The sequence below is a fragment of the Pedobacter sp. Leaf132 genome, assembly GCF_920984695.1.
GTDB lineage: Bacteria > Bacteroidota > Bacteroidia > Sphingobacteriales > Sphingobacteriaceae > Pedobacter.
On the sequence record NZ_CAKLBO010000002.1, the window covers coordinates 115,343 to 576,715 of the forward strand.

Genomic DNA, 461,373 nt, shown 5'->3' on the forward strand with positions numbered 1-461,373 from the left:
ATATATCCCAACTCTTTTTCAATAAGCTTTTCAGCATATTTTTTAATATTTGGTGATACAAAATATAAAGAAGGAGGTATAGCTACCATGCCAACAGCGACACCTGTTATCAATAAAAATTTTCTTCTTTGCATATCAAAACATTTTATCAGCAGCGTGTAAGGAAAGGGCAGATAATGTTAAACTTGGATTGGATGCGCTGTATGTTGTAAATGCACCAGCACCCAATACAAAAACGTTTCTATATTTATGATGAACTAGATGTTTATCAACTACACCAGATTCGGCATCTTTTGACATTCTGGTTCCACCAATTATATGACCTTCATTTGGAAAAGGATCTAAATATTTGAATTTTTCAACTGGTAAGCATGATAATAATTCTGGTAATTTTTCTTTTGCATTTGCTAATGCCTTTTCAACGTATTCAGATCTACCTTTAAAATGAACCTGCGGTTTTAATTTGTTATCAGATGTGGTAATGTAATTATTATCAGCAGGAATATCCTCAAAAATAAGTCTGAAACTGGCGATATTCAACCACTTCTTATCTTCAAATCTTAAAAATGGAGCATTATTAACTTCAATTAAGCATGCAGCGTGGTCCTTTCTATGCGGTCCATCGTAAAGCATGTATCCATTTGCATTAACCCAGGTACTACCGCCAGCGTTACTTAAATCATTTAAATAAATTAAAACCTGTACACCCAGTTGCTCTCCAAAACCCTTACCTGTTAAGGGGTTTTTATCACCCGAATTAAGTAAAATATTTGAGTTAAAAAATGGATTTGCACCTAAGACTATAACCTCTCCCTCTATTTTATATTCTTTATCTGATTTAACATAACATACATTTCTTGCTACGTTATTAACGATTTCTAATTTATAAACCTCAGCGCCGTAAACTATTTCCACCCTTGAATCCTGATAGATAGTCATACCAGAATTTTCTATACTAAATTTAGCATCTACCGGGCATGTGCCACAAGTACTTGATGCCATACACGCATTACGATATTTTGTTGCCATGCTCGCTCTTGCTGTGGGTTGGCTTATGTATTGATTACCGTATTTTTTATGCAATATATCATCAACCTTACTAAATTTATGCGCTGGCAGTGGATACTTACCATTTTTTGGAAATGGGGTTTCATCAGGTCCTGAAATTTGCATAATCTGCTCAGCCTCCTCATAATATGATTCTATATCATTATAAGAAATTGGCCAATCCTGAGCAACACCATATAGCGATTTCATTTTGAAATCAGAAGGCATAAAACGCGGTGTGCAGCCCCACCAGCAGTTAGAACTCCCACCAAAACCAGTTGTGAAATGCCAATCTTTTTTAGGATTAAAGTTTTCTACCAGGTCATCCCATTTTGGTTCGTATTTTGAATTGGGTAAAGTTTCGCCTCGCCTAACTTTTAACTTCTCTGCATGACTATAAAAATAACCTCGTTCCAGCACGAGAATTTTTTTTGTTGAATCATTTTTGGATAGATATTTTTGCAGAAAAAATGATGAAGCGAATCCTGTTCCAACTATAATCAAATCATATTTATCGTATTTCATCTAATCTATCTACTGTATTTATAATTATTTGCGTTACTTAAAAGCCAGTGAAGCCAAGGTATATCGATAAACATTAATACACACAATAAAATGGTAAATAATACCAGGTACAACATAAACCATTTTCTTGTGTACAATTTTTCCGAACCTTGCACCGGCGAATCATCAAGTAAACCAATTTTAAGGTACCATGCAAAAAGTAATGCAAAAAATGGGAAACTTATTAATAATTCAATCCTATCTTTTATCAGGAAAATCCCCATAAAAAACGCACAGGTTATAGCATAGAAAAACATTGAAACCAACAAACTGTTTTCACTGTAGAATTTAAATGATTTTCTATACAAACTAGCAACTTTAGGATCGCCAATTAAGCGGTATTCTGCAAATCTTTTTGTGGCCATTAAAAATGCACCGCCCATCCAATAGGCAATAATTATACTTGCAGGCGGAAATGTGTTGATCCAATCTAAATCCCATTTACTGCTTGGAATGCCTAATGCCGGACTAAAAATGAACCATCCGGCAGCAAAGCGAATAGGATTGTTTACCGATTCGGTCAATACGTCCAGAAATACTCTATCCTTGCTTCTAAATGGTTTAACGTTATAAATAATCCCCATTATTAAGAGGAATATCGCGACTGACATAAATTTGATAGAAACGAAAAAAGAAATGGTAATGCCTACTAATGCTAATAATGCATATTCGGTGTATACAATGGAAGGTTTAACAATTGTAACTACAGACGATCGCTTATTTTTTAGTGGATGGTACTTATCAAAGCTAGCATCTAAATATTCATTAATTACATAATTTGCCGATGCAATAAGACAAATACTCGTTAAACCGAAAAAAATCTTTAAAAAAATAGAGCCATTTAAAGTGGTGTTAAATACAGATAGGGCAAAAAGCATTCCGGGTATCATAAATAGGTTCTTCACCCAATTGTCTGGTCTGGCTATTGCTATATATTCTTTTAAGCCTGCTGGACGAAGTTCGGTTTCCTCGAAATTAATATCAGATGTGGAGTTTCCGGGGATGGTAATTTTATCGATCATGTTTAGGGATTGAGCAATTTCTTAGCAAGGTGCTTATATAATGAGGTAGATGCAGCTTCTTTTTCAACAAGAAAGAATGGCACATTCGCATTTTCGGCGCATTTTCCATCCAATTCTTTTCTATCCCCAAAAAACAAGCACCTGCTAGTGTCATTTATATTAAATTTCGATTTGATAAAATTTAAACCAGCAGAATTTGGTTTCATGGCATTGATATTTGAGTCAGTTGAGCTTACTAATAAATCTGCTTTCAAGTCCATTGCTTTAAGTTTGTTCAATGAATCGTAATCAGAATAAATTGCAATTTGAATGTTTTTTTGAGCTAAGGTTTCGAAAAATAAATTAATACCAGGATAGCTACACTCTTTTAAAAAACGATTGGGAAAGTTAAATATCCATTTATCTACAACTCTTTTAATGTGATCAATCGGTTTATTAACCTTTTCCTTACACCACAGATATTGCTGCTCGGCTAGCTCTGGTGCGCTTAAGCCCTGCTTCTTTTCTCGTTCTTTTCTAAAATGATAGAGTATTTGAAGCTCATTAATCTTCCATGGGTGAAGCAAAAAATATGAAACTAAAGCAAAAAGCATTTTTTTTCTGAGTTGGCTTTGGTTATATAAAGTGCCATCAACATCAAAAATTACTAATTCCAAATTATTAAGGGATACATTTTTCACCTAGGGGGAGATTAATTAGTGTAAAATTATTAAAAATTCCGATATTGCAGAATTCCCGATGGCTTATTCTCATGTTGCTCTTAAAAAAAGAATTAAATAACTATAAATTAGTCGATTGGCTAATTGTTTTGGTCGTTTTTCTAGGCACTTCCTTAAGACTTTTTCATTATATAGCTGATAGATCACTATGGTTAGATGAAGATTACCTCGTTTCTAGCTTATTGCGGTTTGATTATAAGCAACTTATTGGTAAACCTTTAGATTATCAGCAGAAAGCACCTATTGGATTTCTTTTAGTTATTAAATTTTTTTTAAAGTTCCTAGGAAACAGTCAGTATAGCTTGAGAATTTTACCACTATTAACAGGTGTTTTATCAATTTTTGTATTTATTCCGGTTGCAAAATTTTTCCTTAAAAAATGGGGACTGTTTATTTCCATTGCCATTATATGTCTATCTCCAGCATTTATTTACCATTCGGTAGAAATAAAACAATACTCAACAGAATTACTATGCTCAATTTTGGCTTTTTATGTTATTCTACGATTTAAAAATTTAGAAAATATATCTGATTCTATCATATTAAGTTTTTCCGGGGCCATTTTATTATGGTTTTCTTACTCATCAGTATTTATTTTAGGTGGAATTGGTATTGGTTTATCGCTTTATTACATGATAACTAAACAATGGCGGCTTTTATTTAAAAGCTTTATTCCCTTTTTTACCTGGTTAATTAGCTTCATTACTTTATTTTTTTTATTTATAAATAAAACTCCTGATGCGGAGTGGGTTGTTACATGGTTTAGGTTTTACGATAATTTCATGCCTCTGCCGCCAAAATCATTATCTGATTTAAAATGGTTTTTTACAAGTTTTTATCGCATGCTTGATTATCCGCTTGGGTTATTATGGAATTTTGCAAGCGATGGTGGCGATGGACATTTATTAAATATTATCGTTAAAATGCCATGGATACCACTTACACTAATCTTAGGTGGAATTTATTGTTGTTTTAAATCATCTAAAGAGTATTTTTTTTTATTAATTACGCCTTTGCTACTGGTATTTTTAGCCTCTGGTTTAGAATATTATCCATTAACAGAACGCTTCTGGTTATTTATAGCGCCAATATTTATAATTTTTGTGGGTATTTGCATTGATAACATTAATTATGGTAAAAAATCTAAACTTTTAAAGATAACATTGGTTGTACTATTATTAATTTCCCCTTGCATACAATCATTTAAATCAGTTGAAGATGAGAGTACCTTTTACGTTCATAAAAAATCATATCAAAAAGAAATATTTAATATGGTAAATTCTGAATATAAGGATGGTGATGCTGTTTATGTATATTGGAATGAACTTTCAGGATATAACGTATTTGAAAAACTGAATAAATATAAATTTTACGCAATAAAGGGGAGGGATTTTCGGGGAATTTCTAAAAATCTTGCTGATTATAATGTAAATTTAACCCAGGATTTTAATAAATTTAAGAAGAAAAAAAGAGTATGGGTTATATTTAATAATCGATATCTTTCAAACGTTGGCGATCCCATTAATATACCGAAATGGTATTATAACAATAAAAGCGTTCCAGCAGAAAATCTTCGAAGTCAATTATCAAAAACCGGAAAAATTATTAAGTCAGTGGAAACACTGGATATTAGCGTTTATTTATTTAAGATAGAATAGACGCCAATTTTAAATTGTCCCTAAATGCGTATTGCACATATTTTAATGGTTCATAAGAATCCACGGCAAGTTTTGCGACTAGTAGAACGCTTGAACCATCCATTTTTTGATATTTATATACACGTAGATAATAAGGTGGATATATTAGAATATGAATTCTTATTAAAGATACCAAGAGTTAAGTTTATAAAATCCAGAGTTACCTGCAACTGGGGTGGCTGGAGTTTTACCAATGCAATAATTCAATCTTTAAAGGAGGTTGTAGATTACAATCAAAACTATGATTTTGTTAACCTAATAAGTGGACAAGATTATCCGATTCATTCTTCTGAATATATTTATGAGTATTTTTCAAAAAGATTGGGCAAAAATTTCCTACACATAGAAGAAAAAGATTCGGTTTGGTTTAGTGAAGCTTTAGACAGATACGAAAAGTTTCATTTTACAGATGCCAAATTTAAAGGCAAATATTTTCTGCAAAACATACTTAATCTGGTTAGTAAAAAACGTAAGTTTCCTGATGGCATGGAGTTTCACGGAGGGAGTAAATCGTCTTGGTGGACGATTAGTTACGATTGTGCAGTATATTTAATATTAAAATTACATAACAATAAAGAGCTCCAAAAATTTTTTAAATATAGCTGGGGCTCTGATGAGTTTGTAATTGCTAGTATAATCATGAATTCTGAACACGGCAAGAATACAACAAATGATAATTTGCGATATATTGAATGGCCGGAAGATAGTGCTCATCCAAGAATACTAAGTATAGGCGATTTAAATGCAATAACTAATTCAGAGATGATTTTCGCAAGAAAGTTTGATATTGCGGTAGATGCTGAAATTTTAGATAAACTTGACAAAATGCCTTAAGTTTAGCCTCCTTTTATAATATAAAGACCTTCTTAGATTAAAGTTGAAATTTTATAAAATCTTTTTTTGAGCTTTATCTTTTTTCATTTTACGATTAATTTCTCGCTCAATTGCCTCAATATAAATTTTTGGAATCGTTTTTAATGTGTAGGGAACGCTTACACTAAAAGATTTTTTTAGGAGTTTTATTGAATTCGAGATGTTGTGATTTCGCAAGAGATGATGTTTAGATAGCTCTACCAAACTTTCCATATACCTTTTTTGCATTATCAACAGTTCTTTTTTTGTTAAAAGATGATTGAATTTATCCATCTTTAAACTTAAGTCGGCAATGTATAGATGTTCTAAAACCTCATGCCAATGTCTGCCATCAAAAATATTAATATCATCAATACGTTTTCGCCATAACCTTTCTAAAGAATATGCAGCCTTTGGCTGTTTATTTAAAATCATCTCTAAATATAAATACCAATCATCTCCAATATTTATATTTTCCGCCCAGCCAGAAACTATTGAAGATTTTCTTAATACAACAGATGATGATGGAGAAGGACAAGCTTGAATGTAGAGTTCTCTCAGATCTGCATAGTCTAAATTTACCCAATCACCTTTTCTGTTATCTTTATATTTTTTTAAATAAGGGTCGTTAACTAAAAAATCCCAGCTATCTCCAACCTTTTTATCCTGGTCCCAATTGGCAAAAACGAAATCTAAGTTATCTGTAGTTAGCTTATCTATACACTTTTGAAGGAATTCAGGATACCAAATATCATCAGAATCAAGGGACGCAATCATTTCGCCATTCGATTTACTTAAGCCCAAATTTCTGGCAGAAGCCTGGCCACCATTCTCTTTGTAAAAGTATTCTACCGATGGGTATTTATTTTTGACTAATTCTGCAGTATTGTCTTTAGAACCATCATCTATTACAATAATTTGTTTATTTGGATAGGTTTGATTTATAGCACTTTCGATAGCGTCACCAATTTTGGATTCTCTGTTGTAAGTAGGTATTATGATGGTAACAAGAGTAGGGATGTTCATTCTGGTATGCTTTTCAAGGTATTCAAAAGTAAGTATAATATGTGTGCTTCTATGCTTTAAGTTTATTATTAATAATCTGTTTTGTTATTAGTTTAAAGTCTTTAATAACTATCCAAATATTTTTCGGAAACAATATGATATGTAAGATTAACATTAACCAACCGAATTTGTTATGTAGAGATAAACTTAATAATACGGCAAGTGGCATAAAAACTAAATACAAATCATTTAATAATAATTGAGACGGCTTATTTGTAGGGATAATTATTAAACCAGTTTGATATTTTAATATAGAATATCTGCCAAGGGTTAACAATATATATGCAAAAACTGCTAGCGCTATGTATAGATTTAAAATATTATATAATATTAAAATTGTACCAATCATCTCAATTCCTAAAATAAAATATTCTGTTTTACGGAAGTTGAGCGGATTTACCGAGGTTGCATAGGTTGTTGTTTTACTAATCAGGTCGTTTTCTCTATCATGAAATTGATGCACCAAAATTCCTCTAATGCCATAAAATAATGCCCATAAAGCAATAGAAATCATCCAAAATATATTTTGTTTATGTCCAATTGCAAAGGGGATGTGAGCACTCATTAATAAAGATGGAAATAGGTGAGCGCCGCTTGCATCACATAAAACACCGATAAAACCAGATTTTTTAAATCTAAATGGAGGAAGAGAATAGGCCGAAAATACCACATAGGATAGCGTGAAGAATATCAATGAAAGCGTATCTGGCCAGATATTGTAACCGAAGAATATGCCAATTATCAAACTCAATAAAACTACAAGGGTTCTACCTAATTTTGACATGGTTGCCATTCTGTTTTTTTTGCCAGCAATTTGATCTTCTTTTATATCAGCCAAATCATTAATTATACTAACATAAACTGCCCCAAAAATTACAGCCAGTAAAACTTTCAGAATAAATAGTATTGTCTCTTCAACTTCCAAATTATAGAATAATGTTGTACTGTAGCCTACACTTAATATTGGAATTAATTTATATTCCCACCATTCGTTGTATCTGGTAAATTTTAGCAGTTTCATTAATCCGTTTTCAAACTCTTTAACACTAGTTCTGCAAAAATCTTTTCTGGGTTTGGAGGCAAAACCTGTTTAATATATTCTGCAGCTTTTCTACCAATATCTTCCCATTCAGATGATCGTTGCCATGCCTTTTCCATTGCTAAATCAAATGAATATTCATCACCCTCTCCAATAAATCCAGTTATACCATCTTGAATAATTTCAGCATTTCCACCAGCATTTGATGCTATTGTTGGTCTGCCGAAAGACATCGCTTCGATGATGGTTAATGGAAGCCCCTCACTTCGGGAAGGTAAAATCAATGCATGATGTTCCTTCCAAATTTCCCGAATGTCATCTGTATAACCCTTAAAATAAATATTGCGTAAACCGAATAATTCGGCCATGTCTTTAAGCCCCTGTTCATCCGGACCTTTTCCTAAAAACGTTATGGATAAATTCCTTTCCCGCCATTTAGGCGAGTTTAAAATCCTCAATAAAATATCCTGACCCTTATCAATTACAAAAAGCCTACCAACGCAGGCTAACTTTATAATTTCATTATTTGTTGGATAAGGTAGCGGGTTAACTTCTGTTTTTACCGGATTTAAAATAATTTCGCTATTGGGTAATCTAACCCCAAATTGCTCTTCGGTTATTTTTAAATTATGTTTTGAAACGAATAAACATTTTTTTGCCTTTAGCAATGTTTGCTTCATATAATTTCTGTCACCTTGGCTAGGCCAATAAAACTCAACTGCCTTATGCGCAACAATAATATATGGTATGTTTTGCTTTAAACATTCGTAGGCAAAGCTCAAACCATCAAAATTTATACCTTGAGAAATAATGGCAAAATCGGGACTGTCTTTTGCTAAAAAATTAGATATATTCTTCGCAGATTTATTCCAGCTAAATTCCGCAATACCCAATTTATCAGCAATTCTACCAATTACATGACCTACCTTCGCAGTTATTGATTTGATCCTTTTTAATTTCCCATCAAACTCCCTAATTTGTAAACCTTCTTTAATGAGATTTTTAAATTGTGGATGCTGTTTGTTAACACGGTTTTTATAAAGAATAACATTATCAACTCCATTAGATTTAAAATGAGGAATACTTTTTGCCCAGAGCTCTTCACTTCCTCCCCAATCATCAAGACAGGCCGTGATAATTACTAATTTTTTAATTCTATTGTTGCTGTTAACCACTCTTATTAAGTTGATTAGTATTTATATTTAATTCTGTTTTTTAATCCTCGAAGAAAAATTCCTGATTTTATTCTATACAAGAATTCTTTAAGCAAATTTTTGTTTGTAATTCCGGCTAACGGACTCACAAATTGCATATTTGGGTCTACTACTGCAGGTTCTGGTATTTCTTGCCATACAACTTTTCCAAGATTTGTAAAATCTGCAATCTTTCTTTTTGATTTTGCAAGTATCGCTTTTCTTGATACCCAACCTTGCATATAAGGAGGATACCTTATGATTTCTATCTCATCATAATATGGTTGAAACAACTTGATAAAATGTTCGATATGCGGCGATACTAAATGTTCGTGAAATATTCCTGTACCAGCCTCTAACCATGACCATGTTACACTAGTTAAATCTAATTTTCCGCCAAATACATCGATTTGCATTTCATAAGGAATCGTAACATTTGGCCTAACATCCTCTAAATCAACAATTGGTAAAAATACATTTCCACCTTCACTATTCCATGATATTATATTGCTTACAACACTTTCTACTTCCTTAACAGAATTTACGTAGCAATAAGCGCCCCACATACAACTTATTAATGACCATTTATTATGCCATTCTGGTACATCAACTCTAAAATCACCTTCTTTAAAAAATTCAGCATCAGGATTTGCGACCTTAGCAATCTCAAGCATTTTCGGTGAAATATCTAATCCAGCTCTTTTTATTTGTGGAAATAAACTTAAAAAATAACCAGTTCCACAACCTAAATCTAGCCAAACGGTTTGTTTATTAATAAGTTTTTTAAAAACATTAACCTCCGTATCCGAACTAACTTTCGAGAAAGGATTTAGTAAGTATCTTTCATTGTAATCGCTAGCATAACCATTATCGTATATCTGCCAAAGGTCTTCTTTTTTCATTTCTCGTTAGTTAGTTTTTCTTTTGATTTTTAGTATCAATATCTTTTTTAAACAATAGGGCATAATCTCCTTCTTCATTTATCAATTTATTGTGAGAACCTTCTTGTTTTATCTCGCCTTCAGAAATAACATATATGTAATCTGCATGTTCTACTGCAGAAACCCTGTGGCTAATTATTAAAGCTGCCCGGTCACCTATTCTAGTTCGTAAAGACTGGAAAAATTCTCGTTCTGAAAAAGCATCTAAAGCACTTGTTGCCTCGTCTAATATTAAAAGGCGAGCAGGGCTGTACAAAGCACGGGCAATTGCTAATTTCTGCCATTGGCCAATACTCACTTCATGTCCATCATCAAATAATCTTCCCATCATAGTTTGATAACCATCAGGAAAATTATTTATGTATAAATCTGCTCCGGAGTTTTTTGCAGCTTCAATAATTTTAATTTTATCATGTTCTGCATCTATGTTCCCAAACTTAATGTTATCCTCGGCAGAAAAATTATACCTTCCAAAATCCTGGTAAACAACGCTTACCTCTTTGTGATAATCATTTAAGCTAAAGTTTTTGATATTGATATTATTTATATCGATTGAACCTTGAGTTGGGTCATAAAGTCGTGATAAAAGTTTTATAAGAGTTGTTTTTCCTGCACCATTCAGGCCAACAATAGCAATTATTTTACCACTTGGAATATTGATATTAATATTCTTTAAAACTGGCTTTTTTCCATGAGGGTAGGTAAAAGAAACATTGTTAACCAAAATATTTGTTGCCTCTTTTGGAATAGCTATTGTGTTAGCCTTATCAGTTATAACGGGCTTTAAATCAAATAAATCAAAGATGCTGGTAACAAATATATTATTTTGATATAGTTTCGATATACAGGCTGCTAAAGCTTGTAAGTGATTAAAAGATTGAGGAAAAACTACTAGAAATAATGTAATATCACCTACACTTGTTTTGCCTGTTATAACTCCGTTAGCAATATAACCTACACATGCAAAAAAACCTGTTGTGGCTAAAATCGTGGTTACAATTTCATTTAACATACTCTTTTTGCTTATTGTCAGTTTTTCTGATAACAGCATTAGTCGAATGTTTAAATATAGTTTTCTAAGGTAATCTCCAATACGTAAGCTTCGAACATCTTTGGCCGAAGTATCTGAGGTTATTAAGCCACTCAAATAAACAGATTTCCGCTCCAAAGATGTTTGCTTCATTCTCCAGCTATGTAATTTTTCTGCAAATTTGATTCGCACTAACATTGTAGGGAGCACAAAAAGAACAAGTAATGGGAATAGAAACCAATCTATAGATAATATCACAGAACCTAATGCTAAAAGCATCATTAAATTTTTTAGGGTTTCTATTAAATTGGTTACCACAGCATTTGGGCGTTCTGGGCCGGCTTCTTTAGCTCTTTTAAGAATATCAAAATACGCCGGACTTTCATAAAATGATAAATCTAATTTGATTGCACTTTCATGAATTTTATCATCGATAAATTCTGATACTTTAGCTGCTTGAATTTCTGTGGTATATGCCGAAATTGACTTGGAAACAGCATAAAGAACAGCAGAAATAGCGGCTAATAAAACATATATGAAAATATCTTTACCATTTTGAACATCTACTTTAGCAAGCTTATCAATTAAAATTTTTAAAAAGTAAAGGGAGCAGAAAAATAAAGCACTCTCAACAATAACCATAGAAATAGATATTACTGTCGATTTTGGTGCTACTGACCAAACAAGCCCTAATGTGCGCTTAATGTTAAGATTGGTTTTTAGCTTTTTAAACTTTTGGGCAAAAGAATCTATCATTAATTATTGGATGTTTTAGGATGATTTGGATTTACTTGGAATGATTTAGGATGATTTTAATTTCCATAATGAGCCTTCATATCTGAAAGGTTTAAGATTGATATAATATTTTTGAGGCTCAGAAATAAATTCAAATTCCTTACTATAATTTGTATTTAATTGCGCTTCTAACTTATGCTTACTAAAAAATGTACAAGGGTATGAGGCTTCAATGCCATAAAAAACCGGAGGTACATTCTGAATTGTTATTCTATCCACTTCATCAGGATTGTAGCCAACCAAATCTAACATCAAATATGGTACATTAAATGATTGAATATGTTGTAAAAGATTATATGGATTTTTGATGTACTGTAATGAACTTGATAGTAATAATAGATCAGGATTAGAATTTGATGCAAGACATTCTTCCAGTGTATAATAGAATTTTACATGCTCGTTTTCGAATTGCTCTTTCCCAATTTTAACATAATTTTCTTGCTCTATAATACACCAATTTAGTTCTGTTAAATGATTTAAATAGTTTATATTTTGATAATAGGATGTTCCCAGGGAACCGCCAAAATCAATCAAAGTAAGTTTGTTGTTATTTCTTGATGCAATTAGCAAAAGTGTGCTTAAAAGATGGTGATTAACAGAAATTTCATCATAAATTAAACCATCTCTTTCATAAACAGCTTCATTATCTCTAACCTTTTGAGTTGTTTCAATTATTCTGTTTAGAATATGATTTTCATCATAACCTTTACATTTCTTCTGCGCCTCATCAAATGAGCTATAATTGCCTTTCCATCCGTATTTAAAGCTATACCAGCGTAAAGTATTTATGATGGGCGGGGCAAACTCTTTAAGAAGATAATGCATAGTAAATTTTTAATTAAATTCGTTTAAAATTTCAATTACTTTCAAAATGTCTTCTTCAGTATGGGCAAAAGAGCAAGGTAAGCTTAATGTTGTTGCATGTATTTTTTCAGAAATCGGGTAAGATAAACTGCTAAAATTTATTAACGCTTTCTGTTTATTCGGAGCAACCGGATAATGGATTTCAGTATCAACATCGTGCTCAAATAGATATTTCTTTAATCTGTCTCGCTCTGGGTGCCTAATGTTATAAATGTGATAAACGTTATGAAAATTTTTGTCAATTATTGGTTTAACGAATTTTTGTGTTAAATTGTTTTGATATAATTCTGCAAGTTTTCTTTTATGATTATTGATGCCATCTAAGTGAGGAAGTTTAACTCTTAAAAATGATGCCTGAACTTCATCTAATCTAGAGTTATAACCGATTATTCCGTTATGATATTTTTTCTCTGAACCGTAATTTCTTAACTGTTTGAGTTTAATGTAATCATCTTCTGATTTGCAAATGATAGCACCTGCATCACCCAGTGCACCCAAGTTTTTGGTTGGATAAAAGCTGAAACAACCGAATTGACCAAAGGTACCAGCTAATTGATTTTGATATTTGGCGCCATGTGCCTGAGCACAATCTTCAATAATTTTTAAATTATGATTATCAGCAATTTGTTGTATTGGTAACATCTCACAGCATTGCCCGTATAGGTGAACCACCATAATAGCAACGGTTTTACTGGTTACAGCTTCTTTAATTTTTTCTGGGTCAATGTTATAAGTATCAATTCTTGGCTCAACAAATACGGGAATTAAATCGCATTGTAAAATGGAAAGAATACTAGCGATATAGGTATTCGATGGAACAATTACTTCATCACCTTTTTTAAAATTGCAACATTTTAAGGATAGAATAAGGGCATCTAATCCGTTGGCAACACCAACAACATATTTTTCATTGTGGTATTTTGCAAATTCTTTTTCAAATTCTGCAACCTCATTACCTAAAATATACCATCCGCTATTAAGAAAATCGTTAAACTTGTCTTTAAAAGCACTTTCAAATGGCTTATTAAGCAGTTTTAGGTTTTCATAGGGTATTCTGATATGGCTCATATATGTAGTCTTTAGGATCAAAGGCTGTAGAAGCCAACACTAATAAAATTGCATCAGGAGAAAAATCATGCATCACATGCCAGTCTCTAGGTTCTAAAATCAAACATTTTTCAGGAGAATTTAAATCAAAAACTTCTCTTTTTTCACCGTCATTATTAGAAATTTTGCAGGAACCCTGAATGCAAATGGCCGCCTGATAAGTATTATGATGTCTATGTCCGCCACGGGCAGAATCATCTACTGCATATATGTAAAAAAGCCGCTTGATTTCGAAATCAACTACCTTATCTAAAACAGTTAAAATTCCGCGGGTATCTTTAAAAGTTGTGAGGTTAATTATATGGCCCATGTAAAAAATGTGAGAAGTGTTAATAGTTTTGCGTCGATCATATCTAATAATTTACCGCTTACATTTTGATTAACTTTACGGATAAAAAGCATTTCTGATTTCTTGATTTTTTCAAAATCAGATTCATCTAAAGTTTTAGGATTTGCGCCACCTAATGACCAATCTATGTAACGATAATTATTATTTATAATTTTATCCTTGTAAGCTGAGTTAAGTAATATTGTTTGAAAAACAAACTCGTCGCTTGCCCAGCATAGTGAGAAAAAGTTTATAAGTTTTTTATCTTGTTCAACTTTGTTTACAACGTACATTGCAACCTCAGGGCTCAGCATCCAAAACATCGATTTACCGTAAGGATGAAGATTATATGGTATTTTCCTTTTTGGCATTATGTGATTTACGATATTTTCAAGCGTACTTTTTCCTTTAAAGGTGTGATTTGAAAAAAAATATTTTTCCATCCTTATTAAGCCTTCTTTCCAATCATTTTTAATATCCCGGTAGCTTAAAAATTCTTTCCCAATATTCTCTTTGAAAAATGACATCATCTCCTCGGCTGGTTTCAAAGGATAATCTTGTCCACTTAGAAAATTGATAAATTCATATTTAATTCCTGTATCCACAATTTCTTTAATACAATCAAAAGTAGCCTTAACTGTATTATAGCCAGCCCATCTTACATCAACTCTGTTATTAATAAAGTATACGTTAGGTATACTTTTTAAAAAAAGATGAGGGTTAATGTCGAATTTTTTATCCACGTGAATGTAAAAATCGAAGTCTTTGTGCTCCATATTTTTAATCATTCTTTCAGTTTGTTTCGGATCTGTGTACGTTAAAATTAGATGAGCTACCCGCATAAAGTTTTTTCGGTATGATATTGCAATTAAATTTAGAGCACTCTTAAATTTAATTTAGGTGAAGATTTGATGAGAAACTTTAACCCCCTCAAATGTATAAATTTTAAGCGTAAAAAGCTCGAATATTATACGATAAATTGATTATTAGTGTAGTTTTTAAGATACTCAGGTTACAAGATTCACTAATATAAGATTGAGTTTAAAAATAATAAAACTGTATATCTTATGATATGAAATATCTAATATTTACTTTTACAATAAATGAAGTATGTCTCTATTATTACCGTTAACTTTAATCAGCATCAGGTTAACTTAGAATTTTTAAAATCTTTAATAGAATATCCCTCCAAAAAATGTAAAGTTGAGTTAATTTTTGTTGATAATGGAAGCTCCCTGCAGCACCAAACTGAATACAAAGATGTTTATCCTGAGCTGGTGTATATCCGTTCAGATAAAAATTTGGGTTTTGCCGGAGGTAACAATTTAGGTATTGATGCTGCTAACGGAGATTACCTTTTACTTCTTAACAATGACACCGAGATCACAGATGGCTTTATTGATGCTATGGTAAATGAAATGGAACAAAAGCCAGAAATTGGTCTTCTCTCTCCATTAATTTTATACCATGATGCACCAAGTATTATTCAATACGCTGGTTTTACAGATATGAATTATTTAACCTGTAGAAATAGTGGTATAGGTAGTATGGAGGTCGATAACGGTCAATTCGATAATGATAGCCGCTCAACCGGATTTTGCCATGGTGCCGCCATGATGTGCCGTAAAGCGGATCTGCAACTTGTAGGATTAATGGCAGATGAATTTTTTCTTTATTATGAAGAGTTAGATTGGTGTGAAAAATTCAAAAAGTCGGGTAAAAAAATCTGGTTTACTGGGAAAGCTAAAATTTACCACAAAGAATCTATGAGTGTTGGTAAAGAGAGCGCTATTAAAACTTATTTTATGACAAGGAACAGGATGCTGTTTATCCGTAGAAATACCGGTTTTTTGAATACTTTATTATTTACTATTTATTATATTTTTATAGCCTGTAGCAAGCAAATTATAACTTACTTATTAAAAGGTAGAAAAGACCTCATAAAATGGGTTTTAAAAGGTGTTCTTTGGAATTTTACTAATGGTATTGATAGTAAAAAGCTTGGTATTAATATTTAACTTCCTATATGATTTTAATTTTTTGGATTTCTTTATTTATTGTTGTTTACACATTTGTTGGTTATGGATTTTTACTTTTTCTGTTAATTAAGTTAAAGAGGCTTTTTGTAAAAAAAATCGTTTTTAATAGAGATTATGAACTGCCAACCGTTACCATTTTAGTGGCAGCCTACAACGAAGCAGATATTATACAAGATAAAATTAAAAATACGCTTGAGTTAGATTATCCAAAGGATAAAATACAAATCATTTTTATTACAGATGGTTCCTCTGATGCTACTCCGGATAAAATTAAGCCTTTTACTGAAATTACTTTAATGCATGAAAATGCTCGCACCGGTAAAATGGCTGCTATTAAAAGAGCTATGCCTATGGTAAAAAATGATATTATCGTTTTTACGGATGCCAATACATTTTTGAACAAGGCTGCAATTAAGGAATTGGTAAAGCATTACCAGAATGATAAGGTTGGCGCTGTTGCCGGCGAAAAACGTATTATGGTTGAAGAATTAGCCGATGCAAGTTCGGCAGGAGAGGGCTTTTACTGGAAATACGAATCATATTTAAAAAAATGGGATTACGAATTATATTCGAACGTTGGCGCCGCCGGAGAGCTTTTTAGCATACGGGCTAAATTATATCAGCCGGTTGAATCTGATTCAATTATTGATGACCACATGATTGCAATGCGTATTGCAGAAAAGGGTTATATTATTGCCTATGAAGCTGAAGCTTATGCAATGGAAACTGCATCAGCCAATACGAAGGAAGAACTGAAACGTAAAATTAGAATTGCAGCAGGTGGTTTACAATCTACATTGAGACTGAAAAAGGCTGCAAATCCATTTTATTATCCGGTATTAACGTTTCAATACATTTCTCACCGCGTATTACGCTGGACTGTTACACCATTCTTACTTATAATTGCTTTTCTTTTAAATATTTTTATTGTGGCTGAAACCGGGTTGTTTTTGTACAAGATTCTACTAATAGCTCAAATTTTATTTTACACTTTAAGCTTAGCAGGTTGGTTTTTTGAAAGTAAGAATATTAAGATTAAAGTGTTTTTTATTCCATATTATTTTTGTGTGATGAATTACTCAGTAATTGCAGGTATCTTTAGATATTTAGGTAAAAACCAAAGTGCAGCCTGGGAAAAATCTAAAAGAAAATAATCAAATAATCCAGAATTTTATAGCGTTATTCACTGTAGACTTGAAAGCCAAGCTTGCAACATAATCATTGTCAATTAAAAAGCTTTTAAGCTCAAAATATTCCGTATTACGCTCTATTCGATTTTGAAAAGTATTTATGGATTCTAAATTATCAACTAATCCTTCGCCTGTTGCTTTCAAAACGGCTTCTTTTCTGGTCCAAAATGTATAAAAGTTTTGTCTGTCTGCCTTAATTAAATATTTTTTTTCATCTGGATGAAAACACGTTTCTATTATCGATTCGAAATCAAATGGCTTAGTTAATGATTCTACATCAATACCTATTGGCTTAGGGCTAATGGCAATTAAAATTTTATCTCCGCTGTGCGAAACATTAAATTCAATACCGCTTAATTTTGGTTTATTATTGTAGTGCTGACTAAACTGTAGTTCGGCAGGCGTAGAATATAAAATTTTTGACAAGATTAACCTGAGAAAATATTTGCTGGTTATGAATCGTTTCCTATCCCTTACCTGAAGATATTTTTCTGATTTTAAAATCTCGTTATCAGATAAAACATCTTCATACTTAGAATAGATATCTTTAAATTTTTCGGCAATATTTATTTTAAAAATATGTGTATGGCTGTTGTCTAAATTCCAGTCTGTAATTTCCCAGTTAACATTATCAATAAATAAATTTTTCATTTAATTCATTAAATAGAATTAAGCTTTTTCTGAAGTATTTCTGCAAACTCCTTGTCGTTTGGCGGAAATAAAAATGTTTTGTGGTCGCCAGGTATTTCGTGCACTTCTACACCTTGCTTAGCAAATTTACCCCAACCTAAATGAATTAAATCATCCAGATAATACAGTCTTTTTGCTACTCTAAATAAGGTAACTTTCAAATCTGCTGGTGTTAAAAAATAATTATTATGTGCAATGTTATAATTTTTATAAATCTCAGTTTCATATTCTGTTAGTACATCTTTAGTTGCAACACTATTCGTTCTAATTTTTTCTATCCTGTTTTTAGTAACTGTAAGTTGATAATCTATCGTCTCTTTTGGATTACTTATAAAAGATTTTGTGAAGAATGGAACCTTGTGAAACTGACGTTTAAATTTCTTAAATAAATGATTTGCCTTATCATCCACTACCTCATTATTTCCGGCGTAAGTATCCATAATGCCCAACAGCTTAATCTCTTTTCCTAATAACTTTAATTCTTTTGCAATTTCAAATGCTATAAATCCGCCGAGAGAATAACCCGCCAATGCATAAGGGCCATTCGGATTAACCTCTAAAATCTCTTTAATGTATCTTTTTGCAATTTCATTTATTGTTGTTGGTACTTCCGTAGGATGATTTAAGCCTAACGCTTGCAAGCCATAAACTGGTTGGTCTTTATCGAAATAAGTGCTAATTGATTTAAAAAGTAAAATATTTAAGCCACCTCCATGAATTAAAAATAGCGGCGTTTTACCTCCATCTGTTTTAATCGGCACTAAGGCATCCCACTTAGATTCTGTTTTCCCGTCTGAAAGTTGTCTGGCTAATTTTTCAATCGTAGAATTATTAAATAGCGTTGCAAGTGGAAGGCGTTTACCTGTCGATTTTTCGATGGTTACCATAACCTTTACCGCCAACAGCGAATGACCTCCTAATTCAAAGAAATCGTCAGTTGGTTTTAAATTATCTAAACCTAAAATGTCTTTCCAGATTTCTACAACTAATTTCTCGTTCTCTGAAAATGGTCTGCTTTGTTTTTCAGAAGTGTTTACTGCCTTTTTAGAACTTGGTTTTGGTAATGCTTTTCTATCAATTTTGGCGTTTGGTGTTAAGGGAAAAGTCTTAAGCGCTATAAATTCTTCAGGAATCATGTAAGCTGGTAAATGCTCACTCAGATTTTGCTTCCAATGTTGAACAATTTCTTTTTCAAGATGGATTTCATTTTGAGAAATTGGGGTTCTAGCAAAGTCATATATGTTCTTTTTAAGTTCATCAGGAAATGCAAATTCTGGAATAACCAATTCATCAGTTATAGGAATGAAAACTACATCAAATAGTCCATCTGTTCCATCGGTTGTCCACCTAACATGTGCATTGTAGCCGATTTTTTCACCTAAAGCCCAAAATAAATCAGGACTCAATCCTTCATTAATAGAATTAATTTTAGCTTTTACATCCCTAATGCGTGTGTCAACACTATCTTTTTCCAAAAATTTTATCAAATGATAATCTTTTGCTGTTCTTGAATTGAAAATATTTCTTATTTCAATAACATTATTATCTGGATTTTCATTTAATAAAAGCTCCAGTTGTTCAACTTCTTTAACATCGCTCCAATATTTAAGAATTTGCGATTTCACTTTACTTACAGGCTTATTTACATACAGCCAGATATCGTAATGGTATTTTGTGGTTTCGTTTAAAGACAAACCTTTTCTTAACTGAACATCTACACCCTTTATTTGTGGAAAGAGCTTTGGTAAAGCGTAGAAAAATGCAGGGTCTGCAACAAATTCTTCTTCAATTCTTACTCGATTATCAACAGTATTATTAAAAATCTCTACAGTGTTTGAGTCCGAATCTCTTGGTAAATGGTCCATCGCATGGCACATTCTTAACGAATTTTTGCCTTGCATATCCCCAATAAAAATACAACCTCCATCTGTAATCGATTTAAGGGATTGTTTTATAACATTTAAAAGATAATCAGCATCTGCGAAATATTGAGCCACACTATGGATCAAAACCAAATCAACCGGAGTGTTTCCAATTGCAGAGAAGTCATCAGCCGATGCTGCTAATGCCTTAACATTGCTCCATTTTTCAGGTTCTGAATTTAAATGGAGATTAATATTATCTATAGCTGCTTGAGCATAATCGGTAGCAATGTAATACTCTGTTTCCGGAGCTATCTCATATAAAATTTGTCCGGCACCACTTCCAATTTCATAAATTCGTTTTGATTTTTGCTCTTTTATCCTTTCAACAGAAGTTTCTATCCATTCTGCTGCTTGTTTTTTTAAATCTTCACTATTTTCGAGGTGTTCAAGAAGCGTTCCATCTATATTTTGGTCAGAAACATCAAGAGATGACTTATTTTCAGCTCCAATTTCATATAAGGTATCCCAGTGTGCTTTCCAGGCTGAGTCATTTACATCGTCATTTTTATGTTCAAGCGTTAAATATGCTATTAAACGTTTATCATTTGGAATATCTTCACGAGCTAAAACAACAGCTTGCTTAACACCATTTTGCTTCGATATAATCGATTCAATTTCACCTAATTCAATTCTATGACCGCGAATTTTAACCTGATGATCTATTCTGCCTAAGCATTGGATTTCTCCATTATCAAGAATTTTACCTAAATCTCCGGTTCTGTACAATTTTTTGCCGGTTTTCTTGCTAAAATTATCGGGAACAAATTTTTCGTTTGTAAGTTCAGGTCTGTTTAAATAACCTGCCCCAACGCCTTCTCCGCCAATGTAAATTTCTCCAACTTCATTATTTGCCAATCTGTTTCCATTTTCATCAACAATATATACTTGTGTATTGTTAATTGGCCAACCTATCGATACTATCTTGTCTTCTGCTTCAATCTCTTTTACGGTAGACCAGATTGTGGTTTCGGTTGGGCCGTACATATTCCATAGCTCAGTCGATAGATTAAGCAGTTTTATCGCTAGATCTTTTGGCAAAGCCTCTCCGCCAGAAAGTATTTTTAAATCAAAATTACTATCCCAAACAGAATCTAAAATCATCTGCAAAGTTGATGGAGTAGCCTGAAGCATCGTGATTTTTTCTTCTTCTAAAACTTTTAAAAGTATACGGCCATCTTTTATGGCTTCTGTACTTGCTAAAATAAGTTCAGCACCAGAAATTAAAGGTAAATAGAGTTCTAAACCTGCAATGTCAAAAGAGATGGTTGTAATTGCCAATAATCTATCCGAGCCTTTTATACCAGGACTTGTTTTCATGCTAATTAAAAAATTAGCCAGATTCCTATGGGTAATTTTTACACCTTTTGGTTTGCCGGTTGAGCCTGACGTGTATAAGATATAGGCTAAATCACTTCCCTTTATTTCCTTTTCTTCAAATGTTTTTGAGTAAGATTGAAGTTGTGACCAAATTTCATTTATAACAACTTCTTCAACATTACTTTGGTATTTGGTATAATAATCATCAGAAACCAATAAGAGCTTAGCATTAGAATCTTCGAGCATAAACTCAATTCTATCTAAAGGATATTCGGGATCAAGAGGTAAATAAACTGCGCCGGTTTTTAATATGCTTAACAAAGAAACCAGCATTTCGGTAGATCGGTCTACAGAAATCGCAACAATATCTCCCTTTCCAATGCCTTTCTCTACTAAATAAGATGCAAGTTGATTTACTTTATTATCCAATTGTTGATAACTCAGCTTTATACCTTCAAAGCTAAATGCAGTTTTATCAGGATAACTTATTACTGATTGAGCTATTAATGTATTTACTGATTCATGCTCAGCTATAAAAACTTCATCGGCCGCTTCAAAAAATACATCTCCTTTATCGGTAAGTTGGGCTATACTACTTTCCGGATTTAATATAATTTTCTCTAAAAGAGTTTTTAAGGTGCTATTAAATGATTCAATTGTTTCTTCTTTAAATAATCCGGTATTGTAAGACCACTCAAGCACTAATCCATCTTTTGAACTGGTAGCGTTTAAGAATATTTCAAAGTTTTCATACGCCCTCGGATTACTGATAAGCTTATAGTCTAAACCATCAAATTTTACTGAATTATCCATACCCATGTCGATGTTGAAAACGACAGGTACCAATGTAATTCTAGAAGGATCTCTGGGGATGTATAATTTTTTTATAAGTTCACCGAAGGTTAATCTTTGATTATCATAGGCATCTAATACTTCTCCTTTACGTTTTTTTAAATAATCGATAAAGCTCTTTTCGGTATTTATAGTAGTTTTTAAAGGCAACAGATTAACACAATGACCAACCAAATCACACATTTCGGTTGCCGATTGACCAGAAGAGGGTAGGCCTACAACAAGCTCTTTTTGATTGGTTTTTTGATATAGGAAAACTTCAAATGCTGATAACAATGTGGTAACCAGACTACAACCGGCTTTTGCACCAACACTTTTAACTTTATTTATAAAATCTTTATCGTATGGATAATCGATTCGATTTCCTTTATAAGTTCTCGGAGATTGACGTGGATAGTCTGTCTGTAAATCTAAAACCGGTACATTATTTTTAAAAATATCCAGCCAGAAGTTCTCAGTTTTTCTAAAATCATCAGATTTTTTAAACTTGGCTTGTGCTATCGCATAATCACTTATTTGTGCAGGGCGGTCCAAATTTAAGTTTTCACCGTTGCTGTAAGCATTATACATTTTACTTAAATCTTCTAATATCACACCAGTAGACCAGCCATCGCCTATGGCATGATGCTTCACGATGGTTAGAAAATGTTCGGCAGTATGTAATTTATGTAAATAAACCTTAAATAATGGTCCTTCATATAGATCCAGTGGAGTGTCGAGAACCCTTCTGATGAAAGATTTTAAAAGTGATTTTTGCGCTATAGAATCTAAATCACTTATATCTACAAGTTCAAAATCAACCGGTAAATTTTTATATATAATTAAAGATTCTCCGTTGGGGCTAATGGTAGATCTCAAAGCCTCATGACGTAAAACTAAATCATTTACAGCTTTATTTAGGGCATTAAAGTTTAATTCGCCAGTTATTTCTAGCGATACAGATTCATTGTAAGATAGATTTGCATCCTCACCACCAATAATACAAGACAGCCAAATTTCTCTTTGGGGCTCGTTAGTGGGGGTGATTTTTTCAATTATCTTTACCTCTCCAAAAGGATCAAAATCAACTGGAGTAAAGTTGAGCATAACTTCTATTTTATAATTTAATTTACCTGAAGGTATTTACCTGGATTTGCTTCGTCTTTTACAAACCACGCAGGATTTCCATCTTTATCTTTCCCTAATCTTGCATTTGGAGCTGGTGGCTGATTTAAATCATCTAAAAAGTTATTCTCGTCGGGATGTTTGTATTCAGGTATAAATCCTACCTCCTTTAACTCAATTAGAGATTCTTCAAAACATTTAACAATTTGATTAATGTCGCTATTTGTATGAGCTGTTGTTAAAAAACATGCAAAACCTTCTAAAACGTGAATGCCTTTTAATCGCATTAATGTGAAAAATAATTCAGTGTAAGGATATTCCTCAATAAATTTAATTCTCCATAGCGACCCAAATTGAGCCACATACATTGGCACACTCAGTCTTCTGCAAAGTGCATTAATTGTGTTGGCAATATATAAACCGTTGGCATTTAGGTTTTCTTGCAACTGAGGTCCCATTTCTTTCAGATAATTCAAAGATGCTTTTGCTGTAGCTAAAGCTAATGGATGCCGAACAAAGGTACCCGCAAAATAGGTTACTCCAACCTCTGGAATAGAATCATCGCCAAATTGCCAGAAACCGCCATCAAGAGCATCCATATATTTCTTCTTACCTGCAATTATTCCAATTGAAATACCGCCACCTGCAACTTTACCATAAGTTCCTAAGTCGGCCTGAATGCCAAATAAGCCTTGTACACCTGCAGGATGAAATCTGAAACCTGAAATTACTTCATCAAAGATGAGAACAGTTTCTGATTCTTCCGTTATTTTTCGTAGCTTTTTTAAGAAATCAACAGGTTGAAAGTCTGCCCTTCTGCTTTGTACAGGTTCTACCAAAACAGCTGCAATATCGTGGGCACGCTCTTCAATAATTTTAAGAGATTCTTCTGTTCCATAATCCAGGATAAGCATATTTTGTACTGCTTCAGGCATAATTCCTGGTGCTGCAGGGAAGGTTTTCAATTTTTTACTTCCTCTAACAATTACTTCATCAGTAATGCCATGATAAGAACCTGTAAATGCAACAATGGTAGAACGCCCGGTTACTGTTCTGGCTATACGCATAGCACCCAGCACGGCCTCAGAACCTGTATTACATAAACCCGCTCTATCAAAATTTGTAAACTCGCAGATTAACTTTGAGACTTCTCCTGCCAATTCATGTTGAGGCCCGATTTCGTAACCTTTTTCAATTTGCTCGATTAAAGCATTTTTGATGAAATCAGGTTGATAGCCTAGCATATTAGAACCAAAGCCATTTAAGGCATCGATGTATTCATTACCATCAATATCCCAAACACGGCTTCCTTTAGATTTATTAATTACGATTGAATAAACAAGCTCTTTAGTGGCCGGCTTAAAGCCAGATACAACTCTTGGATCGGCCATGTGTGGGCGATGTTGCTGAGTATAAGCTTTACTACCTTTTGTTTTTTCGTTGTATCTGTTGGTTAAACCAGTGAGGTATTTTGCTTGTGCATCACTTAATGCAGCAGACTGTTTGTCAATTCTGGCTGCAGCACCAAAAGGTTTTTTTATTTCTATTTCTTCCTCAGGTGTTAAATCTGATGATGCTTTAGGAACAGCTGATGCAACTGGATTTGACAACTGAGGTGTAATACTTGGTTGATTATTATTTTGAATAATTTGATTCTGTGTACCACCTTGCAGTAATGATATTTGCATGCCCAAAAGTTGCAATTGCTGACCAATTAAATCTAAAGCAGAACCATTTACAACTGTATTAGCCGAAATGGGCTGACCTGAATTTGACGGACTGAAATTTAAAATATTTTGGCTTTGTTGTGAAACAGGCGCCACTGAAATCGTGTCAGCTGGTAAATTAGCATCCAGATAGTCGGTTAGCAAATCTAAAGTTCCAAATTCTTCATTTAACTGCCTGAAAGTGATAGGTAGAGAGAATTTTTTCTTTAAAATTAGCACAACCTGTGTAAGTAACAATGAGTCTAATCCAATTTCAATAAAAGTCATTTCCGGTGTAGCATCGTTCATTTCAATACCTGATGCATCTTCCAATATTTCTTTGAGCTGCTTAATTAATGCTTGCTTTCTCATTACTGGTTGAGGTTTGTTTTGTTCGAGGTTTATATTTGGTGTAAATGGGCTAATTGCATTTACGGGTTGATATGTATTTTGCATTGGTTCGACCCAATACCGTGTTTTGTTAAATGAATAGGTAGGTAAATCGTATACTTTAATCCGTTGTTGGTTTTGATAAAATAGTTCCCATTTAAAATCAAAACCACTCAGCCATAAATTTCCAACAGCTTTTAATATAGAATGATAAGCTGTTTGGTCCGTTTTGGGAAAATCCAGAGAAGTGATAATTGTACAGTTTTTTCCAAGATTTTGCTGACGGATAAATGTACTTGTAGCATTTCCCGGGCCAATCTCTATAAAAGCTTTTTCACTATTTTCTTGAAGAAGTTGTGCAGCGGCCTTGTCAAAATTAACAGTTGCTCTTAAATGATTAGACCAATAACATATATCTAAAGCATTTTCATCTGTTAAAATAGTTCCAGTTACGGTAGAATATATTGGTATGGATGGCTTATTAAGGTTTATTTCTTTTAAAGAAAGTTTAAAAGGCTCAACAACAGCATCCATCATGTAAGAATGAAATGCGTGGCTGGTTTGTAATTGTTTGTTCGGGATTTCTAATTGATTTAATTTTTCTGAAAATAGCTCAATACTACAATTATCTCCAGCTAAAACTAATAAATCAGCAGAATTTATAGCTGCAATAGATACTCTTTCAGGTAATATCTTTTCTATTTCATCAATTTTTGCCCTAACAGAAAGCATTGTTCCGCCTGGTAACTCGCTCATAAGCTTGCCTCTGGTCGAAATAATTTTCAGTGCATCCTGAAGATTTAATATTCCGGAAAAGTAAGCGGCAACAAATTCACCAATACTATGGCCAATAAAAGCAGTAGGAAAAACGCCCCAGCTCATCCATAATTTAGCTATCGAATAACTAACCATAAATAATGCCGGCTGACTATATCTGGTGTTTTTTATTTTACTCTCGGCTAATTCGTTAATTTCCTCCGGATAAATAATTGCTAATAAATCTTCCCCAATTTGATGTTTTAGTAGAGCATTACATTCATCCATTGAGTTTTTAAAAACAGGCTCATGTTCATACAATGCTCTTCCCATGTTTAAAAATTGAGAGCCTTGTCCTGGAAACATAAAAACAACTTCTCTTATGTTTTTTAAACTTTTTTTGGATGGGCTTACTAAACCCGATAAATTATCAATTTGCTTAATAACGTCTTCAGCATTACCGGCGATTGCAAATGTTTTATGATTAAAGTTATGTCTAGAACCATTTAATGTGTAAGCAATATCTGCAAATGATACATCTTTTGCTTGTTTTAAATATTTACTTAAGCTGTATGAATAGCCATTTAAACTATTTTCATTTTTTGCAGACCAGGTTATAAGTTGTAGTGGCTTTGCTGCAGTACTGGTTTGCACAACATTTTCAAATTCCTCTAAAACAATATGAACATTTGTGCCGCCAACACCGAAAGAACTTACCCCAGCAATTCTTCTTTTGTCTGATTCCCAGTTTTTTAACTCAGCGTTTACAATAAAGGGGCTGTTTTTAAAATCTATGTTTGGGTTAGGCGTTTTGTAATTAATGGATGCAGGAATTTGCTTATGATGTAAAGCTAAGCTAGCTTTAATTAATCCTGTTACGCCAGCGGCACAAGTTAAGTGGCCAAAATTACTTTTAACCGAGCCAATTGCGCAATACTGTTTTTTATCTTGAGGACCGAAAGCAAGATTTAGCCCCTCAATTTCAATTGGGTCTCCAAGAGGTGTTGCTGTACCATGAGTTTCGATATAGCTAATATCAGCAGGATTTATGTTTCCATCTTCAATGGCCATAGAAATAGCTGCAGCTTGTCCTTCTGCACTTGGAGCGGTAAAACTCGCTTTATTCCCTCCATCGTTATTTATGCCAATACCTTTAATAACTCCAAAGATAAAATCACCGTCTTTAATAGCTTCTTCTTTATCTTTTAAAAGAACCACGCCAGCTCCGTCGCTAAAAACCGTTCCTTCAGCACCCGAATCGAAAGGTCTGCAATGCCCATCATTACTTAGCATAGCACCTTCTTCGTATAAATGCCCAACATTAACAGGTGAATTGATAGTTGCACCACCAGCTAATGCCATTTCACATTGGCCACTGCGTATGCTTTGTACCGCTTGCGCAACGGCTAATAGAGATGTAGAGCAAGCTGATTGAACATTTACCGCCGGACCGGTAAGATTTAATGTGTAAGCCGTTCTTGTTGCAACATAATCTTTATCATTAACTGTTACAACCTGAAATTTACCAGCATTTTGTATTAATTCTGTGTTCGAAATAACGTTATTAGCATAGTATGTATTTACTCTAACACCGGCAAATACACCTATTCTGCCAGCATATTTATCTGGAATATAACCTGTTTTTTCTAATGCTTCCCATGCAATTTCAAGAAACACCCGTTGCTGTGGGTCCATTAATTCTGCAAGTTTTGGATTTATACCGAAGAAAGTTGCATCAAAATCAGCAATATTATCAATTATTCCTCTTGCTTTAATATAATCCGGATCGTTTTTTAAACTTTCTGGAACACTGGCATCCAATTCATCATCTTTAAAAAACCGGGTAGTTTCTCTCCCTTCCTTAAGGTTTTTCCAAAGTTCGTCTATAGTGTCAGCACCAGGAAATCTACCAGACATGCCAATAATGGCAACATCGGTATTTTCTCTTTTGATGATTTTTCTTTTAAGTTTTCGAGATAAATCTCGACCATCTAAAAATACGGCTAAATCAACAATCTTTGGAAACTGGTATATTTTAGTTACGCCTAATGTTAATCCAAAGCGTTCTTTTAATATTGCCACACACTTTTGAGCAAGCAAGGAATTGCCGCCTAGCTCAAAAAAGTTATCATCAACACCAACTCGTTCTACTACTAAAAGTTCTTTCCAAACATTTGCAATGTTAGTTTCTGTTTCATAGTTAGGTGCATGGTATGGGTTGGTGAGAAGGGTTGAAGCATCAGGATCTGGGAGTGCTTTTTTATCAATTTTACCATTAAGTGTTAATGGAATTTCCTGAAGCTGAACCAATAACTGAGGAACCATAAAGGTTGGCAGGCTACGCTCCAAGAAACTAATTATTTCTTTCTTGTCGTATTTACCGTCTACCACAACATATCCAATAAGTCGCTTATCGCCTAATTGTGTATCCCTTGCTAACACTACCCCTTGCTTAACACCTGGTGCTTTTTGAAGTGTGCTCTCAATTTCGCCTAATTCAATTCTATAACCCCTAATCTTTATCTGATCGTCTGTACGACCTAGATACTCAATATTGCCATCAGCTAATCGCTTAACTACATCACCGGTTTTGTAAAGTCTTTCGTTGCCATCATAGCTAAACAAATCTGCAATAAACCGCTCTTGCGTTAGGTCAGGTCGGTTTAAGTAACCCCTGGCAAGGCCGGAACCCCCAATGTGCAATTCGCCTTGCATGCCCTCTTTAACCAAAGCTCCGTTTTCATCCACAATGTGCAATCTGGCATCGGTGAAAGCTTTACCTATGGGCACTATATGGCCATATTCTGTTTCTCTTTTTACTATATGAATTAATTTCCCTATCGTGGTTTCTGTAGGGCCATAGTGGTTTACTATCTGATATGTTCTATCAGCATCTATAATAATGTCCTTGATTAATGCTGTGTAAAGTGCTTCTCCTCCAAACATTAATATTTTTTTGGGGAGCAATTCAAATCCTTTTAGACTAAGAGATTTCCAATGAGATGGAACGATTTTTAAAAAATCGATTTCATTGTTTTTAAAATATTGATGAATATAATCGACATCATTAAATTTTTCTTTGGTAAACAGATGTAGTGTTTTACCATACAATAAAGAACCAAATAATACGGTATTTCCTAAATCAGTAGCTAATGTAGCGCCAATAGCGAAGGAGTTGCAAGCAGACAAGGATAGACTATTTTCTAAACCCTCAAAATAATCTAGTAAATTTCTGTGCTCAATAAGTACACCTTTGGGTTTGCCCGTTGAGCCAGACGTATAAATAACGTAAGCAAGATTATCAGCTTGAGCATTTAAAGCAGGTAAATTATTAGAGAACTTTAATGATTCAGTCCAATTATCAGATGGATTTATAATTAGCTTTCCTTTTGCAGCTGAAAAAAAATGATCTGAATGGTTATCTGAGATTACAACATCCGCACCAGAATCTTCAAGCATAAACTCGACTCTTTCAATTGGAAATTCCGGGTCAATTGGAATATACGCAGCACCTGATTTTAAAACTGCAAGTATTGCAATCGCCATATCCACAGATTTATTTAGGCAAATCGGTACCAACGACTTTTCTGTAACACCAATAGATATTAAATGATTTGCAATCTGGTTTGTTAGTAGATTCAAATCTTTATAATTGATTTGAATGTCTTCAAAAACTATAGCAATTCTATCAGGATATATTTCAGTCTGTTCAGTAAATAAATCAATTATTGTATTCTTATTACTCATATAGAGTGATAATTTGTGGAATATTAAATGCAACTATTTATAAATTATTCTATATAACTTAATATAGCAGCAGGGAACTATTAAATAATTATTTGCTATTAAAACTGTATAGATTACAGTTGTAGCTTATCTGTGTTTCCTTTTGAATGGTATATCCCGGTGTGTTTTTATTGTCATTGCTTGAGAGTTTTAGATGTGAAAAATTTAAGCTATAATCTTAGTTTTTTTAGGGTAGATATAATTTTTTGTGCGTATAAATACATTCCAAATATAATAAAAAAAGATATTTAAAACCTGTACGAATTGTGTTACTATTAACCATAATCAACAATTTTTTTATTGTATGCTTATAATAGTAGCAAGTTAATCAACAAATGCTTTAAATTTTGATTGTAATTATATGTATTTCATCTCTAGGAAAGAACTTTATAATGATTTGGAAATGAGAAAGGGGCTTAAATCCATAAGCCCCAATAAACCAAACAAACTATTTATGAAGTGAATATATAACCCACAACAAAATAATTTGTTTTAAAAAAAAGAGATTAAAATTAATTAATCTCTTTAAGCGTTAATTTAAATCGTCCCGTTGATTTATATAACTACACAAACCTGACAATTTGCGGTCGATTAAACAATACTAAATATTCAGTATTTTTAAAATAAGTTTAATTGTGCGGGCTGATGAAGTAGAGGATTGAAGCTATACTTTTCTTCAGTAAAAAGCTCATTGCTGGTGTAGTAAATTTCACTTTCCTGATTTCGGGAAGCAACTTTAACAAAGGTTTTATCGGCTGCAGCCTTAAAAATATTTTCAACTAATAACGGGCAATTATTATCTTTTGATAAATGACTTAATAAAAGATGACTCATATAATCAGCCTTATGTTTTACAAATAAGTTTAAGGCTTCGGTATTTGATAAGTGGCCCTTGCCGCTAGTTATTCTTCTCTTTAAATAATAGGGATAACTTCCATTATTTAGCATTTCAGTATCATAATTGGCTTCTAAAAATGCTGCATGGCAATTTTTAAAATGTTTAATTAATCTATCGCAAACGCTTCCGATATCTGTAAATACGCCCACCCGAGTGTTGTTATGCTCTATAGTAAAGCTGTATGGGTCTGCCGCATCATGATGCTTTGCAAAAGCAGTAATACTTAAATTACCAATTTTAACTGGCTGCAAATCATTAAAAGGGTAGGTGTTAGTCGAATCTAAAACTAATCGGCTGTTGTATAAGGTATTTGGTGTGATGTAAACTGGCAGATTATATTTTTTGGAAAAAACAGCAAGCCCTTTTATATGGTCGCTATGTTCATGAGAAATAAAAACAGCTTTAACTTTTCTAATATCTAATCCCAAACGATACATTCTTTTTTCTACTTCTTTGCAAGAAATGCCAACATCAATTAATACGGCTTCTGTTTCATTACCGATGTAATAACAATTGCCATTGCTGCCAGAATTTATCGAAGAAAAGTATAATGCCATTGCGTTTGCAAGTTACGGCAAATAAAAAATGCAGACAAAGAATTTTATCAACCAAAATATTTAAGATACCTTATGTACAATAAGTTTAGATTTTATCATGATTTTTTGATAATCTTCCATTTCAATTTCTCTGTTTATTAGTTTTAAAAGTAGATGGATGGCGTTTTCACCAACAGATTCAGGGTTTTCCTCAACCGATGCAATTGGGGGTAAATCTAAATAATTTATAAAAGAGCTATTTCCAAAACCTATGCATTCAATCTCATTTACGCCTGGATGATTGATACTCCTTAAATATTTTATCGCATCAAATAAAATTGGTTCTTTAAAAGCAACTAAAGCAGTGGGTATATTTTCACTGTTTCCGAATAGTTTTTTTATCGCCGATATGGTATTTTCTTTATCAAAATCGGTGTAGGCAACTAATTCTGCATCGAAAGAAACATTACTATCCTTTAAGGCATTTATGTAGCCATTAAAGCGGTCGTGGGTAAAATTAATCATCTTAGGCCCACCCAGGTAGGCAATTTTAGTATGCCCTCTATCTATCAGAAATTTTGTTGCCTGGTAACAGCCCTGAAAAGTATTTCCTAAAACTTTATGGCATTTGATATTGAAACTCGGATTGCGGGTATAGTAAACCACAGGAGTACCAATGCCTTCGAATTGTTCAAAATGAGCAAAATCTTGAGTATTTTTGGAAATGGCAACAATCAAGCCATCAACTCTGCTCTTTAGTAACATATTGGCAAGTTGAATTTCTTTGTCGGAATCATCATGAGATTGAGCAATTATTACATTATAGCCATTTGCCATAGCAAATTGTTCAACACCGTAAATGCTTCTGGTAAAAAAATGGTCGAGCAGATTAGGTAAGATAATTCCGATTATTCTCGATTTCCGTTCCTTTAAATTAATAGCAGATTTATTTGGTGTGAAATGAAGTTCCTTCGCCATTTCTTGTACACGCTTTTTTGTGTACTCGTTAATTGTAGGGTAGTTATTTAAAGCTTTTGATACAGTAGAAACAGACATTTTTAACCTTTCGGCCAAAAACTTTAAAGTAATCGGGCTATTGTTCATCTTCATTTCCTTCAACTATGCATAGTTAAGAAAAATGCTTAATTATTTCAAACGTTTGAAATACTTCTACAATCCGTATTAAAGGTTTTTTAAAGCATTTCGTAAATTTTATTACCAGTCATTTTTTACATTCGTTTGTAGTTAAATCATTTTAGATATTCAACTGAAATGGATTTTTTTAAAATAATTATTAAGCTACAAAACATATTAACCAGCAATGTAAATCTAGCCATTAGGAATAAATCAATATATTTGAAATCGTTCATCCTCAATAATAAGAATGAACTTTTTGAACCTTTATTTATTGTTTTATCCCTTGAAACATCATTATTTGGAAATGATGTTTCTAAAAATTTAAATTGATATGCCAAATTTTAAAGTTAGAGCCTTTATAATATTCTTCTCGCTTGTTTACTCGGTAACACATGCCCAGGTTAGCTCTATTCAAAACATTCAGGCTCGTAAAATTCAAAGTTTAAATGGTAAATGGAATTATATTATAGATCCTTACGAAAATGGATTTTATGACTATCGGCATCAACCATACGATCAGTCAAAAACGGCGACCGGAGGTTTCTTTGACGATAAAGAACAAAAAGATAAAACGGAACTGATTGAATATAATTTTGATGGTTCGCCGCAAATGAATGTTCCAGGCGATTGGAATTCTCAATCGGAAAAACTAGAGCTCTACGAAGGAACTGTTTGGTTGCGCAAGAAATTTAATGCACAACCAGAAAAAGCAAAGCGCTATCTTATTTACTTTGGTGCAGTAAACTATGAGGCCCACGTTTATCTCAACGGTAAAAAATTAGGTGTTCATAAAGGAGGTTTTACACCCTTTCAGTTTGACGTTACAGGTAAGCTAAAAGCTGGTAATAACACATTGGTTGTTAAGGCAGATAACGTACGCAAGCAAGATGAAATCCCTACAGTAAATACAGATTGGTGGAATTATGGTGGGATTACCCGTGATGTGTATTTGGCAGAATTGCCAGAACATTTTATCAGCGATTACAAACTTCAGCTAGAGAAAGGGAGTAACAATTTATTAAATTTTAATTTAAAGTTAAATGATTCATCTTCAGGTCAGGAGGTTTCTGTATCTATACCAGAACTTAATTTAGAAAAGAAGTATAAAACCGATAATGAAGGAAGAATTAGTGACCAGTTTGTTTGGAATAATCTTAACCTTTGGTCGCCAGAAAACCCTAAACTATATACGGTTAATGTAAAATCTGGTAATGAAAGCATAGATGACAAAATAGGTTTTAGAACGATTGAGGTTTTAGGAGATAGCATCATGCTAAATGGTAAATCTGTTTTTCTTCGCGGAATTTCCCTGCATGATGAAAATCCACTTTTAGCAGGTCGATTACGAAGTGAGGGTGATATGCGAATGATGCTTCAATGGGCTAAAGATTTAAACTGTAATTATGTTCGGCTGGCGCATTATCCGCATAACGAAGAAATGCTTCGCTTAGCCGATGAAATGGGTTTGTTGGTTTGGGCAGAAGTGCCGGTTTACTGGACCATTAGTTGGGAAAATCCAGTTACTTATGCCAATGCAAAACAGCAATTAACAGATTTAATTCAGCGAGATAAAAACCGGGCAAGTGTAATTGTTTGGTCTATTGGAAATGAAACCCCATTAAGCGCTCCACGGTTAAGTTTTATGAGCAATTTAGCAGAAACGGCAAGAAGTTTAGATGATACAAGATTAATTGCTGCGGCTTTAGAAGTGCACAGAGAAGGTAATACCATGATTTTAAATGATCCATTAGGTGAAAAAATTGATTTGGTAAGTTTTAATGAATATGCAGGCTGGTATTTCGGCGGCACACCTGGCGAAATCACAAAATATGATTTCAATATCAAATACAAAAAACCCGTTGTAGTAACAGAGTTTGGCGGCGATGCCTTAGCCGGTTTTCATGCTGATGAAAATACCAGATGGAGCGAAGAATATCAGGAAGCATTGTATAAAAATCAAATTACCATGCTAAGTAAAATATCTGCCTTACGCGGGATGACACCCTGGATTTTAGCCGATTTTCGTTCGCCAAGAAGGCAACATCCTGTTTATCAGAATTTTTGGAACAGGAAAGGATTAATTAGTGAAACCGGAAAACGAAAAAAGGCATTTTATGTGCTTAAATCATTTTACGATCAGATGCAGACAAAATATAAATAACCGCATTATTTTTATCAATTTAAAATTTATTAATGACTGAAAAATTGAATATCTTTTCCTTAAAAAACAAAGTAATTGTTGTAACCGGTGCTACTGGCGTACTAGGAGAGGCATTTGTAAACGGACTCGCAGCTGCTGATGCAACAGTTGTTATTATTGGTAGAAATGAAGAAGTTGCCCAAGCACGAGTTAATAAAGTAATTAAAAGCGGTGGCAAAGCCATTTATATAATTGCTGATGTAATGAACGAGGAAGATTTGCTAAAAGCAAATGCGAAAATAACCACTGAATTTGGAAAAATTGATGGTTTGGTAAATGCAGCGGGAGGAAATGTTGCAGAAGCCGTAGTTCAACCCGGTAAAGATATTTTTGATTTAAACATTGGCGCTTTAAAGCAGGCATTTGATTTAAATTTGTTTGGTACCATTTTGCCAACGCAAATATTCGGCAAAGAACTTGCAAAACAAGGCGGTAGCATAGTAAATATTTCATCAGTTTCAGCATCGCAGGCGGTTACCAGGGTTTTAGGCTATTCTTTGGCAAAATCTGCTATAGATAGTTACACAAAGTGGATGGCTGTTGAATTGGCTAACCGTTATGGCGAAAAATTACGCATGAATGCCATTGTGCCTGGCTTTTTTATTACAAACCAAAACCGACAATTGTTAACCAACCAAGACGGAACCTTAACGGCAAGGGGAGAGGCGATTATTTATAAAACACCCTTTAAAAGGTTTGGAAACCCCGATGAATTAATTGGGGCTTTGGTTTATCTGTTAAGCGATGCATCGAAATTTGTTAATGGAGAAACCTTAACTGTTGATGGTGGATTTGGAGCATATTCTGGAGTATAATTTATGGAAAAAAAATATAAAAAATTAGAACAAACCTGGCGTTGGTATGGTCCGAACGACCCGGTTTCATTACAAGATGTAAAACAGGCTGGCGCAACCGGAATTGTTACCGCTTTACATCATATTCCTCACGGAGAAATTTGGCCTTTAGAAGATATTCTGGAACGCAAAGCGATAATTGAATCATCTGGTTTAACATGGTCTGTTGTAGAAAGTGTTCCTGTGCATGAGGCTATTAAAACCCGAAGAGCTGATGCGGATAAATACATTGGAAATTATAAGGTTTCTTTAAAAAATCTAGCTCAATGTGGGATTAAAATTGTTTGCTATAATTTTATGCCGGTGTTAGATTGGACAAGAACACAGTTGGATTTAGAAATGGCCGACGGCTCTAAAGCTTTGTATTTTAATTGGATTGATTTGGCTGTTTTTGATATTTATATATTGAAAAGACCTGGAGCTGATACCGATTATCCAAAATATGTACTTGAACGTGCAGCGGCAAAATTTTCAACATTAAATCAGCAGCAATTAGATGATTTGAGGATTAATGTGTTAATGGGAATTCCAAATGAAAAAGAAATTGAATTGGAAACTTTAAGGAATAGCATCAGCGAATACGAAAAAATTGGCTTCAATGGTTTAAGAGAAAATCTGGTTTATTTTCTATCTGCTATTGCTGATGTTTGCGAGCATGAAGGCATAAAAATGACTATCCATCCTGATGATCCTCCATATCCGATTTTAGGTTTACCACGTATTGCCAGTACAATTGATGATTTTAATTACATCCTGCAAAATGTAGATAAACCTTTTAATGGTGTATGTTTTTGTACAGGTTCTTTAGGCGCAGGCGTTGATAATAATGCTTTGCAGATTTTTAATGTGATAAAAGAAAGAGTCTATTTTGCGCATTTACGAAACGTAACCAAAGATGAAGATGGCAGTTTTTATGAAGCAGATCATTTAGGTGGCGATGTAAATATGTATGAAATTATGAAGGCTTTAAGTGAAGAGAATGCCCTCCGTGATAAATCAATTCCATTCAGACCAGACCATGGCCATCAAATGCTCGATGATTTGGCGAAACAATCCAATCCCGGCTACTCAGCTATCGGTCGTTTGAGAGGTTTAGCCGAATTGAGAGGCTTAGAAGTTGGAGTAACTGGTAATTATTAACAAAAGGTTCTGTTTATTTTCAAAACAGAACCTTTTTTGTTAGCATATAAAACATCCATAGTGTACCTTTGTTATCAATCATCACTTAAACGTTCTACTTTAATTAAGTAAAAATTATAAATTGTAATTATGGAAGAACAGTCGAATACTGGAAAAAGAATATTAAAACCTTCGGTTATCCATGATGATTTACCTAAAGTTAAAAAACCGGAGCATTTAAGAAAACATTCTACATCTGATGAGGATATGCTACCTGAGAATCCGGAGAGAAATTATCACCATGAAGAAATTCATTCTTTAACGGATAGCCATGATGAGATTAAGCATGCAGATGACGATATTTGGAATGGTGAAGATGCCTAATTAGCAAGGTTAATATTGCTCTCCAAAAGAAAACCATTAAAATTATACTGGGCAAATTTATTCAGTGCTTCAATCTTATTTTGAACGTGCAAGCGTTTGTAAATGTTTTTGCAATGATTTTTGACAGTATTTTGGCTAATATTCAACTTCTCCGAAATTTCTTTATACAAAAGTCCTTCGCTTAATGATGACAGAACTTCCAATTCCCGATGACTTAATCCAAATTTATTTTCATCAGTTTTCTGTTGGAGCATGCCAATAACTTTTCTTGCAATGTAAGGGCTCATAGGTGCGCCACCGTTATATAATTCTACAATTGCGTTCTGGATTTCTAAATAGCTTGCACCCTTTACAATATATCCTGAAGCGCCAGCTTTTAGTGCGCTAAAGACATGCTCATCGTTTTGATATCCAGTACAAATAAGAAACTGTGTATCAGGTAGTAAGGTCTTTATTTGGTTGATTAGGTCAATACCACTGAGCATCTTAAGTTTTATATCTATAATTACGATATTTGGTGTATGTATCATCAAACCCTAAATCGCTTCCTCGGCGTTAACATAAATTCCCGAAATGCTAAATAGGTCGTTCTGTTCAATTGCCGAAACCAAAGCTTTACGGTATTTATCGTGATCTTCTACAATAGAAATTGAAATCATAACTGCAAATTTAACTTGTACTAAGATATACATTAATTAAACAGTATACTATAATAATGCATTTTTAATACTACATTTGCATAAGTATTTTATTTATTAAATATGTAATTATTATACTAAGTGAAAGCATACCTAATCTTAGAATCACCACATAGTTATTGGTTGGCATTCGTAATTTTTATTTGTTTATTATGGATAATTCATTATTACTCTTTACGTAGAATTTTTAATCAGAGAAAAAAAAATAACCTTATTGATTCTGTAAATGAAAATGCAATTTATACAGAACGTAAGCGTATAAGTTTAGAAATGCATGATGAAATAGGCCCGAATTTGTCTGCCTTAAAATTATATTGTGAACTGGCGCTCAAAAATGGAAACAGTGCTGATGAGATAAAACAAATCTCTCTAATGGTAAATGAGCTGAGCGAAAAAATTGTTGAGGTAACTTGGAATTTAAATCTTGAAGGTGATACACTGGAAAATCTAATAGACTTTATTTACGAACAATCTCGAAAGCTTTTCGCCTATTCGGATATATCTTTAAAAGTTACATTTCCTAAAGTAATTCCAACAGTTCAAATAAATAATCAATCTAAAAGAGACATTTATTTATTAATTAAAGAATTAATACATAATTCGCTTAAGCACTCTAAGGCAAAACAAGTACTGCTGGCAATTTCTATTTATAAAGGTGCTATTGTTTTTTTAATTAAGGATAATGGGGTAGGTTTTAATCCAAATATTATCAAATCAAACTCCACCGGTTTAAACAATGCAAAAGAGCGTGTAAAACAACTAAAGGCGAGCATTATGCTGGATAATAGTAACGGAACTATGATTACGGTAAAGATTCCTCTGATAAGCCTTTCGAATGAAGAAAATATTATAAATTAAAAAAGGCTTCCAGTTTGCACTGAAAGCCTTTAAAAAGTACCCCGGAAGGGATTCGAACCCCTGACCCACGGTTTAGAAAACCGTTGCTCTATCCAACTGAGCTACCGAGGCCCATTTTTTTGTGTGTGCAAATATAGAAGTTCTTACGAATAAGCAGAAATAATTTTGAATAATTTCTTAACTATCATTTAACCCCTTAGTTATTAGTTATTTAATTTTTGCTTTTATTCTGTTTTTTATTCAAGCTTAAGAATTTTATCTTATGGAAGCCATATTCTCAATCTAATTATCATACTTCAATAATCTAAATAAAAATAATTTGATTTATTTAAATTAAAATTTAGATTTGTCTAAAAAAATATTTAGATAAATTGATATGTCTTTTAAATCCCTAATAATTGCATCACTAATTTCTTTTATTCCGATTATAGTTTTTGGGCAAAAATTAACTATACAAGGTTCAATTCTCTCCAGAAATTTACCCGTTGAGGGCATTACGGTTAAACTATATCCCGGAACGATAACATCAAAAACAAATTCATCAGGCATATTTAAAATTGGCGAACTCAGTGCAGGAAGCTATCAATTAATCTGTTCAGGTATTGGTTATCAATCCTTAAAATACAAGGTTGACTTAAAATCTGATTCGACAGTGAAAATCGAACTAACTGAAAATACATCAAACTTAAATGATGTGGTGATAACAGGCATGAGCAGGGCAACTGAATTAAGGAAGAGCCCTGTACCGATTGCAGTGCTTTCTAAAAGAAATATGGATCAAAATGTAAATACAAATCTTATTGATGCTATTGTTAAAGGTATTCCCGGCGTTTCGGCGGTTACAACAGGTACGAATGTTTCAAAGCCTTTTATACGAGGTTTAGGCTATAATCGCGTACTAACATTGTATGATGGTTTGCGCCAAGAAGGTCAACAATGGGGTGATGAGCATGGAATTGAGGTTGATGAATACGGTATATCCAGAGCAGAAGTAGTTAAAGGTCCGGCAAGTTTAACTTATGGCTCTGATGCACTGGCAGGCGTAATAAATATGATTCCAGGCAATATTGATATTTCAGATAAAACTTTAAAAGGAGATGTAACAATAAATTATCAAAGCAATAATGGGATGGTTGGCACATCATTAGGTTTGCTTTATGCAAAAAATGATTGGAAATATGCTTTTAGGGCTACAGGAAAAGCTGCCCATAATTATTATAATAAGGTTGATGGATATGTCTTCGGTACTGCTTTTCAGGAATTTAATTTATCTGCTTCAGCCAGGATTGATAAAAAATGGGGTTATTCAAAAACTGCGGTTACTTATTACGACAACTTAATGGAAATTCCGGATGGTAGCAGAGATTCTTTAACCAGACAGTTTACAAAGCAAATATTCGATTTTGGAGATGATATTAAAAACCGACCGATTGTTGCTGATAATGAATTAAAAAGCTACGTTATAAATCCGCTCCATCAGCATATTCAACATTTTAGATTTTACAATACGAGCCAGATAAAATTTGCAAACAGCGATTTAAACTTTTTATTTGGTGGGCAGCAAAGCGTTCGCAGAGAATATAACCATCCAACCTTCCCTAGTCAGGCGGGCTTAAATGTGGTTTTAAATACCTTAAACTATGATGTTAAATATAATTTACCTGACATTAAAGACATAGAAAGCACAATTGGTATTAATGGTATGTTGCAAGGAAACAGGAGTAAAAATGCAACAGATTTCCCTATACCTGATTATGATTTATTTGATATTGGTGCATTTTATTTTGCCAAGAAAAGTTTTGGAAAGGTAGATGTATCTGGAGGCGTAAGATTGGATAGGAGGAACATTAGCTGGAATAATTTTTATGTGGGTACAAATTCGCAAACAGGTTTTGGTAAAAAAGTTGATGCGAATGCGCCAAATGCAACGCTGCAATTTCCTCACTTTAACAAAAATTATTATGGCCTATCGGGAAGTTTAGGCTTAACTTACAATATTTCAGAAAAGTTTTTAATCAAGGCGAACCTTGCAAGGGGTTATCGGGCGCCAAATATTACAGAAATTGGCTCTAATGGCTTAGATCCTGGAGCACACATCGTTTATTTAGGTAACCGAACTTTTAAACCAGAATTTAACCTTCAGCAAGATTTAGGAATTATCAGCTATTTTAAAGATGCAGATTTGAGTCTTGAAGTTTTTAATAATGATATACAAAATTACATTTTTCAATCTAGGTTAACTGATGAAAATGGAAATCCAGTTGTGGTAGTCCCAGGAAATTTAACGTATCAATATCAACAATCTAAAGCCAGACTTTATGGCGCAGAGTTTAGTGCAAATATTCATCCTTCAAATTTAAAATGGCTAAGTTTTAATAATAGCATTGCTTACGTAGTTGGTTTGAATAAAAATGAAGCGCTTTTAAATCAATATGGCAATGAAGCTAAGTATTTGCCATTTATTCCACCATTGCAAATTCGATCGGAGATTAAGCTAACTTCAACAACACAGCACGTTTTATTTAGCAAACCTTATTTTAAGATAGATGCCGTTATTGCTGCGAATCAAAATAAATTTTATGCTTTAGATGATACTGAAAGTTTTACTGCGGGCTATACCTTAATTAACGCCGGAATTGGCACAGGGATAAAATCAAAGTCTAATAAAACAGTTCTTGATGTTTTCATTCAATGCGATAATATTTTTAACACGGCTTATCAGGCTCATTTAAACCGCTTAAAATATTTTGAATATTACACGGAGTATCCAAATGATAAAAGCGGTATTTTTAACATGGGCAGAAATTTTAGTTTTAAAGCCATTATACCTTTTTAATGTAAAGTGGATGATGGATGAGCTGTAACTGAGTTGAGCTGGTTGATGTTTTGCTGGTATTGGGAGATTAAATAGCTAATAAAACTTAAGTTATTTCACATTATTCATCTTACATCTTCCCTTATCCATTTTCATTATCTTTACTTTATGGAAGAATCTTTAAGCGAACAGCGAATTAATTTTTTAAGGTCATCAATAGGTGCAGTGATTTCGAATTCGCCATCTAATTATATGAATTGGCTGGCGCCGGTTTTGGTAAAGGCAGAATACGGCATTCTTGTTTGTAAATACACGGTTAGAAAGGAAATGACAAATCCTTTTCAAATTTTGCACGGCGGTGTTACTGCCGGCATAATTGATGATTTAATAGGAGCCACAGTTTTTACAATGGGTTTAAATGATCGTTTTACAACGGTAAACAATTACATCGACTATTTTGCACCAGTAAACGAAGGTGAAGAAATTATTGCAGAAACGGCTATCGTAAAGAAGGGAAAAACCATTTTAAATCTTCAATGTGAAGTTTTTTTGCCCTCAAAAAATCGCTTAATTGCTAAAGGTTATTCTAACATGTTAAATATAGGTTAAGCTATTCTTATTGGTTTTGAGATAATTTATCAATTCCTTTAAATTAACAAAACATTCTCCTTATCTCAATGTTATAAATTAACCAAAAATATAATGAGCCATGTTAGAAAATTATTCAACTCTGCAATTTATTGTTCGAGGCAAGATTTTTAAAGGTTTTTGCATGCGAATACACGACGACTTTCATGAAACTTATGCTGTTGTTTTAGATGGTTACCATTCTTTTTGTGTCTGGTTAGATAATAAAAATGAAAAATGGTGCGCTTCTAAAAATGTAGCTATCGAGGCTGATGCACTCGATGAAATCATTAGCAGAATTTCAATAACACCTCAGGTTTCTTAAAAATCTGATTTTAAAAAAAAAGCTTGAGCGTTACAGAAAACATTCAAGCTTTTTTTTTGGATTAATATTTTTATCCGAAAAATAGATAAGCCAAACCTATTGCTGTACATACGCCCACTAAATCTGCCAAAAGCATTGCTCCAATTGCATATCTGGTGTTTTTTATGCTTATTGATCCAAAATATACCGCAATTACATAAAAGGTTGTATCAGATGCACCTTGAAATATCCCAGATAAACGACTGGCAAAGGAATCTGCTCCATAAGTTTCCATTGTGCTCACCATCATTCCCCGAGCAGCACCGCCACTTAAAGGTCTTATTAAAGCGGTTGGTAAGCCTTCTACAAAACGCGTATCTGCACCTAAATAGGCAAAGAACGTTTTTATTCCTGAAATTACTACCTCAAACGTTCCGCTGGTTCGCAGCATGCTTATTGCAACCAACATCCCAACTAAATAGGGGATGATTTTAATTGCAGTATCAAAACCATTTTTAGCACCATCGATAAAAGCATCAAATACATCAATTTTTTTATACAAAGCACCAAGAATGATTAATAAAAACACTAATAAAATTAATCCATTGCTTAATATGCCTGAGAATGATTTTATACCATTTGCATCTAACGATGTTATATAAAGTACCAGTGCTGCAATTATCGTTGATAAACCCAAAATCCATCCGATTACAACAGGTTGTAGCAAGTTTATTTTTTGTTTGAATGAAACAATTAACATGGCCGCAATAGTGCCAACAAAAGTTACAATTAAGCATGGAATGAATATATCGGTTGGATTTGATGCATTTTGAGATGCACGAATGGCAATTACGCTTACCGGTATTAAACTTAAACCTGCTGCATGCAAACACAAAAACATTATTTGCGAGTTTGATGCTGTATCCTTACTTGGATTCAACTCCTGTAAACTTTCCATTGCTTTTAACCCAAATGGCGTTGCTGCATTATCTAAGCCTAATAAATTGGCTGAAAAATTCATTATCATGTGTCCCATAGAAGGATGACCTTTAGGGATTTCGGGAAATAATTTGGAAAAAAAAGGACCAACTATTCTGGATAACAGGCGAATACCTCCAGCTCTTTCGGCGATACTCATAAAGCCCATAAATAAGGCTAAAATTCCAACCAGTTTGAAACACAGTTCAACTGAAACCCAGCAAGTTTCTATAATTCCATCTAATTTAAGTGGGTTTGCCTCATCGCTTGCTTTTCCAACTACCATCCAATTGAAAATATCACTTTGCCCAAAGAAGAAGCATTTGATAGCCGCCACAACAATCGCAACAATTATAAATGCCGACCAAATTCTACTTAATGCCATTTGTGTTGTTTAGTTTTTTTTGATAGGTGTAAAATAGATTTTTTTTCTTTAGAAACATAATAAGTAAAAAAGCAGTATTGCAAGAAACTTACATCGGGATATTTAAAAATAATGAACAAAAAATCCGTAGTAATAGCAATGCTACCAACTACGGATTTGTCTTTAATCTTAGTTTTTAAACTTTACACTTTTAACTTTAAGATTTAAACTTTACACTCTAAACCTTAAACTTTACACTTTTAACTCTATACTTTCAACTCTATTAAGGCTTATCATCAGTTAATTCAAAGCCCCATGTTTTACCTTTTTCAGTTGCTGGTACTCCGCTAGTCATCCAGGCTGGAGCTTTTGCACCTTTTAAATAGTGATCAAAAAACTGCTGCTCACGAATTTGAATATCTTTACGATTTTGGCGTTGAACCAAATTATGTGCTTCGCCATTATAATTTAACATCCAAACCGGCTTTCCTAAACGACGTAAACCTGTAAACATTTCAATACCCTGATACCAAGGCACAGCTCCATCAGCATCATTTGCCATTACCACAACCGGAGTATTTACTTTAGGAAACATAAATAATGGAGAGTTTTCTGTATAAAGCTCTGGTTTTTCCCAAAGTGTTGCTCCAATACGGCTTTGTGTTTTTTCATACTGGAACTGGCGGTTCATGCCACTTTCCCAACGAATACCACCATAAGCCGAGGTCATATTTACCACCGGTGCACCTGCCCAAGCTGCTGCATACATATCATTTTGAGTGATTAGATAGGCAACCTGGTAACCGCCCCAGCTTTGTCCCTGAATACCGATTTTATTTCCATCAACCCAAGTATTTTTCTTTAAACTTTCTACTCCAGAATTTATAAATTCTACCGCCGATTGGCCAGGATGACCAGTTGTGTAAGTAATATCCGGAGCAAAAACTAAATACCCATTACTTACGAAGAAAGAAATATTTAATCTGGAAGGTGTAGGGGCCGGAGCCTGGTAACTATACAATCCATCTGATAATTTCTCGTAGAAGTAAACAATCATCGGGTATTTTTTACTCGGGTCGAAGTTTTCCGGCTTGTATAAAATCCCTTCAGACTGAAATCCTTTCGGAGTAGTCCATTTTACCAATTCTGCAGTTCCCCAGTTGTAATTTTGCTGTTGAGGATTTGTATTAGTTAATTTAGTTTCTGTTTTAAAATCGGTTGTAACATATACATTTGGCGATTCAACATAGTTTCCTTTGTCAAAAATATATACATCAGCATCCTTTGCTTTTAATAAGTTTGAGTATTTGTTTTTACTCATCACAACCAAATCAGGATTTTTTACAGCGCCAACATTTTTGCGATAAAAACCATTTTCTTTAGTAGCATTATTAAAGCCATCTAACCAAACTAATTCATTTGATTTTACAAATTTGGTATCTGCACCACGCTCAAATCTATTATCTTGTTGTGTTTTGTGGTAACGAAGTGTGATTTTATTTTGACGACCAAAGTTATTCGTGATATTTTTAGCCGGAGATTTTCCATCTGGTGAAAATGACCAGATATCGTACTTATCATAAATTAATACAGCTTTATCATCTTCGGTCCAGGTTGCAACGCCATAAGCCCTTGCATTATCGGGTACATCATTATCTTCATCGGCAAATTTAACAGTCATACCAGTATTTAACTGTACAACTTTAGCAGATGCAATATTATACGTAAACCAGTTTGAGGTGTTTTCATCAAAATAGATTACATAATTGCCACCAGGCGAAGCCATAGCATTACCATTCAATTTCTCGATAATTTTTTTGCGTTCGCCGGTTTTTGTATTTACCAGATAGTAATCTTTTGTTGTTGAACCACTCCATTGCGATTCTATTCTTCTACCAAAATCAGTTGAAGCTAAAACGAAATCTGCGTCGCCTTCTTTAACTAAATTTGCATCAGGCAATTTCAAATCTGTTAATGGGATAACCTTCGGATCGCTACTAAAAACATCAATTACAGATAAGAAACTTCTTTTGCCATCTCTATCTGCATTTTTTAACTGCATAGGTTGCAAATAATCGTCTTTATAATTCCATATATCTACTTTTGCAACCTCAAAATCTACAATAGTTGTATCCTTTGCTTTTTTAACTGGTGCAATGCCGAAGAATAATTTTTTGCCATCCTTGCTGAATGAAACACGTCCATCGCCACTAACAGACCATTTGGTTGGCAAGCCTGGCATGTCAAAATCAACAATCGTTTGTGCGGTATCTAAAGATAGGGCGTTATAATAAACGTTGTAATCTTTAATTTCCTGTTTCTCCGGACTTTGTTCTCCGAGGAATGCTAAATGTTCACTCTCCTCATCAAACGTAAAGCCTTTAAAAGTACCTTTACCTTTTATTAGCGTTTTTAATGTTCCTTTTTCCGTATTTAAAAGAAATACGCCTTGTGGTGCAGTTTTGTCTTTTTTAGAACCCACGCTGGCAAAAGCTAATTGCTTCCCATCTTTACTAAATGTATATTCTGTTACAAATTTGTAAGTCTGCTCTGTTCCGGTTAATAGATTTCTAACGATTAAATCAGTTCCTTCATCTTTTTTTGCTCCGCCTGCAGGTTCATCATCAGCAAAATCAAAAGCTGAATCTTTTTTGGGTACTGTAGCCGAAGCTTTTTTAGCGGTATCGGGTTTATCTAATTGATAGGCTAAAAAACCGCTTCCATTTTCAGGGAATTTGTATGATTTTACCCGGGCAACTTTAGTTACTGCGTTTGTTGTAAGGTTGGCTATCCCTAAGGTGTCTTTAGGCATTGCGTCGGGTTTGGTTTTTTTAATTTTCGCTTGGCGTAAGGCTTTATAAGCTGGTTTAATTAAAAAAGCAGCAAATTTAGAATCGTTACTAAACTGACCTAATGATGCCCTCGGAATGGTTAATTTCGAGTTGCTTTTTAGATTGGTAATGTATAAAGTAGCATCACCTTCTTGCTGTGCAACGCTATACAAAGCTAATTGTCCGTTATTTGATAATTGCTTGGTACCAATAGCCTCCCAGGTATCGTACACTTTATGATCCAGCGGTTTCTTTTGAGCAAAGGTATAGCTGGCAACGAAAAGAAAAAATATCGTTAGTCTTTTTTGCATTTTATGAATGATTAATTAGTTGGTTGAGATTTCAATTCTTAAAAATTGCAAAATTTTGGCTTATTAAGAAAGATGTATGCCAAATTTTACAAAAACTAAGTCTTTTATAACAAAAAACCCGATTGCAAATCATGCAATCGGGTTTTTTATCAATATTAGGAATACTTATTTTTTTCCTTTTGTCTGAGTTTGTTGCTGCTGACGCATGTAATCATCTAAACGTTGTTGAAATTTAGATTTTTTCTTTTTCTCGTCAGCTGGTCTTGCTTTATTTTGTTGAATTAAAGCGTGAATTTTATCATCATCAACCATTTTACGAATTAAAAACTGCTGACCGAAAGTCATTAAGTTGGCCAAGAAATAATAGTAATTTAATCCCGCTGGGTAACTATTTAACACGCCTAGGAAAATGATTGGCATAATGTAACCAATGTATTTCATCTGGCCGGTAGCACCAGAAACCTGATTGTTAAAATAAGTCATGATTAGTGTAGAGATGGTCATCAATACACACATTAAACTCAAGTGGTCGCCAATAAATGGTAATTTAACACCGAATCGGATAAATTCATCGTAAGTAGATAAATCTTTCATCCATAGGAAGCTTTCTTGCCTTAACTCAAAAAGGTTAGGGAAGAAAAAGAAGAAAGCCATTACCAGTGGCAATTGTAAAACCATTGGCAAACACCCACCAAGCGGATTTACACCTGCTTTTTTGTAAAGTTTTAAATACTCCTGTTGAACTAGAGTTGGATTGTCCTCGCCAACTTTTTCCTTAATTTCGTCCATTTCGGGCTTTAAAACCCTCATTTTAGCCATTGATAAATATGACTTGTATGTTAATGGCGATAAAGCAACTTTTAATAATATGGTTAAAACAAGAATGATTAAACCATAATTCCAGCCAAAGCTGTTCAAGAAATTAAATACTGGTAATACGATAAAACGGTTAATGTATTTCAACGGCCAGTAACCCATATCAACTTGTTGCTCTAAATCGTAACCTTGAGCTTTAAGTTCGGAGAATTTATTGGTGCCGAAATAGAATTCCATTTCGTAAACCTGGTTTGCCTGATGCGCATAAGGCAATTGCATATTAGCGCTGTAGTTTTTAACCAAACCAGGTGTTGTTGGAACTTTAACTTCCAAAGTACCTTTATCAAAAGCTTGTTTTGAAATTAAAGATGCCGAGAAAAAGTGTTGTTTAAACGAAATCCACTGAATTTTACCTTTGGTAAGTTCTTCTTTTTCATCTTTTGAAACGCTTAAATGATCTACATCACCATCTAAATATTTGTAATAAGGTGCAGAATAACGGTGCTCGCTTTCTAATGATTTTTCTTGCTGTAAAAGCGTTGCATCCCAGTTAAGGTTAATGGTATTGTTAGCAATTACTTGTTGTAAACCAACTAAATTAATATTAAAATTAACTTTATTGCTTGCAGGTTTTAAGTCATAAACAAACTCTACATAAGCATTTGCACCGTAATCAGCATGCATGGTAACTTTATTCCCTGCCTTTGTAGGTTTAAAATATAAATCGTTTGTATTGATGGTTTTACCTGCAGCATTTAAGATTAAGCCAAATTTATTGGCCTCGCCTTGAAATAAAATAGAAGGCTTGCCATCAAAAGTTTTCTGCCCTTTAATTTCAACTGAAGATATTTTACCACCTTTATTACTTAGCGTAATTAACAGCTTTTCATTATCTAATACTGTATTTGCTTGTGTGCCACTCAAAGCTGTTCCGAATGGACCTTTTAAAGCTAAAGAATCAACCGCCGGGGTAGATGCTATAGTATTTTTAACAGTATCTTTTGGTGCTACAACAGCTCCGGCTTTTTTAAGAGAATCTTGTTGTTCGGTTTCTTTGGCTTTTTTAAGTTCCGCTTCACTTGGTTTGAAGAAGTAGAATGATCCTGCCAAAATGATCATAATCAGGAATAATCCTGTAAAGGTATTTCTATCCATTATTTGTATTTATGCTGCTGTTAATTTGTTTTTTTCTTAGCATACTCCATTGCAGCGGCCACAAATTTAACAAAAAGTGGGTGAGGATTTGCTACTGTTGATTTTAATTCCGGGTGAAATTGTCCGCCAACAAAGAAAGGGTGATTTTTAAGCTCAACAATCTCTACTAAGTTTGTTTGAGGATTTATTCCAGAAGCAATCATTCCAGCTTCTTCGTATTGTTTTAAATAATCGTTGTTAAACTCAAAACGATGGCGGTGGCGCTCGTTAATATGTTGTTTACCGTAAATAGCGAAAGCCTTAGTGCCTTTTTTAATATCGCAAGGGTAAGAGCCTAAGCGCATAGTGCCACCCATGTTTACAATATTTTTCTGCTCCTCCATCATGTTGATAACCGGATTTACAGCCTCAGCATCAATCTCTGTAGTGTGTGCACCTTTCAAGCCCAAAACATTGCGGCCGTATTCGATAACTGCACACTGCATGCCAAGGCAAATCCCAAAAAATGGAATATTATGCTCACGAACATATTTTATGGCATCGATTTTTCCTTCAATACCACGACTTCCAAAACCTGGAGCAACTAAAACACCTTGTAAATGCCCTAATTTCTCTTTCACATTATCAGGAAAAATGCTTTCGGAGTGAATATATTCTACCTTTACTTTACATTCATTTTTTGAACCAGCGTGTACAAATGATTCAATAATTGATTTATATGCATCAGGTAATTCTACGTATTTACCAATTAAACCTATTTTAACTTCAGCGGTTGGGTTTTTTAAGCGACCGAGGAAATCTTTCCAGCTTTCCATATCCGGATCGTTTTTAGTTGGTAATTTCAGCTTTGCTAAAACAGTTTTATCTAATTGCTCTTTCAACATCAACAAGGGCACATCATAAATTGTAGATGCATCCATCGATTCGACTACTGCATTGATGTTAACGTTACAAAATAAAGCGATTTTTTTTCTTAAATCGGCGCCTAGGTGATGCTCGGTTCTACAAACCAAAATATCTGGTTGAATACCATATTCCAATAAGGCTTTAACAGAGTGTTGTGTAGGTTTTGTTTTTAACTCTCCGGCGGCAGCCAAATAAGGCACTAGAGTTAAGTGAATAACAATCGCATTTGAACTGCCTTCTTCCCATTTAAACTGACGAACAGCTTCTATAAATGGTAAAGATTCTATATCGCCAACAGTACCACCTAATTCTGTTATAACAATATCGTATTCACCGCTGTCTCCAAGAATACGCATGTTACGCTTAATTTCATCAGTAATATGCGGAACAACCTGAACAGTTTTACCTAAATATTCGCCTTTGCGCTCTTTACTAATTACGTTTTGATAAATACGACCAGTTGTGATGTTATTTGCTTGTGAAGTTGGAACGTTAAGAAAACGTTCATAGTGACCAAGATCTAAATCTGTTTCAGCACCATCTTCAGTAACAAAACATTCGCCATGCTCATAAGGATTTAAAGTTCCTGGATCGATATTAATATAAGGATCGAATTTTTGAATGGTTACACGATAACCTCGTGCTTGTAAAAGTTTAGCTAAAGAAGCGGAGATGATGCCCTTACCTAAAGAGGAAGTAACACCGCCCGTAACAAAAATATACTTAGTCATGATTGTGAATTTATGCAACAAAGGCAAAAAATGTTGCTTTTTGTACGGGATACAAAGGTAAGAAAATTACTTGTTTCTGTTTCTTAAAAATGAAGAATATTTAAAAATGATAAAGTAATGTGAAAGAATAAGTTAGAAGAGAAGCATAAATGTAGAAGAAAGAATTATATAAATCTTTGCATTGAAAATTTACGGATATATAGAAATCCAAGTACGCCAGCGACTAAAAAAAGTAGCGATATGTAATCATCTATTGGGCAGTTTATAATAGTTGTATTCATTCTGATTCCACATAAGCCACCTACTTTACAATTTCTATAATTATATGAAGGATTTAATGAATTTTGTAAACACTTTCCACTAAATGATATTGCGCCAGAATATTCTGCAATTGGTAAATTTGCAATATTCCCAGGATTACATGCTCCCCCTCCAGTCTGTCCGTTAGGTATACCAGATGATGTTATTCCTGTAGCGGTGGTGTAAAAAGTTGTGCCGAACACACCGGTATTAGTTAGAATTACACAAGCATCAAAATAAGTTTGTGAACATAAATTTATATTAAAAGTGAAGAATAAGAATAAAAAGAAATATGCTTTCATAGCATGGCGCTTTAATGAAACATAATAATTCGATTACCTAATCTACTGATAATCAAATAGATTTACGTTATTTTATCGCGATTCTATGAATAATTCGTACTCTTTTTTGGAATGCAAATTCTGATTTTCTAAGATAATAGTGGTGAATTTATAATGTGGATTTCGATAGTATTAATTTTTGCCTGAAATACTTTCGGATTATAATATAACCAGCGGGCCCAATTGTTAATAAGATAAAAGGTATGTAGCCATCAATAGGGCAATCAACAATTTGAACATTCATAATTATACCACAGCTACTACTCACATGACAATTTCTGTAGGTATATGGCGGATTTATTGGTACGATTAAACATCTACTAGAAAATGACACCGGTGTATTGTAAGTGGCGATGGCTGCACTACCTATATTACCAGGATTACATGTACCGCCTGATGCACCCGGAACAGTAGCACCAGTGGATTGGTATAAATTGTTGTACCGAAAACTCCGGTATTTACAACGATAACACAGGCATTATTATACGTTTGTGCATTTAATTTCAATGCAAAAATTAAAAACAATGTTAAAATATTGTATGTTTTCATAGTTGGGATGTTTATGAAATACAATTAATTATAATGTCTACTGAGAACCAGCTATATGAAATGGAGGAACAATCTGCTTTTTAGGAAAACGAAGCGATACTGAAACTGCTTCTTACTCCTAAACGGAATAAAATTGAAGAAATTATAGTTATGTAAATATTTATTATTAGTTGAATGACTTTCTTTTGCTATTGTATACAGTTAAACCAACTACTGAGAGAATCAGAAATGGAACGTATGTATCTAAGGGGCAAAAAATTGCATTTGAAATAAGTACCCCGCAAAGTTTAGCACCTGAGGATGGTGAAATTACTGTACAATTTCTACTACCAGTATTTAAAGCAGGAGAATAACAATTATATGTTGTTACACCAAAATTTGTTGGTGTATTATACATAGGTGCATTTCCTGAGACACCAGGTACACCACAATCATTTAACGTTGCTACTGAACCTGTTGGATTTTGAAAAATATAGCCTACACCAAGTACAGAGTTATTCGTATTTAAAACTACGCACCCGCTGTAAGGCTGGCCCGGAATAGGTTGAGCTAAAGCTTTTGAAGCTGAAAATAAAAATGTAGAAAATAATAACGCGTAAGTAAAAAACCACTTCATAAATAATTATAAAATGGGATTGCGTACTACATCAATAGGGAAAATCTAAAATTTTAGATTGGAGATTATGTCGCGAAAGTAAGATAAAAAAATTTAAATTCAATTCAGATACCAAGCTTGAAGCCTTGTTTAATTTGAGGTATTTGCATTATTTCTGAAAAAAGGCAATTAATTTATCTATTCGTCTTTTATTTTCTTGCTGAAGTAGAGATGGATATAAATTCATCAAAATATTAATGATGGTCACTACTAAAGCAAGTAAGTGTTTGCCCTTAAAAAATGTTACAACAGCAAAGATAATTACTGCAAAAAAAGCAACTAAGTGACTCACTTCGGCAATCGTCATTTCTTTGCGAAGGTTATCCAACTCAGAAAGTTTGGGTTTGTTTTTAATACTAAGCTTAGGATTAAAATATTTGAAGAAAGTGTTTTTAACAACCCACTTAATCAATGTAACACCAATCGCTTTATTTATAAATCTACTTTTAATAAAGTTCAAGTTGGATAAGTTGGTTCTATAAAGCTCAGTTTTAACTAGGAAAGCATTAATTATCATCCCAATTATCCAGGATATAAATGTTATAGAAATGCTGTAGGTAAAATATTTAATCACTTCAATTGTATTAACAGCACTTATAATAAACCTTTACTTTTTTTTCTTTATCATCCCAGGCTATGTATAGATTAGTTTCTTTTCCTAATCGGTATTTAAAACCATTTAAGCCCGATTTTTTTAAATCTTCGTAAAGTTCTTTGTCTGGAGCATTGTTATCTGCTTTATCTTCAGGCATTACGGCTGGCTCAAGGAAATTATCTTCTGCAAAAAAATCATTAGCAATTGTTTTCAGATAAATGAACTGGTCTTTCTCTTTAGATAAATCTATGTTTGGGTCGGTATTATTAACTAAATCTTTGCCCTTTAAATTTTCAGCAAATATTTCTCTGCCGGCAGCACTAACGATAGTAAAGTGCAAAACAATGTCAGCAGCTTTTCTGCCGGTTAATTCAATTTTAAAAGTATCCAGCGTATTCAGATTTGAAAATGATTTTGTCAAAACCTGGTTAACATTTTTAAATTCTAATGAATCTTTCTTCTCTGTTTGACAAGAAGCCAATAAAATAATGCAATATGCAAGTCCGTAAAATAATTTTTTCATAAGCTTAATTAGATACCTGTAAAGTAATAAAATTTTAAAGGATTGTTACGTACAGATTGATTTATACCGTCATTGCGAGGTACGAAGCAATCTTATTAAATGAAAAAGATTGCTTCGTGCCTCGCAATGACGACGATTTCCAAACTTATGCTTATCAAGACTAATTTGACATTAAATGTCTGTAGCCTGAATGATTTTACTCCAACTTTAAAGCCTTTAATAGTTTATTTAACTTTTTAAGGTCTTCTGGCGTATCAATGGCAACAGTTTCCAAATCAGTTACTTTTGTTTGAATATAATAACCGTTTTCTATCCAGCGAAGCTGCTCTAAACTTTCTGCAATTTCTAAAGAAGAAGGCGGAAGTTTGGTAATTTCTTTAAGTGATGCTGTACGGTAGCCGTAAATGCCTACATGTTTGTAAAACTGGTGTTTTTCGGCCCAAATACCGGGTTCGCCATTTCTAATAAACGGAATCGGGCTTCTGCTAAAATACATTGCTCTGCCGTTTACATCTATAACTACCTTCGGACTGTTCGGGTTATAGATACTTTCTTGGCTTTCTATAGATTTAATGAGTGTAGCTAATTGTACCTTTTCTTCGGCAAAGCAACTGGCCAGCAAATCAATCTGAGCTGGCTCTATAAAAGGTTCATCTCCTTGAATATTAATTACGATATCAAAATTTGGGAGGTGCTCAATTACTTCCGCACATCTATCTGTACCGCTTTGATGGTTTGATGAAGTGAGCACATATTCGCCGCCAAATCTTTTAACTTCTTCAACAATTCTATCATCATCTGTAGCAATAACCACCTTAGATAAGCTTTTTGCTTTTGCAGCCTGCTCATAAACACGCTGAATCATAGTTTTTCCGGCAATTTCAACTAATGGCTTACCAGGAAAACGAGTTGAAGCGTATCTTGCGGGTATAATGCCTATTAATTTTGCTGAAGATTCAGGGTTTTTATTGCTCATGTTATGATTTACAGATAGATGTTTTTAGAAATATTTTAATCTTTCGTCATTGCGAGGCACGAAGCAATCTTTAAAAAAAAATGTGCAAATGAAATTGCTTCGTGCCTCACAACAACGTGAAATGAACAAACAGCTTTCTAGATTTTAAAACAATCCATTAATTTCAGCTTCAATAGATTGAATCACAGTGCCTAAATCTTCCGGATTATTGGTGAAATCTAACTTATCCTTGTCTAAAATTAATAATTTACCTAAGTTGTAACCTTTAATCCAGGCTTCGTATTTTTCATTTAGTTTAGAAAGATAATCTATACGAATACCGGCTTCATATTCTCTCCCTCTACGTTGAATATTATTTACCAAAGTTGGCACAGAAGCACGCAAATACACCAACAAATCTGGTGGTTTTATAAACGAAGTAATATTATCAAAAATTGCACGATAGTTATCATGATCGCGAGTGGTCATTAAAGCCATATCGTGTAAATTCTCTGCAAAAATATGTGCATCCTCGTAAATCGTTCTATCCTGAATTACATTACGTTTGTTTACCTCAATATCTGTAATTTGTTGAAAACGACTGTTTAAAAAATATATCTGTAGGTTAAAGCTCCATCTTTTCATGTCGCTGTAAAAATCTTCCAAATACGGATTATTATCTACGGCTTCGTAAAGCGCTTCCCATCCATAATTTTTAGCTAATAAACCCGTCAAAGTAGTTTTTCCGGCACCAATGTTTCCTACAATTGCTATATGCATCTTTTTTCTTTTATAGATTAAGGTTTAGGCTAAGGTTAGTTTTTGCATCTAAACCTTAAAGCTAATTAATTAAAAACTTTTAAATCCGATTAAGTTGCGTACTTCCTTAATGGTTTTTTGAGCACTTTCTCTTGCTTTTAAAGCGCCGTGTTTTGCAACCTGTCTTAAATACAAATCATCTTTAGAAAGTTCTTCAATCCTCTCTCTAATTGGCGAATTAAAAACAATCATATCTTCTGCCAATTGTTTCTTCATATCGCCATAGCGAATTTGCATTTTATTATATAAACCATCAAAATGCTCAATTGTATCAGGTGTCGAAACAATTTTCATCAAATCGAAAAGGTTTTGAATCGCTTCTGGTTTCTCCTGATTCTCTTCGGTTGGTCCGCTATCACTAACAGCTCTGGCTACTTTTTTACGGATAATTTCCGGACTATCAGATAAATAGATGCAGTTGCCATCGCCATCAGATTTACTCATTTTACCTTTACCTTCCAAACCGGGTACTTTAACCAGATTTTCAGCATAATTAAAAGCGAAAGATTCCGGGAAAAAATCGGCGTTATACATTCTGTTAAAACGATTACTGAAGTTTCTGGTCATTTCCAAATGCTGCTCCTGGTCTTTTCCAACAGGCACTTTTGTTGCACGGTGAATTAAAATATCTGCAGCCATTAAAGTAGGGTAGGTTAATAAACCTGCATTAACATTATCTGGATTGGCTCTAATTTTTTCTTTGAATGATGCGCTTCTTTCAAGCTCACCCAAATAGGCATTCATATTCAGATACAAATAAAGTTCAGATACTTCGGGTACATCCGATTGAATATATATCGTTGTTTCTTCCGGATTAATTCCGCAAGCTAAATATTCTACTAATACATGGCGAACATATCCGTTTAAATCGGCAGGGGTTGGGTGAGTGGTTAACGAGTGCAAATCGGCAATAAAAAAATAGCAGTTGTAATCGTACTGCATCTTAACAAAATTGGTTACCGCACCAAAATAATTTCCTAAATGTAGCTTTCCTGTCGGCCTGATGCCGCTCACCACTGTTTCTTTCATAATGGCACGAAATTAAAAATAAAATGCCATCAATCTATAGTCTCAATTCAATTTAAATTTTAAGTTATATTTTTTTTGTAAAGCAATTGCCTTAACCTTTATTAAAGTTAGCCCCGCTAACCGCTTTACTTCTCCCGATACAAATCGGGATTCGTGCTCGCTTATATTGCCTGCCTGCCTGATGCAAGGGTTTAAAAACTTTGGTTTGTCTATATATCAGTATACAAAAGGCCAAAAGCGAAAAGGTTTAACAAAAAAGATTTATTGTTATGTAATACGCTGTTAATTTATATTTTTGATAATCTATGATAAAATTCTTGAGGCAAATACACCGGGTTTGGTACCTGTTTTGGATTAATTTTTTCTTTGCCTTATTTTATCCAATCTACTACCTAACTTCTAAAACCTCAAAATATTACGGGATATTAAATTTTTGCCGAATGGCAAATAGTTTCCTTTGCAGTATGTTTGCAGGTGTTTTTTTCTCTTATAAATTCGAGCAGCCACTAACTGATAAACAAACTTATGTTTATTGCGCTAACCATACCTCCAACTTGGATATAATGATTTTTTGCATTTTAGCTAAAGGCCGTTATCATTTTATGGGGAAAGATGAATTGTTAAATAACCCGGTATTAGGTATATTTTTTAAAACGATTGATATCTCTGTAAATCGCGACAGTAAAATTTCAGCTTTCAGGGCATTTAAAAAAGCTGGCGAAAATTTAGAGAAGGGGATGAGCTTAATTATTTTTCCGGAAGGTAAAATTGATGATGAATATCCTCCAAAACTTGGAGAATTTAAGAATGGGCCTTTCCGTTTAGCCATAGAAAAAAATATTCCATTAGTACCCGTAAGCATAACAAATGTTTGGAAAATTAACTGGGATGATGGCGCTAAGTATGGAAGTAAGCCCGGAATTTGCGATATTTACGTCCACAAACCTATAGAAACGCAAACACTAACCGATTTGGATAGCGATGCTTTGAAAGAAAAGGTTTTTAAACTGATAGAAAGTAAATTAGTATAAAATGAATTTAGACGAAAAAACGATACATAAAATTGCCGACCTCGCCCGGATTCATGTAAATGATAAAGAAGTTGAAACCTTGATTCCTGAAATGAACAAAATTTTATCATTTATGGAGAAATTAAACGAGCTTGATACTTCTTCGGTTAAGCCTTTAGTTTACATGAATGAGGCGTCTAATGTTTGGCGTGAAGATGTAATTAAGCAAGAAATTTCGACTGCTGAGGGTTTGAAAAACGCAGCAAAACACAGCGATCAATTTTTTATGGTTCCAAAAATTATTGAAAAGTAGATTTTTGGAAATTTTTAATCTCTTGTAACATCTTAACCATTACGCTTGTCTAAAAAATAAAAACTATGTCGCAACCACTCATCACCATTAAAGAAATTGGCCGTAAATACGTTATCGGTTCAGAGGTTATCCACGCTTTAAAATCTGTTAGTTTAGATATTAACAAGGGCGAATTCGTGGCTTTAATGGGGCCTTCTGGTTCAGGTAAATCTACTTTGATGAATATTTTAGGTTGTTTAGATACTCCATCAAGCGGCAGCTATATATTAAATGGTACAGATGTAAGCCACATGACGGATGATGCCTTGGCAGAAGTTCGTAACCAGGAAATTGGTTTCGTTTTCCAAACGTTTAACCTTTTGCCACGCTCAACATCATTAGATAACGTGGCTTTGCCATTAATTTACGCTGGCAATAGTAAAAAAGACCGCGATGCAAGAGCTGCCAAGGCTTTAGAAAACGTAGGTCTAGGTAATCGTATGGACCATAAACCTAATGAACTATCTGGTGGTCAACGCCAACGTGTTGCTGTAGCTAGAGCATTAATAAATGATCCATCAATTATTCTTGCCGATGAGCCAACAGGTAACCTGGATACTAAAACATCAATCGAAATTATGGGTTTATTGGAAGAAATTCATAGTAAAGGAAATACTATTATTTTAGTGACCCATGAGGAAGATATTGCCCAACATGCACACAGAATTGTACGTATGCGTGATGGATTGATTGAAAATGATTACGTAAATACTGATATTAAAAATGTTTCTCCACGTTTACAGGCACTAAAAGATAGTGGTAGCGATTGGGAGAAAATAAATTGATGAAGTTTTAAGTTGTAGGTTATAAGTTATATGGTTTGGATATACTTAAAACGTATAACTTACAACTTAATACTTTTCAAAATGAAAATATACACTAGAACAGGAGATAAGGGGCAAACCTCTTTAATTGGCGGTACTCGAGTGCCTAAATATCACCTTCGCATTGATACTTACGGAACTGTTGATGAACTAAACTCGTACATAGGTTTAATAATGTGCCAGGATATTGATGTTAATCATAAACGGCTACTAAAAGAAATTCAAGACAGATTATTTACCATCGGCGCATCTTTAGCAGCAGATCCTGAAAAATCTAAAATGAAAATACCTGATTTGCTTGATAGTGATATTGTATTGCTGGAAAAAGAAATGGATGCGATGAACGAAGTTTTGCCAGAATTAAAGCATTTCGTTTTACCGGGAGGAAATACAGTGGTTTCTTACTGCCATATTGCCCGCTGCGTTTGTAGAAGGGCAGAACGTTTGGCAGTTGAATTAGCAGAGCAGAGCTTTGTAAATGAGCATGTAACCGTTTACTTAAACCGTTTAAGTGATTATTTATTTGTTTTGGCACGAAAACTGAATATGGATTTTGAGGCAGAAGAAAACATTTGGATACCGCGTGTTTAATAGTGGAAAAATAAGTTTGTTTTGCTCGAAAATTTTAATATACTTTGCGCATAATTACGAAACGAGAATTAACTGAATAAAGATATGTATTGGACACTAGAATTAGCTTCCCACTTGGAAGATGCACCATGGCCAGCAACTAAAGATGAATTAATCGACTACGGTATCCGTTCGGGTGCTCCTGTTGAGGTTATTGAAAACTTACAGGCTTTAGAAGACGATGGCGAGCCTTATGAAACGATTGAAGAAATTTGGCCAGATTACCCAACTAAAGAAGATTTCTTCTTTAATGAAGATGAATACTAAATTATAAATCTCCTAAATAACCTTTAGGAGATTTTTTTTGAGCTAATTTATAGCCTTTTAGAATAAATATTTACAATTTCTAAACAAAAGTAAATCTACCGTTGTTACTACTTCAACATTTACGAACTTAAAAAAATTAACACGATGGGAAATTTATTGTATTTAGTCGCAGTGGTATTAGTAATACTATGGGTTATAGGATTTTTATTTCATGGCTTCGGCGATGTAGGTAACATTATCCATGTTTTATTAGTAATAGCAGTTATTGCAATTTTACTTAAAGTTATAGGTAGAGCATCCTAAAAAAGAAATAAAAATGCCCTTTAAATTTTAGAGGGCATTTTTGTTTAAAAACCATTCTGCAATATCTAAATCTACAGGATAGGTTATTTTTATATTATTTCGTTCGCCTTCTACTAAATTAATCTTAGTGCCATTTGTTTCAACAACACTTGCATCATCGGTGAAATTATTGCTGAACGGCAAATCATAAGCTTTCTTTAGTATTACAGAATTAAAAACTTGAGGCGTTTGAACCAGAAAAAAATCTTCGCGATTTACCGCTTCAGTTTCTTCTCCATTTTTCTTTCTAATACTATCAATAGGTTTTATCGCTGCAATTGCATTTCCATTCTTTAGGGCATAACGGAAAGTTGTATCAATTAAATTTTTACTGATTACAGGTCGCACGGCATCGTGTATTGAAATTATTGATTCCTCAGAAATGGTATCAATTGCATTTTTTACAGAGTGGAATCTTTCTGCTCCACCAGTAATAACTTCATGCGGTATGTTGAAATTAAATTCTAAGCATAGTCTATTCCAATAAGAATGTTGTTGTTGATTTAATACAACTAGAATTTTGGGCTGTAATTCGCTTAAAGCAAAAGCTTTTACGGTATGCATTAAAACCGGGAGGTTATTAAGCAATAAAAATTGTTTAGGCGTTTCGGTTTGCATCCGGTTCCCGGAACCTCCTGCTACAATTATAGCGTAATATTTCATCTTCAAAAATATCAAGTATTTAGTATAAAGTAAAAGAGCTTGTCTAGGTACTTCATACTAAATACTTGAATCTATTCTAGATAATTAGCATGGCATCGCCGTAGCTATAGAATTTATATTTTTCTTTTACTGCAACTTCGTAGGCATTCATCACATTTTCATAGCCTCCAAAAGCACTAATCATCATTAATAATGTCGATTCTGGAGTATGGAAATTAGTTATCATTGAGTTTGCAATACTGAATTCGTATGGCGGGAAAATAAATTTACTTGTCCAGTCGTTAGCAGCTTTTAGTGTTCTGTTTGCAGAAACAGCAGATTCTATTGCCCGCATTGATGTTGTGCCAACAGCACAGATTTTTCTCTTTTCTTCAAGCGCTTTATTTACCAGGTTAGCATCTTTTTGCTCGATGATAAACTGTTCAGAATCCATTTTATGTTTAGTTAAATCTTCAACTTCAACAGTTCTGAAAGTTCCTAAACCTACGTGTAAAGTTACCTCAGCAAACTCAACGCCTTTAAGCTCAAGGCGTTTCATTAATTCGCGGCTAAAATGTAAACCTGCCGTTGGAGCTGCAACCGCACCTTCATGCTTAGCAAAAATGGTTTGGTAACGTTCCTTATCTTCAGCAGTTGCTTTACGCTTAATGTATTTTGGAAGTGGCGTTTCCCCTAAAATTTCAACATTTCTTCTAAACTCTTCATCAGTTCCTTCAAATAAGAAGCGAATGGTACGACCGCGAGAAGTAGTATTGTCTACAACTTCAGCAACCAATAAATCATCGTCTCCGAAGTATAATTTATTACCAACACGGATTTTACGGGCAGGATCTACTAAAACATCCCATAAACGTAATTCTTTGTTTAATTCTCTTAATAAGAAAACCTCGATAGTAGCACCTGTTTTCTCTTTATTACCATATAAACGAGCAGGAAACACTTTCGTGTTGTTCAAAATCATAACGTCCTTGTCATCGAAATAACCTAAAACGTCTTTAAATATTTTATGTTCAATTTTACCGCTGTCTTTGTGCAATACCATTAAACGTGCTTCATCACGTTCTTCGGATGGATTATGTGCAATTAGCGACTCTGGTAGGTTAAATTTGAATTGTGATAATTTCATTCTTGATGAATTTTTTGAGGTGCAAAAATACGAATTTAATTTTTCTTTTTAGTATTTTAAGCAACCTCATTTGCTTAATTTATGTTTTAATTAATATTTTATTGTATATAGGCATTGATTAACTTAGTTTTTATGAAAATTTTGAATAAAGTATTTATAAGTTTTAAATAGCTGTAACCTTTTATACATCTTTGTGTCTAACCTTTAATTATGATAATATTCAGGCTAATTGGTGAGAGTTTTCGTTTTGCTTTAGATGCTCTGCGACAAAATAAATTACGTACAATGTTATCGCTGCTGGCAATAACCATTGGTATTTTTGTAATCATTTTTGTGTTTTCAGGGGTTGATACCTTTAGAGCAAAATTGCAGTCTAGCGTAGATAAATTGGGTTCAAATACAATTTATGTACAAAAATGGCCATGGAGTTTTGGCGATAATTATCCTTGGTGGAAGTATGTAAACCGTCCACAACCATCTATTCGTGATTTTCAATCGCTAAAAGAGCGTATGGAAAATGCTGATGGTATTACTTTTGAAATGTCTACAACAAACCGTACCATAAAATATAGAAGCGGCTCAGTAGAAGGGATTTCTGTATCTGCAGTTTCACATGATTTTAATAAAACCTGGAACTTTGAATTACAATCTGGAAGATACTTTACCGATAATGAAAGTAATAATGGTTCACCCGTTTGTTTAATCGGGTCTGAAATTGCCGAAGGTTTATTTGGAAGCGACAATCCGATTGGTAAACAAGTTCAGATTTTAGGTAGAAGAGTAACTGTTATTGGTGTATTTTTAAAAGAAGGTGAAGATATGCTTGGAACCTCATTAGATAAAAATGTAAACATTCCAATAAATTTTGCAAAAGGTATTCTGGATATTCAAAACGATAGGTACGACCCACAAATCACAGTAAGAGGTTCAGAAAATGTATCATTAGAAGAAGTGGAGAGCGAATTGAGAGGGGTGATGCGCTCCATCCACAGAATAAGACCGAATCAGGAAGATGATTTTGCGTTGAATAAAACAACAATTTTATCTAACCAACTTGATAAAATGTTTGATGTTGTAAAGTTAGCGGGTTGGGTTATCGGTGGTTTTTCTATTCTCGTAGGTGGTTTCAGTATCGCTAACATTATGTTTGTTTCGGTAAAGGAAAGAACAAATATTATTGGCATTCAAAAATCTTTAGGCGCAAAGCGATATTTCATTCTCTTACAGTTTATTTTCGAAGCAATTTTACTTTGTATTTTAGGCGGATTGTTAGGTTTGTTGCTGGTTTATTTACTTGCCCTGGCCATTGGTGCAATCACTGATTTTCACATCATATTAGGTTTAAATAATATTGTTCTTGGTATTGGTATATCAGTAATCATAGGAACAATATCAGGTTTTTGGCCAGCCTTTTCAGCATCCAGGTTAGATCCTGTAGAAGCCATAAGAAGTTAAGAATTTTAGGACATAAAAAAAACTCTGCTAATTTTTAGCAGAGTTTTTTTGTTTGAAGGCATTCCTAGTTTAATTTTCCTAAAGCTTCCTTGATTCTTCTAAGCGCTTCAACCAAACTTTCATCTGATGCCGCGTATGATAAACGGATGTAGTTATTGTTTCCGAAAGAGTCACCTCCAACAGTTGCAACATGGCCCACGTTTAATAAGTATAAGGCTAAATCTGATGAATCTTTAATCACATTCCCATCAGCATCCTTTTTGCCGAAAAATGAACTAATTTCCGGAAAGAAATAAAATGCTCCATCTGGCAGGTTTGTTTTAACACCAGGTATTTCATTTAATAAATTATATACAAGCTCACGACGGCGAAGAAATGCTTCTTTCATTTTTAAAACACTTTCTAAACCTTGCTCATAAGCTACTATACCAGCTCTTTGCGCTATAGAACAAGTTCCTGAAGTTGTTTGACCTTGTAGTTTATCGTTTGCTGCTGCAATTTCTTTATTTGCTGCGATGTAACCCAATCTCCAACCCGTCATTGCAAATGCCTTGGAGAAACCATTAACAATAATTACACGGTCTTTAATGCTATCAAATTGCGCAATAGATTCGTGTCTATCCACAAAATTAATATGTTCGTAAATTTCATCCGATAGGATAAAAATATTAGGATGCTTTTCGAAAACCTTTGCCAATGCCTCGAGCTCTGCCTTATTGTAAACCGAACCAGTAGGATTACATGGCGAAGAAAACATAAAAAGCTTAGTTTTTGGTGTAATTGCTGCTTCTAATTGTTCGGGTGTAATTTTGAAATTACTTTCCAGGTCTGTATCAATAAAAACCGATTCACCTTCTGCTAACGTTACCATTTCAGAATACGACACCCAATATGGTGTGGGAATAATTACCTGATCGCCTGGGTTTATTAAGGTAAGAATAACGTTTGATAAAGACTGCTTTGCACCTGTAGATACTACAATTTGAGCAACATCGTAATCTAAATTATTCTCAGTTTTAAGTTTGTTCACAATCGCCTGACGTAAATCTGGATAGCCCGGTACAGGAGAATATCTCGTGTAATTTTCGTCTAAAGCTGTTTTTGCAGCATTTTTAACGTGGTCTGGAGTATTAAAATCTGGTTCGCCAACACTTAAGCTGATAATGTTAATACCTTTAGATGCAAGTTCGCGTCCAAGCTTAGTCATTTTAAGCGTTGCAGATTCTGATAAACTATTGATTCTATTTGATAAGATGCTCATGGATAATTACTTTGAACGCAAATATATAAACCAAATATTATTCTGCACTAAAAAACAGTTTTTTTTATCAACTAAATTGTACCATTAAGCGTAAATTTGAAAAAAAATCCTTGTGACGGTAAAGAAGAAAGCTATAATTTTATCTCTTGTAGTAAGTGTTGTTTTAATGCTTGCCAAGTTTACGGCATATTTTATAACAAACTCTAATGCTATATTAACAGATGCCGCCGAAAGTATTGTAAACGTTATTGCAGGCAGTTTTGCCTTTTATAGCATCTATTTAAGCACTCAGCCTCGCGATGAAAACCATCCTTACGGGCATGGTAAGGTTGAATTTTTTTCTGCCTTTGTAGAAGGTATTTTGATACTTATTGCCGGTGTGATAATTATTTTTAAATCTTCTTACAATTTAATTTATCCGCACCCAATTGAGCAGTTATTACAGGGTACAATAATTATCGGTGTTACCGGATTTATCAATATGGTTGTTGGTTTGTACCTGATTAAGGTAGGTAAAAATGAACACTCTATAACGCTCGAAGCTGACGGAAAGCATTTACTAACAGATACTTACACAAGTATTGCGCTTGTGGTTGGTTTAATATTAATTCAACTGACAAATATAATTTGGTTAGATAGTTTACTTTCTGTTTTGGCTGGTTTATACATTGTTTATTCTGGTTATAAATTAACCCGTGGCTCGGTTGGTGGTTTAATGGATGAAAGTGATTTTACTTTGGTTGAAGAAGTTGTTGATGTTTTACAAAAAAACAGACATAATCCATGGATAGATGTTCATAATCTGAGAACGCAGCAATACGGTCATGAATTTCATATCGATTGTCATGTAACGTTGCCTTACTATTTCGATTTAAACCAGGTGCATAGGGAAATATCGCAAATAGACGAACTCATTAATAAAAGTGGCGTAAGAAAGGCAGAGCTTTTTATACACGCAGACCCATGTTTACCCGAGTGTTGCAATTATTGCCACATGAGCGAGTGCCCGGTTAGAAAGGAAGCTTTTAATAAAGAAATTGTTTGGACACCAGAAATTGTGATAAAAAATAAAAAGCATTTCGAGAATGAGTTACTTTAACGTTAGAGTTTACGGCTTATTGATTAATCAAAATAACGAGGTTTTGGTTAGCGATGAGGAGGAGTATGGCTTTAGATTTAGCAAGTTTCCAGGAGGTGGTTTAGAGTTTGGCGAAGGATTAATTGATGGCTTGAAAAGAGAATTTATGGAGGAATGCAATGCAGAAATCGATGTTATCTCTCATTTTTATACCACCGATTTTTTTGAAAAATCATCATTTAATGATAGTCAGGTGATTAGCGTATATTATTTAGTAAAAGAAAAGGCACCATTAGAACTGGCATTTAAAACTAAAATATACGATTTTGATTCAGAAGGGGAGGTTTTACAAGCTTTTAGATGGGTGAAAATTGAAAACTTAAATATTGAAGAAATAACCTTTAAAACGGATAAAACTGTAGCTGAACTTTTAAAAAAATATAATTTAGCATAATCTAAAAAGCAGCATCAAATTATCGTTGACACTGCCTTTTTTTATGCTGTTGGTTCTAAATATGCCTGTAATGCATCGTTTAAAAAATAAGACCAACCACTTTTAAAGTTTTCTTTTACAAAATCTTTTCCGTTTTCTTTAAAGGTTTCTAAACCCACATGCGTTAATTTTAACTGGGTAGTATCGCCATTATCAAATAATTGCCAGGTGATTTCTGAATTACCAGGATAATTATCATACCTCCAGGTGTAGGCAATTAATTTTTTTTCCTCAACCTTTGTGATTTCGCAAAGATGCAAATATTGCGGACCATCATCCGGACCGCCAACAAAATCAAATTTAAAACCAACTTTAGCTTTAAAATCATCTATCTGAAAGTACCACTTTTTAATTTTTTCGATGTTAGTTAATGCATCCCAAACTTTTACAGCTGGTACATTGTACACTTTTTCTACAATTAAAGGTTCTTTATTCATGATGATAAATTTTACTTAATTATTTAATTAAGTATTAATAAAGTGTTATTTTTCAATTTGTTATGTAAGATTACCCTAATGGCATCTTACTAATGTCCATGTATAAAATATTCCAGCGTTGTCCATCTAAATCAACAAAACCGCACCCATACATCCAGCCATCTTTATAACCTGGTTTAGCATACAATGTGCCACCGGCATTTAAAACTTTTTGAGCTAATTCGTCAACTTCCTCAGGGCTTTCGGCATCAAACGAGAACAATACCTCATTTCCAGAAATGTTATCTGCCACATCGCTATCTGCAAAACTTTCATATAATGATTTTTCAAAAAGCATTAATACAAGATTACTTTCGCCCATAAAAAAAGAGGCTGAATCTTCCCTTACACCATATTGCAAATTTTGGCTGAAGCCAAGTTTTGTAAAAAAATCTTTCGATTTACTAACATCTTTAACAGGAAGATTTATCCAGATTGATTTTATCATGATTTTATATTTGATTAAAATTAAATGCTAAATAGCTTGTTCAAAATAGATAAAAACGAAGTAAAAAGCGCATTTATGCAGGTTTTATTTTGCCTTTTTAAAGTTTATATAACTTTTGAGGATGCTGCTCTGCGTGATTTAGTATTAAATTAAGAATATAACTATTTGATTGGTAAACTGATAAATCATTCTTTAATGGGGCTAAACCATCTTCCAGATAATTTTTTTCTGTAAAATAGCCCATGCCATAAAATTTACCTTTTTCAACAACCAGGCAACTTAATTCATTGTCCATTCTTCCCTCATCCACCAAGGCGAAAGTGGGTTGTAAATTTTGGATTTCTTCTAACGCTTTGTTTAACCTCTTGTTATAAATTGCTACGGTTTCTATACCGCTGCATGCACCAAAACATTGTCCGTTTTCATGAGCAGCACATTTAGTGGCTGTTTTTTGCAGATAACATAATTTAGCACAAAGCTGGTATTTATCAACCAAAGCATTTAAAAAATTATAACCTTCCAGCAGGTTATTAAAACTTTGTAGTGGATTATTATTTTTCTTGTGCTTATCAATTGCCAAACGCAAATAGCCATTCTGATCTTCGAAAATATATAGGTCGTATTTATGTTCATAGCGCTTCATTGCCCGATTATTTTCTGGCCATAAGCGTTTAATTTCATTAGCTTCCAGAATTAGCGCCATCAATTCTGTTCCACAGGTTACATAATCAACATCGTAAATGCTCTTCAAAAAATCTTGCCGCTGCTTATTTGGTCTATTGCCGGTAAAATGACTCGTTACACGTTTTTTTAAATCCTTGGCTTTGCCAACATATATTATTTTGCCTTTGCTATCTTTAAAATAATATACACCAGGTTTATTTGGTAATTTTATTATTGCAGCTTTATCAAGATTTGGAGGTAAAACCTGCTCTTTTGAAGTCTTTTTAAGCATTTCTGCAATGTAACCCTCTTCATCGGCAAGCAAAAGCATGTTAAATAAAATACTGGTTGCATTTGCATCACCTGCAGCACGGTGGCGGTTTTCTATAGGTATTTGCAAGCTGCTACATAATTTACCTAAACTATAGGAGGCTTTGCCGGGAATCAGTTTCCTACTTAACCTAACTGTACAAAGCTTTTTACACTGCAAATCATAACCAGCGTAGCCCAAATGATATTTTAAGAAAGAATAATCGAAATTTACATTGTGTGCCACAAAAACTTTATCATTAAGTAGCTGATAAATTTGAAAGGCAACATCTTCAAAATAAGGCGAATTGGCCAGCATATTATTATCAATGCCGGTTAATGCTGTAATGTAATCGGGTATATGTTGTTTCGGATTGATGAGCGTTGAAAAAGACTCGACAATCTCATTGCCATCATGGATGTTTATGGCAACTTCAGTTATTCCATTAGCTGATGCATGACCTCCGGTAGTTTCTATATCTACAATTGCGTATAACATTGAATTGATTTGAACACAAATTTATACTAAAATATTTAGTAATAAAAATGCTTTTCAAGATAAATTTTTTAGCTTTTAAAATTTGGATAGAAAAAAAGCGACTAACGTATTAACGTAGTCGCTCTACACTTTTGTATGCTTAAAACTTATAGTTTATTTAATAATTTGCTCAAATTTGGTTTTATACCAATTGCAATAGGAACAGTATTAAAAGTTCTGTTTTGTATTTTACTTGTGCCGTACATGTAACTCGTTTCAACAAAGAAAGCTGCACCACCCAAATTGTACTCAATACCTCCACCAGCTTCAATAATTCCGGTTGTGTTTGATTTATTACTCATTGTTACTTGTAAGTTTTGAGCATTTACCGCGGCTTGTGGAGTGAGAATAAAGCCGCCACCGCCACCGGCGAAACCATAAAAAGCCCATTTATCTACTATTTTTCGATAACCTAAGGCAACATTTAAAAGATATGTAGTTGAACGACCTTTTTGAAGGGTGTAATTAAATCCTGCATCAGGAGTAATTTGGTTAAATTCAAAAGCATGTAAACTAACTTTTGGATATAAAAACAGTCCGCCATTTCCTAAACCTAGATTTAAACCCAGCGAAGTCGAAAATTTAGGTTTTAAATAATCGGCAGTTTCTCCAACAGGAAAAGCAAAGCCGATACCACTCATAGAATAAAGCTTGTCTGGTCTGCCAGTTTGTGCTTTAATGTTGATTGAAACAGCCATTAAACATATTGCTAAAAGGCTAGGGATTTTAAAATTCATATTTGTTAGTTTTGGGTTAATGCACTTACTTTTTTAAGCATTGTATAAACGTTAAAGGGTTTCTCTAAATAATCATCTGGATGATATTCCTGAGATGCAATATAGCTTTCATCATATCTGGCAGAGGCCATAATTACAGGTATATTTTCTGTTTCTGGATTTAATTTCAATTGTTTAAATACCGCTCGTCCATCCATCCCATTTAACATAATATCTAAAATAATCAAATCAGGATTAAAATCTTTTACAGTTTTAAAAATGTAACGAGGTGATAATAGTGGATAAACGCTATAATGTTCGGCCTCTAAGGCCAGCTGAAAAACTTCTAAAATGTCAGGATCATCATCAACAACCAGTACTCTTTTCAAAGGGAATAATTTTTATTGTAAATACTCTCCTAATACAATGTTTTAGTGATAATGTTTTAACCAAACAGTATTTTGATAAGATTTAAACATTAGCAAAGAAAAAAGGGTTTATTATAAAAAGCAAAGCTATTTATGCCCGATTTCGAAAAAATGTTATTTGGAGATGAAAACTGGAATTTCATCCCGGAAATTATGATTAGAACATTCTTGATGTACCTTATCATTTTAATCAGCTTACGTTTACTCGGCAAACGAGGTGTAAAACAACTTTCTGTTTTCGAGCTTGTTGTAATCATCAGTTTAGGTTCTGCTGCCGGCGACCCCATGTTTTATAAAGAAGTAGGCTTAGGCTCGGCACTCTTTGTGTTTGCAGTTGTGGTTAGCGCATACAAAATTACGGCGTATCTGGTTGGTAAAAGCAAGAAGATTGAAGAAATTGTAGAAGGAAAATCAATTTATTTAATAAGAGATGGGAGATTTTCGATAGAAAATTTTAAAAAAGAACAAATGGCGCAGGATGAATTCTTCGCAGAACTTAGGCAACAGCATATTACACATTTGGGGCAAGTAGAATTAACCATCATCGAAACATCGGGGGAATTGAGCATCTTCTTTTATAAAGACGAGGATGTGAAATACGGCTTGCCAATATTACCGGATAATTTTGACGAAAGAGCAGATGTGATTTCTGAGTATGGTTATTATTCGTGCAGTTTCTGTGGGTTTACAGAAGAATTAAAACCCAGCCCTAAGCACATTTGTAAAACATGTGAAAAAACTAAGTGGGTAAAATCTATAAAAGAAACGCGGGTAACCTAATTTTAATAAATGATGATTTACAAAATCGATTAAAAAATGAGGCAAATATTCCATTTTATGATTAATTTGTAGCTTAATATTTCTAACCAAATATATTTTTCTTCTTTATGAAAGTGGATTACATTGCGTTATCTGTACCTATATTTTTTATATTGATAGGTGTTGAACTCGCTTATAATTTTTACAAAAAGCTTAATTACTATCGTCTAAATGATAGTATTTCAAATCTAAGTCAGGGGATAGGGCAACAGCTTACCGGAATTTTTATGAAAACCGCATTATTTTTTGGTTATAAATACATTTTCGAACATTGGCGACTTTTAGAAATGCCCAAAACCATTTGGGCTTGGATAATTCTATTTATTGGTGTTGATTTCTTTTACTATTGGTTTCATCGCATGAGTCATCAGGTTAATGCGCTATGGGCTGCCCATATTGTTCACCACCAATCTGAAGAGTATAATTTAACTGTTGCTTTACGTCAAAGTTGGTTTCAGGGATGGTTTAGCTGGGTGTTTTATTTGCCCTTAGCTTTTGCAGGTTTCGACCCGATTATGTTTTTAACTTTAAGTTCTTTTAACACACTTTATCAATTCTGGATTCATACCCGAGCCATTAAATCGATGGGTTTTTTAGAATACATTTTAAACACACCTTCTCATCACAGGGTTCATCATGGTTCTAACCCAAAATACATCGATAAAAATCACGCCGGAACATTAATTATTTGGGATAGACTATTTGGTACTTTTCAAAAAGAAGAAGAAGAGGTATATTTTGGAATTACGAAACCTCTAGCCAGTTGGAATCCGGTATGGGCTAACTTACATTATTGGGATGATTTAATAAATACAGCTCGGCAATCTCCAAAGCTTAGCGACAAAATCAATGTATTTTTAAAACCTCCGGGCTGGTTTCCGGAACATTTAGGAGGCTTTAAGCATGCGCCAGAAATTGATACGACCCGTTATCAAAAGTATAATCCAGCATATCATTCTAAATTAACTGGATATGTTTTGGTGCAATTTATAATCGCCCTGGCAGCAGGTTCTGCAATATTATTTTCCTACCACAAAATGGATAACTTATTGCTAATTTCCGGGGCATTTTTTACCATTTGCACCCTTATCACCTGTGGTGCGTTATTAGAGCAGAAAAATTGGTTGGTAAAATTTGAATACATCAGATTGGTTTTTGGCTTCGTAATGGTTTTGATTTTAAAATTTCCAACCGAATATCAGCTTATATTTGCAGGCATACAGTTAATATCCGTAATTTGGTTCTTCAATTTGCAAAAAGCAAACCGTAACGCTGATGAAGACTAAGCTGTTTTCCTTTATTTTTGCCATTATATTTATCATTCAGTTATATGCTGAAATTTCTGGTAATATCCCAGTTCGCAATTTTTCTAAGCCATTAATTGTTTTAACACTTTTGGTTTGGCTTTTTACTGCCACAAATCTTAAAGGTAAATTTCATAAACGCATTTTTACAGGTTTAATTTTTGCCATGGCTGGCGATGTTTTTTTAATGTATCAGGCAAATAATTCTGGCTATTTTATTTACGGTTTGGTTGCATTTTTACTTTGCCATATTTTCTACATCAGGGCTTTTACGCTCGATCATAAATCAAACCCTAATCTTAAAAATCCCTTTTTTTTATGGGCAGTAGGTGCGCTGATAATTTTTTGCGTTGGCTTGTTTTTTTACCTGCAACCACACCTTGGAGCCATGCAATTTGCCGTATTGTTTTATGCCATCATTATCACATTTATGGCAATTATGGCTGTAAATAGGTATGCAAAGGTTAATTTTCTTAGCTACAAAGTTATTTTGTACGGTGCATTATTTTTTCTTCTATCAGATAGTGTATTAGCTGTAAATAAATTTGCATTTCCGATACCTCAAAGTGGCATATTAATTATGGCAAGCTACATGATGGCGCAGTATTTAATTGTTTACGGTACGGTTGAGCGCAAGCTGGTGGTGACGAAAACAGAGATTTAAGTTTTTTTTTGGAAAGCAATGTTCAATGCTAATCGGTTGTAGCAGTCCTGCTATCGTTACTCCCGATGAAGAATCGGGATTCACTTTATCAGGTTTATTTAACTTAGGATATTGCAATAAATTTAATACTATTTGGGTAACCGTTGACTGAATTCAACGGCAATAAATTGCATTTTGTGTTAAGCAATTCGCCGTAATTATTGCGGATTACGTATTATCCATTTCATTGCCGTCGGTTTCAACCGACGGTATCCAGGCATTTAACTAGAATTGCAATGAAAACTAATATCTGCCCCGCTAATCCTTCTTTTTATCTTTATCCAAAACTGTAAAAGTCTGTACTAACCTTTCTCCGTTTTCATCAACAAGAGTTAAAGTATGCTTGCCCGCGGCCGGACTAACTGCCAGTTGATGATAGTTTGTAGTGGTGGAAATAAATTCGTTGTCAATATGCCAGTAAATTTTACTGCTTTGATTTCGATGTGCTGCATTTAAAACAATTTTGCCTCTGTTACCATCTAATTCTAAAGGAATATAAACCGATGCGCCATTTTTTGGATATATAAGCTCCATAACATTATTGCCACCATCAACATCGCAACCTGTTTTAAAGGGCGGCAAGGTTTTGTAATCGCTATTTTTTATTTTATAGTAATATTCCATCGCCGGCGGTAAAATAAACCAATTTAGATGTTGCATATTCGTAACACTTTCGCATTGGTCGGTAACGCGGTAAGTTCCGGTTCTATCTAAGTGTATTAATTTATGAAACGGACAAACCGTTGTTTTTTCTCCTGCGGTTGGAATCCACTCATCCACAACATTTGTACAATACTCACCAGCTTTGTATCCACTTTGTTTACAAACTTTAATCTTTTTTAACTTTGTAGTTGGTGTTTCAAACCATTTTCCTTTGGGTAAAAGTTTAAAAATATCAAACAGAACGGGTGCAGCAGCTTCAATACCAACTAAACCCGGTCGGCCCTCACCATCGGCATTTCCAACCCAAACACAAACCACATAATCAGGCGTTAAACCTATTGCCCAGGCATCGCGAAAGCCAAAACTAGTTCCGGTTTTCCAGGCAACACGCTGGGATGATGAAAATTGTTCCCATAAACCTTCATCTCCAGGCCGCATCACTTCTTCCATTGCATTAAACGTTGCCCAAATAGAACCATGCTCTAAAAAAGAATTGCGTTCATAATCTTTATGCTCTGGTTTATCATTTGTAAAATAAGTAGCTTGCTTGTAATCGTTAGGATTGTATAAACCTTTGTAGGTATTAAAATGATTTAGTGTTCTTACCATTCCCATGTATGTATTTGCCAAATCCCACATAGTTACTTCGCTTCCTCCTAAAATTAAGGATAACCCATAATGGTCGGCAGGTTGGTTTAAAGTTCCAATGCCAAGTTTTTTGAGTTTATCATAGAAACGTTCGTATTTATATTGTTGCAGCATTTTAACTGCGGGTATGTTTAATGAGCGACTTAATGCTTTATCTGCAGCAATTGCACCATCATAACCCAAATCATAATTTTGAGGCGAATAGCCAGCTATTTGTGTTGGTACATCAGGAATTAAAGTATGTGGTAAAATAAAACCATCATTCAACATGCTTGCATAAAGTAAAGGTTTAAGTGTGCTGCCCGGGCTTCTGGGTGCTTTAATCATATCAACATGACTTTGCAAATCTGCATTTTCGGGCTGATAGATATTCCCGACATAACTTACAACTTGTTTGGTTTTAGCATCCAAAACCAATGCAGATATGTTATTTATATCATTGGCTCTATATCTGTTATTATATCTTTTTAAAATGGAATTTATTTTCAGCTGAATATCTTCATTAACTGTTGATTTAATTCTTGTCGATTTAACTTCAAGATTCGCCCTTTCTGCTTTAAAGCGATTGAGTAAGTGTGGTGCATTTTGGGGAAGGGGCAAAGGCTTACCCGGAATGGGCTCTAGTTTGGAAAGATTTGCTGTTGCCTGGTCGATGTATTTTAGTTTTGCAAGTTTATCAAGTAAATCATTTCGCTTTTTTATAAGTCGGGTAGAGTTTTTACCAGGATGAACCAAGGATGGGCTATTTGGTAAAACAGCTAATGTTGCCATTTCACCCCACGAAAGCGTTTTTGCATCCCGACCATAATAGCGCCAGCTCGCAGCTTCCAAACCAACAACATTACTTCCAAACGGTGCATTTGCAGCATATAAGCCTAAAATTTCTTCCTTTGAATATTTTAATTCAAGTCTAAATGCTAAAACAATTTCATAAATCTTTTGCCAGATAGTTCTGTCTTGTTTTCGAGATAAACGAATGACCTGCATCGATAAGGTACTACCACCACTCACCACACTTTTTGCTTTGAAGTTTTGCCTCATTGCCCGGCTCATTGCCAGGAAATCAACTCCAAAGTGATTGTAGAATCTTCTATCTTCAAAAGCAATAATACAATCTTTAAATTTTACAGGTACCGAATCGGCTACTGGAAATCGCCATTGGCCATCACTGGCAATAGCTGCGCTAAGTAAGTTTCCATTGTTAGCTTCGATTACAAAAGATGTAGGCGATTTAAAAAGCTTCGCTGGAAGCAAAAATAAAAATACCAAAAGCAAAACAATGCAAGAAATATCTGAAGTAAGGAATGCTTTTGGTGTTCTATTCATTGATTTTGTTCTTCAATCTTATATTTTCTTTAGGCTATCGCAACTAAAAATTTAGATTGTTTGCTTTAAGATTGCTTCGTGCCTCGCAATGACGTACATGGTGGTCATCAATGCGAGGAATGAAGCAATGTATGCTCATTTCAGGCTTGAATATTGTTTTGATGCCGAGATAAACTTACAAAGTCTGTACAGCCTTTTGCCATTAAACTTCGTAAGTTAAACGCATTTACTTCACCACCTGAACCCATTTACCATCTTGCGTAGCAGAAATTTCGTTGTTATACATCGCTTCGCACTGTATTGCCGATAAATAATATTTACCGGTGTAAGATGCATTAAGCAATACCTTGTAAACCAAACTTTCGTTTTCACGAATATTGAAATAAGTGAAAACTCTATCATCTCTTATATCCTGATAAGTAAATGGCGAAGATGCTAACATACTTTGATTATCATTAACTCGGGTATTTATAATTTCCCAACCAGATGGGAAGATTTGAGTTAAGGCCATTTGCTCGTAATAACCCATTCTACCCGGATTTTTAACGGTAACCTCGGCATAAAAATCAGTTCCTTGTTTCAATGTAGTTGGGTCTAGCGGCGTTCCGTTTAAACGTTTGTAAACTACATTCATGTCTAACACATCTGGGCGGTTTAGCAAGAAATTATTCTGTCCAGCAACTGGCTGACCTTCTAAAACCAATCTTACAAATAAAACATTATTCCCTTTATTGGTGATGAATGCCGTATTTCCCTTAAAGTTTACGGCTGTGCTGCTAATGTACTGACCAGAATTTACCGGAGCTGTTTTTCCATCTAAAAGGTATTGGTATTGCAGTTTATTTGAGGATTGGTTTGAGCCACAGAATTTTGCAATTGCCAGCAAGCTGTACGCAGTTGTTTGCGTGCTGTACCAAGTGTTTTCGCCTAATTTAGCCGCTAAAGGTTGTAATAAACTCGCTGCCTTCGCTTTCTGTCCGAGCAATGTTAAGGTTTCTAAAATCATCGCTTCATCACGTACGTCAGAGCCATAAGTTCCGCCCATCTGTTTATAAGGTTGAATCGAAGCATCTAAACCTTTAATCATCTGTTGTGCAACATTTGCTTGTCCGGCTAGTTTATAAGCTGCAGCTAAACGCCATTTTGCAGCTACAGATAAATACTCAAACGCCTTAAGCCTGTTCATAGCTGCCATTTCTGGTTTTTTAGCTAATGCGAGCATGTATAATCTGTATGCCTGAGATAAATCTCCGCCATAGAAGTTATTACTGTTTGGTGCCCAGTTCGCCGCTTTAGTTTTTTGGTAACGCAATAATTCATCCAGTAAACCAACTGGTAAAGTATAACCCGCATTTTGCGCTTCTACTAAGAAATGACCGGCATAATTGCTTCCCCATTCGTCAGCGCTTCCTTCTCCTGGCCAGTATGATAGACCTCCATCTGTTGTTTGAAAGCCTTTTAATCTTGTAATTCCAGCTTTTATGTTTTTCTCTGTCATGGCTTTTTGCTGCTCATTTAGCGGACTTAATCTATCTAAATACAACTGAGGGAAAATGCCTGATGTAGTTTGCTCAATACATCCATGCGGATATTGAATTAAATAACTCAAGCGTTTTTTAAGGTTTATGGCAGGAATAGAGGATACCTCTAGCGTTCCGGAATTTGTTCCGGCCATCCCGATAGGTAAATAATTTACCGCCCATTTTTGGCCTGGCTGTACTGTTGCCGATACCACATTAGTAACATAAGGATTTGGATTTCTGATGTCCATTTCAACATCGTAATCTGTTTTTTCGCCACCGCTTTGAGCTGTAACTTTTACTTTAGCGATTCCCACCGTATTCGGCGCCTTAACCTCAAAGTAAGCCATTTGCTCGCCAGTTTTGGCGTAATAAAGCTGTTGTTTATTGGTGCCTTGAACAATTAAATTATTTGTATTGATGTGTACAGATACATTTTTCAAATTGTTTTCTGTAGCGAAAACAGTTACAGGTAAGGTAAATGTTTCACCCGGACCGATAACACGCGGCAACGTTGCTAAAACCATCAAAGGTTTTTTAACCTGAACCGATTTTTCTGCAAAACCATAAGCCGCATCCTGTCCGGCAACAACCATTGCCCTAACGGCACCAATATACTGTGGAAGTTTAAATTTATGCGTTTTGCTTTCACCTTTTCCAATAGTAAACGGACCCATAAATTTAACTACGGCTTTAAAACGGTTTGCCTTGGCAGGATTAAGGTTTTTATTGATGCTTCCATCGCCACCAATGCTTAAAATACGTTCTAAATTTCCACCCCATGCACCTAAAACGTAATCGAATAAATCCCAAGTTTTAACGCCTAATCCTTCGCGGGCATAAAATGCACCGTGTGGGTCAGGTGTTTTAAATCGTGTTAAGTCTAATAATCCTTCATCAACCAATGCAATGGTATAGCTCATTGCTTTGCCGTTTTGTTCACCAACCGTAATCGTATTTTCTGTTTCTGGCTTAATTTTATCCAACATTTTAATTATTGGTTTTAAAATGGTTTGTGGGTCTTCAACAGAAAGTGGAATTGCCCCATACATTCTAATTGGCAAATCGTTAATGGTTTGCGCATGAGGCTGTAATAAGGTAATGTTTGCAAAAACATTTGGCGCCATTTCTTTTTCAGCTTTAAATGAATATTGTGTTTGTCCTGCTTTGGTATCAACCCAAAAGGTTTTTAAAACACGACTACCATTTTCGATTGAAATTAATGCTCTGCCATTTTTTGCAGTTGGAATGGTTAAAGTAATGTCTTCACCAACCGTAAATTTTTCTTTGTTTGCGGTAAAAGATAACATCGAAGCTTCAGTAGGATTGGTGCCTTGCTCACGTTGTGCCCAACCTGGCCAATCTACATAAACAGATTTGCCGGTAATATGGCCACCGTTTAAATCGCGAACTAAAATTAAATAACGGCCCCATTCCGGCTCATCAATTCTTAATTTATAACTTCCTTTACCATTTGTTAAAGTTACCTGATGCGTTTCTACAAGTTTATTGTATTGGTTTTGAGTAAAATTGGCGTAAGTGTATTGATTATCCTGTTCCCACCACCAGCGCCATTGGGTTTTGTAAACCTCAACTTGTACAGTTTTACTTCCTGAAAGTAATTTTCCATCGGTATTTACATTTACAATCTCAATTTTATGGTCTTTTCCGGTAACCAACATGCCGCTTAATTTATCTCCTTTTTCTGGGCGGATACCTAAATAATTACTATAAACATGATAAGGAATACTGAAGTTATCAATGCTGAAATTTCCTCCGGGTTCAAATACCTTTGTAGTGAAATTGGCTCTTAAAACACCAGGAGCAGTATTATTTTCATTTAAGTTTGTATTAATCTGGGCTGTTCCTGCAGCATTTAATGTGCCTTCAAAAATGGTTTTTACCTGCGATTCAAAATTAACTGTTGGATTATCAAAGCTAAACCCATCATAGCCTTTAAACTTAGTTTCTGTAGTATTCAAATTTACATCAACCTTAGCTTTTAAATTTTGAGCCGGAGTGCCAAATAACCATTTTGCAGATAGGGTAGAAGCAGATGTACCTGCGGTTAAATATGTTCTGTTTCCAACGTTGAAATCAATTTTTAAACGGTTTGGCATTACCGTTTCTATCTTTAAAGTTTTAGTAAAAGTTGCGCCACCAGCCTTAACCTTTGCCATCCAGTTTCCGGTAGGCGAAGTATTTTCTGTTACCGTTTTAAAAGTGTAAAATCCATTTACAGGTTTGCCATTAATTAAACGTTTGTAGAGTTGCCCTTTTGGATTATAAAACTCCATCGTAACCGGATAATTAGCTGGAAGTTTCTTCAGTTTATCTTCCAAAACAAAAGAAACAAACAAACTATCACCTGGTCGCCAAACGCCACGCTCACCATATATAAAACCTTTTAATCCACTTTGAACAACATCGCCACCAACATCAAACCTGCTTAAAGGCAAAGAGCTTCCATCATCTAATTTCAAATATCCACGTTCCGAACCATTTTTTGCTGTCAGTAAAAATGGTTGACGTTTTAAATCAAATTTTGCAAAACCATCTCCATCGGTTTTAGTGGTAAATATGGTTTGCCGTTGATAATCCATTAATTCTAAACTTACTCCGCTTAAAGCTTTAGCGGTTAATAAATCAGTTGCAACAATAAGCATACTGTTGTCGTTTCCTCGTTTAGCAACTAAACCAATATTAGAGGCAATTAAATTACGACTTGCCCAACGCTGGTTTGTGTAGAACGAAGGTGTACATGGATTATCCTTATCATTCCAACGATAGTTTGATGGATAATAGTTATTGTAACGCTGCCAGAATTCATCGTCTTCATCAATTTTTTCTCCATAATAACCACCTTCTTCATCATAATATTCTCCACTATTTTCATCAGTGGAGCCAGCATTTTCCTTGCAATTATAGGCGTTATATTCTTGCCTGAAAGCAATCGTAACCCGATACATTGCCCCAGGTTCAGTGCGAATCATTTTATCTAAATCAAGCGTAAAACGATTCTTATTATGGAGGTTTAGCCCTTTATCTTCATCCAAACGCACCGTTTTCTGCAAAATAGGTTTGGCAACTCTACGCAATTCATTCCCATCTTTATAACTATTTGTTTGGAAAAACTGCGGGATATTGTTTTCATAAATTTTGATGACCGTAACATCAACAGCTTTTAGGTTTATCGCTTCAAATGGCAGAACTAACTTGCCGGAATTTGGCAATATGGTTCCCGCACCAGCGATGGTTACACTGGGTAATTTATCCTCGAAAGTTAAACTGGCAGTTTTACCGCCTGATAAAACTTTACCATTAATGTTTTCTATTCCATTATTTACATTTAGCGTGTAATTACCTTTTAGCTCTTCGGATGCATAAACTTTAACCTGACTTGCATCTATTGTAAAACGTAAATCGCCTAAATTGCCAAGGGTAATCATTCCCGTTAAATCCTGGCCCACACCAATAGGTTCAGAAAACTGAACTAAAGCGTAGTCTTCTTCGCCTTGTATGGCTTTCATATCCAGAATTTCAAATTTGTTTAACGCAGGAATTCTAATTTCTTCAGCACCTTTTTGGTCTGCATCAATTGCATCACCATCCCAGTTAATTTTTAAAGTTTGGTCACTACTTTTTTTCTTAATACTATCGATAGTAAATTTTGAAGTATTTTTAGCGGGATCATGTTGCCACTTTATTTTTAGTTTCTGGTCAAAATCTAACTCGATTATTTTCTCGATTTTGGAAGTTTCTTCGGCATCTGCAGTGGCTACTTCACCGGTTAGTTTCATAAAATCTAATGAGGTATTATTTTGAGAGATTAACCCATTTTGAGATAACATCACCCCAGGTGTAATTACCTTAAACTCGAAGTCGAAATCCTCTAATCCTTTTTCGGTAGCAGAAACTTCTGATAATTTAAAAGTCGCTTCATATTCTTTACCCGGTTTCAGATTTTCATCTGGCCTAAATTCTACTGTTTGCGGGTCAATCCAGTACGTTTTACCAGAGATTGATGGAGAGAAATCGAATAAATCCCGAAAATCGGCTTTGCCTAAATCTTGCATTCCCGTAGCAGCATTGGCTAAATGAACACGAATAAAACTCTTTTTTGAGATGGTTCCTGAAGTATATGCTTCTATGTATTTGGCGTATGCCTGATTATCTTCACTTGTTTTCTTTTTCCTGTTGAAGTAGAAGATAAAAATTGAGGCGATTGAAATGGCTAAAAGACCGATAAAAATAAATTTCTTTTTGGATGATGACTGGTAGGTAGATGGTTGTTCCATTTTTGAAATCGTTATTAGATATACCAAAATAAACTAAAATTCTCGTTAAAATTAATTATGTTGAAAAACTAAGATTTGTGAGGATTTAGTTAATATTCAAAACTATAGTATTTGGCCGATATGTTTTTTGTCTACTGTATATCTGTATGAAATTTCTTGTTTTTTGTGCAGAATCAATTATTATTTGCCTTTTAAAAAACTACATTCCATTTGTTCCTTTGCTATTCTTTGGATAAGTTTACCACATCAACCCAATTAAATTATATACGATGAAAAAAATATTGATGTGTTTGAGCTTAGTTTTCGCGGTAAACTTAGCCATGGCTCAAAATGTTAAAATTGAAGCAGCTGTGGAAAAGCTTAAAAACTTAATGATTCAACCAGATAGTAGTGCTTTAGATAAGCTGATTTTAAGTAATTTAAGCTACGGCCATTCTAGTGGAAAAGTGGAAACCAAGCAGCAATTTATGCATTCTCTGTTATCAGGGAATTCTGATTTTGTTGAAATAAATTTAACCGATCAAACTATCGTTATTCAAAATAAAACTGCTTTGGTGCGCCATACATTGAATGCTAAAACGAATGATAAAAATATTCCGGGAAGTGTGAAACTTAATATTTTGCTTATCTGGAGCAAAGAGAAAACAGAATGGAAGTTACTAGGCAGACAGGCTGTTAAGGTGCTTTAACGTTATACGTTTTACGTTGTAAGTTTTACGTTATACGTTGTAAGTTATACGTTTTAAGTTTTACGTTGTTCGTTCTAAAGCGTTTTGTATAAGGTTTACTTTCTCATGGCTACAACGTAAAACTCATACTGTACAACTTATCTTATCATCACCCCAGGCCTGTTTACCAAAGGGATTTTAATTAAATTTGTATCGATAATGCTTTCGGGTAGGAAGATGAATTTCTTATCGTAAATGGTAGAACCGATGTAATAACTCAACCAATATTCATTTGTTAAACCAAAAACTTCGGGGTCGATGGCTTCAACGCCTTTAAAATCGTTAGCGTTCATGTCGCCAATGAAATGTCTTAAAACAGATGTTTTCACTTGTTTACCATCTTTTTCACCATAACCTTTTGAACTGATTAAAACATTGGTAATCGGCTCATTTTTTAAGTTAACAATGTAAACAGTCCAGTTTTTTACCTCAGGCGTTTCGCTCATCAACACAACCGCCATCGCGATATCTTCAACTGTATTTTCTGGTAAATCGGCTTTCATATTTTAATCAAGTTGTCATGTTCAGACTGTCGAAACACAAATATTAGAGACTTTGAACAAACTAATATTGACACTTTCATATTCGTTCTTTGATATTATTTTAATAAATAGATTGCTTCGTGCCTCGCAATGACGACCGACTTAAATCATTAAATTCCAAGCTTATCTCCATTATTATGGGAATCCTAAAATCCTGGTCTATTTTTTCTTCGCCACAGCTTTTTTAGCTGCTGGAGCTTTCTTTTTCGCCGGTGCTTTTTTCTTGGTTTCAAAAGCATTTGGAACTTGCTCCACAATCATTTTCTTAATCACTTCCAAATCAACATCGGCTAATTCTTCAGGAGTATATTTTTGCTTAGTAGCTTCGTTATTTCGCAATTTCAACATTAATTTACCGAAGCGGATGAATGGTCCCCAACGACCATTTTCAATTGAAATCTTCTCCGCATCCCAAACTTTTATGAAACGATTAGCTTCTTTTTCTACTTTTTTACTAATCAATGCATCAATATCGTCTTGCGTTAAATTATCAAAATCATAACCTTTAGCAGGGATATTAATAAATAAATCGTTCCACTTGATAAATGGCCCAAAACGACCTTTACCTTTGGTAACGCCTAAACCTTCGTAATAAGCAATTGGCGCATCAGCATCCATTTTCTCCTGGATAATCTGAACAGCTCTTTCGTAGTTAACAGAAAGCGGCTCTTCATTTTTAGGAAGTGAAATAAAAGCTTCTCCCCATTTAACATAGGGTCCAAATCTTCCAACGCCAACTAAAACCTCTTTTCCTTCAAAATCTGGTAATGAAAAAGGAAGTTTAAACAGTTCAAGTGCATCATCTAAAGTAATTGTTGCAACAGATTGATTGCGCATTAAACTTGCATAACGTGGTTTTTCCTCCTCATCTAGCTCACCAATTTGAACCAACGGACCAAATTTGCCAACCTTTGTATAAACGTTTTTGCCGCTGGCAGGGTCTATACCTAACAATCGCTCACCAGTAGCACGTTCAGCTGTTTCTAAAGTGGTTTCAACTTCTGTGTGGAACGGGTTATAAAAGGAGTGCAACATTTTGGTCCACTCTTGTAAACCTTGTGCAATTTCATCAAATTCTTTCTCAACTTTTGCGGTGAAATTAAAGTCTACAATTCCCTTGAAGTGTTCAACCAGGAAATCATTTACCACCTCGCCAATATCAGTAGGGAAGAGTTTTGATTTCTCTGCACCCGTAATCTCTGATTTTGTATTTTTTGTTACTTTACCATCAGCCAAAACAATTGCAGTAAAGTTTCTTTGCTTGCCATCTCTATCTTCTTTAACCACATAACCACGATTTTGTACCGTAGAAATTGTTGGTGCGTAAGTAGATGGACGACCGATGCCTAATTCTTCCAGTTTTTTAACTAAACTGGCCTCTGTATATCTAGCCGGCGGACGAGAGTAACGCTCTGTTGCCTGCATTTCATTTAAAAATAATTCTTGTCCTTTGGCTAGTGGTGGTAAAATTGAACCACCTTCTTTTTCTTCAGCTTCTTCATCATCTGTTGATTCCAAATAAACTTTTAAGAAGCCATCAAATTTTAATACTTCACCTTCGGCAACTAAATGTTCTTTTCTGGTTGATGCTGTAATTTGAGCGGTAGTTTTTTCAAATAAAGCTTCACTCATTTGCGATGCAATTGAACGTTTCCAGATCAATTCGTATAAACGTTTTTCAGAGATATCACCATCAACCGTATGTCGGTCAAAATACGTCGGGCGGATGGCTTCGTGAGCTTCCTGTGCACCTGCCGATTTTGTTTTGTAAACTCTTGGTTGATGATATTTATCGCCATAAGCTGATTTGATCTCAGCAGCGGCAGCGTTAACAGCAGTTTCAGATAAGTTTACCGAATCCGTTCTCATGTAGGTTATCTTACCCGCCTCATACAGGCGTTGCGCTACCTGCATGGTCCTTGCTACTGAGAATCCTAATTTTCGTGAGGCTTCCTGTTGCAAAGTGGATGTTGTAAATGGAGCAGCTGGATTACGTTTTGCTGGTTTAGTTTCTAAACTTGTAATGTCAAATTTCGCCGAAGCACAATCTTGCAAATATTGCTCAGCATCAGCTTCGCTTTCAAAACGTTGCGGCAATTCTGCTTTAACCAGCTCTTTTCCTTTCCCTGTAGAAAACTGTGCCGTTATTTTAAAGGCGGCTGCCGCATTAAAGTTTTGAACTTCTCTTTCTCTATCAACAATTAAACGTACAGCAACAGATTGTACACGGCCTGCAGATAAGGATGGCTTAACCTTTTTCCATAAAACAGGAGAAAGTTCGAAGCCTACTAATCTATCTAAAACGCGGCGTGCTTGCTGTGCATTAACTAAGTTGTAATCAATACTTCTCGGACTATCAATTGCTTTTAAAATTGCCGGTTTAGTAATTTCATGAAAAACAATACGTTTAGTTTTCTCTTCTTTTAAACCTAATGTTTCAAATAAATGCCATGAAATTGCTTCTCCTTCGCGGTCCTCATCGGATGCTAGCCATACCATTTCGGCATCCTTAGCAAGTTTTTTTAGTTCGGCAACCAAAGCTTTTTTATCGGCCGGAACTTCATATTTCTGGGCAAAATCATTTTCGATATCAATAGCCATATCGCCTTTGGCTAAATCACGAATGTGGCCATAGCTAGATTTTACTAGAAAATCTTTACCTAAATAGCCTTCAATGGTTTTAGCTTTAGCGGGTGACTCAACGATTAATAAATTTTTGGCCATGAAATACGTTTTTGTGCAAATAAAGCTATAATAAACCTATAAAACCAAACATGTGCTTAATTTTATACAACTTTTTTATGAATTTAGGAATATAAAATCCAGCTTTTGTGTGAAATAATTAAATTTTGCATGTTATAATACAGCCTAATCTTTTGACATTTCAATAGCTACATGAGCTATAATTGAAGCACTTTAATCAATGCTTTGAAAATAAAATCTGTATTTTTGCAATCCATTAATAATAGCATAGCTTGAAGTATCCAAATTTTAAAGACCTTATTCTTTTCGAAGACAACGATTTTATCGTAATTAACAAACCGCCTTTTTTAGCTTCGCTAGATGAGCGAGGTGGCTCTGGTGAAACTAATGTATTGCGTTTAGCGAAACAATATAGCGATGATGCACAGGTTTGTCACCGTTTGGATAAGGAAACTTCTGGTGCTTTAATTATTGCTAAAAATCCTGAAGGTTATCGTCATGCTTCCATGCAGTTTGAGCGTAGAAAAGTAAATAAAACTTATCATGCTGTAGTAGATGGTCATGTTATTTTTGATGATTTAACCGTTGATTTGCCAATTTTAAATGATGGCAATAAAAACGTAACTATTGATAGGGCGGAAGGAAAAAGAGCAGAAACTATTTTTAACTCTTTAAAATACTATAAACATTATACTTTGGTTGAATGTAAACCAATTACAGGTAGAATGCACCAGATTCGTATCCATTTGGCAACTCAACGTGCTGCAATTGTTGGCGATGATATGTACAAAGGTAAACCTGTCTTTTTATCATCAATTAAGCGTGGCTATAAACTAACCAAAGGCGAAGAAGAACAGCCTATTATGAAACGTTTTGCGCTACATGCAAAACATTTGGTTTTTAAAGGATTGGATGATAAAGATATTGTTATAGATGCGCCATATCCGAAAGATTTTGCTACTTTAATTAAGCTTTTGGATAAGTTTGATGCTTAATGGCTGGGTTTAGAATTGCCTAACCCTTCAGTTTTTCTTACATTTGGAAGGTTCGCTCTCTGTTAAACCTCAATAGAATGTATATCCGATTTGTAAATTACGTAGATAAGATTAACCAATACCGAAAATCAAAGATATCAAACCGTAATTTCCTCGTTATTCTTGCTGTTATTGTTGGCATTTTGGCCGGGCTAGCTGCTGCTGCTTTAAAAAGTTTAACGCATCATATAGAAGAGTTTCTTCAATCAGATTGGCATTGGAAATATAAATATTATCTGTACTTCATTTTTCCGATGTTTGGTATATTCTTTACCGTTTTGTACATCAAATATTTTATTCGTAAAAGTAAGTTTGAAACTGGTTTAACGCCATTGCTTTATGCAATTTCAAAAAAATCAAGCAGGGTAGAACCCCACAATATCTATTCACAAATTATAACCGCGGCAATTACCGTTGGTTTTGGAGGTTCTACAGGTTTGGAAGCGCCAATTGTAACCAGTGGCTCCGCTATTGGTTCAAACCTAGGGCGGTTTTTAGGTTTATCTTATCGTGAAATCACTATGCTTGTGGCTTGCGGTGCAGCCGCAGGTATTGCAGGAGCTTTTAATAGTCCGGTTGCCGGTATTGTATTTGCCATAGAAATTTTATTGCCAGAATTTACCATACCTGCATTTATTCCACTTTTACTATCAGCCGCTACAGCAGCAGTAGTTGCCCGGATTTTTTATACACAACAATTATTTTTTCTGGTAACAGAAGGCTGGCAAATCAATGCTTTAGGTTATTACATATTACTTGCTGGTTGTATCGGTTTATTTTCCATCTATTTTACAAAAGCAAATTACGCAGTAAAAGGGTTGTTTTATAAAATTAAGCATCCCTATGCAAAGGTAGTTGTTGGTGGTTTAATGCTTGGTTTTTTAGTGTTTCTCTTTCCAACGCTTTATGGTGAAGGTTACATTACCATGAAAAATTTGCTAAGAGGCGATTATCTGGCCGTAATCAATAACAGTATTTTTGAAGACTATAACAGCATTCCGGCAATGGTTGTGCTGTTTACGGTGGTCACAATTTTTATGAAATCGCTGGCTACGCTGATTACTTTAGGTGCTGGAGGTAATGGAGGAACTTTTGCACCAAGTTTAATTATGGGTGGCTTAATCGGGTTTATTTTTGCTTACACCGTTAACCTTTTGGGTTTAGCTCAATTAAATGTTCCAAATTTTATTGTTGCAGGCATGGCAGCTGCTTTGGGTTCGATAATGCATGCACCGCTAACTGGTATTTTTTTAATTGCAGAGATAACAGGTGGATATATTTTGATGGTTCCTTTAATGATAACTACGGCAATATCTTATGCAATTAATCGTAGTTCGCAGAAGCATTCTATTTATACAAAGGTACTTGCCGATAAAGGTGAGTTATTATCTCATGAAGACAAAGACTCAACAGTATTAAATCAAATGAAGCTGAAATATTTGATTGAGAAAACCTATCCTCAATTGTACATGGAAGATTTAATTGCTCTAAAAATGACTGAGATAGTTAATTCACGTAAGAATATTTGCTCCGTTACCGATGAAATAGGAGATTTTAAAGGCATTATTTATATTGAAGAATTGTTCGGCGAAATGGTTAGTAATCCTGATAAGGAAAATTTAAAAGCTACAAATCTGGTTCATGCTGCACCAAATACCATTATGGAGCATGATGATTTAAAAGATGTTTTGAGAAAGATGGAAGCAGACAATGTTTGGATTTTACCGGTAGTTGATGAAAACAATATTTATAAAGGGTTTGTATCTAAAACCGCGATATTTAATAAGTATAGGGCATTGTTAATGAGGCAGAATGATTATATGGGTTAAACCTTTTGAATAACGTCATTCTGAGCATGTCGAAGAACTTTTAGAGATTGCGTTTCAACGAGTTCAAGGTAACAAGTTTGCATAAAAAGAAAAAGGTATATCGAGTTAACTCAATATACCTTTTTTCTATATTAAAAAAAGATTACTCTGTTCTCTTCAAGCCAAATTTTTCTATTTTACTGTATAAATGACTTCTTTGAATATCAATTTCATCAGCGGTTTTTGAAACATTCCAGTTGTTTTTTTCCAGCTTAAATTTGATAAATTCTTTCTCTGCGTGGTCTTTATAGTCTTGAAAATTATTAAAACTATCAAATGACGAAGACATACCTGAAGCACCTGAAGGATTTGCAATCTGTGCACTGGTTGCAGCTCCAATATTGGTTCCACCACCCGGATTTGCGAAAGCACGAACATCATTCTCAGTAATAACCTTATCACTCAAAATAATCAAACGCTCTATCATGTTGTGAAGCTCACGAACGTTACCAGTCCAAGGCAGGGCTTGCAAAGCAGCCATTCCACCTTCATTAATTCCCTTAACCGGCATGCCGTAATCGCTACAAATGTTTTCTAAAAAGTTTTGTGCAATTACCGGAATATCATCTATTCTTTCTGTTAAATGTGGTACGTGAATATTAATTACATTCAATCGGTGGTACAAATCCATACGGAAATTACCATCTTCAATCTCTTTTAATAAATCTTTATTGGTTGCGGCTAAAACACGAACATTTACATCAATTTCCTTTTCGCCACCAACTCGAGATATTTTGTGTTCTTGTAAAGCTCTTAAAACTTTTGCTTGCGCAGAAAGGCTCATGTCGCCAATTTCATCTAAAAACAGCGTTCCGCCGTTTGCCAACTCAAATTTACCAATGCGCTGTTTGACGGCCGAAGTAAATGAGCCTTTTTCGTGTCCGAATAATTCGCTTTCAATTAATTCTGATGGAATTGCCGCACAATTTACTTCAACAAGAGGGCTATCGGCACGGTTCGATTTTTCGTGTAACCAACGGGCAACTAGTTCTTTACCGCTACCATTTGCGCCAGTAATTAAAACTCGGGCTTCGGTAGGTGCAACACGTTCTATGGTTTCTTTAATTTTAGAGATGCTTTCAGATTCACCTAAAATTTCACGTGTTTTACTTACTTTACGTTTTAAAACTTTTGTTTCGGTAACTAAAGTACCGCGGTCTAAACCATTACGTACAGTAATTAATAAACGATTTAAATCTGGTGGTTTTGAAATAAAATCGAAAGCTCCTTTTTTACTTGCCTCAATAGCGGTTTCTACCGTACCGTGACCAGAAATCATAATAAAAGGCAAATCTGGTTTGATAAGTTGCGCTTGCTCAAGCACTTCCATACCGTCCATTTTATTCATTTTGATATCGCAAAGTACAAGGTCGAAATTCCCTTTTTTTATCATTTCGAGTCCGTCGATACCATTATCAATGTCTTCAACATCGTAATTTTCGTACTCTAAGATTTCGCGTAAGGTACTCCTTATCGCCCGCTCATCATCAATAATTAATAGTTTGGCCATTCAGTTTTGTTTATTCTAATTCAGCTACGAATATATTATTTTTTAGTTAATGTATAGTTTTTTATACATAGTTATGGCTATAAACGAGAAATTGATAAAAAGGTTTTATTTTTTATTTGGAAAATAAAGTACAGAAAATCCATCATGTAGTTTATTCTCTCTTGATAAAACGTTTGTAATTTATTTGGAAAACAATGGATATAATTCCATCGGATTATTCAGTCCTGCTGTACATTTTATCCCGAGAAATTCGGGATGCCATTTCCATCAGGTTTATTTAACGAAATTTTGTGCAAGAAACTTAATTTGAATTGCCTAATTCTACATTAAACCGTCATTTCGAACGAAGCTAGAAATCTTTGAATACGTATTTCTTGGTCCAAAGATTTCTCTATTCCGCTGCGCTCCAATTGAAATGACGGAGGACCAATAATTTCCGTGGCAAACGGAAAATGGAATTTCCAGTTAACTAGAGCACTGGGTAGGTTTTAAATTCGACGTTACAGGTTTTTGTTTAATAAGCCTGATTGAAATGAAAATACTTTTTGTTGCTTAAATTAAGAAGATTGCCACGTTGTTTTTCCTAGCCTGCCTAACGCAGGCAATGACGACCAGATCGCATTAAAAAGAATGCAAAAAGATTGTAATGAAAAGCAGGGCTGAGGTGACCCACGAAGTACTGTTTTGCCTTTCCAAAAAATAAAAAATGCAGGTCTGTAAGCCGGGTTCTGTTTTCTAATTGCTTAGAACTTCTATCATTAATCCACTGTAAATGTTGCCATTTACCTCTAACGACCTACCCACTAACATCGGACGGGCAGCCCTACGTGCGTTAGCCTATTTGGTCTTTCAACTCTCGGGGTTTACAAACACTGCAGTCGCCTGCAATGCTCGTGCGCTCTTACCGCACGTTTTCACCCTTTCCCAATTTGCATTGGGTGGTATATTTTCTGTTGCACTAATCCGTAATCCAGGTTTTCATTCCTGAATCCCTTTCCGTTAGAAAGCGAGATGCCCTATGTTGCCCGGACTTTCCTCTCTCCCGATAAATCGGGACAGCGATAGAACAACCTGCATTTTGCGCAAAGATGGATTATTTTAACCATAAAGACAGCAAAACATCAGAAGTTTTTATGCTTATTTACAGTTTTGTAACTGTGTAGAAACCTTTGAATAAGGAACAAAACCTTGATTATTACCAAATGAATTGGTAACATAAACCATAACCTGAGCTACATCAATATCTGCTAATTCAGGGAAACCTGGCATTTTTTCATTGTATTCTTTTCCATGAATGACAATTTTTTCGCTTATTCCATTCTTAATCATGCAAGCTAAATTGTCTTTATTGTTTTTCAAAAAAACAGAATCGGTTAGTGGAGGTGCAAGCTGACCTAAACCTTCGCCGTTTTCGCCATGGCAGTTTTGACATTTGGCTTTGTAAATATCTTTTCCGTTCGACATATAATTTTGCAAATCAATAGTTTCTTGATTTTGGCAAGAAACGATGATGGCGACAATTGAGCAGAAAAAAATAGAATTGATGATGTATTTGCGCATTTATGTTTTATTAATATTGCCACGGAACCACTGAAAGCACAGAAAATAAAATTCCGTATTAATCTCTCCCTACCGTAGGCTAGAGTGTTTCCGTGGCTTAGAATCTATTTTTTATATTCTGCCAATAAAACCGGAATATCTTTTTTAAGTTGAGCAACCTGGTCTTCTTTTGTGCCATCATAAGCACCACGAATTCTTCGGTCTTTATCAACCAAAACTAAATAGCCCTGATGAATGTAACCATCTTTAGCAGTGCTATCTTCGCCAACAGCTACCAAATAGTTTTTTTCTGCAAGGGTGTACACGCTATCTTTACTTCCATACAGAAATTGCCATTTATTAACATCAACTCCAAGTTTTTGGGCATATTTTTTCAATACTGATGGTTTGTCGTATTTAAAATCTATGGTATGAGATACAAACATCACATCCGGATTGCTTTTAAATTCATTATAAACCGTCATTAAATTGCGGTGCATGGTTGGGCAGATGGTTGTACAAGAGGTGAAAAAGAAATCTGTAACGTAGATTTTTCCATCCGTTAACTTATTTGTTGTTAAAACGCTGTCTTGGTTTAAAAATGCCCAATTTGGGATGGTTTGATAGACGGTGTCTATCTTTTCTATACCAGCTGCATCTCTAACGGTTTCGGCATGGCGCTCGCCATAAATTGGCAATTTTTTTTCTTGCTGACAAGATGAAAGTATAGCTGTTGATAGCATGAAAATGGCTATCGAAAAAATAATTTTATTCATGATTTTATTTTAAAATGTAAATATACGCCTCTAGTTTGGGAAAGCCTTCACCCTGTGAACGTTTGTGGTAATTTTAGTTTTTCTGCAAGTCCCTCTCCAGAAGAGAGGGAAATACAGAACAGTAGTTTTATACATTGTATTTAAAATATTGCCCGTTACCCTCTACTGGGCTTGGCAGCATTCTGTTTTCTTTAAGTCTCCCTAAAAGAGTGCGGGAAATAAAAAACAGCGGTTTTACACATAGCATTTAAAATATTGCCCGTTAAAACACTCTAAACTGGATTTGGCAGAATTATGTTTTTTTTTAAGTCTCCCCCAAAAAGTGAGGGGAACGTAGAACGGTTTTTATTGCTAGGGTTTAAAATACTGCCTGTTAAAACCCTCTCTTCTGGAGAGGGCGGACTAACATTAGCCAAACTTCAAACATTCATAGGGAGAGGCTTTTAATGCTTATGTTGTTTCATTTGCATCTTAGTAGCTGGCAATATATTATAAATTTTAAGCACCGAATCTGATTCTTTCGTAACCTTAATGTAGCTATCTTCAACACCACGAATCTTAATCATTTGCGATTGGTAATATGCTAAATCTTCCTGCTCGTTTTTTCCTTTAAAATCATCTTTAAAGAAATGCATCCAATCCATCATGTTTTCATCGGCTTTATTCAGCTTTGTAATTAGGTTACTCATTTTAATTGTATCTGCTGATGATTTAGCCTCTAATTTAACTAATAGTGTATCCAATTTCATTCTGTTTTTGATAACTTTTTCGCCGTCAACCATCAACTTATCATGGATATTTAAAACTTCTTTACGTATTGCTTTTGAATCTGCCTCTGTTTTACAGGCACTAAAAATTAATATCAGCGTTGAAAAAATTAATGTTATTTTATTTTTCATTTTATTAAAAATTATAAGTTAAACCAATATAAATTTTGCCGGCACTCATTGGGTGGTCGGTTTCTGCTTCCCAAATATTTTTCTGGATGCCAGCATTAAGTGCTATATTTTTGTAGAATATATCTGCACCAACACCACCCATTAAATTATTCATAACATGTTCTCCGGTTTTACCACCGTTGTACTTCTCTCCGCCAGAATATTCATAAAAAAACTGAGCAGAAGGCATCAACTGCACATCTTTGCCAATTCGTTGAGTGTAAAAAATATTTAAAAAACTTGTTGTACTGTTTGCAATTCCTTCATCGCGTTTATTGGTTCCGTTTGCTTTGTATGATGTATTTAAACTTGCGCCGAATTTACCTAAACCAACCATATAGTTAAGGTAAACAAAGCCATCAGTGCTTCCTGTTCCAGCTTGTTGTAATGAAGAATAGCGAATACCAGCAGTATTTTTGAAATCATTTTTCCCTGTCGGGAGTTTAATTCCTGCACCTGCCACAAGCTGTTGTCTAAAATTATCATCTAATTTTTGCACAATGTGATATCCTGCATACAAATTTACATCGCCAACACCACCAACGGTAGAGGTATTGCTGTTGTAACGTTCGCTGTTAGAAACATAAGGCAGAATTACATTTATTTCAATTTTGCTGTTAATGAAATATTTACCTCTGATTTCAAGCGAACGATACAATTCATAGTCTTCTGCATTACCCGCATGACCTGTTATTGGGTGGGGTTGACTATTTGATGGAATAAAGAAATTTCCTCCATTTGGGAATAAGGAGTGTGATTGACCGTTGTAGCCGTTAAAAGAACGGTAACGGTAAAGTAGGCTTATGCTATTTCGATTAAAATATGGTGTTATGCCCATAAAACACCCGCAAATATCACAGGCAAAAACATTGCTGCTTAATAATATAAAAGTGATAACTAATAATTTACGATTCGCTATATAATTTATTTTTGATAAACTCATTGTCGGTTAATGTTTTTAAAAATGCTTTGATTTGTGTTCTTTCTGAACTGCTTAATGATATGCCATTTCTTAGAGAAGAATCTAAATTCTCTGATGCTTTAACGCCTGAATTATAGTGTTCTAAAACTTCATCCAGATTATAGAATCGCCCATCGTGCATGTACGGACCAGTGTACTCAATGTTTCGTAGGCTTGGTACTCTAAATTTTCCAAAATCGCTTTGTACACCCGATATGTGCGATCGCCCTTCATCTGTACTTACCAAATCCAAACCATTACTTCGGTAAGAAAAATCTGAAAAAAAAGGTTCAGCATGACATGAAGCACATTTCTCTTTAAATAAATTGTAGCCAAGCTGTTCATCTGAAGTAAAAGAAATTCCACTTTCTTTTCGCATTACTTTATCGTATTTAGAATTTCCTGAAACAAGAACACCCATAAATTGAGTAATTGATTTTAATACTGTTTGAGAATTTATTTCTGACGAACCAAAAGCCCGTTTAAACATTTCAGGATATGGCGCTGTATTTTTTAAGAACTTTACAACGGTTTCTATATCTGTTTTCATTTCGCAAACGTCCGTAAGCGCATTTAATGGTGATGTTTCCAGGTTTTTTACGCCGCCATCCCAAAAAAAGGCCTGCTGCCAAGCTAAATTAAAAAGGGGAGGAGCATTGCGTTTTCCCTGGCAATTATCTACACCATGACTAACGCTATGATCGAGGTTTGCAAAGGCAGCAAATTGCTGATGGCAGCTACCGCACGAAACACTTTTATCAGCCGATAAACGAGCTTCGTAGAAAAGCTTTTTACCCAATGCAAAACCAGCATTTGTTAGTTTATTGTTTTCGAAGTTGTATGCCGGTTTTGGAAAATTTGATGGAATTGCAAAAGTGACATTTTCTTCATCTGGTGTAATCTCATCCTCGTTTTTGCTACAAGCATACATCAACGCAATGCTTAAGAAAAGCATTGCGAAGACGATTAGTTTTCTCCACATATTAATTGTGGATATGATCTAAACGGAATAGTCCTTTTGCATAATTATTGGCTACGAGCACCGAATTAGCACCGCCCATCGTAAAATTTAAATTAGTAAAACTTACATCGGTTGTACCTGTAAATAAAGATGCTGCATTTACAATAAAATGCATATTTGGTTTAGCATCAGTTCTTATTCTCAGCGGATTTGCAGCATTAATTTCGGCTGAAAATGTTCGGATGGTATTGTTCGGATCCAAAACGCCTCCAATATGAAAAGTTAGGGCATTATTGGTGGCTGTAGATTGTGGCGAAGTTCCTTCGAGTTTTACGAAGATGTAGCCACTATTCCATGTCCAGAACATACCATTTATTGGGTCGAGAGCGCCCGTTTGAGCACCTGCAAAGTTTCGGGCGTAATCTACACCAATTGTATATTCAATTTTGGTATAATCGCCGATTGGTACATCGTTAATCGTTAGTAATTTTGACGCGGATTTAGATTCATCAACCAGAAAGTAACTCTCTGGGATTAAATAGGAAGTTCCATCAGCTTTGCTTAATTTAATATTGCTTACGTAATATTTGAACACGTTGATTTTGTAATCTTCGCCTTTGGCATTTTTATATGTTGATGTGTTTAGCGCTAATGAAGCACCATTAACCTGGTGTTCGAATTCCAATGTAAAACTAGATTTTGTATCTGCTGAGATTATATCTCCATCTTTTTTGCATGATGTTAAAAGTATAATAGGGCATAACAATGCCAATAAGTATTGTGATAATTTCATTTTTTTGAAAATTGGATAAGTGAATTTTTAGTCTTCTGTTATTCTGAATGCAATGAAGAATCTCTAGCCTTTTAGGGGAAATTAACATTACAGCGGAAAACAGAATAGTGGTTTTTAGCAATGATGTTTACTTTGTAACTGCTTCGCTGTAATACCGTTGACGTTTTTTACCTCTTGTCGTCATTGCGAGGCACGAAGCAATCTATTTGTTATGAGATTACTTCGTACCTCGCAATGACGACCGTCTTAGAAATGTTATCTATTTCGATTTTTATGAAATAAAATAACCTTCAGCATAACAAATAGCCAAAACAATCAATAGCAAAGCCATTAATAAAAAAAATACTTAAACCGTTTTCGGTGGATGAAAAATTGAAATAGAAAGGTCTTTGATAGGTTTTTCTAAATAACCACTTTCTGATTTTATAATGAAGTATGGGATTTGATGGTTAACGCTTAGCTGTTTGAATTTAGCCTCAGATTCAATTACTCTTTTTAAGTTATCTTGAGTTTGTTTGTTTTTACCATCTAAATCTTTCAATTTTTTGGCTAAGAAACATTGTCCGTCGCAATGTAATTCTGGGTGCGCATTATTAATACAAAATACTGAAGTGATGTATTCCTTATTCATTTTGTAACCTGAATACACAATTAATTGCATGTAACAATTAGAAATTGTACAGATTACTAAAAGAAATATTAGGGCTCGCTTTAACATTTGTATTTCGCTGCAAATGTACAAACGAAATCGAGGATGGCAAACTTAAAAGAGAAATTTGAATTCTTTTGTTAACCGTTGATTAAAGTCAACGACAATGAATACAAAACATGATTTAAAAAGAAAATATTTAGAAAGCATCTGCTATGTGCTCTTTAATTCAATGCTGTAAGTTTCAATAGAGATTAATTTGTAATCTAATTTTGGAAAGTAGATTTTATTAGAAATTTTATTTAGTACAATTCAATATCTTTTAAAAATTTAAAATCTTTTAGATTTAATGTATAAAGCTTAATATTATGTATTATAGCTGTTGATGCAATTAATGCATCTGGTAAATTTAGGTTGTGAGATAAAGAAAATTCTTCGACTAAATTGACTGCATAAGTAGAAATTGTCGACGAAATTGGCAATACAACCAATTTATCAAGATCTGTCCTAATTAATTTCAGTTCATTTTTGTTTCTGGCTCCATACAATAATTCTGCACATGAAACATCAGAAATGGCTACATTACTCTGGCCTATATTTTTAAAAGTATTGATAACATCTAAATTACCTTTGTAAACTTCTATAAAGATATTTGTATCGCAGAGAATCATGATTTCTTCCAGGCTTTAGTCCTGAGTTCATTTGGTGAAATGGAGTAATCACTCCAAATTCCTTCTGACAAAGAAAAATCTGATGGTTGTTTTTTTACATTAGCCTTTGTTGTTCTTAATTCAGCCTTTATATTTCGTGACTTTAAAAAATGTAACAATGCATCAATTTTATCCTGCTCTATATCGTCATTTAAAATTATCTCCATCATAGTTTAATTTTCTTAGTGTAAAGATAAGAAATCTTATCTTTCAAATTATATCTAGTAATTTTTAAAAAAAAATCCCTGACAAAAATAATTATCAGGGATTTTCATCATTAATTGTGAAGTGAATTACGCTTGCAAATCGGCCATTACAGCATTAATTTTATCGCCTAACGCTGCATTTACTTTTGAAAAATCTGCTCTATCTGCCAATGGCGCATTTACACTGCAATAAAATTTAATTTTCGGTTCTGTACCACTCGGGCGGGCAGAAACAATACTTCCATCTTCTGTAATAAATTGCAATACGTCAGAAGCCGGATAATCTAATTTGGTAACTTTTCCGGTTGCTAAATCTGTCTCCTGGCTTAACTCGTAATCTTTCAATATAGCAACTTTAGAACCGCCTAATGATGCTGGCGGATTATTTCTAAATTTCTCCATCATTGCCTTAATTTCTTCAGCTCCGGTTTTGCCTTTTTTGGTTAGAGAAACTAAGTCTTCTTTGTATAAGCCATAATCAACATACATGTCTAAAAGCGCATTATACAAACTCGCACCTTTATCCTTGTAGTAGGCAGTCATTTCAGAAATAAAAGCAGCTGAAACAACCGCATCTTTATCGCGAACTAGTTCGCCAACCAAATAACCATAACTTTCCTCGCCACCAGCTATAAAAGTTTTTTCACCTTGTAGCTGAGTTATAATTTGACCAATCCATTTAAAACCGGTTAAGGTGTTAAAATATTCAACGTTTTTAGCATCACAGATGGCTTTGATTAAACTCGTGGTTACAATTGTAGAAACCACATATTCTTTTCCGGTAAGTTTTCCTTTTTCTTCCCAAGCTGAAACAATGTAGTTAATTAGTAAACTTCCGGTTTGGTTACCATTTAACAATACCCATTCGCCATTATTATCTTTAACGGCAATACCAACACGGTCGGCATCTGGGTCAGTTGCTAAAACCAAATCAGCATCAATTTCTTTAGCCTTATTCATAGCCAGAGTTAAAGCATCTTTTTCTTCTGGATTTGGATAAACAACAGTTGGGAAATTACCATCAGGTTTGCTTTGCTCTTCAACAACAGTAACATTAGTAAAACCAAACTGCTCAAGCGCTTTTGGTACCAAAGTTATGCCTGTTCCATGAATTGGTGAATAAACAATTTTTAAATCGTGCTGTCTTTTAATCGCATCAGGAGAAATTGAAAGTTCAGTAATTCCATCTAAATACAATTTATCAACTGCCTCGCCGATTAATTCAACGTTTGCATCAACTCTGTTAAACTTAACTTCATCAATACTTTGAATTTTGTTTACTTCATCAATCACTAATTTATCATCTGGTGATGTAAACTGACCACCATCGGCTCCATAGGCTTTATAACCATTATATTCTTTTGGATTATGCGATGCCGTTAACATTACTCCACTTTTGCAGCCAAAATGACGGACAGCAAAAGACAACTCAGGGGTTGGTCTTAATGCTTCGAAAAAGTACACATGAATACCGTTTGCCGAGAAAACATCAGCGGTAATTTTTGCGAAATAATCAGAATTGTTTCTGCTATCGTGAGCTATGGCAACACTGATTTTTTCACCTGGATATTTATTATTCAGATAATTTGCTAAACCTTGAGTTGCCGTTCCAATTGTATATTTGTTAATACGGTTAGAACCGGCGCCCATTATACCGCGTAAACCGCCAGTACCAAACTCTAAACTTTTATAAAATGAATCTACAAGTTCTGTAGTTGCTTCTTTATCTACAAGCGCTTGGATTTCAGACTTAGTTTTTTCGTCGTAATTTCCACTTAACCACTGATTAATTGTGGCCTGTGTTGATTGGTCAATTGATTGCATTGAGCTGTATTTTTAATTTAATATCTGGTGTTGAACAAAATTTAATTCATGAAGTTTGGTATTGTTGAAATATTTTCAACCGTTCCAAATTTTATTTTGTTGAGGTTGTTGCTTTTAAGTAGCTTTTGCTTAATTTCACGCCCCGATACAATAATAAAGAAAATCCAGTATTAAAAATGATTGAATTGCATTTTTATATTCTGGTAGGCACAATAGAAATTGTGTTCTTCTTATTACAGCTAAAATAATTATTAACTAGATGAAAATATTAAAATTTGGGGGTACTTCTGTAGGTAGTCCTGAGCGCATGACGAAGTTATTGGATATTATTAATCCAAATGAAGAACAGATTGTAGTATTATCAGCCGTGTCTGGTACAACAAATAGTTTAGTAGAAATTGCAAATTATTTTTTAGCTGGTGATAAGAAGAAGGGTAGCGAGTGTATAGAAAACTTATATCAAAAATATAAAACCTTTGTAGTAGAATTATTGCCGTCTGCAGAATTTCAAGATCAGGGAAACGAAGTGATTGATTATCATTTCGGTTTCTTAGCCGGCCTGGCAAATGATATTTTTACGCCAATTGAAGAAAAAGTTGTATTGGCACAAGGTGAGTTATTATCTACAACTTTATATCACATTTATTTAAAATCTATTGGTGTAGATTCAGTTTTGCTACCTGCGTTAGATTTTATGAAAACTGATGAAGACAGTGAACCAGACATTGCTTTTACAACGAAACATTTAATGCCTTTGTTGGAGGAACATAAAAACAATAAACTCTTCATTACACAAGGATATATTTGTCGTAACAGTTTTGGTGAAGTTGATAATTTACGCCGCGGAGGAAGTGATTATACAGCATCTTTATTGGGTGCTGCAATTCTTGCTGAGGAAGTTCAAATCTGGACGGATATAGACGGTATGCATAATAACGACCCTCGTATTGTTAAAGGAACCAAGCCGATTGCTCAATTATCTTTTGATGAGGCTGCCGAGTTGGCGTATTTTGGAGCAAAAATTTTGCATCCACAATCAGTTTTTCCTGCGCAGAAATACAAAATTCCTGTTCGCTTGCTAAATACTATGGAACCAAGTGCTTCTGGAACTTTAATTACACACGATAGCGAGAAAGGAAAAATTAAATCAATTGCGGCTAAGGATGGCATCACGGCTATTCGCATTCAATCGAGCCGAATGTTATTAGCTTATGGTTTCTTACGTCGTGTTTTCGAAGTTTTTGAGCGTTATAAAACACCAATTGATATGATTACCACTTCAGAAGTTGCTGTTTCATTAACTATTGATGAAACCGGAAATCTTTCAAAAATTATTGAAGAATTAGAAAGCTTCGGAACTGTAGAAGTTGATACAGATCACAGTATCGTATGTGTTGTTGGAGATTTTGGCTCAGAAAAACATGGTTTTGCAAGTAGAGTTTTAGAGGGATTGAAACACATTCCAATCCGTATGATTTCATACGGCGGAAGCAATTACAATGTTTCTTTATTAATTTTAAGTGAATATAAAACGGAAGCTTTAAGAAGTTTGCACAACAGGTTATTCGAATAGGAGATACAAACATCCAATAATTATCAGCAAACCCAAAATCATGTGAAAAGCTAAAAAGTTTGCTGGTAATAATTCATTTTTGTATTTCCTGTAAGAATTAAATAATCCTAAAGAAATAATAAGAGCTATAAATATGGCTGCAACTATCTTCATTTTCTGATAAAAAAGAGGAATAATACGATAAGAAGTAAAACGATGAAAAATCGAATCTTACCGTTGTATTGTTTTTGGTTAATTCTTCCATGCTTTAAGTCGAGATAGTTACCCCAATAAATAAGCCCAAAGAATAAAATTAAAATTATAATAAGGAATTTGAACATGTTCGCCGATAAAGATATATCAAAGTTTAACAATATTGAAACGCCATTCTATTATTACGATACAGAATTACTGCAAAGAACTTTAAGCACTTGTGCTGAAGCTGCAGCTCCATATCAGTTTCACATACATTATGCACTAAAAGCAAACTTCAATTCAGTTTTGCTGGAGCAAATTAAAAACATAGGCTTTGGTGCCGATTGTGTAAGTGCCGGAGAGGTAAGAAGAGCTGTAGAAGTTGGTTTCGATAATAAGAAAATTGTTTTTGCCGGAGTAGGTAAATCCGATAAAGAAATAAATGAAGCACTGGATTTAGATATTTTCTGCTTTAATGTAGAGTCTATTCAGGAGTTAGAAGTTTTAAATGAATTGGCTTCGGCTAAAGGTAAAACTGCGCAAGTTGCTATACGTATAAATCCAAATGTTGATGCACACACGCACCACAACATTACAACAGGTTTAGATGAAAATAAATTCGGCATCAATTCATGGGATTTACCAGAATGTGCCGAAACTTTAAAGGCATCCAAAAGCCTTAAATTTATTGGCATACATTTTCACATTGGTTCTCAAATTACAAATTTAGATGTTTACAAAAATCTTTGCGTTCGTGTTAATGAATTTTGTACATGGTTTGAGGAAAAAGGATTCGTTGTTGAAATTTTAAATGTTGGTGGTGGCTTAGGTATCGATTATTACAATCCAGACAATCAAATACCCGACTTTAAATCTTACTTTAAAATATTTAAAGATTTTTTAGAGATTAAACCAAACCAAGAGGTTCATTTTGAATTAGGAAGAGCCTTGGTTGGACAATCTGCATCATTAATTACCAGAGCTTTATACATTAAAAAAGGCAAGAAGAAAAATTTTGTAGTATTGGATGCAGGCATGACAGAATTGATGCGTCCGGCATTATATCAGGCTTACCATAAAATTGAAAATTTAAGTAAGAAGTCAGAAAACGGAAGTCAGACTACTGAAGTTATTAAATATGATATTGTTGGACCGATTTGCGAAAGTACAGATTGCTTTGGCAAAGAAGTAGAACAACCTGAATCTTTTAGAGGAGATGTTTTTGCAATTCGTAGCGCAGGTGCTTACGGAGAAGTTATGGCATCAAAATACAATTTGAGAGACGCAATAAGAACGGTTTACAGTAACGAGATTTAGAACTTTGTCACATCGAGCTTGCCGAAGTACTTTATTGTTCTTCGACAAGCTCAGAATGACAAATTTTCTATTTTCTTTTAGATGCTACAAAAACAACCACGCCAGCAACTAAAACAATGCCACCAACATAAGGCGGCCAGTTTACTGATTTTTCTTTATCAGCCGATATTTGTATCGGACCAGCATCAACAACTTTTTCCTTTTTAGTGTAAGTAAAGCCTGTCCAAACCAGCATTACAATTCCAACAATTATTAGTACGAGTCCAACGGTTTTATTCATAATTTTAAATTTTGATTTGAATTTAAACAGCCGTAAGCATAATTATGTTTTATTCTTCAAAGAAATCCACTAATCCTCCTATAAAATATTCTTCTATTCCTTCGGTAAAGTCTTTATAATCCTCGTCAGGTATATTGGTTTGTTTAAACTCTAACGAAGTTCCTTTTTTATCCTCATGAAGTTTAATCGTAACAATTGAAGGTTCACCTTCTTCACCAAAATACCATTGCTGAACAATTTTTTTATTGGTTTCAAACGCTAAGTTTTTTCCAACAATATCACCATCCCAATAAGAAAATTCTGTTTCTGGTTTTTCTTCAAACTCCACTTCAGCACCAGTCCAAAGTTTAATGCTAATATCTTTTGTAAGCGCTAAATAAACTTCTTCTGGTGTTGCGGGTATGTATGTGTATTTTTTATAGTCTCTCATCAACTATTAATCTTAAAATCCTTAAATCTATTAAATTCCTGCTCCTTACTTAAATGCATTCAATCCCGTCACATCCATGCCTGTAATAAGCAAATGTATGTCATGCGTGCCTTCGTAGGTAACTACCGATTCAAGGTTCATCATGTGGCGCATTATCGAATATTCGCCGGTAATGCCCATTCCGCCTAACATTTGGCGGGCATTTCTGGCAATATCCAATGCAATTTCTACACTGTTTCTTTTTGCCATTGATATTTGCTCAGCAGTTGCACGGTTTTCGCTTTTTAAAACACCCAAGCGCCAAACCAGGAGCTGACCTTTAGTAATTTCGGTAACCATTTCTGCTAATTTTTTTTGTTGCAATTGAAAACCGCCAATTGGTTTGCCAAATTGAATTCGCTCTTTTGAATAACGAAGTGCAGTATCATAACAATCCATTGCAGCACCTAATGCACCCCAGGCAATACCATAACGAGCTTGGTTTAAGCAGCCTAAAGGTCCTTTTAATCCACTAATTTCTGGAAAAACGTTTTCTTTCGGGATTTGAACATTATCAAAAACCAATTCTCCAGTTGCTGATGCCCTTAAGCTCCATTTATTATGCGTTTCTGGAGTAGAAAAACCTTGCATGCCGCGTTCTACTACCATACCACGTATTTTACCGGCTTCATCTTTGGCCCATACTACGGCGATATCTGCAAATGGCGCATTACTAATCCACATTTTAGCACCATTTAAGATGTAATGTGAGCCTGCATCTTTTATATTAGTCACCATTCCACCTGGATTAGAACCATGATCTGGCTCAGTTAAGCCAAAACAGCCCATCATTTCTCCGCTCGCTAATTTTGGTAAATATTTTTTACGCTGTTCCTCGCTACCGTATGCATAAATTGGATACATAACTAAGGAACCTTGTACTGATGCTGTTGAACGAATTCCTGAATCGCCTCTTTCTATTTCCTGCATTAAAATGCCATAAGCAGTATAATCTAAACCAGCACCACCATATTCTACCGGAATTGTCGGGCCAAATGCTCCAATATCTGCCAATCCTTTAATTAAATGTTTAGGAAATTCTGCTTTTTGCGCATAATCTTCAATAATTGGAGTAACTTCCTTTTTAACCCATTCCCTTGCTGTAGCACGAATTAATTTATGCTCATCTGTTAGCAATTCATCTAACAAATAATAGTCTGGGGCCTCGTATAAGTCTTTTTTCACTGATTTGCTCATTGCTTATTCTAATTTGGTTATGGTTTAAGCGTTCATTTCAAAGGTAACAATTTACGGCAATGGGCATTATATTCGCGAATAAAAATTATTTTTGAGCCATACAAAACTTCAATGAATCACTTTAAACAAACTGTAGCCTTAAAAGATGTAAAATGTTTTGCACTTCATGGTTTTTATCCTGAAGAGCAACTTATTGGCAATCACTTTGTTGTCGATTTGGAAACTGAATTTTTACCGTTGGGCTTTGATGATGAGTTAAATCAAACCGTAAATTACGAAGATTTAAATGCCATCATTCTCGAGGAAATGAAGAAAACTCAAAAACTTTTAGAAACCGTTTTAAACAACATTATTTCAAAAGTAATTAAGCTTTACCCCTTTGTTGAAACTGTTAATGTGAGCATTAAAAAGTTAAATCCACCAATGCCAGGGCAAATCGGGCATTCATTTGTTAAATTATCTTATACCTCAGTCAAATAAAAATGAATTTTACAAAAATTAATTCCGAAATTTTAGAAGAAATTAAGGCCGCTATCGGCACTGAAAAGGTTTTTACGGATGTGGAAAGTTTAGATAATTACAGTCACGATGAAACAGAAGATTTGCGTTACCAGCCAGAGGTTGTTGTAAAACCAACATCTGCAGAAGATATTTCGAAATTACTTAAGATTTGTAACCAACACCATATTCCGGTAACGCCACGCGGTGGTGGTACAGGTTTAAGCGGTGCTGCCTTACCAATTTATGGTGGTGTTTCTTTATCAATGGAAAAATTTAAAGCCATTTTAGATATTGATACCGAAAATTTGCAGGCAACGGTTGAGCCAGGTGTAATTACCGAAGAATTTATAAACGCTGTTGCAGAAAAAGGTTTGCTCTATCCGGTAGATCCGAGTAGTAAAGGTTCTTGTTTTATTGGGGGCAACGTTGCACATGGTTCTGGTGGCCCGAGAGTGGTAAAGTATGGTACAATCCGCGAATATATTTTGAACCTAGAAGTGGTTTTGCCTAATGGCGATATCATTTGGACCGGTGCAAACACGCTAAAATATGCATCAGGCTATAATTTAACGCAGTTAATGATAGGTTCTGAAGGGACATTAGGTGTAGTAACAAAAATCGTGACCAAACTTTTGCCCAAACCATCACAATCTGTGTTGATGATGGGTTCTTTCGCTACAAACGAAGATGCATGTGCTGCGGTTTCCGCAATTTTTAGAGCAGGTGTTACACCATCAGCGCTGGAGTTTATGGAGCGAAAAGGAGTGGAGTGGGTTATTAAATTTGATGATATAAAATTCGATTTAAAAGATAATGTTGCTGCCTTGCTGATGATTGAATTTGATGGTGATGATTTGGACGATATATTTAAAAATTGTGAAAAAACGAATATAGTTTTAGAAGAACATAATTGTACTGATGTTTTGTTTGCCGATACAGCTACGCAAAAAGAAGAGCTTTGGAGAATGCGCCGCACAATGGCCGAATCGGTAAAATCTAACTCTGTTTACAAAGAAGAAGATACCGTTGTGCCTCGTGCAGCTTTGCCAAAATTGGTAAATGGTATCAAAGAAATTGGCGCTAAATATGGTTTTGAAAGTGTTTGTTACGGGCATGCTGGTGATGGAAATTTGCACGTAAACATTATTAAAGCCGGAATGAGCGATGAAGACTGGAAGAACAAACTTAAATTTGGTATTGCCGAAATTTTTGAGCTTACCACCGCTTTGGGCGGAACTTTATCGGGTGAGCATGGAATTGGCCTGGTTCAGAAAGAGTTTATGCCAATTAAATACTCAGAAATTCATTTAAACCTGATGCGTGGTATTAAACAGGTATTCGACCCGAATGGAATTCTAAATCCTGGTAAAATTATGCCTGATAAATTATAGGGAATAAAAAATAATTAAAAGGTTTTGGAAATGAAAATTCAGTGCTTTGTGGCAATTTTAGTCCCGCCATTCGCTTTATCCCGATGAACTATCGGGATGCCCGCTTTTGTCGGGTTTAAAATTAATGGACTATGTAAAACGCCTTGCAACTGCAAATAGTTATAGTTTCCCAGCCGTCTAAACGGGATTGAAGCGATATCCTTTTAAAATTGTAGCAACTTTGTTCATGCCGTTATGATGTATTTTAAAAGATTTAGCGCAAAGCCCGACTAACGATAATAATTGTAGAAATTTCCTTTTCTAAATCTTCAATTTTTTTAAAAAGATAAAATTTATTGCAATTGCTCAAAACCCAACATTCGTTGTTTTTCTGCTTCTGGTATTTCTGTTGGTCTTTTTGATGCATAATCAATGGCTATACAAACCGTTTTTCCTTTGCTGCAAATTACCTCTTCGCCGCCTTTAATTTTTACGATTTGATAATCCAGGTCAAAACTTGTGCTTCCAATTCTTGATGTTTTAACATAAACTGCAATTTTATCCTGCATAACAATCGGTAAAATGTAATCAATCTCTGCATGTGCAATTACGATTCCGGTCTTTTGCCAATCCCATTTTATGGTTTCTTCCCAATATTTCGTTCTTGCAATTTCTAAATATGTGAAGTAGACAGAATTGTTTACATGACCCATCATATCAAAATCAATAAAACGTGTGTGAATGTTGGTTTTATAGTTGAATTCGTCTGAAAAAACTCTAGATTCTGTCAATTTGTCTTTAGATTTTGATAAATTTTGCCATAATGTCTTAAAAATCATAATTTTTTGGTTTGGTATGTAAGTTGAATAATGCTTTTTATCAATTAAAAAATAAAAAATTAGAGATATGACACTTGTAAATTTTAACAACAGAACCCGCAACACAGCTCCTTACTTTAACAATGTTTTCGATTCATTGTTTAGCGATGACGTAACTAAAAACAAAATGGTTGATAAATCGCCAAACGTAAATATTTACGAAAATGAAAACGCTTATGTTATTGAATTAGCAGCTCCGGGATTAAAGAAAGAAGATTTTCAAATTAACTTAAAAAAAGATACACTGTCTGTTTGGGCAGAAGTAAAAAAAGATGAAACTCAAATAGCAAAAGATTTTACTCGTAAAGAGTTTGATTACAGCTCATTTGCAAGGTCTTTTAATTTACCAGAAACTGCTGATGCTGATAAAATTTCAGCTGAATATAAAGACGGCATTCTAAATATCACCATCGGCAAAAAAGACGATACAAAATCTCAACATAAAGAAATCGTAGTATCGTAATAAAGAGTTTCTCGAAAGAGGATTTTCATAATAGTTTAAGTTTAGGTTTTATAAGGTTAGCATTGGATAGTGCTAACCTTATTTTGTTTTTAGGATATTGGTTAATTTGCCTTCGTTAATGGTGTTAGAAAATTAACAAATTCCAATTGAACTAATTTCCAATTGAACTAATAAACCATTTTTGTACTTTTGCGGCATGGTAAGAGAAATACTGGATACTAAACGTAAAGCATTAAAAATAAATTTAGACCCTAGAATTTACGGTACTTTTGCCGAAATAGGAGCTGGACAAGAAGTTTCTAGAAATTTTTTTAATGCAGGTGCAGCTTCTGGAACGGTTGCTAAAACAATGTCGGCCTATGATATGACTTTTAGTGATGCTATTTACGGAGCAGAATCAAACGGCAGGTATGTTTCTCAAAACCGCCTTATCCAAATGCTCGACCATGAATTTGGCTTGCTAAATGAAAGGTTATCTGGTGAGAAGTATGAAAGCAGAACATTTTTCGCCTTCGCCGATACTGTTACCACCTTAAATTACAAACGTACAAATGAGCCTCATGGTTGGATTGGGATTCGATTCCAGGATGAACCAGGAAGTTTACCAAATGAAATATTTTTCCATGTTAGGTTGCTTGATACGGATGTAAACATGCAACAGCGTGTTTTGGGTATTATTGGTGTAAATCTGGTTTACGCGGCTTTTTACCATTGCCATGAACCTAAAACTATGGTCGAATCATTGGCCGATAATTTAACAATAGGTTCAGTTGAAATTGACCTGATTTCTGTTAAAGGACCAGTGTTTCCAGAAGTTGATAACATTCTTTTAAATCTTTATATGATTATGAAAGATTTTTCTGCCGCTGCAATTTTCGATGCAGATGCTCATCCACGCCAGGCAAAAGATTTGTTATACAAAAAAGACATTATGATTTTAAGAACCAAATATGGTCAGAAATCATTACCAAACTTTAATTTGTTTAACAAAGCTACAGATCAGTTTAAAAGAACAAATCAGGTTGAAGAAGGAAATCTGGCCGTTATGATAGAAGTTTTATTAACCAACGTTTTAACCGACGACCAGGAAACGCCAGATGATATTGATTTAGAAACTGTTGCAAAACGTGCCCAGGAAATGTGCGATACCGGAAATATTGTAGTGGTATCAAACTTTACCCGTCACAATCGCCTGGCTAAATATTTGGCAAGGTGTAAGCCAAAAAGTGTAGGTTTAGCTACCAACATTAATAACCTGAAATTCGTGTTTAATTCTACCAACTTTAAAGGCGAAAACTATTCAGGGCAGCTGCTAAGCTATGTTAACGATATGTTTAATACAAATGTGAGATTATTTGCCTATCCGTTTTTAGATAAAAAAACCAATCAGGTTATCACAACTGCTAACATGCCGGTTACTGCAGAGGCCAAGCCTTTATTCGATTTTCTATTAATAAACGGTTACATTACCGATATTGAAGATTACGAAGATGACGAAGTGAAAACGGTTTAATGTTTTACATTTACTAATCGGGTAAATCTTCTCTAAAACATACTTACACTTACACAAACTAACTCATGCTTTTTAGGGTGCTCCCGGTTTGTAATACTTCTAAAATATGATGAGCACCACACTTTAAGGCGAAATTATTTCGCTGATGGCCGACAGGAAAGTCAAAGGCGATAGGGTAGTTGTATTCCCTAACTTTTTCCAGCACAATTTCGTAAATGGTTTTGCCGAACTCTTCGCCAATATCATCAGGTTTAACTTTAAAGCCACCAATAATTAACCCCTTTAAATTTTTTAACTTACCGCTACGCTTTAAATTCCACAACATTCTGTCGATACTGTAAAGATATTCTCCTGTATCTTCTATAAAAAGAATTTTGCCTTTAGTATCTAAATCTGAATCGCTTCCTGCCAGGGTTTCTATAATGCTTAAATTTCCGCCAACTAAAATACCTTCAGCTTTTCCTAATTTGTTGTTAAGGTTTGCTAAAGCACTGTAATTTAATTGTTGTCCAACAAAGGCATTTTTGATTGATAAAATGGTTTCTACTTGAATAGGTTCAGCTTTTGACCAATCATCTGGAAAGCTATTACACATTTTTGAATGAATGGAAGCGATTCCATAATTTTTAGCTAAGTGACAATGAAGAACTGTAATGTCGCTAAAACCAATAATCCACTTGGGATTTTTTCTAAATGCTGCAAAGTCAAGCTTGTCGATAATTCTCACAAAACCATAGCCACCCCTTGCACACAGGATAGCATTAACTTTAGGATCATCCAACATTTGTTGAAAATCTTTAAGTCTTTCATCATCTGTTCCGCCATAAGTAAAATCACGCTTACCAATGGTATCTCCAATTTTAATGTTAAAACCCCAATTTTGTATTTGTAAAACAGATGGTTGAATTTGCTCTAAGGTGATGTAGCCAGCCGGACTTGTTATTCCGATTATATCGCCAGGCTTTAAATATGGAGGTATTCTAAATGATGAACCTTCATTTTCTGTTGATTTTGCCAAACTTTTTAATGCAGGAAGCAATGTTGTGCTTGCAATAATTGAAGAAAGGAAGTGTTTTCTGTTCATTTAAAAAAGATTGGTTTGTTTTTAGCGAATATATGATTTAAAAATAGCGCATAAAAGAAAAGGGATTTATATCCATAAATCCCTTTTTAAACCAAACAAATTAATCTGTAAAAGATTAGTATAATGTGAATTGTAAAGATAACCAAGAATGAATAAAAATGTTTTGAGATTTTTAAATAAATGTACATAAGCTTAAATATATTTAGCTATTTTGATGGTTTGGAATAATATTCAAAAATTAAAGGCTACCCATCGCGGGTAGCCTTTGCTAACAACAAAACAAATATAAGATAACCAAATCTTACCCGATTGAACAGAATCAGGTTATTGCATTTATAAAAAACTTAATTGCCATTAATGGAATCGAACCATTTGGCAAATTTTGTTAAATTCCGAACTTACTATTAGTCAACCGGCCAAGTTTATAAATCACTAACTGCAAGCAAATATATTAAATTGTATATAAATTCTATAGATATAGTAGATAATATTGTATTTATTTTTTAAGTGGCTTTATTTCAGTTATTTAATTGCTGCGGATGCTCTGTTATTTGTATTTAAGCACAGTATTTTGTTCAATAAACCTGATAGAAATGGTTTCGATTCTTCATCGAAAATAATGGATAGCAGGGCTGAAGTATCTAAGAATAAGCGGCGCTCGTTTCCAAACCTTTTAATCAAGTTCTTAAAAGCTAATTATTTTAAGGATATTTGCAATTCAATACAAAAACGATAAGCGTGTCATTAGATAAATTAAAACTTAGTAAACCATTAGTTGCAGCCATGACGGATGCAGGATTTTTAACACCAAAAGAAATCCAGTTAAAAACCATGTCGCGGATTTTGGGTGGACAAGATGTTATAGCAGTAGGACCAGAAGGCGCCGGAAAAACAACTACTTATGTTTTAGCAACTTTAATGAAATTGAAATATGCTTTTGAAGAAGCACCAAGAGCATTAATTTTGGTGCCTGATGCAGAGCATGTAGACCACGTTTTGGAGCAATTTAAATTATTAAATAGAAATAATACATTCAGAATTTTAGGTATAGATAGCCGTGGTGTTGTAGAAACGCAGATGAATGAGATTACCGATGGTTGCGATATTATTGTTGCTGTGCCTGATAGAGCTCGGGCTTTGTACTTAAAACTTGCCTTAAACACCAATAAAATTCAGCTTCTTATAGTGGATAATGCTGAGCTTATTGTTAAAAAAGGTTTACAATTGCCAGTTGTAGAACTTGCAAATAGCGCATATAAATCTCAACATGTTGTATTTACAGAAGTTTTACATGAGAAATTAAACCACATGATTTCTCCATTTATGAAAGATTCTACCACAACCATTGAGGTAGATGAAATAGGAGAGAAACAGGCAGAAGTTTATCCGCAGATGCTTTACCAGGTTCCAAATTTTAGAACTAAACTAAATCTTTTAACTTTATTGTTAAACGATGCTGATTTTTTTGATAAAGTTATTGTTTTCGTAAATACTAGGCTAACTGCCCAAACGGTTTATAAAAATTTTAACAATCCGAAACAGGGAGAAATTAGCATTTATCGCTCATTGTTTTTTGATGATGAAGGATTTGATGATATTGATGATTTTAAAGCCAATCCGGATGCCCGAGTTTTGATTGTGGCGAATGAAAACTTAGGCGATTTAGACATACAGGGAATACCTTTCATTTTACATTTTGAATTACCTGAGCAAAAAGAAACGTTAATAAAGCGTATTGTGAAGCAAGGCGATGATGAAATGGTAGCCATAACTTTTTCTACTGATATTGAGTTAATTGAGGTTAAGAAGATTGAACAAGCTATTGGTGAACGAATGGAAGTTATTGAATTACCTGAAGATTTGAAAATTGTGGATGCATCTACCGCAAAGCCGAAGAAAAAGAAAAAGGATGAAGAGGAAGATAATCTGGAAAGAGGCGCTGCTTTCCACGATAAGAAAGCGAGTAACGTTAAAAATTACAATTACAGCGCAGGTAAAAAAGCTAAAATGACCTATAAAAACAAAAAAGGTTTATCTTAATACGCATTGTTAATATTCACAGTATTTAACCGTTTTAAATTTAAATATCTAATTATTGAAAATTATGACTGAAAATAGTTACGCTACCAAAGGACAGATTCAGCATTTTGTGATGTTTTGGTTAAAGCCACAATTAACAAAAGCGGAAATATTAGATTTTACAAATTTTTTCGAGAGTTTAAAACCTATAAAATATATTAAGACATTAAATTACGGTTTGGCCGCAAATACACCAATAAGACCTGTTACGGATAACTCTTTTACTTATTCCTTAACCATAACATTTGATAACATCGAAGATCATAACGCTTATCAGGAAGATAAAACCCATTTAGATGCTGTAGAAAAGTTTTCTAAAAACTGGTATAGGGTGGTGGTGCATGATACAATTGTATCTGCAAATTACGGATAAGCTAAAATTTAAATGCTTTAGCCATTACTTCTCATTAACCACTAATTCTGATTCGACAAGGGTATTGTAAAATGCCTGGTTTTCAGTATTTGGATTGTTAATCAAATCGAGTAAGATATTTGCTGCCTTTTGCCCTTGCAGGTAGGGGTATTGTTCTACAGAAGCAATTGGCGAATAATCTAAATAATCCATTAAGGGTAAGTTGGCATAACTCACAATATCGATTTTATCAGCCAGGTTTTGCTTTTTCAGGTATTTTATAACAAATAGCGCCACATAATCGTTAAAGGCAACAATTGCAGATGGTTTTCTTTTGTGATTAATAAGTTGATTTGTAGCTTCTATTGTACCTTCTTCTGTAAGGTCGCAATTGGTAACTAAGGTTGGATCGAATTTAAGTCGGTTAAAATTAATGGCCTGCATATAACCATCTTTACGTTCGCCACTAGCAAACAAAGTAGACGGACCATTAATCATTCCAATAGTTCTGTGCCCTTTTTTTAGTAAGTAATTTACAGCCTTAATTGTTGCATTTTCTAAAGTACAGGCAACATAATGTACATTTTTTACCGGAGGAATTCGATCGAAAAATACCACAGGAATATTAAAGCTTTTTAGCTTTTCGAAATGCTCAAATGTTGAGGTATCTTTTGTAATGGAAACCAGCAAACCATCAACCCGTTGATTTTTCATTTTATCAACCAACTTTACTTCTTTCTCAAAATCATCATGAGATTGAGCGAAAATAACCGTGTAATTTCTTTTTAAGGCTTCATCTTCAATGGCCGAAATTGCAGTAGAAAAAAAATGCTCAGCCAGTTCTGGTAAAATCACGCCTATTGTGTAGGTTTTGCCCTTTTGAAAAAGAATTGCCGCATTATTTGGTTCGTAATTTAATGATTTTGCAAGTTCTTTAATTTTTTCTCTGGTAACGGCTCCAATACTGGGGTGATCATGCAGGCCCCTAGACACACTTGAGGGCGAAATATTTAAAATTTTTGCGATTTCCTTTATGGTAGTTGGTTTCGATTGCATCTAGTTTATAAGCTATATGAAATATCTTTACGATGTAATATTACAAAATAAATACTCGTAATAGCGGTTTTGTATTGCAATTCTTTACACAATATTAAAATTAATTTAATGTCAGAATAACGCTTATTTGACGTAAAATGAACCTTTTTGTTGAGAAATTTATATTTAAATCTATTTAATATAAATCTCTCACCGGTTCCAGGATTTATCATCAAGTTTTTTTGCACCTAAAATAATATACTTTTGCCTTTTATTTATTTTTATGATAATCGCTTCGGTATTTGTTTTTATAATAATCTTTTTAGTTGTAATTAACCTCCCTGTATTCGGCCGTTTGCCAAAAGGCGAAAGACTTGAAAAAATTCATCACTTATCAAATTATAAAGATGGAGCTATACAAAATCTATCAGTAACCTTAATGCAACCCGAAGGAGTTAGTTTTTTTGAAGTTTTACGTAAGTTTTTATTTTCAAAACAACCAAATAAAATTCCTTCGCATGCCCTGCCTTTTTTACATCCAGCCATTAAAGAGGCTCAGAAAAGTTCGCTACCAGAAATTATTTGGTTCGGGCATTCATCTTATCTGATAAAAGTTGATGGTCTTCGTATTTTAGTCGATCCAATTTTTAGTTCAACGCCATCGCCATTTTCTTTTATTGGAAGCAAAGCTTTTAAAGGAACAGATTTTATAAAGGCTGATGATTTTAAGGATATTGATGTTTTATTAATCACTCACGATCATTACGACCATTTGGATTATCAAAGCATTTTGAAAATAGCACCAAATGCTAAGATTATTATAACTTCCTTGGGTGTGGGCGCTCATTTAGAAAGATGGGGTGTTTCCACCAATAAAATCAAAGAGTTGGTTTGGAATCAATCTGTTAACATATTTGATAGTTTGACATTTACTGCGGTTCCGGCAAGGCACTTTACGGGTAGAAAGTTTAAGCGAAACCAAACATTATGGTCTGCATTTGTATTAAAATCTAGCGCTGCGAAAATGTTTTTAGGAGGAGATTCTGGCTACGATACACATTTCAAAACTATTGGTGATGAATTTGGTCCATTTGATATAGCGCTGCTGGAATGTGGTCAATACAACGAACTTTGGCCATACATACACATGTATCCAGAGCAAACCGTGCAGGCGGCTATAGATTTGAACGCAAAGGTTTTAATGCCGGTACATTGGGGCAAATTTAGTTTAGCTATGCATCCGTGGAATGAGCCGGTAGAAAGAGTTACAATTGCGGCAACAGAAAAGCAATTTCCATTAATAACGCCAAAGTTGGGTGAAACGATAACTGTTGGCATCTCCCATACAAATGATAAATGGTGGTAATATATAAAATTTAAACAATAGCGGTTTGATGTTGTTTATTTCAAAAATAGCAGATTATGAAAACCGACCTTGTAGAAATTTTTCAGACCATTAGAGCAAGTTTACAACCTTTCGCAGCCTTGGGTTATACCGTTCACGAAAATTCGGAAACGGGATATGACTTATACAGCGAAAAAAATATTGAAGTTGACGGCGAAAAAATTACAGAACGCTTTTTTGCAGGGGTTTATATAAATGGATCTGAAGTAGAGGTGAAGGTAAATACACAAGAGTTTGAACCTTCAAATCCGAATATAATTAAATTTGATTCTGAGAAAGTAGGTTTAAAAGTTAATAGTTTGGATAATGAAAAGCTTAAAGAAATAGATACTTTGGTCGAAATTATAAACGTCCACTTTAAAGAAAAGGAGTGGGTTTAATACCTATTTCAATTCCAAAAGGTAAATTTGTAAGCAATAATTAAAATATTGCTTACAAATAAATAACATTATAATTGGATATCATCATCAAAACGCTTCCACTAAATAATCTTAAATGGATTGATGATCTCCGTTCTGCATTAAACGCAGCTGGTTTTAAATTTGAAACCATAAATGAAGAAGGTTATACCTTAATTTATGTTATGGATAGCGCTGTTGTTTTAAATCTAATTAACATAGATTCCAAACATATTCCGCAAACGCTTATAAATATTCAGCAATCATTTTACAGTCGTGGCTTAAGTCTTATCCATCTTTGGGAGGATGTTTTCAGAAATAAGCCACTTTTGGTTTTAGAGCGTATAAAATCTCTCGCAGGAAAAAATTCGAGAATCCACGGCAGAAAAACCAGGGTCTTAAAAATTGATAAACCTAGGGCAGACGCATTTTTAAATGAAAATCATCTTCAGGGTGCTGTTAGCAGTCGACATAAATTTGGTCTCTTTTTTGGTGATGAACTTGTAGCCGTTGCCACATTTTCTGCATTAAGAAAAATGAACCATACTGAGAACTATAAATCAATAGAGCTAATAAGGTTTGCGGTAAAAGCTGGCTTTTCAGTTAGTGGTGGCTTATCAAAGTTATTGGTTTATATCCGCAAAAATCTTAATCCAGATGATATAATGAGCTATGCCGATAGAGATTGGTCGGCAGGTGCTTCATATTTAAAATTAGGTTTCGAGCAAGTTTCTTACACCAACGCCCAAACTTTTGAACTTGATACAAATTTATCTCGAAGCTTATCAAAAGCTGTTGTTCAAAATAATAAGGCTACCGTTTTTAATACTGGTAGTATTAAGTTTATTTTAAAATTTTAAAATGGATGAAAACCCGTTAATTGTTATTTTGGGTGCTACAGCATCTGGCAAAACAAAACTTGCTGTGCAGGTAGCTGATGCTTTAAATGGCGAAATCATTAGTGCAGATAGCAGACAGATTTTTAAGCGTATGGATATCGGTACAGGAAAAGATTTATCTGAATATTTTATCAACGGAAAAAAAGTTCCTTACCATTTAATAGATATTTTGGAACCCGGAGAGCGGTATCACGTTGATGCGTTTAAAAAGGATTTTTATCAAGCCTTTGAAGAAATAACTGCAGCGAAAAAAATACCAATTCTTTGCGGTGGTACCGGAATGTACATTCATTCTATTCTGCAAAACCAGCCATTTACTGCAGTGCCTAAAGATTTAACCTTGAGGGATAAGCTGGAAGATTATAGCAAAGAAGATTTAGTTTTAAAACTTGAAAATTACGATGATGCGCATATCAGCCATGTGGATAAATCATCTAAAAAACGATTAATTCGGGCTATTGAAATTGGAGAATATTTGAAACATAATACTTTAGAGCAAATAGATTATCCAAAATTTAAACCCTTAGTTTTTGGGTTGAAGAACGAAGTCGAAATAACCCGTACAAATATTTTAAAGCGTTTAGATGTTCGCTTACAAAATGGAATGATAGATGAGGTAGAGGAGCTTATTAAGAACGGCGTAAGTAAAGATATTTTGATTTTTTATGGATTGGAATATAAATTTATTGTGATGTATTTAAATGGCGAGTTAAATCTTGACGAATTAAAACTGAAGCTTGGAATAGCCATTTGTCAATTTGCCAAGCGACAAAATACATTTTTCAGAAAGATGGAAAAGGACGGAATTCCTATTATTTGGCTTGACGCAAAACTAGGAAGCAACCACTTAAAACAAAGCATTTTAGAAATGGTTTTAAAAAAAAAAAAATAGGCTATTATGAGTTAAATATGACGTTCTAGTGCATTTAAATGGCATTATTCCATTATTTTGGCATAAGGTTTGTAAACAGTGTAGCTATATATTGATTACCCAAAATAAATAACTCATAATGAAAACAATTACTAAAATCCTCGCTACTTCAGCAGCTGCTGTAGCGTTATTTGTCTCTACAAACGTTAACGCACAAACAACACCAAGAAATTTAGGTGTTGGTATTATTGCTGGTGTACCAACTAGTGATGCATATAGTGTTGCATTAGGTGCTGATTTAAGATACCAATTTAACGTAGATAAACAATTATCAATTCCAGTTACAGCAGGTTATACACATTTCAGCGGAAAAGAAATCGGTAACACAGGTGTAGATTTTCCAAGTTTTGGATATATACCGGTTAAAGTTGGTGCAAAATATTTCTTCAATGAATCTGGTTCAGGTGTTTATGGTTTAGCTGAATTAGGTGCTGGTTTTGGCACGAAAGAAGGTAGTGGAACATCATTTGTTTATTCACCAGCTTTAGGTTATTCATGGAGCAACGGTTTAGACCTTGGTGTTAAATACGAAGGTTTATCAAGAAACAGTAACAACACAGGTTACGTTGGTTTACGTTTAGCTTATGGTTTCTCACTATAGTAAATAATTTTATTCACACATAAAGCCTCTGATAATCAGGGGCTTTTTTTATTTCAAGAATTTCAATAAAATATATTAAATCTGTTTCATGTTATTTTTCGTAAGTAAACTAAACCCTTAATTAAATAACTTAAAAAAATTAACATGAAAACACTTACTAAATTTTTTGCAACAGCAGCAGCAATTGCAATTTTTACTACTGGTAGCTTAAAGGCGCAAACATCAACTACAACAATGACAACTAATAATGGTATGGCATTTAAAGTAGGTGTGGGCGTACAAGGTGGATTATTTCCTGATAAATCAGAAATGGATTATGGCTACGGTGCTGATTTAAGATTACAATATGATTTAACTAAAGATGTTGCAATTACAGCCTCTGCAGGTTATACAAAACTTAAATGGAAAGGAAGCCCTTTAAATTTCGAATTCATTCCATTAATGGGTGGTGTTAAAGCATTTGTTGTAGACAGAATGTTCTTAACAGGTGGCCTTGGTACAGGTTTAGCATTAAAAGATGGTGCAAATATGAATTTTATTTACACCGGTGGTTTAGGTTACGAATGGAATAATGGATTAGAAGTTGGCGTAAAATATGAAGGTTATGTAAACAATAGCGATTCTGATTTATACTTCATGAAAACTGGTCAATACGCTTTAAGAATTGGTTACAATTTTAAATTATAATCGAAACATCATATAATTGAAGCCTCCGAAATTTTCGGGGGCTTTTTTTGTCATTTTAATATTTTAATTGCTATTTTGAGCCGAAAACCAAATACAATGAAAAAAATATTCGGAATAGCAATATTAACAGTTCTCATGGCCTGCAATCAAGCAGAGAAAAAATCTGATGAAAAAGCAGATTCTACAATAGCTAAATCTTCAGGAACTTCAACAAGCGTTGTTATTGAAGATGAAAAAAAAGCAAAAATATTTGCTCACTATGTTCAGCTGAAAGATGCCTTTGTAAAATCTGATGCTGCTGAAGCCCAGAAATCAGCTGTTGAATTAGAAAAAAGTTTAGCCGCTTATGAGGGTTGCGAAACTACCGCAAGCATTGCCAAAAAAATTGCTGAAACAAAAAATCTTGTTGTGCAACGTAAAGATTTTACTGCATTAAGTATGGATTTAATTGCTTTCATAAAATCTACTCCAATAAAAAGCGGTAAAATTTATGTGCAGCACTGCCCAATGGCAAACAAAGGCGATGGTGGCGATTGGTTATCAACAGAAAAAGAAATTAAGAACCCGTATTATGGTAACGAAATGCTCGAATGCGGCAGAGTAACAGATGAAATCAAAGGAATATAATGCATTAATGACTGTTATATAATCATGATTGTTACGTCATTTTGATTAATAATTCATATTAATTTAACAGATTTGCTATGCATGTATATTAATTTTTATATAAATTAGAAGCTATAAACACAACACAATAATATGTTAGATATTGCAGAGATTAAAGTTGATGGTAAGACAATTGAATTACCGGTAATTACAGGAACGGAAGACGAAAAGGCGATTGATATTTCTAAGCTAAGGGATTTAACCGGTTTTGTAACTTTAGATACAGGTTTTAAAAATACCGGCTCTACAAAAAGTAAAGTAACTTTTTTAGATGGTGAAAAAGGTATCCTAAAATATAGAGGTTACTCAATTGAAGAGCTTGCTGAGAAAGCTAGTTTCTTAGAGGTTTCTTATTTAATTGTGTATGGTGAATTACCAACTCAAGCACAACTTGATGATTTTCAAGGAGAAATTAGTAAGCATACATTGATTCATGAAGACATGAAGAAATTTTTTGATGGCTATCCGTCAAAATCTCATCCAATGGGTCAGTTAGGTTCTTTAATCTTCTCTTTATCAACATTTTATCCTGAGTGTTTAAAGCCAAATCAAACAGCCGAAGAACAAAACTTAACGATTATTAAGTTATTGGCTAAATTGCCTACAATCGTTTCTTTTATCTACAAGAAATCATTAGGACACCCACTTATTTACCCTAAAAATAAATACGATTACGTGACCAATTTCCTTTGGATGACTTTTGGTCAGCGTACAGAAGATTACGATGTTAACCCGATTGTGGTTAGTGCAATGAATAAATTGTTAATTTTACATGCAGACCATGAGCAGAATTGTTCAGCATCAACTGTTCGTATTGTTGGTTCATCTGATTGTAATTTATATGCATCTATAGCTGCAGGTATCGCTGCATTATGGGGTCCACTACATGGTGGTGCAAACCAGGCGGTAATTGATATGCTCGAACTTATTAAAGCTGATGGTGGAGATACCGAAAAATGGATTGCAAAAGCTAAGGATAAAAATGATCCTTTCCGCATGATGGGATTTGGCCATAGAGTTTACAAAAATTTCGATCCGCGTGCTAAAATCATTAAAAAAGCATGTGATGATATTTTAGAAAATTTAGGTATTGATGATCCGATTTTAGAAATCGCTAAAAAATTAGAAGAAGCTGCATTAACTGATCAATATTTTATCGACAGAAAATTATATCCAAACGTAGATTTTTACTCTGGTATTATTTACAGAGCATTAGGCTTCCCATCAGAAATGTTTACGGTACTATTTGCTTTAGGGCGTTTACCAGGATGGATTGCTCAATGGAAAGAAATGCATGAAAATAAAGAGCCAATTGGTCGTCCGCGTCAAATTTACGTAGGTGAAACGGACAGAGCTTTCGTTGGCATTAAAGATAGAAAGTAAATATAAATAGCATAAAAAAAACCAGGTTTGAAAAAACCTGGTTTTTTTTATGCTATAATTTTGATGGTTATGTTGCTACGTAATAGATTAAGTTGAGCATTACCATTTCTGTAATTTTAAATGCAATAGCATACAGAATAAAAATCGTTATCATTTTGCCGATTACTTTTTTACGTTGATAGAATATTTTTAACGCATTAAACATATACCAGCAAATCCATGCAAAAATCCCCAAACCAATTATATTAGCCATCAAAGAATCTTCCCCAAAAATATACTTAATAAAAGGTTTTGTCAAAATTGATACAATGAAATAAGCGGTCATCCCATGTATGGTAAATATCAAATGGTCGAGGTAATAGATATGGTTTTTTCTAAAATTCCACATGATAAATAGTGCAAGCAAGGGCATTAGCAGAAAGTATTGCTTTGGCCTGTTATGCTCCAGAGTTTCTTGAATAACCTCAGCATTTTGCCCTAAAGTAATAGCACGTTTTTTACTTAGCTTTTCAATCCAGTTATCCTGCTCTTCCGAGCTCAGGCTTTTTTGTCGGGATAAGTAAGCCGCATAAGTTGAATCATTGCGTTCATCGTGAATAACACTAAATTTGCTTATAACCTTTGCAAGAGAATCTGATTTATTGGCTTTTTGTTGTTTCTTCAAATCAACTAAAACAATTGCTTGTTCTTTAAAGTCTAAAGTTTCAAAAGCACTTCTGTCTAAATCTTCATTAATTTTTGCTTTAACTTTAATTGCAATTCCTGGAGCCTTGCCTAAAATACCTGCTTTTTCAAGTTTACTATTAACCGTATCTAGAGTAGCCTTTTGTTGAACTCTTGTCTTTGCATCGACATGCTCATTTGTATTAGTCTTGTGCTCAGGCGAATACGCGATTAAAAAGTAAACGATAGATACAAAAATATACATACTTACCGGATTGATGTATCTAGCTCTTTTACCTGCTAAATAATCAAGTGTAACTTGTCCGGGTTTAGTTAAAAGTGGTGTTAATGTTTGAAAAAACTTATTATCGAAATGAAAATAATGGGCAATACTATGGCTAATAAAGCCCCAAAAGCTTTCTTTTAATTCTAAGTTAGGCTGACCACAACTGCTGCAGTAATGGCTTTCTACATGAGAACCACAGTTTAAGCAATTATGTTCTTTTCTGTATTTACCTGCTGACATAAGGAGATTGCGTAATAAAAATTTAGTGTGTTATGGCTTCAATAGCTTTTTCTTCAGCTCGGGTATGCTTATGCTTAAATAAAATGGCAAATAATACGGTAATGATTAAGGCATAGATGGTAAATGAAAGCCATATGCTATGCCAGTCTTTCATGTGAATGGTTTTATCAAATGCTCCGTTATTTAAAATACTAACGCCCTGACTTTTTACAAACGATAAAAGGTGGCTATTCGTTGATTCTGAACCTACAAATTCTGCTGTAGACTGTATATTTGTGAAAGATTTCGTGAAGTATTTATCTATCATCCAACCAGAAACTAAACTTCCGAAGACAGCTCCGAAACCATTTGTCATCATCATAAACATACCTTGAGCGGAAGATCTTGTTTTAGCGGTAGTTGAGGTTTCTACAAATAATGAGCCTGAAATGTTGAAGAAATCGAAAGCCATTCCATATACAATACACGATAGAACAATCATCCATAAATTTTCTGATGGATTTCCGTAAGCGAATAAACCAAAACGGAAAACCCAGGCTAGCATAGCGATAATCATCACTTTTTTTATACCGAACCGTTTAAGGAAAAATGGTATTGCAAGGATAAACAACGTTTCTGAAACCTGAGATATAGACATAATTATTGTTGAATATTTCACAACAAATGAATCGGCATATTTTGGGAAGTTTTTAAATTCATCTAAGAAAACATCACCATAAGCGTTGGTTAGTTGCAAGGCTCCACCTAAAAACATCGAGAAGATAAAAAATAAAGCCATTTTGTAATTCGCAAAAAGCTTAAATGCCTCTAAACCTAAGGTATGCATTAAAGATGCTTCTTCTGATATCAATTTAGTAGGTTTGCATTTTGGTAAAGTAAATGCATATACACCCAACAATAGCGCACCTGTTCCGGCTATGTAAAACTGATAAGCACTAGCTTTATTGCCAGAAAGATTTGTAATCCACATGGCGGCGATAAAACCCACTGTTCCCCAAACACGTATAGGAGGGAAGTCTTTCACAACATCCAGATTTCTGGCCTTTAGTGTGGTGTAAGAAATAGAATTACTTAAAGAAATTGTTGGCATATAAAAGCACATGGCAACCAGTATGGTCCAAAAAAATGCATTCGGACTTTCTACTTGTGGCAAGTAAAATAAAACGGCAGCATATAGAATATGTAAAATGCCATACAAAACTTCAGCGTTAACCCATTTATCGGCTATAATTCCGGTTAATGTTGGCATAAATAAGGAAGCAAATCCCATGGTTGCAAATATTGCCCCGAATTGCGTACCATCCCATTGTTTTGTGCCAAACCAATAATTTGCAATTGTGATAAGCCAGGCGCCCCATACAAAAAACTGCATAAAGCTCATCAGCGTTAAGCGAAACTTAACATTCATCATATTTTGTTGTGTTTGATTTTGAAAGTAAAGGCTGAATATAGAACTATTTTAAAATATAATTAAACAATGAACCCAAATTATTTTGAATAATCTGGGTTCATTTTGATTTTAATAGTTATTGTATAAATTATTGTAAATAAAATACATCATTTGAGCTATTTTATTACTAAGATGTGCCTCGTTTGTTCAATTCATCACGTAAGCGGGCGGCTTTCTCATAGGCTTCATCAGCAATTGCTTCCTGAAGTTTTTGCTGCAATTCCTCTACGGTTAAATCTGTATAACCTTGCTGGCTTGTAGATGTTGGTAAGGTGTCAGCATCAGGTTCTTTGGCAAGGCTATCCATGTTTTCAAGAAACAGAAAATCATTACCTTCAATTACAATTCCTGCGGATGCAAGAATGAATTCGTAAGTATAAATCATGGCGTTGAACCTTACCGCCAATGCGATAGCATCAGATGTTCTTGCATCGATTTCATGTGTGTTTTTACCATCACTGCAAATCAACTTTGCATAAAAAACACCATCAACCAGGTTGTAAATGATAATCTCCTGAACATTAATATGAAACGTTTCGGCCATCGATTTAAATAAATCATGCGTTAGCGGCCTACTTGGAGTCATCTTCTCAATTTCGATGGCAATTGCCTGAGCTTCAAAAGCTCCAATAATGATGGGTAAACGTCTTCTGCCATTAACTTCACCTAACACCAGCGCATAAGCACCAGATTGAGTTTGGCTATAAGATAAACCTACAATATCTAATTTTACTTTCTTCATATATGCTGATGTCACATTGAATTTATAGAAACACTGGTAAAGCCACGCATTTCTATAAACTCGTTATGACAAATTATGCTTTATGTGCTTTTAAAGCTTCAATTAATTTTGGAACAACTTCAAAAGCATCGCCAACAATACCATAATCAGCCACTTTAAAGAACGGTGCCTCAGGGTCTTTGTTAATTACGACAATTATTTTTGAAGAACTTACACCGGCTAAATGCTGAATTGCACCTGAAATGCCAATTGCAATGTATAAATTCGGGCTAATTGCGATACCTGTTTGACCAACGTGTTCTGAGTGTGGTCTCCAATCTGCATCAGAAACTGGTTTTGAACAAGCCGTTGCAGCACCTAATAAGCCTGCTAATTCTTCAATCATTCCCCAATTTTCAGGGCCTTTTAAACCTCTACCTGCAGAAACTACCAATTCAGCATCAGGTAATGAAACTTTATCTGTAGCCCTTACAATATCTTTAATAACCGTACCTAAGTCTGATTGTTTAACATCAGCACTAAAATTTTCGATAGTAACATCTGTTGCATTCTCTTTAACGCCAAATGCATTCGGGTTTAAGGCAATAACTTTATTAGCAGAAGTTAATTCTGTAATGGCAAAAGCTTTACCCGAAAATGCCGTTTTTTTAACTGAAAATTTTCCATCAGTGCTTGGTAATTCTACAGCGCCATCTGCTAAACCAGCTTTAAGCTTTACAGCGATGCGTGGTGCTAAACCTTTACCAGAGAATGAGTTCGAAAGTACAACAACGTCTGCGCCTTCTTTTTCAGCTGCGCTTGAAATAACACTTGCATAAGCCTGATTTACAAAAGTTTTTAATTGCTCTGTGCTAACATTTAAAACTTTTGAAGCGCCATATTTGCCTAATTCTTTTAATTCGCTTTCGGCAACATCACCAATAGAAATTGCTGTTAAATTAGTTGATTGCTGGTTAGCAATTGCTTTGGCATAAGAAACAGCTTCGAATACTGATTTTTTAAATTTTCCTTCAGCTTGCTCTACATATACTAATACTGACATATATTTATTTCTGAAATCCTTTGCAGGATTGTTTAACTAATTGTTTAATTTGATTGAAATCGTTTAAGCGAATTAAATCACTTTAGCTTCGCTGTGTAAAAGGTTAATTAATTCTGCTGTTTGCTCTGCCGGAATTAATTTTACAGTACCACGAGGCGCTGGCGTTTCATATTTAGCAACTTTTGTTACTTCTTCGATAGAAACTGCTTCTACAACCGTTAATGGTTTGGTTCTTGCGCTCATAATACCACGCATATTCGGGATTTTTGGTTCAGCAACACCTTCAGCGCAGCTTGCAACAAACTTTCCAGATACGGTTAAAACTTCTTTACCACCTTCAATTTCACGTTCAATGGTTGCATTTGTGCCATCAGTATCTAATTTTTTTATGATAGAGATTGATGGAATATCTAAAAACTCGCCAACCATTGCAGCAACCTGATTTCCGTTGTAGTCAATAGATTCGCGACCAGTCAAAATCATATCAAAGTCTTTATCTTTTGCGTATTCTGCAATCTGCTTAGCCACAAAATAAGCATCACGAGGCGCTGCATTTACACGTACAGCATCATCAGCACCAATTGCCAGTGCTTTTCTAATGGTTGGGTCGGTTGCTGCTTCGCCAACATTAATTACAGTTGTAGTTCCTTTACCGCCCTCTGTTAATTCAATCGCTCTAGCTAAGGCAATTTCATCGTAAGGATTTACGATATATTGAACACCTGCTGTATTGAATTCGGTATTATCATTAGTAAAAGTTATTTTTGTCGTTGTGTCGGGCACGTTACTGATACAAACTAATATTTTCATATGTATAAAATTGGGTTTAATATTATGTTTTTCTCAATATAGATTAACAAATTTATCCACTGGAAAACTCATAATTATTTAGATTTATATATTAGGTCTTTCTGCAAATTTAATTAAAAAAGCAAGGAAATAAAATGTCATCAAGCCGTTTAGCAAAGTTATTGGAGTTTTTAGAAAATGAACCGAACGATCCATTTATTCTATATGCCTTAGCCACAGAGTATAACAATCAAAATGATAAAGAAAAAGCTTATAATTTTTACCTTCAGCTAACTGAAAAACACCCGGATTATGTTGGTACATATTATCATTTAGGTAAGTTATTTGAAAAAGATGGTGAAAAGGACAAGGCCATCGATATTTATCAAAAGGGTATGTTTGTAGCTAGAAATAAGCGTGATATGCATGCTTTTTCAGAGTTACAAGGTGCATATAATTCTGCAGCAGGATTAGATTACGAGGATGATTAATTTTAAGCAACCGGTTTAAATTTTTAAATGGAAACAAAGTCTATTTCGCCAAAGAGACAACTTCTTTTTTTACGAAATGTTATATTTTTTACATTCACATCTTTTGGAGGTGCTTCGGCTCATTTAGCCTTACTTTTAAAATATTTTGTGCACAATACAAAATTTATAACCGAAGAAGAATTACTAGAATTAAACGCTTTGGCACAGGTTTTACCTGGTCCTGCATCTACACAAACTTTAGTTGGTATAGCCTGGAAGGTTGGTAGAATTAAGTTGGCTGTTATAACTTTTCTCATTTGGATTTTGCCAACTGCAACCATAATGACTTTTGCTGCAATAAGTTATGCAGTTTTAGATCAACAACAAAAATTTGCAGACGTTTTAGAATATATACAACCAATTGCACTCGGCATTGTTGCTTATGGCGCATTCAAGTTAGGCAAAACAGTGTTAAAAAGTCAGGTTTCTATTTTTCTTTCTTTTGCAGCAGTAATAGCAACCTTAGTTTTAAAAAATGCCTACGTGTTTCCTCTGGCTATATTAATTGGTGGCATAATTTCTTCCGCAATAGAAACACCTCACGAAGAAACAGAACTTCGCGTAAACCTTTTTTCGAATATTAATCCACGTAAGTTAATTTACTTTTTGGGTGCTTTATTATTGTTTGCTTTATTTGGCGCAATAATAAACCGAACTTCTCCATTTAGTTTGCCTATTCGTTTGCTCGAAAATTTTTATCGTAATGGTATTTTGGTTTTTGGCGGCGGACAAGTTTTGGTGCCACTGATGTTTACAGAATTTGTAGAAATGAAGCATTATCTGCAAGCGCCCGGCTTTTTATCGGGTTTTGCATTGCAACAAGCTTTACCCGGGCCAACATTTTCTTTTACCAGCTATCTTGGCGCACTAAGTATGCGGAATTTTGGTTATGGCATTGGCGGACAAATTTTAGGTGGCGTAATTGGTGTAATTGGGATAAATTTGCCAGGTTTAATTTTAGTTTTGTTTATTGTTCCATTCTGGGATGATTTGAAAAAAATATCGAGAATCAGGCACAGCTTATCTGGTATTAATGCTGTAAGTGTCGGTTTTATATTTGCTGCGTTTATACTTTTATTAATGCCAATGGGTTTTAATTGGTTATTTATCGGTATTATGATAATTACATTTTTGCTGCTCAACTTTACAAAAATTAGTACACCATTAATTGTATTAGCAGGAATTTTGGTTGGCTATCTTTTTTAACTACTTTTTTGAAAAGCAGTGGCAGAGCTACTATTAAATGTTAGTCCTGCCATTTGCTCATACCTGCCTGCGGAAGGCAGGCGTCTGCAGGCCTTAGGCCCGCGGCCGGTATCCACACTGTCAGGTTTAGAAACTCAGGCTGGTTTTGGTTAAGCATCAGATTTAATGCCATGCATAGCCAACACGTCATTGCGAGGCACGAAGCAATCTTAAAGTGTTAGTTAACAAAACCCATAGTGGTAGGATTGCTTCGTGCCTCGCAATGACGAAGCGCAAAAAACCTAACACAATTGAAAGGCAAGAAACTCAAATAATTCTAAAATCCTAATTTATCTAAACCTGATGGAAATGACAGCTCCCGATTTTTTCATCGGGACTAAAATGAACAGCAGGGCAGGTTTCTCAAAAGAATTACTGAACATTCATTTTCAAAATATTAAGCATAAAAAAAGGAGATATTAAAACATCTCCTTTTCTATTTATATTTTAAAACGGTGGGTCTTCGTCACTATAATCATCCATTTTGGAAGGGCGAATTATCACGTTTCCTTGCTTTTCAAAATCTTGAGAAGGGTACATGCCGGACGATGGGCTATCGGCAGAGAATGAATTTGGAGCTGTAAAATCCTCTTCCAAATCGGTAAACTTAACAAACTTACCAACAAATCTAAGAGGCACAATTCCGGTTTCACCGTTACGGTGTTTTGCAATAATTACTTCGCCAATGCCAGCCTGAGAACGTCCTTGCTCATCTTCTGTAATACCGTAATATTCCGGGCGGTACAGAAATAATACCATATCAGCATCCTGCTCAATCGAACCAGATTCACGCAAATCGGATAACATTGGTCTTTTACCTTGCAAGCCCGGTCTGCTTTCTACCGCACGACTTAACTGAGATAAAGCTAGCACCGGAACATCAAGCTCTTTAGCTACAGACTTTAGCGCTCTGGAAATACTACCAATTTCCTGCTCACGGTTTCCGCCGCCTTTACCGCCTTCGCCTTTACCATGCATTAACTGCAAATAATCTACAATTACCAATTGAATATCATATTGCGATTTCAATCTTCGGCATTTTGCCCTGAATTCAAAAATATTTAAAGCTGGCGTATCATCAATAAGTAATGGCGCTTCTGTTAACCTGCCGATTTTACTGTGCAGTTGTTGCCATTCCCACTCTTGTAAATTACCTTTTCTAATTTTCTCCTGCTCAATTTCGGCTTCGCCGGAAATTAAACGATTCACTAACTGAACGGATGACATCTCCAGGGAAAATACAACTGTTGGCTTTGCAAAATCTACCGTTGCGTTTCTGGCGCAGGTTAGTACAAAGGCTGTTTTTCCCATCGCCGGACGAGCAGCAATGATAACCAAATCTTGCTTTTGCCAACCACCGGTAATTCTATCTAATCCTGTAAAACCGGTTGGAACACCAGTTAAACCATCAGTTTTTGTTCTTAATTCTTCTAACGTTGCTAAAGATTGTTTGATAATATCGTCCATCTTTTGCGTATCTCTGCGTAAATTGTTTTGGGCAATATCAAATAAACCTTTCTCTGCATGATCTAATAAATCGAAAATATCGGTTGTATCTTCGTAAGCATTTGTAATAATATCTGTAGAAATTCTAATCAACTCACGCTGAATGTATTTCTGAGAAATAATCCTTGCATGGAACTCGATGTTTGCAGCAGAAGCAACACGATTAGTAAGATTTGTGATATAATAAGCACCTCCAACCATTTCCAAAGTTCCCATCTGGCGTAACTCTGAAGTAACTGTTAGAATATCAACAGGTTTAGATTTTTCGAACAGCATGTGTATTGCTGCAAAAATCTTTTGGTGTGCTTCGTGATAAAAAACTTCTGGTTTTAAGATATCAATAACAGCTGACAAGGCATCTTTCTCCAGCATTAAAGCTCCTAAAACTGCTTCTTCTAAATCTAATGCCTGTGGTGGAAGTTTGCCTGCAGTGCTTACAGTTGTGTTTAACCGTGCTTTTCTAGCTGATATACTATTCTTTCCGCCTTGTTCGTTATCGATACTCATATCACAAAAGTAGTTAAAAGTTTAAGGTGTTGTTTTAAGAAGTTATTAGGAGTTGCTAACAAACTGACATTTAAATAATTTGTTTTTTTAGACGATTTTGATTGACAAATATTTTTTTAAACAACAAAATGTGGATAAGGAAAATTATTTCGGTTACTTTTGCACAACAATTTTAAGTAATGGATAATTTTAGAAGACCGCAACGGGTAAAGGAAAACAATGAGTTTGTTTTTGGTATTAGAGCTGTAATTGAGGCAATTAAAGCAGGCAGAGATATTGAAACAATTTATGTACAAAGAGGTTTAGGCGGCGATTTATTTCTGGAACTAAAAGCATTGCTTTCCGGAACCTTAATTCCACTGAATTCTGTTCCGATTGAGAAATTGAATAGAATGTCTCAGAAAAATCATCAAGGCGTTATCGCGGTGATTTCTCCAATTACTTACCAAAATATTGAAGATATTATACCTACAACTTTTGAGAAAGGAGAGGTGCCTTTAATTTTAATTTTAGATAGTGTTACTGATGTTAGGAATATGGGTGCAATTGCCCGTACAGCAGCTTGTGTTGGCGTACATGCGATTGTTGTTCCATTAAAAAATGCTGCACAAATAAATGCTGATGCAATTAAAACATCTGCTGGCGCATTATTTAACATTCCAATTTGCCGACACGAAAATTTGCACAAAACCTGTTTGTTTCTACAAGATAGTGGTTTGCAAATTGTGGCTTGCACAGAGAAAACAAGCGATTTAATTTACAATCCTGATTATACAATGCCAACAGCTATTGTTATGGGCTCGGAAGATGAAGGAATTTCTAACGATTTGCTAAGAGTTGCTGATCATCTTGCGAAAATCCCTATGGCTGGCAAAATAGAATCTTTAAATGTTTCTGTTGCTGCTGGTGTCATTTTATACGAAGCCATTAGACAAAGAGTTTAGCCTTCTGCATTTGGGCTATAAATTCGAAGCCACAGATTTACAGATTATCTCAAATGATATCTATAAATCTGTGGCTTTTTTATAATTGCTCCTTAGCTAATTATATGTATTTATTGCCAAATCTTGATTTAACTTCGGCAACAAATTCTTTTACTTTCTGTTCTTCATCTCTCGGACAAATCATTAAAGTATTATTACTTTCTACAATAATAAAATCATGTAATCCGTTTAAAATAACCAATTTATCTTTAGGTACGTTAACCATACAATTAGATGAATCGAACATGACCACCTGTTCTGATGGAATTACTGCGTTACCAACGTAATCCTTTTCTGCCATGTCGTAAATAGATGCCCAGGTACCTAAGTCTGACCAGCCAAAATCTGCAGGTAGTACATAAACATTATCTGCTTTTTCCATAATTCCAAAATCTATTGAAATATTAGTGCATTGCAAATAGGCATTGTTTATAAAAGATTTCTCACGTGGTGTATTTAGTTCCGACCTGCCTGCGTTAAAAATATCATACATATCAGGTAAATGATTGCTAAACGCATTTAAAATTGTTTTAGCAGACCAAATAAATATACCGGCATTCCATAAAAAATCACCGCTCTGTATGAATGATTTTGCGAGCTCTAAATTAGGTTTCTCGGTAAAGGTTTTAACTTTATGTAAATCCTTATCCGTATTTAAAACGTGGTCAGTATGCTGGATATAGCCATAGCCGGTATCAGGTCGGTTTGGCTTTATACCTAAAGTTATCAAACAATCATTTTCTGATGCTGCTTTTAAGGATTGTTCTATAGTTTCTGTAAAGGCAGGTAAATCAGCAATTGTATGGTCTGAAGGGGTTACAACAATTGTAGCATTTGGATTAAGTTCAGCAATTTTTAAGCATCCATAAGCTATACAAGGTGCAGTATTGCGCAGTAGCGGCTCGGCCATTATCTGATTTTCAGATAGATTTGGCAATTGCTCTTTTATTAAATCAGTATAAATTTCATTCGAAACTATAAAAATATTCTCCGCTGGGCATATTTTTAAAAATCGCTCGTATGTACTTTGAATAAGGGTTTTGCCAACCCCGAAAAAGTCTATAAATTGTTTTGGGTATTGTGTTCTGCTTACTGGCCAAAAACGGCTTCCGACACCGCCGGCCATAATAAGTACGTAATAATTTTTATTCATTTGATGATTTGAAAATCACACAATTCCTTCGTTAAGCAAATCGTGTAAGTGAATGATGCCAAAGTAGGCATTTTGTTCTAAAACAATTAACTGTGTAATGTTATTTTTTTTAATAATATCTAACGCGTCAACAGCTAATGCATCACTCTCAATAACTTTAGGATTTTTACCCATTATATCTTTTGCAAGCATTAGTGTTATATCAACATTATTCTCCAACATGCGCCTGATGTCGCCATCAGTTATAATGCCCAATATTTGGTTATTACCATCAACAACAGCTACAGCACCTAAACGGTTTTTGCTAATTTCAATTAATACTTGCTTAACCGATGCTTCTGGTTTTATGGATGGTTTTTCATTACTTAAAGCTAAATCTTTAGCCTTAAGATAGAGCTTCTTACCTAATGAACCTCCTGGATGATATTTAGCAAAATCTTGTTCATTAAATTCGCGTTGTTCTAAAAGGCATATTGCTAAAGCATCTCCTAAAGCTAACTGTGCAGTTGTGCTTGTTGTAGGTGCAAGGTTATGCGGGCAAGCTTCTTTTTCAACCGAAGTATTTAGAACCAAGTTTGCTTGTTGTGCTAAAAACGAATTTAGTTCGCCAACCATTCCAATTAAGATATTGCCTGCACTCTTTAATAGAGGCGCTAATACTTTAATCTCAGGTGTATTTCCACTTTTAGAAATGCATATAATGATGTCATCAATCTGAATCATGCCTAAATCCCCATGAATAGCATCGGCGGCATGCATAAATATTGCAGGTGTTCCGGTTGAATTAAATGTCGCAACAATTTTTTGCGCAATTATTGCACTTTTACCAATACCCGTAACAATTACCCGGCCTTTACATACTAAAATACTCGAAACAACTTTTTCAAAGTCACTCCCTAGGTTTTTAGCAACGTTTAAAATTGCGGCTGCTTCTAGTTCAAGTGTACTTATTGCCGATTCTGTAGTTGATTTTTTACTTTTCAAAGAGAAAAAAATTGTTTGTTAATAATTGAAATTCTTGTAAAATTATGTTATTTTGGATAGAAAAATAGCATCGCATATTTTATTACACAAAATGGACGTGAAAAAGTCGTTATTTGATAACCTACAGAATTTTTTTGGGTTTGATAATTTCAAAGGTGATCAGGAATCGATCATTACAAATATTTTAGAAGGCAATAACACATTTGTTATAATGCCAACGGGTGGAGGGAAGTCTATTTGCTATCAATTACCGGCTTTAATGAGCGAAGGAACAGCTATTGTTATTTCTCCATTAATTGCTTTGATGAAAAATCAGGTAGATCAGTTAAGAGCATTTGGTGGAAATGATAGTATTGCACATTTTCTAAATTCATCCCTAAATAAATCTGAAATTACTCAAGTAAAATCTGACCTGCTAAGCGGGCAGACCAAACTATTATATGTTGCGCCAGAATCTTTGGCTAAGCAAGAGAACATTGAGTTTTTAAATCTGATAAAAATTTCATTCGTTGCTGTTGATGAGGCACACTGTATATCAGAATGGGGGCATGATTTTAGACCAGAATACCGAAAAATTAAACAGGTTATTGCCGGTTTAGGTAATAACATTCCAATTATTGCTTTAACAGCTACAGCTACACCAAAGGTTCAGCAAGATATTATGAAAAACCTTGGCATGTCTGAGGCTACTTTGTTTAAATCATCCTTTAACCGACCGAATTTATTTTATGAAATCCGCCCGAAAAGGGATATAACAAAGGAAATTATTAAATATATCAAATCTAATCCTGGTAAATCGGGTATTATTTACTGCTTAAGCCGTAAAAAGGTAGAAGAAGTTGCCGAAGCTTTAAACTTAAACGGAATTAGTGCCTTACCATACCATGCTGGGTTAGAGCCGAAAGTTCGGGCAGAAACTCAGGATAAATTTTTGATGGAAGATGCAGAGGTAATTGTAGCTACAATTGCTTTCGGGATGGGGATTGATAAACCTGATGTACGTTTTGTTATACACCATGATGTGCCTAAAAGTATGGAAGGCTACTATCAGGAAACCGGCAGAGCTGGTCGTGATGGTGGTGAAGGCGTTTGTATTGCTTTCTACGCACAAAAAGATGTTGATAAGCTTGCCAAGTTTATGAAAGATAAACCAGTTGCCGAGCGTGAAATTGGTACACAGATACTTAAAGAAGTAATTGATTATGCCGAGTCCGGCGTTTGTCGACGTAAGCAGATTTTACACTACTTTGGAGAGAATTTTAATGAAACCGGTTGCAACTGCATGTGCGATAATTGCAAAAAACCTAAAAAGCAGTTTGATGCTGAAGAGCAATTATCAACCTTGTTAAAATTTATTAATACCGCTGGAGAAAAATTTGATGATGCACATTTGCTGAATGTATTTTTAGGTTTAGAAACGGCTCAAACCATCGCTTATGAGCATAGTAAGTTGCCTGAATTTGGAATTGGCAAGCAAGATGGAGAGTTACTTTGGAAATCAGTTATCCGCCAGGCAGTTTTAAACAATTTTCTTTTTAAAGATATTGATAATTATGGTTTATTAAAATTAACGAAACAGGGAAAAGATTTCATCATCAATCCTTACAGCTTAAAGTTTATTTTAAATGAGCTTATAGAAACTAATGTTGCTGATGATGAAGACGATGTAAAACAAGGCACCGGAGCTTTAGATACTCATTTGCTACAGTTGCTAAAAGATTTGCGTAAGAAAATCGCGAAGCAAAAAAATGTTCCACCTTTTGTAGTTTTTCAAGATCCATCTTTAGAAGAAATGTGTACGCACTATCCAATTACTTCTGAAGAATTGAAACAGATTTCTGGTGTTGGTTCGGGTAAGGCCATGAAATTTGGGAGTCCTTTTATCGAACTGATTAAAAAATATGTGGAGGATAACGACATTGAGCGCCCAATTGACCTGATTATCAAAACCCAGGCGAATAAATCGCAAATGAAAGTATCTATCATCCAAAATATTGACAGGCAGATTGGATTGGAAGATATTGCAGATTCTAAAGGCATAACGTATGAAGAAATTCTGAAAGAAGTTGAATCGATTGTAAATTCTGGTACCAAACTAACTTTGAATTATTTTATTGATGAAGTGATTGATGATGATAGGCAGGGTGAAGTTTTTGATTACTTCCGTGCTGCAGAAAACGATTCGATTGATGATGCACTAAATGAGCTGGGAGAAACAGATTACACCCGTGAAGAGATTCAATTAATGCGAATTAAATTTATGTCAGAACTAGGAAACTAGCTGTGATGTATGATGGTACATGTGAGATGGATGATGTGTCCTTTCGGTTATCCGTTCTGACATCTTCCATTATCCATCTCACATCTTCCATTTTCCATTCTCCCTTTTCCATCATCCATCTACCATTTTACATAACCTATCAAAATGCTTAACTACTTACACAATATAAAAAATACAGATTCGGGTAATTTCTTTTTAATGGCTGGCCCTTGCGCTATTGAGGGCGAAGACATCGCCATGCGTATTGCAGAAAAAATTATTACGATTACGGATAAACTTCAAATTCCTTACATTTTTAAAGGCTCATATCGCAAAGCGAACAGGAGTAAAGGCAGTTCTTTTACTGGCATTGGCGATGAAAAGGCGTTGAATATTTTAGCAAAAGTTGCCAGGGAATTTGGCGTGCCAACTGTAACAGATATTCATGAAAGTGATGAGGCTGCTATTGCTGCTGCTTACGTTGATGTTTTGCAAATTCCAGCTTTTCTTTGTCGGCAAACAGATTTGTTAATTGCTGCAGCTGAAACGGGTAAGGTGGTAAACGTGAAAAAAGGTCAATTTTTATCTGCAGGTTCAATGAAATTTGCAGTAGAAAAAATTAAAGAGGCTGGAAATGATAAAGTAATTTTAACCGATCGAGGAAACACTTTTGGTTACCAGGATTTAATAGTTGATTATCGCGGCATACCGGAAATGCAGAGTTTTGGTGTTCCTGTTGTGATGGATTGTACACACTCTTTACAACAGCCAAATCAAAGTAGCGGCGTAACTGGTGGTAAGCCCGAATTAATTTCTACAATTGCAAAGGCTGCAATTGCTGTTGGTGCTGATGGTTTGTTTATCGAAACCCATCCCGACCCGGCAAATGCAAAATCTGATGGCGCAAATATGTTGCACTTGGATTTACTCGAAGAAACACTTAGCAAATTAATCCGTATCAGACAAGCAATTTTGTAATTGTGGCGAATCCCAACGTCTTCCTTACTGCCGAATGGCGGAAATTAGCATTAGCTCAATATGCTGTTGATGCAGAAATTCTGAAAAAATATTTACCTGCGAATACAGAATTAGATGATTGGCAAGGTAAATATTATGTTAGTTTGGTTGGTTTTATGTTCGTTAACGTAAAGTTGAGGGGCTTTAACATCCCTTTTCATACCAATTTTGAGGAAGTAAATCTTCGTTTTTATGTTAAATTTAAAGATGGCAATGAGTGGAAGCGAGGTGTAGTTTTTCTAAAAGAAATTGTGCCATTACCTGCGATTACTTTTGTGGCTAATACAATTTATAAAGAACATTACCAAACTTTACCCATGAAACATGCTTGGATTGAGCATAAGCAAGAATTAGAGGTTGAATATCTTTGGAAAAATAAATTATGGAATAAATTTTCTGTCTCGGCTTCATCAAAAGCTGAGCCAATTGCAATTGGTAGTGAAGAAGAATTTATAACCGAACATTATTGGGGTTACACCAAGCTAGGTGTTAACAAAACATCAGAATATGGTGTAGAGCATCCTCGTTGGGAAGTATATCCAATTAAAGATTACAAAATTGATGTGGATTTTGGCGTGAATTACGGACCTGATTTTGCCTTTTTAAATAATGCAAATCCAGATTCTGTAATGCTAGCTGAAGGTTCTGAAATCAGGGTTTTAAAAGGGAAGAAGTTTTAGGTTTTACTATCGCCTTAACAATGTTAATTTTCTTTCGTAAAAGTTTAAACGATGTCTTTAAAACGATCGTTATTGCGAGAAACTATTTTTCATAGTTTCGTGGCAATCTTACTTAGTTGAGCAAATCTCACAAAGTTAGCATCACATGATTTTGTTCTAGCCTGGCAGGAATTTTCCTTTGACAACAAAAGAAACAAAGCCGAGCATTTCTGGGAGTTCATTAATGCAATTAAAATAATAGAAACGGGTTAATAATTGCCGGCTGAAAATTTTTGTATAAAAGTAAGTGTTTCGGCTTTGACAGCTCATCCCAATTCCGTAAGTTCGGGATATTAGCCCGGTTTAAAGTGAAACGAAGAGTCGCTGCTTACGCTTAGCTAAATGTCCAAATACCAGAAATTAATATCCTTGATTATTTCATATAAAAGGAACTATTGTGCATTAATGAACTTGTCTAAGCGATTATTATTTTAGTGTTAACGTTCTAATCAAAGCCATAACTGTTGCAGTAATTTTAAATTTTAGTAATTACAAAAGATGTTCTGCGGTTGTTTTTTCTCCCAAACTCTGTTTTGTTGTCTGCAATCGGTTTACTTGCACCAAATCCATTAAAAGTAAGTCTTTTTGCTTCTATATTATTTTTCAATAAATACTCATACACAGCATTTGCCCTGTTAAAGGATAATTTCTCATTCAATTTAGCATCGCCAACATTATCAGTATGACCTTGAATTTCAATATTTACTGTTGCATTTTGATTGAGAAAATCAATCAATAAATCTAACTCTTTAATAGAAACGGGCAGCAAATTAAACTTATTGGTATCGAAGAAAATATTCCTCAGCGTAACATTTCCGCCTTGCTTTATTTTTTCTATCGATACTTCAATTAGATAAGGCTTATTGATATCCCCGGTTTTTAACTCGAAATTTTCTGAATAAAACAGGTAACCATCTGCATTAACATTAAACAAATAATTGCCTCCAATTGGCATTACGGCTAAAAACTGACCTGTTTCAGCATCGGTATAATCATCAAAAACAGTTTTATTTGTTTTTAAATCAATAACCTGAACATTACTTTCAATCGTTTTTTTAGTGTCTTTATCTCTCACAATACCTTTTACATACGATATTTTTAACGGCTTTGCCGCTTCGGGGATACCAAAACTGTAAATGTCTTGTCCGCCGAAGCCATTTTTAAGATTTGAAGAAAACATTCCGAAGTTACCATCGGCACTTACAATTAAGCCGCTTTCATCCTCAAATGAATTCATTGGATAGCCAAGGTTAACCGGCTGTTTAAATTTGCCAGCATCATCCATACGGTTATAGTAAATATCTTTATTTCCAAAACCCGGCCAGCCATCAGATGAAAAATAAAGTGTTTTTCCATCAGCATGAAGAAATGGAGTGTTTTCATCATTAGCCGTATTAATTTCTGGTCCAAGGTTGATGGCAGGTCCCCATTTTGCATCATCGGTTATGGTACTTTTCCAAATATCATAACCGCCAGAACCACCCGGCCGATTGCTAATGAAATATAAAGTTCTACCATCCGGACTAATCGCGGGTTGCGATTCCCAGTACTCAGAATTAACAGGTTTGCCAATGTTATAGGGTTCACCCCAATCTTTTCCTTCGCGATGAGAAACATAAATATCGCATCTTCCTAAACCATCCGGGCGATTACATCCCGTAAAAAATAAATATTTTCCATCAGGAGATATGGTTTGTGCACCTTCATTATATTTGGTCGTATTGATTCTGGTTGATAGTGGCGTTGCCAGATTCCATGAATTATTTTTGAATTGTGAGGAGTAAAAATCTTCGTTTCCATTTACCTGACGTGTAAAAATTAAGGTTTCGCCATCAGCAGTTAAGGCTGGAAAATACTCTGAATCTGTAGTGTTTACACCTTCGCCAAGATTTATTGGTGAGTAACTAACAGGTTTTTTAATTGCTAGGGCGGCAAAATCACAATCTAAAAGATATTTCTTCGCTTTACCCGCTCTTGCGGATGAACCATCTAAAGCTAAAAACTCAAAAAAATGTTGTTTTGCTTTGTCAAATTCTTGTGTTGCAAATTCTACTTCTGCAAGGTTATATATTACTTCTGGAGCTACTTTACTATTAATTTTAATAGCTTTTTGATAAGATAATTTTGACTCGGCATATTTTCTTTGCAACTTATTTACAGCAGCCAGCAAAAAATATGCATTTTGAAAAAGTGGGTCGGCTTCTGTAGCGCTTTTTAAAACCCCTTCGGCAGAGGCGTAATCGTTTTTGTCGATGTATGGTCCGGCTTTCTCAAAAAAAGATTGTGCTTTTCTATTTGAAGAATTTTGAGCAAAACAAAAAGCGCTAAATGAGCTAAAGAGTAAGAGAAACCAGCATTTCATTACATTAACATTTGGTTATCAAAGCTAATGTAAACTATTTAAGGAATATTTAAAAATTTGTGCGTCTGCAATGAAATTTCCCATTTTGGGTTAGCCATTACGTATTCAATAATCATTGGCGTAATTTCTTTTGATTTCGACCATTCTGGCTGTAAATATAATTTGCAGGTAGGAGATACCATTGCCGCATATTCCTCTGCCCATTTAAAATCACTTTTGTTAAAAACTATAACTTTTAATTCATGTGCAAAAGGCGTGATGTCTGGTCGCGGTGCCTTAAATTTTTTAGGTGATAAACAAATCCAATCCCAATTGCCAGATAAAGGATATGCACCAGAGGTTTCTATGAAGGTTAAAATTCCTCTTTCTTTAAGTTTATTAGTTAAATAATCGAGGTTATAGATTAAGGGTTCGCCACCTGTAATTACAACAGCTTTCCCCGGAAATTTATCAGCATTTTCTACAATAACATCAGCAGGCGTCAACGGATGCATTTCTGCATCCCAGCTTTCTTTAACATCACACCAATGGCAGCCAACATCACAACCGCCTAAACGAATAAAATATGCTGCTTTTCCTGTGTTAAATCCCTCGCCCTGTATTGTGTAGAACTCTTCCATTAATGGAAGTAATGTGCCGTCTTCTGGTATTTCTTGTTTCATTTTTGAGCTTGCAAATATCCAAAAAAAATATGGTGTAATCGTTTCTGGTTTAAAAAATTAATGTAAAGATGAAAGAACACTGATATTTTAGTAATAATTTAGCTTAATGAAGTGGATAAAAGCCTTGCAAAAGAATCAAATTCCGGGTAGTGGAGATATAAAAACGGTTGAGGTAAATGGTAAACAACTTTGTATCATCAACAATGAAAATAAAATTATTGCAACTCAATCATCATGTCCACATGCGGGAGGTCATTTTTCTGGTGGATGGTGTAAAAACGGAAATTTAATCTGCCCGATTCATCGCTATGCTTACCACTTAGAAACCGGAAGAGGTGCTGAAGGTCAAGGCGATTACATTAATATATATCCTACAGATTTAAGAGAAGATGGTTTATACGTAGGTTTTGAAGAAAGCTGGTGGAGCAAGTTGTGGAACTAATATTACCCGTTTACTAAAGTCATCGGTATGAAAATTATGCGGGACTGAAAACTTATTCAATCAGTTGTTCGCATTCTTTGCCGTCAGATTCAATAGACGGATTATCAATTCATTAAGTGTCTTTTAAAAAACTCCTGGCAATTCAATACTTCAATATCAGCGAAATAAAAGTCTTCAATATCTTCTGTTATGATACATTTGCAACCAGCAGAATCGGCAGCATAATATTCTAAACCATCTTCAAAATCGTGAATGGATTTATTTGCCAGAGTATCAAAAACACCCATTGCCGAATTTGGTGCAATTTTAATATGTTGACAAAGCAAATCTATTTTCTGCTTAGCCAATTGAGATTTATGTTTCTTTTCGGCAAAATAAAAAGCGATTGCTAAGCAAAGTGGCGACGTATAAACATCAAATTTTGGGTGCGATGCTAAGCTCAAAATCCTGGAAGAGTAAGTAAAAAGTGGATACTCTTTATTGAGTACAGAAACCAGAACATTTGCATCTAAAAATATTTTCATTTATTATTTTTTAGAAGAAAAGAATTCATCTTTTGAAGCCTTCCGACCAGCTTTCACGGTTTTTTTGTATTCTACTTCGCCCTCGGCAACCATACTTACCCATTCAGAAATGGGGTAATCTTCAAGAGATTTGTAATCACTTGATGTTACTTGAACTAATAAATGCTCAATTAAACGAGATAGGCTAATATTGTTATCAGCAGCATATTTCTTAGCTTTTGTAACTACGTCCTGGTTAAAGCTTAGAGTTAGTTTCGAATCCATAACAGTTCATTTAAACTCAAATATAATAATTTTACGTATAATAAAAAAAATTTACACGTAAAAAAAGGAATTCAATTATTTGAATTGCTTTTGTGATTTTTATAACAATAGGTTTTACCCTAAACCCTAAACCTTTATATCTTTTAGCTAATTATAGATTTCTTTTCTAGCCGATGCTAATGTATTCTTCAATAAACCTACAATTGTCATTAAACCAACACCACCTGGCACTGGTGTAATGTATGATGATTTAGGCGCAACATTTTCAAAATCGACATCGCCGTAAAGTTTAAAGCCAGATTTTGTTTCAGTAGAATTTTCGCGGTTAATACCAACATCAATAATTATCACTCCAGGTTTTACCATATCAGCGGTAACAAAATTCTTTTTGCCTATTGCTGCAATAATAATATCTGCCTGTAAAACTTGCTCTTTTAAATCCTTCGTACGCGAGTGCGTAAGGGTAACCGTACAATTACCCGGGTTTGCGTTACGAGCCATTAAAATACTCATCGGACTACCAACAATATTACTTCTGCCAACTACAACGCAATGCTTTCCAGTAGTATCTATATTGTATTCTTGCAACATTAATAAAATGCCATAAGGAGTAGCGGGAATAAAACAAGGCAAGTTACGCATCATTCTGCCCAAATTTACCGGATGGAAACCATCCACATCTTTACGGTAATCAATTTTTTCGGTAACTTTTTCAGGGTCGATATGTTTTGGTAAAGGTAATTGAACAATTAAACCGTCAACGTCAGCATCTTGATTAATTTCTTCAATTTTAGCTAGTAATTCGACTTCAGTAACTGAGTTATCATATCTGTAAAGCGAAGATTTAAAACCTACCTTTTCACAGTTTTTCATCTTGCTGGCAACATAAGTTTCGCTACCGCCATCATTACCAACCAAAATGGCAACTAAATGGGGTTTTCTGCCGGTTTTACTCAAAAATTCAGCAGCTTCTTCAGCAATTTGCACTTTAACTTTTTCTGATACGTATTTTCCGTCTAGTAATTTCATTTCTAAAGTATCGAGTAGTAAGTATCAAGTATCAAGTAGAAAATTTGTCTTGCTACCTGATACTTGTATCTTGATTCTATATCTAATCTAATCCAATTTCAAAACTGCCATAAACGCAGATTGTGGAATTTCTACGTTTCCAACCTGGCGCATACGTTTTTTACCTTTTTTCTGTTTCTCTAATAACTTACGTTTACGAGAAATATCGCCACCATAGCATTTAGCCGTAACATCTTTACGTAAAGCACTAAGCGTTTCGCGGGCAATAACTTTTGCACCGATTGATGCCTGTATCTTAATTTCGAATTGCTGACGAGGGATTAACTCTCTCAGTTTTTCGCAAATTTTCTTTCCGAAATCGTAAGCATTACTGCGGTGAATTAATGATGATAAAGCATCAACTGGCTCATCATTAATCAGCATATCTAAACGAACCAAATCCGATTTTCTATAGCCAATTTGATGATAATCAAAAGACGCATAACCTTTTGAAATTGTTTTCAGTTTATCATAAAAATCAAATACAATTTCGCCCATTGGCATTTCAAAAACCAACTCAACTCTATCTGATGTTAAATAAGATTGATTAACGATTGTGCCTCTCTTCTGAATACAAAGCGACATAACAGGACCGACAAAATCGGCTTTTGTAATAATGTTTGCTTTGATGTATGGTTCTTCAACAGAATCTAACTTACTTGGATCTGGTAAATCTGATGGGTTATTAACGAAAATTTCGTCACCTTTAGTTGTATGAGCAATGTATGAAACGTTAGGAACAGTAGTGATTACCGTCATGTCGAATTCACGCTCCAAACGTTCCTGAATAATCTCCATGTGCAACATTCCAAGGAATCCGCAACGGAAACCAAAGCCCAATGCAGCAGAACTTTCAGGTTCGAAAACGATAGAGGCATCATTTAATTGCAGTTTGTGCATCGCTTCGCGAAGTTCTTCAAACTCATCAGTATCAACAGGATAAATACCTGCGAAAACCATTGGTTTTACTTCTTCAAAACCTTGAATAGCTCCTTCTGCTGGTCTTGCGGTTGTAGTAATGGTATCACCAACTTTAACCTCTCTAGCTTCTTTAATGCCCGAAATAATGTAGCCTACATCGCCGGTTTTAACCACATTACGTGGCGACATATCAAGTTTTAAAATGCCAACTTCATCAGCTAAATATTCTTTACCAGTATTGATGAACTTAACTTTATCACCTTTTTTAATCTCTCCGTTTACAACTTTATAGTAAGCAATAATACCTCTGAAAGAATTAAAAACTGAATCGAAAATTAAAGCTTGTAAAGGCGCTTCAGGCTCACCAACAGGAGCAGGTACGCGGTCTACAATAGCCTGAATAATATCAGGAATACCCATTCCCGTTTTACCCGATGCAGGAATAATATCCTCACGTTTACAGCCAATTAAATCAATAATCTGGTCTTTCACTTCCTCAGGCATCGCCCCAGGCAAATCCATTTTATTTAAAATCGGTATAATTTCAAGGTCGTGCTCAAGCGCTAAATATAAGTTCGAAATTGTTTGTGCCTGTATGCCTTGCGATGCGTCTACAATAAGTAAAGCACCTTCGCAAGCCGCTATAGATCGCGAAACTTCATAAGAAAAATCTACGTGTCCGGGTGTATCAATTAAGTTAAAATTATATTCAATATCACCAACTTTGTAGTTCATTTGTATGGCATGACTTTTAATAGTAATGCCTCTCTCACGCTCCAAATCCATATTATCGAGCAATTGCGCCTGCGCCTCACGCTGCGAAATCGTCGCGGTATATTCTAATAACCTATCGGCCAAAGTACTCTTACCATGGTCAATATGTGCAATAATGCAAAAATTACGTATATGCTTCATCTTTGCGCAAAGATATGCTTTTTAATGGAAAATTTAAGGTCGAAAAGATGGCCGGATTTTTAAATTTCTGAAAAGCGAAAGCAACAATTTTTTGGTTGCTGCAGTCCTGCTTTTCCTGCCCGTCCCGCAGGCGGGCGTTACAATCTTTTTATCATTGTGTTATACTCAAAATTCCGTCATTGCCAACCTGCGGTTGGCGGCGAGGAGGAACGACGCGGCAATCTATTTCTGTAGATTACCAAAAAGGATTTCCACTACAATGAGGTACTTAGCAACAAGACAGAAGTTCTTCTAAATGTTTTCTTTCTAGATACCTAAATTATTTTTGCCACGGAAACACAGAAATCATGGAATTTGGTTAATCTACTATTTCCAATCCATTTGTGTTTATCCCGTTTATCTGTGGTTAATTAAAAAAAAATAATTCCATGTAAATCCGTGTCTCCGTGGCAAACTAAAAAAGTTAAACCATCGTTTTCTTCCATTTACCTTTTTTAAACAAGATAAAGGCAGCAATGGCAATTCCGGCTTCTGCACTCGGTATAGCAATAAAAACACCGGTTGGGCCCATTTCTAAATATTTCGCTAAAAAATAAGCTAATGGAATTTGAAAAAGCCAAAACGCAAAAACATTAATTTTTGTTGGTGTCCAGGTATCGCCAGCACCATTAAACGCACTGCTAAAAACCATCGCCGAACCATAGATAACAAAGCCAATGCTTAAAATTTTTAAGGCTCTGCTTGCAATCTCTATCACTTTAACATCAGAAGTAAAGAAAGATGCAAATAAATGACCGCAGGTTAAAAATACCACACTAACCACAGCCATAAAAATAATAATGTATTTTAAGGTTTGAAAAACCGATTGTTCGGCTCTACCAATATGGCCAGCGCCTAAATTTTGACCAACCAATGTTGCTGCTGCATTACTCAAACCCCATGCTGGTAGTAAGAAGAACATCATTAACCGAAGTGCCGTTTGATAACCGGCAGAGCCTTCGTCACCACCGGTTGTGGCGACTAATTCTGCAAGAAAGACCCAACTGCAACTTGCTATAACAAATTGAAAAATAGCCGGTGCAGCAATTTTTACAATAGCTTTAATTTGCTCAAAATCTGGCAGGAAATGACTGATTCGAATTTTTAAGGCATTTTTACCGTTGAATAAATTGTAAACCTGATACGATACACCCAAGCCTCGACCAATCGTTGTTGCAATCGCCGCACCGGTTAATCCAAATGCCGGTATTGGTCCGAAACCATTAATAAAAATAGGGCAGAGAATGATGTTTGCAATATTAGCAATCCATAAACTTCTCATAGCGATGGCTGCATTTCCGGCGCCTCTAAAAATTCCATTAATTAAGAAAAGTAAAACGATAATTATACTTCCGCCCATCATTATGCGGACAAAATTTACACCATGGTTTGCAGTTTCTGCAGAAGCACCCATTAATAGTAAAATATCTTTAGCATAAATTACACCTGCAATACTTATTAGAATATTTACGGCAACTGCAATTACAATGGTTTGCATACCTGCTTTTGATGCAGCTTCCGGATTTTTTTCGCCAATTCTTCTGGCAACTACGGCTGTTGCGGCCATACTTAAACCTATTGCCAATGAATAGATAATCGTTAAAACTGATTCTGTTAGCCCTACAGTTTGTATAGCAAGGCTGCTGTTTTCTAAATGACCAACAAAATATAAATCAACTAAAGCAAAAACTGATTCCATAGCCATTTCCAACATCATTGGAATAGCTAAAAGAATAATTGCTCGTTTAATGCTGATTGAAGTTAAATCAACTTCATTACCTTTTAACGATTGTACGAGTAGCTCGAAAAAAGAAGATAGTTTGCCCTGCGCCTTAGTTGACTGTGACATATATTGATATTATGAAATGTAATGAATAAACCAAAATACACTAAAAAGCGCTTATAATCTGTAAAAATGGGAGGGAATCCTTGGTTTTTTAAAACCTCAAACGGATTGCAGATACTATCATGGTTTTTTCCTTTTGATGTGGTAAAGATAAATAAAATTTTAATTTCTAATTATTTTTTTGCCACGGAAAGATGGAACTCACGGAATTATATTTTTTCAAAGATGAGTTTATTTGCTTCGATTCGTGAAGATACGAACCTAAGTGTGGGATAATCTAATAACGAATCGTCATTTCGACTGGAGCGCAGTCCCGAACATTCGGGAGAGAAATCTTTGAATATTGATTTAATCAGCTTCAAAGATTTCTCGGCTTCGCTCGAAATGACGGTTTAATTAAACATGACTAAATACTATATGCTTTAATCATTTCATCTGTAACCTTCGTTCCGCGGTTTGTATTTAAATCAATTAACACATAGTCGAAAATACCATCAGAGGCGATTTTACCTGTTTTTTTATTAATGATTTCGAACTGAACGGCACAGCCTTTATCATTCATAGTTAAAATGCCTGTTCTAATCAGCATTAAATCGTTCATTAAAAGTGGGCGTTTGAAATTAATTTCTACCCGACTTACTACCCAGCCTAAACCTAATTTAGTAAAATGTTCCCAAGGCATTCCATAGAATTTCTCCATTTGCTCGTAACGGGCAGCTAATACATAATCAAGGTATTTGCTGTTGTGCACATGGTTGAACATATCTATATCATCAGGACGTACACGTAATTCGCTTTCGAAAATGCTAAATTGATTCTTTTCCAAGGGTAAATGTTTTGTGCAAAAGTATGGTTTTTAATATTAGATGTATTTTAAGTTTTTTGTAATTTTAACTTGTGAGCAGATTAAAAATGTATAATTCAAACATAGAAATGAAGTAATTGAAAGATAGCGTGAATCAAAATTCCTCTCTCTTTCGGTAGTAGATAGGTTTTTTGAACTAATTAAACTGAATAAGTAGCTGCTTTGATGAACGGAGGGTAACCTCTAAAAGTTCCTTAGGAAAAAGGGATTGTGATTAGAAGAAGCGCTGGTTAAAAACTAAGTTTCTTTCACAATCTTAAGTGTATAAACCCGACTTAGCGGAAATACTTTTTGCAACATTTTCCAAATAAGATTGCTTCGTCGTTCCTACTCGCAAAGACGACAAAGGAAGTACGGTAAGCAAAAAGATTGCAGCGAGGGCGGGAGTGTAGCAACCGATGGAAAACAGAACCTTGCTTTCCAAATAATCAAGCGATTAGCTTAAAAAAGCTATCTGCAAATTACACTTGCTTATAACCAAAAATACCTTATCTTTGCGCCACATTTAATTAATTTTTACACTTTAATATTATTCAAGAATGTATTTAAGTCCAGAAAAGAAAGCCGAAATCTTTAAACAACACGGCGAAGTTGAAACCAATACTGGTTCAGCAGAAGGTCAGGTAGCGTTATTTACATACCGTATTGCGCACTTAACAGAGCACTTAAAGAAAAATCGTAAAGATTTCTCTACACAGTTATCACTTCAAAAATTAGTAGGTAAACGCCGCGGTATTTTGGCTTACTTATACAAAAAAGATATTGAGCGCTACCGTGCTATCATTAAAGCTTTATCGCTTCGTGATATCATTAAACAAAAATAAGCGAATTTTATCAGCAAAAGCCATTCTTTCGGGAATGGCTTTTTACGTTTCCTGTTAAATATTTTAGCAAGATTTACTTATAGATAAGCGATTATGTCTTATCTTCGTTTGCAAAACAAATACATATATAAACAACGGTGTGTAGAAAGAGGAAAACACACCATAATTCTATTTAAATGAATGTAATAAAAAAATCGTTCGATTTGGGCGATGGCAGAATTGTAGAAATTGAAACTGGTAAATTGGCTAAACAAGCTGATGGTTCGGTTGTAGTTAAAATGGGCGATACGATGTTGTTAGCAACGGTTGTATCTACTGTTGGTGCTAAACCAGGAACTGATTTCTTACCATTATCGGTTGATTATCAAGAAAAATATGCGGCTACTGGTCGTATTCCAGGTGGGTTTTTACGTCGCGAGGCAAGATTATCTGATTACGAGGTTTTAATTTCTCGTTTGGTTGATAGAGCTTTACGCCCAATGTTCCCAAGTGATTATCACTCTGATACACAGGTGATGATTTCATTAATTTCTGCTGATAAAAATATTATGCCAGATTGTTTGGCAGGTTTAGCTGCTTCGGCTGCATTATCGGTTTCTGATATTCCTTTTAATGGTCCAATTTCTGAAGTACGTGTTGCTAAAATTGATGGTAAATTGGTAATCAATCCATACGCTAGCGATTTAGAGCGTGCAACTTTAGAATTTATGGTTGCTGGTTCGGCTAACGATATCGGTATGGTTGAAGGCGAGTGCGATGAAATTCAAGAAGATGAAATGGTTGAGGCTTTAAAATTTGCACACGCTGCAATTAAAGTTCAATGTGCTATTCAGGTTGAATTAACCGAAGCTACTGGTAAAACAGTTAAACGCGAATATAGCCATGAAGACCATGATGCTGATTTAAAAGCGAAGGTTTATGCTGATACTTACGATAAAGTTTACGCAGTTGCGAAATCTGGTTCGAATAAAGATGAGCGTAAAGTTGGTTTTACTGCAATTATTAATGAGTTTTTTGAGGCAATGCCAGAAGATACAGCAGATTTAACTAAAGCAATGGCTAAACATTATTACCATGATGTGCAGTACGATGCGATTAGAAATTTATTGTTAGATGAAGGCATTCGTTTAGATGGTCGTAAGACTACAGAAATTCGCCCTATTTGGAGTGAAGTTGGTTATTTACCAGCAGCACACGGTTCGGCGGTATTTACACGTGGCGAAACTCAATCTTTAACATCAGTTACTTTAGGTAGCAAAGATGATGAGCAAATGATTGATGGCGCTTTCTTTAATGGTTATCAAAAATTCTTGTTGCACTATAATTTCCCAGGTTTTTCAACAGGAGAGGTTAGACCAAACAGAGGCGCTGGTCGTCGTGAAATTGGTCACGGTGCTTTAGCACAACGTTCATTGAAAAAAGTTTTACCTGAAGGCGAAGCTAATCCATATACAATCCGTGTGGTTTCTGATATTTTAGAATCAAACGGTTCATCATCAATGGCAACTGTTTGTGCTGGTACTTTAGCACTTATGGATGCAGGTATTAAAATCAAAGCGCCCGTTTCTGGTATTGCAATGGGTTTAATTACTGATGAGAAAACTGGTAAATATGCAATCCTTTCGGATATTTTAGGTGACGAAGATCACTTAGGTGATATGGATTTTAAAGTTACTGGTACTGAAAACGGTATTGTTGCTTGCCAAATGGACTTAAAAATCAATGGTTTATCATACGAGGTTTTAACTAAAGCTCTATTACAGGCTAAAGAAGGCCGTTTACACATCTTAAATGAGATGAAGAAAACAATTGCTCAGCCTAATGAAGACATGAAGCCACATGCTCCACGTATTGTTTCTATCACTATCGAGAAAGAATTCATTGGTGCAATTATCGGTCCTGGAGGTAAAATTATTCAGGAAATGCAACGCGAAACTGGCGCTTCAATCTCTATCGAAGAAGTTGATGGTAAAGGTATCGTAGAAATTTTCGCTGATAATAAAGCGGCAATTGATGCAGCGGTTACTCGTATCCGTAACATCGTAGCTAAACCAGAAATTGGTGAGGTTTACCAAGGTAAAGTAAAATCAATTATGCCATTTGGTGCATTTGTTGAGGTTATGCCAGGTAAAGATGGTTTATTGCACATTTCTGAAATTTCATGGGAACGTTTAGAAACTATGGATGGTGTATTGAAAGAAGGTGATAAAATCGAGGTTAAATTATTAGACATTGATAAACAAGGTAAAATGAAACTTTCTCGCAAAGTTTTATTGCCTAGACCAGAAAAACCAGCTGCGCCAAAAGCGTAATAAGGTAGATTGTCATCCTGAGCTTGTCGAAGGATAAATAATACAAACCCTTTCAGTTTACTGAAAGGGTTTTTTGTTTTATTTAAAGCGAACTTAGTTCTTTCTGATTTAAAACTTTCAGACTTGTTTTGTAACTTGCCTTATTAGTGAAATTATATAACTAATTCGTAATTTCAAGGCACGAAGCAGTCTCCTAAATTACTCTCGTTTTAAGATTGCTTCGTGCCTCGCCATGACGAAAATATAAATACAAAATGAAACATATTATTGCGCCATCCATACTTTCTGCCGATTTTGGTAATTTACAACACGATATAGAAATGATCAATCAAAGTGATGCTGATTGGTTTCATGTTGATGTGATGGATGGTGTGTTTGTTCCAAATATTTCATTTGGTTTCCCGGTGATGGCAGCTGTAAAAAAACATGCTGAAAAGCCTTTGGATGTACATTTAATGATTGTAGAGCCAGATAAGTTTATTCCAGAATTTGCAAAAGCTGGTGCAGATATGATTACAGTACATTATGAAGCATGCACCCATTTAAATAGAACAATCCAGTTAATAAAAGCATCTGGATGTATGGCTGGTGTTGCCTTAAATCCACACACGCCAGTCAGTTTGCTGCAAGATGTTATAGAAGATTTAGATTTAGTTTTAATTATGTCTGTTAATCCGGGTTTCGGCGGACAGGCTTTTATCCATAATACTTACAAAAAAATTAAGGATTTAAAGCAATTGATTAAAGGCGTAAATGAAAATTTGGTTATTGAAGTTGATGGCGGTGTTGGTTTACAAAACATTGGTGCATTGGTATCTGCTGGTGCTAACGCTTTTGTCGCCGGCAATGCAATTTTCGCAACGGAAAGTCCTACTGAAACCATTTCAAAAATGAAACAATTAACAACTAGTAGTGTGAGTATCTAATTGTTTAATTGAGAAAATAAGCCTTTACTTTGCCTTATCTTAAACTTGATACCTGATGCTCTTATCTTGATATTAAAAAATGCTCAAATTTCGGCTAATCCTTTTTTTTCTAATTGCTGGCTGCAGTTTAGCGGTTGCGCAGCCATTAGTTAGGGTATCGGGAATAGTTTATAGTGGTGATAAATTGCCTCTACCACAAGTCACAGTAATAGTTTTGGGGCAGGGTCAATCTACTGTAACAGATGAGTTTGGTATGTATACCATATATTCTAAAACCAAAAGTTTCAGTATAAAATATTCTTTATTAGGATATCAGCCTCAAACTTTAAAGTTTAACGAACGCTCTGGTGCCAGAATAATGCAAATGGTAAGTTTGGTGGCAAATGTTAATGAGTTAGAGCAGGTTTACATCACCGATAAGCAAAATCAGCTCAGTAATACAACTACAATAAATATTGCTGATATTGCTTCTATGCCGATGGTTTCTGGAAATTTTGAAACCATGCTTAAAACCCTGCCGGGTGTTTCTACCAACAATGAGTTAAGCGCTCAATATAGCGTTAGAGGTGGAAATTTTGATGAAAATCTGATTTACATCAACGATGTTGAAATCAACAGACCAGTATTAATTCGTAATGGGCAGCAAGAGGGTTTAAGCTTTATAAATTCTGAATTGGTTAGTAAGGCGAAGTTTTCAGCAGGTGGCTTTGAGGCAAAATATGGCGATAAACTTTCGTCGGTTTTAGATATAAGATATGATAAACCCGATAGCAACGAAACGATTTTAAGCACTAGTTTGTTAAATACATCTTTAACCGCAAAGCGGATTTACAAACGGAGCTTCTTTTTAGCAGGTTTGAGGTATAAAAATAACTCAAATGTATTAATTAAGCAGGATGAGAAGGGAAGTTATAAACCAAATTTTGCTGATGCACAGTTCCTGTATCAATATGATTTTTCGCCGAAATTTAACATAAGCATTTTAGGTAATTTAAATGTTGGCCAGTTTAAATTAGAGCCTACAAATCGAGAAACGCAATTTGGAACGTTAAATACAACATTGCGCCTTAATGTTGATTATACTGGAAAGGAAATTGACGATTATCAAACCTTTGGTACGTCGGTTACCGCAACCTATTCGCCAAAACCTAACCAAATCATCAAATTTATAAATAGTTATTTTAATACGATTGAAAGAGAACGGTTCGATATTAATGGCAGTTACACTTTTGACGAAATTGATAGCAATTTTCCCTTAGGAACTTTTGGACCCGTTACTAAAAATAAGGGTATTGGCAATTATTACAATTACGGGAGGAATAGTTTAAATACGCAAATTTTTGCTTCGGAAATTAAAGTCGACCAAAATTTTAATAATCATGTTTTCTCTTGGGGATTAAAGTTTGATAATTCCAGATATGATGATAAATTAAATGAATATAATTATACCGATTCGGCTGGTTATATTTTACCCAATGATTCAAAAAATATTCTGTTGCAAAACGTAATCAATGTAGAAAATAATATTGATATAAAAAATTATAGTGCTTATATTCAAGATAGTTATTCATTATCAAGTAATGCAGAGCTTCAGCTTGGTGCACGTGCAACATACAGCTCTTTAAGCAAGCAATTATTAGTTAGCCCAAGGGTTTTAATAGCATACAGGCCTAGTTCAAATAATAAAATATTAAGATTTACAGCCGGAGTTTATAAACAGCCACCATCTTACAGAACCATACGAGACTTTACCGGAAACCTGAATATCCATCAAAAAGCCCAAAGCTCTTATAACACTTCTATAGGTTATGATTATGCTTTTGATGCTTTCGGTACAAGGTTAAAGTTTACTTCCGAAGCTTATTTTAAATATTCAGATAGGTTGATTCCTTACAAAATTGATAATCTACGAATTAAATATTTAGCTAATGAAAGCTCTAAAGGTTATGCTTATGGCGCTGATTTTAGTATAGGTGGTGAATTTGTAAAAGACTTGGTTTCTTATTTTCGCATGTCGGTTATGCATGCTAATGAAGATATTATCGACGACAGCTATGTGCAGAATGGCAAAAGGATTTATCCTGGTTATTTAAAAAGACCTACAGACCAAAGACTAAATTTCTCTGTTTTTTTTCAAGATAGATTGTTGAATAGTCCAACTTACAAGGTTCACTTAAATGCTTTGTATGGTTCAAGGTTGCCAATTGGCCCATCGCAAACGCCAAGATATTTAGATAAGTTTTACATACCATCCTACAAACGAATTGACATTGGCTTTTCGAAAGATTTTCTGGATGATGCCGCTTTACACAAACCTAAGTTTTTAGATAAAAATTTTAATTCTGTTATCTTATTTTTTGAGGTTTTTAATATGCTCAATATTAATAACACGGTTTCGTATTTATGGCTTAAAGATATTGATAATGTGCAATATGCTATTCCAAATTATTTAACGGGCAGACAATTTAATTTGAAACTGATTGTGAAATTGAAGAATTAACCTTCGTAAAAAACGGAAGATTAGGCGTTGAGAACAGAAAACCTCCCAAAGAATTATCAAAACCAAATTCTCTAAACCAGACAGGAACGTAAATACTTTTTGTTGCAATAAATGGACAAGTTTATAATTGCGATAACAAAAAGATTGAAGTAAATGGCGGGACTGTGTTAACCTAAGTGCTGCTTGATTGCTTTACAAATTATAAAAATCTATATAAACGTAGGTTAAACGTTTTATTACAAAAACCATAATGAATTAGTTAAAATCGGTACTATTTTTAACAAAATTTAATTTTTTATGATACGATTTTGTAGCCATTAGTGCTTTAAAAATTTTACATTTACGCCCATAATCATTTACATAATAAGATGAAGCATAATTTTGGCGCAGGCCCTTGTATTTTACCTCAAGAAGTGTTTAAACAAGCTGCACAGGCAGTTTTAGATTTTAACGATGGATTATCAATTTTAGAAATTTCGCATAGAACAACCGAGTTTGAGGCTGTTGTTGCTGAAGCTGAAAAATTGGTAAAAGAATTACTAAATGTGCCATCGGGTTATTCCGTTTTATTTTTACAAGGCGGTGCTAGTTTGCAGTTTGCTATGGTACCGATGAATTTATTGGGCGATGGACAAACCGCAAGTTATTTAGATTCTGGCGTTTGGGCAACCAAGGCTTTAAAAGAAGCTAAATTTGTAGGTAATGTTAATGTTGTTGCATCATCAAAAGATGCAAATTATACATTTATCCCTAAAGATTTTGAAATTCCGGCTGATAGTGCTTACTTCCATTACACCTCAAACAATACAATTTATGGTACCGAACTTTTTGAAGTGCCCGAAACAAGTGTGCCTATCGTTTGTGATATGTCATCGGATATTATGAGCCGTGTGATTGATGTTTCCAAATTTGATTTAATATATGCTGGAGCACAGAAAAACGTTGGTCCTGCGGGTTTAACTATTGTTATTGTTAAGGATGAAATTTTAGGTAAAATAGACCGTAAAATTCCTTCGATGTTGAACTATCAATCTCATATAGACAATGTTTCGATGTACAATACGCCACCTGTTTTCTCTATTTATGTTGCTTTGCTAAACCTTCGTTGGTTAAAATCTAAAGGTGGTGTAGCTGATATTGAGAAGGAAAACAAGCAGAAAGCTGAAGCACTTTACCGGGAGATTGACCGAAATCCATTATTTAAGGGTACTTGTGCCATTGAAGACCGTTCGAAAATGAATATTTGTTTTGTGATGCAAAATGCTGAACTGGAGAAGCCATTTTTAAAATTTGCTGAAGAGCAAGGTATTGTGGGCATTAAAGGACACAGAAGTGTTGGTGGTTTCCGTGCTTCTATGTATAATGCCTTACCAATTACAAGTGTACATGCTTTAATCGATGCTATGCAAACCTTTGAAGAAGCGCAGGCAAAAGCAAATTAATTTAAATTATTAAAAATAATTGATACTCATTTAAGCGTAATCAATTTGGTTATTGAAAATCATATTATGATTAAAATATTAGCAAACGATGGAATAGACCCTATCGGAAAAGAATTATTAGAAAAGGCGGGTTTTCAGGTTGATACAGAAACCATCCCACAAGAGCAATTAGCTGAAGCTTTGAAAAATTATGATGCCATAACGGTTCGTAGTGCTACAAAAGTTAGAAAAGAATTAATTGATGCTGTTCCAAATATCAAACTGATTGGTAGAGGAGGAGTTGGTATGGATAACATCGATGTAGAATATGCTCGTAGTAAAGGTGTAGCTGTGGTAAATACGCCGGCTGCTTCATCGCTATCTGTAGCAGAACTGGTTTTCTCTCACTTATTTACCGGTATAAGATTTTTACAAGATGCGAACCGTAAAATGCCTTTAGAAGGTTCTACGCAATTTAACAACCTTAAGAAAGCTTATGCAAAGGGAACGGAGTTAAATGGCAAAACTATCGGTATAATAGGTTTTGGCCGTATTGGTCGTGCTACCGCAAAAGTTGCCTTAGGTTTAGGTATGAATGTTTTAGCCTATGATTTGTTTCCTTCTGAATCAGAAATTACTTTAAGCTTTCAAGGTGGACAATCGGTTAGCATCCCAATTAAAACGGTTTCTTTAGATGAAGTTATTACCGGAAGTGATTTCTTAAGCTTACATACGCCATTTGCCGATAAACCAATTTTAGGCGCTGAAGAATTTGCGAAAATGAAACCAGGTATTGGTATTGTAAATTGCTCTAGAGGTGGTACAATCGACGAGCCAGCTTTAATTGAGGCTTTAGATTCTGGTAAAGTTGCTTTTGCAGGTTTAGATGTTTTTGATAATGAGCCAACCCCATTAGCCGAAATTTTAACACACCCAAAAATTTCATTAACACCACACATTGGTGCCTCAACTAATGAAGCGCAAGAACGTATTGGTACAGAACTAGCGACTTTAATTATTGAGCATTTTAAGAAATAAGTAATCTCGCGTCATTGCGAGGCGAAGCAATCTCCAGGTAAAAGTATAAGAATTGGCCAACTGCAAAGTTGGCCTTTTCTAATCTAAAGCATTGGTTAATACCCAATAACGATAACCCAAAATTGCTTTCTGGATGTTTGTTAGCTTATTTGGGTCTTTCTTATATAAGCTCGGTAAAATTGCTTTGTTTATTTTTGCTAAAATCTTAAACAATTCTTTTTTCATAAGCACGTATTTTTTTATTGAAAAAGAAAAAACCACCTGCCATTATTAAAAGAAGAAAAACGATAATGTAGGTTGATAAACTTTTGTTGTCTTTTCTGCTTAATTCGACTTTTAATGTTTCGTTTTGGTCCTGAAGTTTTTTGATAGTTAGCATGTAATTCTCAATTTTTTCTTGAGAATTATCTGCAACTGCAACTTTCTGCTCGTTTTGTAGGTCTTTGTAGTCCATCAATATTTTCAACTCTTTGAAAATATTATTATCTGTTAATACAACCTGACGAAGGATTTCATTAGAATTTTTAATGTCTTTTTTAGTTTGCCATCCAAATATTCCTGTTCGCTGATTTAAGCTTTCATCATACTGACCGAATTTTGTACTTCGCTCTTTAAGTAGCGAATTTACTTTAACACGCTGTGCTGCATAAGCAGTTGTATCTTGCTGGGCAAACAATTGAATATTCAGGAATAGAATAGAGATTAGGCAAAAATATTTCTTCATCTGATATAAACGTATAAAGAGGAGGAGTTGTTTGAATGTTAGTTCATTGGTTCATTCGTCATAGGTTCATTGGTTGGCAAAGTTTTGTCACTGCTAAAAATCAAGCAATTAAGACTATGTATAAATAGGTTGACAAGATGGATTTACAGATTACTTTTTGGTTTCCAAACTAATGATCTATTGAGCCAATGAACTACTGAACTAATTAAGGATGAAACTCCACGCGAACAATATCGCCCAAATGTAAACCTAACAAGCCGCTTGCCTTACCTTTGTTTATGGCAATTTCCAAATGATTACTGATTCCGAACAGACAAAGTTTTTCCCCCTCAGATACTTCGTTGTAATGCCAGCTTAACTGAGTAATGGTTTCGCTTTTTCTAAAGTATAAAGTAAAGTCGCGGTTTCTTTGAATTTTAGTGAATAAATCTTTGGTAATATTTGTAATTACATTGCAAAAAGTATCAATATATACAACGCTTCCTCTAATGATATCTCGCTCGATAACAGGATGTAAAAGCATCTTTTGTTCAATCTCTGCTACAGGTAAGCCTATGTCTTTTAATCTTCCACCTTTAGCCAAATGCGTTGCTGCTTTAACAAAAATATCAACTAATGGAAAATGCAGATATTTTAAGTCTTGCATAATGTTTAACTCTACAACATCTTCGGGCATTTCATCAAACAACAAAGAAAAAATACCATTATCAGCACCCACAAAATAGTGGTCTTTATGCTTTATGGCGATATATTTTGTGTTTTCACTGTACACAGAATCTATACCGATTAAATGAACTGTGTTTTTAGGAAAATACGGATAAGCATTTTTTAGTACAAATGCTGCGTAAGATATATTGAAAGATGGAACCTCGTGGGTGATATCAACTAAATTAACATTAGGCATAAGACTTAGCAGACTACCTTTAAGGGCACTCTGGTAAAAATCTTTCGAACCTAAATCTGTTGTTAAAGTAATTATCCCCATTAAAAATTCAATATTATTGCTTATTCTTGTGTAGAGGCATAAGCGTCTGCAAATATTCAAATTTTAATTAATATACCCCGATAACTTTTTAAAATACTCTAGTTTGAACGAATTAAAATTAACTCTGGATACCGTAAATCCTGCTCACTTTTGGGGAGCAAACAATGAGAATTACGAAATGATTAAAGGTGCTTTCGCCAAGTTAAAACTAGTAGCGAGAGGTAGCGAAGTAAAGGTTCTCGGTGATGAGCAGGAACTTAAGGCATTTGAAACAAAATTTAGCCAGTTGGTTGCACACTTAGAAAAATATAGTTCGTTAACAAATAATGATGTAGAATCTATTTTAGGTGCAAAAGCTGCTGGTGTAGCAAAAAAAGATGTAGAACAACCAACCGGTGGCGGTGGTGAAGTGATTGTTTTTGGTACAAATGGCTTGTTGGTAAAAGCCAGAACGGCGAATCAGCGAAAAATGGTAAGCAGTATTGCTAAAAATGATATTCTTTTTGCAATCGGCCCTGCCGGAACCGGTAAAACCTACACCGCTGTAGCTTTGGCCGTTCGTGCTTTGAAAAATAAAGAAATTAAACGCATAATCTTAACTCGTCCTGCGGTTGAGGCAGGAGAGAACCTTGGTTTCTTGCCTGGAGATTTAAAAGAAAAAATCGACCCGTATTTACGCCCTTTATATGATGCTTTGGATGATATGATTCCGGCAGAGAAGTTAAAATTTTACATCGAAAACCGCACGATAGAAATTGCACCATTAGCCTTTATGCGTGGCCGTACCCTAGATAATTGCTTTGTAATATTGGATGAAGCTCAAAATGCTACGGATATGCAATTAAAGATGTTTTTAACGCGTATGGGACCAACAGCTAAATTTATCGTTACGGGCGATGTTACTCAAATCGATTTGCCTAAGAAACAAATGTCGGGCTTATTTAATGGTTTAAGAATTTTAGAAGATATTAAAGGCATAGATATTATTTACCTAAGCGGAGAAGATGTTGTTCGCCATAAATTAGTCAAAGATATTTTAAAAGCTTACGGAGATATACAGTAAGCCGGTATTTCAATATGAAATTGCAAATTGAATGGAAAATATTTCGTTAGATAAGAAGTTTAAGCTTTCTTTTGAGAAATTGCCGCAAACCATACGTTTAATCGTTTCAAAGAATAACGAGCTATGGGTTTGTAAAAAGGAGAAATTAAAAAATCTCTTTGCTTTTGCTGACGATGGTAGAGAGCATCTTTTTAAAGGCAGGCTTCAATTATTTAAAAGAGATAATAAAATTGATATCCGGGTTAAGCATGAATTAATTGATACAATTTCCACCGAAAGCTTTAAGCAAGTTTTAAGCAAATTAAAATAAATGAACCTCGCAGCTGATAAAACTGCGGGGCTTTTTATTTAAACATTTTATCTCCTAAATCCAGACTTCGGACTTTTAAGACTTTTTTACTATTTTTATCCCCTCATGAAAGCACAAAAAGAAACTAATTATAATTTTCCAAATCAAAGCAATTTTTACAAAGGTAAAGTGCGTGATGTTTACACAATTGCCGATAAATTAATGGTAATGGTGGTTTCAGATCGTATTTCTGCATTCGATGTAGTTTTGCCTGAAGCAATTCCGTACAAAGGACAGGTTTTAAATCAAATTGCCGCAAAATTTTTATCTGCTACGCAGGATATTGTTCCAAATTGGGTTTTGAATGTTCCAGATCCAATGGTTACTATCGGTCGTATTTGCGAACCGTTTAAAGTTGAGATGGTTATCAGAGGTTATTTAGCTGGTCATGCTTGGCGTGAATATAGTGCTGGGAAACGCTCTGTTTGTGGTGTTTCTCTACCAGATGGTTTAAAAGAAAATGATAAATTACCGCAACCAATTATCACACCTACTACCAAAGCATCGGTAGGACATGATGAAGATATTTCCAAAGAAGACATCTTGGCTAAAGGAATTGTATCTATAAGTGATTACGAACAATTAGAAAAATATACTTACGCTTTATACGAACGCGGAACTGAAATTGCTGCTAAAAGCGGCTTAATTTTAGTTGATACAAAATATGAATTTGGTAAAGCTGATGGCGTGATTTATCTTATTGATGAAATCCATACACCAGATTCTTCACGTTATTTTTATGCTGAACGATATGAACAACGCCAGAATGCAAATGAGCCGCAAAAGCAACTTTCGAAAGAATTTGTAAGAAAATGGCTTATTGAAAACGGTTTTCAAGGCAAAGATGGTCAGGTTATTCCAGAAATGACACCAGAAATCGTAAACTCAATATCTGAGCGATACATCGAATTATATGAAAAAATTGTTGGTGAAGAATTTATAAAAGCTAATGCTGATGCAATTTCAAACCGTATAGAAAGTAATGTTTTAAAGGCTTTGCAAACGCTTTAAAATTTTATACATTAGTAAAATAAAGAGTAAGAGAGATGAAATTTTCGGTAGATAAACACGAGAAATATGTAACCTTAAAGTTAGAAGAACATAAGTTTACAAATGAAAATGCACCAGGATTAAAATCAGAGTTGTATTTACTTAATGCTGAAGGGTTTAAAAACATTATTGTTGATTTAAGCCATATAAAAGAGTGTAATGACGCTCAAGATTTAAGCAGTCTTTTAGTTGGCGATAGATTATGCAAAGCCGCAAATGGTTTATTTATTGTAACCGGAATTAATGATGAAATTGCCCCAATAATCGAATTATCAAACATATTTCAATCTGTAACGTTTGTTAATACATTAGAGGAAGCAACTGATTTCATCTTTATGGATGAATTGGAAAAAGAGTTTAGAGGCGATAAATAACCTGTATATTACTAAAGAAAATGGCCTCGTAGTTTCTAAAATCTACGAGGCTTTTTATATATCAACATATGAAATTTGAAGTTACGATTCTTGGCAGCAGTTCGGCAACACCGGTTTTTAACAGGAATCCATCGGCACAGCTTTTAAATTGTAATGAAAAATATTACTTAATAGATTGCGGCGAAGGTACACAGCAACAATTAATAAAGTATAACCTTAAAGCCGCTCGGATAGATCATATTTTTATCAGTCATTTGCATGGCGACCACTATTTCGGGCTAATTGGTTTATTATCAAGTCTTCATCTTAACGGTCGAATTAAACCAATGCAAATATTTGGTCCAAAGCAACTGCTAGAAATTCTCGAGATTCAATTTAAATATTCGGACACTACATTAAGATATCCAATTGAATTTTTTCCGGTTGATAATGAAAACTCTTTACAAATTTTCGAGAATAGTGATTTGATTGTTAAGACCATCATTTTAAACCATAGAATCCCAACTACTGGTTTCTTATTTCAACAAAAAAAACGACAAAGAAAACTGATTAAAGATAAGGCAGATGAAATTCCGATGGCTTATTACACGGCGCTTAAAAAGGGCATTGATGTAGAATTACCGAATGGAGATATTTTAAAGAGTGAAGATTACACAACTGCTGCAGATGCCCCTCGTGCTTATGCCTATTGCTCGGACACGCTTTATGATGAAAGATATTTTGATACAATAAAGAATTGTGATACGCTTTACCATGAAGCAACCTTTACACACGATCTTTTAGACCGTGCAAATGAAACCCACCATACAACAGCTTTGCAAGCAGGAGAGGTTGCCAAAAGAAATGGTGTAAATAAATTGTTGATTGGGCATTTTTCTTCAAGATACAAAACACTGCAAATGTTATTAGAAGAAACTCAATCAGTTTTTGAAAACACCGAACTTGCTGTTGAGGGGAAAACTTTTCAGTTGTAGAGATCCAGAATTTTGCCACAAAAAAAGCCTTGCATTTTGCAAGGCTTTTTTTGATTACAAGTTTTATTTATTTATTTATCTTTCTTGTTACCGCCTCCAAATACAGAGAAGTGTACGTAACGTTTAGGATTAGCCTTTAAATCAATCATTAATTCATCTAAGTTTTTAGATGCATTGTTCAAATTGTTGTACATTTTATCGTCATTAAGCAATAAACCTAAACTGCCTTTTCCATCTTTTATTCCAGAAATTACACTTTGCAAATCAGCTATAGCATTATTTGCATTATCTAAAGTCTGCTTAAAATTAGCAGCAGCAAATTTATCCGTAACGGTATTAATGTTCGTTAAAATATCGCTAATCTTTTTATTGTTGTTGTTTAAGTTAGCAGTAATGCCTTCTACATTTTTAAAAATGGCTTCAATTCTAGCACTTTCAGAGCCAACTAAACCATCAACTTTTTTAGATGTAGTTTCTAAAGATGCTAAGGTTCCAGCAATGCTGCTAAAGCTTTTATCAACATTTTTCTGAAAATTTGGATTTAAGATAGAGTTTACACTGGTTAAAATAGAATCCATTTTACCAATAATTAATTCAGCTTTCTTTTGCACCGGCTGAACCTGCTCCATTAAACCTTTCTCCACATTTGCATTTAATGTAAAACCATCTTCAGCCATTTTCTTTGAGTCACCTAACGACATTACAATCGCTTTGCTACCCAAAAGGTCGGTGCCTTCTAAACGGGCAATACTGTTTTCCGGAATATCATATTTACTGTTGATGCTTAAAGTAGCCAATATAGTTCCGCCTGGCTCTAATTGTAATTTCGCAACCCTTCCAATCTGATAACCATTAATCAAGATTGGTTTAGAAACGGTTAAACCATCAACTCTGGTGTATCTTGCAAATAGGGTAGTTTCGCTAGAAAAAATGGAATTGCCCTTTAAAAAGTTATAGCCAATAATTAGTAAAGCAATGGCGAATGCAGCTAAAATACCTACTTTGGTCTCGTTCTTAATTTTCATGTGTTCTTCTTTTGTGGCCGCAAATGCTAATGTTCGCTATTAATATTTGCCAGAGCGCTATCTTAATATTTTATGCAAATGTATCTATAATAGATAATGTTTACACTAAAGGTTTTGTTTGGTATATGTTATTTTATTTGATAATTAAAGGAACAATTATTATCCTTCAATTAGTTATTTTACTTCAATGTTCTTTTTATAAGTCTTTATCGCTTCAAAAATAGAATTTGCAATCTCGTTTTGACCGTTTGAAGAATTGATATATTTTTCTTCTTCCTTATTGGATATAAAACCTACTTCAGTTAAAACAGCGGGCATACCACATCGTTGCAAAACTAACAAACCCTGTTCTTTAACGCCTCTGCTTGCTCTATCATCTCTGTTTATGTAGCTATTTTGAATAAGTTTGGCAAATTTAATGCTTTTATCCCGAAAGGTATTTTTTAGTAATGATAATAAGATAAATGTACCAGGATTATTAGGATCATAACCATCGTACTTACTTTTATAATTCTTCTCTAGCTTAATATCGGCATTTTCTCTTATTGCGGCATCTTGCTCCTTTAATCTATGAGAACCAGCTACCAGGGTTTCGACACCTTTTATATGCTTGTTGCCTGCAGGCATAGAATTGCAATGTATCGAAATAAACAAATCTGCATTGGCTTCGTTAGCAATTTCTGCCCTTCGGTACAAATCAACATCCACATCTTTTGTACGGGTATAAATTACCTTTATGCCCGGCAAATACTCTTTCAGCTTTGCACCTAATTTCAAAGCGATTTTCAACGCTATGTCTTTTTCTTTGGAAATGCTTCCAGATGCACCAGGTTTTTTGCCTCCATGCCCAGCATCGATAACAATGGTTTTTAGTTTATAACCTTGAGCAAATAGCTCAGAAATCTGAAAGAAGAAGATAAATAATGAAAGGATTAGTAGAACTTTTATCTTCATTACTAAAAGGACGTTTCTGCCAGGCGTTTATAATTTTTAATGGCTTTAATTATTCCATTAACAATTTCTGTTTGCCCTTCGGGCGAGTTCATATAGTCTTCCTCTTCAGGGTTACTTACAAAACCAATCTCCGTTAAAACCGCAGGCATTGCTGCTCTGGCTAAAACAGCTAAACTTTTCTCCTGAACGCCACGATTAATTCTGCCTGCTGCAACATATTCTTGCTGAATCATTGATGCAAATTTCAAACTTCTATCGCGGTTGGTTTGCTTCATTAACGACAACATTATATCATTTTCCGGAGTATTGGCAATAAAGCCCTCGTAGTTTTTTTGATAATTATCCTCCAGAAACATTGATGCATTCTCACGCTTTATCACTTCATCTTGCTCACTTAATCGTCCTGTACCTGATACAAAAGTTTCTGTACCACGTGTAGAAGTGCTTTTTGAGGTTATAGTGCGGTAAACCGGAACTTTTCTGCCTTTAACTTTTTTATAATAATCTACCACTCTTGAAACCCTTACCGGCATATCATTTAAGTGAATCGAAATAAATAAATCAGCTTTTGCGTTATTGGCAATATTTATTCGCTCATATAGTGGAATAAATACATCAGTTTCTCTAGTAAAAATAACTTTAATGTCTTTTATGCTATCTTGTAAAGCTTTGCCAAGGTTTAAAGCCGTTTTTAACGCAACATCTTTTTCTTTTGAATAAACACCATGAGTTGCGCCATCTTTGCCTCCGTGCCCTGCATCGATAACAATTGTTTTAATTTTATATTCTTGTGCAAATGCTTGATTATCAATTGAATTGAAGGTTATAAAGCAAATAATAAATGTTAAAAGGTTTTTAAGATACATCAATGGTATATTTTTCACTAATTTTGAACGTTTTTGATTAAACATTTGTGCAAAAATAACATTCAAATACGAATTTGAAACTTCTTAGCAACTCTATTTTACTAATTTCTGTCATTTTATTAACACTCTCTGTTAATAAAGTTAACGCATATTCTGCTTTTTCATTGCAACAAGTGGTTAAACAAGATACTTCCAAACGGGATACATCAAAAGTAAAAACAAAAAATAACAGCGACTTAGAGAAAAAAATTGAATATAAAGCAAACGATTCTGTAAGGTTTAGTAAAGACCGAAGCATTATTTACATGTATGGTAATGCCAGGGTAATTTACGATGATTTTGAATTGGATGCGGATTATATCCGTTACGACCAAAAGAATAACCTGATTTTTGCCAGCGGCAGAACAAATCCTAAAACCAAGAGATACGTTGGCCGTCCGATTTTTAAATCAGGTACAGATGGTTCTGCAATTGCCGATTCACTTTATTATAATTCAACGACAACTAAAGCGAAGGTTTTTGGTGTTTTCTCTCAGCAAGATGAAGGTTTCTTCTCTGGCGGACAGAGTAAAAAGCAACCCGATAATGAGTTGCACATCAAAAATATGATGTACAGCACTTGTAATCTCCCTCATCCGCATTTTGGAATGATGATTAGTAAGGGCATCGCCACAGAAAAACAAATTATCACTGGTCCGGTTTACATGATTATAGAGGATGTACCTACACCTTTTGCCTTGCCTTTTGCTTTTTTTCCTAAACAAAACAAACGTACATCGGGTATCATATTACCAACACCTGGTGAAGATGCAACCCGAGGTTTTTTCCTTCAAAATGCTGGTTACTACCTTGGTTTAAGCGATTATTGGGATGCAAAGCTAATGGGTTCAATTTATACCAATGGTTCATACGAAGCTTCTTTAAATACAAATTACACAAAACGATATAAATATAACGGTAGCATAAATTTAAATTATGCCAATACCAGAAATGGAATACAAGGGCAGGAAGATGTCGGGAAAAATTTCCGTATTGGTTGGTCGCACTCTCAAAACCCAAATGCTAACCCAGGTACAACTTTTAGTGCAAGTGTAAATTTAAGTTCTAGCACATACTACAGAGCAACGGCGGCTAATTTGACCTATGATTTAGGCGCAATTGCAACCAATAGTTCTAACAGTAGTATAGCTTATTCAAAAGTATTGGCGGGCGGTTTGTTTAATTTTAGTACCGCCTTGAGTGCACAACAAACGTTTAGTACACGAGAGATTGCTTTGCAATTGCCAACTTTTAATTTAAACATGGCAACCATTAGTCCATTTGATTCTAAAAACAGGAGCGGAGAACAGAAATGGTATCAAAAAATTACAGTTGGATATAGTTTGCAAGGAAATAACAACATCACAACAAAAGATAGTTTATTGTTTCAACCAACAGGTTTAAGAGCATTAAAAAGTGGTTTTAGCCACAATATTCCGATTAGTATGAACTTTACGGCCTTAAAGTATTTAACTTTTACAATGGGCGGAACTTATAATGAGGTTTGGAATTTTCAAACGTCGAACAGAAGATTTACAACATTCTCAGATGGAACTTATACTTCCAGACAGGATACCGTAACAGGTTTTAAGCGTGGTGGTAGTTATAATTTATCAACAAGTATGACGACCAAGATTTACGGCAAAACAAAGGAGTTTAAAAATTTAGGAAACATTAAGCAGTTACGCCATGTAATGACGCCATCCGTTAGTTTAACTTATTCTCCTGATTTTACCGATCCATCAAAGGGTATTTATAAAGAAGCGATAAATCAGTCTGGTCAAAAAATTATAAATCCTAGCACAGGCCTACCATTAACTTATTCGATATTTGAAAACAGTGCATTTCCGGGGTCTTTCGCCGGCAAACAGGCCTCATTAGGTTTTACTTTAGATAATACAACAGAACTTAAGGTTCGTTCGAAAAAAGACACAACAGGTACAGGAGAAAGAAAAATACCAATTATTCAAGGCTTAACTTTTAATGGCTCTTACAATTTTTTAGCCCCAACCCGTAAATTATCAGATATTAGTTTCAGTGGGCGTTCTCAGTTTACCGATAAACTTGGCATAACCTATAATGGAACGTTTAACCCTTATGCACTTCGTGATTCGACTGCTGCAAATGGCGAAATAATAAAGCTTGAAGATTCAAAATACTTTTTTGAACGCGGTAACTTCTTTCCAAGATTACAGAATATTGGCTTTTCATTTGATTATAGTTTAAACCCGGAAGCGCTTAAACGTAAAAATGAAGCTTACGATGCAACTAAAAAACAGATGGAGAATCAAGGTATGACACCTTTACAATCTGAACAATTAAATGCATTAAACCGCGACCCGAATGCTTTTGTTGATTTTAATATTCCATGGAATTTTGCATTTCAATACCGTTTTGATTATTCGAACATTTTAGGGAGAAGCACCATTACAAACACTTTAAACTTTAACGGTGATTTTAACTTAACCCCAAAATGGAAGTTTACATTTAACTCGGGTTACGATTTTAAAAATAAAGGTTTAGCGCCAATGCAACTTGCAATTTACCGCGATTTACATTGCTGGGATATGAATATTAACTGGGTTCCTTATGGTGCTTACAAAAGTTATTCTTTAAACATCAGAGTTAAAGCATCAATCCTGCAAGATTTAAAACTGAGCAAAAGATCAGGCTTTTACAATACATATCAATAATATGCTAGCTGAAATTATTACCATAGGCGATGAAATTTTAATCGGACAGATTGTTGATACCAATTCGGCATGGATGGCCAAACAACTTAATTTGATAGGTGTTTCAGTTAAACAAATCACTTCTGTTTCTGATGATGAGCAACATATATTATCAAGCCTGGCTGAAGCAGAAAAACGTGCCGATATTATTTTAATTACCGGCGGTTTAGGCCCAACTAAAGATGATATTACGAAGAAGACATTAGCGAAATATTTTGGAATGGGTTTTCGTAGAGATGATGCTGCATTGGAAATGGTTGCTTCAATTTTTAAGAAATATAACCGCCCGTTACTTGATATTAATATGCAGCAGGCCGATGTTCCTGATGGTTGCGAGGTTATTGTAAATCAAAATGGAACGGCTCCTTGTATGTGGTTTGAACGAAATGAGAAGATTTTTGTATCCATGCCAGGCGTTCCTTACGAAATGATGTATTTGATGGACGATGAAATTTTGCCAAGAATTAAATCGAGGTTTACATTGCCGTCAATCGTTCATAAAACCATTCTTACCGCAAATATTGGCGAATCTTTTCTGGCAAAAGAAATCGAAGAAATTGAAGATAGTTTGCCCCAACATATCAAACTAGCCTATTTACCGAAGCTTGGACAGGTACGTTTACGTTTATCTGCCATTGGCGATGATGAAAATACCTTAAAAACCGAAGTAGAGAATTTCGCAAAGCAGATTGTTAGTAAGGTAAAAAAATACGTTGTTGTAGATGATGACATACCACTGGAGAAAGCGATTATAAACATCATGAAGGCCAAAGGTTTAACTTTATCAACTGCCGAAAGCTGCACAGGTGGATATATTGCCCATTTGATTACGCAACATCCGGGTTGTTCATCGGTATATTGGGGCGGTGCCGTAGCTTACGCATACGAGTTAAAAGAATCTATTTTAGGTGTTAAAGAAACTACTTTAAATAAATTTGGTGCCGTAAGCGAAGAAACCATTGTTGAAATGGCACAAGGTGCATTAAAGCAATTCAAAACTGATTATGCCATTGCTGTTAGTGGAATTGCAGGTCCTGATGGTGGTACCGCAGATAAGCCAGTTGGAACCGTTTGGATTGCAGTTTCTTCTAAAAATAAAACTGTAGCTAAGTTGTTTACTTTCAGCAACAAGCGTGTTCAAAACATAGAACGTTCTGCTGCATCGGCTTTAACCATGTTATTAAATCTACTTAAAGAAGACTTGCCGAACGAATAAAAAATGTATTTTTGTCGCAATACCAATATATAATACTGTAATTTAATATGGCTCAATACGAACTATTGTTACCAAAAATGGGTGAAAGTGTTGCAGAAGCAACAGTGATTAAATGGGTAAAGCAAGTTGGCGATTCTATTGATTTAGATGATACGATTTTAGAAATAGCTACCGACAAGGTAGATTCTGAAGTTCCGTCGCCAGTTGCAGGTAAATTGGTAAAGCAATTATTTAGTGAAGATCAGGTTGCGCAGGTAGGTGAGGTTATTGCAATTATTGAAACTGATGGCGCTACTGATACCTTAAATGAAGATATTCCTGCTGATGCGCCAGCTGTTGTGGAAGAAAAACCTGAAACGATACCAGGCCTGGAACAACTTCCAACTGAAAAAGCTGTAATTCAAAGTGATTTCACTTCATCAGAACGCTTTTACTCTCCATTAGTAAAAAGTATTGCTGCGCAAGAAAACATTTCTATTGATGAATTAGATTCTATAAAAGGTTCGGGCGCTGATGGTCGTTTAAACAAAGATGATTTATTAAATTATATTTCTGCTAAAACTGGTGCTAAGACCGAAGCTGCTCCATCAATTCCTGCTGAGCCGGTTAAGCAAGTTGCAGACAGTAAACCGGTAACAGCACCAGCTGCTACTCAAAATAAACCGTCAACTACATCAGTTTCTGGTGGCGATGAAATTATTGAAATGGATAGAATGCGTAAACTTATTGCCGACCACATGGTAATGAGTAAAAGCACTTCGCCACATGTAACATCTTTTGTTGAGGCCGATGTGACCAATTTGGTTTTATGGCGCAATAAAGTAAAAAATAGTTTCGAAAAGCGTGAGAATGAGAAAATTACATTTACACCAATTTTTGTAGAAGCTGTTGCGAAAGCGATAAAAGATTTCCCAATGATTAATGTTTCGGTTAATGGAACACAAATTATTAAGAAAAGAGATATTAATATTGGTATGGCAGCGGCTTTACCAAGTGGAAATTTAATTGTTCCGGTAATTAAAAATGCTGACCAGCTAAATTTGGTAGGCTTAACTAAAGCGGTAAATGATTTAGCAGCAAGAGCCAGAATTTCAAAACTTAAACCAGATGAAACACAAGGTGGAACTTTCACTTTAACAAATGTTGGTTCATTTGGCAATGTAATGGGTACGCCAATTATTAACCAACCACAAGTTGCAATTTTAGCAGTAGGTGCTATTAAAAAGAAACCGGCTGTTTTAGAAACCGAACACGGTGATGTAATTGCCATCAGACACATGATGTTCCTTTCGCTTTCTTATGACCATAGAGTTGTTGATGGCTCGTTAGGGGGTATGTTTGTTCGCCGCGTTGCAGATTATTTGGAGAACTGGGATTTTAACAGAGAGATTTAGGGCTGGATAATTATCGGGGCAGGCTTTGCCTCGCAATAACTACCGCCATTAAATTTGAAACGAATATTTTCCGTCATCGCGAAATCGATTTTTTATCGATTGAAGCAATCTCATTTTAACAATTTTTTTAATAAAGGAGATTGCTTTCCGGAATGGTCGGGATAGATTGTGCCTCGCAATAACCACCGCCATTAAATTTGAAACCAATCTTTTACGTCATTGCGAAATCGATTTTTTATCGATTGAAGCAATCTCATTTTAATAATTTTTTTTAATAAAGGGAGATTGCTTTCCGGAATGGTCGGGATAGATTGTGCCTCACAATAACAACCGCCATTAAATTTGAAACCAATCTTTTACGTCATTGCGAAATCGATTTTTTATCGATTGAAGCAATCTCATTTTAACAATTTTTTTTAATAAAGGGAGATTGCTTTCCAGAATGGTTGGGATAGATTGTACCTCGCAATTACTACCGCCATAAGATTAAAACCAATCTTTTCCGTCATTGCGAAATCGATTTTTTATCGATTGAAGCAATCTCATTTTAACATTTTTTTTTAATAAAGGGAGATTGCTTTCAAGAATGGTCGGGATAGATTTTGCCTCGCAATAACTACCGCCATAATATTAAAACCAATCTTTTCCGTCATTACGAAATCGATTTTTTATCGATTGAAGCAATCTCATTTTAACAATTTTTTTAATAAAGGAGATTGCTTTCAGGAATGGTCGGGATAGATTGTACCTCGCAATAACAACCGCCATTAAATTTGAAACCAATCTTTTCCGTCATTGCGAAATCGATTTTTTATCGATTAAAGCAATCTCATTTTAACAATTTTTTTTAATAAAGGGAGATTGCTTTCAAGAATGGTCGGGATAGATAGTACCTCGCAATAACTACCGCCATAAGATTGAAACCAAATTACTTTTTTCCTGTTTATAACTACAAACAACTAAAACCATGTCTAAATTTTCAGCATTAATTAATGGCGATAAACCCGTGTTGGTAGATTTTTTTGCAGAATGGTGCGGACCCTGCAAAATGATGAAACCGATTTTAGAACAGCTAAAATCTCAGGTTGGAGATTCGGTATCTATTATTAAGATTGATATTGATAAAAATCAGGCTGCTGCATCTGCTTATAGTGTTCAAAGTGTGCCCACATTAATGCTGTTTAAGCAAGGCAAACAAGTTTGGCGCCAAAGTGGTGTTTTGCAAGCTTCGCAGCTAAAGCAAATTATTGATTCGTTCGCTTAATTCGTAAATATTTTAGCAAACAGATTTTGTTAGACCTGATTGAACGGAAAGCCCGAAGTGTGGGGGAATTGTGAAAGGGGCGGACTTGAAGGGAAAGCAGGGGTGACTTTAAAAAATGCTTCTGTACCTGCTCTTCTAAATATTTTAAACTTCTAAAACACTATTTGGCGTAACTGCAAATATCTGCTCTTGCGCTTTAGGGTAAATGTTAAAAAGGCCAGTAAAGGTGCTAAATGCCGGCAAAACAGCGTACGCTTTGCCAAAATAAAAGCATGGAAACTTTAATCGCTGCTTAGCTTTACCAACAATGGTTACGCCGGGATGGATGTGCCCGCTGATTGGATAAAGCTCTTCTTCGGTACATTTTGGAGCATCGTGAATGAAACAAAAAGGACCGAGGCAAAAGCTGGGTTCATGAATATCAATCTTCATGGATGCGTAATCTGCATTTGCCAATCTATCATGGTTACCTTTAACCAATAAAAAACTGAGCTCTGCATATCGGTTTCGCCACTCCGAAAACTCATCGATATCGGCATTTAAGCCATGATGAAACATGTCTCCGTTTATTAATAGAGTTTTCGGCTGGTATTTTTCGATAAGTAAACCCAATCGCTGCAAATCGTTTTGTGCGATGGTGGATGGCACCTGAACACCAGCCTGCCTGAAATGAGCAGATTTGCCCAAATGTAAATCGCTAATGGCTAAAAGTTGATGTTGCGGTAAGTATAAAGCCCTTTCTTTATCTAAAATCAGTTCTTCACCGTGGCTTGTTATGGTCATTAATTTATTTTTATTTTGTCATACTGAGCTCGTCGAAGAACATAAAATTTTCCGATGAAATCACTATAATAACTTTTTTTAGTCCTGGCCGGACAGGCTTTTTTCTTTTGACAACAAAAGAAACAAAATTGCCGGCTGAAAATTTTTCTATTAAAGTTTCTGCTTAGGACTAATGGTGCCTCCCGAAAAATTTGTTAGGCCGGATTTAAGGAGAATGAAGATGTAATGCTTTGGCCTAATAAAATGGTCATGCTAATTTTAAAATTTGTTAATTAATTATTATTTAAACTTCTCCGATTCTGCCTTCATCCTTGCAATTCGTTGCTCTAATTCTTCCGAACTCATATTTTCCCTCAAACTATCAACCTTAATTGGAAATGATAGCGGAGTAAAACTTTTAGGATTTGTAATTACAACAGCTCCATTCTGAATTCGCTCTAATGCAGCGGCCAATCTGGGTTCTTCCAATTGCTGATAAAAAACTTCATCGTATGCTTGGCGCAAAAGTAAATTATGTTTATCATAATCACTAAAAACATTAAAAAATAAACCTGCAGATGACTGGAGATGTTTATTTGCGACGTATTTACCCGGATATCCCTGAAAAACCAAACCCGAGATGCAAGCAATATCTCTGAATTTTCGGCGAGCCATTTCTGTAGAATTAATGCTTAAAGTAATGTCTTCTGTTAAATTTTTTGGTGAAAAAACCTCGTAAGCAATCGATTCATCCATCGGTATTTCAATATCGCTTAGTAATTCGAAACCATAATCGTTCATGGCTATAGAGAAACTAATTGGCAAAAGTTTACTTAATCGATAAGCAACCAAAGCAGCTAAAACTTCGTGAACTAACCTACCCTCGAAAGGATAAGCAAATAAATGAAAACCCTCTTTATTATTAATTAATTCGATTAACAATTCATCGTTTCGCGGAACATGTGATCGTTTTTGCTGCAATAAAAATAATGGATAAACTACATCCAATTCTTCATCCTGATGGGTTTTATCCAAAGCTTCATTATATTTTTTACGCAAAACAGAGCCTAAATTTGAAGATAATGGTAAGCGTCCACCATTCCAGCTTGGCGATATGGCATTGTGTTGTTTACTCACACGAACGATAACCGTCATATCTTTAACGTGGATAAATTCTAAAACACGACCAGCCAGTCTAAAATTATCACCAGCTTTAAGTCGGGTTACGAAATATTCTTCTACCATGCCAATATAACCGCCAGATAAAAACTTCACTTTAAGCATGGCATCACTTACAATGGTACCGATATGCAAACGATGTCGCATGGCCAATTGTCGGCTCTTTACTTTCCAAAGGCCATCTTCATCTTTTGTTACCTTTTTAAATTCATTATAAGCGCCTAAGCTATCGCCACCTGAAGTAATAAATTGCATAACCCAAGTCCACTCTTCTGGTAAAATGAGCTTAAAAGCATGTGTGTTTTTAATTTCCTGATAGATGATTTTATCATCAAAACCATCGCCAATGGCAAGGGTAACCAGATATTGAACGAGCAAATCAAAAACCATAATAAAAGGCTCTCTACTCTCTATATTGTTGGTTTTAGCGGCTTCTTTTATCGCGGCAGCTTCTACTAATTCTAAAGCATGGGTTGGTAAAAAATATATTTTAGAAACCTCATGCGGTGAGTGACCCGAGCGACCGGCTCTTTGTAGAAAACGGGCAACACCTTTCGGCGAGCCAACTTGCACAACAGTATCAACCGGCTTAAAATCTACGCCCAAATCTAAAGACGAAGTAGCAATAACAGCTTTTAACTGACCAGTGTGAAGGGCATCTTCAATCCAGTTTCTGAGCTCAAAATCTATAGAGCCATGATGTATGGCAATTCTACCAGCTAAATCTGGCTCAATATTTAGCAAATGCTGATACCACATTTCCGATTGTCCGCGGGTATTGATGAAAATTAAGGTGGTTTTACTTTTTTCTATAATCGGGAGCAATTTGTAAGCGAGCTTTAAGCCCAAATGCCCAGCCCATGGCAAGGTTTCAATATCATCAGGTAAAACCGATTTTATAAGGATTTTCTTTTCCAAATCTGCTTTAACGATAATTCTTTTTGCCTGCTCATTCGGTTCCAGTACATCCAAAGCTTCTTCAATGTTGCCAATAGTTGCAGAAATGCCCCAAACCCTTAAAAATTGGTCTTTTTCTAACTTTTGTAAGCCTTTAATTCTTGAAACGGCAAGTTCTACCAAAACACCACGTTTACTACCCAAAAGTTCATGCCATTCATCGGCAACAATACATTTTAAGTTCTTAAATAAAGTTGATGAACCTTTTTGAGCCAATAAGAGGTGTAAACTCTCTGGTGTAATCAGCAAAATTTCTGGCATCGATTTTTTTTGCTGCACTTTTTCTGCCTGCGATGTATCGCCATTGCGAACACCAACATGCCAATCTACCTCCAATTCGAGCAAAGTTTCTCTCATGGCTCTTGCTAAATCTTTCGCCAGTGAGCGTAGAGGTGTAATCCAGATGAGTTGCAGGCGGTCTTTTGCTTTTTTGTTGCTCGCTTCTGATGCGTTTAGTGCCTCGATTATAACTGCTAAAAAAAGTGAAAATGTTTTTCCAAAACCTGTAGGAGCGTTAACCAAGCCACTATAACCGTCAAGATAATATTGCCATGCGTCTTCCTGAAACTGAAAAGGCTTGCGCTTGTTAGCTTTTAGCCAGCTTTTTATCTTCTTATAACCTTTGGTTTTGGTTTGATCCATTAATTTTTATTTTCTTTTTTTTGAAAAGCGATTTCAGTGGTTCTTTGGTAAAATCAGCCCTGCCTTTTGCTATATCTTTTTAAACATGTACTGCTGTACCGATTAAGTAAGTTTCTTTTTCATCGTTGGCAGATACTTCGTGCCTCAGTATGACAGCATATTTTGGGATTGTGCTCTCAAAAAGTATATCGCTTCAGTCAGGTTTAAATAGCAAGGTAAACCTAATAAAAATATACATTCTAACAGTTATCGTCATTGCAAAGCAAAAAGCCCAATCTAATGTGAATAGATTGTTTCGTGCTTTGCAATTACGAAAGCCTTTAAATTGTTGATTCCAGCAACTGTCTCAAATCTTCAAGTGTATTAATTTCTGCTGCTTTTTTATCTTTTCGCCAACGTAAAATACGTGGAAAACGCAATGCCAAACCTGCTTTATGGCGCTTACTTTCGGCAATGCCTTCAAAGGCAATTTCAAAAACCAGTTCGGGCTTTACCGTTCTCACCGGACCAAATTTTTCAATAGAATTTTTGGTTACAAAAGAGTTTACTTCTTTAATTTCTTTATCCGTTAAACCCGAATAGGCCTTCGCAATGGTTACTAAATTTTCGCCATCACGTACCGCGAAAGTATAATCTGTAAAGAAATTTGCCCTTCGGCCACTACCTTTTTGTGCATAAATCATCACTGCATCAACCGTATATGGGTTAACTTTCCATTTCCACCAATCGCCACGCTTACGCCCGCTATGATAGTGAGAACTTAACTTTTTGAGCATAATGCCCTCACTATTAATAGAGCGTGATGTTTGTCGTAACTCAGCCAATTCTTCCCAGGTTTTGCAATTTATTACTGGCGATAAAATAACTGCACTTTCTTCTAATCCTCCAATTAATTTTTCTAATATATTTCGGCGTTCGCTTAAAGGTTGCGCTCTGAAATCGTTAGTTTCAAATTCTAAAATATCATAAACGAAGAAACCAATAGGCGCATCTTCAAGCTGTTTTTTGCTTATCGTTTTACGATTTAAACGTTGCTGTAATGTGCTAAATGATAAAACCTGTTTATCTTGCACAGCCAATATTTCGCCATCCAAAACTACGCCGTCAGGTAAAACATCCACTAAAAAATGCAATTCCGGGAACTGCTCTGTTACCAGTTCTTCGCCACGGCTCCAGATAAAAAGTTCGCCATTTCGCTTTACAATTTGTCCGCGAATACCATCCCATTTCCACTCAGCTTGCCATTCCGAAATATCGCCTAATTTTTCTGGTTCCTGCTCTAAAGCATATGCTAAACAAAACGGATAGGGCCAAGAGTTATCTGTATTTACATGCACTCCGTTAATAAGTTCGGTAAAAGTAATCTCATAAGGATTCCATTTACCCATAATGCTATGCATAATTTGAGCGCTATCTAAGCTGCTCTGTTTCGCCAACGCATTTACAAGCATTTTGTTAGAAACACCAATCCTGAAATTACCAGAAATGAGTTTATTAAAAATAAAACGTTCCTGGGTTTCGAGTGTGTTCCATGCATTTAAAATGAAATTCTTCTTTGTTTCATCGTCTTTTCCTTCCAGGTCATGCAATTCTTCAATCCACTTGTGTAGCTGTAAATCAGATGTGTTTTCGGCAGGCGGCAGGAGTAGTGCAATGGTTTCACTTAAATCGCCCACGTTTGAATAACTTTCAGAAAATAGCCATTCTGGTGTTTGCGTAATGTCTATTGCCCAATATTTTAGCAAGGCTGATTTTATCGGACGTTTAGGTTTCTTACCCGTAAAAAGCGCAATTACCCAAACCTTATCTTCGTCATCAGCATAATTAAAATAATCAACCAATGCAGCGATTTTGTCGTTGGTTTTATTGCTCTGCTCTAGCTTTTGTATTAATTTTGCAAATTTCTTCATTCTGATTTTGGATTATTGGTTTCAGAATGCTGATTATCTACTTCTGCTAAATCAACTTTATTTTCTTCATCGTCTTCTTGCCCGAATTTGGTCATCACTTCTTCCGATTCAATTCCCTCATCATTTAAAAACCGACTAAAAGCTGCTGTAAAACCATGTGTTACGTAAACCTTTTCTGCTCCAGTTGCCGTAATGGCATCCATTAAACCGGGCCAATCTGCATGGTCGCTCAAGGCAAAACCCGCATCGGCACTTTGCCAGCGGCGATGCGCCCGAACTTGCATCCAACCAGAGCAAATTCCTGTAACCGGATGTGATAGGTTTTTAATCCAGCGGCTATCCCTCATTGCCGGCGGAACAATCACGATTCCTTTCTGCAACTCATCTTTGCTTGTTTCAGGTGTAATCCTAATGGTTTCTGGTAGGTTTACGCCGGCATTAATAATTACTTCGTTAAGGTTTGCTATACTGTTATGAACGTAAATTGGTACATTGCCTGCAAGGTTTTTTATTAAACGTTGGGCTTTACCTAAACTATACGCAATAAGCACACTGGTTTTTTGTTCAGCAATGTTATCACTAATCCAGTTCTGCATTTTATCAAATACAATATTTTGCTTTTGCCAATTGTAAACAGGTAAACCAAAAGTACTTTCTGATACAAATGAATGGCATTTTACAGGCTCAAAAACATCACTAATACCATCATCTTCTGTTTTATAATCGCCAGAGATTACACATATTTCGCCTTTATATTCTAAACGAACTTGTGCAGAACCAATGATGTGGCCGGCTGGAAAAAATGAAATATTTACCCCATTTCGAACAATACTTTCTCCGTAGTTTAGTGTTTCTACATCTAAATCTTCACTAATTCTACGTTTAATTATTGGTTTTGTTAAGGTATGGCATAGGTAATGTTTATTACCGAAACGTACGTGGTCACTGTGGCCATGTGTGGTTACGGCATAATCTACAGGCCACCAAGGGTCTACGTAAAAATCGCCTTGTTTGCAGTAAATGCCTCTTTTGGTAAATTCTATTAAAGCCATGCGTATTAAACAATAAATTACAGTTTAAGTTTTAACCTAATATCGGCTAATTAGCCGATAAATAAGAATATCGGGTAATTAGCCGATAATTTGAAATATCGGGTAATTAGCCGATAATTTTTTAAAAACAAAGATAAATCATATATTAGTGATATGATTTGCATTATAACAGGCGATATTATAGGCTCAAGAAAAATTAAAGATAGTTGGTTATTGAGCTTAAAAGCTGCACTTAAAGTAGTTTCTGGGCAAAATAACAAGTGGGAAATTTACCGTGGAGATAGTTTTCAATTGGAAATTGATGCAGAAGACGCCATTAAAACAGCTGCATATTTAAAAGCATGTATTAGGATAAACAAACCTGCTGATGTGAGAATGGGAATAGGCATTGGCGAAGTAAAAACCAAGCGAAAAAAACTTTCAGAATCTAGCGGAGATGCATTTGTAAACTCAGGAGCCGCTTTTGATAGCTTAAAGCAAGCTAAAGTTAACCTCGCCATTAAAACTGAACACCCTGAATTTGATGAGGAGATAAATGTTTTAATTAAACTATCTTTAATTGCAATGGATGGTTGGGGAATTGTTGCGGCTGAGATGGTGAAATTAGCCTTAGAAAATGAAAAACTATTACAAAGTGAACTGGCAGCTATATCAGGCAGAACGCAATCTTCAGTTAGTGAAGCACTAAAACGTGCTCATTATTCTGAAATTTTAGAAATGGATAAATTATACCGTAGAAAAGTAAAACAACTTATATCTGAATAATGGATATCATTTTAATAAAGCTCATTCTTGCGCATTTAATTGGCGATTTTTTTCTTCAACCAACATCGTGGGTTAAAGATAAAGAACGAAAAAAGCTTAAATCCGGTAAGCTGTATTTACATGTTGTGGTGCATGTGGTTTTAATATTTGTTGTTTTTTTGAGCTTTAATGTTTGGAAAGTAGCATTATCTATTGGTGTTATACATTTAATAATCGATGCCTTTAAATCATTATTGCAAACCAAAAAAAATGCAAGAATACTGTTCTTTGCCGACCAGGTTTTACATTTTAGTTCGATTATTTTGGTATGGCATCTTTTTTACAAAGGTTATTTAGATATAAGTTATTTAAATAATGTAAAAACATGGTTTTTTATTGTTGGTGGTTTGTTTTTAACCATGCCTACATCAATAATTATGAAAGTGATTATTGCGAAATGGCTACCGGAAAATGATGATGAAAGTCCGAAATCATTGCAGAATGCCGGAAAATACATTGGAATTTTAGAGCGTGTTTTAATATTCGTTTTTATACTAACCAATCATTTTGAAGCGGTTGGTTTTTTATTGGCAGCAAAATCTATATTTCGGTTTGGCGATTTAAAAGAAGCACACGATTTAAAATTGACAGAATATGTACTTATAGGAACTTTATTGAGTTTTGGAATTGCTATAGTAGTTTCTTTAATGATTACTAACTTAATTCTGTAGGCTTATTTCAGATAAGCATTATGCTATGCATCGTTAATAGAAGCAAAAAACTTGTATTTTAAACCCGATTGAAATGTAAATACTTTTGATTAAACCTACAAGGTTTTGAAAACCTTGTAGGTTTGAAAAAGATTGAAATGAAAAGCGGGGCTATCGAAACCGATTCCCCGCTGAAATTGCTTTTCTAGATAAATTATTTTGCTCCCGGAGGACAATTATCTTTCAAAAATTTGGTATAAGTAAGGGATAAGTGTTCGCTGGTGCCTTCGCCTTCAGATATACTGTGGGTTCTGTTAGGATAGCTCATCAACTGGAAAACCTTTTTGTTTTTAATCAATTCGTTAATTAACATTTCGGCATTTTGATAATGAACGTTATCATCGCCAGTACCATGAATGTAAAGCAAATTGCCTTTTAAATTTTTGGCATAAGTTATTGGCGAACCTTTTACATAAGCCTCTTTGCTGGGGAAAGGTGTGCCCATATAGCGTTCTTGATAAACATTATCGTAAGTTAACTGATTCCCAACTGCAGCAATTGAAATGCCTGTTTTATAAATTTCCGGATATTGAAACATTAAATTTAAGGTAGATGAACCACCGCCACTCCAGCCCCAAACCGCAACACGGTCTTTATCCATAAAAGAATTTGTTGCCAATAACTTTTTGGCTGCCATTGCTTGGTCGCGGATGTTAATTACGCCAATGTTTTTGTAGATGCCTTTGCGCCATGCAGTACCTTTCGGAACCGGTGCACCACGGTTATCCATTGAAATATAGATGTAGCCATCTTTAGCCATATCGCCGGCATATAAAAAGTTTCTGCCTGCGCCATAAGTATCTGAAGCCGTTGCAGATGCCGGCTCGCCATATACATAAAACACAACAGGATATTTTTTATTGGGATTAAAATCATCAGGCTTTTTCATCCAGCCATCTAATTCAACTCCATCCTCGGTGGTTACTTTAAAAAATTCTACTTTATTTTTAGGTGCTTCTTGTTTAGCAAGCTGTGTTGTAATGCTGCCATCCATTGTAAAAGGATTTCCTGTAGTGAAATTCATCCACTCATTTATTGGTCTCACCAATGAACTATTATAAGTATGGCGGGCAAAAGCTGCGTTAGGAGAAATATCGTAATTATGAGTTCCGGGTAAAATTGATGGCGTTACTTGCTCTAGTTTACCCTTTCCATCCAATTTAGTTTTGTATAGGTAACGCTGTGTAGCATTAGTTGGCGAAGCGATAAAATAAACGTAATTATTTTTTTCGTCGATTAATTTAATGTCTGTAGCATCATAATTTCCTTTGGTTACCAAGGTTTGTTTTTTACCATCGCGACTAATTCTATACAGATGATTCCAGCCATCTTTATCAGATATGATTGTAAATTCCTGATTGTTATTTAACCATTTCCATTCATCCTGGGCATCTATCCATGCTTTAGCAGTTTCTTTATAGATGGATTTTGCTGAACCACTTGCGGCATCGCAAATAAATACGATGCTTTCGTTTTGCTCGCGATTAAGTTGTTGCAAAATAATTTCATTACTATTTGGAACCCATTGCATACGAGGAATATAGTGCTGTACATCATCGCCAGGCACATTTAACCAATTTGTTTTTGCTGTGGCAATATCAACCACGCCAACTTTACAAGCCGATGGGTTTTCGCCAACTTTCGGATATTCTACCGGAATAGTGAAAGGGTAAATAGAATCGGTATTGTTAATCATTAAAAAGTTTTTGATTTTGGTAGCATCAATTTGCCAATAGGCGATTGATTTTCCATCCGGACTCCATCTAAAACCATCTCTACAATCAAATTCTTCTTCATACACCCAATCGAAAGTACCGTTAATCATTCTATCAGTTCCGTTTGTGGTTAAAGCTTTAGCGTTTGTTCCGTCAATATTTTCAACGTATAAATTATGTTTGCTTACGTAAGCAACTTTATTGCCATCAGGAGAAAGCTTAGCAAACATTAAGGATGATGCAGGTTTGTCTTTTCCTATTTGGTTGATTTTGCTGGTTGCTAAATCGACTAACCAATAATCGCCACGGGTATCGTAACGCCAAACTTTTTTGCTGTTTGTGTAAATTAATGCTTTTGTACCATCAGCAGAAAACTGAAAACTTCTAACTGCAATTGGCGCATTTTTACCTGCTGGCGTAAGCAATGCTTTGGTTACAAGTGTTTTTTTATCGCTTTTGGGTAATGTGATGCTCACAATTTCTCCGCCAGCAATTTGATAGTAAGAATTACCATCTTTAGCCCAGTTTATGCCTTGAGCTTTAACATCAGCTGCCATAAAAATGGCAATGCAGATAATAAATAATTTGAAGAATAGGTTTTTTATCATAAAAAATTAGTCATAAAAAAAGCTTTTTAACTTTCGGCTAATTTATAAAAAGCCGGCGGTTAAAAAGCCTTAAAATTTAAGATTTTGGTTAATTATTCGCCACCACCTTGTTGTTGTAATGCTTTCATTTCAGCATAAGTAATTTCATCGTAACCTGCAGGTATTTTAGTTACAGAAAGTTCTCCAACTTTACCTTCTGTTAATGATTTTAAAGTAACAGTCGCCATTGATGTATCAACAGAAACAATAAAGCCTTTTACACCTTTAAAATCTGCAGTAGCAATGGTTACAGGTACATCAACATCTGTTGTTGCCCAAAGTTCACCAGTACCGCCTTTGTCATCTTTAAAAGTATATTTCTCTGCATTGTAACCTGCTACAGTTTTCTTTTCGCCTGTTGCTTTAAAATCAGAATATTTAGGTTTTGCAGCGTTAGATTCCTCCATTTCGGCTTTAGTCATTTTTGAAGCTAGCTGTTTTTGAGCTACAGGTATATCTACTAAAAGTAAACCCGAACCACTCTGGTTATCCATAAATACGGCCACCGAAGCAGGACCAAGGTCTAGCTCTAATTTAGAAATATCTCCGTTAAATTTAACTTTTTGTTCTTCTGGAGCGCCTGGAGCACTAATCTTATACTTCATTGTATAAACTAACGTGCCTTCAGTAACTTTCTTTTGTGCATGAGCAATAATTGCTGTACTTACTAAGATTAAAGCTACCACACTTGTTTTGATTGATTTTAACATGTTTTTATTTCAGTTTAGTTTTTTACCAGTTAATTTTTTCTTTGTTTAAAAATGAAGCTATTCCTTTTTTAAAATCTTCACTTTCTCTTACTCTAGCATTAATATGAACGGCTGTTTCTAAAGTTTTTTCTAAAGATGGATTTGTTGTTTGACTGATTAATTGTTTAGTAATCATTAAAGAGTTACCCGAACTTCCTTCACACAAACTTAACGCAAATTCTTTAACCTTTTGATGAATTTCTGCTGATTTTGTTACAAAATTTATTAACTTATAAGATAAGGCCTGCTCTGCATTAAAGGTTTTGCCGGTTAATAGAATTTCCTTTGCAATAGTTTCGTTCACTTTTTGAACCAAAAAGCACGAAACAATTGCAGGTACAAAACCAATTTTAACTTCTGTATAACCGAAATTGCTTTCGGGTGTGGCAAAAACAATATCGCAAATTGTAGCTAAGCCGCAGCCACCTGCTATTGCATGACCTTCAACTTGCGCAATTACAATTTTTGGTAAATAATAAATAGTTGTAAAAAGCTTTTTCAGATTATTTGAATCTGCTACGTTTTCTTCAAAACTATTATTTTGAAGTTGTTGCAGATATTCTAAATCTGCACCAGCACTAAATGTTCCTCCATTTGCGTTTAAAACAACAATTTTAACCTGGTTATCTTCTTCAGCACGAATAAAAGCCTCAGTTAATTCGGCTATTAATTGCGGGTTTAAAGCATTTCGTTTTTCGGGGCGATTGATTGTAATTGTAGCAATTCTTTCTTCTACATTGTACAAAACCATGTTTTCCATATTATTGGGTTAGTTGAACCAAATATGCAGGATTTTTCTTTAAAACATGTTGAGGAATGCTATTATTCTCGGCAAAAGTTTTAAACGATGCAATTTTGTAATCTTTATTTGTTGCATCAATAATTAAAGATTTAAACTCGATATGCCTATTAAGATTTTCTAACATAAATCGTATATTTCCTGTGAGCCAAAGACTTGAGAATTTACCCTCAATATTTAGGTTTTTATAATTTAAGAATTCATCAATAAGCAAAATTCTGTATCCCTTAAAAACGATTTGATTATCTTTTTTTATAAAATGATTGATGAGAGTATCTCTGTTTAAATTAATGAAATTGATTTTAGAAATCTGTGCTTGTTCAAGAGCTGGCTTTACAAAAAAGTGAAAGTTTTTATCATTAGCATTTAAATCTGTAAGTAATATGGTCTCTCTACCGCTTATAAAGGCTGCCGCATAATTTTTTCTCAAGGTGAAAAAGATGATTTTTTGTTGCTTTGTGGCTACCCAATCATCGTAAACGATTAAAGATGCGTAAAAGATATATAACAATATGGATGCATAGATGAGTTTTTTATTATAGTTGGTAAGGGCGTAAATAAACAACCCTAAAGATAAACTGAGTAGTAAAAGCTCTGGTAAATTAATCCAAATTGATGATAAAGTAGAATATGGTAAATCTGCAATCCATTTTAGAATCTGATTGGTAGATACGATAATCCATTCAAAAATTGTTGAAAGTTTATCTGCAAAAGGGATTAAGACGATGATACCTAAAATCATAATAACCATTAATGGAAGTGAGATAAATAGATTTCCTAATAAAAAATAGATTGGAAATTGATGGAAATAATAAATACAAAGCGGAAAGGTTACTATCTGGGCAGCTAAGGAAATCGCAATTAATTCCCATACTTTATTTAGCCATTTATTTTTGATGTAAATCCATTTATAAATTTTTGGTTGAAGATAAATTAATCCAAAAACCGAGATGTAGGATAATTGAAAACCAACATCCCATATTAAGAATGGATTATAAATTAACTGACAGAAAGCTGCAAATGCAAGTGTATTGTATCCGTTTTTATTTCTTGCAAATGTTTTCGCAGTAATGAAGATGCCAATCATAATTGCAGAACGCACAACAGAAGGCGATAAACCGGTAATTAATGCATAAATCCATATTAAGCTAAAAATTAAAATGAACTTTAAAATTTTTGTTCCTCTTTTCCTATCTAAAAATATCAGCATAAAATCTAATACAAAGAATATAATAGCTACGTGGCTGCCAGAAACAGATAGTGCATGTATTGTTCCTGTTTTTGAGTAAGCGGCTAACGTTTCCTTACTTAAATCTGCACGATAACCCAATATTAATGTAGATGCAACGGCAAAAGCTTCATCATTTTTAATGAGTTTACGATATTTATTCACTTGTGCTTCCCTAAGTTTTAAGGCAAATTTTAAAATAGGATTTCCAATATTTCGATTTGTTTTTAAGATATGATTTTGATTGATAAAGGCTTGCTCAAATACATTCTGATTAGCTAACCATTGCTTAAAATCAAATTCAGCGGGGTTATATGGCGGTTCAACATCTAAATATTTCGCGGAAACAATTAACTCATCGCCATATTCTAAATGAATAGGGTTAAGGCTGTCTACCTTTAATGCTAAAAGTATTTGACCGCTTTGCTTAAGCTGATTATTATTTAGATAACCAGAAATAACTCTGGCTTTAAACCTCAATATATCATTTGTTTGCTCGGGTTCATCGTTTACCCATATTTTCAAAAGTTTATAATCTTTCTTCGCAAAATAATCAGCCTTAAGTTTTTCATTGTTTAACAAACAAAGCAATCCACCGAAAGAAAAAAAGAATGTAAAAAACAGAAATCCGCTTATGCCTTTAAATTTATAAGCATTTAATATTTTATAAGTGAAGTTGATAACGAATAACAATAAAAATATAGCTGCTGAAATAATCGATAAAGTGACTATTAAATTTTCTGTTGGGAAAAAGTAAAATACACCGATACCTACAATTAAAGGCAAAAGAATACGAGCGAAAATGTAATCAGCTTTAAACATAATTTAGAATTGATATCTTAATTGGAGTTTAACATCAGATTTTTTATTGCCCTGTATTTCATCTAGATATGTTCCAACGGTTTCCACATCCTTGTAAATAAACATGGCATATCTGGCCCAAATGTTTAGCTTTTTGGCTAGATTGTATTTTAGATTTAAATAAGTTCTAAAGCCTTTGCCATTATACATACCAAAGGCAAAGCTGTATAAAACATCATCTTCATAAGCATATATTCTACTGTTATAACTTGCGGTGTTAAAATATGCGATTCGCAGATTTCCTGTTATTTTGGAAAACATTGGAGAATAATCAACATCTTGATAAATCAAATAACCGAATTCTGCCTGAGTATCTCCTTTTTTGTATTGAGATACTTCTACACGGTTTTGAAAACTCCATTTTTTATTTAATTGCCAGCTTACTTCAAAACGGTAGCCTTCTTTTTTTACATCATCCAAAAAACTTATTGGCACTTCCAAATCCGTATTTTGCTGTTTATTTTCGGTTTTAAATCGGGCCAGGATTTTAAATGTTTTAGTCGGTGTTTATATTGCCTGACTCAAAATTTCATATCCGTCTGAGGGTGCATCAATCCTAAATTTTAACCATGGAAACTGAAAATAATCTCCATAAATTGAAAACATCCACTTTTTATTTGGCGTAATATTTAAACCCGTAAACAAGCCGCGTTCGTTCACAGCTTCACTTGCTTCGGCCAAACCCTGATTAAAAAAGTTATGATAATTTTTTGCATAATTACGATGTGTAATAGAAGCAGAAATTATTGGTGTGAGGCTGATTAAAGCACCATTAAGGTATGCAAATCCACTTTTTAAACTTTTGCCGGCTTCGCCAAACAAATAAATATTTTTATAAGTGTAGTTGTAAAATGCACCAATGTTTGTAAGCTGTTTTCCAGTAAAACTGAATTTATCGTAAAGAGCAGTTTGCGTGATGAAACTATTTCCGTATTTACTCTGGTAAGCGATTGCTCCAAAAGCAAGTTCGTTTTTACTGTATTGAATTATTGCTCCGTACACATTTTGTTTCAAAGAGTTTTTGTTTGATATTTCTGTTGGTGTTCTGTGTAATCCGGTTTGATTTATTGTAGATTGTACCAGATTTCCATCAGCATCTAAATCCTGACTTGCATCCAAATTTCTGAATGATAAAAAAGGAGTGAGGTCTATATTTTTAAATAGATTGATGGTTGCTGATGCACCTCTCAGAAAAGAGTACTCATTAGTAGATGTGTAAGGACGTAAGCCTAAATCTTTTTTGGCAATGCTAACGATATCAGGTCCTTTACCAAATGCAAAACCCGACCACATTGTTAAACCCTGCCCAAATTGCAATGTGTAATCGCCAACTACCAATTTTTTAATTTTGCCTAATTTAAAGAGTGCTATATTCCCAGAGAAAAAATCGAAGGGCTTGCCAATAAATTTTTCTCCTGCATCTTTATCTAATGTAATGGAGGCAGAAATAATTGTTCCGTAGTGATAACGGTATCTGGTTTGAAACCTTTCCGGTGAACCTAAATATCTGTTTCCTGGTAAATCTGTAAAGCCTTTTTGTGTTTGAAGCGTTTGGGCGTAACGTACAATTAAATCATTATCGCCGATAGTAAAAATGTTTTTAAACCTGAATTTTTCATATTCAGTAGCAGAATTTAATGTAACAAATGGAAGTAAATTCTGTACAGTTTTAACATCAAAGCCATCAATGGTTTGTAATTCTAAAACATCAGCTAAACTTCCGTTTTCTTTTATGTGCTTAAAAAAATTACTGATTTGCAAAGGAGATAAGAATACCAGCGTTTTTAATTCCTCTGGTGTGGTTTTGCCTAAGTTAATCGGGTGCTTTTTTAATCTGGTTAATACCTCAATTAGTTCGGTCATATCGTAATCATCCGGTAGGTTCTCAGCTACGCTTTCGATAATATCCCGTATAGCAACCTCATTTTCAATGCTTTGAGCTTTTGCAAAATATCCTATCAGTACAAAAGCAAATAATAAAAACCTAAAAGGCATAACCTAATGCAATTTGAGGTGCATAACCTAAGTTAGTATCGTAGGTTGTTGCCATATCAAACAAAAGTTTTCTATAATTTAGCCCGAAACCTGCATATTGTTTAAAAGGTTTTGCACTTAAACCACCGCGTAAACTCAGCAATGCCGCGATTTTGTAATCAATCCCTAATGACACATTAATTGATTCCTGTAGATTTTTGGATACCGATGTAGCAATTAAAACTTTATCTGATGCAAAATAACTCGCTCCGACATTAAGCGTAGTAGGAATTTCAGTCATAACCAGCGTACTGCCATATTTTTGCTTAGATGGGTTACTAATAAATGTTCCAATCGTAAGTAAATCTGTAAGGTGATATATGACTCCAAAATCAACAGAAAACCCATTTGAAGCACCATAATTTGAGATTTTCAGCTGATGATAATTACCGTTTAAACCAATAGATAATTTGTTGCCAAATTTCTTTGCAAAAGCAAAACCAACCTTGCTTTCAAAATATTCGGAAAAGCCATATCGTTGCAAACTGGCACCAATAAAATTATTTTTAAATGGAATTACAGCAACAAAACCTTGAGTACTAACCTCATCACTAAAAAGATTTTTAATGTAGTTTACAGATGCTGTTGGCTGCTTTAAATGAGTAATGGCAGCAATATTGGCTTGCAAACTCCAAACATCATTTACAGCTGCGCCATTGTTGCCAATAGCCGTTAAGCGTGGTCCCAAATTGTTTTGGGCAGATAAATAAAAAGGTATGAGGGAGATTATCAATACATTCCATATCTTCATTTGAGGGCGTTAAACCGGTAAATAAAAAATAGGGAGGTACGTTGTTCGGTTATTCTAATATAGAAAAATTTAATATAAAACAAAAAAATGTTGTTGATGTATTTATTGATTAAATTTAATAATAGATAAATAATTATTTATGGAATAACAGATTGATATAGGTTTTGAGCAGTTGGTTAAAGTACTTAAGAAGATGCCGCAAAAGCAATGGTTAAAACTTAAACAAGCTATAGACGATAAATTGATTTAGATTCAGATCGCGAAGAATATAAAAAAAAATTACTTAGTGGTCCTACCTTTTCTGATGAACAATTAGAAATTGTAAATGATACGAGCTATTTCGAATGGTTTATCATTAGCAGTCTTAAATGTGAAGCATTTCGAAAGAATTGAGGCCCTAAATATTATCTCATAGCTTACAACTCCTGAGCCAAATTAACCAGAAAACCTTTAAGCTTTTCTAATGAATCAATAATTTTCTGATTCTCTTTTACATCACCTTTGTTGTTTTTTAAATGTTCTTTGGCACCTTTTAGCGTAAAACCTTTTTCATCAACAAGGTTGAAAATAATTTTAAGGTTTTCGATGTCTTCAGGTGTAAATAATCGGTTGCCTTTCTTGTTTTTTTTGGGTTGAAGGATGTCGAATTCCTTCTCATAAAAACGAATTTGCGAAGCGTTAACATTAAACATTTCAGTCACTTCGCCCATAGTATAATACATTTTGTTGATGTCTCTTTCTTTGTACGGCATATTTTGTGATTGATTATTAAGGTTTTACAGCGATTAATTAAAGTATTCAAATGTAGCTCGATTTTTCCTTATTAACGCAATAAAGTTTTAATTTTGTTGCTCCAATTATAAAATGTAATGACAGCAAAAGAGATTAGACAGGCATTCCTTAATTTTTTCGAATCGAAACAACATCAAATAGTTCCATCGGCGCCAATCGTGGTTAAAAACGACCCGACTTTAATGTTTACAAATGCCGGTATGAATCAATTCAAAGATTTGTTTTTAGGCGAAGCGACTGTTAAATATACACGTGCTGTTGATACTCAACGCTGCTTACGCGTATCTGGCAAGCATAACGATTTAGAAGAAGTTGGAATAGATACTTACCACCATACCATGTTCGAAATGCTTGGTAACTGGAGTTTTGGCGATCCTGCCCGTCCGACAGGCGGGTATTTCAAAAAAGAGGCGATTGCATGGAGTTGGGAATTATTAACCGAAGTTTATAAAATTCCGAAGGATAAATTATACGTTACTTATTTTGAAGGTGATGAAAAGGAAGGTTTAGAAAAGGACCAGGAAGCTTACGACCTTTGGAAGCAATATGTAGATGAAAGCCATATTTTACCAGGGAATAAAAAGGATAATTTCTGGGAGATGGGTGATACCGGACCATGTGGACCATGTTCTGAAATACATGTTGATTGCCGCACGGATGAAGAGAAGGCTTTGGTTGATGGCGCTACTTTAGTTAATGCAGATCATCCTCAGGTTATCGAAATCTGGAATAATGTATTTATGCAATTTAACCGTTTAAAAGATGGTTCGTTGCAAAGTTTACCAGCAAAACATGTTGATACAGGAATGGGTTTTGAACGTTTGGTGCGTGTATTACAGGAAAAAACTTCTAATTATGATACTGATGTTTTTCAACCATTAATTCAGTTTATTGCTGAAAAATCTGGAACAAAATATGGTGCTGATGAAAAAACGGATATCGCCATGCGTGTTATGGCTGACCACATTCGTGCCATTTCGTTTGTAATTGCTGATGGTCAGCTGCCTTCAAATAATAAAGCCGGTTACGTAATTCGTAGGATTTTACGCCGTGCTGTTCGTTATGCCTATACTTTTTTAAACTTTAAAGAGCCATTTTTAAATCAATTGGTGCCTTTATTGTCCCAACAATTTAAAGGTGTTTTTGATGAATTGATTTCACAACAGGATTTCGTCCAGAAAGTTGTTTTAGAAGAAGAGATTTCGTTTTTAAGAACACTATCAGCAGGTATCCAGAGATTTGAGAAATATCAGGCACAGAACAATACAGTTGAAGGAAGTTTTGCATTTGAATTATCTGACACGTTTGGTTTTCCAATCGATTTAACCGAACTAATGGCTCGTGAAAAAGGCTGGACGGTTGATTTAAATGCTTATGAACAAGCACTTAAAAAACAAAAAGATGATAGTCGTGCTGCCACAGCAATTGATACTGGCGATTGGGTTATTATTAATTCCGATGAACAAAGTGAGTTTGTTGGTTACGATGATTTAGAAATCGAAACAGAGATTTTAAAATATCGCAAGGTAAAAGCGAAGGGCCAAGAACAGTATCAAATTGTTCTACGGCAAACGCCTTTCTATGCTGAAAGTGGTGGTCAGGTAGGAGATACCGGACGTTTAGAAGACCATAGCCGTCAGTTTTGGGTAGATATAACCGATACCAAAAAGGAGAATGGCTTAACTGTTCATTTTGCAGATATTCTTCCAGATAATTTAGAAGGAAAATTTTGGGCAGTTGTAGATGAAGATAAACGTGTTCTAACTGAAGATAACCACTCTGCTACCCATTTATTACACGCAGCATTAAAGCAAGTTTTAGGCAATCATGTTAACCAAAAAGGTTCGTTGGTTAATGCTGATTATTTACGCTTCGATTTTTCGCATTTTGCAAAAGTTACCGATGAAGAACTGGCGCAAATTGAAGTGATTGTTAACCAGAAAATCAGACAGAATATTAAGCTAAAAGAGCAGAGAAATGTTCCTTATCAGGATGCAATTGAAAGTGGAGTAACCGCTTTGTTTGGCGAAAAATATGGAGATTTTGTTCGTATGATAACATTCGATGACCATTTTTCTAAAGAACTTTGCGGTGGTACACATGTTAAAGCTACCGGACAAATCGGTTCATTTAAAATAATTTCTGAAAGTGCTGTTGCTGCTGGTGTTCGCCGTATTGAAGCAATAACTGCCGATAAAGCAGAACAATATTTCTTAAACCAAAGAAAAGAATTAGGTCACTTAAAGGCTTTACTAAACGGCAGCAAAGATTTATCAGCTTCTGTTCAAGCTTTGCTTGATGAAAATGCAAAACTTAAAAAGGAAATTGAGAAATCGACACTAGAGCGTGTTAGCAATTTGAAACATGAAATTGTTCATCACGTTCGTGGCATAAACGGTGTTAACTTAATTGCTAAACACATTGATTTGCAAAATGCTGATGCAGTAAAAAACTTAGCTTTTTCTTTAAAAGACATGATTGACAATTTATTTCTGGTTTTTACTACAGAAATTGATGGTAAACCGGGCGTTACCGTAATGCTTTCTGATGATTTAGTAAAAAAGGGAATGAATGCATCAAACATCGTTCGTGAGTTAGGAAAAGAAATCCAAGGCGGTGGCGGCGGACAACCTTTTTACGCCACAGCTGGCGGTAAAAATAATGATGGTTTACCAATTGTATTAGAAAAGGCAGAAAGTTTTATAAATAAGTAATCAAATAATTAACCTCTCAAATGAAAAAACAAATTTTATTCATCCTGTTTATTGGCGTTTCTTTAGTTTCCTTTGCCCAAACAGATAGTATATCTAAATCAGTTAAAGCAAAATCTGAGGCAATAGGGCATGGTGGAAATAATGAGATAAAAATTAATTTATTATATACAGTTATTGGCTTACCTGAAGTGTCTTATGAACGGTTGTTAGAAGATAACATGGGGATTGGAATATCAGTAGCAATTAATTTAACAGACGAAGATGTTTTTGGTAGTCGTTTAAATTATATTATTGCACCTCATTACAGACTCTACTTTGGCGCAAAAAAGGCTAATGGATTTTTTATAGAAGGTGGCGCTGCAGTAGTTTCATACAAAGAATTTGATTATTCATCATTAGCGTATACAAGCTACCCGGCTGGTTATGATTATTCAGAGCTTAATAAAAATTACACAAATTTTGGATTAGGTGCAGCAGTTGGAGCCAAATTTTTAACAAGAAACGGATTTACTGGTGAAGTTTATGGTGGAATTGGACGTCTGTTAGGTAACAGTAATGCTATTGAAGCTTACCCACGCATTGGAATAACAATCGGTAAAAGATTTTAAGCATAAAAAAAAGAGGCCAAAAGCCTCTTTTTTATTTTAATGTCTACCTCTGTGACCTTTATCATGATGACCTCTACCTTTTCCTTTAAAGTCGTGGCCTCTATCATAATATTTTACGCTTTTGTATGATCTGCCAGGTGAAACGTATCTAACTCTGTTTCCGCCGCCACCATAAGAATTGCGGTAAAAATTTGAATGATTTGCGTATCTCACTCTATGTGTATTATAACTACGGTAAGGGCTATTTCCATAAACAACTACTTTTCTGCCGCGGTTTAAGTCATAACCTCTGTATCTGGCAGGTAAATTCCTGGTTCTTACCCATCTGTTACCATTTAGATAAACAAATTGCCTTTGTGGCACAGAATAATAAGATTGTACTTCTGGTAAATAATAATAGTTTACGTTTTGATAACCTACGGGAACCCAAGCTGGCTGAGTACCGATATTTACATTTAAACTTACTTGAGCGTTAGATTGATTTGATGTTAAAGCCACGATACCTACAATCGCGGAGATGATAACTAACTTTTTCATAATCGTTTCTATTTGTGTAGTGTTATAAATTCAAACGCTGTGCCAAAAATTTAATTGTAACAGAGATATAAAAAAAGGAGCTTCTTTCGAAACTCCCTTGTCACAACTAAAAATATTATCCACGGCGATTGCCTCTGTCGCTATTGTTTCTTTCCGGGCGATTACCGTTAGCATTTTTATTGCCTCTATCGTTATCTCGATAAGGTTGATTATTTCTTTCGACTCTTACAACCGTTTTTTGTGTATGCACCGGCCTTTTATTTACTACAACAGTTTTATTGCTATTATAATTCGGATGACCTTTTACAACATAATACTTTGCATCACGGCTATCTCTTATTATATTTTGATGACCTGAATAGTTTTTATACTTGCCATATTTAGAGATGTATATATTATTTCGTAAATATGGTTTTGGCTCATTAACCACAACTTTATAAGAGCGGTATAAATCAAAATTTCGGTATTGAGCAGGAAGGCTATTTACTGTAACCCATCTATTACCATTCTGATAAATGTATTGTCGAGTCGGCACATAGTAATACGTATTGATATCAGGCAAATAATAATAATCCACATGGTCGTAGCCTGTTGGTCCCCAGGCGGGTTGAGCACCAATATTAATGTTTAAGCTAACTTGTGCTTTTGCAGTGTTAAGGCTGAATAATGAAACCATCAGAATTGCAGCAAATAATACTAACTTTTTCATGGCATTTAAAATTTAGGGTTTCTCTTGTGTGTTAATTATTGAAATAGACATAAGCTTTACACAGTAGTTTAATTGTGGCAATCTGTTTTAACATACTTTAACTATATTTGCCAGCACAATACACTAAAAGGCATCATTTTATATGAGTTTAGGTACAAACCAAAACAATTACGAGCTCGTTTCAGGACTAGAAATTCATGTTCAGTTAAATACAAATACCAAAATATTTTCTGCTGATAGTGCTTCTTTTGGTGCCTTGCCTAATCAAAATATATCTACAGTTTCTTTGGCTTTGCCAGGTGCTTTACCCAAACTAAATAAAGAAGTTATCGCAAAGGCCGTTCGTATTGGTTTGGCTTTAAACTGTATAATTAACCAGATAAATCATTTCGATAGAAAGAATTATTTCTATGCCGATTTACCAAAGGGATATCAAATTACGCAAGATAATCAGCCAATTTGTGTTAATGGTTTTGTAGAGGTTGAGCTATCTGATGGTTCTACAAAGAAAATTGGCATCAACAGAATACATTTGGAAGAAGATGCCGGCAAAAGTATTCACGATCAGGATGATAATTATTCTTTAGTTGATTTAAATCGTGCGGGCGTACCTTTAATTGAAATTGTTACCGAACCAGATATTCGTAGCGCAGAAGAAGCATCAGCTTTGCTTACGGAGATTAGAAGGTTAGTGCGCCATTTAAATGTGAGCGATGGTAATATGGAAGAAGGTAGTTTGCGTTGCGATGCAAATATTTCTATTAGGGAAGAAGGCACAACTGCTTTTGGAACCCGTTGCGAAGTAAAAAACTTAAACTCTATGCGTAACGTACGTAGAGCTATGGAATTTGAATTTGGCAGGCAGGTTGAAATTATATCAAATGGCGGCGAAATTATACAAAGCACTTTAAATTTTGATGCTGATAAGGGAACAACATCGCCAATGCGAACCAAAGAAGAAGCAAATGATTATCGCTATTTCGCCGACCCTGATTTGCAACCTGTTTTTATTTCGGATGATTGGTTAGCTGAAATTACATCGGCTATGCCAGCCTTACCAAATGAAATTAGTAAACAGATGATTGCAGAGTTTGGAATTAGCAAAGCTGATGCAACATTATTTGCTGAAGATTTAGATTTGTTGCAGTATTTTAAGAAGACTTTGCCAAACGTTAACACTAAAAAAACTTTAATAAATTGGTTAATTGGACCTATAAGAGCTGTTTTAAGCGAGAACGAAATAACAATTTCTAATTACAAAGTATCACCAGAACAACTTGCCGCAACAATTAACCTAGTTGATGATAAAAAGATTACACAACAGATTGCCTTACAACAATTATTACCTGCGTTAGAAAAAAATGACGGTGAAAACGCTGCTGATTTAGCAAAATCATTAAACTTGCTTATTACAGAAAATGTTGGCGAGTTGGATGGTTTTATTGATGAAGTGTTAAATAAATACCCACAACAGGTAGAAGCATATAAGAAAGGTAAAAAAGGCGTTTTAGGTTTGTTTGTTGGCGATGTTATGAAACTGGCCAAAGGCAAAGCGGATGCTAAAAAATTAAATGAATTAATACTTGAAAAACTAAAATAATGAAATTAAAAAACCTGAGCCTATTCGTATTAATTGCGATTGCTTTTACTGCATGTAAACCAAAAGATAGTTTTAATATCGACGGAACTTTTCAAAATCCGGGTACGGAAAAGAAAGTTTATTTGTATGGGATGGAAGGTAGCCAGATGATTGCTGTCGATTCTACAAACTTATCTGAAAAGGGAGAATTTAAATTTATCAGAAAAACACCTTCAGTCGATTTTTTCAGGGTTTCAATTGGTAACCATGAGTTTATGCTAATTGCTAAAAACGGCGATGACATTAAATTGGAAGCAGATTTAGCAGATAAAACAATGGCTTATAAAATTTCTGGCGCAAACGAAGTTGATAAGCTATCGGAAGTTAACAACCTTCGTAATAACTATGCTAAGCAAGTTGAAGATTTACAAAAGGATTTTGAAGCGAAGGTTGCGCAACAGCCAACAAACAGAGCTGCAATTTTAGAACAGTTAAAACCACAATATGAATCATATACTAATCAGTTAAATGCTTCAATTATAAAATTTGCGAAAGATAATAAAGGTACGTTGGCAAGTTTTTATGCAATGAATACTTTAAGTCCGCAGGAATATGAGGCCGAATTGGTAAAGTTTGCTGATGAAATTAAAGATGAAATTAAAGGTAATGCAACTGTAGATACATTTATAAAACAAAAAGCTTTGTTAAAGGCTGTTCAGGTTGGGCAAATAGCGCCAGCATTTACCATTAATAGTGTTGATGGAAAGCCTGTAAACTTGTCTGATTATAAAGGAAAATACGTTATGGTTGATTTTTGGGCATCGTGGTGTCAACCTTGTCGCCAGGAAAACCCAAATGTTGTTAAGGTTTACAATCAATACAAAAACAAAAATTTCAATATTTTAGGCATTTCATTAGATACAGATAAAACGGCATGGTTAGCTGCAATCAAAGCTGATGGATTAAGCTGGACACATGCTTCAGAATTGAAAGATTTTAATGGTTCTACCGTTAGAAAGTATCAAGTGCAAGGAATACCGGCTTCATTTATAATTGCTCCAGATGGTAAAATTGTTGCCAAAAACCTACGTGGCAGCGAATTGGAAGCGTTTTTAGCAAAAACGTTACGTTAAAAGAAACTCAATGTTAAAGAAATTGAAGTTATTAACAATTTCTTAACTTAGGCTTAACTGAATATTACATCATAGACAGTACTTTCGTAACAAATATTTAACTAATGAACAACGTAGGTCAGAAAATATTAATTGTTGATGATGAACCAGATATTCTGGAACTGATTGAGTACAACCTAAAGAAAGAAGGTTACCAGGTATTTACTGCTTCTAATGGACAAGAAGGAATTACTGTAGCTAAAAAGGTTCATCCAGATTTAATTATTTTGGATATCATGATGCCGAAAATGGACGGAATTGAAGCTTGCCGTTTGATGAGAGCAATACCTGAGTTTAAAAATACTTTCATGGTTTTTTTAACCGCCAGAAGCGAGGAATATTCAGAAATTGCAGGATTTAATGTTGGTGCCGATGATTATATCGCAAAACCAATTAAACCAAGAGCATTAGTTAGTCGCATAAATGCTATTTTAAGAAGAAATGCCGGCACAGAAGAAGTATCGGAAAATAAGTTAGAAATCGGCGATTTAGTTATCGACCGTGAAGCTTATTTGGTTTTTCAAGATGGTAACAAAGTGGTGTTAGCGAAAAAAGAATTTGAATTACTTTATTTGCTAGCTTCTAAACCAGGTAAAGTTTATACAAGAGAATCAATTTTAAAGAATATTTGGGAAGATTCTGTTGTAGTAACTAATCGAACCATCGACGTTCACATTCGTAAATTACGCGAAAAATTAGGCGAACGTTATGTATCTACAGTAAAAGGAGTGGGTTATAAATTTGAGCTATCATAAAATAACCTAATAAAATATAAGCCCCGGATTTATAAAAATTCGGGGCTTTTTATTTTATGTCACGTTGAGCTTGTCTACACGCTGTCTTAGATGTTTAGAAATTTCTTCGATAAGCTGAGAATGACCAACAATTAATGATGCCGTTTTTTATTTAGGTCATTAGCTTAAAGCTTGTTCTAAATCGGCAATAATATCATCAACATGCTCTAATCCAACTGAAATTCTGAGTAAATTTTTAGGTGTTTTGCTGTCTGGTCCTTCAACAGAATATCGATGTTCGATTAAACTCTCTACACCGCCTAAACTTGTGGCTTGTGCGAATAATTTTACCCTATTTACTACTTTACTGGTTTCTTCAACATCTCCCTTAACCAAAAACGACATCATACCACCAAAATCTTTCATTTGTTTTTTAGCAATTTCATGTTGAGGATGTGTTGTCAATCCAGGGGAAAAAACAGCCTCAACTTTAGGATGATTAACTAAATAATGAGCAACTTTTTTACCATTTTCGCAATGGCCTTTCATCCGGTAGGCTAAAGTTTTTATGCTTCTGCAAAGTAAAAAGCAATCAAACGGAGATGGAACAGCCCCACCGGTTTGCTGAATGTTTTTAATTTTCTCCCAAAGCTCATCTTTCTTTGCGGTAACTAAAACTCCACCCAAAACATCGCTGTGGCCACCAATATATTTTGTACTGCTGTGCATTACAATATCTGCACCTAATAAGATAGGATTTTGCAAAATTGGCGATGCAAATGTACTATCGCAAGCCAAAGTTATTTGATGTGACTTTGCAATCTTCGAAATTTCTTCAATATCTGTAACCTTTAGCAACGGGTTTGATGGTGTTTCAATCCATATTAATTTTGTATTTGGTTTGATAGAAGATTTTATCAGTTCTAAATCGGTCTGGTCAACAAAATCGAACTCTAAAATTTCATTAAAAATAGTAAGCAATTGTTTTTTTATCCCCCAATACATATCATCGGGTGCAATAATATGGCTGCCGGGTTTTAGCGCCTGAAATAAGCTGAGACCGCAATTATTGCCTGAGGCAAAGGCTGCTGCATCTTCTCCATGTTCCAATTTCGCCATTGTGTTTTCTAAAGCAGACCGGTTTGGGTTGCTCACGCGACTATACATGTGTCCGCCGGGATATCCGCCGTATTCATCTCTAAAAAAAGTTGTAGATAAGTTTATTGGTGGCGTAACATCTCCGGTAGTATTTTTAATAAGATTAGAAGCGTGAATAGCAAGGGTTTCGGGTTTCATGATGATTTATTTTTAAAACGAATATTTGCAGTGCAATTTAATAATTCGATGCTAATTTAAGGTTCATTATTGTTTTGGCAAGATTTATGTATTCAGTTTCGCATAAAATTAAAATTAAACTAAAATGAAAAGATTTTTTATAGCTATTGCAATAGCATGTTCTACTTTGGTAATGTTACAAAGTTGCTCATCAACAAAAAATGCAACAACTGGTATTAATGGTGGTAGAGGTACAGTTACTGGCAACTGGGTTTTGAATAATATTACTTTAGAAGGTTTGCCAGATCAAGCCGTTCAAGGGTTATTTGGTGAAAAATCATACAAATGCTTTGAAGGTAGTACCTGGAGATTAACAAATAGCGGAAATGGATCATATACATTACCAGCAACAAGCAGTTGCGGTGAGGTGATGCAAACAATTTTCTGGTCATCAACTCCATCAGAAGAAACTTTTCAATTCAAGAAAATTTTTGAAGGTGATAAAGCTAAAAATGTAACAGAAGGTTACCGTTTAGTTTTATCTCAACTTTCTAAAGGTAATATGGTGATGAAATCTCCAATCGAATTTGGTGGTAAAACAGCTAATATCGTTTTATCATTTTCACCAGCGGTAAAATAAGGCTCAGTTCTATCAATATAATGGAAAGCACTTCTGAAAAGAGGTGCTTTCTTGTTGGCGACAGATTTTTATATTCATATCTCTCTGCCACGGAAACACGGATTTAAGAAGATAAATTTCCCGTGTGTTCCGTGCATCCGTGGCAACTTTAATTTCATTTACTTAATGCCTAATAACAAAAATCTGTTAATCTGTGGCGAGCCAGTTTGTAAAATACTTTCCGTGTTTTCGTGGCAACTACTATTTCATTGCTCAATTTAACAAATACCAAATCTGCTAATCTGTGGCAACCAGTTCATAGAATATTTTCCATGCTTCCGTGGCAACTACTATTTCATTGCTCAATTAGGAAATACCAAATCCGCTAATCTGTGGCAAACCAGTTCATAGAATATTTTCCATGTTTCCGTGGCAATCTATTATCGCACTGTTATAAACAAAAAACCTAATAATCTATGGTTAACTCATGGTTTGTTGCAAGAAAATGATGTTCTAATCGACTCATTATTGTATTTTTGTTTAAAATAAATCAGGAATGAATACAACTGAGCAAGTTGAAAAAATATTAGCTGATACATCATTATCAACTGAATTACAAAATATAGCGCACAAAGTACTTAACAAAGAACGAATTACTTTTGATGAAGGTGTTTATCTGTACGAACACGCCGAATTAGGTTATTTAGGTGTTTTAGCCAATTTTATCAGAGAGGCAAAACATGGCGATAAAACATATTTTAACCGTAATTTTCATTTAGAACCTACAAACCTTTGTGTTTACGATTGTAAATTTTGCTCTTACTCCCGTTTAATTAAACAGAAGGAAGAAGGCTGGGCGCTAACTATGGAGCAAATGCTCGATATCGTTAGGAAATATGATAACGAGCCGGTAACAGAAGTTCACATTGTGGGTGGTGTTTTACCGCAATACGATATGGAGTTTTACGCAGCCTTATTTTCTGCAATTAGAGCGCACAGACCAGATTTGCATGTTAAAGCTTTAACACCGGTTGAATATCATTACATCTTCAAAAAAGCGAAGGTTGATTATGCTACCGGAATGAAGTTAATGAAAGAGGCTGGCTTACAATCTATGCCGGGTGGTGGTGCAGAAATTTTTCATCCGGAGATAAGAGAACAAATTGCGAAAGATAAATGTACTGGCGAGCAGTGGCTGACAATACATGAAGAATGGCATAAATTGGGTATGCGAAGTAATGCAACCATGCTTTATGGACATATTGAGAAATTTGAGCACCGTGTTGATCACATGCAAAAGCTTCGTGAATTGCAAGATAAAACAGGAGGTTTTCAAACATTTATTCCTCTAAAATTTAGAAATCAGCATAACCAAATGAGTGCAGTTCCTGAATCTTCAGTGATAGAAGATTTGAGGAATTATGCTATCGCGAGGATTTACATGGATAATTTCGACCACATAAAAGCCTATTGGGCAATGATTAGCAGAGAAACTGCTCAATTATCTCTTAATTATGGCGTTGATGATATTGACGGAACTTTAGATGATACCACAAAAATTTATTCGATGGCTGGTGCTGAAGAGCAAACACCTGCAATGAGTACAAAAGAATTGGTAAACCTTATTAAACAGGTTGGCAGACAAGCTATCGAGCGTGATACTTTATACAATGTGGTTACCGATTTTACAAATGTAGTTTTTGAAGAAGAAAAGAAACCAGCATATTATAAATTACCAGTTATAAATTAATGAGTGATAGATTAAGTGAATTCTTGCAACACCCTTACCACAATCTATCATTCAAAATGCAATCAATCAGTCATTCTATAATTCAAAACTCAAATCACCCAATAAATTAAAATGAAGCATATTTATATCATCCGCCACGGCGAAACAGAACTTAATAAGCAAGGAATAGTACAAGGTAGAGGTATAAATTCTGATTTAAATGATACTGGTAGGGCTCAAGCGGATGCTTTTTATCAAAAATATAAAGATATTTCTTTTGATAAAATTTATACCTCAGATTTAAAGCGCACCTGGCAAACCGTACAAAAGTTTATAGATGCTGGATTACCCTGGGAAAAACTTTCTGGCTTAGATGAGTTAGCATGGGGTGTTTGGGAAGGCAAACCTAATACGCAAGATTCTAGAGATGCCTTTCGTGAAATGTTACAAGCTTGGGAGCAAGGCGACTACTCTGCTCATTTTGAAGGTGGTGAAAGTGTTCAAGATGTTTATGAACGTTTGAAACAACCAATGGAATTGTTAGCTTCCCGACCTGAAGAAAAAACAGTTTTGCTTTGTATGCATGGTAGAGCAATGCGTGTTTTTCTTTGTTTGCTGCTTAATAAACCATTGAGTGAAATGACAGAATTTCCTCATCAAAATACAGTTTTATATAAAATGGGTTTTGAAGACGGCAAGTTTAGCGTACTTGAGTTTAATAGCGCTGTTCATTTGGATGGGCTGGTGATTGGGTAATCGGATAATTCATCATTGCGATGTGAGATGCAATCTCTACCAAAGCAATTTAAGAGTGCTTCATGTCTTGCACTGGCAGCATAAATTTTAAACTTAAAATAATTCCTTGAATAAAATTAAAATATCGGCTGTTGCTTACACCAACACCAAAGCATTTATATATGGAATTGAGCATTCTGATATTATAAATAAAATAGATTTAAGCTTAGATATTCCTTCAGATTGTGCTGCTAAAGTAATTAGTGGTCAAGTAGATATAGGTTTAATGCCTGTGGCTGCAATTCCGTTTGTGCCGAATGCTAACATTGTTGCAGATTACTGCATAGGGAGCGATGGCGCTGTTAATTCAGTTTTCATTTTTAGCAGTGTTCCGGTAAGAGAAATTAAGACAGTGATGTTAGATGCGCATTCCCGTACTTCAAACAATCTGGCTAAAGTTCTGCTTAAATTTCATTGGAAACGAGATGTTGAATTTACAACAACTATCACGGAAGAAACAGATGCCATAGTTTTAATAGGCGACAGAACATTTGGTAAAAAGGATGATTATGCTTTCGCTTATGATTTAGGAGAAGAGTGGAAAAATTTTACCGGATTGCCGTTTATGTACGCAGCGTGGGTAGCCAATAAAGAAATTTCTTCATCCTTTAAAAATGAATTTAATGCAGCTCTGAAACTTGGTTTATCCCATCGGGATGAGGTTTTAAAACAATTGCCTCAAACAGATAATTTCGATTTGAAAGATTATTTGTACAATAAACTTCAGTTTGAAGTAACAGAGGATAGAATGAAAGCTATGAAGCTATTTCTAGGCTATATTGAAGCCCTCGAGAAAGAGAAAGTATAAGCAAAAGGCAATCTGTTTTAGATTGCCTTTTATATTTTAATGTGTTTTTAGCTTTCCGGCTATGGTTTCTAATTTGCTTTTAAGTTTAGATAACGCACCTGTAATGGCTAAATCGTATGTATTTCCAAAACTGGTAACCGCAACTGGCTCTTTACCAGAAATTCTGGCTTCTAATAAGCAGCGTTTATCTTCTAAACCATCTTTACTTCCATTTTCATCAGTAAGGTGAACTTCTAAACGGGTTATTAAATCACTAAAACGGCTCAAAGATTCGGTTATCTGTGTTTGTATTTTTTCTTCGTATTCCTGGTGTATCGTTAGGTTTTTGTCGGTATTCAATTGAATCGTCATAATAAATGAATTAGGTTAAATAATAATATTATAACAGACAAAGTAGCTAAACGTTTTGAATTTTAGTTAAATGATTGTCTAAATTCTACTGGCGACATATCCGTTTTCTTTTTAAAAAGTGCGCTAAACGACTGTGAATGTTCAAAACCCAAATAATAAGCGATTTCGCTGATAGATAAATTTGATGTTGATAGTTTCTCTTTAGCCTTTTCAATGAGTTTCTCGTGGATATGTTGCTGCGTATTCTGACCAGTATGCACCCTTAATAAATCGCTTAAATAATTGGGAGATAAATTCATGTGTTCAGCAATTAACTTCACGGTCAGCAAACCTTGATTAGTTTTATCATTGTTTGCAAAATAACCATCCATAAACTGCTCAAAGCGAACTAAAATTTGATTGTTGTTGTTTTTTCTGGTGATAAATTGCCGCTCGTAAAAACGTTTGGAGTAGTTGAGTAATAACTCTATCTGCGAAAGAATGATTTCCTGAGTATGGCGGTCGATATGTTTGCACTCTACATGGATTTTGTTTAAAATGTTTATAAGGTTATCCTCTTCATCTGCAGAAAGGTGAAGTGCTTCATTTACCGCATAATCGAAAAAACCATAGGTGCTAATGGCATTTGCTAAAGGATGTTTTAGTAAAAAGTCTGGATGAAAAATAAGTAGATAACCCGAACCACATTCCATCGTTTCTAAATCCAGATATTGTACCTGATTAGGTGCGGTAAAACTAAGCACACCTTTGTCATAATCATAATGCTGCTGACCGTATTTAATTTTTCCTTTTGCATCCCTTTTTAATGCCACGCAATAAAAACGATTCACAAAGCCTTTCCAAATATCATCTTTCAAAAAACAAGTTTCTTTTAGATTAATCATACTGATAAGTGGATGCAAAGGCTCAGGTAAAGAGAGCAGGCGATGAAACTCCGAAACAGACTTAATTGAATTCATATTGCTAAATTATACATTATTAATATTAGCGACTGCAAAACAGGCAGTCGCTAAATATTTTAATCGATTAAACCCATACTAAATTCATCGTATGGATTGCCGGTATCGGTGCCCAGCGGAACTATACTTTCAATTCTAGCCAATTCATCTACAGTTAAATGAATGTTTGTAGCCTCAATATTTTGCTCCAAATATTTTCTTCTTTTTGTTCCCGGTATCGGTACAATGCCTTTACTAATAATCCAAGCGAGGGCCAATTGAGAGGATGTTACATTTTTTTCGGCAGCAAGTTTTTCTATAGCTTCTACCAACTCAATATTTTTATAGAAATAGGCTTCCTGAAAACGCGGTATCGCCCTGCGGAAATCATCAGCTGGTAAATCATCAATACTACGGATTTCACCAGTTAAAAAACCTCTGCCTAACGGCGAGTATGCCACAAAGCCTATTCCAAGTTTGTTAAGTGTATCCAGAACACCTCGCTCTTCAGCTGTTCTTTCAAATAAAGAATACTCGCTTTGAACTGCAGTTATCGGATGGATACTGTTTGCTCTTTCAATCGTTGCAGGAGAAACTTCAGATAAACCAATATAACCAACTTTTCCTTCTTTAACCAATGCTGCCATTGCTTCAACAGTTTCTTCAATAGGTGTATTTTTATCTAATCGATGCATATAATACAAATCAATGTAATCGGTATTTAGATTTTTTAAAGAACGTTCTACTGATTTTTTTATGTAATCTTTTTTTCCGTTAATTGCCCAGGTCACGTTGTCATTATCATCAATTTCCCATCCAAATTTAGTGGCAATTACATACTTATCTCGGTTACCATTAACCGCTTTGGCAATTAGCTGTTCATTTTTGAATGGGCCGTATAAATCTGCAGTGTCCAAAAAATTACCTCCTAATTCTAATGATCGATGTATGGTGGCAATTGCTTCCTCTTCATCGGCTTTGCCGTACATATTTGCATCTTGAAATCCGGTCATGCCCATACAACCTAAACCAATGTTTGGAACAATTAAACCTTGATTTCCTAATTTTACTTTCTGTATTTCCATTATTCTCTTTTTTTATTCAAAGTTATGCTGACAGAACCTTTCGGTTGTATGCAAAGCCCTGAATCTTGTATGCAAATCAAGGCGTTATGAAACCTTATAATTTCTTACAATAAAAATAGAGGCAAAGAAAATATGCGATTCGAATGCTTAAGATTTATTGGTTTTCAAAAAAATAAAACCAATAACTCCCGATAGGATAGATGCGGTTAAGATGGCAAATTTTGCTTCGGCAATGTGTAAATCATCATTAAAAGATAACAAGGCAATAAAAATCGACATGGTGAAGCCAATTCCGGCCAACATAGCTAAACCCAATACGTGTTTCCAGTTTGTGCTGGTTGGTAATTCGGCCCATTTTAGTTTTACAGCAAGCCAACTAAAACTAGTTACGCCTATTGTTTTTCCGATGAATAAACCACCGATAATACCTAAGCCTAGTGAGCTGGTTAAGCCGCCAAACATGTTTTGTTCTATAGTGATGTTTATATTAGCCAATGCAAAAATTGGCATTATTAAATAATTTACTGGGAAGGTTAATGCGTGTTCCAGTTTCTCTAGAGGAGATTCTACATCTGTATTATTAGTTGGGATGGTAAATGCTAACAGCACACCAGCAATAGTGGCGTGAATGCCAGAATGGTGAATAAAATACCAAAGAAACACGCCGGGAATTAAGTAGAAAAACAAATTTTTTACACCGAAATAATTCATTAAAAATAGCAGGCTAACCACTGCAGCTGCCATTGCAAGGTATTCGAAATGAATTTGATTTGTATAGAATATCGCGATGATGAGAATTGCGCCTAAATCATCAACAATAGCCAAGGCAGCTAAAAATATCTTCAACCCAGCCGGAACATTTTTGCCTAGCATGGCTATTATTGCCAACGCAAAGGCAATATCTGTAGCCATGGGTATACCCCAGCCACTTGCAGTTGGCGTATTTTTATTAAAAATGACATAGATAATTGCCGGAACAAGCATTCCGCCCAAGGCTGCAATTACTGGTAAAGCTGCACTTTTTACAGATGAAAGTTCCCCTTCAACCAATTCCCGCTTAATTTCTAATCCAACTAAAAGGAAGAAAACTGCCATTAGCGCATCATTAATCCATGTAAGTATGCTGTAATTTGCAATTTCGAAGCCTAGCCTGGTTTCTAAAAAGGTTTGGAAACCATCTTTTGCAGATGAATTAGCGATATATAATGAAACCCCAACACATATTAATAGGAGGAAGCCCCCCACTTGCCCGGATTTTAAGAATTGTTTGAAGATTTTTAGATTGATGATTTTTGCCATTGCGGTAAAAATAACAAAATCAAATAAGTTTCATTCCTAAACGCAAAATTTAGATGTGTTACAACCTTGCTAAAACGAACGTTTATAAAAAAAGCCGAAGGCTATGCTTCGGCTTAAGGTTTAAAGTTCACGCTTGCTGTTTGGTTTTACAAGTGCAATTAAAATCCCGAGACTGGTAAGCATGGTTAGTACTCCAGCAACTAAGTTGAATTTCTCTATCATGTATTTTTTAGTTTAGTTTTTGAAAATTATAACTATTCTGTTACAAAGTCAATAGTGCTAAAAAATAATTCTTACAACAATTAGGGGTAATATTTGAGTGTCTGTATGTTTCAGCATTTACCAGAAATTTAACTTTTTAAAAATTTTTGAATTAAATAGAACCACCAACAACAAGTTTAGATTCATCAATAATGGTTTGTGCAAAAGAACTTCCCGAAATACACCTCATCATCCTATCAAAGGCCAACTTGCCCAGATTGTAACCACTTGTTTCAGCATAGGTTACTTCCGGATAAAATAATTTCGGAATCATGCCATCGCTAATGGCAATAACGCCTAAATCATCAGGAATTACTAATCCTTTCCGTTGTATTGCTTTCATAGAACCCGCCAAAACTTCATCGCTCATACAAAAAACAGCAAATTTTCTACCTTCAAATTCTGATAATAAAGACATGGTTTGTATTTCAGATTCTTCAGAACTGTTTGCATAGGCAATTTTCAAATCCATATCGGTATGATTAGATGCTAAAACAGAATTAAATTTAGATAACCTTGCTTTAGTTATCGACATATTTTTGTTGCCAAAAATGCCGATAACATTAGTAATTCCCTTTTTAATAATTTCTTCTGCAGCTATGGTTGCAGCAAGTTCGTCACCAACACATATTTTATTACATGATTCATATTGCGGTACTTTATCGAAAAAAATAACGGGAATTCCATGAACATCAAGTTTTAAAAATGGCTCCATTTCTTTTGTTTCTGATGTAATGGCTATAAAAATACCCGAAACCCGTTTATGGCGACAACTTTTTAAAATTTCTTGTTCAATTACTGGGTCGTTTGATGAGCGATAAATGATTACAGAATAACCAAACGACCTTGCATGCTCTTCTATTGCGCTTATAAAAGAATGATAAAAGAAGTTTGAAAGGCTCGGCACAACCACAGCGAATTCTTTACTGCTATGTGTTCGCAAATTAACAGCGTAAGGATTAGGGTCGTATTCGAGCAATTCTGCTAATTCATTTATCTTTTTTTTTGTTTCTGCAGAAATATCAGGATGATCTTTCAATGCCCTTGATACAGTTGAGATGCTTACACTTAATCGCTCTGCAATCTTTTTCAACGTTGGATTCTGTTTCATCATTTTATATTTGGTTATTCAAATATAACTTTTCCACAACAAACATTTTCGCAAATGTTTCCGCAAACGTTTGCGGTTAAAAATTTATTTTTTAGTAACTTTTTTAATACTTATAATCTTATCTTCATTTTATAAATAATTCGAATAAGCAAATGCGCTAACCAGATTATTTAAAACAATTAACCAAATATATCCAATGCTAAAACTAGGTATCTGCTTTTAAGTGGATGCTTATTAAACTTATATGAGAAAATCCATAGTCCTTATTTTTTTCATTGTAGCAAGTATTATTTTGTGCGGAAATGCTCAGGAGCAGTCCAACATTAAAAATAACCAAACAAAAACTTGGTGGAAAGAGGCTATAGTTTATCAATTATATCCCAGAAGTTTTAAAGATAGCGATGGTGATGGGGTTGGGGATTTGAAAGGTATTATCTCAAAACTTGACTATTTAAAAAGTCTTGGTATTGATGCCGTTTGGTTAAATCCAATTTTTTCTTCTCCAAATGATGATAATGGTTACGACATAAGCGATTACCGAAACATCATGAAAGAATTTGGTAGCATGAAGGATTTTGAGGAATTGCTTGCCGGATTGCATAAGCGAAAAATTAAATTGGTATTGGATATGGTGCTTAACCACAGTAGCGATGAGCATGAATGGTTTAAACAAGCAAAATCCTCAAGAACAAACCCTTATAGAAATTATTACCATTGGTGGCCCGAAGAGAAAGGCAAACCTACACCTCGTTACAGTTTTTTTGACGTAAATAACGATGCCTGGAAATACGAGGCTGAGACAAAATCATATTACCTGCATTATTTTTCTCAAAAGCAACCTGATTTAAATTGGGAGAATGAAAAACTTCGGAATGAAGTTTATGACATGATGAAATTTTGGCTGGATAAAGGCATTGATGGCTTAAGAATGGATGCTTTTCAATATGTTTCAAAAGATACAACCTGGAAAAAATATCCTGATGGTTACGAAAAAGACATCATCAAATATTATGGTATGGGTCCAAATCTGCATAACTATCTTAAAGAAATGAATAAATCCGTTATCAGCAAATATAATGTAATGACGGTTGCTGAAGGTGCAGGCAGTACTTTGGAAGATGCTCATTCTTTGGTTGATGAAGACAGACATGAGTTAAACATGGCGTATCATTTTGAAATAATGGATATCGGGAACGATCCCAAAGGTTATAAATTATCTGATTTAAAAAAGGCTTTTACCAAATGGGATTACTCTTTTGCAAATAAAGGTTGGTTAGCCATATTTCTAGGCAACCATGATGTACCTCGAATGGTCAGCAAATATGGAGATGATAGTCAGCAGTTTAGAGCGTACTCTTCTAAGTTGTTAACAACTTTGATAATGACCATGCGTGGTACGCCATTTTATTTTAATGGTGATGAATTAGGTATGTCAAATATCAAATTCAATAACATAGATGATTATCGCGATATCGCAACTGTAAATGGTTATAAAACTGCCAAAGCAAAAAGAGAGGATTTAAAGGCTTTTTTAGACAAGCAAAAATTTATTTCGCGTGATAATACACGAACACCTCTTCAATGGGATGCAAGTGCGAATGCAGGTTTTAGTACCGGTAAACCATGGATTAAGGTAAACCCAAATTATAAAACTGTAAACGTTGCAACCGAAGAAAAAAATCCATTTAGCGAACTTTCTTATTTTAAAAAGATTGTCGCTTTGCGCAAATCTCAACCGGTTTTTGTTTACGGTGATTATAAAGTTTATGATATTGAAAATCAGGATGTTTACTGCTTTACACGCGTTGATGGTAATGATAAAGTACTGGTTATATTAAATTTCACTAAAAAGGATTTAAGCTACACAATTGATAAAAATATAAATACAGTTAATGCGAAATTGCTTATCAACAATTATGAGGGGATGAATGCTATCGATAATAATACTGTAAAATTGAAAGCCTGGCAATCATTAGCCTTTAAAATTCATCAACCATAATATGATAGTTGCTCCAGCAGAAAAGGTTGATAACGTAACATCAGCCATTAAGTTAAATTTCGGTTCAATCATTGCCATGAATCTGGGTTTCTTTGGGATTCAGTATAGCTTTGGTTTGCAACAAACCAACATGACGCCGATTTATTCTTATCTCGGAGCAAATGCAGACCAAATTCCGCTATTGAATCTGGCTGGCCCGATGACAGGTTTAATTATTCAGCCTATTGTTGGCGCAATGAGCGATAAAACCACAAGCAGATTTGGTAGAAGAAGACCATATTTTCTAATTGGAGCCATCATCTGCAGTATTTGTCTGTTTGCTATGCCTTACAGCAGTTCTATATGGATGGCTGCCGGCATTTTATGGATTTTAGATGCGGGAAACAACATTACCATGGAGCCCTATCGTGCCTTTGTTAGTGATAAATTACCACCAAATCAACATGCGCTAGGATTTTTAACTCAAAGTTTTTTTACCGGTTTAGGTATTACACTTGCAAACCTAACACCTGGGATTTTAATTGCTGCAGGTATTATAAGTTTAAATGCCAGAAGCGAAAATAATATACCTTACACCACTTATGCAGCATTTTTTATCGGTGGCGTTGTTTCAATAGGTTCTATAATGTATAGCTGCCTTACCACAAAAGAAACACCATTAAGTGCTGAGGAAATTGAAAAGATAAAGCAAGAACCTGGTGGTGTGAAAATGGTTTTGACTGATATTGTGGATGCTTTTAAAGTTATGCCATCCATCATGAAAAAATTGGGTTTTGTTTATTTATTTAATTGGTATGCCATGTTTATCTATTGGCAGTTCATCACCCTGTGTTTAGCAAAAACAATTTATAATACCAGCGATGCCGCTTCTGATGGTTTTGCATCGGCGCAATTGCTTACGGGTAATGTAAACGGAGGGTATAATGTAGTCACTTTTATGGTTGCATTTCCTTTAGCCTTTTTTGCGAGAAAGATAACCGCTCAAAAGGTACATTTATTGAGCCTGTTATTTGGGGGTGCATGCTTGATTTGCCTTCCAATGATTCATAACCCATTGCTACTTATTATCCCAATTATAGGCTTGGGCGTAGCCTGGGCAAGTATGATGGGTACACCTTACGCAATGTTGGCGGGCAGTATTCCTAAAGCTAAAACAGGAATTTTTATGGGCATACTAAATATGTTTATTGTACTGCCTATGCTTTTAGAAACCATTACTTTCAAATATGTATATCGTTATTTATTAGGTCATAAACCCGAAAACGCAATCATTTTTGCTGGGATATTAATAACGATAGCCGGCTTTATGGTATTACGCATCAAAAGAAAAGACAGTTAAATTATTTAGATATGTTAAAATCACAATCCTATAATTTGGCTATTGAGTTGCTACGTGCGGCTTCAACTCCCTATGGATTTGTGGCTGCTGTGCATGAGCATGATAATTATAAACGGGTTTGGACCAGAGACGGTGTAATTACCAGTATAGCTGCATTGTTAAGCGGTGAAGATACTTTAATTCATACCGCTAAAATAACCATTGAAACATTGTTTAACAAACAGAATAAAAATGGTTTCATGCCATCCAATGTATCTCCCATTGATGGAACTGCCAGTTATGGAGGTACCACAGGTAGAGCTGATAATCCATCGTGGGCTGTTATTGGTTTAGCATGTTATACCATTTTAACTAGAGATAATAGCCTTTGGGATAAATATAAATCAGAAGTAGATAAGTGCTTTTCGGTTTTAGAATGTTGGGAGTATAATGGTAAGCATTTAGTTTATGTGCCACAAAGTGGAGACTGGGCAGATGAATACATTCAGCATGGCTACATTTTGTTCGACCAGTTATTGCGGCTTTGGGCACTCAGATTGGCTTCAAAAGTATCAAACAAACAAGAGTGGAAAGATAAAGCAATGCTGATTACAAATAGTATCGAATCTAATTATTGGAAGTACAATGAACAAAAAAATGCTTACGCTGGAAATTTGCTTCATCAGCTTAAGGATGCATCTACACATTATTGGTTGATGGGTTTTAATCCCGCCAGGATTTACAAATACTTTGATTTGCAGGCAAATACCTTCTGCTTGTTGCTTGGAATTGGAAGCGATGACCAGAAAAATAATGTTTTAGCATACATCAAGAACCTTTATGAAGAAAAAAGATCTATGCTGCCATCTTTTTACCCAACAATTGAGGAGACTGATGTTGATATGCATGAATTAGTTAATAACCATGCTTACGGATTTAGAAATAAACCGGGTTACTTTCATAATGGAGGCTTATGGGCTGTATGGAATGGATGGCTCGTTGCCGCTTTAAATCTTAGTGGTGAAGCAGATTTAGCAAAAACTTTATTGGCAGAAATTAATGAAGCGAATAAAAAGGATGATGCATTTAATGAATGTCTGCATGGAAGTACGAAAAATCCATGCGGTGTACCTAATTGTACATGGAGTGCCGCGGGTGCAATTATTGGCGAACAAGCTTTTATAAATAGAGATTTCAATAAAATTTTGAGTTTTAATTAAACTAATGAAGCAGATGGAAGATTTTTCTACAAAAAAGGTTTTGGTAGTGGGTGAGCTACTTGTGGATATTATTTCTGATGATAATATTGCATCATTAGCAAATCCAGCTCAATTTACACCATATCAAGGCGGCAGTTCGGCTAACCTATGCGCCAATTTAAAATGGCTTGGTGTAAATGCTGAATTGGTAGCTACTGTGGGCGATGATAATATGGGAACGTTTTTGTTGAATGAGCTTAAATCCGCAGGATTAAGCGATGCCCATATTTGCCGTTCTGCCAACCGCCAAACCAGCATCATCTTAGTTGGTAAAAACGAACATACGCCTGATTTTATAGCTTACAGAAATGCTGATTTTGCTATTAAAAGAATTGAAGAATCATTAATAGAATCGGCAACAATAATGCATACTACTGCATTTGCTTTAAGTAAAGAACCCGCCCGCAGCAATATTTTATCGGCACTAAGCAAGGCAAGCGAAAAAGGTAAATTTATTTCTATTGATTGGAATTTTGCACCATCCATTTGGCAGGAAGAAGATGGGAAAGATGTTTTTAAGCGATTGATAAAACTCAATCCATTACTTAAAATTAGTTTAGATGATTTAGAACGTTTCACCGGCGCACCCTTAAGTATACAAGAATCTATGGAATGGCTAAACAACTTACATATACATAGCATTTACCTTACCTGCGGAAAAGATGGAGTTTGGTTTAAAGAAGCCAAACAGCAATGGAAACACAAAGAAGCAATTCCGGTAACATCTGTTGCCAGCGTTACGGGAGCAGGTGATGCATTCTGGGCAGGCTTTTTATCCAGCTTTTTGTATGGAAAATCAATTGAAGAAAGTATAAACGATGCCCTTCAAACTGCTAAAATCAAAATAGAAAAACCATACGCATTATACAAATCAAAATAATCTATCATTAACATAAACCGACTCGTAAATATGACATAGAAGCCTAATTAGATTTAGATTTAAATCCCTAATAAATAAATTTCTAACCATTTAACAATTAAAATATGAATATTACTCTACCAAGCAATTGGTCTGCTAAATCAACAAAGCAGAAATTGTATGCCTTCAAGAAACTTATTACATTAAGTTTGCTTATGGCTTTTTTAAGCACGGCAGCCTTTGCGCAAACCGTTGTAAAAGGTGTAATTTATGATAACGATAAAGCACCATTGGCCGGCGCCACTATTCAGGTAACCGGCACAAGTACAAGAACACAAAGTGATGCAGAAGGTAAGTACCAAATTACGGTTCCTTCATCAACATCAAGATTAACGGTAAGCTTTGTAGGCTTTGAAACACAAACCGTTAGCGTTAACAACCTAACTGTATTAAACATTACACTATCCTCATTAAATAATCTTGATGCTGTTGTTGTAGTAGGTTATGCATCAGTTAGAAAAAGCGATTTAACGGGTGCAGCTACAACTGTTTCGGCTAAAGATTTTAACAAAGGTCCACTAAACGCACCTGATCAGTTAATTCAGGGTAAGGTTGCCGGTGTACAAATGATTAATAACAGCGGACAACCGGGTGGCGCATCTACAGTAAGAATTAGGGGTAACTCTGCAATTACTGGTACAGGCCAACCGCTTTATGTTGTAGATGGGGTAGCGCTCGATGGACGTTCGGCAAGACCATCATCTAGTGCTGGTATTGGTACCGCTCCTGATGGAAATCCATTAAACTTTATCAATCCAGCAGATATTGAATCGATGGAGATTTTAAAAGATGCATCTGCAACCGCAATTTATGGTTCTCGTGCAGCTTATGGTGTTGTATTAATTACTACAAAACGCGGTAAATCTGGCGATACTAAAATTGATTTCAGCGCTTCGGCAGGGGTAAGTAACATTGCCAGAAGAGTAGATGTTTTATCGGGCGACGAATACCGTGCTGCTTTAACAAAATACGGACTTGCCAACGGAAATTTTGGTACAAGTGTAGATGCGCTTGATGAAATTACCAGAACAGCTTACAACCAAAATTATTCGGTTGGTATTAGTGGTGGTGCAAATGGAAATACTTTCCGTGCTTCATTGGGTTATCAAGATCAACAAGGTATTATCAAAACAACTGATTTTAAAAAATATAGTGCTGGCTTTAATGGAAACTTCAAATTTTTAGAAAGTAAAAAATTAGGCTTAGACGTTAACATGATCAGCAACCAATATCTTGAAAAAATTGCTCCAATTACTACCGATGCAGGTTTTACAGGAAGTTTGATTAGTCAGGCTTTAGCATGGAATCCAACTCAATCATTTTATAACAGTAATGGTGGCTTGTTTATCGATTACGGATCTACCACTATCAATCCACTTGCGGCTTTAGCGGCAAATGATGATAAAGCTAAAGTATCCACTATACTAGGTAGCGTTTCGCCATACTATAAAATTACACCTTGGTTAGAATATCGTATGTTGGCTAGTGTTAATTACAGCACAGGTATAAGAAGAGCGTCAACAAGAAGCTTTCTTAACTTACAAGGTATTCAGCCTTCAGGTACTTTCTTAGGTGGTTATGCCAGTTACTCAAACAGCGAGTTAATTACGCAACAGTTTACAAATACTTTAAACTTCAACAAAGAAATTGCAAGTAAATTAAACTTAAACGCGATTATCGGTTACGAATATTCAAACTTTATAAACAAAGGAACAACGAATACCGCTACAGGTTTTGGTGAGATTGATGCAGATTATACAGATGCTTTTCAAACTACTGCACCAGCAAACCGTACATTCTCTGCGTTTAACAACCCAACAACAGAGTTACAATCTTACTTTGCAAGGGCTATTTTTAACTATGATAACCGATACATTTTAACTGCAACTTTCAGAGCGGATGGTTCAACAAAGTTTGGTAAATCTAACCGTTATGGTTATTTTCCTTCGTTTGCTGCAGCCTGGGATATCAAGAAAGAAGCATTTATGGCAAATACCGAATGGCTTGACCAGTTAAAATTAAGAGTTGGTTATGGTAAAACCGGTAATCAGGATTTCCCTTCCGGATCAGCTCAGCAACGTTATGATTTTGGTAACTCTAACGGAGCTCCAACATTAGTAGCAATTAATAATGCAAATCCAAACCTTAAATGGCAATCTGATGTGCAAACGAACGTAGGTATTGACTTTGGATTTATGAAAAGCAGATTTACAGGCTCAATTGATTACTTCCATAAAGAAACCAACGACTTATTATTTCCGCAAATTTCATTCGTACCGGCAGTTGGTGGTAACGTACCAACATGGGTTAACTTACCTGGCCAAATCATCAATAAAGGTTTAGAGCTTACGCTTAACGCCAATATTGTTGAAACAGATAAAATTTCTTGGTCTTTAGGCGGTAACGCAACTTTCATTAAAAACACCGTTCAAAACATCAACGGTATTATTAAAACAGGTTCATTAAACGGACAAGGCTTAAGTGGTGTAACTACAGAGGTTATCCAAAATGGTTTGCCATTGTTTGCAATGGTTACCAGAGATTACAAAGGCTTAGATGCTAATGGTTTCTCTATCTATACCGATGATGGTTTTACTAATTACTACGTAGGAAATCCTAATCCTAAAGTTATTATGGGTTTAAGCACTAATTTCAGATACAAGAAATTATCTTTCACTGCAAACTTTAATGGTGCCTTCGGACAAAGCATTTACAACAACACTGCCAATTCAGTTTTGGCAATTTCAAACTTAGGTACAAGAAATATTTCTTCAGCCCTTGTTAGTTTACCGGTTCAAGAATCGTTGGCAAATCCAATTGCCGCATCTTCTAGATATATAGAGAAAGGTGATTATGTTAAATTGGCAAATGCAACGTTAAACTACAACTTTGGTAACATCGGCAAAGCCATTAAGGCCCTTAATGTTTATGTGAATGGTCAGAACCTTTTCGTAATTACAAATTATACAGGTTTCGATCCGGAGGTTAACGTAAATAAAGGTGTAAGTGGTGTTCCATCTGCAGGTATAGATTACACAGCATATCCAACGGCCAGAACATTCAATTTCGGGGTTAATTTTTCTCTTTAATTTTTAAAAAATACAGATATGAAAAATAAATATATTATCGGTTTTACTATGGTTGCCCTAAGTTTTGCGGGTTGTACCAAGTTAGATGAAGGCCTGAATGGTCAGGTTGGAAGTGCGGGAGTGAGCGGGGGCAATGTTGCCAGTTTATTAGGCGCATCGTATGCAGCAATGATTGGTCCTTACCAGGCACCATGGAATTGGGCTGCTCTGCAAGAAGTTACATCAGACGAAATCATTGTACCAACAAGAGCTGGTGACTGGGATGATAATGGCGCATGGCGTTCCTTGCATTTACATAAATGGGCACCAGACCATTCAAGAATTTCAGACGTATTTAGAGATTTAAATAGTATTTCTTATGTAGCAACAAGTGTTTTGGGTGCAAGCCCAACACCTGCGCAAGCTGCTCAGGCAAGATTTCTACGAGCTTTTGCTCAGTTCTCTATTTTAGATGGATGGGGTCAGGTTCCTTATAGAGATTCTGGAGAAGACGTTACAAAACCTTCACGCGTTAGAAGCGCAGCTGATGAAGTTGCTTATTTAATCGCCGAACTGAACGCAATCATCCCTGATTTGCCAACCGGTCCGGCCAATGTTGCTAACAAAAATGCGGCTAGAACACTTTTGATGAAAGTTTACTTAAACAAAGGTGCTTTCTTAAACCGTACTGCTCCAACTTTTGATGCAGCAGATATGGCGAAGGTTATCTCTTTAGCTGATGAAATTGCAACAGGTGGTTATGTATTACAGCCTAACTATTTTGATAATTTTGCGCCAACTAACGATGTGCTTTCAAAAGAAAACATTTTCACTGCACAAAATATTGGCGGTGCAAATGGTAGCGATTTAGACGGACAATGGAAATGTACAACACACTATAACCAAAATCCAAATGGTTATAACGGTTTTTCATCGCTATCAAATTTCTATGGTAAATTTGAAGCTTCGGATACCAGAAGAGGTGGAAGTTATGCAGGACAAACCAATATTTCAGGTATTAGAGTTGGTTTTCTTGTTGGTCAGCAATTTGACCAAACAGGTGCAGCTTTAAAAGACAGAAAAGGTAATCCATTAGCTTTCACACCCGAAGTTGCCATTATTGAGCGTGATCCAAATCACCTTGAAGTTGCCGGAATTCGTGTAATTAAATATCCAATTGATTATGCTAACGCAGGTTCTAGAAAACCAGAAAATGACTGGGTTTATTTCCGTTATTCAGATGTTTTATTAATGAAAGCTGAAGCTCAGTTAAGAACTTCATTAACTGCTCAGGCTTTAACTCTGGTAAATTCTTTGAGAACAGTTAGAGGCGCTTCGCCATTAACAAGTTTAACATTAGATGTTTTGTTAGATGAGCGTGGTCGTGAACTGTATTGGGAAAGCTTCAGAAGACAAGATTTAATCCGCTTCGGTAAATTCCTTGCTGCTTGGCAAGAAAAACCAGCAAGTGAGGCTAAATATCTGGTTTTTCCTATTCCAGATAATCAATTAGGTAACCCGAATTTGGTTCAAAACCCAGGTTACTAGGTTATTTATTACTAATATTTAAAACTAAGCCTGATTAATTTCAGGCTTAGTTTTTTTATTGCAAACAATTCTATTATGAAACATTGTACTTCGTTATTGCTACTAATTCTGCTATTTGGATTGATATCTAAAGCTCAGGATCCATGGAAAATTAAAGCAAACCAAATTGACCCTGCAAATTATTATGGTGTAACCGTTGCCAACGGAATTATTGGTATTGTTTCGGCGCCGCAGCCATTTAAAGTAAAAAATGTGATTTTGGCTGGCGCTTATGATACTTATGGTCGAGGCCGGGTAAGCAACTTTTTAAATGGTTTCAACCTGCTTAATATGTACATCGAAATTGATGGTAAAAGGCTTGATGGACAGAACACTAAAGGCATGCAGCAGGAATTGGATATGCAACACGCTTCTTTTACCACAAAGCTAACTTACGGTAGCAAAGCTGATGTAAAATATACTTATTACGCTTTAAGGCAATTGCCTTTTTCGGTATTGATGGATGTAACCATAACAGCTAAAGAAGACATGAAATTAACCGCCGCTAGTGTAATGGAAACACCAGATGCGCTTCGGGATGTAGAGAATTATTATAACGAAATCGACCGACCGCATGTTACGCTGAGCTTGTTAACTTCTACAGCGAAAAGTCCGACGGGTAAATTACAGTTGTGTGCATCGAACAGTTTTTTGTTTAATGAGCAGCATGGAACTGAGCCAAAAATTATCCACGAAATGTGGGATAATAATAGCCATTTGATGAAATTTAATAAAACATTAAAAGCCGGAGAATCTTACACTTATTCGGTTGTTGGCAGCACGATTAGCTCTGCACAACATGCAGATCCACTCAATGAAGCAGAAAGAATGATCATCTTTGCCAAGCTTGAAGGACACGATAGGTTGGTAAAATTTCATAATCAGGCTTGGGATGAACTTTGGAAATCTGATATTCAGATTGATGGCGACCCGCAAGCACAGCAAGATGTTCGGAGCATGTTGTACCACCTTACTTCGTTTTCGCGTGCAGGTACCTCTTACTCGCTATCGCCAATGGGTTTATCTGGCTTAGGCTACAATGGACACATCTTTTGGGATACCGACATCTGGATGTTCCCGGCCTTATTGGTGCTACATCCTGATATTGCAAAATCTTTAATAGAATATAGATTTGAGCGCTTGGAAGCCGCCAGAAAAAATGCATTTTCTCATGGCTTTAAAGGCGCTATGTATCCATGGGAAAGCGCAGATACAGGTGTAGAAGAAACACCGGTTTGGGCTTTGAGTGGTCCTTTCGAACACCATATTTCTGCAGATGTTGCACTTGCTGCCTGGAATTATTATTGTGTTACTCAAGATAAAGTTTGGCTTAGAGAGAAAGGCTGGCCAATATTATCGCAAACTGCAGATTTTTGGGCTAGTAGGGTAGAGCGAAATGGACCAAATCAGTATGATATTAAAAATGTAGTAGCTGCCGATGAATGGGCCGAAAACGTAGATAATAATGCATTTACCAATGCTGCGGCTAAAATAAACCTAAAAAATGCGAATCTTGCCGCCGCTGTTCTAGGTATCCCACAAAATAAAGATTGGACATTGGTTGAGCAAAATATTCCGATTTTAAACTTTGCTGATGGTGTTACCAAAGAACATGCAACTTATAAAGGCGAAGGCATAAAACAGGCTGATGTAAATTTGCTGGCTTACCCTTTAAAAACCATTACCGATAAAAATGCAATTTTAAAGGATTTGGCTTATTATGAAACCCGTATTCCGGATGAAGGCACCCCGGCAATGACGCATGCAATTTTTGCTTTGCTTTACGCCAGAACAGGCAATGGAGAAAAAGCCTATAAATATTTTAGTGAAGCCTATCAGCCTAATTTAAATCCTCCCTTTAGGGTTATCGCAGAAACTAAAGGAGGCACTAATCCATACTTTGCCACAGGTGCAGGCGGTGTTTTACAAAGTGTGCTTATGGGCTTTGGCGGATTAGACATTACCAACAAAGGCATCATTCAAATTCCGAGTGTTTTACCAGCCAAATGGAAATCAGTTAAAATTACCGGGGTTGGTTTGGATAACAAATCTTTTGAGGTTACCAGAAAAAATTAATTCGCAAAACTCTTAAAAAAAAAATGGTTGCAGAAATTCAAATCTGCAACCATTTTTTGTATTGATTAATTAAAACTATTTCTTCATTAATTTTAAAAGCACGCCATTGGTCCATCCAAAACCATCCTGCAAAGGATATTCGCCACCGCCGCCTTTGCTATTGGTTTCTACAACATTGTATTTTTCCATCAACTTGCCAGTTTCTTTAAACACAGCAATATTTTGATTAATCCATCGGACTGTAATTTCATCCGCTAATTTATTAAAGCCATAATTTTGTAAACCTTGTATGCTCATGTACTGCAATGGCGCCCATGCATTTGGCGCATCCCATTGTTCTTTTGTGGTGGTTAAAGTGGTTATTAATCCACCGGCTTTTAAAAAGTCTTTTTCTATTTTATCAGAAACTGATTTTGCCTGCAATGGTGTTGCCAGTTTAAAATACAGCGGAAAAGCTGCCGCTAGTGTTAACTGATTCGATAGAGATTTTTTCTTCCAGTTATAATCCGTAAAAAACTGCAGTTTTTCATTCCAAAAGTATTTTAATATGGCCACTTTACGTTTTTCAGCTTTAGCTAAAAACAGGGCGGATTTAGCTTTGTTACCTGCTTGTTTGTTTGCATCAGCAATAGCCATTTCCATATTATACATCAAGGTATTTAAATCTACAGGTAATAAATCCGTGGTGATAATCTGACTAAAATTTTTACCATCAGCAAACCATCTGCTGCTAAAATCCCAGCCAGACTCTGCCGCCGAACGTACATGGCGAAGAAACACTGCCGGCTCTTGTTTGGTCAGCTTTGCCGCTTCAAAATCTTCACGATAGGATTCTTCTCGGGGTTGATTGCCTGCGTCGTAGTATCTGTTTAAAACTGTTCCGTCATTAAGCTTTACTACGTGGTTAACCGCATTACCACTCTTTAATCCATCCACACCTTTCATCCAAAAATTATATTCCTTTTCTAACACGTCCTTGTACTCGCTCAGCTTAACTTCGGTATTGTTTTTAGTAAGCAATTGTACCATGGCTGCAAAAAATGGTGGTTGCGAGCGGGTTAAATAATAACTCCTATTTCCATTAGGAATAAAGCCATATTTATTTATCAGGTAAGCAAAATTATCAATCATATCTTTCATGATTTTGGTTTTGCCTGCTTTTTGCAAGCCCAACATCGTAAAGTACGAATCCCAATAATATATCTCCCTAAATCTTCCACCGGGCACAATGTAAGGTTTTGGCAGTGGGAGTAAAGAGGTTTGATACTTTGAAGCCGTATCCGGATTTCTCTTCAAAACCGTCCACAATGTATCTAAATGCTTTTCTATACCTGCGCTAATGTCTGATTGATAAACCGCATTGTGATTTTCGGGCATCGAAAAATGCTCATTCACAAAACTTTTTAAATTAAAGCTTTTCAAATTTTTCTGACTTTGAAAAGCAGCTAGAATTTCAGCTGGTTTTATTTTAGGAATTGCATCAACAAAAGATTTTCCATCGGGAAAGATTTGCTGCATCTGCACTTTTTCAAATAGGCCCGGGTAAATTTGCCGCGGACTTAATTCTTTCTGAGCCTTTGCTGATATAGAATTTACCAACAGGAATATAAAAAATACGACTTTTGATAAAGGATGATTTAAAATAGGATAGGTTTTCGTTTTGCTCATTATTTATACGTTTATGTAGATAAATCTAATCAATTTAGACTTAAAAAATATAGTTGCTGAGCAGAATTGTTCGAATTTGCTGTTATTTAAATAACGTATTTACACTTATACAAAGTCATAAATTCCTCGAAACTCGGAATGACAAAATGACGAAGCAGCTATTTGAGATGTGCAGCTATTCGAGATGTTCTGAAAGGCATCTCGAATGTTTAATTGATGGGATTTGTAATCCCGTGATTTAAAGCATGATGATATCTTTATCAATATTTTAATATTAACGCATAGATTCCTCGAAACTCAGAATGACAAAATGGTGAAGCAGCTATTCGGGATGTTCTGAAAGGCATCTCGAATGTTATATTGATGGGATTTGTAATCCCATGATTTAAACCATAATAATATCTTTATTTACGCAAAGATTGCTCGAAACTCTGAATGACAAAATGAACCGCAAAAACGGGAATGAAAATTTGTGAAGTGATTAAATTACCCTAATCTTTATCATGCTTAGTCCATATCAATTCTTCAGTTTTGTAACCAAGTGCTTTTGCTTTTTCTAAATAGGCATTTTTTACAATTTCCGGGATGGCTTTAGAGCAGCTATTCGGGATGTTCTGAAAGGCATCTCGAATGTTATATTGATAGGATTTGTAATCCCATGATTTAAACCTAATAATATCTTTATTTACGCAAAGATTGCTCGAAACTCTGAATGACAAAATGAACCGCAAAAACGGAAATGAAAATTTGTGCAGTGATTAAATTAGCAGCTATTCGGGATGTTCTGAAAGGCATCGAATGTTATATTGATGGGATTTGTAATCCCATGATTTAAAGCATGATGATATCTTTATCAATATTTTAATATTAACGCATAGATTCCTCGAAACTCGGAATGACAAAATGGTGAAGCAGCTATTCGGGATGTTCTGAAAGGCATCTCGAATGTTATATTGATGGGATTTGTAATCCCATGATTTAAACCATAATAATATCTTTATTTACGCAAAGATTGCTCGAAACTCTGAATGACAAAATGAACCGCAAAAACGGGAATGAAAATTTGTGAAGTGATTAAATTACCCTAATCTTTATCATGCTTAGTCCATATCAATTCTTCAGTTTTGTAACCAAGTGCTTTTGCTTTTTCTAAATAGGCATTTTTTACAATTTCCGGGATGGCTTTAGTTCTTGATAATATCCAAAGGTAATCCAGGTTATTGCCGGCAACCAAAGCATATTTGTAATCCGGGTCAATCTCAATTACATTATAACCTGCATAAAAAGGTCCGAAGAACGAAACCTTCAAGCGTGCTTCATCATCGCCTTTAACAAATTTGGCTTTACCAATACTTTGTTTCCATTCGTTTTTTACGAAATTATAGCCTCGGTTATCTACTTTTATGGTGCCATCTTCTTTCGCAGTATAAGTTGCAGTTACGTTGTTTAAATTCTTTTCAAATTTGAAATCCATTCTTGCAATTTCATACCACTTGCCAAGATACCTATCTTTTTGAAATGGCTTTACAGCGGTTGCTCCTTTTGGAATAGAAACGCTGCAGCTCTCCATACTAACTACAATAACGGCAAGAGATGCAGCCAGGATTGCATGTTTATAATTTATCTTCATATATGCGATTTAAACAACGGAGAACAGATGCAAACCATAAAAGTTTTGCTTTAGCGCTGTAACTTGCATTACTGCATGGTTAGCACTGACAGTCTGGATACTTTTACAATCAAACTGGATATAAACTAGCTGTTCGAGATGTTCCGTAGGGCATCGAACTAAATATAATTTCGGATTTTTAATCCGATAGAATAAAACCTTGTCTTGTTTAAGTATTTACAAGTTCTGTGCTCACTCAAATCTAAAGGAGAAAAAATATACTCCATCCGGAAATCATGCCAACAAAAAAGCCTCCAACTTTCGTTGAAGGCTTCTGTGATCCCGCTGGGATTCGAACCCAGGACCACTACATTAAAAGTGTAATGCTCTACCAGCTGAGCTACGGAATCTACTTTAATTTAATTGACCTAAGCCCTTTGTTTTAAAGTGGTGCAAATATAGGGTTCTTCACTATTTCATGCAAATAAAAATTATTTAAATGTGCTAACTATATTGATTTATAGAAAGATTAAATGTTCATTGCATGAAATGAGCGTGAAACATGGTTTTAGAGAGCGCATATTGCGCTAAATGAAATCGCCTTCCATGCTTAATAATGATTATCAATATTCTACTGCTTTCACATAAATTTATATTATAAAGACTTAAGAAGCATGTATTTTGAATAAAATTAATTAATGATGCCTCAAAATGGCGTAGTAAATTTAAATGTGAGTTTAATTGTTCATCTTAAGGTTAAATATGCTTGTATGTGTCTTTAATTTGTACGGATTTATACGTCATTTAATCTAATTGGCAAAAATTTTCTGTCATTATTTTATATTTTCTTATGAATATTAAATCACGCAAACGTTTGATGTAAAAAATGCTGGAATAATTTCTTAGTTTGGCAAAATCAACTCAACCAAACTATATTTTTATGTCAAATATTTCAAGCTCCGCACAAAATAGAGGTCCGAAGCCCTTAGTTGTTATTTGTGCCTTGTTCTTTATCTTCGGATTTGTAACCTGGGCAAATGGAACGCTTATACCATTTTTCAAACTTTCCTTTGGGTTATCAGATATTCAAGCCTTTTTAGTCACCTTTGCTTCTTACATGGCATATTTTTTTCTTGCCCTTCCATCATCATGGATATTAAAAAAGGTAGGATTTAAAAACGGCATTATTTTAGGCTTAGTTGTTTTGGCGCTTGGTTCTTTAATATTTATTCCGGCGGCACAAAGCAGAACCTTCGGACTATTCTTAACCGGAATTTTTGTTCAAGGTGCAGCATTGGCATTATTGCAAACAGCATCTAATCCCTACTTAACCATTATCGGTCCAATAGAAAGTGCCGCAAAGCGGATAAGTATTGCCGGTATCTGTAATAAATTTGCCGGAATTATTGTGCCATTCATCATGGGAACCTTGTTCTTAAAAAATGCTTCAGCTATCGAAAAGAAGATTGAAGTTGCCACTGGTTTAGCTAAAGAACAATTATTGAATGATGTTTTAGGCAGGGTAAATATGCCTTACATTGTATTGGCAATATTATTTTCTTTATTCGCGTTGCTTATCAAATTTACCGATTTACCCGAGGTACATGTTGAAGAGGATGTAGTGGCCGAAGATGGTGGCGGAGTGGTTAAGCACAAAAGCATATTTCAGTTTCCGCATTTGTTTTTAGGTGCCTTTTGTATTTTCGTTTATGTTGCGGCAGAAGTCATGGCCGGCGATATTATTGGCGTTTATGGTAAGGCTTTAGGTATCAGTGCAGATGTGAGTAAATATTTCACATCGCTTACGTTGGGTGGTATGTTACTGGGCTACATCATTGGTATTATTGCTATTCCCAAATATATTTCTCAGCAATTCGCTTTGCGAATTTGTGCAATTTTAGGTTTAATTTTTACCCTAATTGCCTATTTAACATCAGGTTATGTATCTATTATTTTTATTGCATTGTTGGGGCTGGCTAATTCGTTAATGTGGCCTGCAATTTTTCCGCTAGGCATCAGTCACTTGGGTAAATTTACAAAAACCGGTTCTGCAATTATGGTTATGGGTATTGCTGGGGGTGCAATCTGGCCATTATTATATGCTTTTATTAAAGATGAATTAGGGTTAGACTTTCAGCTAGCTTATTTCGTAACGGTATTGCCTTGTTATTTGTACATTTTATATTTTGCGGTTAAGGGGCATAAGGTTGGATTAAATATTAAGTAGGTGCTTCGACTACGCTCGGAATGACATTGAGCGAAGTATTTCGAGAAGATCAGCATGACAAACATTGCCGTTATTGCTTTGCCGATTTTTCATCATTTTAAAGAGCTTCTTCGACCAGGTTCAGAATGACGGTGAGTTAGATATTTCTATACAAGCAAGATGATACAGTTTGCTGGCATGACATATAACTTACCGTCATTGCGAAGCCGATTTTTCATCGTTTGAAGCAATCTCATCTGGGAAGACATTAAGCAGATCTTTCTTATCCGAGTTATTTTCGCTTATTTTGCCAGCAAATTACAATAAATCAATTCCGAATGAATAAAGCCATTTTTTTAGACCGTGATGGTGTTCTAAATCACGAAATATACGATTACATCTGCCGAGTGGAGGATTTCAAAATTCTGGATTATCAAATTCCCGTTTTAAAGAGATTTTACGATGAAGGTTATTTGCTGATTGTGATTACTAACCAGGGCGGCATTGCTTTAAAACGTTATTCGGAGCAGGAATTGGCAATTATGCATCAAATGCTTAGAAATGCTTTTGTAGCTAAAGGTGCTGATATTGCTGGCTTTTATTATTGTCCGCACCACCCAACTGTTGGTGGCGAATGTAAATGTCGTAAACCTAAATCAGGAATGATTTTAGATGCAATAGATATGTACGATATCGATCCGGCTTTATCTGTAATGATTGGTGATAAACCCCGCGATGTTGAAGCGGCTAATGGGGCAGGAGTAAAAGGGATTTTAATCGAGCCGGATGAGCAAATAAATTATGAAAAGATAAAAGCTGTTCTAAACAGTTAGTTTTTCAGATTTTTGTTTTATTGGTTCATTTTGAGTAAGTTAGAGGATTGTTTTACCCTAATTAAACCTCTTATGTATCAACAAAAAACAATTCTATACACCTTGTTTTTGGCAATTGGTGTAATTTCTTGTAACAATCCAGAAAAATCAGTCAGAACTCCAAAAGAATATTCAAGCGAACAACTTCGCAATAATATTGCCATAGAAGGTGCCGGAATCAGTGTAAACGATTCGAGCATTTTAGTAAGCAATAACGCTTCAGGGATTTTTAATGTACAGGAAATAAACCTGACGGATACATCTGCGAAGGTACTTACAAAATCCACAAAGGAATCTAATTTTGCGATTGATTATCTGCCTGATGGCAAGCATTTTTTTTATTCTTCTGATAAGGGCGGCGATGAAAATAGTCACATTTTTGTAGCGTCTAAAACGGATTCTATAGTTAAAGATATAACGCCATGGGCAGGAAGCAGTAACTCTTTTTTCGGCTGGAATAGTGATAAAACCAACATCTATATATTAAGCAATAAACGCGATAAGAAATTCTTTGATTTATGGAAAATTAGCATAGCCGATTGGAAACCAACAATGATTTATCAAAATGAAACAGGTGATGAACCTGGCTCCATCAGCAATAACGAAAAATATATTGCCTTAACTAAAACCATCACTACAGACAAGAATGAGCTTTACCTATTGGATTTAGCAACAAAGAAGAAAACGTCAATAAGTAACAATTCCGAATCAACATGGAGAGCGCAAGGATTTGAAAAAGATGATGCATCTTTTTACTATTTAACTAACGATTCTAGCGATTATACTTATGTGGTGAAGTATGATTTGGCTAATAATAAAAGAACAAAGTTATACTCCACAGATTGGGATGTTGACGGGTTTTATCTAAGTAAAAACGGCAAATATCATACTGTATTCATCAATGAAGATGGTAAAAACAAGGTTTTGCTTTTTGACCATGCCTCCAATAAAACAATCGACTTTCCTAAAATTGAGGATGGTGATGTATTGGATTTAATTTATTCTGACAGTGAAAAAAATATTTTGCTCACCGTTGGCAGCAGTACAAGTCCTTCAAATTTATACCTATACAATACCGAATCAAAATCATTAAAACAGCTTACAAAAACACTAAATAAAAATATTGATGAGCAAGATTTGGTTAAGGCAGAGGTTGTACGTTTTAAATCCTTCGATGGCAAAGAAATTCCGGCAATTTATTACAAGCCATTAAATGCTGAAGAAAATCATAAAGTTCCGGCTTTGGTTTATGCCCATGGTGGTCCGGGTGGACAAAGTAGGGTAGGTTTTAGCAATTCGATTCAGTTTTTGGTTAATCATGGTTATGCTGTTTTACTTGTTAACAATCGCGGTAGCAGTGGTTATGGCAAAGCTTTCTATAAATTGGATAATAAAGATCATGGTAATGGAGATTTGAAAGATTTTATCTGGGGTAAAAAATGGCTTGCGGAACAAAATTATATCGACACTGCTTCGATTGGAATAATGGGTGGAAGCTATGGTGGAAATATCGTTCTTAATGCGCTAACTATTCATCCCAATGAGTTTAAAGTTGGTGTAGATTTATTTGGCGTTGCTAACTGGTTGCGTACTTTAAAAAGTATTCCGCCATATTGGGAGGCTTTTAAAAAAGCTTTATACGATGAATTAGGTGATCCGAACACGGCAGACAGTGTTCGTTTGAAAACAATTTCACCTGTATTTAATTATCAAAAAATTAAAAAACCATTAATTGTTTTTCAAGGTGTTAACGATGTTCGTGTTTTAAAGGCAGAAAGCGATGAAATTGTAGCAGGTGTAGAGAAAAATGGTATTCCTGTAGAATATGTTTTATTCCCGGATGAAGGACATGGTTTTGTTAAAAAAGAAAACCTGATAGCTACAGATAATAAAACTTTGGCATTCTTGCAGAAATATTTGTATCCGAAAAAATAAGTATGGTTATAACAAGAAAAAGTCCTGAACGTTCAATTTCAGGACTTTTATTATTTTAAGACGCTCGACTCAAAACTTATTTTCCAGCTGCTTTTGCGTGGTCTGCTAAGAAAGTAGCTAAGCCGCTATCGGTTAATGGATGTTTTAGCAAGCCAACAATTGCTGCTAAAGGCGCAGTAATAACATCTGCACCTAATTTTGCACAATTTACAATGTGTAATGGTCCGCGGATTGATGCCGCTAAAATTTGAGTTTCGTATCCGTAATTATCAAAAATTGTTCTAATGTCTTCGATTAGAACCAAGCCATCGCTAGAAATATCATCTAAACGGCCTAAAAATGGAGAAACATAAGTTGCGCCAGCCTTAGCCGCTAATAAAGCTTGTCCGGCAGAGAAAATTAAAGTACAATTAGTTTTAATACCTTTTGAAGAAAAATATTTAATTGCTTTAACGCCGTCTTTAATCATTGGTACTTTAACAACAATTTTCGGGTTAAGCGCTGCTAGTGCTTCACCTTCCTTAACGATTTCATCATAAGTGGTTGAAATTACTTCTGCACTTACATTATCATCAACGATATCGCAAATTGCTTTATAATGATTGATTACGTTTTGGTCGCCTGTGATACCTTCTTTAGCCATTAAGCTAGGGTTGGTGGTTACGCCATCTAAAATACCTAAATCCTGAGCTTCTTTAATCTGATCAAGATTTGCTGTGTCGATAAAAAATTTCATGTTTATAAATTCTTAAATATTTGAGTTTTATAAGATTTAAACCCTGAAGAATTTAATTCCCCCTTCAGAGTTTACTCCGATTTTATATCGGAGGGATTAAGGGAAAAGAAAAAAATGGGCAAGCAACTTCTATCGCACCGCTACAACCTTCTACCCTTGCTATGTTCCCATCCTGGGGGAGTTCAAAGGGAGCTGGTCGTAAAAGACTTGCCCGGCACAAAGGTAGAAAAAGATGTGGTTTTGCAAAACCCATTTATTTAATTTTTTAGTCATTTAAGCTATAACGCTGATTAGTAATTTAATAAAGTTTTAATAGGTAGTAAAACTTATGTACATACTAAGGAACCATTATATATATCATGGCAATTCAATTGTTATTATGGATAAAGGAAAGAGGGGCTTACAAATATTATTAACTATAAGAAAACGGTTGTCAGTCAGAGCTTGTCGAAGATCTTGTAACGGTTGAAATAGCAAAAAAATAAGGTCATTCGGCAAGCTCAAGAAGACAATTTCTTTGTTTTTCCATCAGTTAATGATATTTAGTTTCGTCATTTCTACCTTCGCAGAGAAATAAGAAGTGTTCAGCGAAGATAAATCTTGTAAATTATTTTTAGGCTTAATCGAAAATATCTCTGTCATTGCAAATGAATGTTTGTGATGTCATTAAAATATATAATCCAAAGTTTAATTAAACATTATATGTATTCATTTATAAATACATAATTTATATATAAAATATTTATTTAATCGATTTACTAAACATTACACCTTAAAAGTTAGTTAAAAAGCCAATATTATTCATTTATAAATATTACAATTAAAGTGTTTTATTGTTGTTGATATTGTATTTTAACTTCAATTTATTGTATAAGAACTAAAATTATTCTAAAAATCGTATCAACTCTATAATTTGCAATTCATTTTTTTTAACTTAGTGTTTCCTATACACTAACAACTAACGAGCAAAGAATGGAACCAAACAGTGGATTGTATAATGCACAATTCGAACACGATGCCTGCGGTATCGGGTTTGTTGCGCATGTGAAAGGGCGAAAATCGCATCAAATCATCTCCGATGCGCTTACTATTTTAGAAAATCTAGATCATAGAGGGGCAAGTGGAGCAGAACCAAACACAGGCGATGGCGCCGGAATCATGATTCAGATTCCTCACGAATTTTTTTATGATGAATGTTTAAAAGCTGGCTTTAGCTTACCAGAAACCAATAATTATGGTGTTGGCATGTTATTTATGCCGAAGGATATTCGTTCGAGAGAAGAATGCAGAGAACTTATTTACCGTGCTGCTGAAAAACTCGGACTCGAAATTTTAGGTTTTAGAAAGGTTGATGTAGATACCACCGATATTGGCAGTATGGCATTATCTGTTGAGCCTGAAATTGAGCAGGTTTTTATCGCCAGACCATACGCGGTAAATCCTGGTGCCGATTTCGAACGCAAGCTATACATCTTTAAAAACTACCTGATTAAACTTATTGTAAATACAGTTCACGGTGGTAAAGATTTTTACATTGTTTCCCTTTCTGCACAAACCATTATTTATAAAGGCCAGCTTACTTCTTTGCAAGTTCGTACCTATTTTAAAGATTTAACTGATAAACGTGTGGTTTCGGCTTTAGGCTTGGTACACTCACGTTTTGCAACCAATACTTTCCCATCTTGGAGATTAGCTCAACCTTTCCGTTTTATTGCTCACAATGGAGAGATTAATACCTTACAAGGGAACTTAAACTGGTTTAGGGCTGGTGTTAAATCTTTTGCTTCGGCATATTTTACGCCAGAAGAACTGGATATGTTATTACCCGTTATCGACGAAACGAATTCGGATTCGGGTTGTTTAGATAACGTTATTGAGTTATTATTGCATGCAGGCAGAACCTTGCCACATGTTTTAATGATGTTAGTACCAGAAGCCTGGGATGGTAATGAAGATATGGACCCAATGAAAAAGGCTTTCTATGAATTCCATGCAACTTTAATGGAGCCTTGGGATGGACCAGCAGCAATTGCCTTTACAGATGGTAAATTGATCGGTGCAACCTTAGATAGAAACGGTTTACGTCCTTCTCGTTATGCCATTACGTCTGATGATCGTGTTATCATGGGGTCAGAGGCCGGCGCATTGGCTATCGACCAAAGTACAATTATAGAAAAAGGTAGATTAACGCCCGGCAAAATGTTCGTTGTGGATATGGAGCAGGGCAGAATCATCAGCGATGAAGAAATTAAAACGCAGGTTTGCAGTAAAAGTCCTTATGCAGATTGGATTAACCAATATCAAATTCGCTTAGAGGAATTGCCTGAGCCGCGTGTAATGTTTACCGGGCTTTCGGAAGAATCTATTTTTAAATATCAGCAGGTTTTTGGTTACAGCAGAGAAGATATCGATTTGCTTTTAAAACCAATGGCTATTGATGCCAAAGAGCCAATTGGTTCGATGGGAACTGATACACCCTTAGCGATTTTATCAAAACGTCCGCAACATTTATCAAATTATTTTAAACAACTATTTGCGCAGGTAACCAACCCGCCAATCGATCCGATTAGGGAAAAAGTGGTGATGAGTTTGGCTAGTTTTATGGGTAGCAATGGTAATCTTTTGGAAGAAAACCCTTTGCAATCGCATTGCGTAGCTATAAAACATCCAATATTAACCAATCAGGAATTAGAGAAATTAAGAAGTATCGATACAGGTGTTTTTCAGGCTAAAACATTACAAACCTATTTTAGAGCTGATGGAAAACCTGGTGCTATGGCGAAGGCTTTGGATAGACTTTGCCGTTACGCGGTTGATGCTGTTGAAGATGGTTTTCAGGTTATCGTATTAACAGATAGGGCAATCGATTCGGAACATGCTGCAATGCCTTCTTTGTTGGCGGTTTCTGCAGTTCACCATCATTTAATCCGTAAAGGTTATCGTGGTGCGGTTGGTATTGTAATCGAAGCTGGCGATATCTGGGAAGTTCATCACTTTGCAACTTTACTAGGTTTTGGTGTTACGGCAATCAATCCTTACCTGGCTTTAGAAACGATAAATGGTTTTCAGGCAGAGTCTGGTTTATCCGCAGAAAAACTAACTAAAAATTATATTTACGCTGTGAATGCAGGATTGCTTAAAATCTTCTCAAAGATGGGTATTTCGACCTTACAGTCGTATCAAGGCGCACAGATTTTTGAAATTCTGGGCTTAAATAAACAGGTTGTAAATACGTATTTTACAGGAGCTGTTTCTCGCGTTGGTGGTTTAGGTTTGGATGAAATTGCAAAAGAAACTCTAATTAAACATCACCGTAGTTTTGGTCCGGCAACACAAACAGAAAACTTATTACCAGCCGGTGGAACTTATAAATTCCGCAGAAAAGGTGAAGCGCATTTGTTTAACCCGCAAACCATCCATCTATTGCAAAATGCAACCCGTAGAAATGACTACAATGTATTTAAGCAATATTCGAAATTAGTAAATGAGCAAACGCAGCAGGCTTATACCATTCGTGGATTGTTTGAATTTAATTATACCAGAACTCCGGTTCCATTAAATGAAGTTGAATCTACAGAATCAATTTTGAAAAGATTTGCAACAGGGGCGATGTCTTTCGGTTCAATCTCTCACGAAGCACATTCTACTTTAGCTATCGCGATGAATCGTATTGGCGGAAAAAGTAATACTGGTGAAGGCGGTGAGGATGAAATGCGTTATACAAAATTGCCAAATGGCGATAGTATGCGTTCGGCAATTAAACAAGTTGCTTCAGCACGTTTTGGCGTAACCAGTTATTATTTAACAAATGCTGATGAGTTACAGATTAAAATGGCTCAGGGGGCAAAACCAGGAGAAGGTGGACAATTACCTGGCGATAAAGTTGATGATTGGATTGCAAAAGTTCGTCACTCAACGCCAGGTGTAGGTTTAATTTCGCCTCCACCACACCACGATATTTATTCTATTGAGGATTTAGCACAGCTGATATACGATTTGAAAAATGCAAACCGAGCAGCTAGAATCAATGTTAAATTAGTTTCTAAAGCTGGTGTTGGTACAATTGCCGCCGGAGTTGCTAAAGCACATGCTGATGTAATTTTGGTTTCAGGCTTTGATGGTGGAACTGGTGCATCACCTTTAACATCTATCCAGCATGCAGGTTTACCATGGGAATTAGGCTTAGCAGAAGCACATCAAACTTTAGTTAAAAATAGATTACGTAACAGAATCGTTTTACAAACTGATGGTCAGTTAAAAACAGGTAGAGATATTGCCATTGCGGCTTTATTAGGTGCCGAAGAATGGGGTGTAGCAACGGCTGCCTTAGTAACCGCGGGTTGTATAATGATGCGTAAGTGTCATTTAAATACTTGCCCGGTTGGTGTGGCAACGCAAGATCCTGAATTAAGAAAGTTATTTAGCGGCGATGCAGACCATGTGGTTAATCTATTCCATTTCCTTGCTGAAGAACTACGTGAGATAATGGCTGAGCTAGGTTTTAGAACGATACATGAAATGGTTGGCCAGGCTGATATTTTAAAAGTGCGTGAATTGCCGGAAGAAGATTGGAAGTTAAAACACTTAGATTTATCTGCAATTCTTTTTAAAGCTGAAGATAACGAACTTCCTTTATACAACACTGAACAGCAAGATCATGGTTTAGAACATGTTTTAGATCATCAATTAATTGCCGCAGCTCAACCTGCAATACAAAATAATGAGCCTGTTTTTGCAAGCTTCAATGTCAAAAACACCGACCGTTCTTTGGGTACAATGTTATCTAACGAAATATCCAAAGTACATTTAAGCGCAGGCCTGCCTCCAGATACCATCAATTTTAAATTTGTTGGTTCTGCAGGTCAAAGTTTTGGTGCTTTCAATACGCGTGGGGTTACTCTATCATTAGAAGGCGAAGCAAACGATTACGTTGGGAAAGGATTATCAGGCGCTCGCTTAGCCATTTATCCTTTTGCGAATTCAACATTTATACCAGAGCAAAATATAATTATAGGAAATGTTGCGCTTTACGGAGCAACCTCAGGTGAGTTATTTGCAAGAGGAAAAGCAGGCGAACGTTTTGCTGTTCGTAATTCTGGTGCAACTGCGGTTGTAGAAGGTGTAGGCGACCATGGTTGTGAATACATGACGGGCGGAGAAGTTTTAATTCTTGGTGATACCGGAAGCAACTTCGCTGCAGGTATGAGCGGCGGTGTAGCCTGGATATACGATGCAAACAAAACTTTCTCAAGAAAGTGTAATAAAGAAATGGTTGATCTTGACCCATTACAAGCTGAAGATGAAGAGCGAATATTAGCTTTATTAAAAACGCATATCAGACTGACAGATAGTAAGGTTGCGGAATTTATTTTAAGTGATTGGAAAACACAATCGAGTCATTTTGTTAAAGTATTCCCTAAAGAATATAAAGCAGTATTAGCAAAACGTAATCAACAGGTAAAAACACACTAGTCATGGGAAAAGTAACAGGATTTCAAGAATACGATAGAGTTGCGCCCACTAGAGAAGAGGCTTCAACTCGTGTTAAACATTATGGTGAATTTTTAAATGAATTGCCATCATCAGAATTAAACAGACAAGCTGCCCGTTGTATGGATTGCGGCGTTCCATTCTGTCAGTCGGGTTGCCCTTTGGGTAACGTGATACCAGAATTTAATGATGCCGTTTATCAAGGCAAGTGGGAGCAAGCAGCAGATATTTTATTAAGTACAAACAATTTCCCGGAGTTTACCGGAAGAATTTGTCCGGCACCATGCGAATCGGCCTGTGTATTAGGAATAAATCGTCCGCCGGTTTCTATTGAGGAAATTGAAAAACACATTATTGAAATTGCATTCGAAAAAGGCTACATCAAGGCAAAGGCACCATTAATCCGTACAGGTAAAAAAGTTGCAGTTATTGGTTCAGGCCCGGCCGGAATGGCTGCCGCAGCGCAACTAAACAAAGCCGGACATGAGGTTACAGTTTTTGAACGCGATGATGCACCAGGCGGTTTATTGCGTTATGGCATTCCTGATTTTAAGCTTCAAAAAAACGTGGTAGATCGCCGTGTGGATTTGATGAAAGACGAAGGCATCATTTTTAAATGCAATGCAAATGTTGGTGAGAATATAGAAATCAGCACTTTGTTAAGAGATTTTAATGCAATTGTCTTAGCCGGTGGTTCTACTATTCCAAGAGATTTACCTATCCCGGGAAGGGAAGCAAAAGGTGTACATTACGCAATGGATTTCTTAAAACAACAAAACAAACGCGTAGCCAGCAGAGAAGTTTTATCTGAAGATATTATGGCAACAGGCAAAAACGTAATTGTTATTGGTGGTGGTGATACAGGTTCTGATTGTATCGGAACATCAAATCGCCACGGTGCAAAATCGGTAACCCAATTTGAAATTATGCCTATGCCACCACAGGCAAGAACCGAAAATATGCCATGGCCTAATTATGCAATGTTATTGAAAAATACTTCTTCGCATGAGGAAGGTGCCCAAAGAGCCTGGTCGGTAAATACTAAAAACTTTATAGCCGATGAAAACGGAAATCTAAAGGCGCTAAAAGTTGTAGATGTTGAGTGGGAAATTGATGCGAACGGCAGACCCGTAACCTTTAAAGAAGTTGCTGGCAGTGAGAGAGATTTGCCTTGCGAATTGGTTTTACTTGCAATGGGTTTTTTACATCCGCAAAAAGAAGGTTTAATTGAAAAATTAGGTGTAGAATTGGATAACAGAGGAAATGTTAAAGCTTCTGAGCATAACTATCAAACCAATATTGGTAAAATATTTGCCGCTGGTGATGTTCGCCGTGGACAATCGTTAGTAGTATGGGCAATCTCTGAGGGAAGAGAGGCCGCACGTAAAGTAGATGAATACTTAATGGGTAAAACCAAACTACCATCAAAAGATGCCATTGCTTACGCATAATTTAAAATTAAATAATTCAAAATCTGAAAGGCTGCATTTATTGCAGTCTTTTTTGGTTATTGAAAGATTTATCTTGTTGAATTGTTTTATTTCTTACTTTTAAAAGGTCTTCCGACAAGCTCAGGATGACAAGGTGAGTGCAGCAGTGAAGGTTTAAAGAGATAAAGCTAATTTAATAAAGATTTATGCGCAAGTTGTTGCAACGTTTATTGAGTAATTGGGTAATTCGCATGTCGAATAAGTTTGGTTCCAGACCAAATGCAACCAGAATAAATGAAGCATTGACTAAGCTTTATCAAAAAATAAATAGTGGTGATGGCAAAAGAGGACTGATATTTAACGCTGATGGTAATCAGAAATATATTATCTTTTCTGATCAGCATAAAGGAGCAAGAGATTTTGCAGATGATTTTGCCCTTGCTGAGAAAAATTACCTTAAGGCTTTAGAATTCTATAATCAGGAAGGTTTCCATTATTTGAATTTGGGAGATAGTGAAGAACTTTGGGAAAATTTAATGGAATCTGTTATTAAGCACAACCAGAAAACATTTGATTTGGAAAGAAAGTTTATAGAAAGAAATGCTTTCACGAAAATATTTGGCAACCATGATTTGTATTGGGATAATGATCCATTATCATCCTTCAATCTGAACCGTATTTATGGCCAAAGCATTCGGATTTATGAAGGCGCAATTTTACGATTTAATATAGAAGATAAAAATTTAGATATTTTCTTAACCCACGGCCACCAGGGAGATTTGCAGAGTGATGGAAACTGGTTTAGCAAATGGTTTGTTAGCACAATATGGGCGCCTTTTCAATCCTATTTAAAAATTAATCCAAATACGCCAGCTTATGATAATCAGCTTAAAACAGTTCATAACGCGTTGATGTACAATTGGGTAGAAAAGGAAAATAATGTAGCTTTAATTACTGGTCATACCCATCAACCGGTTTTTGCTTCGTTAACACATCTGGAAAGGCTTTACTACAAAATTCAATTTGCTGAGCAGCAAAAAAATGAGGCAGAAACAGCCTTATTAAAAGGTGAACTTAACAAACTCATTGGTAAAGGCGAAGAAATGCCGGCGCTTAAAAAATACAAATCTGCTTATTTTAGTACAGGTTGCTGTTGTTTTAACGATGGGGATATTACCGGAATTGAAATCGAAAATGGTTTAGTTAGATTAATAAAATGGTCGTACAAAAACCGAACAGATTCTGAACGGATTGTTTTAGAAGAAATGAAATTAAATGTGCTTGTAAACCTAACTTAATTACCTTAAAGGTATTTCGACATGGAAGGTTGTGCCTTTATCTTTTCCTGCACTTTCTGCCCAAAGTTTTCCTTTATGTAATTCAAAAATTGTTCGGGCAAGTAGTAAACCTAATCCTTCTGAACTTTGAAGTTGTTTTGGGGAATTATTAAAATTCGCAAATTTTATAAAAAGCTTTTCTAAATCGCCTTCTTCAATACCAACGCCTTTATCTATAATTGAAATATTAAGAATATTTTCTGAAAGTGAACAAATTAAATGAATTTCTGCTCCCGAGTTCGAAAACTTGATGGCGTTTTTAATCAGGGCTTCAATAGCCAAATATAATTTTTCTTCATCGCCATAAACTTCTATAACTTCAGGTGCATCTATTTTTAATAGTAAAATTCTTTTATTCAGTCTTTCTCCAAAATCATTTGAAATTTTATTCAGTAAACTTTTAAAATCAACCTTTCCTTTTTGAAGTTTTACCGCTGCATTTTCGCTTCTTGCCGTACTTACAATATGGTTTAAGCTTTCTACAATGTTCTTCGATTGTGCGTTTATTTTTCCCGCAATCATTTTGCTACGCTCATCCAAGCCAGGCATTCTGCCAATCAACTCAGATTGAAGGGAAATGGTAGTCATTGGATTTTTTAAATCATGCACAAGCATATTCACTCGGTTATCCTGTGTGCGCATTGTCGTACGCATGGCAAATCTGTTTTCTAATTTATCGATAACCAAACCGGCAAGCATTTTAAGCATCTCAATTTGTTTTTGAGTAGGCTCAATTTTCTGGTGGCTAGTTACATGTATTGTACCCACTATAAAGCCTTCAGGCGTAATTAATGGCGCAGCAATAAAAAATGGAACTAAAATATTATCCTTAACTATTGTTACATCAGTGTTCTGAATTACTTTTCTACAAAGTTCATCTACATTATCAAATTTTTGTGAAGCTGAGGCTTTGTAAAAAACGTTTTCTTCATCAACAAAAGAAATGGCTGCATTTTCACTTTCAAAAATATTGGCAGCTAAATTTGCTATTGTATTAAAAGCTAATTCTGGTTTCGTATCTAAAATCTCGTAACGAGCTAACTTTTTCAAGCGATTATTTTCTTTATTCAGTACGTTAGTTTCAGAAATTTCAGTTTCAGACATATAAATAGAATATTTTAAAAATTTTAAAGTTAAATATTATTATCACATTGTGATTATTTATTATTAGAACCACATTATCAGCAAAACAAATGAAACAATTATAGCTAAAAATTAGTTACTAAATATTGTAGAAATAGATGAAGATTTTGTCTTAATTTATCGCTAATAAACACATAAAAATGAGATTACACATAGAACGAAAACCGGTTAAAGTTAACCCTGATACAAAAAGAGTAATTGCCCGTTTCTTTTTTAACGGAGAAGAACGAGCTTTGGAAGTCATTAAAAAAGTGCTGCAGTTTTCTGATGAGAAAGTTTTTTCTTTAGTGTCGCCAATATTGCAAGAGTATTCTAAAAGGCACAGAAATATTACTAAAATACTAAACAGGCATTGTAAAAAGCTTAAAAAACAGCTTACCGCCTTAAACGTAGATTTAGAAGATTTACATCCTTACACCAAGTTATTAATCGGAGCTTACTTTACACATGAATATTCAATCGAATCGGCAGCTTTTTTTAATCCAAGTATTATAGATGATCCTGACCAAACTGATTTAGTAGAAGGTGAAAAACGTGTTATAATCAGCTTCAGGGCTGTAGGTGAAGGACATATATCTTCTATTGTTTTCAGACGTGCTTTAATTGATGCGAAAAATAACATATCTGTTTTACCGGTAGGTAATTATGTTGATGAAGCTGAAGTAATTCGCAATGCAATTTACGTTAAAAAAATGTTCTTGAAAAAGGCTGCTTATGCACAAATCGACCCTTCGGTTTTGGAAGAAATGGAAAGCAAGCTCGACGATAAATTTGAGTACACCAGTTTGAGTAACATCATCAAAGATTCAAAAATTTTACATCAGGATAATCAGAACAGACTTATAGAGTACGATAAAGTGCTTTGGCTCTCTGATACTTACCATACCATCAGCTTTTCGAAAGATACCGATTTATCTGACAGGGTAATTTTCCCGATTTCTGAATTTGAAAGAAAAGGAATTGAAGATGCCAGATTTGTAAAATTTATTAAAGATGATGGAAAAGTGGTTTATTATGCTACTTATACAGCTTTTGATGGTTCTTTAATTATACCAAAACTGGTTCAAACCGAAGATTTTTACGAGTTTAAGGTAATTCCTTTGTATGGCGATGGTGCACAGAACAAAAATTTAGCCTTATTTCCTAGGAAAATTAAAGGCAAATATGTGATGATGAGTAGGATAGACGGATGGAATAATTATCTGATGTTTTCAGACAAGATTAACGTATGGGAAAATCCAATTTTATTAAAACAGCCACGTTACGATTGGGATTTGGTGCAGGTAGGTAACTGTGGTTCGCCCATAGAAACAGATAAAGGGTGGCTTTTAATGACACATGGTGTAGGGCCAATGCGTAGATATTGCATTGGTGTTAGATTGCTTGATTTAGAAGATCCGACAAAAGAAATTGGCCATTTAAAAGAACCATTAATTATTCCTAACGGAGATGAACGCGAAGGTTATGTACCTAATGTAGTGTATTCTTGCGGTTCAATTATCAGCAATGGCGAATTGATTATTCCTTACGGATTATCAGATTACAGCTCAACCTTTGCAACGGTTAATTTAGAATTGCTTTTGAACAAATTGTTGGAGAATAATGCAGAAGAATAATCATAGGGTAATAAATAGTTTTTTTTCTTAAAATTTGTGTAAGTATTAGTTCTCCGATACTTTCCTGTTCATTGCAAAGTTCAGAATAACATTGTGCAAAAAGTCTTAACCGTACTTATGAGCATAAAAAACTTCTTAAAACAAAAAGCCGGATTTTTTTAAAATCCGGCTTTTTGCATTCAAAATATATTCATTAACAAACTTTCTCTGCATCAACTAAAGGAGAGGAAAGGGTTTGAAATTCAATCTCTGCGGCCTTTAGCACCGTTAAGTGAGATATGAAATAAGCTAAAGTACTTTCAGCGCCCTGGTTTCTGTTTACACTATTAAATTGCAGACCATCTGCACAACCATGTGTTTCAAAATCATACAAAGGAATATGTAGGCTGTTTCTACCTAAAAACCACTCATAGCTGATGTGCATCAAATTCAAATATTTATTATCACGTGTAATTTCAAAGGCTTTGTGATAGAGTAAAACCATCGCCATCGTTTCTAATGCCTGCTGATCGTAAACCGGGTTTTTGCCATGTTTCTTCATCCAACCAGCATTTCCAACCGGATTTAAGTATCCGTTTTCAAAAGAAAAACTATTTAGAAATTCTATTGATTCCATCGCAATCTCTAAAGATTCTAAATTTCCGGTTACCTCGTAATGACTTAATAAGGCCAATGGCAAAATCGCATTATCGTAGGTTAAAATATCTTCAAACCAATGCCATTTGTCTTCTTTATTTTTACGGTAAGCATCAACCAGAACAGCTGATAAACGATTTATTTCCTCAATTAAAAGTTCATCACCATCGTGTGCCTTTAGATAATAGCTTACCCCAATAATTGTATTTGCTATAGAACGGATATATTTTAAATCTTTAAAGTGCCGAACAGAATTTGAGAAAAGCTCACGTCCAAATTCCCGGTATGAATTATTTGGTGCTGCACAAATTAAATAACCTAACGACCAAACCGTTCTTCCAAAAGAATCTTCAGAGCCAACTTCATCTAAATAATTCCTGTTGAAACTTAGGAAATTTCTAAAATTACCGTCTTCCAATTGCATGTATTGAATAAAACTCAAATACACAGGCATCAGCTTCAATGCTTTTTTATTTTTATCTTGTTCGTAAGCTAATAGTACCAATATCAAAGCCCTGGCGTTATCATCAATGCAATAACCTTCTTTTAAATTCGGTATTCCAAATTTTGCGTGTTGAATTATGCCTGTATCGTCTGTTAGCAATTCGATATGGCTCAAATTTAAGGCAGGCATACGTTCAACATCAATTATCGGCGGTATTTCTCTCTTAGGTTTTGATACTGAGCTAATCGCTTCATTTAAAGTATTGATATAAGTATTTCCAATTTCAGGCCATCTCAATTTTAAACCGTAACGGTATGCATTCTCTTTAAGTTTTATATGATTTTGCTCATTTTCTAATAAATCATTTACAATTGTTGCCAATTGTTCATCGTTTTTAAAATCAAAAATCTTTCCTCTATCATCCGCAAGCAACTCTTGTGCATGCCAGTATGGTGTGGAGATAACTGCGGCACCTGCACCAACGGCATAAGATAATGTTCCACTTGTTATTTGTGCCTCATTTAAGTAAGGGGTAATGTATAAATAGCAAGCTGTTAAATATTGATGTAATTCAGACTCTGATACAAACTTATTTACAAAGGCGATATTATTCTCTACGCCAAGTTTCTTCGCTAAATATTTTAAGCTATCGCGATATTCTTCACCGTTATGTTTTACAACACCCGGATGGGTATTACCTAAAATTACATATAATACTTCAGGGCGTTTTTTTACAATAGATGGTAAAGCTTTTACAACGGTTTCTAACCCTTTATTTCTGCTGATTAAACCAAACGTAAATAACACCTTTCTACCTTTAAATAAATCAGTTTGTAGCAACTCATTATCCACTGATGGCTCCAAATCAGGTACGCCATGCTCGATAAGCTGTATGTGAGTAGAAGGAATTTGGTAAATGCTTGTTAAAAATAAAACTGCTTTTTTGCTCATTACCACAATTTTAGCTGCTTTAGCTGCAATTTCTTTAATTATGGTTTGTTGCATAAAATTCGGTTCTTTTAACACCGTATGCAATACCGTAATAAATGGCTTTTTTAAATTATTTATTAAGGATAATAAGAATACACCGCTTTCTCCTCCAAAAATTCCAAATTCATGTTCAATTATACAGGCATCAACCTCACTGTTGTTGATGAAATTGGCAGCTTCTAAATAGTCGTGTTGGTTTTGCTGACGAATTACAAACCTAACTTCTTGCGGATACTGATGTTCATTTAAATCATCAGATTCGTTCATTGCAACAATAAAACTTTTGTCGGCTTCGTAGGCAGTATTAAGCGCCAAAGCATTAACAAGGTTTTGATTAAAAGTGGCTAGACCGCATTCGCGAGGTGGGTAAGTTGATATATAAGCAATTTTCATAATTTCAAAGGAATAGATACTTAAATAACATGATATGCCATAAATAGTTTGCCTGTAAAGAAATATGACATTTCTAATCGAAAACAATATGATTTATTAGCATGTTTCTTAATAAAACAAAAAATATGAGATCAATTTGGAAAGGATCAATTGGATTTGGACTTGTAAATATTCCGGTAAAGTTGTATTCTGGTGTACAAAGCAGCAATCTGGATTTAGATATGCTTGATGAACGCGATCAGGCTAAAATTAAATATTTAAGGGTTAATGAAAATACCCATAAAGAAGTACCTTTTGAAAAAATTGTAAAAGGGCATTTTCTAAAAGACAGATATATTATTTTGGATAAGCATGACTTTGAGGAAGCCGCTCCGGAAAAAACAAAAATCATCGAGCTTGAAAATTTTGTAGATATAAAAGAAATCAATCCTATTTATTATGAAACCTCGTATTATACCGAGCCAGAAAAGCAAGGCAGAAAAGCTTATGCTTTACTGCTTAAAGCGTTAGAAAAGTCGGGAAAAGCAGGCGTTGCAAGGTTCGTATTACGTAACAATGAAAATCTGTGTGTTATTCATCCAATGGATGGCGTTATTGTGATCACCAAAATTCGCTTTGAGGAAGAAATCCGAAGTTTAGCAGAAGTAACCAAGGTTACAGATATTACCATCACTAAAAAAGAAATGGATGTGGGTTTAGCATTGATTAAGCAATATTCGAGCAAGTTCGATTTAAGCTCATTTAAGGATGAATATCACAATGAACTGCTAAAGATCATTAAAGCTAAAGCCAAAGGAAAGCGTGCAACCGTTAAGAAGATGAAACCGCAGAAAGCAAGTAGCGATGATCTATATGAACAACTTATGCAGAGTTTAGGCTCGAAAAAAGGGGCTTAATTTGAGTACTCTGAATTTAAAAATGGGTTTAGCATTCTATTTTGCTAAACCCATTTTTTTTATTTAAAAGCAGTTTTTAATTGTTCGGCAGCGTAAGCCTGAGCTTGTTTTGCTTCCGGAACAACCAGCGCCATTCCAAAAAATTCGTGGGTTACGCCTTCATAATTTCTACTGTTTACTTTTACGCCTGCGGCTGATAATTTATTGGCAAGCATTGTACCATCATCATGTAAAGGATCTATTTCTGCCGTAATAATTGTTGTTGGCGGCAAACCTTGCAATTTCGCATTTACTAATGAGATTTGAGGATTCTGAGCCTCATCCATATTATTTAGATATTTTTCCGTAAACCAAGTCATCATTGCCTTATTTAACGGCTTTGCATCAGCATACATTTTATACGATTCGGTTTCCATGTTCGCCTGTGCAATTGGGTAAACCAAAACCTGATGAACCGGAATCATTATTTTTTTATCGCGTGCCATTATAGAAACGTTTGCAGCCAGATTACCACCTGCACTTTCGCCCACAACAGCAATTTTAGCCGGATCGCCTTTTAAACTGGCCGCATTTTTAACAACCCATTCATAAGCAGCAAAAGCATCCTGGTGTGCCGCAGGAAATTTATTTTCGGGTGCCAGTCTGTAAGCTACAGAAACCACAACTGCATTAACCTGTTCTGCCAATGCCTGTGCTGATGCATTATACACATCAAGGTTTGCAATTACAAAACCACCCCCGTGATAGTAAACTATAACCGGATATGGTCCTTTTGCCTCTTTCGGTGTGTAAATTCTTAAATGAATTTTGGCGCCATTTGCATCAATATCTTTTCCAACCGTGTCTACCATTGGTGCAGGAATTTCTATTTTATTCGCCGAAACTAAGTCCATAACAGCATCTGTTGGTGTATGATTTTTACGGGCATCAACAGCGCTCAATGTTTCTAGCGGCTTATCGCCATAGCTTACCAGTTTCTCAATAACCGCCTGCATTTCAGGTTTAATGGTTTTTCCCCATTCTGGCGGCGGACCAGCAGGTTTTAAAGATGAAACAGCATTTGAATCTGTTGTTAAGGAATCGGTTGTGTTCGATTTATTTGAGTCGCTATTACATGCAGATATCGTAATCGCCAGTGCTACAATGGCAGTTGGAATCTTTAATAAATTGATTTTCATAGATTTAATTTCTTCGTTTAAATTTTGATTTATAACATCATCTATCAGATAACTGTTTTATAAGATTCACAACCTTTTAGAATTTGTTTAAAATCCAAACTTCTTTCAATACATAATGTTCTAATATTATAAAATTGAAGAATGCTAGCAGAAATAACGGGTTTACAGGATAATATTTTCGGCGTTAGAGCCACAGGTGAAGTAACAAGCGAGGATATAAAAACTGTTTTATTACCCGGGTTGGCAAGAACAGTGGAAAAATTTGGCGAAATAAGGTATTTACTGATTTTAGAGACCGATGTGAAAAACTTCACTGCTGGAGCTTGGATTCAGGATGCTAAACCCGGGTTAGAAAATTTCACAAAGTGGAAAAAAATTGCAGTGCTTAGTCACGAAAAAGGAGTGGAGTGGTTTACAAATGTTTTTACAATTGCAACACCAGGAAGTTCAAAAGGATTTAAGCCAGATGAAGTTGAAGCCGCATAAGAATGGCTAAAAGTTTAATTGTGTAAAGGAAAATTAATTATGAAAAATTCGAAAACATCAGCAGAAAAAAGCAAAGCAACTGCACCAAAAGAATCAAAAGCAAAAGGAGCAGGCGATAAAGTAACCTCGGCAAAGGATGCAGAAAAGGTTAGTGTAGAGAAAACATCTAAAGAAAAATCTAAGAAAAAATAATTGTAGATATATAAAATAGCTGAAATCGATTATTGCCTAAGCTTTAGATTTTTTTAAAAGTGCATAAATTTTATCCATCAGCTCATCAATATTAAAAGGCTTTGCCATAAAATCATCTGCAGCAATATCATCAAGCATATAGTTTGTCGAGTTATATCTTGCCGAAATCATTAAAACAGGAATATGTTTGGTTTCTGGATTTTGTTTTAATTCTTTCAATAAAACCCTGCCATCAATATCCGGAAGCATTATGTCCATAATGATAACATCAGGTAAAAAATCATGAACATGTTTAATAAAGTCGGCACCTTTATTTAAACCTTCAACATCAAAAGCTTCGCTTTCAAGTATTAGGGTAATTACATCTAAAATTGCATGGTTGTCTTCTACAACCAAAATGTGTTTTTTTGCCAACGGGATGAACTTTTAATTTTGAACAAATATATAATAAAAAATAAACCGCAAAACTGAAATGAAAAATTTTAAATCTATTTAAAGTACAGGAGTTTGTAAAGCCGATAAATCTGATACTTTTGTATACAAATATTTTTATGAATAATTTCTCAGTAGATTTAACCAATTGTGACAAAGAGCCAATTCACATTCCCGGCAAAGTGCAATCACATGGCTTTCTTGTTGCGGTAAAAAAAGCTAATCATACTATATCATATATTAGTGAAAATGCTGAAACTTTTTTGGGTGAATCTGCTAAAAACTTTCTGAACAAATCTGTAAGCATTTTAAATAGTTTTTTCACCCAAAATGAGATTCAATTTGATATTGAAGATTTATTGAGGCTTGGAGTGATAAGAAAGAGTTTTCATGCTATAAGTCCACATCCAACTGCTATAGGCGTTAAGCCTTACTACCTAATAATTTCTGAATCGGTAGATAATTGGTTATTGGAGTTTGAACCGGTAACATTACAATACGATCTTCAAAGTGCTATTGGCCGTTCTGCATCAGCTATGCTGCAAGGGAAAACAGTTGCTGCACTTTTAAAAGGCGCCGCTATTGAGGTTAAAAAGCTCATCGATTACGATAGAGTAATGGTTTACAAATTTCAGGAAGAAGGACATGGTGAGGTGGTTGCCGAAGAGCTGGAATCAAAATTAGAGCCTTTTTTTGGTTTGCACTACCCGGCATCAGATATTCCTAAACAAGCAAGAGAATTATATAAACTTAATTTAACCCGTTTAATTGCTGATGTAAACACAGAGGATGCTAAAATTATTACTTTTGAAGAAGACAAACCACTAGATTTAACCAATGGTGTTTTAAGAGCCGTTTCGCCAATTCATATTCAATACTTAAAAAATATGGGTGTGCATTCTAGCTTTAGCATATCACTTATTTGTAAAGGAGAACTTTGGGGCTTAATCGCATGTCATAATTACAGTGCTAAATTTATCGATTATAAAGCAAGAGAAGGCTCTAAATTAATCGGTGAAATCCTTTCTTCGGCTTTAGAATATCGCCAGGGCGAGGAAGACTCTGAAATTATTGAAAAATTTAAAGATACTGCTACCATATTAACAGAGCATTTATCAAGAGATAAATATTTAATAGATGCATTAGCGGGTCATAAAAAATCACTTTTCGATATCACGCTAGGAACAGGTGTAGCCATAATTTTTGAAAATAAATTAAAAACCTTAGGCAATGTTCCTGCTGATGAAGATATATGGGAATTAGCAGAGTGGTTGAAGAGCATTAATGAAGAATCCATTTATTATACACATCGATTACCTGAAATTTTTCATCCTGCTAAAAAATACAAAAATTTAGGTTCGGGTATTTTGGCGTGTAACTTAAGTAAAGATTTAAACGAAATGATAATCTGGTTTAAACCAGAACAAATTACCACAGTTCAATGGGCGGGTAACCCAGAAAAACCAACAGAAATATTGCCTGATGGCTTAGAAGGTTTATCTCCAAGAAAATCTTTTGAGAAATGGTCTCAGGTTGTTAATAACACTTCCGAAAAATGGCTTGCAGAAGAAATTGCATCTGTTCTTCGCATTCGCGAGGTTATTATTACCGATGTAAATAAAAAGGCTAACGAAATCAGATTGTTAAATGAAAAGCTACAGGCAGCTTATGATGAGTTGGATACCTTTGGCTATACAATTTCTCACGATTTAAGAACACCTCTTACCTCTGTAAAAACCTATACCGAATTATTGCTTAAAAATAAAAGTATTGATGAAGGCGGCAGAAAGATGCTGGAAAGGATATTAACAGGTGCCAACAAAATGAATTTCTTAATCAAAGAGATACTAAATTTAGCGAGGGTTGGCCGCTCTGAAATTGATTTTGAAGTGGTTGATATGGAATCTTTAATTAAAGAAATTACCCATGAAGTGTGGAATGCTTTTAAAGCAGACAATGCCGAACTAATTTTAGGGCAATTAACAGATTTAAAGGGAGATAAAACATTCATTGCGCAAGCATTTACAAATCTGATTAGTAATGCGGTTAAATATTCATCTAAAGCAACAAAACCAAAAATCGAGGTATCTTCATATATAGATGGAGATGAGATAATTTATACAATTACCGATAATGGTATAGGAATTGATAATCGTTATTACGATAGGGTTTTTGAGCTTTTTAAGCGCATGGACAACGTTAAAGAGATAGATGGAACTGGAGTAGGCTTGGCTATTGTAAAAAGAGTTGTAGAAAAACATAATGGCAGAGTTTGGTTTGATAGTAAACTAAATGAAGGTTCTACATTTTACGTAGCTTTTAAAAAATAATAAGATGAAAACGCCCGATATATTTTACGTAGAAGACGATATGGACTATGCATTTTTTATGCAGAGTGCAATTCAGGAAGTGAAAGACAGTTTAAACTTAACGATTGTTGAGGATGGAACAGAAGCGCTTCGAAAACTTCAAAACTTTGCCGATACTAAAACAAAACCCAAGCTGATATTGCTGGATTTAAACTTACCAGGCTTATCTGGTTTAGATTTACTTAAATTTATCCGAGATATTCCTTATTTAAAGTCTGTACCGGTAATATTGTTTTCTACCTCTGATAATCCTGATGATATTAAAGCATCAATAGAGTTTGGAGCTAATGCTTACTTAACTAAACCAAACGGATACGACAATTTGGTACAATGTGTACATTCGGTACACGATTTCTGGTTTAACCAGCATTTACGCTTAAATTAATTTTTACTTATATAGATTGAAGATTCGGTTTACGCCGAATCTTTTCTTTTTTACAACCATCGATATTTTAAATCACAATGATTGCCAATTTATTAAGAAATCAAACCGGAGATAAACACCAACAGTTAGAATCATTAATGTTTGTTAACGATATTATGAACAAAACTTTAAGCATCGAAAATTATAAAAAGTTGCTTACCATTAATTACATCATCCATCAAAAATTAGAACATAGCTTGGCAAATATGTTAGATGACAGCATTGCAAGCCAGCTCGATATGAAAAATAGATTGAAGCTTGAATCATTACAAAAGGATTTGACTTATTGGAACATTGATGTTTTAACCTTACCTCCATTAAATTTTGAATTGTATTTGCCAGCGCCCAATAATGCTGAAGTTTTAGGTGCGCTTTATGTACTAGAAGGCGCCACATTAGGCGGAAACGTGATTAAGAAGCATATTTTAGCCAATTCTAACTTTGAAGGCAAAGAAGCTGGTTTAAATTATTATGGTGTTTATGGTGATGATTTAAGCGCAAAATGGAAAACTTTTGTTGCTGTGTTAAATGAAACGGTGCAGGAGCAAGACTACGATAGAACCATTAATAGCGCCAATAAAACCTTTGAAAATCTGATAAAATTATCCAAACAGATGAACTGGAATACACCTGTTTTTTTAGGTTGAAAATCCAAAATATACCCTCATTATATTGCAAAGGCATGTTAGGGCTTTTCAAAATGTGCAAAACTTCTTTCAAATTTATATTTGCATTCTCTTGTTAATTCGAGGTAAATATGTATTATTGATGAAATAAATTTTTTAAACCTTAAAAACATCAATTAGCGATGGAAAAATTCTCAAAAGTTAAAGCTGCTGTAGCTGCAATAGAAGCAGATGTAGAAAAATTTTATAACGCTGGCAATGCAGCTGCTGGTACTCGTGTGCGTAAAGCAATGCAAGATCTTAAAGTTTTAGCACAAGAAATCCGTGCAGAAGTAACTGACAAGAAAAACTCTGGAAAATAATAATTTCGCGAGTACAAATAAAAAGGTCCCGACTATAAATCGGGACCTTTTTGCTTTTGTACCATTTCCATAAGGGTAATGGTGAATGTCTGTTAGCATAGTCAATTCACTATTATTCAATCCCGACATCAAATCTAACCTGAATAATTTTCTTGTACATTTATTTCTATCTACTAATGGATGCAGATTGCTCAATTCAGCTCAAATTATCATTTATTTGGCTATACGAGGCATCAAAATATAATTTTGTTTGCTATTATTAATAATTGAATATCAGCTATTTAGATTTATATTGCTCAAGTAAATAATTATATAGCTGAGCTTTAATTGCTGTATTTGGGCTTTAAATTCAAAATAAAATTCTGTTTAATAATTTTATGTACTGTAAATCAATTTGTTACATACTAATATTGATGTCTTTTATAAGCTAATCCAAAATCAATGCGCATCGTTTTAAAGCGCTCAATCACGGTAGCTATAAACTCTTCATCTAAGATTTCAAACACATCATTTACGCCACCCCCACTTAAGTCTAACTCTGCTAATTTATAGCTTTGTTCAAATGTGCCCTGTTCAAATTTCACTATGAACTTTTGGTTCATCGAAAAAATTGATATTTTACATTCCGGGTGCGGAAGTTCTGCTACAACTCTCATGGTTTTATATTGTTTAAATAAATTTATTGTGTTTTTAAAGAGATATGGATTGTCTGTTTAGGCTCCCTGTACATTGTATTATTGCGAAACGAGCAAATAATTCTTCCGAATACCATTTCCGTTGCCTGGTTAATTTTATAACGTCTGAGTGGTCGACAGATTTATAGGCATAATTTTTCATCGCCTCTACATTCTCCCAAATAGAAAAAGTTGCCTGATCTAAATAAGGGTTTTCACCAACGCCGGCAGATATTATAAATCCTTCTGCTTTGCGCATTTCTTTTGCAGCTTTAGAAATGTTGTCTCTAAATTCTTTACGCTTATTTAATTTAATGGCGGCTCTTGTAATTACTGCCACTTTTCCAGATTTATTTTCATTAGATTTTTCAATCTTAAATGGCTGTTTTCCTGACCATAAACCATGTGATGTTAAAGGTTTAAGTAATACAGTAAATTCTTCAATACCAAACATGCGAAACCATTTAATTGGGAATGAATGTTTGTAGAAGTCATCGCAATCTGCTTTATTCTCCCACGCTGTCAATATTGCCCAATGCTTAAAATCCGGACCTAAATCTACTTGTGCATCTTTTCCGGCACCCATCAATTTCCAGAATGAGCACTTTCTATTTAGTATTAATGGTAGCCTCAAAATAGCCATTCCTATAAAAGCGAATGGTATTGTTATGGGTTTAAACTTTGTTATGGTTAATGCTACAATCATTTATTAATCATTAATTCATTCAAAACTAATCAAATTATAAGTCCATGTTTTCAAATTTTTGTCATTATCAAAGTGAAATCTTAAAAACATGGTTATCATGATTAACTTTGCTTGCATTATGGCAGAAGATTTAACTATTGATAGAAACAAAACAAAGGCAGAACAATATGAATCATTAATCCCTCAAATTATGGCATTGCTTGATGGGGAAGAAGATTTCGTTGCGAATATGGCTAATGTATCAGCAGCACTTAAAGAGCAGTTTAACTGGTTTTGGGTAGGTTTTTATCTTGTAAAGAATGATGAATTAGTTTTGGGTCCATTTCAAGGTCCGGTTGCTTGTACCCGCATTAAAAAAGGCAAAGGTGTTTGTGGCGCTTCATGGGCACAATCCAAAACGCTTATTGTACCAAATGTTGATGAATTTCCTGGTCATATTGCGTGTGCAACTGCATCTAAATCAGAAATCGTTTTGCCATTGATAAAGGATGGTGAAGTAATTGGTGTGCTTGATGTAGATAGTGAATACTTAAATCATTATGATAATATTGATAGTGTTTATTTACAGCAGGTTATATCAATTTTATTAAAGTAATAAGTTAATTATTTTGAAGCTAAAAGCCGAATATTATTTAAATTCTGATGCAATTTTTCTGGCAAAGGATTTATTAGGAAAGGTGCTCTATACCAACATTGATAATGAATTAACTGCTGGCATTATTGTCGAAACTGAAGCTTATTTTGGTGTTAAAGATAAAGCTTCACATGCTTATGGAGGCAGAAGAACCGGCAGAACAGAAACGATGTATAGCGAAGGTGGTGTTGCTTATGTTTATCTCTGTTATGGTATGCACCATCTTTTTAATGTTGTAAGCGCTGCCAAAGATGAACCGCATGCGATTTTGATAAGGGCGATTGAGCCAATTCTTGGAATTGATATCATTGAGCAAAGGCGTAACATGTTACTTTCAAAACCAGCAATTTCATCCGGACCAGGTTCGGCGGCAAAGGCTTTGGGTATTGATAAAACTTTTAATGCTAAAAACTTAACAGGTGATGAAATCTGGATAGAGGATTATGGTATAAAATATGAGGACATTGAAATAGCTGCTACGCCTCGTGTTGGGATTGCTTATGCAAAGGAACATGCTCTATTACCCTGGCGTTTTTTTGTTAAAGGAAATAAATATGTTAGTAAACCAAATAAGGTTTAAACTAAAACATTTCTAACATACCGCTGTTTTTCATCTATATAAAATTAAGCTATGAAAAACGAGAAAAATATATCAATTCTAAAAGAAATGGCTGAAAGTGTAAGAACATGTATGTTTACTACAGTTTCAACTAAGGATGAATTCGGTAGTCGCCCAATGGGTACTGCAAAAATTGAAGAAGATGGAAGTATTTGGTTTTTTACCAATGAATATTCATTAAAATCGAAAGAAATTTCAAAAGATAATAATGTTCTGCTTGCTTATAGTGAGCCGTCTAAAAACACTTATCTAACTGTAAAGGGGAAGGCAGAATTAGTAGATGATAAAGTTAGAAAAGAAGCTTATTTTAATCCATTTGTTAAAGCATGGTTTCCTGATGGCGTTGAAGACCCAAGATTGATTTTGATAAAAGTTACACCAGAAGAAGCAGAATACTGGGATTCATCATCATCAAAAATTGTAGTTTTATTTAGCATATTAAAGGCTGTTGTTACTGGCGATACACCAGATATTGGCAAACACGACACGATAAAATTTTAACAATTATCAAAACAGATTGAAGCAGGATTGGAAACAATGCCTGCTTTTTTTGTAATATTGAGGCAATGAATTTTGAAAATAATTTAGCTTTCGCAAAGCACTTGGATGAAACAGATTCTTTAAAAGAATTTAGGTCTGAATTTCTATTTCCAAAACATAAAAATGGAGAGTTTATATATCTGTGCGGCAATTCTTTAGGTTTGCAACCTAAAGTAGCAAGAGAGGTTTTAAATCGTCAGCTAGATAATTGGGCAAACTATGCTGTAGAGGGCTGGTTTGATGGTGAGGAACCTTGGATGTTTTACCATAAAGCGCTTAAAAATTTGATGGCCCCGATTGTTGGGGCATCACCAATGGAGGTTTGTCCGATGAATACGCTAACGGTAAACCTTCATTTATTGATGGTGAGTTTTTATCAACCAAAAGGCAAACGCTTTAAAATTATAATGGAAGGTGGTGCTTTTCCTTCCGATCAATATGCCATTGAAAGTCAGGTTAAGTTTCATGGCTTTAATCCAAATGAAGCAATTATAGAGGTATTTCCAAGGGAAGGCGAAGAAATTTTAAGGAATGAAGATATTGTTGCTAAAATCAAAGAAAATGGCGAGGAAATAGCCTTAGTCCTTTTTGGAGGAATTAATTATTATACCGGCCAATGGTATGATATGGAGAAAATCACTACGGCTGGTCACGATGTTGGTGCAATTGTGGGCTGGGATTTAGCCCATGCTGCAGGTAATGTGCCGTTACAGTTGCACAATTGGGATGTAGATTTTGCATGCTGGTGTTCATATAAATATCAAAATTCTGGTCCTGGTGGAATTAGTGGCATTTTCGTCCATCAAAAACATCATAACAATACCAGCCTGAATCGCTTTGCGGGATGGTGGGGTTATCAGGAAAGTAAACGTTTTAAAATGGAAAAGGGCTTTGTTGCGGAAGCAGGTGCAGATGGTTGGCAGGTGAGTTGTACGCAGGTAATGCCAATGGCGCTTTACCACGCGTCGCTACAAATTTTTGATAAAGCCGGCAATGTAGAAGCGCTTAGGAATAAAAGTATAAGTTTAACTGGATATTTAGAATTTATTATCAATCAGGTTAATAAAGAAATTAATTTGTTGCAGTTTAAAATAATTACACCTAAAAACCCCATAGATAGAGGATCGCAACTTTCTATCATCGCAGCGCAAAAAGGAAAAGAGATTTTTGATGGTTTGATTGATTTCGGGGTGCTTGGAGATTGGCGTGAGCCAAACGTGATACGCTTAAGTCCGATTCCCTTGTATAATTCTTTTGAAGATATTTATTTAACCGGACAAGCGTTATTAAAAGTATGCAAACAAGTTTTAAACATTAACATAAGCTAAATGATTAATTATAATCCTAAAGATTGGTTTACTTTCATATTTAATGTTCATAAGGCTGATACCATCCGGAAATTATGGCCGCTGATGTTAAGCGTTTCAATTTTCTCGGCATTAGTGGCTTTCTTGGAATTGAATGTTTTTAAACTTTCTAAAAGTGATTATGTAAGTAATATCGGCATGATGCACAGTTTACTTGGCTTTGTAATATCGATGCTACTGGTATTTAGAACAAATACATCTTACGACAGGTGGTGGGATGGCAGGAAGCTTTTAGGAAACTTAACCAATGTTAGCCGAAACTTTTCAATGAAAATTAAGGCTTTAAATCTATCCAACGATGACGTTCGTTTCTTTGAATATGGTATTCCAAAATATGCCTTTGCTTTAAAAGAACATTTACGTGAGAAACAATATTTTGGTAAAAACAGTTTTTTGATAGAGGTTGAAGCCGGTAAACATATCCCCAATCAAATTGCGAGCAGTATGATTTCCAGATTGTACGCTTTAACGGCAAGCCAGCAAATCTCTCAAGAGCAATTAATCGTGTTAACAAATGACGTGAACCAATTTACTGATATTTGTGGCGGCTGTGAACGAATAAAAAATACACCGATTCCATTTTCTTATAGTGCCTTCATAAAGAAATTCATTTTTATTTATGTGCTTACCATACCAATTGGTTGGGTTTTCAGTTTAGGCTATTACCTGGTATTAATCGTTCCCTTTATTCTTTATGTATTAGCGAGTTTAGAGCTGATAGCTGAGGAAATTGAGAATCCATTTGGAGAGGATGCAAACGACTTACCGGTTGATCAGATTTGTGACAATATCGAAAAGCACGTGGAGGAAATATTAGGTAAATGATAAAAGTTGCCTGGCATCCGCTGTATGCACATCCACTGCCCGAAGGGCATCGTTTCCCGATGCTTAAATATGAATTAATTCCCGGACAACTTTTGCACGAAGGTACAATCTCTGAAGAAAACATTTTTCATCCGGAGCCTTTGGCTGAAGAACATGTACTTCTTACGCATGATGTTTCTTATTGGAAACATTTGAAAAATTTGACGCTTCCTGCTAAAGAACAAAGAAGAATAGGTTTTCCGCTTAATGCTCAGCTAATTGAACGCGAATTACGGATTGCCCAAGGAACAATAGATGGGGCACAATTTGCAATGGCTAATGGAATTGCATTTAATGTTGCAGGTGGAACGCATCATGCAGGTAGCAATTGGGGAGAAGGATTTTGTATGCTTAACGACCAAGCTATTGCTGTTAACTATTTATTAAATAAGAAATTAGCTTATCGCATATTAATTATTGATTTAGATGTTCATCAAGGTAACGGCACAGCAGAAATTTTTCAAAATCATCCAAAAGTTTATACTTTTTCCATGCATGGCGATAAAAATTTTCCGTTTAGAAAAGAGCTATCAAACTTAGATGTTGCATTAAACGATGGTATTGGAGATGATGAATATCTTTCCATAATGCTTAGTAATTTAGAAAAGGCATTTCTGGAAGCTAAACCAGATTTTGTATTTTACTTATCAGGTGTTGATGTTTTAGCCACCGATAAGTTAGGGAAACTTTCGCTAAGCAAAATGGCCTGTAAGGAGCGGGATAATATTGTTTTGCAAGCGTGTAGGAGTAAAGGCCTGCCTGTCCAAGTAAGCATGGGAGGCGGTTATTCTGCAGATATTAAAGATATAGTTGATGCGCATTGTAATACTTACCGATTAGCATTTGACTTGTTTACTTAACAATATCCTTATCTTCGCCCATGCTCGAAATCATTTATCAGGATGAACATTTAATTGCAATAAATAAACCGCATGGATTATTAGTGCACCAATCATCAATTGCCAGAGATGCTACCGAATTTGCGCTTCAAATGCTCCGAGACCAGGTTGGCAAACACGTAAGCCCGGTACATAGACTGGATAGAAAGACTAGTGGTATATTACTTTTTGCTTTTGATAAAGTAGCCGAAATTGCTATGCATCAACAGTTTATGAATACTGAAACTGATAAAAAATATCTTGCGATACTACGTGGTTTTGCCCCAGATATAATGGACATAGATTATCCCTTGGCTAAAGAAAACGGAACCATGCAGGATGCATTTACGTCATTTAAAACCCTGCAAAAGGCTGAGGTTGATATACCTTTGGGCAAACATGCAACCTCAAGATATTCATTAGTTGAAGCTACCCCAAAAACAGGAAGGATGCACCAGCTAAGACGGCATTTTAGTCATATTTTGCATCCAATAATTGGCGATAGAACACATGGCTGCAATAAGCAAAATAAATTCTTTTTAGAGCAATGGAATATGACAACCATGCTCTTACATGCATCCGAACTAAGCTTTTTTCATCCCATTAGTAAAGAAAGGATTTATTTGAAAGCGGATTTACATGACGAATTTAAAAGAGTAATGGATTTTATGAAAATGAAACTTTAGCACAATTTTTGTCAACAAATTCTGTTTATTAAACATCTATGATAAAATACTTACGTTTAACAGTTCCGGTTTTTGCGCTTTTTATGGCCAGTTGTTCTTCAGTTTACATGCCAAATGTTCCGAATACACCAATGCTCAGCAAGCAAGGCGAATTTAGTGGTGGCGGACATATTTCTTTAAAGGGTAATGCCAGTATAAATGGCGCTTATGCGGTTTCAAATCATTTTGGTGTTTTGTTTAGCGCTTCTACAATGAATAATGAACGAAAAACTAAAGATTTTGGACACAAGCTTGTTGAAATTGGTGGCGGATATTTTGACACCTTTGGACCAGATGATAACAGGATTATCGAAATCTATGCAGGCGTTGGAAAGGGCTGGAGCGACATAACTTTTAGAGATTATAAAAATGATATTTTAATAAGTAATGAAGTGCAGGAGGTTGATTTCCGCAAAGCCTTTTTGCAAGTTAATTATAGCTCAAAAAAGAAGAATAATTTAAGGTTGTTCGGAACAGATTTTCCGATTAATTATGGTACGGCATTAAGAATAAGCCATCTTACAATGGATAGGTTTTTTATAAATAGTGTTGTTCAACCTAAAGAAGATAACATTTTCTTTGAGCCAATTTTCTTTACACGTATGGCATTAAGTAAAAATTTTCAACTGCAATATACAACCAGCAGCAATATTGGTTTAAAAAGCAGAAAATACATGTCGGCAGGAAATTCAATTTTTACTATCGGCTTAATTGTTAATGTTGGCGGTAAATAATCAACATTTACATTTAAGGTATTAATTGTTTTCGGCCTTAGTATTTAGTGCTTTAGTTTTATTCTGGAATCTCAAAAACAATAGGATAGAGGCAGTTAATAAACCGAAAGTTAGACCATACCAAATCCCGTTAACGCCCAAATTAAACTTAAAGCCTAAAACATATCCAATAGGAATGCCTACAACCCAATATGCTAAAAATGTAATAAAAGTAGGCACATTAACATCTCCAATGCCGCGTAAAACTCCTAAACCTACAACTTGCGTACCATCAAATAATTGAAAAAAGCCAGCAATGATGAGTAATTGAGCAGCAATTTTAACCACATTTAAATCTTCTGTATAAATGAAAGGCATTAGGCTGTTTGCCAGGATGAAAATTATTGCTGTACAACTCATAAACAACAAAATAACGTGATAGCTAGCAATAGCGGATTTTCTTAAATCATCAAAATTATTTTTACCAAAATTATTACCTGTTTTAATTGTTGCTGCAGATGCAATGCCACTTGCAATCATATACGTCATTGCAGCCAGACTTATCGCAATTTGATGTGCGGCTTGTTCTGTTGCGCCAATAGTTCCAATTAGTACCGCTGCACCACTAAATGCACTAATTTCAAATGAATATTGCATAGCAACCGGTGCACCGATTTTGATAATTTTGATTGCCCTAACTTTATCAATAAAAGTTGCTTTAAAATTGATAAGATACTTTTTGAAATGTTTTGATCTTATCACATAAATCGCCATTACGGTAGCCATTAAAATTCTGTCAATCAATGTGCTAAGTCCAACACCGCTTACGCCCATCGGTTTAATGCCAAACATTCCTTTAACGAAAATGATTCCTAATATTATATTAATTGCATTGCCCCAAATAGATACAAACATGGCTTGTTTGGTAAAACCTAAACCTTCGGCAAATTGCTTGAATGTTTGAAACACCAGCAATGGAATAATAGATACAGAGAGAAAACCAAGATATGGCTTTGCATAATAAACTACAGCAGGTGTTTGTCCTAAATTATCGATAACAAGCAATACACCAAAATGAACAAGGCAGTAAAGTAAAATGCCTATCAAAACATTAATTATCAAACTGTTTGATAAGAGTTTTCCGCACTCTTCAGGATTAGAGCGTCCGTTTTCTTGAGCGATTAATGGCGTTAAACCATAAGAAATACCCAAACCGATAACCATAATTAAAATAAATATGCTGTTCACTAAAGATACGGCGGCAAGTTGCGTAGTATCTGTAAAATGACCAACGATTACGCTATCGGCCATGTGCACCAACGTATGGCCAACCTGCGAGCCTACAATCGGCAATGCCAAATGAAGGTTTTCTTTATAATAAGGTTTGTACTTTGAGTAAATTTCTGAAAACATAAGTCTGCGAAGTTCGACTTTTTAAACTTCAAAAAGAATGATAAATCGAACGAAAATCTAAGGGGTTATACTGCTGTGAAATACTCTTCCTTTTCGGAGGTATTGGATTTAATTACGTTTGCCAAAATAAGGTTTACAATAATTTTTTGCGCCTTGCGATAAGAGCTTCTCATTAATTTGCTGTATTCTTTAAGCGTTATTTTATCGTTTTTGTCCAGATATTCGAGTAGCTTTTTCTCGTTATCAGAATAAGAGATAAGCACACCGTTATTTTTATGGTCATTCTTTAAAACTTCGACAATAATTTTGCTTGCTAACACGCTTTTATCATCTATACGAATATATGCCCACCATTTGTTATCCTCATCTAAAGCATAATGTGGTTTGGTGTCGCTTTCCGGTATATTAGCAACCAAAATCAATTTATCATCTACATAAATTTCTTCAAAGTTTGGTTCAATTGCAGGTTTGCAAAATTGGTGTGCTGCAGTTAAAATCATATACCTTTCTTCATCTTCAGCTTTCACTCCCTTTATTGTACCATCATCAGCTACTCCAATTAATAATTTGCCGCCTTTATTATTTGCAAAAGCGACCAGGCTTTTGGCAATTTTGCCAGTATTGGTAATCGTTTTTTTGAAATCAAGCGTAACGCCTTCACCCTGCAAAATCAAACTCTTAATACTCGGCATATAAAATAGATTAGTAAGCAACTCTAGGCTGTTCGCCCTGGTGCAGGTTTCTTATGTAAACTTCATTCATTACTGTGGCGCAAAGTTCGCCCTGTTTATTCGTAATTTCCATAGGATAGGCTTTTACAAACTTGCCTACGGTTTTCAAAGCTTGTTCTGCTTCTAAAATCATTTCTTCGGTAACGTTTATCGTAAAAAATAAATCCGAACGCCCGGGTTTTAAGTATTGAATTGATGCACTTTTAAGCCAAACCCTTACTTTTAAACCTCTGCGTTGCATCAACTGATCAAAAAGTAAAGCATAAAAAGGATCTGTTGCAGCATAAATGGTTCCGCCAAAAATAGAACCATTATAATTTTTATTTAAAAAGCTTTTACTCAGCTTAACCGTACAACTTGTAAAATCGTTCTCAAATTTTTGAACCCAAATGCGCTGAAAGAATAGTGGTGGATAAAGGCGCATAACCCATTTAAGGGTGTTTTGAGAAATAATCATAATTACTAATATCAGAAAGTTTTACCACCTTTTAAAGTTTTACAAAGTATGCTTAAGTAAAACTTTGGTAGAAGAAATTTGGAATGATTTGATATTGAATGAGTTGCTTTTATACAATTAACATATAATCCTTTGATAAAAAAATAAATCGACAATTAAATTTTAAAATAATTGTAAAACTAAATGATTAAAAGGTTGTTTGATATTAAGTAACAAGAAAACAGTGAACCATCATATAAATGATTGTTTCATTTTATAAAAATTAAAACTCAACCCTAATGAAAAATTTAATCTTAAGTCTTGCTTTCGCTGGCACGTTAATGGTAGCCACTACAGCATGCAACTCATCAAAAAACATGGCCGGTTCTTCTGATAGTACAATGGCTGATTCAACTGCAACAACTGCACCAATGGATACTACTAAAACTTCTACAACTCCAATGGATACAGCCAAGACAACAACGCCACCCGATACCATGAAAAAGACAATTCCTCCGATGTAGAGGAAAAAAGCCCCGAAACATTCGGGGCTTTTTTCGTTTACGGCTTTTTTTTATTTGTGCTTATTTGTACTTTCAGCGATTAAACCAAATAAACTAATGGAGCCTAAACCTTCCAATAACCGCAACGTTATTTTCTTAGTCATTGTAGCCGCTCTAGGCTACTTCGTTGATATATACGACCTCGTACTCTTTTCTGTTGTTCGATTAAAAAGTTTTGCCGATATAGGCGTTTCGCCTGAGCACATGCGTACCGATGGTGAATACGTTATCAACATGCAAATGTTCGGGCTTTTGCTTGGTGGCTTGCTTTGGGGTATTATCGGCGATAAATTTGGTAGAATTAAAGTACTTTTCGGTTCTATCTTAATGTATTCTCTTGCCAACATAGCTAATGGATTTGTTACCGATGTACATAGCTATGCCATTATTCGTTTTATAGCTGGGATAGGTTTGGCCGGTGAACTTGGCGCAGGCATCACTCTGGTAACCGAAACAATGGATAAAGAAAAACGCGGCTACGGAACAATGGTAGTTGCCGGGATTGGTTTATTAGGCGCTGCCGCCGCTGCAACTGTTGGGAAGCATTTTTCCTGGCAAACATCGTATTTTGTTGGTGGAGGAATGGGTTTGTTGCTCTTATTGTTACGTGTTGGCACTTTTGAATCTGGCATGTTCAAAAAAGCCGAAGAAGCAACAGGTGTTTCAAAAGGTAACTTCTTTATGTTGTTTTCAGATAGAAAACGATTTTTAAAATACCTCGCTTGCATCTGTTTAGGTTTGCCATTATGGTTTATTGTAGGCATTTTGGTCACCCAATCGCCAGAAATTGGTAAAGCATTAGGCGCTAAAGAGGTTTTGAATGCAGGAACCGGAATTATGTATACTTATTTTGGTATTGCCATTGGCGATGTTGTTTGCGGTTTTCTGGCACAAATTTTAAAATCTAGAAAAAAAACGGTATTAATTTTTCAAAGCTTATCGGTAGTAACGGTAATTATCTATTTAACAAGAACGCAATTAACCGAGAATAATTATATACTAATTTGCCTGTTTATGGGTTTTGCAGTAGGTTATTGGGCAACTTTTGTTACCATTGCTGCTGAGCAATTTGGCACCAACATCCGTTCTACAGTAACCACAACGGCACCAAATTTTGTACGTGGCGCACTCATCCCAATAACTTTAACATTCGAATATTTTGTTCAGCAGTTTAACATTATAACAGCCGCTTTTATTGTAATGGGCATTGTAACTGTAATTGCTACGATTTCTGTAACCTATTTAAAAGAAAGTTTCAATAAAGATTTAAACTATTTGGAAGAGTAGAATTTTTCAGAAACTGTCAATAAAATGTAAATCTAAACATTAATAGATTTTGCTAGTTTAATAGCCTTAAATTTGCTTGGAAATAGAAGAGCAGCCATGTTTAAAGAAGAAGTAGCCGAGCGTTATAAATTAATACAGGATGAAATTTGTCGTGGACTAGAAATAGCTGATGGAAAGGGGAAATTTCAAGAAGAGCTTTGGGAAAGAAATGGAGGAGGGGGTGGACGTACACGTATTATGCAGAACGGTGCAATAATAGAAAAAGGCGGCGTTAATTTTTCTGCAGTTTATGGCAAACTTCCCGAAGCTGTGAAAAAGGCTTTTAATGTTACCGAGGAAGATTTTTTTGCTACCGGCGTTTCTATCGTTATTCATCCAAATCATCCATTGGTTCCAATTATCCACATGAATATTCGTTATTTTGAATTAAACGAGGAAACAAGATGGTTTGGCGGCGGGATTGATTTAACGCCACATTATGTTTTTGAAAACGATGCAAGGTTTTTTCATCACAAATTAAAACAGGCTTGCGATGATTTCAATGTAGATTTTTATCCAAAGTTTAAAAATCATGCTGATGATTACTTTTTCATTAAACACAGAGAGGAAACCAGGGGCATTGGCGGTATATTTTATGACAGATTAAAACCTGAAAATACAGCATTAAGCTGGGCAGAAATACTTAATTTTTCTGTAAATATTGGACAAGCATTTTTGCCAATTTATACTGAACTGATTGATAGAAACCGTGAAAAAGTATTTACGGAAGTTCAAAAAGAATGGCAGTATCAGCGTAGAAGCAGGTACGTAGAATTTAATCTGGTTTACGATTCGGGAACTAAATTTGGCTTAGAAACCAATGGAAGGATAGAATCTATATTAATGAGTTTACCTCCACAAGCTAATTGGGGCTATAATGTACAACCAGAAATTGGTTCTGAAGAATATAAAACCCTGCAGCTACTAAAAAAAGGAATTAATTGGATCTAAAATAAAGTAAGTGGTTTTTGAATTGAATGATAACCAGTTTTAATTTTTCCTAATCTAAACTGGTTGGCAATTTCATGCGCAATACGTGTAGGTTCAGGAATTCTATACTTGCCAACACATTTTTTAATCACTTCAAGGCTTTGTTGATGAGTAATTAAATGACCAGCCGAAACGTAAACTGGAGCACAATTTACTTTAGTTCTTAATGCAAAGCCTAAAAATTCCTGGTTATTTTTTAGCTCAGTGGTACTAAATTTTAAATTTTCCGGACTAAAATTTTCGCCATTAAGCATCGTCTTGGCACATCCAATTGCAGGCTGATTGGCTAAAATTCCAAAATGAGACGCCACGCCCATCCTTCTTGTATGAAGAATTCCATTACCATCTAAAACTACAATATCAGGCTTTTCCTCAATTAGTTCCCAGGCCTTTAAAAATGCCGGAACTTCTTTAAAACCTAAAAATCCATCTTCAAAAGGGAATGTGGTATCATAAGTATCTATAGCATAACCAGTAAGCCTAAGCTCTGGGAAAGATAAAACAACTATTGCTGCATACATTGTTGTGCTCTCTTTATTAAATGAAATATCTGCTCCAGCAATTGTAGAAATAGTAGTAACCTTTTCAAATTTTAATTGCTTAGCCAACTCAACCTGAAGCTTTGCAGCTTCTGCTAACGAAAGATTATCATACATTCCTTAATAACAAAACAAAATTCAAATTCATTGAACAATCACGAAAAAAATAATTTATTATAATAAATTATAAATGCAACAATATTGCTTTTATATTTGTTTTCAAATATTGAAACATGAAAATCACCAAAACGAGTATAAATTTAGATAGTTTGGGTATAACGGCTTCTGTACTTTGCGCCATCCATTGTGCCTTAGTCCCATTATTGATTACCTTTTTACCACTTTGGGGTCTTAGTTTTCTCGCAAATGAATGGGTGGAAATTTCTATGATACTAGTTTCTCTGATTTTAGGCATTTGGTCTTTAAGCATATCTTACCGGAAAGAACATCGCACAATATATCCAACAGTAATACTCGTTTTAGGCTTTGCGCTAATTGCAACAGGGCATTTTTCGGGTTATGATTTTTTAGAGCCAATTTTGATTCCAATTGGCGGAATTGTTATTGCAACAGCACATTTTATTAATTTAAAATATGTTAAATCGTGCACTGTGAAACATAATCATTAAGCGTAACCTTATTAATACAGCCACGTTTGGCCTATATTTTAAATTCTATATTTGCAAAACTACATGATTAGAAATAAAATGCGCTGCGCAATAGCATTAGGTATCATCGCCATGCTTAATCCATCGTGTAAACATGGCAGTAATGATGCTACTGAACTTTACAGAAGGTATGCAATTAAAAATTTAATAATCAAGCAGCCTAAACCGACCTTAAAAATAATTAAATGATAAATCTCAATTCCATTTCACATCAATATCCTAAAGGACAAGTTATTAAGTTTCCCGATTGGAATATCGAATATAAAGAACAATGGTTACTTATGGGGGTTTCAGGCAGTGGAAAAAGTACATTGCTTAACATTATTTCGGGTTTATTAAGGCCTACACAAGGTGATGTAAAATTTGATGATGTAAATCTTTATGGCTTGTCGGCCAAGAGGATGGACAAATTTAGAGGGCAGAAAATTGGTATAGTTTTTCAAAGGCCACACTTAATTCGTTCATTAACCGTAATTGAAAATTTAGAAATTGCGGCTTCTATGGCCGGATGTAAATTTGATAAACAGCGTATCAAATTAATTTTGAATGATTTAGGATTGAATGAAAAACAAAGCAGTTACCCTGAAGAGCTAAGTCAAGGGCAATTGCAAAGGGTTTCTGTTGCTCGTGCTTTGGTAAATAAACCTTCACTTTTAATTGCTGATGAACCAACATCAAGCCTTGATGATAAAAATACAATTCAGGTATTGGAAATGTTAACCAATCAGGCTCAGAATAACGGTGCAGCACTAATTATTGCTACACATGATCAACGCGTTAGAAACCACATCACTAAAGCTTATTTATTGTAATGAATATTCTTAAAATTAGTTATAAAAACATATTCAGAAATAAGCTAACGGCTATTTTAAATATATTATTGGTTGCTTTTGGCGTAGGCATACTGTCGATATTATTTCTAGCATCAACACAAATTGGTAACAAATTAGAGCAAAATGCAAAGGATATCGATTTGGTGGTAGGTGCTAAGGGTAGTCCGCTGCAATTAATTTTGAGCAGTATTTATCATATAGATTTCCCAACAGGAAATATCCCTGCAAAAGATGCTCAGGAATTAATGCAAAATCCATTAGTTAAAAGAGCTGTTCCTTTGGCGCTGGGCGATAATTATGCCGGATATAGGATTGTTGGCACGGATACAACTTTTATAGGTTTATATGGTTTAAAATTAGATAAAGGCAATTTTTGGAGCAAGGATTTGGAAGCAACAATAGGTAATACTGTTGCCAAAGAAGCGAATTTAAAAGTTGGGGACAAGTTTTTCGGTGCACACGGATTAAGTGATAACGGAGATGAACATAAAAAGAATGCCTACGTTGTTAAAGGAATTTTAAAGGTTCAGAATAATGTAACTGATAATTTAATTCTGACAAATATCGGTAGCATTTACAAAATGCATGCTGAGGAAGATGAGCATGAAGAACATCAGAAGGAACCTAAAAATGAGCTTGATGAAAAAGAAATCACTTCAATCTTAATTCAATATCGTTCTCCAATGTCGGTTGTAATATTTCCCCGCATGGTAAATCAAAGTACAAACATGCAAGCGGCTTCTCCGGCAATGGAAAGTGCAAGATTATTTTCACTCATTGGTGTGGGCATTGATACATTGAAATGGTTTGCCATCCTAATTATGGCAATTTCTGCGTTAAGCGTTTTTATCAGTTTATATAATTCTATGAAAGAGAAGAAATATGATTTGGCTATTATGCGTTGTTTGGGTGCATCAAAACTAAAACTTTTCTTTTTGGTGATGTTAGAAGGCTTATTAATCACCACTATTGGTGCCATCATCGGACTTTTAATTGGACACCTTGCTATTGAAGTTATCGGCAAATACCAGGAATCATCTCAGGCTAAATTAACCGGACTTTATTTTGTTATAGAAGAACTTTATTTGCTTTTGGCCGGACTAATTATAGGTATCGTCGCATCAGTAATTCCTGCACTGCAAACCTACCGGGTGGATATTGCCAAAACACTTTCTAAAGACAGATAAAATGAAAAGGGTAGTGGTTTTATTTTTTTTAAATGTCTTATTTTTAGGTTTACTCGAACTTAAAGCTCAGGTTAAGGTTCATAAAGATTTGCGCACCAAAACCTGGAATATTATTGGTTTAAGATATGATAAAGAACTTTCGCCTGGTAAATGGGGAAGTGTTTATCCCGCACCCTTAAAATCGTTACACAATAAAGTAATCGAATTGCCTGGTTATATGATTCCGACGAAAGTCGGCGCTAAATTCACGGAATTTATGTTTTCGATTGTACCTGTAGAATCATGCCCGTATTGTGGCACCGGTGATATTCCGGCAATGTTGCAGGTAAAAACCAGTAAATCAATTGCTATAACGGATAAACCGATAAAGTTAAAAGGCAAATTTATAATTAATGATTCTGGTAATGATCAAAGTGAATTTTTTCTTGTGGATGCGGTATTAATCTTACAATAATAACTTATGAAAAGGCTAATATTAGTGATTTTGTTTTTAGCTTTTACCAGCAAAGCAATACATGCGCAAGTACAGGTGCATACAGATATGGGAACCAAATACTGGAATTTAATTGGTTTGAGATACGAGAAACAAGTTAAGCCCTTAGAATGGAAAGTATTTTATCCGGCAGAACTAAAAGCTTTAAATAATAAAATAATTGAATTACCAGGTTACATCATTCCTATAAAAGTTGGAAACAAGTTTTCTGAATTTATGCTGTCAGTAGTTCCTGTAGAATCATGTCCGTTTTGTGGCTCAGGAGATATACCAGCTATGGTAGAAGTTAAAATGAAAAATCCGCTAAATTATAGCAGCAAACCGATAAAACTTAAAGGCAAAATTATAATAAACGATTCTGGTGATAAACGATCTGAATTTTTTCTTGTAGATGCTGAGCAATTATGAAAGTCTTTCTCTTGATTTTTCTCGCTTGCTGTAGTTTAAAATCTGTAGCTCAATCTAATAAAAAACATCAATTAAGTGATGAATTACATTCGTTAAATTGGGATATTATTGGCTCAGTAAAATTTGAACTTACAGATAAGAATGAACTTTTCCCAATATTTAGCGAATCGATAAAACGTTTTGAGAACAAAGTATTTGACCTAACCGGATATCTAATTCCGATAAAAGCTGGTGTAAATCAGCAGAAATTCTTTTTGGCAACATTGCCAATAAATCAATGTTATTTCTGCGGAAAAAACGGTATTCCAGCAATGATTATGGTGGAGATGGACAAGGCAATCGCCTTCTCTGCTAAGCCAATTAAAATCGCTGGAATTTTGAAACTCGAAAGGAGGGATGCTAGTTTTGCAGCGCCTATATCCCTCAAAAATGCCAAAATCATAATATAAATGTTTATTTTTGTGTTGATGAAAAACACAGAAAGATTTGAAAATTTACTTATAAAAAACGGACTTAAACGCACTGGCCCAAGGTTGCAAGTTCTGGATATTTTAAGTAAAAGAGATTCTGCAGTTTCTCAACCATATTTAGAACAAGTGATGGGGAAAATTGTAGACCGTGTTACTTTATACAGGGTTTTAAAAGCTTTTGAAGAGAAAGGAATAATTCATAAAGTTCTTGATAATCATGGAACGGCAAATTATGCAATTTGTTCTGATGGTTGCTCTGCACACCAACATCACGATGAACATGTGCATTTCAATTGCAATAATTGTCAGAAAGTATATTGTTTAGACAGCGTTAAAATTCCGGCATTTAGTGTGCCAAAAGGATTTAGTGTAGCGCAATTAAATTTAATCGCCACCGGGATTTGCAAAGTTTGTTCAGAAAAAACCAATTAGTTCACAAAATCATACTATGAAAAAAATAATTTTAATTGCTTTAATTTTTATTGGATTTAAAGCGAGTGCACAACACGATTTTAGTGACCAGATTGATTCGCCAAACTGGGACATTATTGGAGATGTAACTTTTAAAAATGTAAAGCCTACAGAAATGTATGCAGTTTACAATGCTGAAATTAAAAAGCATGAGAATAAAGCCTTTGAATTGGAAGGATATATTGTGCCGATAAAAGATGGTATGAAACAAACTAAGTTTATGCTTTCAACATTGCCAATAAATCAATGTTTCTTTTGTGGTAAAAATGGTATTCCAATTATGGTTTTAGTTGAAATGGCCGAGCCTATAAAATTTACTTACTTACCAGTATCTGTTAAAGGCATTTTAAAACTGAACAAAGGTAACGCAGCTGATAATCCACCATTAGTAATTTCTGCAGCAAAGCAAACATCCAAGTAATTATCTGATATGATACGAATTAATAATTTGTCTTATAATTAATATTATGTTAAGTTGATATTTACCCAACCTCTTCCCTTATTTAAGGACATCAACAATGATATTTTAAAGTTCCTGTAATCTACGTTGTAAATCCTGCACTTTATCTTGTGCATTTTTTCTGGTGTAAATTTCCATAAGCAGCTGTACAGCTTTCTTGTCGTTTGGATTGATTTCATTTGCTCTAAGTAAAGCAAACTGCGCTTTATTAATTAGCGATCCATATTGGTTTTTCTTATCAGCATCTGCTTTCTTCAAAGCTTCATTTGCAGTATTAATGTATGCTAAGCCTAACTGATAAAGTGCATCAAAATAGTTTTGGTCGGTTTCGAGTGCTTTATTGTAAGCTAAAATTGCTGTTGGATTATTGCCACTAACTTGCTGTAGATAGCCGTATAAGAAAAACAATAATTTATTTCCTTTTTCAACTTTTAAATTGCTTTCAATTAATGATGATGCTTTTGTGTAATTCTCGTTATCTAACAAAAGATTAATGTAATCGTTGGTTAAAGAATGATTATAAGGATTTAGTTTCAAACCATCTTCTAAAACTTTTATAGCAGCCTCGTTATCATATTTAGCTACATAAAGCTGAGACATTTTTTGAAAAACTGCCGGGTTTTTAATACTGTCCTCCTTCGCTCTTTTAAAATATTTCAAAGATTCATCATAAAGCTGAACGTTTTGAGCGCAAATAGCTGTATTTAAGGCTAATGTAGTATCAGCCGGAAATCTATCGCTAACCTCTCTTAAATCTTCAAGCGCTTCTTTAAAATCATTATTAAAATAAGATAGATTGCCCCTATCCTGCTTTTTAATTAAAATATTATGTTCAGATGCTTTAATTAAACCTGCCGGATCCTCATATTTCTCCAGGCTTTTAGCTTTTTTTACCGCTTCAACTGCAGCGTCGAAATACTTATCAGATGCAGCAGCATCGGTATCAATAATTGCTGCATAAGATGTTAAGTATGATTTTATAGCAAAGGTTTCAGGCCAGTTTTTAGTCTTACTATCTTTTTCTGCTGATTCTATAGATTTTAACCCTTCAGTAATTATACTAAGTTGCTTTTTAGCATCATCTTTACCGGCAAAAGAAGCTTGAAGTTTACCAACCGAATTTCTGGCGATAAGCATTTGGCTTTTTTGTGCCATTGTATTAATTGATAGCGTAATTAGCGTTCCGAATAGTAAACCTGAATATTTTAGCATAGAATATAGAAATGTTAAAGCGTAAAAATAGACATAAAAAAAAGAGCCTCGAAATTTCGAAGCTCTTTTTTTACATTGCTAAATATTATTGTTTTGGAAGTGCATCCAAACGTTTTTTAACATCCTCATAGTTTTTTGTATCATTTTTGAAAGCATAAATTGTTTTCAAAGTTTCTAAAGCACCTACATTTTTAGCATCTATATCCAATGCCTTTTTGTAAAATGGTAACGATTTTTCTAATAAACCATTCATTTTCGTAGTTACATCATTAAACTCTTTAACTTTTTTAGCATCAATTTTATTTCTAGCATCTTGTAATTTTAATGCCTGAGAGAAATAAATATTACCCAATAAAACCTGATATGCTGCATTATTTGGCTCTTTTGTAGCTAAAGTGTTTAACATTTGCTCAGATTTTGCAACATCACCTCTATCAATATAAATTTGAGTTTCTGATTTAATAAAATTTGTTTCCTCAGGATATTTAGCTGTTGCCTCTTGAATTAATGCTATCGCAGCTGTTGTATCCTTCTGTTGAGATAAAGACATATTAATTAATTCAGAATACAAATCTTTAGCCTGTGGCGAATTTAAAGAGATTACCTTTTTAAATTGTTTAATGGTATTTGGGTAATCATTTAAATTTCTTGCAGCAACACCAGCATTTAAATACATGGCGGTATCTGCAGGATTAATTACAGTTGCCTGAACAAATTTATCGTAAGCAGTTTTATAATCTTTTTTGTTGTAAGCCATTACACCAGCATTTCTAATTGCATTTGCAATATTAGTTTCAGCAATTGTAATGTTGTCTTTTTCTGCACCTTTCGTATCTAATGTTTTTGCCTGTGCAACTGCATCAGTAGCAATTTTTAACTGAGCATCAGCATTTTGTGCATTGGTGGTATCAAGCAAAGCTGCAGATGAGGCGAACAAAGCACGATAGGTCCAGGCTTCTGGCATTACTTTAGATTTTTCATCAGCTATTGCTTTATCTGTGTGAGCTAAGCCTGCAGATAAAGATTCTAACTTTTTAGCTAATGGTGTTGATGCGGTTTGTCCAGTAATCTGGAATACACCCCATGCATTTTTTGCGGCACTAACTTCGCTTTTTTGGGCGAATGCTAAACTAGCAACGCCAACTAAAATGCTACTTAAAACTATTCTTTTCATAAAACAACTATTCTATTCTTATTTAATTAGTTTAATTTTCTTCTTTTTCATCTTCATCTTCCGAGCCACCCTCCTCTTCAGTTTCCTCTGTTTCTGCTGTGTTATCGGCTTCTAATTCTTCGCCATCAACAACAACATTTTCTAAGTCTACTTCTTCCTCATCATCCTCGTGGTCTATTTTGGTTACCGAAGCAATTTCATCATCACCTTTTAAAGATATTAAACGAACGCCTTGCGTTGCACGTCCCATCACTCTTAAAGCCGAAACTGGTATTCTAATTACAATGCCAGAACGGTTGATAATCATTAAATCTTCGCTATCTGTAACGTCTTTTATCGAAACTAATTGTCCGGTTTTTTCCGTTACGTTAATGGTTTTTACACCTTTACCCCCACGGTTGGTTACACGGTAATCTTCAATATCTGTACGTTTTCCGTATCCTTTTTCTGAAACTACTAACACAGTTACTTCAGAATTGTTTACAGCAATCATGCCAACAACTTCATCTTTATCATGAGCTAATCTTACGCCGCGTACTCCGGTTGCAGTTCTACCCATCGGACGAACAGTTTTCTCATTAAAGCGGATTGCCCTTCCAGAGCGTAAAGCCATAACAATTTCGCTTTCGCCATTTGTTAAACAAGCTTCTAATAAAACATCACCTTCGTTAATATTAATTGCATTAATACCATTTACACGCGGACGAGAATATGCCTCAAGAGAAGTTTTCTTTATTGTACCTTGTTTAGTACACATAATGATAAAGTTATTCTCTAAATATTCCTGATCTTTTAGATTCTTAACTTTAATATATGCCTTAATTTTTTCTTCTTTTGGTATATTGATGATGTTTTGGATGGCCCTGCCCTTGCTTGTACGAGAACCTTCCGGAATTTCATAAACCCTTAACCAGAAACATCTTCCCGCTTCGGTAAAGAATAACATATAATTATGGTTGGTTGCAACCAGCATGTGCTCAATAAAATCTTCATTTCTTGATGTACTGCCTTTAGAACCTTTACCACCTCTACCCTGTGCTCTAAATTCTGTTGCTGGTGTACGTTTTACATAACCCTCGTGAGAAATAGTGATTACAACTTCTTCATCATCTATGAAATCTTCCATGCTCATATCTTCAGCAGAATGAACTATGGTTGTTTTACGTTCATCGCCGAATTTTTGCTTAATTTCTTCCAGTTCATCTTTGATAATCTGCATGCGCAAACCTTCATCTGCTAAGATAGATTTCAAATTTTCGATGGTTTTCATTAATTCAGCATACTCTTCTTTAATTTTATCACGCTCTAGTCCTGTTAAACGACGCAAAGTCATATCAAGGATTGCACGAGCCTGAATATCGCTTAATCCAAATTTCTCCATTAAACCAACACGGGCTTCTTCAGGAGTTTCTGATGCACGAATTAATTTAATTACCTCATCTAAATGATCTAAAGCGATTAAATATCCTTCTAAAATGTGTGCACGTTTTTCAGCTTCTGCTAATTCGTATTTCGTTCTACGAATCACAACATCATGACGGTGATCTACAAAATGTACAATCAAATCTTTAAGATTTAACATTTGCGGACGACCTTTTACCAATGCAATATTATTTACACTGAAAGATGTTTGTAAAGCTGTATATTTATATAAGTTGTTTAAAACGATAGAGGCATTTGCATCACGCTTAATTTCGTAAACGATACGGATACCATCTTTGTTAGATTCATCTTTGATGTTAGAAATTCCTTCAAGTTTTTTCTCGCCAACTAATTCAGCAGTACGCTCAATCATTTGTGCTTTGTTAACCTGATAAGGAATTTCTGTAACAATGATTACTTCACGGTCTTTAAGGTTTTCGATTTCTGCTTTAGCACGCATTACAATACGGCCCCGCCCAGTTTCGAAAGCTTCTTTAACACCAGTATATCCATAAATAATACCACCAGTAGGAAAATCGGGAGCTTTTACAAACTTCATCAATTCCTCGATAGTGATATCTCTATTATCAATATAATTTACAATACCATCAATACATTCGGTTAGGTTATGTGGCGCCATATTTGTTGCCATACCTACCGCAATACCACTAGAACCGTTAACTAAAAGGTTAGGAATTTTAGCAGGTAAAACCGTTGGTTCCTGTAATGTATCATCAAAGTTTAACTGAAAATCTACCGTATCTTTATTGATATCGGCAAGCATTTCTTCTGCAATTTTAGAGAAACGAGCCTCAGTATAACGCATTGCAGCCGGCGAGTCGCCGTCAATGTGGCCAAAGTTTCCTTGTCCATCTACCATTGGGTAACGTAAGCTCCAATCCTGAGCCATACGCACCATTGTAAAATAAACGGAAGCATCGCCATGTGGGTGATATTTACCTAAAACCTCCCCTACAATACGGGCCGATTTTTTGTGAGGTTTATTACTTGTTACACCAAGATCAAGCATGCCATATAAAACACGACGGTGAACCGGTTTTAATCCATCGCGTACATCAGGCAAAGCCCTTGATACAATTACCGACATTGAGTAGTCAATGTAGGCCGATTTCATCTGCTCCTCTATATTAATTTGGATGATTTTGTCGTTTTGTTGATTTTCTAAATCTTCTGCCATAAATTATTATTCTCGCTGTTAAAACGATATTTCAAAAAGGTATTATTATAACCTTGCGAATTTAAAAAAATTATGCCGAAATAAGGCATTGTGGAAAAGTTTTGACCCTTTGGGTATGTTCTAAAGCCCCTAGGCAACTTTCAGTTTATTCAGCGCAATTTATGTGTTTAGTTATAAATGGAATAATCTTCTGTTATTTAATCATTATATATATTTTTGCTTTGATGGCGAGCACAAAAAAATCGGCAATGGGTTTTATAATGATAACCCTGCTAATAGACTTTACCGGATTTGGAATTATTATACCAGTTTTACCAAAACTTATTCAGGATTTTACGGGTGGTGGCTTTGGATTAGCAGCCGAATATGGTGGCTGGCTAACATTAGCTTATGCCTCTGTTCAATTTATTTTTTCACCAATAATTGGTGCTTTAAGCGATAGATATGGTCGTCGGCCGGTTTTACTTTGTTCTTTATTTGGATTAGGGGTTGATTATATATTCCTGGCTTTTGCGCCATCAATAATTTGGTTATTTATAGGTAGAATAATTGCAGGCATTACAGGGGCCAGCTTCACAACTGCCCAGGCTTACATTGCAGATATATCTGCTCCTGAAAAAAGAGCTCAAAACTTTGGTTTGGTTGGTGCTGCATTTGGTGTTGGCTTCATTCTTGGTCCGGTATTAGGTGGTGCTTTTAGCCATTTTGGTACACGAGTTCCTTTTATGATAGCTGCCGGACTTTCATTAATTAACTGGCTTTATGGATATTTTATTTTGCCAGAATCTTTATCGGTTGAAAAACGCAGGGCATTTGAATGGAAAAGAGCTAACCCGGTTGGCTCATTATTAAGCATTGGTAAATACCCCGCATTGATGGGTTTAATGGCAACATTATTTTTACTGTACTTTTCCAGCCATTCCGTACAATCAAACTGGACATTCTACACCATGGAAAAATTTAATTGGGATGCAGCCTGGGTGGGTTACTCTTTGGGTTTTGTTGGATTGGTAATCGGAATTGTACAAGGCGGTTTAATAAGAATCATACTTCCGAAAATTGGCGAAAAACGGGCTGTTTATTTTGGATTGATTCTATATGTAATCGGTTTTACGGCCTTTGCTTTTGCAACCAAAGGATGGATGATGTTCGCCTTTATGTTGCCGTATGGTTTGGCAGGAATTGGCGGACCAGCCATGCAAGGATTAATTTCAAACCAAGTGCCATCAAATGCACAAGGTGAAATGCAAGGTGTATTAACAGGCTTACAAAGCTTAGCTGCAATATTTGCACCCTGGGCGATGACACATATATTTGCTTATTTTATTGATGATAGTACATCAATCTATTTTCCAGGTGCACCATTCATATTAAGCGCTTTTTTAACATTGATAGGCTTATTTATTTGTTTAAGGAGTTTGAAAAAATATCATTAACTAATTAGTAGGAAGCTTTATATCACTAAAAATATCACTTTAAAGAAGCTCGTTTGCTAAATTAGCCAGCTCGCTCCGCTCCCCTTTTTGCAAAGTTATGTGCGCATAAAGCGGATGATTCTTTGCATTCTCTATTAAATAACTTAATCCATTGCTTTCCGAATCGAGATAAGGTGTGTCGATTTGATAAATATCGCCTGTGAAAACAATTTTAGTATGTTCACCTGCTCTGGATATGATGGTTTTTATTTCGTGAGGCGTTAAATTTTGGGCTTCATCCACAATAAAAAATATTTTAGTAAGCGTTCTTCCTCTTATAAATGCAAGTGGAGCAATCGCAATTTTCTCCGTTGTAATCAGCTCATCAATTTTAGCAATCATTTTTTCATCGCCATTAAACTGCTCCTTTATAAAACGAAGATTATCCCAAATTGGCGCCATAAAAGGATCTGTTTTAGATTTTGCATCACCAGGAAGAAAACCAATATCTTTATTGCTGAGTGAAACAATTGGTCGGGTTACGTAAATTTGCCTGAAATCTCTACGTTGCTCTAATGCACTAGCGAGCGCCAGCAGGGTTTTGCCTGTACCTGCATTACCCTGAATACTTACAATTTTAATATCCGGATTTAATAAAGCGTGAATAGCAAAAGCTTGTTCTGGGTTTTTGGGCTTAATTTTAAAAATAGCTTCTGAAACAACAGGACTTATTTTTTTTAGGTGATGATTATAAAAAATATGTACCGATTTTCTTTTGTTTTTAAGGATATAAAAGTGATTTCCAGTTTCTACAGGAAGCTCCAAATCGGCAAGTTCTACATTTTCCTTTTTTTTTAATGTATCAATAATATGCTCCTGAATGTTATTCAGTTCCGTTTTTCCGGCATAAAGTTGATCTGCATTTTTAATTTTTCCGGTTTCGTAATCTTCTGCATTAATATCAAGGGCTTTGGCCTTTAGGCGTAAGCAAATATCTTTTGAAACCAAAACAACTTTTTTAGCCGGATATTCTTCTTTGAGGATAAGTGCCGCATTTAAAATTTTGTTGTCATTTTTACCTTTTCCAAAAACATCTTCGGCATTTACATGCTTCGGTTTTTCACTCATAACAACCTTAAACATGCCCGAATTGGCTTTTTGTAACGGAACCCAGTTGCTAATCAATTTTTGCTCGGCAGCTAAATCAATAAGCCTAATAAAACTTCTGGCTTCAAAATTTCTGGTTTCATTGCCGCTTTTAAAATTATCTAGTTCTTCTAAAACCTGAATTGGTATGGCTACATCATGTTCTTTAAAATTGTTTATTGCATCATGATCGTACAGAATAACAGAAGTATCTAAAACGAAAATCTTTTTTGAACTTGTATCTGATTTACTTTTCTTAGCCATTCTGTAAATTTAATATTTTAGGCGCAACGGTTGAAAGATGTGTTATTAAAAAGCACAAAAAAAAACGGGGACCGTCTTCTTTCGATTCTGTTCCCCGTTTAACCCTAATAACAACCGTAATTGTTTGTCAGGTATCTAATAATTGTAATTGAATTTCTTCGTTTTTACTTGGCTTTTGCAAACTTTTGTAACTCGTTTAGAAATTATTTCCGATAGCCGTATTCCATAGAACAATACTATCTTCAATAATGCTTGTTAAGTATTCTGATTTGAAATGTCCATCTTTCGATTTCTATTCATTTTCTACTGGTTTAACCCATTAGAAATCATCATATCCTTTTTTAGATTCATCCGGAAAAACTGTCCTTTAGGTTAATCTTTCTGTTGGATTTCTCTTTTTCAAACTTTCAATTACTCCGTATTTGATATAAACTAATTTAGCACATAAATGTACGCTTGTCAATAGTTTAGATAAATATTTTATAAACAAAGTTATTAACCTGAAAATGAGACTTCTTAACATTATTTTTTTTGCCAAACTATAAACATCAGTCCAAAAAATAGATTTATTCAATTTTATTAACATTAACTGATTATCAGCTTATTAACAAAATTTTAGAAATTTGTTTTAGAATTACCTTTAAAATCTGCTTAAAAATAAAAATCTTCTAAAAAATCCATCAACAAAAGCAGACCTAATATGTTATTTTTGTACACATGGAGATAAGACAACCCGTTAGAAGTGTTCAAGATTTTTTATTAAGCACATATTTTGCAGATGGGTTGCGCATAACTATCGGTGTTTTACTGCCTTCATTAATTCTGGCTCAATTTGGAATGCTAAAATACGGAATGACCCTTTCTTTAGGTGCATTGTGTGTAAGCGTTGTAGATAGCCCTGGACCAATGGTGCATCGAAGAAATGCCATGCTCATCACTACTCTTTTAATTTTTGTATTCTCCATTTTAACAGGATTAACGAATAGAAACCATTTCTTCATAGGCTTTCTTTTAACCATTTCCAGTTTCATTTTTAGTATGTTCTACATTTATGGTGTAAGAGCAGCATCAATTGGTACAGCTACCCTACTCATCATGGTTTTAAGTATTGATGACATTAGGCCTTGGCAAGATGTTTTAACTCACGGATTGATGATTTTAGCCGGAAGTATTTGGTACACCGCCTTAAGTTATTTTGTTTATAGGTTACGTCCTTTTAGGCTGGTACAGCAATCGCTAAGTGATTCAATTTTTGAGGTTGCCGAATTTTTAAGGGAGAAAGCAAAGTTCTATCACCGAAACAACAATTATGACAAAACTTATGCTGATTTATTGCAGTTGCAGGTTTCTGTACACGAAAAGCAAGATGCGGTAAGGGAAATGCTTTTTAGAACGAGGGAAATTATAAGAGATTCTACACCTGAAGGTCGTTTTTTAATGTTGGTTTTTGTAGATATGGTCGATTTGTTCGAGCAGGTAATGTCTACCTATTATAATTACAAGCAACTACATGAGCAATTTGATTCTGCCGGAATTTTATCAGACTATGAAATGGCAATTAAAAGGATTTCTTATGCTTTAGATGATATTGCCTTTGCTTTGAAAAGTGGTGGGAAGCCAAAAATTTCTAAACGGTTGCTGATAGAGATTGAGCGCTTAAAAATTAAGATTAATGATTTAGAACGCAACAATACTGAACAAAAATTTAGCACCTCAGGCATCATTGCGTTAAAAAACATCGAAGTTAATATCGAAAATATTTTAGGTCGTGTAAAAACCATTAACAGCTATTTTAAACTTAGAAACAGTAACGAAATACGAAAGGCAGAGGTTGATGCTGAAAAATTTATCACCCGACAAAAATTTGATTTTAATCTCTTTACAGAAAATTTAACTTACAGCTCCTCAACATTCAGGCACTCTTTAAGGGTTACGGTTGTAATGTTATTAGGTTTTATAGTTTCGCAAATATTAAATTTTTCGCACAGTTATTGGATTTTATTAACCATTCTGGTGATATCCAAACCGGGCTTCAGCCTAACTAAACAAAGGAATTATCAGCGATTAATTGGTACAACCATTGGTGCCTTTATTGGTATGGCGGTTGTGAGTTATATTCACGATAAAAACACGTTATTTGCCATCCTTTTAATTTGTATGATTGGCTGTTATAGTTTTCAGCGGAAAAATTATGTAGTCAGCGTTTTGTTTATGACGCCGTACATACTGATACTTTTCGATTTTTTGGGCATGGGTTCTATCGCGTTAGCTAGAGAAAGAATTTACGATACATTTATTGGCTCGGGGATTGCACTTTTAGCCAGTTATTCTCTTTTCCCAACTTGGGAACACGAAAAGTTAAAAGAAGCGATGCTTGACATGCTAAAAGCCAATAAGGCTTATTTTGAGCAAGTTGTAAAGCTATATTTTGAAAAAACCTATAACCGAACAGAATATAAACTTGCCAGAAAGGAATTGTATGTTAGTACGGCGAACCTCGCATCGTTATTTCAAAGGATGTTTTCTGAGCCTAAAAGCAAGCAATTATTTATAAAAGAAGTACATCAGTTTACCGCTTTAAATCATTTAATTTCATCTTATACGGCAACACTATCACTATATAATAAGGAGCACGATTTTCAGACACAAAATTTCGATTCACTTAAACCAATTGCGAATAACACCATTTATTTGTTAGATACCTCGATCGAAAATCTGGAGAAAAGACAATCTACTATTGATAATGTTCCTTTAGTTAGATTGAGTGATTCCTCTTTAAAAGTTGTAACCGGCGAAGATTTAATTCCCGAACAATTCGATTCAGTTCAAAAAGTTGCCTATGATGTTTACAAATTATCTGTAAAAATTAAAATTTAAGGCTTAGCTAACTGCTCCACTATCACACATTTTTGAAATGGCAATTCGTAAACCGACTCATCATCAAGCTTAAATATTATTTTTGGATTACAGCTAATGTTCTCTTTATTTATATCGGATGAGTTTAATATTATAGCATAAAATTTAAGTTCTTTATTATCGTTTTTAATTGTTATATCATTCATTTTAAATTTCAGTTTCTCCGTTACTTTTCCTTCTTTTAAATAAATTTTTTCAATCTTATTAAAAGTTTTGCTCGCCGAAAAATTAAGGTAAAATATGGTTTCGGCAGAAGCCGGATTTTTATAAATTTCATAGGCATAATAAATTTTACCATCGCGATGGTATTGATAATCGATGTTCTTTTTTGCGTTTTGAGCAAATGAAATTTTAGTGGCTACCACTAAAAATAGTAATAAGATGGTTGATTTCATTTCTTAAAATCTTGGGCACGGTACTTTAAATCCTTTAAAATTATTATGACGGTAAATAAGAGATATCTCATAAGTACGGGGCAAAGTATTTATGATTTTGTTAGCGTGTAAGGTGTAATTTAAGCCAGCACTAAGATTTCCATAAACCAGTCCTAAATACGGATAGAACGAAGATTCGTTTATGTTATGCCAAAGTCCGGCATTAATTTTAATTTTCGAATCTTCATTGGGTTGTATGCCAACAACAGCACCAACAATCCTATCATTTACAGTACCTTGAAAGTTATAAATCGCACTTAAGTTTAAATCTACATAGTTATTAATTGGATACAATAAACCAAAATTGATGTTTCGCCGGGCTTTTAGTGGGGTTTTATTTGCCCCTAAGAAAGATTCGTTTGGTTCGGTTAAATGGTAATGTGCATAACCTCCAACCACACTAAAACTTTCAAATTGAGCAGAAAAATTTACGCCTATGCTTACATCGAAATAAGATATTCTATCATTCTCCAAATCGAGGTAATTTGGCATTGAAGTATCAAAATCGTATCCTGTAAATTGCGTTGCGAAGGTTAGTTTGGTTTGATCCAGATATCTTGAAACATGAGAAACTTGTGGCGCCAAACCAAACTTAAACCGATGGTTAACATCTAAATATTGATAATAAGAAAAGCTTGCACTTAAGTATTGAGATTTTAGTGCTTTGTTAAAAGATTCATCAAACAAGCCACTTAAACCAACACTAAAATAACTATCGGCGAAATTCTCATCAGCAATTAATTTTAAATCGCCCGAAATGCTGTGGGTGTTATAAGGGTCGCCAAGGTTTCCCCATTGCCTTCCTGTATTCAAGGCAACTCTATAAATTCCATCAAAATAACCCGTAAATGCCGGATTTAGTGCCAAAGGCGCCGCAAAATATTGCGAAAACCTTGGATCTTGCGCCGAACTATAAACTGTAATAAAGCACAAAAATAGGGTGATTATAATTTTGCACATTACCTATAATATTAATACTGTTTTCCCTTTAGTTTGAAATTTGTTGCCTAACACATCTACTCCATCCGCAAACCAGGAATAAGTTTCTAAAGGCTGCATACGAGATTTAACCTGACCGTCCCAACCATCTGTAGACATATCATTAGTTTGATAAACTAATAAACCCCACTTATTGTAAACTTTAAACGAGCCCAGTTTTTGAATGCTTGTAAAAAAAGGGTACAACCTGTTATTTGTGCTTTTTTGCGGCGTAAATGCTGTTGGCACCAAAATTTTTGGAGAGGATAAAATATTTAACGTTAGCGCTGCAGAAACACTACAGCTGTTTTCATTTTCCAACATAATATAATAGGTTCCGGCTTTGTTAACTTTTCCTGGCTGAAGGACTGGTGTGGTTAAAGATTCATTTTCGTAATATTTTATTTTCACAAAATCTTTACTGCCTTTGGTAATTTCTGGATTAGTTAAATCGATGTAAGCATTGTCAAAAATTGGTTTAGGTTTATTTAAAACAATAGTTGGCATATTATTGATTGAAACAATTATCTTATCAGAAACTGAACAACCGTTTTCATTTGTGATTTTTACATAATAGGTTCCACTTTGTGTTACTTGCCATGGCTGATTTAGTTTGTTCGACAAATTACTATCCTTAAAATATTCAAACTTAACGGCATGAGTTGTACCCTGATATAATTGAGCATTAGTTATATCAACAGTTGATGGATAACAAACAGTATCGGGATTTTTTACGGATAGCATAGGTTGTTCATTAAAATCGACCCTAATCCTACCCTTTTCTATGCAGCCAAAGTTGTTAATGGCTTTAATGTAATATGTACCTGCTGTTGAAATAGCTTTTGGATTGATAATTTCTTGCGATAATGATTCATCCAGGTAGTAACTTAGCTTTAAATCAGAATCACTTCCTGCATAGAGCTTAACATCTGTTATATCAACAGTAGATGGATAGCAAACTAAAGCCGGATTTATAATTTTTAATACCGGCCGCTCACTTATCGTTACATCAATTGGAAGTATTTTAACACAACCTAAATCTGAAAGGAATTTAACGTAATATTTACCACTCAAATTTACTGCAGTTGGGTTTTGCAGTACGTTTGTTGCTTCGGCATTAGTATAGTAACTTCTGTTAGTATTTGTATAATCACCACTATATAATTCGTTTTTTGTTATATCAACAGTTTCAGTATAACAAACTTTTGGCGGATGATTAATTTTTACATTCGCTAAAGGATAGAGCGAAATATCGATTGATGCTACACTTACACAACCTCTATTGTTGGTAGCCTGCACATAATATGTTTTATTTTGAGTTACGGAGAATGGGCCATTTACAGGAATTGTTAGATCTTTATCTTCATAAACATAATAGGTAAAATCAGGATGCCGGTTTAATATGAATTCTTCTGCTGAAGGATCGATAACAGTGCCTTCACAAACAGTAAATTTTGGTGGCAATTCGAGTTTATAATCTACACTTTTTATTACCGTTACAACAGTATTTGAGCATCCAAAACCTGTATAAGGTACTAAATCTAAAAGGAGTTTACTTCCCTCAGCTGGAGTAGGTTTTATCGTTAGCGATTGGCCGCTACCATAGTTTATAGTTCTATCTTCATTATACCAGGTGTAACTTTTATAACCGCTAGGCCCTAAAACTGCTATCTGTTCAGAACTTTTGCAATAAGTAGCCCCTAAAATCATGTCGCCACATATACCGCTAACATCTACGTATGCATATCCAAAATGACCACCCAGAGTACAGTCTGTCGTAATGAATTCTAATTCTAACTGTTTGCCTTGATAGCCTGATAAATTTAAAGTAACTGCCGACCAATCCTTATATATCACGATTGGATCTGTTGGCGATTTTTTAAAACCAGGTAAATCTGATGTTGCAATGTATTGAAATGAGGCGCAAGGAAGATATTCATTTGTTAAAACATCCCTTACCCTAACAATGAACCTAGGCTGCTCTGGTGTAACATGCATAGGGTCTTCTAATACAACCGCATATTGGTAAGTTATTGAATACTCAGGTTTATTTGTTGGTACATTTATTAAATATGATATTGCATCTGCTTGTCCACCTGTGCCATCATTACCTAATTTTACAACGTTTCCACCACTATTTTTTGGAATTATAGAAAATTGGCCATACAAGTCGATTGCATTTTTATCACTAATGATGGTGTGGCGGCCAAAAATTTCGGCAGAGACTGGTGCTAAATCAAGAGATATTTCGGTAACTAAGCCAGTGTATATTTTCCAATTCTTGAAATTGCCATTTTCAAAATCAATATTTTCCGGGCATTGTTGCCCTCTCAAATTTGATGTTGCGGCAATCCAAGCCACAATTAGCATCAACAAAATTTTGAAGTTCACTATAGGGAGATTTATAGATTTATCAATTTGGTTACCCAAAATTAGATCTTAATGAATTATGAATATCAATCTTAGTATGCTTAGAACAAGTAATTTACATGAATTACTCCTTTTAGGAATATATATTGTTTTAAACTTGATAAGCAACGAGCTGGTTTTTATTGAATTGAGTAGAAAAATTGCAATCTCGAATTACAAACGAAAAAGGAGATTTTTACACGAAATTTAACCGTTTTAGGGATATATTTTAAATAAAACAATGCATTTCATTGTTTGTTATCCTTTATTAAAACTGTATTATGGAAAAATTATATACGGCTGAAGTAACAGCCACCGGCGGAAGAGACGGACATGTAAAGTCGAATGATGGAATTTTGGATTTGGAATTAAGAAAACCAAAAGAAATGGGCGGTCAAGGTGGTGCGTCAAATCCTGAGCAATTATTTGCAGCAGCATGGGGATCATGCTATTTAGGCGCATTAGGTTCTATTGCCGAACGTGAAGGTGTTGATACTAGCGAAGCAACTGTTAACGTTCAGGTTTCTTTTAATAAGGATGGAAACGTGTATGGTTTATCAGCAGAATTGGATGTTCATATACCTGGCATTACCACCGAAGAAGCTCAAAAAATTGCAGATAAGGCTCACAAAACCTGTCCTTACTCTAAAGCAACAAAAGGAAATATCGAAGTGAGAGTTACGGCGATATAAATACGGAACAAAAATGGCAGATAAATAATCTGCCATTTTTGTTTTATGTAAATACTAATTTATAATAAGAGTTTACTGGCCAGACCTAAAATCAGCATAAAGCCGAAAACATCTGTAAATGTTGTAATAATTATAGATGATGCTATAGCAGGGTCAATACCTACTCTTTTTAAAACCAAAGGAATACTTGCACCGGTAATGCCTGCAATAACCAAATTGCCCGTCATCGCCAGAAAAATAACAACCCCAAGCATTGGGTTTCCATCAAAGAAATAAGCAAAGATAAACACGATTAAGCCGTTTGCGGCGCCATTAATTAAGCCTACAGTAAATTCTTTTAAAACAGTTCTATAGGCTTGATTATCCGTTAAATCATATAAAGAAATACGACGAACGGTAACGGCTAAGGCTTGTGTAGCAGCATTACCACCCATTCCGGCAATTATTGTCATGTATGCAGCTAATGATGGAATTAGCTTTATGGTTGGGTCAAAATATCTGATAACGGATGATGCCAAAAAAGCTGTACCTAAGTTAATAATTAACCACGGCAAACGAGATTTTACAGCCTCAACCCAATTACCGCTAAGTTCTTCATCTTCTGATACACCGGAGATTTTTAAGATATCTTCCGTACTTTCTGCTTCTAAAACATCAATTACATCATCAAAAGTTACTCTTCCTAGTAATTTCTGGTTCTCATCAATTACCGGAATACTGGTTAAGTTATACTGCGAAATTAACTGCGCCACCTCTTCCTGGTCGGTGTCGGGAGAAACGTAAACTGCATTAGTAATAACAAGCTCCGTAATTTTTGCATCGTGTTTGGCCTTAATAATTTCTTTTAGCGAAACAATACCTTTAAAAACATCATTATCATCAACAACGTAAATGGTATAAAATTCTTCCATTTCTTCGCTTTGGCGAATAATTTCATCAATAGCATGTTTTTTAGTGAGGTTAATGTTAACACAGATTAATTCTGTATTCATTAAACCACCAGCTGTTTTTTCGTCGTAAGTTAAAAGATTTCGTATTTCAGATGCGTGGTCATCCTGCAAATCCTCAAGAATCTCTTTTTGCTCGTGGTCTTCGAGTTGAGAGATAATATCTGTTGCATCATCATAATCTAATTCCTCTACAATTTCTGTACGCTTATCCGGATGGAGCTGAAAAAGCAAATCTTCAGGATGAGATTCTTCATCCATCTCCGAAATAATTTCTGAAGCGATTTCGGCCGGTAATAAATTTATGATATGCTGTTGCTCTGATTTATCTAACCTTTCGAAAAGAATTGCAATTTCTGAGGCATGATACTCTTCTAAAACCTCTTTAAGGGTTTCATCGCCAGCTAAGATCGCATTCTTAACCTTTACAACGTCGCTTTTATCTATTTCGAATGATGACTGCATAGCTTTAATTCCCCTAAAATAGAAATTCTAATAGATTTTTAATGCTTTAAATCAACTTTAAAAAAAGAAGATTTTATTTAAACCATCCCCTACGCCAAAAATAAATTATCTGAACTATGGCAATTAACAACATAACCAACCAGGTGTAGAAGTAACCATGCTCGGAGTAAAGTTCTGGCATGTTATCTTTTAAAATTTTACCTGTAACCGGGTCTTCGCGGCTAAAATTCATGCCGTAAATACCGGCAATAAATGTCAGCGGAATAAATATAGAGGAGATTATAGTCAAAACCTTCATAATCTCATTCATACGGTTACTTGTTATCGATAAGTTCATATCGATATTGGCAGAGGCTATTTCCTTTAAAGATTCGATAAAATCGATAATCTGGATGCAATGGTCGTAAGCATCTTTCATGTAGGTTTTGGTCAAATCAGAAATTAAGTTACTGTCGCTTCTAATAATATCGTTTAATTTATCTCTTTCGGGCCAGGCAACTTTTCTAATTGTAATCAAAGAACGCTTAATGCCTTGTGTATCGTACATAATTCTCCTATCCGGATTATCAAATAACCTATCTTCAATTGCATCAAGCTCCTCTCCCCAGTAATTTAAAAGCGAAAAGTAATTATCTACTATTGCATCCATCATGGCATACATTAAATAGCTTGCTCCGCCAATTCTAATATTTCCCTTGCCAATTTCTAAGCGTTTCCTAACGGGATTAAAGCAATCTTCGTAATTTTCCTGAAAAGTAATCAAGCATTTTGTAGTGAGTACAAAGGAGATTTGCTCATTAATTAAGTCGCCTTCTTCATTAATATAAAGATGCCTGCTTACCGAAAAAACATATTCATCAGCATCGTATTCATCTAATTTTGGGCGCTGATATGAGCTGGTTATATCTTCTAAAACCAAACGGCTAATGTTCAACTCTTTAAAAAGTGTTTCAAAAATACCTGGATCTGCTAAGCCTTTAATATCAAACCAATAAAAAAAATCCTTGTTAGCAGTTAATTTATCAATATTGTTGATGTTTTTTAACTCTTCTTTCTCGTACGATTTTGTATTGTATTTGTGAAGCGTTATTATAGGCTTCAAAGCATTCTCGTCTATGGCGTATGAACCTGGACTTGTACCTGGTTCGGGAACCTTATAATGTGTATGTCTGCTTCGATTACGAGGTTTGTTTTTAGCCATAATTAGAGATATGATTTTGCTTGCGGACCCTGGTTAAAAAGTAAATCTACAACACTAAGGTTAGCAATAAATTGATGTTTATCTTCAAAAACCTGATAATATGGTTTATTGTTTAAATATTCTTCAGTTTTCTTCGGATTCATAAAATCTCGATAATTAAGTCCTTCGGCTAAATCATCCGTGTACGCTGTTGTACAATTAAATTCTACGTTCAACTTTAACTTTTTGCTAATCCATTCCAAAAGCTCCAGATTATAATCGAACAGAAAATCGTACTTCTTATTATAAAAAACGGCCATTTCATCTTCGTAATATTCAAAATAAGCCGAACTTCGGTAAGAACTTTCAAAACTCATCCAATGTAAGCGTTGCCAATTAAAATCATAGCTTATTTTAACATCTTTCATTGCCGTACGCATTTTAGAACCCTTAACAACCGGAACTGTTAAATCTAATTTCCCGTTAGGTGAATAAATACTTGCCCGGTTTCTATATGTTTGTTTAGGAAAATGCTCGTATTTCTCTAGTAAAAAATTATCACTAACTGATTGTAGCCGACTAATATAGCCTACCGGAGGAAGATAAAATAATGGAAGTATAGCTGTATTTTGCATTTGAAAATATATGTTTGTAGTTCAAACGTTTCAAAATTAATGATTAAAAGGGGTTTTGCGCATGTAGGCGTATTTTTATTGTACCTTATTTCGCTTTTGCCGCTGCAAGTATTATCAATCTTTGCAAGAATACTTTATTATATCCTGTATTATGTTATCGGCTATAGAAAAAATGTAGTTAGCGAAAATCTTCGTAATTCATTTCCCGAAAAAACAGCTATTGAAATTAAATCAATTGAAAAAAAGTATTATAAATTTTTATCGCAACTCATTTTTGAAATCATAGAACTTACCTCAATTTCTAAAAAAGAGACTTTAAAGCGTGTAAAATTTAAAGGCTTAGAACAATTAGAAGAGCACTTTAAAAAAAGTGAAAGTATTTTGGCTTGTACAGGCCATTATGGAAATTGGGAACTTGGTACGTTGGCGCTCGGCTTAAATTTATCGGCCAAAACTATTGTAATTTACAAACCTATTAACAATAAAGTTTTTGAAGAATGGTTTGATAAGATAAGAACAAAATTTGGGAACATTTTTGTAGCTATGCGCCAAACTTTGCGTTGTATGGCAACCTATAAAAATGAGCCAAGTTTGCTTTGTTTTGCAAGTGATCAATCTCCTGTTAGAGAAGAAAGTAAATTCTTTCTCGATTTTTTAAATCAACCTACTCCTGCCCTTTTAGGAGTAGAAAAAATTGCCAAATCAACCAACCGGCCGATTTATTATTTTAAAGTAAATGTGGTTAAACCAGGTTATTATGATGTTGAAGTGCTGCCTATGTGTTTAAATCCTGCAGAAACTGTAGATGGTGAAATTACAAAATTGCATTTCAAATTCTTAGAAAATATAATTAATGAAACTCCTCAATATTGGCTTTGGAGCCATAAACGCTGGAAATTTAAACCCGAAAATATATAAATGAATCCTTCAGTAGCGGTTGTAATTTTAAACTGGAATGGTAGAAGCTGGCTCGAAAAATTCCTCCCGGGAGTTTTAAAGTCAAGCTACGATAATTTGCAGGTAGTTGTAGGTGATAATGGCTCAACTGATGATTCGGTAGAATTTTTGGCCATTAACTTTCCAACAGTTAAAATTCTTAAAAATGAGGCTAATTATGGATTTGCAGGTGGTTACAATAAAATTTTAGAACGTGTTGAAGCTGATTACTTTATTCTTCTAAATAGTGATGTAGAAGTAACGCCAAATTGGATACAACCCATTATCGATTTAATGAAAAGCGATGAAAAGATTGCTGCTGCACAGCCCAAAATAAAATTTCAGCAAGAAAAAAGTCAGTTTGAATATGCAGGTGCTGCTGGCGGTTACTTAGATGTTTATGGTTACCCTTTTTGCCGCGGACGATTATTTAATATATATGAAACGGACAATGGACAGTACAATGATGCTAAAGAAATTTTTTGGGCAAGTGGTGCTTCATTTTTCATCAAAAGTAAATGCTGGTTAGAAGCTGGTGGATTAGATGCCGATTTGTTTGCCCACATGGAAGAGATTGATTTATGCTGGAGATTGAAAAACTTAAATTACAAAGTAGTTTATTGTCCGGATAGTGAGGTTTTCCACGTTGGCGGTGGCACTTTACAAACCGAAAATCCTTTTAAAACCTATTTAAATTTTAGAAACAACCTAATAATAATGCAAAAGAATTTGCCATTTGGCGATGCTATTTTTCGTATTTCTATCAGGATGTGTATTGATTTTATCGCCTGGTGGCATTTTCTGCTATCTGGTAAGCCAAAATTTACAATGGCCGTAAGTAAAGGGCATTGGCATTTTTTAAAATCTCTACTTAAAACAGCAGCTAAAAGATCTGCGTACCAAAAGCCGTATTTAAAACATGCAGGTGTTTACAAAAACAGCATTGTATGGGCTTTCTTCATTAAAAAAGTGAAATGGTTTTCTCAACTTACTTAGCCGTTAAAGCTTCATCGATAGTTTTTTTGATGTAAGAAACCGTATTAAATGCCAAACCAACTGTACCAAACTTTACAATACCATCCTTACCAATTACAGCATGAGTTGGGTAAGATTTAACACCATATTTATCGGCCATAAATCTTCCATCATCAATAATATTATATTGATATGGATTAGTTTTTAAAAAATCTTTGATTTCGTACTTACTATCTAAAGCTACAGCCAGAAAAATTACTTCTTTGTTATCAGCATAACTCTTTACCAATTCGTTTAATTCCGGTATTTCGGCTTTGCAAGGCGGGCAGTTAATAAACCAAAAATTTAGCACAATCACATTACCTGTATTTGTTCTTAAATCGTACTTATTGCCATTCATATCGGTAACCTTAAAGCCTTTAAAAGCTTCACCCTCCTGAAATGCATCGCTTGTACGTGGTTTGGGCATCTTATCCATGATTGCTTTCCGTTGTTCGGCAGATAGCTCATAAATTAAATACTCCGGTTCGCCCTTATCGCTTTTTGTATTCCGGCTACGGATGGAATATTTTCCGGTTCTTAATAATGATTGCCAAATATTGTAAGGATATACCATACCATCTTCTCCCCTAACAATTGTTTGTTCATTAAGAGGGTTTGGCGCTTTGCTTTGGTTTTGTCCGTAGCAAAAAAAGGAAAATAAAATCAGAGAGATCAAGAGCGTGTTTTTTATCATTATTTATCAGTTTTAATTAGTAAACTTTCTAAAGCAAGGCGATAACCATTCATTCCAAAACCAGTTAACACGCCAGCACAATTTTTTCCTGTTAAAGATGTATGTCTAAATTGTTCTCTGGCATAAATATTAGAGATGTGTACTTCTACAACCGGTGTTTTAATGGCTGCAATTGCATCTGCAATGGCAACTGATGTATGTGTGTAACCGCCAGCGTTTAAAATAATGCCATCAAAAGAAAAACCGACTTCGTGTAGTTTGTTGATGATTTCACCCTCAACATTGCTTTGAAAATAATCAATTTCTACAATGGTATAAATAGATTTTAATTCTTTAATGTAATCCTCAATACTAGTATTTCCATAAATTGAAGGTTCTCTTACACCTAAAAGATTAAGATTCGGACCATTGATAATTTGTACTTTCATTTTATTTTATCGCATTAATTATTGTAACGTTGCAATGTTATAAAAAATCTTAAATAAAACATGCTTTGGCAAACATATATTAAAGGATTTAATGGTTATTTAAAACTCGAACGCTCCTTATCGGGCCATTCAGTTAGCGCATATCTAAGCGATGTAGAAAAGTTCAGTCAATTTTTTGAATCGCTTGATACACAGCCAAAAATAACGGAGGTTAAAACTGATGATGTAAAATTATTTATTACCTGGTTAAATGAATTAGGTATGTTAGCTACTACACAGGCAAGAGTAATTTCTGGCTTAAAGGCTTTTTTTTCATATTTAATACAAGAAGAAGTTATTGAAACCGACCCAATGGCACTTATTGAGGCGCCAAAGTTGAGCAGAAAACTACCCGACACTTTAAATATTAATGAAATTAATCAACTTATTGACGCGATTGATGCCTCAAAACCAGAAGGTATGCGCAATAAAGCGATTATAGAGGTTTTGTACGGCTGTGGTTTACGTGTTACTGAGTTAACAGATTTAAAAATTTCTAATCTTTATCCACAAATAGAATTTATTAAAGTGATTGGTAAAGGGAACAAGGAAAGATTGATACCAATTGGAGGTGTTGCGTTAAAATTGATAGATATTTACCTTAATCAGGTTAGAAATCATCAAGCGATTAAAAAAGGCAATGAAGATTTCGTTTTTTTAAATCGGTTTGGGGCGAAATTATCTCGAACTACAATATTCACGCTAATTAAAGGTTTAGCGGCGGCAATTGGTTTAAAGAAAACGATTAGCCCGCACACTTTGCGCCATTCTTTTGCTACACATTTAATAGAAGGTGGTGCAGATTTAAGAGCTGTACAAGAAATGCTTGGTCATTCCAGTATAACCACAACTGAAATTTACACGCATATTGACAGAAATTATTTAAAAGAAGTGATTACTCACTTTCATCCACGTTCTTAAGGATTTGTTCTCGCCATAATCATGCGGTCTTTACCTTGCATGTCTTTTCTTAACTCTATGTTTTTGAACTGTTTATCAATTAATATTTGAAGCGTTTCTGCCCATAAGAACTCATTAATTTCGAAGAACAGGTAACCATTTGGATTTAAATTTGTTAAGGCAAAATCTGCTATGGCATTGTAAAAAATAAGTGGATTTTCATTACTCACAAATAATGCACGGTGTGGCTCATGTTCCAAAACATTTTGATGCATATCTGCTTTTTCCAATTCTCTTATGTAAGGCGGATTGCTAACAATAATATCATAAGTTTCAGAAGTTGTATAGGATAAAATATCTGCTTCGATAAAATTAATCTCTGCCTGATTTAGGTTGGCATTCTCTTGAGCAACAGTTAATGCTTTCTCCGAAACATCTAGAGCAGAAACATCTAAGTGAGACAAATTCTTTTTTAAACTAACCGCAATGCAACCAGAACCAGTTCCAATATCAATCAAACTCTTTTTAGTTTGCTTTACTTCAGTAACTATCCAGTCCACTAATTCTTCAGTTTCTGGCCTGGGCACCAAAACATTTTCATTAACCCGAAACGGCAAATTATAAAAATAGGCTTCGCCTAAAATATGTTGTATGGGTTTCCCCATTTTCAAATCCTCCAAAATTTTTAAAAGTTTATCACTTTGTTTAACAGTAATAACTTTATCTTGTTTTAAAAGGATCTCACTTTGTGTAAGTTTTACAATATTCGATGTTGATAAAATAAATAAAGCTTTTGCTTCTTCGGCGCCGTATAAATCTTTTAAACTCTGTAAATATTCTTTTTCTAAATCTTTAATATTCATCTGCCGCAAAAGTAATAAATCGTGTAACTTTCCTTGTCATAATTTAACTACTTTTGTGTTAATGAGCGATGAATTTTTTGTTAAGCGCTGCTTAGAACTGGCTGCTAAGGCAATCGGAAATGTTAGTCCGAACCCAATGGTAGGTTGCGTAATTGTAGCAAACGGAGAAATAATCGGCGAGGGTTATCATCAGAAATACGGTGAAGCACACGCCGAACCAAACGCAATAAAAGCTGTAATAGAGAAATTTGGTGCGCAGGCCGATGATTTATTGAAAACTGCAACAGCCTATGTAAATTTAGAACCTTGTGCACACTTTGGTAAGACACCACCTTGTGCAGATTTATTTGTTAAACATAAACTAAAAAAGGTTGTAATTGGCAATCGAGATCCCTTCTCTGGCGTTGATGGAAAAGGTATCGAGAAATTAAAAAATGCCGGAATTGAAGTAATTAGTGGTGTTCTGGATAAAGAATGCAGAGGTTTTAATAAAAGATTTTTTACCAGAATACAAAATCAGCGACCTTACATAATACTTAAATGGGCAGAAACTGCAAACGGCTTTTTCGCTAGCTTAGATGGACATCAAAAGTGGATAAGTGGCGCATTGGCAAAACGATTGGCGCACCAGTGGCGCACTGAAGAAGATGCCATTTTAATTGGTAAACAAACTGCTATAATTGATAACCCACAATTAACAAGTAGATTATGGCCAGGGAAAAATCCAATCAGATTAGTGATTGATAAAAATCTTCAAATTTCATCAGATAATAATGTTTTTAACAAGGAAGCTAAAACCATCATATTTAACGAGGTAAAAACAGATGTAGTTGATAATATCCACTACATCCAAATGGAAGACATGCACTTTTATTTGCCTCAAAAAATTGCTTTTCAGCTTTATCTAATGGATATTCAATCTGTAATTGTAGAAGGTGGTGCTAATATTCTAAATCAATTTTTAGGTGCTGGAATTTGGGATGAAGCCAGAATTTTTTCTTCAAAAAATAGTTGGTCTGCAGGAATAGCATCTCCTGTGATAAAAGGTATTTTAACCGAACAAATTCAAATTGAAAGTGATAAACTTTCTATTTATGTAAATGATATAAATTAATGACATACATTATATTAAGCGTTTTATGTAGCGTTACTGTAGCAGTGCTTTTAAAACTTGCAAAAAGATATAAGATTAGTATAATACAAGCAGTTACTATAAATTACCTTACCGCGTTATTTTTATGTTTTCTTTTCTTTAAGCCAGATGTTAAGCTAATTGATGCTCACGCACCTTGGCCAATATATATATCATTAGCTATTTTGTTACCATCAATTTTTTTAATACTAGCGGCATCGGTTAAAAATTTAGGAATTGTTAAAACTGATATTGCACAAAGGTTATCCTTGTTTATCCCAATTCTTGCCGCCTACTTTATCTTTAAAGAAAATTTTAACCCTTTAAAATTTGTTGGTTTGGCTGTTGGCTTTGCTGCTATAGTTTTAACTTTTCTCCGCAAAAGCGATAATAATCAAAAAAACAGTAGATGGATTTTTCCACTCTCGGTGTTTATAGGTTTTGGAGTGATTGATGTATTATTTAAGCAAATTGCTTTGCACAAAGAATTTCCTTATACAACATCATTATTTATTGTTTTTTGTCTCGCTTTTATCGTTTCCCTAATTATTGTATTAGTTATGGTTTTAATTAAAAAAACCAAAATACAAATCGTAAATATCGGTTGTGGTTTAATTTTAGGATTATTCAATTTTGGAAACATATTATTCTACATGAAAGCCCATAAAGCACTTGCCAACAATCCATCAACAGTTTTTGCAGCTATGAATTTAGGTGTTATTGTAGTTGGTAGTTTAATTGGTGTGCTCGTATTTAAAGAAAAATTAAGCCGCATTAATTACATCGGAATTGCTTTTGCAATTTGTGCAGTTATCTTAATTACATTATCACAACTAAATGCTATTTGACGATTCTTATAAAACCATTAATAAACCTTCAGAAGCAATTTTTAGGGATAAAGGAAGCAAATTTATAGCTTATGCTTACCCAATACGTTCTGATGAAGAAATTAAGCCAATAATAAATGCTTTAAGAACTGAACATGCCAAAGCCAGGCATTTTTGCTATGCATATCGTTTAACTACAGACCGTTCTGTTTTTAGGGTAAATGACGACGGAGAACCATCAGGAACAGCAGGCAGACCGATTTTGAACTGCTTATTATCAGAAGATGTTACTTATATTTTGGTTGTAGTTGTAAGGTATTTTGGCGGAACTTTATTGGGCGTTCCGGGTTTAATTAATGCATACAAAACGGCTACAATTGAAGCACTTCAAAACGCAGAAAAGATTACCAAAACTATAAACGATGTTTATGAAGTGTATTTCGATTATTTGCAAATGAACGATGTAATGAAATTGATAAAAGATGAAGGTCTGGAAGTTATTGAGCAGAAATTTGATATCAATTGTATCATAAAATTTGAAATAAGAAAAGCCCAGTTAAATCAGGTTTTAGCTAAGTTTGATAAGATTGAAAACATCAAACTTAAATATTTAGAAACCTTGTAACCATAAATAGTTATTATCTTTTCGAATTAAATATCAGCCAAATTCATTATGAAAATTCCAGAAAGCGACCTTATTATAAACCCTGATGGTACAATTTATCATTTAAACTTATTACCTGAAGATATTGCGGATACGGTTATCACGGTTGGCGACCCTGATCGCGTTGGCGAGGTTAGCAAGTATTTTGATAGTATCGAACTTAAAAAAGGCAAAAGAGAGTTTATCACACATACTGGATATGTGGGTAAAAAACGGGTTACTGTGCTTTCAACCGGAATTGGTACAGATAATATTGATATTGTTTTCAACGAGCTTGATGCTCTGGTTAATATTAATTTTGAAACACGCGAAGTAAATAGCAAACTTAAATCACTAGATATCATAAGAATTGGTACATCTGGCGCAGTTCAGCCTGATATAGAAATGGGAACAATTCTGTCATCATCATACGGCTTAGGCATGGATTCGTTAATGAATTATTATGTACATGAATTAAATGGAGACGAGCAAAATTTATTAAACGATATTAATATTCATTTCGGCCATTTAAAAAATATAAAACCTTATTTAACGGCTTCGAGCAGTAGATTATTGGATACGATTGGAAAAGAGATGGTTAAAGGAATTACAATTACAGCTCCAGGTTTTTATGCACCGCAAGGTAGAAAAGTTAGGGCGAAAAATGCAGTTCCGGATTTTATTGGCTTGATTAACAGTTTTAAATGCAATCAAGAAAGAATTACAAATTTGGAGATGGAAACTGCCGGAATTTATGCTTTAGCAAAAATTTTAGGGCATAATGCATTATCTGTTAATGCCATATTAGCGAGTCGGGTGAAATATGAATTTAGTAATCAGCCAGATAAAATTGTTGCAAAAGCAATTGAAACGGTGCTCGAAAGAATTTAATTCCAAATCTGTATGAGCCTCCCGAAAGCGAATTATAAACATCTCGAGAGGCTTAATGTGAAAAATAATACTTTGAATTATAAGCTATTTATGCACCTGGTATAGTTTCTTTTACCAATTCCTTTTGTTCCATATCTAAATATGAGCAAGTCATTTTCTGAATATCTATAACCCATTTTTCAACTCCTGCATCAGCAGCCTGCTTGCAGAAGGTAAAATAATCAGTTTCACCATTCTGATGAATTTTTAAAGCATGCGCTAATTTTTCAGCAGATGATTCATCATTGATAATCAATTCAGGATAATTTTCGGGGCTTGCCTGAACAGAAGTATCATCATTGCCAAAATATACCGATAATCCATTTGCTACATAAACATCATTTCTAACAACCCCTAAGGCTGCAATCTCTTTTATAAATTGTGGGAAATCTGCGCCGGTTTTAATTTTTGATTCTGCAGATTTTATTTCTTCTATGGAAAACATATAATTATTTGTTAGTTGATACTTTGTAAATGGTTGTTTGAGTATATAACTCTCCTGGTCGCAAAATTGTTGAAGGAAATTCAATAATATTTACAGCATTCGGGTGGTGTTGGGTTTCCACACAAAAAGCTTCAAAACCACTATAATCTTTTCCGCCCTTACCATTTTTTACCTTTAAGTATTTTGATGTATATAAATGCGCTACCGGTTCTGTAGTATAAATGCTAAGCGTTAAACCACTCTCCTGCTCAACTGTTTTGCTGGCCAACGTTAAATCTCCATAAGTTTTATCTAAAACATAAGTTTGGTCATAACCTTCCTCCGGATTCCAGTCTTTACCAAATTCCTTTAACTCTGTAAAATCAAGTGCGGTATCCTTAACAGGAATTAATTTGCCGGTTACGCAATAATTATCATCTTGTTCTAAATAATTTTTGGCAAAAATCTGTTGCTTATGTTTATCAATTTTTCCACCATCAGGTGATAAATTAAAATAGCCATGGTGAGTCAAATTTATGGCTGTCGCTTTATCTGTTTCAGCTTCGTAGCTTAAAATAAGTTCATCGTTTTCTGTTAATTGCAAAGTTAAATCAACAATTAAAGTACCTGGAAAGCCTTCTTCACCATCAATACTTTCATATTGTAAAGTAACGGATGATATTTCTTCATCAAATTCAACTATATCCCAAACCTTTTTATCAAAACCATCAATCCCTCCATGTAAGGTATCACTGTTATTATTTTTAGGTAAATTAAAATTTTGACCATCAATTTGGAATGATGCACCCTTTATACGGTTTGCGTATCTGCCTATCACTGCTCCTAAGTGTGGATTGTTATCCAGGTAATCTGCTCCGAAATATTGGTTAAAATCATCAAAGCCTAAAACAATATCCTGCATATTGCCTTTGGCATTTTTAATTATAAAATTATTAATAATGGCTCCATAATTATATAATTTAATGTAGGTGCCATTATTATTAGTTAATTCTATTGCGATAACTTCTTCGCCATTAATTATATTTCCTGTTGGTATTTGCTTAATGCTCATAAATTGTAACTTAGGGCTTTTGTTTGCTAAACAAACATACCATTAATACTTGCTTTTATAAATATTTTAAACTGATGAAATCTCAACTCGAAGAAAAATTTGCAGAACAATATCAAAAAAATGCTGATGCGGTTTATTTTACACCTGGTCGTGTAAATTTAATTGGTGAACATATCGATTACAATGGCGGCTTGGTAATGCCTTGTGCAATTACTTTAGGTACATGGCTGGCCATCTCACCAAATAACGATGGTAAATTCAGATTTAAAAGTTTAAACTTTAATGAGCAAACTGAGGTAGAAAGTAATGTTCTGCATCAAAAAAATGGAGGTTTATGGTCTAATTACCCTATTGGTGTAATCAATGAGTTTATTAAAGATGGTAAAGAAATCAGTGGTTTAGATTTTTTATATTTTGGAAACATCCCTATAGGTTCAGGATTGTCTTCTTCTGCATCTATTGAGATTGCCACAGCTTTTGCAATAAACGATTATTTCAACCTTGGTTATGATAACTTAGAATTGGTTAAAAAGGCTAAAAGGGTTGAGAACGATTTTATTGGTTTAAATTCTGGCATTATGGATCAATTCGCAGTTGCTTTCGGGGAGAAAGATAAAGCAATTGTTTTGGATTGCGAGACACTTAAATATAAAATGGTTGATATTAATTTAGGCAAATATGTTCTGGCAATTATCAATACAAAAAAACCACGCGAATTAGCCGATTCTAAATATAATGAACGTGTGGAAGAATGCCAGACTGCACTAAAATTGCTTAATGAAGAAGTAAAACTGAATAATTTATGCGATTTAAACGCGGAGAAATTTGCGCTTCACAAGCATGTAATTGCAGATGAAACGATTTTAAACAGAGCATCTCACGTAGTTAAAGAAAATGATAGAGTTCATTTGGCTGCCAAAGCGCTTAATGCCGGTGAATTAGAAGAATTTGGACGTTTAATGTATGCGTCACATCAATCGCTACGCAGCTTATATGAGGTAAGCGGTAAAGAGTTAGATACAGTTGTAGATTTTTGTATAGATTATGAACATGTAATTGGTGCGAGAATGACTGGTGCTGGTTTTGGCGGTTGTGCAATAGCACTTTTAGAAAAAGGCTTTGAGGAAGATTTTGCGAAACATTTAACAGATTATTATGTAGCAAGAATTGGATACCCGGGAGAAATATATGTAAGTGACATTGGCAACGGACCAACCAAATTATAATTTAATTATTAGCTAAAGATTTAGCTAACCTTTTTATAAATGAAAAAGTTAAAACTAAACGAACTTAACAGAGCAGATGTTGAATCGTTTAAAGCACAAGAAAAGTTACCCGTAGTAGCCATTTTGGATAATGTTAGAAGTATGCACAATGTAGGTTCTATTTTCCGTACGGCAGATGGTTTTGCATTAGAGCAAGTAGTGTTGTGTGGTATTACGGCACAACCACCACATCGGGAAATTGAAAAGACGGCTTTAGGCGCAACGCAATCAGTAGAATGGATGCATTATGCTGATACAACAACTGCCGTTGATGAATTACGAGCAAAAGGTTATGAAATTGTAGCTATCGAGCAAGCAGAAAATAGCACAATGCTTAATATTTTTTCGCCAGATAAAGACAAAAAATACGCTTTAATTTTTGGTAACGAGGTTGATGGTGTGAGCGATGAAGTAATGGCTAAAATTGATGAGTGCATCGAAATTCCTCAGTTTGGCACAAAACATTCGTTTAATATAACCATTTCTGCAGGAATTGTTTTTTGGGATTTCTTTGCAAAACTTAGGTTATAAAAAGACTAAGATGGAACATGCCTTATTAAAAAAGCTACAAATTAAGCCTGGCTTTGTTGTCAAAGTTATTGATGCGCCAGAAAACGTAGACTCCATCTTTTTGAATAAACCAGATAATATTTCCATCTGTTACGATGAGGTAAATCATTTTGATGCACTTATTACTTTTACAACTTCTCAAAATCAATTAAAAGCCCAAATCGAAAGTCAGCTAATGTATTTAAATCCAAAAACTATAATTTGGATTTTCTCACCAAAGAAATCATCAAAAATAAAAACTGATTTAGATTTGATGAAAAGCTGGCATGAGTTGGATGTTTTTGGATTAAATCCTTGTTCATCTGCTTCTGTAAATGAGATTTGGACAGCTTTAAGATTAAAATTTATAGGCGAAATAAAACCAAGCGGTTTAAGAAACGACCATATTCAAACAAATGATTATTCGGATTTTATCGATGTTGTAAATAAAAAAGTAACCTTACCTTCAGGTCTAAAATTTGTTTTGGAACAACATCCACAAGCAATTCGTTACTTTGAAAGCCTGGCATACTCCAATAAAAAGGAGTATGTACTTTGGATTCTATCAGCCAAACAAGAAAAAACAAGACAAGCAAGAATTGATAAGGTACTAATTATGCTTTTAGATGGTAAGAAGAATCCGTCTGCTTAGGTATTTTGAAGATTAAAAAAGCATAGTTTTTCATAAAATACATATATATTGTGATATAATTTAAATATCAACGTAACTTTTTTGTGAAAAAAATTATAACATAAGTAATTGATTTATTGCGGTTTGCAGTTTTAAATCATATTTAGGCATATATTTTTCTAAAAAGTGTAAAACAGAATTATAAATAAGCTGTTTAACCACTATTATTTAGAAAATAAAATATGAATACGAAAATTACAAAATCAACAATGTTGGTTGCCTTATTAGGATTATCATCACAATTATTTGCACAAGAAACACCTACCGCTTCTGGTAGATTCGGCAAACAAAATTTAAGAACATGGAGCGTTGGTGCTCAGGGTGGTATCTTCAGCCAAAATACCATCTTAGGCGGCGGAAGTGTTAAAGCTAGAGAATTTAAAAGCGTAGGTTACGGAGCTTTTATCAAAAAACAAATTCTTCCTGCATTAGGCTTACAAGCAGATTTCTTACGTGGTGAGATTAAAACTTTAAATGCTACAAGTACAATCGAGCAAAAAAACAGCATCAATTGGGCTGGTTCATTAACTGCGGTATTAAACATTGCTAACTTTAGTTTAAATACTGAAAACGCAGTTTTAATCCCTTACATTAAAGCGGGTGCCGGTTACATGTCGTCAGATTCGCAAGTTGGTGCTACTCAAGTTTTTCAAGACAGAGAAGGTTGGTATATCCCAACAGGTGTTGGATTTAAATTTGGTGTATCAAAAGGAATTAACATCGATTTAGGTTACGACATTAACTTTATCAAATCTTCTCCAACAGTTAAAAGTGCTTACTTAGAGAACAGATATTCATACTCTCACGTAGGTCTTGAGTTTGCATTAGGAAACAAAGAAAACTCTCAATTACAGAACTACAGCGCTATTGCAGATTTACGTAAACAAACTGCTGAAGAAAGTAATGAGTTAAGAAGAGCTTTATCTACAGCTGAAGAAAATGCTGCCAGAGACAGAGCACAATATGCTAAAGATTTAGCTGATGATGATAATGATGGTGTAGCTAACAAATTCGACAAATGCCCTGGAACTGCTTCAGGTACTGTTGTTGATGGTTCAGGTTGTCCATTAGCTGCTCCAACAACTAAAGTAATTAAAGAAACTACTGTAATTACAGAAGCTGACCGTAAAGTGGTAAGAGATGCAATCTCTAACTTAGAATTTGATTTAGGTAAATCAACAATCCGTTCTAAATCTTACGAAACGTTAAACAGAGTTGCTACTTTGTTAATGGAGAAAAACTTTAGCTTAAAATTAGCTGGACATACAGATAACACTGGTGGCAGAGAATTGAACTTACGTTTATCTAAAGATAGAGCTGAATCAGTAAAAGCTTATTTAGTGTCTCAAGGTGCTAATGCTTCAAGAATCGAAGCTACAGGTTACGGGCCAGACCAACCGATTGCGACTAACAAAAGTGCATCCGGACGTCAAGCTAACCGTCGCGTAGAATTTACATTATATTAATTAATAGTTTAAAATTAAGTTTGAAGCCTCGGTGAAATATTTCATTGAGGCTTTTTTGCGTTTATTGATGTTTCAAAAGAATTTTCCGCTTGTGAAATTTTATAATAGAGATTCTTATACAAGTTCAGAATCACGACATTCTCACATATATGCACCACTTCATTGCGAGGCACGAAGCAATCTTAAACATTAGGTTTGAATGGCAAGCGCCATGAGATTACTTCGTGCCTCGCAATGACGCAGGAAGCTTACATATAGGTTTGTATATAATCCTCAATGAAAATGATTCTTAAACAAGTTTAGAATCAAAACACGCTTACACACCACGTCATTGCGAGGCACGGAGCAGTCTAAAACATTAGGTGCAACTGGCATGCGCCATGAGATTGCTTCGTACCTCGCAATGACGCAGGAAGCTTATGTCTTACCTCATGCTTACACACCAACTTATTGCAAAATACGAAGCAATCTTAAGGTTTGAATGGGGCCAGCGCTAATAGATTGCTTCGTACCTCGCAATGACGCATGATCCCGTAGGCATAGTTTTCAATATAATCTTTAATAAAAGAGTTTCAGGATCAAGTTCAGAAACACGACACACTTACACACCACGTCATTGCGAGGCACGAAGCAATCTTAAACATCAAGTTTAAATGGCATGCGCCATAAGATTGCTTCGTGCCTCGCAATGACGCAGGAAGCTTACATATCGGTTTGTATATAATCATCAATGAAAAAGTTTCAGGAGAAAGTTCAGAATCACGAAATGCATACGCCTCTCGCAATGAAGCACGGAGCTTTTATGTATTAGTTTAAAAAAAAATCCTCAATCAAAATGAAACTCAAACATGTTCAAAATAACGATAATGGTTAAATACCTCCAAAAAAAAAGTGGCAACCATTAACTGGTTGCCACTTCATCATATCTCCGAAGAGTGAAAAAAAATATTAGTTTTTAGGTTGCACTCGACCTGATTTTCTGTCTTCACCTCTACCAATTAAATAACCGCCACCAGCTCCAACTAAACCACCAATAATTGCACCTCTACCTTTTTTCTTATCAATTAATGCACCACCAACTGCACCTGCTGCCCCACCAATTACTGAACCTTTTGCAGCATCGCTCCAACCTTGTTTTTTAGCAGTTGGTTGTGTACCACCGTAAGAGCTTGAGCTAGTGCTGGAATAAGTACGACCAGAACCAGAATACGAAGAACGTTGTCCTGCTTTTCTTGCAGCTACTAATTCTGCCTGATGTTTAGCTTCTTTTTCTGCTTCAATTTTTGCAGTTTCTGCTCTCTTGAAACTATCCAATCTTAAACTATCTTTTACGGCTTTAACGGCCATTGCTTTTTCAGCTTCTGCTTGTTTTAATGCAGCTTCTTCTTTTGCTTTATTGTTACAAGCGAATAAAACCGAACTACTTAATGCGATTACTACTAATATCTTTTTCATAACATAAATTTTTTAAAGTAAACCTTTAGCCACCTAAAGCCAAAAGATTTCATTTGTATGTGTTTTTTAGTTAATTACAGATAGTAAAGAAAAAATGATGCCAAAAAGTTTTAATGTTTTAATTTTTTTCTTCTAAATCAATGTACCAAAAACCTAAACTATCTGATTTACTGATAGATAAAGTATCATCTTGGGTAGTATCGCTTGGCTTTGAATAGCTTCTAAAAACCATTTCGCCTATATTGAAATCGAGTTTATTATTGAACACTGGACCATCAAAGGCAAATGTATGGTATTCACCATTTTCACCACAGGGGTCAATATCAGGTGGCAAATTATTTATTAAATCTTTAGTAATAACTTCGCCACAGTATAATTTTAGATTTTGCTGACAGCAAACTATTATTGTTTTGTAACCTAAATTTAGAAAATCGTTAACGATATCGGTAGTATTTCGCTTCCACAACGGGAATATTGCTTTTAGGCCAACTTCAGACAGTTTTTCCTCTCTGTATTTTCTTAAATCTTCGAGAAAAATATCACCAAATATAGAATGTGTTATTCCACATGCCTTAAAATGGTTCATGTGATTTTTCATAACATTATCATAGGTTTCCATATCAGGCATATCTGGCAGTTGAATTTGATACAATGGAATACCAACGCTTTGAGCCTGTTTTATTAAGAGAGCTGCTCTAACACCATGCATGGAAACTCTATTAAACTTTTCAGTTACCGTTGTAACCAGATATTTTATTTCCAACGAATCATCTTGTAGAGCATAGTGCAGTGCGAGTGTACTATCTTTACCACCACTCCAATTGAAAATACATTGTTTTTTAGATGGCATTTAGCAAGATTTTCTTCAGCATTTGCACGCCATTTACCGCATTCTGTTCAATATTTACGACATTTTTATAATGTCTAATATCTGGAGTCCGAGGATCGATAATGTATTTTGTTGTGTGTTTCGGTACAAAATCGACCAAACCGGAAGCCGGATAAACCGCAAGAGATGTTCCGATTATTACAAAAAAATCTGCAGATTGACAAAGTCTGGCAGCATACTCAATCATTGGTACAGCTTCACCAAACCATACCACATGCGGTCTTAGCTGCGAACCCAATTCGCATAATTCGCCCATTTTAATTTCCGCACCATTAATTGGATATGTGAGTGATGAATTTACATCAGATTGAGATTTAGTTATCACACCATGAAGATGCGTAACTTTTGTAGAACCTGCCCGCTCATGTAAATCATCTATGTTTTGGGTGATAATTTCAACATCAAATTCCTCCTCTAATTCTACTAAAATAGAATGTGCTAAATTGGGTTTGGCCGCCAAAACCTGCCTCCTACGCTCATTATAAAAATCCTGCACCAGTATAGGATTTCGTTCCCAGGCTTCGGGCGTAGCAACATCATAAACATTATGTCCTTCCCATAATCCATCCGAATCGCGAAAGGTTTTTAAGCCGCTCTCTGCACTAATACCAGCACCAGTTAATACTACCAATTTCATCATTAACAATTAACTTTTATTTCCGAATAATTGATGAATTTCTTCGCGATTCTATCATCAGCTGAAAAAATTTCGGGATGAAACATGCAAGATAATGCTTCAATACCTTCAACTAAGGTACCAATACTCGGTTGAGTAAACATATCGAAATCAGCAATATATACTTGGTTGTTTTTAACAGCTTCGAGGTTATCCCATCCAGGTTTAGATGTAAGTAAAGTCATTTCTTCGGCACTTCGAATAACATCAAAACCACAAGGTGCAATTACCAGAACCTCAGGATTGTATTTTAAAATTTTATCCCATTGGGTAACAATAGAATCTCCGGCAGGGTTTGAAAGCATATCTACACCACCTGCAGCAGCAATCTGGAAAGGAATCCAATGTCCGCAGTTGTAAATAGGTTCAATCCATTCCATTAACATTACACGTTTTAAAGGAGCTCGGTTTGCCCTTAACTTATCTAATATAGAATCGGTTTTTACTTGTAAACCAGCCAAATATTTTAGAGCAACCTCTTCTTTACCAATAGCTTTGGCAATTGTTAAAGCGCATTCAAAAACATCCTGTAAATTATTTGGAGATAGTGGAACAAGCTTAGGTTGCTTGCTTAGTTTCATCACTGCAGTTTCAGTACAAACGGTATCAATATTACACACTTCGCAAATATCTTGTGTGAAAACAATATCAGGCGAAATGCGCTCCAAAAGTTCATCATCTACCCAATACAAACTTTTTCCTTGTGCTTTTGAGGCTGAAAAAATCCTATCAATTTCCATGCTCGAATAATTCTTTCCTTCTAAAATACAGCGTACAATTTTAGGCATATCGGCTGCTTCTTTAGGGCATTCGAAAGTAACGCCATGCAGATATTCCTGCAACCCCATGTCGTAAATCATTTTGGTTGCAGCGGGAAGGAAAGAGACAACTTTCATATATGGTAAAAGGTTAAATGAATGACGGAGGCTGATTTAGTTGCTATTATTGCTCAATGTTAAAGAAAAAAATCCTCTTTAGAAATTAATCAAAAGAGGATTTTCAATAGCCATGTAATGAATTATTATGCTTTTTGTGTTTGCAATTTTAAAACAGGATATTTTGATTTTAGAATTTCAAACGCTCCGAATAAAATCGCCCCATAAATAATAGTTCCTTCTAAAAATCTTATCTCAAAAGGAATAGCTCTTTCCAAGCAAAGCCAAAAGCCTGCTATATCTTGTGTATAAGCTGGGTTTTTGTACCAAATGGGAAAATCGGTAACAATCCAATGAATTAAAACAATTACAAATGTTGATGTTAGCAAATTTACTACATTGATATTTTTTAATAAAATTCTGCCAACCAAAACCATCAAGGCAAAAGCTAAATATACCCAATACCAGCCCTCATACAAAAAGCCATTACTGTATTTACTAAATATGGTTGTGGCTAAAACGAAATCGCTTAAAAATAAACTTAACAAAGGGAAGGCAAAAGCTTTCAAATTATCTTTAAAATAAGCTCCGCCAAATAATGCTACAGCGCCTATTGAAGAGAAGTTTGCAAATTTTAATTCATCAGAGTTAAAAGTTACCAGTAAACGGAAGGCCGTTATTGCTAAAATCATTAACAGTAAAATTGCCGTACGTGGATTAAATTTTAAATGAGCCATATTATTTATTAAGTATTTTATATAAAATATCGGAATTAAACCTAAGATCTTTTTGCAAAGTTAATTTTTTATTAGCGGATATTAAAACTAACGCCTGTATTAAAATTGAAACCCATAGTGTTATAACCAATAATTTCATTGTATTTTTCGTTCAGGATGTTTTTTGCATCAAAGAAAATCTTAACACGCTTGTTTGCCAAGGCATATTCTGCATAGGCGTTTAGTAATTTGTAAGCAGGCAAAGTATCTACAGTATAGCTAGAAAAGTTACCATCAGTACGTTTACCAAAATAACGATAGTTAGCACTAACATATAAATTGCTTGTAGCTTGTAAGCCTGCATTTATACCGAAAGTATGTTTAGGTCTGCGGAATAAATAATCAGCAATTGCATTATCAACAAAATTAAACTCATTTCCTTCAACATAACCGTAGTAACCGCTAACATTAAATCTACCAAATTTTACCGCTGGTTCAACTTCAAATCCCTTTGTTTTTTGGCTCACCTGATTAATGTATCCTGCCGGATAAGCATAAATAATTGCATCTGATAAATCGCGTTTGTAACCTGCAACTCTCAGGCTAAATTTATCATCAGCAAAGCTGAAATTTACACCTGCTTCGTAATTTTGAGATTTCTCGGGCTTCAAATTTAAGTTAGCACCAAATTGACCGAACAACATATTTAATGTTGGAATTTTAAAGGCTGTAGATACCGTACCAAATAATTTAATTTCTTTTATGATATTAATTGTTGGCGTTACAGAGTAAGTATAGTTTTCGCCATATTGCTCGTGTTTATTATAACGCCCACCAACTTCTAAATTAAATATGCTTAAATCATGCAAAAATAATGATGTATAAGCAGCAAAAATATTTGTGTTCGGACTTGCTGTGCCAGCTTTAAGTTTCATACTTCTGTTATCCAAACCAACCAATAAATCAACTTTACTTCCTAATTTTTGATTGTAGAATAAATCAATTATATTAATTTTACCTTGAGTAAAGCTAGGGAAACTGCTGTGCGCATCGTTCGATGTACTTTCGTAACTATAGTTTAAATTAATTTTACCTGTTCCAAATTCATATTTAGCATTTGTACCAACGGCAACATTTTTTAAAATTGAATAATTACCGGCATCTACAAAAGAGCCACCATCAAAACTATAATTACCATAATAATACCTAACAAAAGGATTTACAGTAAAATTTTTATCCAGTTCAATCCCGAAGTTTGCATTTAAAGCACCAGTTCTAAAGCCATCTTTATCAAATTCTGTATTGTTACCTATTGGATTAGCTGCCTCAGAAATGCCGTTTGTTTTATGCTGAGTGTAATTAATGTTATAATTAAATCCCTCAACAGCACCATTTAAACCAATAGTTCCTTTGTAAGTTTCGTAGCTGCCTGCTGTTGCAACACCATAAATTGTATTTCCTTTTGGTCCGCCCTTTTTGGTAATGATGTTGATTACACCAGCAACCGCATCAGAACCGTAAATTGTAGATTGACCGCCTCGTAAAATCTCTATATGGTCAATTTGGTCGATAGATATTAATCGTAAATCAAATGCTCCACCATTTCCAGATGGGTCATTTTGAACAATACCATCAATTAATACAACTGCGTAAGCACTTCCGGCACCACGAAAAAATACAGATTTATTTAAACCAGGATTGCTACTGGAACCTGCAACGATAATTCCGGCTTGTTCGCTAATTAATTCCGGTAACGATTTACCGTGACTGCGTTCTAAAGTTTCTTTAGAAATGATAGTTACAACTTTACCAGTTTGCGATTGCTTCTGGTCGTTTTTAGTTGCCTTGATAACAACATCATCAAGTTTTAAACTGTCTTGTGCTTTAGCAAATTGGCTAAAGCTTAATTGTGCAAACCCCAGGCCTGCAGCAATTAAAATTCTTTTTTTGTTCATTTGATTGTGAGTTTTGCCCACAGCCAACAGATTAGGAAAGGAAATGAAAATACGTGTAACGTTAAGTACCTCAATCCTAGCTTCAATCCCCGAAAGCTATGAAATTAATCGCTAAAGGCAGGTCTTCTGACTTACTCCCGGTGATTTCTACCTTCCCGTTTAATTAAAAACAGTGGCTTTAGATTGAATTACCGTTATAGAGCTTACAGCTGCGGGACAGTTGCAGAATTTCACTGCATTCCCTTTTAATTCCGGGTGTAAAGCCGGAAACCAAAAGCGCTGCAAAAGTAATAAAATAATGTTGGTTGTAAAATGGATGATGGAAAATGGCATTTGAAATACAAAACGTTAACTTTAAGATTCAAATACCTAACATGAAATCAATTTTCACTTCACTCCTACTATTTGCATGTTTTTCAGCTATGGCACAAAAAATAGATACCACATATCTCGAAAACTTAATGAAAACCAAGCCCGAACTTTTTAGTGGTGTTTTAACACATCCTGATAAAAATCAAATTCAGGTTTTATACACGCAAATTAATCGGGACGCCAACAACAAACCCAGCTTTAAAAGTTTTAGTTATAACCTTGATGCACACCGTTACTTTTATCCTGCAAGTACAGTAAAGTTAGCAGCCGTGATTTTTGCTTTGGAAAAAGTAAATAGATTAAAAATTACCGGTTTAACAGCTAAAAGCGTAATGATAACAGATAGTGCTTTTAAAAAACAAACCAAAGTTACTAAAGATACCTCAGCACAAAATGGTTTACCAAGCATTGAGCATTACATTAAAAAGATTTTGCTAACCAGCGATAACGATGCATTTAATAGGCTTTTCGAATTTATTGGAAGAGCCGAAATAAATAAAAAGCTAAGAAAGAATGGACTGGCTAATAGCAGAATATTAAACCGTTTGGCCGTTGGCGATGCCGGCGAAACATCTAAGCACACCAATCCGGTTAAATTTTATAATGGAAATAAATTAATCTACAGCCAGTCGGCACAGTACGACGAAAAAGAATATAATTTAAACTTAACCAATACGGTGATGGGTAAAGGTTATTTAGACAGTGCCGATAAATTAATAAACAAGCCATTTAGTTTAGAGAATAAAAATGCTTTTGCAATTGAGGACCAACAACAACTGATGAAAAAGTTAATGTTTCCAGAAGTTTTTCCAGTAAAAGAACGATATAATTTAACTGCAGAGGATTATAAATTGATTTATACTTACATGAGCAAAATGCCAAACGAGAGTGATTTTCCAAAATATGATGCAAAGGAATTTTGGCCAACTTATGCTAAAATGCTTTACTATGGGCGTGAGCTAAAAATCCAACCGGATGAAAACATAAGAATTTTTAATAAGTATGGAGATAGCTACGGTTTTATCATTGATAATTCATATTTCATAGATTTTAAAAATGGCATTGAATTTTTACTAACAGCAGTTGTTCAAAGTAATGAAAATGGCATTTACAATGATAATAAATATGAATACGAAACCGTATGCTTTCCTTTTATGAAAAACTTAGGCAGAACTATTTATGAAGCTGAATTAATCAGAAAGAAGAATAACAAGCCTAATCTTTCAAAATATAAGATGGATTACAAATAGTTTTTAATTTGAAACTGATTTTATAACTTTAAATAAAATCATCTCCTATAGATAATTGGTATTATTTATTTAAAAATTAGAAATGGGAAAATTTGTAATCAGTAAAAGAAAAAATGGCGAATTTCAGTTTAATTTAAACGCCGGTAATGGACAAACGATTTTAAGCAGTGAAGGCTATGTAACAAAAGCCAACTGCGAAAATGGAATCGAATCTGTAAGAAAAAACTCACAGGATGATTCTAAGTTTGAGAAAAAAACATCCACGAACGACAAAGCTTATTTCAACCTTAAAGCTACTAACGGGCAAATTATTGGTTCGAGCCAAATGTACGAAAGTGAAGCTTCTAGAGATAATGGCATCGCATCGGTAAAAAGTAATGCACCTGATGCATCAATTGATGACCAAACGCTTTAACAAAAAAAAAGTCCTGATTTGCATCAGGACTTTTTTAAAATATGATTATCGCCGAAGCGAAAATTTCTATTTTACTGCATCAATTACAGCTTTGAAAGCTTCAGGGTGATTCATTGCTAAATCAGCTAATACTTTACGGTTTAAACCGATTTCTTTCGAAGCAAGTTTACCAATTAATTGAGAGTAAGAAATACCGTGCTGACGAGCACCTGCATTAATACGTTGGATCCATAATCCGCGGAATTCTCTTTTCTTAACTTTACGGTCACGGTATGCATATTGCAAACCTTTTTCTACTGTGTTTTTAGCAACAGTATAAACCTTACTTCTTGCTCCCCAATAACCTTTTGCAAGGTTAAGGATTTTTTTTCTTCTTCTTCTCGAAGCTACTGCGTTTACCGAACGTGGCATGTTGTTGTTGTTTTTTGGTAAGCGGCGTCCTAATTTAAAGGAACTTTAATGCCTGATACCTGGTGAATTAATAAATTACTTTCCGATACAAAGCATACGTTTAACGTTACCAGTATCTGCTGCTGTTACCATGCTAGCATTTCCAAGTGCACGTTTACGTTTAGTACTCATCTTTGTTAAGATGTGACTTTTGTATGCGTTGTTTCTTTTGATTTTACCTGTTCCAGTAAGCGAAAAACGCTTTTTAGCACTGGAATTGGTTTTCATTTTTGGCATAACCTGTTTTTTAATTTATAAACCTATTTTTATTTTTTTGCTACTTTAGGCGCAACTGTTAGGAACATACGTTTACCTTCTAACTTCGGTAATAACTCTACTTTTCCTACATCTTCCAAAGCCTGAGCAAATTTTAGTAATAAAATTTCTCCCTGCTCTTTGTAAACAATTGCTCTACCTTTAAAATGCACATAAGCTCTAACTTTCTCACCGTTCTCTAAAAAGCTGATGGCATGTTTTAATTTAAACTGGAAATCGTGGTCGTTTGTATTAGGACCGAAACGAATCTCCTTAATAACAGTTTGTTTAGCATTAGATTTAATTTCCTTTTGCTTTTTCTTCTGCTCGTAAACGAATTTGCTGTAATCTATAATTCTACAAACCGGAGGTACAGCATTCGGAGAAATTTCTACCAAATCTAATTCCAGTTCATCAGCAAGTGCCAAAGCTTTAGCCAAAGGATAAATCCCCGGTTCAACATTATCGCCTGCTAAACGCACTTCAGGCGATTTAATAAACTGATTAATGTTATGTTCTGCTTCTTTTTTCTTAAAAGGCGGACGTGGTCCCCTGTTAAATCCTGGTCTTCCTAATGCCAAATTTGTATAATATTAATTTTAATTTAAACTGTTATTTCTTTTAATAATAAGCCGCTGAACTCCTCCAACGTCATTTCACCTAAATCTCCCTCGCCATGTTTTCTGATTGAAATTTTACCTTCAGCCATTTCTTTCTCACCAATGATGAGCATGTAAGGGATTTTTTTAACCTCCGCATCGCGGATTTTGCGACCGATTTTCTCATCTCGAAAGTCAATCAGCCCGCGAATATCGGAATTATTTAATTCATCTAAAACTTTTTTTGCATATTCTTCATATTTTTCTGAAATAGGAAGAATAATATATTGCTCCGGACTTAACCATAAAGGGAAGTTTCCGGCACAATGTTCAATCAAAACTGCAATAAAACGTTCTAGTGAACCAAATGGTGCACGGTGTATCATTACTGGTCTGTGTTTCTGATTATCGCTACCAGTGTATTCTAATTCAAAACGCTCAGGAAGGTTATAATCAACCTGAATTGTACCTAACTGCCACTTTCTGCCTAAAGCATCTTTAACCATAAAATCCAGCTTCGGGCCATAGAAGGCAGCCTCACCATATTCAATTACAGTATTTAAGCCTTTTTCTGCAGCAGCCTCGATAATAGCATTTTCAGAAAGCTTCCAATTTTCATCAGAGCCAATGTATTTAGCTTTATTATCAGGATCTCTTAACGAAATTTGAGCGGTATAGTTTTCAAAACCTAAAGATTTAAATACATAAAGCACCAAATCAATAACTTTCTTAAACTCATCTTTTACTTGTTCCGGCATACAGAATAAGTGTGCATCATCCTGAGTAAAGCCACGTACACGAGTTAAACCATGTAATTCGCCACTTTGTTCGTAACGATATACTGTTCCAAATTCGGCAAAACGAACCGGAAGATCTTTGTATGAACGTGGTTTTGTTTTATAAATTTCACAGTGATGCGGGCAGTTCATCGGCTTTAAGAAAAACTCCTCTCCTTCTTGAGGCGTTTTTATTGGCTGAAATGAATCTTTACCATATTTTTCCCAGTGACCAGAAGTTACATACAGGTTTTTATGGCCAATATGTGGCGTAACTACTTGTTCATATCCAGCTTTTGCCTGCGCTTTAGTTAAAAAGTTTACCAAACGCTCACGCAAAGCTGTTCCTTTAGGTAACCATAAAGGTAAACCCATTCCAACTTTCTCTGAGAAAGCAAATAGCTCAAGCTCTTTTCCCAGCTTGCGGTGATCGCGTTTTTTAGCTTCCTCAATCATTGCAAGATATTCGGTAAGCTCGCTTGCTTTTGGAAAAGTTACACCGTAAATACGTGTTAATTGTTTTTTAGTTTCATCACCTCTCCAGTATGCACCTGCAACATTCATCAGTTTTACTGCTTTAACAAAACTAGTATTTGGAATGTGCGGACCGCGACATAAATCGGTAAAAGCTCCCTGAGAATAGAAAGTTATTTTTCCATCCTCCAAACCATCAATTAAATCAAGTTTGTATTCATCGCCCTTTTCTGTAAAATATTTAATTGCATCAGCTTTGCTTACACTTTCGCGTTTGAAAGTTTCTTTTTGCTTAGCCAATTCAATCATTTTTGTTTCAATGGCTTTGAAATCATCCGAAGAAAATTCCTTGTCACCAAAATCTACATCGTAATAAAAACCAGTTTCAATTGCCGGGCCTATACCGAATTTTGTACCAGGATATAGCGCCTCTAAAGCTTCGGCCATTAAGTGTGCCGATGAATGCCAAAAAGTAGTTTTGCCTTCAGCATCATTCCAGGTTAGTAATTTTACAGAAGAATCTGCTTCAATTGGACGTGTTGAATCCCAAACTTCGCCATTAACTTCTGCAGCTAAAACGTTTCTTGCTAAACCTTCGGAAATTGACAATGCAATTTGATGAGCAGAAGTGCCCTTTTCATACTGACGAACGGAGCCGTCAGGTAAAGTAATATTAATCATCTACAACTATGATTTTGCCCCTCATCACGCTGGAATATTGGAACGGTTTACAAATAATTTTATTTCTAAATCACATACAAAGTGATTTTATTTGCTGCAAAGATGCTGTTTTTTGCGTTAAAATGCAAGTTTTGATTAATACTAATTGATTTCATGAATAAAATTACAAGTCAATTATCTATTATTTTTCACCCATTTATTTTTCAGATAATTACGAATTGGTACATCAATAAAACGCATTGTTAAATACGCAAAACCGATTAATAAGACCATATAAACTGCACTGTAAATTTGAGTAAAGCCATCTCTGGTTTAATCTCTACAAAATAGGTTAAAAATACCCAAATGAATGGATAATGAATCATGTACAAGGGGTAAGAAATTTCTCCTGAAAGTTTACACAAAGGCTCTAACTTAGGTTTTATCGTTGCACCAGCACCCAAAGCAACCAAAACAGGAAAGTAAATTAACACAATTAAGGGTTCGGTGAGCCAATTGTAATTATCATTAAAAGGAACTATAAATGCCAACAACAGCAAAGCTGATAATCCTAAAAACCCTATATTATTTTTAATTGCCCAGTTTGAGCGGAAAATTAACATTCCAACTAAAAAAGAATATAAAACACGTGCGCCACCATCCCAAAATGTTGGTCCGCTCCAGCCGCCCATTAAATTGGTTGATTTAAATGCGATAAAACAAATTAATGCAGCGGCAACGAAAGTGAAAATTTGCAATGTGTTGCGACTAAACTTATACAGAACGAATACATAAAAAATGTTGGCAATGTATTCCCAAAAGAGCGACCAAGCTGGCGCATTTAAATTGAATAAATTAAAAAAACGTTCCTCCATCAAAGGATAAGGGATTAAAAAAACCGAGGCTAGAAACATCAGCAATGTCTGGCCGAATCCATAAGTTGGATAAAAATTGCTAAAAGGATCTAAGAAAAAAGTTAGTAAACCTAAAACCGAACCAATCACTACTAATGGATGTAATCTAATCAGTCTGAGTTTTATGAATTGCCAAACACCAAGATGTGCTATCCTACTATCATAGGCATAGGCAATAACAAAGCCTGATAAGCAGAAGAAAAAATCTACTGCCAAAAAACTATGAACAATAACATTTTCTTTGGGAGGGAAAATTATCTCCATGAAATGAAACAGTACTACAGATATGGCGGCAACTCCTCTTAACCCATCTAAAATTTCGAAATGTTTTTTTGTGTTCAGTAAGGAATTGTTGTTTTGCATTTTGAAGAATGTTAGATATAGTCAATAATAATCATTCATATTGAAATTACATTTAAACAATTGTGGTTTTTAGCCAAAATGTAACCGGAAATATACAGTCGCTATTGTTTTTAAATAGTAGATAAATTAAAAAAGCCTGCACAAATTTAATTGTGCAGGCTTAATAAAATAACTTATTTAAATTAGTTAACCACGATAACTCTTTGTCCGCCAGCTCCGGCTGGTCTGTTGTTTCCGTTTCCTCTAAAACGTTTCATCATGTTTTCCATCTTCACTTTATATTCAGCATCGGTAATAGCAATGGCTTTTTTTGGTGCTGTTACATCTTTGTTGCTAACATTTCTATATTCAATGCTTTTAGCAATTGTGCTGTTTCCTCTGCCCTCAATTGCTAAAACAGTTCCTTCTGTCCACATATTTGGATTTGGTGAGAAATCAAAACCTAAATCCTTAGTGTACCAAATGTGAGTTTCTTCGGTCACATCTTTATCCATACCTAAAATTTTAACTGAACGAGTTGATTTTACGATAACCTCATTACAGTTTAAACCTAAAATTTGTTTAGTAGCATCAGTTTTAACCACCTCAATTTTTGGAGGAACAATAGGTTTAGGTTTAGTTGTATCGTTAGGATTGTTTCTACCCATACCGCCAAAAGTATTTATAGGTCCTGAGGTGTTCAGTTTTAATCCGCTTTGCATAACATAAGTAGTATCATTTAAATCGAAAACCTCAACTAATTTTTTATCAGCAAATGTGTAGTAATATTCTCTGTTACCACCTGCACCACCAAAACCTCTCATCATACGACCCATTCCACCGCCGCCACCGCCAGCACCGTTACTATCTTCTGTTTCTTCAACCGGCATGTAACTCGCATTTGTGGCATTAAATAGTAACTCAAAATTTGATTTACTTGTAGACGGCATTCTTGCAGCCATTTGTTCGGGGATTTTAATACCACTTGCTGCCATCATCGTAGCAGGATCAATAGTAGTTTCATATTGTATTGCTCCAGATGTTTTCTTTTGTGCGCTCGCTACAGATGCTAAAGATAAAACGCCTAAAAAAGCGAGAATTACTTTTTTCATTTTGTTATGTTTTTGTTGTTAGATATGAAAGGTTAAAAAAGGTTTAACAAAGATATTTTTATTTAACGCAAAGCATGTTAAAAAGTGTTAAACGCTTAGCAAACAGAAGTAATATGTTTGTTAATATTCTGTGCTTTCTAACCAACCGTTACATAAAACATCTGCAATATGCATGGTTTTAATTGGCAGATTGTTTTTTTCGATATAACCTTGAAGATGAAGCAAACAAGATAAATCTGTAGAAATAATATAATCGGCTTGTTGGGCAAGCGCATGGTTAACTTTTTGTTCTGCCATGGCAGATGAAATTGCATCAAATTTTACAGCAAAAGTACCACCAAAACCACAACACATATCGTTATCGGGTAACTCAAGCATTTCTAAACCATGTACTTTAGATAGAAGCTGACGTGGTTCGTCTTTTATTTTACATTCTCTTAAAGCACTGCAAGAATCATGGTAAACAGCTTTTCCTTCTAATTCTGCTCCGAAGTAATCCTTCTTCGCCACATTAATTAAGAAATCAGATAGTTCCCAGATGTTTGATTGCAAACTGCGGCATTTATTGTGAACAATTGTATTGGTAAATAAATCATTAAAACCAGCTTTTACCATTCCTACGCATGATGCGGATGGTGCAACCACATAGGTATTTTCCGTAAAATCGTTCAAAAATTTTGTTCCAACTTCTTTAGCCTCATCCCAATAACCGGCGTTGTAAGCAGGCTGTCCGCAACAGGTTTGTTTTGAGTTGTATTCTACCTCACATCCCGATTTTTCTAATAACCTTAAAGTGTTAAATGCGGTTTCGGGATATAATTGGTCTACAAAACAGGGAACAAACAATTCTACTTTCATCTATTTATCATTACAATTGGAGCTACAAACTTACACTTTTAGTTTTCTCTGCGTTCGTTTTTTCTTAAGATTACCAAAAAGATTAATCCAACAATAAAAAATGATGCCAAAGCGATAATGGATTGGCGCATGTTATGCGTAAGTCCTTCAATTAAAGCAAAGCTGAATAAACCGATTACAATTGCTAACTTTTCTGTAGCATCGTAAAAGCTAAAAAATGAAGCCGTGTCGGTAGTATTTTCGGGTATATGTTTAGAATACGTAGAACGTGATAAGGATTGGATGCCGCCCATTATTAAGCCTACAATTGCCGCTAAACCATAAAATTGATATTCTGTAGTGATTGAATATCCATATATGCAGCAGGCAATCCAAATGATTACTACAATAATTAATACATTAACGTTTCCTAATTTTTTGACTAACCTAGACATTAGCCATGCACCTAGTATGGCTACGAGTTGAATAATTAAAATTACCGCAATTAAACTACCCGACTCTAGCTTTAAAACTTTGGCCCCAAAACCTGCTGCTGCAAGCATTATGGTTTGTACCCCCATAGAATAGAAGAAAAACGCAATTAAGTAGGTCTTTAAAAAACTCATTTGTTTTAATTGATTCCAAACCTTTTCAAATTCTCCAAAACTGCTTTTTAAAATGCCTTTTTCTTCGGCAGATAAAACAGGAATATCTTTTGGCAATGCCTTGAATGGAATTTGAGCAAATACAAGCCACCAAATCCCAACTAGTAAAAACGATATCTGTGCAGGAAGTGATTTATCTGTAATGCCAAAAAGCTCTGGTTTTAACACAAATACAAAACAAATTAGCTGTAAAATTACGCTGCCAACGTATCCATAAGAAAAACCTTGCGCACTCACTTTATCCTGGTTTTGAGTAGATGCGATGATTGGCAAATACGAATTATTAAACATTACGCCGCCAACATAACCCATTGCAGCTAAAACGAAACAAATAATTCCAGCTTCCAGCGTTTCTAGCTTGAAGAAAAATAAGCACATACAAGAAATTGAACCCACATAAGTGAACAATTTCATAAAAAATTTCTTTTTGCCTTTTGCATCAGCATAGGAAGATAAGATTGGTAGTAAAACCACCATAATTAAATAAGCAAATGCCAGAGCATAGTTAGATAAAACCGTGTTAATAAAGGTTTTTCCAAAAAAGGTAACTTCATCACCATGTGCTTCGGTTGTAGTTACTGCTACATAGTAAACCGGAAAAATTGTTGAAGTGATAACTAAATTGTAAGCAGAATTTGCCCAATCGAAGAAAGCCCATGAGCGAATGGTTTTCTTATTATCTTTTTCTATCATGAATAAGCGTTAAATGTTCGAAAGTTGTGGATGGAAATCTAAAATCGTAATTCTTAAATCAAAAATCAAATGTAATATTTCTTTCCATCAGTTTTAATCTTGCCAGCATCTAATAATTCTCTTATTGTATCTATACGTTCATTTTCCGAACCATTTTTTATGTTGATAACCAAATCATCTAAAATTAAAGGCTGATGTTGCAAAAGCGAAATGATTTCAAATTCAATTTCATCATTAAGCTGAACATCGTTATCAACTCTCTTTTCTGCTAAACAAACATCGCAAACACCACATCTGCTCGCATTCATTTCATCAAAATAGTTTAATAATTGTATGTTTCTGCAAATATTTGATGATGCATAAGCTACAACTGCATTTATTTGTTTGAGTAAAATATCTTTACGCAATTCAAGGTATTTTACGTCAACATCAAAATGCTCCATATCTACCCGCGGCCTTATATATTGCAATTGCGGCTGGTCAGTCTGTTGAATGTAGGCAAGCAGTTCTATAGATTGCAGCTTATTTAAAAAGGCAACAATTTCTTTGTAAGATAAGCCAGTCTTCTTCGCTAAATCTGCTTCATTAATATTAACAAAACCATCAAAAGCACCCCCGTGAGAACGCAAAATGGTTTTTATGATATTGTCGTAAGCTTTGTTTTCAATCTGAAAGCGATACACATCTTCGTGCCCTACCGTAAACATTAATCTTGAGGACAGAAAAACACTCTCCGACAGTATTACGTAACCATCATGCTCTAAAAATTTTAAAGCCGAAATAGTTTTTAAAACACTAACATTAAAACGTTTACAAAAGTCGGCTATATCAAAAGCAAAGGTTAGTCCCTCGCCTGCTCCAAATGCCAACTGAAAATAGTTACCCAGATAATGGTAAATCTTTCTGATTTCTTCTGGTGATGGAAAACTATTTATGTACCGAGCCTCAAGACTTAAAATATCTGACTGATTGGCTAGCAAAACGGCATAACTTCGCTTTTCATCCCGACCAGCTCTACCTGCTTCCTGATAATAAGCTTCTAAACTTTCTGGTAAATCTAAATGCACAACAAAACGAACATCAGCTTTATCAATTCCCATCCCAAAAGCATTGGTTGCAACCATTATGCGGGTTTTATTTTGTTTCCAGTCTTCTTGTTTCTGAAAACGTTCGTTTTTTTCTAAACCAGCGTGGTAGAAATCAGCCTTGATTTGGTTTCTGTTGATAAAATTAGAAACCTCTGCAGTTTCTCTACGATTTCTAACATATACTAAACCCGTACCTTTAACATTCCTACAAATATTTATAAGCTTTTTGTATTTATCTTCCTTATTAAAAACAACATAACTTAAATTATCTCTAGCAAAACTTTTAATAAAAACCTGCGGATTTTTCATCTCCAGTTTCTTTATAATGTCTTTTCTAACAAAGTCTGTTGCTGTGGCGGTTAATGCTAAAATGGGTACATCTGGTAAAATTTCCCTAAGCTTTGATATTTGCTGGTATGGAGGTCGAAAATCATAACCCCACTGCGAAATGCAATGCGCTTCATCAACAGCGATTAAATTCACATTCATGTAAGAAATCCTTACCCGAACTAAATCTGATAGTAATCTTTCTGGTGATAAATAAAGGAATTTGATTTTGCCGTAGATGCAATTGTCTAAAAGAATATCGATTTCACGTTTGCCCATCCCGGCATAAATTGCAATCGCTTCTATGCCTTTTTCTTTTAGGTTTTCAACCTGATCTTTCATCAAGGCTATTAATGGAGAAACTACAATACAAATTCCTTCTTTTACCATTGCCGGAATCTGAAAACAAACAGACTTGCCTCCGCCCGTTGGCAATAAAGCCAAGCTATCTTTTCCCTCCAATACAGAAGTAATAATATCTTGTTGTAATGGTCTGAAAGCTTGATGGCCCCAGTACTTTTGTAAAATCTCTATTGCTGTCATAAATCGGCGGTATCAAAACTATAAAAAAGCTCTTGATATTACTAAATTGCACCACAATTAATCAAAATTTAGATGAAGCAACTCTATTTTCTTTCTGCACTCTCATTTCTATTTTTCATTACAAAAGCCCAGGATAAGAAATGGGATGTAGAAAAATATCAAGGTACCACTAAAAATTTCACGCTAAATACTGATGAAGGTACTTGGATGAACTTAGATGTTAGTCCGGATGGGCAGGAAATTGTGTTTGATTTGTTGGGTGATATTTATACAATGCCTATTGCCGGCGGACAAGCAAAACTAATTAGTGGAGGCATTGCTTACGATGTTCAGCCACGTTTTAGCCCAAATGGTAAGTATATTTCTTACACAAGTGATAGAAGTGGAGGAGATAATATCTGGATTATGAGCCGAGATGGTTCAAATAAAAAACAAGTAACAAAAGAGAGTTTCAGATTGCTCAATAATGCTACCTGGATGCCAAATAGCGAATATATCGTAGCCAGAAAACATTTTACTGCTGGCCGCTCGTTAGGTGCTGGCGAAATGTGGATGTATAACATTAACGGTGGTGATGGTGTACAATTAACTAAACGTAAAAACGACCAGCAAGATGCCGGCGAACCAAATGTTTCGCCTGATGGCAAATACGTTTATTTTAGTGAGGATGTTACTCCAGGTCCAAATTTCGAATACAGTAAAGATCCAAATGGAACAATTTACGCCATTCGCCAATTAGATTTAACGAGCGGTAAAATAACAACATTAATTAACGAGCAAGGTGGTGCTTGTAGGCCGCAGGTTTCTCCCGATGGAAATTTGATTGCGTTTGTGAAACGTGTAAGGTTAAAATCTACGTTGTATGTTCAAAATATTAAAACCGGTGAAGAATGGGCTGTTAATGATGAGTTATCACATGACCAGCAGGAAACCTGGGCAATTTTTGGTGTTTACCCTAATTTCGCCTGGACCCCAGATAGTAAAAGTTTGGTGTTTTATGCTAAAGGAAAAATCAGAAAAACTGAAATTAAAAACTTAATAACTTCAACAATTCCATTTCAGGCAAATACCGTTCAAACGGTACAACAAGCATTACATTTCGAGCAACAGGTTTTTAGTAATGAATTTTCTGCTAAAATGTTGCGCCAATTAACTACATCGCCTGATGGCAAAACCATTGTGTTTAATGCAGCCGGGTTTTTATATAAACAAGAATTGCCAAATGGAACGCCAGAACGCTTAACAAATGGTTTGGATTTCGAGTTTGAACCAGGTTTCAGTCCGGATGGAAAATATATTGTTTACGTAAGTTGGAGTGATGAATTGCGTGGCGCAATAAAAAGGACTGATTTAAAATCGGGCAAAACAATTACTTTAACTGATGAAAAGGGCTTTTATTATTCGCCTCAATATTCTACAAAAGGTGATAAAATTGTTTTTAGAAAAGGCAGTGGAAATGATGTTTTGGGTTATAACTATGGCCGCGGAACAGGTATTTTTACTATGGCTTCTAACGGCGGGGCTAAAACTTTAATTTCTGAAAATGGTATTCGCCCGCAATTTAACAATACAGATACCCGAATCTATTTTCAAAGTTATGCTGATGGTAAAAAAGCTTTGAAAAGCATTGATTTAAATGGCGCAAACGAAAGAACGCACTTTACTTCTCAGTATGCTAACCAATTCGTTATCAGTCCGGATAATAAATGGGTGGCTTTTAACGAGTTATTTAATGTTTACATCACACCAATGATAAATGTTGGCGTTGCACAAGATGCATCAGCTGGAAATAAAGCAATTCCTGTTGCAAAAGTTACTACCGATGGCGGAACATATATTCAATGGAGTGCAGATAGTAAAAACCTGCATTGGACTTTAGGTCCAAAATATTTTACCATTGATGTGAATAGCGCATTCAACTTTGATGGCTCTGCACCAAAAACGCAGGCTAGTTCAATTGATATAAATTTAACTTTAAAATCTGATGCGCCAACGGGAATTGTTGCACTTAAAGGTGCAAGAATCATTTCGATGAAAGGTGATGAGGTTATTGAAAACGGTGTAATTCTAACAGATGGAAACAAAATTACTTCTATTAGCAAAGCCGATGCGGTAACTATTCCTTCAAACGCAAAAATTATCGATGTAAATGGCAAAACTATAATGCCTGGAATTATTGATGTGCATGCGCATTTACGTACAAGTCCGGATGGCATTACACCACAAAGTGATTGGAGTTATTTGGCAAATCTGGCTTTTGGTGTAACTACTTCGCATGATCCATCAAGCAATACAGAAATGGTTTTCAGTCAAAGTGAAATGCTTAAAGCCGGTAGAATGGTTGGGCCAAGGGTTTACTCAACAGGTGGAATTTTATACGGTGCTGATGGAGATTTTAAAGTTGTTATAAATAGTTTGGATGATGCTTTAGCTAATTTAAAACGCTTAAAAGCTGTTGGAGCATTTTCTGTAAAATCGTACAATCAACCACGTAGAGAGCAGCGTCAGCAAATTTTAGAAGCAGCCCGTCAATTAAAAATGGAAGTTGTACCTGAAGGCGGTTCTACATTTTTTCATAACATGAATATGGTTGCCGATGGACATACGGGAATTGAACACAGCATCCCGGTTTTACCGGTTTATAAAGATGTTACCACGCTTTGGAATAATACTACAGTTGGTTATACGCCGACTTTAATTGTAGCTTACGGCGGACAATGGGGTGAAAATTATTGGTACGATAGAACCAATGTTTGGGAAAATGAAAAATTAATGACTTACACACCACGTTCTATTATTGATTCGAGAGCAAGACGTAGAACAACTTCAGAATATAGCGATTACAACCACATTGATATCGCAAAAGCCACTAAGCAAATTGCTGATGGAGGCACGAAAGTAAATTTAGGCGCTCATGGCCAAATTCAAGGTTTAGGAGCACATTGGGAACTGTGGATGTTTGTGCAAGGCGGTTTTTCACCTCTGCAGGCCATCAGAAACGCAACTTTAAATGGCGCACATTATTTAGGCATGGACAAAGAAATTGGCTCTTTAGAAGTTGGAAAATTGGCCGATTTAGTAATTATGGATGCGAATCCTTTGGATGATATTCGCAATTCGGAAAAAATTAAATATGTGATGATTAACGGACGCTTGTACGATAGTGCGACTATGAATGAAGTGGGTACGAGAGAGAAACTACGTGGCAAATTGTGGTTTGAAAACGCTCGTGGAAATGGTTATGTAATTCCTAATGGTGAATCAGAAACCTGGACCTATACCGTTCCGCATTGCGATTAATTTAGTTACACTTTCGTCATTCCCTCGTAGGCGGGTATCCTAATGCTTAGATTTTGCATATCGTTTTAGGATTCCCGTTTTCACGGGAATGACGTAACAAGAAAAACTTATATGAATTTACATTCCTTGATATAGTGATTTTTCATCACCTTTAATTTATTACAGGTTTTTTTGCTAAGAGATGCTGAAATAAATTCAGCACGACAAATTAAATAGCTACAAAACCAACAACCCAAATTCCCTCAAAGTATTTATTGGTTTGGAGTACCAGAACAACTCAAAATTTTCCATTTCATTTTCAAAATCAGCTTTAACTTCAGCAAAAGAAAAAACCTTTTCATTTGAGATGTGGATTTTATCCAAAATTGACACCAACCACTCCCCTTCATTTTTATTGGTTTGAATCGTTAAGCTTTCTTTTTTATCGTAAATAGTTAAAGAAGCCATTTCCCAAGTATGTCCCTTTTTTGATTTAGTAAAGAATTCTACAGATGGCTGTCCGCATATCCAGACTACTTTAGCAGTAGGTTTTGTATTGAAATTATTCTCTTCATTTATTGCCTTTTCAATAAAATCAGATTGAATTTTAGTTCTTGGGATTTTAAAATCAAACCAATCTTGCAGCTCATAATCAAAACAAATTCCATGCATAAAATTGAAAAGCGATTTCTTCAATCCAAAACTAAATTTATTGTGGTCGATACCTGTTTTATCGATGTAGTTGATATCGTTATTTGCAAAAGTGCCAATGCTTTCTGTTTCTTTAATCACACCAAATTTTTCGGGATACATCCCTACCGGACTGTGTGCCGTCATAGCAAACTGATGCCAGAATCCGGATTGTAAAATTCCGGCTTCAAACAGCTGACGCACCATTTCTAAACTATCAACCGTTTCTTGAATGGTTTGCGTAGGGTAACCATACATTAAATATGCATGAACCATGATGCCAGCTTCTGTAAAATTTCTGGTTACACGAGCAACTTGTTCTACCGTAACGCCTTTATCAATCAGTTTTAATAACCTATCCGATGCAACTTCCAAACCTCCAGAAACCGCTATACAACCAGATGCTTTCAGTAAAAGACACAAATCTGCTGTAAAACTTTTTTCAAAACGAATGTTAGTCCACCAGGTTACGGCGAGTTTTCTACGAAGAATTTCCAGGGCAACTTCACGCATTAAAGCAGGCGGTGCAGCTTCATCCACAAAATGAAAACCATTTTGGCCGGTTTTTAAACTCAGCTCTTCAATCCTGTCTACAATTTGCTTTGCCTGTACAGGTTCATAAACCTTAATGTAATCTAAAGAAATATCGCAAAAAGTACATTTACCCCAATAGCATCCATGTGCCATGGTAAGTTTATTCCAACGGCCATCACTCCACATGCGGTGCATTGGGTTAACAATTTCAATAACAGAAATATATTTATCTAAAAGTAAACCTGTGTAATCCGGTGTACCAACATCGGCTTGTTTATAATCTTTTCTGAAAGAATCATTTTTGTAAACCACTACATCATTTTCGAGCAAAAAAGTACGCTTGTACATTTGCATTTCTTTTGGAATTGCTCCGCTGATGTTTTGAATCAACAATTCAATTGGCAATTCTCCATCATCTAAAGTGATAAAGTCAAAAAACTCGAAGACACGTTTATCAGAAAGTGAACGCAATTCCGTATTTGGAAAACCACCACCCATCGAAATTTTAATTTCAGGATGATGTTTTTTCACCCATTGAGCCGAACAAAAGGCACTATATAAATTACCTGGAAAAGGAACGGAAATCAAAAATAATTTAGGTTGAACTTCTTCGATGTATTTTTTTAAGATAGATATTAAAATCGTATCAATATAGGTTGGCGACTGACCTAAAGCCTGGTAAAGCTCATCGAAAGAATTTGCGCTTCTGCCCAAACGCTCTGCATAACGGCTGAAACCAAAGTTTTCATCAACACGTTCTACAATAAAATCCGAAATATCCTCCAAATAAAGCGTTGCAAGGTGTTTGGCTTTATCTTGAGTTCCCATAGCGCCGAATGCCCAATCTAATTCTTCCAATTGCGCAAAACGAGAAGCTTGAGGTAAAAAATCATCACCGCAAATTTGCAAAGCCAATGTTGGGTTTTTTCCCTGTAAAAAAGAGATTACAGCATCAATGGTTTTCAAATACTCATCTTTCAAAGCTAAAATACGCCTGGCATTATCACTTTTGGTTTTTGAATTCTCTAACTGAAATACATCGATTAAACCTTTTCTTGAAAACAATTCTAAAATCACCTCAATACCTAAATCTGCCTGTGTAGAACTGATATTTTTAGTGTTAAGAAAACCTTTTATATATGCGCTTGCTGGATACGGAGTATTCAGTTGGGTGAATGGCGGAGTAACAATTAAAACGTCGGTCTTCAAAAGGAGTTTTTAAAATGCAAAAGTAAAGGAATTTTAGAAGATTGGTTTATAAAAAGGTCGTCACTCTGAATTTATTTAAGCGTATTTAGCCTTTAAAGATGCTACACAAAATTTAGCATTGCGAATTTGTTAAGATAGTAGTTAAACTAAAAGCCTAATTTAAACGTTTTATACCTACATCAACGCCATTTATTAAATGAGATTTTTGCTAATCCTCTTATTTATATTTTCTGCACTAACTTCTTTTGCCCAAAAATCTTTTACTTTTCCAAAAGTGAAATCACAAGGCAATTCAATTGAACAACTCACGCCAGTTAACTGGACAGTTATTGATAAGGCGAATGGCGATTTGAACGATGATGGTGAGGCAGATCTCGCCATAATTTTTGAATCTAATCGAATTATAGATGAAACCAGAACTTACGGAGATAACAATTCAGACATTATTAAAGAAACACAGAAACCACGTATTCTAGCAATCTTTTTTAAAAATTTATCAACGGGAAATTATAACTTATCAATACAAAATAACGACTTTATACTACGTTCAGAAGAAGGCGGAAAGCTTGGTGACCCTCTAAACCAAATCGGGATTAAAGACCAGCAATTGTATTTACGTTTTCAAGGTGGTGCAGAATGGCGCTGGGAAATGGGTTATACTTTCAAATTTGAAAATAAAGATTGGTTTTTAACAAGTGCTATCAATCTGTATTTTAACCAGAATACTGGCGATATGACGGAGCGAGTTTATGATTTTAAAACACGTGAATTGTTTACAACGGTTGGCAATTTGCATAGAAGAGATGTAGCAAATCGTAGAACAAGTGAGGTTTTATATTTTTCGCAGTTGAGAACTTTTAAAACGTTTAAAAAGCCCTGGGCCTGGGAAATTATGCCGAACGTTTATTTGTAGTTACTTATCATTTTGCCATGGAAACGCGGAAGTCACAGACAATGCTTTGTTTTATAATCTTTAAAATAAACTACAAATTCTGCGCTATAACAAAACCGCTTGTCCAGGCCCATTGAAAATTGTAGCCACCAAGCCAACCGGTAACATCCAAACATTCGCCTCCAAAATACAAATTCGGAATCTTTTTACATTCTAAAGTTTTCGATGAAATTTCATTTGTATCGATTCCGCCACGCATTACTTCGGCTTTATCATAACCCTTATCGCCGGCAGGTTTAACTTTAAAATGATGTATAGTTTGTTCTATTAAATCAATTTCGGCTTTTGTTAAAGTTGCTACTGGCTTTGAAAGCGGTAAAAATTTACCCAAAGCATCCGTAAATTTTTTGGTGTAATATCTGTTCAGCAAAGTTGATAACATATTTTTACCATTCGATTTACGTTCATTATCCAGCAATGAAACAATATTATGGCTTGGAAGAAGATTTAGATTAATTATTGAACCTCTACGCCAAAATGAAGAAATTTGTAAAATTGCCGGTCCGCTTAAGCCCCAATGCGTAAATAGTATATTTTCTTCGAAAGAAATTTCATCGTTGCTAACTTTACAAAATACAGAGTTACCCGATAGTTGTGCAAACCATTCTTCATCTTTACCAGTAATGGTTAGTGGAACTAATGCAGGTGCAGTTTGGATAATTTTTAAATTATGTTTACGGGCAAAACGTAATGCAAAATCTGTTGCACCCATTTTTGGTATTGGTAAACCACCAGTGGCAATAACCAGTTTTTCTGCCTTTATCGTAATTTGTTTACCATTCTTTTCGTAAAGAACCTGAAATCCATCAGGCAGAACTTCAATTTCTCTCACATCAGCATTGCATCGAATTTCTTGTCCAAAATCTTCGCAAATTGATGTAAAAACTTTTACAACATCTTTAGCATTTTTATCATCAGGAAATAATTGGCCTAAAGTTTTTTCCTTTCCCTGGATACCATAAGTTTCAAAAAAATTGATGGTATCATCTACTGTCCATTGCGTGAAAGATGATTTGATAAAGTGTGGATTGGATGATATGAACTGCTCGGCTGAGGCTAATTGATTTGTATAATTACATCGGCCACCGCCAGAAATCAAAATTTTGGCGCCCGGCTTTTCATTTTTTTCGAGTATAATTACTTTCTTTCCAATATATCCGGCTTGTACCGCACACATCAATCCGCAAGCACCAGCACCAATAATTATTGCATCAGCATTCATTTTGCAAAGTTATAAGTTTTAAGGTTATAGTATTGTCTGTTTTATATAGCACAATTACGCTACGAAACTTAAATGATACAAATTGATGTTTGTGCCTTTATCCTTGTTCTTTTTGCTATTTTTGCGTCTTAAAAACTCAATCTTTACTGATGGCAAAACAGATTAGCGAATTAAAGTTAGGTATTTTAGGAGGCGGACAGTTAGGCCGAATGCTTATTCAGCAAGCGATAAATTATAATGTAAACTCATTAGTTTTAGACCCCGACCCAGATGCGCCTTGCAAGCAGATTGCAAACTATTTCGAGAATGGTTCTATCACCGATTTTGATACCGTTTATAATTTCGGAAAGAAGGCTGATATTATTACTATCGAGATTGAAAAAGTTAATATTGAAGCTTTAGAGCAGTTAGAAAAAGAAGGTAAGCAAGTGTTTCCTCAATCGAGAGTGATAAGATTGATTCAGGATAAAGGTGTTCAGAAGCAGTTTTTTAAAGAAAATGACATCCCCACCTCTCCTTTTCAAATTGTAAATACTAAGGAAGATATCGAAAACAGTCAAATTCCTTTCCCTTACATTTTAAAATTACGCAAAGATGGTTATGATGGGAAAGGCGTGATGCGAATTAACAGTTCGGCTGATTTAGACAAAGCCTTTGATGCACCTTGTATTATCGAAAAATTAGTAGATTTTGAGAAGGAGGTTGCAGTAATTGTAGCTCGAAATTCTAAAGGTGATATGAAAACTTTCCCGATGGTTGAAATGGAATTTAATCCTGAAGCTAACTTAGTAGAGTTTTTGATCTCACCATCAACTTTTGCAGAAAGTTTGCAGCAAAAAGCAGAAAACATTGCAATGAATATTGCTTCTTCAATGAATATAACCGGAATTTTAGCTGTAGAAATGTTTGTTTGTAAAGACGGAGAATTGTTAGTAAATGAGGTAGCACCTCGTCCGCATAACAGTGGGCACCAAACTATTGAGGGCAATTATGTTTCTCAGTTTGAACAACATCTGCGTTCTATTTATAATTTGCCTTTAGGCGATACAACGAGTATTACCAATGCTGTAATGATTAATTTATTAGGCGAAAAAGGTTCTGAAGGTGTAGCACAATATGAAAATCTGGAAAAGATTTTGGCTATTGATGGCGTGTTTGTACACTTATATGGCAAAAAATACACTAAACCTTTCCGCAAAATGGGACACGTTACCATTGTCGATATCGACAGAGAAAAAGCAATTGAAAAAGCCAGATATGTTCAAAAAACTTTAAAGGTAATTGCCTGATGGAGTAAAGCACAAGGATAAAATTGAAATTAAAAGATATAAAGAATTAAGAATGAGTGCTAAAGTTGGAATAATTATGGGCAGCAAATCAGATTTGCCTGTAATGCAAGATGCTGCTGATATTTTAAAAGAATTTGGAATTGATTATGAAATAACCGTTGTTTCTGCTCACAGAACGCCTGAACGCATGTTTAATTATGCAAAGGAAGCACAAGGCAGAGGTTTAAAGGTAATTATTGCTGGCGCAGGTGGCGCTGCACACTTACCTGGCATGGTGGCATCCATCACTACCTTACCTGTTATTGGCGTTCCTGTAAAATCATCCAATTCTATTGATGGTTGGGATAGCATTTTATCAATTTTGCAAATGCCAAACGGAATTCCAGTTGCAACTGTGGCTTTAAACGCAGCTAAAAATGCTGGTTTATTAGCTGCTCAGATTTTAGCTACCGCTGATGATTCTTTAACTGTGAAAATGCAGGCTTATAAAGATGATTTGAGAAAAAAAGTTGAAGAAAGTGCTAATGAGATGAGCCAAATATAAATGTCGTGTTGAGCTTGTCTAAAACATTTAATCTTTCGGCAAACTCGGGATGACAAATTAATTAATTTAAACTTGGGTCTGTAGGGAAATTGCTAATATGTGCATACTTCGGGCCCAGGTTTACGATTACATCTCTCCACAATTGCTCATCATCGTTTCCAAAAATTATATCAGGATGAGAAATATCACTAACCATCCAGGCATTTTGCTGTAATTCTTTGGTTAATTGTCCGTTATCCCATCCGGAATACCCCATAAAAAATTTTATTTCATCTTCTTGAATTGCATTTGTGTTGATGAGAATTTTCAGGGTTTCGAAATTCCCACCCCAATAAATTCCATTACCAATATCTTCACCACTTTGTAGTTTATCGTAAGCACGATGAATAAAATGCAACGTATCTGCAGCAACCGGGCCACCAAAATAAATGTGGTTATGCGCATCCCATAAATCTGGTATTACATCTTTTAGAAGAATATTTTCAACCTGATTAAGGATATAACCTATAGTCCCGTCTTCGCCATGTTCTGTTACCAAAACCACTGAACGTTTAAAATTAGGATCGGCCATGAAAGGCTCAGAAATTAATAATCGGCCAGTTTTTGGTTTTATGTTATTAAGCATGATGATAATCATTTGTAGCACCATAAAAGATGCTTATGTTTGTTTATGCAAGTTACAAATGAATTTCTACAAAACCTGCGCCAAGATTACAAAAGCGCCACGTTAGATGAATCTGACGTTGATAATAATCCAATTACCCAGTTTAAAAAATGGTTTGATAATGCTGTTGAGGCTCAGATTTATGAGCCCAACGTAATGACTTTAGCTACAGCCGACAAATCAGGAAAACCTGATGCAAGAATTGTTCTTTTAAAAGGTGTTGACGAAGATGGTTTCAGATTTTTCACTAATTATTTAAGTGCAAAAGGCAAAGAGTTAAAAAGAAATCCTTATGCGGCATTAGTTTTCTTTTGGCCTGATTTAGAACGACAAGTTAGAATAGAGGGTACAGTTGAGAAACTTGATAAGGAAACTTCAGAAGAATATTTTATAACACGCCCTGTTGCAAGTCAAATTGGTGCGGTAGCATCTCCTCAAAGTCAGGTTATACCAAACAGAGCATTTTTGGAAGAGAAATTTGAGGAACTTAAAACTAAAAGCGATGGTAAATCAATTGCTAAACCTGCCCATTGGGGCGGTTATATCGTAAAACCAACCAGAATAGAATTTTGGCAAGGACGCCGGAGTCGTTTGCACGATAGAATCAATTTTGAACTGGTAAAAGGCGCTTGGATAAAGAACAGGTTAGCGCCATAAATTGATATAATTTTATTTTATTGCCATCAGAAAAGAACATCAATTTTTAAAGATTTAAAATGAAGAATATTTCAGTAATAGGTTCGGGTACCATGGGCAACGGAATTGCACATACCTTTGCTCAATTTGGTTATCAGGTAAATTTAATTGACATTAATCAAAACGCTTTAGATAAAGCAATTGCAACAATTGATAAAAATTTAGAGAGACAAGTTGGTAAAGGAACTTTAAAAGAGCAGCAAAAAGCTGATGCATTAAATAATATCCAAACATTTACATCAATAAGTGATGGTGTAAAAACAGCTGATTTGGTTGTTGAGGCAGCTACGGAAAATGTGGAGCTTAAATTAAAAATCTTTCAGGATTTAGATGGCTTCGCTCCTGCCGATGCAATTTTAGCTTCAAATACTTCATCGATATCTATTACACAAATTGCCGCTGCTACCAATCGTGGCGATAAAGTTATCGGAATGCATTTTATGAATCCCGTTCCGGTGATGAAATTGGTTGAAGTTATTAGAGGTTATCAAACCAGTGATGAAACGACTAAAACTATTATGTCGCTTTCAGAAAGTTTACAAAAGACACCGGTTGAGGTGAATGATTATCCTGGTTTTGTGGCCAACCGTATTTTAATGCCTATGATAAATGAAGCCATTTTTACTTTATATGAAGGAGTTGCCGGTGTTTATGAAATTGATACCGTAATGAAATTAGGAATGGCACATCCAATGGGTCCACTCCAATTAGCAGATTTTATTGGTTTAGATGTTTGCTTAGCGATTTTAAATGTACTGAATGATGGTTTTGGAAATCCAAAATATGCTCCTTGCCCACTTCTTGTAAATATGGTAAGGGCTGGTAAAAAAGGTGTAAAAACTGGCGAAGGTTTTTATAAATACACTGCTGGTTCGAAGGATTTAGTAGTTGCTGATAAATTTAAAAAATCCTAATTTTTTTAGCATTTAATTTTATATTTGCCAATATGAATGAAAATCTTGATCCGGAAGCAGACAATTTAACACCAATAGATAGAGATATTGAACGTGTTTTACGTCCGCAGGCATTTGAGGATTTTACCGGGCAGGAAAAAGTTATGGAAAACCTGAAGATTTTTGTTCAGGCAGCCAAACTTCGTGGAGAATCTTTAGATCATGTTTTACTTCACGGTCCTCCGGGATTAGGGAAAACAACTTTATCGCACATTATAGCTAATGAAATGGCTACCGGCATAAAGGTAACTTCCGGACCAGTACTAGATAAACCTGGTGATTTGGCCGGATTATTAACCGGTTTAGATGAAGGAGATATCCTTTTTATTGATGAAATTCATCGTTTATCACCTTTGGTAGAAGAATATTTGTATTCTGCAATGGAAGATTTTAAGATAGATATTATGCTTGAAACCGGACCCAATGCAAGGTCGGTTCAAATCTCTTTAAATCCTTTCACTTTAGTTGGTGCAACAACCCGTTCGGGTTTGTTAACTGCGCCTTTAAGGGCTCGTTTTGGGATTAATGCAAGATTAGCTTATTACGATGCTAAATTGCTTACTACCATAGTTCTACGTTCTGCAGAAATTTTAAAAACGCCTATTAGTGATGAAGGTGCTTATGAAATTGCCCGCCGCAGTCGGGGTACACCACGTATTGCTAACGCACTTTTACGCCGAACCAGAGATTTTGCTCAAATAAAAGGAAATGGCAAAATTGATACTGAAATTGCTAGTTATGCCTTAAATGCTTTAAATGTAGATGAGCATGGGCTTGATGAAATGGATAATAAGATTTTAGTAACCATTATAGATAAGTTTAAAGGCGGTCCGGTTGGTTTAAAAACTATTGCAACGGCTGTAGGTGAAGATGAAGGTACGATTGAAGAGGTTTATGAACCGTTTTTAATTCAGGAAGGTTACATTATGCGCACCTCTCGCGGTCGGGAAGTTACCGAAGCGGCTTATAAGCACCTTAAGAAAAGTTTTCCTGGGCAAACCGGGAAGTTGTTTTAATTTTACCCGCAGATTTAAAATGATAAAATCCGCAGATTTTCGCGGATTATTGCCAAAAGATAAAATCATTTTAAATCTGCGATTCTTTTCTGTGGAAATCTGCGGGAAAGAAGTATTTGCATTCGTGAATCATATCAATCTATTTCGAACACTCATAAGTAAAAATCATTTTAAATCTGCGTTTCTTTTCTGTGGAAATCTGCGGGAGAGAACTATTTGCATTCGTGAATCACATCAATCTATTTTGAACACTCATAAGTAAAAATCATTTTAAATCTGCGTTTCTTTTCTGCGGAAATCTGCGGGAGAGAACTAGCACGCTAATCAAGCTTATTAACCTTTCTGAAAATATTATCTGAAATATTATCAGTATTAAAATTTATAAGCAATCCTAATTTCAAACCAGATAATCTTAAATAGGTCAATAACTGTTTGTGATGGACTGGTGCTATAATTTCTACAGATTTAAGCTCTAAAATCACTTTTTGTTCAACTAGTAAGTCAAGTCTGTATCCTACGTCAATAGAAATCTCTTCATAAACCATCGGCAAAGAGACCTGACTTTTTACCTTCAAACCTTCTTTTTGAATCTCGTATTTTAAAGCTGCTTCGTATGCGGATTCTAATAACCCTGGTCCTAAAATATTATAAACTCTAAATACGCAACCGCGAATTATATAAGATATTTCATTCTCTGTCATTTTTAAAAATAATAATATTTATTCCAGTTAAGAGTAAAACTGTATCTTCCTCCACAATTAAAACAGGTAGAAAGAAAAACATTAACCAAACTTTTCTGTTCATAAGTTGTAAAACCAGCAAATTATGAATATCGAATTACGAAAATTAACAATCGAAGATTATGCCGATCTAAAAGAATCTATGCTGCAAGCCTATGATAGCATGGGTGGTTCTATCTGGCCGAAATCGAGTATTGCCAAGCTCATAAATATTTTTCCTGAAGGACAGCTTTGTATTGCTGTAGATAATAAAGTGGTTGCCTGCTCGCTATCGATTATTGTAGAATATGATGAATATGGTGATAGACATACTTATAAATTGATTACCGGAGATTATTCTTTTACTACTCACGATCCGAATGGAGATACTTTATACGGAATAGAAATTTTTGTTCATCCAGAATTTAGAGGTTTAAGATTAGGCAGAAGGCTTTACGAAGCAAGAAAAGAACTTTGCGAAAGCTTAAATTTAAAAAGCATTATAGCCGGCGGACGAATTCCAGGTTACCATACCTTTGCTGAAACGCTTACACCAAGACAATATATTGATAAAGTTAAGGCAAAGGAAATTTACGACCCTACCCTTACGTTCCAGATTTCTAATGATTTTCACGTTAGAAAAGTGCTTAAAAATTATCTTCCCGGTGATAAGGAATCAAAGGAATATGCAACTTTGATTGAATGGAATAACATTTACTATCAGGGTATTGATGCATCTGCCCGTTCTGCAATGACGATAAGATTGGGCCTTGTACAATGGGAAATGCGATTATTTCCTGATTTGAACACTTTTTATGAACAAGTAGAATTCTTTGTTGATGCATTAAGTGGATATAAATCTGATTTCGTGATGTTTCCGGAACTTTTTAATACACCATTGCTCCAGCCTTACAATCATTTACCAGAGATTGAAGCCATGCGAAAGTTAGCTGAGAAAACTCAGGAAATTGTGGATAGAATGCACGAATATGCCTTAAGTTACAACGTGAATATTATTACCGGAAGCATGCCTTTATTGGATGATGGCAAATTATATAACGCAACCTATTTATGCCACAGAACGGGTAAAATTGATGAATACAGAAAAATACACATCACACCGAACGAACAAAAATACTATGGAATGATTGGTGGCGATAAAGTTCAGGTGTTTGATACAGATTGTGGTAAAATTGGAATTTTGATTTGTTATGATGTAGAATTTCCGGAACTGAGCAGAATTTATGCCGACCAGGGAATGCAAATTCTATTCGTTCCGTTTTTAACGGACACTCAAAACGGATACACACGTGTAAGGCATTGTGCGCAAGCCAGGGCAATTGAAAATGAATGTTACGTAGCTATTGCAGGCTGCGTTGGAAATTTACCAAAGGTGAATAATATGGATATTCAGTTTGCTCAATCTGCTGTTTTTACTCCATCTGATTTTGCTTTTCCAACAAATGCAGTAAAAGCTGAAGCCACGCCAAATACCGAAATGGTTTTAGTAGTTGATGTTGATTTACACCTTTTGGATGAATTGCATCATTACGGAACGGTAAAGGTTTTAAAGGATAGAAGAAAAGATTTGTATCAGGTAAAACTTCTCAAATAAAGCTAATTCTTCACAAAAAAAAGCCGGTTATCACAAAGATAAACGGCTTTTCAATTGTACTAAAGCTAATTATTTTCGCAGGGCGAACCATACTATTAAGCCAATTAATACGGCTATTGGTAATATCCATTTTAAAACAGAACCCGCTCCGTTTTCGTCTCTTTCTGTAACTGCCGGTTTTGCAGGTCCTGGGTCGTTTTTATGATTTTCGTAATCTTGTTCTATCGGTTTTGGAGCTTCTCCGCTTTCCGTATGTTTCGGATCTATATTTTCCATTATAAAAAATTTGCGTTAGTTGGCGTATTCGGGCTAATTAAATTTTCAATGATGTCAATCATTTTAAATAGCTTTTCGAATAACAACAAGCGATTAAGCAAAAGGTTTTAATTCTAAGCCCTATCTTTGCAAATCGATGTACAGTAATTCTGCAAAATATAGTCAATTGATTAAGAGCGAAGCAATGCGCTTAGGCTTTTTAGATTGTGGTATTTCCAAGGCAGAATTTTTAGAAGAGGAAGCGCCGCGTTTGGAGCATTGGCTTAATAATAATCATCATGGCGAGATGAAGTACATGGAGAATTATTTTGATAAACGGCTTGATCCTCGCTTATTGGTTGAGGGTGCAAAATCAGTTATCTCTCTATCTTTAAATTATTATACCGAGGATAAGCAGCAAGATGCAAATGCGCCAAAAATTTCAAAATACGCTTACGGAAAAGATTATCATACGGTTATAAAAGATAAATTAAAAGAACTCACTCATTTTATTGAAGAAAACATAGGCGAGGTTTCTGGAAGAGCGTTTGTTGATTCTGCTCCTGTTTTAGATCGTGCCTGGGCAAAACGATCGGGCATTGGATGGGTAGGCAAAAATTCAAACTTAATTAGTAAACAACATGGTTCTTTTTTCTTTTTAGCAGAGCTGATTATTGATTTAGAGCTAGCTTACGACCACCCTTTCCAAACAGACCATTGCGGTACCTGTACCCGATGTTTAGATGCCTGCCCAACTGATGCAATAATTGCTCCTCAGATAGTTGATGGTACAAAATGCATTTCCTACTTAACTATCGAGCTTAAAGATGAAATTCCGAATGAGTTTAAAGATAAGATGGACAATTGGATGTTTGGATGTGATATTTGTCAGGACGTTTGTCCGTGGAACCGATTTTCTAAAGTCCACAATGAACAGGCTTTTTTACCAGAAAGCGGTTTACTGGATTTAACGGCAAAAGAACTTACTGAAATTACGGATGAAGTTTTTAAGAAAGTTTTCAAAGGTTCGGCAGTTAAACGAACGAAATATGCTGGTTTAAAAAGAAATATCGATTTCTTGAAATCTACTTAAATAGAAATTGCGAAGCCCGAATCAATCTTTTTCAATTGTTCATGCTTCGCAACTATTAAATTTTAATTTACAGAAAGGCTATTATCTGATTTAGCTTTATCAGGTGTATGTGCATCGCCCATTACAACTTTGGATAATTTCTTTTGTGTTTTAATATTAATCATTGTTTCATTATTTCCTTTTTCCCAAACAGAAATGGTACTGTGGTTTTTTTCTGTTGAGCCGTCATCAAACTTCAACATTAAATCAATCGGTAGCGGTTTTCCTTTATTTTCTATAGTGATTGTGTATCCATCAGCAGTTTTAATTGCTGATTTAATGGCCATATCGGTTACTCCACCTTCAAAAAACCAGCGTTTCCAAAACCAGTTCAGGTCTTTTCCACTACCCTTATTTATGCTATTAAAGAAATCGTAAGGCATCGGATGTTTTCCATTCCAATTTTTTATGTATTGATGCAAAGCTTTAGTAAATAATTCATCACCCAAATAATCTTTAACAAATAAATAAGCTAAAGCTGGTTTTGGGTAAGAATTGGTAAAAGAACCAGAACCTTTTAAGTCGGGTGTTAAAGTCATAATCGGCGAATCATCTTTGCCACCAGAGCTTGAGGCTGTATTTTGAATACCATATTCATCAACAATTGTCGAATCAATCATCGGTGATATTAGCCATTCGCCAATAGTTGCCCAACCTTCATCCATCCAGCCGTATTTTGTTTCATTTATTCCCATATAAAAAGGAAACATGGTATGAAAAATTTCATGATCGGTTAGGGTAATCGCGTCTTCACGGCTATCAACCGGATTATCGTTTACCATCATTGGGTATTCCATTTGGTCTAGACCATCAAAAACTGTTTCATGGCTGTAAGGGAATGGCCATTTTGGAAATTTGAAACTCATGGCATCAACGGTTTTACGGGCGAAATCAATCACTTCATAAAAATCTTTATGTTTAGGATTGAAAACGGCATCTACCCTTGTTCGCCTTTTTGTTGTTGAATCAACAATTAAACTTGATGATTTCCATAAGTAATGATCGCTAAGCGCAAATACAAAATCAGTTACATTTTTCGCACTAAATTTAAACGTGTTGAATGGTTTATTTTGCGTTACCCTTTTATCAGCAAGGTCTTTTTCAGTTATAACATCTGTAACTGCATCATTTTTTTCTGCAGATGAAATTCTGGATACAATTTCCTTTTGAAAAACATCATTGGCATTTTTTAAATCGCCAGTGGCCCAAACAGCATAGCCACCCGGAACAGTAATTTCTGCATTGAAATTATCAAAATCGTTGTAGAATTCTTCAGCGCCAGTGTAAGGGAATTTATTCCAGCCATCAACATCATCATAAACTGCAATTCTTGGAAAGAAATAAGCAATAAAATGCGAGCCTTCATCAACTTGTCCGGTACGCATGTGCGAACCTTTGTTTAAAATATAATGATAAGAAATGCTAAAATTTATGGTTTTACCAGGCAAAAGGGGCTGAATTTTCACGGTCATATTCGTCCCATCAATGTTATAATCGTTGATGGTTTTTCCATTGGCTGCTAAATTTTCAATTTTAACACCATCACCCAAATCCGATTCAGAGAGTTTCGCTTTACGCGGAACACCTTTTTTATACAAATTTGGATAGAGCTTAAACCAAATTTTTTTCAAAGTATCCGGACTATTATTGGTATAAACCACATCAACCTTTCCAAATAACAATCTGCTAATCGGGTTAAAGTTTACTTTAAGGTTGTAGTTTGAAGAATTTTGCCAGTATTTTTCACCTGGTTTACCATCAAAACTTCTGGTTTTGTTTTGGTAAGTTCTTTCAAAAACGGGTTCAACCGGAAGTTTGGTTTGGCCAATTGCCAAACTTCCAGTAAGGATAAAAAGGGCAATAAGTTTTAAAAATTTCATATTTAAAGATTAGGTTAACCACAGATGTACACAGATAAACACTGATGTTTAATTGATATCCGTTAAGCATTCTTTTGATTTCTATTCTCGGCTTTCCAAAGTTAATTAGAAAGCCACATCGCCTATTGCAAGCAACTAAATAGTTCATTAATTGAGCTTGATGGATTTCGGTCAGTTCTCTAATAGCTTTTATTTCTACAATTACTTGATTTTCTACGATGAGGTCAGCGAAATATTCGCCAACAATTTGCTCATCATACAAAACATTTAATGATTGTTGTTTCACAACATTCAAGTTCATTTATGAGATTTCGAGAAACATTGCGTTCTCATAAACTTTTTCTAAAAATCCGGCACCTAATGTGTTTGAAACTGTGTAAGCAGCACCAATAATTTTTTCTGTTATGAGATTAAGTTCTATCAAATTAATCGATATCTGTGTTTATCCTCTTTATCTGTGGCATTAAATTATTTGCCGAATTTCATTTTCAACTGCTCTAACATATCAGTATTTAGCGGTTGAGCAGGTTTTTCCTGAGGTTTTGGTTTGTTATATTGTGGTTTAGCTTGTTGAGCTTGGTTTTGAGTTTTAGGAGGTCTGTTTTCATTCTTTTTAGCATTAAACTTTGCCCATTCTTCATCAAGTTTTTTCTTGGTATAAAGCGGGAAATCGCCGTTTTTCATCCATGCATAATAACTTGGTTCGATACTAAAAACTTGTTCGGTTGTTTTGCCCTTATGCTTCCCGAAATTAAAGCAAACCTCGTTTTTATCATTGTAAACCAATCTTCCGGCAAAATCAACAGGTTTATTTATATTTGTGAAAATATGCAAAGCATCAACATCATTAACAACCGGTTTTGATTTATTGCCTTGCTTATCTTCAAATTCTTTATCCTCATACATCTCCAACTGACCGAGCAAAACTTTGTAAGTAGCAATTACATCGGCTTCTGCAGCATGGGCATTTACCAAATCATCATTACAATAAAACTTATAAGCTGCCTTTAAAGTTCTTTGTTCCATCTGGTGAAAAATATTCTGCACATCTACAAACTTGCGTTCGCTCATGTCAAAATCCACATCTGCCCGTAAAAATTCTTCTAAAAGCATTGGTATATCAAACTTATTTGAATTATAGCCTGCTAAATCACTTTCTCCAATAAATTCTGCAATTTCTTTCGCTAATTCAGTAAATGTTGGTTTATCAGCAATATCTTCATCATAAATACCATGTATTAGCGATGTTTGCAAGGGAATTGGCATTTCTGGGTTAACACGCCATGTTTTCACAATTTCTTCACCATCAGGCATAGCTTTCAAAATAGCAATTTCCACTATTCTATCTGCACCTACATTTATCCCTGTTGCTTCTAAATCGAAAAATGCTAAGGGGCGTTTTAAATTTAATTTCATTATGATATATATTTTGACGCTCAAACGCCGGTAATGTTTCTAAACCAAAAGTGCTAAAAAGGATTGGTTTGTTTTTTATAAAGCCACCTTAAATTTTAAATATTAATTAACATTTATTTCTAAATGTTGGCGCTTAAAATTAAATTGCCAAAAATTAACCAAACTCAATGCGTAAACTTCTATTATTATTTTGTTTCTCTCTTTTTACGATTTACTGCTCTGCACAAAATTTCGATTTTGGTAGAATAACTCATGATGATAACGATTTTGACAGAAATAAGTTAGATAGTAATGCAAATGCTGTAGTGCTTAGAGAGTTTGGAACGTCATCCATGCAGGTAAGTGACAGAACTAATAGCATAAACATATACTTTGAATATCATGTAAAAATTAAAATCTACAACAAAGAAGGTTATAATCAGGCTAATGTTATTATCCCTATTTATAAAGATGATAGCCGTGAAGAGATAATTACAGACATAAAAGCTTCTACCTTTAACTATGAAAATGGAAGATTTGTAGAAACCATTATGGATAAGAAGGCTATATTTAATGAAGTTCGCTCTAAATATGCTACGCTAACAAAGTTTACTTTACCAAATATTAAAGATGGTTCGATTATAGAATATAGTTACAGGCTGGAATCTCCAAATATATTTAATTTTAAAACATGGGATTTTCAGACTGATATTCCAAAAGTTTATAGTGAATATTTGGTTAATATCCCGGCAATTTATAATTACAATGTATCGTTACGGGGTTTTCAAAAATTAAGTAGCACAAAAAGTGAGGTAGCAAGAGAGTGTTTGCGATTAAATGGAACGCCAATAGATTGCTCTAAAATTTGGTATGTTATGAAAGATATACCTGCATTTGTTGAAGAGGATTACATGACTGCGGCAAGCAATTTTAAATCGGCTATTAATTTTGAATTATCAGACCAAGTTACCACCACAGGATCGAGAATTAGTTATACAAAAACGTGGAAAGATGTTGATTATGAATTAGTAAACGAAAGAAATTTCGGTTCTCAAATGAAACGAAAGGATATATATAAAGATTTATTGCCATCGATATTAAAAAATGCCAGCGATGATTTAAGCAAAGCCAAAGCCATTTACAATTTTGTTAAAAATCAAATTAAGTGGAATAATTATTATGGAAAATACAGCGAAGACAATATTAAAAAAGCTTTAGATATGCGCTCTGGTAATGTTGCTGATGTTAATTTAAATTTGATTGCCGCACTTTCGGCCGCTAACTTTGACACAGAGGCTGTTATGCTCTCTACCCGCGATAATGGTACTGTGAATAAACTTTTCCCTATCATAAGCGATTTTAATTATCTGGTTGCAAAAGTTAATATTGGTGATAAAAGTTATATGCTTGATGCTACTGAACCTTTGTTACCATTTGGATTATTGCCATTGCGTTGCATTAATGATCAAGGCAGGGTAATAAATTTAAAAAAGCCTTCTTATTGGATTGATTTGGTTGCGGCACAAAAATCATCAACCAGCTACGTTTTACAAGGAAAATTGAATATCGATGGAACGATATCGGGAACCATTATAACACATAGCACAGGCTATGAAGCATTTAACAAGAGAAAGGCAATTAAAAAGAGCAATAGCATTGATGACTATGTAGAAAAACTTGATGAATCGATGGCTAAGATAAAAATTCTAAAGCATGAGATTAGGAATTTGGACAGCGTTGAAAATACATTGACCGAAATTTATGAGGTAGAATTTGCTTCACAATCTAGTGCAGATAAAGATGAACTTTATTTCAATCCATTTATGATTAGTCCGGTTGCCAAAAATCCATTTAATTTAGCCTCAAGAACTTATCCGGTAGATTTAGGTTCATCTTCAGATACAAGAACACTCATAAATATCGAACTTCCGGGCAAATATGAACTCAAAGAAAAGCCTAAAGATTTGGCAATTGCCTTACCAAATGCTGGCGGAAAATACTTGCTTAAAACAGGAATTGATGATAATTTGATTTCTTTGAGCCAAATTATGCAGTTAAACAAAGCGACTTACATGCCCGAAGAATATCTTTATTTAAAAGAATTTTACAGCAAAATCATCCAAAATCAAAAGGCCGAACTTTTACTTAAAAAAGTTAAATAATGAAATATGTATTGCTTTTTCTATCGCTCTGCGTAATTTTTTTTAAAACATCTGCTCAGGATAATTATGATGCCGATTTAATTCCTCAAACTTTAAAAAGCCGGGCCAATGCTACCATAAGAAATCAGGAAACGGTTATTGATATGCGAACGCCAGATAATGTGGTTCAAACTGTAAAAAAAGTAATAACCGTTTTAAATAAAAATGGCGAAAATGCTGCTCGCTTGGTATTATTTTATGATAAAAGCACTACGATTAAAGGCATTAAGGGCGAAGTTTATAACGCAGCGGGCAAATTAACCAGTAAATTTACCCAAAGTAATTTTAGCGATGAAAGTGCCGCAGATGGATTTTCTTTGTTTGTTGATGATAGAGTTAAGCATTTTTTGCCTAACGAGAATGTATATCCTTATACTGTAGTTTATAATTACGAGGTAAAACACAAGCAAAATCTTGCCATTCCGGATTGGAACCCTAAGCCTGCAAGCGATGTTTCGGTAGAGAAAAGTAATTACACATTTATTTGCAAACCAACGGATGAATTGAGAATTAAAGCTCAAAATTATGCTGGAAATCCTTTGGAAACTTTAACCGACAAGCAAAAAACATACGTTTGGTCGGTTAGCAATATCGCGGCAGCTAAACCAGAACCTTACAGTCCGGATAGAGAAACTTACGAAACCAGTGTAAAAATAGCGCCTAAAGATTTTTTCTTCTATAACTACAAAGGCTCTTATCATAATTGGAATGAATTGGGCAAATGGATATATGAAAATTTATTAAAAGGGCGTTCTGCATTGCCGCAAAATACAATTGAAACCATAAAAGAATTGGTAAAAAATGAAACTGATGATAAAGAAAAAGCAAGAAAAATTTATCAGTACATGCAAAATAAAACGCGATATATAAGTGTGCAGATTGGTATTGGAGGCAATCAACCGGTAGCAGCTTCTGAAGTTGATAAACTTGGCTACGGAGATTGTAAAGCATTGGTTAATTACACACAAAGTTTGTTAAGTGTTGCAGGCATAGAATCCTATTATTGCGTTGTAGAAGCTGGAAATGAAAAGAAAAGCTTTGATGCAAATTATGCAAGTATGGTGCAAGGAAATCATGTTATCTTATGTTTGCCCTTAAAAGGCGATACAATCTGGCTTGAATGTACAAGTCAAAAAGCTCCGTTCGGGTTTCTTGGCGATTTTACAGATGACAGGCTGGTTTTAGCTTGCACAGCTGAAGGTGGAAAATTATTAAAAACGCCAAAACTTGAAACACAGGATAATAAGCAAATTAGAATGGCAGAATTAACAATTCTTGCAGGTGGAGATATTAAAGGAACCGTTAAAACAATATTTTCTGGTTCACAGTATGATAATAATGAAAGCATTATAGGTAAACCATTCTCAGAGCAGCAAAAGCTTTTAACAGATGCTTACGATGTTGATAATATTGCATTTAATAAAATAAATTACACTAAAGATAAGAGCAGTACGCCACGCATAATTGAGGAATTAAATATCAATATTAATAAGTATGCAGTTATAAATAACGATAAATTATTTTTGGTGCTGAATGCTTTCAATGTAAAAGGGAACATTCCGGAATCGCGGGTTAGAACTAAACCACTTTATTTAAATAGAGGCTTTACCGATGAGGATAGTATTACCTACACCTTACCCGAAGGTATTATAACAACACAAATTCCACCAAATGATAAAAAATTTTCAAATCAGTTTGGTGAGTATATATCCACAACAACTTTAAAAGGCAATAAACTTAGTTATTATAGAAAGCTAATGCTTAATGAAGGTACGTTTCCGCCTGAAGCTTATGCAGAGTTTAATAAATTTATCAGCGATGTAAACACATCAGATAGATATAAGCTAATTCTCAGCTTAAAAAAATAATGCCAAGCGTTATTCCAACTATCATTATCAAATACATTATAATTTCGGTTGTTGCAAAGCGTTTGTATTTGGTCCAGAATGAATAATCTTTATCTTGATTGGGCATAATTGAGATAAATCTAAATTAATGTAACTTTTTTTTATGCTGATAAATCTACCATAAAATCTGATTTTCTATCCATCAGATGAATGTCATTATGGTGTTAATCTTCAATTCGTATCATCGCTGTTACAATATTTCTCGTATTTGTTCGTATAAGTAATTAAGAATCACACAAATATCCCTTGATGAGAAAAAGATTAGTGAGTACGGCAATATGCCTTTTATCAGGCATCAGCATCATTTTAACAAGTTGGAAACCGGTAGATTATCAAAATAAAAATCTTATTGCGGTCAATATTTCATCCGATAGCCTTTACAATCAGCATATCGAGAAGCTCTATCACCAGGTTGGTCTTGATTCTGCTGGCTTAAATGTTAATGTTTTTGAAAAGGCTTTAACAGGCTTCTATAATATTAAACATTCTGGTTTAATGCATTCAAAATCTATATTAACCATTGCAGATTTTGACCAGGAAAGCAGCAAAAAGCGACTTTACGTTATAGATTTAGATAAGAAAGAACTGATATTAAATACCTGGGTTGCCCATGGCTTAAATAGTGGTGGCGATAAACCTTCGCATTTTTCAAATTCCAAAAATTCTAATGAAAGCAGTCTGGGTTTTTACCTAACAGGAGAAATTTACTTCGGTAAACATGGTCGCTCGTTAAAGCTTGATGGTATGGATTATGGTTTTAACAACAATGCCAGAGAAAGGGCAATTGTGGTTCATGGAGCAGATTATGTTGGTCAGGAAAGTATTAACCAATTGGGGCGTTTAGGAAGAAGCCAGGGTTGTCCGGCTGTATCATCTAAATTATCCAATAAAGTTATAAATACAATTGCTGATAAAACGGTGTTATTTATTAATGGATCGGGGCAATCTTATAATTCGAGATATTTAGATGAAACCTTGGCAGCTAATGTTGCACTTAATGAGCAATCAGAGGTTTTGGCATCAAACTTTGATTAGGAAATTAATTTTCTATTGGCAATATTTTTTGGTGTAAACCACGATATTGGCAATTTAAAAACAGAAATCAAATCCCAAAACCATCTATTCGTATCTATTTGTTTTTCACCGCAATCTATTATTTCAGCCCTATTTATTCCCTTAGCTAAAAGTTTTTTAAGCCACTTAATTTTATTGTTCCGATTAATCAGCAAGCCAAAATAATGGCTGTAAACATGAGCCCAAATTTCGACTACTAAAGAATCGTTGGATATGTTAAGTGCTCTTTTATACTCGTTTATATAGTCGGCTTTAATAAGCTTTACTAATGATAATGTTCTTTCTAAAGTTGCGCCATCAAGATAGGTCCAAAGCGCCTTATCGCTTTTTAAGCGAATCAAACCTTCCTGAATGCTGACCTTAATTTTGTTGTTGCAGAGCTGGTAAACCTTATCCATTTTAACTGATTAATAATGATAAGACAGATGAAATATCAAATTGTTAAGATAAAAATTGGATATTACTGAAAATCAATTGTTTTGTTTACAAGGATAGGCATTTTAGCTTTTTCAAATCCAATTGTGTATAATTTTTTGATTTGCGAGAGCATAATTTTAATCATCTTTGAGGTTCAAAACACCAAAGTTATTAATGAAAATTGTAATTGCAGAAAAGCCCTCAGTTGGTAGAGAATTAGCAAAAGTTTTTGGCGCAACAAGCAGAAAAGATGGATACATTGAAGGTAAAGGCTATTCTTTTACCTGGGCTTTTGGGCATTTATTACAATTGGCACCCCCGCAAGATTATGGCTTTATTGGCTGGAGAAAACAACATTTGCCAATGTTACCAGCAAAATTTAAGCTTGCAATTAGAAAAATTAAAACTAAGGATGGCTTTGTTGAAGACCCAGCGGTTAGAAAGCAACTTGATACCATAAAGAAACTTTTTGATGAGGCTACAGAAATTATTGTTGCAACGGATGCGGGACGTGAAGGAGAATTAATTTTCCGTTACATTTATTACTATCTCAAATGTAAAAAACCATTTAAGCGCTTATGGATTTCATCACAAACTGATGAAGCAATAAAAGATGGTTTTAGAAATTTAAAGCCTGGAACCGATTACGATACCTTATTCAATTCAGCACATTGCCGCTCAGAATCTGATTGGTTAGTTGGAATGAATGCAACACAAGCCCTAAGCATATCTGCAGGTAACAGAACGGTACTTTCGCTCGGTCGGGTACAAACACCTACCCTTGCCATGATTTGTGCCCGTTTTTTAGAAATTAAAAACTTTGTACCACAAACCTATTACCAAATTAGTATTCAACTAATTAAGGACGAACAAGCTTTTAAAGCCATTTCTACAAATAACTACAAAGATAAGGCTGAAGCAGAAGCTATTTTTAAAATGGTAGAAGACGTAGCTTCAGGCTTTACCAATGGTGGAAATATTAGCGCTGTAGAAGCCAAACCACGCAAAGAACCGCCACCGCTATTACACGATTTAAGTTCATTACAGCAAGAAGCGAATAAGAAAAAAGGTTTCACTGCCGACCAAACCCTAAATCTGCTTCAAAATTTATACGAAAGTAAATTGGTTTCTTATCCGCGTACGGGGAGCCGTTACATTGGCGATGATGTGTTTGCAGGTGTACCCGCTTTAATTTCGAAATTTACTAATCATAATGATTTTGGAAAGCAAGCAAGCTTTTTGCAAACCGTAAGTTTAAATAAGCGTAGTGTAAATGCCAAAAAAGTAACCGATCACCATGCCATATTACCAACCGGAGAAGATGCTTATGGCTTAAGTGCTGATAAACAAGCAATATATGATATGGTTGTTGGAAGAATGATTGAAGCTTTTCATCAAGAATGTTTAAAAGAGATAACTAAAATTACAATACAATCCGGAACAACTTTTTTAGCGAATGGAACTGTTATCCGCTCTGCGGGATGGCGCTCTGTTTTCAACGAAACTGAAGATGATAAGAAAGATGAGGATAATGCTGCATTACCAAAGGTTACAGTTGGCGAAGCATTGCCCATCATCGAGAAAGCATTTTTAGAAAAACAAACAAAACCAAAGGCAATGTACAATGAAGCTTCCTTATTAAAAGCTTTAGAAACATCTGGTAAAGAGATTGAGGATGAAGAGCTTAGATACGCAATGAAAGATAGTGGTTTAGGAACTCCTGCAACCCGGGCATCGATAATTGAAACCTTAATTACCAGGGAATATATTAGCAGGGAGAAACGAAATTTAGTGCCAACAAATAAAGGATTAGCGGTTTATGATGTTGTTAAAGATAAGCGTATAGCCCAGGCAGAATTAACTGGTCAGTGGGAAAAGCGACTGGAAGAAATACGCTCAGGTGCTTCTGTTAAAGAATTTAAGCAGGAAATTCAAGAATATACTAAAACGATTACCGCCGAACTGCTGGTTGCAGGTGCAAGTATATCAGGTAAAATTGATGAGCGGAAAGATGCTGTTTTAGCCAAATAATTTAGCTACAATTTCTTTTGCGTAAACGTTCATATTTTCATCTTTCTGAATAAATCCGACAGCACCGGCGGCAGCATATTCGGCTTCCAAAGTGCTTTTATCGTTACCGGTAAACATTACAATTTGTAGTTCAGGGTATTTTTTCTTAATCTCTATTACCGTATTTGGATTGCTGTCGCCATTAGGCATGTTGATATCTAACAACAACAAATCGAACTTTTCTTCGCTCAGTTTTTGATGTGTATCATTTAGATTTTCAGTTTCTGATATTTGTGGATTTAGCAGAAGTTTTTTAAAAAAACTACGCATAACCAAACGCATTAACTCCGTATCGTCGGCTATTAGGATTTTGATATGCTCTTCATTTAATTTTTTGGGATGATTATTCACGTAAAAAAACATGCACCACATGAAGGTTTGATAAAATAGGATGTTCGCTGCCAATATGGGATGATATTCAAAAATAATAATTTTATCGAGTAGCAAGCAGAAAATCAGATATTTTAAATGGCAATATATTCCCAGGCGCTATGGTAAGCATTTAAATCTTCAGCATATTTTATAAAATTGTTGTAAAAAGGAAACCTTGATAAGGTACTGCCATCGCCAATAACAACAAGTTTTTTTCTGGCTCTCGTCATGGCAACATTCATTCTTCTAATATCCGATAAAAAGCCAATTACACCATCTGTATTACTTCTGGTTAAACTGATGTAAATTATATCCCGCTCCTGCCCTTGAAAACTATCAATCGTATTTATAGATATTTTACCTTCATTTTCAGCTAAAAGCGGATTGTCTTTAAGCAATTCTTTTAAAAGATAAACTTGCTGTTTGTATGGAGAAATTACGCCAACGCTCGGTAAAACAGCATTTGATGCCTTTAAACTTTCAATTAAATTTGTTAGATGATTTAATAGAAAAACAGCTTCATCAGGATTTGTAGTGCTCGTTCCGTCAGCTTTTTCATCAAAGCTGCATCCTGATGTATCGATGAACATTAAAGGTGATTCGTTTTCAGAAAGTTGATGATTCGCAACTGAAGCATTTGCAATTAATTTATCATTATAAAATATTTTGGATGAATAACCCATTATCTGACTATTCATTCTATATTGTTCTTGCAATAAAACTACAGATTCATTATGCTGCTCCGCACATTTTTCAAGCAGCGTTTTGCTTAAACCTTTATCTGCAGCCTCATTCGATTTTATTGTTGGAGAGAGCTGGAAATGATCTCCAGCCAAAACAACTTTATCAGCTTTTAAACTCGGTATCCAACAGGCTGGTTCTAAAGCTTGCCCGGCTTCATCTATAAAAACAGCTCCATATTTTAAATTTTTGACTGAATAATGGTTAGAACCAACCAGGGTTGCGGTAATAATTTCGGCGTTATTAAAAATATTTTCAGCAATATATTTTTCAGCATTTTCTATCTCAAGACCAATTTTATGTGCTTCATCAAACAAAGCTTTTCGCTGATACCGTTCTGCCTTGCCAAAACTTCGTTTATACTTATGAGCCATGTTTTTGTATTCTGCAGCTTGCTTTTTTAAAGCCTTAATGTTTTTCATTTCTGCATGTGCATACATTTTATAATCAAGCGTAGCATGTAGCAAATGCTCTGAAACCCTTGCCGGATTACCAACTCTAACTACATTTAAACCATTTTCTGCTAACTTTTCAGTTAATAAATCTACAGCGGTATTACTTGGTGCTACCACTAAAATTTTTTGCTTTTTTAGTTTATGTTCTGCTTTAATGGCTTCAATCAATGTTGTGGTTTTTCCGGTTCCTGGCGGACCATGAACAATTGCCAGTTCATTAGCCGTTAAAATTTTATTTATGGCTTCGTTTTGTGATGAATTTAAGTTTGAAGAATGGAAAGGAGTTTCTAAAGCACTAAAGGTTGCTTTTTCTTTGCCAATCAGAATTTTTGCTAATCTGTTTTTATCATCATCATCAATAATTGAACTGGCAGATTTTAATGCATTTTGCATTTCATCATAGCTATTATTGTCGAATAATAAATCAACTCCAAGTTTCCCATCTTTAGTCCAGTCTGGTAATTCATCCAACCTTAAACTAATTTTCATCCTATCGCGATTTAAGTGGCTAATTACGCCCTCAATCCTATCCTCTTTAGCATTATGATTTGAAAATAAAACAACTGATGAGCCAAAGCGAAATTGTTGCGATAAATCTTTATGTGTTGTTCGTTCGATTTCAATGTTGAGGTAATCTCCCCTCCCGATTTCCGTATTGCGAATAGCGATTGGGTACCAGGTTAAGCCCAGATTACGCCTGTCTGCAGCAGAACTATTTTGTGTTAATTTTATATACGCATCATGGTCGGCTTTACGCTCCATTTTGAGCAATTCTAACTGCTCTTCAAAATATTTATTCAACGATTTTCGGTGTGTTGTATCTGTTAATGCTTTAGTGAATTTAGAGTACCAATTGTTCGTACAGTCTATTTAATGTTTTTTGAGCATTTAGGCAAAAACCCGGATGTACTTTTGAGCATTGAACAACCGTACTTCTGGTAGCCGTTAACCAACGAAACCTGGAAGCCGTATCGTAAGCGCCAATAGTGCCCGAACCATTTGCTGCTGCGCTTATTCGCTGCAAAGCCTTTAAGTTTGCTTCAATTTCATCTATATCAATTTCGGGTGAAAATGTTTTTAGCTTATTTTCATCAATTATATAAATGCTTTTTAAAAATTTTTGCTTAGCACAGTATAAAATAATACCCACGTTAATAAATTCTTCGCGTTCTACCCTAGGCATAACCCGAATTACAGCATACTCAAATAAGAATTTCTCTTGCATGCTGTGCTTCTTTTAAAAATACATTCGAATTAGATAATCTTATTGCTAAGAATTTTGCGTAAGCCTGGCGATGTTCATCTTTGGTTTCAAAAATGTGTTCGCCTTCCAGCCACTCATCAGGAATAAGTGACACAATTTTTTGCAAATGTTCAGGTTTTAAAATAGCCCTGAACTCAGCATCTACCTCCTCAAGATTTTCTGCCCATGGCAATAGTACATGGTCTTTAATTAATACGAAAGGTTTTTTAGCCTGTTCTTCCCAATTTTGCCATGAATGATGAAAATATAGAGATGCGCCATGATCTATCAACCACAATTCTTTATGCCACATAAGCATGTTTGTATTGCGACAGGTTCTATCCATATTGGTTAACAAACAATCCAACCAAACAATTTGAGAAGCTAATTTCGCATCAACCTTTGTTACCGTAGGATCGAAAGTTATGGCACCAGAAAGATAATGTAGCGCTAAATTTAAGCCTACACTCGCTTTTAATAAATCCTGAATTTCTTCATCAGGTTCAGTTCTACCAAAAGCTTCATCTAAATTTGCAAAAACAAGTTCAGGAATTTTAAAGCCTAAAATTCTGGCTATTTCTCCTCCAATTAACTCAGCAATTAAAGCACGGGCTCCTTGTCCTGCACCTCTAAATTTTAGTATGTAAAGAAAATCATCGTCTGCCTCTGCAATAGCCGGCATAGAGCCACCTTCGCGAAGTGGCGTAACATATCGGGTTACATTAACGGTTCGTAAATTAATATTATCCATAGTTTTGATGCTGAACTATGTTATAGTTTTAGCAAGCCTCAAATTTACAGAATTAAACGATACTGTTAGTGATTCGAAAAAACAATGATGGTAAAGGCACTAGTTGTTGTGGAGGAAATCGACCCCGGCCGGTGTAATCGTTGCAGACCATTGCACAGCTTGCTTATTTATGGTTATAAAACCCAGCGATTCTAATTCTTCATATTGTTCATCCATTCCTCCTAATATCGATGAACTAACTTGTTGCTCAATAACCTCAAGTAGAGATTTTATTTCTGCTCTTTCCATTATTAAATGTTTGAATATGAAACATTTGATATTAATTAATGTTTACAAAAACATTTAGAAAAGAGCGAAGGTTAATAGTCTAGATTATCAAACCATGGAACACACGATTTATTACATATTTATATTAGCCATTCCGGTGGCTTGCATAGCGTGGACAGTTACTAAAGAAGAAGTTTTTAAGGAGGCCAGAGAATTTTGTGTTGCCCGCTCACAAAGCTGCGATAAGCTTTATAAAAGAAAATTTTTTTACTTATTTACCTGCGAGTACTGCTTTAGTCATTACGTTACAATTTTACTTTTAATCATAACAAAATATACATTACTTTACGAAGGTTGGCGTGGTTATTTGTTAGCTGGTTTTTCAATAATATGGATTGCCAATGTGTATATGAGTTTATATAATCTGATAAGAATAGACCTGAAGAAAGAGAAAATAAGAGCGGCAAAGGAAGAATCAGAATTGAAGGAAAAATAGCCCATTGCTTCCAAATTAAGCAAAAAGACATTTGCAATCTTTTGCTGAAAAATTAGGCTTGAAAAATAAAATGAAAAAAAATAAAAGATATGTTAAAAAAAATTAGAAAATATCATAACTAACTCTATCTTTGTCCTCGAGAGCGTTAATTTAGATGCGGGTATACGACGAAAGTTGTATGCCCGTTTTTTGTTTTAGGGAGTTAAATTGCTTCAATAACCTTATCAAGGCATATTTTTAGCCAGCTTGTATAATCTTTAGGCTTATTTAAAATATCCTGCTGTAAATCTGATAAACTCATATATCGGTAATCTTCAACCTCATCTGTATTTATCTTTGGTAGAATATCAGATTGACCAAAAAATACATGGTCGAGTTCGTGCTCAATCAGGCCATCCTCGAATTCACTTTTATAAATAAAATTAAATGCATAACGCAAATCACATTCCATTCCCATTTCTTCTTTTAACCGCCTGTTTGCAGCATCAATATTACTTTCGCCCCATCGTGGGTGACTGCAACAGGTATTAGTCCATAAACCCGAAGAATGGTATTTACTTTTTGCTCGCTGCTGTAGTAACAACTCATTTCTCGAATTAAAAACAAATACTGAAAATGCTCTGTGTAGAATGCCCTTTTCGTGTGCTTCCATTTTTGCCATTTTACCAATTGGCAAATCATTCACATCAACAAGTATAACTTGTTCTTCCATTAATTAACTGTTTTTAGGTTCTATCTATACTTATTTTATATGGCATTAAATTTATGCCGAATCACACAATCAAACATCAACCCTATTTTTCGGGGGTTAGAAATCCTAATGCGCTCTTTCATTATTCTTTCTGCTGATAAAGCCTTTATTTTTATAAAAAGTTTTCTGTAATAGATGTAGGATAAATAAACTCCAATTCTTGATGACTTAGGTAACATTTTAATTCCGGCTAAAGCATCGTTAAATTCTTCTTCAATTTCAATTTCATTAGATTTCTTTTGGTTATCACAGAAATTTGAAAGATTAACATTAGGAAAGTACGTTCTTTTTAATCCTTTGTGGTCTTCCTTTAAATCTCGTAAAAAATTTATCTTTTGAAAAACCGAGCCCAGCTTCATTGCGTAAGGTTTTAACAACTCGTATTCGCTTTGGTTACCGTTTGTAAAAACTTTTAAACACATCAAGCCAACAACTTCTGCCGAACCTAAAATATATTCTTTATAAAGCGCTGGCGTGTAAACTTGTTCTTGCAAATCCATCTGCATACTGTTTAAGAAAAGTGTAATCAATTCCTTATCAATATGATAACGGTTAACCACCTTTTGGAAAGAATTTAGCACAGGATTAAGGCTGATACCCAATTCAATTGCCTCGAAAGTATCTGATGAAAACTTATCTAATAAATATTTTTTATCATAATTATGAAAGCTATCTACAATTTCATCCGCGAAGCGTACGAAACCATAAATGGAATAAATTGGCATTCGAAGTTTAGTATTTAAAAAATAAATGCCGAAAGAGAAACTGGTGCTATATCGTTTTGTGGTAAGCTTACTGCATTCTTCAGAAACTTGATCAAATAATAACTTCATTTTAGGGAGAATTTTTTATGTGTTAGCCTTAAATTCAATTTAAAAATTGTTGTTAATGTGCACAAAAACCCTTTAAATCAATTCTCCGATAAAATTATCACTTTATTTCAATTTTAGTTGCCAAATTTTAAACTATAGGCATAAATAATACAAAAGCTATCCAACCGGTTGTACTTATGAGACAAAGCCTGTAATTTATTTACATAAAGTTATGTAAACTGTCGTGCGAATTTGACTTTTATCAAAAAATTGCACAAAAATCATACTTGTTTTTAAAGCATGGTAATGATAGATTGCTACACGAATAGAACTCCATCCTTTACTGATAGATATAATTACGATACGAATAGATTATTTTTTATTTTTAATTTAGGATAAGCTAATTTGCAGCTGTTTATGCCGATGCCAAATATAAAATTAAAATGTATTGTTGTTGAAGATGATGCTCACGCTGTTGAGGGAATCAAAACATACATTAAATCACTAGCCAACCTTCAATTAGTAGAAGTTTATTCAGATCCGTTAAAAGCGCTTAACGAAATCGTTGCCGGTCCGCATGTTGATATAATTTTTATGGATGTAGACATGCCGCTGATATCGGGGATAGAACTATCGAAATCTATTCGCCACAAAGCCGACAAACTTATTTTCACCACATCTCATAGTAAATATGCCTACGAAGCATTTGAGATTTTAGCAAGTGCTTATTTGTTAAAGCCCTATACCTTTGCTCGCTTTGCCGAAACCATTAACCGATTATATCCTTCAAGTCCTGTAACAACTAATATTCTTTCTTCTCAAACCGAAGAAGATTATTTTTTTATTAGGAACAAGAATGATAATAATAACTTGATAAAAGTTAAATATAATGATATCGTTGCCGTAGAAAGTTTGCAAAATTATGTTCGCATATATACGCAAGATGAGAATATTGTAGCTTACATCGGTTTATCTGAAATTAAATTAATTTTAAAGGAGCGAGCAAATTTTCTACAAGCACATCGGTCATTTATCATTTCCAGAAATCACATCGAAAAGCTAGAAGGTTATACTTTAAAAATGACTAATAACCTGCAAGTAAATATAGGCAACAATTATCGCGATGAAATATTAGCATACATTAAAGAAAAGACAATTAAAACCGGTAGATCATAATATTAATGCCTCAAAATTCTAACGCCAAAAATTTATTTTTATGGAACTGGTTCGTTTCAAATAAATACCATTTTATTTTCTGGGCCGTATTTTTATTTTACGAGATTGTTGCTGTTGGTTTGTATTCAGGCCAGTTTAGTGAGCCTGGCCGGTATATTTTTCATTACCTGATAAACATTGGTATATTTTACAGCCACGCATTACTTGTGCTAAAATATGGCTTAGAAAACCCAAAATCTGCGATATGGAAGTTACCACTTTACTTAGTCTTAGAAATTGCACTATTTCTGTTAATTATGTATTGTGCATATCATTTCGTAAATAGATATACACATATTATAACAGTAAACAATATTGAAATAAACAGAAATTTTTTCTTAGGCGGTTTTATCAGGGCATTATATTTTGTTGTTTTTGGTACTGCATATTATTTTCTGGCAACCTATATAAAAGAAAGAAAAAAGACCGAAAACCTCGAGCAACAAAAACTTCATAACATTATTCAGTTATCAAAATCAGAAAATGCTTTTTTAAGAGCACAAATACAGCCTCATTTATTGTTTAACACATTAGATTTTATCTATTTAAATACTAAAGATAGCTCGCCAGTTGCTGCAGAAACAATTGTAGCCTTATCTGATATTATGAGATATGCTGCTGATAGCACCCACAGAGATGAATTTGTGCTACTTGGAGATGAAATAGAACAAGCCGAGACTTTGATAAACTTGCATCAATTAAGAAATGGTCATAATTTACAAATTAGGTTTTGGTATGATGATGAAGTAAAATCTGAAAAAATTATATCGATGGTATTATTAACGCTGGTTGAAAATATTTTTAAGCATGGCGATTTATTTAGATTGGAGCAGCCCGCAGAAATATCTATTAATAAGAACGGAGATGTGTTAAGTATCAAAACCAAAAATTTAATAAAACAGAAGCCAAAAGAGCTCAATCGGTCTGGTATTGGAATGGATAACATCAGAAAAAGATTGAATTATAGTTATGGTTTACAGGCTAACATTAATAGTTACATAGATGATAATGAACACTTTAATGTAGATATGACAATAAAAAAGCAGGAAATTAACAAAGATAATTCATAAATTAGCCGAACTGTAATTGTTTTTGATGAAGCAAGGCAGTAAATTTTGTACAATCTTATTTTTTACTTAGATTAATAATCTAAAGCAAAATTTAATTTAAATTAAAATCTCAAAACCTCTTTTACATGCCGATTAACTGTATTGCGATAGATGATGACCCAAGTTCTTTAGAGAACTTAAATTCCTGTTTGATTAAAATTCCTGATTTACAGCTTATAAAAAGCTTTACCGACCCTTTACAGGCTCTAACAGATATTTCATCAGCCGAAACGGTTGATATTATTTTTATGGATATTGAAATGCCAGTATTATCCGGCATTGAACTGGCTTCTTTAATCAGAAAAAAAACCAAACACCTTATTTTTACAACGGCACATTCTAAATATGCTTTGGATGCCTTTAATGTTGCTGCCGATGGATACTTATTAAAACCATATTCTTGCATTCATTTTTCTGAAGCGATTAATAACCTCTATCCAAACGAAAATCCATTAAGTGATGAAATTTTGGGAGATTCTTTTTTTGTTCAGTTAAGAGAAAATAGCCTTGATACAGTTGAAATTGCTTTTAACGACTTAGTTATTTTTGAACAAATTAATGATATGGTTTATTTTAAAACCATTAACGATAATTATATGAGCTTTAGCTTAAGCTTTAATAAAATTGCAGAAATGCTTCGCAAGCATCCGGCATTTATACAGATTAATACTTCAACTATTATATCAAAGCAACATATAAAAAGTTTTTTGGGCGATCAGATTGTCCTAACCGGTGGGTTAGCAACTTCCTTAGCGAATAAATACAAAGATTCTTTTGTTCTTTTTGTTAAGCAAAACCTGATGCAACAAAACTAATTTTTTAATATTAAACAAATAAGGGCTTTGATGAATTTTCAAAGCCCTTTCTTTTATTTAGCATTAAAGATTATTTCTTTTATATAGAGTTTATTATTCGTATCCTTTATTTGCCTAAAGGATATAATAACGTTGTGGAAGTTTCCATCAGTTGCTTCCATTATTGGGAATAATCCATTGTTAAATGTAGATTTTTTAAGAATTTTACCGGCTTCGTTATCTAATCTAATGTCCACTTCGTATTCATCAGAACTCATTTCATGCGAAAGTAGGATTGATTTTATATCTGTTAAATCAATATTTTGAAGTTTTATCCATCCTTCTTTTTTGGTTAACGTTAAACTCCCATCATCATTACGATTAAAACCCGATAAATTTTTACCGATAATATCATTGCTACTAATGCTATTACTTCGTAAATTTAAAGTTGTTAGCGCACTTAAAGGCTTTAATCCATTAGCGCCAAGGTCTGCATAACTTGCTTTAAAAGTTAAAACAGATTTATTTTTATTAATTGTTTTTGGTGGTGTAACAGAACCTTTTGTTGGCAGCGATGCTACTTTATTCTCTTTTGCAGATAAGCTCATCACCCATTCCACAATCTGTTTAACTTCGCTTTCTTTCATTGATGGATGTGCTGGCATAGGAACTTCTCCCCAAACACCTGTGCTTCCCTTAATCACTTTCGAGGCTAAATAATCAACAGCTTTTGGGTCTTTTTGATATTTAAGAGAAATTTTACTGAATGCAGGCCCGATGGATGTTTCTGAAACTTTATGACAAGTGCTGCAATCAGATTTCATCATTAATGATTTTCCAATCATAGTTTGCGCCACCTGTTGATGACCTAATTGAGCACCAGCCATATCAGTGCCTTCGGTATAGTTGCTTGAGATAAAGATTCTATCCTTACTTACAGTTGTACCTCTATCCGACACCAATACTTCATAGTTAACGGCTTTATCCGGAAAATAAAAAGACTTATTGCCTGCTATTTTAATATCAACTTTTGGATGTTCATTACCGGCAAATACCTGAATTGTTTTACTTTTGGTTGCCGCGTTAGCATTATCAACAACAGAAACGCTTACCGGATACTCGCCTGCTTTTGTAAAAGTATGCGTTATTTGAGGTATCGTTGTAGTTTTCTTTAAGCCATTCCCTAAACTCCATATATAGATTAATTTTCCGCCATCAGCATCACGGGCATCAACTTTTGCTATCATTTTGTATGGTAATAAACCGCTTGGTTTTTCAATTTCTAATGCATTAACTACTGGCGGTCTGTTGCCTTTAAGAAAATCTACTCTAACAATTCCAGCATCAGGATTTTTTGAGAACCAGCCTTTTCCATATTCCAAAATATATATTTTTCCATCTGGCCCGAGTTCCATATCAATTGGAGCTGCAAATGATAAGTTCGACATTATTGGCTCCATGCTTAAATAATCGCCATTAGGGGCCATCGTTACCGCTTTTACCCATCCTCTAACCCATTCATAAATAATTAGTTTACCATTGTAGTACGCAGGGTAAGCAGAGAGATTATCAGTATAAAGTACTGGACCGGCCATTGCCGTTCGCCCACCAGAACCAACCTGCGGAAATTCTTTTGATTCTCCGTAAGGATACCATATAAATGCTGCCTGTGCTGGAGGTAAATCATTTAAGCCTGTATTATTTGGCGAATTATTTACAGGTTTTGCTGCATTAAATGCTTCTCCATTGGAGCCATTTGTAAAGTCGTATGCTTTATATGGATAGTTGTTTCCAATAAATAACGGCCAACCGAAATTACCGGCTTTTCTGGCTTGGTTTACCTCATCATAACCTTTGGGTCCTCTCAACTCATCATCATTACTAGCATCTGGCCCAACCTCGCCCCAGTATAAATAACTATTTTTCTGATCAACAGATATTCTATACGGATTTCTATTCCCCATTACGTAGATTTCTGGTCGTCCTTTATCCATTTTAGCAAATAAATTTCCTTCGGGAATACTATAACTGCCATTTTCATTCACTTTTATTCGAAGAATTTTACCACGTAAATCATTCGTATTTCCTGCAGAACGCCTTGCATCATATTGTTGCAAGCCAGGTCTGTTATCTAATGGCGCATAGCCTTTATTCACAAACTTTTGATTTGGAACATCGAATGGCGTTGAATTGTCTCCTGTAGAAATGTATAACAAACCATCAGGTCCGAAAGCGAGCGAGCCACCAGTGTGACAACAAATTTCTCGTTGAGAGTAAAATTCAAGGATTACCTTTTCTGAAGACATACTCAGCATATCGTTTACCATTTTGAATCTTGATAAACGGTTAACCGAACTTCCCATTGGGCTATAAAATAGATACACGTATTTGTTTATACTATATTTTGGGTCGATTGTTAATCCCAATAAACCTTCCTCTGCATTTACATCAGCTAATCCGGTTTTAAAATAAACATCTAATTTGCCCGCTTGAGAAAGTTTTTTAGTTTGATTTTTATACAGCATCAACTCACCTCGTCTTTGCGCCACCAATATATCAAGGTTTGGAAGTACAGCCATTTCAGTAGGCTCCGTAAATTGCCCCTGAACAAGGTTCACTTTAACAAACCGGTCCTGGTCTGGAGTATCTATTCTTAATATTGATTTATTTTTCGAACCATCTTCACTTGTTTTTATGGAGAAAGAATTTTTCGTTAATAAGGATGGCAGAGCAAGAAATGTTATTGCAATACCGGTAATGGCAATGGAGGTTACAGTTTTCATTAAAGGTGCTGGTTAATTATATATGTTAAATATAAATTAATGTTTTAAAATGTATGCAAATGATTTAGTTTATCGGGTAATATTGTTGTTGAAAAAAATATACTGTATAAAAATGAGCTTAGCGTTGTATATTTGCACTACACACCAACAATTATCCCTAAAATCACTTTATGAAAAAGCTATTTGTTATATTGCTTTTAACTTCGCTAAGTTATGCAAGCAAAAGTCAAACATTAATTTTAGCTAAAGATGCTGCACAATACGTAGGTAAAACCGTAACCATTTGCGATTCTGTGTATAGTACTAAGGCTTTAGAAAAGATTAGCTTAATAAATTTAGGCGGAGCTTATCCAAAAGAGTTGCTAACCGTTGCCATAAATAAAGCAGATATTTCAAAATTTTCATCAGAGCCGGCAACGATGTATCTAGGCAACAACATTTGTATTACTGGCGTTGTGAGCGAATTTAAAGGTAAATATCAAATTGTAGTAACTGAACCAAAGCAAATTGTGGTAAAATAATTTTTGAATTAAAGTTTAATCGTTAAAGCAAAATTTCTTTCGGCTAGCTTTTAATAAGTATCGCTCTTTAAAAAATCTATCATTAAAAAACACAACAGATTAGACTTGTTATTTCATCTAATCTGTTTTTTGAGCGTGTAATAAAGAGCGGTTTTTTATAGGTAGTATTTGGGTATACTAAAAGAGCGTTAATTTAGATTGCTTTTACAGTCGACAGAGAGGTAGCTGTGCCGACTGTTTAAGCTTAGATTTCCTATAATCTGCTCGAAGATTGCCAAACTAATTTGTAATACCAATTAGTTTATACAAACAATTTAAAATCCTTGATAGAAAGGATAATATGCATTACAAACTCATATTTAAATAAGATTTCAGATATGTTTAAGGGCATTAAAAATAATTTTATAGTTTTGGATTTTCCATAACATCTGCCATGATTAAAAACAAAAAGCTTCTTTTAACAATTCTTTTTCTACTAATTATCAGTTTTATCATCCTCAGCTTTTATATAGCTAAACATCCCGTTCTTCCTTTCGATGTTAATGTTTCATTAGATGTGCAGAAATACCAGACGGCATGGCTGGACAAATTGATGTTGGCAATAAGTTTTTTTGGCGAATTGCCATGGTCATTACTTTCAGTGTTAGTTGTTGCAGCAATATTCTATTATAAAAATTATAAACGCGAAAGCTATTTTATTGCTTCTGTATTATGCTCTGGCTTAATTATCCTTTGTATAAAAAACATTATCAACCGACCCAGGCCAACAAGCTTTTATGTAAGATTGGTGGAGGTAAATCGCTTTCAAAGTTTCCCTAGCGGACATGTTTTATCTTATGTACTTTTTTTTGGCTTTCTAATTATCTTAATGCAAAGGCTAAAAACCATCCCAAAAAATCTTCGAAACGCGATTACGTATGTTTCTGTATTTTTAGTTGTAATGATTGCCCCCTCGAGAATATACCTCGGGGCACATTGGTTTACTGATACAGTTGGAGGCTTTTTGTTGGGTTTAATCTGCCTGTTCCCGTTATGTTATTACTATTTCAAAAAGCCTGACAACGTAGTGCCCAATTAAAATTAATTCAGATTCGGTTTTAAAATTAAAAAAACGATTTATCTAAACAGAATTTGAGGTATATAGATGTTTTAATGTAGAATTGTGGGTTTAACTATCTTTATTATGTCCAAAACCTCTACAAATTGACCGTATAAATAATCATTTTATCCCTTTGGAATTATTTTATCTATTCTGATAAATACCCAATTAACTGCGTATAAATACCATTTAAGTTTTATACTTAAATTCTTAAACTATCTTCAAAACAAAGAAACCGTCTATTTGGTCTAATTGTATTTTTAGGTCAAATTAGAAATTTATAACGTGGTATATGTTTTGTAAACAAGGTGGGTACATCTTAAAACTAAATATTATGACCACACTTGAGTTTAACCACGTTATTAATGATCATGCAGTTTCTTTGAGGCTACATGCATTAAAATTTACCAACGATGTTGAAGATGCTAATGATTTAGTTCAAGAAACATTATTAAAAGCAATAAGGTTTTATAAAAATTTTCAGGAAGGCACAAATATTAAAGGTTGGCTTTTCGTAATTATGCGTAATACATTCATAAATAATTACAGAAGAATATCAAAAACCAGAACCTTAATTACACAAACTGATGAAATTTCCTCATCAAGTTTAATGCATAGCTCAACAAAAAATGACGCCGTTGGTAAATTTGTTGTTGGTGATATTAATAAAGCATTAGCTTCATTACCAGAAGCTTACCATACACCATTTATTAAATATTTTGAAGGTTATAAATACCATGAAATTGCAGATATGCTTCAGATACCATTGGGAACGGTAAAAACGAGAATATTTGTAGCTAGAGATATGCTTAAAAAATACCTTAAAACCTATGCAAAAGAAACAGCAGGCGAATAACCTGCTATTTCTTGATTTCTATTCTGGTTCCTTCAATTACATGATTAAAAAGTGTATCCATTTCTGCATTAGTCAAAGCAATACAGCCGTTTGTCCAGTCTCGGGCATTTTTTCTTTTCACCGTACTTGCATGAATTAAGATGCTCGAACCTGGTTTTAATCCTTTCTTAACCGCGTTTTCTCTATCAGTTTTGTTTGGATAAGAAATCATAAAGCTTTTGTAAATCTTATCTGTTCTGGTAAATTTAGTATCAAGATGGTATATGCCTTCAGGTGTCTTATTGTCGCCTTCATACTGTTTATGTCCTATCGGATTACCGCCCAAATTGATGTTAAATTGTAACAGATTTTTACCATTTCGCTGTATATACATTTTACGCTGATGTTTTATAACCAGGATATTATCAGCCATATTTAATCTGTGGGCTATGTTTGCGAATTTTTCTTTCACTGAATTTGACGAATCCGGATTACGATACGCCTGATACCTATCTGCACGGGCAATCGCAAAATCATCATTCATTAAAGAATCTATTGCAGATTTTGTGAAACGCTGCAATTTCCATTTCCCCTTTTCTAAAAATATCATTGCATCACCATTAAAAATTGGCTTAATATATTGATGAAATCTTAAAGGCTTTCCGTTGGAATCATCTATTATTATGGTTGTATCTAAACTTATTGGTACTTGATCATAAAAACTATCCTCCCATTGTATGCCGTATTTAATAAATTTTCCGTCCTTATTTATTCGGTTTGCTTTATCATCCTTCTTGTTATATTTCCAAAATATAAATCCGATTATAATTAAAAACGGAAAAATTAAGCTTAAATATCTCATATAAAGTATTTATGTATTCTTAAACTAATATAACTAATTAAATAGTTTGAATTAATTCTTCGATGATTTTTCCTATTTCTATATCTTTAGGGCTTAATACTGATAAATGAAATTTAAACCGAAAGCTCTTTTATTTGATTTGAATGGTACGATGATAGATGACATGGACTATCATAATAAAGCCTGGCACACCATTTTAAATGATGATTTGAATGCGAACATCTCCTATCAAGATGTTAAGCTCCAAATGTATGGTAAAAACGATGAGCTGCTTCAGCGTGTATTTGGTAAGGGCTATTTTACACAGCAGCAAATGGACGACATATCAATAAAAAAGGAAAAAATATACCAGCGAGATTATCAGAAAGATTTAAGATTAATTGATGGCTTAGCTAAAATTCTAGATAAGGCAAAATTTTTGGGATTACCTATGGCTATTGGTTCAGCAGCCATACCATTTAATATCGATTTTGTTTTGGATGGTTTAAATATCAGAAATTACATTAGTGCTATTGTAAGCGCAAATGATGTTGCAGAGAGCAAGCCTCATCCAGAAACTTTTTTAAAGTGCGCAACCATATTAAATGTTAAGCCCACCGATTGCCTGGTATTTGAGGATGCACCTAAAGGCGTTGAAGCAGCATTTAACGCCGGCATGAATTGTATCGTTTTAAGCACTGCTCACCCTGCTGAAGATTTTATTAAATACCCAAATGTTTTAAAAGTTGTTAAAGATTATAACGACCCCTATTTTGATACTTTAATCTGATGCAAAATAGAAGTTTAATCATCATGTAGTTATTAACATTTTTATGCTTTTGTTTATAATTATTTTTTGAAACGAAACCTTTCATTCACTAACTTGTTATCAACAAATAAGCAGAAAATAAGTCCTGTGAGCGGGGTATCCGTGTAGGGCAGGCACCTCATAACAACAAAACAAATTGAACCAAAAAACAAAGCCCTGAAAAATTTCAGGGCTTTGTTTTTTTTTGCTAAAACTATATTATCGTATTAAAAAAAGTATTTTATCATTTTTTAATTTGTAAAAATATTTTCGTCGCCCTTTGGAAAGAATAACCTGAATTTTTTCTACCAAACCTAACTTGCCATGTTTGTAGCAAATTCGATCGCCTTCCTTAATGTTATCCAATTCATGTGAAGGTGTATTGTGGTTAACTTCTATCATGATATTTTAGATTTAAAATACCAAAATCGATGCAAATGATTAATTATTCTAATTGAAGATAAAAATTGCAGGCTACATTAGCATAACCTGCAATCCTCTAAATTAATCATTGCTTCCAATCCTGATAAGCTTTTTATGATTAACCACAAATTAGATAAAATGTTAAAATTTTAATCGGTATGAATAAAGTGAATAAAATCAAACAGAAATGAATGAATACAAAATCAAAAAAAATGAATAAAAATAATTTTATTTAGGTATTTCGATGAAGAATTTAGCGCCCATATTTTCTACACTTTCTAACCAGATTTTACCATTATGAAGTTTTACAATTGCTTGTGCAATTGCCATCCCCAAACCCCAAGAATCTTCACCATTTAATCCATCTCGCATAGCTACGCCAAATCTATCAAATATAAAAGGCTGCAAATGTTCAGGAATGCCTATCCCGTCATCACTTACAGTTATTAAGGCATTTTCTCCATTATCTTCTACATGAACAGATATTGTTCCATTAATTTCAGTAAATTTTATGGAGTTAGATATTAAATTGTTAATCACCTGCATTAACTTCATACTATCTATTGCAGCATATAATTTCTCTTCTTCGCATGTAAAAATAAAATTCCTGAACAGGTTAGATTCTGCTTTTTTGTAAAAACCAAGCACATCTCTAATTTCGCTAACTAAATCTGCCCGTTCTTTCCGAATTTCAATTTCTGATGATCTTAAAAATTCATGATTTATTAAATTTCTGATGAGCAAAATATTTCTTTCGCACATATCTTGAATAAATGTTAGCGAAGTTAAAATCCTATCCTGCCCTTCAAAAAGTTTATCTTTAAGTAAATCAGAAACTGCCATACTAATCATGGCCATTGGTTCTTTTAAATCGTGAGAAACAATTTCGAGTGTAGTATTTTTTCTTGCATTTATTTTTTCAATGTGAAAATTGTTATGCTTAGCTACGCTAACATCTTCGGCAATGCCGGATATGCAAGAGAGTTTACCGTCTTTTTTCATCGGGTAGGCACTAACCCTTATGTACTTGGTGTTTTGTTCTGCATCAATAATCCGAAATTCGTATTTTCGGTTAACGGCTTCCTGCGAACTTTCTCTATAAAACTCTAAAACCAGGTTTACATCCTCTGGATGAACAAAATCAATTATTTTTATTGGATTTTCCTTAACCGAATGCCGATCAAATCCAAATATTGGTTCGAATGCCGGTCCTAAATAATCAAATTCTTTAGTTCCGTAGTTGAAAATAAAATAAATATCTCTTGAGGTGTCACCAATCTGACAAAATATCTCGCTCTGCATTTTTAAATTTATAACAATAAGATGGACCGCAAATTAATAAATAGATTTAATGCTTCCTTAAAAACCGGTATTTGTTTGCAATTTCAAGTATTTTCAACATCCTACTCTTTGGCATCGTTCACTTCTAGCCAGTGACCGTCTAAATCTTTAAAATAAATTTGTTTAACACCATCAACACGTACGGTAACTGCACCTGGTTTGCCTGGCCAGTCTTCAAATTTTATATTTTTTGCATTTAGCTTTTTAATAAATTCATCTATAGAAGCCACACTAAAGCATAAATGGTTATTTTTATTAAAGGTGGCCTTGCTATCATCACCCTGAATAATGTGTAAATGACCCGCCTGCCCCAAGCTAAACCAAGTATGCTTACCATCTTTAAAAGGCTCTGGAATTTGTGGCAAATTGAATAGACTTTCATAGAAATCGCTTGCTGTCTTTAAATCAGCAACATAGACAGCAATATGGTTTAGCACCGCAGGCGCTGGTTTTTGTTCTGTTTGCGCCATTGTTTTTTGAGTTAATCCAATTAGAATTATGGATAAAATTAAACGGAATGAGATATTCATGAGGATTTTATTTGATAACAAAGTGGTAAAAATTAGTGAATTATTCAAAATTATTAAGGGAAATATTACCATGTAACATTTCTAATTTATTCGGTTACTAAATCGAATAAAAATTTTAAATTTATTGAACTAACCATTAGCTAAATCGATTTTATGAGCCACAAATCTCCCCTACTAATTTTATTAATTTTTGGAGTTATAGGTAGTTTAAATTTAAATGCACAAAGCCTAAAAGTTTCAGTTGTTAAAAACACCAACAATAACCTAGATAATAAATTCTATCAAAATAACAGAGCACCACTTTTAAAAAACCATTATATAAAACTGCCAATAGGAAGTATAAAACCAGGCGGATGGTTAAAAAATGCTTTAAATCTTCAGAAAAATGGATTAACAGGTAATTTAGGTGAGATTAGTATTTGGTTATCCAAGGAAGATAATGCCTGGTTGCACAAAGATGGTAAAGGTAAGTATGGCTGGGAAGAACTTCCGTATTGGTTAAAAGGATATGCAAACATTGGTTATATGCTCAATGATCAGAAAATGATATCTGAAGCAAGGTTTTGGTTAAATGCTGCCATCAACAATCAGCGCCCTGACGGAGATTTTGGACCTTTAGTAGAAAAAGGAGAAGGCAAAAGAGATTTGTGGACTAATATGCCAATGCTATGGTGTTTGCAAGCCTACTATGAGTACAGCGGTGATAAGAGGGTAATTGATATGATGACCAAATACTTCAAGTGGCAACTTTCTATTCCGGATGAGAAACTTTTGGAAGATTATTGGGAAAAAAGCCGAGGTGGAGATAATATTGTAAGTATTTATTGGCTTTATAATCGCACCGGAGATAAATTTTTACTTGATTTAGCCACTAAAATTGATAAAAACACATCAGATTGGCGACAAAAAAACAATTTACCGAATTGGCACAATGTTAATATTGCTCAATGTTTCCGCGAACCCGCAACCTATTATTTACAGAGCCATAATAAATCTGATTTAGAGGCGAGTTACAACAATCAAAAACTTATCAGAGATATTTATGGTCAGGTTCCGGGCGGGATGTTTGGTGGAGATGAAAACTCCAGAAAAGGTTATGATGATCCTCGACAAGCAGTTGAAACTTGCGGTATGGTAGAGCAAATGACATCAGACCAGATGATGCTCTCTATGACTGGCGATACTTTTTGGGCAGAAAACTGTGAAGATGTAGCATTTAACACTTTCTCGGCTGCATTTACACCAGATTACAAAGCTTTAAGATATCTAACAGCTCCAAATATGGTTATCAGCGATGCAAAAAATCATCATCCTGGAATTGATAATACCGGACCGTTTTTAATGATGAATCCTTTCAGCAGTCGCTGTTGCCAACATAACCACGCGGCAGGTTGGGTTTATTATGCAGAGAATACCTGGATGGCAACTCCAGATAACGGAATAGCAGCACAGCTTTATGCAGAATCATCAGTAACCGCAAAAGTTGGATCTGGTACGAATGTTACAATTAATCAAGTAAGCAAATATCCATTTGAAGATAGGATAAGCCTTTCTATAACCACACCCAAACCAGTGGCGTTCCCGCTGTATCTACGTATACCGGCATGGTGTAAAAATCCAAAGGTTAAAATAAATGGAAAAGAACTGAGTATTAATGCACACATTGGTGGATACATTAAATTAAATAACCTCTGGAAAAATGGCGATAAAATCGCTTTGCAATTTCCTATGAATTTAGTACTGCGAGCGTGGGAGAAAAACAAAAATAGCGTAAGCGTAAACTACGGTCCGCTAACATATTCTTTAAAAATTGATGAAAATTATATGGAGAAAGATAGTAAAGAAACCGCCATTGGCGATTCGAGATGGCAAAATGGTGCAGACCCGAAAAAATGGCCATCGTATGAAATACATCCAAAAACGGATTGGAATTATGGTTTGGTGATTGATAAATCAAATATTGAGAAATCTTTTTCGGTTATTAAAAAACAATGGCCAAAGGATAATAATCCGTTTACCAATACAAATGCACCAATTGAAATTAAAGCTAAGGGCAAACTTATTCCTGAATGGAAAATAGACCAATATGGCTTGGTAGATGTTCTACCAAAAAGTCCTTTAAACAGTAAGGAAACTGCAAAGGAAATTACATTAGTACCAATGGGCGGAGCGAGATTAAGGATTTCAGCTTTTCCTATTGTAAATTAGTAAAAACTAGATTTGCCTGAGCTTGTAGAAAAAACAATTTAAATATATTTTAAATCTTTCTCTACAAGCTCAGGCATGCAAATGCTAATCTATTTCTTCAGCAAGCAATGCTGTTTTTGTTTCCATCAGTTTTCCTTGTTCAATTTCATCTAATACAGGAAATTTAAGATCCATGCTTTTTAACTTATCTTCGATAATTTCGCTTATTGCCAACCTTGCAAACCATTTTTTATCTGCCGGAATAACATGCCAAGGTACATCTTTGGTGGCTGTTTCGTTAATTGCATCCTCATAAGCTTTCATGTAATCCTTCCACAAAGCTCTTTCTTTTATATCACCCGAAGAAAATTTCCAGTTTTTAGTTGGGTCTTCTATCCTATCTAAAAAGCGTTGCTTTTGTTCATCTTTGCCAACATTTAAAAAGAATTTTAATATCACAACGCCATTTGCGGTTAAATGCTCTTCAAAATTTCTGATGCTTTTATAACGCTGTGTCCAAAAATCTTTATTGATATCCTTTTCATTTGCATATCCCGGAATATTTTCACTTAAAATATAATTTGGATGCACTTTACAAACCAATACATTTTCGTAGTGCGAACGATTGTGAATACCTATCCTGCCCCTTTCTGGTAATGCTTTATAATGCCTCCATAAAAAATCGTGTTCATATTCTTCTGTTGTTGGCACTTTAAAACTAAATACCTGGCAACCTTGCGGATTTAAACCACTCATAACATGTTCAATTGCACTATCTTTTCCGGCAGCATCCATCGCCTGAAATATAATTAGCAGAGAATATTTACCAGAAGCATATAATTTTTCTTGTAACTGACTAACCTCTATTTTTGATTTTACAAGTGCATCCTTCGCTTTCTCTTTATTATATTCTCCAGTATAATCTGTTTTAACATTTTTTAGCGAAAATTTTCTATCGCCTTGTACAATTAGGCTTTTAAATTCGTTTTTCATTTCTATATAAAGCTTTAATTTTAACGTGATTTATTTAAATATAGACTAAAAAATAAGTAAATTAAATACGTTAATTTGTATTTAGAGTTTTTTTTATATTTATCCCTATTGCCTTTACCTACTCAACATCTTACACTATATGTTTAAAGAGATAAAAAACAAGTACTTACGTTATACCTCAATTTTTGTTTTTTTTGTAATTATTTTCTTTTCTGCACTTCAGCTCAACTTTTTGTGGCTGTTTGGCTATTCTCCAAGCTATCGCGATATTAAAGTACCTACCCTGCGAGTAGGTTCTGAATTGTATACCGCAGATGGAAAACTTATAGGCAGATATTTTAAAGAAAACAGAACACCCGTAAATTATAATGAAATTTCGCCAAGTGTAATAAATGCGCTAGTAGCTACAGAAGATGTAAGGTTTTACAAGCATTGGGGAATTGATGCGCAAGCGGTGGGGCGTGCAGTTGTAGGTTTTGGTAAAGAAGGTGGGGCAAGTACAATTACCCAACAATTAGCTAAAAATCTTTATCGTACCCGCTACAACAAATCTCAAGGGGTTTTAAACAAAATCCCATTGGTAAGAACCATGATTTTTAAGCTTAAAGAATGGATGACTGCTGTAAAATTAGAATCCAATTATTCTAAGCAAGATATTATTACCATGTATCTAAACACGGTATCGTTCGGAAATAATGCATACGGAATTAAAACCGCAAGTAGAATTTATTTCGATAAAGAAACAAAAGAATTATCTACAAATGAAGCGGCAATGCTTGTGGGAATGCTTAAGGGAACAACATACTACAATCCGGTAAAAAACCCAACAAGAGCCTTAGATAGAAGAAATACTGTTCTAAACCAAATGAATAAGTATAAGTTTTTAAGTAAGGATAGTTTAACTCAATTTGCTAAAGAACCAATAAAACTTAAAGAAGGTAAAATGGAAGATGGCAGCGATGGTGACTCGTATTTAAGAGCAGCTGTTGCAAAGCATTTAGAAAAATGGTGTAAAGATAATGGATATGATTTGTATGAAGATGGATTAAAAATTTATACCACTATTGATTCGAAACTTCAAAAATATGCTGAAGAAGCTGTGCAAGACCAAATGAAAGTTATTCAGCGTAGGTTTTACAGCGTTTGGGCAAATGAAGACCCGTGGTACGATTCAGAAAAAAACAAAGTTGATTATCCGGATAGAGCCATGAAAAACCTGCCAATTTATAGTCTGCTACAAAAGAAATTCCCTAATAATCCTGATTCTGTTACGGCCTATTTTAACAAGAAGAAAAAGATGCAAATCTTTACTTACAAAGGTGATAGAGATACATTGTTTTCTACTTTAGATTCTATTCGTTACTACGGAAAAATTATGAATACCGGCATGATGACTATGGAGCCATCAAGTGGTAAAATTAAAGTTTGGGTTGGTGGTATCGATCATAAATTCTTTAAATATGACCATGTAAATCAGGCAAAACGTCAGGCGGGTTCTACATTTAAGCCCTTTGCTTATTTAACTGCCCTAGAGCAAGGCATGAGTCCATGCGATAAATTTACCGATAAGCCTGTAAAAATAGCTTATCAAAATAAAGGCAAAACTGAATATTGGGAGCCAAAAAATGCAGATTACAGCGTTAGTTATCAGGATATGAGTTTACGCTTGGCTATGGCACGTTCTGTTAATACCATTACTGCACAGGTAACAGAAAAAGTGGGATGGGATAATGTGGTAAAATGGGCGCATGAATGCGGTATTGATAGTCATTTAGAATCTGTTCCATCTGTTGCATTGGGTTCAAACGATGTTACAGTTTACGAAATGGTTAAGGCTTATGCCACATTTATGAATAATGGCGTTAAAACTGATCCAATTTTAGTTGAAAAAATTACTGATCAGGATGATAATATCATTGATGAATTTAAGCCGAAAACAAAAAGAGTTTTAAGCGAAGAAATCGCCTGGTTAATGACTTACATGTTTCGCGGAGGTATGGAAGAGCCAAGAGGAACTTCTCAGGCGCTTTGGGAATGGCCCGATTTATTTAAAAAGAACAACCAGATTGGTGGCAAAACCGGAACGTCATCTGATTATGTAGATGCCTGGTATATGGGCCTTACCAAAGATTTAGTAACAGGTGTTTGGGTAGGATGCGATGAAAGAACTGCACACTTTAAAAATGGAGAACAAGGAGAAGGCTCTAGAACTGCCTTGCCTATTTTTGCTAAATTTATGGAAAAGGTTTATTTAGATCCAAAATCGGGTTACACGTATGGTCTATTTCCAAAAGCTACGGTAGAAATTACAAGAAGTTATAACTGCCCTAGTCCGAGATACGTTCAGGATACAACTTCTACTGACAGTGTAGCAGTAGATACTGCTGCCGTTGAGGAGGCAGTGCCTGGTGAAACAACTCCAGCTACCGTACCAACAGAAACGGAAGTAAAAAAGGATGAGAAGAAAACTGAACCTGCGCCAAATCAACCTGCTGCTGTAGTTCCGTTAACAAAAAAAGAAGAGCGTGAACTTAAAAGAAAGCAGCGCCAGGAAGAGCGTGAAAAGAGAAAAAATGGCGATAATTAATTTACTCTTTTAAATAATGTTAAAATTTTAATAGTGATTTAAACAATCACTATTTTTATTTCCAGATAAATTTAAAATCAGTTTTTTTAAACTGCATAAATAAAAACCACACGTATGAAAAAAACCTCTACTTTATTAAGGCAATTTGTACCGGCTTTACTCCTACTTTTTATTGCATTTTCTGCACAGGCACAATACTTCGGACAAAATAAAGTCAGATATAAAAAGTTAGATTTTAAGGTTTTACAAACACCACATTTCGAAATCTATTATTATATCAAAAATGATAATCTTTTAAAAAAGTTTACTCAAGATGCCGAGACCTGGTACAAGATGCATCAAGAAGTATTTAGAGATACCTTTCTAAAGAAAAACCCAATTATCTTATATAATAACCATCCTGATTTTCAGCAAACTACAGCGCTTAACGGAGAAATTGGTATAGGTACAGGCGGTGTTACCGAAGCCCTTAAAAATAGGGTTATTATGCCGGTTATGGAACTTAACAATCAAACCAGGCACGTTTTAGGTCACGAGTTGGTTCACGCCTTTCAATACCATGTTTTATTAGAAAAAGATTCGATTAGTTTAGATAATGTTGGCCAAACGCCTTTATGGATGGTTGAAGGTATGGCTGAATATTTATCCATCGGCAAAAAGGATGCTTTTACGTCAATGTGGATGCGTGATGCAATGCTTAACCGTGATATTCCTTCATTAAAAGACCTTACAAATTCTAATAAATATTTCCCATACCGTTATGGTCAGGCCTTTTGGACCTATATTGGTTCGCAATATGGCGATACTACAATTGTACCTTTATTTAAAAATACAGCTAAATATGGCTATGAAAATGCCATCAGGTATACATTTGGCTATGATGACAAAACACTATCCGGTTTATGGAAAAATGCCATTGATGAGCATTATAAACCTATGTTAAAAGCAGATAGTTCTCAAATTAAAATTACCGGAACAAAGATTTTAGATAATAAAAACGCAGGAAATATGAATGTAGCTCCTGCCCTTAGCCCTGATGGTAAATTTGTGGCGTTTATGTCTGAAAAAGATTTATTTGGTATTGATTTATTTCTTGCGGATGCAAAGACGGGAAAAATAATTAGAAAATTAACAAGCCAGATTTCAAATGGCCACATAGATGATTTTAACTTTATAGAATCTGCAGGTGCCTGGTCTCCGGATAGCAAGCAATTTGCCTTTAGTATTTTTAGTGGTGGTAAAAACCGCATGATGATTATTAATGTGAGCAACGGCAGCACGGTTTTAGAAACAGATATGGGCGAAGTTAGCCAGTTCGGTAATTTAACCTGGTCGCCAAATGGTAAAGACATTGCCTTTTCTGGAATGGTTGAAGGCCAAAGTGATATTTTCTCTTACAATTTAGATACTAAAAAGGTTACACCGATAACAAATGATGCATACTCAGATTATGCACCTAATTACTCACCTGATGGAACAAAAATTGTATTTTCATCAGATAGAGGAGCCATTCAAAGCAATAATATTACGGCTGTACATCCAATAAACTTAGCCGTTTATGATATTGCTTCTAAAACCGTTAACAATGTTGATGTTTTTCCAGGTGCAAATAACTTAAACGCACAATTTGCTCCTGATAGTAAAAGCGTTTATTTCCTATCTAACAGAGATGGTTTTAGAAATCTTTACAAATACAGTTTTACTGATAATACTGTAGATCAATTAACTGATTATTTTACTGGTATAAGTGGAATTACGGAGTTCTCTCCGGCAATTTCGGTTTCGCAAACTAATGATATTGTTTACAGTTACTACCGCTACCAGCGCTATACCTTGTATAATGCAAACCTAAATAGTTTTAAACCAAAAAGAATTAATAGCCGCGATGAAAATTTTGATGCAGCTGTTTTGCCACCGATGGAAAATGTTGGCGTAAACATCATTAATTCCAACCTGATAAATTTTGATAGATTTGAAAAGGTAATTGCAGATTCTATGCGGGTTGTTCCATATCGCCCTAAATTTAGATTAGATTACCTGGCAAACAGTGGTGTTGGCGTTTCAACCAGTCGCTTTGGTACCGGTGTACAAGGAGGTATTGTTGGAATGTTTAGCGATATTTTAGGTACAAATCAAATCATTGCAAACCTATCTGTAAATGGTGAGATTTATGATTTTGGCGGTTTGGTTGGTTACATTAATCAAAAAAGTAGAATTAATTGGGGGCTTGCAATATCGCATATCCCTTACGTTACAGGTTTTAATTCTTATGGAAATGAGAGGCTGACATCGGGTTCAAGTACCATTGATGTAATTAATCAGCGAACTGATATCATCAGAACTTTTGAAGATCAGGTTCAACTATTTGGAGCTTATCCGCTTAGCAAAATCCATAGGTTTGAACTTGGGGCCGCCTTCTCTCGTTACAGCTACAGAATTGACAGATACAGTAATTATTACAACAACACTGGTTTCTATGTAGGTTCAGAGCGAAGCAAAGTGTCAAATGAGCAGGCTACCCAAGATTATGGCGTACCATTTAATCCATTTACCTTGTATCAATTAAATGCCGGCTTTGTTGGCGATAATTCTATCTTCGGATTAACTGCGCCTTTAGATGGTTTTAGATATAGAATTAGCGGAGAAAAATATCTGGGCACGTACAGCTTTGCAGGTGCAACAATTGATTTAAGAAAATATTGGAGGCTTAAACCCGTAACACTTGCCGTTAGAAGTTACAACATGTTAAGATTGGGCAAAGATGCTGATAGACTTTATCCACTATTTTTAGGCTATCCATACTTAATAAGAGGTTACGAATCTAACTCTATTTATAAAACCACTACAGAAAGGGCCAATCAATCTTTCGACATTAATCAATTGAGTGGTAGTAAAATGGCCGTATTTAATTTTGAAGTTAGATTACCATTTACAGGCCCTAAAAAATTGGCTGCAGTACCCTCAAAATTTTTATTTTCTGATTTGAATTTGTTTTTTGATGCTGGTGTTGCCTGGACTAATGAGACTCAGGTTTCATTTAAAAGTGAACCAACTTATGTTGCCACACCAATTATTGGTGCCGATGGTACCCAAACAGGCTCTTACCTGGCCACTACAGAACGTGTTCCGGTTATGAGCGTTGGTTTATCTTTAAGAGTAAACGTATTTGGCTACTTTGTAATAGAGCCATATTACGCCATACCTTTTCAGCGAAAGGATGTTAAAACCGGTGTTTTTGGTTTAACTTTTGCCCCGGGTTGGTAAGCAAAAAATGAGTTAAAAAAATCGCATCTGTTTAAGGTGCGATTTTTTTATGTATGATATTTTATGATAAACTCGTAAAGGATAATTTAACCTGGTTGGTTATATTTCTGTGCAAAAGGATATTTTCGAAATCCAAACCAATAGTTAAATCTATCCAATCAGGATTGCAAGAACGTACCAAACGCTCTTTTTGCACGCGTGTAAATCTACTTACTAATTTAAAACGGCTCAAAGCTTGTTCTTCAGTTTTAAATTCTTCAAAATAAACTAAACGGGTTAGTTGCTTTCCATTATCAAAAAATAAGTTTGGCATCTGCTTATAAAAATCTAAAGTCTTCATTAAATCAGAACTCATGCCAACATGCATACTAGTACGATTTCTGTCGGTAACGATGTAAACAAACTTTTTCATAATAACGAATTTAAAATTAAAAACTAATCTATTTAGTATACCCTCTTGCAAATCAAAATAATATTACTAACTTTATGAGCATAAAATTACTAACTATTTTAGTAATTCCAAATTTATTTTAAAATTTATTTTTATGTCGAATATTTCAAATAATTTAAAGTACCTAAGGAAGAAAAAGGGCCATACGCAGCAGCAATTTGCTGATATTATGGAAATTAAAAGATCGCTAATTGGTGCATACGAAGAAGACCGGGCCGAACCAAAATATGATTTGCTAAAGAAAATAGCAGAATATTTCGATTTAACCATTGATGAATTTATCAATGAAAAAATTTCTGATAGCTGGAAACCGAAACCTAAAAGCCAGGGTTCAAATCTTCGGGTTTTAAGTATTTCTGTTGATGCAAATTATAGAGAAAATATTGAGCTTGTACCCGTTAAAGCTAGTGCAGGTTATTTAAATGGTTTTTCTGATCCGCAGTACATAAGTGATTTACCAAAATTTCAACTGCCAATTCCTGCCTTACGCCAGGGAACTTTCCGTGCCTTTGAAATTATGGGCGATAGTATGTTGCCTGTTCAACCAGGAAGCGTAATTATAGGCGAATATTTGGATAACTGGAACGAGGTTAAGACTGGTGAAACTTACATCATTATAAGTAAAAATGAAGGCGTAGTTTATAAACGTGCAGGCAATCGTTTCAGAGAAAATAAAGATTTAAAACTTGTTTCTGATAATAAAGTATATGATCCTTATACAATAGCTGCAGATGACATACTCGAAATTTGGAGTGCAAAGGCTTATATTTCAACATCATTACCCGAACCAGCACCAGACCCAACCATGGAAACTTTAACCCAAATGATGGCACAGATGCAAAAATCAATTTCTCAGTTAAATAAGAATTAACAAATTTTAACAGTTAGCGATTAAACCGTTTTCATGTTTTAGTATCTATTAGATAAAACACATAAACATGAAAAAATTAATTTTAACAATGGCAATTGCAGTAATGGGTTTTACTGCAGTTTTCGCACAAGATTCGACACTTAGAGCAAGAAGACCAATGCCAAATCTTACCATTGAGCAAAGAGCCGAAAGAGCCACCAATGCAATGGATAAGAAACTAAGTTTAACAGCAGACCAAAAAACAAAGGTTTATGCTATTGAATTAGATAGAGCAAAGAAAATGGATGTTTTTAGAAATGAAGACAGGTCTGCTATGAAAGATAAAATGAAATCAAGAAAAGCAGATATGGACGCTTCAAAAACTAAATTAGATAACATTTTAACTGCAGAGCAAAAAACAAAGCTTGATGCTTTTAGAGCCGAAGCAAGAGAAAGAGGTGATAAGATGAGAAAAGGACCAGGAAAGCCAAGAAAAGATAAAGCTCCGGTTGTTTCAAACCCTCCTGCTCAAGGATAAAAATAAATTTTTAATATTATAAATAAAGCGTTCCATATTTTTCGGAACGCTTTATTTATTTACAGCAAATGCTATTTCAAATAGCCTGTAGAGTTTAAAAAATCTGCCCAAACCCTATATCCTTCTGGTATAAGATGGAGCCCATCTTTAGTAAGTTCGGCACGTAAATGCTTATCCTTATCTGTAAATTGTGAATACAAATCAACTACAGTAACCTTTTTGGCGGCAAGCTTTTTTATTTCCGTATTTAACCAAAGGATGTGTTCATCTTTTCCGTAATGATTTTTAAATTTATCGAAAGCACTATTTACGGGCAAAAGCGTATTAAAATATATCTGCGTTTTTTTTGAGCCTTTTCTTATCCGGCTAATCATTAGTTTATAGTTTTTCAAAATCACACTGTCAGGAATATTTCTCGAAACATCATTAATCCCAATAAGGATAAAAACCTTTGCTGGTTTACCATCAATAACTTCTTGTAGCCTTTCTAAAACACCAAAAGTGATATCGCCAGAAATACCTCTGTTTTTTGCTTGCGGTAGATTTAGTAATTTGGCCCAATCTGTACCTGCCGTAATGCTATTCCCTAAAAAAATATAATCTTTTTTCGATTTCGGTTCAGCTTTAAACTTAGAAACCAATTCTACGTATTTACCCGGCCTGTATGTGCTGTCCCATTTTACGGTCTGGCTTTTAACATCTGCCGAAAAGCAAAAAGTTAGCGTTGCTAAAAAGATTAATAATTTAAAAGAAATAGCTTTCATAGTTTTGTTTTATTTGGATTGAATCAGTAAATCCGGGTAATCTGAAATGATACCATCTACACCTAATGCCCTTAAAGCCTTAATATCTGCAACCGTATTTGGTGTCCAGGGAATAACTTTTACGTTATCAGCATGGGCTTTTTTAATTAAATCTTCGTTAACGATTTGCCAAACCGGACTCAAAATAAAAGGTTTGTAACCCAAATCTGCAATATTTTCTTCGTATGTTTTCTTATTCGCGACTAAAAATGAGGTTCTGACATTCGGATATTTTTCATGGAGGATTTGAATGGTTCGTTTATCAAATGATTGAATAACAACATAAGGTGTAATTCCTTTCTTTTGAATTACATCCATTAAAAGTTTTACAAAAACCTCTGGTGTTGGATTTGTAATTCCATCGCCTGCTGCACTGCATTTAGTTTCAATATTATAAAAAAACTGTTGTCTTTTATTTGCTTTAATATCTTTCTGAACGGCATCAATTAAATCAGATAATAAAGGAATATAAGTTTTAATCTTTTGCTGATTTGGGAAACCCGGTAAATCTTTAGAACCTAAATCAAAAGATTTTAGTTCTTTATAATCCATCTGAAAAACCGGATATTTCTTTGAATCAGCGGCTGAAATATCCTTTCCATCAGGTGTGCGCATAAACGCCGGACTTAAATAATCATCATGCGTAACCACAACTTTTCCATCTTTAGTAATGTGTGTATCCATTTCTAAAGTGGTTATACCATCAAGTTTCATGGTATTTTGCATAGCTAAAATTGTGTTTTCGGGCCATAGGCCACGCCCACCACGATGCGCCTCTGCACTAAATTTAGGAAATTCTGCAACTTGAGCTGATGCATTAACTGAACCCATTGCTAATAAAGCAACAATAATTTTTTTTGAAGTTTTCATCTTTTGAAATAAATTAACCTTTAAACTCGGATTCAAATTTTTCTCCAAAACGATCTGTTGCAACAACTTTTACATTTTTTACTGAAGGTTCGAAATGTGCTACAAACAAATGGTCGGTTTTACTTGGCTCCGGGAATGTTCTTCCGGCAGGCAATTTATCACCCTTATATAAACTCACTGATAAGGGATCGTAACCTTTTTTCTGTTCTAAAGCACCCATTGCTTTTCCATCCAGAAAATATTCTACTTTCCATTCCGGGTCCCAATTCCAAACGTTTGCAATTAAACGTTTTTGATTTGTTAATTCATCAACATAAACATGAACCTGCTCCTTTTTATTTGAACCTGTTGGATGATAATACCATTTTAAGTTTGTTCCATCAACTTCATAAACACCATATCCTCTTGGTGTTCCATCCTCACAGATTGGACCAGTCCACCAGGCGCCACAAACCGCACCATGATTGTGCTCAAAAATTCCGTTGGTAATTACGTTTCTATTGTAATGGGTATGCCCAGACATGATGTGCACATTTGTAAAGCCATTTAAAACCGCATAAAAATCTGTGTTATTTTTTACAGCATTATGCACCGGAATATGAAGATTTATAATCAGTAAAGCATCTTTTGCTACGTATTTCAAATCTTTGGCAAGCCAATCTAGCTGTTGCTGATTTATATAACCATCGTAATTTCTTTCAGTGCCCAAATAGCGAACATCATCTAAAACGACATAATGCGCCTTGCCCCTATTAAACGAATAATAAGTTGGTCCGTAGTGCTCTTGAAATGTTTTATCAGATGTTTCATCTCCACCCAATCTGTAATCCATATCATGATTGCCTAATGCCTGAAAAAATGGAATGCCCATTTTTGCAACTGCTGTATTGTAATCTGTAAAAAGTTCGTGGTTATCCCAAACAATGTCTCCAACAGTTATTCCATGAACAGGAATTTTCGGGTTCATTGCCTTGATGGTTTTAATCGTATCCGGAACAGAGGTTTCCATCATTTGAGCTACATCTTTTTTGTTTTTTACCTGAGGATCGGCCCAAATAATAAAATTATGTTTTTCATCTTTAAACTTAAGCGGATTTAATTCGAAGTTTAAATTAGTTTTACCGATTGCACTTTCGTAGTATTTAGCAATATGGCTTTCTGTTTTAAACTCGTAACCCGAAGGTGTACTTATCCAAACAAATTTGGCTAAAGGGTTTATATCAATAGTGTAGTTACCAAGCCTATCACTTTGTACAACATTAAAACCATCAGAAACTATAACGCCAGCAATTCCTTTGCCTTTACTTGTGATTTTACCTGATATATTATTATCTAAAAAAGTTGAAGAGAACGGAAACGCTTTAAGGCTTACAAATAAGGTTGTACCAAGTAAGGTCGACTTTTGGATAAATGATCTTCTATTCATTAGGATGTTTATAATAGACAAGCCACCTGATTTAGATGGCTTGCCTTTATTTTATTAATTTGTTATCGTGGTAAATCCAGCAGCTTGCTCTATAGTTGATAAAGGCGATGTTGGGGTTAATGTAATGTTTGTTGCGGTTCTACCAGTACTCCAAATACCTGTTGCAGCATTGTAAACCCCGCCTAACATTGTAAAGTTACTTGTACCTGGGAATCCAAATTTATTGGTATTTGTACCTCCACCGTAAAATGCCACCACCTTTTTGTTTTGAATGGTACTGTATTTATCAGTGTTTGTAATTCTGTAGCCAACTTCGGGCGGTCCGGCAGAATAAACTGCTCCATTACCACCATACATAATAACATCTAAAGGAACAGAAGTACCGGTTACCGTAAGCCCGTCGAAAACGGCTATACCTGCAACGTTTCCGCTATTTGCAAGTAAATTTGTGGTTGCGGTTCCAAAACCATCGCCATCTACAGTTGAGTACTGCTTACTTGCAATCCACGCTGCAGCACTTATATCAGTTGAACCAGCACCCCAAATCACTTTATTACCACCAACATAGCAGAATTGACCTTTTCTAACCGTACCAGAATTGATGTTAATTTTATAAGTTCTGATGCCACCTAATGCCCAACCGGTTGCCGGCGCTGCTAAAATACCTGCATTATTACACACTACTATCGAGAATGGCGTCGTAGCAAAATTGATATCTCTTGTTGCCTTAAACTGGATGTATTCATAATTTGCATCACTACCAGTTGGGTCGGTTAAATAACCTGTTATAATTAAAGCTGATGGCTTGATTTCTGGCAATGCGAAAATATCATCAGTAGTTCTTGGCCACAGTTGCATACCAGTTGAGCTCGAAAAGGCAATACCTGTATAATCTGCAAAAGGGATAGCTTCTTGTTTAGCATATGTTGCATTGGCTTCAGTATGAACTATAGCCGTTCCAAAACCATCACCTATGGTTTTATTGCCGCTAAATACATCACCTTGTGCAGGTTCAGGATTCATTTTTCCTTTACTGATGGTGATTAATGTACTTTCATAAAACGTTGGTCGGGTAGCTAACATTCCGGTATTAACGGCTCTAACTATAATATTCCGGCCACTGGCTTTTTTTTCTATACCTGTTGCAGTAACGCCTTCAATTTGCAGATTACCATTTACTCTTTTAAGTGTTGTGCCTGTTACGCTCACATGAACAGAATCTCCCGGGACATATTTACTAGCCTCCGCACCTACATTAAAAGCGATTCCTCTTAACGAATCTATTCCGTTACCGGCTATCCTGCTATTTTGCACAAGTAATAATCCGGCAGGAATATTAAGGCCCGATTGATTTGAAACAACAATGCCTTTTATAAAATTAGCGCCGCCAAGATTATCTTCATTAAGTTGTAAATCTGAACCTTTAAAAAGTTTACGCAAATCGAAATTTGAAATATATGGACTAACGGATACCTTGACATAATCGGTATCGCGTTTACATCCCATCCAGGTACCGCAGATTACTGCTAACGCACCATAAAATAATATTATCTTCTTCATACTGTTTTTAGATATGATTAAGGTTTTTGCCACCAAACTAGTGTGTTAATATCATCAGCACCTTGAGATGCGACAGCATTTTTATAACTGGTTGGGTTTGTTGATTGTGTAACTAATGGATAATTTAATCTCGCAGGCATTCTACCTCCGTTTGCCAATCCTGTTCCTTTAGGAATAAATGGATGGCCAGTACGGCGATACTCAATCCATTGTTGGAAATCGACTAAGAATAAAGCATAATATTTTTGAAGATGAATGGATTGCAACTTGCTTGGCGAATTATTTGCAGTATTATTTAGAGGTAAACTGTTGTTCCACTGAATGTCTGCCGCAACTACATAGCTTGCTAAAGCAGGGTCTGAAGCCGAAGTAAACAAAGTTGGAACCCAGTAATTAATTGCATCTGCTATCCCTTTCATGTAGTAACTCTCGCCTGTTCCGGTAATCCAGCCTTTTGCTGCAGCTTCGGCTAAAATAAAATCAACCTCTGCACAGTTCATAATTATACCCGTATTAGCAGCGGTTTGTAAAGTAACGCCTGCATTTTGAGAATCTGAATAGAAGTAAGATTGTTTTAACACAGATGTACCCGCATCATAACCACTTGGCACACCAATTAAGCCGGCTGGACCAGGTGCTATACCGAATCGGCTTACGCCATTTACACCATAGGTTCCGCTTACACGAGGATCATTCCAAATGGCTAAATTTCCAATAAAAAAATCTGTAATTGCTGGTGTTCTAAAATCAACCGCTCTCACATTAATCATAAAAGGAGAAGAATAAACTGCTGTGCTGCTATTGGTTCCGTTCCATAATATTTTAGCTGTGTGTGTGTTGTTTTCCATAATAGGATAACCCGCCTTATTGGTATCTGCTATTTCTTTTATTTTAGAAATTACCTGGGCACTTACTTCGGCTTTGCCGGATATACGTAGCAATAAACGTAAGTATAAAGAGTTACCAAATCTACGCCATTTACTAATGTCGCCCTGGTAAACCGGGTCGCTACTTGTAACGATAGATTTCCCTTCGGATAACAATTTATTTGCTTCTTCAAGTTTATTAAATAAATCAAGATAGATATCTTTTTGCTTGTCGAATAACGGTTCGTAATTCCCTTCTTTACCTTGATTTGCCTGCGAATAAGGAACATCGCCGTAAACATCAGTCAATAATTGAAAAACCCAGGCCTGAGCAATTAAAGATATACCTTTGTAAGATGCATTTAACGATTCAGGCTTATTGGAAATTGTGTAGATATCTCTTAAATTAGTTAATTCAGGACACCAGTTATTCCAGGTATAATCTGCCCAGGTGCGCCTAACGTCATACCTAAAAACACGCCCTTCTGCATCGTTCAAATCAACAGTTACCTGCATCAACTCATTATTAAAATTACGGTTACGAACCATATTTGCAGATAATATATTGACCAATGATGGCGCTAAAAGCTGACTTGCCTTTACCGATGATTTTCCAATCGGGTCTGTATTAACTTCGTTAAAATCTTTTTTGCATGAGCTTATAGATAAACTAATTACGCCCAGCAATATATAATTGGTTATTTTATTTATAGTTTTCATTTTATTTCAATTATAAGCCCACAACTAAACGCACACCATAAGTTCTGGTAGATGGTAACTGACCCGTTTCAAAGCCTTGAACGATATCAGTTCCGGATAGTGTTCCAAACTCAGGATCGAAAGCCGGCCATGGCGACCAGATGAAAAGATTACGACCGTAAGCACCAATGGTCATTTTTGTGAAACCAATTCTTTTTAAGAAATTAGGATTGAAAGCATAAGTGATATTTGCTTCTCTGAATTTTAAATAATCGGTTCTGAAAACACTACCCTCCGCCTGGTCTGAACCGTAAAGTGATGTGTAAAAACTTTCTAAGTTTGTAGCAACAACATCATTAGGGCGATAAGTTCCGTTTGTATTTTGTATTACTCCATCACCCACTACACCATTATATCTACCAGGTAATGTTAAGTTTAATTTACCCAAAGATGCCATTCTCGAAAAAGTTAATGAATGTGCTACAGCACCTAATTGAGCATCGAACAAACCGTTAACACTGAAACTACCATAAGTAAGAGTTGAACCAAAACTGAATCTGAATTTCGGCATTGTATTACCTAAATAAACTAATCCGGTGCTGGTTTTTGCGTTTCCGGTTACGGCATCGTAAACAATCTGGCCATCTGGAGAACGTAGATAACCATTACCAAATAAATCGCCCATACTGCCCCCAACATTGGCAACAATTTGCCCGCCACCTAAAGCACCGGTTCTTAATACAACAGAGCTATCTGCTAATTCAACAATTTTATTTCTGTTAGCAGTAAATGTTCCGGTAAGGTCCCATTTAAACTTGCCCGCCTTTATTGGCGTTCCATTAACGGCAAGCTCGATACCTTTATTCTCTACCTTACCAACATTAAACACGGCAACATTGTAACCTGTTGCCCTATCAACAATACGGCTTAATATTTGATTTTTGGTATTACCAAGGTAAGCTGCAAAATCGAAATTTAAGCGATTTTTAAATAAACGCAATTCAGTACCAACTTCAATCGTGGTGGTTTTTAGTGGCTTTAAATTCGGATTTGGCAATATCGTTGGGTTAGACATGGCGCTATCCGGATAAATGCCATTTGATGCAAGATTATAGTTGTAGGCTGTACGGTAAGGCGTTGTTCCACCGCTACCAACCTGAGAAACTGAAGCCCTTAGCTTAAAGAAACTGATTTGACTTGGCATTTTCCATAAATCAGAAGGCACAAATGAAACACTTGCCGATGGATAAAAGAAACCAACATTATCTGTTCTGAATGGCGTAGCTAATGTACTGCTCCAATCCTGACGGCCAGTTAAATCTAAATACAAGTAATTTTTATAACTGAATGATATGGCCGCATAAAAACTGTTAATTCGATAACGTGCCGTATCAGGTACAGAAACCAATGGACTAGCGTTATTCGTTAAACTGTAATCGCCTGGCGTAACTAATCCATCAGCACGTAATTCTGATTTTTTATACTCGTTACGCATTTGGCTACCACCAATATTCGCGTTCATCCTTAAATTCTCAGTTATTTTTTTATCGTATCTTAGTAAGAAATCGGCATTAACTTCATACGAGTTAATATCCTGAATACGATAAGAACCTTGTGCAAATTTGTTTCCTGCAGCATCAAACGGACGTTGCGTTTCTCGGATATCATGATTATAATCTATCGAACCTCGAACCAATAAACTTAATTCATCGGTAAATTTATAATTGGCTTGTAAACTACTCAAGGCACCATTTCTACGCTGCTTGTTTAAGTATTGTTCTGAAATTGCATAAGGACTTTCAGGGTTTGTAGTTGTAATGTTTACAAACTGAGTTCCAACTTTATCAACCGCCCAATAATCGCGATACCAATCTGTGTTTACATTCGGTTGCGCAAACATAAACCAATACATTAACGATTGGTTTCCATATCCTGTTGCCGGTAAATTATCGCTATGCCTATTGTTATAAGCTATTTTAAAATTCAAGCTTAATTTTTTGGTTACATCAGCATTTGCTGAAAAAGAAGCTGACGTACGCTCTAAACCTGTGTTCGGAACAATCCAGGAGTTATCTCCATGACTTGCCGAAAAACGCATTCCAACTTTTTTATACGTTCCATCTAAACTAACAGAATTTGAGGATTCAAAACCGGTTTTAAAGAAAGCATCAACCGGATTTTCGTACGCTACCCAAGGCGTTCTGGTTAAACCTCTGGTTTTAGTAGCAGGGTCATATTGATAAAACATACCTCCATTTGCAAATGGTGCACCCCAACTTGCACTGGTTCCGTTTGTGCTTCCACCATCTTCTGTGTTACCATAAGAAAAATATGAAACGCCAAATTGCCCTTGTCCAAATTGATTTTGAACATCAGGTCCGCGGCTTACCTGCTCCCATGTACTGTTTGAAGTAAAAGTTATGTTAAGTTTTTTACTGTTTTTACTACCAGATTTTGTTGTGATGATAATTGCACCGTTCGCCCCTCGCTGGCCATACAATGCCGATGCTCCAGGACCTTTTAAAACAGTTACATTTTCAATATCATCTGGGTTTAAATCGTTTAAAGCAGAACCAAAATCCGGTGGCATGATATCACCTGAAGTTCCGTAAACACCGCCAGATGAGGCTGCAGTTCTTCTGGCCGAGCTACTTGCAACAACACCATCAATCACAATTAGCGCTTCATTATCACCCGTCAGGTTATTCTCTCCACGTAAAATAATTTTATTTGATGCAGCCGGACCGCTATTTCTAACCAGGTTTAAACCCGCTACTTTACCAGATAAAGCATCTGTCCAGTTGCTGGCTACAGCATTTGTAAAAGCACTGCTGTCAACTTTTGTTACTGAATAACCCAGTGCTTTTTCTTCACGCTTAATACCCAAAGCGGTTACCACCACATCCTTTAACTGACTTGAAGATGATTTTAGCCTGATTACCGCATTATTTTCATTCGCATTAAAGGTTCGGCTAACTACAGTATAGCCAAGCATGTTAAATAAAATAGTAGTACCTTTTTGTATGGTGATTGAAAAATTACCATCGTTATTAGTTGTTCCAAGCACTCTTCTGTTATTATCACTTATTGTAATACCAATTACAGGCTGATTGTCGTCTTCATCCAGCACCTTACCTTTTACAGTAATATTCTGATTGTTTTGCTGAGCAAATAAATCCTGACTGTAAAGAGGAAAAGCTAAAAGGAATAAAAGCAGCGTTTTTATCCATAAATGAGATGGGATAAACTGTCGGTTTTTCTTGCAATCTTCCGGACCACTTTTTCTTGCAAAGAAGCTGCAAAGAAATCCTGATTTCTGTTGGGTAGAGTTTTTGTTCATAAATTGTTTAAATCCGGTTAGTAATGCTGATTATAGGAATATTAATTTTTGTTTTTTTTCGAGCCGGATTACCGGCAAAATAAGCCCACCTACATTAACATAATATTAACTAACTGTTAAAATCTGCAACCTTGCCCTTTTTAATTGCGATTTGTTAGTTTTTTATTTCTTAATGTTTCGTTAATAAAATTATGAAAACAAATCGAAACTAAAAATAATTTAAACTCATGTTAAGCGTATAAAATCATTATGAAGATTTTTACAAGCCAGTTAATGATATGTTAACATGAGCAAAACGGTCAAAAACGAATAAAAACAGCCATTTGGAGGCTAAATGATTAAATTATCTCTAAAATTAAATGCAGTAATAATTTTGTTACCAATCATAAACCAGATAAACAGAAACAAGTTTATTTGAGCGCTTTTACGAAAGCATAGCAGTTGTAACAATACTGTAGGTTAGAAAAATCGAAAGATAAAGAAATACTATTTTGAAGTTTTTTGGTAATCTAAAACATATTTATAGTATTTATCGCTAAGCGAAAAAACCCGTTCCAAAACAATGAAAAGCAAAACTGGAAGGGCTAAATATTCAATAATATTAAAGCTGTAAAAAATATAGGCTGTTGTCAAAATCAATCTAAAACATTCTAAGTAATAAATCCACCTTCTTTGTTCTAGCAAAGCTCCGATATTGATTAATGAAAGAAGTATGAAAGTAAGAACTGCAGCGCCATCCAGGGCAGATAGTTGTTTAAAGAAAAGTGTTGTAAGCGTTAATAACCCTACAACAATCACAAGCTGCAAATTCAGATAAATTTAAATTGTATTGGTTTAGTTTGTTTCTTAGCCTGATGATATTTTTCTTCGAGGTAAGGCCTAATATTTTGGTCCATCAACGCCGGGCTGCCAAAAACTGCATTAATTTTTCCTTTAAAACTTGTAGCACGTTTGCAGGCCTCTAAAATCTCTAAATAATAATGAAAGTGCTGCCACAAAAAGCTATAACTTTTAATAGGGTGCGTTAAACCATATTTTGGAGCTTCTTCTTCGGTTTGGAAAGTACCAAAAAGCTTATCCCAAAAAACAAAAACGTCGCCATAATTTTTATCAAGATATTTTTCATCTGATGCATGATGAACTCCATGAAGCGATGGGGTAATAAAAATATGTTCAAGCCATCCTAGCTTACCAATTAGTTGTGTGTGCGTAAAAAATGAGTAAGCGCCGTGGGCGAGCAAAATTGTAATTATCATATTTGGATGAAAGCCAATTAAAGGCAGAGCACACCAGAACACATTTCTAAAAACTGCCTGGATTGTTGTTATCCTTGCCGCCGTGGTAAGGTTAAATTCTTCGCTTTGATAATGTACAATGTGTGCTGCCCACAAAAAGTTTATTTCATGCCCAAGTCTGTGGTACCAATACCAAACTAAATCTGTAGCCAATAATAAAATAAACCACATGTACCATTTATCAGAAATATTGAAAATTGCGTAATTATTATAAACCCAAAAATAAACCTGGTAAAAACTTGCTGCGATAAATAAATTTAAAAGTCGCTCTGCTATGCCGATACTAAAATTAGCCACCGAACTTTCGTATTTAAAAACGGTTTGTTGCTTTCTATGCTGAGCAACTCTATATTCAATAAAAACAAAAAGAAAAAATGCAGGTATTGCAAAGGCCAGATAGTTAATGTGCGACATGTTAATTATCATTTTTTAGTGAAACTATGCAAACTTAAAAATATTCTACTAATTATATAGATTTAGTAGTTTAAAACTAATATTTTATTACTCTATTTTATTTTTGTGGTTTTAAATTATTTATAGAACTTCGATTCCAACAAAAAGGCAAAGTTATGGCTACAAAAAAACAAGCAGAAAATAGCAACATTTTATCTATAGATATCGGCGGAACAAGCATTAAAACAGTGCTTTTGGATGAAAATGGAAACATGCTATCAGAATACATGAAAAGTAAAACCCCTGAAGGCGCTACTCCAAAAGATATTGTTTCAGGAATTGTTGATTTGATAAAGCCAATTCCAGATACCTTTAACAGGGTTTCGATAGGATTTCCCGGTTATGTAAAAAATGGTATTGTTAAAACTGCACCTAACCTTTCAAAAAACAAATGGGAAGATATTGATTTAGCTCAACGCGTTGCTGATGCTTTAAATAAACCAGTAAGGCTTGTTAACGATGCAGACCAACAAGGTTTAGGCGTTGTAGAGGGTAAAGGTTTTGAAATTGTTTTTACCGTAGGAACAGGTTTTGGTACAGCCTTGCTTTTTGATGGTGGATTGTTACCACATTTAGAGCTTGCCCACTTACCAGTTAATAAGGAAGAAGATTATGATGATTACATCGGTAATAAAACCTTCGAAAAAATTGGACCAGAAAGGTGGAATAAAAGACTAAAGAAAGTTATTGAAATTTATAAAACAGTTTTCAATTACGATACTTTATATATAGGCGGTGGTAATTCTAAACACATCGATTTTAAGCTTGATGACAACATAAAAGTAGTATCAAATCGCGATGGAATTAAAGGTGGTGCAAAACTTTGGATACTAAATGATGGCAATAACATCACAACTGCGAGCCCAAAGAAATAATTGAATATCCGATTAGATTTTTATTACAATCAATTAACAACACACACGCATATATTAATTTGTAAACCCTAATTTTGGGTATAAAAGAAATAAAAATGGCAAACAGCGATTCAAAGCAATACAAATTAGGAATGATTGGTTTAGGCACCATGGGCCGCAACCTTTTACTAAACATGGCCGATAAAGGTTTTTCTGTTACTGGTTACGATAAAGACCAGAAAATGATTGCAAAACTCGAAGAAGAAGGTAAAAAACATAATCTCGAAGGTTTCGATAATATCGAAAATTTTATCAGTCATTTATCTACACCTAGAACGTTGGTGTTACTTGTACCTGCCGGACCAATTGTTGATAGCGTTATAGCCGAATTAAAACCACTTTTAAGCAAAGGTGATATTATTATTGATAGCGGAAACTCTCACTTTACAGATACAAACCGCCGTGTTGATGAATTAGAAAAAGAAGGCTTGCACTTCTTTGGCATGGGTATTTCTGGTGGCGAAGAAGGCGCACGTTTTGGTCCAAGTATGATGCCGGGTGGCGATAAACAAGCTTACAATGTTGTAAAAGATATTTTCGATGCTATTGCCGCAAAAGTTAATAACGACCCATGCGTAACCTATATAGGTCCGGGTGCCTCTGGTCACTTTGTTAAAATGGTGCATAATGGAATAGAATATGCAATTATGGAACTCATTGCCGAAGTTTACGGAATCTTAAAAAATGGTTTAGGCTATTCAAACGAAGAAATATATAAGGTTTTCAAAAAATGGAACGAAGGTCGCCTGCAATCATTTTTGTTAGAAATTACTGCAGAGATTTTCCTATTTAAAGATACCGAAACTCAAAATGATTTATTAGATCAGATTAAAGATGAAGCCCGTTCAAAAGGAACAGGAAAATGGACTTCTGAAGTTTCTATGGAATTACAACTTCCGGTGCCAACCATTAATGAGGCCGTTTCAAATCGCGATTTATCTAAATTTAAAAAACTTAGAGTTTCGTTAGAAGAAGCATTTGGAAAAAAAGATGGCAAAATTGATGTTTCAGTTGATGAATTAGAAGATGCTTTTTATTTCTCGATGATTAGCGCCTATGCACAAGGTATGCATTTATTGGTACAAGCTTCTAAAGAATATCAATACGATTTAAAACTGCAGGAAATTGCTAAAATCTGGCGTGGAGGCTGTATCATCAGGGCTAAATTTTTAGAAAATATTTATCAGGCTTACGATAAAAATAACTCGTTAGAACATTTATTTGGTGATTCCTGCATTCAGGAAATCATTAAAAACACATTAAAAGGCACTCGCAAAACCATTGCTGCTTGTGTTAATGCAGGTGTGGGTATCCCGGCATTTGCTTCTACGCTAACTTATTTCGATACCATAACAACGGCAAGAATGCCTTCAAATTTAATTCAGGCTCAGAGAGATTTCTTTGGTGCTCATACTTTTGAAAGAATTGACAAAGATGGTGTGTTCCATGCCGATTGGAATAAACTTTCTTAAACGCATCCCTAGTTTTAATAAACAAATAAAATGAAATCAAACACCGCATTAAGCCCTACAATATTTGTAATATTTGGTGGCACCGGCGATTTAAATAAACGTAAACTTGCTCCTGCGCTTTACAATTTATTTATGGAAGGCTACATGCCTGATAAATTTGCAATAATTGGAACAGGTAGAACAGAGTTTACAGATAAGAGTTATAATGAAGCATTAGAGGATGCTGTAAACCAATTTTCGCGTTCTGGAAAGGTTAAAAAAGAGAAGTGGGAAGATTTTGGTAATACTATACACTACTGCCCTACCGATTTTGCGCAACCAAAAACTTTCGAAAACTTAAAAGCAGCAGTAGAGAAATATCAAAAAGATTTCGGACCAGAAACGCAGGTTATTTTTTACCTGGCAGTTGCACCGAACTTCTTCCCTATTATTGCAGAATGTTTGCATAAATATAAGTTAACGCAAAACGAAGACAATAGTCGCATTGTTATCGAAAAACCTTTTGGTCATGATTTAGAATCTGCAAAAGAATTAAATAAGCTATTAAGTACAATTTTTACTGAAAAGCAGATTTATCGTATAGATCATTATCTAGGTAAAGAAACTGTACAAAACATGATGGCTTTCCGCTTTGCAAATGCACTTTTCGAACCATTGTGGAACAGAACCTATATAGACCATGTGCAAATATCAGTATCTGAACAATTAGGTGTTGGAGATAGAGGCGGTTATTATGAAGGTTCTGGTGCATTAAGAGATATGATTCAAAACCACTTGCTACAATTGGTTTGTTTGATTGGTATGGAAGCACCAATTAATTTTGATGCAGATGAAATTAGAAACCGAAAGGTTGAGGTTTTAAGAGCAATGCGACCATTTAATGCAGATGAAATTCGTTTCAATACCGTTCGCGGGCAGTATAGCAAAGGTTGGGTTGAAGGTAAAGAAGTTCCAGGTTATCGCCAGGAAAAAGGCGTTGACGACCATTCAAATACCGAAACTTTTGCTGCTGTAAAATTCCATATTGATAACTGGAGATGGCAAGGTATTCCTTTTTATTTAAGAACCGGAAAACGTTTAAATCAAACTTCATCACTTATTACTATTCAGTTTAGAGATGTTCCGCATCAAATTTTTTCATCTGGTGTAACCGAAAACTGGCAACAAAATAGATTAATCATCAGCTTGCAGCCAGAAATGAGCATCCGCATGCAGGTACAAGCTAAAAGACCAGGTTTAGATATGATTTTAAACCCTGTTGATATGGTTTTTGATTATAAAGGAACGTATGAAGGTGATACACCTGAAGCTTACGAAACTTTGTTGCTTGACGCCATGATGGGCGACCAAACTTTGTTTATGCGTGGCGACCAGGTTGAGGCTGCTTGGGAATTGGTGATGCCGATTTTAAATACTTGGGAAAGCAAAAAATCAATCAATTTTCCAAATTACCCTGCTGATAGTTGGGGACCAGAAGAAGCCGAAGCACTTATTGCAAGAGATGGCTTCCATTGGTTTAATTTGCCATTAAAGAATAAAGATTAATACTCATTACCTGTCATTGCGAGGCACGAAGCAATCTTAAAGCGTTAGTAAATCAGTTTATTTTAAGATTGCTTTGTAGCTCAACATGACATCCAATTTACAACACATGAACCTACTTATTTATAAAACGCTCGAAGAATTAAATCAGGATTTAGCTGATTACATTATAAAAATTGCTGAAATGGCAATTGAAGAAAACGATCGTTTTAATTTTGTTTTAACCGGTGGAAATTCGCCAAGAGAATTATACAGAATTTTATCTGTTGATTGTAAAGACAGGATTGACTGGGAAAAGGTTTATTTCTTTTTTGGGGATGAACGAAATGTGCCAAATACCGATGAAAACTACAATGGCTTAATGGCGAAGAAGAATTTCTTTGATAATTTAAACGTAGCAGAAGATCATATTTTTTATGTTAACACCACGTTAGCGCCAGAAAAAGCAGCAATTGAATATAAGAAAAGTATCGACGCACATTTTAAAGGAAGCGATATTGTTTTTGATTTAATTTTGCTTGGCATGGGCGATGATGCACATACCGCATCTATTTTCCCACATACTGATTTGGTAAACGATAAAGAGGTAAATGTTGCCGCAGTATTTGTAGAAAAACTTAATACCTACAGAGTAAGTATGACGGCGCCTTTAATCAATAAAGCTGAAAATATAGCTTTCCTGGCATTTGGCGAAAATAAAGCAGAGGCTTTGAGGCATGTTATTGGCGATGAAACAAAAGATTTTGCAACTTATCCTGCGCAACTTATAAATCCAATTGATGGTAAATTAACCTGGTTTGTTGATGAAGCTGCAGCCAAATTATTGGAAGAATAAAATATGTCTGACAAAGAACTATCAGATTTTTTAAAAGGAAAAACGGAATATACTCTTGAGTTATTCCGTTTTTTTATTGATGAATTTAATAAGATTGGCCCGGTAGAATTGCAACCCTTAAAATCTATGATCGCCATTAAAGGGAAAAACAAAATCGCTTATGTAACCCAATTGGGCAAAAACTTCGTTCACGTTGTAATTCCATTCAATGTCTGCTTTGAAGATAATTTATGTTTCACAAAAATTGCTCAGGTTTTCGGAACAAACCAATATAATCATCATCTGCGATTGTATTTTAACGACGATATAAATACTGAAGTAAAAAGTTATCTAAACAAAGCTTATTCAGAAGAATATTAATCTAATTTTTCCTCTATTAACAGTTTAATTATACCATCTACCATCCCAACCTTAGGTACATAAATCATTTTAATCCCAGTCCATTTCATCAAAGTAAGATAAATTTCGCTGGCAGGTATAATAACATCTGCCCTATCAGGATTTAATCCTAAAGTATGAATTCTTTCTTTTAATGAATAGCTGGTTAGTTTATTATAAAGTGTATTTAGTTTTTGTAGAGACATTGGTGCGCCATCCTTTTCATCCGCCATGCGAAAAAGCTTGTTAATGTTACCACCAGTACCAATGGCTGCCAGATTTTTATGATTTTTGGTGTGGTGCTTAACCCAGGTTTTCATCTCGTCCCATGTTTCTTCTTTATCCTGATTATCAAGCATTCTGATGGTACCGATATTAAATGATTTTGAAGCTTCCGGAATGCCATCTACAAAAACCGAAAGTTCTGTACTACCTCCACCAACATCAATATAAAGATATGTTTTGCTTTGATCCAAATCTTGTTCGATATGGTTGGCATAAATTATATTAGCTTCACGCTGACCTTCAATAATTTCTAGATCTATTTCGGCTCGCTCTTTAATCAATTTCACAATATCTTGTCCGTTATCAGCTTCACGCATAGCTGATGTAGCACAGGCCAAATATTCTGTAACGTGGTAAACATCCATAAGGTTTTTAAAAGCCAACATGGTTTTAACCAGGTCTTCTGCTTTCTTAGCAGATATTTTCTGGTCTAAAAATGCATCATCACCAAGTCTTAACGGAACCCTAATTAAGGTATTTTTCTTGTATTTAAATTTACCGTCGTGTTTAGAGATATCGGCAATTAAAAGTCTAACGGCATTTGAGCCAATATCTATGGCAGCGTATCTTAACATATTATTGATGTTTCGTTTTCAAATAGTTATAAATATCTACCTGAGCACGGGTTTTCTTACTTAATCTGTTTTTATGGTATTTATTATTGTTTAAAGCATTTATTTGGCGGGCTTTTGTATTATCCTGAAGTTGTATATCAATAATATCCTGAATTTCTTGCTTAACATCGGGGTCTAAAACCGGAAAACCAACTTCTACCCTATGGTCTATATTTCTGCTCATTAAATCTGCAGATGATAAATACATATCGTTTTTACCATTATTGCTGAAGATGTAAACACGGGCGTGTTCCAGAAATTTATCAATAATACTTACAGCAGAAATATTTTCGCTAAAACCCTTAATACCAGGAACAAGGCAACAAATTCCCCTTACAATAAGCTGAATTTTAACGCCTGCATTACTGGCTTCATAAAGTTTGTTAATGATGCCTTCATCGGCTAAACTATTAACTTTTAATAAAATATAAGCGATTTTACCAGCCTTTGCATTTCTGATTTCTCGATTGATAAAATTGGTTAAACGAGAACGGCTTTCGAGCGGAGAAACAATTAAGTGCTTAAATCCTTTAGTTACAGTTCTTTTATTTAAGGCATCAAAAAGTTTTACTAAATCGTTTGTAATTTCTTTTTTAGCAGTGAAAATACTGTGGTCGCAATATATGTTGGCTGTTTTTTCGTTAAAATTTCCAGTGGCTAAATTTGCATAATAAACGGGTTTATCCTTTTCTATACGCTTAACAAGGCAAATTTTAGAATGTACTTTATAATCGGTTAAACCGTAATTAACTTTTACCCCTTCTTCCATTAAACGGCTAGTCCAAAAAATATTGGCCTGCTCATCAAATCGTGCTTTCAGTTCTACTAAAACAGAAACCGCTTTGCCATTTTTTGCAGCATTAATTAAAGCATTTATAACTTTAGAATTTTCTGCAAGGCGATATAAAGTAATTTGAATTTCAACCACCTTTGGATCTATCGCAGCCTCGCGTAAGAATAAAATAATATAGTCGTATGATTGATAAGGAAGATTAATTAAATAATCCTTATGAGCAATTTTATTAAAAACACTTTCGGTTCTATGTAAACCATGAACTTTTAACGGAACAATCGGCGAATATTCTAACTCTTTTCCACCAACATTTGGGAAAGCAATAAAATCGCCAAATTTATGGTATCGATTTCCAGGAATTAAACTTTCTGCTTCAAGCTTTAATTTATTAACTAAAACGGTAAGCATATTAAGCGGCATAGCCGAATCATAAAGCAAACGCATGGGTTTACCTTTTTTACGTTTTTCTAAGCTACTTTTTAAATCATCAATAAATTTGTCGTTAATATTTTTGTCAATATCCAGTTCTGCATCTCGCGTAAGCTGAATAGAATAAGCTTCTAAACTATCATAATTAAACACATAGAAAATATCATCAAGGCAATAACGGATAATATCTTCTGCAAGGATGATAAATTTCAAATCATTTGTTTCTGGCAACACCAAAAACCTTGGCAGGTTGTGCGGCATTTCAATTAAGGCGTACTTTTCCCTAACCTTAGTATCTTTCTTAGAAAGCTTAACAAAGAAGTAAAGGAAACGGTCTTTAAGCTCGGGGAATGGCTTATCTAAATCGAGCATTATCGGAACCAGGTTCGAAAGGATTTTATCTCTGAAATGATTTTTTACAAACTCGCCTCTGCTAACGTTTAACTGGGTGTCATTTAAAATGAAAATACGGTTTTGAGCCAATTCATTAATTAAAGTCGCTTGAAAAAGCTGATCGAATTTTCGCTCTTGCTTTACAACGATATTCTTAATTTCATTAAGGATTTTTTTAGGATTGTAGCCTAATAAGGCTTTTGCTTTATCATTCAAATTGGTAAGCCTGGTCATTGTTGCCACTCTAACCCTATAAAACTCTTCTAAATTAGATGAAAAAATAGAGAGAAATTTTATACGCTCAATTAAAGGAACAGTTTCATCTGCTGCTTCTTGTAAAACGCGTTCATTAAAATACAACCAGCTTATTTCTCTATTAAAAAAAGGTAATTTCTTCTTGCTCATCTATAAAAATAAAAATCCCTGTAAAACAGGGATGTTCAAAACTGCAAATTTATTTGTTAAATCGATGTTAATTCATAAACCGATTAATATTAACAAATTATTTTTTTGTAACTGATTTTGTAGCTTTATTAATCGTTTTGTTTGCAGAATCTATTGCATCTTTAGTAGCAGTGGCAGATTTTGCTAGTGTTTCTTTGGCAACTGGTTTGGCTCGAGAAATTGTTTTTTTAACTGCAGTTTGGGCTTCCTTTACAGTTGGAGTAGCTTTTTTCACCTCAGAAACTGCATTTTTTGCAGCATTGGTGCTTTTAGATATTAATTTTTCTGCTTTTTCTTCAGAAGCTATCGCGGCAACTTTAACGCTTTGAACAACTGGCTTAGCTTTTGAAACAGCTTTTTTAACAACCTTTGCAGCTGTTTTTTCTACTTTAGCAACGCCTTTAGCAATAGGCTTTTTAACATCTTTCTGTTTAGCTTTTGTTGTATGCACTAAATCATCAATTTTTTGACCAACATCTGCTTTAATTACCGTAAATTTCTTTGTTAACTTTTTAGCCACTCTTTTGCTGGCTTTTCCAATTTCTGTACTAATTTCTGAAGCATCGTGCCCCAGGCTTTTTATTACTTCTAAAAATTTATCAGTTATAGATTGCTCTAACTGCTTTTTAACCTCCTTTTTTGTTACCTTTTTTAGAGACTTAGATTTAGTAGTTTTCATATTATTTTTCGTTTTTTTGTGAGGTTATTTAATTTCAATTAAATCTACTTAATTTTTTACTTTAAAGCTAAAACCATGCCTTCTTTTGATATTGTAAGTAAAGTTGATGCGCAAACACTTGATAACGCTATAAATAATGCTAAGAAAGAAATTTTGAATCGTTTTGATTTCAATAATTCTAAAAGCACCATCGAACTTGATAAAAAAACAAACACCGTAACCATTGTTACTGAAGATGATATGCGCTTAAAAGCCATAGAAGGCTCTATCATATCTCGCATGATGAAGCAAAATTTAGACCCAAAAAGTTTAAATTTTGGTGATGAGCATCAGGCTTCTGGAAATATGATTAGAAAAGAAATCAGTATTAAAGAAGGATTAGATAAAGAAGCTGCAAAGAAGGTTGTTGCTAAAATTAAAGCAAGTGGTTTGAAGGTACAACCTGCAATTATGGATGATCAGGTTAGAGTAAATGCTAAAAAGATTGATGATTTGCAGGCTGTGATTAATCTTTGCAGAAACGAGGATTTTGGCCAGCCGTTACAATATATTAACATGCGTAACTAAATTGTACATCAATTTATAAAAATGCAGATACAAGAACATGATTACATTTTCTCGGATAGCAAAGACCTTTTAAAGATAGATTCGATACATAAGTATTTGAGCACAGAATCTTACTGGGCTAAAAAAATCCCGCTTGAAAGGGTTAAAATTTCGATAGAAAATTCGCTTTGCTTTGGAATTTATAAAGAAGACCAACAAGTTGGCTTTGCCCGGTGGATAACTGATAAGGCAACCTTCGCCTGGCTTTGTGATGTTTATGTAGAAAATGAACATCGTAGAAAAGGTTTATCAAAAAAGCTAATGTCTTTTATGATTTTTCATCCGGATTTGCAAGGGTTGCGCCGATATCAATTGGCTACATTAGATGCTCATGGATTGTATGAACAATTTGGATTTAAAGCCTTACAAAATCCTGAACGGCAAATGGGTATTGTGGTAGCAGATGTTTATCAAGCTGAAAGTAGCCAGTAGCAAAAAAACCTTTTCATTGCTTTCGTGTTTTCAATAAAACAAAAACACATAATAGATGAAAAAGATATTCTTTATCGCAGTAGCGATTTCGGCAGCTTCGGCTTTTCAGGCTTGTCAAACGGCTGATAAAAAATCTGCAACTACAAAAGATAGCGTTTCTGGAGATACAACAATGGTTAACGGTACGCATACAACTGGTGCTGAAAGCACTGCTAGTGGTTTAGATGAAGAAGGTGCTACTTTTTTAAGAAAAGCTGCAGTTGGCGGAATAATGGAAATTGAAGCTGCTAAAGTAGCACTCAATAATTCTTCTAATACAGAAATTAAAAGTTTTGCTGAAATGATGATTACCGACCATAGCAAAGCCAACAAAGAATTAAAAGAATTTGCAGAAGCAAAAAGAGTAATTACGCCAGAGGCATTACCTGCAGAAGATCAAATTCATTTGGATGCTATGAAAAAAATGAAAGGCGCTGATTTTGATAAGCACTACGTTGATATGATGGTTAATGATCATGAAAAAACGGTTACGCTTTTCCAACAAGGAATACAAAATAGAGATGCCGGATTAAAAACCTGGGCAACTAATACATTAAAGGTTATTGAAGCGCATACTGTAAAAGCAAAAGAAATTGCAGCTAACCTGAAATAGAAAACAATTAAATACCAGAAAATCCTGCTTCTTGCCAAAAGTGCAGGATTTTTTATTTTGCAACCGTTATAAAAAAAATAAATTTTAATCAAATTTTGGTTTAAGAAATTTAAAGCTATATTTTCCCGTTAATTACAAAAAAAACACATTAATGAACACGAATAAAATTTGCAAGTCGGTATTCAATATCGCATTGATTAGCGCCTTGCCATACTTTGCATTTGCTCAGAAACCTAACTGGCAAAATCTTGATTTAAAAACCGATTCTACTTTCGGAATAAGTACCGAAAAAGCATATAAAGAGCTTCTAAAAAGCAAAAAATCTACAAAAGTAATTGTTGCTGTAAACGATGGCGGTGTAGATGCAACTCATGAAGATTTGAAAAGAATTATATGGGTTAACGCTAAAGAAATTGCTGGTAATGGAAAAGATGACGATAAAAATGGTTACATAGATGATATTCATGGCTGGAATTTCATTGGCGGCCCTAAAGGTTCTGTAGACCATGAAACTTTAGAATTAACCAGAATGGTTAGACGCGACCAAGTTAGATTTGCAAACGTTACAGATGCAAATGTTAGCGAGAAAGACAAGAAAGATTACGAAGCGTTTAAACTAATGCGTTCTGATTTGGAGCAAAAATTAGGAGAGGCTAACCAAAACTTAGCTGGTTTAACCGGATTTAAAAACGCTTTAGATAATGTTGTTAAGAAAATTGGCAAAACCAATCCAACAGCAGAAGATTTTGCAAATTTTAAACCTGCTACCAATGCAGATGCACGTATTCAGGAAGTATTATCTGATGAATTAAAGAAGACTACATTCGCTGAATTTTACGAATCACAAATTACTGAAGGCGTAAAATATTATTCAGAGCAGGTAGAATACAACCTTAATGTAAGTTACGACCCAAGAAGTATTGTTGGCGATAATCAAAATGATGATACAGAAAAATTTTATGGAAATAATGATGTTAAAGGTCCTGATGCGACTCATGGTACACACGTAGCCGGCATTATTGCAGCAGACAGAACCAACAAATTAGGAATTTTAGGCGTTGCTGATAATGTTGTTATTATGGGTGTACGTGTAACGCCAAACGGCGATGAGCGTGATAAAGATGTTGCAAACGGTATCCGCTATGCGGTTGATAACGGTGCAAAAGTTATTAATATGAGCTTCGGTAAAGCTTACACCTGGAATAAGGCTGTTGTTAACGATGCTATGAAATATGCGGCTTCAAAAGATGTTTTACTGGTACAAGCTGCAGGAAACGAAAATAAAGATATTGATACGGAAAACAACTTTCCAAATCATAAGGGTTTGGATGAAAAAACCATTGCATCATGGATAACTGTTGGTGCTTCCGGACCAAAAGATGATGAGACTTTGAAAGCCAGCTTCTCAAACTTTGGTAAAACTCAGGTTGATGTTTTTGCGCCAGGTGTTAAAATTTATTCAACTATACCGGGTTCAAAATACAAAGAACAGAATGGTACTAGTATGGCTTCTCCGGTGGTTGCTGGTTTAGCTGGATTAATTCGTTCTTACTTTCCTAAATTAACTGCAGCACAAGTAAAAGAGATAATCTTGAAATCAGTAACTAAAGTTAATCACAACGTATCTTACAAAAAAGGCGAAGATGAAAATGGCGAAACAGTTTCTGTTCGATTCTCTGATTTATCAATTAGTGGTGGTATCGTAAATACATACAATGCATTAAAATTAGCAGCAACTTACTAGAATAAACTTTCGATAAATAAGTTTGCACACCAACGAAAAAGGCGTTACAATACGGAACGCCTTTTTCGTAACCTAACATTTAGATTTTCTAAACAGTAGCCATATCAATTACGAAACGATACTTTACGTCACTACCTAAAACACGTTCATAAGCTTCGTTAACATAATTGATGTTAATTACTTCAACATCTGAAACAATATTGTGTTCTGCACAAAAATCTAACATTTCCTGAGTTTCCTCAATACCGCCAATGCTCGATGCTGTAAGTGCTCTGTTTCCTTGCATTAAAGCAGAACCTGGAAATTTTAAAGGTTCTGGTGGTAAACCAACGCAAATGTGTACTCCATTAACATTAAGCAACTTTAAATACATTTCATAATCATGCGGAGCAGAAACTGAATCAATTATAAAATCGAAATGCTTAGCGTATTTTTTCAATTCTTCAGGGTCTTTTGTAATCACAAAGTGATGTGCACCAAGTTTTTTAGCATCTCCCTCTTTTGATGGTGAGGTACTTAAAACCGTAACATCGGCGCCAAATGCAACAGCAAATTTAACTGCCATGTGCCCCAGGCCACCTAAACCTAATACTGCAACTTTGTGTCCTTTTTTAATGCCCCATCTTTTAATGGGTGAATAAGTTGTAATTCCGGCACAAAGCAATGGGGCAACCCCTTCTAAAGGTAATTTCTCAGAAACACTTACCACAAATTCTTCTGTACAAACAATCTTGTTTGAGTAACCACCATAAGTTGGTGTCTTTTTATCACGTTCTAAGCTGTTGTAAGTCCAAACGGTTTCACCTTTTTCGCAAAATTGTTCCTGGCCGCCTTTACATGTTGGGCATTCTTTACAGCTATCAACCATGCAACCAATGCCCGCTAACTCACCAACTTTAAATTTGGTAACATCAGTGCCAACTTCGGTTATGCGACCAACAATTTCATGTCCGGGAACCATCGGATAACGAGCAGGTCCCCATTCGCTACGTACCTGGTGAATATCTGAGTGGCAAATTCCACTGAATAAAATTTCAATTAAAACATCTTTTGGTCCAACATTTCTTCTTTCGAAGTTCCATGGAGCCAATTTATCGGTTTGGCTGTGAACAGCATATCCCTTTGCAGCTATCATATATTATTTTTTAAAATTCAAAGCTAAATAAATGAGTCGTCATTGTGAGGTACGAAGCGATCTAAAAGCGTTAACAGTATGTAAAATTATCCTGCCAAAACCTTATCAGGCGTTATTGGTAACGATCTTATCCTTTTACCAGTTGCATTAAATACTGCGTTAGCAACGGCGGCAGAAAATCCAATCAATGCAATCTCTCCCATTCCTTTTGCACCCATAGGGTTAATATGCGGATCTGGTTTATTGATGAAATGAACTTCAATTTCGGGAATATCAGCATTAACTGGAACATGGTAATCAGCAAAATTGTTATTGATGTATCTTCCATAACGATGGTCGATTACGGCTTCTTCATGTAATGCCATGCCTACGCCTCCAACTGCACCACCAACCATTTGGCTTCTGGCCGTTTTCGGGCTTACAATTTTACCCGAATCACCTATTGAAACAATTTTATCAACCTTTACAACACCAGTCAGGCTATGTACTTTTACTTTCACAAAGTGGATTGAAAAGGAATACATCGAATATTCATCACGTTCCTTGCCACCTTGCGATTGTTTGGTTACTTCAATTGATGGTAAATTATTTTTCTTGAGTACATCAACAAAGTTTGATGTCGCATCCATATTGGAATTGGCTGCAAGCTCTGCAATTGTAGATTTTAAGCTTAAACAAACATCATTTACAGCCGAACCAACAGTAGAAAGTGTTGCCGAACCACCCTGACTTGGTGCAGGTGGAAGTGAAGAATCTCCTAATTCAAATTTTATGTTTTCAACCGGAATATTTAATAGTTTACTGGCGATAAGAGTCATTCCCGTTCCTGTACCCGGCCCGATATCACTTGTGGCACTTTGCAAAACCAATGTACCATCAGCTTTTAAGATTCCTTTTGCACTTGCCCTACCTCTATTTGCATTAAAAACGCCAATACTTACACCGTAACCATATTTCCATTGACCATCAACTAAACTACCTGGTTTATTTTTTCGCTCACTCCAGCCTATTTTTTGCGCACCAATGCGATAGGCTTCCTTAATATTTTTATCAGAAAAAGGTTTATTTCTTTGCTGATCTTTTTCAGGGTCGTTTTTAATTCTAAATTCCAGCGGGTCCATATCCAAAGCATGAGCCATTTCATCAATGGCACTTTCCAAAGCAAAAGCTCCGGTTGCTTCGCCTGGTCCCCGCATCCAAATCGGAACACCTAAATCAACAGGAACAACAGTATATTGTGTGTTTACGTTTTCGCATTGATACATGAATTTTGCCATGTTTACCACACCTTCGGTAAAGTTTTCATAAGCCGAGGTTTCGCCAAAAGCCCGATGTGTAATTCCGGTTAGTTTACCATCTTTACTGGCACCTAAACCAATGGTTTGTACAGCAGCCGGACGATTACCAACCATCGTAAACATTTGCATCCGTGTGATAACCAACTTTACCGGCTTAGAGATATGTTTTGAAGCCATTACCACTGCAATTTCTGCTGGCCACGTTCTTAAAGCCATCCCAAAACCACCACCAACAAATTCAGAATTAACCTGGATGTTCTCAATCGGAATTTTAAACACATTTGCAATTGTTCCTTGCGTGGTCTTTACACCTTGCGTTTTTGCATAAACCGTTACTTGGTTATTTGGGCGCCAATCGGCAATAATCCCATGTAATTCCATTGGATTATGCGTTTCTATCGGCAGATGATACTTGGCTTCAATTTTTACTTCAGCTGTTTTATAAGCATTTTCTGTACCACGTTTATAATCTGGTTGACCTTGTAATTTCTTTGCTTTTGCATCAGATATTGCCTTTTCAAAATCTGTATTAAATTCTTCTTTTGCGTATGATGCTTTCACTAAAGATGCCGCATAAGTTGCCCTTTCAAAGGTATTAGCAACTACAATTGCAATTGGCTGCCCATTAAAGAATATTTTATCCGTATAAAAAATCTTCATTGCAGGTCCGCCTTCTTGTTCATAGGCAGGCGCCGAAGGTTTATTTAAGTGAGATAAAACCGCAATCACGCCCGGTGCCTTTTCTGCGGCTTTGGTATCTAACGCAGTAATTTTCCCTTTAGTAACGGTACTGGTAACTAAAACACCATAAGTTAAACCAGGCAATTCGTATTCTGCAAAATATTTAGCTTTTCCTGTAACCTTGTAAACGCCATCCACACGGTCGTTTTCATCATTTATAAATCTGTTTTCCATGGTTATGCTTTAGATTTTGCAACAGTTAAAGCTTCAATAATTGTATTAGGCGCCATTTGGAGCTTAAAGTCGTTTTCACCAAATCCTTTTGCTCCTTTCATTGCCAGTTTCGAAGCTTGTTCAAAATTTTCGATACTGGCATCTTTCCCTTTCAAGAAATCTTCGGCTTCAGTTAAGCGCCAGGGTTTGTGTGCAACACCACCCATGGCCAAGCGAACATCGCTTATTTTTCCGTTTGAAATTTCCATACCTACAGCTACAGAAATCAATGCAAACGCATAAGATGCCCTGTCTCTAACCTTTAAGTAATTTGAATTTTTACCCAGATTATTTGCTGGGATTTCCAGGCGAATAATCATCTCATCGGTTTTTAAGTTGTTATCTAGTTGAGGGGTATCTCCCGCAAGGCGATGAAAATCTTTAAACAAAATTTTACGTTCACCTTTTTGATTAGCTACAACAACCACTGCATCTAAAGCAACTAAAGCTACGCACATATCACTTGGATGAACTGCAATGCATTTATCTGATGTTCCAAAAATGGCATGCATGCGATTAAAACCACCAACAGCAGCGCAACCCGAACCAGGTACACGCTTATTGCAAGGCATTTCGGTATCATAAAAATATCCACATCGGGTTCGCTGCATCATATTTCCACCAACTGTTGCAACATTGCGTAATTGGGCAGATGCACCTGCATTTAAGGCCATGGCCAATAGTGGAAGCTTTTCTTTAATCAGTGAATTTTCAGCAACAGCAGTATTTGAAGCTAATGCACCAATAATAATTTTATTGCCAACCAGTTCAATTTGCTTTAGCGGAACATGGTTGATATCGATTAATTTTTCTGGCGATGTTACACCACGCTTCATTAAATCGATTAGGTTTGTGCCACCGGCAATAAACTTTGAGTTTTTATCTTTAAGCAATAAAGCTAAAGCAGATTTAGCAGAAGTTGTGCGGAGATATTGAAAGTTTATCATGCTTTGCTTCCTCCTTTCGATACTTCAACAATTGCATCAACTATATTTGGATAAGCACCACATCTACAAATATTTCCACTCATATACTCACTAATTTCTGCACGAGAATTTGTATGCCCTTCATTAACACAGGCTACTGCCGACATAATTTGGCCAGGTGTGCAATAACCGCACTGAAAACCATCATGTTTTATAAAAGCAGCCTGCATTGGGTGCAAATCATCGCCATTGGCTAAACCTTCAATAGTGGTAATCTTTTTACCTTCATTCATCACCGCTAAGCTCAAACAAGAATTTACCCGCTCACCATTTACATGCACGGTACAAGCTCCACACTGCCCATGGTCGCAACCTTTTTTGGTACCTGTTAAATGCAATTCTTCTCTTAAATAATCTAAGAGTGTAACTCGCGGCTCAACAGAACTTTTGTAGGCTTTATTGTTTACGGTTAAGTTTAAAGGAATTTTTTCGAAAAGTTCGGCGAAACGTTCATCGGCTTGGTTTTCTGCCGCTTTAACCGCCACCCCGGGCGTTAGCGCAATAGCCGTAATTAGCGAACTTTTTTTGAGGAAATCCCTCCTTGTATCGCCTTGGGCACTTTTCTTGTCAGATGGTTGCATATTTTTGTTTTGAGATGTTGCTCTCCTAAGTTCGGTAATCTAAACTGTAAAAACCTGAAATTTAGAAATTTAGAATAATTCTAATAAGAGGGATTTTACAACTATTTAATCCAGATATTTAACTAACCGTCATAACTAAAGAAGTGGAGAAATCTTTGTCAATTAAATAAAAGTAACAAGTTGACAGAAAATAATTTCCAAAATGAAATCTCAATTTCTACTTTTATCAAATGGAAGATTTTAAACCATTACCAGATTTATCAGCAGAAGAACAACGCGTTTTAGGCGCTTTAATCGAGAAAAGCCGCACTACACCAGATTATTACCCGATGACTTTAAATAGTTTAACGGCTGCATGTAATCAAAAAAGTTCGAGAAATCCTGTTGTAAATTATGATGAAGAAACTGTAACGTTGACCTTGAATTCTTTAAAAATTAAAGGATTAATATCAACCGCCACAGGGGGTTCAAGTAGAGTAATAAAGTATAAACATAACCTCGGAATCGTTTATCCCTTACTTCCATCAGCGCTTTCAATATTATGCTTATTATTATTACGTGGTCCTTTAACACCTGGCGAAATCAATAGTAATTCTGGCAGACTTTATGAGTTTGGTAGTATTGAAGATATTGTAGAACAGTTGCAAAAGCTTTCGGAAGAAGAGCCTGCTTTTGTTAAATTACAGGCTAAAAAACCCGGACAAAAAGAAGCGAGATTTATCCATTTGTTTGGTGAGCAACCAGAAGTTTTTGAATCAGAACATCAAACTGTAGAAAAAACAATTTCCCAACCCAGCGAAGAGTTGGAAAATCGTATATTGAAGTTAGAGCAAGAAATTGAAGAACTTAAAGAATTGGTTAATCTCTTGATGGATAAATAATTATCCGTTAAACTTTTTAAATATTGTGCTGGCTACATGCCCTCCAAAACCGAATGTGTTATTTAAAACATAGTTGATTTCTTTTTTTATAGGCTGAGCGAGTATTATGTTTAATCCTTGTGGGATTTTTTCATCAAGCTTTTTGGTATTTATCGTTGGAGGTATGATTCCATCTCTAATGGCTAAAATACTGATTAAGCTTTCTACAGCACCGGCAGCACCAAGTAAATGCCCTGTCATAGATTTTGATGCGCCAATTGTAACCGGCAAATCGCCAAAAACATTTTTAACGGCAACAAGTTCACTAATATCTCCTAAACCTGTAGAAGTTGCATGCGCATTAATGTAATCGATTTTTTCAGCTGAAATTCCAGCATCGTTTAAAGCTTTTTTCATGCCCAAAGTTGCTCCAATTCCATCGGGAGGCGTACCTGTTAAATGATATGCATCTCCGGCCATTCCGCCACCAACAATTTCTGCATAAATATTTGCCCCACGATTGATTGCATGTTCAAGTTCCTCCAAAATTAAAGCACCTGCACCTTCACCCATCACAAAACCATCACGACTTTCATCAAATGGTCTTGAAGCTGTTTCCGGACTATCATTTCTTTTTGATAAAGCCTGAGCAGCGTTAAAACCACCAACTGAAGCTTCTGTGATAGCAGCTTCAGAACCTCCGGCTACCATAATATTCGCTTTTCCTAAACGAATGGTATCAAAGGCGCTAATTATTGCCGTGTTAGATGATGCACAAGCCGAAACCGTACAATAATTTGGACCACGTAATTTATGACGAATGGATACAACACCTGCAGCAATATCCACAATCATTTTCGGAATGAAATATGGATTAAATCTCGGCGTCTCATCTCCTTGATGAAATTCTGCCAGCTGCTGCTCAAAAGTAGATATACCTCCATTACCTGTGGCCCAAATCACACCAACTTCAGCAAGTTCATCGTCTGTCATGCTTGTAAAATCCAAACCTGCATCTGCAATGGCTTGGTCGGTAGAAACTATTGCGTATTGTGTAAATAAATCGTACTTCTTAATTTCTTTTTTATCGATAAAAGATTCTGCATTAAAATCTTTTACTTCTGCGGCGAACTGCGTTTTAAATTTACTGGTATCAAATTTGGTAATCGGTCCAACGCCGCTTTTACCATCCAAAATGTTTTTCCAAAAGGTTTCCACTGTATTGCCTAAAGGCGTTATTGCCCCTAAGCCAGTTACCACTACTCGTTTCATTTTATGCTAGTTTTTATAAAAGTCGTAAAAACACTCGTTTACAACAATGCTGGCAAATATCGCCATTATGAAAAAGAATGATGGTTTATTTTTTATCATATTAATTAGCGCTCATTAAACCGTTTGCTGATTTAGTTCAAATTAACACGAATGCTTTCCTAATCCATTCAACATTCACCATTTAAAATGAAAATAAATGGCAATAATTTTTAAGTTTGAATTTTGTAACTTTGATTTATGAGCACAACTGAAACCATTGAAGATTTTTATCAGAAGAAATTTAATTTTTTACCAGAGAACTTGCAAAATGGTGTGGGCCATTTTAATGTTTTTAGGCTCGAAGATTGCCTTCGTGATGACAATAAGCAAATGAGTTACAATCGGCGGGATTTCTATAAAATCGCACTCAATCGCGGGCACAATATTTACCACTATGCTGATAAAAGTATTGAGATAAATGGAACTGCGCTAATTTTCTTCAATCCTTTGGTTCCATACACATGGGAATTAGCGAGCGGCACAAAAGCTGATGTTACTGGTTTTTTCTGCATTTTTACAGAAGCTTTTTTTACCGAAAAAATACGTGGAAACATTAGCGATTTACCCATGTTCGCCCCTGGCGGTAAACCCGCTTACGTTTTAGATGAAAAGCAAGATGCTCATGTTGCATCCATCTTTTTAAAAATGTTAGAGGAAATAAATACCGATTACATTTACAAATATGATTTACTCAGAAATTATGTTACGGAGATAACGCACTTCGCTTTAAAAACACAACCATCTGAGGCTTTATTTAAACACCCTGATGCAAATTCCAGAATTACTTCTGTTTTTACAGAACTTTTAGAACGACAGTTTCCCATCGAAACGACATCCCAAAGATTTACAATGCGTTCTGCGAAAGATTATGCAGGCCAACTTGCTATTCATGTAAATCATTTAAACAGGGCAATTAAAGAAACAACAGGAAAAACTACTACGCATTACATCACCGAACGTCTATTAAGCGAAGCCAAAGCATTATTAAAGCATACGGATTGGAATATATCTGAAATTGGCTACTGCTTAGGATTTGAAGAACCTACACATTTCAACAACTTTTTTAAAAAATTAACCAATCATACGCCTACATCTTACAGGATTGTTTGAATTTCGTAATCATCAGTTTGAATCATGTAATAAAGAAACTGCTTGTCTGTTGTAATTTTGTCTTAACAAAAAGGATAAAATTATGGGTATTAAAAAAGTTTGGTTCATTACGGGCGCATCCAAAGGATTAGGATTAAGCTTAGTTAAACAATTATTAAAAGCCGGACAATACGTTGCGGCAACTTCCAGAAATGTTAATGATTTAATAGCTGGAGTAAACTCAAATTCAGAGAAATTTCTGCCCTTGGCCGTAAATCTAGGTAATGAATTAAATGTTGAACAAGCTATAAACTCCACCGTAGCTCAATTTGGCAAAATTGATATTGTTATTAATAATGCAGGTTATGGCATTGGAGGCAGTATTGAAGAATTAACTGATGAAGAAACCAGAAACAGTTTTGATGTTAATGTTTTCGGAACATTAAATGTGATTAGAAAATCATTACCATATTTAAGAGGTCAACGCTCTGGACACATCATTAATATTTCCTCAATTGCAGGCATAAATGGTGCAACCGGTTGGGCAATATATTCTGCTACAAAGGCTGCTGTTATTGCACTATCAGAAGTTTTAGCTGAAGATGTAAAATCTTTCGGTGTCAAAGTAACTGTTGTGGCTCCAGGAGCTTTTAGAACAAGTTTTTTAACTACGGAATCGTTGGTGTTAGCCAAAAATCCAATGGAAGAATACGAGGATGTTAGAGCCGTACATGCAAGGTATTTAAAAATGGATGGCGCACAAATTGGCGACCCTGAAAAAGCAGCTGCCGCGATGATTTCTTTAGCAAGTATGCCAAACCCTCCTATCCATTTATTATTAGGAAATGATGCATTGCAAAGAGCAACAGCAAAAACTGATGCACTAACAAAGGAATTTGAAGACTGGAAAGCAATAACAATTTCTACAGATTTCGATTAAACAGCAATTATCATCAGAAAAAGAGAAATAAAGTATAAATAATCTAATTATAAAATTTAATATAAAAATCATGGAAAATAAAAAAGTATGGTTCGTTACAGGTGCTTCAAAAGGACTTGGATTAACATTAGTGAAGAAATTATTGAGTATTGGCTATAAAGTAGCTGCAACTTCAAGAAATGTGAATGATTTATCGAAGGCAGTTGGTACACACCAAAATTTTTTGCCGATTGCGGTTAACTTATTGAGTGAGGAAAGTGTGGAGAGCGCTGTAAAGCAAACAATTAGTTTATTTGGTTCTATAGACATTGTTGTTAACAATGCTGGTTATGGAATGCTTGGTGCTTTAGAAGAATTAAGTGATAAAGAATCTCGTGAAAATTTTGATGTGAATGTTTTCGGCTCATTAAATGTGATTAGAAAAGCATTACCACAGATGAGAAAGCAACAATCAGGGCATATTTTTAATATTTCATCTATAGGAGGATTCTCTGGAAATTTCCCCGGTTTTGGAATTTATTGTGCTACAAAATTTGCAGTGGCTGGCTTTACAGAATCATTAGCTGCAGAAGTAAAATCTTTAGGGATTAAGGCTACAGTTGTTGAACCTGGATACTTCAGAACAGAATTTTTAACATCTGGCTCTTTGGCGGTTCCAGCAAATCCGATTGATGCATATAAGGAAGTACGTGATTCTCAAGCTGTCCACCAAAACGAAATCAATAACCAACAACCCGGCGACCCGGAAAAAGGCATTGATGTGATTATAGCAGCTGCAGAAAGTGAAAATGCACCTTTACATTTATTTTTAGGTCCGGATGCCTACCAGGTTGCTCATGCAAAAATTGCAGATGTGCAAAAGGATATGGAAGCCTGGAAAGCATTGGCAACTGCCACAAATTTTGATGAAGCTTAAAGAAACAAAATTAGCCTATCAAAAGAATATTAGGAATTGAAGCCGTTTATCGGGCGACCTATGTTAATGACGATTTGATTTAAAGGGATAAGAAATTATCCCTTTTTCCATTTTATGCTACAACCAACTGCTTTAGTAGAAGAGACTGTAGGTTTTATACCAGCTGACAAATCACTTATAGCATTCTGAACATAGCTAATCTTTTCAGGATTTTCGCCTTCAGAATCATTGTCTATTGCTCCAATATATTCAACAACATTTCCTTTATCAGTTTTGCTCAGAAGAAAAACATGAGGAGTTTTTAATGCACCAAATTGTTTGGTTACGATATGATTAGGATCAAATAAGTATGGATGGCCGAAGTTTTTTGTTTTTGACAAAGCTTGCATTTTCTCAAAACTTTCTTCAGGAACAGCGTCTGCATCGTTTGGATTAATTGCAATAACTGGAAATCCTTTTGATGCATAAGATGAATTTAACGCAGAAACTCTATCCTGATAAGCTTTAGCAACCGGGCAAGTATTACATGTAAAAACTATGATGAAGCCTTTTGCATTACTATAATTTGCAAGCGAAACAGATTTACCATCTACATTTTTCAATGAAAAATCTTTAACAACATCACCAACTTTATAACCTTCGGTTTGTGCAAAGGCATAACACGTAATTAGCATAAAACCAATCAGAAAGAAGTTTTTCATAACAAATTTATTTTAAGTTTAACAAAGCATTATTTAATTCTACTTCTGTAAATTCCTTTTCATAAAAGCGCCGTATCCTTTTATTAACAAATAAAGTTGCCGGTATTGCCCCCGACCATTTGTTATCAATACGCTCAATATATTTTTGTTGGTCGGGTTCGTTTAAAAGAAAAACTTCCGCTTTAATATTATTATTTGCAACAAAAGGAATCACCGCTTTCTCAAGCTTTGATTTAAAATCCAAACTCACCAAAATAACTTTTACTGGTTTTTTCAAATTTGAAATTCTAAGTTTTTCAAAATTTGGTAGTTCTGCAACACATGGTGCACACCATGTTGCCCAAAAATTAATTACATAAGTGGTATCTTTTCCATTCGCAATGCGTTTATCTAAATCATCTAAATTAAGCAGTTTAACCTGTGCTCCTGCAGTGTAAGCTATTAAAGATAAGTAAATTATAAAAATTATACGCATAATTTTACACTATAAATTTTAAAGATTTAATCTTGGTTTTCAGTATAGCTGTCATTAAAAATTACTTAATTAACGGAACCAGATTTTACCAAAACCCGCTGATAAGCCGGCATATTCAAATCATCAACAATAACACCTCTGTTTGTGCTTGCATGCACAAAAAAGCCATTATTTAGATATACGCCTACATGATCTACGTTGTTTCCATCGAAAGAAAAGAATACCAAATCGCCTTCTTTTAAATTATCTACGCTTTTACGCTTCACTACATTCGCCTGGTCTCGGGAAATTCTTGGTAAAGTAACGCCATAAATTTCTTTCTGTAGTAAATAAGCAAAGCCCGAGCAATCAATACCATTCTTATCTAAGCCACCAAAACGGTATCTAACGCCAGTCCAATCAGTAATAAATTTGTAGAGCTGTTTGCTTTTAAGATTCGACATGGCATCAGCCGCTTTCGAGGCCTTCGTATCACTTTTAGTTGTATATTTTCTACTTCCGCAAGATGTTATAACAACAGATAGTAATAAAATCAACCAGAAATAATTTTTCGTTTTTAACATACACTATTTTTTCCCCTCAGATTAATTTTTTACTAAAAGCTAAAACGCAGAAAAATCCCGTGTTTTCGTGGCAAGCTTTAATTTGTGTCCAAACTAATTTTTTATCAACCTTTGTATTTCATCTAACTTTAACAAAGCTTCTACAGGAGTTAACGCATTTACATCCAAATTATTTAATGTATCCCGAATTTTAACTAAAACAGGGTCATCAATAGCAAACATTTGCAATTGATAGGCCTGATTTTGAACTTTCTTAATGCTGTCTTTTATACTCTGCCCTTCAGTGCGGTCAATTTCTAGTTTCTTTAAAATTTCATTCGCCCTACCGATTAATTTTGGTGGCATTCCGGCCATTTTTGCAACATGAATACCAAAGCTATGTTCACTACCACCTGGAACTAATTTCCTTAAAAAAATTACTCTGTTAGTCATTTCCTTAACAGAAACGTTAAAATTCTTAATTCGAGGCATGGTATTGGCCAACTCATTTAATTCATGGTAATGTGTGGCAAATAACGTTTTAGGACGAGAAGTTGGGTGTTGATGCAAAAATTCTGCAATTGCCCATGCAATAGAAATCCCATCGTAGGTACTTGTACCGCGACCAATTTCATCTAACAAAATCAAGCTGTTATCAGAAATATTATTTAGAATGCTTGCAGTTTCATTCATCTCTACCATAAACGTACTTTCTCCTGATGAGATATTATCAGAAGCGCCAACACGAGTAAAAATTTTATCAACCAAACCAACATCAGCAGCTTTTGCAGGTACAAAACTACCCATTTGAGCCATTAAAACGATAAGAGCGGTTTGCCTTAAAATAGCAGATTTACCGGCCATATTGGGTCCCGTAATCATTATAATTTGCTGCGAGTCGGTATCCAGGTAAACATCATTAGTAATATATTCCTGTCCTACGGGTAATTGTTTCTCTATAACTGGATGTCGGCCACCTTTAATATCAAGAACTTTTTCTTTGTTAACAGATGGTTTTACATAATGATTTTTCTCAGCCAGTTGCGCAAAACATAATAAGCAATCTAACTGTGCAATTAAAAATGAATTAAGCTGAATAGGCTTGATGTAACTTGCTGTTTCATACATTAATTCATTATACAAACGAATTTCAATAGCCTGAATTTTTTCTTCGGCACCTAAAATCTGTTCTTCGTATTCTTTAAGTTCCGGTGTAATGTATCGCTCTGCGTTAACCAGAGTTTGCTTACGAATCCAACCTTCGGGAACTTTATCTTTATGCGTATGTGTAACCTCCAAATAATAACCAAATACATTATTGAAAGAAATTTTTAAAGATGGAATACCGGTTGCTTCTGCTTCGCGTTTTTGAATCTGAACCAAATAATCTTTTCCGCCGAAGGCGATTTTACGCAAACGATCTAAATCTTCGTCAACACCATCGTTAATTACATTTCCTTTAATAAGCAATGCAGGCGGTTCAGGCTGAAGTTCTCTTTCAATCCTTTCTCTGATAGCTAAACATGGATTTAATTGGTCGGCAATTTTAATTAAAAACGGATTTTGGGAATTTGCAGCAAGCTTTTTTACTGCTTCGATATGCGTTAAGGCTCTTTTTAGCGCCACCAATTCTCGTGGACCAACACGCTGCAAACCAACTTTTGAAATTAGTCTTTCAATATCACCAATCTGCTTGATATGCGTTAAAAATTCGTGTTGAATATCTTCGTTTCTGACAAAAAAATCAACCATGCCTAAGCGCTCTTCGATTGGCTTTAGCTCTTTTAATGGCATAATTATCCACTTTTGGAGCAAACGAGCGCCCATTGGTGTGCAGGTTTGATCTAAAATATCAAATAGCGTAACTGCATTATCATTAGCAGAATTTACCAATTCTAAATTTCGAATAGTAAATCTATCCAACCACATATAACGGTCTTCCTCAATTCTGCTGATGGATGTAATATGTTGCAAATTTCGATGCTCGGTTTCGCCTAAATAATGCAAAACCACACCGGCGGCAATTATTCCGCTTTGCAAACGCTCAATACCGAAGCCTTTTAATGAAGTTACATCGAAATGTTTTGTTAAGGTCTCTTCGGCATAATCAGAAGTGTAAGGCCATTCATCTAAGCCAAAAGTGTAAAATCTATCACCAAATTGTTCTGTAAAAGTCTGTAGTTTCGATTTCTGAAAAATAACTTCAGTGGGCTTAAAGCCTTGCAAAAGTTTATCGATATAATCGCTGTTGCCCTGAGCAATTAAAAATTCGCCAGTAGAAATATCAAGAAAAGAAACGCCAATCTGCGTTTTATCGAAAAAAATCGATGCTAAATAATTATTAGATTTTTGATTAACAATATTGTCGCCGTAAGCAACTCCGGGCGTAACTAATTCTGTAACACCACGTTTTACAATAGTTTTTGTGGCTTTAGGATCTTCAAGCTGGTCGCAAATGGCAACCCTTTGCCCAGCCCTAACCAATTTCGAAAGATAATTATCTAAAGAATGATGCGGAAATCCAGCCAGTTCCAAAGCGCCACCATTTGGGCCGGTACCTCTTCTGGTTAATACTATGCCTAAAATTTGAGCGGTTTTAATGGCATCTTCGCCAAAGGTTTCGTAAAAATCTCCAACCCTAAAAAGTAAAAGTGCACCCGGATACTTCGCTTTGATGGCGTTGTATTGTTGCATTAACGGGGTTTCTTTATTCGTATCTTTAGCCAAAACTGAAATTAATTTGCAAAAGCTATAAAGATAGCATGATTATGCATTGTAAGGCTGTTTTGTTGAAAAATCGGAAGATTGTTAGCATTAAAATCTTTGTAACAGATTTTAATATATTTGAGCAATCAATATCAATAAAACATATTTATTTGTAGTTGGTTTAGCATGAAACTATTTGTAGAAATTTTAAATCCATAAATTCTTGATTCACGATATTCTTCTATACACGAGTGTACTGCTTGTTTTAACAACGTTAATCCCGTTTATTCGTCATGATTTTTGGGTGTTCCGTGTTTTTGAATTTCCCCGCTTGCAGAAACTGGTTTTAAACGTAATCCTCATCATTATAATCCTGTGCTTTAGCTTTCCAAGTATCTTATTGGATTATATAATTTTATGGATGCTTTTATTAAACATTACTTACCTAATCTATCTGATATTTCCCTTTACAAAATTAGGCTCCAAGCAAATTGTTGGTGCTATGAATCCACCAAACGATAACAATTTGAAGGTTTTTATTGCCAATGTTTTTCAAGAAAACCATAACTCAAATGCTTACTTAAAACTGATTGAAGCTTGTAATCCTGATGTAGTTTTAATGGTTGAAACACATGAATGGTGGCAAGCGAAAATGGATGTTATCGGAAAGGATTATCCTCATCAGTTAAAAGTTCCAATAAACAATACTTATGGTATGCTATTGTATTCTAAATTAGAGCTTTCGGATGGTTCAGTTAAATATTTAGTTAAGAAAGATATTCCATCAATAGAAACACTTATAAAGCTTCCTTCGGGGCAACTTGTAAAGCTTTTCTGCCTACATCCCGAACCTCCGGTTCCACAAGAAAATCCAAAATCTACAGAAAGAGATAAAGAGATTTTACTGGTTGCAGAGAAGGCTAAAAAATCAGAATATCCTGTAATTGTTATGGGCGATTTGAATGATGTTGCCTGGAGTTATACCACCGAGCTTTTTGGGAAAATAAGTGGGTTGCTAGACCCAAGAAGAGGTCGCGGATTTTTCAATAGTTTTAATGCTAAATACTTTTTTTTAAGGTTTCCATTAGACCATATTTTTTGCTCTTCAGATTTTTCTTTGAGTTCCATTAAGCGGCTACCCAATTGTAATTCGGACCATTTCCCGATGTTTGTTGATTTACAATATAATCCAAAGGTTGAAAAATTAAATGATTCGCCTGTGGCTACAGAAGCAGATTTAGAAGTAGCTGAAGAAAAAATAAATGCCGAGACAGAGGAAGGATAAATTAAACCCCTATCACTTGTAAACTTCGGTTAATTGTTGTGTTAAATACTTAAATGCAAAGAGGATTTCAACTTCCGGATGCTCAATTTTTCCCTCGATAAAAAGATAACCGCTGTAACTAATACGCTTTAAAGCACTAAAATAAGGTTTAAAATCATCTTTCATCACGCCCGGCAGGCTGCGTTTCTCTTTTTCTGCAAGCTCGCAAAAGGCTAGCAGTTTACCTGCTTTCACAATTTCTTCCGGAGATTCATTTTCCCGCATCATGTGAAAAATATCTGCATTTAAACGAAAAGAGGGGTTGTTAACTTTTCTAACCACATCAGCTGCATCCCTAACTGTATTAATAAAATTGGTTTCAGAAGATTGAAGATTTTCTAACGCAATGATAACATGATGTTTAGCCGCCAATTTTGCCAGTTCGGCACAAGTTTTAACAAAATCACACTTTGCTTTTTCTTTATCATAACCTTCCGGGATTGACCTCGCTGATGAACTTCCTAAAATGATGAATTTTACACCAGCTTTGTTCGCTCGGGAGAGCACACCATCGGCATAAGTTAAAACTTTAGCCAAATCTACATCCGGACCAGCAATTTTAATACTACCTGGAAAAAATACATTACAACTCAAAATTTTTGTTTTGGCGTTTCTTATCTTTTCTAAATTTGATTCAAATGCTTCAATACTTAAAGCTGGTGAAATCATATTCGAAACTGATTCACCAATATATTTAAATCCTGCTGCATGAATGATGCTGTCTCTCGAAATTGAAGATACTATTCCCAGTTTTGGAATTTGCTGCGCAAAACTTTTTGATACAAAGGATGAAAATAGTAAACAATAAATACAGCCAATTAAAACATTAATATTCTTCATTTTTTAGGGTTTGATGTTGGTTAGATTATCTAATTTAAAGTTAATTCTTCTATATTTCCGGATGATTTATTTTTCCGAATGATAATTATGTAAAATCTTCTATACTTAAGCATCATTTGACTAATTCATGTAGATAAGCCAAAATTCTGTAATATATTTAGCTCGTTAAATCAGCCTAGAAATGAAATATATTTACAGCCTTTCCTTTATTTTTATTTTTCCATTCCTGGCTTTTGCTCAGCAAAAGTTAAAACCAACTGCTAACTATAAAATTACCTATTGGCGTTCGGCAGATGGAAAGCCTAAGGATGATAGAAACCCGGTAATTGTAATTGCTAAGGCAAACCAGAATTTAATTACTACGGCATCAATATTTGATGGGAAAGGCCGCTACCCTTTTGAACAAAGTTTAATAGAAAAACCTTCGAACATTCTATTTCAAATTGCCGATTTAAGCAGTAACACACAGATTGCTACTGCTGATAGTACATCGATTTCAAAACAAATAATTGAATTTAGCAATGAAACCAAAGTAATTTTAGGTTACAACTGTAAAAAGGCTACAACCGTTGTTAATTCAAATCGAATAGATTTATGGTTTACCACCGATGCCGGAATAAAGGCTGCACCAACAGTTCTTGGTCAGAATTTAGGCTTAGTTTTAGAACAAGTTAGAAACGGAAACAGCTATTTAACAGCAGCTTCAATACAAGAAATAAAAAGCTCTGATTTAAAGGATTTTAAGGATTCAAAATCTAAATTAACAGATGCGCTAACTTATAAAGATTTGTTATGGAAAAGCCGCTTTACCACACTGAAAATATTTGATAATGAAACCATTAATTTTATAGACAAACCACAGTCAAACGATAGTATTTTTAGGTTTGCAGGCGGCACAGTAATCGCTAGAAAAGTAAAATTCCCGTTTATTGAAAATAGCCAAAACGTTTTTGCAGATTTAACAGAACAATCTAATGGCGACGCTTATGACAGAACCGGTTCGGTGTTTATCATCCCAACGGATAAAAAAATTAGCTTGATGGATGCTTTGAAAAATTCTGTTAAAGTACTTCCAGTTTATGATAACGGAAACGGGAAACAATATCAGGGTGTAATTGCTAATCAGGATTTTACACCTGTTGTAGAGTTGATGCGCTTTTTTACGCCTTTTGGGGTTGGCAAATACAATAATTTGAAATTGAAAGGTAAAGCCTGGGCTGAACAAGTTTTTTATCGCCAGGATATTTCAGAGCTTTTTCCTTTAATAAATGGCAAGGAAGTTTGGGTTGCCGTATTTGTAGGAAATTACGATAAGGGCGGACATAAGGTTTCTTTAAATATTACTTTGCACAATGCTGGCAGGCAAAAACCTGATAAAGAATTAATTATGCCTTTATTTAATACCACAAACGTAATGGAAATGGCAGGGCAAGAATACGCAACCATGTTTAGTATCGACAAAGGTTTAGAGGTTTCTTTTACATTGGATAAAAATATTAAAAATGCCAGGCTACGTTATATAACAACCGGGCATGGCGGTTGGGGCAATGGAGATGAATTTGTACCGAAAAAAAACAGCATTTGGCTGGATGGAAAAGAAAGCTTTTCGTTTGTGCCATGGAGACAAGATTGTGGCTCTTATCGCCTTTCAAATCCTGCATCAGGAAATTTTGAAACAGGATTATCATCGTCAGATTTAAGCCGCTCAAACTGGTGTCCCGGAACGGTAACTAACCCAAACTTTATCGACCTGGGAGATTTAAAAGCAGGAACACATACAATAAAAGTCTCCATCCCTATGGGCAAAGCAGAAGGCTCGATGACAAACGCCTGGAATGTTTCGGGTGTTTTAATTGCGAAAGAATAATGGTAGTTAAATCTTTATTTATTACAGCCGTGTATGATATTGTACTACATATACAACTTTTTTTAAATACTGCAATAACTTCTTAAAGATACTAAAAATTGTAAGGCAGCTTATGCAGAATACAGAATTATTGATACTCAATACTTTACAGAATGTCATAAAACCATTTAAGCCATTTGGACGTATTAATTTGCATTATCTTGCAGGTTAAAATCCCTCTAATGAATATTGCCTTTTTGCTTAATTTGCTTGTTTTTTTAAGTTTCAGTCCACCTGAAATAGATTTGTTAAAAGGCAAAGATTTGTTTGGTAAAACCTCTGATGTAAAGGCCGGATGGCTTGGTTATATAAAATCTAATAAGAGCAGTGTTAGATTAAATAATGTGCCAATGCTTGTTTTAAATAAAGCCGATAATATATATGCGAAGATAATTTGCGTACCGAAAAAACCATCAGAATGGAATGCAAAATTTATTGGCAAAACAAACGTCGAAAAAGCTTCTATTACCAAAACGCTGGTTACAGGTATTTATAGTCATGCTTTAGGCGCTAACGTATTTAAAATTTTCGCACTGGTAGAAACAATTATACAACCCGAACAAAAATCAGTTATCAAAAAAGATTTAGTTCAAAAATTCCCTAGTAAGGTTACAGTATATTCTAATTCTGGCAATAACTGGATACAAATTGTAGAGAAAACAATCTATAACAGTGCCGAATATCAAGATTTTCAATACGAAATAGCAAAGAACTATTAAGTATAGAATGTAAAAAAGGGCAGTGAATTAACACTACCCCTCCTATAATTGTTTTCTCTAAGAACAATTAATCAATTACCTAAAATTGATTACCTAAAGATATAGTTTATTTTTAAGTTGTTATAAAAATTCTAAAAAAAATTGGTTTTTCTTATGAAGAAACCTTTTGATACTTGTTTATCATAATGTAGAACCCATAGTAAAATTTTGCTCCAATTTCACATTATCAGATGATGATGAAACCATCAAATGATAGGTTCCTGCCTCAACCACCCATTTGTTGTTTTGATTATAGATTTCCAAGTCATCTTTTGATAAAGTAAAGTTTAAAGTCTTTAGTTCACCTGCTTTTAAGAAAATTCTTTTAAACTGTTTTAGTTGCTTCATTGGTAAAACTACAGATGAAGTTTTGCCTTTAAGATATAGCTGAACCACTTCTTCGCCATCCTTGGTGCCATTATTTTTTAAATCAAAACTTACTTTAATCGTGTGGCTGTTGGTTTCATTTTTAATTTTAAGGTTTTGATAATTGAAAGTTGTATAACTTAAGCCATAGCCAAAACTATATAAAGGCTTTGCATCAACCTCAAGGTAGTCATGCTTTTCAGGATAGCGGGCATTGTAATAAACTGGTAACTGACCTACCGATTTAGGAATAGAAATAGGTAATCTACCTGCCGGATTGTAATCGCCAAAAATTACATCAGCAATTGCATTTCCTCCCTCCTGACCAGGATACCATGCATCTAGAATAGCCGGAATATGCTCCGAAGCCCAGTTTAAATTTAATGGCCTGCCTTTTATAAGCACTAAAACAACAGGTTTTCCGGTTTTTGCAACTGCTTTTAAAAGTTTAAGTTGGTCGCCTAATAAATCTAAAGTAGACCTGTCAAAGCCTTCACCACTTTCCATATCGCTCAAACCTTTATCAGCTGTGCTAATTTTAGCGGCACCGGTTTCAATGTATTCTGTTTTAAAATCTCTGGCACTAGAGCCACCTAAAACAATTATCACTGCATCAGATTTTTTAGCAATTGATACCGCTTCATCAATAGTGCTGTTGAGCGTATCTCTTATCCCACAACCTTTTACATAATTTATTTTTGTATCTGATGATAATTTATTTTTAATACCTTCCAATACCGTTACTACGTTCTCTTCTGATTGGGGTGCAGTGTAATCGCCAAGTTGGTTGTAAATATTATCTGCATTTGGGCCTATAACCGCAATGTTTTTTAGACTTTTATTCAAAGGCAATACATTGCCCTCATTCTTAAGCAACACTATTGATTCACGAGCTACCCTTCTGGCCAGTTCAATGTTTTCCTTAGTTCTGATGTTATTCTTGGCTTGCTCAACATTAACATAAGGATTTTCAAAAAGCCCCATATTAAATTTTACTCTTAATACTCTACTTACCGCCGTATCTAAAGTTTTTGTAGAAACTTTTCCCGCTTTTACAGCATTGCGAAGTGCCTTTCCATAACCTATGCCACTTAAATCAGCATCTAAACCAGCATTGATAGAAAGCGTAGCAGCATCGGTTGCATTTGCAGCAACATGATGGTTTGACATTAGTCCGGAAATGCTATTTAAATCAGAAACTACAAAACCTTTAAATCCCCATTTCCTTCTTAATAAATCATTCAATAAAAATTCATTTGAAGAACACGGAACACCATCAATAGAATTATAAGCGGTCATAACCGATAAAGCTCCCGCTTTAACAGCAGCTTTAAATGGTGGCAAATAAAACTGATTTAAGCTACGCATGCCTACACTTATGCTTCCACCATTATGACCGCCTTCTGGTGCACCATAAGCAGCAAAGTGTTTCAATGTAGCCACAATATTTCCACCACTTTTAATGCTATTACCCTGAAAACCCTTAACCATCGCCTCGCCCATTCTGCTGTTTAAAACATGGTCTTCCCCATAAGTTTCTTCCACTCTAGACCATCTGGGTTCTCGGGCTAAATCTAACACCGGACCATAACCAACATGTCCACCTTGTAAACGGGTTTCTGAGGCAATCACTTTTGCCATTTGGTTAATCAAATCAGGGTTAAAGGTACTTGCTTGCCCTATCGAAGTTGGAAAAACTGTAGTACCAATCGCCATGTGTCCGTGTGGGCATTCTTCAGAAAGTAAAATTGGAATACCTAAACGGGTATTTTCTAAGGCATATTTCTGGATAGCATTTGTAGCTTTAGCAGCCAGCTCTGGATTTAACCCGTTTAATAATGTCTTTTTTGTCCAGGGGTCTGCCCTTAAAGTTGCCCATAGCATTCCGGTATGCTCTGTTTTTAATGATTTTTTAAATTCATCGCTTACCTCAACATCATTACCGGTTCTGGCGTACATTGGCCAGCCTAAGGGCATAGAAATTTGTCCAACTTTTTCCTCAATATTCATACGCGAAAGCAAATCTTTAATTCTGCTTTCAACATTGGCCTTCGGATTTTTATAAATGGGTATGCTGTTTTTAGTTTGGGCAAAAACGCTGGTGCAAAGTATGGCTGAAAAAAATATACTGCTAAACCACTTCAGGTTTGTTTTCATGTTTACGAACTTTTGTTGGGATTTTAAATCAAAAACTACTCACGAAATAATTTTGACACATAAGTATAAACAAATTAATCTATACCTTCCAAAAGCGATATTAAAATTCTATTAGACCAGTAATTTATCCTCAATCAATTTTTTATGAAAAATTGATAATGTGATTGTTAAACTTTATAATTATTGATTGCCCTATATCATTATCGCGTAAAAATTTCCAATCGGCCTCCATTTTTAAACAAATCGTGAGATACAAAATAGCCTTCGTTTAATTTTCCATTAACTTTGATAGATGATAAAGCTCTTCCTTTGTTAGGTTTACTGATTGTGATGGTTTTTCCGTTGCTAGTACGCCATTTAATCTCATCAAAAAGTGGTGCGGTAACGATGTATTCGGCATCGGTTGCAGAAAAAGGATATATGCCTAACGCACTAAAAACATACCAGGATGACATTTCACCGGCATCATCCATTCCGCATAAAGCCAGTCCATTATCTCCAATACCATACAAAGTATTCATAATCGTATCCAGTATTTTTTGAGATTTTTCTGGCTTATTTATAAAATGGTAAGAAAAAGGTGCTTCGTGATCGGGTTGGTTGCCATGGCAATATTGCCCAATCATTGTTTCTACATTTCTTGCAATGTAATTTGGATTCCATGGAACAGTAAATAAAGAATCTAATTTCGCTTCAAAGCCTTTTGGTCCGCCGTAAAGCTCAACTAATCCTTTCATATCATGCGGAGCAAAGAAAGAAACCTGCCAGGCATTAGCCTCTCTATACATATATTCGTAATAAGGAAATTGAGGATTAAACGGTTTAATCCAGGAACCATCGGCCAATTTACCACGCATAAACCTTGTTGATGGATCGAACATGTTTTTATAATTTTTAGAACGGGCCATTAAAATTCTATAATTTGCCGTATCGCCTAATTTCTTAGCAATTTGAGCTACAGAATAATCATCGTAAGAGTATTCTAATGTTTTAGAAACACCAGCCGCTGCCTTGGTCTCAACTTTTGGATTTGGAATATCAGGGTCTGAAATAAATCCCTTTTTAATGTATTCTTCTACATGTGGACGTGCACCACCCGGTGTATTGGCATTTTTCAATAGAATTTCATAAGTTCCTTTAATGTCGAAATTATCAATACCTCGCAGATAAGCGCCTGCAATTGATGAAGAACCATGATCGCCATGAAAAAAGGTTGGAATGAATCCTTTCTTATCGCCCACATCTTTCATAGATTTGATAACATCAAGCGTAACTTCGGGAGAAATCAGCCCCAACAAAACATCTTTATTTCTGTAAGTATCCCATAAAGAAGGTTCTGTGTAATAATTAAAATCGGCCTTTACCACTTTTTTATTTGCATCAGTAAATTGTCCGTTTACATCACTACGTAACGCCGGCCATAAAAAAGAACGGTACAGGCACGAATAAAGCATAACTTTTTGCTTTTCGGTTCCACCCTTAACTTGTATCGACGATAAAATTTTCTCCCATTTTAAAGTGGCTTCTTTACGAATTTCGTCGAAAGATTTTTTACCAATCTCTGCAAGCACATTTTCTTTGGCATTTTCTGTACTTACAAAAGATAAGCCGATTTTAATTTCTACCGGTTGGTTATTACCATCAGCTAAATGAGCAATTGCATAGCCAGTTCTTTTACCTTCTTCAGTTTTATTTAGCCTGTTAATTTTTGTGCTGATGATGGCATAGAAATAAACATTTTCTCCTCCTTGAAAGCCTTTAATTACATTGTCGCCTTCTTGTTCTATTGCCCAGGTTGTTACACGGCTGTTTGCTTTGCCCATATCAAACAGGATTTGGCGGTTGGTATTATTTTTAAATTCGTATTTATGATAACCTGCTCTTAGCGTTGAAGTCAGACTAACATTCACATCATAATCATCCAAATAAACCTGATAAAAACCTGGTGCCGAACTTTCTTTTTTATGTGAAAACTTTGAGCCAAATTTTTCACCCGGATTAGACATTGGCAATATTGGAATATTGCAAAGATTCCAATGTCCTTTATTTGTGTGCGTAAAGCCTAAAATTGTCGAATCTTCATACTCATATCCTGCACCAGAGCCATACTCAGTCATAGGACTTAGCTGAACCATTGCATTGGGCAACGAGCTCCCGGGAAAAGTTAACCCCGCCCAAGAACGCCATCCATCTGGCAATTTATAACCTAAAATTTTTGGGTCGGTTAATGGCGCTGTGCCGATAAAAGTATTTACGTATTTACCAAAATTTTGGCTCCTACTGCTTATTGTACTCAACAAAAGCAACAGCATTAAACAAAGAAATTTATGATTAAGGTTTTTCATCAGGATTAGTACATTAGGTTAGATATCAAATAAACATTCAGCGTTATGAATACCTAAATCGATTTATCATTTTCGAACCAGAACTTATTAAGTTAAAAAGCCCGCTTCATTTTATTGAAGACGGGCTAACAATTAAACTTTTAAAAGTGCAGGTTTTTCATGGTAAGTTCTCCAAAGTAACTCACCAAATAAGGTATTTGACCAGGCAAACCATGAGCGGGTAAATTTGGCCGGGTCGTTTTTATGAAATGCTTCGTGCATGAAACCCATACCAGCATGTGTTTTCTGTAAGGTTTCTATACACCATTTAATTTCTTTATCATCTGTTGAGGTCAAAGCCCTCATCGTAATACTCATTGGCCAAATCATATCTTGTCCAACGTGTGGCCCACCAATACCTTCAGCGGCTGTGCCTTTAAAGAAGTAGGGATTATCAAGTGAGAGTGCAAACTTTCTGGTATTTTGATAAATCGGATCATCAAGTTTAACAGCACCCAAATAAGGCAAACTTAATAAACTCGGTACATTAGAATCATCCATTAAATAAGTGCTTCCAAAACCATCAACCTCAAAGGCATAGATTTTTCCGTATTTAGGATGATTTACAATAGCATGTTTTTGAATTGCTGCACTTACTTCATCAGCAAGATTTAATAAACTGCTCTCTAATTTGGCATCGCTTTGCAAAGCTTTTATCATTTCTGCAGCCTGCTTTAAACTGGTTACCGCAAAGAAGTTTGAGGGTATTAAAAACGGAAATATTGTTGCATCATCGCTAGGGCGAAAAGCTGAACAAATTAAACCCACAGGATTAACAGGAAAACCATAGCCTGCCATTGGCAACGAATCAGTTGGATGTTGCGTATTACGCTGAAAATGATAAGGACCATTGTTAGTTTTACGCTGTTGTTCTTTAAAAGTTTTTAGAGTTGTTTCAATTCCTTTTTTCCAGTTAGCATCGAAAGGCGCCTTATCGCCGGTTTTTTTCCAGTAAAAGTAGGCCAAACGAATCGGGTAACACAACGAATCAATTTCCCATTTACGCTCATGTACACCGGCTTGCATATCTGTACGGTCTGTTTTCCATTCCCCTACTTTTGTTGCATCACCATAAAAAGCATTTGCATAAGGATCTTTTAGAACGCATTGCGTTTGGTGGCTAATAACCCCTGAAATTAGCTTTTTTAAAGGCTCATCTTCATTTACAAATTGTAAATATGGCCAAACCTGGGCAGAACTATCACGCAACCACATGGCATCAATATCTCCAGTAATTACATAGGTATCTGGTTTGCCATTTTTATCTGAATAATAAACTGTAGTATCTAAAGTATTAGGAAAGCAATTTTCGAAAAGCCAGTTCAATTCAGGGTTTTTAACTTTGCTTTGAAATGTTTTAATTGCATTGTCTACTGCTTTACTTTTGAAATGTCTTTTACCTTCAGCAACTCTAACTATTGGAAATTCTGGAGCTAATGCTGTAGCAAAAGAAAATTTTGAAGCCACAACACCTGCACCCAATAAGCTCGTGTTTTGAATAAAAGTTCGTCTTTTCATAATTATATTATCGTGTATTTATTTCAGGTTTTTTTATATACAATGGTAGATAAATGCCGTTATATGTTTCAGCGCATTGATTAACTTATTTAATAATCCGGTTAGAACTTAAACAAATATATATTAAAATTTTCTGAAGTTCAAAATCAAAAAAGGCAATTGAGGCATTACTAAATCGATTTTGCTATACGTACCAAAGATATTACAAGCATATACTAAAAGCGGAGGTTTTAGTGACTTGAATGGGTACCTTGAAGAAGGGAAACTAATAATCTGATTTTGCTAAAGGCTGGTTTGTCTCTGCCAAACCATCAGAAGCTAAAAGAAAAAGCCAATCGTGATTTATTTCTGTAAAACCAGAACTGTTAGAAATTTCTGTCCGGAAACTATGATTGAAACTGTAGGTATGTCTATCAATAAGTTTAATCGCTCTTTCTAAAAAATCGCAATTATTTTTTATAGATTGAATAAAATCGGCAAATAAGCTTGCATAATTATTATGCAGATCCAATAGAATTTTTGAAGGCTCAAATGTGGCGTTTAAAGGTAACCACTCTGGTTTTATACCTTGGGTAACATAAAAGGCCAAAGCTTCATAGTCGTTCATAAAGTCTTCTAAATCACTGTCGGCTATATTTTGATTGAATTTTTTATTATCAATGCAATCGCTTTGAAGAAATGGATCTTCAGTTTGATTATCAGGCAAGATATTGGTCAAACTACCTGCCTTTGTTCTGATGGATGAAAATAAGATCATAAGATGCTTTATTAGATTAATAAATTTTAGGTTGATAATTGTTGGAAGCAGATTGCTTAACTGGGCTTAAGGATGCGTATAATCTGAAATCAGGAATATCTATAAATTTTGAAGATATCTTTTTATTAATTATTCCGTCTTGATAAGAAAATCCTTGTGTAGATATGGATATAAGTGTATCCAGAGATATTAGATTGCTAATCTCTTCGATGTAAACTCCTGGAGTTTGAAATAGGTTAGGCATTTTGAAATTCTTTTATAAAAACGAGCTTCATTTGCAAGTTTTGCCTGCAACTTCAACCAGCTTTTAATTAGGGATAATTAATGGCTTACATAAACCTAAATATTTATTCTTAAGCATTATCAACATTTTTTATGAATTTTATCAACATCATAATGTTATCGAAAATTTAGATTTAGCTTAATCAAGCCATATTTTACATTTTAATATTGGTAATAAATCAAGGTTATTAACATTTATAAATTAACTCCTTTTAGGAATATATTCTTAGTTTACCTGTTTTTAATTTATATCTGATTTTTTTCAAAAGATTTTTTCTAACAATTATTCAATTACTACGTATATTTAATTCTACAATTACCATTCTAACCAAACTTTTAATCAATTTCATCCCGAAATCATGAATGCTGAACAAAAGCTTTTATCCAAACGAATTGTTTCTATTGATATTCTGAGAGGACTTGTAATGATTATCATGGCACTCGATCATACAAGAGATTTTTTTCACATTCAAGCCATGACTGGCGACCCCTTAAATCCAGATACCACAACGCCATTTTTATTTTTTACCAGATGGATTACTCATTTTTGTGCGCCAACGTTTGTTTTCTTATCTGGGCTATCTGCATATCTTTCTGCTCAAAATAAAACGCCATCGCAATCGAGCGCTTTTCTATTTAAACGGGGCTTATGGTTAATTTTTATTGAGGTTGCAATTGTTACGCTTGGCTTAACATTTAATCCTACATATAATTTTGTTATTTTACAGGTAATTTGGGCTATTGGCTGGAGCATGATTTTTCTGGCTATTTTTAGTCGGGTTTCATACAAATTAGTGCTGTTATTGGGCTTACTTTTAGTTTTAGGCCATAATATTTTCAATCTCTTTCCAGCACCGAATGATGAAAACCTCAACCTTGTTTTAAAAATATTTTTTACGGCTTTTGGTACTGTTGTTACCATCGGTAATAACCATTTTATTGGGGTTTTCTATGCTATCCTACCTTGGACCGGTATAATGTTTCTCGGCTACGCCACAGGAAAATGGTTTAATAAAGATTTTAATCCAGTTAAGAGAAACAGAAATCTGCTTAATTTTGGGGCACTGGCTTTGGTCATTTTCGTGGGCTTACGTTTATTGAGTGTTTACGGCGACCCGGCTCCACGCAAAGAATATCACGATTTAGTTAAAAACTTATTTTCGTTTTTTAATGTCAGCAAGTATCCGCCATCACTTCAGTTTACAGGGATGACTATTGGTGTTGCCTTGCTTCTTTTGGCAATTACAGAAGGTGCTATTAATAAGCTAAGCAAAGTGCTTTCCGTATATGGTTCCGTTCCATTTTTTTATTACATTTTGCACTTTTACCTATTGCACACCATTCTGGTGGCTTTATTTTTTTTAGAGGGAAACACATCCGCTCAGATAATCCAGATGCCATTTTTCTTTCGACCGGTTGCTTTTGGCTATAATTTATGGATAGTTTATGCAATATGGATTTTTGTGGTTGCATCGCTTTATTATCCATGTAAATGGTTTAAAAAGTATAAACAAACACACAGCAATTGGTGGTTAAGGTATTTATAGAAACAAAAAAACCGCTGGTTATTATGCCAGCGGTAAGCAAATCTAATAGGATGTGTTATTTCTTCGGCTTGGGCGACATGTAAAATGTTAATTTACCACCATTTGTAATGTCGCTATGTTTAATTTGGTAATTGGTAATTTCTTTACCATTTAACATAACCTTTTGCACGTAAACATTTTTAGGACTTTGTTTTATTGCTTCAACTGTAAAAGTTTTACCATTCTCGAGATTTAAAACCGCATTATTCACAGCCGGACTGCCTAATGAGTAAACATCAGAACCTGGAGAAACGGGGTAAAATCCTAACGACGAAAACATATACCAGGCACTCATTTGTCCGCAGTCATCATTTCCACCTAAACCATCTGCAGTAGGTTTATATTGCATATTTAAAATATGGCGAACCTGAGCCTGGGTTTTCCAAGGCTGACCAGCCCAATTGTAAAAATAAGCGATGTGATGCGCAGGCTCGTTACCATGTACATAACCACCAATTATTCCTTCGCGGGTAATATCCTCAGTATGCGCAAAAAATTCATCTGGTAAATGCATGGTAAATAATGCATCTAAACGCGATGCAAATTTCGCTTTACCACCCATCACTTCCATAAGCGCAGCCGGGTCATGCGGAACAAAGAAACTGTAATTCCAGCTATTTCCTTCTATAAAACCTTGCCCTTCAGTGTCTTTTGGATCGAATTCTTTTTTGAATGTTCCATCTGCCAATTTTGGTCGCATAAATCCTGAGGCTGCATCCCAGTTATTCCTCCAGTTATTAGAACGTTTAATAAAATCATTGTAAACATCCATTCTATTTAGCTTTTTAGCGAGTTGCGCAATTGCCCAATCATCATAAGAATATTCTAAATTATTGGAAACTGAAACGCCACTTTTATCCGCGGGAATAAATCCTTTGTCGATGTAATAACCAATTCCTTCATAATCGCGATGGTTGGCCGTTGCAATGCAAGCATCCAATGCTTTGTTCGCATCGCCATTGTAAGTTCCTTTAATAATCGCATCAGAAATTACAGAAACACTGTGGTAACCGCTCATGCACCAATTATCATTTGCATAATGCGACCAAATTGGCAACATGTGTAAACTGCTTTGGTCAAAATGTGCCATCATTGATTTTACCATATCATTACTTCTACCCGGTTGTATGATGTTAAAAAATGGATGAAGCGCTCTGTAAGTATCCCAAAGAGAAAATGTGGTATAATTTGTAAAGCCATCAGCTTTATGTATTCCTTGGTCCAAACCTTTATATTCTCCGTTTAAATCTGTATAAACCGTTGGATTTATAAATGAATGATATAAAGCGGTATAAAAATTAATTTTATTATCGTTTGATGCATTTACCTGAATCTTATTTAACTCTTTGTTCCAGATACTTTGTGCCTGTTGCTTAACTTTATTAAAATCCCAACCGGAAATTTCGCCACGCATATTTTGTAAAGCATTTTCTTGACTTACCGGAGATAAAGCAAACTTAATTTTAACTTTCTCTCCCTCTTCAGTATCAAAATCGAAAAACATTTTTAACTTTTTACCGGCAATTTCGGGGAAGTTTTTGTCTTGGTTAAATTTACCCCAGAAACCCCTGTAAGCTTGTTTTGCATCGTAACTCTTTCTGCCATAGCTTTTAAATGGTTTAGAAAAACTCATTGCAAAATAAACAGTTCTCGTTCTTGCCCATCCATTTGTTTGGCGATAACCTGTTACCAAGGTGTCATTTACAACACGTACATAAGTCCAAACGGTTTTTTCATCGTAATTATAAATTCCAGCCATCAAATCTAAAACAATGTGCGATTGATCTGATTTTGGGAAAGTATATTGATGCATACCAACACGGGTTGTAGCTGTTAATTCAGCTGTGATATTATCATCATCTAGTTTAACTTTGTAATAACCAGCCTCAGCAACTTCATTTGCATGCGAATATGCAGAGCGATAACCTGACTTAGGGTCGCTTGCAGTACCAGGATTTAATTGCAATTTACCTTGAGTGGGCATAATTAAAAAATCGCCCAAATCTGAATGGCCTGTGCCACTAAAATGCGTGTGACTAAAACCTGTAATGGTTTTATCTTCGTATTTATAGCCAGCACAATACTTGTAAACATCACCATTGTACTTTCCATTTACTTCGTAAGATAAAGTATCAGTTTCCGGACTAAGTTGTACAGCGCCAAATGGAACCGTAGCACCTGGATAAGTATGCCCCATTTTTGAAGTACCAATTATTGGCTTAACATACTGCACCAAATTTTGCTGTGCAGAAACTGCAAAAGCAGAAAACAGCAAACAAGGCAGGATAATCTTTTTAATCATATCAGTTTTAAAATTTAAAGATTCTAAGGTATTAATTTATCTGTAATTGATTAACTAAAGTTAAACTAAATCGATTAACTATCTAAAAAAATACAATATTTTATTTGAATATTTTTAAAAGAAGTTGTAGTGTTTCTCGGTTACCACATTCCCGCCAAATGCTGCCTGCCTACCGCAGGCAGGCAATCTTTTTGTTAAGGGTTCCAATTTATTAAAGTCACTACTACAAAAATTATTTTCGCCAAGTCGGGTTTAGTTTGCAGGCTCATAGCGCAATCGTCATTTCGACCGAAGCGGAGAAATCTTTTAAATAGGTTTTAAATAAGTTCAAAGATTTCTCTATTTCGCTGCGCTCCAATGAAATGAAGGAAAATTTTGTGGGTTTAATATGCTGCCAGCTCATAGCGAAATCGTCATTTCGACCGAAGTGGAGAAATCTTTTAAAATAGGTTTAAATAAGTTCAAAGATTTCTCTATTTCGCTGCGCTCCAATCGAAATGACGGCAGAGGTTGCGGGTTTAGTTTGAAGGCTCATAGCGCAATCGTCATTTCGACCGAAGTGGAGAAATCTATCAAAATAGGTTTAAATTAAGCTCAAAGATTTCTCTATTTCGTTGTGCGCTAATGAAATAAAGGAAAATTTTGTGGGGTTAATAGGCTGCCAGCTCATAGCGAAATCGTCATTTCGACCGAAGCGGAGAAATCTTTTAACTTAGGTTTAAATTAAGCTCAATGATTACTCTATTTCACTGTGCTTCAATCGAAATGATGGCAATAGTTATAGTTTTTAGTTGAAAGTTTATTGCACAGTTGAAAGTTTTCTAAACCAGATTTAAGCGGATACCGTCCTTGTGATTAAGGCCTGCGGGCGCTTGCCTACCGCTGGTAGGTATGAGCAAAAAGCTGGACGAACATTAATTTATACACTATTTTTGCTTTACAAATTCTATTAAACCATAAACTTAGGTTTTTACAAGTAACTGACTTGCTTTACTTAAATTGAGGGAAGAAAACCTTATTTTTGCATCCAATAATTTTAAGATGAGTAAACACGGTAGAATTCTGGTAGCCATGAGTGGCGGGGTTGATAGTTCGGTAGCTGCAGTTATGTTACATGAACAGGGTTACGAGGTTATCGGCCTTACGATGAAGACCTGGGATTACGCTTCTTCTGGCGGCAGCAGTAAGGAAACTGGTTGTTGCTCGCTGGATAGTATCAATGATGCCCGCACATTGGCTGTAAATTATGGTTTTCCTCATTACATTTTGGATATTCGAGATGAATTTGGCGATTATGTTATCGATAATTTTGTCGATGAATATTTAGCAGGAAGAACTCCAAACCCTTGTGTTTTATGTAATACGCACATTAAATGGGAAGCTTTATTAAAACGTGCTAATAAGTTGGATTGCGAATTTATTGCAACCGGACATTATGCCAACATCCGCCAGCAAGACAGCGGACGTTATGTAATTTCGAAAGGAAAAGACGAAAATAAAGACCAATCTTACGTTTTATGGGGTGTTTCTCAAGAAAATCTTTCTCGCACAAAATTCCCTTTGGGTAGTTTCGCAAAAGCGGATATAAGACAAATGGCTTTAGATATGGGGCAAGAAGAGTTGGCAAAAAAATCTGAAAGCTATGAAATCTGTTTTGTTCCTGATAATGATTACAGAGCATTTTTACGCCATAAGGTTGAAGATTTAGAAGACCGTGTTGCAGGTGGAAATTTCATTCTAAGCAATGGAATGGTGGTTGGACAACATAAAGGTTATCCATTTTATACTATTGGCCAGCGTAAAGGTTTGGGTGTAGCTTTTGGCGAACCAATGTTTGTTACCCAAATACTACCAGAAAGTAATACCGTTGTTTTGGGCAGAGCTGAAGAATTAGAACGTAAGGAAGCGATGGTTAGAAACATCAACCTTGTAAAATATGCTAGTATTGAAGAACCTTTGAATGATGTAATTACCAAAATCAGGTACAAAGACGCAGGTATGTTAAGTACAATTGTACAGGAAAAAGACAGAATGCGTGTGGTTTTTGATCATAATGTTTCTGCCATTGCACCTGGCCAATCGGCTGTATTCTATGAAGGTAATGATTTACTTGGCGGTGGATTTTTAGTTTAAAGATTAATTTTAAAATATAGTATAATCCCGATTGTGAAAACATTCGGGATTTTTTTGTCCTAAAAGTTAACAATCAAAACAGGCCAAACTTGAATATTCTTATTTGCTATATCAATTGATGTTTTTTCGTTACTTTGCCAACGAATCGTCCTTATATAATTTTTTAGCTTAAAAACTTTTAACAATTATTATATGGAAACATCAAAATTCTCAAAATTTACCGCCGAATTTCTTGGCACTTTAGTATTGGTTTTAATGGGCTGCGGTAGTGCAGTAATTGCCGGAGCAAACGGAACAACCGGCGTTGGCTTATTAGGTATCTCTTTTGCTTTCGGCTTATCTGTAGTAGCAATGGCTTATGCAATTGGTCATATTTCTGGTTGCCATATCAATCCGGCAATATCTATAGGTATGGTTGTAGCTGGCAGAATGAAAGCAAGCGAAGCAGCATATTATGTTGTAGCGCAAATTTTAGGTGCAATTGCAGGCGCTGCTTTATTGCTTCTTATAGAAAGCAACCATCCGGGTTTCGAAATGAAACCATGGGCACTCGGTTCTAACGGTTGGGGTGCAGGTTATTTGGGTGAATATAATACCATGGCTGCATTTGTTGCCGAAGCCGTTTTTACATTTATCTTCTTATTGGTTATTTTCGGTGCAACATCTACAAAAAATATTAATGGTGGTTTTGCCGGCTTAGCAATCGGTTTAAGCCTTGTGCTTATTCATATCGTTGGCATCCAGATAACGGGCGTATCTGTAAATCCTGCCCGAAGCATTGGTCCTGCTGTGCTTGCAGGCGGTGTTGCACTAAGTCAGGTTTGGTTGTTTATCCTCGCTCCTATCACTGGAGCCATTTTAAGCGCTGTAGTTTGGAAAACTATTTTAGAAAAAACTAGTTAAAAATGTAAAATGGATAATGGGAGATGTAGAAAACATCAAAAAATCTATACACATTCTCTATTCTGGTAATTCAGAAATCGAATATTGAGCACCAAATAAAAAGGGTAAAATGGAATTTCCATTTTACCCTTTTTAGCTATTATACTTGAGAAATTTATTCCATCTCTCATCCTACGTCATTATAGGTTTTTTACAATTGCCTCGTCCATAGGTTTTGTTTTTGAACGGAAACGATGAACCAACTCACCCTTTTCATTAATTAAAAACTTCTCAAAATTCCATTTAATATCACCTTGCTCTTCTGTATTGGTTTGCGTAGTTAAATATTTAAATAATGGCGTAATATCATCACCTTTTACACTGCTTTTTTCGGCAAGTAAAAAAGACACACTGTATTTACCTGTACAAAATTGTTTAATTTCTGCGTTAGAAGAAAATTCTTGTCCGCCGAAATTACCAGCCGGAAAACCAATTAAAACAACTTTTTTACCGTATTGCTTTTGAAGTTTTTCCAAATCTTCATATTGTGGCGTGTAACCACATTTAGAAGCGGTGTTAACAATTAAAATTTTCTTTCCTTTAAATTTAGAAAGTTTAATTTCTTTACCATCAATGGTTTTAAAACTGAAATCGTAAACATTTTTTGGTGGCGAAGGCATCAAAAAGTTCAGGAGGATTAAAATTGTGCTTATCATTTTATGTTTATTTTATATACGAATATAGTTACAAATAGTTTTTTGCTTTAGCTTTTTGTTATAAATCTATTTAGGATTACAAATTGTAGACAATTTTGCCGAATAATTGGCATTTAATGGCTCGTTGGTTTGCACCAATCGCTGAGAATCTGTATTCGCCGGACAAGCAATATCGCCTGCTGCATCGTAAACTAATCTATTTCCATTGGCTACCAAATCTTTGGGCACATAAACCTGAACTTTAGTAATAGCATAACCTGAAGGAAAATAGCGAACATAATAACCATCTGGATGTTTAGTCCAGATTCCGCTTGGCACATCAGCACGCGGTGGAGCCATACCCGCAAGTATTGCATATTTTTCCATATCTGCATAGGTGTAGTTACCAGAAGAAACCAATTGACGGATATTATTTTCGGCTTCAAATACGGCTTTCAGACCTGATGGCAATTGGTCTTTAGCTTTTTCCATTACATCGAATGGTAAAATTCCTAATGCACCGCCTTCTAATTGAGTAAGTTGTTTTGGAGTTAATAATTTGATAGCGGTAACTTTAACTTGTCCGGCATGATCTGCAAATTTTGTTCTGGCGATGATGGTCCATAATAAAACCTGAATATCATGTTGTTCAACTTCAGGATGTTTTTCGGCACTTTTTAAAATGGATACCACTATTTCTTCCTTCTGACCTAAAACTGGTGCAAACATATATCCATCGCCCTTTGATGGTGCAAAAGTCCCGGCTTTAAGGCAATAACTTTTGTTTGTCATTTCATAAAATCCCTCACATAAAACAAAACCACCATCCGGATTTTTTGGCAATAAATATAAGGGCTGGAATTTTGCATTGGCATTGAAGCCGGGCATTTCTTCGCCTTCGCGATTAACATCTTCAAAATTTGTTGAAATGGCTTCTGGTTGCTTTAAAAACTTATCCACGCCGAGCGCTTTAGCACCTTGAGCTGTTCCAACTTTAAGTAATTTATCTTTTAATCCGCCAAATTGGGCATTAGCGGTTAGGTTAGCTGCTGAAAAAGCTAGCGTAAAGAGCATTATTTTTAAATTTTTCATTGATGATTAGATTTTGCAGGTATCACAAACTTAGAACTTTACAATTAATTCTGTGTAAATTTTAATGTGATTATTAAATATTTAAAATTTATTTGCCTCAAATTCATCTTTTTATAAAAAATACAGAATTTAATTTTGTGAATTAAAATATTATTCAGACATTTGAAACATTATTTGGCGAAAAGCTAAATAAAAGTCAATCTTTATTCAGATTGATTTATAAAGAAGTGGCGAGAGACTGGCTCCATGACCCACTGGCAACCCTCAGAAAGAGAAGGTGCCAATTCCTGACCGGATAACAAGGTGTTAACCGGAGATATAAATTACAACTGATGAAAACATTAAATCTTCAATCGCAAAGCGAGAAAATTACAAGGCTGAAAAAGTTAGAACTTTCTTTAATTTCATTGATGTGTTTTGATATGCAGGCGACTACGTGTATGTGCTGTTGCATACAGTAATCTAAAAATCTTCCATTCTTGTCTCTTTATCAAATTGGAAGGTCCCAAATAATTGGGATACGCAAATTTAAATTATCGCGGTTACCAATTTGTAATCAGATACCTAAGCATCTAAACATTCACTACATTAATTATTAAGAACATGTCAACCTCATATAAATTTGAAACTTTACAATTACACGCCGGACAAGAAATAGACCCAACTACGGGTTCAAGAGCTGTTCCGATTTACCAAACAACATCATACGGATTTAAAAACGCGGAACACGGCGCAAATTTATTTGCATTAAAGGAGTTTGGGAATATCTATACCCGTTTAATGAACCCAACAACTGATGTTTTTGAAAAAAGAATTGCAGCATTAGAAGGCGGAGTAGCAGCTTTGGCCGTTGCCTCAGGTCAGGCAGCTCAGTTTATCGCTTTGCATAATATTTTAGAGGCTGGAGATAGCATTGTTTCATCATCACATATATATGGTGGAACTTACAACCAGTTTAAAGTTTCATTTAAACGTTTAGGTATTCATGTTGATTTTGCAAACCCTGATGTTCCGGAAGAATTCGAGGAAAGAATCACAGAAAAAACTAAAGCCATATATCTTGAAACAATTGGTAATCCTGCATTTAGTGTTCCAGATTTTGAAAAAATTGCCGCTATCGCGAAAAAATATGATATTCCTTTAATTGTTGATAATACTTTTGGTGCTGGCGGATATTTGTTTAAACCCTTAGAGCATGGCGCCAACATTGTGGTAGAATCTGCAACAAAGTGGATTGGCGGCCATGGAACAAGCATCGGCGGGGTTATCATTGATGGCGGAAATTACAATTGGGGCAACGGTAAGTTCACACAATTTACAGAACCATCAGAGGGTTATCACGGTTTGGTTTTTAATGATGTTTTTGGTATCGGCGGTCCTTTCGGGAACATTCAATTCATCATCCGTGCACGTGTAGAAGGTTTACGAGATTTAGGTCCTGCCCTATCTCCCTTCAACTCATTCTTATTATTACAAGGTTTAGAAACCTTATCACTTCGTGTACAACGCCATGTAGATAATGCTTTGGAATTAGCAACCTGGCTGGAAAATCATCCTTTGGTTAAGGAAGTGCAATACCCGGGATTAGCAAGCAGCAAGTACAATAATTTAGCTAAAAAGTATTTGAGCAATGGTTTTGGTGGCGTGTTAACTTTCGAACTTAATGGTACAAAAGAAAACGCAACTCAGGTTATCGACAGCTTGAAGTTAGTTTCACACTTAGCTAATGTTGGCGATGCTAAAACTTTGATAATTCAACCATCAGCTACAACGCACCAACAATTAAGCGAAACAGAACAATTAGCCGCAGGCGTAAAGCCAAATGCATTAAGGGTTTCTGTTGGTATTGAGCATATTGATGATATTAAGGCAGATTTTGAGCAAGCTTTTGCAAGTATCGGCTCGGGAATTACAGAATAAATTTGCTAACATAAACACATTTTTACTACGATTGAACAATTTATAATGAGTATTTCATCAACATATAACTACCCAAAACAATTTAAGCTAGAGAGTGGAAAGAAACTTCGCAATCTGCAAATTGCTTATCAAACTTATGGAAAACTTAACGCCAACAAGGATAATGTAATTTGGGTTTGCCATGCTTTAACAGCTAATGCCGATGTTTTTGAATGGTGGGAAGGTTTATTTGGGCAGAATGCTTTGTTTAACCCAAACGACCATTATATAATTTGTGCAAATGTTTTAGGTTCCAATTATGGAACTACAAATCCATTAAGCAAAAACCCGGTAACAGGTTTGCCTTATTATTTAGCATTCCCACAATTTACCATCAGAGATTTTGTTTCTGCGCATCAATTATTAGCTAATCATTTAGGTGTTAATCAGATTAAACTGCTTATTGGTGGCTCATTAGGCGGTCAGCAAGCGGTTGAGTGGGCCATCACTGAGCCAGCTAAAATAGAAAACCTGATTTTGGTGGCTACAAATGCGGTACACTCTCCATGGGGAATTGCTTTTAACGAAAGTCAACGTTTAGCGATAACAACCGACAGAACATTTTATGCAAATAAGCCTGATGGCGGCAGCAAGGGTTTAAAAACCGCCCGTAGCATTGCACTTCTAAGTTATAGAACTTACAATGCTTATGGCAGTACTCAGGTAGAAAGTGTAAATGATAAAACTGACAATTTCCGTGCATCTTCATATCAAAATTATCAAGGAGATAAATTGATAAATCGCTTTAATGCATATAGTTATTATTATTTAACTAAAGCAATGGATAGCCATAATGTTGGCCGAAACAGAAAATCTATTTCCGAAGCATTGAAGCTAATTAAGGCAAATACATTAGTTATTGGAATTGAAAATGATTTCCTTTTTCCGGTGTCTGAACAAAAATATTTAGCCGATAATATCAAAGATGCCGAGTTTGTTGCGATTCATTCTGAATATGGACATGATGGTTTCTTAATTGAAACAAATGCTTTAACAAACATCATCGGAACTTTTATTAAGGAAAGCAGAGATAAGAAAATTTTCAAATTGCAACATACTGCTTAAGCTTAAAGCAAAAAGACTAAAGTTAAAAGCTAAAATAATTAATCAGCCACCTAAACACATATAAATAAAATAAGGGATTGCATTCTATATAAATCTGCAATTATGTGGCAAAATATAATAAAATTTAATAGAGGGTGTTCAGGCTTCCAGTCTTGATACTTGATACTAGATACTTGATACTAAAAACACCATGAGTAAAAATTTAAAAATAGGTTTATTTGGTTTCGGCGTTGTAGGTCAGGGTTTGTTGGATATTATCCAAAGCCAGAATCTCAACCTTGAAATTATAAAAATTGCTATAAAAGACCCGAGAAAAAAGCGTACGCTGAATAAAGATTTATTTACAACCGATAAAAATGAAATTCTGAATAACACAGAAATTAATACGATTGTAGAATTGATAAATGATGCAGATGCTGCTTATGATATTGTTACCACAGCATTAAAAAATGGCAAAAATGTAGTTTCGGCAAACAAAAAAATGATTGCTACGCATTTAAAAGAGCTGGTAGATTTGCAACAAAAACATGGCACATCATTACTTTATGAAGGCGCAGTATGCGGAAGTATCCCAATCATTAGAAACCTTGAAGAATATTATGACAACGAACTTTTCCATGCCTTAAGTGGAATTTTTAACGGTTCATCTAATTATATTTTATCAAAAATATTTAATGAAAACCAAAGCTATGATGCAGCTTTAAAAGAGGCACAAGATTTAGGTTTTGCAGAAACCGACCCAATTTTAGATGTCGGCGGTTACGACCCAAAATATAAATTGGCAATTGCAACGGCTCACGCCTATGGTTTATTTGTAAATCCAGATGATATTTTAAATATTGGCATACAAAATCTTTCGCATTACGATATTAAATATGCCCGTGAGAAGAACTTTAAAATCAAATTAGTACCAACCGCCAGAAAAGTTAATAAAAAAGATATTGTTACTTACGTTTTGCCAAAGCTTGTTGCTAAAGATGATTTCTTGTACAATGTTGAGAATGAATACAACGCAGTAACTGTTCAGGCCGCTTTCGCTGATAAACAATTTTTCTTTGGTAAAGGTGCGGGCGGACATCCAACCGGTGCGGCAGTGCTTTCGGATATTGCTGCTTTACGTTACGATTATCGCTACGAGTACAAAAAATATCATTCAGAAAACGGTGCTAAACACACAGAAGATATTTTGTTAGAAGTTTATTTGCGTTATGCAGATGAAGATTTAATCAGCTTATTGGAATTTGATAACATAAGTGAACGTTACTCGGCAAGCGAATATAAATATGTTATTGGTACAGTAAAGCTAAGTCACTTAATTAAAAACCGCGACTTGCTTCTGGATAAAAACGTGTTTATCGCTTATACGGGCAGGCAAATTTACAAGCAAGAGCAGGTTGCAGATAATGTTTACGCTGAAGATTTAGCTGCGATTTAAGATTTTTTAAGGTTAATTTTTTTATTTGTTTTGTTGTTAAGCACAAAGGTCGGAGCGATTCCGACCTTTTGCGTTATTTCTTTGTTTTTATATATTTTTCTACGATTACTCTATCAATTCCCTCTTTTTCTACCTTTTCTATACCAGTTTGAATTAGCGTATCGCCATGTAAAGCCAGCTTAAAATCAAAGTGCTTACCTTCCCAATTTTTATTATTATAATATTCAAGGTGCTCTACGTAGCTGTCGTTGTTCAATTTGTAGCTTCCACCTCCAGCGTCAAATCCTAATGTATCTTTTTTATTCAAGCTATGTTTTAAGAAAGCAAAATGCGTATCGTTAATGATTTTAATCATTTCAAAATCCATAGGATAATTATGCTGCTTGCCAGATTTATTATCGGTAATGGTGCCAGAAATTAACTTCCAGGTTCCTTGAATGTTAAGCTTGCTTTTGTCCATTTTATCAGCATCATCATTGCAAGAAAACATTAAAATTGATGCCGCCAGAATTAAGAATTTAGATTTCATAATTTTTATTTTATTAACCCCTACTTGCCATATCAATTAATTTTTTAGCTAAATCCCTTCCTAAATAACCATCAATTATAGTATGTACAACATATAAAATCGGGGTCATTAAAATGGCTACAACAAATTTATAGGTGTAGTTAACTAAGCCTATGGCAGCAACCATTTCCCAACTATAATTGTATTGAGGATTTAAATAGAAAGCGATAAAAATTACCACGAAACTATCTATTAATTGAGAAACAAGTGTAGAACCTGTCGCCCTTAACCAAAGTGCTCTATCGCCGGTTATTCTTTTAATTCTGTGGAAAATAAGTACATCGGCAAGTTGGCCCACAATAAATGCTACAATCGAACCTACAATAATCCACATTCCTTGACCAAAAATCCCGGCAAAAGCATTGTTCATATTCAAATCTTCGCCATTTATTTTTTGATGAACCCAAAAATCAGCTGCGCTTAAATGCATGGAACCCCAAACAACCAGAAATGCAAAAGCTATTAAAATCGATGTAAGGATTGATAAAAACCGAACCTGCTTTACCCCAAAATACTCATTGATAATATCGGTCATGATAAAAATAATTGGCCAGGTTAGCACCCCAGCCGACATTACAAAAGATAAGTTTGGCACACCAAAAAGGTTGATATCAAACTTTTTTAAACCTAAAGTTTCTTCAACACTAAATAATTTTACACCGATAAATTCTGATAAGATTGCATTTGCCACAAAAAAACATCCCAGAACGAGAAGTAAACGGCTTTCTTTAGTTTTAAAAGTCATAGCCTATAAATCTAAATATAAATCAAATCAGATTTACTTTTTAAACGTTATATTTTTGAAACGTTACTTTTTACAATCCATTAACCTTAATAATAGGATTAGCAATTTAATCTCCTAATCTTTGCGGCTCGGAAAAAACTAAATAAAATGGCTAAAAAACAGCACTTCTTTTTAATACTTATATTAGGTTCTTTAGCAGCTCTTGGCCCTTTTTCTATCGATATGTATTTGCCGGGTTTTGTTGATATCGCTCAAGATTTAAGAAGTACAGAATCAACAGTTGCACTTTCGCTTTCTAGTTTTTTTATAGGTATTTCTGCAGGTCAATTATTATACGGACCGCTTTTAGATAAATATGGACGTAAAAAACCCCTTTATTTTGGCCTGGCTTTATATATTCTTGCATCATTTTTATGCTTAGCCGTTACCGATGTTAATCAACTCATTGTTTTACGTTTTGTACAGGCAATAGGGAGTTGTGCTACAGCTGTAGCATCAGTTGCTATGGTTCGCGATTTGTTTACCGTTGAAGAAAGTCCAAAAGTTTTCGCTTCGCTGATGTTGGTTATTGCCGTTTCGCCAATGCTAGCACCAACTGCCGGCGGTTATTTAATAGCAGCTTTAGGCTGGAAATACGTTTTCGTTTTCTTAGGTATTATGGCAATTATAATTCTTTTAGCTACCATATTTAAGCTGCCGGAAAGTTACAAGCCAGACCCAAATTATTCTTTAAAACCAAAGCCAATCATCAATAGCTTTCTAAGCGTTTTAAGAGAGCCACAGTTTACAACCTATGCATTAATCAGTTCTATAACATTTTCTGGTTTATTTGCTTATGTATCTGCCTCCCCAACTGTGTTTATGAAAATTTATGACGTAAGCAAAACCGGTTACGGATGGATTTTCGCATTATTATCTGTAGCTTTTATCGGTTCGAGCCAATTAAACAGCTTCATTTTGAGATGGTTTAGCAGTAAAAAAATTGTTAACTACGCCTTATTAGCGCAATGTGCTTTCAGTTTAATATTTCTGGCTTTTGCCATTAACAACTGGCTTAATTTATATTCAACAATTGGTTTTATTGCCTTATTTCTTTCATGTTTAGGTTTCATAAATCCAAATGCAGCAGCCTTATCATTAGCGCCATTTACCAAAAATGCCGGTAGTGCCTCTGCTTTAATGGGTGCATTACAAATGGGTTTGGGCGCTTTGGCTTCGGTTTTAGTTAGTTTATTCAGCGAGCATTCTGTTGTGCCAATGCCTCTGGTTATGACAGCTGCAGCTTTTGTTGCCTTAATTTGCCTTGTGCTTGGCAAAAGATTTATTAAAACCGAAATTGAAGCATCAACAGATGCAAGCATAGTAGCGCATTAAGTTTTTCTGCACCAGGGTTTAATAGGCATTATCTTTTAAAATGATTTGGAAATGAAAGCTCCCATTTCATAGTGGCTTTCAGTCCCGCCATCCGCTTTACTTCGTTGCACTCCGTGTTCGCTACTGTCGGGTTTGAAAACAAAGGTTATTCGTTCTTTTGAAAATTTATTATCCGATTATCCATCTGCTTTGATTTCATTTTGTATTTACCTGTTTGCACTGCACCAAAAACGTTAATAGAACTTATAACGGCGCCACCTAAACCCGATTGCAAAGCGGGACCAACCCAAAGCCATTTACTACTGCAATTGCTTTCCAAAAAATATCCCGACTTGATATAACATTAAGCTGTCTATTCCTAAAGGTTTTTTTGCTATTTTCGCTTATACATGTTAAATATACAATCAAAACTTCCGGGTGTTAGTACAACCATTTTCTCGGTAATGTCTAAACTTGCGGCAGATTATAATGCAATTAATTTATCGCAGGGTTTTCCGGATTACCCTTGCGACCCAAAATTAACCCAGCTTGTTGAAAAGGCCATGAAAGATGGCTATAATCAATATGCACCCATGCCGGGCAACATTTTTTTAAAGGAAACCATTGCCGAAAAAGTAGAAAATTTATACAACGTTAAATATAATCCGGATACGGAAATAACTGTAACCGCCGGTGGAACGCAAGCTATTTTTACTGCGCTAACGGCTATTATTAATCCGGGCGATGAAGTTATAATTTTTGAGCCGGCTTACGATAGTTATGCACCAACCATTAAATTATTAGGTGGTATTGTAAAAACTTACGAGCTTGCCCCACCAGATTATGGAATTGACTGGGATATGGTTAAAAAGTTGTTTACGGCCAATACCAGGATGATAATTTTAAACTCGCCGCAAAATCCTACTGGGAGTATTTTATCTGAAAATGATATGAACTCGCTTATAAAATTGGTTAATGATACCGATATTCTGATATTAAGCGATGAAGTTTACGAACATTTAATTTTCGACGAACAAAAGCATAAAAGTGTAATGCTTTTTCCTGAATTAAGGAAGCGAAGTTTCGTAGTAGCCTCATTTGGAAAGCTTTTACATGCCACCGGATGGAAACTTGGATATTGTTTAGCACCAGAAATACTAACCAAGGAATTTAGAAAGGTACACCAATTTAACGTTTTCAGCGTTAATAGCCCTATGCAGCAAGCTATTGCCCAATACATTAAAGAGCCAAAGAATTACAACGGAATATCGGCTTTTTTTGAGAAAAAACGTGATTATTTTAGAAGCCTTTTAGCCGAAAGCCGTTTTGACTTATTGCCTTGCAATGGCTCATATTTTCAATGTGCAAGTTATAGCAAAATCAGCGATGAAAAAGATACTGATTTCAGTATCAGACTGATAAAAGAGTTTGGAGTTGCCACCATCCCAGTTTCGGCATTCTACCAAAAAGCAACCGATTACAAAATAATCCGCTTTTGTTTTGCCAAAGAAAATTCAACTTTAGCATCGGCTGCAGAGAAATTAAAAAATGTTTAACATCCCTAAAAACTAAACATACATGGAAAAACCTATATACACTCAAATAGAAAACCTGAAAGTCACGATTTTTCAGGCATATCTATTTTGGGAAAACATAGAAAAAAATCTTTTAAATCTTGGATTGAGGTTATCATCGGGCGTTAGGGAAAAAACTGATTTAATTATACTTCCTGAAATGTTTAACAGCGGTTTCAGTATGAATTCTGAAGCCTTGGCTGAAGAAATGGGCGGTTTTACCATGCAATGGATGCAAAAAATTGCACACCAGTATAATTCCATCGTTACCGGAAGTTTAATTATTAAAGAAAACGGCAAATATTACAACCGTTTAATTTGGATGGAGCAAAATGGCGACCATAAATATTACGATAAACGCCATTTATTTGGAATGGGCGATGAAGATAAAAACTTTAGTGCCGGTAAAGATAAATTGATAGTAGAGTTAAAGGGCTGGAAAATTAGATTAGCCATTTGCTATGATTTACGTTTTCCTGTGTGGTTGCGAAATGTTAATGAGGAGTACGATATTTTACTATTAGTGGCAAGCTGGCCCGATAAACGTTCGTCGCATTGGCGGGCATTAATTCCGGCTCGTGCTATCGAAAATCAAAGTTACGTTATTGGCGTAAATCGGGTTGGGCATGATGGTAACCAGGTTTATCATGGCGGCCATTCGATGGTAATTGACCCTTACGGAAGCACGGTTTACTATAAACCGGAAGATGAAGATATGTATACTGTAACTATTAATTACGAAGAATTAGCGAAGATAAGGCGACAGTTTCCTTTCTTAAAAGATGCAGATAAATTTGAAATTGAAGATTAATGTTCAGGTAGAATAAATAAATCAAAATTTGCAATAATCAAAGTACAATAATCAATAATCAAATTACAAAGCTCAATAAACAAAGTACAATTTTCAATCTATAATAAAAATTTTCAATTTACAATAAAACCAAATCCTAAATCATTCAATCTTACATGTTTAACCGTCGCAAATTTATAAAAGCCTCTGCCCTTTCTGCAGGTTTATTAGCTGTTGATAAAAGTAGTATTGCAAACGCAATTCCAGTTCAAAAAAAGAATACTGCCGCTAATTTCCCAATCGTAATTTCTACCTGGGATTTTGGTATTGCAGCCAATGCTGATGCGTGGAAGGTTCTTTCAAAAGGTGGAAAAGCATTAGATGCAGTTGAACAAGGCGTTTGGGTACCAGAAGCTGATGAGAAAAATCAAACTGTTGGTTATGGTGGTTTGCCTGATAGAGATGGTAAAGTAACGTTGGATGCCTGTATTATGGATGAAAACGGAAATTGTGGTGCTGTTTTAGCTTTAGAGCATATTAAACACCCAATATCAGTAGCCCGTAAGGTGATGGAGAAAACACCTCATGTTATGCTTGCTGGCGAAGGTGCATTACAGTTTGCACTGGAGCAAGGTTTTAAAAAGGAAAATTTGCTTACGCCTGCTAGCGAAAAAGCATGGAAGGAATGGCTAAAAACATCTAAATACGAGCCTATGATGAATATTGAGAATAAGCTTTATGATAAAGCTGCCCCTCAAAAATTGCCAGGAAATCAATATAACCACGATACCATTGGGATGTTGGCAATTGATGCGAAAGGAAACATTTCTGGTGCATGTACAACCAGTGGAATGGCTTATAAACTTCGCGGAAGAATAGGCGACAGTCCGATAATTGGTGCAGGTTTATTTGTAGATAATGAAGTTGGTGGCGCAACTTCTACAGGCGTTGGTGAAGAAGTGGTGCGTAACGTAGGTTCGTTTTTGGTGGTAGAATTGATGCGTCAAGGTTATTCGCCAGAAGCAGCATGTAAAGAGGCCGTAATGCGCATTATTAAAAAGAAACCCGAAACTGCTAAAAATATTCAGGTTGGCTTTTTAGCCATTAATAAGAAAGGCGAATACGGAGCTTATGCAATTCAGCAAGGTTTTAGTTACGCAGTTTGCAATGCAGAAAAACAAGATCTATTAATTAAAGGAAAAAGTTATTACTAATTACAGATATCATCCCTCATTAATCTTTAAATAAATAAAACATGGGATTATTATCTAAAATTTTTGGCAAAAAAAATGTAGAAGAACGCAAAGGTGAGCCTGATATGGTCTATGTTCCTAACGAAGATGAACGTATGAACTGGGCTATTGAAAAAGCTAAACTAACCCTTTGGTATTTTGAAGAAAGCCTTGCAAACCCTCAAGCTCATCATGCTTATTTTTCTGTAAAAGTTCATATAATTGATGGAGAAAATGGAGAACACATTTGGTTAACCGAACCCCATTTTGATGCTGAAGGCAACCTTTATGGAACAGTAGGAAATGAACCGGTAAATGTTAACACAGTAAAACTGAATCAAAAGATTGGCATTGACCGCAATTTGATTTCTGACTGGATGACAATTGAAAACGGTAAATTAATTGGAGGGTATACCATAAGAGCCATTAGAGATGGTGTTCCTGAAAATGAAAGGGCAGCATTCGATAATAGCATTGGCTTGTATATTGATGAAGGCGTTGATTATTTTAAAGCAAATCTTGATACACCCGAAGGCGCCATATTAGCCCTTGAAAATGCTTACAATGATAAAAATTTAGATGCAGCAATTGCCTGTGAAATTTTTATGAAGAAGCCAAAATGATGCTTTCCGGACTTAACACCAATGCAGATGAAGAAATGATTGCCAAAACTGCAGAAGTTTTAGAGGTTTCATTTATTAAAAATATTGAGGAACAAGGTTTTCCGAATTTTTCAGGCTTACAAAATGCCTTCGAAAGGGAAATGATTGATGAGAATCACTGCATTATAACAGAAATATGCTGGTTTCCTGATGGTGGAAAATCAATTCAAAAATTAAATACTTTTAAATCTGATATTGGCTGGAAAGTTTTAGGGCTTATAAATGAACAATAATGAGTAAAGTTTTAGAAGTTTGCGCAAATGGTTATGAATCTGCGTTAGCAGCACAAAATGGTGGTGCCAAACGTGTTGAGTTTTGTGATAATTTAGCTGAAGGCGGAACCACACCAAGCCATAGCCAAATTGCATTGGCCAAGAAAAATTTATCTATCGAAATTTGGCCAATTATCCGTCCGAGAGGAGGCGATTTTCTATACTCTGAGCTCGAATTTGCGCTAATACAGGAAGACATAAAGCACTTTAAATCACTAAATTGTGATGGTATAGTTACAGGAATTCTTTTAGCAGATGGAAGCATAGATTTAGCACGTATGAAAGTGATAATTCAATTAGCTTCGCCAATGAAAGTTGCGTTCCACCGTGCTTTTGATATGACCAATAACATGGAAAAAGCCTTGGAAGATTTAATCGATTTAGGCATCATTCGTGTGCTTTCTTCAGGAGGGGCATCTACTGCTATAAACGGTATAAAAACATTAACTAAGCTTGTAAAACAAGCCAATGGCAGAATAGCTATAATGCCTGGAGCAGGTATAAACAAAAACAACTTAAAAACTTTAATAACAGAAACTGGAGCGAACGATTTTCATGCATCAGCAAAGGCTTATGTTAACAGCAAAATGATATACAGAAACGCTGAAACCAAAATGGGAAGTATCGAAGATGAATATCAATATGAGCTAACATCAGAAGATACTGTTAAAGAATTAGTTGAAATTTTGAATAATTAACCTTACCCCTATAAAGAATACTGCCAAAACCTTAAAAATACATAAATAATTTTAATTGATTAATTTTCAGATAATTAGTAAATTTACTTAACTAAGCATCCAAATAAATTAATCATGAAAAACTCATCAATCTTAATTGGTGTTATACCGCTATTAATGGCCTGCCAATATAGTGGAAAGAATTTAAAAGATGTTTTTTCATCAGATACCATCCAAATCCCTTACAAAATTCAGGAATTTAAAAATTGGAAACTTGGAACAGATAGTACCAATTCTTTTAAAATGTTAAGACTGCTTAAAGGATTTGAAAAGTTAGATACCGCGATGATGAGCGCCGAAATGGCGGATACAGTAATTTTCTTTTTAGATGGCTATAGATTTAATGGCAGCAGGAGCCGATTGCTACAGCAAATGGAGAACGAATTTAATAGAATGAATACATTTAAAATTACTGTTTACGAGGTGATACCGTTGGTTAATGATAGTGAAGAATCTGTAAATCTCTGGTATGAACAAATCAACATCACAAAAGAAGGTAAAATTGATACCGTTTATCTGTACAATAAAGTTAAATTCAAAAAAGGCAAAATAGTAGAATTAATAGAGTACATACAGCACCCGGTTCCGGTGATTAATTAGCCAATTATTAGGATTTATGTGCCGGTATATCTGGTACGTAACTTAATCCCGGGGTTAACCAATGCAATAATATAACCCTTGAGTAACGGTAATTTATTGGTGAAAGTAAAAAAACCCCTACTAAAATCAGTGCTACGTAATACCACAAATTTTCGTAGATAAGCGGCAAACCTAATACGTATGAGGCTACACCAATGGTTATAATTTCGGCAACATTCATTGCATAACTTACAAACATGGCTACATAAAAAAAGCCAGGCTCTCGCTCAAATTTTAAATTACAGTATGGGCAATTGATATTTGTTTTTTGAAGTTTAAACGCATAAGCATTGCCTGTAAAAATATCACCCTTTCTACATCGGGGGCATTTGCACTGCAATACCGCCTGAAATTTTGTTAGCTCAGCCATAGTTTATCTAATTACTTACAAAAATAGGCTCAAATACGATAAAAAAATATGACCTAAATCATATATCATACATTTTTTTTTAAGCCTTGTAGATTTTTCCTTTTTTTATGATGATGAAATTCCTGGCAGCCAAACTTTTAACCTCTCTAATAACTGTTTCTACCCTTAAGCCTGTTAGATCTGCTAAATCCTGCCTGGTAACACCCAAACTCTGGCTTTTATCAGCATTGCTAAATAAATAGTTTATCATTGTTAATAACCGATGTTCAGCTTTTTCGTTTGCAAGTTCCTCTAACATCATGGATTTATAAAACAATCTATTACTCAAAACTTTAATTAAACTCATGCTGTAATCTGCATCGGTTTTTATCAAGTTAAAAAAATTTTCCTTACTTACAATTATAATTTCAGAAGCTTTACTCACTATTGTAAAGGCTAAATATGGTTTATCAACTAACAACGCTGGTTCTCCAAAATACTGTCCGGATTGAAAAATACCTTGAATAAATTCCTTGCCATCTTCATTAACCGTTACCATCCGTACCTCGCCGGTTTTCACAAAGAAAACGTTTTTAGGCTGTGTTCCCGGTTCGTAAATTATAGCATCTTTAGCATATTTTCGAACCGGGCAACCCATATCTATTAGCTTCTGTCTATCCATTAACAGACTATCCTTTAAGCGTTTCTTTCATCAAGCTGGTATAAAACTCTTTTAAGCTTATACCCATAGCCGCAACTTGCTGAGGAATAAAACTAGTTGCCGTTTGACCTGGAATGGTGTTGATTTCAATAAAGTAAAAATTACCGGTTTCGTGTTCTAAAAAATAATCTATCCTAACCACTCCCCTACAGTTTAACTTTTTGTACACATCAGTTACAATACGATTTACCCGAATTACTTCTTCTTCACTCATATTGCCTGGTGTAATTTCTTCAGTAGCGCCTGGAGTATATTTGGCTTCAAAATCAAAAAATTCATTTGCCGGAATAACCTCTGTGGTTGGCAAAACTACAATCTCGCCTTCGGCACCAAAAACACCAATAGAAAACTCTCTGCCACTTACAAATTCTTCTATTAAAACTTGTGTATCTTCTTTAAAAGCTTTTTCTACAGCAGCATCCAAATCGTCAGCATGTTTTACTTTGCTCATCCCGATACTACTACCGCCACTATTTGGCTTTACAAAATATGGCAGCTTCAAATCCTGCTTAATGTGATTCAGGTTATAATTTCCATTTCTAAATATTTGAACTGATTTTGCAATGTATAAAGCATCAATTCCATTAACAATAGCTTTGGTATAACCTTTATTCATGGTTATTGAAGAAGTTAAAGCATCACAAGTTGTATATGGAATGCCAAGCATATCGAAATAGCCTTGCAACTTTCCATCTTCACCAGGAGAACCATGAATGGCGATAAAAACACCATCAAATTTTATTTTTCTACCCTCTATAGTTAAGGAGAAATCATTTTTATCAATATCTATCTTTACTGAATCGGCGGGCTCATAAAACCAGCCTTTATCGTTAAGCATTATTTTATAAACATCATATAATTCAGCATCAATATTCTGAGCAATTGTAGCTGCACTTTTAACTGAAACAACCCATTCGCCTGTGGTTCCGCCTGTTAGTAAGGCTATAGTTTTTTTCATTGTAGATTCTTTTATAATTAGAAATTGATGTAAATATATCCTCAAAAATATAAATATCTTTGTGCAAAATTAACTTTGATTAATAGAATTAATAGAGTTGGTAAGCTTATTGCTTAAAGGCATGCAATACAACAAACCAATAATTAAAATTTGCCTACATTTGAGTTTAATCGCTTTAACAAAGAATTCATAATTGATGTCTAAATTTATAGAATATTTAAAAACACAATCCTTCAGAAAAACCCTTATTGCAGCTGTTTTAACAGTATTTGTATTGCTTCTGGTTGCATTTTTTAGTTTAAGGTTTTACACTAAACATGGTCAAGGGCTTAATGTACCATTAGTAAAAGGCTTATCTTTTGCTGATGCTGTAGTTAAGCTTGAAGAGGCTGGTTTAAAGTACGAGGTAGATTCGGTTTACATTATGGATAAACCTGCAGGCATTGTGATTGACCAGGATCCTGATGCAAATACCTTTGTTAAAGATAACCGCACTATTTACCTAACCATTAATACAGCCAATACGCCAAATACTAAATTCCCCGATATTGCTTTTAAAACACTTAGAGAAGCACAGGCAATTATTGAGAGTTCTCGTTTAAAACTTGGCGATACAACTTATAAACCAGATGTTAGTCGTGATGTAGTCTTAGAAGCAACTTTTGGCGGACAAGCCATTCAGGCAGGGCAAACCATCCCGGTAGGTTCAAGGATTGATTTAGTGCTCGGTGATGGTAGAGGAAACGAGGAAGTTGATATACCTCAATTAACCGGTTTAACGATAGATGAAGCTAAATTTTCGCTTAAAGGTTCTGCTTTAGTTCTGGGGAATATCATCTACGAAGGTACGATTACTGATAGTGCAAATGCAGTAATCACCAAACAAGATCCATCGCCTTTAGATTCGTTAACCAAAGTAGCGATTGGCACAAGAATAAACATCACATTATCTAATAAACAATTATAATCTTTTACGCATTACACAAATGAGCGAGATTGAAAAAAAGAGCCCAACAACAGGTAAAAAAATTGCTTTGACCGTACTGGTTTTGGCCATATTAATTGGCGGATACTTTGCGTTGAATATTTATAAGTTATACTTTGCACCAAACGTTACCGAAAATCAAAAATATCTTTACATCACAACAAACTCGAGTTATGATGATTTAATTAACAATTTAAAAACTAAAGATATTCTAAAAAGCACTTCATCATTTGCAAGTGCTGCAGGTAAAATGAATCTTGCTACAAGTGTTAAGCCAGGTCGTTATCGCTTAAAAAAAGGAATGACAAACCGTACTTTAATTAACATGATAAAAGCCGGCAACCAGGAACCTGTAAAACTTAAATTTCAAAACATCCGTAAAAAAGAAAATTTTGCAGCTTATTTAGCAAGTAATTTAGAAGCCGATTCTTTAAGTTTTATCAGCTTGATGGACTCTACTAATTTTATAAGTAAATATGGTTTTGATCAAGATAATGTATATACGATGTTTATTCCAAACACCTACGAAATGTATTGGAATGTATCGCCGGTAGAATTTTTTGAGCGAATGCACAAGGAATATGAAAAATTCTGGACTGCAGATCGTAAGCAAAAAGCGGCTAGCTTAAACTTAACAACTGCTCAGGTTTACACTTTGGCATCAATAGTTGATGCGGAAGCGCTCTACGATAAGGAAATGCCGATTATTGCGGGTTTATATTTAAATCGCTTAAACAAAGGCATACTATTACAAGCAGACCCAACGGTAATTTTTGCCAATGATGATTTTACTGTAAAGCGAGTAACCAATAAATTGTTGCAGGTTCAATCGTTATACAATACTTATAAATATGCTGGCTTACCTCCAGGACCGATTATGATGCCAAGCATAAATGCAATTGATGCAGTTTTAAACTACAATAAGAACAATTACATTTATATGTGTGCCAAAGAAGATTTTTCCGGCTACCACAATTTTGCAGAAACCAAAGCAGAGCACGAAATCAATGCAAAGAAATATCGTGATGCATTAAATAAAAGAAACATCTTTAAATAATGTTTGTACACGAAACTAAGGTTAAAGTTCGCTATGCGGAAACTGACCAAATGGGTGTAGTTCATCACGGAAATTACGCTTTGTATTATGAAATTGCCAGAACTGAATGCTTTGAAGCTTGCTCGGGAATAACATACGAATCAATGGAAGCAGATGGTGTGATGTTGCCACTTTTAGAATTGCAATCAAAATTCTTGAAACCGGCCCTTTACAATCAGGTTTTAACAGTTAAATCAATTGTAAAAGAACTGCCTACCGTAAGGCTTAATGTAGAGTACGAGATTTATAACGAAAAGGAAGAATTAATTAATATCGGTAAAACGGTATTGGTTTTTGTAGATAAAACAACACGCAGGCCATGTCATCCTCCAAAGAAATTTATGGATGGAGTTAAACCTCATTTTGTATAATTAATTAATGGAATGGTTACATAGGCAATTATTAAATTTCAGGTTTTACTCTAACTTTATTGAGTGGACTAAATCCTGCGTATTGCCTGGTTTCAGCCCATTGCCCCTTTTTACTGTAGCAACCTTCTTTTTCAGAGAAATTAAGAAAGAATCGTTGGTTAATAAATCATCATCATTGGCTTATAGCTTTATGCTGGCCATTTTCCCAAGTATTATATTTCTATTTACTTTAATTCCTTTTATACCAATTTCAGGTTTTCAAGAAAAGCTTTTAAGTTTAATAGAATTGATTCTCCCTCACAATGCGTTTGAAGCATTCGAAACAACGTTAAAAGATATCATCAACAACCAAAACAGAGGTTTATTATCCTTCGGATTTCTGTCGGCAATCTTTTTTGCTACAAACGGCGTTCAAAATCTAATGAAAGCTTTTAACAAAGCTTCGCTGGTAATAGAAACCAGAGGCTGGTTAAAGCAACGCCTTATTGCATTAATCCTTACGATGATAATTTTTTTCTCTATCATTATTTGCATCAGCGCAATGGCCATTGGCGAGTTGCTTTTGAATTACATTAAAACAGAACTTCACATTAAAGATAGCTTAGCTGTTTATGCCATTCAGCTTACGCGATGGACATTATTAGCAGCGCTCTATTTTATCACAATCTCTATACTTTACCGATACGGACCATCACACGCAAAGAAATGGAAACTATTTAGTGCCGGCTCCTGGTTGGCTACTATTTTAGCTTTTTTAACCATCTGGGGATTTTCCTTTTACATCAACAATTTCGGTTCATACAATAAAGTTTATGGTTCTATCGGAACGTTAATCGTTATAATGATTTGGCTTTATCTAAACTCCCTGATTTTATTAATAGGCTTTGAGCTTAATGCAAGTATCGATGTGAGTAAAAAAAGTGTGAAAATTATTCGCCCCACCTTTAATCTATTCAAAGAAAGCGACCCTATTGAAGGAAATATTTCTAAAAAATAATTTTTTTCTTCCTCTGTGTTAAGCAATTATCAATTTTATAAAAAAAAAAGCACATCATAGTTTGCAGATTTGAGCAGAGTTTGTACTTTTGCCTCCGGAAAGCTGGCAGAGTGGTCGAATGCGGCAGTCTTGAAAACTGTTGACTGTCATAGGTCCGGGGGTTCGAATCCCTCGCTTTCCGCTCAAAAAGCTAAAAAATCCTGAATCGAAAGATATCAGGATTTTTTGTTTTAGCAGGATTTTGATTTTAAAAAAGCGAACCGAAGGTAAAAGCTACATTAGAATTATTCTAAATAATTACAATTTACAAATCGCAATTTAAATTTTTCCAACTATCTTGCGGGCTGTTGGTTTATCTATAAAATTACTCTTCGTATGACTAAAAATATCTTCATTGCTTCTGCAGAACCATATACCGGCAAATCGGTAATCGCCTTCGGAATGATTAATATGTTGCTCGCCAAAACGCAAAAAGTTGGCTATTTTAAGCCAATTATTGCTCAGGATGATGTAAATGAAAAAGATAAACATGTGGAGGCAATGCTTGATTATTTTTCTCTGCCGGTTAAATATGAAGATGCCTTTGCTTTCACCAGGCAAGATATGCTACATGAACATCAAAATAGTGGAGATGTCATCAATACAATCATCAGCAAATACAAAAAATTAGAAGATAATTACGATTTTACTGTAATTGAGGGAAGCGATTTTTTGGGTGAAGGAATGGCTTTTGAATTTGAATCAAACGCATTAATGGCTAAAAACCTTGGTGCACCGGTATTAATTGTCGTTTCAGGTAAAAATAAAACCGCTAGTCAGCTTTTTAAATCGGCTATAAATATTTACCGTAATTTCTTGCTAAGAGATGTACAGGTTTTGGGTGTTGTTGCAAACATGGTTAACCCCGAAGAAGCTGAACGGATTAAACAAGCACTCACTAATCAATTACCGCCCGAGTTATTAATTGCTGTAATTCCTATTGAAAGCGGCTTACAAAGTCCAACAATGAGAGAAATTACAGAAGCATTAGATGCTGAGGTTCTATTTGGAGCAGATTTGATGGATAACCAGGTAGATAATTTTGTAACTGGCGCTATGATGTTGCCCAATTTTTTAAGGCATATAAAGGATAATCTCTTAATTGTTACACCAGGCGACCGTGGCGATATTATTATCGGTTCATTGCAGGCTAATTTATCTGCCAACTACCCAAAGGTTGCAGGTATTGTATTAACTGCGGGCAGTTTGCCTGATGAGCCAATGATTAAGTTGATTGAAGGATTACAGACTATAATTCCGATTATTTCGGTTCAAAAAGGCACTTTTGAAACTACGACCGCAATCGGTTCTATTCATTCAAAAATCACGATTGATAATAAAAAGAAAATTTCACTCGCTATTGAACTATTTGAAAAATATGTTGATTTGAAAGCATTAGATGATAAAATCATCACTTTTAGTTACGAAGGCATAACACCACACATGTTTCAATACAATTTGGTGAAATGGGCAAAAGGCGAGAAAAAACACATTGTTTTGCCCGAAGGGAACGATGACAGGATACTAAAAGCTGTAGAAAAATTAATTACTCAGGATGTAGTTAACATTACATTGCTTGGCGACCCTTTGGAAATTGGAACTTCTATTAAAAGGTTGGGTTTAAATCTTGATATCAATTCAATAAACATTCACAATCCGGCACAATCTCCGCAATACGATGATTATGTAGAAACCCTTTATGAACTACGCAAAAATAAGAACGTAAATATGGAAATGGCCCGGGATATGATGACCGATGTTTCTTATTTCGGTACCATGATGGTTTATAAAGGCGATGCAGATGGTATGGTTTCAGGAGCGGTTCATACTACGCAACACACCATCAGGCCTGCCTTACAATTTGTGAAAACCAAACCAGGCGTATCTGTTGTTTCTTCCATATTTTTTATGTGCTTACCAGAGCGTGTTGCCATTTTTGGCGATTGCGCAGTAAATCCAAATCCGACTGCACAACAATTAGCCGAAATTGCAATTTCATCAGCAGAAAGCAGTTCAAAATTTGGTATAGAGCCAAGAATTGCCATGCTCTCCTACTCGTCTGGAAGTTCTGGCGAAGGGGAAGATGTGGAGCGTGTACGCGAAGCAACTGCAATTGTGAAAGCCAAACACCCGGAATTAAAAATTGAAGGCCCGATACAATATGATGCTGCCGTAGATCCTTTGGTTGGTCAGCAAAAATTACCAGGTTCTGAAGTTGCCGGACGAGCCAGCGTTTTAATTTTTCCCGATTTAAATACAGGAAATAACACTTACAAAGCTGTGCAAAGAGAAACCGGTGCATTGGCAATTGGCCCAATGTTACAAGGGTTAAATAAACCAATTAACGATTTAAGCAGAGGTTGCACTGTTGATGATATTTTTAATACTGTAGTTATCACCGCAATTCAATGTCAGGATATAAAATAACCTATGAATATTTTAGTAATTAACTCAGGAAGTAGCTCAATCAAATATCAATTATTTAAAATGCCATCGCCGAAACCCGTTTGCAGTGGGTTGGTAGAGCGCATCGGTATTGAGGGTTCTTTTATAAAACATGTTGTTTTTCCTAATGGAGAAAAATTAACGATAGAAAAGGAAGGATTTATTTCCAATCATGGGGAGGGGTTAAAACAAGTTTTAAGTTTATTATCTGAAGGGCAAAATGCAGTAATTGCCACTCCAGAAGATATTACAGCGGTTGGACACCGGGTAGTGCATGGCGGAGAACATTTTGCCGGTGCAACATTAATTGATAACGATGTAAAACACCAGATTAAGAAATTATTTTCTTTAGCCCCATTACACAATCCTGTTAATTATAAATGTATTGAAGTAGCAGAGCAAACCTTTAGTGCTGCAAAACAAATTGCGGTTTTTGATACAGCCTTTCATCAAACTATCCCACAAGATGCTTATCGCTATGCGATACCGGAAACTTACTACAAAGAACAAGGGATAAGGGTTTATGGATTTCATGGTACAAGCCATAAATACGTTAGCGAACAGGCTATTAAATACCTTAACAAAGGTGAATCGAAAATAATTAGTGTGCATTTAGGCAATGGGTGCAGCATCACTGCCATAAAAAATGGAAAATCAATAGATACAAGTATGGGTTTTGGTCCTTTAAGCGGATTAATGATGGGAACTCGTTCGGGAGATATCGATCCATCAGTAATGTTTCATTTAATGGAACATTCTGGTTACACGCTAGAGCAATTAAGTACATTGCTTAATAAACAATCAGGTTTGTTAGGCGTTGGCGGATCGAGTGATATGCGTGATATCAATAAATTAGCTGATGAGGGAAATGAATCTGCTAAGCTTGCGCTTGAAATTTATGCCTACAGGATTAAAAAATTTATTGGCGCTTATACTGCTGTTTTAAACGGTGTTGATGCATTAGTTTTTACCGCCGGAGTTGGAGAGAATGATGCTAAAATGAGGTATTCGGTATGCAAAAACTTAAGTTATTTAGGTATTAATCTAGATGATTCGAAGAACAGAGCATATAGTGGTCAATTATTAAATATAAGCGAAGCAAATTCAAATGTTAATATCCTGGTGATTCCAACCAATGAAGAGTATGAAATTGCTAATCAATGTTTTAATTTGCTAAACTAACCCCCACAACTGTTTTTAAATGGAATTAATTTTTTATTTGATAAATAGTTAAAAAGGCAGAATTTATTATTTTTGGGCTTACCAACATTAGATTTATGAAACAATCAATATTAGCCCTCTTGCTTTTAATTACTTTTACTGCATGTAAAAAATCAATACCGCAACCAGATGTTATAAAACTTAACGTTTTTACTACAACAACATTAAATGCAACAACCAATCAACCTGAAATATTGTATTGGTATGTTCGATTTGTAGATAGTGGGGGTTTATATTTTACAACATCTACTCAGCGATTGGCTGATTTTAAAGGTATAAAATTCACATTTAGTGCAGAAACGCCTTCTGGATTAAAAACCGCCAATAGACTTGAAGATATTGTAGTGTTCATTAACAATTTAGAAGGCGATATTATAAAAGATTTTAAATAAAAAAAAGCGGGTTTTGCTACATGCAAAACCCGCTTTCATTTATGATTTTCATCTAAGCTTTCGCTTCTTTTCCTTCTCTGGCCTTATTAATTTGAGTATTTATGCGCTCAAGTACATCATAAATATCAAATGGTTTACTAATATAATCATCAGCAAATGCATCAATTGCTTTTTGCTCGCTGTTATTTTGTGCAGACATTACTATAATTGGGATGTGCTTAGTAAAAATATCTGTTTTTAAATCTTCGCAAATTTCTGCTCCATTCCCATCAGGTAACATTACATCAAGCAAAAATAAATCTGGCATTGCATCCTGAATGTTCTTTTTTAACTCTGAAAATGATGATGAAAGTTGAAGTTCGAAACCCTCCTCTTTTAAAAAAATCTCGATTACATTTCTGATTTCCTGATCATCTTCTAAAATGTGTATGCGTTTTTTTGACATAGTTCAAATTATTGTTTGGTTTAAATATCGAAAATATACTATACGATAGTAACAGTAACACCTAAACCTTCTAAATGTTTTACAATTTGTTCAGAAATTCCTTTATCTGTTATGATGTGATCGATTTCCTCTAATCCACAAATTTTACCGAAGCCTCTCTTGCCAAATTTTGTAGAATCTGCAAGTACAATTGTTTTTTGCGAAACGTTAATCATTTTTCTGTTTAAATGCGCTTCCATGGCATTTGTAGTGGTTAAACCAAAGTCTAAATCTATACCATCAACACCTAAAAAAAGTTTATTGAAGTAAAAATCACCTAACACTTGTTCGGCATAACTACCCATTACAGATGATGAACTTTTTCTCAGCAAGCCACCCAATTGTATAACTTCAATACTGCTTTCTCTCATTAATTCTAAAGCCACATTTAATGCTGACGTTACCACCGTTAAATTGGTACCGGCCGGAATATTTTTAGCAAAATACAATACAGTGGTGCCTGATGCAATAACGATTGATTCATTCTCGCTAAGTAATTGAGCGGCAGCTAATCCTATTTTATTTTTTTCAGAAGATTGCAGCTTTTCCTTTTCATTTACTGGCCTGTCTACCGTATATGGGTTATTCATGGTTGCACCACCATGAGTTCTGAACAAAAGATTTTTATCTTCAAGAAGTTTTAAATCCTTTCTTATCGTAACAGAAGATACTTTCAGTTCCTTACATAAATCTACAACATTGATGTATTGATCTCTTTGTAAGCGACTTAAAATTAACTGGTGCCTCTCGGCTAAATTCATCATAACAGTTTGGTATGTTTTTCAAACGCCACAAATTAAGAATTTGAAAAGTCAATCGGATAAATAAAATAATAATTTTTTAACCTGAAGATTATATTATTTCGATTATGATTACGTATAATTGCGTATTGTTTCGTTTTATTACCTTTCGTTTTAAATGAATAGATTACATAATCCTATTATTGAAGAAAATGCCAATTGGGACATCATCATTATTGGTGGTGGTGCCACCGGTTTAGGAACAGCCTTAGATGCAACAACAAGAGGTTTAAAAACACTTTTGGTAGAGCAATCTGATTTTGCCAAAGGAACATCGAGCAGAAGCACCAAACTGGTTCATGGTGGCGTTCGTTATTTGGCACAAGGTGATATCGGTTTGGTAAAACATGCTCTGGAAGAAAGAGGATTATTACAAAAAAATGCGGCACACCTGGTTGATAAAGAAGCTTTTATTATACCATGCTACAGTTGGTTTTCGATTATCAAATATTTAAGTGGTTTAACCATTTACGATTGGTTATCAGGAAAGTACAGCTTCGGAAAATCTGAATATTTATCAAAGCGTGAAACTTTAAGTTTGATGCCTGAAATTAAAGCGAAGGGCTTAAAAGGTGGAATAAAGTATTTTGATGGCAAGTTTGATGATGCAAGATTAGCCATAAATATTGCTCAAACAGCTATTGAAAACGGGGCTACTTTATTAAATTATACCAAGGTAATTTCCTTGCAAAAAAATGGGGAAAGCATTACCGGTATTGAAACAGAAGATACGCTTACCGGTAAAAGGAATAACTTTAAAGGAAAAGTTATTATAAATGCTACAGGTGTTTTTGTTGATGATATTCTGAAGATGAACAACCCTAACTCCAAAAACATGGTGAGGCCAAGTCAGGGTATTCATATTGTGCTTGATAAAAGCTTTTTAAATACAGACTCTGCATTGATGATTCCAAAGACATCAGACGGACGAGTGCTTTTTGCAGTGCCTTGGCATAAGCATTTATTGGTTGGAACTACTGATACTCCAATAAATGAGCACAGTTTAGAACCAAAAGCATTACGAGCGGAAGTAGATTTTATATTAGCAACTGCAGCTTCATACTTCAATCGTAAACCTTTGGAAAGTGATATCTTGAGTGTTTTCTCCGGATTACGCCCATTAGCAGCACCTTCTAATAACGATGGAAACAGCACAAAGGAAATTAGTCGCGATCATAAGTTATTAATCTCTGCGAAAGGATTGATAACCATCACAGGCGGCAAATGGACTACCTATCGCCGCATGGCAGAAGAAACGGTGAACTTAGCCATTACGCATGCAAATCTGAAAGCAAGTGATTGCAAAACCAGAACCTTAAAAATTCATGGTTGCAACAATTTTAGTGATAGTAATTTCCTCGATATTTATGGAACAGATAAGTCTGCCATTGAAGAATTGATGGCTAAAAATCCGGAATTAAGCGAAAAACTACATCCAGATTTTCCTTACAATAAAGCAGAAGTGGTTTGGGCCATAGAAAATGAAATGGCCGAAACTGTTGAAGATGTATTAAGTCGCCGTTTACGGGTTTTATTCATTGATGCCAAAGCAGCAATGGAAATGGCACCGAAAGTAGCATCAATTTTAGCAAAAGCGTTACAGGCAAATGCAGATTGGGAACATAACCAGATTGAAATTTTTAATAATTTGGCGCAAGGCTATATTTACAACAACGATAAAAAAGCACAATCGGTTTTAACCGAACAGTAACCTAACCTAATATTACATTATGAGCAAGTTTATCTTGTCTATCGACCAGGGAACTACCAGTTCGAGGGCAATTATTTTTAACCACGATGGCGAAATTGTTGCCATAGCACAAAAAGAATTCACACAAATTTATCCAAAGGCTGGTTGGGTAGAACATGATCCATTAGAGATTTGGTCAACCCAGCTTTCGGTTGTTGCAGAGGTAGTTGTAAAAGCTGGCTTAACGGTAAATGACATTAATTCAATTGGCATTACCAACCAACGTGAAACCACTGTTGTATGGGATAAAGAAACTGGAATTCCGGTATATAACGCTATTGTTTGGCAAGACAGAAGAACATCCGCATACTGCGATGAAATTAAAGCCCAGGGTTTATCAGAGAAAATTCAAGGAAAAACCGGGTTAATTATTGATGCATATTTCTCCGCAACAAAAGCTAAATGGATTTTAGAGAATGTTGATGGTGCAATGGAAAAAGCAAAGGCCGGCAAACTTGCTTTTGGAACGATTGATACTTGGTTAATCTGGAAACTTACAGCAGGAGATAAACATGTAACTGATGTTACCAATGCTTCCCGTACCATGTTATACAATATTCATACACTTTCGTGGGATGAAGAATTACTTCAGCTTTTCGGTATCCCAAAAGAAATGCTTCCGGAGGTAAAATCATCAAGTGAAGTTTATGGAGAAACCGCCGGAAAAATACTCGCAGCAAAAATACCTATTGCAGGAATTGCAGGCGATCAGCAATCAGCGCTTTTCGGACAAATGTGTACCGAGGTTGGAATGGTAAAAAATACCTACGGTACAGGTTGTTTTATGCTGATGAATATTGGAACGGAGCCTAAAATATCTGCAAATAATTTGTTATCCACAATTGCCTGGAAAATAAAAGATGAGGTACATTATGCTTTAGAAGGTAGTATTTTTATTGGTGGTGCAGTTGTACAATGGCTTCGGGATGAAATGGGTTTAATTTCAAAATCTGCCGATGTAGAAACATTGGCTAAAAAGGTTCCCGATACGCAAGGTGTGTATATTGTACCTGCTTTTGCAGGATTAGGTGCGCCACACTGGGATCAACATGCCCGTGGAACCATTACAGGCTTAACCCGTGGTACAAATAAATCACACATTGCCAGAGCAGCACTCGAAAGTATTGCCTACCAAACCATGGATGTTTTAAAAGCTATGGAAGCTGATGCGGGTGTAAATATTGCCGAGTTAAGGGTTGATGGTGGTGCAACTGCCAACGACTTACTTATGCAGTTTCAGGCTGATTTGCTAAACAGCACAGTAGTAAGGCCTCAGGTAACTGAAGTAACCGCAATTGGCGCCGCTTATTTAGCCGGTTTGGCTACGGGTTTTTGGGATAGCATAGAACAAATTCGTTCTCAATGGAAAATTAATAAAACTTTTACTGCTACCGAAGGCATTGATAATACCGAAAATATTAAAGGATGGAACAGAGCGGTAAAAGCAGCAAGAGTTTGTGCAGAACATTAAAATATTTACGATATTTAATATTTAACCAAATATAAAAATGACAGAATTTGTAGCAGAATTTATAGGCACAGCGCTAATAATTCTACTTGGAAATGGTGTGGTTGCCAATGTAGTATTAAAAGAAACCAAAGGCAATAATAGCGGATGGATGGTAATTACAACTGCCTGGGCGCTTGCAGTATTTGTAGGTGTTGTAATTGCAGCACCATACAGCGGCGCACACTTAAATCCGGCGGTAACTATCGCTTTGGCAATAACCCAAAAATTTGCATGGATAAAAGTTCCATATTATATTTTAGCCCAACTTTGTGGCGCCATGCTTGGTTCAATTTTGGTCTGGTTAATTTATAAAGACCACTTTGATGCAACAGAAGATAAAGGATTAAAAGCTGCACCATTTGCTACAGCACCGGCAATTCGTAATTATAAATCCAATTTATTCTCAGAAATTATCGGAACATTCGTATTGATTTTCGTTATCTTTTATTTTACAAATGCAGAAATGGGAACCGATAAAACACCCATCGGATTAGGTTCTATTGGTGCAATTCCGGTTGCATTTTTGGTTTGGGTAATTGGACTTGCCTTAGGTGGTACTACAGGTTATGCCATAAACCCCGTGCGAGATTTAGGCCCGAGGATTATTCACACCATTATACCAATGAAGGGTAAAGGGTCTAGCGACTGGGCGTATGCATGGGTGCCTATTGTTGGCCCAATATGCGGTGCAGCACTCGCGGCATTGCTTTATTTAGCATTGAATTTTAAATATTAACACCATTTAAAAATAACTGTAACAAAGAATTAACATTGTTTTTAATGATGTAAATAATGATTTAAGATCAAATATTTGATACCTTTGTTTGATTCATTCATGTTTGAGCGCATGTTTGGGTTTAGATATGGATAGGCCTTAGGCCTATCCTTTTTTGTTTCTCTAAACCAAAGCAAAGCTGATTAAATTACCCAAAGGTATCTTTCGCTTTAGCAATTGCCTTTTTTAAATCAATACCCTTACCTAAAACACCTTTAAATAAATCACCTTCCGATTTTAATCTATCTAATGTATTGAAAATATGAAAGTCAGTCATTTTTAATCCTGGTTTAACTTCGCTCCAATCTAATGGCATTGAAACTGTTGCACCGGGTTTTGGCCGCAATGAGTATGGTCCGGCAATGGTTGCACCTGGTCTGTTTTGAAGAAAATCAAGATACATTTTGCCTTTTCTTGCAGAGATTGTCCGCTCTAGTGTGGTAAAATCTGGTATTTGTTTATTAACCAGGCTCACAATAATTTTTGCAAACATCTGGCTTTGCTCGTATGTATATTTTGCATTTAGCGGAATATAAATATGGATACCTGTTGAACCAGATGTTTTTGGGAAACTTGGAACATCCAGGGCATCTAAAATCGTTTTGGTTTGATTTGCCGCTTCTATAACCTGATTAAAAGTATGTTTGTCGGGGTCCAAATCAATTACACAATAATCCGGATTATCAGGTTTTTGAATTCTGCTAAACCAAGGATTGATTTCTATACAACCTAAAGATGCCATCCAAAGTAATGTATCAACTCCGTTGCCTACCAAATATTCTTTTTTCTCTCCTTCCCCATTTTCATAAGGAAAAGTTTCTGCCCATTCTGGCGCTTTACCTTTAACATCTTTTTGATAAAAACTTTGACCATCTATCCCGCCAGGGAAACGATTTAAAGATTGAGGCCGGTCTTTTAAATAAGGCAAAATATAATCAGC

At 34.9% G+C, this 461,373-nt stretch carries 405 protein-coding genes, 3 tRNA genes, 2 other RNA genes, 1 pseudogene and 2 riboswitches (2 of these 413 only partly in view); of the genes and pseudogenes, 200 read left to right on the plus strand and 211 right to left on the minus strand.

Going from position 1 to position 461,373, the window contains the following annotated elements; genetic code table 11:
* The 4 genes in view from LUA86_RS04275 to LUA86_RS04290 are tightly spaced (at most 5 nt apart) and all read right to left on the minus strand, a layout consistent with a single transcriptional unit that may run on beyond the window.
* Window positions 1–134: the beginning of a hypothetical protein gene (locus LUA86_RS04275; RefSeq protein WP_231459353.1), read on the minus strand. Its footprint begins 283 nt before the window's first position; only the first 134 of its 417 coding nucleotides appear in the window; it begins with the start codon at window positions 132–134; its stop codon lies off the left edge, out of view.
* A 1-nt stretch (window position 135) separates the two neighbouring features.
* Window positions 136–1,572, minus strand: coding sequence for a GMC oxidoreductase (locus LUA86_RS04280; protein ID WP_231459354.1), 1,437 nt, complete (start codon window positions 1,570–1,572; stop codon window positions 136–138).
* A gap of 5 nt (window positions 1,573–1,577) precedes the next feature.
* Window positions 1,578–2,633: a UbiA prenyltransferase family protein gene (locus tag LUA86_RS04285; protein ID WP_231459355.1), complete on the minus strand. Its 1,056-nt coding sequence runs from the start codon at window positions 2,631–2,633 to the stop codon at window positions 1,578–1,580.
* Window positions 2,634–2,635: 2 nt separating this feature from the next.
* The gene (locus LUA86_RS04290) at window positions 2,636–3,289 is read right to left on the minus strand and encodes an HAD family hydrolase (RefSeq protein WP_231459356.1); all 654 of its coding nucleotides are present in this window, start codon (window positions 3,287–3,289) and stop codon (window positions 2,636–2,638) included.
* Between the two features lie 95 nt (window positions 3,290–3,384).
* On the opposite strand from LUA86_RS04290, the gene LUA86_RS04295 reads away from it, so the two are divergent.
* Window positions 3,385–5,010, plus strand: a complete 1,626-nt coding sequence (locus LUA86_RS04295) for a glycosyltransferase family 39 protein (RefSeq protein WP_231459357.1) — start codon at window positions 3,385–3,387, stop codon at window positions 5,008–5,010.
* Window positions 5,011–5,034: 24 nt separating this feature from the next.
* A complete protein-coding gene (locus tag LUA86_RS04300) occupies window positions 5,035–5,883 on the plus strand; it encodes a beta-1,6-N-acetylglucosaminyltransferase (protein ID WP_231459358.1) in 849 nt (282 codons plus the stop codon).
* A 51-nt stretch (window positions 5,884–5,934) separates the two neighbouring features.
* On the opposite strand, the gene LUA86_RS04305 is transcribed toward LUA86_RS04300, so the two are convergent.
* Genes LUA86_RS04305 through LUA86_RS04345 form a run of 9 tightly spaced genes read right to left on the minus strand, consistent with a single transcriptional unit; the run spans window position 5,935 to window position 15,105 of the window.
* The gene (locus tag LUA86_RS04305) at window positions 5,935–6,927 is read right to left on the minus strand and encodes a glycosyltransferase family 2 protein (protein ID WP_231459359.1); all 993 of its coding nucleotides are present in this window, start codon (window positions 6,925–6,927) and stop codon (window positions 5,935–5,937) included.
* A gap of 49 nt (window positions 6,928–6,976) precedes the next feature.
* Window positions 6,977–7,987 carry a UbiA family prenyltransferase gene (locus LUA86_RS04310; protein ID WP_231459360.1) on the minus strand — a complete coding sequence of 337 codons (1,011 nt, stop codon included), beginning with the start codon at window positions 7,985–7,987 and terminating at the stop codon, window positions 6,977–6,979.
* A complete protein-coding gene (locus LUA86_RS04315; protein ID WP_231459361.1) occupies window positions 7,987–9,180 on the minus strand; it encodes a glycosyltransferase in 1,194 nt (397 codons plus the stop codon). The genes LUA86_RS04310 and LUA86_RS04315 overlap by 1 nt, the downstream gene beginning before the upstream one ends.
* A gap of 14 nt (window positions 9,181–9,194) precedes the next feature.
* Window positions 9,195–10,100 carry a class I SAM-dependent methyltransferase gene (locus LUA86_RS04320; RefSeq protein ID WP_231459362.1) on the minus strand — a complete coding sequence of 302 codons (906 nt, stop codon included), beginning with the start codon at window positions 10,098–10,100 and terminating at the stop codon, window positions 9,195–9,197.
* Window positions 10,101–10,110: 10 nt separating this feature from the next.
* Entirely contained in the window at window positions 10,111–11,925 is a 1,815-nt protein-coding gene (locus tag LUA86_RS04325) for an ABC transporter ATP-binding protein (protein WP_231459363.1), read from the minus strand.
* Window positions 11,926–11,970: 45 nt separating this feature from the next.
* Window positions 11,971–12,789, minus strand: coding sequence for a methyltransferase, TIGR04325 family (locus LUA86_RS04330; RefSeq protein WP_231459364.1), 819 nt, complete (start codon window positions 12,787–12,789; stop codon window positions 11,971–11,973).
* A gap of 9 nt (window positions 12,790–12,798) precedes the next feature.
* The gene (locus tag LUA86_RS04335) at window positions 12,799–13,896 is read right to left on the minus strand and encodes a DegT/DnrJ/EryC1/StrS aminotransferase family protein (protein WP_231459365.1); all 1,098 of its coding nucleotides are present in this window, start codon (window positions 13,894–13,896) and stop codon (window positions 12,799–12,801) included.
* Window positions 13,871–14,245 carry an FdtA/QdtA family cupin domain-containing protein gene (locus tag LUA86_RS04340; protein ID WP_231459366.1) on the minus strand — a complete coding sequence of 125 codons (375 nt, stop codon included), beginning with the start codon at window positions 14,243–14,245 and terminating at the stop codon, window positions 13,871–13,873. The genes LUA86_RS04335 and LUA86_RS04340 overlap by 26 nt, the downstream gene beginning before the upstream one ends.
* Window positions 14,233–15,105 (minus strand): beta-1,6-N-acetylglucosaminyltransferase, encoded by an 873-nt coding sequence (locus LUA86_RS04345; protein ID WP_255713370.1) that lies wholly within the window; start codon window positions 15,103–15,105, stop codon window positions 14,233–14,235. Before LUA86_RS04345 ends, LUA86_RS04340 begins: the two co-directional genes overlap by 13 nt.
* A 261-nt stretch (window positions 15,106–15,366) precedes the next feature.
* Here LUA86_RS04345 and LUA86_RS04350 point away from each other — a divergent pair, with 261 nt between their 5' ends.
* The gene (locus tag LUA86_RS04350) at window positions 15,367–16,281 is read left to right on the plus strand and encodes a glycosyltransferase family 2 protein (protein WP_231459368.1); all 915 of its coding nucleotides are present in this window, start codon (window positions 15,367–15,369) and stop codon (window positions 16,279–16,281) included.
* A gap of 8 nt (window positions 16,282–16,289) precedes the next feature.
* Window positions 16,290–17,456, plus strand: coding sequence for a glycosyltransferase family 2 protein (locus LUA86_RS04355; protein WP_231459369.1), 1,167 nt, complete (start codon window positions 16,290–16,292; stop codon window positions 17,454–17,456).
* Here LUA86_RS04355 and LUA86_RS04360 read toward each other — a convergent pair whose 3' ends face one another.
* The 5 genes from LUA86_RS04360 to LUA86_RS04380 all read right to left on the minus strand — a co-directional run bounded on the left by LUA86_RS04360 (window position 17,457) and on the right by LUA86_RS04380 (window position 32,562).
* On the minus strand, window positions 17,457–18,143 hold the full coding sequence (locus LUA86_RS04360; RefSeq protein ID WP_231459370.1) for a 4'-phosphopantetheinyl transferase superfamily protein: 687 nt from the start codon (window positions 18,141–18,143) through the stop codon (window positions 17,457–17,459). It lies immediately after the preceding gene.
* An 8-nt stretch (window positions 18,144–18,151) separates the two neighbouring features.
* Window positions 18,152–23,362, minus strand: a complete 5,211-nt coding sequence (locus tag LUA86_RS04365) for a non-ribosomal peptide synthetase (protein ID WP_231459371.1) — start codon at window positions 23,360–23,362, stop codon at window positions 18,152–18,154.
* Between the two features lie 17 nt (window positions 23,363–23,379).
* Window positions 23,380–29,979 carry a polyketide synthase gene (locus LUA86_RS04370; protein WP_231459372.1) on the minus strand — a complete coding sequence of 2,200 codons (6,600 nt, stop codon included), beginning with the start codon at window positions 29,977–29,979 and terminating at the stop codon, window positions 23,380–23,382.
* A gap of 657 nt (window positions 29,980–30,636) precedes the next feature.
* The gene (locus LUA86_RS04375) at window positions 30,637–31,473 is read right to left on the minus strand and encodes an MBL fold metallo-hydrolase (RefSeq protein WP_231459373.1); all 837 of its coding nucleotides are present in this window, start codon (window positions 31,471–31,473) and stop codon (window positions 30,637–30,639) included.
* Window positions 31,474–31,533: 60 nt separating this feature from the next.
* Complete coding sequence (locus tag LUA86_RS04380; RefSeq protein WP_231459374.1) at window positions 31,534–32,562, minus strand: LacI family DNA-binding transcriptional regulator; 1,029 nt, start codon at window positions 32,560–32,562, stop codon at window positions 31,534–31,536.
* A gap of 358 nt (window positions 32,563–32,920) precedes the next feature.
* Between LUA86_RS04380 and LUA86_RS04385 the strand changes: the two genes are divergently transcribed.
* The 4 genes from LUA86_RS04385 to LUA86_RS04400 all read left to right on the plus strand — a co-directional run bounded on the left by LUA86_RS04385 (window position 32,921) and on the right by LUA86_RS04400 (window position 37,146).
* Entirely contained in the window at window positions 32,921–34,750 is a 1,830-nt protein-coding gene (locus LUA86_RS04385; protein ID WP_231459375.1) for a glycoside hydrolase family 2 protein, read from the plus strand.
* A 32-nt stretch (window positions 34,751–34,782) separates the two neighbouring features.
* Window positions 34,783–35,604: an SDR family oxidoreductase gene (locus tag LUA86_RS04390; RefSeq protein WP_231459376.1), complete on the plus strand. Its 822-nt coding sequence runs from the start codon at window positions 34,783–34,785 to the stop codon at window positions 35,602–35,604.
* Window positions 35,605–35,607: 3 nt separating this feature from the next.
* A complete protein-coding gene (gene uxuA, locus LUA86_RS04395; RefSeq protein WP_231459377.1) occupies window positions 35,608–36,783 on the plus strand; it encodes a mannonate dehydratase in 1,176 nt (391 codons plus the stop codon).
* Window positions 36,784–36,912: 129 nt separating this feature from the next.
* A complete protein-coding gene (locus LUA86_RS04400) occupies window positions 36,913–37,146 on the plus strand; it encodes a hypothetical protein (protein WP_231459378.1) in 234 nt (77 codons plus the stop codon).
* Here the strand turns inward: LUA86_RS04400 and LUA86_RS04405 are convergent.
* Window positions 37,143–37,676: a response regulator transcription factor gene (locus tag LUA86_RS04405; protein WP_231459379.1), complete on the minus strand. Its 534-nt coding sequence runs from the start codon at window positions 37,674–37,676 to the stop codon at window positions 37,143–37,145. The genes LUA86_RS04400 and LUA86_RS04405 overlap by 4 nt on opposite strands.
* Before the next feature lie 6 nt (window positions 37,677–37,682).
* Window positions 37,683–37,838, minus strand: coding sequence for a hypothetical protein (locus LUA86_RS04410; protein WP_231459380.1), 156 nt, complete (start codon window positions 37,836–37,838; stop codon window positions 37,683–37,685).
* A gap of 87 nt (window positions 37,839–37,925) precedes the next feature.
* On the opposite strand from LUA86_RS04410, the gene LUA86_RS04415 reads away from it, so the two are divergent.
* Entirely contained in the window at window positions 37,926–38,702 is a 777-nt protein-coding gene (locus tag LUA86_RS04415; protein ID WP_231459381.1) for a sensor histidine kinase, read from the plus strand.
* Window positions 38,703–38,739: 37 nt separating this feature from the next.
* On the opposite strand, the gene LUA86_RS04420 is transcribed toward LUA86_RS04415, so the two are convergent.
* Window positions 38,740–38,813, minus strand: a tRNA-Arg gene (locus LUA86_RS04420).
* Between the two features lie 265 nt (window positions 38,814–39,078).
* Between LUA86_RS04420 and LUA86_RS04425 the strand changes: the two genes are divergently transcribed.
* From LUA86_RS04425 to LUA86_RS04435, 3 genes are all read left to right on the plus strand, one after another.
* A complete protein-coding gene (locus LUA86_RS04425) occupies window positions 39,079–41,538 on the plus strand; it encodes a TonB-dependent receptor domain-containing protein (protein WP_231459382.1) in 2,460 nt (819 codons plus the stop codon).
* A 147-nt stretch (window positions 41,539–41,685) separates the two neighbouring features.
* The gene (locus LUA86_RS04430) at window positions 41,686–42,126 is read left to right on the plus strand and encodes a PaaI family thioesterase (protein ID WP_231459384.1); all 441 of its coding nucleotides are present in this window, start codon (window positions 41,686–41,688) and stop codon (window positions 42,124–42,126) included.
* Between the two features lie 163 nt (window positions 42,127–42,289).
* Entirely contained in the window at window positions 42,290–42,469 is a 180-nt protein-coding gene (locus tag LUA86_RS04435) for a hypothetical protein (protein ID WP_231459385.1), read from the plus strand.
* Window positions 42,470–42,539: 70 nt separating this feature from the next.
* Here the strand turns inward: LUA86_RS04435 and LUA86_RS04440 are convergent, their stop codons facing one another.
* The 12 genes from LUA86_RS04440 to trpS form a co-directional block, all read right to left on the minus strand.
* A complete protein-coding gene (locus LUA86_RS04440) occupies window positions 42,540–43,811 on the minus strand; it encodes a nucleoside recognition domain-containing protein (protein ID WP_231459387.1) in 1,272 nt (423 codons plus the stop codon).
* A 262-nt stretch (window positions 43,812–44,073) separates the two neighbouring features.
* Window positions 44,074–46,932, minus strand: a complete 2,859-nt coding sequence (locus tag LUA86_RS04445; RefSeq protein ID WP_231459388.1) for a prolyl oligopeptidase family serine peptidase — start codon at window positions 46,930–46,932, stop codon at window positions 44,074–44,076.
* Window positions 46,933–47,097: 165 nt separating this feature from the next.
* Window positions 47,098–48,903, minus strand: coding sequence for a membrane protein insertase YidC (gene yidC / locus LUA86_RS04450; RefSeq protein ID WP_231459389.1), 1,806 nt, complete (start codon window positions 48,901–48,903; stop codon window positions 47,098–47,100).
* Window positions 48,904–48,923: 20 nt separating this feature from the next.
* Window positions 48,924–50,540 (minus strand): CTP synthase, encoded by a 1,617-nt coding sequence (locus LUA86_RS04455; protein WP_255713372.1) that lies wholly within the window; start codon window positions 50,538–50,540, stop codon window positions 48,924–48,926.
* Between the two features lie 164 nt (window positions 50,541–50,704).
* Window positions 50,705–51,142, minus strand: coding sequence for a hypothetical protein (locus LUA86_RS04460; protein WP_231459390.1), 438 nt, complete (start codon window positions 51,140–51,142; stop codon window positions 50,705–50,707).
* 405 nt (window positions 51,143–51,547) lie between these two features.
* Window positions 51,548–51,730, minus strand: coding sequence for a hypothetical protein (locus tag LUA86_RS04465; protein WP_231459391.1), 183 nt, complete (start codon window positions 51,728–51,730; stop codon window positions 51,548–51,550).
* A 166-nt stretch (window positions 51,731–51,896) separates the two neighbouring features.
* Entirely contained in the window at window positions 51,897–52,346 is a 450-nt protein-coding gene (locus LUA86_RS04470; protein WP_231459392.1) for a hypothetical protein, read from the minus strand.
* 148 nt (window positions 52,347–52,494) lie between these two features.
* Entirely contained in the window at window positions 52,495–52,845 is a 351-nt protein-coding gene (locus LUA86_RS04475) for a hypothetical protein (RefSeq protein ID WP_231459393.1), read from the minus strand.
* A 124-nt stretch (window positions 52,846–52,969) separates the two neighbouring features.
* Window positions 52,970–53,503, minus strand: a complete 534-nt coding sequence (locus LUA86_RS04480; RefSeq protein ID WP_231459394.1) for a hypothetical protein — start codon at window positions 53,501–53,503, stop codon at window positions 52,970–52,972.
* Between the two features lie 196 nt (window positions 53,504–53,699).
* Window positions 53,700–54,479, minus strand: a complete 780-nt coding sequence (gene kdsB / locus LUA86_RS04485) for a 3-deoxy-manno-octulosonate cytidylyltransferase (protein WP_231459396.1) — start codon at window positions 54,477–54,479, stop codon at window positions 53,700–53,702.
* A gap of 144 nt (window positions 54,480–54,623) precedes the next feature.
* Window positions 54,624–55,238 carry a deoxynucleoside kinase gene (locus LUA86_RS04490; RefSeq protein WP_025144984.1) on the minus strand — a complete coding sequence of 205 codons (615 nt, stop codon included), beginning with the start codon at window positions 55,236–55,238 and terminating at the stop codon, window positions 54,624–54,626.
* 69 nt (window positions 55,239–55,307) lie between these two features.
* Window positions 55,308–56,306 carry a tryptophan--tRNA ligase gene (gene trpS, locus LUA86_RS04495; RefSeq protein ID WP_231459397.1) on the minus strand — a complete coding sequence of 333 codons (999 nt, stop codon included), beginning with the start codon at window positions 56,304–56,306 and terminating at the stop codon, window positions 55,308–55,310.
* A 440-nt stretch (window positions 56,307–56,746) separates the two neighbouring features.
* On the opposite strand from trpS, the gene LUA86_RS04500 reads away from it, so the two are divergent.
* From LUA86_RS04500 to LUA86_RS04525, 6 genes are all read left to right on the plus strand, one after another.
* Window positions 56,747–57,337, plus strand: a complete 591-nt coding sequence (locus LUA86_RS04500; RefSeq protein WP_370634305.1) for a lysophospholipid acyltransferase family protein — start codon at window positions 56,747–56,749, stop codon at window positions 57,335–57,337.
* A 1-nt stretch (window position 57,338) separates the two neighbouring features.
* Entirely contained in the window at window positions 57,339–57,629 is a 291-nt protein-coding gene (gatC, locus tag LUA86_RS04505; protein ID WP_231459400.1) for an Asp-tRNA(Asn)/Glu-tRNA(Gln) amidotransferase subunit GatC, read from the plus strand.
* 65 nt (window positions 57,630–57,694) lie between these two features.
* Entirely contained in the window at window positions 57,695–58,453 is a 759-nt protein-coding gene (locus LUA86_RS04510; protein ID WP_231459401.1) for an ABC transporter ATP-binding protein, read from the plus strand.
* Between the two features lie 81 nt (window positions 58,454–58,534).
* Window positions 58,535–59,083: a cob(I)yrinic acid a,c-diamide adenosyltransferase gene (locus LUA86_RS04515; RefSeq protein ID WP_231459403.1), complete on the plus strand. Its 549-nt coding sequence runs from the start codon at window positions 58,535–58,537 to the stop codon at window positions 59,081–59,083.
* 84 nt (window positions 59,084–59,167) lie between these two features.
* Window positions 59,168–59,389 carry a DUF2795 domain-containing protein gene (locus LUA86_RS04520; protein ID WP_010603503.1) on the plus strand — a complete coding sequence of 74 codons (222 nt, stop codon included), beginning with the start codon at window positions 59,168–59,170 and terminating at the stop codon, window positions 59,387–59,389.
* Window positions 59,390–59,533: 144 nt separating this feature from the next.
* Window positions 59,534–59,692, plus strand: a complete 159-nt coding sequence (locus tag LUA86_RS04525) for a lmo0937 family membrane protein (RefSeq protein WP_231459404.1) — start codon at window positions 59,534–59,536, stop codon at window positions 59,690–59,692.
* Window positions 59,693–59,719: 27 nt separating this feature from the next.
* On the opposite strand, the gene LUA86_RS04530 is transcribed toward LUA86_RS04525, so the two are convergent.
* Together LUA86_RS04530 and queA are read right to left on the minus strand one after the other, a co-directional pair.
* Complete coding sequence (locus LUA86_RS04530; protein ID WP_231459405.1) at window positions 59,720–60,394, minus strand: 2-C-methyl-D-erythritol 4-phosphate cytidylyltransferase; 675 nt, start codon at window positions 60,392–60,394, stop codon at window positions 59,720–59,722.
* A 76-nt stretch (window positions 60,395–60,470) separates the two neighbouring features.
* Window positions 60,471–61,520, minus strand: a complete 1,050-nt coding sequence (gene queA, locus LUA86_RS04535; protein ID WP_231459406.1) for a tRNA preQ1(34) S-adenosylmethionine ribosyltransferase-isomerase QueA — start codon at window positions 61,518–61,520, stop codon at window positions 60,471–60,473.
* Between the two features lie 210 nt (window positions 61,521–61,730).
* Between queA and LUA86_RS04540 the strand changes: the two genes are divergently transcribed.
* Window positions 61,731–62,975, plus strand: coding sequence for an ABC transporter permease (locus LUA86_RS04540; protein WP_231459407.1), 1,245 nt, complete (start codon window positions 61,731–61,733; stop codon window positions 62,973–62,975).
* 64 nt (window positions 62,976–63,039) lie between these two features.
* Here the strand turns inward: LUA86_RS04540 and LUA86_RS04545 are convergent, their stop codons facing one another.
* Complete coding sequence (locus tag LUA86_RS04545) at window positions 63,040–64,236, minus strand: pyridoxal phosphate-dependent aminotransferase (protein WP_231459408.1); 1,197 nt, start codon at window positions 64,234–64,236, stop codon at window positions 63,040–63,042.
* Window positions 64,237–64,348: 112 nt separating this feature from the next.
* Between LUA86_RS04545 and LUA86_RS04550 the strand changes: the two genes are divergently transcribed.
* Entirely contained in the window at window positions 64,349–65,335 is a 987-nt protein-coding gene (locus tag LUA86_RS04550) for a cation diffusion facilitator family transporter (RefSeq protein ID WP_231459409.1), read from the plus strand.
* Window positions 65,322–65,768 carry an NUDIX domain-containing protein gene (locus LUA86_RS04555; protein ID WP_231459410.1) on the plus strand — a complete coding sequence of 149 codons (447 nt, stop codon included), beginning with the start codon at window positions 65,322–65,324 and terminating at the stop codon, window positions 65,766–65,768. The genes LUA86_RS04550 and LUA86_RS04555 overlap by 14 nt, the downstream gene beginning before the upstream one ends.
* Window positions 65,769–65,809: 41 nt before the next feature.
* Here the strand turns inward: LUA86_RS04555 and LUA86_RS04560 are convergent, their stop codons facing one another.
* The 5 genes from LUA86_RS04560 to LUA86_RS04580 form a co-directional block, all read right to left on the minus strand.
* The gene (locus LUA86_RS04560; RefSeq protein WP_231459411.1) at window positions 65,810–66,244 is read right to left on the minus strand and encodes an SRPBCC domain-containing protein; all 435 of its coding nucleotides are present in this window, start codon (window positions 66,242–66,244) and stop codon (window positions 65,810–65,812) included.
* A 70-nt stretch (window positions 66,245–66,314) separates the two neighbouring features.
* A complete protein-coding gene (locus tag LUA86_RS04565) occupies window positions 66,315–66,731 on the minus strand; it encodes a VOC family protein (RefSeq protein ID WP_231459412.1) in 417 nt (138 codons plus the stop codon).
* 97 nt (window positions 66,732–66,828) lie between these two features.
* Complete coding sequence (locus LUA86_RS04570; RefSeq protein WP_231459413.1) at window positions 66,829–68,202, minus strand: exonuclease domain-containing protein; 1,374 nt, start codon at window positions 68,200–68,202, stop codon at window positions 66,829–66,831.
* A gap of 146 nt (window positions 68,203–68,348) precedes the next feature.
* On the minus strand, window positions 68,349–68,978 hold the full coding sequence (locus LUA86_RS04575) for a hypothetical protein (protein WP_231459414.1): 630 nt from the start codon (window positions 68,976–68,978) through the stop codon (window positions 68,349–68,351).
* A gap of 5 nt (window positions 68,979–68,983) precedes the next feature.
* A complete protein-coding gene (locus tag LUA86_RS04580; RefSeq protein WP_231459415.1) occupies window positions 68,984–69,346 on the minus strand; it encodes a two-component system response regulator in 363 nt (120 codons plus the stop codon).
* Window positions 69,347–69,478: 132 nt separating this feature from the next.
* Between LUA86_RS04580 and LUA86_RS04585 the strand changes: the two genes are divergently transcribed.
* The 3 genes from LUA86_RS04585 to LUA86_RS04595 all read left to right on the plus strand — a co-directional run bounded on the left by LUA86_RS04585 (window position 69,479) and on the right by LUA86_RS04595 (window position 72,172).
* Entirely contained in the window at window positions 69,479–70,165 is a 687-nt protein-coding gene (locus LUA86_RS04585) for a DUF421 domain-containing protein (RefSeq protein ID WP_231459416.1), read from the plus strand.
* 107 nt (window positions 70,166–70,272) lie between these two features.
* Window positions 70,273–71,490, plus strand: a complete 1,218-nt coding sequence (locus LUA86_RS04590) for a sterol desaturase family protein (RefSeq protein ID WP_231459417.1) — start codon at window positions 70,273–70,275, stop codon at window positions 71,488–71,490.
* The gene (locus LUA86_RS04595; RefSeq protein WP_231459418.1) at window positions 71,480–72,172 is read left to right on the plus strand and encodes a lysoplasmalogenase; all 693 of its coding nucleotides are present in this window, start codon (window positions 71,480–71,482) and stop codon (window positions 72,170–72,172) included. The genes LUA86_RS04590 and LUA86_RS04595 overlap by 11 nt, the downstream gene beginning before the upstream one ends.
* A 297-nt stretch (window positions 72,173–72,469) precedes the next feature.
* Here LUA86_RS04595 and pbpC read toward each other — a convergent pair whose 3' ends face one another.
* A complete protein-coding gene (gene pbpC, locus LUA86_RS04600; RefSeq protein WP_231459419.1) occupies window positions 72,470–74,848 on the minus strand; it encodes a penicillin-binding protein 1C in 2,379 nt (792 codons plus the stop codon).
* A gap of 226 nt (window positions 74,849–75,074) precedes the next feature.
* Complete coding sequence (locus tag LUA86_RS04605; protein WP_231459420.1) at window positions 75,075–80,666, minus strand: alpha-2-macroglobulin; 5,592 nt, start codon at window positions 80,664–80,666, stop codon at window positions 75,075–75,077.
* Between the two features lie 269 nt (window positions 80,667–80,935).
* On the opposite strand from LUA86_RS04605, the gene LUA86_RS04610 reads away from it, so the two are divergent.
* Window positions 80,936–81,355 carry a nuclear transport factor 2 family protein gene (locus LUA86_RS04610; RefSeq protein ID WP_231459421.1) on the plus strand — a complete coding sequence of 140 codons (420 nt, stop codon included), beginning with the start codon at window positions 80,936–80,938 and terminating at the stop codon, window positions 81,353–81,355.
* Between the two features lie 137 nt (window positions 81,356–81,492).
* Here the strand turns inward: LUA86_RS04610 and LUA86_RS04615 are convergent, their stop codons facing one another.
* Window positions 81,493–81,897: a hypothetical protein gene (locus LUA86_RS04615; protein ID WP_231459422.1), complete on the minus strand. Its 405-nt coding sequence runs from the start codon at window positions 81,895–81,897 to the stop codon at window positions 81,493–81,495.
* A 198-nt stretch (window positions 81,898–82,095) separates the two neighbouring features.
* A complete protein-coding gene (gene topA / locus LUA86_RS04620; RefSeq protein WP_231459423.1) occupies window positions 82,096–84,660 on the minus strand; it encodes a type I DNA topoisomerase in 2,565 nt (854 codons plus the stop codon).
* Between the two features lie 251 nt (window positions 84,661–84,911).
* On the opposite strand from topA, the gene LUA86_RS04625 reads away from it, so the two are divergent.
* Both LUA86_RS04625 and LUA86_RS04630 read left to right on the plus strand, forming a co-directional pair.
* Window positions 84,912–85,634: an RluA family pseudouridine synthase gene (locus LUA86_RS04625; protein ID WP_231459424.1), complete on the plus strand. Its 723-nt coding sequence runs from the start codon at window positions 84,912–84,914 to the stop codon at window positions 85,632–85,634.
* A gap of 77 nt (window positions 85,635–85,711) precedes the next feature.
* Window positions 85,712–87,502, plus strand: coding sequence for a chloride channel protein (locus tag LUA86_RS04630; protein ID WP_231459425.1), 1,791 nt, complete (start codon window positions 85,712–85,714; stop codon window positions 87,500–87,502).
* 142 nt (window positions 87,503–87,644) lie between these two features.
* On the opposite strand, the gene LUA86_RS04635 is transcribed toward LUA86_RS04630, so the two are convergent.
* The 12 genes from LUA86_RS04635 to LUA86_RS04690 form a co-directional block, all read right to left on the minus strand.
* Window positions 87,645–89,051, minus strand: coding sequence for a sigma-54 dependent transcriptional regulator (locus LUA86_RS04635; protein ID WP_231459426.1), 1,407 nt, complete (start codon window positions 89,049–89,051; stop codon window positions 87,645–87,647).
* Window positions 89,052–89,752: 701 nt separating this feature from the next.
* An RNA gene (rnpB, locus tag LUA86_RS04640) (RNase P RNA component class A) lies at window positions 89,753–90,129 on the minus strand.
* A gap of 59 nt (window positions 90,130–90,188) precedes the next feature.
* Window positions 90,189–90,611, minus strand: a complete 423-nt coding sequence (locus LUA86_RS04645) for a cytochrome c (protein WP_231459427.1) — start codon at window positions 90,609–90,611, stop codon at window positions 90,189–90,191.
* 104 nt (window positions 90,612–90,715) lie between these two features.
* Window positions 90,716–91,366 (minus strand): SCO family protein, encoded by a 651-nt coding sequence (locus LUA86_RS04650; protein WP_231459428.1) that lies wholly within the window; start codon window positions 91,364–91,366, stop codon window positions 90,716–90,718.
* Window positions 91,367–91,809: 443 nt separating this feature from the next.
* Window positions 91,810–92,265 carry a hypothetical protein gene (locus tag LUA86_RS04655; RefSeq protein ID WP_231459429.1) on the minus strand — a complete coding sequence of 152 codons (456 nt, stop codon included), beginning with the start codon at window positions 92,263–92,265 and terminating at the stop codon, window positions 91,810–91,812.
* Between the two features lie 4 nt (window positions 92,266–92,269).
* Window positions 92,270–93,247, minus strand: coding sequence for a transporter (locus tag LUA86_RS04660; protein ID WP_231459430.1), 978 nt, complete (start codon window positions 93,245–93,247; stop codon window positions 92,270–92,272).
* Complete coding sequence (locus LUA86_RS04665; protein WP_231459431.1) at window positions 93,210–94,247, minus strand: cytochrome-c peroxidase; 1,038 nt, start codon at window positions 94,245–94,247, stop codon at window positions 93,210–93,212. Before LUA86_RS04665 ends, LUA86_RS04660 begins: the two co-directional genes overlap by 38 nt.
* A 1-nt stretch (window position 94,248) precedes the next feature.
* Complete coding sequence (locus tag LUA86_RS04670; RefSeq protein ID WP_231459432.1) at window positions 94,249–95,019, minus strand: MbnP family protein; 771 nt, start codon at window positions 95,017–95,019, stop codon at window positions 94,249–94,251.
* Between the two features lie 346 nt (window positions 95,020–95,365).
* Window positions 95,366–95,650 carry a hypothetical protein gene (locus LUA86_RS04675; RefSeq protein ID WP_231459433.1) on the minus strand — a complete coding sequence of 95 codons (285 nt, stop codon included), beginning with the start codon at window positions 95,648–95,650 and terminating at the stop codon, window positions 95,366–95,368.
* Window positions 95,651–95,970: 320 nt separating this feature from the next.
* On the minus strand, window positions 95,971–96,339 hold the full coding sequence (locus LUA86_RS04680) for a type II toxin-antitoxin system VapC family toxin (RefSeq protein ID WP_231459434.1): 369 nt from the start codon (window positions 96,337–96,339) through the stop codon (window positions 95,971–95,973).
* Entirely contained in the window at window positions 96,336–96,548 is a 213-nt protein-coding gene (locus LUA86_RS04685; RefSeq protein ID WP_231459435.1) for a hypothetical protein, read from the minus strand. Before LUA86_RS04685 ends, LUA86_RS04680 begins: the two co-directional genes overlap by 4 nt.
* 123 nt (window positions 96,549–96,671) lie before the next feature.
* Complete coding sequence (locus LUA86_RS04690; protein ID WP_231459436.1) at window positions 96,672–98,408, minus strand: phospho-sugar mutase; 1,737 nt, start codon at window positions 98,406–98,408, stop codon at window positions 96,672–96,674.
* A gap of 259 nt (window positions 98,409–98,667) precedes the next feature.
* On the opposite strand from LUA86_RS04690, the gene LUA86_RS04695 reads away from it, so the two are divergent.
* Both LUA86_RS04695 and lysA read left to right on the plus strand, forming a co-directional pair.
* On the plus strand, window positions 98,668–99,981 hold the full coding sequence (locus LUA86_RS04695; protein ID WP_231459437.1) for an aspartate kinase: 1,314 nt from the start codon (window positions 98,668–98,670) through the stop codon (window positions 99,979–99,981).
* A gap of 318 nt (window positions 99,982–100,299) precedes the next feature.
* A complete protein-coding gene (gene lysA, locus LUA86_RS04700; RefSeq protein WP_231459438.1) occupies window positions 100,300–101,472 on the plus strand; it encodes a diaminopimelate decarboxylase in 1,173 nt (390 codons plus the stop codon).
* A 67-nt stretch (window positions 101,473–101,539) separates the two neighbouring features.
* On the opposite strand, the gene LUA86_RS04705 is transcribed toward lysA, so the two are convergent.
* Genes LUA86_RS04705 through LUA86_RS04715 form a run of 3 tightly spaced genes read right to left on the minus strand, consistent with a single transcriptional unit; the run spans window position 101,540 to window position 103,418 of the window.
* The gene (locus LUA86_RS04705) at window positions 101,540–101,752 is read right to left on the minus strand and encodes a hypothetical protein (protein WP_231459439.1); all 213 of its coding nucleotides are present in this window, start codon (window positions 101,750–101,752) and stop codon (window positions 101,540–101,542) included.
* 49 nt (window positions 101,753–101,801) lie between these two features.
* Window positions 101,802–102,182, minus strand: coding sequence for an SRPBCC domain-containing protein (locus LUA86_RS04710; protein WP_231459440.1), 381 nt, complete (start codon window positions 102,180–102,182; stop codon window positions 101,802–101,804).
* 45 nt (window positions 102,183–102,227) lie between these two features.
* Complete coding sequence (locus tag LUA86_RS04715; protein WP_231459441.1) at window positions 102,228–103,418, minus strand: acyl-CoA dehydrogenase family protein; 1,191 nt, start codon at window positions 103,416–103,418, stop codon at window positions 102,228–102,230.
* 111 nt (window positions 103,419–103,529) lie between these two features.
* Here LUA86_RS04715 and folB point away from each other — a divergent pair, with 111 nt between their 5' ends.
* Together folB and LUA86_RS04725 are read left to right on the plus strand one after the other, a co-directional pair.
* A complete protein-coding gene (gene folB, locus LUA86_RS04720; RefSeq protein ID WP_231459442.1) occupies window positions 103,530–103,898 on the plus strand; it encodes a dihydroneopterin aldolase in 369 nt (122 codons plus the stop codon).
* A gap of 2 nt (window positions 103,899–103,900) precedes the next feature.
* Entirely contained in the window at window positions 103,901–105,310 is a 1,410-nt protein-coding gene (locus LUA86_RS04725) for an FAD-binding oxidoreductase (protein WP_231459443.1), read from the plus strand.
* A gap of 332 nt (window positions 105,311–105,642) precedes the next feature.
* Here LUA86_RS04725 and LUA86_RS04730 read toward each other — a convergent pair whose 3' ends face one another.
* Complete coding sequence (locus tag LUA86_RS04730) at window positions 105,643–106,128, minus strand: thioesterase family protein (protein ID WP_231459444.1); 486 nt, start codon at window positions 106,126–106,128, stop codon at window positions 105,643–105,645.
* Between the two features lie 67 nt (window positions 106,129–106,195).
* Between LUA86_RS04730 and LUA86_RS04735 the strand changes: the two genes are divergently transcribed.
* On the plus strand, window positions 106,196–106,630 hold the full coding sequence (locus LUA86_RS04735; RefSeq protein WP_231459445.1) for an Hsp20/alpha crystallin family protein: 435 nt from the start codon (window positions 106,196–106,198) through the stop codon (window positions 106,628–106,630).
* Between the two features lie 196 nt (window positions 106,631–106,826).
* A complete protein-coding gene (locus LUA86_RS04740) occupies window positions 106,827–108,143 on the plus strand; it encodes a nicotinamide mononucleotide adenylyltransferase (protein WP_231459446.1) in 1,317 nt (438 codons plus the stop codon).
* A gap of 58 nt (window positions 108,144–108,201) precedes the next feature.
* Here LUA86_RS04740 and LUA86_RS04745 read toward each other — a convergent pair whose 3' ends face one another.
* On the minus strand, window positions 108,202–109,227 hold the full coding sequence (locus LUA86_RS04745) for an LD-carboxypeptidase (protein ID WP_231459447.1): 1,026 nt from the start codon (window positions 109,225–109,227) through the stop codon (window positions 108,202–108,204).
* Window positions 109,228–109,965: 738 nt separating this feature from the next.
* Between LUA86_RS04745 and LUA86_RS04750 the strand changes: the two genes are divergently transcribed.
* Window positions 109,966–111,267 (plus strand): DEAD/DEAH box helicase, encoded by a 1,302-nt coding sequence (locus tag LUA86_RS04750; RefSeq protein WP_231459448.1) that lies wholly within the window; start codon window positions 109,966–109,968, stop codon window positions 111,265–111,267.
* 64 nt (window positions 111,268–111,331) lie between these two features.
* Window positions 111,332–111,679 carry a Dabb family protein gene (locus LUA86_RS04755; RefSeq protein ID WP_231459449.1) on the plus strand — a complete coding sequence of 116 codons (348 nt, stop codon included), beginning with the start codon at window positions 111,332–111,334 and terminating at the stop codon, window positions 111,677–111,679.
* Window positions 111,680–111,703: 24 nt separating this feature from the next.
* On the opposite strand, the gene LUA86_RS04760 is transcribed toward LUA86_RS04755, so the two are convergent.
* The gene (locus LUA86_RS04760) at window positions 111,704–112,714 is read right to left on the minus strand and encodes a LacI family DNA-binding transcriptional regulator (protein ID WP_231459450.1); all 1,011 of its coding nucleotides are present in this window, start codon (window positions 112,712–112,714) and stop codon (window positions 111,704–111,706) included.
* Between the two features lie 262 nt (window positions 112,715–112,976).
* On the opposite strand from LUA86_RS04760, the gene LUA86_RS04765 reads away from it, so the two are divergent.
* From LUA86_RS04765 to LUA86_RS04800, 8 genes are all read left to right on the plus strand, one after another.
* Window positions 112,977–114,059, plus strand: a complete 1,083-nt coding sequence (locus LUA86_RS04765) for an MBL fold metallo-hydrolase (protein WP_231459451.1) — start codon at window positions 112,977–112,979, stop codon at window positions 114,057–114,059.
* A 56-nt stretch (window positions 114,060–114,115) separates the two neighbouring features.
* Window positions 114,116–114,478 carry a hypothetical protein gene (locus LUA86_RS04770; protein WP_231459452.1) on the plus strand — a complete coding sequence of 121 codons (363 nt, stop codon included), beginning with the start codon at window positions 114,116–114,118 and terminating at the stop codon, window positions 114,476–114,478.
* Window positions 114,479–114,552: 74 nt separating this feature from the next.
* Window positions 114,553–115,356, plus strand: coding sequence for a hypothetical protein (locus LUA86_RS04775; RefSeq protein ID WP_231459453.1), 804 nt, complete (start codon window positions 114,553–114,555; stop codon window positions 115,354–115,356).
* A gap of 1 nt (window position 115,357) precedes the next feature.
* Window positions 115,358–116,287, plus strand: coding sequence for a tRNA (adenosine(37)-N6)-dimethylallyltransferase MiaA (miaA, locus tag LUA86_RS04780; RefSeq protein ID WP_231459454.1), 930 nt, complete (start codon window positions 115,358–115,360; stop codon window positions 116,285–116,287).
* 118 nt (window positions 116,288–116,405) lie between these two features.
* Window positions 116,406–116,927: a hypothetical protein gene (locus LUA86_RS04785; protein ID WP_231459455.1), complete on the plus strand. Its 522-nt coding sequence runs from the start codon at window positions 116,406–116,408 to the stop codon at window positions 116,925–116,927.
* Between the two features lie 144 nt (window positions 116,928–117,071).
* The gene (locus tag LUA86_RS04790; protein ID WP_231459456.1) at window positions 117,072–117,614 is read left to right on the plus strand and encodes a hypothetical protein; all 543 of its coding nucleotides are present in this window, start codon (window positions 117,072–117,074) and stop codon (window positions 117,612–117,614) included.
* A gap of 96 nt (window positions 117,615–117,710) precedes the next feature.
* Window positions 117,711–118,241, plus strand: a complete 531-nt coding sequence (locus tag LUA86_RS04795) for a DUF3347 domain-containing protein (RefSeq protein WP_231459457.1) — start codon at window positions 117,711–117,713, stop codon at window positions 118,239–118,241.
* Between the two features lie 132 nt (window positions 118,242–118,373).
* Window positions 118,374–119,663 carry a citrate synthase gene (locus tag LUA86_RS04800; RefSeq protein ID WP_231459458.1) on the plus strand — a complete coding sequence of 430 codons (1,290 nt, stop codon included), beginning with the start codon at window positions 118,374–118,376 and terminating at the stop codon, window positions 119,661–119,663.
* 67 nt (window positions 119,664–119,730) lie between these two features.
* Here LUA86_RS04800 and LUA86_RS04805 read toward each other — a convergent pair whose 3' ends face one another.
* From LUA86_RS04805 to LUA86_RS04825, 5 genes are all read right to left on the minus strand, one after another.
* Window positions 119,731–120,852 carry a DUF3667 domain-containing protein gene (locus tag LUA86_RS04805; RefSeq protein ID WP_231459459.1) on the minus strand — a complete coding sequence of 374 codons (1,122 nt, stop codon included), beginning with the start codon at window positions 120,850–120,852 and terminating at the stop codon, window positions 119,731–119,733.
* Between the two features lie 22 nt (window positions 120,853–120,874).
* Window positions 120,875–122,260: a nucleoside permease gene (locus LUA86_RS04810; protein WP_231459946.1), complete on the minus strand. Its 1,386-nt coding sequence runs from the start codon at window positions 122,258–122,260 to the stop codon at window positions 120,875–120,877.
* Between the two features lie 169 nt (window positions 122,261–122,429).
* Window positions 122,430–123,044: a bifunctional nuclease family protein gene (locus LUA86_RS04815; protein ID WP_231459460.1), complete on the minus strand. Its 615-nt coding sequence runs from the start codon at window positions 123,042–123,044 to the stop codon at window positions 122,430–122,432.
* Window positions 123,045–123,117: 73 nt separating this feature from the next.
* Entirely contained in the window at window positions 123,118–124,086 is a 969-nt protein-coding gene (locus tag LUA86_RS04820; protein ID WP_231459461.1) for an electron transfer flavoprotein subunit alpha/FixB family protein, read from the minus strand.
* 72 nt (window positions 124,087–124,158) lie between these two features.
* Complete coding sequence (locus tag LUA86_RS04825; protein ID WP_231459462.1) at window positions 124,159–124,896, minus strand: electron transfer flavoprotein subunit beta/FixA family protein; 738 nt, start codon at window positions 124,894–124,896, stop codon at window positions 124,159–124,161.
* A gap of 134 nt (window positions 124,897–125,030) precedes the next feature.
* On the opposite strand from LUA86_RS04825, the gene LUA86_RS04830 reads away from it, so the two are divergent.
* Together LUA86_RS04830 and chrA are read left to right on the plus strand one after the other, a co-directional pair.
* Window positions 125,031–125,366, plus strand: coding sequence for a tetratricopeptide repeat protein (locus LUA86_RS04830; RefSeq protein WP_231459463.1), 336 nt, complete (start codon window positions 125,031–125,033; stop codon window positions 125,364–125,366).
* Between the two features lie 27 nt (window positions 125,367–125,393).
* Window positions 125,394–126,611 carry a chromate efflux transporter gene (gene chrA / locus LUA86_RS04835; RefSeq protein ID WP_231459464.1) on the plus strand — a complete coding sequence of 406 codons (1,218 nt, stop codon included), beginning with the start codon at window positions 125,394–125,396 and terminating at the stop codon, window positions 126,609–126,611.
* Window positions 126,612–127,097: 486 nt separating this feature from the next.
* On the opposite strand, the gene dnaB is transcribed toward chrA, so the two are convergent.
* Window positions 127,098–128,663, minus strand: coding sequence for a replicative DNA helicase (dnaB, locus tag LUA86_RS04840; RefSeq protein ID WP_231459465.1), 1,566 nt, complete (start codon window positions 128,661–128,663; stop codon window positions 127,098–127,100).
* A 179-nt stretch (window positions 128,664–128,842) separates the two neighbouring features.
* Here dnaB and rlmB point away from each other — a divergent pair, with 179 nt between their 5' ends.
* Window positions 128,843–129,607: a 23S rRNA (guanosine(2251)-2'-O)-methyltransferase RlmB gene (gene rlmB, locus LUA86_RS04845; RefSeq protein ID WP_231459466.1), complete on the plus strand. Its 765-nt coding sequence runs from the start codon at window positions 128,843–128,845 to the stop codon at window positions 129,605–129,607.
* Between the two features lie 100 nt (window positions 129,608–129,707).
* Here rlmB and LUA86_RS04850 read toward each other — a convergent pair whose 3' ends face one another.
* Together LUA86_RS04850 and LUA86_RS04855 are read right to left on the minus strand one after the other, a co-directional pair.
* Window positions 129,708–130,799: a mannose-1-phosphate guanylyltransferase gene (locus LUA86_RS04850; RefSeq protein WP_231459467.1), complete on the minus strand. Its 1,092-nt coding sequence runs from the start codon at window positions 130,797–130,799 to the stop codon at window positions 129,708–129,710.
* Window positions 130,800–130,814: 15 nt separating this feature from the next.
* Window positions 130,815–131,783, minus strand: coding sequence for an SIS domain-containing protein (locus tag LUA86_RS04855; protein WP_231459468.1), 969 nt, complete (start codon window positions 131,781–131,783; stop codon window positions 130,815–130,817).
* Window positions 131,784–131,874: 91 nt separating this feature from the next.
* On the opposite strand from LUA86_RS04855, the gene recQ reads away from it, so the two are divergent.
* The 3 genes from recQ (at window position 131,875) to LUA86_RS04870 (ending at window position 135,740) form a co-directional block, all read left to right on the plus strand.
* On the plus strand, window positions 131,875–134,064 hold the full coding sequence (gene recQ / locus LUA86_RS04860) for a DNA helicase RecQ (RefSeq protein WP_231459947.1): 2,190 nt from the start codon (window positions 131,875–131,877) through the stop codon (window positions 134,062–134,064).
* Between the two features lie 144 nt (window positions 134,065–134,208).
* Entirely contained in the window at window positions 134,209–135,021 is an 813-nt protein-coding gene (gene kdsA, locus LUA86_RS04865; RefSeq protein WP_231459469.1) for a 3-deoxy-8-phosphooctulonate synthase, read from the plus strand.
* Between the two features lie 2 nt (window positions 135,022–135,023).
* Window positions 135,024–135,740, plus strand: a complete 717-nt coding sequence (locus LUA86_RS04870; RefSeq protein ID WP_231459470.1) for a YqjF family protein — start codon at window positions 135,024–135,026, stop codon at window positions 135,738–135,740.
* A 514-nt stretch (window positions 135,741–136,254) separates the two neighbouring features.
* Here the strand turns inward: LUA86_RS04870 and LUA86_RS04875 are convergent.
* Window positions 136,255–138,141: an OmpA family protein gene (locus LUA86_RS04875; RefSeq protein ID WP_231459471.1), complete on the minus strand. Its 1,887-nt coding sequence runs from the start codon at window positions 138,139–138,141 to the stop codon at window positions 136,255–136,257.
* Window positions 138,142–138,179: 38 nt separating this feature from the next.
* The gene (locus tag LUA86_RS04880; protein ID WP_231459472.1) at window positions 138,180–138,803 is read right to left on the minus strand and encodes a 7-carboxy-7-deazaguanine synthase QueE; all 624 of its coding nucleotides are present in this window, start codon (window positions 138,801–138,803) and stop codon (window positions 138,180–138,182) included.
* Window positions 138,804–138,909: 106 nt separating this feature from the next.
* Between LUA86_RS04880 and LUA86_RS04885 the strand changes: the two genes are divergently transcribed.
* Window positions 138,910–139,245 carry a Rieske 2Fe-2S domain-containing protein gene (locus LUA86_RS04885; RefSeq protein ID WP_231459473.1) on the plus strand — a complete coding sequence of 112 codons (336 nt, stop codon included), beginning with the start codon at window positions 138,910–138,912 and terminating at the stop codon, window positions 139,243–139,245.
* A 104-nt stretch (window positions 139,246–139,349) separates the two neighbouring features.
* Here LUA86_RS04885 and LUA86_RS04890 read toward each other — a convergent pair whose 3' ends face one another.
* The 6 genes from LUA86_RS04890 to LUA86_RS04915 all read right to left on the minus strand — a co-directional run bounded on the left by LUA86_RS04890 (window position 139,350) and on the right by LUA86_RS04915 (window position 145,648).
* Window positions 139,350–139,769 (minus strand): PIN domain-containing protein, encoded by a 420-nt coding sequence (locus tag LUA86_RS04890; RefSeq protein WP_231459474.1) that lies wholly within the window; start codon window positions 139,767–139,769, stop codon window positions 139,350–139,352.
* Window positions 139,770–139,772: 3 nt separating this feature from the next.
* Entirely contained in the window at window positions 139,773–140,033 is a 261-nt protein-coding gene (locus tag LUA86_RS04895) for a DUF6364 family protein (protein WP_231459475.1), read from the minus strand.
* A gap of 147 nt (window positions 140,034–140,180) precedes the next feature.
* A complete protein-coding gene (locus LUA86_RS04900; protein WP_231459476.1) occupies window positions 140,181–141,062 on the minus strand; it encodes a bifunctional 5,10-methylenetetrahydrofolate dehydrogenase/5,10-methenyltetrahydrofolate cyclohydrolase in 882 nt (293 codons plus the stop codon).
* Window positions 141,063–141,149: 87 nt separating this feature from the next.
* Window positions 141,150–142,937, minus strand: a complete 1,788-nt coding sequence (gene lepA / locus LUA86_RS04905) for a translation elongation factor 4 (RefSeq protein ID WP_231459477.1) — start codon at window positions 142,935–142,937, stop codon at window positions 141,150–141,152.
* Between the two features lie 463 nt (window positions 142,938–143,400).
* Window positions 143,401–144,825, minus strand: coding sequence for an MATE family efflux transporter (locus LUA86_RS04910; RefSeq protein WP_231459478.1), 1,425 nt, complete (start codon window positions 144,823–144,825; stop codon window positions 143,401–143,403).
* Between the two features lie 403 nt (window positions 144,826–145,228).
* Complete coding sequence (locus tag LUA86_RS04915) at window positions 145,229–145,648, minus strand: thioesterase family protein (protein ID WP_231459479.1); 420 nt, start codon at window positions 145,646–145,648, stop codon at window positions 145,229–145,231.
* A 578-nt stretch (window positions 145,649–146,226) separates the two neighbouring features.
* Between LUA86_RS04915 and rpsO the strand changes: the two genes are divergently transcribed.
* The 6 genes from rpsO to LUA86_RS04945 all read left to right on the plus strand — a co-directional run bounded on the left by rpsO (window position 146,227) and on the right by LUA86_RS04945 (window position 154,708).
* Window positions 146,227–146,511, plus strand: coding sequence for a 30S ribosomal protein S15 (gene rpsO, locus LUA86_RS04920; RefSeq protein ID WP_025146265.1), 285 nt, complete (start codon window positions 146,227–146,229; stop codon window positions 146,509–146,511).
* Between the two features lie 176 nt (window positions 146,512–146,687).
* A complete protein-coding gene (pnp, locus tag LUA86_RS04925; protein ID WP_231459480.1) occupies window positions 146,688–148,823 on the plus strand; it encodes a polyribonucleotide nucleotidyltransferase in 2,136 nt (711 codons plus the stop codon).
* 254 nt (window positions 148,824–149,077) lie between these two features.
* Window positions 149,078–149,749 (plus strand): ribulose-phosphate 3-epimerase, encoded by a 672-nt coding sequence (gene rpe, locus LUA86_RS04930; RefSeq protein WP_231459481.1) that lies wholly within the window; start codon window positions 149,078–149,080, stop codon window positions 149,747–149,749.
* Between the two features lie 79 nt (window positions 149,750–149,828).
* Window positions 149,829–152,249, plus strand: a complete 2,421-nt coding sequence (locus tag LUA86_RS04935; protein ID WP_231459482.1) for a TonB-dependent receptor — start codon at window positions 149,829–149,831, stop codon at window positions 152,247–152,249.
* Window positions 152,250–152,617: 368 nt separating this feature from the next.
* Entirely contained in the window at window positions 152,618–153,691 is a 1,074-nt protein-coding gene (gene serC, locus LUA86_RS04940) for a 3-phosphoserine/phosphohydroxythreonine transaminase (RefSeq protein WP_231459483.1), read from the plus strand.
* A gap of 66 nt (window positions 153,692–153,757) precedes the next feature.
* The gene (locus LUA86_RS04945; RefSeq protein WP_231459484.1) at window positions 153,758–154,708 is read left to right on the plus strand and encodes a D-2-hydroxyacid dehydrogenase; all 951 of its coding nucleotides are present in this window, start codon (window positions 153,758–153,760) and stop codon (window positions 154,706–154,708) included.
* Between the two features lie 78 nt (window positions 154,709–154,786).
* On the opposite strand, the gene LUA86_RS04950 is transcribed toward LUA86_RS04945, so the two are convergent.
* The 3 genes from LUA86_RS04950 to LUA86_RS04960 all read right to left on the minus strand — a co-directional run bounded on the left by LUA86_RS04950 (window position 154,787) and on the right by LUA86_RS04960 (window position 156,417).
* On the minus strand, window positions 154,787–154,933 hold the full coding sequence (locus tag LUA86_RS04950; protein WP_231459485.1) for a hypothetical protein: 147 nt from the start codon (window positions 154,931–154,933) through the stop codon (window positions 154,787–154,789).
* The gene (locus LUA86_RS04955; RefSeq protein WP_231459486.1) at window positions 154,914–155,432 is read right to left on the minus strand and encodes a hypothetical protein; all 519 of its coding nucleotides are present in this window, start codon (window positions 155,430–155,432) and stop codon (window positions 154,914–154,916) included. The genes LUA86_RS04950 and LUA86_RS04955 overlap by 20 nt, the downstream gene beginning before the upstream one ends.
* Before the next feature lie 205 nt (window positions 155,433–155,637).
* On the minus strand, window positions 155,638–156,417 hold the full coding sequence (locus LUA86_RS04960; protein WP_231459487.1) for an S-adenosyl-l-methionine hydroxide adenosyltransferase family protein: 780 nt from the start codon (window positions 156,415–156,417) through the stop codon (window positions 155,638–155,640).
* A gap of 103 nt (window positions 156,418–156,520) precedes the next feature.
* Here LUA86_RS04960 and LUA86_RS04965 point away from each other — a divergent pair, with 103 nt between their 5' ends.
* From LUA86_RS04965 to LUA86_RS04985, 5 genes are all read left to right on the plus strand, one after another.
* The gene (locus LUA86_RS04965; protein ID WP_231459488.1) at window positions 156,521–157,480 is read left to right on the plus strand and encodes a PhoH family protein; all 960 of its coding nucleotides are present in this window, start codon (window positions 156,521–156,523) and stop codon (window positions 157,478–157,480) included.
* 31 nt (window positions 157,481–157,511) lie between these two features.
* Window positions 157,512–157,790, plus strand: coding sequence for a hypothetical protein (locus tag LUA86_RS04970; RefSeq protein WP_231459489.1), 279 nt, complete (start codon window positions 157,512–157,514; stop codon window positions 157,788–157,790).
* 105 nt (window positions 157,791–157,895) lie between these two features.
* Window positions 157,896–158,840, plus strand: a complete 945-nt coding sequence (locus tag LUA86_RS04975; RefSeq protein WP_231459490.1) for a phosphoribosylaminoimidazolesuccinocarboxamide synthase — start codon at window positions 157,896–157,898, stop codon at window positions 158,838–158,840.
* Window positions 158,841–158,875: 35 nt separating this feature from the next.
* The gene (locus LUA86_RS04980; RefSeq protein ID WP_231459491.1) at window positions 158,876–159,253 is read left to right on the plus strand and encodes an STAS domain-containing protein; all 378 of its coding nucleotides are present in this window, start codon (window positions 158,876–158,878) and stop codon (window positions 159,251–159,253) included.
* A 68-nt stretch (window positions 159,254–159,321) separates the two neighbouring features.
* Window positions 159,322–160,227 (plus strand): ribonuclease Z, encoded by a 906-nt coding sequence (locus tag LUA86_RS04985; protein WP_231459492.1) that lies wholly within the window; start codon window positions 159,322–159,324, stop codon window positions 160,225–160,227.
* A 71-nt stretch (window positions 160,228–160,298) separates the two neighbouring features.
* Here LUA86_RS04985 and LUA86_RS04990 read toward each other — a convergent pair whose 3' ends face one another.
* The 3 genes from LUA86_RS04990 to LUA86_RS05000 form a co-directional block, all read right to left on the minus strand.
* Window positions 160,299–161,252, minus strand: coding sequence for an MlaD family protein (locus LUA86_RS04990; RefSeq protein WP_231459493.1), 954 nt, complete (start codon window positions 161,250–161,252; stop codon window positions 160,299–160,301).
* A gap of 174 nt (window positions 161,253–161,426) precedes the next feature.
* Window positions 161,427–162,206, minus strand: coding sequence for an N-acetylmuramoyl-L-alanine amidase (locus LUA86_RS04995; RefSeq protein ID WP_231459494.1), 780 nt, complete (start codon window positions 162,204–162,206; stop codon window positions 161,427–161,429).
* Window positions 162,207–162,208: 2 nt separating this feature from the next.
* On the minus strand, window positions 162,209–163,072 hold the full coding sequence (locus tag LUA86_RS05000) for an N-acetylmuramoyl-L-alanine amidase (RefSeq protein WP_231459948.1): 864 nt from the start codon (window positions 163,070–163,072) through the stop codon (window positions 162,209–162,211).
* 74 nt (window positions 163,073–163,146) lie between these two features.
* Between LUA86_RS05000 and LUA86_RS05005 the strand changes: the two genes are divergently transcribed.
* The 4 genes from LUA86_RS05005 to trxA all read left to right on the plus strand — a co-directional run bounded on the left by LUA86_RS05005 (window position 163,147) and on the right by trxA (window position 169,717).
* Window positions 163,147–165,804 (plus strand): putative LPS assembly protein LptD, encoded by a 2,658-nt coding sequence (locus LUA86_RS05005; protein WP_231459495.1) that lies wholly within the window; start codon window positions 163,147–163,149, stop codon window positions 165,802–165,804.
* Between the two features lies 1 nt (window position 165,805).
* A complete protein-coding gene (locus tag LUA86_RS05010) occupies window positions 165,806–167,059 on the plus strand; it encodes a competence/damage-inducible protein A (RefSeq protein WP_231459496.1) in 1,254 nt (417 codons plus the stop codon).
* A 47-nt stretch (window positions 167,060–167,106) separates the two neighbouring features.
* Window positions 167,107–168,453, plus strand: coding sequence for a dihydrolipoamide acetyltransferase family protein (locus LUA86_RS05015; protein WP_231459497.1), 1,347 nt, complete (start codon window positions 167,107–167,109; stop codon window positions 168,451–168,453).
* A 967-nt stretch (window positions 168,454–169,420) separates the two neighbouring features.
* Window positions 169,421–169,717, plus strand: a complete 297-nt coding sequence (gene trxA, locus LUA86_RS05020) for a thioredoxin (protein WP_231459498.1) — start codon at window positions 169,421–169,423, stop codon at window positions 169,715–169,717.
* 144 nt (window positions 169,718–169,861) lie between these two features.
* Here the strand turns inward: trxA and pdeM are convergent, their stop codons facing one another.
* The 4 genes from pdeM to LUA86_RS05040 form a co-directional block, all read right to left on the minus strand.
* A complete protein-coding gene (pdeM, locus tag LUA86_RS05025; RefSeq protein WP_231459499.1) occupies window positions 169,862–170,500 on the minus strand; it encodes a ligase-associated DNA damage response endonuclease PdeM in 639 nt (212 codons plus the stop codon).
* A 279-nt stretch (window positions 170,501–170,779) separates the two neighbouring features.
* Window positions 170,780–173,257, minus strand: coding sequence for a ligase-associated DNA damage response DEXH box helicase (locus tag LUA86_RS05030; protein ID WP_231459500.1), 2,478 nt, complete (start codon window positions 173,255–173,257; stop codon window positions 170,780–170,782).
* A gap of 320 nt (window positions 173,258–173,577) precedes the next feature.
* A complete protein-coding gene (locus LUA86_RS05035; RefSeq protein ID WP_231459501.1) occupies window positions 173,578–175,167 on the minus strand; it encodes an ATP-dependent DNA ligase in 1,590 nt (529 codons plus the stop codon).
* Window positions 175,164–176,219, minus strand: coding sequence for a ligase-associated DNA damage response exonuclease (locus LUA86_RS05040; protein WP_231459502.1), 1,056 nt, complete (start codon window positions 176,217–176,219; stop codon window positions 175,164–175,166). The genes LUA86_RS05035 and LUA86_RS05040 overlap by 4 nt, the downstream gene beginning before the upstream one ends.
* Before the next feature lie 153 nt (window positions 176,220–176,372).
* On the opposite strand from LUA86_RS05040, the gene LUA86_RS05045 reads away from it, so the two are divergent.
* Window positions 176,373–176,984, plus strand: coding sequence for a SatD family protein (locus LUA86_RS05045; RefSeq protein WP_231459503.1), 612 nt, complete (start codon window positions 176,373–176,375; stop codon window positions 176,982–176,984).
* Window positions 176,984–177,694 carry a DUF3307 domain-containing protein gene (locus tag LUA86_RS05050; RefSeq protein WP_231459504.1) on the plus strand — a complete coding sequence of 237 codons (711 nt, stop codon included), beginning with the start codon at window positions 176,984–176,986 and terminating at the stop codon, window positions 177,692–177,694. The genes LUA86_RS05045 and LUA86_RS05050 overlap by 1 nt, the downstream gene beginning before the upstream one ends.
* Window positions 177,695–177,887: 193 nt before the next feature.
* Here the strand turns inward: LUA86_RS05050 and LUA86_RS05055 are convergent, their stop codons facing one another.
* From LUA86_RS05055 to LUA86_RS05090, 8 genes are all read right to left on the minus strand, one after another.
* Entirely contained in the window at window positions 177,888–180,056 is a 2,169-nt protein-coding gene (locus LUA86_RS05055; RefSeq protein ID WP_231459505.1) for a S9 family peptidase, read from the minus strand.
* 92 nt (window positions 180,057–180,148) lie between these two features.
* Complete coding sequence (locus LUA86_RS05060) at window positions 180,149–180,805, minus strand: DUF4412 domain-containing protein (protein WP_231459506.1); 657 nt, start codon at window positions 180,803–180,805, stop codon at window positions 180,149–180,151.
* Between the two features lie 22 nt (window positions 180,806–180,827).
* Complete coding sequence (locus tag LUA86_RS05065) at window positions 180,828–181,604, minus strand: enoyl-CoA hydratase/isomerase family protein (RefSeq protein WP_231459507.1); 777 nt, start codon at window positions 181,602–181,604, stop codon at window positions 180,828–180,830.
* A gap of 1 nt (window position 181,605) precedes the next feature.
* Window positions 181,606–183,693, minus strand: a complete 2,088-nt coding sequence (locus tag LUA86_RS05070) for a ComEC/Rec2 family competence protein (protein WP_231459508.1) — start codon at window positions 183,691–183,693, stop codon at window positions 181,606–181,608.
* Window positions 183,694–183,696: 3 nt separating this feature from the next.
* A complete protein-coding gene (locus tag LUA86_RS05075) occupies window positions 183,697–184,173 on the minus strand; it encodes a hypothetical protein (RefSeq protein ID WP_231459509.1) in 477 nt (158 codons plus the stop codon).
* Between the two features lie 66 nt (window positions 184,174–184,239).
* The gene (locus LUA86_RS05080; RefSeq protein ID WP_231459510.1) at window positions 184,240–185,727 is read right to left on the minus strand and encodes a helix-hairpin-helix domain-containing protein; all 1,488 of its coding nucleotides are present in this window, start codon (window positions 185,725–185,727) and stop codon (window positions 184,240–184,242) included.
* Entirely contained in the window at window positions 185,717–186,517 is an 801-nt protein-coding gene (locus LUA86_RS05085; protein ID WP_231459511.1) for a hypothetical protein, read from the minus strand. Before LUA86_RS05085 ends, LUA86_RS05080 begins: the two co-directional genes overlap by 11 nt.
* A 416-nt stretch (window positions 186,518–186,933) precedes the next feature.
* Window positions 186,934–187,269, minus strand: a complete 336-nt coding sequence (locus LUA86_RS05090; protein ID WP_121950206.1) for a MerR family transcriptional regulator — start codon at window positions 187,267–187,269, stop codon at window positions 186,934–186,936.
* Window positions 187,270–187,386: 117 nt separating this feature from the next.
* Here LUA86_RS05090 and alaS point away from each other — a divergent pair, with 117 nt between their 5' ends.
* Entirely contained in the window at window positions 187,387–190,023 is a 2,637-nt protein-coding gene (alaS, locus tag LUA86_RS05095; RefSeq protein WP_231459512.1) for an alanine--tRNA ligase, read from the plus strand.
* A 20-nt stretch (window positions 190,024–190,043) separates the two neighbouring features.
* Window positions 190,044–190,631 (plus strand): hypothetical protein, encoded by a 588-nt coding sequence (locus LUA86_RS05100; RefSeq protein ID WP_231459513.1) that lies wholly within the window; start codon window positions 190,044–190,046, stop codon window positions 190,629–190,631.
* A 36-nt stretch (window positions 190,632–190,667) separates the two neighbouring features.
* On the opposite strand, the gene LUA86_RS05105 is transcribed toward LUA86_RS05100, so the two are convergent.
* The gene (locus LUA86_RS05105; protein ID WP_231459514.1) at window positions 190,668–191,168 is read right to left on the minus strand and encodes a hypothetical protein; all 501 of its coding nucleotides are present in this window, start codon (window positions 191,166–191,168) and stop codon (window positions 190,668–190,670) included.
* A 115-nt stretch (window positions 191,169–191,283) separates the two neighbouring features.
* Entirely contained in the window at window positions 191,284–191,877 is a 594-nt protein-coding gene (locus LUA86_RS05110) for a hypothetical protein (RefSeq protein ID WP_231459515.1), read from the minus strand.
* Window positions 191,878–192,019: 142 nt separating this feature from the next.
* Here LUA86_RS05110 and gatB point away from each other — a divergent pair, with 142 nt between their 5' ends.
* From gatB to LUA86_RS05125, 3 genes are all read left to right on the plus strand, one after another.
* Entirely contained in the window at window positions 192,020–193,477 is a 1,458-nt protein-coding gene (gatB, locus tag LUA86_RS05115) for an Asp-tRNA(Asn)/Glu-tRNA(Gln) amidotransferase subunit GatB (protein WP_231459516.1), read from the plus strand.
* Window positions 193,477–194,589 carry a redoxin domain-containing protein gene (locus LUA86_RS05120; RefSeq protein ID WP_231459517.1) on the plus strand — a complete coding sequence of 371 codons (1,113 nt, stop codon included), beginning with the start codon at window positions 193,477–193,479 and terminating at the stop codon, window positions 194,587–194,589. The genes gatB and LUA86_RS05120 overlap by 1 nt, the downstream gene beginning before the upstream one ends.
* Before the next feature lie 104 nt (window positions 194,590–194,693).
* Window positions 194,694–195,383 (plus strand): response regulator transcription factor, encoded by a 690-nt coding sequence (locus LUA86_RS05125; RefSeq protein WP_231459518.1) that lies wholly within the window; start codon window positions 194,694–194,696, stop codon window positions 195,381–195,383.
* A 159-nt stretch (window positions 195,384–195,542) separates the two neighbouring features.
* Here the strand turns inward: LUA86_RS05125 and LUA86_RS05130 are convergent, their stop codons facing one another.
* Window positions 195,543–196,658 (minus strand): PLP-dependent aspartate aminotransferase family protein, encoded by a 1,116-nt coding sequence (locus LUA86_RS05130; RefSeq protein WP_231459519.1) that lies wholly within the window; start codon window positions 196,656–196,658, stop codon window positions 195,543–195,545.
* A gap of 124 nt (window positions 196,659–196,782) precedes the next feature.
* On the opposite strand from LUA86_RS05130, the gene LUA86_RS05135 reads away from it, so the two are divergent.
* From LUA86_RS05135 to LUA86_RS05150, 4 genes are all read left to right on the plus strand, one after another.
* Window positions 196,783–197,277, plus strand: a complete 495-nt coding sequence (locus LUA86_RS05135; RefSeq protein ID WP_231459520.1) for a hypothetical protein — start codon at window positions 196,783–196,785, stop codon at window positions 197,275–197,277.
* Window positions 197,278–197,812: 535 nt separating this feature from the next.
* The gene (gene mqnE / locus LUA86_RS05140; protein ID WP_231459521.1) at window positions 197,813–199,006 is read left to right on the plus strand and encodes an aminofutalosine synthase MqnE; all 1,194 of its coding nucleotides are present in this window, start codon (window positions 197,813–197,815) and stop codon (window positions 199,004–199,006) included.
* A 111-nt stretch (window positions 199,007–199,117) separates the two neighbouring features.
* Complete coding sequence (locus LUA86_RS05145; RefSeq protein WP_231459522.1) at window positions 199,118–199,741, plus strand: histidine phosphatase family protein; 624 nt, start codon at window positions 199,118–199,120, stop codon at window positions 199,739–199,741.
* A gap of 106 nt (window positions 199,742–199,847) precedes the next feature.
* Entirely contained in the window at window positions 199,848–200,588 is a 741-nt protein-coding gene (locus LUA86_RS05150) for a menaquinone biosynthetic enzyme MqnA/MqnD family protein (protein WP_231459523.1), read from the plus strand.
* Between the two features lie 36 nt (window positions 200,589–200,624).
* Here the strand turns inward: LUA86_RS05150 and LUA86_RS05155 are convergent, their stop codons facing one another.
* From LUA86_RS05155 to LUA86_RS05175, 5 genes are all read right to left on the minus strand, one after another.
* Window positions 200,625–200,939, minus strand: coding sequence for an HPF/RaiA family ribosome-associated protein (locus tag LUA86_RS05155; protein ID WP_231459524.1), 315 nt, complete (start codon window positions 200,937–200,939; stop codon window positions 200,625–200,627).
* Between the two features lie 62 nt (window positions 200,940–201,001).
* Window positions 201,002–201,898, minus strand: coding sequence for an AraC family transcriptional regulator (locus LUA86_RS05160; RefSeq protein WP_231459525.1), 897 nt, complete (start codon window positions 201,896–201,898; stop codon window positions 201,002–201,004).
* Window positions 201,899–201,957: 59 nt separating this feature from the next.
* Complete coding sequence (locus LUA86_RS05165) at window positions 201,958–202,962, minus strand: aldo/keto reductase (RefSeq protein ID WP_231459526.1); 1,005 nt, start codon at window positions 202,960–202,962, stop codon at window positions 201,958–201,960.
* A 147-nt stretch (window positions 202,963–203,109) separates the two neighbouring features.
* A complete protein-coding gene (gene nhaA, locus LUA86_RS05170; RefSeq protein ID WP_231459527.1) occupies window positions 203,110–204,261 on the minus strand; it encodes a Na+/H+ antiporter NhaA in 1,152 nt (383 codons plus the stop codon).
* A 373-nt stretch (window positions 204,262–204,634) separates the two neighbouring features.
* The gene (locus LUA86_RS05175; RefSeq protein WP_231459528.1) at window positions 204,635–205,636 is read right to left on the minus strand and encodes a LacI family DNA-binding transcriptional regulator; all 1,002 of its coding nucleotides are present in this window, start codon (window positions 205,634–205,636) and stop codon (window positions 204,635–204,637) included.
* A 241-nt stretch (window positions 205,637–205,877) separates the two neighbouring features.
* Between LUA86_RS05175 and LUA86_RS05180 the strand changes: the two genes are divergently transcribed.
* The 7 genes from LUA86_RS05180 (at window position 205,878) to LUA86_RS05210 (ending at window position 217,859) form a co-directional block, all read left to right on the plus strand.
* Window positions 205,878–207,632, plus strand: coding sequence for an alpha-glucosidase (locus LUA86_RS05180; RefSeq protein WP_231459529.1), 1,755 nt, complete (start codon window positions 205,878–205,880; stop codon window positions 207,630–207,632).
* Between the two features lies 1 nt (window position 207,633).
* The gene (locus LUA86_RS05185; protein ID WP_231459530.1) at window positions 207,634–208,971 is read left to right on the plus strand and encodes an MFS transporter; all 1,338 of its coding nucleotides are present in this window, start codon (window positions 207,634–207,636) and stop codon (window positions 208,969–208,971) included.
* Window positions 208,972–208,982: 11 nt separating this feature from the next.
* Window positions 208,983–210,170: a glycoside hydrolase 100 family protein gene (locus LUA86_RS05190; protein ID WP_231459531.1), complete on the plus strand. Its 1,188-nt coding sequence runs from the start codon at window positions 208,983–208,985 to the stop codon at window positions 210,168–210,170.
* Window positions 210,171–210,174: 4 nt separating this feature from the next.
* Window positions 210,175–211,089, plus strand: coding sequence for a carbohydrate kinase family protein (locus tag LUA86_RS05195; RefSeq protein WP_231459532.1), 915 nt, complete (start codon window positions 210,175–210,177; stop codon window positions 211,087–211,089).
* A gap of 104 nt (window positions 211,090–211,193) precedes the next feature.
* Window positions 211,194–214,217: a SusC/RagA family TonB-linked outer membrane protein gene (locus tag LUA86_RS05200; RefSeq protein ID WP_231459533.1), complete on the plus strand. Its 3,024-nt coding sequence runs from the start codon at window positions 211,194–211,196 to the stop codon at window positions 214,215–214,217.
* Between the two features lie 18 nt (window positions 214,218–214,235).
* Window positions 214,236–215,744 carry a RagB/SusD family nutrient uptake outer membrane protein gene (locus LUA86_RS05205; protein ID WP_231459534.1) on the plus strand — a complete coding sequence of 503 codons (1,509 nt, stop codon included), beginning with the start codon at window positions 214,236–214,238 and terminating at the stop codon, window positions 215,742–215,744.
* 75 nt (window positions 215,745–215,819) lie between these two features.
* Window positions 215,820–217,859: a glycoside hydrolase family 65 protein gene (locus LUA86_RS05210; RefSeq protein WP_231459535.1), complete on the plus strand. Its 2,040-nt coding sequence runs from the start codon at window positions 215,820–215,822 to the stop codon at window positions 217,857–217,859.
* 75 nt (window positions 217,860–217,934) lie between these two features.
* Here the strand turns inward: LUA86_RS05210 and treF are convergent, their stop codons facing one another.
* The 4 genes from treF to LUA86_RS05230 form a co-directional block, all read right to left on the minus strand.
* A complete protein-coding gene (gene treF, locus LUA86_RS05215; protein WP_231459536.1) occupies window positions 217,935–219,527 on the minus strand; it encodes an alpha,alpha-trehalase TreF in 1,593 nt (530 codons plus the stop codon).
* A 491-nt stretch (window positions 219,528–220,018) separates the two neighbouring features.
* Window positions 220,019–220,246: a hypothetical protein gene (locus LUA86_RS05220; RefSeq protein WP_231459537.1), complete on the minus strand. Its 228-nt coding sequence runs from the start codon at window positions 220,244–220,246 to the stop codon at window positions 220,019–220,021.
* A 365-nt stretch (window positions 220,247–220,611) separates the two neighbouring features.
* A complete protein-coding gene (locus LUA86_RS05225) occupies window positions 220,612–221,157 on the minus strand; it encodes a lipocalin family protein (protein ID WP_231459538.1) in 546 nt (181 codons plus the stop codon).
* A gap of 316 nt (window positions 221,158–221,473) precedes the next feature.
* Window positions 221,474–221,546 (minus strand) — tRNA-Lys (locus LUA86_RS05230).
* Window positions 221,547–222,076: 530 nt separating this feature from the next.
* Here LUA86_RS05230 and LUA86_RS05235 point away from each other — a divergent pair.
* The 3 genes from LUA86_RS05235 to LUA86_RS05245 all read left to right on the plus strand — a co-directional run bounded on the left by LUA86_RS05235 (window position 222,077) and on the right by LUA86_RS05245 (window position 226,149).
* On the plus strand, window positions 222,077–223,363 hold the full coding sequence (locus tag LUA86_RS05235) for a sugar MFS transporter (RefSeq protein ID WP_231459539.1): 1,287 nt from the start codon (window positions 222,077–222,079) through the stop codon (window positions 223,361–223,363).
* Window positions 223,364–223,680: 317 nt separating this feature from the next.
* Entirely contained in the window at window positions 223,681–224,175 is a 495-nt protein-coding gene (locus LUA86_RS05240) for an HAD-IIIA family hydrolase (RefSeq protein ID WP_231459543.1), read from the plus strand.
* A gap of 72 nt (window positions 224,176–224,247) precedes the next feature.
* Window positions 224,248–226,149, plus strand: coding sequence for a S9 family peptidase (locus LUA86_RS05245; protein WP_231459544.1), 1,902 nt, complete (start codon window positions 224,248–224,250; stop codon window positions 226,147–226,149).
* Window positions 226,150–226,225: 76 nt separating this feature from the next.
* On the opposite strand, the gene fsa is transcribed toward LUA86_RS05245, so the two are convergent.
* Both fsa and ffs read right to left on the minus strand, forming a co-directional pair.
* On the minus strand, window positions 226,226–226,885 hold the full coding sequence (gene fsa / locus LUA86_RS05250; protein ID WP_231459545.1) for a fructose-6-phosphate aldolase: 660 nt from the start codon (window positions 226,883–226,885) through the stop codon (window positions 226,226–226,228).
* Between the two features lie 113 nt (window positions 226,886–226,998).
* An RNA gene (ffs, locus tag LUA86_RS05255) (signal recognition particle sRNA small type) lies at window positions 226,999–227,098 on the minus strand.
* Window positions 227,099–227,857: 759 nt separating this feature from the next.
* On the opposite strand from ffs, the gene gltB reads away from it, so the two are divergent.
* The 3 genes from gltB (at window position 227,858) to LUA86_RS05270 (ending at window position 235,103) form a co-directional block, all read left to right on the plus strand.
* Entirely contained in the window at window positions 227,858–232,357 is a 4,500-nt protein-coding gene (gltB, locus tag LUA86_RS05260; protein ID WP_231459546.1) for a glutamate synthase large subunit, read from the plus strand.
* A gap of 2 nt (window positions 232,358–232,359) precedes the next feature.
* Window positions 232,360–233,826, plus strand: coding sequence for a glutamate synthase subunit beta (locus tag LUA86_RS05265; protein WP_231459547.1), 1,467 nt, complete (start codon window positions 232,360–232,362; stop codon window positions 233,824–233,826).
* Window positions 233,827–234,056: 230 nt separating this feature from the next.
* Window positions 234,057–235,103, plus strand: a complete 1,047-nt coding sequence (locus LUA86_RS05270; protein ID WP_231459549.1) for a metallophosphoesterase — start codon at window positions 234,057–234,059, stop codon at window positions 235,101–235,103.
* Here LUA86_RS05270 and LUA86_RS05275 read toward each other — a convergent pair whose 3' ends face one another.
* Entirely contained in the window at window positions 235,104–236,246 is a 1,143-nt protein-coding gene (locus tag LUA86_RS05275) for a HAMP domain-containing sensor histidine kinase (RefSeq protein WP_231459550.1), read from the minus strand. It lies immediately after the preceding gene.
* A gap of 179 nt (window positions 236,247–236,425) precedes the next feature.
* On the opposite strand from LUA86_RS05275, the gene LUA86_RS05280 reads away from it, so the two are divergent.
* Window positions 236,426–237,901, plus strand: coding sequence for a glycoside hydrolase family 130 protein (locus tag LUA86_RS05280; RefSeq protein ID WP_231459551.1), 1,476 nt, complete (start codon window positions 236,426–236,428; stop codon window positions 237,899–237,901).
* 193 nt (window positions 237,902–238,094) lie between these two features.
* Here LUA86_RS05280 and LUA86_RS05285 read toward each other — a convergent pair whose 3' ends face one another.
* The gene (locus LUA86_RS05285) at window positions 238,095–240,365 is read right to left on the minus strand and encodes a glycosyltransferase (protein WP_231459553.1); all 2,271 of its coding nucleotides are present in this window, start codon (window positions 240,363–240,365) and stop codon (window positions 238,095–238,097) included.
* Window positions 240,366–240,490: 125 nt separating this feature from the next.
* On the opposite strand from LUA86_RS05285, the gene LUA86_RS05290 reads away from it, so the two are divergent.
* Window positions 240,491–241,261 carry a Ku protein gene (locus LUA86_RS05290; protein WP_231459554.1) on the plus strand — a complete coding sequence of 257 codons (771 nt, stop codon included), beginning with the start codon at window positions 240,491–240,493 and terminating at the stop codon, window positions 241,259–241,261.
* 59 nt (window positions 241,262–241,320) lie between these two features.
* On the opposite strand, the gene LUA86_RS05295 is transcribed toward LUA86_RS05290, so the two are convergent.
* On the minus strand, window positions 241,321–242,439 hold the full coding sequence (locus LUA86_RS05295; protein ID WP_231459555.1) for an alpha/beta hydrolase: 1,119 nt from the start codon (window positions 242,437–242,439) through the stop codon (window positions 241,321–241,323).
* 141 nt (window positions 242,440–242,580) lie between these two features.
* On the opposite strand from LUA86_RS05295, the gene LUA86_RS05300 reads away from it, so the two are divergent.
* Both LUA86_RS05300 and LUA86_RS05305 read left to right on the plus strand, forming a co-directional pair.
* Window positions 242,581–242,925 (plus strand): STAS/SEC14 domain-containing protein, encoded by a 345-nt coding sequence (locus tag LUA86_RS05300; protein ID WP_231459556.1) that lies wholly within the window; start codon window positions 242,581–242,583, stop codon window positions 242,923–242,925.
* Window positions 242,926–242,964: 39 nt separating this feature from the next.
* Window positions 242,965–243,117, plus strand: a complete 153-nt coding sequence (locus LUA86_RS05305; protein WP_231459557.1) for a hypothetical protein — start codon at window positions 242,965–242,967, stop codon at window positions 243,115–243,117.
* 36 nt (window positions 243,118–243,153) lie between these two features.
* On the opposite strand, the gene LUA86_RS05310 is transcribed toward LUA86_RS05305, so the two are convergent.
* Entirely contained in the window at window positions 243,154–243,531 is a 378-nt protein-coding gene (locus LUA86_RS05310; RefSeq protein ID WP_231459558.1) for a response regulator transcription factor, read from the minus strand.
* 137 nt (window positions 243,532–243,668) lie between these two features.
* Here LUA86_RS05310 and LUA86_RS05315 point away from each other — a divergent pair, with 137 nt between their 5' ends.
* From LUA86_RS05315 to LUA86_RS05330, 4 genes are all read left to right on the plus strand, one after another.
* Window positions 243,669–245,879, plus strand: a complete 2,211-nt coding sequence (locus LUA86_RS05315; RefSeq protein WP_231459560.1) for an ATP-binding protein — start codon at window positions 243,669–243,671, stop codon at window positions 245,877–245,879.
* Window positions 245,880–245,883: 4 nt separating this feature from the next.
* A complete protein-coding gene (locus tag LUA86_RS05320) occupies window positions 245,884–246,303 on the plus strand; it encodes a response regulator (RefSeq protein WP_231459563.1) in 420 nt (139 codons plus the stop codon).
* A gap of 77 nt (window positions 246,304–246,380) precedes the next feature.
* On the plus strand, window positions 246,381–246,989 hold the full coding sequence (locus LUA86_RS05325) for a biliverdin-producing heme oxygenase (protein ID WP_231459564.1): 609 nt from the start codon (window positions 246,381–246,383) through the stop codon (window positions 246,987–246,989).
* 161 nt (window positions 246,990–247,150) lie between these two features.
* A complete protein-coding gene (locus LUA86_RS05330) occupies window positions 247,151–247,330 on the plus strand; it encodes a hypothetical protein (RefSeq protein ID WP_010602585.1) in 180 nt (59 codons plus the stop codon).
* A 404-nt stretch (window positions 247,331–247,734) separates the two neighbouring features.
* Here the strand turns inward: LUA86_RS05330 and LUA86_RS05335 are convergent, their stop codons facing one another.
* A complete protein-coding gene (locus LUA86_RS05335) occupies window positions 247,735–247,986 on the minus strand; it encodes a hypothetical protein (protein ID WP_231459565.1) in 252 nt (83 codons plus the stop codon).
* Window positions 247,987–248,020: 34 nt separating this feature from the next.
* Window positions 248,021–248,710 carry a DUF3291 domain-containing protein gene (locus LUA86_RS05340; protein ID WP_231459566.1) on the minus strand — a complete coding sequence of 230 codons (690 nt, stop codon included), beginning with the start codon at window positions 248,708–248,710 and terminating at the stop codon, window positions 248,021–248,023.
* Between the two features lie 118 nt (window positions 248,711–248,828).
* Here LUA86_RS05340 and LUA86_RS05345 point away from each other — a divergent pair, with 118 nt between their 5' ends.
* From LUA86_RS05345 to LUA86_RS05380, 8 genes are all read left to right on the plus strand, one after another.
* Window positions 248,829–249,305, plus strand: a complete 477-nt coding sequence (locus LUA86_RS05345) for a GAF domain-containing protein (protein ID WP_231459949.1) — start codon at window positions 248,829–248,831, stop codon at window positions 249,303–249,305.
* A 13-nt stretch (window positions 249,306–249,318) separates the two neighbouring features.
* The gene (locus LUA86_RS05350) at window positions 249,319–249,924 is read left to right on the plus strand and encodes a DNA-3-methyladenine glycosylase (RefSeq protein ID WP_231459567.1); all 606 of its coding nucleotides are present in this window, start codon (window positions 249,319–249,321) and stop codon (window positions 249,922–249,924) included.
* A gap of 51 nt (window positions 249,925–249,975) precedes the next feature.
* Window positions 249,976–250,464, plus strand: coding sequence for a pyridoxamine 5'-phosphate oxidase family protein (locus LUA86_RS05355; protein WP_231459568.1), 489 nt, complete (start codon window positions 249,976–249,978; stop codon window positions 250,462–250,464).
* 65 nt (window positions 250,465–250,529) lie between these two features.
* The gene (gene kynU, locus LUA86_RS05360) at window positions 250,530–251,831 is read left to right on the plus strand and encodes a kynureninase (RefSeq protein WP_231459569.1); all 1,302 of its coding nucleotides are present in this window, start codon (window positions 250,530–250,532) and stop codon (window positions 251,829–251,831) included.
* Window positions 251,832–252,695: a bestrophin family protein gene (locus tag LUA86_RS05365; protein WP_231459571.1), complete on the plus strand. Its 864-nt coding sequence runs from the start codon at window positions 251,832–251,834 to the stop codon at window positions 252,693–252,695.
* Window positions 252,692–253,594: a histone deacetylase gene (locus LUA86_RS05370; protein ID WP_231459572.1), complete on the plus strand. Its 903-nt coding sequence runs from the start codon at window positions 252,692–252,694 to the stop codon at window positions 253,592–253,594. Before LUA86_RS05365 ends, LUA86_RS05370 begins: the two co-directional genes overlap by 4 nt.
* Window positions 253,595–253,614: 20 nt before the next feature.
* Entirely contained in the window at window positions 253,615–254,298 is a 684-nt protein-coding gene (locus LUA86_RS05375) for a pseudouridine synthase (protein WP_231459573.1), read from the plus strand.
* Window positions 254,299–254,336: 38 nt separating this feature from the next.
* Entirely contained in the window at window positions 254,337–255,071 is a 735-nt protein-coding gene (locus LUA86_RS05380; protein ID WP_231459575.1) for a hypothetical protein, read from the plus strand.
* 21 nt (window positions 255,072–255,092) lie between these two features.
* On the opposite strand, the gene LUA86_RS05385 is transcribed toward LUA86_RS05380, so the two are convergent.
* The 3 genes from LUA86_RS05385 to LUA86_RS05395 form a co-directional block, all read right to left on the minus strand.
* Window positions 255,093–256,463, minus strand: coding sequence for an MATE family efflux transporter (locus LUA86_RS05385; protein ID WP_231459577.1), 1,371 nt, complete (start codon window positions 256,461–256,463; stop codon window positions 255,093–255,095).
* 65 nt (window positions 256,464–256,528) lie between these two features.
* The gene (locus LUA86_RS05390; protein ID WP_231459578.1) at window positions 256,529–257,155 is read right to left on the minus strand and encodes a helix-turn-helix domain-containing protein; all 627 of its coding nucleotides are present in this window, start codon (window positions 257,153–257,155) and stop codon (window positions 256,529–256,531) included.
* A gap of 10 nt (window positions 257,156–257,165) precedes the next feature.
* A complete protein-coding gene (locus LUA86_RS05395; RefSeq protein WP_231459579.1) occupies window positions 257,166–257,651 on the minus strand; it encodes a YiiD C-terminal domain-containing protein in 486 nt (161 codons plus the stop codon).
* 278 nt (window positions 257,652–257,929) lie between these two features.
* Here LUA86_RS05395 and LUA86_RS05400 point away from each other — a divergent pair, with 278 nt between their 5' ends.
* The 3 genes from LUA86_RS05400 (at window position 257,930) to hemF (ending at window position 260,470) form a co-directional block, all read left to right on the plus strand.
* Window positions 257,930–258,154: a coproporphyrinogen III oxidase gene (locus LUA86_RS05400; RefSeq protein ID WP_231459580.1), complete on the plus strand. Its 225-nt coding sequence runs from the start codon at window positions 257,930–257,932 to the stop codon at window positions 258,152–258,154.
* A 96-nt stretch (window positions 258,155–258,250) separates the two neighbouring features.
* Complete coding sequence (locus LUA86_RS05405; RefSeq protein WP_231459581.1) at window positions 258,251–259,480, plus strand: MFS transporter; 1,230 nt, start codon at window positions 258,251–258,253, stop codon at window positions 259,478–259,480.
* Between the two features lie 96 nt (window positions 259,481–259,576).
* Entirely contained in the window at window positions 259,577–260,470 is an 894-nt protein-coding gene (hemF, locus tag LUA86_RS05410) for an oxygen-dependent coproporphyrinogen oxidase (protein WP_231459584.1), read from the plus strand.
* Here hemF and LUA86_RS05415 read toward each other — a convergent pair.
* The gene (locus LUA86_RS05415; protein ID WP_231459585.1) at window positions 260,467–261,165 is read right to left on the minus strand and encodes an endonuclease V; all 699 of its coding nucleotides are present in this window, start codon (window positions 261,163–261,165) and stop codon (window positions 260,467–260,469) included. The genes hemF and LUA86_RS05415 overlap by 4 nt on opposite strands.
* A gap of 116 nt (window positions 261,166–261,281) precedes the next feature.
* On the opposite strand from LUA86_RS05415, the gene LUA86_RS05420 reads away from it, so the two are divergent.
* The 9 genes from LUA86_RS05420 (at window position 261,282) to LUA86_RS05460 (ending at window position 265,999) form a co-directional block, all read left to right on the plus strand.
* Window positions 261,282–261,677: a MerC domain-containing protein gene (locus LUA86_RS05420; RefSeq protein WP_231459587.1), complete on the plus strand. Its 396-nt coding sequence runs from the start codon at window positions 261,282–261,284 to the stop codon at window positions 261,675–261,677.
* Between the two features lie 63 nt (window positions 261,678–261,740).
* Complete coding sequence (locus LUA86_RS05425) at window positions 261,741–261,905, plus strand: hypothetical protein (protein WP_231459589.1); 165 nt, start codon at window positions 261,741–261,743, stop codon at window positions 261,903–261,905.
* Window positions 261,902–262,528 (plus strand): ABC transporter ATP-binding protein, encoded by a 627-nt coding sequence (locus tag LUA86_RS05430; RefSeq protein ID WP_231459590.1) that lies wholly within the window; start codon window positions 261,902–261,904, stop codon window positions 262,526–262,528. Before LUA86_RS05425 ends, LUA86_RS05430 begins: the two co-directional genes overlap by 4 nt.
* Window positions 262,528–263,736 (plus strand): FtsX-like permease family protein, encoded by a 1,209-nt coding sequence (locus LUA86_RS05435; RefSeq protein WP_231459592.1) that lies wholly within the window; start codon window positions 262,528–262,530, stop codon window positions 263,734–263,736. The genes LUA86_RS05430 and LUA86_RS05435 overlap by 1 nt, the downstream gene beginning before the upstream one ends.
* 1 nt (window position 263,737) lies before the next feature.
* Entirely contained in the window at window positions 263,738–264,190 is a 453-nt protein-coding gene (locus LUA86_RS05440) for a hypothetical protein (protein ID WP_231459594.1), read from the plus strand.
* 6 nt (window positions 264,191–264,196) lie between these two features.
* Entirely contained in the window at window positions 264,197–264,637 is a 441-nt protein-coding gene (locus LUA86_RS05445; protein WP_231459596.1) for a DUF3299 domain-containing protein, read from the plus strand.
* On the plus strand, window positions 264,634–265,086 hold the full coding sequence (locus LUA86_RS05450; RefSeq protein ID WP_231459597.1) for a hypothetical protein: 453 nt from the start codon (window positions 264,634–264,636) through the stop codon (window positions 265,084–265,086). Before LUA86_RS05445 ends, LUA86_RS05450 begins: the two co-directional genes overlap by 4 nt.
* Window positions 265,087–265,104: 18 nt before the next feature.
* Window positions 265,105–265,539, plus strand: coding sequence for a Fur family transcriptional regulator (locus LUA86_RS05455; RefSeq protein ID WP_231459601.1), 435 nt, complete (start codon window positions 265,105–265,107; stop codon window positions 265,537–265,539).
* Window positions 265,540–265,555: 16 nt separating this feature from the next.
* Window positions 265,556–265,999: a hypothetical protein gene (locus tag LUA86_RS05460; protein WP_231459602.1), complete on the plus strand. Its 444-nt coding sequence runs from the start codon at window positions 265,556–265,558 to the stop codon at window positions 265,997–265,999.
* Window positions 266,000–266,104: 105 nt separating this feature from the next.
* Here the strand turns inward: LUA86_RS05460 and LUA86_RS05465 are convergent, their stop codons facing one another.
* The 3 genes from LUA86_RS05465 to gyrA all read right to left on the minus strand — a co-directional run bounded on the left by LUA86_RS05465 (window position 266,105) and on the right by gyrA (window position 271,044).
* Window positions 266,105–267,250, minus strand: a complete 1,146-nt coding sequence (locus LUA86_RS05465) for a lipopolysaccharide assembly protein LapB (protein ID WP_231459603.1) — start codon at window positions 267,248–267,250, stop codon at window positions 266,105–266,107.
* An 85-nt stretch (window positions 267,251–267,335) separates the two neighbouring features.
* Entirely contained in the window at window positions 267,336–268,424 is a 1,089-nt protein-coding gene (locus LUA86_RS05470; protein ID WP_231459604.1) for a tetratricopeptide repeat protein, read from the minus strand.
* A gap of 31 nt (window positions 268,425–268,455) precedes the next feature.
* Window positions 268,456–271,044, minus strand: a complete 2,589-nt coding sequence (gene gyrA, locus LUA86_RS05475; protein WP_231459605.1) for a DNA gyrase subunit A — start codon at window positions 271,042–271,044, stop codon at window positions 268,456–268,458.
* Window positions 271,045–271,268: 224 nt separating this feature from the next.
* Between gyrA and LUA86_RS05480 the strand changes: the two genes are divergently transcribed.
* Window positions 271,269–272,480, plus strand: a complete 1,212-nt coding sequence (locus LUA86_RS05480; RefSeq protein ID WP_231459606.1) for a TCR/Tet family MFS transporter — start codon at window positions 271,269–271,271, stop codon at window positions 272,478–272,480.
* Between the two features lie 39 nt (window positions 272,481–272,519).
* Here LUA86_RS05480 and LUA86_RS05485 read toward each other — a convergent pair whose 3' ends face one another.
* Window positions 272,520–273,869: a PhoH family protein gene (locus LUA86_RS05485; protein WP_231459607.1), complete on the minus strand. Its 1,350-nt coding sequence runs from the start codon at window positions 273,867–273,869 to the stop codon at window positions 272,520–272,522.
* A 717-nt stretch (window positions 273,870–274,586) separates the two neighbouring features.
* Between LUA86_RS05485 and LUA86_RS05490 the strand changes: the two genes are divergently transcribed.
* A complete protein-coding gene (locus LUA86_RS05490; RefSeq protein WP_231459608.1) occupies window positions 274,587–276,746 on the plus strand; it encodes an FUSC family membrane protein in 2,160 nt (719 codons plus the stop codon).
* Here the strand turns inward: LUA86_RS05490 and LUA86_RS05495 are convergent.
* From LUA86_RS05495 to LUA86_RS05505, 3 genes are read right to left on the minus strand one after another with little or no spacing between them, the layout of a single operon-like run.
* The gene (locus LUA86_RS05495; protein ID WP_231459609.1) at window positions 276,743–277,180 is read right to left on the minus strand and encodes a hypothetical protein; all 438 of its coding nucleotides are present in this window, start codon (window positions 277,178–277,180) and stop codon (window positions 276,743–276,745) included. The two genes, LUA86_RS05490 and LUA86_RS05495, sit on opposite strands and share 4 nt — an antisense overlap.
* Before the next feature lie 3 nt (window positions 277,181–277,183).
* Window positions 277,184–278,179, minus strand: a complete 996-nt coding sequence (locus LUA86_RS05500) for a PorP/SprF family type IX secretion system membrane protein (RefSeq protein ID WP_231459610.1) — start codon at window positions 278,177–278,179, stop codon at window positions 277,184–277,186.
* A 3-nt stretch (window positions 278,180–278,182) separates the two neighbouring features.
* A complete protein-coding gene (locus tag LUA86_RS05505) occupies window positions 278,183–280,588 on the minus strand; it encodes a gliding motility-associated C-terminal domain-containing protein (protein WP_231459611.1) in 2,406 nt (801 codons plus the stop codon).
* Window positions 280,589–280,887: 299 nt separating this feature from the next.
* Between LUA86_RS05505 and LUA86_RS05510 the strand changes: the two genes are divergently transcribed.
* Window positions 280,888–281,298 (plus strand): organic hydroperoxide resistance protein, encoded by a 411-nt coding sequence (locus tag LUA86_RS05510; RefSeq protein ID WP_231459612.1) that lies wholly within the window; start codon window positions 280,888–280,890, stop codon window positions 281,296–281,298.
* 59 nt (window positions 281,299–281,357) lie between these two features.
* On the opposite strand, the gene mgtE is transcribed toward LUA86_RS05510, so the two are convergent.
* From mgtE to LUA86_RS05525, 3 genes are all read right to left on the minus strand, one after another.
* On the minus strand, window positions 281,358–282,710 hold the full coding sequence (gene mgtE, locus LUA86_RS05515; protein WP_231459613.1) for a magnesium transporter: 1,353 nt from the start codon (window positions 282,708–282,710) through the stop codon (window positions 281,358–281,360).
* Between the two features lie 73 nt (window positions 282,711–282,783).
* The gene (corA, locus tag LUA86_RS05520) at window positions 282,784–283,911 is read right to left on the minus strand and encodes a magnesium/cobalt transporter CorA (protein ID WP_231459614.1); all 1,128 of its coding nucleotides are present in this window, start codon (window positions 283,909–283,911) and stop codon (window positions 282,784–282,786) included.
* 2 nt (window positions 283,912–283,913) lie between these two features.
* Complete coding sequence (locus LUA86_RS05525; protein WP_231459615.1) at window positions 283,914–284,525, minus strand: WbqC family protein; 612 nt, start codon at window positions 284,523–284,525, stop codon at window positions 283,914–283,916.
* Between the two features lie 39 nt (window positions 284,526–284,564).
* On the opposite strand from LUA86_RS05525, the gene LUA86_RS05530 reads away from it, so the two are divergent.
* Window positions 284,565–285,443: a lysophospholipid acyltransferase family protein gene (locus LUA86_RS05530; RefSeq protein WP_231459616.1), complete on the plus strand. Its 879-nt coding sequence runs from the start codon at window positions 284,565–284,567 to the stop codon at window positions 285,441–285,443.
* On the plus strand, window positions 285,444–286,457 hold the full coding sequence (locus LUA86_RS05535; RefSeq protein ID WP_231459617.1) for a glycosyltransferase family 2 protein: 1,014 nt from the start codon (window positions 285,444–285,446) through the stop codon (window positions 286,455–286,457). It begins immediately after the preceding gene.
* Here LUA86_RS05535 and LUA86_RS05540 read toward each other — a convergent pair.
* Together LUA86_RS05540 and aroQ are read right to left on the minus strand one after the other, a co-directional pair.
* Window positions 286,450–287,172 carry a TlpA disulfide reductase family protein gene (locus tag LUA86_RS05540; RefSeq protein WP_231459618.1) on the minus strand — a complete coding sequence of 241 codons (723 nt, stop codon included), beginning with the start codon at window positions 287,170–287,172 and terminating at the stop codon, window positions 286,450–286,452. The two genes, LUA86_RS05535 and LUA86_RS05540, sit on opposite strands and share 8 nt — an antisense overlap.
* The gene (gene aroQ, locus LUA86_RS05545) at window positions 287,172–287,600 is read right to left on the minus strand and encodes a type II 3-dehydroquinate dehydratase (protein WP_231459619.1); all 429 of its coding nucleotides are present in this window, start codon (window positions 287,598–287,600) and stop codon (window positions 287,172–287,174) included. The genes LUA86_RS05540 and aroQ overlap by 1 nt, the downstream gene beginning before the upstream one ends.
* 60 nt (window positions 287,601–287,660) lie before the next feature.
* Between aroQ and xerD the strand changes: the two genes are divergently transcribed.
* Window positions 287,661–288,560 (plus strand): site-specific tyrosine recombinase XerD, encoded by a 900-nt coding sequence (gene xerD, locus LUA86_RS05550; protein ID WP_231459620.1) that lies wholly within the window; start codon window positions 287,661–287,663, stop codon window positions 288,558–288,560.
* Here the strand turns inward: xerD and prmC are convergent.
* Complete coding sequence (gene prmC / locus LUA86_RS05555; protein WP_231459621.1) at window positions 288,557–289,402, minus strand: peptide chain release factor N(5)-glutamine methyltransferase; 846 nt, start codon at window positions 289,400–289,402, stop codon at window positions 288,557–288,559. The two genes, xerD and prmC, sit on opposite strands and share 4 nt — an antisense overlap.
* 61 nt (window positions 289,403–289,463) lie before the next feature.
* On the opposite strand from prmC, the gene ribD reads away from it, so the two are divergent.
* The 4 genes from ribD to LUA86_RS05575 are packed head-to-tail and all read left to right on the plus strand — an operon-like array spanning window position 289,464 to window position 292,895.
* Window positions 289,464–290,516 carry a bifunctional diaminohydroxyphosphoribosylaminopyrimidine deaminase/5-amino-6-(5-phosphoribosylamino)uracil reductase RibD gene (gene ribD / locus LUA86_RS05560; RefSeq protein WP_231459622.1) on the plus strand — a complete coding sequence of 351 codons (1,053 nt, stop codon included), beginning with the start codon at window positions 289,464–289,466 and terminating at the stop codon, window positions 290,514–290,516.
* Window positions 290,516–291,382: a DMT family transporter gene (locus tag LUA86_RS05565; RefSeq protein WP_231459623.1), complete on the plus strand. Its 867-nt coding sequence runs from the start codon at window positions 290,516–290,518 to the stop codon at window positions 291,380–291,382. The genes ribD and LUA86_RS05565 overlap by 1 nt, the downstream gene beginning before the upstream one ends.
* The gene (locus LUA86_RS05570) at window positions 291,372–291,986 is read left to right on the plus strand and encodes a YigZ family protein (RefSeq protein WP_231459624.1); all 615 of its coding nucleotides are present in this window, start codon (window positions 291,372–291,374) and stop codon (window positions 291,984–291,986) included. The genes LUA86_RS05565 and LUA86_RS05570 overlap by 11 nt, the downstream gene beginning before the upstream one ends.
* A gap of 48 nt (window positions 291,987–292,034) precedes the next feature.
* Window positions 292,035–292,895 (plus strand): nucleoside phosphorylase, encoded by an 861-nt coding sequence (locus LUA86_RS05575; protein WP_231459625.1) that lies wholly within the window; start codon window positions 292,035–292,037, stop codon window positions 292,893–292,895.
* A gap of 88 nt (window positions 292,896–292,983) precedes the next feature.
* On the opposite strand, the gene LUA86_RS05580 is transcribed toward LUA86_RS05575, so the two are convergent.
* Complete coding sequence (locus LUA86_RS05580) at window positions 292,984–293,379, minus strand: DUF1398 domain-containing protein (protein ID WP_231459626.1); 396 nt, start codon at window positions 293,377–293,379, stop codon at window positions 292,984–292,986.
* 4 nt (window positions 293,380–293,383) lie between these two features.
* Window positions 293,384–294,430 carry an aldose epimerase family protein gene (locus tag LUA86_RS05585; protein WP_231459627.1) on the minus strand — a complete coding sequence of 349 codons (1,047 nt, stop codon included), beginning with the start codon at window positions 294,428–294,430 and terminating at the stop codon, window positions 293,384–293,386.
* Window positions 294,431–294,504: 74 nt separating this feature from the next.
* Between LUA86_RS05585 and LUA86_RS05590 the strand changes: the two genes are divergently transcribed.
* From LUA86_RS05590 to LUA86_RS05605, 4 genes are all read left to right on the plus strand, one after another.
* Window positions 294,505–295,656, plus strand: coding sequence for a galactokinase (locus LUA86_RS05590; RefSeq protein ID WP_231459628.1), 1,152 nt, complete (start codon window positions 294,505–294,507; stop codon window positions 295,654–295,656).
* A gap of 39 nt (window positions 295,657–295,695) precedes the next feature.
* Entirely contained in the window at window positions 295,696–296,226 is a 531-nt protein-coding gene (locus LUA86_RS05595; RefSeq protein WP_231459629.1) for an RNA methyltransferase, read from the plus strand.
* A gap of 10 nt (window positions 296,227–296,236) precedes the next feature.
* Window positions 296,237–296,896, plus strand: coding sequence for a YdeI/OmpD-associated family protein (locus tag LUA86_RS05600; protein WP_231459630.1), 660 nt, complete (start codon window positions 296,237–296,239; stop codon window positions 296,894–296,896).
* 221 nt (window positions 296,897–297,117) lie between these two features.
* Window positions 297,118–298,401 (plus strand): OmpA family protein, encoded by a 1,284-nt coding sequence (locus LUA86_RS05605; RefSeq protein WP_231459631.1) that lies wholly within the window; start codon window positions 297,118–297,120, stop codon window positions 298,399–298,401.
* Between the two features lie 948 nt (window positions 298,402–299,349).
* Here LUA86_RS05605 and LUA86_RS05610 read toward each other — a convergent pair.
* The 6 genes from LUA86_RS05610 to LUA86_RS05635 form a co-directional block, all read right to left on the minus strand.
* Window positions 299,350–299,856 carry a YMGG-like glycine zipper-containing protein gene (locus LUA86_RS05610; RefSeq protein WP_231459632.1) on the minus strand — a complete coding sequence of 169 codons (507 nt, stop codon included), beginning with the start codon at window positions 299,854–299,856 and terminating at the stop codon, window positions 299,350–299,352.
* 118 nt (window positions 299,857–299,974) lie between these two features.
* Window positions 299,975–300,706 carry a diphthine--ammonia ligase gene (locus LUA86_RS05615; RefSeq protein ID WP_231459633.1) on the minus strand — a complete coding sequence of 244 codons (732 nt, stop codon included), beginning with the start codon at window positions 300,704–300,706 and terminating at the stop codon, window positions 299,975–299,977.
* Window positions 300,696–301,385 (minus strand): Sir2 family NAD-dependent protein deacetylase, encoded by a 690-nt coding sequence (locus tag LUA86_RS05620; protein WP_231459634.1) that lies wholly within the window; start codon window positions 301,383–301,385, stop codon window positions 300,696–300,698. Before LUA86_RS05620 ends, LUA86_RS05615 begins: the two co-directional genes overlap by 11 nt.
* Window positions 301,385–302,317, minus strand: a complete 933-nt coding sequence (locus tag LUA86_RS05625) for an ABC transporter substrate-binding protein (RefSeq protein WP_231459635.1) — start codon at window positions 302,315–302,317, stop codon at window positions 301,385–301,387. The genes LUA86_RS05620 and LUA86_RS05625 overlap by 1 nt, the downstream gene beginning before the upstream one ends.
* 125 nt (window positions 302,318–302,442) lie before the next feature.
* The gene (locus LUA86_RS05630; protein WP_231459636.1) at window positions 302,443–303,033 is read right to left on the minus strand and encodes a DUF6580 family putative transport protein; all 591 of its coding nucleotides are present in this window, start codon (window positions 303,031–303,033) and stop codon (window positions 302,443–302,445) included.
* A 71-nt stretch (window positions 303,034–303,104) separates the two neighbouring features.
* On the minus strand, window positions 303,105–304,967 hold the full coding sequence (locus tag LUA86_RS05635; RefSeq protein WP_231459637.1) for a TonB-dependent siderophore receptor: 1,863 nt from the start codon (window positions 304,965–304,967) through the stop codon (window positions 303,105–303,107).
* 98 nt (window positions 304,968–305,065) lie between these two features.
* Window positions 305,066–305,257, minus strand: a riboswitch (cobalamin riboswitch).
* Between the two features lie 132 nt (window positions 305,258–305,389).
* Here LUA86_RS05635 and LUA86_RS05640 point away from each other — a divergent pair.
* The gene (locus LUA86_RS05640) at window positions 305,390–306,589 is read left to right on the plus strand and encodes a serine hydrolase (RefSeq protein ID WP_231459638.1); all 1,200 of its coding nucleotides are present in this window, start codon (window positions 305,390–305,392) and stop codon (window positions 306,587–306,589) included.
* 82 nt (window positions 306,590–306,671) lie between these two features.
* Window positions 306,672–307,004 carry a YegP family protein gene (locus LUA86_RS05645; protein WP_231459639.1) on the plus strand — a complete coding sequence of 111 codons (333 nt, stop codon included), beginning with the start codon at window positions 306,672–306,674 and terminating at the stop codon, window positions 307,002–307,004.
* 66 nt (window positions 307,005–307,070) lie between these two features.
* On the opposite strand, the gene rplT is transcribed toward LUA86_RS05645, so the two are convergent.
* From rplT to LUA86_RS05690, 9 genes are all read right to left on the minus strand, one after another.
* Entirely contained in the window at window positions 307,071–307,415 is a 345-nt protein-coding gene (gene rplT / locus LUA86_RS05650; protein WP_025144714.1) for a 50S ribosomal protein L20, read from the minus strand.
* A gap of 75 nt (window positions 307,416–307,490) precedes the next feature.
* Window positions 307,491–307,691, minus strand: a complete 201-nt coding sequence (rpmI, locus tag LUA86_RS05655; RefSeq protein WP_056872807.1) for a 50S ribosomal protein L35 — start codon at window positions 307,689–307,691, stop codon at window positions 307,491–307,493.
* A 29-nt stretch (window positions 307,692–307,720) separates the two neighbouring features.
* Window positions 307,721–308,290 carry a translation initiation factor IF-3 gene (gene infC, locus LUA86_RS05660; RefSeq protein ID WP_109928230.1) on the minus strand — a complete coding sequence of 190 codons (570 nt, stop codon included), beginning with the start codon at window positions 308,288–308,290 and terminating at the stop codon, window positions 307,721–307,723.
* 23 nt (window positions 308,291–308,313) lie between these two features.
* Window positions 308,314–310,239 carry a threonine--tRNA ligase gene (gene thrS / locus LUA86_RS05665; RefSeq protein ID WP_231459640.1) on the minus strand — a complete coding sequence of 642 codons (1,926 nt, stop codon included), beginning with the start codon at window positions 310,237–310,239 and terminating at the stop codon, window positions 308,314–308,316.
* Between the two features lie 260 nt (window positions 310,240–310,499).
* A complete protein-coding gene (locus LUA86_RS05670; RefSeq protein WP_370634315.1) occupies window positions 310,500–311,495 on the minus strand; it encodes an acyltransferase family protein in 996 nt (331 codons plus the stop codon).
* Between the two features lie 182 nt (window positions 311,496–311,677).
* Window positions 311,678–312,586, minus strand: a complete 909-nt coding sequence (locus tag LUA86_RS05675) for a hypothetical protein (RefSeq protein ID WP_231459641.1) — start codon at window positions 312,584–312,586, stop codon at window positions 311,678–311,680.
* A 120-nt stretch (window positions 312,587–312,706) separates the two neighbouring features.
* Window positions 312,707–313,444, minus strand: a complete 738-nt coding sequence (locus LUA86_RS05680; protein ID WP_231459642.1) for a (Fe-S)-binding protein — start codon at window positions 313,442–313,444, stop codon at window positions 312,707–312,709.
* A gap of 38 nt (window positions 313,445–313,482) precedes the next feature.
* Complete coding sequence (locus tag LUA86_RS05685) at window positions 313,483–314,781, minus strand: MFS transporter (protein WP_231459643.1); 1,299 nt, start codon at window positions 314,779–314,781, stop codon at window positions 313,483–313,485.
* Between the two features lie 65 nt (window positions 314,782–314,846).
* Window positions 314,847–316,739, minus strand: a complete 1,893-nt coding sequence (locus LUA86_RS05690) for an ATP-dependent DNA helicase RecQ (RefSeq protein ID WP_231459644.1) — start codon at window positions 316,737–316,739, stop codon at window positions 314,847–314,849.
* Between the two features lie 72 nt (window positions 316,740–316,811).
* On the opposite strand from LUA86_RS05690, the gene LUA86_RS05695 reads away from it, so the two are divergent.
* Complete coding sequence (locus LUA86_RS05695; protein WP_231459645.1) at window positions 316,812–320,039, plus strand: amidohydrolase family protein; 3,228 nt, start codon at window positions 316,812–316,814, stop codon at window positions 320,037–320,039.
* 216 nt (window positions 320,040–320,255) lie between these two features.
* Here the strand turns inward: LUA86_RS05695 and LUA86_RS05700 are convergent, their stop codons facing one another.
* Window positions 320,256–322,451 carry a radical SAM protein gene (locus tag LUA86_RS05700; protein WP_231459646.1) on the minus strand — a complete coding sequence of 732 codons (2,196 nt, stop codon included), beginning with the start codon at window positions 322,449–322,451 and terminating at the stop codon, window positions 320,256–320,258.
* 196 nt (window positions 322,452–322,647) lie between these two features.
* On the opposite strand from LUA86_RS05700, the gene LUA86_RS05705 reads away from it, so the two are divergent.
* Window positions 322,648–323,364, plus strand: coding sequence for a hypothetical protein (locus LUA86_RS05705; RefSeq protein WP_231459647.1), 717 nt, complete (start codon window positions 322,648–322,650; stop codon window positions 323,362–323,364).
* A 70-nt stretch (window positions 323,365–323,434) separates the two neighbouring features.
* On the opposite strand, the gene LUA86_RS05710 is transcribed toward LUA86_RS05705, so the two are convergent.
* Entirely contained in the window at window positions 323,435–324,625 is a 1,191-nt protein-coding gene (locus LUA86_RS05710) for an NAD(P)/FAD-dependent oxidoreductase (protein ID WP_231459648.1), read from the minus strand.
* A 149-nt stretch (window positions 324,626–324,774) separates the two neighbouring features.
* Between LUA86_RS05710 and LUA86_RS05715 the strand changes: the two genes are divergently transcribed.
* Together LUA86_RS05715 and purE are read left to right on the plus strand one after the other, a co-directional pair.
* Entirely contained in the window at window positions 324,775–325,914 is a 1,140-nt protein-coding gene (locus tag LUA86_RS05715; RefSeq protein ID WP_231459649.1) for a 5-(carboxyamino)imidazole ribonucleotide synthase, read from the plus strand.
* Between the two features lie 52 nt (window positions 325,915–325,966).
* Complete coding sequence (gene purE / locus LUA86_RS05720) at window positions 325,967–326,458, plus strand: 5-(carboxyamino)imidazole ribonucleotide mutase (protein WP_231459650.1); 492 nt, start codon at window positions 325,967–325,969, stop codon at window positions 326,456–326,458.
* 61 nt (window positions 326,459–326,519) lie between these two features.
* On the opposite strand, the gene LUA86_RS05725 is transcribed toward purE, so the two are convergent.
* Window positions 326,520–327,083, minus strand: a complete 564-nt coding sequence (locus LUA86_RS05725) for a YqgE/AlgH family protein (protein WP_231459651.1) — start codon at window positions 327,081–327,083, stop codon at window positions 326,520–326,522.
* 45 nt (window positions 327,084–327,128) lie between these two features.
* Here LUA86_RS05725 and pdxH point away from each other — a divergent pair, with 45 nt between their 5' ends.
* The 3 genes from pdxH to ruvB are packed head-to-tail and all read left to right on the plus strand — an operon-like array spanning window position 327,129 to window position 329,787.
* The gene (gene pdxH / locus LUA86_RS05730; protein WP_231459652.1) at window positions 327,129–327,779 is read left to right on the plus strand and encodes a pyridoxamine 5'-phosphate oxidase; all 651 of its coding nucleotides are present in this window, start codon (window positions 327,129–327,131) and stop codon (window positions 327,777–327,779) included.
* 59 nt (window positions 327,780–327,838) lie between these two features.
* Complete coding sequence (locus LUA86_RS05735) at window positions 327,839–328,732, plus strand: 3-hydroxybutyryl-CoA dehydrogenase (protein WP_231459653.1); 894 nt, start codon at window positions 327,839–327,841, stop codon at window positions 328,730–328,732.
* A 32-nt stretch (window positions 328,733–328,764) separates the two neighbouring features.
* The gene (gene ruvB / locus LUA86_RS05740; protein WP_231459654.1) at window positions 328,765–329,787 is read left to right on the plus strand and encodes a Holliday junction branch migration DNA helicase RuvB; all 1,023 of its coding nucleotides are present in this window, start codon (window positions 328,765–328,767) and stop codon (window positions 329,785–329,787) included.
* A 320-nt stretch (window positions 329,788–330,107) separates the two neighbouring features.
* Here ruvB and LUA86_RS05745 read toward each other — a convergent pair whose 3' ends face one another.
* Window positions 330,108–330,488, minus strand: coding sequence for a GxxExxY protein (locus LUA86_RS05745; protein ID WP_231459655.1), 381 nt, complete (start codon window positions 330,486–330,488; stop codon window positions 330,108–330,110).
* Between the two features lie 124 nt (window positions 330,489–330,612).
* On the opposite strand from LUA86_RS05745, the gene LUA86_RS05750 reads away from it, so the two are divergent.
* A complete protein-coding gene (locus tag LUA86_RS05750; RefSeq protein WP_231459656.1) occupies window positions 330,613–332,121 on the plus strand; it encodes a carbon-nitrogen hydrolase family protein in 1,509 nt (502 codons plus the stop codon).
* A gap of 69 nt (window positions 332,122–332,190) precedes the next feature.
* Here the strand turns inward: LUA86_RS05750 and LUA86_RS05755 are convergent, their stop codons facing one another.
* Window positions 332,191–332,397, minus strand: a complete 207-nt coding sequence (locus tag LUA86_RS05755) for a hypothetical protein (RefSeq protein ID WP_231459657.1) — start codon at window positions 332,395–332,397, stop codon at window positions 332,191–332,193.
* Between the two features lie 136 nt (window positions 332,398–332,533).
* Between LUA86_RS05755 and queG the strand changes: the two genes are divergently transcribed.
* Entirely contained in the window at window positions 332,534–333,469 is a 936-nt protein-coding gene (queG, locus tag LUA86_RS05760) for a tRNA epoxyqueuosine(34) reductase QueG (RefSeq protein ID WP_231459658.1), read from the plus strand.
* 62 nt (window positions 333,470–333,531) lie between these two features.
* Here queG and LUA86_RS05765 read toward each other — a convergent pair whose 3' ends face one another.
* The 3 genes and pseudogenes from LUA86_RS05765 to LUA86_RS05775 all read right to left on the minus strand — a co-directional run bounded on the left by LUA86_RS05765 (window position 333,532) and on the right by LUA86_RS05775 (window position 336,804).
* A complete protein-coding gene (locus tag LUA86_RS05765; protein ID WP_231459659.1) occupies window positions 333,532–335,388 on the minus strand; it encodes a M1 family metallopeptidase in 1,857 nt (618 codons plus the stop codon).
* Window positions 335,312–335,812: pseudogene (locus LUA86_RS05770) on the minus strand (GxxExxY protein). Before LUA86_RS05770 ends, LUA86_RS05765 begins: the two are co-directional and overlap by 77 nt.
* A 44-nt stretch (window positions 335,813–335,856) precedes the next feature.
* The gene (locus LUA86_RS05775) at window positions 335,857–336,804 is read right to left on the minus strand and encodes a 3'-5' exonuclease (protein ID WP_231459660.1); all 948 of its coding nucleotides are present in this window, start codon (window positions 336,802–336,804) and stop codon (window positions 335,857–335,859) included.
* Between the two features lie 167 nt (window positions 336,805–336,971).
* Between LUA86_RS05775 and LUA86_RS05780 the strand changes: the two genes are divergently transcribed.
* The 3 genes from LUA86_RS05780 to LUA86_RS05790 all read left to right on the plus strand — a co-directional run bounded on the left by LUA86_RS05780 (window position 336,972) and on the right by LUA86_RS05790 (window position 341,926).
* Window positions 336,972–338,945: a DUF3857 domain-containing protein gene (locus tag LUA86_RS05780; RefSeq protein WP_231459661.1), complete on the plus strand. Its 1,974-nt coding sequence runs from the start codon at window positions 336,972–336,974 to the stop codon at window positions 338,943–338,945.
* Window positions 338,945–340,852, plus strand: a complete 1,908-nt coding sequence (locus LUA86_RS05785; RefSeq protein WP_231459662.1) for a DUF3857 domain-containing protein — start codon at window positions 338,945–338,947, stop codon at window positions 340,850–340,852. The genes LUA86_RS05780 and LUA86_RS05785 overlap by 1 nt, the downstream gene beginning before the upstream one ends.
* Window positions 340,853–341,140: 288 nt before the next feature.
* Window positions 341,141–341,926 (plus strand): murein L,D-transpeptidase catalytic domain family protein, encoded by a 786-nt coding sequence (locus LUA86_RS05790; protein ID WP_231459663.1) that lies wholly within the window; start codon window positions 341,141–341,143, stop codon window positions 341,924–341,926.
* Here LUA86_RS05790 and LUA86_RS05795 read toward each other — a convergent pair.
* Window positions 341,923–342,363, minus strand: coding sequence for a hypothetical protein (locus LUA86_RS05795; protein ID WP_231459664.1), 441 nt, complete (start codon window positions 342,361–342,363; stop codon window positions 341,923–341,925). The genes LUA86_RS05790 and LUA86_RS05795 overlap by 4 nt on opposite strands.
* Window positions 342,364–342,556: 193 nt before the next feature.
* On the opposite strand from LUA86_RS05795, the gene LUA86_RS05800 reads away from it, so the two are divergent.
* The gene (locus LUA86_RS05800; protein ID WP_231459665.1) at window positions 342,557–344,413 is read left to right on the plus strand and encodes a DNA topoisomerase 3; all 1,857 of its coding nucleotides are present in this window, start codon (window positions 342,557–342,559) and stop codon (window positions 344,411–344,413) included.
* Here the strand turns inward: LUA86_RS05800 and LUA86_RS05805 are convergent.
* The 5 genes from LUA86_RS05805 to LUA86_RS05825 form a co-directional block, all read right to left on the minus strand.
* Window positions 344,402–344,815 (minus strand): response regulator, encoded by a 414-nt coding sequence (locus tag LUA86_RS05805; RefSeq protein WP_231459666.1) that lies wholly within the window; start codon window positions 344,813–344,815, stop codon window positions 344,402–344,404. The two genes, LUA86_RS05800 and LUA86_RS05805, sit on opposite strands and share 12 nt — an antisense overlap.
* 101 nt (window positions 344,816–344,916) lie before the next feature.
* Window positions 344,917–346,821, minus strand: coding sequence for an AAA domain-containing protein (locus tag LUA86_RS05810; RefSeq protein WP_370634317.1), 1,905 nt, complete (start codon window positions 346,819–346,821; stop codon window positions 344,917–344,919).
* A 40-nt stretch (window positions 346,822–346,861) separates the two neighbouring features.
* Complete coding sequence (locus LUA86_RS05815; protein ID WP_231459667.1) at window positions 346,862–347,245, minus strand: DUF3037 domain-containing protein; 384 nt, start codon at window positions 347,243–347,245, stop codon at window positions 346,862–346,864.
* On the minus strand, window positions 347,223–348,014 hold the full coding sequence (locus LUA86_RS05820; protein WP_231459668.1) for a HipA family kinase: 792 nt from the start codon (window positions 348,012–348,014) through the stop codon (window positions 347,223–347,225). Before LUA86_RS05820 ends, LUA86_RS05815 begins: the two co-directional genes overlap by 23 nt.
* A 99-nt stretch (window positions 348,015–348,113) precedes the next feature.
* Window positions 348,114–348,302, minus strand: coding sequence for a hypothetical protein (locus tag LUA86_RS05825; RefSeq protein WP_231459669.1), 189 nt, complete (start codon window positions 348,300–348,302; stop codon window positions 348,114–348,116).
* Window positions 348,303–348,396: 94 nt separating this feature from the next.
* Between LUA86_RS05825 and LUA86_RS05830 the strand changes: the two genes are divergently transcribed.
* The gene (locus LUA86_RS05830; protein ID WP_231459670.1) at window positions 348,397–348,777 is read left to right on the plus strand and encodes a hypothetical protein; all 381 of its coding nucleotides are present in this window, start codon (window positions 348,397–348,399) and stop codon (window positions 348,775–348,777) included.
* Window positions 348,778–348,979: 202 nt separating this feature from the next.
* Here LUA86_RS05830 and idi read toward each other — a convergent pair whose 3' ends face one another.
* Both idi and LUA86_RS05840 read right to left on the minus strand, forming a co-directional pair.
* The gene (gene idi / locus LUA86_RS05835) at window positions 348,980–349,489 is read right to left on the minus strand and encodes an isopentenyl-diphosphate Delta-isomerase (RefSeq protein WP_231459671.1); all 510 of its coding nucleotides are present in this window, start codon (window positions 349,487–349,489) and stop codon (window positions 348,980–348,982) included.
* A gap of 35 nt (window positions 349,490–349,524) precedes the next feature.
* Window positions 349,525–350,361 (minus strand): phytoene/squalene synthase family protein, encoded by an 837-nt coding sequence (locus LUA86_RS05840; RefSeq protein WP_231459672.1) that lies wholly within the window; start codon window positions 350,359–350,361, stop codon window positions 349,525–349,527.
* 402 nt (window positions 350,362–350,763) lie between these two features.
* Here LUA86_RS05840 and LUA86_RS05845 point away from each other — a divergent pair, with 402 nt between their 5' ends.
* The 3 genes from LUA86_RS05845 to LUA86_RS05855 all read left to right on the plus strand — a co-directional run bounded on the left by LUA86_RS05845 (window position 350,764) and on the right by LUA86_RS05855 (window position 353,479).
* Window positions 350,764–351,516 (plus strand): LytTR family DNA-binding domain-containing protein, encoded by a 753-nt coding sequence (locus LUA86_RS05845; protein WP_231459673.1) that lies wholly within the window; start codon window positions 350,764–350,766, stop codon window positions 351,514–351,516.
* A 5-nt stretch (window positions 351,517–351,521) separates the two neighbouring features.
* Complete coding sequence (locus LUA86_RS05850; RefSeq protein ID WP_231459674.1) at window positions 351,522–352,625, plus strand: sensor histidine kinase; 1,104 nt, start codon at window positions 351,522–351,524, stop codon at window positions 352,623–352,625.
* Between the two features lie 125 nt (window positions 352,626–352,750).
* Window positions 352,751–353,479, plus strand: a complete 729-nt coding sequence (locus LUA86_RS05855; protein WP_231459675.1) for a LytTR family DNA-binding domain-containing protein — start codon at window positions 352,751–352,753, stop codon at window positions 353,477–353,479.
* Window positions 353,480–353,532: 53 nt separating this feature from the next.
* On the opposite strand, the gene LUA86_RS05860 is transcribed toward LUA86_RS05855, so the two are convergent.
* A complete protein-coding gene (locus LUA86_RS05860) occupies window positions 353,533–356,241 on the minus strand; it encodes a PQQ-dependent sugar dehydrogenase (protein ID WP_231459676.1) in 2,709 nt (902 codons plus the stop codon).
* Window positions 356,242–356,411: 170 nt separating this feature from the next.
* On the opposite strand from LUA86_RS05860, the gene LUA86_RS05865 reads away from it, so the two are divergent.
* The 3 genes from LUA86_RS05865 to LUA86_RS05875 all read left to right on the plus strand — a co-directional run bounded on the left by LUA86_RS05865 (window position 356,412) and on the right by LUA86_RS05875 (window position 358,717).
* A complete protein-coding gene (locus tag LUA86_RS05865; protein WP_231459677.1) occupies window positions 356,412–356,762 on the plus strand; it encodes a hypothetical protein in 351 nt (116 codons plus the stop codon).
* A gap of 433 nt (window positions 356,763–357,195) precedes the next feature.
* Window positions 357,196–357,840: a phosphatase PAP2 family protein gene (locus LUA86_RS05870; RefSeq protein WP_231459678.1), complete on the plus strand. Its 645-nt coding sequence runs from the start codon at window positions 357,196–357,198 to the stop codon at window positions 357,838–357,840.
* Window positions 357,841–358,195: 355 nt separating this feature from the next.
* On the plus strand, window positions 358,196–358,717 hold the full coding sequence (locus tag LUA86_RS05875; protein WP_231459679.1) for an RNA polymerase sigma factor: 522 nt from the start codon (window positions 358,196–358,198) through the stop codon (window positions 358,715–358,717).
* A gap of 4 nt (window positions 358,718–358,721) precedes the next feature.
* Here the strand turns inward: LUA86_RS05875 and LUA86_RS05880 are convergent, their stop codons facing one another.
* Window positions 358,722–359,558 (minus strand): murein L,D-transpeptidase family protein, encoded by an 837-nt coding sequence (locus LUA86_RS05880; protein WP_231459680.1) that lies wholly within the window; start codon window positions 359,556–359,558, stop codon window positions 358,722–358,724.
* Between the two features lie 106 nt (window positions 359,559–359,664).
* On the opposite strand from LUA86_RS05880, the gene LUA86_RS05885 reads away from it, so the two are divergent.
* Window positions 359,665–360,327, plus strand: a complete 663-nt coding sequence (locus tag LUA86_RS05885) for an HAD family phosphatase (protein WP_231459681.1) — start codon at window positions 359,665–359,667, stop codon at window positions 360,325–360,327.
* Window positions 360,328–360,564: 237 nt separating this feature from the next.
* Here the strand turns inward: LUA86_RS05885 and LUA86_RS05890 are convergent, their stop codons facing one another.
* The 3 genes from LUA86_RS05890 to LUA86_RS05900 all read right to left on the minus strand — a co-directional run bounded on the left by LUA86_RS05890 (window position 360,565) and on the right by LUA86_RS05900 (window position 362,639).
* Window positions 360,565–360,747 (minus strand): hypothetical protein, encoded by a 183-nt coding sequence (locus tag LUA86_RS05890; RefSeq protein WP_231459682.1) that lies wholly within the window; start codon window positions 360,745–360,747, stop codon window positions 360,565–360,567.
* 249 nt (window positions 360,748–360,996) lie between these two features.
* Entirely contained in the window at window positions 360,997–362,070 is a 1,074-nt protein-coding gene (locus LUA86_RS05895; RefSeq protein ID WP_231459683.1) for a PAS domain-containing sensor histidine kinase, read from the minus strand.
* Window positions 362,071–362,171: 101 nt separating this feature from the next.
* Window positions 362,172–362,639 carry a VOC family protein gene (locus LUA86_RS05900; protein ID WP_231459684.1) on the minus strand — a complete coding sequence of 156 codons (468 nt, stop codon included), beginning with the start codon at window positions 362,637–362,639 and terminating at the stop codon, window positions 362,172–362,174.
* A 153-nt stretch (window positions 362,640–362,792) separates the two neighbouring features.
* Between LUA86_RS05900 and LUA86_RS05905 the strand changes: the two genes are divergently transcribed.
* The gene (locus LUA86_RS05905) at window positions 362,793–364,847 is read left to right on the plus strand and encodes a beta-L-arabinofuranosidase domain-containing protein (protein ID WP_231459685.1); all 2,055 of its coding nucleotides are present in this window, start codon (window positions 362,793–362,795) and stop codon (window positions 364,845–364,847) included.
* Window positions 364,848–364,931: 84 nt separating this feature from the next.
* On the opposite strand, the gene LUA86_RS05910 is transcribed toward LUA86_RS05905, so the two are convergent.
* Complete coding sequence (locus tag LUA86_RS05910; RefSeq protein ID WP_231459686.1) at window positions 364,932–365,819, minus strand: polyphosphate kinase 2 family protein; 888 nt, start codon at window positions 365,817–365,819, stop codon at window positions 364,932–364,934.
* A gap of 139 nt (window positions 365,820–365,958) precedes the next feature.
* Here LUA86_RS05910 and LUA86_RS05915 point away from each other — a divergent pair, with 139 nt between their 5' ends.
* Together LUA86_RS05915 and LUA86_RS05920 are read left to right on the plus strand one after the other, a co-directional pair.
* Complete coding sequence (locus tag LUA86_RS05915; RefSeq protein WP_231459687.1) at window positions 365,959–368,406, plus strand: transglycosylase domain-containing protein; 2,448 nt, start codon at window positions 365,959–365,961, stop codon at window positions 368,404–368,406.
* A 114-nt stretch (window positions 368,407–368,520) separates the two neighbouring features.
* On the plus strand, window positions 368,521–371,670 hold the full coding sequence (locus LUA86_RS05920; RefSeq protein WP_231459688.1) for a basic secretory protein-like protein: 3,150 nt from the start codon (window positions 368,521–368,523) through the stop codon (window positions 371,668–371,670).
* Window positions 371,671–371,731: 61 nt separating this feature from the next.
* On the opposite strand, the gene LUA86_RS05925 is transcribed toward LUA86_RS05920, so the two are convergent.
* A complete protein-coding gene (locus tag LUA86_RS05925) occupies window positions 371,732–372,082 on the minus strand; it encodes a GIY-YIG nuclease family protein (protein ID WP_231459689.1) in 351 nt (116 codons plus the stop codon).
* A 133-nt stretch (window positions 372,083–372,215) separates the two neighbouring features.
* On the opposite strand from LUA86_RS05925, the gene LUA86_RS05930 reads away from it, so the two are divergent.
* On the plus strand, window positions 372,216–372,992 hold the full coding sequence (locus LUA86_RS05930) for a LexA family transcriptional regulator (protein WP_231459690.1): 777 nt from the start codon (window positions 372,216–372,218) through the stop codon (window positions 372,990–372,992).
* Window positions 372,993–373,059: 67 nt separating this feature from the next.
* Window positions 373,060–373,509: a DUF4890 domain-containing protein gene (locus LUA86_RS05935; protein ID WP_231459691.1), complete on the plus strand. Its 450-nt coding sequence runs from the start codon at window positions 373,060–373,062 to the stop codon at window positions 373,507–373,509.
* A gap of 71 nt (window positions 373,510–373,580) precedes the next feature.
* Here the strand turns inward: LUA86_RS05935 and LUA86_RS05940 are convergent, their stop codons facing one another.
* The 8 genes from LUA86_RS05940 to LUA86_RS05975 form a co-directional block, all read right to left on the minus strand.
* Window positions 373,581–374,273 (minus strand): GDSL-type esterase/lipase family protein, encoded by a 693-nt coding sequence (locus tag LUA86_RS05940; RefSeq protein ID WP_231459692.1) that lies wholly within the window; start codon window positions 374,271–374,273, stop codon window positions 373,581–373,583.
* Between the two features lie 9 nt (window positions 374,274–374,282).
* The gene (locus LUA86_RS05945; RefSeq protein WP_231459693.1) at window positions 374,283–375,182 is read right to left on the minus strand and encodes a glycerophosphodiester phosphodiesterase family protein; all 900 of its coding nucleotides are present in this window, start codon (window positions 375,180–375,182) and stop codon (window positions 374,283–374,285) included.
* Between the two features lie 13 nt (window positions 375,183–375,195).
* Entirely contained in the window at window positions 375,196–376,608 is a 1,413-nt protein-coding gene (locus LUA86_RS05950) for a calcineurin-like phosphoesterase family protein (protein WP_231459694.1), read from the minus strand.
* Between the two features lie 54 nt (window positions 376,609–376,662).
* The gene (locus tag LUA86_RS05955; RefSeq protein WP_231459695.1) at window positions 376,663–378,168 is read right to left on the minus strand and encodes a DUF5689 domain-containing protein; all 1,506 of its coding nucleotides are present in this window, start codon (window positions 378,166–378,168) and stop codon (window positions 376,663–376,665) included.
* A gap of 17 nt (window positions 378,169–378,185) precedes the next feature.
* A complete protein-coding gene (locus tag LUA86_RS05960) occupies window positions 378,186–379,754 on the minus strand; it encodes a SusD/RagB family nutrient-binding outer membrane lipoprotein (protein WP_231459696.1) in 1,569 nt (522 codons plus the stop codon).
* A gap of 10 nt (window positions 379,755–379,764) precedes the next feature.
* Window positions 379,765–383,073, minus strand: coding sequence for a SusC/RagA family TonB-linked outer membrane protein (locus tag LUA86_RS05965; RefSeq protein ID WP_231459697.1), 3,309 nt, complete (start codon window positions 383,071–383,073; stop codon window positions 379,765–379,767).
* A 486-nt stretch (window positions 383,074–383,559) separates the two neighbouring features.
* Window positions 383,560–383,880, minus strand: a complete 321-nt coding sequence (locus LUA86_RS05970; protein ID WP_231459698.1) for a hypothetical protein — start codon at window positions 383,878–383,880, stop codon at window positions 383,560–383,562.
* 2 nt (window positions 383,881–383,882) lie between these two features.
* Window positions 383,883–384,782, minus strand: coding sequence for a sterol desaturase family protein (locus tag LUA86_RS05975; RefSeq protein ID WP_231459699.1), 900 nt, complete (start codon window positions 384,780–384,782; stop codon window positions 383,883–383,885).
* Window positions 384,783–384,937: 155 nt separating this feature from the next.
* Between LUA86_RS05975 and LUA86_RS05980 the strand changes: the two genes are divergently transcribed.
* The 5 genes from LUA86_RS05980 (at window position 384,938) to LUA86_RS06000 (ending at window position 389,944) form a co-directional block, all read left to right on the plus strand.
* The gene (locus tag LUA86_RS05980) at window positions 384,938–385,696 is read left to right on the plus strand and encodes an ROK family protein (RefSeq protein ID WP_231459700.1); all 759 of its coding nucleotides are present in this window, start codon (window positions 384,938–384,940) and stop codon (window positions 385,694–385,696) included.
* Between the two features lie 95 nt (window positions 385,697–385,791).
* Window positions 385,792–387,207, plus strand: coding sequence for an NADP-dependent phosphogluconate dehydrogenase (gene gndA / locus LUA86_RS05985; protein WP_231459701.1), 1,416 nt, complete (start codon window positions 385,792–385,794; stop codon window positions 387,205–387,207).
* 30 nt (window positions 387,208–387,237) lie between these two features.
* Window positions 387,238–388,752 carry a glucose-6-phosphate dehydrogenase gene (zwf, locus tag LUA86_RS05990; RefSeq protein WP_231459702.1) on the plus strand — a complete coding sequence of 505 codons (1,515 nt, stop codon included), beginning with the start codon at window positions 387,238–387,240 and terminating at the stop codon, window positions 388,750–388,752.
* Window positions 388,753–388,858: 106 nt separating this feature from the next.
* On the plus strand, window positions 388,859–389,584 hold the full coding sequence (gene pgl, locus LUA86_RS05995) for a 6-phosphogluconolactonase (protein WP_231459703.1): 726 nt from the start codon (window positions 388,859–388,861) through the stop codon (window positions 389,582–389,584).
* A gap of 3 nt (window positions 389,585–389,587) precedes the next feature.
* Complete coding sequence (locus LUA86_RS06000) at window positions 389,588–389,944, plus strand: DUF5655 domain-containing protein (protein WP_231459704.1); 357 nt, start codon at window positions 389,588–389,590, stop codon at window positions 389,942–389,944.
* Here the strand turns inward: LUA86_RS06000 and LUA86_RS06005 are convergent.
* The 3 genes from LUA86_RS06005 to LUA86_RS06015 all read right to left on the minus strand — a co-directional run bounded on the left by LUA86_RS06005 (window position 389,941) and on the right by LUA86_RS06015 (window position 393,599).
* A complete protein-coding gene (locus LUA86_RS06005; RefSeq protein WP_231459705.1) occupies window positions 389,941–390,822 on the minus strand; it encodes an exopolyphosphatase in 882 nt (293 codons plus the stop codon). The two genes, LUA86_RS06000 and LUA86_RS06005, sit on opposite strands and share 4 nt — an antisense overlap.
* Window position 390,823: 1 nt before the next feature.
* On the minus strand, window positions 390,824–392,881 hold the full coding sequence (gene ppk1 / locus LUA86_RS06010) for a polyphosphate kinase 1 (protein WP_231459706.1): 2,058 nt from the start codon (window positions 392,879–392,881) through the stop codon (window positions 390,824–390,826).
* A 97-nt stretch (window positions 392,882–392,978) separates the two neighbouring features.
* Window positions 392,979–393,599, minus strand: coding sequence for a hypothetical protein (locus LUA86_RS06015; protein WP_231459707.1), 621 nt, complete (start codon window positions 393,597–393,599; stop codon window positions 392,979–392,981).
* A 75-nt stretch (window positions 393,600–393,674) separates the two neighbouring features.
* Here LUA86_RS06015 and LUA86_RS06020 point away from each other — a divergent pair, with 75 nt between their 5' ends.
* From LUA86_RS06020 to LUA86_RS06035, 4 genes are all read left to right on the plus strand, one after another.
* On the plus strand, window positions 393,675–394,166 hold the full coding sequence (locus tag LUA86_RS06020; protein ID WP_231459708.1) for a YajQ family cyclic di-GMP-binding protein: 492 nt from the start codon (window positions 393,675–393,677) through the stop codon (window positions 394,164–394,166).
* A 21-nt stretch (window positions 394,167–394,187) separates the two neighbouring features.
* Window positions 394,188–394,637 carry a GNAT family N-acetyltransferase gene (locus tag LUA86_RS06025; protein WP_231459709.1) on the plus strand — a complete coding sequence of 150 codons (450 nt, stop codon included), beginning with the start codon at window positions 394,188–394,190 and terminating at the stop codon, window positions 394,635–394,637.
* A gap of 55 nt (window positions 394,638–394,692) precedes the next feature.
* Complete coding sequence (locus LUA86_RS06030; RefSeq protein WP_231459710.1) at window positions 394,693–395,289, plus strand: DUF4142 domain-containing protein; 597 nt, start codon at window positions 394,693–394,695, stop codon at window positions 395,287–395,289.
* 151 nt (window positions 395,290–395,440) lie between these two features.
* Window positions 395,441–397,033, plus strand: a complete 1,593-nt coding sequence (locus tag LUA86_RS06035) for a S8 family peptidase (RefSeq protein WP_231459711.1) — start codon at window positions 395,441–395,443, stop codon at window positions 397,031–397,033.
* Between the two features lie 88 nt (window positions 397,034–397,121).
* On the opposite strand, the gene LUA86_RS06040 is transcribed toward LUA86_RS06035, so the two are convergent.
* From LUA86_RS06040 to LUA86_RS06055, 4 genes are all read right to left on the minus strand, one after another.
* Window positions 397,122–398,168: an NAD(P)-dependent alcohol dehydrogenase gene (locus LUA86_RS06040; protein ID WP_231459712.1), complete on the minus strand. Its 1,047-nt coding sequence runs from the start codon at window positions 398,166–398,168 to the stop codon at window positions 397,122–397,124.
* An 86-nt stretch (window positions 398,169–398,254) separates the two neighbouring features.
* Window positions 398,255–400,381 carry a xanthine dehydrogenase family protein molybdopterin-binding subunit gene (locus tag LUA86_RS06045; protein ID WP_231459713.1) on the minus strand — a complete coding sequence of 709 codons (2,127 nt, stop codon included), beginning with the start codon at window positions 400,379–400,381 and terminating at the stop codon, window positions 398,255–398,257.
* Window positions 400,382–400,383: 2 nt separating this feature from the next.
* Window positions 400,384–401,367, minus strand: coding sequence for a xanthine dehydrogenase family protein subunit M (locus LUA86_RS06050; RefSeq protein ID WP_231459714.1), 984 nt, complete (start codon window positions 401,365–401,367; stop codon window positions 400,384–400,386).
* On the minus strand, window positions 401,364–401,987 hold the full coding sequence (locus LUA86_RS06055; protein WP_231459715.1) for a (2Fe-2S)-binding protein: 624 nt from the start codon (window positions 401,985–401,987) through the stop codon (window positions 401,364–401,366). Before LUA86_RS06055 ends, LUA86_RS06050 begins: the two co-directional genes overlap by 4 nt.
* Before the next feature lie 230 nt (window positions 401,988–402,217).
* Here LUA86_RS06055 and LUA86_RS06060 point away from each other — a divergent pair, with 230 nt between their 5' ends.
* Window positions 402,218–402,868, plus strand: a complete 651-nt coding sequence (locus LUA86_RS06060; protein ID WP_231459716.1) for a YceH family protein — start codon at window positions 402,218–402,220, stop codon at window positions 402,866–402,868.
* On the opposite strand, the gene fabF is transcribed toward LUA86_RS06060, so the two are convergent.
* Complete coding sequence (gene fabF, locus LUA86_RS06065) at window positions 402,869–404,119, minus strand: beta-ketoacyl-ACP synthase II (RefSeq protein ID WP_231459717.1); 1,251 nt, start codon at window positions 404,117–404,119, stop codon at window positions 402,869–402,871. It abuts the gene before it with no gap.
* Between the two features lie 237 nt (window positions 404,120–404,356).
* Between fabF and LUA86_RS06070 the strand changes: the two genes are divergently transcribed.
* From LUA86_RS06070 to LUA86_RS06080, 3 genes are all read left to right on the plus strand, one after another.
* A complete protein-coding gene (locus tag LUA86_RS06070; protein ID WP_231459718.1) occupies window positions 404,357–405,268 on the plus strand; it encodes an AraC family transcriptional regulator in 912 nt (303 codons plus the stop codon).
* Window positions 405,269–405,350: 82 nt separating this feature from the next.
* On the plus strand, window positions 405,351–406,187 hold the full coding sequence (locus LUA86_RS06075; RefSeq protein ID WP_231459719.1) for an SDR family NAD(P)-dependent oxidoreductase: 837 nt from the start codon (window positions 405,351–405,353) through the stop codon (window positions 406,185–406,187).
* Window positions 406,188–406,257: 70 nt separating this feature from the next.
* Entirely contained in the window at window positions 406,258–407,103 is an 846-nt protein-coding gene (locus LUA86_RS06080; RefSeq protein WP_231459720.1) for an SDR family NAD(P)-dependent oxidoreductase, read from the plus strand.
* Between the two features lie 95 nt (window positions 407,104–407,198).
* Here LUA86_RS06080 and LUA86_RS06085 read toward each other — a convergent pair whose 3' ends face one another.
* The 4 genes from LUA86_RS06085 to mutS form a co-directional block, all read right to left on the minus strand.
* Window positions 407,199–407,804, minus strand: a complete 606-nt coding sequence (locus LUA86_RS06085) for a thioredoxin family protein (protein ID WP_231459721.1) — start codon at window positions 407,802–407,804, stop codon at window positions 407,199–407,201.
* A gap of 7 nt (window positions 407,805–407,811) precedes the next feature.
* Window positions 407,812–408,279 carry a TlpA disulfide reductase family protein gene (locus LUA86_RS06090; protein WP_231459722.1) on the minus strand — a complete coding sequence of 156 codons (468 nt, stop codon included), beginning with the start codon at window positions 408,277–408,279 and terminating at the stop codon, window positions 407,812–407,814.
* Between the two features lie 65 nt (window positions 408,280–408,344).
* On the minus strand, window positions 408,345–408,842 hold the full coding sequence (locus LUA86_RS06095; RefSeq protein WP_231459723.1) for a C40 family peptidase: 498 nt from the start codon (window positions 408,840–408,842) through the stop codon (window positions 408,345–408,347).
* 93 nt (window positions 408,843–408,935) lie between these two features.
* Entirely contained in the window at window positions 408,936–411,515 is a 2,580-nt protein-coding gene (gene mutS / locus LUA86_RS06100) for a DNA mismatch repair protein MutS (RefSeq protein ID WP_231459724.1), read from the minus strand.
* Between the two features lie 433 nt (window positions 411,516–411,948).
* On the opposite strand from mutS, the gene LUA86_RS06105 reads away from it, so the two are divergent.
* On the plus strand, window positions 411,949–412,812 hold the full coding sequence (locus tag LUA86_RS06105; RefSeq protein WP_231459725.1) for an endonuclease/exonuclease/phosphatase family protein: 864 nt from the start codon (window positions 411,949–411,951) through the stop codon (window positions 412,810–412,812).
* Between the two features lie 12 nt (window positions 412,813–412,824).
* On the opposite strand, the gene LUA86_RS06110 is transcribed toward LUA86_RS06105, so the two are convergent.
* Window positions 412,825–413,691, minus strand: coding sequence for a sugar phosphate isomerase/epimerase (locus LUA86_RS06110; RefSeq protein WP_231459726.1), 867 nt, complete (start codon window positions 413,689–413,691; stop codon window positions 412,825–412,827).
* 181 nt (window positions 413,692–413,872) lie between these two features.
* Between LUA86_RS06110 and LUA86_RS06115 the strand changes: the two genes are divergently transcribed.
* The gene (locus LUA86_RS06115) at window positions 413,873–415,558 is read left to right on the plus strand and encodes a PNGase F N-terminal domain-containing protein (protein ID WP_231459727.1); all 1,686 of its coding nucleotides are present in this window, start codon (window positions 413,873–413,875) and stop codon (window positions 415,556–415,558) included.
* 221 nt (window positions 415,559–415,779) lie between these two features.
* Window positions 415,780–416,316: a hypothetical protein gene (locus LUA86_RS06120; protein WP_231459728.1), complete on the plus strand. Its 537-nt coding sequence runs from the start codon at window positions 415,780–415,782 to the stop codon at window positions 416,314–416,316.
* A 180-nt stretch (window positions 416,317–416,496) separates the two neighbouring features.
* On the opposite strand, the gene LUA86_RS06125 is transcribed toward LUA86_RS06120, so the two are convergent.
* The 5 genes from LUA86_RS06125 to LUA86_RS06145 all read right to left on the minus strand — a co-directional run bounded on the left by LUA86_RS06125 (window position 416,497) and on the right by LUA86_RS06145 (window position 423,781).
* Window positions 416,497–418,878 carry a glycoside hydrolase family 3 N-terminal domain-containing protein gene (locus LUA86_RS06125; protein WP_231459729.1) on the minus strand — a complete coding sequence of 794 codons (2,382 nt, stop codon included), beginning with the start codon at window positions 418,876–418,878 and terminating at the stop codon, window positions 416,497–416,499.
* A gap of 200 nt (window positions 418,879–419,078) precedes the next feature.
* Window positions 419,079–421,223, minus strand: a complete 2,145-nt coding sequence (locus LUA86_RS06130; protein ID WP_231459730.1) for a GH92 family glycosyl hydrolase — start codon at window positions 421,221–421,223, stop codon at window positions 419,079–419,081.
* Between the two features lie 132 nt (window positions 421,224–421,355).
* A complete protein-coding gene (locus LUA86_RS06135) occupies window positions 421,356–422,780 on the minus strand; it encodes a glycoside hydrolase family 125 protein (protein ID WP_231459731.1) in 1,425 nt (474 codons plus the stop codon).
* Window positions 422,781–423,045: 265 nt separating this feature from the next.
* Window positions 423,046–423,537, minus strand: a complete 492-nt coding sequence (locus tag LUA86_RS06140; RefSeq protein ID WP_231459732.1) for a hypothetical protein — start codon at window positions 423,535–423,537, stop codon at window positions 423,046–423,048.
* Between the two features lie 16 nt (window positions 423,538–423,553).
* Window positions 423,554–423,781 carry a hypothetical protein gene (locus LUA86_RS06145; RefSeq protein ID WP_231459733.1) on the minus strand — a complete coding sequence of 76 codons (228 nt, stop codon included), beginning with the start codon at window positions 423,779–423,781 and terminating at the stop codon, window positions 423,554–423,556.
* Between the two features lie 397 nt (window positions 423,782–424,178).
* Between LUA86_RS06145 and LUA86_RS06150 the strand changes: the two genes are divergently transcribed.
* Entirely contained in the window at window positions 424,179–425,366 is a 1,188-nt protein-coding gene (locus LUA86_RS06150; RefSeq protein ID WP_231459734.1) for a DUF1624 domain-containing protein, read from the plus strand.
* Between the two features lie 55 nt (window positions 425,367–425,421).
* Here LUA86_RS06150 and LUA86_RS06155 read toward each other — a convergent pair whose 3' ends face one another.
* Window positions 425,422–427,707, minus strand: a complete 2,286-nt coding sequence (locus LUA86_RS06155) for a GH92 family glycosyl hydrolase (protein WP_231459735.1) — start codon at window positions 427,705–427,707, stop codon at window positions 425,422–425,424.
* Between the two features lie 1,041 nt (window positions 427,708–428,748).
* Here LUA86_RS06155 and mnmA point away from each other — a divergent pair.
* Window positions 428,749–429,840, plus strand: a complete 1,092-nt coding sequence (gene mnmA, locus LUA86_RS06160; protein ID WP_231459736.1) for a tRNA 2-thiouridine(34) synthase MnmA — start codon at window positions 428,749–428,751, stop codon at window positions 429,838–429,840.
* A 192-nt stretch (window positions 429,841–430,032) separates the two neighbouring features.
* On the plus strand, window positions 430,033–430,743 hold the full coding sequence (gene aqpZ, locus LUA86_RS06165) for an aquaporin Z (RefSeq protein WP_231459737.1): 711 nt from the start codon (window positions 430,033–430,035) through the stop codon (window positions 430,741–430,743).
* 179 nt (window positions 430,744–430,922) lie between these two features.
* On the opposite strand, the gene LUA86_RS06170 is transcribed toward aqpZ, so the two are convergent.
* On the minus strand, window positions 430,923–431,438 hold the full coding sequence (locus LUA86_RS06170) for a glutathione peroxidase (protein WP_231459738.1): 516 nt from the start codon (window positions 431,436–431,438) through the stop codon (window positions 430,923–430,925).
* Between the two features lie 66 nt (window positions 431,439–431,504).
* The gene (locus LUA86_RS06175) at window positions 431,505–432,509 is read right to left on the minus strand and encodes a hypothetical protein (protein ID WP_231459739.1); all 1,005 of its coding nucleotides are present in this window, start codon (window positions 432,507–432,509) and stop codon (window positions 431,505–431,507) included.
* Between the two features lie 214 nt (window positions 432,510–432,723).
* A riboswitch (SAM riboswitch) is annotated at window positions 432,724–432,834 on the plus strand.
* 278 nt (window positions 432,835–433,112) lie between these two features.
* Between LUA86_RS06175 and LUA86_RS06180 the strand changes: the two genes are divergently transcribed.
* The 3 genes from LUA86_RS06180 to LUA86_RS06190 all read left to right on the plus strand — a co-directional run bounded on the left by LUA86_RS06180 (window position 433,113) and on the right by LUA86_RS06190 (window position 436,968).
* Window positions 433,113–434,429, plus strand: coding sequence for an O-acetylhomoserine aminocarboxypropyltransferase/cysteine synthase family protein (locus LUA86_RS06180; RefSeq protein ID WP_231459740.1), 1,317 nt, complete (start codon window positions 433,113–433,115; stop codon window positions 434,427–434,429).
* A 45-nt stretch (window positions 434,430–434,474) separates the two neighbouring features.
* Window positions 434,475–435,533 (plus strand): homoserine O-acetyltransferase, encoded by a 1,059-nt coding sequence (gene metX / locus LUA86_RS06185; protein WP_231459741.1) that lies wholly within the window; start codon window positions 434,475–434,477, stop codon window positions 435,531–435,533.
* A 190-nt stretch (window positions 435,534–435,723) separates the two neighbouring features.
* Window positions 435,724–436,968 carry a homoserine dehydrogenase gene (locus tag LUA86_RS06190; RefSeq protein WP_231459742.1) on the plus strand — a complete coding sequence of 415 codons (1,245 nt, stop codon included), beginning with the start codon at window positions 435,724–435,726 and terminating at the stop codon, window positions 436,966–436,968.
* Between the two features lie 73 nt (window positions 436,969–437,041).
* On the opposite strand, the gene LUA86_RS06195 is transcribed toward LUA86_RS06190, so the two are convergent.
* Window positions 437,042–437,497, minus strand: coding sequence for a hypothetical protein (locus LUA86_RS06195; protein WP_231459743.1), 456 nt, complete (start codon window positions 437,495–437,497; stop codon window positions 437,042–437,044).
* A 13-nt stretch (window positions 437,498–437,510) separates the two neighbouring features.
* The gene (locus LUA86_RS06200; protein WP_231459744.1) at window positions 437,511–438,281 is read right to left on the minus strand and encodes a queuosine precursor transporter; all 771 of its coding nucleotides are present in this window, start codon (window positions 438,279–438,281) and stop codon (window positions 437,511–437,513) included.
* A gap of 147 nt (window positions 438,282–438,428) precedes the next feature.
* On the opposite strand from LUA86_RS06200, the gene LUA86_RS06205 reads away from it, so the two are divergent.
* From LUA86_RS06205 to LUA86_RS06240, 8 genes are all read left to right on the plus strand, one after another.
* The gene (locus LUA86_RS06205; protein ID WP_231459745.1) at window positions 438,429–439,655 is read left to right on the plus strand and encodes a multidrug effflux MFS transporter; all 1,227 of its coding nucleotides are present in this window, start codon (window positions 438,429–438,431) and stop codon (window positions 439,653–439,655) included.
* A gap of 389 nt (window positions 439,656–440,044) precedes the next feature.
* On the plus strand, window positions 440,045–441,190 hold the full coding sequence (locus LUA86_RS06210) for a methionine aminotransferase (RefSeq protein WP_231459746.1): 1,146 nt from the start codon (window positions 440,045–440,047) through the stop codon (window positions 441,188–441,190).
* A gap of 22 nt (window positions 441,191–441,212) precedes the next feature.
* On the plus strand, window positions 441,213–442,019 hold the full coding sequence (locus LUA86_RS06215; RefSeq protein WP_231459747.1) for a nitrilase family protein: 807 nt from the start codon (window positions 441,213–441,215) through the stop codon (window positions 442,017–442,019).
* Window positions 442,020–442,174: 155 nt separating this feature from the next.
* Window positions 442,175–443,212, plus strand: coding sequence for a N(4)-(beta-N-acetylglucosaminyl)-L-asparaginase (locus tag LUA86_RS06220; protein ID WP_231459748.1), 1,038 nt, complete (start codon window positions 442,175–442,177; stop codon window positions 443,210–443,212).
* Between the two features lie 41 nt (window positions 443,213–443,253).
* Window positions 443,254–443,853 carry a YegJ family protein gene (locus tag LUA86_RS06225; RefSeq protein WP_231459749.1) on the plus strand — a complete coding sequence of 200 codons (600 nt, stop codon included), beginning with the start codon at window positions 443,254–443,256 and terminating at the stop codon, window positions 443,851–443,853.
* Window positions 443,850–444,125, plus strand: coding sequence for a hypothetical protein (locus LUA86_RS06230; RefSeq protein WP_231459750.1), 276 nt, complete (start codon window positions 443,850–443,852; stop codon window positions 444,123–444,125). The genes LUA86_RS06225 and LUA86_RS06230 overlap by 4 nt, the downstream gene beginning before the upstream one ends.
* Entirely contained in the window at window positions 444,125–444,862 is a 738-nt protein-coding gene (locus LUA86_RS06235; protein WP_231459751.1) for a copper homeostasis protein CutC, read from the plus strand. Before LUA86_RS06230 ends, LUA86_RS06235 begins: the two co-directional genes overlap by 1 nt.
* A gap of 114 nt (window positions 444,863–444,976) precedes the next feature.
* Window positions 444,977–445,501 (plus strand): hypothetical protein, encoded by a 525-nt coding sequence (locus LUA86_RS06240; RefSeq protein WP_231459752.1) that lies wholly within the window; start codon window positions 444,977–444,979, stop codon window positions 445,499–445,501.
* Window positions 445,502–445,508: 7 nt separating this feature from the next.
* Here LUA86_RS06240 and LUA86_RS06245 read toward each other — a convergent pair whose 3' ends face one another.
* From LUA86_RS06245 to LUA86_RS06255, 3 genes are all read right to left on the minus strand, one after another.
* Window positions 445,509–445,910 carry a DUF983 domain-containing protein gene (locus LUA86_RS06245; protein ID WP_231459753.1) on the minus strand — a complete coding sequence of 134 codons (402 nt, stop codon included), beginning with the start codon at window positions 445,908–445,910 and terminating at the stop codon, window positions 445,509–445,511.
* A gap of 79 nt (window positions 445,911–445,989) precedes the next feature.
* Window positions 445,990–446,571 carry a Crp/Fnr family transcriptional regulator gene (locus LUA86_RS06250; RefSeq protein ID WP_231459754.1) on the minus strand — a complete coding sequence of 194 codons (582 nt, stop codon included), beginning with the start codon at window positions 446,569–446,571 and terminating at the stop codon, window positions 445,990–445,992.
* 7 nt (window positions 446,572–446,578) lie between these two features.
* On the minus strand, window positions 446,579–447,568 hold the full coding sequence (locus LUA86_RS06255) for a D-alanine--D-alanine ligase (protein WP_231459755.1): 990 nt from the start codon (window positions 447,566–447,568) through the stop codon (window positions 446,579–446,581).
* Between the two features lie 196 nt (window positions 447,569–447,764).
* Here LUA86_RS06255 and LUA86_RS06260 point away from each other — a divergent pair, with 196 nt between their 5' ends.
* The 8 genes from LUA86_RS06260 to LUA86_RS06295 all read left to right on the plus strand — a co-directional run bounded on the left by LUA86_RS06260 (window position 447,765) and on the right by LUA86_RS06295 (window position 455,114).
* A complete protein-coding gene (locus tag LUA86_RS06260) occupies window positions 447,765–448,535 on the plus strand; it encodes a PASTA domain-containing protein (protein ID WP_231459756.1) in 771 nt (256 codons plus the stop codon).
* Between the two features lie 19 nt (window positions 448,536–448,554).
* A complete protein-coding gene (gene mltG, locus LUA86_RS06265; RefSeq protein ID WP_231459757.1) occupies window positions 448,555–449,610 on the plus strand; it encodes an endolytic transglycosylase MltG in 1,056 nt (351 codons plus the stop codon).
* Entirely contained in the window at window positions 449,610–450,020 is a 411-nt protein-coding gene (locus LUA86_RS06270) for a thioesterase family protein (RefSeq protein WP_231459758.1), read from the plus strand. The genes mltG and LUA86_RS06270 overlap by 1 nt, the downstream gene beginning before the upstream one ends.
* A gap of 7 nt (window positions 450,021–450,027) precedes the next feature.
* Entirely contained in the window at window positions 450,028–451,017 is a 990-nt protein-coding gene (locus LUA86_RS06275; RefSeq protein WP_231459759.1) for a YihY/virulence factor BrkB family protein, read from the plus strand.
* Window positions 451,018–451,113: 96 nt separating this feature from the next.
* Window positions 451,114–451,198 (plus strand) — tRNA-Ser (locus LUA86_RS06280).
* 194 nt (window positions 451,199–451,392) lie between these two features.
* A complete protein-coding gene (gene pta, locus LUA86_RS06285; RefSeq protein ID WP_231459760.1) occupies window positions 451,393–453,483 on the plus strand; it encodes a phosphate acetyltransferase in 2,091 nt (696 codons plus the stop codon).
* A gap of 3 nt (window positions 453,484–453,486) precedes the next feature.
* Complete coding sequence (locus LUA86_RS06290; RefSeq protein WP_231459761.1) at window positions 453,487–454,683, plus strand: acetate/propionate family kinase; 1,197 nt, start codon at window positions 453,487–453,489, stop codon at window positions 454,681–454,683.
* Window positions 454,684–454,778: 95 nt separating this feature from the next.
* Window positions 454,779–455,114, plus strand: a complete 336-nt coding sequence (locus LUA86_RS06295; protein WP_231459762.1) for a hypothetical protein — start codon at window positions 454,779–454,781, stop codon at window positions 455,112–455,114.
* Between the two features lie 52 nt (window positions 455,115–455,166).
* On the opposite strand, the gene LUA86_RS06300 is transcribed toward LUA86_RS06295, so the two are convergent.
* The gene (locus LUA86_RS06300; RefSeq protein ID WP_231459763.1) at window positions 455,167–455,559 is read right to left on the minus strand and encodes a response regulator transcription factor; all 393 of its coding nucleotides are present in this window, start codon (window positions 455,557–455,559) and stop codon (window positions 455,167–455,169) included.
* Window positions 455,560–455,597: 38 nt separating this feature from the next.
* The gene (locus LUA86_RS06305; RefSeq protein WP_231459764.1) at window positions 455,598–456,362 is read right to left on the minus strand and encodes a DeoR/GlpR family DNA-binding transcription regulator; all 765 of its coding nucleotides are present in this window, start codon (window positions 456,360–456,362) and stop codon (window positions 455,598–455,600) included.
* Between the two features lie 154 nt (window positions 456,363–456,516).
* Between LUA86_RS06305 and LUA86_RS06310 the strand changes: the two genes are divergently transcribed.
* From LUA86_RS06310 to LUA86_RS06320, 3 genes are read left to right on the plus strand one after another with little or no spacing between them, the layout of a single operon-like run.
* The gene (locus tag LUA86_RS06310; RefSeq protein WP_231459765.1) at window positions 456,517–458,109 is read left to right on the plus strand and encodes a glycerol-3-phosphate dehydrogenase/oxidase; all 1,593 of its coding nucleotides are present in this window, start codon (window positions 456,517–456,519) and stop codon (window positions 458,107–458,109) included.
* A gap of 19 nt (window positions 458,110–458,128) precedes the next feature.
* Complete coding sequence (gene glpK, locus LUA86_RS06315) at window positions 458,129–459,619, plus strand: glycerol kinase GlpK (RefSeq protein WP_231459766.1); 1,491 nt, start codon at window positions 458,129–458,131, stop codon at window positions 459,617–459,619.
* A gap of 37 nt (window positions 459,620–459,656) precedes the next feature.
* Window positions 459,657–460,394 carry an MIP/aquaporin family protein gene (locus LUA86_RS06320; RefSeq protein WP_231459767.1) on the plus strand — a complete coding sequence of 246 codons (738 nt, stop codon included), beginning with the start codon at window positions 459,657–459,659 and terminating at the stop codon, window positions 460,392–460,394.
* Between the two features lie 187 nt (window positions 460,395–460,581).
* Here LUA86_RS06320 and ligD read toward each other — a convergent pair whose 3' ends face one another.
* Window positions 460,582–461,373 carry the 3' portion of a DNA ligase D gene (gene ligD / locus LUA86_RS06325; protein WP_231459768.1) on the minus strand. 1,896 nt of this gene lie beyond the right edge of the window, so the window shows 792 of its 2,688 coding nt (coding positions 1,897–2,688); the start codon falls outside the window, past its right edge; it ends in the stop codon at window positions 460,582–460,584.

Bases quoted from the DNA above. Each gene is read 5' to 3' on its own strand.
- LUA86_RS04655 (WP_231459429.1), bottom strand. From the start codon at position 92,265: ATGAAAAATAAAATAACATTAATTTTTTCAACGCTGATATTAATTTTT.
- LUA86_RS06300 (WP_231459763.1), bottom strand. From the start codon at position 455,559: ATGTCAAAAAAACGCATACACATTTTAGAAGATGATCAGGAAATCAGA.
- LUA86_RS05375 (WP_231459573.1), top strand. From the start codon at position 253,615: ATGCTCGAAATCATTTATCAGGATGAACATTTAATTGCAATAAATAAA.
- LUA86_RS04365 (WP_231459371.1), bottom strand. From the start codon at position 23,362: ATGCTCAACTTTACTCCAGTTGATTTTGATCCTTTTGGAGAGGTAAAG.
- LUA86_RS05425 (WP_231459589.1), top strand. From the start codon at position 261,741: ATGATTAGAAATAAAATGCGCTGCGCAATAGCATTAGGTATCATCGCC.
- ppk1 (WP_231459706.1), bottom strand. From the start codon at position 392,881: ATGAGCAAGAAGAAATTACCTTTTTTTAATAGAGAAATAAGCTGGTTG.
- LUA86_RS05110 (WP_231459515.1), bottom strand. From the start codon at position 191,877: ATGAAAAAGTTAGTATTATTTGCTGCAATTCTGATGGTTTCATTATTC.
- LUA86_RS04650 (WP_231459428.1), bottom strand. From the start codon at position 91,366: ATGAATAAAATTATTTTTTCGATAGCCATTTTCATGCTATCAACAGCT.
- LUA86_RS04295 (WP_231459357.1), top strand. From the start codon at position 3,385: ATGTTGCTCTTAAAAAAAGAATTAAATAACTATAAATTAGTCGATTGG.
- LUA86_RS04360 (WP_231459370.1), bottom strand. From the start codon at position 18,143: ATGAAAAATTTATTTATTGATAATGTTAACTGGGAAATTACAGACTGG.
- rlmB (WP_231459466.1), top strand. From the start codon at position 128,843: ATGGATAATTTTAGAAGACCGCAACGGGTAAAGGAAAACAATGAGTTT.
- LUA86_RS05400 (WP_231459580.1), top strand. From the start codon at position 257,930: ATGAAAAATTTAATCTTAAGTCTTGCTTTCGCTGGCACGTTAATGGTA.
- LUA86_RS04770 (WP_231459452.1), top strand. From the start codon at position 114,116: ATGAAAACCGACCTTGTAGAAATTTTTCAGACCATTAGAGCAAGTTTA.
- LUA86_RS04985 (WP_231459492.1), top strand. From the start codon at position 159,322: ATGAAATTTGAAGTTACGATTCTTGGCAGCAGTTCGGCAACACCGGTT.
- LUA86_RS05430 (WP_231459590.1), top strand. From the start codon at position 261,902: ATGATAAATCTCAATTCCATTTCACATCAATATCCTAAAGGACAAGTT.
- LUA86_RS06130 (WP_231459730.1), bottom strand. From the start codon at position 421,223: ATGAAAAACCTTAATCATAAATTTCTTTGTTTAATGCTGTTGCTTTTG.
- LUA86_RS04370 (WP_231459372.1), bottom strand. From the start codon at position 29,979: ATGAGTAATAAGAATACAATAATTGATTTATTTACTGAACAGACTGAA.
- LUA86_RS04350 (WP_231459368.1), top strand. From the start codon at position 15,367: ATGAAGTATGTCTCTATTATTACCGTTAACTTTAATCAGCATCAGGTT.
- LUA86_RS05955 (WP_231459695.1), bottom strand. From the start codon at position 378,168: ATGAAGAAGATAATATTATTTTATGGTGCGTTAGCAGTAATCTGCGGT.
- LUA86_RS05370 (WP_231459572.1), top strand. From the start codon at position 252,692: ATGATAAAAGTTGCCTGGCATCCGCTGTATGCACATCCACTGCCCGAA.
- LUA86_RS06210 (WP_231459746.1), top strand. From the start codon at position 440,045: ATGTTAAATATACAATCAAAACTTCCGGGTGTTAGTACAACCATTTTC.
- LUA86_RS04690 (WP_231459436.1), bottom strand. From the start codon at position 98,408: ATGCAATCAATTGACCAATCAACACAGGCCACAATTAATCAGTGGTTA.
- LUA86_RS05850 (WP_231459674.1), top strand. From the start codon at position 351,522: ATGCCTCAAAATTCTAACGCCAAAAATTTATTTTTATGGAACTGGTTC.
- LUA86_RS06075 (WP_231459719.1), top strand. From the start codon at position 405,351: ATGGGTATTAAAAAAGTTTGGTTCATTACGGGCGCATCCAAAGGATTA.
- kdsA (WP_231459469.1), top strand. From the start codon at position 134,209: ATGCTTAACTACTTACACAATATAAAAAATACAGATTCGGGTAATTTC.
- LUA86_RS05175 (WP_231459528.1), bottom strand. From the start codon at position 205,636: ATGATGAAACAGAATCCAACGTTGAAAAAGATTGCAGAGCGATTAAGT.
- LUA86_RS05885 (WP_231459681.1), top strand. From the start codon at position 359,665: ATGAAATTTAAACCGAAAGCTCTTTTATTTGATTTGAATGGTACGATG.
- queG (WP_231459658.1), top strand. From the start codon at position 332,534: ATGTACAGTAATTCTGCAAAATATAGTCAATTGATTAAGAGCGAAGCA.
- LUA86_RS04285 (WP_231459355.1), bottom strand. From the start codon at position 2,633: ATGATCGATAAAATTACCATCCCCGGAAACTCCACATCTGATATTAAT.
- LUA86_RS04345 (WP_255713370.1), bottom strand. From the start codon at position 15,105: ATGCGGGTAGCTCATCTAATTTTAACGTACACAGATCCGAAACAAACT.
- LUA86_RS05935 (WP_231459691.1), top strand. From the start codon at position 373,060: ATGAAAAAATTAATTTTAACAATGGCAATTGCAGTAATGGGTTTTACT.
- LUA86_RS04310 (WP_231459360.1), bottom strand. From the start codon at position 7,987: ATGAAACTGCTAAAATTTACCAGATACAACGAATGGTGGGAATATAAA.
- LUA86_RS04530 (WP_231459405.1), bottom strand. From the start codon at position 60,394: ATGAAATATTACGCTATAATTGTAGCAGGAGGTTCCGGGAACCGGATG.
- LUA86_RS05380 (WP_231459575.1), top strand. From the start codon at position 254,337: ATGATAAAATACTTACGTTTAACAGTTCCGGTTTTTGCGCTTTTTATG.
- LUA86_RS04425 (WP_231459382.1), top strand. From the start codon at position 39,079: ATGTCTTTTAAATCCCTAATAATTGCATCACTAATTTCTTTTATTCCG.
- LUA86_RS05460 (WP_231459602.1), top strand. From the start codon at position 265,556: ATGAAAAAAATAATTTTAATTGCTTTAATTTTTATTGGATTTAAAGCG.
- LUA86_RS05265 (WP_231459547.1), top strand. From the start codon at position 232,360: ATGGGAAAAGTAACAGGATTTCAAGAATACGATAGAGTTGCGCCCACT.
- LUA86_RS04570 (WP_231459413.1), bottom strand. From the start codon at position 68,202: ATGTTATACGCAATTGTAGATATAGAAACTACCGGAGGTCATGCATCA.
- LUA86_RS06060 (WP_231459716.1), top strand. From the start codon at position 402,218: ATGGAAGATTTTAAACCATTACCAGATTTATCAGCAGAAGAACAACGC.
- LUA86_RS05155 (WP_231459524.1), bottom strand. From the start codon at position 200,939: ATGACGATTCAATTGAATACCGACAAAAACCTAACGATACACCAGGAA.
- LUA86_RS06310 (WP_231459765.1), top strand. From the start codon at position 456,517: ATGAATAGATTACATAATCCTATTATTGAAGAAAATGCCAATTGGGAC.
- LUA86_RS05580 (WP_231459626.1), bottom strand. From the start codon at position 293,379: ATGTTTTCCATAGAAGAAATAAAATCTGCAGAATCAAAAATTAAAACC.
- LUA86_RS05785 (WP_231459662.1), top strand. From the start codon at position 338,945: ATGAAATATGTATTGCTTTTTCTATCGCTCTGCGTAATTTTTTTTAAA.
- LUA86_RS06245 (WP_231459753.1), bottom strand. From the start codon at position 445,910: ATGGCTGAGCTAACAAAATTTCAGGCGGTATTGCAGTGCAAATGCCCC.
- LUA86_RS06085 (WP_231459721.1), bottom strand. From the start codon at position 407,804: ATGAAAAACTTCTTTCTGATTGGTTTTATGCTAATTACGTGTTATGCC.
- LUA86_RS05300 (WP_231459556.1), top strand. From the start codon at position 242,581: ATGCTAGCAGAAATAACGGGTTTACAGGATAATATTTTCGGCGTTAGA.
- hemF (WP_231459584.1), top strand. From the start codon at position 259,577: ATGTTTAAAGAAGAAGTAGCCGAGCGTTATAAATTAATACAGGATGAA.
- LUA86_RS05500 (WP_231459610.1), bottom strand. From the start codon at position 278,179: ATGTGCAAAATTATAATCACCCTATTTTTGTGCTTTATTACAGTTTAT.
- LUA86_RS05105 (WP_231459514.1), bottom strand. From the start codon at position 191,168: ATGAAAAAGTTAGTTATCATCTCCGCGATTGTAGGTATCGTGGCTTTA.
- LUA86_RS04400 (WP_231459378.1), top strand. From the start codon at position 36,913: ATGGAAGAACAGTCGAATACTGGAAAAAGAATATTAAAACCTTCGGTT.
- LUA86_RS05715 (WP_231459649.1), top strand. From the start codon at position 324,775: ATGGCAAAACAGATTAGCGAATTAAAGTTAGGTATTTTAGGAGGCGGA.
- LUA86_RS04990 (WP_231459493.1), bottom strand. From the start codon at position 161,252: ATGAAAATTAAGAACGAGACCAAAGTAGGTATTTTAGCTGCATTCGCC.
- alaS (WP_231459512.1), top strand. From the start codon at position 187,387: ATGACAGCAAAAGAGATTAGACAGGCATTCCTTAATTTTTTCGAATCG.
- LUA86_RS04875 (WP_231459471.1), bottom strand. From the start codon at position 138,141: ATGAAATGCTGGTTTCTCTTACTCTTTAGCTCATTTAGCGCTTTTTGT.
- LUA86_RS06240 (WP_231459752.1), top strand. From the start codon at position 444,977: ATGAAAAACTCATCAATCTTAATTGGTGTTATACCGCTATTAATGGCC.
- LUA86_RS05205 (WP_231459534.1), top strand. From the start codon at position 214,236: ATGAAAAATAAATATATTATCGGTTTTACTATGGTTGCCCTAAGTTTT.
- folB (WP_231459442.1), top strand. From the start codon at position 103,530: ATGAATCACTTTAAACAAACTGTAGCCTTAAAAGATGTAAAATGTTTT.
- LUA86_RS05070 (WP_231459508.1), bottom strand. From the start codon at position 183,693: ATGTTTAAAGCTGATTACATTTTCGCTCGTATTCTTTTGCCTTTAATT.
- LUA86_RS04800 (WP_231459458.1), top strand. From the start codon at position 118,374: ATGTTAGATATTGCAGAGATTAAAGTTGATGGTAAGACAATTGAATTA.
- LUA86_RS05345 (WP_231459949.1), top strand. From the start codon at position 248,829: ATGGCAGAAGATTTAACTATTGATAGAAACAAAACAAAGGCAGAACAA.
- LUA86_RS06180 (WP_231459740.1), top strand. From the start codon at position 433,113: ATGTCAACCTCATATAAATTTGAAACTTTACAATTACACGCCGGACAA.
- LUA86_RS04445 (WP_231459388.1), bottom strand. From the start codon at position 46,932: ATGCAAAAAAGACTAACGATATTTTTTCTTTTCGTTGCCAGCTATACC.
- mqnE (WP_231459521.1), top strand. From the start codon at position 197,813: ATGAATACAACTGAGCAAGTTGAAAAAATATTAGCTGATACATCATTA.
- LUA86_RS05790 (WP_231459663.1), top strand. From the start codon at position 341,141: ATGAGAAAAAGATTAGTGAGTACGGCAATATGCCTTTTATCAGGCATC.
- LUA86_RS05795 (WP_231459664.1), bottom strand. From the start codon at position 342,363: ATGGATAAGGTTTACCAGCTCTGCAACAACAAAATTAAGGTCAGCATT.
- LUA86_RS05315 (WP_231459560.1), top strand. From the start codon at position 243,669: ATGAATAATTTCTCAGTAGATTTAACCAATTGTGACAAAGAGCCAATT.
- LUA86_RS06020 (WP_231459708.1), top strand. From the start codon at position 393,675: ATGCCTTCTTTTGATATTGTAAGTAAAGTTGATGCGCAAACACTTGAT.
- LUA86_RS05195 (WP_231459532.1), top strand. From the start codon at position 210,175: ATGAAGCAGATGGAAGATTTTTCTACAAAAAAGGTTTTGGTAGTGGGT.
- LUA86_RS05435 (WP_231459592.1), top strand. From the start codon at position 262,528: ATGAATATTCTTAAAATTAGTTATAAAAACATATTCAGAAATAAGCTA.
- LUA86_RS04455 (WP_255713372.1), bottom strand. From the start codon at position 50,540: ATGACTAAGTATATTTTTGTTACGGGCGGTGTTACTTCCTCTTTAGGT.
- LUA86_RS04440 (WP_231459387.1), bottom strand. From the start codon at position 43,811: ATGGCATTAAGTAGAATTTGGTCGGCATTTATAATTGTTGCGATTGTT.
- LUA86_RS05100 (WP_231459513.1), top strand. From the start codon at position 190,044: ATGAAAAAACAAATTTTATTCATCCTGTTTATTGGCGTTTCTTTAGTT.
- LUA86_RS04900 (WP_231459476.1), bottom strand. From the start codon at position 141,062: ATGAAATTACTAGACGGAAAATACGTATCAGAAAAAGTTAAAGTGCAA.
- LUA86_RS05815 (WP_231459667.1), bottom strand. From the start codon at position 347,245: ATGCAAGAGAAATTCTTATTTGAGTATGCTGTAATTCGGGTTATGCCT.
- LUA86_RS05585 (WP_231459627.1), bottom strand. From the start codon at position 294,430: ATGAGCATTAAGCAAATACCAACAGGAAATATAATTAATGGCGAAGAA.
- LUA86_RS04955 (WP_231459486.1), bottom strand. From the start codon at position 155,432: ATGAAGAAATATTTTTGCCTAATCTCTATTCTATTCCTGAATATTCAA.
- LUA86_RS04680 (WP_231459434.1), bottom strand. From the start codon at position 96,339: ATGATTCTCTGCGATACAAATATCTTTATAGAAGTTTACAAAGGTAAT.
- LUA86_RS05840 (WP_231459672.1), bottom strand. From the start codon at position 350,361: ATGAAGTTATTATTTGATCAAGTTTCTGAAGAATGCAGTAAGCTTACC.
- LUA86_RS05625 (WP_231459635.1), bottom strand. From the start codon at position 302,317: ATGAAAGTTGTCTCTTTCCTTCCCGCTGCAACCAAAATGATTTACGAC.
- LUA86_RS04935 (WP_231459482.1), top strand. From the start codon at position 149,829: ATGCTCAAATTTCGGCTAATCCTTTTTTTTCTAATTGCTGGCTGCAGT.
- LUA86_RS05085 (WP_231459511.1), bottom strand. From the start codon at position 186,517: ATGAAGATATGGAATGTATTGATAATCTCCCTCATACCTTTTTATTTA.
- LUA86_RS04665 (WP_231459431.1), bottom strand. From the start codon at position 94,247: ATGTGGAGAAAACTAATCGTCTTCGCAATGCTTTTCTTAAGCATTGCG.
- rplT (WP_025144714.1), bottom strand. From the start codon at position 307,415: ATGCCACGTTCGGTAAACGCAGTAGCTTCGAGAAGAAGAAGAAAAAAA.
- LUA86_RS04995 (WP_231459494.1), bottom strand. From the start codon at position 162,206: ATGAAGATAAAAGTTCTACTAATCCTTTCATTATTTATCTTCTTCTTT.
- LUA86_RS06105 (WP_231459725.1), top strand. From the start codon at position 411,949: ATGCTTTTATTAAACATTACTTACCTAATCTATCTGATATTTCCCTTT.
- nhaA (WP_231459527.1), bottom strand. From the start codon at position 204,261: ATGGCAAAAATCATCAATCTAAAAATCTTCAAACAATTCTTAAAATCC.
- LUA86_RS05050 (WP_231459504.1), top strand. From the start codon at position 176,984: ATGGATATCATTTTAATAAAGCTCATTCTTGCGCATTTAATTGGCGAT.
- LUA86_RS05905 (WP_231459685.1), top strand. From the start codon at position 362,793: ATGAGCCACAAATCTCCCCTACTAATTTTATTAATTTTTGGAGTTATA.
- LUA86_RS04330 (WP_231459364.1), bottom strand. From the start codon at position 12,789: ATGCATTATCTTCTTAAAGAGTTTGCCCCGCCCATCATAAATACTTTA.
- LUA86_RS04575 (WP_231459414.1), bottom strand. From the start codon at position 68,978: ATGAATTTTAAAATCCCTAGCCTTTTAGCAATATGTTTAATGGCTGTT.
- LUA86_RS04740 (WP_231459446.1), top strand. From the start codon at position 106,827: ATGGTAAGAGAAATACTGGATACTAAACGTAAAGCATTAAAAATAAAT.
- LUA86_RS04630 (WP_231459425.1), top strand. From the start codon at position 85,712: ATGTATATCCGATTTGTAAATTACGTAGATAAGATTAACCAATACCGA.
- LUA86_RS05060 (WP_231459506.1), bottom strand. From the start codon at position 180,805: ATGTTAAAATCAATCAAAACAAGTGTGGTAGCTTTAATCTTAGTAAGT.
- LUA86_RS04705 (WP_231459439.1), bottom strand. From the start codon at position 101,752: ATGAATAAAACCGTTGGACTCGTACTAATAATTGTTGGAATTGTAATG.
- LUA86_RS05305 (WP_231459557.1), top strand. From the start codon at position 242,965: ATGAAAAATTCGAAAACATCAGCAGAAAAAAGCAAAGCAACTGCACCA.
- LUA86_RS05145 (WP_231459522.1), top strand. From the start codon at position 199,118: ATGAAGCATATTTATATCATCCGCCACGGCGAAACAGAACTTAATAAG.
- LUA86_RS04325 (WP_231459363.1), bottom strand. From the start codon at position 11,925: ATGATAGATTCTTTTGCCCAAAAGTTTAAAAAGCTAAAAACCAATCTT.
- LUA86_RS04980 (WP_231459491.1), top strand. From the start codon at position 158,876: ATGAAATTTTCGGTAGATAAACACGAGAAATATGTAACCTTAAAGTTA.
- LUA86_RS05925 (WP_231459689.1), bottom strand. From the start codon at position 372,082: ATGAAAAAGTTTGTTTACATCGTTACCGACAGAAATCGTACTAGTATG.
- LUA86_RS05635 (WP_231459637.1), bottom strand. From the start codon at position 304,967: ATGAACAAAAAAAGAATTTTAATTGCTGCAGGCCTGGGGTTTGCACAA.
- miaA (WP_231459454.1), top strand. From the start codon at position 115,358: ATGGATGAAAACCCGTTAATTGTTATTTTGGGTGCTACAGCATCTGGC.
- dnaB (WP_231459465.1), bottom strand. From the start codon at position 128,663: ATGAGTATCGATAACGAACAAGGCGGAAAGAATAGTATATCAGCTAGA.
- LUA86_RS05745 (WP_231459655.1), bottom strand. From the start codon at position 330,488: ATGACAGAGAATGAAATATCTTATATAATTCGCGGTTGCGTATTTAGA.
- LUA86_RS05820 (WP_231459668.1), bottom strand. From the start codon at position 348,014: ATGGATAATATTAATTTACGAACCGTTAATGTAACCCGATATGTTACG.
- LUA86_RS06030 (WP_231459710.1), top strand. From the start codon at position 394,693: ATGAAAAAGATATTCTTTATCGCAGTAGCGATTTCGGCAGCTTCGGCT.
- gndA (WP_231459701.1), top strand. From the start codon at position 385,792: ATGGCAAACAGCGATTCAAAGCAATACAAATTAGGAATGATTGGTTTA.
- LUA86_RS05415 (WP_231459585.1), bottom strand. From the start codon at position 261,165: ATGTATGATAATCTTTCGTTAGCAGAAGCTGCAAAGCTTCAGGTTGAG.
- LUA86_RS05735 (WP_231459653.1), top strand. From the start codon at position 327,839: ATGAAGAATATTTCAGTAATAGGTTCGGGTACCATGGGCAACGGAATT.
- LUA86_RS04585 (WP_231459416.1), top strand. From the start codon at position 69,479: ATGCCCGATTTCGAAAAAATGTTATTTGGAGATGAAAACTGGAATTTC.
- LUA86_RS05055 (WP_231459505.1), bottom strand. From the start codon at position 180,056: ATGATAAAAAACCTATTCTTCAAATTATTTATTATCTGCATTGCCATT.
- yidC (WP_231459389.1), bottom strand. From the start codon at position 48,903: ATGGATAGAAATACCTTTACAGGATTATTCCTGATTATGATCATTTTG.
- LUA86_RS06055 (WP_231459715.1), bottom strand. From the start codon at position 401,987: ATGCAACCATCTGACAAGAAAAGTGCCCAAGGCGATACAAGGAGGGAT.
- LUA86_RS04460 (WP_231459390.1), bottom strand. From the start codon at position 51,142: ATGAAAGCATATTTCTTTTTATTCTTATTCTTCACTTTTAATATAAAT.
- LUA86_RS04960 (WP_231459487.1), bottom strand. From the start codon at position 156,417: ATGGGGATAATTACTTTAACAACAGATTTAGGTTCGAAAGATTTTTAC.
- LUA86_RS05565 (WP_231459623.1), top strand. From the start codon at position 290,516: ATGACATACATTATATTAAGCGTTTTATGTAGCGTTACTGTAGCAGTG.
- LUA86_RS06225 (WP_231459749.1), top strand. From the start codon at position 443,254: ATGGGATTATTATCTAAAATTTTTGGCAAAAAAAATGTAGAAGAACGC.
- LUA86_RS04945 (WP_231459484.1), top strand. From the start codon at position 153,758: ATGATTAAAATATTAGCAAACGATGGAATAGACCCTATCGGAAAAGAA.
- kynU (WP_231459569.1), top strand. From the start codon at position 250,530: ATGAATTTTGAAAATAATTTAGCTTTCGCAAAGCACTTGGATGAAACA.
- LUA86_RS04850 (WP_231459467.1), bottom strand. From the start codon at position 130,799: ATGAATAAAAATTATTACGTACTTATTATGGCCGGCGGTGTCGGAAGC.
- metX (WP_231459741.1), top strand. From the start codon at position 434,475: ATGAGTATTTCATCAACATATAACTACCCAAAACAATTTAAGCTAGAG.
- LUA86_RS05235 (WP_231459539.1), top strand. From the start codon at position 222,077: ATGTCAAATATTTCAAGCTCCGCACAAAATAGAGGTCCGAAGCCCTTA.
- thrS (WP_231459640.1), bottom strand. From the start codon at position 310,239: ATGATTAATATTACTTTACCTGACGGCTCCGTTCGTCAGTATGAAAAG.
- LUA86_RS05390 (WP_231459578.1), bottom strand. From the start codon at position 257,155: ATGCCGAGTATTAAGAGTTTGATTTTGCAGGGTGAAGGCGTTACGCTT.
- LUA86_RS05640 (WP_231459638.1), top strand. From the start codon at position 305,390: ATGGCACAAAAAATAGATACCACATATCTCGAAAACTTAATGAAAACC.
- prmC (WP_231459621.1), bottom strand. From the start codon at position 289,402: ATGAATATTAAAGATTTAGAAAAAGAATATTTACAGAGTTTAAAAGAT.
- LUA86_RS04795 (WP_231459457.1), top strand. From the start codon at position 117,711: ATGAAAAAAATATTCGGAATAGCAATATTAACAGTTCTCATGGCCTGC.
- LUA86_RS04910 (WP_231459478.1), bottom strand. From the start codon at position 144,825: ATGTCACAGTCAACTAAGGCGCAGGGCAAACTATCTTCTTTTTTCGAG.
- LUA86_RS05485 (WP_231459607.1), bottom strand. From the start codon at position 273,869: ATGGCTAAGAAAAGTAAATCAGATACAAGTTCAAAAAAGATTTTCGTT.
- LUA86_RS04765 (WP_231459451.1), top strand. From the start codon at position 112,977: ATGATAATCGCTTCGGTATTTGTTTTTATAATAATCTTTTTAGTTGTA.
- LUA86_RS04890 (WP_231459474.1), bottom strand. From the start codon at position 139,769: ATGAAAATATTTTTAGATGCAAATGTTCTGGTTTCTGTACTCAATAAA.
- LUA86_RS04670 (WP_231459432.1), bottom strand. From the start codon at position 95,019: ATGAAATTATCACAATACTTATTGGCATTGTTATGCCCTATTATACTT.
- LUA86_RS04540 (WP_231459407.1), top strand. From the start codon at position 61,731: ATGATAATATTCAGGCTAATTGGTGAGAGTTTTCGTTTTGCTTTAGAT.
- LUA86_RS05365 (WP_231459571.1), top strand. From the start codon at position 251,832: ATGATTAATTATAATCCTAAAGATTGGTTTACTTTCATATTTAATGTT.
- LUA86_RS05600 (WP_231459630.1), top strand. From the start codon at position 296,237: ATGGAACATGCCTTATTAAAAAAGCTACAAATTAAGCCTGGCTTTGTT.
- LUA86_RS05645 (WP_231459639.1), top strand. From the start codon at position 306,672: ATGGGAAAATTTGTAATCAGTAAAAGAAAAAATGGCGAATTTCAGTTT.
- LUA86_RS04825 (WP_231459462.1), bottom strand. From the start codon at position 124,896: ATGAAAATATTAGTTTGTATCAGTAACGTGCCCGACACAACGACAAAA.
- LUA86_RS05895 (WP_231459683.1), bottom strand. From the start codon at position 362,070: ATGCAGAGCGAGATATTTTGTCAGATTGGTGACACCTCAAGAGATATT.
- LUA86_RS05605 (WP_231459631.1), top strand. From the start codon at position 297,118: ATGAATACGAAAATTACAAAATCAACAATGTTGGTTGCCTTATTAGGA.
- LUA86_RS05495 (WP_231459609.1), bottom strand. From the start codon at position 277,180: ATGAAATCAACCATCTTATTACTATTTTTAGTGGTAGCCACTAAAATT.
- LUA86_RS04520 (WP_010603503.1), top strand. From the start codon at position 59,168: ATGTATTGGACACTAGAATTAGCTTCCCACTTGGAAGATGCACCATGG.
- LUA86_RS05865 (WP_231459677.1), top strand. From the start codon at position 356,412: ATGAAAAAGCTATTTGTTATATTGCTTTTAACTTCGCTAAGTTATGCA.
- LUA86_RS05190 (WP_231459531.1), top strand. From the start codon at position 208,983: ATGTTAAAATCACAATCCTATAATTTGGCTATTGAGTTGCTACGTGCG.
- LUA86_RS05450 (WP_231459597.1), top strand. From the start codon at position 264,634: ATGAAAGTCTTTCTCTTGATTTTTCTCGCTTGCTGTAGTTTAAAATCT.
- LUA86_RS05440 (WP_231459594.1), top strand. From the start codon at position 263,738: ATGAAAAGGGTAGTGGTTTTATTTTTTTTAAATGTCTTATTTTTAGGT.
- LUA86_RS06275 (WP_231459759.1), top strand. From the start codon at position 450,028: ATGGAATGGTTACATAGGCAATTATTAAATTTCAGGTTTTACTCTAAC.
- LUA86_RS05270 (WP_231459549.1), top strand. From the start codon at position 234,057: ATGTCGAATAAGTTTGGTTCCAGACCAAATGCAACCAGAATAAATGAA.
- fsa (WP_231459545.1), bottom strand. From the start codon at position 226,885: ATGAAATTTTTTATCGACACAGCAAATCTTGATCAGATTAAAGAAGCT.
- LUA86_RS05180 (WP_231459529.1), top strand. From the start codon at position 205,878: ATGAGAAAATCCATAGTCCTTATTTTTTTCATTGTAGCAAGTATTATT.
- trpS (WP_231459397.1), bottom strand. From the start codon at position 56,306: ATGAAAGAAACAGTGGTGAGCGGCATCAGGCCGACAGGAAAGCTACAT.
- xerD (WP_231459620.1), top strand. From the start codon at position 287,661: ATGCTTTGGCAAACATATATTAAAGGATTTAATGGTTATTTAAAACTC.
- trxA (WP_231459498.1), top strand. From the start codon at position 169,421: ATGTCTAAATTTTCAGCATTAATTAATGGCGATAAACCCGTGTTGGTA.
- LUA86_RS06295 (WP_231459762.1), top strand. From the start codon at position 454,779: ATGAAACAATCAATATTAGCCCTCTTGCTTTTAATTACTTTTACTGCA.
- LUA86_RS06050 (WP_231459714.1), bottom strand. From the start codon at position 401,367: ATGATAAACTTTCAATATCTCCGCACAACTTCTGCTAAATCTGCTTTA.
- LUA86_RS05965 (WP_231459697.1), bottom strand. From the start codon at position 383,073: ATGAACAAAAACTCTACCCAACAGAAATCAGGATTTCTTTGCAGCTTC.
- LUA86_RS05610 (WP_231459632.1), bottom strand. From the start codon at position 299,856: ATGAAAAAGATATTAGTAGTAATCGCATTAAGTAGTTCGGTTTTATTC.
- LUA86_RS05900 (WP_231459684.1), bottom strand. From the start codon at position 362,639: ATGAATATCTCATTCCGTTTAATTTTATCCATAATTCTAATTGGATTA.
- LUA86_RS05325 (WP_231459564.1), top strand. From the start codon at position 246,381: ATGATTGCCAATTTATTAAGAAATCAAACCGGAGATAAACACCAACAG.
- LUA86_RS04810 (WP_231459946.1), bottom strand. From the start codon at position 122,260: ATGAATGTTAAGTTTCGCTTAACGCTGATGAGCTTTATGCAGTTTTTT.
- LUA86_RS04605 (WP_231459420.1), bottom strand. From the start codon at position 80,666: ATGGAACAACCATCTACCTACCAGTCATCATCCAAAAAGAAATTTATT.
- LUA86_RS06145 (WP_231459733.1), bottom strand. From the start codon at position 423,781: ATGCCTAACCTATTTCAAACTCCAGGAGTTTACATCGAAGAGATTAGC.
- LUA86_RS04790 (WP_231459456.1), top strand. From the start codon at position 117,072: ATGAAAACACTTACTAAATTTTTTGCAACAGCAGCAGCAATTGCAATT.
- LUA86_RS05680 (WP_231459642.1), bottom strand. From the start codon at position 313,444: ATGAAAGTAGAATTGTTTGTTCCCTGTTTTGTAGACCAATTATATCCC.
- LUA86_RS05980 (WP_231459700.1), top strand. From the start codon at position 384,938: ATGGCTACAAAAAAACAAGCAGAAAATAGCAACATTTTATCTATAGAT.
- LUA86_RS05775 (WP_231459660.1), bottom strand. From the start codon at position 336,804: ATGAAATTAAATTTAAAACGCCCCTTAGCATTTTTCGATTTAGAAGCA.
- pbpC (WP_231459419.1), bottom strand. From the start codon at position 74,848: ATGAATAGAACACCAAAAGCATTCCTTACTTCAGATATTTCTTGCATT.
- LUA86_RS05465 (WP_231459603.1), bottom strand. From the start codon at position 267,250: ATGCTAAAATATTCAGGTTTACTATTCGGAACGCTAATTACGCTATCA.
- LUA86_RS05870 (WP_231459678.1), top strand. From the start codon at position 357,196: ATGATTAAAAACAAAAAGCTTCTTTTAACAATTCTTTTTCTACTAATT.
- LUA86_RS06215 (WP_231459747.1), top strand. From the start codon at position 441,213: ATGGAAAAACCTATATACACTCAAATAGAAAACCTGAAAGTCACGATT.
- LUA86_RS05285 (WP_231459553.1), bottom strand. From the start codon at position 240,365: ATGAAAATTGCTTATATATCAACTTACCCACCTCGCGAATGCGGTCTA.
- LUA86_RS05630 (WP_231459636.1), bottom strand. From the start codon at position 303,033: ATGGCTCATTTAAAATTTAATCCACGTACGGCAATTTTACTGTTAATG.
- LUA86_RS06260 (WP_231459756.1), top strand. From the start codon at position 447,765: ATGTCTAAATTTATAGAATATTTAAAAACACAATCCTTCAGAAAAACC.
- LUA86_RS04305 (WP_231459359.1), bottom strand. From the start codon at position 6,927: ATGAACATCCCTACTCTTGTTACCATCATAATACCTACTTACAACAGA.
- gatC (WP_231459400.1), top strand. From the start codon at position 57,339: ATGAATTTAGACGAAAAAACGATACATAAAATTGCCGACCTCGCCCGG.
- LUA86_RS05825 (WP_231459669.1), bottom strand. From the start codon at position 348,302: ATGGAAAGAGCAGAAATAAAATCTCTACTTGAGGTTATTGAGCAACAA.
- LUA86_RS04755 (WP_231459449.1), top strand. From the start codon at position 111,332: ATGACTGAAAATAGTTACGCTACCAAAGGACAGATTCAGCATTTTGTG.
- LUA86_RS05670 (WP_370634315.1), bottom strand. From the start codon at position 311,495: ATGCAAAACAACAATTCCTTACTGAACACAAAAAAACATTTCGAAATT.
- LUA86_RS05535 (WP_231459617.1), top strand. From the start codon at position 285,444: ATGAATCCTTCAGTAGCGGTTGTAATTTTAAACTGGAATGGTAGAAGC.
- mnmA (WP_231459736.1), top strand. From the start codon at position 428,749: ATGAGTAAACACGGTAGAATTCTGGTAGCCATGAGTGGCGGGGTTGAT.
- LUA86_RS04465 (WP_231459391.1), bottom strand. From the start codon at position 51,730: ATGAAAACATACAATATTTTAACATTGTTTTTAATTTTTGCATTGAAA.
- LUA86_RS05290 (WP_231459554.1), top strand. From the start codon at position 240,491: ATGAGATCAATTTGGAAAGGATCAATTGGATTTGGACTTGTAAATATT.
- lysA (WP_231459438.1), top strand. From the start codon at position 100,300: ATGTTCGCCGATAAAGATATATCAAAGTTTAACAATATTGAAACGCCA.
- LUA86_RS05755 (WP_231459657.1), bottom strand. From the start codon at position 332,397: ATGGAAAATATAGATCCGAAACATACGGAAAGCGGAGAAGCTCCAAAA.
- LUA86_RS05275 (WP_231459550.1), bottom strand. From the start codon at position 236,246: ATGTCTGAAACTGAAATTTCTGAAACTAACGTACTGAATAAAGAAAAT.
- LUA86_RS06035 (WP_231459711.1), top strand. From the start codon at position 395,441: ATGAACACGAATAAAATTTGCAAGTCGGTATTCAATATCGCATTGATT.
- LUA86_RS06135 (WP_231459731.1), bottom strand. From the start codon at position 422,780: ATGAAAAGACGAACTTTTATTCAAAACACGAGCTTATTGGGTGCAGGT.
- LUA86_RS04515 (WP_231459403.1), top strand. From the start codon at position 58,535: ATGAAAATATACACTAGAACAGGAGATAAGGGGCAAACCTCTTTAATT.
- LUA86_RS04430 (WP_231459384.1), top strand. From the start codon at position 41,686: ATGGAAGAATCTTTAAGCGAACAGCGAATTAATTTTTTAAGGTCATCA.
- LUA86_RS05880 (WP_231459680.1), bottom strand. From the start codon at position 359,558: ATGAGATATTTAAGCTTAATTTTTCCGTTTTTAATTATAATCGGATTT.
- LUA86_RS05910 (WP_231459686.1), bottom strand. From the start codon at position 365,819: ATGAAAAACGAATTTAAAAGCCTAATTGTACAAGGCGATAGAAAATTT.
- LUA86_RS05395 (WP_231459579.1), bottom strand. From the start codon at position 257,651: ATGATTATTTCTCAAAACACCCTTAAATGGGTTATGCGCCTTTATCCA.
- LUA86_RS05930 (WP_231459690.1), top strand. From the start codon at position 372,216: ATGTCGAATATTTCAAATAATTTAAAGTACCTAAGGAAGAAAAAGGGC.
- zwf (WP_231459702.1), top strand. From the start codon at position 387,238: ATGAAATCAAACACCGCATTAAGCCCTACAATATTTGTAATATTTGGT.
- LUA86_RS05385 (WP_231459577.1), bottom strand. From the start codon at position 256,463: ATGTTTTCAGAAATTTACTCAAAGTACAAACCTTATTATAAAGAAAAC.
- LUA86_RS04490 (WP_025144984.1), bottom strand. From the start codon at position 55,238: ATGCATATAGCAATTGTAGGAAACATTGGTGCCGGAAAAACTACTTTG.
- LUA86_RS04610 (WP_231459421.1), top strand. From the start codon at position 80,936: ATGAAAAAAATATTGATGTGTTTGAGCTTAGTTTTCGCGGTAAACTTA.
- LUA86_RS06250 (WP_231459754.1), bottom strand. From the start codon at position 446,571: ATGGATAGACAGAAGCTAATAGATATGGGTTGCCCGGTTCGAAAATAT.
- ribD (WP_231459622.1), top strand. From the start codon at position 289,464: ATGAGCGATGAATTTTTTGTTAAGCGCTGCTTAGAACTGGCTGCTAAG.
- LUA86_RS04320 (WP_231459362.1), bottom strand. From the start codon at position 10,100: ATGAAAAAAGAAGACCTTTGGCAGATATACGATAATGGTTATGCTAGC.
- LUA86_RS06080 (WP_231459720.1), top strand. From the start codon at position 406,258: ATGGAAAATAAAAAAGTATGGTTCGTTACAGGTGCTTCAAAAGGACTT.
- LUA86_RS04280 (WP_231459354.1), bottom strand. From the start codon at position 1,572: ATGAAATACGATAAATATGATTTGATTATAGTTGGAACAGGATTCGCT.
- LUA86_RS05210 (WP_231459535.1), top strand. From the start codon at position 215,820: ATGAAACATTGTACTTCGTTATTGCTACTAATTCTGCTATTTGGATTG.
- LUA86_RS05185 (WP_231459530.1), top strand. From the start codon at position 207,634: ATGATAGTTGCTCCAGCAGAAAAGGTTGATAACGTAACATCAGCCATT.
- LUA86_RS06110 (WP_231459726.1), bottom strand. From the start codon at position 413,691: ATGAAGAATATTAATGTTTTAATTGGCTGTATTTATTGTTTACTATTT.
- LUA86_RS05240 (WP_231459543.1), top strand. From the start codon at position 223,681: ATGAATAAAGCCATTTTTTTAGACCGTGATGGTGTTCTAAATCACGAA.
- LUA86_RS04805 (WP_231459459.1), bottom strand. From the start codon at position 120,852: ATGTCAGCAGGTAAATACAGAAAAGAACATAATTGCTTAAACTGTGGT.
- topA (WP_231459423.1), bottom strand. From the start codon at position 84,660: ATGGCCAAAAATTTATTAATCGTTGAGTCACCCGCTAAAGCTAAAACC.
- LUA86_RS05295 (WP_231459555.1), bottom strand. From the start codon at position 242,439: ATGAAAATCAATTTATTAAAGATTCCAACTGCCATTGTAGCACTGGCG.
- LUA86_RS05540 (WP_231459618.1), bottom strand. From the start codon at position 287,172: ATGATAAAAAACACGCTCTTGATCTCTCTGATTTTATTTTCCTTTTTT.
- LUA86_RS06090 (WP_231459722.1), bottom strand. From the start codon at position 408,279: ATGCGTATAATTTTTATAATTTACTTATCTTTAATAGCTTACACTGCA.
- LUA86_RS06005 (WP_231459705.1), bottom strand. From the start codon at position 390,822: ATGTTAAGATACGCTGCCATAGATATTGGCTCAAATGCCGTTAGACTT.
- LUA86_RS06270 (WP_231459758.1), top strand. From the start codon at position 449,610: ATGTTTGTACACGAAACTAAGGTTAAAGTTCGCTATGCGGAAACTGAC.
- LUA86_RS06045 (WP_231459713.1), bottom strand. From the start codon at position 400,381: ATGGAAAACAGATTTATAAATGATGAAAACGACCGTGTGGATGGCGTT.
- lepA (WP_231459477.1), bottom strand. From the start codon at position 142,937: ATGAAGCATATACGTAATTTTTGCATTATTGCACATATTGACCATGGT.
- LUA86_RS04405 (WP_231459379.1), bottom strand. From the start codon at position 37,676: ATGATACATACACCAAATATCGTAATTATAGATATAAAACTTAAGATG.
- LUA86_RS05065 (WP_231459507.1), bottom strand. From the start codon at position 181,604: ATGGAAAACATGGTTTTGTACAATGTAGAAGAAAGAATTGCTACAATT.
- LUA86_RS06070 (WP_231459718.1), top strand. From the start codon at position 404,357: ATGAGCACAACTGAAACCATTGAAGATTTTTATCAGAAGAAATTTAAT.
- LUA86_RS06320 (WP_231459767.1), top strand. From the start codon at position 459,657: ATGACAGAATTTGTAGCAGAATTTATAGGCACAGCGCTAATAATTCTA.
- LUA86_RS05090 (WP_121950206.1), bottom strand. From the start codon at position 187,269: ATGCCGTACAAAGAAAGAGACATCAACAAAATGTATTATACTATGGGC.
- LUA86_RS05915 (WP_231459687.1), top strand. From the start codon at position 365,959: ATGTTTAAAGAGATAAAAAACAAGTACTTACGTTATACCTCAATTTTT.
- LUA86_RS05675 (WP_231459641.1), bottom strand. From the start codon at position 312,586: ATGAAAAAAGTAATTCTCGCTTTTTTAGGCGTTTTATCTTTAGCATCT.
- LUA86_RS06025 (WP_231459709.1), top strand. From the start codon at position 394,188: ATGCAGATACAAGAACATGATTACATTTTCTCGGATAGCAAAGACCTT.
- LUA86_RS06230 (WP_231459750.1), top strand. From the start codon at position 443,850: ATGATGCTTTCCGGACTTAACACCAATGCAGATGAAGAAATGATTGCC.
- LUA86_RS05335 (WP_231459565.1), bottom strand. From the start codon at position 247,986: ATGAGAGTTGTAGCAGAACTTCCGCACCCGGAATGTAAAATATCAATT.
- LUA86_RS04715 (WP_231459441.1), bottom strand. From the start codon at position 103,418: ATGAGCAAATCAGTGAAAAAAGACTTATACGAGGCCCCAGACTATTAT.
- LUA86_RS05845 (WP_231459673.1), top strand. From the start codon at position 350,764: ATGCCAAATATAAAATTAAAATGTATTGTTGTTGAAGATGATGCTCAC.
- treF (WP_231459536.1), bottom strand. From the start codon at position 219,527: ATGAGCAAAACGAAAACCTATCCTATTTTAAATCATCCTTTATCAAAA.
- LUA86_RS05340 (WP_231459566.1), bottom strand. From the start codon at position 248,710: ATGATTGTAGCATTAACCATAACAAAGTTTAAACCCATAACAATACCA.
- idi (WP_231459671.1), bottom strand. From the start codon at position 349,489: ATGGAAGAACAAGTTATACTTGTTGATGTGAATGATTTGCCAATTGGT.
- LUA86_RS05615 (WP_231459633.1), bottom strand. From the start codon at position 300,706: ATGCCATCTAAAAAACAATGTATTTTCAATTGGAGTGGTGGTAAAGAT.
- LUA86_RS04335 (WP_231459365.1), bottom strand. From the start codon at position 13,896: ATGAGCCATATCAGAATACCCTATGAAAACCTAAAACTGCTTAATAAG.
- mltG (WP_231459757.1), top strand. From the start codon at position 448,555: ATGAGCGAGATTGAAAAAAAGAGCCCAACAACAGGTAAAAAAATTGCT.
- LUA86_RS04760 (WP_231459450.1), bottom strand. From the start codon at position 112,714: ATGCAATCGAAACCAACTACCATAAAGGAAATCGCAAAAATTTTAAAT.
- LUA86_RS04975 (WP_231459490.1), top strand. From the start codon at position 157,896: ATGAAAGCACAAAAAGAAACTAATTATAATTTTCCAAATCAAAGCAAT.
- LUA86_RS05875 (WP_231459679.1), top strand. From the start codon at position 358,196: ATGACCACACTTGAGTTTAACCACGTTATTAATGATCATGCAGTTTCT.
- LUA86_RS04685 (WP_231459435.1), bottom strand. From the start codon at position 96,548: ATGATGGAGATAATTTTAAATGACGATATAGAGCAGGATAAAATTGAT.
- ruvB (WP_231459654.1), top strand. From the start codon at position 328,765: ATGAATGAAAATCTTGATCCGGAAGCAGACAATTTAACACCAATAGAT.
- LUA86_RS05750 (WP_231459656.1), top strand. From the start codon at position 330,613: ATGAATATCGAATTACGAAAATTAACAATCGAAGATTATGCCGATCTA.
- LUA86_RS05620 (WP_231459634.1), bottom strand. From the start codon at position 301,385: ATGATGAAATTGGTAGTATTAACTGGTGCTGGTATTAGTGCAGAGAGC.
- LUA86_RS06120 (WP_231459728.1), top strand. From the start codon at position 415,780: ATGAATATTGCCTTTTTGCTTAATTTGCTTGTTTTTTTAAGTTTCAGT.
- LUA86_RS05040 (WP_231459502.1), bottom strand. From the start codon at position 176,219: ATGGCTTTAATAGAATTTACCAAAAGAGGCATTTACTGCAAACAAGGC.
- rpsO (WP_025146265.1), top strand. From the start codon at position 146,227: ATGTATTTAAGTCCAGAAAAGAAAGCCGAAATCTTTAAACAACACGGC.
- gatB (WP_231459516.1), top strand. From the start codon at position 192,020: ATGAGTTTAGGTACAAACCAAAACAATTACGAGCTCGTTTCAGGACTA.
- LUA86_RS06200 (WP_231459744.1), bottom strand. From the start codon at position 438,281: ATGACTTTTAAAACTAAAGAAAGCCGTTTACTTCTCGTTCTGGGATGT.
- LUA86_RS04830 (WP_231459463.1), top strand. From the start codon at position 125,031: ATGTCATCAAGCCGTTTAGCAAAGTTATTGGAGTTTTTAGAAAATGAA.
- LUA86_RS05200 (WP_231459533.1), top strand. From the start codon at position 211,194: ATGAATATTACTCTACCAAGCAATTGGTCTGCTAAATCAACAAAGCAG.
- LUA86_RS06220 (WP_231459748.1), top strand. From the start codon at position 442,175: ATGTTTAACCGTCGCAAATTTATAAAAGCCTCTGCCCTTTCTGCAGGT.
- LUA86_RS05165 (WP_231459526.1), bottom strand. From the start codon at position 202,962: ATGGAAATACAGAAAGTAAAATTAGGAAATCAAGGTTTAATTGTTCCA.
- LUA86_RS05160 (WP_231459525.1), bottom strand. From the start codon at position 201,898: ATGAATTCAATTAAGTCTGTTTCGGAGTTTCATCGCCTGCTCTCTTTA.
- LUA86_RS05710 (WP_231459648.1), bottom strand. From the start codon at position 324,625: ATGAATGCTGATGCAATAATTATTGGTGCTGGTGCTTGCGGATTGATG.
- LUA86_RS04340 (WP_231459366.1), bottom strand. From the start codon at position 14,245: ATGGGCCATATAATTAACCTCACAACTTTTAAAGATACCCGCGGAATT.
- LUA86_RS05590 (WP_231459628.1), top strand. From the start codon at position 294,505: ATGAAATCTCAACTCGAAGAAAAATTTGCAGAACAATATCAAAAAAAT.
- LUA86_RS04480 (WP_231459394.1), bottom strand. From the start codon at position 53,503: ATGAAAAAATTATTTTACGGACTTGCATATTGCATTATTTTATTGGCT.
- serC (WP_231459483.1), top strand. From the start codon at position 152,618: ATGAAGCATAATTTTGGCGCAGGCCCTTGTATTTTACCTCAAGAAGTG.
- LUA86_RS04300 (WP_231459358.1), top strand. From the start codon at position 5,035: ATGCGTATTGCACATATTTTAATGGTTCATAAGAATCCACGGCAAGTT.
- LUA86_RS04950 (WP_231459485.1), bottom strand. From the start codon at position 154,933: ATGAAAAAAGAATTGTTTAAGATTTTAGCAAAAATAAACAAAGCAATT.
- LUA86_RS05685 (WP_231459643.1), bottom strand. From the start codon at position 314,781: ATGATAGAAAAAGATAATAAGAAAACCATTCGCTCATGGGCTTTCTTC.
- LUA86_RS04635 (WP_231459426.1), bottom strand. From the start codon at position 89,051: ATGGCCAAACTATTAATTATTGATGATGAGCGGGCGATAAGGAGTACC.
- LUA86_RS06305 (WP_231459764.1), bottom strand. From the start codon at position 456,362: ATGATGAATTTAGCCGAGAGGCACCAGTTAATTTTAAGTCGCTTACAA.
- LUA86_RS06195 (WP_231459743.1), bottom strand. From the start codon at position 437,497: ATGAAATCTAAATTCTTAATTCTGGCGGCATCAATTTTAATGTTTTCT.
- glpK (WP_231459766.1), top strand. From the start codon at position 458,129: ATGAGCAAGTTTATCTTGTCTATCGACCAGGGAACTACCAGTTCGAGG.
- LUA86_RS06115 (WP_231459727.1), top strand. From the start codon at position 413,873: ATGAAATATATTTACAGCCTTTCCTTTATTTTTATTTTTCCATTCCTG.
- gyrA (WP_231459605.1), bottom strand. From the start codon at position 271,044: ATGGCAGAAGATTTAGAAAATCAACAAAACGACAAAATCATCCAAATT.
- LUA86_RS05765 (WP_231459659.1), bottom strand. From the start codon at position 335,388: ATGAAATTTTTAAAACTTATTGCCCTTTTTATCCTTACTGGAAGTTTG.
- rpe (WP_231459481.1), top strand. From the start codon at position 149,078: ATGAAACATATTATTGCGCCATCCATACTTTCTGCCGATTTTGGTAAT.
- LUA86_RS05080 (WP_231459510.1), bottom strand. From the start codon at position 185,727: ATGCCTTTTAGGTTTTTATTATTTGCTTTTGTACTGATAGGATATTTT.
- LUA86_RS05320 (WP_231459563.1), top strand. From the start codon at position 245,884: ATGAAAACGCCCGATATATTTTACGTAGAAGACGATATGGACTATGCA.
- LUA86_RS04510 (WP_231459401.1), top strand. From the start codon at position 57,695: ATGTCGCAACCACTCATCACCATTAAAGAAATTGGCCGTAAATACGTT.
- LUA86_RS04785 (WP_231459455.1), top strand. From the start codon at position 116,406: ATGAAAACAATTACTAAAATCCTCGCTACTTCAGCAGCTGCTGTAGCG.
- chrA (WP_231459464.1), top strand. From the start codon at position 125,394: ATGGAAACAAAGTCTATTTCGCCAAAGAGACAACTTCTTTTTTTACGA.
- LUA86_RS05420 (WP_231459587.1), top strand. From the start codon at position 261,282: ATGAAAATCACCAAAACGAGTATAAATTTAGATAGTTTGGGTATAACG.
- queA (WP_231459406.1), bottom strand. From the start codon at position 61,520: ATGAAATTATCACAATTCAAATTTAACCTACCAGAGTCGCTAATTGCA.
- LUA86_RS04385 (WP_231459375.1), top strand. From the start codon at position 32,921: ATGCCAAATTTTAAAGTTAGAGCCTTTATAATATTCTTCTCGCTTGTT.
- LUA86_RS06170 (WP_231459738.1), bottom strand. From the start codon at position 431,438: ATGATAAGCACAATTTTAATCCTCCTGAACTTTTTGATGCCTTCGCCA.
- LUA86_RS04895 (WP_231459475.1), bottom strand. From the start codon at position 140,033: ATGGATTCGAAACTAACTCTAAGCTTTAACCAGGACGTAGTTACAAAA.
- LUA86_RS05940 (WP_231459692.1), bottom strand. From the start codon at position 374,273: ATGAAAGCTATTTCTTTTAAATTATTAATCTTTTTAGCAACGCTAACT.
- LUA86_RS05470 (WP_231459604.1), bottom strand. From the start codon at position 268,424: ATGAAAAGAATAGTTTTAAGTAGCATTTTAGTTGGCGTTGCTAGTTTA.
- gltB (WP_231459546.1), top strand. From the start codon at position 227,858: ATGGAACCAAACAGTGGATTGTATAATGCACAATTCGAACACGATGCC.
- LUA86_RS04500 (WP_370634305.1), top strand. From the start codon at position 56,747: ATGGCAAATAGTTTCCTTTGCAGTATGTTTGCAGGTGTTTTTTTCTCT.
- LUA86_RS04470 (WP_231459392.1), bottom strand. From the start codon at position 52,346: ATGAAGTGGTTTTTTACTTACGCGTTATTATTTTCTACATTTTTATTT.
- LUA86_RS05805 (WP_231459666.1), bottom strand. From the start codon at position 344,815: ATGTTTTTTTACGTGAATAATCATCCCAAAAAATTAAATGAAGAGCAT.
- LUA86_RS06155 (WP_231459735.1), bottom strand. From the start codon at position 427,707: ATGATTAAAAAGATTATCCTGCCTTGTTTGCTGTTTTCTGCTTTTGCA.
- LUA86_RS04745 (WP_231459447.1), bottom strand. From the start codon at position 109,227: ATGAACAGAAAACACTTCCTTTCTTCAATTATTGCAAGCACAACATTG.
- LUA86_RS04725 (WP_231459443.1), top strand. From the start codon at position 103,901: ATGAATTTTACAAAAATTAATTCCGAAATTTTAGAAGAAATTAAGGCC.
- LUA86_RS05695 (WP_231459645.1), top strand. From the start codon at position 316,812: ATGAAGCAACTCTATTTTCTTTCTGCACTCTCATTTCTATTTTTCATT.
- LUA86_RS04660 (WP_231459430.1), bottom strand. From the start codon at position 93,247: ATGAGTTTATCAAAAATAAATTATATAGCGAATCGTAAATTATTAGTT.
- LUA86_RS04970 (WP_231459489.1), top strand. From the start codon at position 157,512: ATGGAAAATATTTCGTTAGATAAGAAGTTTAAGCTTTCTTTTGAGAAA.
- LUA86_RS05405 (WP_231459581.1), top strand. From the start codon at position 258,251: ATGGAGCCTAAACCTTCCAATAACCGCAACGTTATTTTCTTAGTCATT.
- LUA86_RS05130 (WP_231459519.1), bottom strand. From the start codon at position 196,658: ATGAAACCCGAAACCCTTGCTATTCACGCTTCTAATCTTATTAAAAAT.
- LUA86_RS05830 (WP_231459670.1), top strand. From the start codon at position 348,397: ATGGAACACACGATTTATTACATATTTATATTAGCCATTCCGGTGGCT.
- LUA86_RS06040 (WP_231459712.1), bottom strand. From the start codon at position 398,168: ATGATAGCTGCAAAGGGATATGCTGTTCACAGCCAAACCGATAAATTG.
- LUA86_RS04675 (WP_231459433.1), bottom strand. From the start codon at position 95,650: ATGAATAAGGAATACATCACTTCAGTATTTTGTATTAATAATGCGCAC.
- LUA86_RS05890 (WP_231459682.1), bottom strand. From the start codon at position 360,747: ATGATAGAAGTTAACCACAATACACCTTCACATGAATTGGATAACATT.
- mutS (WP_231459724.1), bottom strand. From the start codon at position 411,515: ATGCAACAATACAACGCCATCAAAGCGAAGTATCCGGGTGCACTTTTA.
- pdeM (WP_231459499.1), bottom strand. From the start codon at position 170,500: ATGACCATAACAAGCCACGGTGAAGAACTGATTTTAGATAAAGAAAGG.
- LUA86_RS06205 (WP_231459745.1), top strand. From the start codon at position 438,429: ATGGCTAAAAAACAGCACTTCTTTTTAATACTTATATTAGGTTCTTTA.
- LUA86_RS05860 (WP_231459676.1), bottom strand. From the start codon at position 356,241: ATGAAAACTGTAACCTCCATTGCCATTACCGGTATTGCAATAACATTT.
- LUA86_RS06125 (WP_231459729.1), bottom strand. From the start codon at position 418,878: ATGAAAACAAACCTGAAGTGGTTTAGCAGTATATTTTTTTCAGCCATA.
- LUA86_RS04375 (WP_231459373.1), bottom strand. From the start codon at position 31,473: ATGGCATTATACTTTTCTTCGATAAATTCTGGCAGCAATGGCAATTGT.
- LUA86_RS05245 (WP_231459544.1), top strand. From the start codon at position 224,248: ATGTATCAACAAAAAACAATTCTATACACCTTGTTTTTGGCAATTGGT.
- LUA86_RS05855 (WP_231459675.1), top strand. From the start codon at position 352,751: ATGCCGATTAACTGTATTGCGATAGATGATGACCCAAGTTCTTTAGAG.
- LUA86_RS05355 (WP_231459568.1), top strand. From the start codon at position 249,976: ATGAAAAACGAGAAAAATATATCAATTCTAAAAGAAATGGCTGAAAGT.
- LUA86_RS04710 (WP_231459440.1), bottom strand. From the start codon at position 102,182: ATGAGAGACTATAAAAAATACACATACATACCCGCAACACCAGAAGAA.
- LUA86_RS06290 (WP_231459761.1), top strand. From the start codon at position 453,487: ATGAATATTTTAGTAATTAACTCAGGAAGTAGCTCAATCAAATATCAA.
- mgtE (WP_231459613.1), bottom strand. From the start codon at position 282,710: ATGCAGTCATCATTCGAAATAGATAAAAGCGACGTTGTAAAGGTTAAG.
- fabF (WP_231459717.1), bottom strand. From the start codon at position 404,119: ATGAAACGAGTAGTGGTAACTGGCTTAGGGGCAATAACGCCTTTAGGC.
- rpmI (WP_056872807.1), bottom strand. From the start codon at position 307,691: ATGCCAAAAATGAAAACCAATTCCAGTGCTAAAAAGCGTTTTTCGCTT.
- LUA86_RS05445 (WP_231459596.1), top strand. From the start codon at position 264,197: ATGAAAAGGCTAATATTAGTGATTTTGTTTTTAGCTTTTACCAGCAAA.
- LUA86_RS04545 (WP_231459408.1), bottom strand. From the start codon at position 64,236: ATGAGCATCTTATCAAATAGAATCAATAGTTTATCAGAATCTGCAACG.
- LUA86_RS05975 (WP_231459699.1), bottom strand. From the start codon at position 384,782: ATGTCGCACATTAACTATCTGGCCTTTGCAATACCTGCATTTTTTCTT.
- LUA86_RS06015 (WP_231459707.1), bottom strand. From the start codon at position 393,599: ATGAAAACTACTAAATCTAAGTCTCTAAAAAAGGTAACAAAAAAGGAG.
- LUA86_RS04380 (WP_231459374.1), bottom strand. From the start codon at position 32,562: ATGAAGATGAACAATAGCCCGATTACTTTAAAGTTTTTGGCCGAAAGG.
- LUA86_RS05490 (WP_231459608.1), top strand. From the start codon at position 274,587: ATGGAGATAAGACAACCCGTTAGAAGTGTTCAAGATTTTTTATTAAGC.
- LUA86_RS05950 (WP_231459694.1), bottom strand. From the start codon at position 376,608: ATGAATAGAAGATCATTTATCCAAAAGTCGACCTTACTTGGTACAACC.
- LUA86_RS05455 (WP_231459601.1), top strand. From the start codon at position 265,105: ATGAAAAACACAGAAAGATTTGAAAATTTACTTATAAAAAACGGACTT.
- LUA86_RS04390 (WP_231459376.1), top strand. From the start codon at position 34,783: ATGACTGAAAAATTGAATATCTTTTCCTTAAAAAACAAAGTAATTGTT.
- LUA86_RS04730 (WP_231459444.1), bottom strand. From the start codon at position 106,128: ATGATTTTTAAGACATTATGGCAAAATTTATCAAAATCTAAAGACAAA.
- LUA86_RS05800 (WP_231459665.1), top strand. From the start codon at position 342,557: ATGAAAATTGTAATTGCAGAAAAGCCCTCAGTTGGTAGAGAATTAGCA.
- uxuA (WP_231459377.1), top strand. From the start codon at position 35,608: ATGGAAAAAAAATATAAAAAATTAGAACAAACCTGGCGTTGGTATGGT.
- pnp (WP_231459480.1), top strand. From the start codon at position 146,688: ATGAATGTAATAAAAAAATCGTTCGATTTGGGCGATGGCAGAATTGTA.
- LUA86_RS05780 (WP_231459661.1), top strand. From the start codon at position 336,972: ATGCGTAAACTTCTATTATTATTTTGTTTCTCTCTTTTTACGATTTAC.
- LUA86_RS05135 (WP_231459520.1), top strand. From the start codon at position 196,783: ATGAAAAGATTTTTTATAGCTATTGCAATAGCATGTTCTACTTTGGTA.
- LUA86_RS06095 (WP_231459723.1), bottom strand. From the start codon at position 408,842: ATGTTAAAAACGAAAAATTATTTCTGGTTGATTTTATTACTATCTGTT.
- LUA86_RS06140 (WP_231459732.1), bottom strand. From the start codon at position 423,537: ATGATCTTATTTTCATCCATCAGAACAAAGGCAGGTAGTTTGACCAAT.
- LUA86_RS04595 (WP_231459418.1), top strand. From the start codon at position 71,480: ATGAAGACTAAGCTGTTTTCCTTTATTTTTGCCATTATATTTATCATT.
- LUA86_RS05595 (WP_231459629.1), top strand. From the start codon at position 295,696: ATGAAAAAGTTAAAACTAAACGAACTTAACAGAGCAGATGTTGAATCG.
- purE (WP_231459650.1), top strand. From the start codon at position 325,967: ATGAGTGCTAAAGTTGGAATAATTATGGGCAGCAAATCAGATTTGCCT.
- LUA86_RS05480 (WP_231459606.1), top strand. From the start codon at position 271,269: ATGGCGAGCACAAAAAAATCGGCAATGGGTTTTATAATGATAACCCTG.
- LUA86_RS06000 (WP_231459704.1), top strand. From the start codon at position 389,588: ATGTCTGACAAAGAACTATCAGATTTTTTAAAAGGAAAAACGGAATAT.
- pdxH (WP_231459652.1), top strand. From the start codon at position 327,129: ATGCAAGTTACAAATGAATTTCTACAAAACCTGCGCCAAGATTACAAA.
- LUA86_RS04590 (WP_231459417.1), top strand. From the start codon at position 70,273: ATGAAAGTGGATTACATTGCGTTATCTGTACCTATATTTTTTATATTG.
- LUA86_RS04880 (WP_231459472.1), bottom strand. From the start codon at position 138,803: ATGAAACAAGAAATACCAGAAGACGGCACATTACTTCCATTAATGGAA.
- LUA86_RS06235 (WP_231459751.1), top strand. From the start codon at position 444,125: ATGAGTAAAGTTTTAGAAGTTTGCGCAAATGGTTATGAATCTGCGTTA.
- LUA86_RS05705 (WP_231459647.1), top strand. From the start codon at position 322,648: ATGAGATTTTTGCTAATCCTCTTATTTATATTTTCTGCACTAACTTCT.
- LUA86_RS05015 (WP_231459497.1), top strand. From the start codon at position 167,107: ATGGCTCAATACGAACTATTGTTACCAAAAATGGGTGAAAGTGTTGCA.
- LUA86_RS04645 (WP_231459427.1), bottom strand. From the start codon at position 90,611: ATGCGCAAATACATCATCAATTCTATTTTTTTCTGCTCAATTGTCGCC.
- LUA86_RS04695 (WP_231459437.1), top strand. From the start codon at position 98,668: ATGAAAATATTAAAATTTGGGGGTACTTCTGTAGGTAGTCCTGAGCGC.
- LUA86_RS04820 (WP_231459461.1), bottom strand. From the start codon at position 124,086: ATGTCAGTATTAGTATATGTAGAGCAAGCTGAAGGAAAATTTAAAAAA.
- LUA86_RS05920 (WP_231459688.1), top strand. From the start codon at position 368,521: ATGAAAAAAACCTCTACTTTATTAAGGCAATTTGTACCGGCTTTACTC.
- LUA86_RS04615 (WP_231459422.1), bottom strand. From the start codon at position 81,897: ATGAAAGCCGATTTACCAGAAAATACAGTTGAAGATATCGCGATGGCG.
- corA (WP_231459614.1), bottom strand. From the start codon at position 283,911: ATGGCTAAAAACAAACCTCGTAATCGAAGCAGACATACACATTATAAG.
- LUA86_RS05725 (WP_231459651.1), bottom strand. From the start codon at position 327,083: ATGCTTAATAACATAAAACCAAAAACTGGCCGATTATTAATTTCTGAG.
- kdsB (WP_231459396.1), bottom strand. From the start codon at position 54,479: ATGAGCAATAAAAACCCTGAATCTTCAGCAAAATTAATAGGCATTATA.
- LUA86_RS04565 (WP_231459412.1), bottom strand. From the start codon at position 66,731: ATGATAAAATCAATCTGGATAAATCTTCCTGTTAAAGATGTTAGTAAA.
- LUA86_RS05330 (WP_010602585.1), top strand. From the start codon at position 247,151: ATGGAAAAATTCTCAAAAGTTAAAGCTGCTGTAGCTGCAATAGAAGCA.
- LUA86_RS05125 (WP_231459518.1), top strand. From the start codon at position 194,694: ATGAACAACGTAGGTCAGAAAATATTAATTGTTGATGATGAACCAGAT.
- LUA86_RS06175 (WP_231459739.1), bottom strand. From the start codon at position 432,509: ATGAAAAATTTAAAAATAATGCTCTTTACGCTAGCTTTTTCAGCAGCT.
- recQ (WP_231459947.1), top strand. From the start codon at position 131,875: ATGGACGTGAAAAAGTCGTTATTTGATAACCTACAGAATTTTTTTGGG.
- LUA86_RS05045 (WP_231459503.1), top strand. From the start codon at position 176,373: ATGATTTGCATTATAACAGGCGATATTATAGGCTCAAGAAAAATTAAA.
- LUA86_RS04435 (WP_231459385.1), top strand. From the start codon at position 42,290: ATGCGAATACACGACGACTTTCATGAAACTTATGCTGTTGTTTTAGAT.
- LUA86_RS06190 (WP_231459742.1), top strand. From the start codon at position 435,724: ATGAGTAAAAATTTAAAAATAGGTTTATTTGGTTTCGGCGTTGTAGGT.
- LUA86_RS04815 (WP_231459460.1), bottom strand. From the start codon at position 123,044: ATGAAGAAAGTAAAATTAGATATTGTAGGTTTATCTTATAGCCAAACT.
- LUA86_RS04555 (WP_231459410.1), top strand. From the start codon at position 65,322: ATGAGTTACTTTAACGTTAGAGTTTACGGCTTATTGATTAATCAAAAT.
- LUA86_RS04885 (WP_231459473.1), top strand. From the start codon at position 138,910: ATGAAGTGGATAAAAGCCTTGCAAAAGAATCAAATTCCGGGTAGTGGA.
- aqpZ (WP_231459737.1), top strand. From the start codon at position 430,033: ATGGAAACATCAAAATTCTCAAAATTTACCGCCGAATTTCTTGGCACT.
- LUA86_RS05945 (WP_231459693.1), bottom strand. From the start codon at position 375,182: ATGAAAACTTCAAAAAAAATTATTGTTGCTTTATTAGCAATGGGTTCA.
- LUA86_RS05035 (WP_231459501.1), bottom strand. From the start codon at position 175,167: ATGAAGAAATTTGCAAAATTAATACAAAAGCTAGAGCAGAGCAATAAA.
- LUA86_RS04735 (WP_231459445.1), top strand. From the start codon at position 106,196: ATGACACTTGTAAATTTTAACAACAGAACCCGCAACACAGCTCCTTAC.
- LUA86_RS05530 (WP_231459616.1), top strand. From the start codon at position 284,565: ATGATTAAAAGGGGTTTTGCGCATGTAGGCGTATTTTTATTGTACCTT.
- LUA86_RS05280 (WP_231459551.1), top strand. From the start codon at position 236,426: ATGAGATTACACATAGAACGAAAACCGGTTAAAGTTAACCCTGATACA.
- LUA86_RS04410 (WP_231459380.1), bottom strand. From the start codon at position 37,838: ATGTATATCTTAGTACAAGTTAAATTTGCAGTTATGATTTCAATTTCT.
- LUA86_RS04560 (WP_231459411.1), bottom strand. From the start codon at position 66,244: ATGAATAAAGAACCTTTAATTGTAGAAAAAGTGTACAATGTACCAGCT.
- LUA86_RS05690 (WP_231459644.1), bottom strand. From the start codon at position 316,739: ATGACAGCAATAGAGATTTTACAAAAGTACTGGGGCCATCAAGCTTTC.
- LUA86_RS05120 (WP_231459517.1), top strand. From the start codon at position 193,477: ATGAAATTAAAAAACCTGAGCCTATTCGTATTAATTGCGATTGCTTTT.
- aroQ (WP_231459619.1), bottom strand. From the start codon at position 287,600: ATGAAAGTACAAATTATCAATGGTCCGAATCTTAATCTTTTAGGTGTA.
- LUA86_RS05525 (WP_231459615.1), bottom strand. From the start codon at position 284,525: ATGCAAAATACAGCTATACTTCCATTATTTTATCTTCCTCCGGTAGGC.
- LUA86_RS05030 (WP_231459500.1), bottom strand. From the start codon at position 173,257: ATGGATCAAACCAAAACCAAAGGTTATAAGAAGATAAAAAGCTGGCTA.
- LUA86_RS06150 (WP_231459734.1), top strand. From the start codon at position 424,179: ATGAATGCTGAACAAAAGCTTTTATCCAAACGAATTGTTTCTATTGAT.
- LUA86_RS04355 (WP_231459369.1), top strand. From the start codon at position 16,290: ATGATTTTAATTTTTTGGATTTCTTTATTTATTGTTGTTTACACATTT.
- LUA86_RS05010 (WP_231459496.1), top strand. From the start codon at position 165,806: ATGCTAGCTGAAATTATTACCATAGGCGATGAAATTTTAATCGGACAG.
- LUA86_RS05960 (WP_231459696.1), bottom strand. From the start codon at position 379,754: ATGAAAACTATAAATAAAATAACCAATTATATATTGCTGGGCGTAATT.
- LUA86_RS05570 (WP_231459624.1), top strand. From the start codon at position 291,372: ATGCTATTTGACGATTCTTATAAAACCATTAATAAACCTTCAGAAGCA.
- pgl (WP_231459703.1), top strand. From the start codon at position 388,859: ATGAACCTACTTATTTATAAAACGCTCGAAGAATTAAATCAGGATTTA.
- LUA86_RS06255 (WP_231459755.1), bottom strand. From the start codon at position 447,568: ATGAAAAAAACTATAGCCTTACTAACAGGCGGAACCACAGGCGAATGG.
- LUA86_RS05510 (WP_231459612.1), top strand. From the start codon at position 280,888: ATGGAAAAATTATATACGGCTGAAGTAACAGCCACCGGCGGAAGAGAC.
- LUA86_RS05575 (WP_231459625.1), top strand. From the start codon at position 292,035: ATGAAAATTCCAGAAAGCGACCTTATTATAAACCCTGATGGTACAATT.
- LUA86_RS05225 (WP_231459538.1), bottom strand. From the start codon at position 221,157: ATGAAGATAAATTATAAACATGCAATCCTGGCTGCATCTCTTGCCGTT.
- LUA86_RS05000 (WP_231459948.1), bottom strand. From the start codon at position 163,072: ATGTATCTTAAAAACCTTTTAACATTTATTATTTGCTTTATAACCTTC.
- LUA86_RS04525 (WP_231459404.1), top strand. From the start codon at position 59,534: ATGGGAAATTTATTGTATTTAGTCGCAGTGGTATTAGTAATACTATGG.
- pta (WP_231459760.1), top strand. From the start codon at position 451,393: ATGACTAAAAATATCTTCATTGCTTCTGCAGAACCATATACCGGCAAA.